Genomic DNA, 453,405 nt, shown 5'->3' with positions numbered 1-453,405 from the left:
CCCTCCACGGCGGGTTTGCCCAGATCGGCCGCCAGCGCGTCCAGCACCTCCTCTTCGTGGGTGGCGAGGAGGCGTTCCAGCCGTTCCAGCTGCTGCAGCCGCCAGGTTGCGGGCCGGGTGTCACCCCGCTCCACCGGTTCGCGCATCGAGGCCACGGGCACGGCCAGGGGTGATGGGACCGCGGTGCGGTTGGTCATGGCGGCGCTGGGGAGTGGCGGGAACGGCCCGGCGCGCGGGCGTGCTTCCACGCTGGCAAATCGCTGACGCCGATGCATTCATCGGCCTGCGGCGAGGCACAGCGGCGCAGGGCAGCCGCGCAGGGCAGTTGCATCTGGTCAGAACCCCTGGGGTTGCGGTCACAGCCCTGCAATCCGGGCTTGCTTCCGTAGGGGCGTGCTGGAGGGAGGCCTGGCAGAGCCGGCCTTTCTCCAGGTCCTCCTCACATGTTCACCATGACGACATTCATCACCAGCGCATCCATCACCGGCGCATCCATCGCTGCTCCTTCCACCACCGGCAATGCCTCCGCGCTCCGCCGTGCCCGGTCTCTCCGCTGGCTTGGCCTGGCGGCTGTGGCCACGGCACTGTTCAGCCCACTGGCGGCCACCGCGGCTCCCTGGGACTGGGGCTATGGCCGCCCCGCCCCGCTCCCTCCCGTTCCCCAGCCCAGCCAGCGGTGGGGTGAGACCGCCCAGGTGTATGGCCCTGATCCGGTGGTGGAGCAGGCCCAGCTGGATCAACGTTGCAATGTGGGCCGTCTGGTGGGCGGCCTGGTGGGCGGCGGCGTCGGCTATGCAGCCTCGCGCGACGACGGCCGTACCTGGGCCGTCCCCCTGGGTGCACTGCTGGGGTCCCAGATGGGCTGCCAGGTGGGTAGCGGTCGCGGTCCCACCCTCTGGTGAAGCCGCTCGACAACATCTGCGCGCGCCATCCCTTCGGTTAGGGATGGCTTTGTCTGCCTGGGGCCTCCCCGCACACCACGGCTAAGCTGATCGGAGAGATCGAACGGGTAGGCGTGATCAACGCGATCATCGACCGGCGATCAGCGCGTTCCGGGGATCGGCGTCCCCCCGCTTGAGCGTTTTGGAGGATCCCCAGAGACTGATCTCGACGCTGCGTTCCACCCTGGGGCGGATGGAAGCGGCCCTCGGTGTGGTGCAAGAGGGTCTGGTCTTCACTGACTCACAGGGCGTTGTCGAATGGACCAATGCTCCGTTCGAGCGCTTCGTCGACCGGCTCCGGCTTCAGTGCCTGGGCGTCCCGCTGATCCAGCTGTTGCCGGCCCGCTATCAACTCGGTGATGCTGAACCGTTGCCGTTGTTGCCGTTGTTGCCGTTCTGGACGTTGGACAGCAACGGAACAGTGACCTGGGAGATGACCACAGCGCCGCCACGCCGTGTCATCGAGGTGTCCTGGGCCACGGTGATCCTGCCGGGCCAGAGTTCCTTGATCTTCACCTTCCGGGATCAGAGCACCATTGTTCAAGCCCGGGAGCGCTTGATCGCAGCCAGGGATGATCTGGAGATGCAGGTGGAGCTGCGCACCCGTGAGCTCAAGGCGTCGAGGGATGAAGCGATGGCGGCCAATGAGGCGAAAACCCGATTTCTGGCCAGCATGAGCCATGAGATTCGGACGCCGATGAATGTGGTGATCGGCATGACGGAGCTGCTGATGCACACCGATCAGGATGAGCAGCAGCGCGAGCTGACCCAGTCGATCCAGCGGAGCGGTGAGCATCTGCTTGGCCTGATCAACAACATTCTCGACCTTTCCTGCATTGAAGCCGGGCGCTTGAAGCTGGCGTTAAGGCGATTCGATCTCCACCTGTTGATCAAGGATTGTGGTATCCGTTCAGGGGCCGTGACGCAGCCGCGCAGCATTCACCGCCCTTGATCGCTGATCACCAAGCGACCACAGACACCACGATCGATGACGGCCGGCTCAGGGATTCGGCAACAGCGATGGCATCTCACCGCCGCGATGATGGGCGATCAAGGCCTGCTCCAGGAACTGCCAGATATCACGGCCCTGTTGCCGCAGGCTGGTGGTGACCGTGAGCAACCTGCTGCGGCAGATTGCACCCTGGCGGGATTGGACGCCATGGCTGATCTTGCGCTGAATCACCGAATGGCGCAGGGCACGCTCGGCTGCGTTGTTGGTGGGCTCGATCCCTTCAATCTCCAGGAAGGTCCAGAGGCCATCGCTCACTTGCAGCAACTGATGGCAGGTACGCACCGTCTTGGCCCACGGCGTTCGCTCGCCGCGCTGGCAGCCCAGCTCCACAACCCGATGCAGCGTGCCCACAAACGCCTGGCGGATCGGCCGACAGCCCTGCTGCAACGTGGACCAGTCGATCGTTCCGTCTTTGTAGCGGTGCCACTGGGCAAACAGCTGCTGCTGCAGGCCCAGCAGCTCCGCTCCAATCTCACCGCTGGCGCCCTGACGGTCAGCGATGGCAGTGAGATCGCGGATCACGTGCGCCCAGCACAGCTGGCGCTGCTCCAGCGGGAGATGGTTGTAGGCGGAGAAGCGGTCGCTCACCACAATTCCGCCAAAGGCATTCCCGAGCAGGTCGATCGCGGCGGCAGCCGAGCGGCTCAGGCTCTGCAAGAACACTGTCACCCCCATGGCGGTCACCATGACCCACTCCCAGCCGCGCCGGCCATCGGGGTTGCCCCCATCGGCATTACCGGTAGGGGCACCGGTTTCATCGACATAGACCACCGACTGCTGACGGGCAAACGCAAGGGCCTCCTGCATGGGCTGCTCCAGTGCTGCACTCAAGCGCTGGCGGATAGTGGCCATCGCTCCCCGGCTGATCTGTACCCCCAGCAGCTGATCCAGCAGCGCCTGGGTCTTGCTGAAACTCAACGGGAAGGCACTACCCAGCAGACCCACCAGAGCACTGAGCCGGGGACCGTAATGGCTTACTTCCACCTCCGCCGGTAACGAGGCACAGGTGCTGGTGGAACAGCAGGGGCAGACCAGGCGGTGCAGCCGGTGCTCGATCACCAGAGGCGTGATCGGTGGAATCTCGATCACCTGGTGCCTCAAGGGCTCGGGATCCTGACCCTGTAGCAACGTGCCGCAGCGGCGGCAGGCCTGGGGGTGGTGCTCGACCACCTCATCCACCCGCTCGATCGGCAGCAGCTCCGGCCCAGATCCGGGATGGCCCGGCTGGCCGCCGCGCTTGCGGCCACTGCCCTTGCGTCGTTCGGGCGGCCTAAACCCCTGGCCATCACTGGAGGGAGGCTTGGAAGAATTGCGGGAGCTGCGGCCGATCCGCTCGCGCAGATGGGCCAGTTCGGTCGCCAGGGCGGTGAGCTGGACGCGGAGCTGCACCATCTCCTCCTGTTGAGCCAGGATGAACTCCCTGGCACCAGCTGGCCACGACAACCAGTCCACCTCGGAAATGCCAGCAGGAGGGGCGCCCATCTCAAGCAGTCTCTGCCTGAGATGCAAACGGGAATCAGGACGCCGTCAAGGGTTCAGCAGAGACGATGTTCGCCGCGTGCTGTCCCGACCCCTGAATGCTTACGGATTGTGAGACTTTATTTCGTCAGGCGGCTGATGCCAAGGCGTTGACGCTCGAGGTTTCGCTGGCTCCAGAGGCGCCGAGATGGCTGCTTGGGGATGAGGTCAAGTTGCGTCAGATCCTCTTCAATCTTCTCGGCAATGCTTGTAAATATACGGATGCCGGTGGCGTCAGTCTCGTTGTCGAGTCTTCGCCGCGTGGTGAGGATGGTGTTGACCTTGGCTTCAAGGTCACGGATACGGGCCTTGGCATCTCCGACGACTTTCAGGCCATCCTGTTTGAAGAGTTCACCCGTCAGTCCCTGAGGGATCAGGATGGCCGCAGCTCCGGCCTTGGTCTGGCCATCACCCGCCGCCTCTGCAGGCTCATGGGTGGTGATCTTGCCGTGGTCTCCAGGCTCGGTGAAGGGAGTTGCTTCACGGCCACGATTCCCTTCAGCCTCGCCTTGGCCCCGGCGCGGTCAGCGCTGTCCACAGTGAAGGAACCTGAATCAGCTGATCCGGTGGATCTGAAAGCAAACAAGCCGGCGACATCGAAACCGCAAGTCGAGCTGCTGTCAGAAACCCTGGCCGAGGTGCCCTCGGAAAAGCAATCCGAGGTGCTGTCAGAAACACAGGTGAAAGGCCTTCAAGGTGTCGGAATCCTGGTGGCGGAAGATGGTCGCGTCAATCAGCGGATGATTGAGTTGATGTTGGCCAAGTTGGGCCTCAAGGCTGACTTTGTTGCCGACGGTCAGGCCGCCGTGGAGCGGATCGAGGCCGGTGGGATTGATCTGGTGTTCATGGATATCCAGATGCCCCGATTGGATGGGGTTTCAGCCACGCGTGAGTTGCGCCGGCGCGGTTTCCAGGGGTTGTACGTGATCGCCCTGACGGCCTATGCGTTCGAGACGCAGCGCCAGGAATGCCAGGGTGCCGGCATGAATGACTTCCTCACCAAGCCGGTGCGCCTGGAGGATCTCGCTGCAGCGCTGCAGCGTTTCCGGCTCAGGCGGGGCCTCGGCGGCCTCAGCCGGACCCGAGCCTGACCTGGGTGGCGGTTTCGATCAGCGTGCTGCGTTCCAGGTCACAGGTGAGCAGCACCACCTGCAGACCCTGGGCGCTGGCCTCGGTCAGCATCCGCACCACCCCGGCCTGCCGCTCCCGGTCGGAATGGGCGAAGGCATCGTCGAACAGCAGCGGCAGGCTGCCGTCGTAGGCCCCGGCCAGCACTTCGGCCATCGCCACCCGCAGGGCGGCGGCGAACTGCTCCCGAGCGCCGGTGCTGAGCACCTCGAATGGAAAGGCGGCTTCACCGCCGCGGCGCCATTGCAGTTGCTGGAAGCCATGGCGGGCGTCGTAGGAGAGCGCCGTGCGGGGCGCATCCGGGAACACATGGGCCAGGTAGGTGGCGATGCGCTTCGTCAACGGAGCGGCGTACTGGCTTGCCATGGCGTTCTGTTCCTCCTCCAGCAGCTGGCGCAGCAGGTTGAGCGTGCCGGCCTCCTGTTCGAGGCGCTCCCGCTCCACCCGCCGCGATTCCAGTTCGGCCTGTTTCTGCTCCAGTTCAGCCTGCAGATCGATGCGTCCATCGCCATGCAGTCGGCTCTCGGCACGGATGCGGGCTTCATGGGCCTCACGCTCCTGCTGCTGCAGCGTGGCGATGGCCCGATCGAGGCTCCGGGCCTGCAGATCCAGGTGGTCCGGCTCGAGGGCGGCCCGCTCGGCTACCAGCGCGGCGAGCCTGGCTTCGCTCTGCTGCAGGCGCGTGACCAGCTCGGTGATCACCGTCTCCAGGTTGGCGGCGGAACGGCAACGCTGCAGCACGGCATTGATGCGGGTCCGGGCCTCCAGCAGCTGCGACTCCCCATCGCGGAGTGCCTGGCTGGTGGTCTCGATCGAGGCCTTGAGGGCCTCAAGCGCCGCTTCGCTGGCTTCCAGGCTGCGCTGCTGCTGTTGCTCCGCGGCGAGAGCCTGGGTTCGGACGGCACGGGCGTTCTGCAGGTCCAGCTCCAGGGAAGCGAGCCGGGCTGTCGAGTCCTGATCGGACGCCGTGTCGTCGATCGGATCGGCGGGCTGTGCTGCGAGCTGTGCCTCCAGGGCCGTGAGGCGTTGGCGAATGCTCGCCGGATCCTCGGCACCACGCTGAGCGGCCAGCCGTTCCCGTTCCGCCAGCAGGTCACTGCGCCGACGCTCGGCGGTGGCAGCTTCCTCCACACTGCTCACCTGCCAGAGCCTCAGGGCCTTACCGAGGGCCGCATCCGCGTCCTGCAGCTTCTGCTGCGCCGCAGCGGCGGTGGTGCCACCACCGGGCACCAGCCGCAACTCCACGTCGTTGCCCACCCTCAGCACGGTCGGTTCGGCCAGCAACCGGGTGGTGCCGGCAGTCAGGTCCTCGCCATCCACCCGGATGGACTGGCCGGCTCGGATCACCTCGAGGCCCGTTGCCATGGCCTCCGCCCTGGCGCGGCTGGTCTGGACAGTTTCCCCTAATCGGCGCAGGGCCTCCACCGCCTTGGCATCGATCGCGGGCAGGCGCTGCAGATCCTTCTCCAGGCCTGTCAGGTCTGCCTGCAGTTGCTCGACCCTGGAGAGCTGCTGCGCCAGTTCCTGTTTCTGAAGCTGCAGGCGGACACGGCTGAGCCGTTGCTCGATCTGTTCAGCGGCGGTCGTGCCGGTTGCGCTGGCCTGCCGCAGGGTATCGAGCTGGGTACGTGCCGCCTGCCGCTGTTGCTCAGCCGCCGGGAGTTTGCTGCACAGGGCTCCGTGCTCTGCGGCTTTTGGCGCCAGCGCGGCTTCCAGCGCGGCCACCCGTTGGCCCTGCTGCTGGAGTTCCTGCTGGTCGCGCCGCTGCTCGTCCAGCTGCTTGCGCAGCCCTTCCAGCAGAGGGCCCTCCTGGTCGATCAGGGTCTGGAGCTCACGGCTGCGCCCCAGGCGTTCCTCGAGGGCCTGGCGTTCCTTGCGGCGCTGCGGCAGTTCGATGGCCAGGCGGTCCTGAAGCTCAGTCGCCGCTGCATAGGCCTGCTGGGCCTGCGCCTGCTGCTGCAACGTGTCGCCGATGGCGGCCAGCTCAACCTCGGCCTGCTGCATCGCCTCGCGGGCCCGCTGCAACTCCGATCCCCGGCGCAGCTGGGGAGCACGCGTCGCGCTGCCTGGGGTGAAGACCGTGGCCCAGCGGGTCTGAATGTCGTCGAGCACCGCCAGATCCAGGGGCGATTGCACCCCCAGGTCGGCACCGGCCTGCAGACGCTCCACCAGCCGGTCGTGGTCATAGGCGCTGGAGCTGAGCGCCAGGGGGTTGTCGCTGGCGGACCCCTGCCAGACCCAGAGATGGCCCCACCGCTCTTTGAGCTGGTCTGCGGCAGCACGGTTGCGGGCCACGGCGGCGGTGCCGATCAGTTCAGCCAGCCGTTCCTCGGCGGCATCGCCCTGGAGGCTGCGGCCGCCGGAGTCCTGCAAGGCGATGCTGCCGCGGCTGCCCGCGAAGCGTTTGCGCAGCGTCCAGGTGTCGCCGCCGGCGGCGAAGGCCAGCACCACCTCGGGATCGGCCATGAAGGGATCGGTCTTCATGCCCTCGAGCACGGCGCCACCGGTCTTGACTGGCAGGAACAGGGCCCGGTGCAGGGCTTCGGCGAGGGTGCTCTTGCCCGACTGGTTCGGTCCAGCGATCACCGTGAAGCGGGGATCAAAGTTCACCGTCAGGTCACGGTGCAGGCGGTAGTCGCGGATGCGGGCCGAAAGCAGGCGCATGGGCTGGTGTGTCCTCGTGGATCGTCGGTCTTCAGTGGCTTTCGCAGGCGCGGTGCAGTTCGCGCAGGCCCATGCGGGCCAGTTCCGCGGAGTCTTCCGGGCTGCTCTCGATCAGCTGCTGCAGCCGCTGGGCCACGCGGGCCACCAACGGATCACCGGAGCGCCGGGTGAGCTGACGCAGTTCGGCCGCATCCGGGGCGACACGGGTGTGGTCGCGCCGCTTGAGGCGCAGCAGGCGGGCCTCGAGGCGCTGCAGCAGATCCTGCAGGCGGCCGGCAGCGGCCAGGCTGAGGCTGCCCTCAAGCTCCAGCAGCAGCAGGTCTTCGTTGCTGCGGGGGCCGATGGCATCCCTCAGCAGTTGCTCCAGGCGCTCCAGGTCGGCGTCGCTGTTGAACCGGTGGGCGATCTGATGCCAGCGGATGCCACCGGTGGGCACCGGAAAGGTTTCTGGCTGCCCACCTCGCGAGACGCTCACCATCAGCACCTGACCGGAGCGGTACGCGGCGCTGCGGGGGAAGCGGTCCATCTCGTGACAGCCGGCGTACCAGGCCCGCGGGCTCACCTGCTTGAGGCCATGCCAGTCGCCGAGGGCGACGTAGTCGATCTCCCCGGCCGGTAGGCGGGCCAGATCGATGCGGTTGGTGGGCACCGGCGGATTCTCGTCGTCGGTGTCGCTGCTGTCTTCCGCGCCAAATCCCTGGATCGATCCATGGGCCAGCACGATGCGGGGCTGGTCTGCCCAGGCGGTGAAGTCCATGTGGCGCAACCAGGCGGTGGGATCGACGGGTTCGGCCTTGCGCAGCAAGGGGCAGGGCAGCACCACCCCAGGGCCGAGGCCGAGGCTGGTCAGCGTCAACGGCTTGCGCTCCAGCAACACATGCAGGTTGGGGGCCAGGTGGTGACGCTCCTCCTGGAAATAGGTCTCCTGCCAGAGGCTGCCGGCGCCGCCGTGGTCGTGGTTGCCCGGAATCACCAGCACCGGCAGCTCCAGGGCTCCGATGGCGCTGCAGGCGGCCGACACGTTGGAGCGGGTGGGCTGATGGGAATCGAACAGATCACCCGCCACCGCGATGAAGGCGGCCCCGTGCTGCTGCGCTACCTGCCCCAGCCTCCCGATGGCGCTCAGACGCTCCTGGCGCAGGCGGGCCCGCTTGTCGGGATCGCTGACCCGGGCATAGGGCTTGCCGAGCTGCCAGTCGGCGGTGTGGAGGAACTGGATCACGGGCGTTGGAGGTGCAAGGGGCAGGTGAGGCCAGGGTGGAGGAGCTGGTCCAACGCTATGGCGATCCTGGCCAGGGCCGCTCCAAGCTCGGCATGGCCGGCTCGCATGGGCGTCGTCGTTGCCTCCTGGTCAATTGGCAGGCAGTTGTGGGCTGAGGATCGAATCAGCCATCAACTTCAGGCGGTCGTTAACCAAGAACCAAGCCAGGGCATAGCCCCAGACCACCAAGGCCCAATCCCACCCCAGCGGGGTCATCAGCCATCCATACACCGCGATCAGCGTTGCCACCAGTTGCGTGCCGCAAACGGCCAACAGCAGAACCCGTGCCGGTCGTATGGACCAGAAAGGCCCGCGCGTGCGTGTGAGGAAGATGGTCAGATGTCCAGCCACGGAGAGCTTCAGATACATCAGGGTCTGACTATGGGCACGGTCAAGATGAAAGACGCGCTCCGCGAGATAGAACAAGCCAAACGCTGAAACGACCCCAATGGCGCCCAAGGCTGCCGCGATCCCCATGACCGTGCGCATATGCCATCGTTCTGGATCGCTGCTGACATGAACGTTGTCGTAGGCAATCGACAAGATGGCGCCGTCATTCAGTAGGGCCAGCATCACGATCATGACTGCGGTCACGGGATAGAAGTTAAATGCCAGGATCGAGGCCGTCATGAAGAGCAGGACGCGCAGAGTTTCCGCGATGCGGTAGATCGCGTAGCTGTTCATCCTCTGGAAGATTTTGCGACTTGCCTTGATGGCCTTGATCATCACGGACAGTCCCGGCTTCATCAGCACGATCGAGGCCGCGCCACGCGCCGCGTCTGTTGCATCCGAAACGGCGAGCCGCAGTCGGCTTTTTTGAGCGCGGGTGCATCGTTGACGCCATCGCCTGTCATGCCGACGATGTGGCCGTGCTGCTGGAGGACATCGACAATCTGAAACTTATGCTCAGGGAACACCTGGGCGAATCCATCCGCTGTCTCGATCGACTCTGCCAACCGTTCCGACTGATCGGTCGTGCTGGTCCCGAAGCCACTGGCATCGAGAATCCTGGAGCCCATCCCCAGTTCCTCTGCCGTTTCCTGGGCGATCGGCAATTGATCACCGGTCACCATCTTGATCGTCACTCCCATCTGGCGTGCTGTCGCGATGGTCGCTTTGGCTTCGTCGCGAGGAGGATCAAACAGGGGTAAGGCTCCAAGACACTGCCACTGCTGCTGTGTATCCGTGCGGGCCACTCCCAGCGAACGGAATCCACGTGCGGCGAACTCGCTGATCGCGCGATCAACGGCGGCCGACACCTGGGCAGCATTGGCCGACAACGCCAGGATCACTTGCGGTGCACCCTTGGTGACCTTGAATTCGATTCCGTCCAATCCCCTGACGGTGGCTTCGGTTCGCTTGTGAACCGGGTCGAAGGGCTGGAAATGAACCAACTGGTAGCCATCCAGGCTCTGATGATCGCTCAGTCCGTCCAGCACTGCTTGATCGGATCCTTGTTGTCGGATCGTGAGGCCAGGGCTGCGGTAAAAATTACCAGATCCGGATCCCTGTCTCCGCTGGATGAATCCAAGCTGGGGGACCTGACGCTGAAAGGATCGCCAAGTGTCAGCTTGTTCTGAGTCAGTGTGCCCGTTTGATCCGAGCAAAGTACATCAACGCCAGCCAATTCTTCGATGGCCGCCAACCGTGTCACGATCGCCCCTTTTTTCGTCAGCAGGCGCGCTCCCACCGCCATGGTCACCGAGAGCACGGTGGGCATGGCCACGGGAATCGCAGCAACGGTCAACACCAGGGCGAACTGAAGGGTGGTAAGTAGTGGGTCGCCGCGCAGCAACGCGACTGTGATGATCACCGACACCAGAGCCAGCGCTAGGAGGATCAGGACATTGCCGATCTTCAGGACGGCTTGTTGAAAGTGACTGACGCTGGCCGCTGCCTGCACCAGTTCAGCTGTCTTGCCGAAGTATGTGTTCGATCCTGTGGCGTAGACCATGGCATCGATATCACTCCGGCGGATGATCAATCCCGAGAACACGGCGTCATCGCATTGGTGTGTGGCCGCTAACGATGCACCCGTCAGCGCCGACTGATCTACCTGCGGCAGATCACCATCCAGCAAGCGCGCATCCGCTGGCACGATGTCGCCGAGGCGTAGATGGATGACGTCGCCAGGTACCAGTTCCCGCGACTCCAAAGTGGTCCACTGGCCATCCCGTTTCACCTGCGCCTTCATGGCCAACTTGGCTTTGAGCGCCGCGATGGCATGACCAGCCTGGTGTTCTTCCCAGAAACCGATCACCGCATTGGCGAGAAGCAGCAGGATGATGGCGAAGTCTGGCCAATGCTGGGCCACTGAGGAGAGGAGCGCCGCTGCTTCAATCATCCATGGAATCGGACCCCAGAAATAGGTCAGAAGCTTCAGGATCTGATTCGTCTTCTTTTCGGTAAGTTCGTTACTGCCATACTGAGCCAAGCGACGCAGCGCTTCGGTCTGACTCAGCCCATTCGCTGAAGACTTCAGCTTCTCCTGTAGCTGCTGTCCAGCCAGGTCGTCCAACTCCCCAGTGTGCCCATGGCGCTGCTGTGCTGGACTCATCGTCGTTGGGTTTCTTGGTTGGATTTCCTCGTTGGGGTGGATCCGTCCTCGGTGGGATTGTTTTTTGGTTCTCCTTGCCTGGGTCTAAGGCCGGTTGTCTGCGAGATTGTTGGGCATCATCGTGAGCGCAGGCCGCCGCCGCTCATGCTGCTGCTGTTCATATTGCCGCAGACTGGATGATGGCTGTCGTGGCGGATTCAACGTCGTGGGCCAGCTCTATCAAACCTGGTTCGGTGGACAAGTTGCTGAGCATGTCTTCGGGCCGGATCATGCCGATCCGGGTCTGGCCTGCTTCGGTGAAGACGGAGATCCGGCAGGGCAGGGCCATGGTCAGCTTCATGTCCTTGCTCAGTACGTAGGCTGCCTGCTGGGGATTGCACACTTCAAATACCTGGCACTGCTCGGAGAAGTTGATACCTTTGCTGCGCAGGCTGTCACCGAGATCAAGTACTGCCAACACGCCGAATCCGTTCGCTGCCACAGCGGCCTGAAGATCGGCACTTGCCTGATCGAATGCTTTAGGGAGACTCTGGAAAACCCCGCCACCCTGCGCGACAATGGCCTTGTGATCGGTGACGTGGTCAGGCTTGATGGACGCCAAGCAGTTCGGTTTTGGTGATTACGAGCAGTCCACGGCCAAAAAGCGCACCCGGCGAGAGCGATTTCTGGCTGAGATGGAGGCGGTTGTTCCCTGGAAAGCACTGATCGATCTGATCGAACCCCACTACCCCAGGACCAGCAGCAAGGGCGGTCGGCCGCCCTATCCGTTGGAAACCATGCTGCGGATTCATCTGCTGCAGCAGTGGTATGACCTGAGCGATCCGGCGATGGAGGATGCGCTGCTTGAGGTGGCGACCATGCGCCGCTTTGCCGGTATCGCCCTGATCACCGACCGGATCCCGGATGAGACCACGATCCTGGCGTTCCGGCATCTACTGGAGGAGAAGGATCTGGGCGCGCAGATCTTTGAAGCCGTGAAGGCCCACCTCAAGGCCAATGGCATGGTTATGAAGCAGGGCACGATCATCGATGCGACCATCATCGCGGCACCAAGCTCCACAAAGAATGAGAAGCGGGAGAGGGATCCTGAGATGCACCAGACCTGCAAGGGCAAGCAATGGCACTTTGGGATGTAGCCGTAGGCCCGCGAAGCGGTAGGTCCACATCGGGGTGGACAGCGAGAGCGGCCTCATCCACTCGGTGGAAACGACCGCCGCCAATGTGCATGACCTCACTCCCGCCGCTGAACTCCTGCACGGTGAAGAGACAGTGGTCTACGCAGATGCCGGGTACCAGGGTATTGAGAAACGACCCGAGATGGAAGGCAGGGGTATCGGCTTCCGTACTGCCATGCGTCCAGGCAAGCGTCGCGCGTTACCGGATACACCCGAGGGGAGGGTGGATGACCTGATCGAGACGGCAAAGGCTCACTTCCGTGCCAAGGTGGAGCATCCGTTCCGCGTGATCAAGCGCCAGTTCGGCTTTCAAAAGACCCGGCTGCGTGGAATGCTCAAGAACCGCTGCAAGGTGAATGTGCTGGCCGGCCTCTCAAACCTATTCTTGATTACCCATAAGCCTCCGCAAGCCTGAGATCCCGCTCCGTGCAAGGCATGCAGCAGCAGACTGCATTGGCGATGCGCTCGGTCATCTCAGCCATGGCAAAGCGCCGATTGAAGCGGAAGCAGAAGCCGCCCAGGTAGCGCTTGGCGTACTTGTCAAAGTTGAAGGCATGGAAGGTGCCGTTGAAGCTGGTCTTTAGGTTGCCCAGCAGGGTGTTGATCCAGCGGAACTGCGGCAGGTCGTTGGGGTGCTTGCCGGTGGTGACATTCGCCTTGTGGTGGCAGTTGGCCGTGGTCACGGCGCGGAAGCAGGCCAGGCCATCGGAGAGTACATCGCTACCGGGAGTCAGATTATTCAAGGACCAGTTAGCGATCGCCTCTGAACTGAAGCTATTCACCGGCGCGATCTTTGCGTGGATCGGATGGCCGGACTCGTTCAACGAGACGGCTGCCACGATCGGAATCTTGTTTTCTGATCCGCGACCCACCTTGCCGCCAGTGCGTTCTCCGCCGAGGTAGGCATCATCTATCTGAATCTTTCCCCGCAGCAGATACTCCTCCTCCCGTTAGCTCATCGCCCGCAGGATCTTGTTGTGAAGCAGCCAGGCGGTGATGCTCGTATAGATCGTCAACCCCCCTGGCGCAGCTTTTCGCCAATGCCGTGACGGAGAGGCGGCCGGCTCTTCATCCGCCAACCAGCCCGCCCGCAATGGAGGAGCGGGCGGGCTGGTTGGCGGGAGCCTGGGCTGTTGCCCCCTGGGGGCTCATGCCTTCTTCAACCGCACGGCTGGACCACCCATGAGGATTCGAAACACCTCGCGGGCAATGAACCGCTTGAGGCAGCGGAGGATCTCCGCTTTCGAGAGCCCCTCCTCTGTTCGACGCTCGGCATAGGCCTGGGTCTGCTCGTCCCATCGCAGCCGCACCACCGCGATCCGGTGCAGTGCCGCATTGGCCTGACGGTTGCCGCCCCGATTCAGGCGATGTCGGTGGGTCTTACCAGAGCTTGCTGGTAGGGGATTAACGCCGCAGAGCGCTGCAAAACTGGCGTCGCTGCGCAGGCGCTCCGGGTTATCCCCAGTCGCGGTGAGCAGAGTGGCGGCGTTGTCGACTCCCACGCCAAAGGTCTGGCGCAGAGCGGGACAAACAGCCTGGGTGAGCTGATCAAGGTCGTCCCGCAACCCTGCGATTTCCACTTCCAGGGCCAGAACCCGGCGAGCCAGGGTTCGCAGTGCCCGTTTGGCGGCGGCCAGCGGAGCATCCAGCGGGCCTGGCCTCAGGGCCGAGCAGGCCCGGATCAGGGCGCTGCGGTGCAGAGGCTCCAGCCGCTCGCGCAGGGCCGCCGGAGCGGTCACCAGAATCGCTTTGATCTGGTTGATCGCCCGGGTGCGGCTGCCGGTGGCCGAATCCTTGGCGCACTTGAGCATCCGGATCATTTCCACCCTTTCGCCGCCTGCCTTGGGTGTCACCGTGGCCGTGCCGGCGATCCACGCTCGGGCAGCGGCCTCGGCATCGATGGCGTCATTCTTGCCGAGGCGGCGCCTGGTGGAGCGATCGGGGCGGTTCACCTCGACGACCTCGTAGCCAGCATCGACAAGCTCACGGCACAGCCCGGCTCCGAAAGAACCGGTGCCCTCGACGGCAAAGACCGGCGTGTAGCCGAATTGCTCAGTCCAGGTCATCAGCTCGTCATAGCCCCTTCGGGTTGTGGGAATCCGGAAGTCGCCGAGCCTGCCGCCGTTGGGAGCCAGGGCCACAGCCACATGGATGTCCTTGTGGGTGTCGACGCCGATCACAACATCAGGCGCCCGCTGATGAACGGACTGTGTCAGGGTTGCTGATGCCATCGATGCCAGATGGTGGTGGGGAGAAGCGATCAGCGGGGAGGTCGGACAGGACTGTGATGGGGCCTCTTGACCAGGCTCGTATCAGGTCACGACACTTCTCCGTTGATCGGCCCCATCAATGCAGATCGACAGATCACGCAGAAAGGCACTGAGCTGGCCAGGCCGGTCGTAGTTCGAGTCAGATCTGCTGATGATGGGGTTGCCAGGATCATCACAGTCGTAGTTGACGCCCAGGTGACGACTCAATTCCAGCGAGGAGATCCCGTTCTTGGCCTGGCCGATCAGATAAAAGGCCAGGAACCAGTTTGTCAGAGGGAGCTTGGTGGCCTGCAGGATCGTGCCGGCCGTGAGTGTTGTCTGATGGCCGCAGTTGCGGCATTGGTAGCGCTTGAGTCGTCGGCCGTAAACCAGGCCATGTTCATGCCCATTGCAGCGAGGGCACCGGAACCCATCCGGCCAGCGAGCCTTCTCCAGAGCAGCCTCACATTGCTCCTCTGTGCCGTAGAGCCGCTGGAACTCAGGCAGAGACAGGCCCTTCTGGAACTGGATGCCGTTGCGTGCCATGGCCAGAACAGTATCTGTGTACCACTCTAGTCGGGACAAATGGCCTGCACGGAGCGAGCTGGGTAATCAAGAACCTATTTATGGCGCACCATGAGTTGCTATGCAAGACATGACTGGGGGAGTGGTGTGCCCATTTGGGGCAGGCACCACCCCAAATGGGCAAGATTCAGCGTCCACAAAGGTGAATTCAGGCTGATCAACAACCGATCCACCCTCAAATTGTTCATCCTGAACAATGCGCGACTCCAGGCCCTTTTTAAGGGGGGCGTTGTCCAGAGGTTCCTTAGCCGTACCTGGACTAAGTTGATTCCATTGCGGACCCTGGCCATGCAGGTGAACCTCCACGACGCCAAGACCCACCTCTCCCGCTACGTGGCGCAGGCCCTTGAAGGGGAGGAGGTGGTGATTGCCAAGGCTGGCCGTCCACTGGTGCGGCTGGTGCCGGTGCACAACCCCTCCGAGGTCCGGCGAGGAGGGTTCCTGCAGGGTGCCGCCGTGGCCCGTGCCGACCTGAAGGCTGACTTCGCCAGCGAGATCGACCATCTGTTCGGCTGATCAGGCCATCGTGACCCGAACCGAGCCCCTGCCCCTGCTCCTGGACACCCAGCTGCTGCTCTGGTGGGCCATTGAACCTAAGCGCCTGCCAGCAGCCGTGGCCGGCCTTCTGGCTGATCCGGCCCAGCCATTGGTCCTCAGCGTGGTGAGCCTCTGGGAAGTGGCGATCAAGTCGTCACTCGGGCGAGCCGATTTCCAGGTGGAAGCTGCTGCCCTGCGCCTGGGTCTGCTTGGCCAGGGATTCCGCGAGCTGCCTGTGCGCGCCGAACACGCCCTGGCCGTCCAGCACCTTCCCTGGCTTCACCGTGATCCGTTCGACCGCCTCCTGGTGGTGCAGGCCCAGGTGGAAGGCCTGCGGTTGTTCAGTGCCGATCGCACCCTGGCGGCCTACGGACCACCTGTGGAAACCGTGGGTTGATCCGCAGCCCGCGCCCGATGTCCGCATGAGCCGCCAAGGCCGGCCCGGAATCCTCAGGGGTCCCGCGTCTGTGCCTGTGCTGCTCCTTCAACGCCTCCTTCTCCGCCTCTGGCCGCAGCGGGCCCGATCGGTCTCACCGGCCCTTCCGGCCTCCCCCGGTCACAGCCAGGCCGTGGCAGACCAGCAGGATCTGCTCAGCGAGCTGCAACTGCTCCAGCTGGGCCACAGCCTCCAGCAGCAGGCCCAGAAAACGGGTCGTTACGACGGTCCCGCCGCCGAGGCCCTGTTAGGCATCGCCGATGCCCTGGAGCTTCACCACGGCTGGGATCCGCTGCTGGTCGAGGCCTGCTGAAGCTCTTGCCCGCAGACGTCTGCGCCAGGCCGATTTCCAGCAAGTCGGCCTGGCGGGCCGTGGCCTTGCTCATCGCCACCTGGCAGTGCTCCAGGTGATACAGAACCGGGGAGTTCGGGCTGGGGAACTTGCGCCGCCAGTGCTGACCTGCTCGAAAGAGGCCGCTGTTGCGCCAGCGGGCCAGGGTTCGTTCGCTCACGCCCAGGTGTTCACGGGCCTCGCGGGCCGTGGCTCAGAGGCCGGGATGACAGGAATGCATCGGCTGATGGCAGTTGTGCCCGCAGGGGCTGGGGATGCACCCGAGGACCCAGGAGGCGCCGGCCGAGTGCACGGGAGGCTATCGGACCCGCCCCTGTCAGCCCCTGTCCGGCCATTCCCGCTGGTGCGCAGCCTGCGCACGGGCCTGGATTTTGCGCACATCATGCGCACGACGGTCCAAAACAGGGCATAAAAAGGGCTCCCGGGAAATCCGAGAGCCCTTGGTGTAACTGGATCGGGGCGACAGGATTCGAACCTGCGACCTAGTGCTCCCAAAGCGACAGACAGAGATCTGCTCCAGACTGCTCTGAAGTGCTCCCAAGTGCTCTAGAGCTTGTCATAGCAGTCTTTTCAGACTTTCATGGGGAGGGGAGAAATGCACTGAAGTGCTCCCTTCTGCTCCGTACTGTCCAACCGCTGTCCAACCGGTGACCAAACCCGCTCCTGCAGCCACCACCTGGGAACAGCGGGTGCGAGCGCATCTGAGGCAGCACCTCCCGGAGCGCTGCAACGTTGGTCCCGACAAGACCAGGCGTGCACGTCTTCAACAGCGCTTCAGTCAGCCGGATGGCTCCATCACCAGTGTCTCGGTGGCTCTGCCCTACGACTGGTCCGAGGCGCAAGAGCACGATCTGATCCAGCGGCTAAGAGTGATTGGCAAATACCTGGCCCAGGGGGAAGACCTCAAAACAGCAGCGAACCTGGCGAACAACGCCAGCAGCCATGCCGCCTACAACTGGCCCGCCATAGCAACCGCATTTCAGCGGCACAAGCAAGAGCACGGAGCTGGTATCACTGCGACCACTTGGGAAAGGAAGTACGCCCCCGTCGTCCAGGCCATGCTGAAACTGCTGCAAGGGCAGCGGGCACCATCAAACGGCGCGAACCTTCTTGAGCAAGCCGTGCGTCAGTGGGAGCTGGGAAGTCGCAGCCGTCAGATCGCGGCTCAGAACGGGGCCGCATTTCTGCGATACGCAGTTGAGCGACACGAGGTGAGCGCTCGTACGTGGTCGCCCCCGCAGAGTCTCACAACTGTGGTGGGACGACGCGCACCGACCCGAGAGCAATACGCCCTCGGGGATAGCCAGGTGATCCGGCTGGTGGAAGCGCTGGAGGCAAGCACCAGTGACGAAGCACGCCGGTGGGCCTTTGCGGTTCAGCTGTGTGCCGTCTACGGCCTCAGACCTACGGAGCTGTTTCACCTCCGGTTTCGGGGGGATGTGCTCTGGTGCCTCTATGCCAAGAAGAGTGGAGGCGGGACGACAAAACCGCGTCAACTACTGGCCGCACCGGTGATGGATGCTGATGGGACAAGGATGGAATGGCTCCTTGAAAAGAGGCTCCGGGCCGGAGAACCTCTCCCCGAGGTCGCAGAACCAAAGATGGCAGGGGATCGCATGGGGCGCTTCCTCAGACGACAAGGTATCTGGCAGCAGCTCTGCGGCGAGGCCGAGCATCTAGGGGAGGAGCTTGTGCCCTACTCCCTGCGGCACCGCTACTCGGCGACCTGCCACCGAAACAACTTGCCGCCGAAGTACATCGCCGAAGCCATGGGGCATTCGCTGGAGACTCACTTGCGACGATACGCCCGCTTCGTCAATCAAGGGGAAGCGGCGGCGGCATTTGCGGACGCTTTCGGGGAGAAGGGGGCCGGTAAATCGTCCGCAAGTGTTGAGAGTTGCGCTAAAGTGCTCTGAGGGGGAGGCTCCAAGCTTGCGACCTCTAAACCTGTTGACGTGAGTGGAAGCTCACTCAGCGGGTTTGCCGATTCATCACTGCCGCGATACGGAGCCAACACCGCGTTGTTGGCCGGCCTTCCAGCCGAGCGATTCTTAGCAGGCATCAAGCGGGATCACGTTTGTTCAGCTGCAGCCATCACGGCCGGCAGTGATCTCCCTTTGTGTGTATGACTACGACCACTGCCACTAAGTGGCTAACTTCCAACGAGCTCGCTAGGAACTTGAGAATCAGTCGCAATCGGCTGATAGAACTGCGCCGCAACGGTGTTCTCCTTCCTGGGAAGCACTTCCTTCTTCAAGGAAAAGTGAGAACCATCTGGGACGCTGATGCAACGGAGCAAGCGCTGCGTGAGTACAGCAGGTTTCGCAAACAGGTCCAAGTTGGCGAGACCTATGAGCGGGAAGAGGAGTAACGAAGTTGCCTAGCCGCTATGAGCAGCTGCTAGAAGGCTCCAGCAGCTGCTTTTCCACTGGCTTACTTGAGCAGCTAGACATCAGATTCAAACCTTATATCGCAGCAGGGTTTCAAAGCCGGACTACAAGCCAAGTGAGAAACCAACATTCCAGCCATCCTTGTCTAGCTGCTCCTTTGTGAATGACAAGTCTCCGCGTCGCGTTTTTACAGTTAATGCTTGTGGAGTCGCGTTAAGGCTAGTCTTAAAGTATAGGACGCAAACATCCCCCTCATTGCTTTGCATCCATTCCTTGGCGGCGCTCACATTGCTAAGTTTACCAGTTTGAGACTTTGCAAAGATTACCAGTCCTTGTTCGTCCATATTGCTCCATGATGATCCACCTATGATCTTACCATCTTGATCTTCGATGGTAACGGGTGACCCATTACTGACATCGCCATATCCCCCCGTTCCCTCGCAGTCATCCCAAGAACCATATATGTCTCCAGGGTCGAGGAGGGCCATGGTTCCGCTAAGGACACGCTTATTCATTGAACATGACTGAAGACCAACGAAACAGGCAAGCAGGATAAATGCCTTGGCAAGGGAACTTCTCATTAGCAATAAGTCAAGTATTTACATTCTAGCTCTAAGGCTAGGAATGTAAGCCCTCCAGGCTGTTGCGCTACAGGGGGGTGGGAGGGAGGACGTCGTCAAGGCCGGGGGTCACAGACAATCTCAACAGCTCACCCCCATGCATAGCCACTCCAGCCGGTATCCAGTACCACAGTGAACTTGTCAGCAGCACTCCATCCCTCAGAGGTCTTCTCGGATGCGGGCACAACCTCTCCCTGAAGACGCTAAGCCATCCACCAGTTGTAGATGGTCATCACGTAGATGCCCAGCTCCTCGGAAAACCGGGCCACGGCCTATACCGATGCCGACAAGGTTGGCGCGGCAGTTGTTGGTCCGAGCGATGTGTGATCTGAGGGAAGGGCGGCAGCGGCGGGGCTGAGGTAGCGGGACGCTGAGGGAGGGGCGGCGGCGGGACGCAGAGGGCAGGGTGAGTGGAACCTGACCTGGGCCTGGATCCGCGGCCGGATCCGCCGCAGCAGCAGAACCACAGGCCCAGACCCAGGTGTTTTACCCCCCTGTCCCTGCCTCGCCCTGCCCGCAACGTAAACGCGCCGCTCTCAGACTCTCTTCAATCGCCACTGCCGCTGGTGCAGCCGGAGCGTTGAGATCACATTTTCCCCGATAAATTGGTGCTGTCCACCTCATCCACTCAGCCCTACTTAGCGCGTTCAGCGCTTTGCTCTCTCCTCGTTTGTCCTCGATTCACATGTCCACTGCCGCCACACAACACACAGGCAAACCTCCCCAGCTTTACATGCAGTTAGGGGAGACCGAATGGCAGGCTCTAAACGAGCTTGCTGATGCACAAAGGGCCCCACGTTGGGCCACTGCAAAGCATCTCCTCGGTATTGGACTACGAGTGATGAACCCCTCGGGAACAGACCTCGGATTGATCGGCCTTCGGCCTTTTTGCATTCCAGGCGGCTGCCCAAAAGCGGATCCAGACCCAGCGGTCTGAGGAGATCAAGCCAACCCCCCTGGGCCTGGACCAGGGAAAGCATCAAGACAAAAAAGAGGGCCAGGGGTTAGCCGCCCCTGAGCCCTCAGTTCACTTACAAGCTTCCACCATGTTAGACCATGAAACCCCCTGCGGCAACACCGTTAACGGTGATCAGCCGGAGCCGCTGCAGCAGCCAACCAAACCCTGGATGACGGACGATGTGATCGAGCTCGTGTTCAGCCAGATCGCGCAGCAGGAGGCCGCAGACAAGGCCCATGCGGTCGCCGAGCACCTGAAGGAGCACCCCTGGAAGGACAAACAGCTCCTCAAGTGTGAGGGCCTCGCCCTGCTGCCCATCGGCGCCGACAAGATCCCTGTCAAGCCCGGGTTCGGCCATCACCTCAAGGAGTGGCAGCTTCATAGCGACACTCCGCAGGATATCCAGGCCCAGCGGTGCAAGAGCACTGTTGCGGTGGGCTTCCGACCTGGGCCTGACTCGGGCGACATCCTCTGCATCGATGTGGATGGCGCCGACTGCATGGAGCTGCTGGAGGAGCGCGGCTGCCGCTGGGAGGACGTTGGCTGGGCCATTGGCCGGGACAACACGTCAGATCGCCGAAAAGCGGCGTTTTGGGTGGAACCAGACATGAAGCATCAGCTCATGGATGTAGTCAAAGGCAAGCCGATCGGCCATAAGACATGGAAGATCACCGAAGGTGACAAAGAGCAGGGCGTCAGCGGACAACAGATCGAGCTGTTCTACGGCTCAGGCCAGTGCGTGATCCTGGGCAAGCACGGTAAGAGCGGCGGCAACTACACATGGCAAGGCGATCCAACGAAGGTCAATGAGGAGCCTGTCGCGCATAGATCAGCACCCAGTCTCTCCACAGCCGCCCATCAATCTGCCCAGATCTCAGTGACTGCAATGGATCTGGGCGATACACTCGGGCATGCAGAAGCGCAAGACCTTTCGCCCCTGGCAGCCGCAGCAGGCCACCCTGCTGCCGCCGTCACCGCGTGAGTGGCTCTCAGAAGACCACCAGGTGTATTTCCTGCTGGACCTGGTGGATGAGCTGGATCTCTCCGCGATCCTCGTACCCGCTCAGGCCAAGGACCCCCGCGGAGAGAAGGGATTCGATCCACGCATGATGACGATGCTGCTGCTTTACGCCTACTGCGTGGGCATCGTCTCCTCCAGGAAGATCGAGCGGGCCTGCTACGAGGATCTGGCATTCCGCGTGCTGACCGGCAACCAGCAGCCGGACCACAGCCGAATCAGCGAGTTCCGCCGGCGCAACCTTGATGCCCTCAAGGGCCTGTTTATTCAGATCCTGCGCCTGTGCCAGAAGGCGGGGATGGTGAGCCTGGGCCATGTGGCCCTCGATGGCACCAAGGTGCAGGCCAATGCCTCCAAGCACAAGGCGATGAGCCACGAGCGGATGCTCAGGGCGGAGAAGGAGCTCCAGAAGGAAATCAACGCCTTGATCCGCAAGGCCGAGATCCTGGATGCCCAGGAAGACCGGCGCTACGGCAAAGGAAACCTGGGCAGTGAACTTCCCGATGAGCTGCGCCACAAGCAGGGCCGCCTCGCAAAAATCCGTCAGGCCCGCAAGGAGATGGAGGCGGAAACCGCTGCAGCTGCAGCGCGGCAGCGGCAGGAGGAAGCCGAGAAGGCCAGAGCCAAAGCGACCGCAGCCGAGGAATCGGATGGATCGGCCCCTGAGCAGGCCGAGCTGAACAGGAAAGCGGAAGCCGCAGCGGCAAAGGCAGCAGCGGCGGGGGACAAAGCCATCGAGGCCGCCGAGAGCGCTGGCCTCGAGCCACCAGATCTGGAGCCACTCGCCTCTGACGCGATGCCCAGGCGTGGTCTGGCGAGAAAGGCTGACGGCACACCGACGGCCAAGACCCAACGGAATTTCACAGATTCCGACAGCCACCTCATGCAGTCCGGCGGCACCTACCTGCAGGGCTACAACTGCCAGCTGGCGGTCGACAGTGACCACCAGGTGATCGTGGCGGTGGGCGTCAGCAACCAGCCACCGGACGTGGAGCACCTGGAGCCCATGCTGGAGCGGATCGCCGCCAGCGCCGGTGAACTGCCGGACGTGATGACGATGGATGCGGGCTACTGGAGCGACGACAACGCAGGTCACTGTGAGGACCTTGGCATTGACGCCTACATCGCCACCGGCCGTCTGCCGCATGGGAAGCCGCCACCGCCACAGCGAGGACCGCTGCCCAGAGATGCCGACGCCAGAACCCGCATGGCCCGCAAGATCAGAAGCAAGAAGGGATCCAGGATCTACGCCCAGCGCAAAGCGATCGTGGAGCCGGTGAACGGCCAGATCAAGGAAGGCCGGGGCCTGCGGCGGTTTCTCTTGCGGGGCCTGGAGAAGGTCGATGGTGAATGGCATCTGATCGCTGCCACCCACAACCTGCTCAAGTTGTTCCGGTACAGGCGATCACAGCAGCAGCTCTGGGCAGCAGCGACGGGATGAGGGGTAGAGACCCTGGCAATGCCGCCAGGGCTGAGTCAACCTCGCCCCAATGAACCAGCTCAGCGGGAGAGGTAGACCTCAGAGCTCACCTCACCGGGATTCGTCGTGACCAGGGGCTCGCTGCTCTATTGGCAACAAACTCTGAGCCGAACGACGAATGGTGGGGGCTGATCCTTGAGCTGCTGGAGCAGACCCAGAAGGGGGCCAGCGGCCGTGACCGCACCCTCGCCGCCCGTAGTGGTAGTGCGCTGGAGCGGGAGTGGTCTGAGCAGCGATGGACCGCCGAAGAGGTAGCAGCTGCCGCAGGCTTGAGCCTTACAGCCGAGCAGCTTCTGAGCTTCGTGCCGAAGACGACCCGCGAGCTGATCGAGAAAGGCAGCCCCAGCGGTAGCCGCAATGAAGACGGCATCGCTGTCACCTTCAACCTGCGGGGCGCGGTGAACATCCTCTCCGAGCTGGGTCTGGATCTGCAGGTCCAGGTGGAGGAGCTGCTGGAACGCTTCGCTGACAACAGCGAGCGGATCGGCGGTGATTTCGATCGCGAGCGACTGCAGGGCCAGTACGACGGTCTGCATGACGATGTGATGCCGGGGCGGGATGTAGCAGCGTTCCGGAAGAGCCTCGGCTATGAGACCAAGGGGGTGCTGGGGGATAAGCCGAAGGGCCAGAAGAAGAAGAAGAAGAAGGCCCCCGGCAGTGGCGCAGCCGCCGGAGGCACCGACCCGAGAACAGAGCTGACCCCAGGCAGCCCCCCGCCGGAGCCCGCGGAAGGCGAGGGCGGACGGGCAGCACTGCTCTGGGACATAGGACAGGAGCAATGGGGTACGACTGCGGATGGAGATTTGGTGGAGCCGAATGGCTATAACAAGGTGACGTTCACCCGGCTGGTTGCAAACAAGCTCGGCGAGGAGCTTCGCTACAACGATCTGACGAACCTGGTTGAATACAAGGGGGGAATCCTCTCAGTGGATCAAGTAGATGGTCTAGATATAACATTGTCGAAACAGGATGTCTTCGTCTCCGAGTCGGTAGCCATTAAAGTCCTTCTCACCGAGGCAAAAGAGCATCGGTACGATCCGATCGCTGACTACCTCCTGGACCTGCAGACCCAGGAGGTTGAGGCCGCCGATATTGACCTGCTGGCATCGACCTACCTCGGGACGAGCGAGCCGCTCTACGACCGAATGCTCAAAGTCGCCGTGCTGGGCGCTGTGGCGAGGCGGCTGGACCCCGGCTGCCAGTTCGACACGGTTGTAGTGCTCAAGGGCGAGCAGGGCATTCGTAAGAGCACGTTCTGGAAGGCGCTGGCGTCAGCGCCGTGGTACACCTCCAGCGTTCCAGAAGGGGAGAAAGACCTAGTGCTGACGATCCACTCAAAGTGGATCTACGAGCTGGCAGAGCTGGAGAGCGTCACGGGCCGGCGGGACACTGGCAGGCTGAAAAACCTGATTACTACAGCTTCGGACACCCTGCGGGTGCCTTATGGGAAAGGGAATGAGACCAGAGAACGGCGAAGCATCTTCGTCTCAACCGTGAACGGGGATTCCTTCCTCAACGACAACACCGGAGAGCGTCGCTATCTGGTCATCGAATGCCCGCAGCTCTTCGATAAAGGCCAGCTGATCGATGTAGAAGCGGTCAAGCGGGATCGCGATGCCATCTGGAAGGGGGCGGTTCTCGCCTATCAAGCGGGAGCGCGGCCCTACCTGGCCCAGGAGGATCAGTGTGAGAGCAACCGGCGGAGCCAGGACTATCAGCAGGAGGACCCCTGGGGTCCGCTGCTTGATAAATGGATCCGAGGGGAGAACGCGCCGGGTCTCTTGCTGAGTGAGAGCCCCGCAGGCAAACCCGGCAAGGAGGGGTTCACCACCACCGATGCGCTGCTGGGCTCAGGGGTGCGGGATACGAAGACGCTGCACAAGCCCGACGAGATGGCGATGGCGGCGCTGCTGAGGGCGAGAGGGTACGAGAAGAAGCGGGTCCAGATAGGGCAGACAAGGAAAGTGCTCTGGCAGCAGGTCGAAGCCGTCTGAGGCGGCGAAGGCGAAGAGGAGGGGGGTCGCAGGGGCGGGCCATTTTTGTTGCGCGGCGAGGGCGCACCCTCCGCATCCGGCTGCGCCGCAGGCCCAGGTGGGGTGCCCGCCTCTCCGTGCCGCACCTCGTGCCACACCAACCCTCCAGAGGTGTGGCACGGGCAAAACCATTGCGGCGCAATCGGTCTCGGGGATTTTGATGCTTCTGGGCTGCCACACCTTAAACAGAGGTGTGGCAGCAAAAACCCTTGCAGTGCAGTCGGTCTCAGCCTCGTGCCACACCTGCCACACCTTTTTAAGGTAAAAATGAAATTGATAGAGGGAAAGAGGGGTAGCAGGGGGGGCAGAGGGGACGGAGAACGGGGAAGCAAAAAAGTGGTCAAAAAGGTGTGGCAGGTGTGGCCCCATCCGAGATCCACTGCAGCGCAACGGTTTTCAGTGCCACACCTCTGATTTTGAGGTGTGGCACGGGGGGGGCACCTGGGCCTGCGGCGCAGCCGGGGTGCGAGGGGTGCTGCCGCCGCGCCGAGACCGCCGCCCTTCCGGCAGCTTGCCGCCGCTCAGCGCTCACTCAGCGTCCCCGCCGCCAGCAACTCCCTGCACCGCAGCGGCTCTCGGGGACTGACCCGCCCCTGCCCCCAGGACCTATTAGAAGTCATCCTGATGGCTGTTTCTTCGCGGCTTCCTGTCACCCCAGCAGCCTCAGCAGACCCTTGATGTCGTGCGCGAGGGCAGCGATGGCCTCGGTGATCGACCAGATCCCATCGAGCCGCAGGGCATTGATCGCCAGGCTGCGGAGGGTGGCCAGGATCTGGACGCCGTTGTCCTCCCGGTAGCGGTGGCCGTCTTCCCGTAGCGCCACATCGCGCACCCAGTGCCAGCTGTTCTCAATCGACCACCGGTCTCTGACGTGCCGCAACAGGGCCTTGGCTCCGGTTCGCAGACTCGAGACGTAGTAACGGGTCTCATCCGTCGGCTTGCCATCACGGATGCCGTGGCTGCGCACGGCGATGATCGTGGCGCTGCCCGGCCACTGCTCCACCACCCACTCCGGTGCGGGCATCGCCCGCAGGGTCCAGGTGATGTCACGGCCCCGTTTCACTTCCCGTCTGCTGGTGCGCCACGGGATTCGCCGGCCATAGGTGAGCCGGTCTCTGATCAGCCGAAACCCCTTGCGGCGGCTGTGTTTGACGGCGATCAGGAAGTCGGCGCCGCGCTGGGCGAGATAGAGGAAAAAGGGCGGTTCGCCTGTAGCGCGTCGGCCTGCACCAGCACACCCTCAAGCTCCACCGCCTCCAGCAGCTGGCGCAGCGCCTGGATTTCGCCACCGGTATCGGTGGCGTAGGTGGTCTGGGCGATCGCCACGCCCAGCGTCTGGGAGTACAGGCTCACCTGGGCAATGAACTTCGCTGCGCCAGAGGTGTTTTCAGCGATGGAGCCCCGCAGCGTCTTGCCATCACAGACCAGGGTGTCGAGCCCCTCGGCCACGCCCGGCTGGGCCGCCATCCAGTCACGCAGGAGGGTTTCAAAGCCCGCCACATCCAGCTGGGCCAGCAGCAGCCGAAAGGTGGAGTCAGACGGCGACTTGCCGAAGTCAGTGCCCAACAGCTCGTTGAGCGTCTGCCGGTGGCGCTTTGCAAAACGCTCCATGCCCACCAGCGATCCCTGGCCGCTGAGGATCGCCAGGATGGCCACCAGCAGCATCCACCACTGGGGGAAGCGGATGCCGCGGCGCATCCGGCAGTCCGGCAGCACCAGGAGAAAGCTGATCAGATCGCCTGCTGCAGCAGGGTTGGCGGCGGGCTCAGAGGCCAAGGGTCAAGAGCGGGTCCCGCGCAGGTCACCGTAGGCGGGGCGCCACCGCCAGACCTATTGGGACAGACTTCTAATAGGCCCTGGGATCCCCACTGGCAACGCGGCATGAGCTTTGTGCGCATCGGGCTGGCGACGTTGCAGGCGTTCGTCGCTGAGGCCAAAGCGAGATTGATGGCCTGGATGCCCATCCCCAAGTGGGATCTGGGGCCCTGCATTCCCAGCCGTGGCGTTCAGAAGCGCCGGGAACAGCCATGGTTCACCCGCACCGAGTTGCCGCCACGGCTAAGACCTCAGCACGTGCAGCCACTACCTGTCGCATGAGCGTCTCAGCTGAGATGTGTCCGTCAGCCAGGGGCACCGCTGCCCTGAGCTCCGTGTTTGCCCAGGAGAGCGCTGGCGAGATCCTCAGCCGCTGGGATGATCTGGCCGCCTCGCTGGCGGAGCGCTTCCCCAAGGCCGATGAGCTCATGAATGGGGCCCGGGAGGACGTGCTGGCGTTCCGCCACTTCCCCCAGCACCACTGGCGCAACCCCAACCTGCTGGGGCGGGTGAAGGAGGAAATCAAACGCCGTACTCGTTTCGTTGGCATCTTTCCCAACGACGACGCCATCACCCGCCTGGTGGGGGCAGTGCTGCTGGAGCAAAACGAGCACTGGCAGCTGGAGGGCCGCCGCATGTTCTCCGCCGAGAGCATGGCCGCCATCCCGGAGCTGAAGAATCTGCCCGTCCTGCAGGACAGCCTGGGATAAGCGCCCACACCCAGGCCCCAGGAGATCGTGGTCGTGGCGCCCCCGGAGGGCGCAGCGGTCTCGATCACCGCCCGGGGGCCGGCACCGCAGACGTCACGACCAAGATTGCAGGTGTAGCCCACAACCGATCGGCAATCCAGACGAAAGACTTGACAAGTCAATCGTCTGGATTCATCGTGAAATAATGAGGTGCACATGCGCCTCGAGAATGACAGCCCGTCATTCACCCCTGTTCTCCCTCAGTCCAGGGCAATCGGGCCTCGGGATTTACACCACGCCAAGGGACGCGGCCTTCCCCGGCGCCGTGCCCGTGATGGAAGCCGCCCGGGACGACGTGCTGGCCTTCCTGCACTTCCCCCAGGAGCACTGGCGCAAGATCTGGAGCACCAACCCGCTCGAGCGCCTCAACAAGGAGATCAAACGCCGCACCAACGTGGTCGGCATCTTCCCCAATGACGCCGCGATCGTGCGGTTGGTTGGTGCTCAACTACTGGAGCAGCAAGAGGAATGGCAGCTGGAGCGCCGACGCTTCTTCTCGGAGGCCACCATGGCCAAGATTCCAGAGCCAGAAGAGCCGCTGGAGCTCACCGATGGTGATGCGGCAGACATGCCGGCTGCAGCCGTCAACTGAATCACATCAGCATCTTGCTTAATCCATACAGAGGGACTCCTGAAAAAGATTCTCGGCCCATCGGCGCCGGATTCGTCCGTTTGCTTCGCGTTAATCAGGCTGGCAAGCGCGGTGACATCAAGTCAGCCAGATCTCAAAAGCCTGGCTTGCAGATGCCCTCAGGCGCTCTGATCGCTGACCAGGCCATAAAAAAGCTGTAGATCCACCCAAAAAGAAGGACAAAAAAGAGGCGCAGCAGCCTCAAGACCTTTTCCGCGCACATCACGACAAAGGCCATCGAGATGGAGGATTCGGCACCAGCTGGTAGACGAGCCATGATCAGATCCAGGGAATACTTGCGCTTTCCAGAGCCAAAGACGCCTTCCACTTCATTGCGTCGAGCTTGATCAGATCGGAGCTGGTGCTTGTGTGCAGTGGTGACATCAGGATCCTTGGGCGGGCGACCCAATCGCTTGCCGGAGAGGCGAATACCGTTCCTCGTGCAGAAATGCCTATTCTTGGCCGTGATATAAATCCGGTCGGCGCAGATTCGCTCTGGGTAAGATCCTGTATCCAGCTTGTATTTTTCCGCCTGAGCGATAAGGTCTTCTCCTTCGTTGTAGGGGTTCCAGCTTATGCGGTGCAAGAACGGAAAGCCGTTTTGAACCGAAACACTGATTTTGGCTCCAAACTCCACCGCAGCACGTGCTTTGCCTCGCACCATTGGGCGGATATGGGTCTGCACAAGATTCACCAGGCGGTCTGGAATGCTGTTGGTCTGAGAGGCGAGCAGAAGGCCCTGTTGCCGCTCCAACTCGCTGCAGGCCAACAACTTCTGCCACCAATGCCTCTTAAGCTCGGAAAGCCTTGCCCCGCAGCCGATCAGAGCATCAATGGCCTTGAGATTCTGCCGCACATAGCCAAGCTGATGTTTAATGGCAGCCTTCACTTTGCGGCGACGTGGTCGTTTTTGCTTCGCCACTCTCAGGAAATGAGCACGAGCAAGGCCACGGTCGTAGCGAGGTCGATGTCTCCTGAATCCCGATGACTGACTGCACAGATCATCAATGACTCGCTCGGTCGTTGTGCGAGCCTCGTTGAGGAGCTTGAGGTCTCTGGGATAGGTGATGTCGGCTGGAGTGCAACTGGCATCAATCGTGAGAGTGCCCCAATTCTTTCCTTCTGGCCAGTCAGCAGGCTTGATCAACGCATCAAGTTCTAGCTGAGCGCCTCCTCCACTGGAATCACGATCATCATGGTCGTCATCGTCTGCTGCCTGAGCAAGTGCTTCCAGAAGGATCTCTTTGCCGCGCTGCACCACCAGCTCGTTGATACGGCGCAGATCCTCGTCAGAAAAACGCTTGCGAAAGTGCACCATCATCGAGGCATCAAACGGTGCCTTGGATGTGTAGCCCGCAAAGCCAAGAAAGAACTGAATATAGGCGTTCTCTCTGATCTGATGGACTGTCTCTTCGTCGGTGAGCCCTAACTTCTGTTTGATGTAGAGAGCACCAAAGGCCATTCTCACTGATTTGGCTGGAGCGCCAATTGTGGCGCTGAATTGAGGGGCATAGGTTTCTTCCAGCTCATCCCATGGGATCAGCCCCTCCAGTTGAACCCAGCGATTCTCGGGATCAAGTGTGCCGCCAAATGGCAGGTGGAACTCCTTGATTGAGATCTGACCGTTATTGTGCCTCCGGTACATATGGAGCGATCAGGAGTAAAGGCAATCACGGATTGCCTGATTCACGGCTACTTTAGCGGATTCTCATGCTTGAGACCAGCTGCGGCGCAATGGATCTGGATTTTTCAGGAGTCCCTACAGAACTCCACGATCGCTGAGTTGCACATTCAGCGATCAGGGTTCATAGTGGATGAACGGAGCTGATCAATCAGCCCCGGACAGTCATCTTCTGACTGCTCCTGTTCACCCTCCGGAAAGGGTCACAGGACCACCTGAGTTACACCACTCAAAGGGGCGCTACCCTTGCTGGAAAGGCCGTGCAGATGGCAATGTTCACGGCGGGCAGTCCAAAAAGGATGGTCGCTGAATCTGGTTTCCTGCTCGTAAATTTTTCGCCGACCGGTTAGGTGGTGAATCATCGATCGCTCAATTGCTTTGCGGTAGGCAATGCATCGATCGGTTGACCACTGGTGGTGCAAGTGATCAACACACTCGGCAACTTGCAGCCCACTCCAAATAGCATTGGTCGATCCGTGGGATGAGAGAGGATCAAGACTGATTGCTGCATCACCAGCGAGAAGGAATGCGAGCCCACTGGTCTGATTGGAGACTTGTGTGGTTTGTTGCTGGTACTGAACGCTGTAATGGCGAATGATTGGTGCAGAGAAATGGTGGAGGTTGAGATCTTTGATCCAGTGTTTTAAATGAGTTGTTTCGTTAAGTTTTTCTGCGATGTAGTGGGTCGTTTTTACGTCGTGATCTGTTGATTGATTCAGGTCTGTTGCAAAGAAGAGTGAGAGCCCGCCATGCATACGTGGTGCTGCATACCACCATCCTGTTGGCGCGGCCTCAAGAAAAGTCGAATGAATTCTTGAGTTTTCAGCATTGCTCAGTTGCCAGTATAGAACGTGAAAGTGATCAATTGACCTGCTTGAAGCCTTTGTATGGCGAAGTGCCGAGTTAGCGCCTGTTGCATCAATTATAAATCGACTTTTGAAGGTTTTTCCTTCTCTGGTCTTCCCAGTGAATTCCCCTCTGTGAGGTGGGTGCCTTTTATTGGACAGTTCCGGCCCCTGACATCGTTAACCCAGGACGGGTGGAACATGGTTCGGCCTCAGTGTAGACCGCGTGGGGAGTTTTGCCTCCAAGGGAACTGTGAGGTCTTACATGGCAATACCGCCACAGGAAGCGGGCCAGGCTGATTTCAGCGTCCCAGCCATCGCTGTATGCCCGTAGGTAGACCTCCTCGTACTTGACAGTCCTCCACAGCCGTTCAACAAGGATGTTGTCGTAGCACCGCTTTCTGCCGGACCAGCTGATCTGGATCCGCTCCCCTTTGAGTCTGGCCACAAAGTCAGCGGACGTGAACTGACAGCCTTGATCGGAGTGGAAGATCTCTGGCCTACGGCCGCCTCCCAAGGCCATCTCCAGGGCCTCCAGACAGAACTTCGTGTCAAGGCTGTTGGAGAGCCTCCAGCTGAGCACATGCCTGGAATGGAGATCCATGATCGCCACCAGATAGAGGAACCCTTTCTGCAGAGGGATGTAGGTGATGTCGGTCGCCCAGACCTGATCCACCGACGTGACCTGCGTGAGGTCCACCAGGCAGGGGAACCGCACGGACGGATCACCTGGAACCGTCGTCCGGGGCTTCTGGTAGATCGCCCGTAATCCCATGCGCCGCATGAGGTTTCGCACTCGATCTCGGCTGATCGGGATACCATCTTGGGCCAGATAGTCCACCATCCGGCGGCTGCCGCTGCAGGGATCCTCCAGGTAGAGAGCATCGATCCTGGCCATGATCCGCAGCGTCGATACACGGACCGGTGTCGGCCGGTAGTACAGCGTGGATCGAGGCAGCCCCAGCAGCGCACACTGCCTGCTGATGCTGAGCTCGGGGTGGTCGTGATCGACCAGCTTGCGCAGTTCACGGGCATCAGAGCAGTTGAGACTTTTTTTTGAGCCACTCCAGCTCCATCTGCAGCCGTCCGATCTGCTGGAACAGCTCCGCCTCCTTGGCCTGCCCCTCCTCCTTGTCCTTGGTCTTCTTGCCTCGGGTGAAGAGCTCGCTGGCACCGTCCAGGAGCTGCCGCTTCCACTGGCTCACCTGGATCGGGTGGATGGCGTGGTCGGCGGCGATCTCCTGGATCGTCTTGCGGCCACTGATCGCCTCCATGGCGACCCTGGCCTTGAACTCGGGGCTGTGGGTGCGGCGCTTGCTCATCGGTGGGAGCCCCTTTCAGGGGCGGTACCCCGCCTCAGAGGTTAACGATGGGGCCTGTCCAGAAAAGCCAGACCACCTCACTGTCTTGTGTGATTGTTCTGATTTTGCTCGATTGTCTGATGATCTTTTCCGTATTCGTGGCCAGCTGGAGCTGATAGATCAGTGTTTGCTTGTCAATCAGGACCAGATTCTTTTGATGGGCTCCGTTGAAGCTGACAGGCCGTTGTGTGAGGTGAGTGGACCCCCAGCAGGAGTAATGCGATGACACTGGAATGGCGCACTTCTTTAAAATTGGCTCGATTTCGACCAGTTTGTCGAGAGAGAGGAGGCCGGAAAGTTGTACGCTTTCAGGCCAGAGGCCGTCGAATTCTTTGATCGCAGGTGAAATCCACCTGACATGATGACCACATTGATTGAGACTCAAAACTGCGCTTATACCACTTAAGCCACTGCCTGCGACGACAATGCTTGGCTCAGTGCATGTCAAGATCTCAGGATTTCTCTTGATTTCGTCTGTCGTGAGGTGACATCATATCAATTGTTCCACGCCCAACTTCAACGAAAAAATCTTTTGTTAGCACTGGATTCAGCTGATTAGAGTGACTGTTGGCCGCTGGTGGCTTTCTGACCACAAATCCCAATCGCTGCCACAGCGTAATAATGTTTTCCAAGCCATCCCAATAGCTTTGGTTGGCGTGGTAGCCAACACCATCAATGCGTCTGGACCAGCGAACACGTTGATTGGCGAACATAACGCGTTCGTCTTGGCTCAGATTGGTGTTAATGGCTCTCAGGTAAAACTCTTCGGGTAAGACATCAATGGGTAAAAGAGCCGGCCACCAAGTTGCAGTTGGAAAATCTTCTTCAAAGTCAACTGATTGGCAGCTAAATGCATCGCATTGCCAGGGAATACCCATCCACCTGGTCAGGTCTCCCGGCATTTGTTTCCCGATGGGAGACGCCGACAAATTTGTAGTGAGCAGGATCTCGGGTGTGAGTTCAGGTCCGAGATCCTGAATGAGTGAGGACCGATTGCCAATTGCAATGCGGTAGGGTTCTTTTTTTGAGTCGAAATGCTTTTGATATAGTGTTGCGTGTCTTAAGTTATAAGTTAATTCAACGCCTGGGTGAAAGGCTTGCGTCCCCTGTGTTGGTGTAAATCCCTGGGGACCTCAACCCCGGCGTAGCCGGGGTTGAGCGCGCACCTCAGACGTTCCGCTCAGCGGCCAGCGTTGCAAGGGGTGGGCAGGCCCGTGACCCTGGTTTGAGCACTACCTCAACCAGACGAACCATGCCCACGTCCAATCGTGCCGCAATTGAGCTGGCGCCGCTACTGGATGGCAGCAGCGCCGGTGAGCTGATCCCCGAGCTGGTGCGCCACGGCCTGCAGCAGCTGATCGAGCTGGAGGTCGCTGCCGTGCTCGGCGCAGAGCGCCATGAGCGCAGCGAGGAGCGGCTCGGCTACCGCAACGGCTACCGGCCGCGCACCCTGGCCACCCAGGTGGGGGACATCGATCTCCGCATCCCCAAACTGCGCTCCGGCAGCCACCTGCCCTCGATCCTGGAGCCGCGCCGCCGTGTGGACCAGGCCCTCTACGGCGTGGTGATGGAGGCCTATGTCGGCGGCATCTCAACGCGCAAGGTCGACGCCCTGGTGGCCGCCCTGGGAGTCCAGAGCGGCATCTCCAAATCTCAGGTGAGCCGCATCTGCGCTGACATCGACATCCAGGTGCAGGCCTTCCTGAACCGCCCCCTTGAGGCCACCGGCTACGCCTACCTGTACCTCGATGCCACCTATCTCCACGGGCGTCTCGGCAAGGCGATGCAGGTCTGCTCCAGGGCTGTGGTGGTGGCCATGGGCGTCAATGCCGATGGTCGCCGCGAGCTGCTCGGCATCAAGGTGGGCGACAGCGAAACCGAGAGCTTCTGGAGCGAGTTCATTGGCTCGCTCAAGGAGCGCGGCCTCACTGGGGTCAAGCTCGTGATCAGCGACGCGCACGTGGGCCTCACCAAGGCGATCCGGCGGATGCTGCAGGGCAGCTGCTGGCAGCGCTGCAGGGTCCATTTCGCCAGAAACCTGCTCCAACGGGTGCCCAAGGCCCACCAAGGCATGGTCACCGCTGCCTTGCGCTCGGTGTTCGCCCAGGAGAAAACGGACGAAATCGAGGCCCGCTGGGACGATCTGGCCAGCTCACTGGTGGATCGCTTCCCCAAGGCTGCTGAGCTCATGCTGCACGCCCGGGAAGACGTGCTCGCCTTCCGTCACTTCCCGCCTCAACACTGGAAAAAGACTTGGAGCACCAACCTGCTCGAGCGCCTCAATGAGGAGATCAAACGCCGCACTCGGGTGGTTGGCATCTTCCCGAATGACGCCTCGATCACCCGCTTGGTGGGGGCTGTGCTGCTGGAGCAGGACGAGCACTGGCAGCTGGAGGGCCGGCGCATGTTCTCCGCCGAGAGCATGGCCGCCATCCCCTCACTGGCGGAGCTGCCCACGCAGCCTTCCTTGCAAGAAGCAGCGGCCTGAGCCTCAGGCCCCAGGAGATCGCGCCGTAGCGCCCCCACAGGGCGCAGCGGCGGCGATCACCGCCCGGGGGCCGGCACCGCAGACGTCACGACCAAGATTGCAGGTGTAGCCCACAACCGATCGGCAATCCAGACGAAAGACTTGACAAGTCAATCGTCTGGATTCATCGTGAAATAACGAGGTGCACATGCGCCTCGAGAATGACAGCCCGTCATTCACCCCTGTTCTCCCTCAGTCCAGGGCAATCGGGCCTCGGGATTTACACCACGCCAAGGGACGCGGCCGGTGAAAGCCTCCTCCTGAGCAGGACTCAAGAACTGCATCTGTGAGCGCTTGAGGCTGTTGATCAAGTGGAATGTCGTTAAAAGATGTGATTGGTTCGTCTTCTTCGTCGAGGTAGTCTTCGAGGAAATTTCCATCAGCCCACTGCTTCAGCTTCTGAGCCTGCAGGTTCGTGATGGGCAACATGAAAAGAGAGCTATCCTTATAGTTAACTCCATCTCCAAGCATCCAAGGCACCTGCTTTGAGTTGCCACCCGAACTTTGTTGAGTAATGTTTTGACTTGAGTTGACTGGTTTGCGGATTTTTAAAAAGATTGATTGACGTAAGTTTTTAAATTTGCTACTCCTGCTGGCTAGTTTTTGTAGGTAGGCAGAATCTGATAAAGGTCCAAGATCTGCCCATCCAGAGCGTAAAAGAGCAGCTTGTGCAACCCACTTCATTAAATCCAATCGTCTTAAAATGGGATAAATATCTTTTCTAAATGAAACGATCTGAGGCTCGCTTTCCCAGCCTTTCTGAACATTCAGATTTTCGATGACATCTTTCAACGTAACAAGAGGGGGGATTTCTGGAGCGAAATTAGGACCAGTGCAGGCAATCCAGGCTTGAGGTGGTCTGGCTTTTCTGGACAGGCCCCATCGTTAACCTCTGAGGCGGGGTACCGCCCCTGAAAGGGGCTCCCACCGATGAGCAAGCGCCGCACCCACAGCCCCGAGTTCAAGGCCAGGGTCGCCATGGAGGCGATCAGTGGCCGCAAGACGATCCAGGAGATCGCCGCCGACCACGCCATCCACCCGATCCAGGTGAGCCAGTGGAAGCGGCAGCTCCTGGACGGTGCCAGCGAGCTCTTCACCCGAGGCAAGAAGACCAAGGACAAGGAGGAGGGGCAGGCCAAGGAGGCGGAGCTGTTCCAGCAGATCGGACGGCTGCAGATGGAGCTGGAGTGGCTCAAAAAAAAGTCTCAACTGCTCTGATGCCCGTGAACTGCGCAAGCTGGTCGATCACGACCACCCCGAGCTCAGCATCAGCAGGCAGTGTGCGCTGCTGGGGCTGCCTCGATCCACGCTGTACTACCGGCCGACACCGGTCCGTGTATCGACGCTGCGGATCATGGCCAGGATCGATGCTCTCTACCTGGAGGATCCCTGCAGCGGCAGCCGCCGGATGGTGGACTATCTGGCCCAAGATGGTATCCCGATCAGCCGAGATCGAGTGCGAAACCTCATGCGGCGCATGGGATTACGGGCGATCTACCAGAAGCCCCGGACGACGGTTCCAGGTGATCCGTCCGTGCGGTTCCCCTGCCTGGTGGACCTCACGCAGGTCACGTCGGTGGATCAGGTCTGGGCGACCGACATCACCTACATCCCTCTGCAGAAAGGGTTCCTCTATCTGGTGGCGATCATGGATCTCCATTCCAGGCATGTGCTCAGCTGGAGGCTCTCCAACAGCCTTGACACGAAGTTCTGTCTGGAGGCCCTGGAGATGGCCTTGGGAGGCGGCCGTAGGCCAGAGATCTTCCACTCCGATCAAGGCTGTCAGTTCACGTCCGCTGACTTTGTGGCCAGACTCAAAGGGGAGCGGATCCAGATCAGCTGGTCCGGCAGAAAGCGGTGCTACGACAACATCCTTGTTGAACGGCTGTGGAGGACTGTCAAGTACGAGGAGGTCTACCTACGGGCATACAGCGATGGCTGGGACGCTGAAATCAGCCTGGCCCGCTTCCTGTGGCGGTATTGCCATGTAAGACCTCACAGTTCCCTTGGAGGCAAAACTCCCCACGCGGTCTACACTGAGGCCGAACCATGTTCCACCCGTCCTGGGTTAACGATGTCAGGGGCCGGAACTGTCCAATAAAAGGCACCCACCTCAGCTGAATCCGCTTTGATTGTGCGGCTGCTGTTTTTCAAGCGAACAGTTGCTTTCACAGGACCATCACACCAGTCATCAATCCAGTCAGCATTATCTGCAAAACTTGTGATTTTTTTGCCTGATGGGCTGACGGACTTGCCATCTCCTGGGTAGACAAGCAAGCGGCCTTTTTCGTCTGTCCTTAGATCTCCGAGCCGTACATTTGTTCTGCCTTGGAATTTGCCTTGGGCTTGATATTTTGAATTGTCGCCCTTTCGATTGGTGTTGGTCCCATTGATTGAGATTTCGCCACCATCGACGATTAGTTGTTCTTCTCTTTCTTTATTTCCTTTGATCTTTGGATTCCTTTTGCCGCCAGGTATTCCTGGGGCCAAGGTCCCATTGTCAAGAGGGTTGTAGAATTCGTACCAGCTTGCCTTCGTGTTGGCAAGGTGAACTGACCATTCTATTTCTGCATCTTCTGCTGTGATCTCTTTGATGACTTGGTCTTCTTTGTTAAAGGCGTAAATTCTGAAACGTTGTACTTGTTTTTTGATTAAAGAGTCTCCTTCTTTGTAGTTGTCATTGTCAAAAGGCGGGATGCCAGGTATTTCTGGGGATAGAAATGACTTCGTGCTACCGCCCACCCTGGCCAGTCCGATGGCTGGATAAATGCGTAAGCTGTGAATAGTTTTGTCGTCGACTCTCTTCTTAGGATTGGGCTCGCCAGAAATGGATGGCCTAGCTTGCAGCAATGTACCTGCGATGGTGATCGAACTTAAGGCAAAGAATTCCCGGCGATTCATTCGTAATCTGAAGGGGTGCGTAATTCGTTTGACTGGAAAATTGTGGTTTTATTTTAAAGAATTGCAGTGCATTCGACTTCTATGGCTGCATTCATTGGGATTGCAGGCACCACGATGGTCGAGCGTGTTGGTGGTGACGCTGGGAAGTAGCTTGTAAAGACCTCGTTCATATCAGGAAAGTAATCAATATCTGACAGGAGCACAGTGCACTTTGCGATGTCAGAGCGCTTACCGCCGGCACGTTTGACCATCGTGATGACGTGATTGAAGGCCGCCTTGGCTTCTGCGGTGATTCCGCCGGGAACCAATTTTTTGCCATTGGACTCAAGTCCTATTATGCCTCCTACAAAAATCAAATTTCCCGCTCGTGTTGCTCCAGAATAGGGAGCTTTAGGTGTTAATGGTGATTTGAATGTTTTGACTTCTCCTAAGGCGGGGATGGCCAGAATTCCACTCGCTACAATTGCTACGAATGCAAATCGTGTGGCAATCAACATTTAATAATAGATTCAAGGGCACCTCGAAAAATCAGCAAGCTGGTTGATTACGATGAAATAGCGATAGAATCAGGAAGTCAGACTGTATGCCAGCGGTGGGCCAAAGAGGTTTTTGGGACGAACAGCAAAGGGTCGCAAAGCTCCAGGAGAAGAAGCCGGTTCTCAAGCGGCTGTCTGATTCGATCCCATGGGATAAATTCCAGCCGATACTTGACCAAGGATACGCGCAGGATCGCAAGAGCAATGCAGGGCGTAAGCGGATTGATCCGCTGATCCTTTTCAAGATGCTTGTTCTCCAGCAGCTATTTAACCTCAGCGATGACGAGCTTGAGTTCCAGGTGAATGACAGGCGTTCCTTTGAGGAGTTTGTGGGACTGGGTGTGATGAACAACATTCCTGACGCAACCACAGTCGCCTTGTTCAGGGAGAGGCTGCGCAAAGCAGGAGTGATTGGGGAGCTCTTCGAGATGTTCGAGGCATACCTCCGCTCACAGGGACTCCAAGCCCGTGGTGGTCAGATTATTGATGCGACTCTCGTACCTGTTCCCAAACAGCGCAACACCCGTGACGAGAACAAGGAAATCAAAGCTGGTAGGCTGCCGGAAGGCTGGGAAGAAAACCCAGATCGCCTGCGGCAGAAGGATCTAGACGCTCGCTGGGTTAAAAAGAACGGCATCAACTACTTCGGTTACAAGAACAGCATCTGCATTGACGTCGACCATGGCTTTATCCGCCGATATGCTATTACACCTGCCAATATTCATGACAGTCAGATGCTTCCACGGCTGCTGGATCCGGAGAATGAACATGATTATGTCTGGGCAGACTCAGCTTATTCAGGTGAGTGCTTTGAAGATCTGCTGAGCTTGGGGCGCTTCGAAAGCTTGATCCACGATAAGGGCGCTCGCAATCACCCGCTCAGCGCCGCCGCCAAGGACCTTAATCGCGTCAAGTCAGCCATTAGAGCTTGTGTGGAGCATGTCTTCGGCTGCATGACAATGTCAATGGGTGGGAAGCTGACGCGAAAGATTGGGCTGGCAAGGAACGAGGCATGGTGGGGGCTCAAGAATCTGGCCTTCAACTTCCTTCGCTATCTTCAGCGCATCAGCCATGCACCAGTGGTGGCATGAATCCTCGAAGGAGTATCCGATAGCGCAGTAAAAAGCTCAGTCGCCGATACAAAATTCTGCTGCCTGCCGCCATTGGCGGCTTTTTGCATGCCTGCAGAACACTGGGAAACAGCTAATTTTTCGAGGTGCCCTCAAATATTTATGTGATTTTATTGCTGCAATTGGATCAACGCAGCAATTTTGTTGCAATTCTTATTTAATGCGCTGTCTTAGATTTGTGTTTGGGGGTGAATGGAGCTTTGGTGATTAAGAGTTTGCTGAAAATCCCCGTCAAGGCACATTCAGCCCAGGAACGCCTGACTTCGAGCCCAGTGTTCACGGGCGCTGCGCCAAAAGGACAGGCCCAAGGCATGACGGCCTCTGGGCTTTTTCAGCAGGCTCTTAAATGCGGCGCAAGAGCAAGATTTTAGAACGGGTCAATCCGGTGAACCATGGGGAATCTCCAGGTTCACCTCTACCGCACGTAGAACAGTGTGAGAGCCTGGCCACGATGAGCATGCAAGGAATGTGCTGCGGCTGAATGGATTCTGCCCCCAGTGTCAGCAAACGAACCAGTACGCGCGTACGCCCTCGCGCCCGAAACACCCACGGCCAAGCCAGAGCGCCCTTGCCACTCTGGTCATGAGGACATCGGGCCATGGCCGATGACATCTTTGGAGGCCTGACCCCGAAAGCAAACGTGGCCTGGGATTCGAATTGCGCTCCCTGCCCTGGCGACGGCTCGACTGACCAATGAGTTAGTCGGCCGATCCCGATTAGGAATTTGCTGATTTTAGTGCGCGAATCCTGCCTGATGCCCTCCCGATCACCTAGTGAGTCCTTAAGCCATGGGAGAACCAATTTCAGCAGGCAAGCGCCGAGCTCGTCTGAAAGTCATTAACCCTCGTTCCGCTGGAATTGATGTCGGCAGTAGATTCCACGTTGTTGCTGTTCCTGTCGAGCTTGATCCGAATCCCGTCCGCAAGTTTTCAAGCTTCACAAAGGATCTAATCGCACTCGCCGAATGGCTGCTGGCAGTTGGAATTAGCACCATTGCCATGGAGTCCACTGGAATCTACTGGGTTCCGCTTTACGAGATTCTCTCTGGCAAAGGCATTGACGTCTTTCTTGTTAATGCCAGGCACGCCAAGAATGTTCCGGGCCGCAAGACGGATATCAACGATGCACAATGGCTTCAGCAGCTCCACAGCTACGGCCTGGTGAGAGCAAGCTTTCGTCCAGACCAAAAAATCACAGAACTACGCTCATATCTGCGGCAGCGTGATCAACTTGTTCGATACCGCTCGTCTCATCAGCAACACATCCAGAAGGCGCTGATGCTTATGAATCTTCAGCTTCATCATGTTGTCAGAGATATCAGCGGACTAACCGGTAGGCGAATCATCGATGCCATACTTTCAGGTGAGAGGGACCCCGAAAGACTCGCTTCTCTCCGAGACAGACGCTGCAAGGAGAGCGCGGCAACAATTGCGGCTGCTCTTGAGGGGAACTACCAAGACGATCACTTGTTCTCTTTGAAGATCGCAGTTGAGCTCTTTGACACCTATTCAGAGAAGATCAGGGCCTGCGAGCTTGCGGCACAATCATTGATGACAGAGCTTGCCGGCTCGGACTATCAAGATCCAGGCAGTCAACCTGGGGATTGGAAGATATGCGGACATGGCTTTGCATTTAACCCAACCCACCTAATTCAAGCCTTGTCAGGCCACAATCTTCTAAGGCTTCCGGGATTAGGACCAACAACAGTTCTCACGCTCATTAGTGAGTGTGGGTTGGACATGAAGCGCTGGCCCAGTGCCCAGCATTTTGTGTCATGGCTGGGACTCAGTCCTCAGAACAGGATCTCAGGGGGAAAGGTACTTTCTTCACGAACACGACAGGGCACTACGCGAGCAGGTAGTGCCTTTTGGATGGCTGCCGTACCGCTGGGAAGAACGAATACTGCACTGGGTGCTTTTCAACGTCGTCTGGCAGCACGTGCCGGAAAGAGTAAAGCATTAATTGCTACTGCCCGAAAGCTTGCCATTCTTTACTACAAGACGCTCCGTGATGGTTTGGTATATCAGGATCCCGGTGCTGCCGCATATCAGGAGGAATCAAGGGATCGTCAGATTCGTGGTCTCCAGCGACGCGCCATTGCCCTTGGTTTTCAACTTGTTGCCTCTGCTTGAGGTGTGGTCAGTCAGCCGAGATCCCTGTTGGCCGTTGGTGTTTCTTAGGAAGAAGTCCGCTCGGTTTGACCCGTCCACCTGGGGGCCCAACCGACGACTATGCAACCGCCCTATGACGCCGCTCTGCGGCAAGCCGTCCGCCTGCGGATGAGCCCTCCGAACCTTGAGAGCGTGGCTGAGATCGCCCGCGACACCGGGATCACGGCGCAGACCATCTACAACTGGCGGAGCCAGTGGCAGAAGCAGGGCCAGCTGGTGCCTGCCACGAACCGGCCGCCGGAGCAGTGGAGCGCTGCCGACAAGCTGGCAGCCGTGATCCAGGCCGCAGGACTGAACGGAAGCGAGCTCGGGTCGTTCTGCAGGGAGCGGGGGCTGTACCCCAAGCAGGTTGCCCGTTGGCGCCAGGCCGCCGAGGATGCCAATGGCCCCAGCGCGCCGAGCATGGCTGATCAGCGGGAACTGCAACGCAAGAATCAGGAACTGGTCCGGCGGAATCGCCAGCTGGAGCGTGAATTGCAGAAGAAAGAAAAAGCACTGACAGAAGCGGCGACGTTGTTGATGCTCTCAAAAAAGTTCAACCAGATCTTTCAACCGGACGAGGATCCTTGATTCCGTCTGGCGATCGCGGTGCGATCGTCGCGCTTCTACAGGAAGGCATCAGTCGTGGCCTTTCGGCCAAGGCCATTGCTGATCTTTTCGGCCTGGCGACACGCACGCTGAGGCGATGGGGCTTGATGATTCGGACCCAGGGATTCAGCTGCGATCAACGCAAGGGAGCGTCCAGGCATGTCATGCATCGTTTCAGCGAGGAGGAGCGCCAACAGGTGTTGTCCACTGTCAACGATCCACGCTTTGCCGATCTCACGCCTGGTCAGATCGTGGCGATCCTTGCCGAGGAGGGAGTCTACGTGGGATCGGAGTCAACGATTTACCGCATCATGCGCCAGGAAGGCCTGTTAAATCATCGCGGCAGGAGCCGCCCACCGCGGGAGCCAAGAGAGCCACCCGTGCTGGAGGCAACGGGCATCCATCAAGTGCTGGCCTGGGATATCACCCTGTTGCCGGGGCCTGCGAAGGGTCAGTTCTACTACCTTTATATGGTGATGGATGTGTGGAGCCGGCGCATCCTTGGCGTTGAGGTGCACGATCGTGAATGCGGCGAACTGGCCAAGCACTTCTTTGATCGTGTCTGCCGTGATGAAGGGATCAGCTCGGGGTCGACCACGATCCTGCACGCCGATAACGGAGCACCCATGCGCTCCTACACCTTGGCCGCCAAGCTGGCCGAGCTCGGCATCTCCCTGTCATTCTCGCGGCCGCGGGTGAGCAATGACAACGCCTACGTTGAGTCATGGTTCCGAACCATGAAATATCACCAGAGCTATCCAGTGCGTCGTTTCCGGGATCTTCTCTCAGTGCGTGCCTGGGTCGATGGTTTTGTTGACTGGTACAACGCTGAGCATCGTCACAGCGGCATCAAGTATGTGACGCCCAATCAACGTCACTACGGAGAAGCTGACGCGATCTGCAGAGTCCGTCAGCAGACCTATGAGCAGGCGCGTGCGCAACATCCACGCCGCTGGGCCAGGCCACCTCGCGATTGGGCTCAGCCAACAGTCGTGCGGGTCAACCATCCCAGACCGCAGGACACTGTCGCTGCTTGAAGATCAGAAACCCAGGCCCCAGGGGGTTGTGGTTGGACCGCCCGCAAGAGGCGGGCCGGCCTCAGCCTCCGACCGGGGGCCGGCCGCTCAAGCCTGCGCTCCTGATCAACGCGCGATGACGATCAACATCCGATCTCGAAGCCCATGATCCTCCATCCGGAGTAGGCTTTCTGAGGTACTCAGATCAGTACCCTGAGCGGACATCTTTGCTGATAGGCGCCGCGCGTCGCAGTTCTGCAAAGGCTTTGGGGCACCTGCCAAGCCATTTCGAATGGCATTGGGTGCCCTCATCATCAAAGCTCGCATGGCGATCACAGACGAGGAGCTGGTTGAGCAACTCAAGGAAAATCCGTACCTGCAATTCTTCATTGGATTAGAAGCGTTCCAGTTCTCAGCACCGTTCGATCCATCGATGATGGTCTATTTCCGGAAGCGCCTGCCGGAGTCAGTGATCAACGACTGCAACGAACGGATCGTGCGCCATGGGCTGAATGTGATCCAGGCCGCAGATGCCGACGATGATCAAGGTGCAGACAAAGGTGGCGGTTCTTCCACGGGGCATGGCAGCAATGATCACACGTCTATGCCATCGGCCAACCAAGGCACACTCTTGATTGACGCCACATGCGCACCGGTTGACATCCGCTATCCGACTGATTTATCTCTGCTCAATGAAGCCAGAGAAGTTACAGAAAAACTGATTGATGCGATGCATCCGCCGATCAGAGAGGCGTTTGGCCAGAAGCCACGTACGCATCGAAAGAAAGCCCGTCAGCAGTTTTTGGCAGGGGCAAAGAAGAAGCGCCCTCGCATCAGCAAGATTCGAAGAGCGATCAAGCAGCAGCTCGGCCATCTTCAACGGAATCTTGGCAGTATTGATGCCCTGATCGTTTGCGGTGCCTGCCTTTTGGCCGCAGGAAGACACTGGTATCACAAACTCTTGGTGGTCAGCGAGCTGGTTCGCCAGCAGAAGATTCTCTACCACTCAGACAGCAGAAGCATCTCCAATCGGATCGTGAGCCTCTTCCAAGCTCACATCAGGCCCATAGTTCGTGGCAAAGCCAGATGTAATGTCGAATTCGGAGCCAAGATCTCTATTTCAGTTACGGGTGATGGATTCACTTACCTAGATCGCCTGAGCTACGACCCCTACAACGAAGGAGAAGATCTAAAGGCTCAAGCAAGAGCCTATCGCCGTCGTCATGGTCATTATCCAGAAGTGATCTGTGCCGATCAGATCTATCGGACTCGAGCGAACCGCGCTTTCTGTCAGCGTCATGGGATTCGCCTGAGTGGACCTCGCCTTGGTCGGCCCAAGAGCGATCCTGAGCTTGTGGCAGAAGAGAAGAGACAGTTTCTTGATGATCAACGGCAACGTAACGCGGTAGAAGGCAAAATCGGACAGGGGAAGCGGCGATTTGGATTGGGTTTGATTCGTGAGAAGCTCGCTACCACCCAAGGATCAGCCATTGCATTGGCTGTACTGGTGATGAACCTCGAGAAGCTGCTGGGGCTTCTTTTGGTCCTTTTTGCCTTCTTGTTTCAGCTACTGATCGGCACTGAATCCATCCGAAGAGGCGAGGAGCGGCTCCTGAGCAATCAACCGGCTGCAGCCTGAGCAACACTCAGTGTTAGGGCGGGGCCTCCCCACTTTGCTGACCTGGGGCTGGTTCTTACTTTCTCAGGAGGCCCTACATACAGAGAACTTTTGGCTTCTCAATGCTGCCTCAGAAATGGCATTGCCTCAAGACTTCTCATGGGCACCTCGAAAAATTCGGGATCTGCGGGATCCGGCAATTGAGACTCATTGCCACGTCAGGCCAGGCTTGAGGGCTCCGTCTTGGTGGAGGCAATTTTTCGAGGTGCCCTTATATATTAATCCATTAGGAATTCCTCCGCTACCAGGGAATCCTCCGCTACCAGGGAATCCTCCGCTACCAGGGAATTCGTCCATACGTTTGCACAAGGCGTTGGCATTCTGCTGCGGATTCCTGGGCAAGTTGGGGGTCGCGGCTAATGCGTGCCATGCCGGAATCTGGGTGTACCAGCCTCCTCACCAAGGGGATGAGCAGGCTATGCCGGGCCAGGCGGCAGGTGCCATTGGAGTTTTTGAGTACTTTGAACAGCCAGGGCCGCACCTGGGAGAGGTGATTGACTTTCATGGGGGCCAAGGCTTCGACTAGGTGAATGCGCGGAACTTTATGCGCGGCGGCACGACCGAGCCAGTCATTATCAAGGTGTAATCGATACCTTGGGTCAAACAGCCCTACATTCCGCAAGGTGGCGATGCTCATAAACCAGCCTGAGGGCGTTGCGAAATCGTTAACACGCTCAATCACCCCATTGGAATCAACCTCCAGCTGATTTGAGGAAATCAAGCTACTGGTAGTGCCGGAATCGAGCAATTTCTGATGGGCTGCAAGAGCGGTTTCCAGAAACCGAGGGTGCCAGGCATCATCGTCTTCCAGGAAGGCTACGAAGTGGGCATCTACTGCGACTAGTCCAGCGTTGAGTGCAGCTGCCTGGAGGGGCTGTTCGGATTCAACAACCTCAATGGCCAGACAAGAAGACTGGGGGATATTACTTGGATCATAATCGGGATCACAGCAAATTATCGCCCGCGCATGAATAGAGCCAAGGAGGGATTGGCGCTCAATCGAGGCTATTGATTCCTTCAAGAATGCGGCCTGATCGGGTTGGCTTCTTGAAGGAATAACAATATCCAGCCTGGGCCTTTGCGGTGGGACTACTAACTGCAAATTCTGTCGTTTATATTGCTTTTCCAATTTACTTGCGCACTGGGCCACTTGTCAAAAAGAATATCTCGCCGTCTTGCCTAGTGTCCCGTCCTAGAAATAACAGCTAAAATCAGGGGTGTCACCCGAGGTGCCCTGTGGCGCTTGGTCGTCCGATGCCTCCGCTGGTCCTCAGCGAGGACGAAGCTCAGGAGTTGCGGGCCCTTGCGAATTCCCGGTCGCTGCCGCATTCGATCGTGCAGCGAGCCCGGATCGTCCTGGCCTGCGGAGCAGGCGAAACCAATACGGCGATCGCCAGACGAATGGGACTGACGGGGATGACCGTTGGCAAATGGCGCAAGCGGTACCGGGACCTTGGACTGGAAGGGCTCCATGACGAGCTGCGGCCCGGCCGGCCCCGCACCTATGAAGACGACAAGGTGGCTGAGGTGATCAACCGGGCCCTGCAGACCAAACCCACCGACGGCAGTACCCAGTGGTCCGCGCGCTCACTCGCGGCTGCCACAGGTATCTCCAAAACCACCGTTCACCGCTGGCTGCAGACCTTCTCCGTCCAGCCGCACCGCCAGAAGACGTTCAAGTTGTCGACGGATCCTTTCTTTGTCGAGAAGGTCAGAGACATCGTCGGCCTCTATCTGAATCCACCTGACAAGGCGATGGTGCTCTGCGTTGACGAGAAGACGCAGATCCAGGCTCTGGACAGGACGCAGCCGCTGCTGCCCATGGGCCTCGGTTACGTCGAGGGCGTCACCCATGACTACATCCGCCACGGCACCACCACCCTGTTCGCCGCCTTGGACGTGGCCACCGGTGAGGTGATCAGCCAGTGCAAGCCCCGGCACCGGCATCAGGAGTTCCTGGGCTTCCTGCGGCAGATCGAGACGTCCGTCCCCGAGGACCTTGATGTCCACCTGATCGTGGACAACTACTGCACGCATAAGCACGCCAAGGTGAGGGCCTGGCTGGCACAACGGCCCCGCTTCCACGTGCACTACACACCCACCTACGCCTCCTGGCTGAACCAGGTGGAGCGCTGGTTCGGGATCATCACCCAGCGGGCGATCCGGCGCGGCAGCTTCTCCAGCGTCAAGGAGCTGATCGCCAAGATCGAGCAGTTCGTGGCGGCCTACAACAAGACCAAGGCCCCGTTCAACTGGACGGCGACAGCAGATTCAATCCTGGAGAAGCTCCAGCGACTTTGCTCGCAAATCTCCGGGACGGCACACTAGGTGACTGCTTTGGAACTGGTGCAGTTGATACCAAAGCAGTTGACGCGAGAGCCAGGATGAATGAGCCGGTGGCTGGGGGCCAGACTCCGCTTAGATCACGACTTCTGCTTGGATCTTCCTGAGCTTCGACAGAGATATAGGGCAGAACCCCTTCCGTTGCTGCTTGCCAGCATTTGCCCAAGCCAAGGCGCCCGAGCCATTGTAATCGACTTCTATGCTTCCATCTTTCTTCAATGGTGCGACCACAAGGCGACCTTCGCCGTGCCAGAGCGGGACGTATTGCCCCCTTACTGTCGTCTTCACTTGAACTGGTTGACCATCACTGGTGAAGACGTCAAACTTTTCGGTGTTTGGGGGGGCAATCGTCAACCCAAGTTAATCGCATACTAGCAGCTCACCTATCGTGCCAATAACTTGCCCTGCTGATTGGAAGTTCAGGCCAGGCGCAGCACTTTCAAGCTGATCACAAACTGAAAATAGCATGGGAATAAGTGATTTGATCCTGGGGGTATCAAAGCCTTCTTGCCTGATGCGATCGTCCTCGGATGCTCGGTCTTCGTTCATGCTCATCACGTCTCAACTTCTAGTAGAGAATTGTCAGGGTGTTCACCTCAGGCCTTTGTCGTCCCCTTCTCCCTCAGTCCCTCCCATAGCCCAAAGCTACCCAGCAGCAGCTCCAGCATTCGCCGCTGCAGATCAGGGTTATTGAGAGCCTGGGTGCTCATGATCTGATGAGCATCGAGCGCTTCGATGATCGCGTCTGTGTGTGCCTTCGCAAGATCCGGCGAACTGGCGAACTGCTCTTTGCTGTTGCTGACCGCCTGCTGCTGGAGGGTCTCTGATTCCATCAGCTTGCTCCGAATCACGGTGCCCACGTAAATGACCTTGTCGTCGTCGCTCAGGTCACCAGTGAAGAGATCATTGAGCTTGGCGATGATCTCGGAGAGCAGGGCCTTCTGCTTGTCCTGCACCGACCCGCCACCGGGTGCAATGCCGGGAATGGGCACGGCTTCCCCTTGCTGCGGGTCGAGCGTCTTCTGACCGAGGCTGCGTAGGTGGTGGTGGGTGAGCACCACCTTGGAGAGATCGACCGTGTTCACCTCCCGTTCGAACTCCAGCAGCGGCAGCAGCCGCTTGTAGAACATCGCCCGTTTCTCCAGGCCCGTGTTGGCGTAGTCGAAGATCTGGGAGAGGAAGGTGTAGAGGCGGACGTAGGTCCCCATGTCACTGCGGAACAGGGCCAGTGCGGCCAGCTCGTCCTTGGCGGCCTTGAGGCCATCGGCATCGTTGATCTCCTCAGCCTGCTTGAACGCCAAGCGCGCCTCCTTGTAGGCATTCATCAACCGCTGGGCCACAGGCTCGAGGGCGCCCTGCAGCTGGCTCTGCTTACTGGCTGGATCCAGCAGCACCTTGACGACCCGCTCGATCTCGAACTCGTCGTAGTGGCCCTGGGCGTCGAGCTTGGTCTTGAGGTCAAGGATCAGGTTCGGGTCTGTCGCAGAGGCCAGCTCGGCAGTGGAGTAGTAAGTCTTGAACGCCTCCAGGATGTCGTTGGGGTCATTGACGAAGTCGACCACGAAGGTGGTTTCCTTGCCGGGGTAGCAGCGGTTGAGGCGGGAGAGGGTCTGCACGGCCTGGAGCCCTGCCAGCCGCCGGTCGATGTACATGCCACAGAGCAGGGGCTGATCGAAGCCGGTCTGAAACTTGTTCGCCACCAGCAGGATCTGGTAATCCTCCCCCTTGAAGGCTTCGCGGATGTCGCTCTTGAGCCCGGGGTTGAGGGCCTGGCTGCGCTCTGTGAATCGATCAGGGCCGCTCTCGGGGTCTGTGACCTCCCCGCTGAAGGCCACCAGAGTGCCAATGGGGTAGCCCTTCTCGGTGATGTACTTGTCGATCGCCAGCTTCCAGCGCACCGCTTCTTTGCGGCTGCCGACCACCACCATGGCCTTCGCCTTGCCCTCCAGCAGCGGCCAGACGTACTCACGGAAGTGCTCAACGATCAGTTGAACCCTTTGGGCGATGTTGTGGGGGTGAAGCTTGACCCAGATCATCAGCTTCTTGAGGGCCGCGCTGCGTTCCACCTCCTCGTTGGAGATGGCCTGCCCCTGCTGGGCCAGCTGGAAAGCCAGCTTGTAGCTGGTGTAGTTCTGCAAGACGTCGAGGATGAAGCCCTCCTCGATCGCCTGCCGCATCGAATAAACGTGGAACGGCTCCGGCAGGTTGCCGTCCCCAGCAGGCTCGCTGGGGTTGGGGCGTCTGCCGAACAGCTCCAATGTTTTGGCCTTGGGCGTGGCGGTGAAGGCCACGTAGGTGATGCCGCTCTCCTTGGCCCGAGCGGCCATCTGAGCCGCCAGCACGTCATCGATCGAGACCTCACCGCCGTCCTCGAGATCGGCGACCTCTGCGGCGGAGAGCACCTGCTTGAGCTTGGTGGCCGCTTCTCCGGTCTGGGAGCTGTGGGCCTCATCGGCGATGACCGCAAAGCGCTTCCCACCTGTGGCGGCCAGATCTCGCACGGCCTGCAGGGCATAGGGGAAGGTCTGGATGGTGCAGACCACCACCTTTTTGTCGCCGCTGAGGGCTTCGGCGAGCTGGGTGCTTTTGCTCCCGTCCTCACTGGTGACGGAAGCGACGACCCCTTTCTTGCGCTCGAACGACTCCAGGGCCTCCTGCAGCTGGGTGTCGATCACATTGCGGTCGCTGACCACTAGCACCGAGTCGAAGACCTTCTGGTCGTTGGCGTCGTGCAGCTCGGAGAAGAAGTGGGCGGTCCAGGCGATCGAGTTGGTCTTGCCGGACCCGGCGGAGTGCTGCACCAGGTACTTCTGGCCGGGGCCTTCAGCCAGCACCGCCTCCTGGAGCATGCGGGTGACGACCAGCTGGTGATAGCGGGGGAACAAAACCCGAGAGATCTGCTTTTTCTTGTTGCGCTCCGCGATGCAGTAGCGACCGAGGATCTCCAGCCAGCTTTCCCGCTGCCAGACCTCCTCCCAGAGGTAGGCGGTGCGGTGGCCATCGGTGAGGGGGTTGCCGGCACCGCAGTTCTTGCCGCCGGGTTCTGACCCACGGTTGAAGGGGAGGAAGTTCGTGCCGAAGCCCGCCAGCCTGGTCGTCATGCGGACTTCGCGGTTGCTGACAGCGAAGTGCACCAAGGCGCCGCTGGGGAAGGTGAGCAGGGGTTCGGGCGTCTGGCCTGGCGGCTTTGGATTGCGGTCCTTCTTGTACTGGTAGACGGCGTCCTCGATGGACTGGGTGTTGTCTGTCTTGAGTTCGACCGTGGCGACAGGCAGGCCATTTAGAAACAGCACCAGGTCGATGCTGTTCTCGTTGTGCAGCGAGTAGCGGACTTGCCGCACCACCCGCAGCCGGTTGGCCTGGTAGCGGGCCAGGATCTCGGGGTTGAGGCCCAAAGCGGGCTTGAACTCCGCCAGCTTGAGGGCTTTGCTCAATCCCAGGAGCTCGACGCCATTGCGGAGCACATCGAGGGTGCCGATCAGATCCAGCTGGCTGCGCACCCGCTGCAGCAGGGTGCCTGCGGCCTTGGAGCCATGGTTCTTCTGCAGCGTCTCCCAGGCATCGGGCTGGGCCTGCTGCACCCAGGCGATCAGGTCTGGGGGATAGAGCGCGAGCTTGCGGTCGTAGTGAGCGGCATCGCCCTCGGTGTAGAGCCAGCCGTGGCTGCCGAGGTGGTCGCAGATCTCGACCTCGAAGGCGTTCTCGTGGTGGAGGCTCATTGGCCCAGCGTGAGTGTCTTGAGAACGGGCCTAAGTGCCTGTTCCAACTGTTGCATTGCCTCGACAAGCTTTCCTTGGATGGAATGCCACTCCTCCTCGGGCGACCGGTAGCCGCCAGGCAGATCAATCCTGACGCGACAAGCTCGACGGCTGTCAAGGCGCTGCCAGCTGACTGTAAAGCTGATGGCACCATCAATCTGAGCCTGAAAAGCTTGCAGCTGATCAAAAATACGTGTGTTTTCTTCCTCAGCATCCTTGCCTCTGTCGATGTACAACTCGGCCCCACACTCTGATTGGGTCACCACGTAATTCAGGTTTAGACCACGAACACCAGAAGAGACGCCAAGCCAGGAGTAGGAGCCTGGGGTGATGTGGGAGTGGAGCTTCGCGCCTGGATGCGCAACCAAGGCAGTCCACCACCGCTTACGTATGTCGTATCGCTCAGCCTGCTCCTGCTTGACTCGCCCAGACTCCTTGGCCTCTGCCGATGGGCCAACAATCAACGTAAGTAGAGGAGCAGCAGGCGAATCCCCAATCCGTACAGCCTCGACTTTTACCAAATAGAAATCTGCACTGGGAGACTCATTAAGCCAAGCCATGGCAGCAACATGCTCGGGCCGAGGTTCAGAAACAATCCAGATCCCCCCTCGTGCACTCCTTGCGGTTAGGTAGGTGATCAGTTTGCCGAGGTGGTCGTGATTGCTCTTTTCAAGCTGGTTCTCGATCACGTAGGTGGTGCCATCTTCGTCTTCGGCAACGAGATCAATGCTGAACGATCCTGCTGCCTGCTCTCGGTCTGCTGTGACGAGGTTCAGGTCAAGGGAGTCGTTGAGGATGTCGATATTTTCCTGCAGCCACTGGGTGAAGTCGTAAGCCTCATGCTTCCAGACCTCACGAAGGGGCACCCGCTTGAGTTTTCCGATTCCGCTGGTCATGCTGCTGCCTCCATAGGAACCATTCCTCGCACATCAATCTGGCCGGTGACGGCGGCGGAGATTAGGGCGGAGCGGCGTTCTTGGAGAAGGTCAACAGCTTGTAGCGCCTGGCCACCAAGCAGGTCAAGTTGTGCAGCTCGCAAATCTATGACCCGAATGATATCTACTTGTTCTTCCTTCGGAGGGACTGGGATTACCAGATTGGCAGCGGTAGCCACGTTAAAGTGTTGCTGGATTGCTCCTCCGGAACCTGAGGAAAACTGCACCTTGGCAGAATCAGAAGCCAAATACCAAGAGAGAAATTCACTGCTAGCAAGGACTGGCCTGCGAATTATGATTAAGTCAATACAGTTGCAGCCATCAAGACTTGGTCCGATGACTGCAGTTGTGCCTGGCTGCCCCGTACGAACCGCTACCAGGTCACCAGAGTATAACTTGGATTTCATATGAAGCTCATTAGCGTCTACTGAAATATAGACCAAGTTCTCTAGAATTATCTCTCCTTGCTTGACATTGAGAGAGCGTAGTGCAGGGACACCATCGTCAACATAATACTTAGATGGCTCGACGACGATACCTACGGTTACTTGTGGGCTGACGTGCTTTAGTTTCTTCACCTGCCAATGCTCCGGCACCTCCCCCAGCCACTCCACCCCTGAGTCCTTCATCGGCGCATCAGGATTCAGCCCCTTGGTGACGGCATGGGAGATGACGGCCTGGCGCTTCTCCTGAAGCAGCTCGATCAGCCGCTGCTGCTCGGCGATCAGGGCGTCGATCTTGGCGGTTTCGTGGTCGAGAAACGCTGAGATAGTGGCTTGCTCTGTTGGCGCTGGCAAAGGGCACTGAATATTGCCAATCAGTTCCAGGTTTAGACCATCGCGCAGGTCTCCTCCTGCCATATTTCGGATATTCTGATAGTTTGAATCCAACCACCAGTAGAGAAATCTTGAATCGATGCGGGATCCTGGGACCAAAGCTGCCATCGACTGGTTACATGTGGCCATGAATGCAAGTTGAGCAACCATCCCCTTGGTCTTTCCCTGCCCTGCAAGCGCAATAAGGATTGCTCCAGGTGGAATCCACTTCGCACTGCTGTTAGCGAATGCCTCCTCTGTAATCAGAGCAGACGGTTCTGTAATTCGGTGGTCATTGACGGCACCTGAGTTCAGCCATGGGATGGTGCCATTCTCCCAGTACTCCACCCGGGTCTTATCAGGTGTTCCGCCTGCGTATCGGTTGCAGAGCCATCTGACTCGACTGGTTCCCCAATCTTCCGGCACCTCCCCCAGCCACTCCACGCCACTCTCCTTGTATTTCGGATACCTCGGAAAGCTCACGCCGTCAGCCCTCCGATCATCTCCAGGATCCGATCTGTCACCTGCTTCAGCTCTGCGTCGATCACATCCAGCGGTCTCGGGGGAGTAAACACATAGAAGTGGCGGTTGAAGGGGATCTCGTAGCCCACCTTGGTCTTGTCATGGTCGATCCAGGCATCGGGCACATGCGGCAACACCTCCCGTTCGAAGTAGGTCTCCACGTCTTCGCTGAGAGGCACGTTCTCGGTGTCGCGCAGGCTGCTGTCCGCCTGGGGCTTGCCCTTGGCCTTACCCCGCTGGCCCAGCACCACCTGGCCCGCTTCATCGCGCAGGGGGCGCTCCACCGTGATCGTGCGGTAGCCAAAGGCTTCGTTCGGGAAGATCTTGCTGATCGGCTTGCCGTCCTTCTCGGCCTCCTCGAACGCGCCGAACAGCTGGGTGATCTCTTCGATGTGCTCGGGGCTCAGCTCCTTGCGCTTGCTTCCCAGGCTCTTGCGCATCTTCTGCCAGTAGCTGCTGGCATCAATCAGCTGCACCTTTCCCTTGCGTGCCTCCGGTTTGCGGTTGGTCAGGATCCAGATGTAGGTGCTGATGCCCGTGTTGTAGAACATGTCCGTGGGCAGGGCGATGATCGCCTCCACCAGGTCGTTCTCCAGCACATACCGGCGGATCTCGCTTTCCCCAGAGCCCGCCCCACCGGTGAACAGAGGTGAACCGTTGAGGACGATGCCGAAGCGGCTACCGCCCTCCAAAGCAGGCCGCATCTTGCTGATCAGGTGCATAAGGAACAGCAGCGAGCCATCACTCACCCTGGGCAGCCCCGGCCCAAAGCGACCGCTGAAGCCCATCAGCTTCGCTTCTCGCTCGATCTCCTTCTGGATCTTCTTCCACTCCACCCCGAACGGCGGATTGGAGAGCATGTAGTCGTACCTCGCTTCAGGCAGCTGGTCGTCTGAGAGCGTGTTGCCGAAGCAGATCTTGTTGATGTCCTGCCCTTTGATCAGCATGTCCGCCTTGCAGATGGCGTAGCTCTCGGGGTTCAGCTCTTGACCGGACAGCACCAGCCGCGCTGTGGGGTTGTGGCCCGTGAGGTGCTCCTCCGCCACGCTGAGCATCCCGCCGGTGCCAGCAGCTGGGTCATAGAGGCTGCGGACGATGCCGGGCTGGGTCAGTGCCTCATCGTCTTCGATGAAGATCAGGTTCACCATCAGCCGGATCACCTCCCTTGGGGTGAAGTGCTCCCCGGCGGTCTCGTTAGATTCTTCAGCATGCTTTCGGATCAGCTCTTCATAGACGAGCCCCATTTCCGCGTTGCTGACCTTGTCTGGGTGTAGGTCGATCCGGGCGAACTTCTCAGTCACCATGTACAGAAGCCCTGCCTTCTCAAGACGGTCCACCTGCAGGTGGAACTCAAAGCTCTCGAAGATGTCCCGCACCGCTGGGGTGAACTCCTGGATGTAGGCCCGCAGGTTCTCGCCGATGTTGTCCTGGTCACCCATAAGCCGCTTCATGGCCCATGGCGAGGTGTTATAGAAGTTCTGACCTGCCTTGCGCAGCAGGAAGGGTTCAGGGTCTAGGCCCTGGCCCTCCCGCAGGGTCTTCTCCTCAAGCACAGCCGCCTTGGTGGGCTCGAGCACGCAGTCCAGCCGGCGCAGCACCGTGAACGGCAGGATCACCTTGCCGTAGTCACTTCGCTTGTAGTCGCCCCGGAGTAAGTCTGCGACCGACCAGAGGAAGGTCGAGAGGTTCTGCTTGCCGGTGGGCTGGGGGCCGAGGGGGGCGGCGATTGTCACGCTTGAGCGCTTCTGGAGGGATCGGCTGAGATCGGATGCTCTCCCGGCTGGCGTCGGGTTGCCGGTGACGAGAGCCACTGAGCCTCCTCTGCCGCGTCCAGGGACGATCATCCCAGTCGCCACCAGAGCCGCTCGCACTGCGTCATAGGTGCCTTCCTCCCAACCAAGGAGCTCCTGGAGCCTGCCGTTGCCGGCTGAGCCGCCCAGGGCTTCCAGGGCACCCAAGAACTCCTCTTGCAGGGGATCGGGCTCGGGGGAGGCGCCCAGGGCGGGGGATGGACTGGCGTGCATGGCAGTGGGAGGTCAGAGACAGCATGCCGTGGGTGTGACTGCATGAGCAAGAACGGTCTGATGTCTTCTCAGGATCGTGTCTTTTGGTTTGTAGCGAACTTGAGGGGTGTCGATGTAATGCCTCCCGCGCCATCTGAAGGCCCAATGCTCAATAGGGACTCCTGAAAAAGATTCTCGGCCCATCGGCGCCGGATTCGTCCGTTTGCTTCGCGTTAATCAGGCTGGCAAGCGCGGTGACATCAAGTCGGCCAGATCTCAAAAGCATGGCTTGCAGATGCCCTCAGGCGCTCTGATCGCTGACCAGGCCATAAAAAAGCTGTAGATCCACCCAAAAAGAAGGACAAAAAAGAGGCGCAGCAGCCTCAAGACCTTTTCCGCGCACATCACGACAAAGGCCATCGAGATGGAGGATTCGGCACCAGCTGGTAGACGAGCCATGATCAGATCCAGGGAATACTTGCGCTTTCCAGAGCCAAAGACGCCTTCCACTTCATTGCGTCGAGCTTGATCAGATCGGAGCTGGTGCTTGTGTGCAGTGGTGACATCAGGATCCTTGGGCGGGCGACCCAATCGCTTGCCGGAGAGGCGAATACCGTTCCTCGTGCAGAAATGCCTATTCTTGGCCGTGATATAAATCCGGTCGGCGCAGATTCGCTCTGGGTAAGATCCTGTATCCAGCTTGTATTTTTCCGCCTGAGCGATAAGGTCTTCTCCTTCGTTGTAGGGGTTCCAGCTTATGCGGTGCAAGAACGGAAAGCCGTTTTGAACCGAAACACTGATTTTGGCTCCAAACTCCACCGCAGCACGTGCTTTGCCTCGCACCATTGGGCGGATATGGGTCTGCACAAGATTCACCAGGCGGTCTGGAATGCTGTTGGTCTGAGAGGCGAGCAGAAGGCCCTGTTGCCGCTCCAACTCGCTGCAGGCCAACAACTTCTGCCACCAATGCCTCTTAAGCTCGGAAAGCCTTGCCCCGCAGCCGATCAGAGCATCAATGGCCTTGAGATTCTGCCGCACATAGCCAAGCTGATGTTTAATGGCAGCCTTCACTTTGCGGCGACGTGGTCGTTTTTGCTTCGCCACTCTCAGGAAATGAGCACGAGCAAGGCCACGGTCGTAGCGAGGTCGATGTCTCCTGAATCCCGATGACTGACTGCACAGATCATCAATGACTCGCTCGGTCGTTGTGCGAGCCTCGTTGAGGAGCTTGAGGTCTCTGGGATAGGTGATGTCGGCTGGAGTGCAACTGGCATCAATCGTGAGAGTGCCCCAATTCTTTCCTTCTGGCCAGTCAGCAGGCTTGATCAACGCATCAAGTTCTAGCTGAGCGCCTCCTCCACTGGAATCACGATCATCATGGTCGTCATCGTCTGCTGCCTGAGCAAGTGCTTCCAGAAGGATCTCTTTGCCGCGCTGCACCACCAGCTCGTTGATACGGCGCAGATCCTCGTCAGAAAAACGCTTGCGAAAGTGCACCATCATCGAGGCATCAAACGGTGCCTTAGCTGTGTAGCCCGCAAAGCCGAGAAAGAACTGAATATAGGCGTTCTCTCTGATCTGATGGACTGTCTCTTCGTCGGTGAGCCCTAACTTCTGTTTGATGTAGAGAGCACCAAAGGCCATTCTCACTGATTTGGCTGGAGCGCCAATTGTGGCGCTGAATTGAGGGGCATAGGTTTCTTCCAGCTCATCCCATGGGATCAGCCCCTCCAGTTGAACCCAGCGATTCTCGGGATCAAGTGTGCCGCCAAATGGCAGGTGGAACTCCTTGATTGAGATCTGACCGTTATTGTGCCTCCGGTACATATGGAACGATCAGGAGTAAAGGCAATCACGGATTGCCTGATTCACGGCCACTTTAGCGGTTTCTCATGCTTGAGACCAGCTGCGGCGCAATGGATCTGGATTTTTCAGGAGTCCCTCAATAGAGAGTGGAATTGACATGCATCCGAGCGGCGATCAACTGATAAGCCATAGGCGTCTTTGCTGTCTACACCCTCATGCATTTTGATGCTAGCAACAACTATCGAGCATAGACTGTACATCTTCGCTAGCAATATCTGCCAAGATTTCCGCCAAAATGACGAGTAACCGCGACACGAATCAAGCAGCGGGCCACATCGCCTAGGTCCTTGTTCCACTGGCGCAGGGGATCTATGAGGTGTCTACGCCTATCAGTTGAATGGCAACATTCAGCTGACTTGATGACTTGGATTTTGTCGCCAGCTTCCCCCGACTCACGTAATGACCAGCAACGAATCCCCGATTGAAGGCAATGGTGATTCTTCCAGTGACAACACTTCCGTACCCCAAAAGCCCACTGGTACTGCTATGCAGCAGCTCAAAGCCGGGGTGCTCCCTCCTGACTGGTCGTGCATTCCCGTCGATGGAAAAGCGACCTACCTCAAAGGTTGGTCGAAGAGCCGACTTTCGCTCACTCAACTGATGCAGGAGTACGACAAGGACCACCGGTATCGCGGTCTCGGGGTGATCACAGGCGAAGCCAGCGGCGGCCTGATCGCCCTGGACATCGACGGGCTGACAGCGGCGGCTCGGCTCAAAGCCGCGATCGGCGAGGAGAACTACGAGAAGCGGGGCCGGGAGACCACGATGGCCTGGACATCAGGCAAGCGGGGCCGGCGGCAGATCCTCTGGAAGGTCCCAGCCGCGCTGGTGCCGCAACTGCGGGACTTCAAAACCTTGATCCTGCGGGAGACCGGGGAATGGGAGCTGGGGACCGGCGACAAGAACAGGACCAAGCGGGTTGACGATCAGCCGGCCTACGAGGAAGTGGTGCTGCGGTTCAATGGCTGCCAGTCGGTGTTGCCGGGAAGCCCTCACCCTGGCAACAACTACAGGCCCTACACCTGGCTGAGCTACAACGAGGGGCGGCCCGCCGACGCACCGCGCTGGCTGATCGACCTGCTGCTGCCGCACTGCAAGCCGGTCACCTGGCTGAACAGCGACGACCAGAAGCAGCTCAACGAGACGCACGGCGACACGGCTGTTCCCCCGCCGCAGATCCGGGGCTGGTTCTTCAAGGAGGAGGTCCAGGCCCTGCTGCGGCCGAAGCTGAAGGACCTGATCTTCAAGCACCCGGTCTTTGACGAGTACGGCTGGATCGATCGACCAGGGGCCAGTGAGCAGTGGATGTCGGGATGCCCCTGGCACAAATCGGAGTCAGGGACTGCGTTCCAGGTGTCACCGTCCTCGGGGGTGTGGTGCTGTCACGCCTGTGGGAACGGCGGCGACGTGCTGAAGTTCGTGCATGCGGCAAGGACCAACGACCCGTATGCGGAGAATCCGACAGGGCCGACGCTAGAGGGGTACGTCGCTGAAATTGCAGGAAAATTGGGGTTTACGTATCCAGATGATGTCCTGCCGACGCAACGTGTAGCCAATAAGGTGCCTACTCCAGAGGACTTGGACGAGCTGTATAAGAAGTGTAGGCAGATCGACAAGAAGAACACCAACAAAGAGAAAGCCCGCATGTTGATGTGGGCTGAAGCCCAGCTGAGCGCTTTCTACCTCTTCAAAAGCGGTACTGACATCTACGACAGCTACCGCAGGTACTACACCGGGGAGCTGACCCCCGCCGCAGAAGTCCAGACGATCGAGCAGCTTGCGGCCATCAAGGAGGCCGACTACCTCATCCCTGATTTCGTCAGGACCGGCAGCTCGATCATGCTCCACGCCCGTGGCGGTCTCGGGAAGACCAAAGTCGCGCTGGCCCTGGCCAGGACGATCGGGCAGGGTCAGTCGACACGGATCCGGGGCTCGGACTTCACCCCGACGAGCACGGGGAAGGTGCTGCTGCTCGGTGCTGACATGTCGTCGGCCCAGTACATCGACTACCTGAAGCAGCAGGGGATCGATGTCAAAGGCGTCGATCACCACTGGATGAAGGTGGCCTGGGACTGGGAGATTGACCAGCAGCTCGAGCTGATTGATCTGCTGAACGAGCACCAGCCGAAGCTGGTGATCATCGACTCGCTGTCGTCGGTGAGCAACAACGCCGCTCATGGGGAGAACGACCAGGAGTACGCGAGGACCGTCTACGACATGAGCCGGCACAACGGGCGGCTGTTTCCGCCGACGTGCTTCCTCTGGATCCACCACAACCGGAAGGACGGGACGACCTTCCGTGGCACTGACGTGCTGCGGAACGCAGTGGATGACACCTGGGAGTTGATGACGATCCCCGAGGAGGAGCAGGGCGACTTCCCTGCGGGAAGCAAGATCCTCCAGATCGGCAAGTCTCGCGGCATGCGGGATGGGGCCAGGTTCATCGTGCGGGAGTCCCTGGAGGAGTGCATCACGATCGAGGATCTGGCGCCGCTGGTTGAGCGCCGGCAAGGCACCGGGGACATGACCGGGCCGTCCATGGTGCGGAAGGTGCTCAAGGAAGACGGGCCGCTGACGGCGGATGAGGTGAAGGCCAAGGTCGATGGCCTGGTGCTGGGGATCGGGAACCCTGAGTACAAGCCGGTGAGCCTGAGCACGATCAAGCGCTGGTTGAAGCGGGAGGTGGCAGCCGCGACCACAGAGGTCTGCGGGATGAGGGAGACCGGAGGTCGAGGTCGGCCGGCGCCGCTCTACCGCTGGAAAGGGGTCGATCCGACCGGGGTCAACGCTCCGGTGACGGATGAGCTGATCGATCAGCTCTGGGGAGGAGGGAGGCCCCCCGAGGGCGGAAACGAGTCAGAGAGAGAAGATGACCGAAAATGCCCTTCGACCGATGGGGAGGGGTCCAAACCCCCTGCAGCGCAAGGGATCTCAGAAGCGGGTATTTTCGGTCACGGGGCTGAAAACGGAGCCTCTGAAACGGGGCGTGACCGAAAATCAGAAGGGCCTGGAAGTCTCACTTCGGAAACGATGGGACTATCCCCTGGGCTTCCGAAATCTTCCACCAGTTCTGGAGAATCTGGTATCGCAGTGATACCGAACGACCCCTCGGAATTTCGGTCACAGGAGGGAGTTTCGTATCATGACGATACAAAAATGGTCGATGATTTTCGGTCACAGGGGGTCGGAGCAGTCAGTTCTGGTGGACAAAACGGTATCGGGCTGATACCGAACGACCAAAAACTGGTGGAAGATTTCGGAAGTGACCGAAAATCAGAGGCCCCTGAGATCGCTGAAACTCCTTCCGGCGCAAGGGATTCGGGCTCGGGGGATTTTCGGTCAAATCAGCCCCCTCTCTCTTTACACGCGCACGCGAGGGCTGAGCAGCGGGAGGAGACGGAGGAGCTGGACCCAGAGATCCAGGAACTGTTGGACCTGGAGGCTCAAATAATGGCCTTCCACTCCGAGAACGTCAGAGCCTTCTCGGGCCTCGAACCGGAGGCATGTCGGCCAACACCGTTCCCACACAGGGAAGGGTTGGGAATGGTGGCTTGATGGATGGTGATGGTCACCCCGTGCAGCTAGAGCCCCTGTCTCACTGATCGGGGAAGGGGGGGGGCTCCTGGCCTCCCCTGCCTCCCTCCACCCCCTTTGCTTTGTCAACAACCCTTCACGAATCAAGTCTCGTGAAACTCAGTCCAGAAGCCGCAGCGCCGCCTCTTCGTCGGCCTCAGCCACGTCGATGTAGTTCTGAAGCTGACCAAGACTGGCGTGCCCCGTGAATCGCTGAACGGTTCTCAAGCTCGCGCCACGCTGCGCCATCGTCGTGGCCAGGCTTCGCCGGAAGCTGTGCAGCGACACCCCTGACGGGAAGTCCGGTCCAAGGGCCGCCACAGCCCGCCGCAGGGCCTTGTCGGCCGCTTGGCGGGTCATGGGTTGGTTCTCGCTCCCAGGACTGAGGAAGAGCAGCGACCCGTTGCGGGCTGGGCGCCGGTGGCGCTCCTCCCAGTGACGCCGGAACTGCTCCAACTCCTCCCCCAAGCGAGGTGCGATCAGAGGCTCGCGAGTGCGGCGGGTCTTGGTGGTGGCGGCTGCGAACACGATCCGGTCGCTATGGATCGCTCCCCAGTGCAGTCTCAGCGTCTCGGTCGTGCGACTGCCGGTGAATCGCATCACGCTCCACAGGGCTCGGTGCTCGGGGTTGGGCGCCACTTGCATGAGCTGATCCAGCTCCTCCGGCGAGAGCACTCGGGCCTGACCGGAGCCGCAGGTTTTCGGCATCGCCGCTCTCGGGAGTTGTCTTTTATCATGATAGGACAACCTCCCAATGTGCGCAGCCGATCTCGACACCCGGCTTCCAGCAGGCGCCAGCCGTCCCCTTCTTGATTCTCAGCTATGACCTCTATTGAGAATCCCGAGCTCTCAGTCTTCCCGGGTCGAATCTGTTGCCTTTATCTGCGGCAAAGTCACCCCTGCCAAGCACCTGCTCGTCAACACAAACAAGTCACAGCTGCTTCTGGTGCAGTCCCCCGAGGTCGCGAAGACACTTACGCCTTCGCTCCTGATCACTCCATCGACTGAAGTTCCTCAGATGTATCCAAATCGCCCGTTCTCGGGTTGCATCAAGCAGCCAACATCCAGGCGGGCGACCTCGGCGCGGCAGACCAGGAAGTGAACCACGCCGGTAAATCGGACATACCAGAGGATCGGTCCAAGGCTTGTAGCCACTCCTGTTGCAGTGGGCGTACCAGGAAGACAGGCGACCAATCATCGTTTGGCGTGGTACGCCTACAAGCTCGCAAAACGGTGTGATCGTGAGCCAGCGAGGTTGCTCGTATCCGCAAACGGCCGCCATCCCCTCGAGGTCGGAAATGGCTGCCGCCAGGACAGTGGGGTACACCGTTCCGTGACCGCATCTAGCCATTGATCTTCCTGGAATTTCCGATTTCTTCCACGGGCAGAGCGGCGGGGAGCCGGCCATGCCGAGCATCATTGGTTAATGATAACCATTCTCAATAAGGAGGATGGCTTTTGGTTGCCCCCCGAGGCCGTAAATCGCCACGCGCGCTCGCTCGCGCTTGCTGGTGTGGAGAGGGGAGGGGAGGCGGATCCGTGCGAGGGAGTGAGCCGCTGATCGTCCGCACGGTGCATGGTCCGTCGCCCCGCCCTCGGGGGCCAGGCGGGCGGGCCTGGCGGGTCTACTGCGGGCTTAGCCGGCCCAGGCTGGCCCCCATGCCCCAACCCCGTCCCGGGGAAGACCCGTGCAGGCCATCTGAAGGCCGTTCCAGGCGCTCCTGGGGCCGACCAGGGGCTCGAGCAGAGGGGTCAGAGCATTCCCCCCGAGAGCGGACCCTTCTCTCAGGGGTGGGGTGGGGCTGAGGAGTCTGTCAATCGGCCCTCGGACGACTTGCTCAGGCCGACCAGGCTTGGGCACTGGGACCCAGTAATGCAGATCCTGCCGAGGCCGCCAAGCCTCTCTGTCCAACCCCTGTCCAACCTGGAAAGGGGGCAATCGGTGGGATTTCAGTCGGGGCGACAGGATTCGAACCTGCGACCTAGTGCTCCCAAAGCACCCGCGCTACCAAGCTGCGCCACGCCCCGTCGGCCACCACCTTACGCGGTGGTGGCCCACCACGCCTGATGTGGCCTGAGATTAGGCACTGCATGGCTTTTGGCCATTGGGATGCCATTGGCTGACCACTTGTCGCAGCTTGTCGCCGTTTATCCCGATTAGGCTCCCCTCAGCTCTCACTCAGCTCTCACAGCTCTCAGCGCTCATGGCATCCCAGCAGGAAGCGGCCTCCGCTCTGTGGGTGCGGGGGTTGCGGGCCAACCTCCTCTCCTCCGTGGGTCGGGCCTGGAGCGTCAGCCCCATGAGGGACAAGGCGAAGCTGTTCGTCCGCTTCGCTGATGGAAGCCGCCGCTCCGTGGTGCTGCCGTATGCGTGGGTTCCGGCCCAGGCTCGGGAGATCCAAGCGGCCGTAGAGCGGATCGTGGAGCAGGTTGCAGCAGGGTCTTCGCTGGTCGAGGCCGCTGCTCCCTTTACCGGCACCCAGAAGGCGGCTCCCGCCCCCCCAGCAGGGACCCCAGACCTCATGGGGATTTGGTCTCGCTTCGGTGAAGACAAAGTCCGCAGCGGGCGAATCAAACCCACCACCTGGGCCAAGGACTACAAGCAGACCGAGAAGCGGTTGTCTCAGGTGGTCGAAGGGTCGACCAACGCCAAGGAGTTGCTCTGCACGCTTGGGGAGAAGTGGCCTGCAGGCGCCCGCCGCCGCCAGATCGCAATCCAGCACGTTGCGGCAATGCTCCGCTGGGCCTGTGACGAGGATCTCTTGCCGCCCGAGCGGTGGACACCACCTAGCAGCCTGAGCCGGTTCGTCGGAGAAGCCCTGTCGAGCAAGGAAGTGGCAGTGCCGATCTCGGATGAGCAGATTCTGTGTCTACTGGAGGCTCTTCCCATTGATGCGGCTGGCCAGCGATGGAGCTACGCACTGCGGCTGATCGCTGCCTACGGGCTACGGCCAGTGGAGCTGCTACATCTGCGGCCTCGGCCTGATGGGCAGTTGTGGTGTGACTACCAGAAGCGCAGCGGGGGAGGGGTCACCAAGCCCCGGCCGCTCAGGGCTCTCCATCCCGAGTGGGAGCAGGAGTGGTCCTTGCGCGACCGATTGGTGGCTGGTGAGGCGCTGCCGCCTTTTGGAGGAGGCGTGGCAGAAGCAGCCAGGCGCTACCTCATGCGACAGGAGTCTTGGCAGCTCCTTGCGCGCACAGGTTGCACTGTGTATGGATTCCGACACGGCTATGCACTAAGGGCGCATCAAAGCTATGGATTAAGCCCGAGGATCGCTGCTGCATTGATGGGGCACTCTGTCAATACACATCAATCGGTCTATGGCACTTGGAGTGATCAAGAGACTATCGATGCTGCAATCAATAGGGGTCTCAATTACCGACGGTTGACAGATTGAGGCAAGCCCGTGTAGATTCAAAACACGCCAGACGACCTTCCTGGCGGACGCATCAGCACCTCCTCGGCAGGGATCTGGTGTAAGGCAATCGCCTATTGGCTCTGCGTGAGGCAGAGTGCCGCAGCCGAAGCGGCGCAACACCGCTAACTCCAGAAGGCTGTCAATCTCTACATGCTGATCTCATGACTACCGCAGTACATGCGGGGCCTTGGGTAAGTGCAGAGAAGGCCGCTGTTGAAGTTGGCATCTCACGTGCTTCGCTCTACAGGCTTCGTCAGCTTGGATTGCTAAAGGCTGGTGTTCATTTCATTAAGACGACGCCAGGCAAAACTGGTCGAGTCTTGTGGGCGCCCGACCAGATCAGAGAAGCGCAGGCTCGTTGGACCCGAGTTGAAGGGGTGGGGAAGTGAGGTGGGTGCCTTTTATTGGACAGTTCCGGCCCCTGACATCGTTAACCCAGGACGGGTGGAACATGGTTCGGCCTCAGTGTAGACCGCGTGGGGAGTTTTGCCTCCAAGGGAACTGTGAGGTCTTACATGGCAATACCGCCACAGGAAGCGGGCCAGGCTGATTTCAGCGTCCCAGCCATCGCTGTATGCCCGTAGGTAGACCTCCTCGTACTTGACAGTCCTCCACAGCCGTTCAACAAGGATGTTGTCGTAGCACCGCTTTCTGCCGGACCAGCTGATCTGGATCCGCTCCCCTTTGAGTCTGGCCACAAAGTCAGCGGACGTGAACTGACAGCCTTGATCGGAGTGGAAGATCTCTGGCCTACGGCCGCCTCCCAAGGCCATCTCCAGGGCCTCCAGACAGAACTTCGTGTCAAGGCTGTTGGAGAGCCTCCAGCTGAGCACATGCCTGGAATGGAGATCCATGATCGCCACCAGATAGAGGAACCCTTTCTGCAGAGGGATGTAGGTGATGTCGGTCGCCCAGACCTGATCCACCGACGTGACCTGCGTGAGGTCCACCAGGCAGGGGAACCGCACGGACGGATCACCTGGAACCGTCGTCCGGGGCTTCTGGTAGATCGCCCGTAATCCCATGCGCCGCATGAGGTTTCGCACTCGATCTCGGCTGATCGGGATACCATCTTGGGCCAGATAGTCCACCATCCGGCGGCTGCCGCTGCAGGGATCCTCCAGGTAGAGAGCATCGATCCTGGCCATGATCCGCAGCGTCGATACACGGACCGGTGTCGGCCGGTAGTACAGCGTGGATCGAGGCAGCCCCAGCAGCGCACACTGCCTGCTGATGCTGAGCTCGGGGTGGTCGTGATCGACCAGCTTGCGCAGTTCACGGGCATCAGAGCAGTTGAGACTTTTTTTTGAGCCACTCCAGCTCCATCTGCAGCCGTCCGATCTGCTGGAACAGCTCCGCCTCCTTGGCCTGCCCCTCCTCCTTGTCCTTGGTCTTCTTGCCTCGGGTGAAGAGCTCGCTGGCACCGTCCAGGAGCTGCCGCTTCCACTGGCTCACCTGGATCGGGTGGATGGCGTGGTCGGCGGCGATCTCCTGGATCGTCTTGCGGCCACTGATCGCCTCCATGGCGACCCTGGCCTTGAACTCGGGGCTGTGGGTGCGGCGCTTGCTCATCGGTGGGAGCCCCTTTCAGGGGCGGTACCCCGCCTCAGAGGTTAACGATGGGGCCTGTCCAGAAAAGCCAGACCACCTCAAAGAGCAGAAAAGCTGCCTAACCACCGTTTCTGGTAAGCCCCGAATCGCTCAGTGTTCATCCGAATCGCAGCACTGGCCGACCGGGCGTGGACGGTCGGCCAGCTCCTGAGGGTTGCCAGGATCTGAACGCCGTTCTCCTCGCGGTAACCGTGCGCGTCTTCCCGCGGTGACTTGTAAGCATTCAGGGGTCGGGACAGCACGCGGCGAACATCGTCTCTGCTGAACCCTTGACGGCGTCCTGATTCCCGTTTGCATCTCAGGCAGAGACTGCTTGAGATGGGCGCCCCTCCTGCTGGCATTTCCGAGGTGGACTGGTTGTCGTGGCCAGCTGGTGCCAGGGAGTTCATTCTGGCTCAACAGGAGGAGATGGTGCAGCTCCGCGTCCAGCTCACCGCCCTGGCGACCGAACTGGCCCATCTGCGCGAGCGGATCGGCCGCAGCTCCCGCAATTCTTCCAAGCCTCCCTCCAGTGATGGCCAGGGGTTTAGGCCGCCCGAACGACGCAAGGGCAGTGGCCGCAAGCGCGGCGGCCAGCCGGGCCATCCCGGATCTGGGCCGGAGCTGCTGCCGATCGAGCGGGTGGATGAGGTGGTCGAGCACCACCCCCAGGCCTGCCGCCGCTGCGGCACGTTGCTACAGGGTCAGGATCCCGAGCCCTTGAGGCACCAGGTGATCGAGATTCCACCGATCACGCCTCTGGTGATCGAGCACCGGCTGCACCGCCTGGTCTGCCCCTGCTGTTCCACCAGCACCTGTGCCTCGTTACCGGCGGAGGTGGAAGTAAGCCATTACGGTCCCCGGCTCAGTGCTCTGGTGGGTCTGCTGGGTAGTGCCTTCCCGTTGAGTTTCAGCAAGACCCAGGCGCTGCTGGATCAGCTGCTGGGGGTACAGATCAGCCGGGGAGCGATGGCCACTATCCGCCAGCGCTTGAGTGCAGCACTGGAGCAGCCCATGCAGGAGGCCCTTGCGTTTGCCCGTCAGCAGTCGGTGGTCTATGTCGATGAAACCGGTGCCCCCACCGGTAATGCCGATGGGGGCAACCCCGATGGCCGGCGCGGCTGGGAGTGGGTCATGGTGACCGCCATGGGGGTGACAGTGTTCTTGCAGAGCCTGAGCCGCTCGGCTGCCGCCGCGATCGACCTGCTCGGGAATGCCTTTGGCGGAATTGTGGTGAGCGATCGCTTCTCCGCCTACAACCATCTCCCGCTGGAGCAGCGCCAGCTGTGCTGGGCGCACGTGATCCGCGATCTCACTGCCATCGCTGACCGTCAGGGCGCCAGCGGTGAGATTGGAGCGGAGCTGCTGGGCCTGCAGCAGCAGCTGTTTGCCCAGTGGCACCGCTACAAAGACGGAACGATCGACTGGTCCACGTTGCAGCAGGGCTGTCGGCCGATCCGCCAGGCGTTTGTGGGCACGCTGCAGCGGGTTGTGGAGCTGGGCTGCCAGCGCGGCGAGCGAACGCCGTGGGCCAAGACGGTGCGTACCTGCCATCAGTTGCTGCAAGTGAGCGATGGCCTCTGGACCTTCCTGGAGATTGAAGGGATCGAGCCCACCAACAACGCAGCCGAGCGTGCCCTGCGCCATTCGGTGATTCAGCGCAAGATCAGCCATGGCGTCCAATCCCGCCAGGGTGCAATCTGCCGCAGCAGGTTGCTCACGGTCACCACCAGCCTGCGGCAACAGGGCCGTGATATCTGGCAGTTCCTGGAGCAGGCCTTGATCGCCCATCATCGTGGCGGTGAGATGCCATCGCTGTTGCCGAATCCCTGAGCCGGCCGTCATCGATCGTGGTGTCTGTGGTCGCTTGGTGATCAGCGATCAAGGGCGGTGAATGCTGCGCGGCTGCGTCACGGCCCCTGAACGGATACAGAAATCCAGCCTTCACTCCCACCGGGGTGGCGGCCCAATCGGCTTCTGAAATCCCGGCCGGTGGGGTGGTCATCGCAAGGAGTCTCTTACTGAGATGCAACCAGGAATCAAGCCACCGTCAAGGGTTCAGCAAGCCCGATGTTCGTTGCGAGCTGTCCCGACTCCTGAACGGGTACGAGCGACAAGCCAGCAGCCGCAGCATGTGTAGTGGCTCATGAGCTAGCTCATGTAGGGACTCCTGAAAAAGATTCTCGGCCCATCGGCGCCGGATTCGTCCGTTTGCTTCGCGTTAATCAGGCTGGCAAGCGCGGTGACATCAAGTCGGCCAGATCTCAAAAGCATGGCTTGCAGATGCCCTCAGGCGCTCTGATCGCTGACCAGGCCATAAAAAAGCTGTAGATCCACCCAAAAAGAAGGACAAAAAAGAGGCGCAGCAGCCTCAAGACCTTTTCCGCGCACATCACGACAAAGGCCATCGAGATGGAGGATTCGGCACCAGCTGGTAGACGAGCCATGATCAGATCCAGGGAATACTTGCGCTTTCCAGAGCCAAAGACGCCTTCCACTTCATTGCGTCGAGCTTGATCAGATCGGAGCTGGTGCTTGTGTGCAGTGGTGACATCAGGATCCTTGGGCGGGCGACCCAATCGCTTGCCGGAGAGGCGAATACCGTTCCTCGTGCAGAAATGCCTATTCTTGGCCGTGATATAAATCCGGTCGGCGCAGATTCGCTCTGGGTAAGATCCTGTATCCAGCTTGTATTTTTCCGCCTGAGCGATAAGGTCTTCTCCTTCGTTGTAGGGGTTCCAGCTTATGCGGTGCAAGAACGGAAAGCCGTTTTGAACCGAAACACTGATTTTGGCTCCAAACTCCACCGCAGCACGTGCTTTGCCTCGCACCATTGGGCGGATATGGGTCTGCACAAGATTCACCAGGCGGTCTGGAATGCTGTTGGTCTGAGAGGCGAGCAGAAGGCCCTGTTGCCGCTCCAACTCGCTGCAGGCCAACAACTTCTGCCACCAATGCCTCTTAAGCTCGGAAAGCCTTGCCCCGCAGCCGATCAGAGCATCAATGGCCTTGAGATTCTGCCGCACATAGCCAAGCTGATGTTTAATGGCAGCCTTCACTTTGCGGCGACGTGGTCGTTTTTGCTTCGCCACTCTCAGGAAATGAGCACGAGCAAGGCCACGGTCGTAGCGAGGTCGATGTCTCCTGAATCCCGATGACTGACTGCACAGATCATCAATGACTCGCTCGGTCGTTGTGCGAGCCTCGTTGAGGAGCTTGAGGTCTCTGGGATAGGTGATGTCGGCTGGAGTGCAACTGGCATCAATCGTGAGAGTGCCCCAATTCTTTCCTTCTGGCCAGTCAGCAGGCTTGATCAACGCATCAAGTTCTAGCTGAGCGCCTCCTCCACTGGAATCACGATCATCATGGTCGTCATCGTCTGCTGCCTGAGCAAGTGCTTCCAGAAGGATCTCTTTGCCGCGCTGCACCACCAGCTCGTTGATACGGCGCAGATCCTCGTCAGAAAAACGCTTGCGAAAGTGCACCATCATCGAGGCATCAAACGGTGCCTTAGCTGTGTAGCCCGCAAAGCCGAGAAAGAACTGAATATAGGCGTTCTCTCTGATCTGATGGACTGTCTCTTCGTCGGTGAGCCCTAACTTCTGTTTGATGTAGAGAGCACCAAAGGCCATTCTCACTGATTTGGCTGGAGCGCCAATTGTGGCGCTGAATTGAGGGGCATAGGTTTCTTCCAGCTCATCCCATGGGATCAGCCCCTCCAGTTGAACCCAGCGATTCTCGGGATCAAGTGTGCCGCCAAATGGCAGGTGGAACTCCTTGATTGAGATCTGACCGTTATTGTGCCTCCGGTACATATGGAACGATCAGGAGTAAAGGCAATCACGGATTGCCTGATTCACGGCCACTTTAGCGGTTTCTCATGCTTGAGACCAGCTGCGGCGCAATGGATCTGGATTTTTCAGGAGTCCCCATGTAAACTTAGACCATCCCAAGAAGATCTCCACAAAGGGCTCAGAACTCGATGCTTTGGCGTCTGCGAAGATCACGAGTGCAGTGAAAAACGCTCATGCGGCTCAGCGAAGTGCTCAGACTTGGGCTGCGATCGCGATGGGATTGAATGCATTCAGCTCGGGTCTTAATATAGGAATGGGAAACTATTCACTTGCGAATCAGGCAGCGATGAACAATCAGTACCTTGCTCTGTCTCTCCAGACGGAATCCTCAATGGGAGCCAATGAGTATGCGAGATATATTTCTGCCAACTATTCAACCCTGCAAAGCAACGCACCTCGCTCTTTGGCCGCGATGGAGGGACTCAATGGTCTTGGGGCATCATATGTCAAGAGAACCAAGAAAGACATAGACCAATACTTAAACGAGTACCGCCTTGAGCTAATGGGCTTTTCCAGGGATCAGGAGCTTGAAGCTGACGCAGTAGCAGTTGATTACATCGCAAAAGCCGGGATAAATCCGGAGTCATGCCTGGATGTAATGAATGTCATTCACAGAAACACGAATGACAAAAGCACTTCAGCAACTTCTACGCATCCAGGCGAAGGAGAGAGACGCATGAAACTTGAAGCGGCGATCCGAGAACTGCCTCCGGCAATCCGAAACCGATACAGGATGCAGCAAGCAACGCTTCCATTGCTTCCCTATGTTTATGATCAATCAACGCAAGTCGTTAGGGTTTCACCACCTGGTACGCCAGGGTTGAAAGCAGGAAAAAACGAGAAGTCTTCCTCTGTTGAAGCCCTCCTGGGCAACTGAATCTACATCGACCTTTCTAGGAGTTTGTTGCCAATAGAGCAGCGGCCCCCCGGCCACGACGAACCGTGGCTGAGGTGAACTCCAGCGGCACTGTTCTTCTGCTGAGCAGCTTCATTCAGGCGGGTTTGAGTCAGCCCTGGCCGTGCTTGCCAAGGCCGTTGCCCCTCATCCCGTCGTTGCCGCCAGCGCCAGCTGCTGTGATCGCCTGAACCGGAACAACTTGAGCAGGTTGAGGTGGTCTGGCTTTTCTGGACAGGCCCCATCGTTAACCTCTGAGGCGGGGTACCGCCCCTGAAAGGGGCTCCCACCGATGAGCAAGCGCCGCACCCACAGCCCCGAGTTCAAGGCCAGGGTCGCCATGGAGGCGATCAGTGGCCGCAAGACGATCCAGGAGATCGCCGCCGACCACGCCATCCACCCGATCCAGGTGAGCCAGTGGAAGCGGCAGCTCCTGGACGGTGCCAGCGAGCTCTTCACCCGAGGCAAGAAGACCAAGGACAAGGAGGAGGGGCAGGCCAAGGAGGCGGAGCTGTTCCAGCAGATCGGACGGCTGCAGATGGAGCTGGAGTGGCTCAAAAAAAAGTCTCAACTGCTCTGATGCCCGTGAACTGCGCAAGCTGGTCGATCACGACCACCCCGAGCTCAGCATCAGCAGGCAGTGTGCGCTGCTGGGGCTGCCTCGATCCACGCTGTACTACCGGCCGACACCGGTCCGTGTATCGACGCTGCGGATCATGGCCAGGATCGATGCTCTCTACCTGGAGGATCCCTGCAGCGGCAGCCGCCGGATGGTGGACTATCTGGCCCAAGATGGTATCCCGATCAGCCGAGATCGAGTGCGAAACCTCATGCGGCGCATGGGATTACGGGCGATCTACCAGAAGCCCCGGACGACGGTTCCAGGTGATCCGTCCGTGCGGTTCCCCTGCCTGGTGGACCTCACGCAGGTCACGTCGGTGGATCAGGTCTGGGCGACCGACATCACCTACATCCCTCTGCAGAAAGGGTTCCTCTATCTGGTGGCGATCATGGATCTCCATTCCAGGCATGTGCTCAGCTGGAGGCTCTCCAACAGCCTTGACACGAAGTTCTGTCTGGAGGCCCTGGAGATGGCCTTGGGAGGCGGCCGTAGGCCAGAGATCTTCCACTCCGATCAAGGCTGTCAGTTCACGTCCGCTGACTTTGTGGCCAGACTCAAAGGGGAGCGGATCCAGATCAGCTGGTCCGGCAGAAAGCGGTGCTACGACAACATCCTTGTTGAACGGCTGTGGAGGACTGTCAAGTACGAGGAGGTCTACCTACGGGCATACAGCGATGGCTGGGACGCTGAAATCAGCCTGGCCCGCTTCCTGTGGCGGTATTGCCATGTAAGACCTCACAGTTCCCTTGGAGGCAAAACTCCCCACGCGGTCTACACTGAGGCCGAACCATGTTCCACCCGTCCTGGGTTAACGATGTCAGGGGCCGGAACTGTCCAATAAAAGGCACCCACCTCAGGTTGTGTGTGGCAGCGATCAGATGCCATTCACCATCGACCTTCTTCAGACCCCGCAGCAAAAAGCGCCGCAGGCCCCTGGCTTGCTTGATCTGGCCGTTCACCGGCTCCACGATCGCCTTGCGCTGGGCGTAGATCCTGGAGCCCTTCTTGCTTCTGATCTTTCGGACCATGCGGGCCTTGGCGTCGGCATCCTTGGGCATCGGCCCGCGTTTCGGCGGTAGCGGCTGACCGTGGGGGAGCCGGCCGGTGGCGATGTAGGCGTCAATGCCAGGGTCCTCACAGTGACCTGCGTTGTCTTCGCTCCAGTAGCGCGCATCCATCGTCATCACATCCGGCAATGCACCGGCGCTGGCGGCAAGGCGCTCCAACATCGGCTCCAGATGTCCCACGTCTGGGGGCTGGTTGCTTACGCCCACCGCCACGATCACCTGGTGGTCACTGTCGACCGCCAGCTGGCAGTTGTAGCCCTGCAGGTAGGTGCCGCCTGACTGCATGAGATGGCTGTCGGGATCTGTGAAATTCCGTTGGGTCCTGCTGGTGGGTGTGCCGTCGGCCTTCCGGGGCAGGCCGCGCCTGGGCATCGCGTCAGACGCCAGAGGCTCCTGATCCGGTGGTTCCACACCAGCGATCTCTGCGGCCTCGAGTGCCTTCTCCCTCGCCTCTTTGGCTTTGACCGCTGCTGTTTCTGCCTTCTTGTTCAGCTTGGCCTGCTCTGTCTCTGGTGTGTCGACCTCGTGCGCAGCCGCCGCTCTGGCCCTGGCTTCCTCGGATTCCTCCTGTCGCTGCCGCGCTGCACCAGCAGCGGTCTCTGCTTCCATCTCCTTGCGCGCCTGCCGAATCCTCGCCAGCCGGTCCTGACGACGACGCAACTCATCCGGCAACTCATTGCCGCGATTGCCCTTGCCGTATGCGTCGATCCTCTTGGGCATCGAGAATCTCAGCCTTGCACATCAAGGCGCTGATCACCTGCTCCAGCTGCTTCTCGGCCTTGAGCATCCGCTCGTGGCTCAACTGCTTCGCAGAAGCCGAGAGCTTTGCCTTGTGTTTGGAGGCATTGGCCTGAACCTTGGTGCATCGAGCGCCACATGGCCCAGGCTCACCATGCCGGCCATGTGGCAGAGCCGAAGGATCTGAATGAACAGACCCTTGAGGACATCGAGATTGCGACGGCTGAACTCGCTGATGCGGCTGTTGTCAGGCTGCTGGTTGCCCGTCAGCACCCGGAAAGTCAGTTCCTCGTAACAGGAGCGCTCGATCTTGCGAGACGAGGCAATACCGATGCAATAGGCGTACAGCAACAGCAGCGTCAGCATCCTGGGGTCATACCCCTTCTCACCGCGGGCATCCTTCTGCCGGGCGGGAGACATGATCAGCGCAAAGTCCAGTTCCTCCACCAGCTCCAGCAGGAAGAACACCAGGTGATCACTCGGCAGCCAGTCGATCGGCGACGGTGGCATCAAGCTGGTCTGTCCCGGGGTCCAGGGCCGGAAGGTCTTGGGCTTGCTCATGCCCCATATTATCGACCAGATCCATTGAAGCCACTGAGATCTGGGCAGATTCAGGGGCGTCTGTGGAGCATGCGGGCGGTGATCTATGCGCGACAGGCTCCTATAATGGACGTTTGGGCTCGGATCTGGTGAGTTGTTCCAAGTGCGAGTCGCTGGTAACAGCGCATTCATTGACGGCATCGCCAGCCTTGAACACGCGGTAGCCGTGCTAGAGAAATGCCTCTAATTCTCGTAATTAGTCATAGTGGTTGCGGCGCTGTGAAGGCTGCCATGGGGAAAGAACCTCTGACGCCGCTGATCGAGGATCTCGTGCAGCCGATCCGAGAATCACTTCGATCCGGTGACGATCTCACACAGGCTATTCAGGGCAACGCCCAATATGCAGCCAGGCAAGTCATGCAGCGAAGCAACTTGATCGCTGAAGCCAAGGACACCGGCAAAGTGCGCATCATTCCTGTCTATTCTGACTTAAATAGCGAGTAATCATCAAGCTTTTAAAGCGCACAAGCCAGAAAACCTGAGATCACTCCACTGAGCGGGCTCAACAACTGTGGCCAGCCGAAGATTTTAGGCTCCAACACCATTCACCTAGTATTCATCATGACCCGCATTAATCTGGACGACGTAATCTCCTATGGACTTGTCGCCAAGTGGTTTGATCAAGTGTTCATTGGTGAAAATCTTGGAAGTACCAGCAGAGAGCGAGTCCTAGAGTGGTATTATAGCACGTCATGGACAACCAAAGAAAGCCTAGAGTTCTTGGCAAATAGCTCAGTTACTTATGGCGAAAGCAACCCATTCGTTTCTCTGGGGCAAAACATAAGAAAAGCCAGCGGCATTCATTTCAATGGTCGCTCCCGGGCAAGGCCAAGGAATAGCTGGCCTTATAACGGCGATGAGCGCAATATACGCAGTATCATGCTAGACCAAAATCCAACGATAGACGTTGCAAGTCAATACGGGCAACGCAATGATAGAATCTTTCGAGAAGCCTTTAATGTCCCGTTCATACGAATGGAATATCCAGCTGGGCAGACTAGAAAAGGGAGACCATGGTATAACGAGCCAAGTCCAAGGGGAACGACAGGCCCGCAAATGGCCGTCTGGCTTCAAAGAAAATCAGAAATTGGTGAACGGAATCTCGTTGACCCAGGAATAGCGAATATGGAGAATATGCAGCAATCCGGGGATCTTATTGCCGATTCAAATATACGCATAGCGGGAAGCAGCGGATCTGCGACAGAGCTTACTTTTGACTGGGCAGCCTTGACAGGAACAGAGTTCACCCTTGGCTACAGGCTCGAGCAAAAGCTAACTACTTCAAACGAAATCGTAACCGAAACAGAAATGAAGCTTGGCACCGAAATAGGTCTGAAAACCAAATACACAGTTGGGCCAGAAACAAAAAGAGGGGAAATAGAGGCTTCCGCTAAATCTACATGGGAACAGGTGGATAAATACAGCTTCAAAGAGACTACGACTAGTGAAACGGCAACAATTGAGTCGACGGATATTAAGATAAGCCCTGCAAACTTTCTTGAAAATGGCATATTCACCGGCCCCGATGGAAAGCAGTTCCAGCTGGAGAATGGCAAGCGATATACGTTAACATTCGAATTCCTAAGGGGCAGCCTTGATGGCAATGTCAACAACACTGCGGTTTACAGCGGCGTCCCAGAAACCAATGCGCAGCTAAAAACTCAATATATCGCTTTCAGTGGCAAGGATGGCATCAATACATGGGATCTAAATAATAGTATTGGCGCCATCTACGCTGACACCGTCAGGCTTAAGGGGGATTTGGCCTACAATGTTGGACCAAATCAGATTGTGCGTCGCGACACTAATTCGATCGCTGCCAACAACATAGCTCTGGCCAATTTTAATGGAACGTCTGCAGCCGCAACATTTACGATTAGAGAAGCCATACAAAGGAAAAAGGGGGAACTAGTGATTGACGACGACAACCTCGCCTACATCGATGAAGAAGGAGTCGAGGATAGTTTGACCGTAGATGGATCTAATTCGTATATCGTCACTGAAGACGGTTCGGACAGCGTTATCTTGAATGACTCCGCGAGGGGTAGCTTGATTCGCCTTGGCAATGGCAACGACAGAATCAATGCCACAGGGGCCAGTTCTGTTTGGATGGGAAACGACAACGATCAAGCAATACTTGGCAACCAAGTTCGCGTAAATCTTGGGGAAGGCCTAGACACGGTGCGTATTCTCGGCAACAGAAATACACTTTATCTTGAAGACTTGGACAATGCTTCGGATCACATAGATCTATCTCGAGCGGGCAGACTTAACGTAATAAATAGATTTAGCTTTGGCGAAGATATGCTAATACTGGATGGGAGACAGCGGGTTGCATATAGCAATGAAGACCAAGTTGTGACAGTTCTCGGCAGAGAGGCAACGCCTATTGCTGAAATCCATCTTGAACTCGGCGGACACTACGCGCCAGGAACTGCAAATTCCATTGCACTCATGGGACTGATTAATTACAAGGCTCTCTCCGATGAGGCTATCGAAGGACTATTTGCGCGGCCATTTTCTTCGGCATCCGGCAATGCTATTGCGCGCGATCTTATAACCGGCGCTGAAATTGTCACGATTAATGAATTTGCAGAATTTGCACTGCAGCAGGCTGACCCAGGTGAATGGGCCCTGCGGCAAGTCTTTGATGGCATAAAGTCAATTTCGGAGAATGCAAGCGAAAAAGAGTTATCCGCCTTAAAGGATGAACTTTGGGGTCATGCCGCAAGTTACTTCACTCCTGACGCCTTCTCTGGGGGAGACAGCTTGGTCCTCGAATCCACTGATTTGCAATACGCATTGGACAATATTATGAATTTCATCTTGCCGATGGCAGGCGCCTTTGGTTGAGGAAGCTCTGGGAAACCCCGTCGATCCGCACCACAATGGACCTGTGATCGCAGGCCAGGACTGGATTGACGTGTGGCAAGCAGCTAGGCTTCTTGGGTTTCGAGCTGACCACGGCCAAGAAGCTGACCAATCGGGAGAAGTTTCTCTCTGAGATGGAGGCGGTAGTGCCGAGGTTGGCGCTGATCGCTTTGATCGGGCCCCACTACTCCAAAGCGAGCAAGAAGGTCGGTCGACCTCCCTATCCGCTGGCCACGATGCTCCCGATCCATCTGCTGTAGCAGTGGTATTCGCTCAGCGTTCCGGCCACGGAGGAGGCCCTGATGGCGTTGGCTGCTTGCGTCCCCTGTGTTGGTGTAAATCCCTGGGGACCTCAACCCCGGCGTAGCCGGGGTTGAGCGCGCACCTCAGACGTTCCGCTCAGCGGCCAGCGTTGCAAGGGGTGGGCAGGCCCGTTTCCCTGGTTCGAGAACCACCTCAACCAGACGAACCATGTCGAGTCACCCCGGGGAACTTCCCCCCGAGGTGCTCACAGAACCGTACGTGACACTCTCGCGTCATACGGCTCCCATCATCCACATGCCACTTCACTGACTCGACGCCAGTGCGCGAACAGATCACGATGTCCAGACCTGATCCTGGCAAGTACTCGCCAGCTTTGGAGCCGACGACCCCGCAGCCTTTTGTACTTCTGCCGTAACCAGGCTGCAATTCTGTCATCCAGGTAGCGATACAACTTCCTGATCAGTTCTGTCCTATAGAAACGACCGTAGTACTGAATCCAGCCACGAATCACTGGATTCAGCACTTTAGCGATCTCCTCAAGCGACAGATACACGAGCGATGGAAGCCCTATCGACCTAATCCTCTCCCGCATACGCTGGAGAGCCTGCGGACTCACTGCCGGCAAAAAGCCTGTGTAGATGACTCCGCGAGAATTGCGAGACACACGTGGCCGAAACGCGAAACCAAGAAACGTGAACGTGACATCAGCAAGCGGTGCCCGGCGGTTGCTATCCCTGCAGTAGACCACCTGGGTCTTCTGGGGATGAAGCTGGAGGCCACAGGACGCAAAGCGATCCTGCAATGCCTCCAGCAACCGCCGAGCTTCCTTCTCGCTGTGGCAATGACAGATCACATCATCTGCATAGCGCTCAAAGGCAATGGCCGGGTGGCTCCGGCGCATCCACACATCAAACGCATAGTGCAGGAACAGATTGGCCAGCAGTGGACTGATGACACCACCTTGCGGTGTGCCCCGGTCCCTGGGATGGAGCGTGCCATCCGGCAACAGAACCGGTGCCTGCAGCCATCGTTGCAGGTAGAGCACCACCCAGCGCTCGGAGGTATGGGCCTTGATCGCGCGCATCAACAGGTCGTGATCGATAGCATCGAAAAACCCCTTGATGTCGAGATCGAGAACCCAGTTGGACCTCCAGCAGCGCTGACGGCAGACCTCTACTGCCTGATGCGCTGACTTGCCCGGTCTGTAGCCGTAGGAATCCTGATCAAAGATCAGCTCCAGCTCTGGCTCCAGCACCTGCTTGACCACCATCTGTGCGATGCGATCAGCAACCGTCGGGATACCCAGCGGCCTGACGCCTCCACCGGATTTGGGAATCTCCACACGCCGAACTGGTGGCGGAAGATAACTTCCTGATGCCATCCGATTCCAGAGTTTGTAGAGATTATTCTCCAGATCCTTGTTGAAGTCGTCCAGGCTTTGGCCATCCACACCGGCGCCTATCAGCAAAGATGTCCGCTCAGGGTACTGATCTGAGTACCTCAGAAAGCCTACTCCGGATGGAGGATCATGGGCTTCGAGATCGGATGTTGATCGTCATCGCGCGTTGATCAGGAGCGCAGGCTTGAGCGGCCGGCCCCCGGTCGGAGGCTGAGGCCGGCCCGCCTCTTGCGGGCGGTCCAACCACAACCCCCTGGGGCCTGGGTTTCTGATCTTCAAGCAGCGACAGTGTCCTGCGGTCTGGGATGGTTGACCCGCACGACTGTTGGCTGAGCCCAATCGCGAGGTGGCCTGGCCCAGCGGCGTGGATGTTGCGCACGCGCCTGCTCATAGGTCTGCTGACGGACTCTGCAGATCGCGTCAGCTTCTCCGTAGTGACGTTGATTGGGCGTCACATACTTGATGCCGCTGTGACGATGCTCAGCGTTGTACCAGTCAACAAAACCATCGACCCAGGCACGCACTGAGAGAAGATCCCGGAAACGACGCACTGGATAGCTCTGGTGATATTTCATGGTTCGGAACCATGACTCAACGTAGGCGTTGTCATTGCTCACCCGCGGCCGCGAGAATGACAGGGAGATGCCGAGCTCGGCCAGCTTGGCGGCCAAGGTGTAGGAGCGCATGGGTGCTCCGTTATCGGCGTGCAGGATCGTGGTCGACCCCGAGCTGATCCCTTCATCACGGCAGACACGATCAAAGAAGTGCTTGGCCAGTTCGCCGCATTCACGATCGTGCACCTCAACGCCAAGGATGCGCCGGCTCCACACATCCATCACCATATAAAGGTAGTAGAATTGACCCTTCACAGGCCCCGGCAACAGGGTGATATCCCAGGCCAGCACTTGATGGATGCCCGTTGCCTCCAGCACGGGTGGCTCTCTTGGCTCCCGCGGTGGGCGGCTCCTGCCGCGATGATTTAACAGGCCTTCCTGGCGCATGATGCGGTAAATCGTTGACTCCGATCCCACGTAGACTCCCTCCTCGGCAAGGATCGCCACGATCTGACCAGGCGTGAGATCGGCAAAGCGTGGATCGTTGACAGTGGACAACACCTGTTGGCGCTCCTCCTCGCTGAAACGATGCATGACATGCCTGGACGCTCCCTTGCGTTGATCGCAGCTGAATCCCTGGGTCCGAATCATCAAGCCCCATCGCCTCAGCGTGCGTGTCGCCAGGCCGAAAAGATCAGCAATGGCCTTGGCCGAAAGGCCACGACTGATGCCTTCCTGTAGAAGCGCGACGATCGCACCGCGATCGCCAGACGGAATCAAGGATCCTCGTCCGGTTGAAAGATCTGGTTGAACTTTTTTGAGAGCATCAACAACGTCGCCGCTTCTGTCAGTGCTTTTTCTTTCTTCTGCAATTCACGCTCCAGCTGGCGATTCCGCCGGACCAGTTCCTGATTCTTGCGTTGCAGTTCCCGCTGATCAGCCATGCTCGGCGCGCTGGGGCCATTGGCATCCTCGGCGGCCTGGCGCCAACGGGCAACCTGCTTGGGGTACAGCCCCCGCTCCCTGCAGAACGACCCGAGCTCGCTTCCGTTCAGTCCTGCGGCCTGGATCACGGCTGCCAGCTTGTCGGCAGCGCTCCACTGCTCCGGCGGCCGGTTCGTGGCAGGCACCAGCTGGCCCTGCTTCTGCCACTGGCTCCGCCAGTTGTAGATGGTCTGCGCCGTGATCCCGGTGTCGCGGGCGATCTCAGCCACGCTCTCAAGGTTCGGAGGGCTCATCCGCAGGCGGACGGCTTCCCGCAGAGCGGCGTCATAGGGCGGTTGCATAGTCGTCGGTTGGGCCCCCAGGTGGACGGGTCAAACCGAGCGGACTTCTTCCTAAGAAACACCAACGGCCAACAGGGATCTCGGCTGACTGACCACACCTCAAGCAGAGGCAACAAGTTGAAAACCAAGGGCAATGGCGCGTCGCTGGAGACCACGAATCTGACGATCCCTTGATTCCTCCTGATATGCGGCAGCACCGGGATCCTGATATACCAAACCATCACGGAGCGTCTTGTAGTAAAGAATGGCAAGCTTTCGGGCAGTAGCAATTAATGCTTTACTCTTTCCGGCACGTGCTGCCAGACGACGTTGAAAAGCACCCAGTGCAGTATTCGTTCTTCCCAGCGGTACGGCAGCCATCCAAAAGGCACTACCTGCTCGCGTAGTGCCCTGTCGTGTTCGTGAAGAAAGTACCTTTCCCCCTGAGATCCTGTTCTGAGGACTGAGTCCCAGCCATGACACAAAATGCTGGGCACTGGGCCAGCGCTTCATGTCCAACCCACACTCACTAATGAGCGTGAGAACTGTTGTTGGTCCGTATCCGTTCAGGGGCCGTGACGCAGCCGCGCAGCATTCACCGCCCTTGATCGCTGATCACCAAGCGACCACAGACACCACGATCGATGACGGCCGGCTCAGGGATTCGGCAACAGCGATGGCATCTCACCGCCGCGATGATGGGCGATCAAGGCCTGCTCCAGGAACTGCCAGATATCACGGCCCTGTTGCCGCAGGCTGGTGGTGACCGTGAGCAACCTGCTGCGGCAGATTGCACCCTGGCGGGATTGGACGCCATGGCTGATCTTGCGCTGAATCACCGAATGGCGCAGGGCACGCTCGGCTGCGTTGTTGGTGGGCTCGATCCCTTCAATCTCCAGGAAGGTCCAGAGGCCATCGCTCACTTGCAGCAACTGATGGCAGGTACGCACCGTCTTGGCCCACGGCGTTCGCTCGCCGCGCTGGCAGCCCAGCTCCACAACCCGCTGCAGCGTGCCCACAAACGCCTGGCGGATCGGCCGACAGCCCTGCTGCAACGTGGACCAGTCGATCGTTCCGTCTTTGTAGCGGTGCCACTGGGCAAACAGCTGCTGCTGCAGGCCCAGCAGCTCCGCTCCAATCTCACCGCTGGCGCCCTGACGGTCAGCGATGGCAGTGAGATCGCGGATCACGTGCGCCCAGCACAGCTGGCGCTGCTCCAGCGGGAGATGGTTGTAGGCGGAGAAGCGATCGCTCACCACAATTCCGCCAAAGGCATTCCCGAGCAGGTCGATCGCGGCGGCAGCCGAGCGGCTCAGGCTCTGCAAGAACACTGTCACCCCCATGGCGGTCACCATGACCCACTCCCAGCCGCGCCGGCCATCGGGGTTGCCCCCATCGGCATTACCGGTGGGGGCACCGGTTTCATCGACATAGACCACCGACTGCTGACGGGCAAACGCAAGGGCCTCCTGCATGGGCTGCTCCAGTGCTGCACTCAAGCGCTGGCGGATAGTGGCCATCGCTCCCCGGCTGATCTGTACCCCCAGCAGCTGATCCAGCAGCGCCTGGGTCTTGCTGAAACTCAACGGGAAGGCACTACCCAGCAGACCCACCAGAGCACTGAGCCGGGGACCGTAATGGCTTACTTCCACCTCCGCCGGTAACGAGGCACAGGTGCTGGTGGAACAGCAGGGGCAGACCAGGCGGTGCAGCCGGTGCTCGATCACCAGAGGCGTGATCGGTGGAATCTCGATCACCTGGTGCCTCAAGGGCTCGGGATCCTGACCCTGTAGCAACGTGCCGCAGCGGCGGCAGGCCTGGGGGTGGTGCTCGACCACCTCATCCACCCGCTCGATCGGCAGCAGCTCCGGCCCAGATCCGGGATGGCCCGGCTGGCCGCCGCGCTTGCGGCCACTGCCCTTGCGTCGTTCGGGCGGCCTAAACCCCTGGCCATCACTGGAGGGAGGCTTGGAAGAATTGCGGGAGCTGCGGCCGATCCGCTCGCGCAGATGGGCCAGTTCGGTCGCCAGGGCGGTGAGCTGGACGCGGAGCTGCACCATCTCCTCCTGTTGAGCCAGAATGAACTCCCTGGCACCAGCTGGCCACGACAACCAGTCCACCTCGGAAATGCCAGCAGGAGGGGCGCCCATCTCAAGCAGTCTCTGCCTGAGATGCAAACGGGAATCAGGACGCCGTCAAGGGTTCAGCAGAGACGATGTTCGCCGCGTGCTGTCCCGACCCCTGAATGCTTACGTTGGTCCTAATCCCGGAAGCCTTAGAAGATTGTGGCCTGACAAGGCTTGAATTAGGTGGGTTGGGTTAAATGCAAAGCCATGTCCGCATATCTTCCAATCCCCAGGTTGACTGCCTGGATCTTGATAGTCCGAGCCGGCAAGCTCTGTCATCAATGATTGTGCCGCAAGCTCGCAGGCCCTGATCTTCTCTGAATAGGTGTCAAAGAGCTCAACTGCGATCTTCAAAGAGAACAAGTGATCGTCTTGGTAGTTCCCCTCAAGAGCAGCCGCAATTGTTGCCGCGCTCTCCTTGCAGCGTCTGTCTCGGAGAGAAGCGAGTCTTTCGGGGTCCCTCTCACCTGAAAGTATGGCATCGATGATTCGCCTACCGGTTAGTCCGCTGATATCTCTGACAACATGATGAAGCTGAAGATTCATAAGCATCAGCGCCTTCTGGATGTGTTGCTGATGAGACGAGCGGTATCGAACAAGTTGATCACGCTGCCGCAGATATGAGCGTAGTTCTGTGATTTTTTGGTCTGGACGAAAGCTTGCTCTCACCAGGCCGTAGCTGTGGAGCTGCTGAAGCCATTGTGCATCGTTGATATCCGTCTTGCGGCCCGGAACATTCTTGGCGTGCCTGGCATTAACAAGAAAGACGTCAATGCCTTTGCCAGAGAGAATCTCGTAAAGCGGAACCCAGTAGATTCCAGTGGACTCCATGGCAATGGTGCTAATTCCAACTGCCAGCAGCCATTCGGCGAGTGCGATTAGATCCTTTGTGAAGCTTGAAAACTTGCGGACGGGATTCGGATCAAGCTCGACAGGAACAGCAACAACGTGGAATCTACTGCCGACATCAATTCCAGCGGAACGAGGGTTAATGACTTTCAGACGAGCTCGGCGCTTGCCTGCTGAAATTGGTTCTCCCATGGCTTAAGGACTCACTAGGTGATCGGGAGGGCATCAGGCAGGATTCGCGCACTAAAATCAGCAAATTCCTAATCGGGATCGGCCGACTAACTCATTGGTCAGTCGAGCCGTCGCCAGGGCAGGGAGCGCAATTCGAATCCCAGGCCACGTTTGCTTTCGGGGTCAGGCCTCCAAAGATGTCATCGGCCATGGCCCGATGTCCTCATGACCAGAGTGGCAAGGGCGCTCTGGCTTGGCCGTGGGTGTTTCGGGCGCGAGGGCGTACGCGCGTACTGGTTCGTTTGCTGACACTGGGGGAGGAGGACGTTGCAAGAGGCTGTAAGCATGGCCCGATGGCACCGCGGGGAGGCATGAACAAGCCGGTCGCTGGCCGGTCCCGCGGGATGGCGGACACCGCAGCCGAGCCCACCGAGGTGCTGGCCGGCTCGATCGAGCGGGTCACCTTCCACAACCCCAGCAACGGCTTCTGCGTGCTGCGCATCAAGGCGCGCGGTCACCGCGAGCTGGTGACGGTGGTGGGCCATGCCGCCGAGATCAGTGCTGGCGAGTGGGTCACGGTGAGTGGCACCTGGGTGAATGACCGGGAGCACGGCCAGCAGTTCAAGGCTGCCTTCCTGCGCTCCTCACCGCCCACCACCGCCGAGGGGATCGAGAGGTACCTGGGCTCCGGGATGATCCGCGGCATCGGCCCGATCTACGCCAGCAAGCTCGTGGCGGTCTTCGGGGCGGAGGTGTTCGAGGTGATCGAACAGGCGCCGGAGCGGCTGCGGGAGGTGCCTGGCATCGGCAAGGTGCGCGCCGGCCGGATTGCTCAGGCCTGGGCGGATCAGAAGGTGGTGCGCGAAATCATGGTGTTCCTGCACAGCCATGGCGTGGGCACTGCCCGGGCGGTGCGGATCTTCAAGACGTATGGGAACGACGCCGTGCAGGTGATGGCGGAGAACCCCTACCGCCTGGCGCGCGACATCCGCGGCATCGGCTTCCGCACCGCTGACGCCATCGCCGCCCGCCTCGGCATCGAACCCACCGCCACGATCCGCCTGCGGGCGGGGATCAACTACGCCCTGCTGGAGGCCAGTGGCGAGGGCCACTGCGGCCTGCCCACCGCCGAGCTGCTCAAGCTGGCCGGCGAGCTGCTGGCGGTGGAGCGGCCCGCCGCTGAGCCGGGTGCCGATGCCGGGACCACCAGCCGCGTGCCCCTGGAGCCGGTCCAGATCCAATCAGCCCTGGATCTCGAGCTTGCAGAAGGTGCCGTGGTGGCCGACAGCCTGGCGGGCGAGCCGGCGATCTTTCTGAGCCACCTGCACAAAGCCGAGCGCCAGATTGCCCAAGCGCTGCTGGAGCTGGCGCAGGGGGCACCGCCCTGGGGGGCCATCGACGCGGCCAAGGCGATCGGTTGGGTGGAGCAGCGCCTGGGCCTGCAGCTGGCCGCCAGCCAGCGGGAAGCGGTGCAGCAGGCCCTGGCCAGCAAGGTGCTGGTGATCACCGGCGGGCCGGGAGTCGGCAAGACCACCCTGATCAACGCCATCCTGCAGATCCTGGCGGCCAAGAAGCTGCGCATCCAGCTCTGCGCTCCCACTGGCCGCGCCGCCAAGCGCATGGCTGAGGCCACGGGCCTGGAGGCGAAAACCATCCACCGGCTGCTGGAGTTCGACCCCGCCAGCTACGGCTTCCGGCGTGGCGCCGAGTTGCCGCTGGAGTGCGACCTGCTGGTGGTGGACGAGACCTCGATGGTGGATGTACCGCTGATGGCCTCGCTGCTGGCGGCGATCCCGCCGGAGGCAGCGCTGCTGCTGGTGGGCGATGTGGACCAGCTGCCGTCGGTGGGTCCAGGGCAGGTGCTGGCCGATGCGATCAACAGCGGTGCGCTGCCGGTGACGCGGCTCACCGAGGTGTTTCGCCAGGCGGCATCCAGCCGGATCATCACCACTGCCCACGCCATCAACGGCGGCACCATCCCCGATCTGCGGGCCCCGGCCGAGGGCGTAAGCAGCGACTTCTACTTCCTGCCGGCCGAGACGCCCGAGCAGGCGGTATCCCTGATCCTCAAGGTGGTGGGCGAGCGCATCCCGGCGCGCTTTGGCCTCGATCCGATCGCCCAGGTGCAGGTGCTCTGCCCGATGGCGCGCGGCGGCTGCGGCTCGCGCTCGCTGAACATCGAGCTGCAGAAGCTGCTCAACCCAGATCCGCCCGAGCACGTGGAGCGCTTTGGCTGGCGGTTCGCGCCGGGCGACAAGGTGATGCAGATCGCCAACGACTACGAGAAGGAGGTGTTCAACGGCGATGTGGGCACCATCGATGCGATCGACTCAGACAACAGCGAATTGTGCGTGCTGTTCCCAACCAGCGAGGCCGGCGCCGCCGGCAGCCGGGCCGTGATCTATGGCTGGGGAGAGCTCGACACCCTGGTGCCGGCCTACGCCTGCACGATCCACAAGAGCCAAGGCAGCGAGTACCCAGCGGTGGTGATTCCGCTGCTCACCCAGCACTACGCGATGCTGCAGCGGAACCTTGTGTACACGGGGCTCACCCGCGGCAAGCAGCTGGTGGTGCTGGTGGGCCAGAAGAAGGCCCTGGCCATGGCCGTGAAGAACCACCTGGGCCGCAGGCGCTATACCAAGTTGGCGGAGTGGCTCACTCCGGGGCAGCTTTCACCGGACATGGATTACAACCACGGCAGTTGACAACGCCTGCAGGCCTGGCAAAAAGAGGCTGTCGATCCACCCAACTCCCGCATCATGCTGACCGGTGCTGATCTGCTCGCCAAAGTCAAGGAGCTGGGCGATGCCTCCAAGTCTGATCTGGTACGGGGCTGCGGCTATGTGAGCACCAAGAAGGACGGCACGGAGCGACTGAACTTCACGGCCTTCTATGAGGCGCTGCTGGAGGCCAAGGGCATGAGCCTGGGCACCGGAGCTGGTGGCGGACGTGGTAAGGCAGGCCGCAGCCTGAGTTATGTGGCCAAGGTTCAGTTCAACGGCAATCTTCTGGTCGGCAAGGCCTACACCGCTCAGCTGGGCTTGGAACCCGGCGATGAGTTCGAGATCAAGCTGGGCCGCAAGCAGATCAAACTCATCCCCCTTGGCGCTGCAGAAGAGGATTGAGCGACGGTTTCCAGCACAGGGGGCTTGCGGTGTATGGCCCCTGAGGGCCGTTGAACGAGACAATTGACTCCGGCCGCTGCTTGTCCCTGGCCACGCACACCACCCCCCTGCAGATCCGCCCCTACGAGGTGGCCGACTGGCCGGCGGTGTGGGCGCTGCTGGAGCCGGTGTTCCGCGCCGGTGAAACCTTCCCTCACGACCCGGCCATCACCGAGGCGGAAGCTCAAGTGGCGTGGGTGGAGCAGAGCCAGGCGGTGATGGTGGCCGTGGATGCCGCGGGTGCGCTGGTGGGCACCTACTACCTGAGGCCCAACTCCCTCGTCCTCGGCGCCCACGTCGCCAATGCGGGCTACGTAGTGGCCGACCACTGCCGGCACCAGGGAATCGGCAGCAGGCTCTGCCAGCACTCCCTGCAGGCGGCGCGGCGACTGGGGTTTCGGCTGATGCAGTTCAACCTGGTGGTGAGCACCAACACGGCCGGCATCCGCTGCTGGCAGCGCAACGGCTTTCAGGTGGTGGGCACCCTGCCTGAGGTGGTCTGGCTTTTCTGGACAGGCCCCATCGTTAACCTCTGAGGCGGGGTACCGCCCCTGAAAGGGGCTCCCACCGATGAGCAAGCGCCGCACCCACAGCCCCGAGTTCAAGGCCAGGGTCGCCATGGAGGCGATCAGTGGCCGCAAGACGATCCAGGAGATCGCCGCCGACCACGCCATCCACCCGATCCAGGTGAGCCAGTGGAAGCGGCAGCTCCTGGACGGTGCCAGCGAGCTCTTCACCCGAGGCAAGAAGACCAAGGACAAGGAGGAGGGGCAGGCCAAGGAGGCGGAGCTGTTCCAGCAGATCGGACGGCTGCAGATGGAGCTGGAGTGGCTCAAAAAAAAGTCTCAACTGCTCTGATGCCCGTGAACTGCGCAAGCTGGTCGATCACGACCACCCCGAGCTCAGCATCAGCAGGCAGTGTGCGCTGCTGGGGCTGCCTCGATCCACGCTGTACTACCGGCCGACACCGGTCCGTGTATCGACGCTGCGGATCATGGCCAGGATCGATGCTCTCTACCTGGAGGATCCCTGCAGCGGCAGCCGCCGGATGGTGGACTATCTGGCCCAAGATGGTATCCCGATCAGCCGAGATCGAGTGCGAAACCTCATGCGGCGCATGGGATTACGGGCGATCTACCAGAAGCCCCGGACGACGGTTCCAGGTGATCCGTCCGTGCGGTTCCCCTGCCTGGTGGACCTCACGCAGGTCACGTCGGTGGATCAGGTCTGGGCGACCGACATCACCTACATCCCTCTGCAGAAAGGGTTCCTCTATCTGGTGGCGATCATGGATCTCCATTCCAGGCATGTGCTCAGCTGGAGGCTCTCCAACAGCCTTGACACGAAGTTCTGTCTGGAGGCCCTGGAGATGGCCTTGGGAGGCGGCCGTAGGCCAGAGATCTTCCACTCCGATCAAGGCTGTCAGTTCACGTCCGCTGACTTTGTGGCCAGACTCAAAGGGGAGCGGATCCAGATCAGCTGGTCCGGCAGAAAGCGGTGCTACGACAACATCCTTGTTGAACGGCTGTGGAGGACTGTCAAGTACGAGGAGGTCTACCTACGGGCATACAGCGATGGCTGGGACGCTGAAATCAGCCTGGCCCGCTTCCTGTGGCGGTATTGCCATGTAAGACCTCACAGTTCCCTTGGAGGCAAAACTCCCCACGCGGTCTACACTGAGGCCGAACCATGTTCCACCCGTCCTGGGTTAACGATGTCAGGGGCCGGAACTGTCCAATAAAAGGCACCCACCTCAGCCTGGGGCGTTTCGCCACCGGCAACGGGGCTATGTCGATGCCCTGGTGATGGTGCAGGCGCTGGTGGAGGGGCCTGGAGCATGAAGGTGGTGCCGTTGCGCCTGCAGCCCGGCGATGACCTGCGCCTGGCTCTGGAGGCCTGGATGGGAGCGCAGCAGGAACTGGCCGGCTGCGTGATCAGTGCCGTCGGCAGCCTGTCGCTGGCCCAGCTGCGCCTGGCCGGTGCGGCTGGAGCCACGGCGATCCACGGCGAGCTGGAGATCCTCAGCCTTTCGGGCACCCTCTCGCCGGATGGCGCCCACCTGCACATCGCCATCGCCGACAGCAAGGGCGTCGTGATCGGCGGGCACCTCTGCGCCGGCTCGCTGGTGCGCACCACCGCGGAGCTGGTGATCGGCCTGCTGCCGGAGTGGCAGTTCCGGCGGGAGCTGGATCCGGCTACCGGCTATGCCGAGCTGCGGATCAGTCCTCGGGATCTGAGCTGAATCGTCAGGGCTCGGCCAGAGCCGCGATGGCCCTCAGCGTTTCCAGCAGGTCCGGCAGTCGTTGCTGGCTGGCCTGATCCGGTGGGAGGAAGGCAGGCAGGGCCTCCAGAAAGGCGGTGGTGTTCAACAGCTCCAGGAACTGGGCCGCGAGATCCTGCCGCAGCTCGGGCGGGCTGAGTCTGCATTCCTCCAGCAGTGATGCCCGGCCGTCGACCACGGCCATCAGATCCTCCAGCTTGGTGGCCAGGAACACCGGTGCGGTGACGATCCGAATCGAGCGACCGCTTGGCAGCCCCTGCAGCTGGGCGGTGTCCAGGGCGAGGGGGTACCAGCGATTGGAGAAACCCAGGATCTCGCCATGGGTTGGCATCAGATCGAGCACGAGGTCTTCCATGCACCAGCGGCAGAGGGGTGCCCCTGGCCGGCTGTCCTCCTGGAAGCCCCGCTGCCGCAGTTGGCTCCCCAGCTGGTGGTAGTCGGACCTGGCGATCACGCGGCAGATCACATCCACATCCTGGGTGGGCCGGATCTCCGGCATCGCCGGATCCGTGATCAATACGCCAGCCACGGCCCCGCCGACAAACACCAGTTGCTCGAGCAGCGCCTCACCCAGCTGCGCAGCGGCCCGCTCCAGCAGGGAGACATTGGGGTCGTTGGGGTTCATGGCTGCAGCCGCTCCTCCAGCAGCGTCAGGGCCAGGGCCTGTTCACGGGCGCTGCCGCCGCGCACCGCATCGAACAGGGCCAGCAGTTCCCCCAGGGCCGGGTTGCGCCCCGCCGCCTCGGGAACACTGGGATAGAGCGGGTGGAAGGCGATGCCGCGGGCTGTTCCCTTCTTCCACGGCCACACCGGTGGAGGGTCGTTGCCCGGCCGGATCTGCGCGTTGAGGGGGGAGGCGGCATAGCCGGTGGGAACACCGCGGCTGAGCCCGCCCTGCGTGGCTGGAAAGCAGTAGCGGGCACCGTGCTGCACGAAGGCTTTCAAGGCAGCGCGAACCACCGCGGGCTTGCCGGCCTCATCCTTGATCGCCAGCCTGGCGGCGACAGCACGTTCCACCGCCGCATGGGTCTCCGAGGCCGTCAACCCCAGCTCTGCGCCGAGGGCCGCATAGGTGGGGGCAGGGCCTGCGTCCAAGGCCAGGCGCAGCAGCACCACCAGATCCTGCGGGCGCAGCACGAGCTGGGGATTGGAGGGTGAACGGGCCACGGTCGCAGGGGCCATTCGGCATTCGCGAATAGCGAATCTACGACGCCTATCGCGGGTTGTCGGCTCTCTCAGGGCTCTGGAGCAGCCGGCGGCAGCAACCGTTCGATCGATGCTGGCGGTACGCCCACCTGCTGGGCGATTAGCAGCACCAGCTGCTCCAGCCGAACGAGACGCTGCTCCAGGGCTTGGAGCTCGGCGCCGCCAGCCTTGCCCCCCGTGCCCTTCCCACCTGGGCTGGGTTTGGTTTTGGGAGGGGGAAGCAGGGACAGGGGCGGCGGGCCGTTGGGATCGGCCAGCAGCAGGCCCACCATCAGATCTTTCCTGGGGCGCTTGGGCACCTTGATGCCCCTCTGGGCACAGAGCTCCTGCAGGGCGTCGTTCTTCAGGGCAAGGAGTTGGGCCTCCGTGGCGGGTGTGCCGCCCTCGGGCTGGATCAGGGCGCGGGGTTCCTCGACTGCCGTGGCGCTGTCGCCCAGCTCTTCCGCCAGGCCGCGATAGAGCCGGGCATCGGCCTGGGCCAGCTGCTGCAGGGTGGAGCGGAGGGTATCGGCGATCTCACCCATGGTCGTCGGCTCCTTTGGCTTGATCCTGGATCTGCGGCTGGCTCTTTGGATCGGGCAGGTTCAGCTGTGGCTGCTGAGGGCCTGTGGGCTCGGCCGGGTGTGGGGGCTGAATGCCGTTGGCGCTCAGGTCGATGGGTCGCTGCGCACTGTCCCCCGGCGGTGTGGGTGTCCCGGCTGCGGGTCCGTGGCCGTTGCCATTGCCGCCGGGGGGTGGCGGTGGCGGCAGAAGCTCCTGCGACTTGTTGATCAGCTCCTGCTGCTTCTGCTTGAGATCGCCGAGGCGGTCCTTGGTGCGGCCCCAACGATTGATGAAATGAATCACTGCACGGACGAGATCACCGATATACCCGCCACCTTGAAAGCTATGGCGACCTTTCTTGTAGCGGCTAAAGCCATTCACCAGATCATCGCCTGCATCTTCAATGTCACCGGCGATGGCCGTCACGATCTCCAGGAGCTCATAGAGTTCCTTGCGCTGGGGCAGATCGCGACTGGCGAGGGCCGTGATCCGTTCCTTGAGCAGGGCGGTTTCATCCTTGGCCTTGTTGGCCAGACGCCGATGCTGGGCGCGGCTGCGCATCAGACTGGAGTAGCAATTGCGCAGTTCCAGGTAGGTGCTGTTGAGCTCCTCACGTTCAAGCGGTTCGGGATCGGGCGGGAAATCGGAGGTTGGGGGCAGGAAGACCATGCCGTGCTGCACATCGGCCTCCATCCTCGGAACACAGCTGCAGGTGACAGCGATGGTGAGGAGGCTGGATCTATGCGTGGGGTGAATAGTTCCGGCATCGCCCCTTATGACGACTGAGGCGAGAAGGGTGCTGAACGAGCGGCAAATCCGCAGCAATCTTCACAATGTCGCCGGAATCGTCCGAACAAAGCGGAATCAGTCCGCCTACGAGCGCCAGCTCGCTACCCGCTCTGGCTCAACCCGAGGCACACACCGCCCGGGGAGCCCTGCGGCCTCTGCTCTTTCGCAGGAGAACTGAGCCAAAAGCGGGTCAGGGGGCTGAGGCTTTGTTCACTGACGCCTGAGCCGTTCTCGCCATGCCCCAGATCGACCTGCTCCTCGCTGCTGAGCTGATTGTGGTGCTGCTTCTCGTCGCCACCATGGACGCAACCTCCCCACGGGCGGAGGCGGCGGAGCCGCCAGTGGAGGAGCCAGGGCTGCCCGTGCAGTGGACTGCCGAGAGCGACCTGCATGCCCAACGCATCCTGCGGCTGGAGAGCCGCCGGGCCGAAGGCTCTGCTCCCCTGCGCTGAGGGCAGGAGCGATGGCCCTCCTTAGGATCGGTTGGCTATCGGTAGCGGGTCAGGAGGGTTCCGGGATGCTCGGCGGTGCAGACCAAAAAGCCCTCTTTGATTACTGGCACGACCGGGTGCGGCTGACCAACCTCAAGCGCCTGGGGGCACGTGAGCACGTCACCACCCAGGAGCTGCGGCATGAGTGCACAAACTACGACGAACTCAGGCGGCTGAAGGCTGTGCAGGAGCTCGATGAACTGGAGCGCTGCCGCGTCATCGCGATCATCAAATACGAGTGCACCGCGAAGGTGCTGCAGCGCCGTACGGGCCTGCTGCGCGACTATGCCCGCCAGTGTGAAGAACAGGCCCTCTATCATCGTCAGAAACAACGTGGGCTGCTGGCAGTTATCAGCAAGCTCAAAGACATCCTCAAAGGGAAGGATGGCACCATTCTTCGTCTGGAGTCGCGGATTAAAGCGCTTCAGGCGGAGAACGAAGTCCTGCGAACGGAGCAACAGCAATCCAAAGCTGAACGCCAACGCGACAAGGAGCTCGATGCGCTTCAGCGTGCCTACGAGGCTGAGGTGGAGCGCCGAAAGCAACTGGCCAAAAACAACCAGAGTCTCGGTGGCCGCGTCGCCCACGCCAACCGCTACCGGCGTGAGCGCGATGAGCTGAGCGAGGCCCTCAGGATCGAACGGCAGACCAGCCAAGCCCTGCGGCGGGAGCTGGAGCAACTGCGCAGCGGTGAGCAGCTCGGGCTCGGCCTGGCTGAGTGAGCACCATGGCCCGCAAGTCGTCCCCACCAGCGAAAGGAGCAAAGCCAGCCCCCAAAGCCAAGGCAGCGGCCAAGGCAACCGCCAAAGCCCCGGCTAAGGCCAGGCCCCCGCGGCAGAAAGAACCCTCGCTGGCCGACCTCAAACGCCAGGTCATGGCCCTGGCAAAGGTCTCCAGCACCAAGGAGCTCAAGCGGGCCAACGTGGATCTGCGCCATCTCGATTTCCGCCTCAAGGCCAGCTGGCGCTCCGCCTTGGAGGTGCTCCAGCAGGCGGCGGCGGCCATGGCCGAGTGGGAGCGCAACCCACCGGAGGAATACAAGGAGCTGTTCGCCGAGATCGATCAAGCGGCTGCGGCCTACAGCGCCTCGATTGAGCAAGGGCTCAAGCTCAGCAGTCAGCTGCTCGATGCTGCCGACGACCTGGAGGCCCTCTCCGCTGAGCTGCAGCAGGAGGCCGAAGAGCTCAAGACAATCGAGCAGGCCTCCCGCAAGCAGCGCCGGGCGCGCTCCCTCAACTGATAGCAATGCCAGTCTTTGAGACCGCGGCTGAACAAAGCGGTAGTGGCGCAACGATTCAGCTGCTCCAACTGACGATTTTGACGCTTTGGCGTAAGATCGGCCCATGACTGCGATCAGCCCGGCTCTCCTCAGTGATGTGACCGCCGTCCTGCGGCAGGCTGGTCGAAGCGACCTGGTTGATCGGCTGGTCGCGAGTGCTACTGCTGCCCCGCTCACCAGTAAGCAGGCCGCCACCATGCTTGGGGTGTCGTCGGCCAACACCGTGAAGAACTGGCTGGAGGGGGGGTGGTTCCCTGGGGCCTATCAAACGGCTGGCGGACACTGGCGCTTCCCGCTGGAAGACGTGGAGGCCGTGAGGTCCCGGTTGGAAGACCTGCGCGATCGCAACAGCCGCAGTGATCTGACACCTGTTGATTGCGGCGACGCGTCGGCCGACTTGCCGCTGTCTTGAACCAGTTCAGCGCAGAAACTTTCGCATCGTCAGTATTGGATCTCCATCATCACGCTGAAATGGGCCGGCTGGATCCGTGACAAAGCCGACTTTCGTGTAAAAGCCGATTGCTCGCGCATTGGTCGAGCGCACCCATAGCTTCAGGGCAACACAGCTCGCTTTGGATCGCGCCTGTTCCTCCAGGTAGCCCATGATGGAACAGGCGTAGGACTGACCCGCTGAAAAGGGATTCGTCTGTCCTTGAAAGGCTTGGTCGACGCCAAACATCGAGATCACCAAAACCTTGGCTTTCGAGTCGCTCGCGTCATCAGGATGGGGCTGGTTGCGGAAGCTCACGGCCGCATATCCCACAACGGCTCCAGCCTCTGCAGCGCGGAAAACATAAGTCGTGAGCGAACCTCCCTTGCTTTGCTCTGTAAACCATTCGCGGGTCCGGAAGTATTGATCAACCCTTCCCTGGCCGCTGCAGAAGACATCTAAGAAAGGATCATCCGGTTCAGCCCGCTCAACGAAGATTCCCTGCGCCATGATCAACAGTCCCCATGTTGCTCAGTATAGGGAGGGAAATCTTTCCCCTCCCTTGTTTCGTTCTGGTTTGCCGAGCTGCGGCCAAGGAATCACTTTTTAAGTCATCTGTATCCCTTCAACCGTTGACCTCGTCAATCGTGGTCTCTTGCTCCCAGGCTTTGGCGATCGAGCGATCCAGTCGCCGCAGGAGCGCCACAAAGCTCTCCCCCTCGCGCCGCACCAGCATCACCGGACAGTCGTAGCTGGTGCTGGCGGAGGCCACGCAGTCGATCGGACCAACACGCCCCACCGTGATGTCACCACCTTCTTCCAGGATTGCTTCGATGTAGGGGTAGGCCATGGAACGCGTGGTGTCTGGGGCTTGCGGTTGCCTTTGTCGTGCGGCCGTTCAAGCGGGCTGATACACCGCCAGGGCAGTCTCCAGTGCCCGGTGTCAACTACGTAGGCGGCCGCCTACGTAGGGCCTCCTGAGAATGGGCAGACGGGTTGCACCGCAGTCGATCTGAGCGATTATCAACGGTAGAATGTGGGCAAGTCGGCTCAATTCCGCCGAAAAGCCGCCCAGAGTTTTCCACATGTATCGACGCGAGCCTCGTCATCAGCTCTCGTTTGAGGACTTCTTCCTGCCATTTGGCGGCAAACTCTCCCCCCAGTGTCAGCAAAGAAGTCCGCTCGGTTTGACCCGTCCACCTGGGGGCCCAACCGACGACTATGCAACCGCCCTATGACGCCGCTCTGCGGGAAGCCGTCCGCCTGCGGATGAGCCCTCCGAACCTTGAGAGCGTGGCTGAGATCGCCCGCGACACCGGGATCACGGCGCAGACCATCTACAACTGGCGGAGCCAGTGGCAGAAGCAGGGCCAGCTGGTGCCTGCCACGAACCGGCCGCCGGAGCAGTGGAGCGCTGCCGACAAGCTGGCAGCCGTGATCCAGGCCGCAGGACTGAACGGAAGCGAGCTCGGGTCGTTCTGCAGGGAGCGGGGGCTGTACCCCAAGCAGGTTGCCCGTTGGCGCCAGGCCGCCGAGGATGCCAATGGCCCCAGCGCGCCGAGCATGGCTGATCAGCGGGAACTGCAACGCAAGAATCAGGAACTGGTCCGGCGGAATCGCCAGCTGGAGCGTGAATTGCAGAAGAAAGAAAAAGCACTGACAGAAGCGGCGACGTTGTTGATGCTCTCAAAAAAGTTCAACCAGATCTTTCAACCGGACGAGGATCCTTGATTCCGTCTGGCGATCGCGGTGCGATCGTCGCGCTTCTACAGGAAGGCATCAGTCGTGGCCTTTCGGCCAAGGCCATTGCTGATCTTTTCGGCCTGGCGACACGCACGCTGAGGCGATGGGGCTTGATGATTCGGACCCAGGGATTCAGCTGCGATCAACGCAAGGGAGCGTCCAGGCATGTCATGCATCGTTTCAGCGAGGAGGAGCGCCAACAGGTGTTGTCCACTGTCAACGATCCACGCTTTGCCGATCTCACGCCTGGTCAGATCGTGGCGATCCTTGCCGAGGAGGGAGTCTACGTGGGATCGGAGTCAACGATTTACCGCATCATGCGCCAGGAAGGCCTGTTAAATCATCGCGGCAGGAGCCGCCCACCGCGGGAGCCAAGAGAGCCACCCGTGCTGGAGGCAACGGGCATCCATCAAGTGCTGGCCTGGGATATCACCCTGTTGCCGGGGCCTGTGAAGGGTCAATTCTACTACCTTTATATGGGGACTCCTGAAAAATCCAGATCCATTGCGCCGCAGCTGGTCTCAAGCATGAGAAACCGCTAAAGTGGCCGTGAATCAGGCAATCCGTGATTGCCTTTACTCCTGATCGTTCCATATGTACCGGAGGCACAATAACGGTCAGATCTCAATCAAGGAGTTCCACCTGCCATTTGGCGGCACACTTGATCCCGAGAATCGCTGGGTTCAACTGGAGGGGCTGATCCCATGGGATGAGCTGGAAGAAACCTATGCCCCTCAATTCAGCGCCACAATTGGCGCTCCAGCCAAATCAGTGAGAATGGCCTTTGGTGCTCTCTACATCAAACAGAAGTTAGGGCTCACCGACGAAGAGACAGTCCATCAGATCAGAGAGAACGCCTATATTCAGTTCTTTCTCGGCTTTGCGGGCTACACAGCTAAGGCACCGTTTGATGCCTCGATGATGGTGCACTTTCGCAAGCGTTTTTCTGACGAGGATCTGCGCCGTATCAACGAGCTGGTGGTGCAGCGCGGCAAAGAGATCCTTCTGGAAGCACTTGCTCAGGCAGCAGACGATGACGACCATGATGATCGTGATTCCAGTGGAGGAGGCGCTCAGCTAGAACTTGATGCGTTGATCAAGCCTGCTGACTGGCCAGAAGGAAAGAATTGGGGCACTCTCACGATTGATGCCAGTTGCACTCCAGCCGACATCACCTATCCCAGAGACCTCAAGCTCCTCAACGAGGCTCGCACAACGACCGAGCGAGTCATTGATGATCTGTGCAGTCAGTCATCGGGATTCAGGAGACATCGACCTCGCTACGACCGTGGCCTTGCTCGTGCTCATTTCCTGAGAGTGGCGAAGCAAAAACGACCACGTCGCCGCAAAGTGAAGGCTGCCATTAAACATCAGCTTGGCTATGTGCGGCAGAATCTCAAGGCCATTGATGCTCTGATCGGCTGCGGGGCAAGGCTTTCCGAGCTTAAGAGGCATTGGTGGCAGAAGTTGTTGGCCTGCAGCGAGTTGGAGCGGCAACAGGGCCTTCTGCTCGCCTCTCAGACCAACAGCATTCCAGACCGCCTGGTGAATCTTGTGCAGACCCATATCCGCCCAATGGTGCGAGGCAAAGCACGTGCTGCGGTGGAGTTTGGAGCCAAAATCAGTGTTTCGGTTCAAAACGGCTTTCCGTTCTTGCACCGCATAAGCTGGAACCCCTACAACGAAGGAGAAGACCTTATCGCTCAGGCGGAAAAATACAAGCTGGATACAGGATCTTACCCAGAGCGAATCTGCGCCGACCGGATTTATATCACGGCCAAGAATAGGCATTTCTGCACGAGGAACGGTATTCGCCTCTCCGGCAAGCGATTGGGTCGCCCGCCCAAGGATCCTGATGTCACCACTGCACACAAGCACCAGCTCCGATCTGATCAAGCTCGACGCAATGAAGTGGAAGGCGTCTTTGGCTCTGGAAAGCGCAAGTATTCCCTGGATCTGATCATGGCTCGTCTACCAGCTGGTGCCGAATCCTCCATCTCGATGGCCTTTGTCGTGATGTGCGCGGAAAAGGTCTTGAGGCTGCTGCGCCTCTTTTTTGTCCTTCTTTTTGGGTGGATCTACAGCTTTTTTATGGCCTGGTCAGCGATCAGAGCGCCTGAGGGCATCTGCAAGCCATGCTTTTGAGATCTGGCCGACTTGATGTCACCGCGCTTGCCAGCCTGATTAACGCGAAGCAAACGGACGAATCCGGCGCCGATGGGCCGAGAATCTTTTTCAGGAGTCCCTATATGGTGATGGATGTGTGGAGCCGGCGCATCCTTGGCGTTGAGGTGCACGATCGTGAATGCGGCGAACTGGCCAAGCACTTCTTTGATCGTGTCTGCCGTGACGAAGGGATCAGCTCGGGGTCGACCACGATCCTGCACGCCGATAACGGAGCACCCATGCGCTCCTACACCTTGGCCGCCAAGCTGGCCGAGCTCGGCATCTCCCTGTCATTCTCGCGGCCGCGGGTGAGCAATGACAACGCCTACGTTGAGTCATGGTTCCGAACCATGAAATATCACCAGAGCTATCCAGTGCGTCGTTTCCGGGATCTTCTCTCAGTGCGTGCCTGGGTCGATGGTTTTGTTGACTGGTACAACGCTGAGCATCGTCACAGCGGCATCAAGTATGTGACGCCCAATCAACGTCACTACGGAGAAGCTGACGCGATCTGCAGAGTCCGTCAGCAGACCTATGAGCAGGCGCGTGCGCAACATCCACGCCGCTGGGCCAGGCCACCTCGCGATTGGGCTCAGCCAACAGTCGTGCGGGTCAACCATCCCAGACCGCAGGACACTGTCGCTGCTTGAAGATCAGAAACCCAGGCCCCAGGGGGTTGTGGTTGGACCGCCCGCAAGAGGCGGGCCGGCCTCAGCCTCCGACCGGGGGCCGGCCGCTCAAGCCTGCGCTCCTGATCAACGCGCGATGACGATCAACATCCGATCTCGAAGCCCATGATCCTCCATCCGGAGTAGGCTTTCTGAGGTACTCAGATCAGTACCCTGAGCGGACATCTTTGCTGATAGGCGCCGCCCTGTTGTCTTCCCATGTCCCAATCACCATCTCTGTGGGCTTGTCTGGGTTTTCCCCGTTTCGACTGGCGATTGCCCGGTGGTCGGGTGCGGGTCGACAGCCCCTTCGAGCTGTTCCTGGAGCGGAGGGAACGGGGCGAGAGCTGGGGGCTGGCCCAGCCATTGGGATCCTCCGACGGACTCACACTGGAATGGGTCACCTATCCCTTGCCGCTTGATCCGTCCTGAACAGACCGGGACTTCCTCGCGCTCAGGCTGATCAGGGTGGCGGCGAGCACGCAGCCGGCCCCGATCACCACCGTGCCCGTGATCGGTTCGGCGAACCACAACACACCCCAGAGCGTGGCAAAGACCACCTGCACGTAGTTGATGGACGTGGCGCGTGCCGCCGGTAGTGCGGCCAGGCCCTCCGTGAGCCACACCTGACCCAGTTGGGTCAACAGCCCCACGCCGATCAGCCAGAACCATTCGGTGAGGGTGGGCCAGACGCCCTGCCCCCAGAGCAGTGGCAGGGCCACAGGCACCGAGATGAAGGGGAAATAGAACACGATCACCAATGGGTGCTCACGCACCGAAAGGCGCCGCACGCTCACATAGGAGAGGGCGGTGAGCAGGGCCCCTCCCAGGCCGATCAGCACCGCCAGCACGGGTAGGTTCCGCACCGTTTCTCCCATCCATTCGGGCTGCACCACCAGGGTCACCCCCAGCCAGCCGAGCAGCACGGCGAGGCCGATGCGCTTGCGGAGGGGTTCCCCGAGCAGCAACCAGGCGGTCAGCGCCGTGAGGGTCGGATAGGTGTATTGGATCAGGGTGGCGGCGGCCAGGGGCAGCCGTGCCAGGGCCTCGAAGAACAGCAGCAGGGCGCCGGTGCCCAGGGCCCCCCTGAGCATCAGCAGGGGGTGTTGGTGGCCCCAGGGCGAGATCTGGGCTTGCTGGAGCATGGCGAGGGTGATCGCCAGGCTGATCACGGAACGCACCAGCACGATCTCCGCCACCGGCAGCCGACCGCCGAGATGCTTCACGCACACGGTCATCAGGCTGAAGGCCAGGGCACAGGCCACCAGCAGTCCGCAGGCTCGCCATTCCGCATCCGACTGTCGACCACGCAGGGCCTTGAGCAGGCTCGCCATCCCCATCCAGCGCTGATCGCCTGTCAACCATGCCACCCGGCTCCGGGTCTCGCAGAATGCGGGGATGGCGATGCCCAGGCTCCACCCGCGCACGATTGACGCCGTCAAGGAACGGGCCGACATCGTCGACGTCGTCGGCGAGCACGTGGTGCTCAAGAAGAAGGGCAGGGAGTTCGTGGGGATCTGCCCTTTCCACGACGACAGCAAGCCGTCCATGACGGTGTCCCCGGCCAAGCAGTTCTATTACTGCTTCTCCTGCGGCGCCGGCGGCAATGCGATCAAGTTTCTGATGGAGCTGCAGCGCCGCAGCTTCAGTGACGTGGTGCTGGAGCTGGCGCGCAAGTATCAGCTGCCGGTTGAAACCGTCGAGGGCCCCCAGCAGGAGCGCCTGCGGCAGCAACTGTCCCGTCGTGAGACGTTGCAGCGGGCTCTCACCTTGGCAGCCGGCTGGTTCCGCAGCCAGTTGAAAAGCGCCGGCGGCGCTGAGGCCCTCGCCTATCTGAAGGAGAAACGGGGGCTGCGGGAGGCGACGCTGGAGCAGTTCGGTCTCGGCTATGCCCCGGATCAGTGGGATGGTCTGCTCAAGCATCTCCAGAAGGTGGAGGGACTCGCTCCTGAACTGCTCGAAGCGGCGGGGCTGGTGGTGCCGCGCAAGGGGGGGAATGGCTTTTACGACCGCTTTCGCCATCGGGTGATGGTGCCGATCCACGACCGCCAGGGCCGGGTGATCGGTTTCGGTGGGCGCAGCCTCGATGGCGGCGAACCGAAATATCTCAATTCACCGGAAACGGAGGTGTTTGAAAAAGGCAAGCACCTGTTTGGATTGGATCGGGCCGCCAAGGCGATTCGCAAAGCCGATCGCGCTGTGGTGGTGGAGGGATACTTCGACGTCATCGCCCCGGCGCCTATCAGCAAAGATGTCCGCTCAGGGTACTGATCTGAGTACCTCAGAAAGCCTACTCCGGATGGAGGATCATGGGCTTCGAGATCGGATGTGAGGTGGTCTGGCTTTTCTGGACAGGCCCCATCGTTAACCTCTGAGGCGGGGTACCGCCCCTGAAAGGGGCTCCCACCGATGAGCAAGCGCCGCACCCACAGCCCCGAGTTCAAGGCCAGGGTCGCCATGGAGGCGATCAGTGGCCGCAAGACGATCCAGGAGATCGCCGCCGACCACGCCATCCACCCGATCCAGGTGAGCCAGTGGAAGCGGCAGCTCCTGGACGGTGCCAGCGAGCTCTTCACCCGAGGCAAGAAGACCAAGGACAAGGAGGAGGGGCAGGCCAAGGAGGCGGAGCTGTTCCAGCAGATCGGACGGCTGCAGATGGAGCTGGAGTGGCTCAAAAAAAAGTCTCAACTGCTCTGATGCCCGTGAACTGCGCAAGCTGGTCGATCACGACCACCCCGAGCTCAGCATCAGCAGGCAGTGTGCGCTGCTGGGGCTGCCTCGATCCACGCTGTACTACCGGCCGACACCGGTCCGTGTATCGACGCTGCGGATCATGGCCAGGATCGATGCTCTCTACCTGGAGGATCCCTGCAGCGGCAGCCGCCGGATGGTGGACTATCTGGCCCAAGATGGTATCCCGATCAGCCGAGATCGAGTGCGAAACCTCATGCGGCGCATGGGATTACGGGCGATCTACCAGAAGCCCCGGACGACGGTTCCAGGTGATCCGTCCGTGCGGTTCCCCTGCCTGGTGGACCTCACGCAGGTCACGTCGGTGGATCAGGTCTGGGCGACCGACATCACCTACATCGGCGCCTATCAGCAAAGATGTCCGCTCAGGGTACTGATCTGAGTACCTCAGAAAGCCTACTCCGGATGGAGGATCATGGGCTTCGAGATCGGATGTTGATCGTCATCGCGCGTTGATCAGGAGCGCAGGCTTGAGCGGCCGGCCCCCGGTCGGAGGCTGAGGCCGGCCCGCCTCTTGCGGGCGGTCCAACCACAACCCCCTGGGGCCTGGGTTTCTGATCTTCAAGCAGCGACAGTGTCCTGCGGTCTGGGATGGTTGACCCGCACGACTGTTGGCTGAGCCCAATCGCGAGGTGGCCTGGCCCAGCGGCGTGGATGTTGCGCACGCGCCTGCTCATAGGTCTGCTGACGGACTCTGCAGATCGCGTCAGCTTCTCCGTAGTGACGTTGATTGGGCGTCACATACTTGATGCCGCTGTGACGATGCTCAGCGTTGTACCAGTCAACAAAACCATCGACCCAGGCACGCACTGAGAGAAGATCCCGGAAACGACGCACTGGATAGCTCTGGTGATATTTCATGGTTCGGAACCATGACTCAACGTAGGCGTTGTCATTGCTCACCCGCGGCCGCGAGAATGACAGGGAGATGCCGAGCTCGGCCAGCTTGGCGGCCAAGGTGTAGGAGCGCATGGGTGCTCCGTTATCGGCGTGCAGGATCGTGGTCGACCCCGAGCTGATCCCTTCATCACGGCAGACACGATCAAAGAAGTGCTTGGCCAGTTCGCCGCATTCACGATCGTGCACCTCAACGCCAAGGATGCGCCGGCTCCACACATCCATCACCATATAAAGGTAGTAGAATTGACCCTTCACAGGCCCCGGCAACAGGGTGATATCCCAGGCCAGCACTTGATGGATGCCCGTTGCCTCCAGCACGGGTGGCTCTCTTGGCTCCCGCGGTGGGCGGCTCCTGCCGCGATGATTTAACAGGCCTTCCTGGCGCATGATGCGGTAAATCGTTGACTCCGATCCCACGTAGACTCCCTCCTCGGCAAGGATCGCCACGATCTGACCAGGCGTGAGATCGGCAAAGCGTGGATCGTTGACAGTGGACAACACCTGTTGGCGCTCCTCCTCGCTGAAACGATGCATGACATGCCTGGACGCTCCCTTGCGTTGATCGCAGCTGAATCCCTGGGTCCGAATCATCAAGCCCCATCGCCTCAGCGTGCGTGTCGCCAGGCCGAAAAGATCAGCAATGGCCTTGGCCGAAAGGCCACGACTGATGCCTTCCTGTAGAAGCGCGACGATCGCACCGCGATCGCCAGACGGAATCAAGGATCCTCGTCCGGTTGAAAGATCTGGTTGAACTTTTTTGAGAGCATCAACAACGTCGCCGCTTCTGTCAGTGCTTTTTCTTTCTTCTGCAATTCACGCTCCAGCTGGCGATTCCGCCGGACCAGTTCCTGATTCTTGCGTTGCAGTTCCCGCTGATCAGCCATGCTCGGCGCGCTGGGGCCATTGGCATCCTCGGCGGCCTGGCGCCAACGGGCAACCTGCTTGGGGTACAGCCCCCGCTCCCTGCAGAACGACCCGAGCTCGCTTCCGTTCAGTCCTGCGGCCTGGATCACGGCTGCCAGCTTGTCGGCAGCGCTCCACTGCTCCGGCGGCCGGTTCGTGGCAGGCACCAGCTGGCCCTGCTTCTGCCACTGGCTCCGCCAGTTGTAGATGGTCTGCGCCGTGATCCCGGTGTCGCGGGCGATCTCAGCCACGCTCTCAAGGTTCGGAGGGCTCATCCGCAGGCGGACGGCTTGCCGCAGAGCGGCGTCATAGGGCGGTTGCATAGTCGTCGGTTGGGCCCCCAGGTGGACGGGTCAAACCGAGCGGACTTCTTCCTAAGAAACACCAACGGCCAACAGGGATCTCGGCTGACTGACCACACCTCAAGCAGAGGCAACAAGTTGAAAACCAAGGGCAATGGCGCGTCGCTGGAGACCACGAATCTGACGATCCCTTGATTCCTCCTGATATGCGGCAGCACCGGGATCCTGATATACCAAACCATCACGGAGCGTCTTGTAGTAAAGAATGGCAAGCTTTCGGGCAGTAGCAATTAATGCTTTACTCTTTCCGGCACGTGCTGCCAGACGACGTTGAAAAGCACCCAGTGCAGTATTCGTTCTTCCCAGCGGTACGGCAGCCATCCAAAAGGCACTACCTGCTCGCGTAGTGCCCTGTCGTGTTCGTGAAGAAAGTACCTTTCCCCCTGAGATCCTGTTCTGAGGACTGAGTCCCAGCCATGACACAAAATGCTGGGCACTGGGCCAGCGCTTCATGTCCAACCCACACTCACTAATGAGCGTGAGAACTGTTGTTGGTCCTAATCCCGGAAGCCTTAGAAGATTGTGGCCTGACAAGGCTTGAATTAGGTGGGTTGGGTTAAATGCAAAGCCATGTCCGCATATCTTCCAATCCCCAGGTTGACTGCCTGGATCTTGATAGTCCGAGCCGGCAAGCTCTGTCATCAATGATTGTGCCGCAAGCTCGCAGGCCCTGATCTTCTCTGAATAGGTGTCAAAGAGCTCAACTGCGATCTTCAAAGAGAACAAGTGATCGTCTTGGTAGTTCCCCTCAAGAGCAGCCGCAATTGTTGCCGCGCTCTCCTTGCAGCGTCTGTCTCGGAGAGAAGCGAGTCTTTCGGGGTCCCTCTCACCTGAAAGTATGGCATCGATGATTCGCCTACCGGTTAGTCCGCTGATATCTCTGACAACATGATGAAGCTGAAGATTCATAAGCATCAGCGCCTTCTGGATGTGTTGCTGATGAGACGAGCGGTATCGAACAAGTTGATCACGCTGCCGCAGATATGAGCGTAGTTCTGTGATTTTTTGGTCTGGACGAAAGCTTGCTCTCACCAGGCCGTAGCTGTGGAGCTGCTGAAGCCATTGTGCATCGTTGATATCCGTCTTGCGGCCCGGAACATTCTTGGCGTGCCTGGCATTAACAAGAAAGACGTCAATGCCTTTGCCAGAGAGAATCTCGTAAAGCGGAACCCAGTAGATTCCAGTGGACTCCATGGCAATGGTGCTAATTCCAACTGCCAGCAGCCATTCGGCGAGTGCGATTAGATCCTTTGTGAAGCTTGAAAACTTGCGGACGGGATTCGGATCAAGCTCGACAGGAACAGCAACAACGTGGAATCTACTGCCGACATCAATTCCAGCGGAACGAGGGTTAATGACTTTCAGACGAGCTCGGCGCTTGCCTGCTGAAATTGGTTCTCCCATGGCTTAAGGACTCACTAGGTGATCGGGAGGGCATCAGGCAGGATTCGCGCACTAAAATCAGCAAATTCCTAATCGGGATCGGCCGACTAACTCATTGGTCAGTCGAGCCGTCGCCAGGGCAGGGAGCGCAATTCGAATCCCAGGCCACGTTTGCTTTCGGGGTCAGGCCTCCAAAGATGTCATCGGCCATGGCCCGATGTCCTCATGACCAGAGTGGCAAGGGCGCTCTGGCTTGGCCGTGGGTGTTTCGGGCGCGAGGGCGTACGCGCGTACTGGTTCGTTTGCTGACACTGGGGGCCCTTCACGCTGCCGGCATCACCAATGCGGTGGCGTCTCTGGGCACGGCGCTCAGCGGTCAGCAGATCACCCAGCTCTGCCGTTGCACCGACAGCAGGCGCATCATCCTCAATTTCGATGCCGATCGGGCCGGTGTGCGTGCCGCCAACCGGGCGATCGGTGAGGTGGAGCAGCTGGCCCTTCAGGGGCAGCTCGAATTGCGGGTTCTCCACCTGCCCTCGGGCAAGGATCCGGATGAATTCCTCCAGGAGCATGGCGCCGGCGACTACCGCGCCCTCCTGGATCAGGCGCCGCTCTGGCTCGATTGGCAGATCGAGCAGGTGCTGGAGGGGTGTGATCTGGATCGGGCCGACCAGTTCCAGCAGGCGGTGTCAGGGATGGTGCAACTGCTGGGCAAATTGCCCCAGTCCGCACTGCGCACCCACTACCTGCAGCAGGTGGCCGAACGCCTCAGCGGTGGTCAGAGCCGGGTGGCCTTGCAGTTGGAAGACGACCTGCGTCAGCAGGTCAAGGGGCAGCGCTGGCATGGCCGGGCAGCCCGCTTTGAAGAGCCGGGCGAGTCGAGTCAGCGGGAGCGTTGCGAAGCCCAGCTGTTGATGCTGTATCTCCATTGCCCGTCCCATCGGCCGGAGATCCGGCGCGAGCTGCGTCAGCGGGAGCTGGAGGATTTCGGCCTTCAGCACCATCGCCTGCTCTGGGCGGCCATCAGTGAACTGGAGGAAACCAACCTGGGTGCGGGACGGCTGGAAGCGATCAGTCGGGGCGATGATCCCGGCGATGCGCTGGCCGATCTTGAATTGGCGCGACTGCTCACCGATCAGTTGTTGCTGGAGAACAGTGCTCTGGTCACCAGGCTGACTCCGCTTCTGGAACCAGGCGAGTTGCAGCGACTCAGCCTGGAGCATCCTCTGCAGCAGCTGCGAGGCACCGCTGCCATGCTCGAGCGCCAGAAAAGTCTCAAGCGCTGTCGCCATCTGCTTGAGGCCTGGAGTGGCCAACGGCTGGAAACGCTCGAACGCTGCATTGCCGCCTTGATTCAAGAGGAACAGCAGGACCCCCAGCCCTCGGTCGACATGGAGCAGCGCATTCAGTCGATGTTCGAAACGCTGAATGTGGATGCCTTGCGTTTTCAGCAGTTGTATTACAGCGAGCGTCAACATCTGTCTTTTCTCGATCAACAGCGCTGCGCCGGGTCTGCAGCGCCGACCGTCACCCAAACTGAGACGCTTCCACCGGCAGCTTGATGGGCATCTTTGAGCGGTTTCTCAGTGTGTGGGTGGCCTTGGCGATCCTGGCCGGCGTGGTCCTCGGTGCGGCTGTGCCCGCATGGCCGGAGGCGATCGCTTCCCTGGAGGTGGCTGGGATCAACCTGCCGATCGCTCTGCTGATCTGGGGGATGATCTATCCGATGATGCTGGCGGTGGATTTCGCCGCGATCGGTGGTCTCAGCCGTCAGCCCCGCGGTCTGCTCATCACGGTGGTGGTGAACTGGCTGATCAAACCCCTCACGATGACGGCGCTGGCCTGGCTGTTCATCCGCGGCTTGTTTTCCGCCTGGATCCCTGCCGAGCTCGGGGATCAGTACGTGGCCGGCATGATCCTGCTCGGCGTGGCTCCCTGCACGGCGATGGTGTTTGTGTGGAGCCGTCTCAGCGACGGAGATGCCAACTACACCCTGGTGCAGGTGGCGGTGAACGATCTGATCATGGTGTTCGCCTTCGCACCGATTGCCGCCCTGCTGCTGGGGGTGAGTGAGGTTCTGGTGCCCTGGAACACCTTGATTGCCGCTGTCGGCTTGTTTGTGGTGGTGCCGCTCACGGCCGGCTGGCTCACCAGGGTGTTTCTCAACTCGCCCGGTCGGATTGAGCGGCTGGAACAACGCCTGAAACCGCTCACTGTGGTGTGCCTCATCGGCACCGTGTTGCTGCTGTTCATGGTGCAGGCCGGATCAATCCTGGCGGATCCCCTGGCCATCGCCCTGATCGCCGTGCCCCTGATTCTGCAGACCTATCTGATCTTCTGGATCAGCGCCCAGTGGATGCGCCTCTGGAGGCAACCGCATGCGATTGCTGCGCCTGGAGCGATGATCGGAGCATCGAATTTTTTCGAGCTGGCGGTCGCCGTGGCCATCAGTCTGTTCGGTCTGCAGTCCGGCGCTGCGCTCGCCACCGTGGTGGGTGTGCTGGTGGAAGTTCCGGTCATGCTGTCGTTGGTGGCGATCGCCAACCGCAACCGTCGTCTGTTTCCCACGGGCCATGTCTGAATTTTTTGAAGCGATCTGGCACGGGGAGGGCATCGGCGATGGCGGCGACCTGCAGGAAGCCCTTCAGGCCTACGTGGCGGTGAAGCCCGTCGACAACGACTGGATCGAGGCCTGTGCCGCCGAAGGTGCAGCCCCTCGGATCGAACGCTTTGCCTCCTTCGACGCCTATCTCGACAACGAGGATGCCCTGGAGACGATCCCGGTCACACCGCAGATGATCGTGGTTGCGATCGAGCAGCTCCCGGTCTGATCTGATGACAACGTCGTCGTTTGATTTCGCCAGCTGCACCCCCGTCAACCACCTCTGGCCAGCACCGATCTGCTTCGGGAGCAGACCGGCCTCAACAGCCATGGCGAGCGCATGGTGTTGCTGTTCAGCCAGCGCGAGCAGGCTGTGCAGCTGCTCCAGCAGGCTTGGTAACAGTGATTCTGACGATCAAGCTGAGCTATCGGCCATCCATGAGGGTGGCTGCTTCTGGAGTAGAAATGTCACAGTCTCGGCACCTTTCGGATCAAGCGTTGACAATGCTATCTCGATTCGCTAAAAAATAAAGATTGATCCTTGATCCAAGGCATGAGCTTTTACTTCACTCCTAACCAGATTTCTGGATTCAAAGCAAATCCAAGTTCGATTACCCTGAATAATCCCTTAGGGTTGATTTTTACACGGGTTGATTCTGGGCAAAATTCATATGAAATTTTCTTATCACCAGCAAAAGATAATGGCAATAATTTGAATCCCAATGTCTTTGAGAGTCGTGGCGCAGACAGGAATTCCATTGCTCAAGCCAATTTTTCATTGGATAATTGGCTTGAAACTGAGAATCAATCGATATCAACTTCGCAAATTGCTACCAATGGAACTGTAAATTCTATTTTTAACCCTGGTGATTACACGCTGAAGATCAGGAAAGAAGGCACCTCCGAAATTATTGAAGCCAAAACATATGAATCAAGTGCCAATACTTTACTAGCTACTTTCGAAAACGGAGTTGAAATTCAGCTTTCATCTTTAAACACTGTCATTCAGCTTTCATCTGATGCCCTAAGTAAATCATGGGCAAGCGACCTGAAATATTCAAATGCCAATTATCTTACTGCTATTAATACGCTCAGCAGCAATGATCCATCAGGGTATCCACAAATTGAACTGAGTCAGCCAATAAAAGACACAAAGGGGCGTATCAAGGTTGCCTATCAATTCAATCAATATGATCCTCTGTTTGGCATTGGTGGCATCAATCCAATTATTGAAACTGACGAGAAAGGTCGTGTTATTCCCAAAGCAAGCGATGAGATTTTAAAGAGTGCAATCATACCTTCCTATGATGAAGTTTTCAAAAAAGACAGCACCAAAGCTGATAGTTTCCCTTGGTACGCTGCGGTAATCAATGATCCCACTTCAGCAGCTGAGAACCAACAATCAGCATCATACTTTTACTTAAATGGTAGCCTGAGGAAAGGTTTAGTCGATCAATCTGATCAGTATGACTTGAATTTAGTCAATGGAACCAATAACAACTTAGACCCTTATGGTCGTTTTCCAGATACTGTTGGAGTGGCTGGAGCAAAATTTGACGACTTCCAATTTGCTGTCACATTATGGGTGCCAGAAAGTTCAGTCTTTCGCCCTAAAGGAGGTGGCTTTGATCCTAATAATCCGTCTTATACAGACTTTCAAAAGCCTAGCAATACCCAATCCGGCGCTCTTGAAGGGTTTGCAAAGCAAAAAGACGGTAAATATACCTTTACAATCCCTGAAGGTAAAGATATCGAGTTCTACAATCCAGAAATAGGTGAAGGATTGCTCAAAACAGTTTATCCTGATGCAAAGGGCCAATCAACGCTGAGCTTCAGTGATTGGTATAAAAATTGGTGGGAAAATAATACTTTGCTAAACCAATTCCCGTGGACTGGTAATGGTTACACCTATGATTGGTATTATCCGACTGACAAAGATTGGTTTGCTGATACGCAGCTTGGGCCTGGAGTTGGTGAACTTGTGCAATCCTGGAGGCCAGAAAAACCCCAAGATATCAACGATTGGGTGTATGAAGTTGTGGATGTTCAGACTATCCCTGAGGCTATGGGTGCAGAATCAACAGCAGTTGGAGCGAATTGGCAATTAAATATCAAAAAATTGGGCGTTCTCGATGCCACTGTTCACATTTATGAAGCTGACTCTATAACTGGCATGATAACAGATAAAGAGAAGAATCAATTTTATCCCGATCAAGATATCTATTTAAGTAAAGCCATCGAAAATGCTAAGCACACATTCGATTCGTCCGAGCTTCCTGCCTATCGTGGTGAAAAAACTTACGCTTTAGGGGAACTCGAAACAAATACAAATTATGGCTTTGTTGTCGAAGTCAATGGAAATACCTTCGGAACTTATGGACCCACATCAAGTCAATTTGTTGGCCTGTCCTCGTTAAACTCCGACAGTTCACTTTCTATTGGCTTTGAGGATACTGTTAATGGAGACAATGACCTCAATGACTTGATTTTTATTGTTTCAAATTTGATAGCTTAAAAAATTAAAAAATGAAGTTATTACTTAAAACTTTAGTCAACAATTGAGTTGACAGCCAGAAGCGAACCTATGCTGAGGCTTGAATAACCCATCTTTGATGCCAGACCATCCTCGCCGTGACCGTTCTCCAGCCGACGATGGTCTTTATCTTGTCCCCTACTGGGTGCAAGGAGGACGAACTTGGTTCGTGATTCTGGCTGCTCTTCTCGGTGGAGGAGCGATTCTGTTGTCTTCAGCTGCCTGGTTCGGGCGTCGTGGATTCTCAAGCGGTTTTGGCTACGGTGCGGCGGCAACAGTCTGCTCGTTGGTCAGGGACGACAAGGTCCTGACCCCCGAGGCGGCTTCCACCCAACTGCAGGCATTGAAGCTCAGCTTCGCCAGAACCGGTGTGATCGATGTCAGCCTTTTTCAAAATGGAGTCAGCGAGGTGGCCGCCTCTCTCGATAATTGTGCGTTCCTCTCCCCTCGCTGACGTCATGTTCAGGCCCGACCACCGGCACATTGCCAGCTCGGATGTTGGCCTATGGCAGCCCATGAGTGGTTTCCACCCATGCCGCAGCTGATCGCAGCTGATCCCCTTGGGTCACTTCACACCATCGGACGCTTCTCTGGGAACGTGGCTTACAGTGATGATTTGATTCACTGAATGGTTGATGGATGGTAGCGCGTTCATTGAATCCACAAGGGAAAGTCTGCACAAGCTTGCCAGCCTTGTCGTTGACTCTCGTTTGATGATTGTGGCTGGTGACCTTTCACCGGGCTTCATGGTTGTTGCCTATGAACGAATCAATCCAGGACTCCGCCTTGTGTCTTTGTGCACATGCGCATCAGAAGCTCATGATTTGATTCTGGAGCATCAACCTAGCCATCTGATTATCTGCAGTGATCTCGAATCCGGAGATGGATCTCAACTTGCAGCAGAAATCAAACGTCAGCATGCTACGAAACGCGTCATGCTGATCCAGCGTTCTCCCCATATAGGAGGGAGCAGAGAAGCGTGGACGGCCGGTTGTGAAGTGATTGTTTTACGCCGGAAGACAGGAGGTGGACGACTATTTGATGCCTACCGTACCCTTTTTACCGACGGAGCCTTTTGTGATCCTGATCTCCAGCGACAATTGCTTCGTAGTGACTGTCATCCTCAAACCGAAAAAATAGAAAGCTTGACCACGCGGGAGGAGGAAGTTCTCGTCGAAATTGTCTACGGTCTCACGAACGGCCAGATCAGCGAACGATTGGGCATCAGTGAGGCGACGGCAAAACGGCATGTGTATAATCTGATGCAAAAGTTAAATGTCAGCAACAGGGCTCACCTTGCGACACGCGCCTTACGTACTGGCCTATGTAGTTGGGGACTGGCTGATAACGGCCCGCCGCGAATGTCACTATCATCAAAATAACGCAATCGCCTGAACTTGGGACTCGTAAATATTCAGATACAGGGCCTACAACTTTTGATGGATGTCTCAGTGCGACTCCAGTCGGACAATGAGGAGGCATGTACATCCTGTGTTCATCAATGAACGACCATTCGAGGATCTTGGCTGGTACCTCCGACTCTCAGCCACCAGTGCTATCGGCCTCAGAGAAGAGTTTCTGGAGTGGCAGAAGCGGCATTGGCTTCTCAGTGGATTCCTTGGGCCGATGGGATGATCAGGCGCGGCTGGAGTCAGCCCTGCAGGAAATCACTCGACTCGGATTCGACACGATTCGCACCTGGGACACCAATGCCTACACGGGTCGGATCCTTGAAGCTATCAGTGACCTGGGCCTCAACCTGAAAGTTCAAGCAGGCATTTATCTCCGCAAAGATAGCGATGCGGAGCAGAAGATTGTCTCTGCCTTGCAAACAATCAACTCCCACCCTGACCTGGTCATCGGAGTCAGCCTAGGGAATGAACAACTGGCCGACTGGAACAATACGGGCTTAACGGTTGCCGATGTGATTCAACACGTTAATTTTTTCAGAGAGTTCAGCGATATTCCGCTGACGTATAATTTTTCGGGAGAAACGCTTCGCGGTAACAGTAGCTTTTGGGCTCAGAATGGCGAAGAGTTGTTGAGAAAGCTTGACTATATTAACGTTCACTCCTATGCAGGCTTTTTTGATAATCGCTGGAACCCAGAGTGGACTCCAGGCAGGCAGCTTGAAGTGCTGAAGTTGGACGAGGCTTTGTTTCGCAAGACTCTCGATAACTTTGGCTTGCATAGCACCCCTCTCATTCTCGGTGAGACCGGGTGGCAAAGCGTTGGAGGTGCCCAAAGTGTTACCAATGCTGAGAATATGGAAACTTACTTTCAGAGCGCGAGGGACTATATTCAAGGAGATCTGGCACGCTTTGATGCCATGTTTTACTTTAACTTGAGTGATGAATCCTGGAAGGGTGGCGATAATCATTGGGGTTTGTTTGAAGAAGGAGGAAGTGACAGTCTTGGAGCGGCGAAGTTTGACATTGATCTCGACGTGGTACCTGAGAGCCAGTTACTGCTGGTTGCGGATTCCGGCTCAGCACGCCTGCTTGTGGATGACACCACAGGACTCGCCTTCATCCAGCAGAACGCTTCTGATCAGCCCCTTCTGATTCGCCGCAACGATTCTTACTGGCAGGGGGATATTCCACTCCAGCGCGGCGATGCCGCACTTGTTTCCGCTGCCGTTGATGCAGACGGACAGCTCCGCGTTCTCGATCGCGGGCCTTGGGGCGACTTCAGCTGGATTCTCGATCCCTCTGGTCTGTTCATCGGAGAAGACGCTCCAGGTGTGCTTTCAGTACCGGAAACAGAAGCGCTCTTTCAGATTGACCTCGACGCAGACGGGATCATCCCTGCTCCCCCCAGCCCCGAGTCAGATGCACAAGACGAACGCGATCTCCGTGTGGTTGCGGATTCCGGCTCAGCACGCCTGCTTGTGGATGACACCACAGGACTCGCTTTCATCCAGCAGAACGCTTCTGATCAGCCCCTTCTGATTCGCCGCAACGATTCTTACTGGCAGGGGGATATTCCACTCCAGCGCGACGATGCCGCACTTGTTTCCGCTGCCGTTGATGCAGACGGACAGCTCCGCGTTCTCGATCGCGGGCCTTGGGGCGACTTCAGCTGGATTCTCGATCCCTCTGGTCTGTTCATCGGAGAAGACGCTCCAGGTGTGCTTTCAGTACCGGAAACAGAAGCGCTCTTTCAGATTGACCTCGACGCAGACGGGATCATCCCTGCTCCCCCCAGCCCCGAGTCAGATGCACAAGACGAACGCGATCTCCGTGTGGTTGCGGATTCCGGCTCAGCACGCCTGCTTGTGGATGACACCACAGGACTCGCTTTCATCCAGCAGAACGCTTCTGATCAGCCCCTTCTGATTCGCCGCAACGATTCTTACTGGCAGGGGGATATTCCACTCCAGCGCGGCGATGCCGCACTTGTTTCCGCTGCCGTTGATGCAGACGGACAGCTCCGCGTTCTCGATCGCGGGCCTTGGGGCGACTTCAGCTGGATTCTCGATCCCTCTGGTCTGTTCATCGGAGAAGACGCTCCAGGTGTGCTTTCAGTACCGGAAACAGAAGCGCTCTTTCAGATTGACCTCGACGCAGACGGGATCATCCCTGCTCCCCGCAGCCCCGAGTCAGATGCACAAGACGAACTCAACAGCAACACAGTCAGCGCTTTTGAAGCGACCGGATTCAACCAGGGTGAATTTGTTTCAACAATCGCCTTCAGCCACCGGGCGACAGTTGATCCGATTGTTGCGCCTGGAAACACAAAGTTCATGCATGCCCATGACTTTTTCGCAAATCCAACAACCGGCGCGTCGTCCACGGTGGCATCCCTGATGGATGCTTCCGACACAGCGGCAATTCCGATCAATAACATCTCCACCTATTGGACACCTAGTCTGATTGATGAGGGCTCCGACGGCGTTGGCGGTGAACAGACCTATGTCACTCCTAAGGCAACATCCATCGCTTACTACAGCGTCCTGAAGCCGAACGAACCCAGTGAGCTCGTGAACATGCCTATCGGCCTGAAAATGATCGCTGGTTCGGCTCGCCCTCAGAATCGCCAGTCGAGGGCCCAGGTGTTCTGGAACTACATCGGCGAATTAGCTTCCTATGACCACATCCCCCTTGGCGATGAATGGCGAGATCTACCTTTGCAGGCAGTGATCATTTTTCCGGAATACTGGACTGGTCAATCCCTGGATAGCCCCGACCACAAAAGCCATGTCGCCTACGGAGATGGATCTGGGGTTGGCCCCAATGAACATCCTTTGCTGATTCCCCAGCTTCAACTCCAAATTCACTACGGCAGAATCAACAACAATCTTCACCTAGTTAGTTCCGACTACATGTCATTGCCAGAAGCAGGCGGTGACCTGGATCTGAGGTTGCAACGCGGCAATCCAGATGATCTCAGTTTCCGAAACGGTGAATCGGGATTTGCGCCGGGATGGAGCATGCATGCTGATCAGATCCATCTTCCGTGGGAAGAGGTTGCACCGAATGGTGAAACGGTGGATGGCTTCGCCAGACGCGAAACTGATGCACTCATGCTGCCATTGTTCGCTGGAACGGACGGCAACTCTGTGCGAATTATCCCAACAGGTATCCAACAACCCTATTCGGCGGAGCGTTCTCCTATGCCGATGCTTGGTAGCCCTGATAATGACGTTCTGACTGGCAGCAGCTCTGATGACCGACTGGAATCACTGGAAGGAGATGACATCCTGATTGGAGGTGGAGGTGCCGACCGCTTGGTTGGAGGTGATGGTGCCGATCGGTTTGTGATTGAGTCAATCAATGAATCTACTGTGCTCCGCCCCGATGTGCTCGTCGGTTTCGCCCCTGAAGATCGCCTGGATCTGAGAGGTCTGAATCTCCAGCGCGACGATCTCATTCTCCAATCCACTGGCCCAAGCTCCTGGCTCTTGACAGCATCAGACACTGATCTAGGCATCCTGATCCGTACCGATTCAATCACCTTCGAACAGATCATGATTGATTGAGGTCAACCCCAGAGGAGCTCCACCAGCTCTCAGGAGGGAAAAAAGCGGCTTCTCAGGTGGTTTTTCCGCAAACTCTTAAGTTCCTTACAGACTTGTAGCAAGTCCTGGGCATTCGCCAGATCAGAGAGAATGGGGGCACTCCGAACAAGCCCCTGGAGTGGCCAGGCCCCCGCAGCTCTCTGCTGCTCCAGTCACTCCTTACCTGCCACTCAGAGGCAGCGTTCAGAGGATCGGAACCAGGCTGCAGTGTCATGCAGACACCAAGATTAAATTGGCAAGCCGTTATTTTCGGGTTTGTCAGCACTGAATAGATTCGATCCTCAATGCCCTCATCGGCTTTTGCAACTTCAACACAGAGGACGATGTGCAGACCCGATCTGAATCAGATTCTTGCCAGGGATTGGCCTGCACTGCCCGTTGACCTCGAAAACCCGGGAGCCGCAGAACGAACTCGACGCCGTCGCCTGCTGGCGCAATGGTGCACCATCCAGTAGTATCACGATGTCGTTATGCCGTTGATCAATGGCTGCCGCTCTCGGGGCGTGTCGGGCGCCTGAGCAGCGGCTCACCGGCTTGATCCTGCTGCGCCAGATCGGCCTGCAGCGGCGGCACCCTTGCCACCCCCCAGCGATGACCACCTCCGCCCCCCACCTGCGCGAAGACCTGCTGACGCCGCGCTTCTACACCACCGAAATCGAGAAGGCAGCCCGCACCGATCTGGACAACCAGCGTCCGGCTTTCGAGGCGATGCTGGCCCAGATGGAGGCCGACTACAACCGCGATCACTTCGATCGACGCGTGCCACTGGGTCGGCTGCGGGACCTCAGCCTCGAGGAAAAGGGTGCCTACGAGAGCTATCTGGTGCGCTCGTGCGTGTCGGAGTTCTCGGGCTTCCTGCTGTTCAAGGAACTATCCCGGCGCCTGTTCCAGGCCGGCCGCAACGACCTGGGCCGCCTGTTCCAACTCATGGCCCGCGATGAGGCCCGCCATGCGGGCTTTCTCAATCGCGCCCTGGTGGCCGAGGGCATCCAGCTGGATCTGCCCAAGTTGAGCACCAACCGGCCGATCACCTGGTTCCCGCTCAGCTGGGTGCTCTATTCGGTGTTCCTGTCCGAGTATCCGTTCAGGGGCCGTTACGCAGCAGCGCAGCATTCCACCCTTGATCGTTGATCAACGAGCAACCACAGACACCACGATCGATGACGGCCGGCTCAGGGATTCGGCAACATTGATGGCATCTCACCGCCGCGATGATGGGCGATCAAGGCCTGCTCCAGGAACTGCCAGATATCACGGCCCTGTTGCCGCAGGCTGGTGGTGACCGTGAGCAACCTGCTGCGGCAGATTGCACCCTGGCGGGATTGGACGCCATGGCTGATCTTGCGCTGAATCACCGAATGGCGCAGGGCACGCTCGGCTGCGTTGTTGGTGGGCTCGATCCCTTCAATCTCCAGGAAGGTCCAGAGGCCATCGCTCACTTGCAGCAACTGATGGCAGGTACGCACCGTCTTGGCCCACGGCGTTCGCTCGCCGCGCTGGCAGCCCAGCTCCACAACCCGATGCAGCGTGCCCACAAACGCCTGGCGGATCGGCCGACAGCCCTGCTGCAACGTGGACCAGTCGATCGTTCCGTCTTTGTAGCGGTGCCACTGGGCAAACAGCTGCTGCTGCAGGCCCAGCAGCTCCGCTCCAATCTCACCGCTGGCGCCCTGACGGTCAGCGATGGCAGTGAGATCGCGGATCACGTGCGCCCAGCACAGCTGGCGCTGCTCCAGCGGGAGATGGTTGTAGGCGGAGAAGCGGTCGCTCACCACAATTCCGCCAAAGGCATTCCCGAGCAGGTCGATCGCGGCGGCAGCCGAGCGGCTCAGGCTCTGCAAGAACACTGTCACCCCCATGGCGGTCACCATGACCCACTCCCAGCCGCGCCGGCCATCGGGGTTGCCCCCATCGGCATTACCGGTGGGGGCACCGGTTTCATCGACATAGACCACCGACTGCTGACGGGCAAACGCAAGGGCCTCCTGCATGGGCTGCTCCAGTGCTGCACTCAAGCGCTGGCGGATAGTGGCCATCGCTCCCCGGCTGATCTGTACCCCCAGCAGCTGATCCAGCAGCGCCTGGGTCTTGCTGAAACTCAACGGGAAGGCACTACCCAGCAGACCCACCAGAGCACTGAGCCGGGGACCGTAATGGCTTACTTCCACCTCCGCCGGTAACGAGGCACAGGTGCTGGTGGAACAGCAGGGGCAGACCAGGCGGTGCAGCCGGTGCTCGATCACCAGAGGCGTGATCGGTGGAATCTCGATCACCTGGTGCCTCAAGGGCTCGGGATCCTGACCCTGTAGCAACGTGCCGCAGCGGCGGCAGGCCTGGGGGTGGTGCTCGACCACCTCATCCACCCGCTCGATCGGCAGCAGCTCCGGCCCAGATCCGGGATGGCCCGGCTGGCCGCCGCGCTTGCGGCCACTGCCCTTGCGTCGTTCGGGCGGCTTAAACCCCTGGCCATCACTGGAGGGAGGCTTGGAAGAATTGCGGGAGCTGCGGCCGATCCGCTCGCGCAGATGGGCCAGTTCGGTCGCCAGGGCGGTGAGCTGGATGCGGAGCTGCTCGATCTCCTGTTGCTGCCTCTGGCACTGACTGACCAGCTCAAGAAATCCAGCCTTCACTCCCACCGGGGTGGCGGCCCAATCGGCTTCTGAAATCCCGGCCGGTGGGGTGGTCATCGCAAGGAGTCTCTTACTGAGATGCAACCAGGAATCAAGCCACCGTCAAGGGTTCAGCAAGCCCGATGTTCGTTGCGAGCTGCCCCCAGTGTCAGCAAACGAACCAGTACGCGCGTACGCCCTCGCGCCCGAAACACCCACGGCCAAGCCAGAGCGCCCTTGCCACTCTGGTCATGAGGACATCGGGCCATGGCCGATGACATCTTTGGAGGCCTGACCCCGAAAGCAAACGTGGCCTGGGATTCGAATTGCGCTCCCTGCCCTGGCGACGGCTCGACTGACCAATGAGTTAGTCGGCCGATCCCGATTAGGAATTTGCTGATTTTAGTGCGCGAATCCTGCCTGATGCCCTCCCGATCACCTAGTGAGTCCTTAAGCCATGGGAGAACCAATTTCAGCAGGCAAGCGCCGAGCTCGTCTGAAAGTCATTAACCCTCGTTCCGCTGGAATTGATGTCGGCAGTAGATTCCACGTTGTTGCTGTTCCTGTCGAGCTTGATCCGAATCCCGTCCGCAAGTTTTCAAGCTTCACAAAGGATCTAATCGCACTCGCCGAATGGCTGCTGGCAGTTGGAATTAGCACCATTGCCATGGAGTCCACTGGAATCTACTGGGTTCCGCTTTACGAGATTCTCTCTGGCAAAGGCATTGACGTCTTTCTTGTTAATGCCAGGCACGCCAAGAATGTTCCGGGCCGCAAGACGGATATCAACGATGCACAATGGCTTCAGCAGCTCCACAGCTACGGCCTGGTGAGAGCAAGCTTTCGTCCAGACCAAAAAATCACAGAACTACGCTCATATCTGCGGCAGCGTGATCAACTTGTTCGATACCGCTCGTCTCATCAGCAACACATCCAGAAGGCGCTGATGCTTATGAATCTTCAGCTTCATCATGTTGTCAGAGATATCAGCGGACTAACCGGTAGGCGAATCATCGATGCCATACTTTCAGGTGAGAGGGACCCCGAAAGACTCGCTTCTCTCCGAGACAGACGCTGCAAGGAGAGCGCGGCAACAATTGCGGCTGCTCTTGAGGGGAACTACCAAGACGATCACTTGTTCTCTTTGAAGATCGCAGTTGAGCTCTTTGACACCTATTCAGAGAAGATCAGGGCCTGCGAGCTTGCGGCACAATCATTGATGACAGAGCTTGCCGGCTCGGACTATCAAGATCCAGGCAGTCAACCTGGGGATTGGAAGATATGCGGACATGGCTTTGCATTTAACCCAACCCACCTAATTCAAGCCTTGTCAGGCCACAATCTTCTAAGGCTTCCGGGATTAGGACCAACAACAGTTCTCACGCTCATTAGTGAGTGTGGGTTGGACATGAAGCGCTGGCCCAGTGCCCAGCATTTTGTGTCATGGCTGGGACTCAGTCCTCAGAACAGGATCTCAGGGGGAAAGGTACTTTCTTCACGAACACGACAGGGCACTACGCGAGCAGGTAGTGCCTTTTGGATGGCTGCCGTACCGCTGGGAAGAACGAATACTGCACTGGGTGCTTTTCAACGTCGTCTGGCAGCACGTGCCGGAAAGAGTAAAGCATTAATTGCTACTGCCCGAAAGCTTGCCATTCTTTACTACAAGACGCTCCGTGATGGTTTGGTATATCAGGATCCCGGTGCTGCCGCATATCAGGAGGAATCAAGGGATCGTCAGATTCGTGGTCTCCAGCGACGCGCCATTGCCCTTGGTTTTCAACTTGTTGCCTCTGCTTGAGGTGTGGTCAGTCAGCCGAGATCCCTGTTGGCCGTTGGTGTTTCTTAGGAAGAAGTCCGCTCGGTTTGACCCGTCCACCTGGGGGCCCAACCGACGACTATGCAACCGCCCTATGACGCCGCTCTGCGGGAAGCCGTCCGCCTGCGGATGAGCCCTCCGAACCTTGAGAGCGTGGCTGAGATCGCCCGCGACACCGGGATCACGGCGCAGACCATCTACAACTGGCGGAGCCAGTGGCAGAAGCAGGGCCAGCTGGTGCCTGCCACGAACCGGCCGCCGGAGCAGTGGAGCGCTGCCGACAAGCTGGCAGCCGTGATCCAGGCCGCAGGACTGAACGGAAGCGAGCTCGGGTCGTTCTGCAGGGAGCGGGGGCTGTACCCCAAGCAGGTTGCCCGTTGGCGCCAGGCCGCCGAGGATGCCAATGGCCCCAGCGCGCCGAGCATGGCTGATCAGCGGGAACTGCAACGCAAGAATCAGGAACTGGTCCGGCGGAATCGCCAGCTGGAGCGTGAATTGCAGAAGAAAGAAAAAGCACTGACAGAAGCGGCGACGTTGTTGATGCTCTCAAAAAAGTTCAACCAGATCTTTCAACCGGACGAGGATCCTTGATTCCGTCTGGCGATCGCGGTGCGATCGTCGCGCTTCTACAGGAAGGCATCAGTCGTGGCCTTTCGGCCAAGGCCATTGCTGATCTTTTCGGCCTGGCGACACGCACGCTGAGGCGATGGGGCTTGATGATTCGGACCCAGGGATTCAGCTGCGATCAACGCAAGGGAGCGTCCAGGCATGTCATGCATCGTTTCAGCGAGGAGGAGCGCCAACAGGTGTTGTCCACTGTCAACGATCCACGCTTTGCCGATCTCACGCCTGGTCAGATCGTGGCGATCCTTGCCGAGGAGGGAGTCTACGTGGGATCGGAGTCAACGATTTACCGCATCATGCGCCAGGAAGGCCTGTTAAATCATCGCGGCAGGAGCCGCCCACCGCGGGAGCCAAGAGAGCCACCCGTGCTGGAGGCAACGGGCATCCATCAAGTGCTGGCCTGGGATATCACCCTGTTGCCGGGGCCTGTGAAGGGTCAATTCTACTACCTTTATATGGTGATGGATGTGTGGAGCCGGCGCATCCTTGGCGTTGAGGTGCACGATCGTGAATGCGGCGAACTGGCCAAGCACTTCTTTGATCGTGTCTGCCGTGATGAAGGGATCAGCTCGGGGTCGACCACGATCCTGCACGCCGATAACGGAGCACCCATGCGCTCCTACACCTTGGCCGCCAAGCTGGCCGAGCTCGGCATCTCCCTGTCATTCTCGCGGCCGCGGGTGAGCAATGACAACGCCTACGTTGAGTCATGGTTCCGAACCATGAAATATCACCAGAGCTATCCAGTGCGTCGTTTCCGGGATCTTCTCTCAGTGCGTGCCTGGGTCGATGGTTTTGTTGACTGGTACAACGCTGAGCATCGTCACAGCGGCATCAAGTATGTGACGCCCAATCAACGTCACTACGGAGAAGCTGACGCGATCTGCAGAGTCCGTCAGCAGACCTATGAGCAGGCGCGTGCGCAACATCCACGCCGCTGGGCCAGGCCACCTCGCGATTGGGCTCAGCCAACAGTCGTGCGGGTCAACCATCCCAGACCGCAGGACACTGTCGCTGCTTGAAGATCAGAAACCCAGGCCCCAGGGGGTTGTGGTTGGACCGCCCGCAAGAGGCGGGCCGGCCTCAGCCTCCGACCGGGGGCCGGCCGCTCAAGCCTGCGCTCCTGATCAACGCGCGATGACGATCAACATCCGATCTCGAAGCCCATGATCCTCCATCCGGAGTAGGCTTTCTGAGGTACTCAGATCAGTACCCTGAGCGGACATCTTTGCTGATAGGCGCCGCTGTCCCGACTCCTGAACGGGTACAAATCAAGTTCGTTCTCGTACTTGCGAGCGGAGCGATCTGTCGAAATGCTGACCAGGTTCTTGAATATCTCGACCTGATCACGCTTGAAATGCCGCTCGGTCTCGTCGAGTACGACAATCCAGCCGCAATGGAGCTGATGTGGTTTCTCGGCCAGGCTTTTCAGAGGGACTTGGTTGAACGCCGTCCAAGGGTGCTGTCCTGAGCCGTTAGGGGCTTCGGGCGTCAGCATCTCAAGGAACCGGCTCTGAGGTGGTCTGGCTTTTCTGGACAGGCCCCATCGTTAACCTCTGAGGCGGGGTACCGCCCCTGAAAGGGGCTCCCACCGATGAGCAAGCGCCGCACCCACAGCCCCGAGTTCAAGGCCAGGGTCGCCATGGAGGCGATCAGTGGCCGCAAGACGATCCAGGAGATCGCCGCCGACCACGCCATCCACCCGATCCAGGTGAGCCAGTGGAAGCGGCAGCTCCTGGACGGTGCCAGCGAGCTCTTCACCCGAGGCAAGAAGACCAAGGACAAGGAGGAGGGGCAGGCCAAGGAGGCGGAGCTGTTCCAGCAGATCGGACGGCTGCAGATGGAGCTGGAGTGGCTCAAAAAAAAGTCTCAACTGCTCTGATGCCCGTGAACTGCGCAAGCTGGTCGATCACGACCACCCCGAGCTCAGCATCAGCAGGCAGTGTGCGCTGCTGGGGCTGCCTCGATCCACGCTGTACTACCGGCCGACACCGGTCCGTGTATCGACGCTGCGGATCATGGCCAGGATCGATGCTCTCTACCTGGAGGATCCCTGCAGCGGCAGCCGCCGGATGGTGGACTATCTGGCCCAAGATGGTATCCCGATCAGCCGAGATCGAGTGCGAAACCTCATGCGGCGCATGGGATTACGGGCGATCTACCAGAAGCCCCGGACGACGGTTCCAGGTGATCCGTCCGTGCGGTTCCCCTGCCTGGTGGACCTCACGCAGGTCACGTCGGTGGATCAGGTCTGGGCGACCGACATCACCTACATCCCTCTGCAGAAAGGGTTCCTCTATCTGGTGGCGATCATGGATCTCCATTCCAGGCATGTGCTCAGCTGGAGGCTCTCCAACAGCCTTGACACGAAGTTCTGTCTGGAGGCCCTGGAGATGGCCTTGGGAGGCGGCCGTAGGCCAGAGATCTTCCACTCCGATCAAGGCTGTCAGTTCACGTCCGCTGACTTTGTGGCCAGACTCAAAGGGGAGCGGATCCAGATCAGCTGGTCCGGCAGAAAGCGGTGCTACGACAACATCCTTGTTGAACGGCTGTGGAGGACTGTCAAGTACGAGGAGGTCTACCTACGGGCATACAGCGATGGCTGGGACGCTGAAATCAGCCTGGCCCGCTTCCTGTGGCGGTATTGCCATGTAAGACCTCACAGTTCCCTTGGAGGCAAAACTCCCCACGCGGTCTACACTGAGGCCGAACCATGTTCCACCCGTCCTGGGTTAACGATGTCAGGGGCCGGAACTGTCCAATAAAAGGCACCCACCTCACTCTTGCCGATAGCTTGCTCGCCGACGAGGATCGGCATCCATTGCATTGTGCAGCCTGGCTCGAAGATCCTGGCGACGGCGGCAACTAGGAACCGCTCCATCACAACATCAGCCAATGCTCTGCCATTGCTGAGTTGTGGATTTTGTGTCGGCTCCTCTGGCAGGCCGAGAATCTCGCTGGCTAGCTTGTCAAAGCATGGCCACGGCTCGATTGTTTTTGCACATTCGTTTAAGTACTCGACGACAGGGTGGTAGGCCCTGAGTCGTCCCTTAAAACGAGCTGCATCTGTGACGGCTGTCTTGGGTGGAAAACGGCGCAGGGATGGGTGCACCGCGATCCGGATGTAGACTGTGGTGATGTCTTCAATCTCGATCGTCTTCTCGTTTTCGATGTATTCATATCGCTGGGTCAGTAGATTTAGTCTCAGGCCTGGGTAGAATTGATCGATTAGAAAATTGATTTGCATGGCTTCGCTGGGCGCTCGGCCCAGCCCTTGTCCGCCTTGATGATGTCCTTGTTGGGGTAGTGGACGCTCATCGTCTGGATCTTCGTCTATGTCAAAGTCATCTCCTAAGAGTTTGCTGAAAAAGCCCCGAGGCCGTCATGGCTTGAGCCTGACCTTTGGGCGCAGCGCCCGTGAACACTGGGCTCGAAGTCAGGCGTTCCCGGGCTGAATGGCCTTTGACGGGGTTTTTCAGCAAACTCTTAAGCCTGCATGGCTCTTGGCTTGCTCTCGAGTCTACGTTTTTGTTGATCTTCAAGAACAAGGATGAGAGCTCATGAACGTTCTCTGGTTTCTGCTGGTGGGGGTCATTGCCGGTTGGCTCGCTGGTGTCCTGGTCAAAGGCGGTGGCTTCGGCCTGATCGGTGATCTGGTTGTCGGCATCATCGGGGCCCTGATCGGTGGCCTGCTCTTCAGCGGTCTGGGTGGTGTCTTCGGAGGGGGTGTGCTGGGGAGCATCGTGGTGGCCACGCTCGGCGCCGTGATCCTTCTGGTGGTGCTGCGGGTGATCAGGCGCGCCTGAAGGGCGAGGCTCCATATAAAACCCCTGGGGCTGATTAGACCCAGGGGTTGAGCATGCTGATGACTCAGTTGCAGTCGCTTCGCTTGGTGTAGGTGATCGACTGATAACGGCCGTCGGTGGTGCGAATCGTCACGCAGTTGTTCGTGGAGGGCTGCTCCCAGTAGGTGAAGGAACTGTCGGCCAGCTTGGTGCCACCGCGGTAGGTGTAGCCCTTCGATGTCAGGGTTCCTTCGGCCTGCCCCCCCCTGGCGCCCACCAGCGATTGCAGATCGGACACCGGAGCGCCCTCCCGGGCCGGCTCGGTCGTAGTGATGGGCTTGCCGGAGATCAGACCGCCGATCAGGGCGCCCACCGCGGCACCCAAGAGCGTGCTGGAATCAGCCTTCTGGCTGGAATCATCGAATCGGGCGTCGGGGTTCTCGACACGGTCGAGCCGAACGGAGAGCTTGCGGGGTTCCCCGTCGTTCCAGCTGAACACCTCATAGTCCGACTGGGCGATGTGACTGACGCTGCGAATTCCGTCGTAGGTCTGCACACTCAGCGCCTGCACATTAGGACCCGAGAAGCTGAACTCCGTGCCGTCATCGAGCTCCACGACATAGGCATCGGTGTTACCTGCCTTTTTGTGCTTGAAGGTGCAGTGTCCATTGAAGGCTGCGTAGCCACCGCTCATGAGCTTGCAACGGCCCTGGGCCCTGACCAGCACCTCGGCCATGGCCGCCGGGGCGAAGGGGGCGGACATGCCCGCCAGCAGAAGGCCAGCGCCGAGGGCTGCAGAGGTTTGACGAAAGCTGCGAACCATAGTTAATACGGAAAGAGAAATTCTGATTAGACCGCCTGATTGTGACAGGAAGCGTATGAGGCATAGCACACGCTTCAGGGATAGGCCATGCTGATTGTACCATTTGCTCACCGTCTTGCCCCTTGGTTCCCCTGATCAAACCGAACAGCGTCAGCGCGGCCAGCAGCGGACAGATCAGCTGCTGATCCACCCGTATGTTGGTCTTAGGCGTGCGTAGCTGCACCAGGGCCTCCCACCAGGCGGCATACACTCCCCAGGCCAGGGAGGCCACAACAGGGGGCGGGCTGACGGCCCGCTGACGGCACCGGAGAAGCGCAGCAGGGACCAGCCAGCAAGCAGGACCAGGGCCAAAATCAGAATGTGGCCGGGTTGTCCGACCAGGAATTCAGCGAGGAGGGCCACCGTTCACTACCGAGGGCTCCTACAGGAGCGTCAGAGTTTCCTTACCTAGAACAGAATACCGCCACAAGCGAGAAGGCACTGATGCAGCTGCCCATCCTTGACCAGGAACGAGCTGATGAACGTTGCCTGGGCGGCCAGGCTCTCATCCAGGCTGGGAGGTGGGCGGAGGGCCCCGGTGACAGCCCAGCGATCACTGCTCTTCTGGAGAGCTGCTTCCCCACCCCAGCGGAGGCCAGTCTGGTAATGGCACTGCGCCAAGCCGGGCGGCTCACGGTGTCCCTCGTCGCTACAGATCAGGAACAGTTCGTTGGCCATGTGGCCTTCTCGCCGGGCAGCACGACGGCGGGACCTACCGGCGTTGGTCTGGCTCCACTGGCCGTGGCATCAACCTACCGCTGCCAGGGTATTGGCGCCCAGCTGGGGCGAGCAGGGCTGGACGTTGCCAGCCAAATGAGGCACACCTGGGCTGTAATGTTGGGTGAGCCCGGCTACAATGAGGGTGAGAAGGCCGATCTCGGCGGCTTCCCGCTTGGTGCAGGCGCCGCTGACCTGCATCGAATCGTGCATCAGCTAGTCGTCGATGACGATGTTCGTGCGCATGGGCGGCCTCCCTGATGTGTAGAGAGTAGTTTTGTCATAAACATTTTGCTTGCTCGCGCTGGCGGCCAGCTTGCGCGCCAGCGCAAGGGCCCCTTCGGAGGGCATGAAGCGGGGCCTTTTGACGTGACGGCCGGGAGCGGCCGTAGTGATGGGTGATGCGCTTCTCCATCCCGATTCCATGGGCAGCTGCAAAGGCCAGGTCAGAGAACCCGGCCAGGGCAAGCAAATGCAGGGGCGATGACTTACTCCCCGTCCCCCAGGAAGATCAGCGAGTCCCGGTTCACCCACAGCACCCGGCCGCTCTGGCCTGGGTAGCCCACCCGGCACCAGGTGCCCTGGCTGTTTGAGGTGCACGCCAGCTTGTCGAGCGTTTCCCCCGACACCCCCATCCCCGCGATCGCGGCGCCGTAGTTGGGCTTGGCGTACAGGGTCACCGTGGGCTGACCATGGCCGCTGAGTTTCACCTTGCTGTGGGCCTGGTGATCCACGGCCGCTGCGGGCCGACTCTTGACGTTGGAGACGGCGATTCTGTTGCCGTCGCCGTTCTGCTCGCTGAGCGTGAAGCTGTGGTGGCCGCTCATCAGCCAGATGCGGCCCTGCTCATCACGCATGCGGCGGTTGTCGGTGGTGGGTGGACCGGCCGGCACGAAGCGATAGATGGCACTGCCGCTGAAGCTGATCTCAAATCCCCCGTTACCCCAGGGCTTCACCTGACAGGTCTGCTTGCTGTCGTTCATCCAGCAGTCCAGCGCCTGGGCGGCCGTGGCAGGACGCACCAGGGAGGCCCCGGCGATGACACTCGCGCTGACAGCAGCGATGGCGAGGAAGCGGCGGTGGAGCATGCGGGAGCAAAGGAAAGCCAATCGATTATCCAGGTGGGTGTAGCAATCCCCCACCACCAGCAGGCCATGACACACCCGGACATCCCTGCCCTGGAGGCCCTCAGCCGCGACTACAGCGAGACGCCCCGGCGGGTGCTGTTTGTGCTGGGTTCCGGGAAGAACCCAGCGGTGGAGGTGTTTGAGGCTGCAGCGCAGCAGCGCTCCACCAGCATCGATCCCCAGCACCTGGCGGAGATGGCCGCCGGCAGGCGCCGCTCGCTGACGCTCTGCACCCCGATGCAGATGGTGCCTGAGATCGTGCGCTCGCTTGCCCGCAGCAATGTGGCCGTGTACCAGGTGCAGCTGCTGGAGGAGTGAGCCCAGACTCACTCCATCGTGCGCACGGGGGTGGTGCACCAACGGCTGCGGCCGATGCCGGCAGCACTCTGGAAGCGATCGTCGCGGAAGTCCGCTCGGCCGCTTCTGGGCTCAATGCGGGCCACCCGCCAGAGCTCCTGCTCGCAGTTGATCGTGACGGTGATGCGGGTGCCGTCGGAGGCGTTGATGCGCACGAAGCGCACACCGTCGTAGAGGCCCAGGGGCTGGCCGCCCGCTGCCTGAAGCAGCACCGCCAGGTTGCTGCCGGCCGGGGCTGCCCATGCGGCAGCCGGGTGGCTGACAAGGCAGCCGGCGATGGCCGTGAGCAGCAGGGGGAGCCGGGAGAACAGGCTGGTCATGGGGAAGAGGCGCGGCGACTCGGAACAGCAGCATCCAGCATGACAATGTGTCTGGGGAAAATGCGTCTGGAGAAAAGCCTCACGATGCGCACCTGTCTCCACCTGCTGCTGGCCGTCTCCCTGGTGCCGCTGCCGGCACCAGCAGCGGAGGTCTGCACCCCATCAGAAAGCACCGTGGCCGAAACCCGCTGCGTGATGGAAGCCCTCCAAGCCAAGGATCGGGAGCTGGAGAAGGCCTTGGTGCGGGTGGCCAGCGAGGCCAGGCAAGTGCCCAGCGAAACCTTCCAGACGCTCTGGCGCGACAACCTCACCGGCTTCTACAAGACGAGTGCCGACCCAAACGAGCAGGCGCGTGCTTTCCGAGCCGAACGCCGCAAGGTGTGCGCCTACGCCAAGTCGGTGAGCTTTCAGGGGACGGGCTACGGCATCTTCACGACGCGCTGTGAGCTGGCGCTCACCCAGACCCTGCTGGAGCAGCTGCGGCCATGAAACGCACGCTCATCCGCCTATCGCTGTTGCTGCTCGCTGGTTCAATGGCCTGCTGGGTCGCCTATCGGCTGATCGGCGTACATGTAGATGCAGATGGCATCCTGCGGGAGGCCTTTCCTCTGATCCCTATCGGTTATGTTCTGGGCTTAGGTGGCGTTGGGGCTGGGATCGCTGGCCTGCTGTGGAGAGAGCCAGCAAGAGGCAGGTGATGCAGATGTCAGGCATTTAACGACCTCAATATGTAATCCCACATAAGCCCTTGGTGTCTTAATCTAAATCCAGATCTCCTCCATCACTCGGTACATATTGCCGCCGAGGAACTTGCCGCAATCCTGTTCCGAGTAGCCTTTCTCCAGCATTTTGTCCACCAGTGCGGCAACGATCTGATACGGCGCCGGTGTGGGTACGCCCTTGGCGCCCATCGCCGCGCTGTAACCGCCATCGGGAAACACGGCCGCACCCGCCGGGGTCTGAATCAGCGAAGCAGTGAGGTTGACATTGGGAATGAAGTCCGAACCAAAACCAACATGATCGATGCCTACGAGGTTTGCCATGTAGTCGATATGACGAAATAGAGCATCGGTAGTCACGATATCCGGATTGGTCTTGTCCATGAAGGCGCCGACCATATTGATCGAGCACACACCACCACTCTTCGCAATCGCCTTGATCACCGTATCAGAGAGACTGCGCTGGTAGTCTGCAATTGCCAATGCTCCCGAATGCGATGAGATCACGGGTTTGCTGCTGCGTTCAATCGCATCGAGTGATGTCCGCTCACCGGTGTGGCTGACATCAACAATCATGCCGTAGCGGTTGTAAGCATCGATCAACTGTTTGCCATACGCAGTCAGGCCACCGTTGGCGGTCTCAAAACAACCATCACCGACGGCATTCCGCTGGTTATAAGCGAGCAGGCAATATCCATAGCCCAGTTGCCGCCATAACCCGACCATATCCACATCGCCAGCAAACAATGCCGTGCCCTGATGGGTGAAGAACAGGCCGAGCTTGTTTTCTTTGATGGCGGTATCGATATCATTGGTCGTGCGCACAATTTTGTATTTGTCGGGTTTCTCGCTGATCTTGTTCAAATAGAACATCAGTGACTGCGCGACACCCTTGATCGAAGAATCCAGCGAATCTGCCGATGGGCAGCATGCCAGCACCTTGAAACCCGCTGCCTTGCAACGCTCCATTTCGTCGTGAAATTCCGGTGCCTGCGGGCTAGACCACTGACTCGGCCAGACGCCAGAAAACAGGGTATCCATCGTGATGGATGCCTTCACAATTTTCTTCGCCCTGTTTGTCGCAGAATATTTGTGCAATCGTTGGGGGATCTTCGAGTAATCGATGATATTAAGTTTAGGCGTGCTGACCGAGGAATTGGTTGGCGGGATGTCAGCGGCTGATGCGTTGTTGGAGCCGAGGATTAGAGTGGATGATGCCCCTCCCCCTATAAGAGCGAGCGTCTGCAGGAACTCACGCCTGGTGGAATCGCATGCCGGTGGCGAATAACCTATAACATCAAGTCCCGTGTCGATTATGGCCAGCTCCTTGGAACCATTACGTTCTTGATTGTTTCTTATTTTGTCTCTCATTTGAGATATACCTCATGTGTTTATTGGTGTCCAACGATTATGGATAGATCGTGCGCAGCCACGATCTTATCCGAAGTTGAACAAGCCTGCAGTTCTGGGGCCCAGGGGCTTACTGCAGAAACATCTGGCCGTTTTCCACACTGGCTTTATCTTCTGCCATGGGTAGAAACACCTGTCCTGCCTGAACCAGAGCTGTGATGACTGGTTCCTGCTCAGCTTAGGGGCGCAGTCCAGCCTCCAGGCCAGTTCTCTCCTTCTGAACCAGCCTGGATGGGGCAAGCAGGGCTATGGGCAGGCTTATCTTGCGCTCCTTCCTTGAGCGTTTAGCTGAGCAGTGGTCTCATGCCTCGCACACGAACAGCGAGGACTTCCATCACGCCGCCGCACTGGGGACACAGCACCGCTGGCTTGTGGCTCGGCTCAGTGCGATCGGGCAACACGACCCTCAGCAGGAGTTGCACCAACTGGATGAGGCGCTTGCCGTTGGCATGCAGCAGGCCAAAATCACGTACACGCCGAAACCGCCTTGGTAGTACATGCCGCAGCAGCAACCAGAGGAAGTCACCACCTGAGATGGTCTGGATGATTTCCTTTCCCGCATTGTCCTTGGTGCGGAATGTCACCATTCCATCCTCGTCAGAGAGAATGTTCTTCTCCGGCAGCACACCACGGTACAGGTAGCGGCCAAGATAAATCAGTGCCTTCTCGCCACGGCCTACTGATTTGCAGTGCACCACCCACTCTCGTGGGATCGTGCTTTTCACCTGCAGGCCCAACTGCCGCATCCCCTCAAACCATTTCGCACGGAATACCCTGGCAAGGCTGGCCTCAGGAAACAGATAGCCCTTGGCCTTGCTGCGCCATTCCCTTCTTTGCTCATGAATCGCACCTGCAGGCACAATCAGATGCACGTGGGGATGGTAGTCAAGCCGGCGGTTGTGCGTGTGCAGCACTGCGTGCGCTCCGATCTTTCCCCTGAGCTTTGGATCACGGCGAGCAAAGGAATCGATCGTTTGCCAGCACGTTCTCAGCAGCAGATCATAGGTTGCTCTTTGATGCTGCCAGAACACCGGCCTCAGCTCAGCCGGTACCGTGAAGGTGATCAGGAAATACTCCACCGGCAGCAGCTTGGCTCGTTGTCGTTCAATCCACTGCTGGCTTTCATGATGCTGGCAATGGGGGCAACTGCGATGGCCGCAGGAATGGGGGATCTTGACACTGTGCTCACAATTGGAACATTGCAGCACCATCAGGTCGCTGCCTTGACGGCGGCAGCGTCGCATCGCCTGCAGGGCCTGGCGATGACTTGGCAGTAGCTGAGGGCCATGAAGGCGCTCCAGGTCTCCCTGGTAGCGCTCCACCAAGTGAGAGAGAAGCATCATGACTCCTCCGCCCAGCGCAGCTGGAAGCCATTCAGCAGTGTTTCAATGCGATTCCCGGTGTGATCGCGCACCACCTGGGTGATGTGGGCGTAGCGGGCCGTGGTGTTGCTATGGCTGTGGCCGAGCAGGGACTGGATCAGGCGCAGGTCCATCCCCTGCTCCAGCAGGTGGGTGGCATAGGCATGGCGTAGTGAGTGCACCGTGAGCCGCTTCTCGATCCCACACTCCAGGCGGGCTGCTCTGAGAGCTGCCTGCACGCCGCTGGCATCCATCGGTGCACTGGTGATCCGCACGATGATCTGGCTGCCGGCCGGACTGGGAAAGAGCAGCCGCGGATGGCGGTGGGTCGTCCAGAAGCGACGCATGGCCTGCAGCGTCAGCACCGGTATCGGCACGTAGCGATCCTTGCCGCCCTTGCCATCGCGGATGTGCACGCGCCGCTGGCTGCCATCAATGTCCGCCACCTCCAGCGCCAGGCCCTCGCCGATTCGCAGGCCAAGGCTGTAGACCACCAGCAGAAATATCCGGTAGCGCAACTTGCGCACCGTGTTGATCAGCCGATGCACTTCCTCGCGGGTGGGAACATCAGGCAGACTGCGCACACGTGGCGGGCGGATGATCTTGATCCATTCCATCTCGCGATCAAGAACATAGCGGTGGAAGAACTGCAGACTGCAGAGATCAACCTTGATCGTGCTCCACGAATACTGCTCCAACAAGGCAGCGAAGTACCCTTTCAAGTCATCAGGGCTGAGATCATCGGGGCAACGGTCGAAGTGGCCAGCCACACGACGCAACGTTCGGCTGTAGCTGTCAATCGTCTTGCTGCGTAAGCCGTGCAGCCTCATCGCTTTTGCGTTAGCGTCAAAGAGGCGATCAAAGCGCTCCTGTTCGGTACTATTCATTGAGCTGGCTTCCCGTTGGGAAGATGAAGGGAATCAGCGCATCAGTAGATGCGCATCCCTCAGTGTCCTCCCGGAATCAGTCGCCAGCCGCAACCCAGCGGGGACTGCTCAGCTCTCGCCCTGAGCATCACCCTGTGTCATCCCCGCAAGGCGCAGAGCCTTGAATCGACAAAAGTTGACTATGATTATTCTTGTAATCTGCCGCGAAGCGGCTTAGTTCAACAGAATTTCGAAGGGTCCGGTATCGACCTCCTGTCCAGCCCTTGTAGCCGCATAAGAACCCACAGTCTCCCAAGGCGAGAGCTGAAATCCCTTGCAGGATAAGATCTTTTCCGACCTTGCACCATCTGTGACGGGAACTTAGCTGGATCCGCGAACAAAATGTTTGCTTCGCTACAAGCGGTTTGCTGGCCTCGTTGCCCTACAGGGTCACGCTTCAGTCGATGCGTGGCAAGCGAATGCTGATGCGTCAGACAACTGGCCTGCTTGCTGATCTCTGAGCACAGCATTGCTCATTGCATCGCCTTCTGGATTAGGAATGGGTCGATGGGGGGCGGCCACCCGATCGGATCGTTCCTTCCAAGTGCCATGGGCCAACCATGGAACCGATCCACCATGCAAGTGCGTCACTGCGGACATTGACTACCGCCTAGGTTCTGTCAGGCTCAGGGCCAACGGCACCGTCGATGCGGGATTCGCTTGTGGCGTGACCCTTGACCGCGTTCGATCGTCACCCGGGTGCGGGGGCAGCCGAAGGTTTTGGCCACCAAAGCGATCGGCTCTGCCACTGACGCGGTCGGCAACGGCTCTCCCATCGCTTCCGGGTGGCTCACTTCTGATGTCGGCGCTGGCTCAGTTATCGATGCAAGCTACCATAGGCAGGTCCCACTATGACGCTTGAAATGCATAAAATAGTCGGGCCCCTGCGCAGAGCGTCGATCTATGGCCTGGTCAGTTACGCGGGGCTTGTGTTGATTAACAACTCTGAGCTGGATCTGCCCAACATGTGGATCGCCTATCTGCCGATGTTCATCGGCGTCTATGTGTTGACCCAGTGGTTGGACAGGAAGTTTGGGGGCTGAGCCACCTTCCCTTCAGATCTTCTTCGCTTCTCTGCTGTCTGCCTGGCGACCAAGCCAGCCCTTGAGCTCCACATAGAACACCGGCACCACGAACAGCGACAGCACAGTGGCGACGCTCAGGCCACCGAAGACCACTGTGCCGAGGGAAATCTGGCTTCGGGCACCAGCTCCGGTGGAGAACACCAGCGGCAGGAACCCCAGCAGTGATGCGGTGGCGGTCATCAGGATCGGGCGCAGTCTTGATCGGGCCGATTCCCGGGCGGCTTCCAAGACACCAATCCCACCAGCCAGCCGTTGATTGGCCAGGTCCACGATCAGAATTCCGTTCTTGGCCGCCAGGCCGATCAGCATGACCAGCCCCACTTGCGCGTAGACGTTCAGCACTTCGCCCCGCAGACTCAGGAACAGAAGGGCCCCCAGCATGGCGGTCGGCACGGTCATCAGCACGATCAGCGGATCGCTGACGCTCTCGTATTGACCGGCCAGCACCAGATACACCACCAGGATTCCCAGGGCGAAGATCGCCAGACCCAGGGAACCGGCCTTGATCTCCTCTCGGGAAATGCCGGTCCAGTCGTAGCCGAGCCCATGGATCTGCAGATCGCGAAACAGGTTCTGCATGGTCATGATCGCCTCACCGGAACTGTGACCCGGTGCCGTGGTCCCCTCGATCTTGATCGAGCGGTAGAGGTTGAAGTGGGGGATCACGGAAGGACCGGTGGTGGGTTCCACCCGGAAGAACTCCGAGAGCACGATCGGTTTGCCGGCGCGGTTGTTCACATACAGCGATTTCAGCCGATCGGGGGTGGCGCGGAAGCCCTGGTCGGCCTGCACGTAGACACGCCGCACCTTGCCGGATTGGAACGTGTCGTTCACATAGCTGCCGCCCATGGTCACGCTCAAGGCCTGCATGGCCTCGCCGAAGTCCACATCCAGGGCCTCCATGCGATCGCGATCCACCTGAACCCGCAGCTTCGGTGACTCAGCCGAGAACTGGGTGAAGGCCACGCCAATCGCCTCCTGGGCATTGGCCTTGCCGATCAACTCGCCCGCGGCCCCGGCGAACCTGCCCAGATCCATGGTGCCGCCGCTCTTGTCCAGCAACTGGAACTCAAAGCCGCCCGAATTTCCATAGCCGATGATCGGTGGAGGCTCCACGACGATCATGCGGGCGTCCTCAATCACCGACAGTTTTCCATTCAGGCGACCCACGATCGCCGCGGCGCTCTGATCAGCCCGGCGGCGCTCCTCCCATGGCTTCAGCCCGAAGAAGAAGAAGCCTCGGTTGGGGGTGTTGCCCTCGAAACCAGCTCCACTGAACAACGCCGCCGTGGCGATATCCGGTTCGCTGCGCAGGATCTCGGCCACTCGTTGGTTGATGTGCTCGGTGTTCGGCAATGAGGTGCCTTCAGGCGCCTGGATGATGCCAAGGGCATAGCCCTGATCCTCCACGGGCACGAATCCGGTGGGGACCCTCGTGAAGGCCACAGCCGTGAGAACAATGCCCCCCAGCAGCAGGCCCATCACCAGACTCCGGTGACTGAGCACCCAGTCGAGGCCGCGGTGATAGCGATGCTCCATCGCGGCATAGAGCAGGTTGAAGCGGCTGAAGATCTCGGGCGTGAACCAGCTCACCAGCAGGCCCAGGGCGGTGCAGAGCACCACGCTGAACGGCTGGACCACCCCGCCGATCAGCATGCCGCTCAGGGCGCCGGCTATGGCCAAGGGCAGCATCAACGGCCTGCCGCTGAGCTTGCTCAGGCCCAGGCCCAGCAGGGATCCGATCACCAGGCCCCCCAGAATCGTGAGCACGCCGCCGCCGCTGAGCAACACTCCGAAGATGAAGCCCAGGGTGGCTCCGCCGATGGCATAGTTCACACGGCTCGGTGCTGCGTTGTCGCGGTCCAGCAGCAGGGCTGCGAGCATCGGCGAAAAGGTGAGGGCGTTGAAGGTGGAAATGGCGATCGCCGCCATGATCGTGACGCCGAACTGTTTGTAGATCGTTCCGGTCGCACCGGGAAAGAACAGCACCGGCACAAAGACGGCGATCAGCACCAGCGAGGTGGCGAGGATCGCGCCGAACAGCTCGTTCATGGCGGCCTGCGCGGCTGCGAGGGCATTCAGGCCCGAGCGCTTCTTGCTCACGGTGTCTTCGATCACCACAATGGCGTCATCCACCACCAGTCCGGTCGCCAGTACCAGTCCGAACAGGGTCAGCTGGTTGAGCGACACGCCCACCAACTTGGCCACGGCGAAGGTGCCGATCAGCGACACGGGAATGGCGATCGTGGGCACCAGCGTGGCCTTCCAGTCCTGCAGAAACAGGAACAGGATCAATACCACCAGCACAATCGCGTCCCGCAGGGCTGCCACCACCCCTTCGATCGAGGCGTTGATGAAATCGCTGTTGTCGTAGACCTTCTCCATCGTCACCCCCACCGGCAGGGTGCCTGCAAAGCCATCGAGCACCTTTTTGACGCCGGTGGACACCTCAAGTGCGTTGCTGCCACTCAGCTGATACACCGCCATCCCCACCGACGGAACACCCTGCAGATCCGTGCTGCTCACGTCATAGCTTTCGCCTCCCAGGGAGACCCGGCCCACGTCCTTGAGGCGTACCAGTCCGCCATTGGCGGTGCGTCGCACCACCATGGTTTCAAACTCCTCCACGGAGGTGAGCCGACCCTGCAATTCAACGCTGAAGGTGTAGGCCTGATCGGATGCCGCCGGTGCACCGCCGATCTGGCCGGCCGGCACCAGACGGTTCTTGCTCGTCAGGGCATCCACCACATCGGTGGCCGTCAGGCCATTGACGGCCAGACTGACCGGGTTGAGCCAGACGCGGATGGCGAGCTGGCGGTTGCCGAAGTAGGTCACATCGCCGACCCCCGGCACCCGCTTGATCTCATCGGTGAGGCCCTGGTCCAGCAGGCCGCTGATCGTCTCAACGCTATAGGGCTTCCTGGCATCGGAGCTGCCGAAGATATAAACGAGCAATATCGAGGTGGAAGCTTTGTTCACCGTGACGCCAGACTGGCGCACCTCCTCCGGCAGCTGGGGTTCTGCTAGCCCCACCCGGTTCTGCACGTTCACCTGGTTGATGTTCTTGTCGCTGTCGTTGGCGAAGACCACCGTGATGCTGCTGCTGCCATCGGAGGCACTGCTCGAGGTGATGTAGTCCATCCCCTCGACCCCGTTGATCTGCTGTTCCAGCACGGAGGTGACGCCCTGCTCGACACTGACCGCATCGGCACCGGTGTAGCTTGCCGACACGCTCACGGTGGGCGGTGCGATGTCCGGCAGGTTCTCGACGGGCAGCAGCGGGATTGAGATCAGTCCAGCGATCACGATCAGCAGGCTGAAGACCGCCGTGAGCACCGGTCGCCGGATGAACTGGTTCGAGAGCGACATGGGGCAGCTGGCGGTTCAGGGCCTGGGCTTGATCGGCAGGCCGTGGCGGAGGTTGATCAGGTTCGAGGTGATCACGGCCTCGCCGGGGCTCAGGCCGCTGAGTACCGGAAAGCGGTCGTTCTGCAGTGGCCCGAGAACCACAGGACGCTGCAGGGCGACGCGCGTGGTGGCCGGCAACTGGGCGAGAGCGGCCAGGTCGGCCCTGTCGGGATTGGCGCGCAGCTGGGCAAGGCTGCCGGGGATGAACACAAAGCTCTGGCCGGCGAGCTGCTGCACGGCCTTGAAAGGTACCGAGAGTTGCTGGCTCTGCTCCAGCACCAATTGGGTGCGGACCTTGACGCCGTTGCGTAATCGGCCTCCCCGATTGTCGAACTCGGCCTTGGCCAGCAGTGTTTGGCTGTCGCCGACGACCGGATCGATCGATTCCACCTGGCCACTGGCCAGGGGCCGGTCGGTGGCCGGATCGGTCAGCAGCACGCTCTGGCCGATCCGCACCCGCTCCGCGTAGACCGATGGCACCTCGATCCTGACCATCAACCGGTCGTTGCTCACGATTTTTGTGAAGGGGTCACCGCTCTCGATCACGTCACCCTGCTTCACCTGCAGGTCGGCGACGATGCCGCTGATCGGGGCGCGGATGTTGCGGTAGCGGCGATCGGCCTCCCTGGCGTTGAGGGCCTCCCTGGAGGCGATCGCCTCCTGGCGAAACTGGTCCCGCTGGATCTGGCTGGCGGCCCCTTGGCGGACGAGCGATTCGTAGCGCTCGTAGTTGAGCTGGTCCGTCGCGGCCTTGGCCCGCAGGTTGACCACATCGGCCTTCTGTTGCTCCTGATCCAGCACCAGCAGCAGGTCACCCTGTTGCACCTGGCTGCCCTGGCTCACCAGGATGTTCACGATCCTGCCGTCCTCCTGGGCGGAAAGCTGGACCAGATCCAGAGCCTCGAGGCTGCTCACCGTCTCAACGCTGGTTCTGAAGGTTGCCAGCTGGGCCGGTTCTGTCTGCACCGGCAGCGGGCCGCCCTGTTGCGCTCGTGGCGGTTCAGAACAGCTGGTGAGCGAGAGCGCCATCAGCCCCATCGCCAGCGGAACACGCAACCGGCGCGGTGCCGGAACGCGCAAGTGACATGCACGCAGCGGCATGGAGAGTGGGCATTGGCTTGCTCCACATCTTGGCGGAAGAGAAGCCCACCCTGTTGTGAGGGATTCGCGGGCCCATGATTCATGGTGGGCTCCAGCAACCGTTGGTGTTGAGCGGATTCGCTCCAGTGGCTCATCTGTGGTGCCACAGCCCGATGCCCCTCAAGTGACTTCCAACCGGGAGCAGCTGGGTCGTGCCTGTCTGCAGTCCCTGGGCATTCTGCCGGGACCCCATGGGAAACCCCACTGAAACCCCGGCCCCAGCTGCCAGCGTCTGCAGCTCCGCCCACAATCCAAGACTCTCAGATCGAACGATCACGGCAGAGCCGACAAACCCCCGGGGGCCAAGCTCCGGGCTTCTGTTGTATTCACCTTGCCCCAGCCTCTCCAGCAGGGGGCGTATCTCCGAGTAGATCCTGCATCACCTCCAACAGCCCATCGGCCAGCGGGCGGCGGCTGCCAAGACGGGCGCTCCAGATCGATCCCGACAGCAGCTCCTCTGCTGTCACCTGCGCCATGTCCTGGCCCTCCTGTAGGTGCAGCTGTTGCAACGGCACTGACAGCTCGGCATGAAAGACATGGGCTGTGCGCCGATGGATGCGGTGCTCCATGGCGTCATGCAAGACCTGGGGTTGCCAGCTGATCTCCTCCAGCAGCAGGGCGCCACGATGCCGGGGCTCTCGTCGCGCAGCTGCATCAGCCAGCGCTCCTGTTGCTGCAGCATCGCGAGGGCGCCTTCAATGCTCATGGCGATGGATCGTGTCGCCGCCGGCCAGCAGAGCCATGCCACCGTTGACGGCCATGAGCTCCTTCTCTGGATCAGCCAACGGAAGTTGCCCAGCGCCGAGAAGACGGTGATGCGGACCGTCAGTCGTCGCGTTCTTTCTTGACGATCTGTCCGGTGGTGGCGTCCACATAGATCTCGAAGCGGCCCGTTGAGCTCTCCACCAGGGCCTCCCAGATCACGCGGCCCTTCTCCCGGTCGAGGTCGATCTCGATCACCCGTCCCCCGGGGACGGCCTCAGTGGCTGTGTTGATGGCCTGCTGCATCGTGATGGCAGGTGCGGGGGCCTGGGCTACGACCCGTGCCGGATCCGGGGTGGTGTCCGCACGGGTCGGGGCCGGTAGCCCGAGGGCCGTCGCCAGAGCGATGGTGGCCACGGAGGAAACGCTTGCCAGAACCCTGATCGGGTGTTTGGTCAGAGGATCCGGGGAGCAAGAGGAGCCCATCGCCAGGAAACCGATCGGGGGATCGTAGGAAGTCTGATCGCTTGGGTGGCGAGGGAGAACGGGCCCGAGGATGGGGGGCCATGGACGAGAACCCCGGTGGATGGGATCTCCCTGCTGCTGCTGCTGCTGGCCCTGGGCCTGATGCTTCTGCTGGATCTGGTGGTGTTCGGGCTGCTGCTGCCCTCCCTGCTGATCCGCACCGTGCTGGCCCGGCGCCATCCGGAGGTGGTGTTCTGCGGAGCGGCGGATCGCAGGCGATTGGCCCTCACCATCGAGCGGGCCGCTCTGCCGGAACGGCTCACCTGGCGCTGGTGCCGCCCCGGACAGGGATGGTTTCACCGGCCGATGGTGGAGTGGCTGCGCGGCCACCGCTGGGTTTCATGCGCTGGTTCGTGCGGATCAACGCCCATCCCGGCGGAATCCTGGTGATGCACGACACGCCGGCCCTGAGTGGGCGAACCCTCCGAGCCCTGCGCCGGATCATTCCCGACCTGCAACGGCTCGGCTACACGTTCGTACCGCTGGCCGAGCTGCTCGATGCGGAGTAACCGCGGCGTCAGGAGGGCGCAGCCCAGAGCCTGAATCCTGCGCAGATGCTCATCGATGCGCGAGTGCCCGCCCGATTGCGTCCGCTCGAGATCTTTGATCCGTCTGGGAAGCAAGACCCCGATCCCATTCTCGATCAGCATGCCGGCGTAGGGAGACGCCAGTGTCCCTACGAGGCTGTGGCCCCTCACCAACTTGTCAAGGTTCATGATCTGGGCTCTCGCAGCTCTTTATCTCATCATCGAGGGTCGCAAGATCACACAACTGCGCCAGCTCACCACCTTCAGCACATTTGCGGTGCTGTTTGTGGTGGGCAACTTTCAGGTCAATGTGGCCCGCTTGCTGCTCAGTGTCAACACAGCCTCCCGCATCGGTGCCGCCGCCGCATACCGAGCTTCCATCCTGATGTTTCTGGCCTCAGTCTTTGCCGTTCTCGATGGCTGCCTGGATCTCGCCATCGCCCGGATGTCACCAGACACGCTGCCGATTCTCCCTCTTCTCATCGTGTTCGGCTGGCTGATCAACCTGGCCTCGGTTGGCATGGCTTTGTGGTCGATGGAGATTTTTCTGCGCGTGATCACACCAGCCCTCCTGCTCAAACGTGACGACTGGAACAACGAAGAAGCCCGGAAATGAATCCAGAACAGTATGGCTGTAGCGCTGTTGTCCAGGGGCGGGACTGGTCTTGTATTTGCCCGATCGTCAGGTGAGCCTGCCGGCTCGGCGGCTCTGCCGCACGTCTTTATCCGGCGAGCTTGGTGCGTTGCTGAAGCTCGAGGATGGCGTTCTGCAGTTGATGAAGTCGTTGCTCTGCTGGTCCAACCAGCTCGATCAATATTGGAGCCTGTTGGGTCGGCATGACATTGAAGCGCCCCTCGCGATAGATCTGCTTGAAGATGGCATCAACATCATCACGGTAGGCATGATCCACCGGTCGGATGCCATCTTCTTCCATCGCCACAGGCCAGGTGTCAGACTTCGGTACGAATGCAAGAATGTCGAGGTGGTCCAGAGACTCCCTTGCGGGAGGAATCATTGAGGCGACAAATTCATCGTCAATGTCGGTAGTTTGTTGGTTTGCGGTGTATTGTGAGTAGGCTAGGTAGTCGACGGGTGCGCGATCGAATATGACGTTATCCGCAGGGCTTGAGTAGCGGTGGATTCGGGAGATGTTGTAGTACATCTGAATTCCATTTTGCAGTCGTGTTGAGTTCTCGCGAAACAGTATCTCGTAGGGGCCGTGCAGTCCCAGTGCTCGGTACGGTTCTTCCTCCTTGTGAAAGGATGGATGGGTGGCGGCCCAGTCGCTGACCACGGTGGATTTCCCCAGTGAGTGGGAGCCTGAAATGGCGATGCGCATGGTAGAAACGATGCCGGGAGGATGTTGTCAGAAATTATTGTAAGCACGGATTCTAAAGTTGTAGTTCAAACGTTCAGCTTGCTTGGGTCAGCGTGCAGCTGATTAAAGTGCAACTGGTTAAAGTGAAGCTGGTCGAGGTGAAGCTGATCATGTGGCCTTCCGACTTGGGATGGGATTGTGTCCCTCAAGTCGTCGATCCAATCCGGCAGACCTTGTCTATCCTTCCCTGATCCAGGTTTGGTGCGTGTTCACGCAACCTGTTCAGGCCTCCTGCAGTACTGCGGAGAATGCAGTGGTGGGCTGAGGCGGGGCAGCGTGTGGAGCGAAGGCTCCCGGCAGGCTCGGCAGGGGAGGTGGCAAAGGCAGGGGTCTCGCCGGCAGTGCATTGCCTGGGCCTGCTGTTCCGGGAACTGGTGTGACTGGAGGTGGTGTTCCAGGTTGGTTCGGGAGGCTTGCCGGGGCTGCCGGCTGCGAAAGCGGCGACGAGCGGGCCCGTCGCTGTCGCGGAGCTGGGGTGGGGAAGAGCTGCCGCAGGCCCTCCAGCCGTGCCTCCCGCGGTTCGCCGCTTTGCTCCCAGAGGCTTTCGAGGTAAAAGAAGGCAACCCCCAGCTGCCGTTCCCTGGCGGCCAGCACCTGGGACTGGATCAAGTCCATCGGTGCGGGTCTGGTGCGCTGACCGCTCATGATGCCGATGCCGGTGGGGATCTTCTGCAGGGTTTCCTGTACCTCCACCCGGCTGAGATGGGGTAGAAAGCTTTCGACATCGGGGCGATAGATCTGGATCAGGATCTCGTCTGCGATGTCGCGTCTCACCCAGGTGAGCCAGTCCTGCAGCTGCAGCTTGTAGGCAAAGTCGTAGTAATTCGGCGACACAGAGAAGATTGCCCCTGGTCGGCGAGCCTCCACCGCCTTCCGCAGCTGGCCCATGAAAGCCGTGATCTTGTCCGCCCGCCATTTCAGCCAGGCAGGATCCTGTGGAGTGGGAGGTGCTGATGCCGTGGAGGGTGCCTTTGAGTTCGGCTTCCTGGTCTCCTTTTCGTACAGCGCCAGCGTGAAGGGGTCGTAGCCGAAGTCCCTCGGCAGGCTCATGTGGTCGTCGAACTGGATGCCGTCCGCGTCGTACTGGCCCATGATTTCCAGCACCAGATCGGTGATCAGCTCCTGCACCTCGGGGCGGAAGGGATTGAGCCAGGACACTTTTCCGGCGGCGCTGATCGAGGTGAGGCCGCCGTCCTGTGTGCGGGTCAGCCAGCCGGGATGCCGCCGGGCCAGGAGTGAATCGGGTGGTGTCATGAAGCCGAACTCGAACCAGGGCACCACCAGAAGGCCATGGGAGTGGGCGGTCTCGATCAACTCGGCGAGGATGTCCTGGCCCTGCAGCCCGCGGTAGGTGAAGGTCTGCAGGCCGCGATCCTCCGAGACGCGGCTGGGGTAATAGGCGAAGCCGGAGTTCCAGACCACCGGATAGAGGGTGTTGAAGTTCAGCTCCGCCAGCTGGGCCACCGTCTGTCGCATCCGCTCCCGGTCCCGCATCACTCCCATGTCGTTGGCGGTGATCCAGACCCCCCGGATCTCGGTGGGACCGCCTGCGGTGGACGGCTGGGCGGCAAGCCGGGCTGGGAAGTGCAGGAGCAGCACCAGTCCCAAGGTCGCCAGCAACAGCAGCACCCAGAGTTGGCGGCCCATGTCGGAGAGTGGGCTGAGGTCAACGAACCCTAAGGCTTTGCTCTGTTGCTGGACTCAGACGGCCGCCAGCTTCTGGGCGCAAGATCGAATCCGCCATCGGCTGGGCCCCGGAGTCCCCTCCATCGCCCTGCCACCACCGCGCACAGCCCCTTGAGCCGACCGTCCATGCCCCTGATGCCGGGTTGATGGTGTCCTTCTCCCTGCTCGTTGAAATTCTGCCCCTTGCGGTGGGGGCGGCAGTGAGCCCATTGGTGCTGATCCTGCAGGTGATGCTCCTGGGCCGAAGCACGCAAGGCCTGGGCCCCAGCTGGGGTTTCGCTGTTGGCGCCACCCTGGTGGTGGCTGGCTGGACCCTGGCCGGATTATTGCTGGGCCATGCCCTGCCGCCCCGCACGCCCGGGCCTGACCCCGTGGCTGCGGTGGTGCACCTCGTGCTGGCGCTGCTGTTGTTGACCCTGGGCCTCGCCATTCAGCAGGGACGCCTCGTCCATTCCTCTGAGGCTGCTGGGCAGCCGGCCCCCACCAGCTTCAGCCGAGGTCTGCTGATCGGAACCGGCAGCATGGCCACCAACCTCACCTCGCTGGTGTTGTTTCTGCCAGCACTGCAGGATCTGGCCCGCGCCCAGCCGCCACTCCCGACCGAAGTGTTGCTGGTGAGTCTGATGGCCCTGATCACCCTGCTGCCCGCCCTGGCTCCACCGGCTCTGGTGTGGCTCTGGGGCGCCCGTGGCCGCCGAGCCCTCGATCGAATGGCGCCCTGGATGGCGCAGCGTCAGCGCCAGATCCAGGCGGTTCTGTGTTTTGGCTTTGCAGGATTCCTGGGGTTGAAGGGCGTCAGCGGCCTCTGAGGTTCCTCAACGGCCGTAGCCGCTCCACAGCTTCAATCGCTCGATCGTCTGCACGCCCTCAAGCCGCTTGCCAGCCATCTCCCAGGTGGGGAAGGCACGGATCTTGGCGTTGATGCAGCGCTGACGGCCGGCATCGTCTTTGTCGCACTCCACATAGGGCAGGCGATTGCCGGCTTCCTTGCCGAAGAGGCTCTTCTGTTTGAAGCAGGCCGGACACCACCAGGCGCCGTAGAACAGAACGCCCTTGGCACGCAGGTGTTCGGTGAGGGCCTTCTGTTCGGCGGTCGAAGCGTAAAGGGCCTCGCCAAGGCTGGGGGTGGTGCTGGCCTTGCCGGAGGGAGCGCTGCCGGCACTGGCCATGCCCACCAGCACGGTGCTGAGGCCGACCAGCAGTCCGGAGCGCAGGGTGCCGCGAGAAAACATGGACGAAACCTGGGCTTGCACGAGCTTAGGAACGGTGGCCTCCCATGCACAGGACTCGCGTTCGGCCTTCCGCCCACCCAGAGGCCGCACAGCATGGGCTGTGGCTGAGACACTGGGGCCGGCCGTTGTTCCGACTTGCCTGCGCTGCGATGAATGCCAACGGCTACCGCGACTACTTCAAGGTTCTGGGCGTGGAGCGCGGTGCCGATGCCGACACCATCAAGAAGGCCTTTCGGCGGCTGGCACGGCAGTACCACCCGGATGTGAATCCCGGAGACAAGAGCGCAGAGGCTCGCTTCAAGGAGGTGAGTGAGGCCTATGAAGTGCTCTCCGATCCCGACAAGCGGCGGCGCTACGAGCAGTTCGGTCAGTACTGGAGCCAGGTGGGAGGGCCCGCAGGGGGCGGTGGGCCCGGCATGGATGTCGACTTCGGCCGTTACGGCAATTTCGACGACTTCATCAACGATCTGCTCGGTCGCTTTGGCGGTTCCGGCGGGGCGCCGGGAGGTTTCGGGTTCGGCTCCGGTTTCCCCGGAGGCTTCGGGGGTGGCTTTCCTGGCCCCGGTGCTGCCACGGCCCGGGGCGGCGCCGCCAATCTCGATGCTGAAGCCAGCCTCAATCTCACCTACAGCGAGGCCTTTCGCGGCTGCGAACGCACCCTCGCGGTGAACGAGGAGCGGGTCCAGGTGCGTATTCCTGCCGGTGTGAAGGCCGGTAGCCGGCTGCGCCTCAAGGGCAAGGGCAATCTCCAGCCCGGCACGGGGCGCCGCGGCGATCTCTACCTGCAGCTCCAGCTGCAGGAGCATCCCGTCTGGAAACTGGATGGGGATCAGTTGCGGGCCGAGCTGCCCCTCAGCCTCGATGAGTTGGCCCTCGGCGGTGAGGTGCGCGTGGCCACGCCCGATGGCGAGGCTGCCGTCCAGGTGCCACCCGGCATGACCCTGGGCCGCAGCCTCCGCCTCAAGGGCAAGGGCTGGCCGGTGAAGGGGGGGCGCGGTGACCTGCTGCTCACACCCGTACTCAAGCTTCCTGAGGCGCTCAGCCCCGAGGAGCGCAGCTTGCTGGAGCAGTTGCGGCAGGCCCGCAGTGCCGATCCCCGCAGCGGCTGGATCCAGTCGGCGAAGCTCTGAGGGTTCCACCACGGCAGTGGTGCAGATCCCTGATCCGTAGGATCCGGCCAGCCCGTTTCCGTCCATGGAGCTCTCCTACCGCCCCCGCCGGCTGCGCCGCACCCCTGCGCTGCGGGCCCTGGTGCGTGAGCACCATCTGGCAGCGGCTGATTTCATCTATCCCCTGTTCGTGCATGAGGGGGCGACCAACGAGCCGATCGGCGCCATGCCCGGCTGCCAGCGTTGGAGCCTGGAGGGTCTGGTGCAGGAGGTGGGCCGCGCCTGGGATCTGGGCATCCGCTGCGTGGTGCTCTTCCCCAAGGTGGCCGATGGCCTCAAGACCGAGGACGGCGCCGAGTGCTTCAACGAGCACGGCCTGATCCCTCGCGCCATCCGCCGGCTGAAGGAGGTGCACCCCGGCATGACGATCATGACGGACGTGGCCCTCGATCCCTATTCCTGCGACGGCCATGACGGCATCGTCAGCGCCGAGGGGGTGGTGCTCAACGACGAGACCGTCTCGATCCTCTGCCGCCAGGCCGTGGCCCAGGCCCGCGCCGGCGCCGACCTGATCGGCCCCAGCGACATGATGGACGGCCGCGTGGGTGCGATCCGCGAGGCCCTCGATGAGGAGGGCTTCGAGCATGTGGGGATCATCAGCTACACCGCCAAGTACGCCTCCGCCTACTACGGCCCCTTCCGCGAGGCGCTCGATTCGGCGCCCCGCGCCACCAACAGCAAGCCGATTCCCAAGGATAAAAGCACCTATCAGATGGACCCGGCCAATGGCCGTGAATCCCTCACCGAAGCCCTGCTTGATGAGCAGGAAGGCGCCGACATCCTCATGGTGAAGCCCGGCCTGGCCTATTTGGACATCATCCATCGGCTGCGGGGCGAAACCGAACTGCCGATCGCCGCTTACAACGTGAGCGGCGAATACGCCATGGTCAAGGCGGCGGCGGAGCGGGGCTGGATCGACGAGCGGGCCGTGGTGCTGGAAACCCTGCTCTGCTTCAAGCGGGCCGGTGCCGATCTGATCCTCACCTATCACGCCTGTGATGCGGCGGCCTGGCTGCGCTGACCCAGCACCCCACGGCACAGTCCACCCTGGCAAGGCCGAGAATGAAGCCAGCAACAGTTCCGGCAGGTTCCATGGCTCAGTCGGCGACCCACCGCCTCGGTCACGTGGCCCTGCGGGTGCAGGACATGGACCGTGCCACGGCGTTCTATGGCTCGCTTGGTTTTCGGCTCACCTGGGAGGCCGACGACTGGGCCTATCTCCAGAACCCCCGCAATGGCGACGGCATTGCCCTGCTGAGCCCCAGCTACAAGGCGGCCGGTCCCCACGTCGCCTTCCACTTCTGTGAGCGCTGCGAGGTGGAGGAGGCCCATGCCCGCCTGGCGGCGGCCGGTCATCCGGTGGGGCCGGTGCATGACCACCGCGACGGCACGGCGTCCTTCTACTTTCAGGATTCCGAGGGCAACTGGCTGGAGATGCTCTACGAGCCAGCCGCCGGCATCCCCTCCAACGTGCCGGGCCAGGCCCCGATTCCCGTGCCGCCGCTGGCGGCTGAGCGCAGTTGATCCAGTCCCCCAGTGCGCCCCAGTCGGCGGTGCAGCACGACACGCTGGAGCTGCTGGAGTGGCCGCGCCTGGCCGGCCATGTCGCCAGCTTCGCCAGCACGGCGGCCGGCCGCAGCCATTGCCTCGATCTGCCCCTGGCGCCGAGCTGCGCCGCCAGTCAGAGTCTGCTGGCAGAAACCACCGAGTTGCTCGGCCTCGATGGTCTTGTGGAGGGTGGGCTCAGTTTTCAGGGGGTTGGTGACATCGCCGCCACCGTGCTGCTCTGCGCCAAGGAGGGCACCGCCGATGGCGAATCCCTGCTGCTGGTGGCCTCCACCCTGGCGGCGGCCAGGCGCCTGCGGCGGCAGATCGAGGATCCGGAGCTGCGGCCCACCAGCTCGGCTCTGGTGGCGGGGCTGCGCACCCTGCCCGAGCTGGAGCAGCGCCTGCATTTCTGCCTGGAGGAGGGTGGCCGGGTGGCGGATCGGGCCAGTCCCCCCCTGACCGGTCTGCGACGCCAGCTGCAGGGAGTGCGTGGCGAGCGGCGCGAGCGACTTCAGGATCTGCTGCGGCGCCATGCCGCTCTCCTGCAGGACACGGTGATCAGCGAGCGCAACGGTCGGCCCGTGCTGGCCGTGAAGGCCGGTGCGGCCAGCCAGTTGCCCGGCCTGGTGCATGACAGCTCCGCCTCGGGTCAGACGGTGTTCCTGGAACCCCAGGCCGTGGTGGCCCTCGGCAACCGCATCCGCGAGCTGGAGGGTCAGGAACGGGACCTGGAGCGGGAGGTGTTGCGGCAGCTCAGCGCAGCGGTGGCCGAGGAAGCTGCGGCGTTGCAGCACCTCCAGGCGGTGCTCGTCCAGCTGGATGCCGCCCTGGCCCGCGCCCGATATGGCGCCTGGCTCGGGGCGGTGCGGCCCCAGCTGCTCGAGGATCCAGAAGCGGCCTTCGAGCTGCGTGAGCTGCGCCACCCCCTGCTGCTCTGGCAGGAGCGGCGCGAGGCTGGCGCGCCGGTGGTGCCGGTGAGCCTCACCGTGGGCAACGACCTGCGCGTCGTGGCGATCACCGGCCCCAACACCGGCGGCAAAACGGTGACGCTCAAAAGCGTGGGGCTGGCGGCCCTGATGGCGCGAGCCGGTCTGTTTCTGCCCTGCTCCGGCACTCCCCGGTTTCCCTGGTGCGCCCAGGTGCTGGCCGACATCGGCGATGAGCAGTCGCTGCAGCAGAGCCTCTCCACCTTCAGTGGCCACATCCGCCGTATCGCCCGCATCCTCGCGGCCCTCGGCCCCGAGGATGCGGGCGCTTCGCTGGTGTTGCTCGATGAGGTGGGGGCCGGCACCGATCCGCAGGAGGGGTCGGCCCTGGCGGCGGCGCTGCTCAAGCATCTGGCGGATCGGGCCCGGCTCACGATCGCCACCACCCACTTCGGTGAGCTCAAGGCCCTCAAATACGGCGATCCGCGCTTCGAGAACGCCTCGGTGGCCTTCGACGTGGAGACCCTCTCGCCCACCTACCGGCTGCAATGGGGCATCCCGGGGCGCAGCAATGCCCTGGCGATCGCCACCCGTCTGGGTCTGGAGCCTGCGGTGGTGCAGGCGGCGGCGGCCCAGCTCGAGCCGGCCGGTGAAGGCGAGGTGAACCGGGTGATCGAAGGTCTCGAGGATGAGCGCCAGCGTCAGCAGCTGGCGGCGGAAGAGGCGGCGGCCCTGCTGGCCCGCACCGAGCTGCTGCATGAGGAGCTGCTGCTGCGCTGGCAGCAGCAGAAGGAGCAGACCGCCGAGCTGCAGGAGCGGCGGCGGCTGGAGCTGGAGCACTCGATTCGCGACGGCCAGAAGGAGGTGCGCCGCATCATTCGCCGGCTGCGGCAGGGGGCGGCCCGCGATGGCGGTGGTTCTGCGGCCAGCCTGGGGGAAACGGCCCGCCAGGCGGGGCAGCGGCTCAAGACCCTGGAGCGGCAGCACCGGCCCCAGCCCGAGCGGCGTGACCATCGCGGCTGGCAGCCCATGGTGGGCGATCGGGTGCGGCTCCTGGCCCTGGGCAAGGCCGCCGAAGTGCTGGCCATCTCAGGCGATGGCCGCGAACTCAACGTGCGCTGCGGTGTGCTGCGGCTCACCGTCGATCTGACGGCGATCGAGGGGTTGCATGGCGAGAAACCCACCCTGCCGGAGCCTGCCGCTGCCGTGGTGCAGATCCGCAGCCGCCGCTCGCCCGCCAGCCGCGGGCCGGATGTGCGCACCGAGGGCAACACCGTGGACGTGCGGGGGATGCGCGTCCATGAAGCCGAGGCGGCGGTGGAGGAACACCTGCGCGGTGCCAATGGCCCGGTGTGGGTGATCCACGGCATCGGAACAGGCCGGCTCAAACGAGGGCTGCGCGAGTGGCTGGCCGGTGTGCCCTACGTGGAGCGGGTGGGCGACGCGGAGCAGGGTGACGGCGGCCAGGGCTGCACGGTGATCTGGCCCCGGTGATCGGGCTTGGGTGATCAGGCTGGAGCCATCAGATCCGTCCGACGTCTGGAAGCTTCGGCTCGTGGTCCATGGGGACCGGCAGGGGCATGGGCAGGGCCTCGCCGGAGGCATCGAAGAACCGCCAGCCGGTCGGCTCCACCTCCAGGTGGATGGTCTGGCCCGGAGCCAGGTGCTGTGAGGGATCGGCCCGCAACAGCACCAGATGGCTGGTCTCCTGCAACCGGCAACTGATCAGTTGCTCGTTGCCGAGCGCCTCGAGATGGGTCACCTCGGCCGGCAGGTTGCGGTTGGTGGCGGGGGCCAGCCGTAGATGTTCCGGCCTCAGTCCAGCGGTCAGGCTGCTGGCTGAGGCGCTCTCGGCATGGGCGGCCAGGGCCTGGGTGACCGGCCCCTCCACCAGAAAGCGGCGTGAGCCCAGTTGCACCTGATCCCCGCCCAGGGCGATCACCGGCAGCAGATTCATCGGCGGGCTGCCGATGAACTGGGCCACAAACAGATTGGAGGGCCACTGGTAGAGCTCCATCGGCGTGCCCAGCTGTTGCAGCCGGCCGGCGTTGAGCACGGCGATGCGGTGGCCCATGGTCATCGCCTCCACCTGATCGTGGGTCACATAGAGGGTGGTGGTGCCAAGGCGTCGCTGCAGCTCGACGATCTGGGCGCGGGTGCCGGTGCGCAGTTTGGCGTCGAGATTGCTGAGCGGTTCATCCATCAGGAACACCGCCGGCGAGCGTGCAATCGCCCGCCCCAGGGCCACCCGCTGCTTCTGGCCGCCCGATAGCTCCTTGGGACGACGCTGCAGCAGCGGCTCCAGCTCCAGGGTCTCGGCCACCTCGGCGATGCGCCGTTCGATCCGCTCCTCGCGCTCGGAGGGCACCCGCAGCAGGGGCGGCAGCTGGCGACTGGCCCGGTGCAGGGCGTCCTGCAGTTGCTGGGGCGCGCTGCGGGGGCGGCTGCGCCGCAGACCGAAGCCGATGTTGTCCGCCACGCTCAGGTGGGGATAGAGGGCGTAGCTCTGGAACACCATGGCCACGTCACGCTGGCCGGGCCGCAGCCGGCTCACCGGATTGCCGCCCACATAGATCTCGCCACCGCTGGGGGTCTCCAGGCCCGCCAGCAGCCGCAACAGGGTGCTTTTGCCGCAGCCGGAGGGGCCCACCAGCACCAGGAATTCACCGTCGGCGATGGCCAGGTCCAGCTGGCGCAGCACAGAGACGGGCTCACTTCCGCGCCGCGGCGGATAGGTCTTGCTGACCTGCTGGAATCGAACCTCGGCCAAACCAGCCCTGCGACCCGGCGATCCTAGGGTTGTCGATCGCGGAGGTCCCGGTTGCGGAGTTCCGGCAGCGTCGTTCGCCTTGCCCGTCCCCCTTGCAATTCATTGATCAGGCCCGCATTGCCGTTCAGGGCGGGCGCGGTGGCGACGGCATCGTGGCCTTCCGCCGTGAAAAGTATGTGCCGGCTGGTGGGCCATCCGGAGGCGACGGTGGCCGTGGCGGCCATGTGCTGCTGGTGGCGGACAGCAACCTCCAGACCCTGCTCGACTTCAAATACAAGCGGCTGTTCGCCGCCGATGACGGCCGCCGTGGTGGGCCCAACCGTTCCACCGGCGCCAGTGGATCGCCGTTGGTGATCAAGGTGCCCTGTGGCACCGAAGTGCGTCACCTGCGCACCGGCATCCTGCTGGGTGATCTCACCGAACCCGGCGACGAGTTGTTGGTGGCCGCCGGTGGCCGCGGTGGCCTCGGCAACGCGCACTACCTCAGCAACCGCAACCGGGCCCCCGAGAAGTTCACCGAAGGCAAGGAGGGGGAGCATTGGCCGCTGCAGCTCGAGCTCAAGCTGCTGGCGGAAGTGGGCATCATCGGCTTGCCCAATGCCGGCAAGAGCACTCTGATTTCGGTGCTGTCCGCAGCCCGGCCCAAAATCGCCGATTACCCCTTCACCACCCTGGTGCCCAATCTGGGTGTGGTGCGCCGCCCCACCGGTGATGGCACAGTCTTTGCTGACATCCCCGGCCTGATTGCCGGCGCAGCCCAGGGGGCGGGCCTGGGTCACGATTTTCTGCGCCACATCGAGCGCACCCGCCTGCTCCTCCATCTGGTCGATGTCGGTGCTCCTGATGTGGAGCGGGATCTGGCCGTGGTGGAGGAAGAGCTCAAGGCCTATGGCCACGGCCTGTCGGAACGGCCGCGGCTGGTGGTGCTCAACAAGCTGGAGCTGCTCGATCCCGAGGAGCTGGAGGCGCTGCGCCTGCGGATCGAAGCTCGCCTCGGCCAGCCCGTGCTGACGATCTCGGCGGCGATGGCCCAGGGACTGGAGCCCCTCAAGCAGGCCGTGTGGCAGGCACTGGGCGTGGGCTGAGCGGCCCCTGATCTGGGTTTGAGCTGCTGGACGTTGCTCGGCTCGAGGCTGCTCCATGGGCGCAGGCTCTGACGGCGGAGGCTCTATCAGGGGCGCTCCGAAGGCAAAGCCCCACAACGGCAGGCGCTGTGGGGCTTCAAAGCAATTCAAGCCCCCAGAACGAAGGATCCCCCAGTCAAGGATCAGGGGAATGCAGCAGGTGCTTGCGTGATGACTGAGCCTGGATGAGCCTCAGCCTGGACAAGCCTCAGTCGTCGTAGACACGGCATTCGGGGGCTTCAGGGTTCAGATCGCAATACACCTCCAGGGAGGTTGGATCCTTGCTCTCTTCGGGGTGGTGCTCCTTGTATTCCTGCAGATCGTGAAGTTCGCCCTCGAGGTGACGCAGCTTGGCGAGGTCGCCGGAGGCACGGGCCGCTTCGAGCTCAGTCTGATCCTTCTGGATGTGCTCGTCGATCGTGTTCATGCAAATGCCGGCCGTGGCGCACCGGAGATCATCGGTTCCACCTTACGGGCCACAACCGCATCGGTGGGTCTCTGTGCGCTGCTGCTGATCTGCCGCAACGTGGCTATCAGCAAGGGCGTAGCCAGTGGAGCGCACGCGCATGGCACGCATCAGGCAACGGTTGGGCCGCCATTTCATCGATGAAGCTGGTCGCCTGTTCTGGATCAATGGCCCGGAGCATCACTGCTATCTCTCCGAGCAGCGCCAATGGCGGCGGGGCCTCATTTTCGGCGAGATCCTGGAGTGGAAGCAGTGTGCTCCCAGTGGCCTGGTGAGTCAGCGATTCCCGTCGCCGCAGGCGGCCTGTGAGGCCTACGAGCACGGCCTGGTCGCCTGGGCGCACGACCTCTATCTGCGCCGTATGGGCGATCAGATGGCCCTCCACCGTGGAGCCGACGACTACAAACCCACGGCCATGAAGCTGGCTGAGGCTGCTGGTGCACCGGTTCGCGCCCAGCCCTGGCGTTTGCCGGAACCCCTCGGCCCGGTTTGCGGCTTGCCGCCCCGCGGCGCCGAAACCGGTTCGGCGGGTTCGATCGGTCTGGAGATGGCCCATCCCCGCCGTCGCCGCCGCTCAGGCTGTCAGCTCGCTCAGCTCTAGCCAGCGCTCCTCCGCCGCTCCGATCCGCTCGATCAGCTCGGCCAGCTCCTGGGTGAGGCTCTCCAGGGCGGTGTAATCCTCGCCGCCCCCGGCGAGGCGTTGCTCCAGGTCGCGGCGGCGCTCCTCGAAGAGGGGCAGATTCCTGTCCAGCTCTTCCAGCTCGCGGTTCTCCTTGAAGCTGCGGCGGCGGGCCCGCTTCGGTGCGGCTGCGCTGGTCCCTGGGGCCGCGGCGGCCTGGGTCGCTGGAGTGGCGGAAACGGGCTCCGGTGGGGATTGGTCTGCAGGCGCCTGGCCGCGTCCGCTCTGATCTCTGCGCTCGAGGTAGGCGCTGTAGTTCCCCTCGAAACGCCGCAGCTCGCCGTCTTCGAAGCTGAACAGCCGATCCACGGTGCGATCGAGGAAGTAGCGATCGTGCGACACCACCACCACACAGCCGCGGAAGTCTTCGAGGAAGTCCTCCAGCACGCTGAGGGTGTGCACGTCGAGGTCGTTGGTGGGTTCATCGAGCAGCAGCACGTTCGGCGCTTCGATCAGCAGCCGGCAGAGGTGCAGGCGCCGCCGCTCACCGCCGGAGAGCTTGCTGACCGGCTGATGCTGCTGGGCCGGTGGAAACAGGAACCGTTCCAGCAGCTGCGAGGCGCTGAGCTCCACCCCGTCCACGTCCACGCGGCTGGCGGCATCCTTCACCACATCGATCACCTTGCGCTCCAGGGCCGGTGTGCCGTCGGCGCTGGCCTGCAGCAGCACATCGCTGTGCTGATCGAAGTAGGCCAGCTTCACGGTGCTGCCCAGCTCCAGGCTGCCGCCGCTGGGCTGCCGCCGACCGGCGATCACCTCCAGCAGGCTGGATTTGCCGACACCGTTCGGACCGATGATCCCCACCCGGTCTTCGGGGCTGAAGTCGTAGCTGAACTGGCGCAGCAGGGTGCGGCCCTGCTCCCCTTCGACGCTGCTCACGCACAGATCCTCGGCCGTGATCGCCCGTTTGCCGAGGCGCCGGCTGTTGGTGGTGAGGCTCACCTGGCCGCGACCCTGGCGCGGCGGCGTCTCCCGCAGGGCCTCGATGCGCTGCAGGCGGGCCTTCTGCTTGGTGCTGCGGGCCTTGGGGCCCTGGCGCAGCCAGGCCAGCTCGCGCCGCAGGGTGCCCTTGAATTTCGCGGCCGTGGCGGCTTCGGAGGCCTCCTCCTCGGCCCGGTGCTTGAGATAGGTGGCGTAATTGCCCTCGTAGGGCCGGGCTTCACCCTGTTCCACGGCCACGATCCGCCGGGTCACCCGGTCGAGCACGTAGCGGTCGTGGGTGACGAGCACCAGCGCACCGGGAAAGCGGCCCAGATAGCTCTGCAGCCATTCCACCCCGTGGGCATCGAGGTGGTTGGTGGGTTCATCGAGCAGCAGCACGTCCGGTTCGGCCACCAGGGCGGCCGCCAGGGCCACCCGCCGGCGGAAGCCACCGGACAGATCACCGAGCCGCTGGTGGCCGTCGCCCAGCCCCAGCCGCTGCAGCACCTCGCGGCACTGCTGCTCCAGCTGCCAGCCGTTGCTGCGGTCCAGCTGGGCCTGGAGGTCGCTGAGCTCAGCCAGCCGCGCTCCGTCTTCGGGATTGGCCGCCACCGCATGGCTGAGCTGCTCGTAGCGCAGCAGCAGGTCGGCCTTCTCGCCGCAGTCTGCCCAGACCTGCTCGAGCACGGTGTTCTCGGGATCGAAGACGGGGTCCTGGTCCACCAGCACCACCCGGGTTCGGCTGGCGCAGCGCCGCTCGCCGCTGCCCAGGGGTTCGAGGCCGGCCAGCACCCGTAGCAGGGTGGATTTACCGGCGCCATTGGGGCCGATCAGCCCGAGCCGCTCCCGCTCCCCCACATGCAGGGTCAGGTTCTCGAACAGGGTGCGGATGCCGAAGTCCTTGCCGGCATCCACCAGGCTGATCAGGCTCATGGGTCAGGTGGGCTGCGGGGCGGGCCGGTGTTCAGCCTCGCAAGCCGTCGGCCGCCGGGGCCTGCCGTTGCCGCTCCATCTCCTCGAACACGCTCTTGTCGCCCACATCCGCAGCGGCCGGCATCGGGAATTTGCGCAGACACAACAGCAGCAGCAGGGCGCTTTCGGTTGCCAGCAGCGCCACCGTGGCGCCGGGATCGAGCAGGCCACTGAGACGGCCCAGCAGGGCCAGCGGCAGCAGCAGGGTCACACCGATGGCTTCGGGCCGCCGGAAGCAGAAGAACTCCTTGAAGCCCACCCCGGCCAGGGCCGCGAAGAAGGGGCCGATCGCCAGGATCCAGAGCGGCTGGCGTGCCAGCTCCGGCAGCATGGCGCTGGCACCGGCCTGGGCGGCCAGCGCGATTCCGCCCAGGCAGCCCAGCAGCCAGAACACCTGCAGGGCCCGGTGCAGGGGCCGCAGATAGATGTGAATCCAGCGCAGGGCCAGCCCCAGGCCCGCCGCCATCACCAGCAGCCAGGGCCAGACCAGATCCGGTCCCCACTGGCGCCACTGCAGCAGCAGGCCCAGCTGGCCGATGGCCACGGCCGTGAGGGCGAGCCGATAGCCCAGCACCTCACGGCGGTCGTCGGCCGTGATGGTGTAGGGGCCGTAGTAGCCCTCGTGGACGGCATCAGGACTCTGCATCGATCCTCTGGCAGGAAACGGCTGGGGTGCCGTTCACCAGTGTGGCCAGGGCCGGGCCTGCCGGGACAATGCCGGAGGGGTGCAGCGGAAACAGGCTGCCGAAGTAATCGGCCCGCCAGTGCTCCGGCCAGCAGGTGGCTGCCACACCGGCCAGGCCGTAGAAGCGCTGGCGCCAGCGCCACAGGGCCGGCAACTGCCACAGCGGCAGGCGGCTGCAGCCGAACAGGGGCGCGTAGACGAGCTCCAGGCGGATCAGGGTGGGAAACAGGATCACGTCCGCCAGGGAGGGCTCGCTGCCGCCGCAGAGCCAGGGGCCTGGGTTCCCGGCAGCTGGCGGCAGCTTGGCTTCGGCCGCGGCGAGGACCTCATCCGCGGCGCAGAGGGTGCTGAACAGGGCTGCCTCGGCCCGGTCGTAGGCCGCCTGGTTGCGGGCAAATCCGCAGCGGTACACGCCATCGTTGACGCTGTGCTGCAGCCGCTCTCGCCACTCCTGGATCAGGTTGGAGTGCGACGCCGGAGCCAGATCGCAGGCGCTGGAAGGTGCGGGCCATTGATTGAGCAGCTCGATCAGCACCGCGCTTTCGTTCACCAGGATCCGCCCCTCGGTGCGGCTGTAGAGGCAGGGCACCGTGGCGGGTCCGTGGGCCGGCGCTGCGCTGGCGCCAGGGGCACGGCGCTGGTAAAGCTCCGCCAGGGTGGAGCAGCCCTCGAAGGGTTCTGTAAAGCACCAGCGCCCTCCCCGTCGGTCGGGTTCCACCACCTGCAGCGTGATCGTGGCGTCCAGCTGGCGCAGGGTCCAGACCAGCCAGGCCCGGTGGGCCCAGGGGCAGCTGCGGCCCACGATCAGCACGTGGTGGCCAGCCTCGCCGGCCCGCGGCGGCAGGGGGGGCAGCTGGCCGTAGGCGGCGGCCGGACGCCGGTAGTTGCCCTCGGCATCAGCCGGCCCCAGACCGCCCATCAGCTGACGCCACTGCCATTCCCAGACCTGGCGAACCGCTTGCACCACGGGGGCGGGGGGGCGCATGGGATGGCAGCGAACAGTTCCAACTCTCGGCCAGCGCTGCGCCAGGCTGGGCAGCGAGCGATCGTGCAGGCAGCCCATGAGCGGTGGTGACAGGGCTCGGGTGTTGGTGGTGGCAGGAACCCACGGCAACGAGCGCAATGCCCCCTGGTTGCTGGACGCCTGGCGGCGACAGCCGGCCCTGCTCGATCGCAGTGGACTGGCCTTGGAGCTGGTGCTGGGCAACCCCGAAGCCCATGCGTCGAACTGCCGCTATCGCGATCGCGACCTCAACCGCTGCTTCGTGCCGGACCTGCTGGACGATCCCGCCGAGGATGCCTACGAGATGCAGCGGGCCCGTGAACTGATCCGCCGCCACGGCCCCGAGGGGACGCAGCCCTGCCTGGTGGCGCTCGATCTGCACAGCACAACGGCAGCCATGGGCAACAGCCTGGTGGTCTACGGCCGGCGCCCGCCGGATCTGGCCTTGGCGGCCGCCCTGCAGGGAACATTGGGTCTTCCGGTTTATTTGCATGAGGCCGATCCCCACCAGAGCGGTTTTCTGGTGGAGCGCTGGCCCTGCGGCCTGGTGGTGGAGGTGGGGCCGGTGCCGCAGGGGGTGGTGGTGCCGGCGATCTGCGTCCAGACCCAGCTGGCTGTGGAGGCGTCGCTGGCGGCCCTGGCGGCGGCGGGCCGCGGTCAGCTGCGTCTGCCGCGACAGCTGGTGGTGCATCGCCATCTCCTCATCCTCGATCTGCCCCGCCATGCCCATGGTGCTGTGGCGGCCTGCTTTGACCCGCGACGGATGCACCGCGATTGGCAGCCGATGTGGCCCGGTGATCCGCTTTTTCTGGGGGAAGAGGGGCAACCCCTTCCCTACGTGCCGCCACCGGGTCTGGAGTCTGAACCGGTCTGGCCGGTGTTCCTCAACGAGGCGGCCTATGGCGAGAAAGGGATTGCCCTGAGTCTGACCAGGCGTGAGAGTTGGCCGGTGGACAGCGCCTGGTCCGAGGCGCTCGGTGCCGTTGCCTCTCTCCTGGCACTCGAGCAGGAGTGATCTTGCTCTGGTCCCAGGCCTGCCGATCTCAGCTCTGAGGCGGTGCGGGATCAGACTCAACGGGCGCATCCCCGGGTTCCGTCTGAATGGGCGGCCGTGGCTCGCCGTTGTAGATCACGCTCACCACCTCGCGGCCATCCGGAGAGATCAGGATCTCGGTCTCCACCGTGGGCGGCAGATCAAGCTGTTCCCATCCGGGTTGTCCCCCCAGAAAGCGGAACAGGAATCCTTGAGCATCGGCCGAGATCAGGCAGTCATTGTCCTGCGAGGTGGAGCGGAACATGCAGGAGGCCGGCCGATAGACCCCGAGGCCGCCATTGAGCTTCACAGCCGCGTTGCGGGCCAGGTTGAGGGCGCGGATGCCGCTGTAAGGCGACGGCATTCCGTTGTCCAGTTGCGCTAAGCGGGTTTCGGCCGGAGCAGGGGCTTCAGCCAGCGGCGAGGTGGCCAGGGCCGCCGGGACAGCCAGGCTCAGGGGCGCAACTGCGGCCAGGGAACCCGCCAGGACAGCTTGCAGTGCCTGCGGGGACAGGGAGGCGCGCATGGGAGAAGGGAGAGAAGCGGAATGGCCCGCTAGCTCAGCGGCGCTGACTCAGCTTGTCAAGCTGGGGATGGCCGGCATCAACCGCAGACCAGGGTGCCCTGTTCCTTGGTGCAGGGCAGGTCACTGCTGCTGCCATCAGCCCAGTAGATGCGGAGGCGATCGTCGTCGCTGCCGCTGCGAAGGGTGAGCGACTTCACGGGTCCGGCGGGGGGCTTGCCGTCCCGATCGGCCGGATCGCGGGGCGTTGTGGCATTGAGCTTCTGCTCCAGCTGCTGCACTTTCAGCTCCAACTGATTGAGACGCTGCTGCTGGCCTGCATCCACCTTGATCGGTTGCGCCACCTTCGGCTGGCAGGCCGCCAGCAGCCACGCCGAGCTGAGCAGCACCAGGGCACCTCCGTTGCGGAGAAAGGGAAAGCGTTGCGGCGTGATGGTCATGCCCTGGTGATGGAGCGAGACCCGAACTCCTAGCAGTGCGCCACCGCGTTGACCACGCGCCGGAGCCTGGGGCCGTTGCTGGAGCCCAGGCGTGGAGCCCAGCGCAGCCCAGGGGCAGAGGGAGGGGAAGCCGCCCCAGCCAGAAACTTCATGAACCCCCCTTTACAGATCCGCAACATTCCTTTACGCTCATGCACAGGCGGATCGCCTCTGTGGAGGGTTTCCCCTCAACGGAAATCCGTCCATACCTCTTCCGGAGCCTCCAGGCCCTGGATTACCAACCCCTGTTCTCATGACCACCACTCTCCAGCAGCGCCAAGGCGCTTCTGCGTGGAATCAGTTTTGCGAGTGGGTCACCTCCACCAACAACCGCCTCTATGTGGGCTGGTTCGGTGTGCTGATGATCCCGACGCTGCTGAGCGCCACCATCTGTTTCATCGTTGCCTTCATCGCCGCTCCCCCCGTCGACATCGACGGCATCCGTGAGCCCGTTGCCGGCAGCCTGATCTACGGCAACAACATCATCTCCGGTGCTGTTGTTCCCTCCAGCAACGCCATCGGCCTGCACTTCTACCCCATCTGGGAAGCCGCCAGCCTCGACGAGTGGCTGTACAACGGCGGTCCTTACCAGCTGGTGGTGTTCCACTTCCTGATCGGCGTCTTCGCCTACATGGGCCGCGAGTGGGAACTGTCCTACCGCCTCGGCATGCGCCCCTGGATCTGCGTCGCCTACAGCGCCCCCGTGGCCGCTGCCAGCGCCGTGTTCCTGATCTACCCCTTCGGTCAGGGTTCCTTCTCTGACGGCATGCCCCTCGGCATCTCGGGCACCTTCAACTACATGCTGGTGTTCCAGGCTGAGCACAACATCCTGATGCACCCCTTCCACATGCTGGGTGTGGCCGGTGTGTTCGGCGGCAGCCTGTTCTCCGCCATGCACGGCTCCCTGGTGACTTCGTCGCTGGTGCGTGAAACCACCGAGAGCGAGAGCCAGAACTATGGCTACAAGTTCGGCCAGGAAGAAGAGACCTACAACATCGTGGCTGCCCACGGTTACTTCGGTCGCCTGATCTTCCAATACGCCTCCTTCAACAACAGCCGCAGCCTCCACTTCTTCCTGGCTGCCTGGCCTGTGGTGGGCATCTGGTTCACTGCCCTGGGCGTGAGCACGATGGCCTTCAACCTGAACGGTTTCAACTTCAACCAGTCGATCCTCGACGGCCAGGGCCGCGTGGTGAACACCTGGGCTGATGTGCTGAACCGCGCTGGTCTGGGCATGGAAGTGATGCACGAGCGCAACGCTCACAACTTTCCCCTCGATCTGGCCGCCGCTGAAGCCACCCCCGTGGCTCTGATGGCTCCTTCGATCGGCTGAGGCTAAGCCCTAATCCAACAGGCAATCAGCACGTCGATTTCGGAATACCGACTTCGAAAATTAATTGCTGGTCAAGCCCTTCTCCTCAGGAGAAGGGCTTTTTTTAATTCCTGTGAATCGATCCTCTGAATTCTGGATCACGAGCTCAACAGACCGAACGTACGGATCCGTGTCAATGGGGTTGCTTGCTCTGCCAACGGTTGAGCTGAGCCAGGGCTTCGTAAGCCCTCTGCTTTCGCAGCCAGACATCCAATGATCCGCCATGATCCGGATGCCAGGCCATGCTGCGACGACGCCACTGCTGTCGAATCTCGCTCCAGGAGGTGCTCGGATTCAGGTCGAGCTCGAGGCAACAGCGCGTTCGAAAGGTTGACAGCTGATCAAGGGTCAGGGCGATTCGCTTGCCATCCAGATCAAAGACTTCGCCAACCCTGATCCTTGCTCGTCTGGCTCTGGCTCGGTTGGCTTGCTGCGCTGTTGCGGCGGCACGGGCATAGGCTTCAGCATCACGACGGAGTCGCTCTGCTCGGATCTTGACCCTTGCCGCTTCGGTCCAGTGGTCCAGGATCCACCAGGTCATGATCCAGGCGCTATAGGACAGGATCAGTCCGATCAGAACTGCCGCCAGGCCCAGGAAGAGAAGCAAAACCAGCGACATGGACGACAAGATTTATGGAGTCGTCAATACTCTTTTGCCGTCAGGAAAAAAGAAAGTCTTCTCAGCCAAGAACGTTGCCGCCAGGTATGCTGGTGCGCGATAAAGTGGGTTCAGTGCTTAGAGTGAAGAGATATTCTTGATCGCCTTTTTGGCTAACTTCTCGAAGCGACGACGACATTTCTCTGAGCAGAAACGATTGCTGCTGTCGGAGCAGACATACTCTGTCCCGCAGTTGGCGCAGGATGCCGTTATCGATTGACTCGGATGGAATTTATCGCGTATATCTGCAAGCAAGGAAGAGAGAAGCCGAAGGTTAAAGAGCTCGTCATGGTCTGTGCAGACGCCTATCTCGCCGAGGATAGTTGCTTCGTATCGCCCCACAAGCTCCTCAAGAATTTTGGCTTCTGTAGGAGTCAGCTCAATGTGTCTGCAGGGATTGGATGACACTTCTGATCTTCTTGGGCAGATCCTGGAGCCGTAAATTAGCATGGCTGTCATCATGCTGCCCGGTGTATCCATGAGCGCGCTGGTCCAGCGGCAGCTCACTGTCAATCTCTGGGGGCATCTCAGTGGTGGCTTCGGGCTTGGGGAAGGGGCGCGCTGTACGATGCGCAGCCTCCAGGCAGCGGGTGTGCGGGTTCAAGTGCATGATTTGCCCTTGGCCACCCATGTGAATGATCAGCCAACTCGGCCAGCTGCTCAAATCCTCCCGGCAGCGGTGGATCTGATTCATACCAATCCCAATGTTCTCCGCCAAACGGACGGTCTGGCGGAGCGTCTGCAGCTCAAGGCTCCATTGCGCATTGGCTTCTGGGCATGGGAGCTCGAAGACTTTCCCAGTGGCTGGGAGTCTGGATTCATCGGTCTGGATCAGCTCTGGTGTCCTTCCAGCTTTTCGGCCACGAGTCTTGGGCTGCGCAGTCCGATCCCTGTGACGCCGTTGCCTCATCTGATTGATTGGGAGCGTGCCGATGCCATCCACAGGCAACGCCAGGTCTTGAAGCGCCAGAGATCGACTGCGGATTTTGTCTGTGTCTATCTGTTTGATTTATGGAGCACGGTTGGGCGTAAAAATCCCTATGGCGTGATTGACGCTTTTCAGCAGGCTTTCCCTTTCAGTCAGGCTGCTGGCCATAGGTTGCCTGATGCGCGGCTTGTGCTCAAAGTAGGCAGTGGCTCGCAGTTCCCTCAAGAGCTTGCATCATTACGGCAGCGAATATCACATGATTCCCGAATTCAATTGATTGATGCGCATCTAACCCGTGAACAGCTGGATCAAATTCTGATCAACAGTGATGTGATGATCCATCTCCACCGTGCCGAAGGCTTTGGTTTGGCAATGGCAGAAGCGATGGCGGCGGGCATTGCCGTTGTGGCAACGGGATATTCGGGAAACCTTGACTTCATGCCGCCCGGTAGTTCGGCCTTGGTTGATGCTGACCTTGTGCCTATTCTTTGCTCAGAGGGTGATTATCGTTGTGGCTCATTCTGGGGAGAGCCGAACATTGACCAAGCAGCTACTTATCTTCGTGCGCTATCGACAGACCCTGATGTCCGGTTCAGGCTGAGTCAATCGGGTCGTCAAGCCGTTCAGCGTCTGCTTGCTCCTGAGCGTTTGGGAAAAATTGTGAAACAACGTCTAGGTTGCTTGCTGGCACAGGCAGGGCGTGCCGAACTGATCAGGAACCTGCCACTGGAGAACCCGTTTCGGGTCTTGGAGGGACAAATTGATGAGCGATTTAGATTGCGTTAGCCAAACGAGAAGTTACTCTCAAATGAGGACCAGCTGGATACGTTGAAGCGAGATAGACTTGCAATCTGAGAGAATCTTGTGAGTCCTGAGTTACGGTTTAGATTGATCATTGAGGCACTGCTCGATTGCAATGGCGAATAATCAATCGCTAATTGACTAAAATCTGAACCATAGGAATCTGCGCCCATCAGCAATGTCTCCAAGGGGGCAATCGGCAGTAGCGTCGCATCGCCAATGCCGCTGGAGTCCGAAGCAGTTAGGATGGTTGAGCCAAACCTTATCCTGTCACTAAGGCCGTACGTACCATTAATGCCCATATTGAATTGAATGTCGGGGAGCTCGAAGATATTGACCGGGCTAGTGTCAAACCCACTGCCAACAATAAACGTGTCCTTGCCGGCTCCACCAAGTACCTCGGAGGAGGGAGTGTCATCTGCTTCCGTCCAGGGAGTCCAACGCAGATAGATCAGGTCTTCGCCTTCGCCTGCGTCAATGTATTGGCCGGGCTTTGAGGAGACCGCGAACTGGTCCGATTGATTGGTGCCGATGACGGCTTCGATATTGGTGAGTGCGCCAGGGGTTGCGTTGCCAATCCCACTTGCAATGCCGGCATCAAGGTCAACGACCACTGATTGACTGCGATTGCTGAAGTCAAGCAGGTCAAAACCATCGCCACCGTCAAGAGATCCATCCAGGCTTCCGGTTGACGACATGACAACGCTGTCATCACCGTTGCCGAGCTTGATCGACTCAATGTTGGTAAGCGTTACTCCAGCAACAACAGCGGCATTGTTACCATTAACCAGCAGCTCAACCCCAGAAGGCGTGTCGATCGTGGCCTGATCAAGCCCGGCTTGGCCATCGATCTCGGCAATGATCGGCAGACTGGAGAGTGTGATGTTGTCCGATTGATTGCCTCCCCGCAGCCTGACTGCACCTTGGCTGTCCAGAGTCAAGGAATTCTCGGCATTGGCAAGATCAATCAGGCTGGTTCCTGCCCCACTCCTGATGGTCGAATCCAGCATGGATCCGCCCGTGACCAACTGATTGAAACCATTGCCAAGGTCAATCAAGGAATCAACAACTGCACCATCGAGAATGGCGGTATCGTTTCCGTCGCCAAGCAGAATCTGGGAATCCAACAGGGCTATGGACTGGAGCTGGCCTCCAATCGCAAGCTTGGATTGATCGCCTTCGGAAACCGAACCATCCAGATGAACATGGGAGGAGACAAAGAGATTGTCGTTTCCTCCAGCGGTGTCAAGAAGACTATTGGAAAGCCCGATTGCACGTGCATTGAGATTGAAGACTCCTTGAGGAGCATCAGCCGAATTGAGGAAGCTGGATGGGGAGAGGAATCCCGAATGCTCCAGGAAAATCTCGGTGGAATCTGCATTCCCAATTGTGCTGATGATCTCTACAGTGTCGCCCCAGTCTCCAAGTCTGATTGTGCTGTCCGCCACGGCCTGCGTCAGCAGGTCAAAATTCAGGCTTGTTGTGTGAAGATCGGTCAGTCCAAAAAATTCGAAGCCAGTGGTGGCCTGGGCTCCAACAATCGTGGGCTGCAGGTTGCTGACCAGTTCGCTGGCCTGCATGGCGATGGTCTGGATTGATGCGGTGGCGCTGCTGCCGCCTGTGCCCTCCATGACCAGGTTGAAGAGATCGCTCGCCTGGATCAAGAAGACGTCAGTATCGGCGCCGCCGGTCAGATTGCTGTTCAGAGCAGCGATGTTGGAAGACAGAATCTCCAACTGAACAGGGGTAAACGTGCTCTTCGCAACTGGATTGACCTGTTGGCTGGATACAACCACAAGCTGATCAATATCTGATCCCCGCAGGTCGAGCGTAACGCCGTCAAGAGCGGCCTGATTGATCTGTGAGGTTGACGACGCCCCGTCAAACACAGAGGAGGCAACGGCGTCGGTCCCGGTATTGACCTGAACCAGTAAAACCTTGGGTGGAGGGAGGACTTCTGCGGGAGATTCGAGACCTACATTGATTGGGCGGGATGAATTGAAATCTGAGTTGCCGAATGAGCGATCATTGATCAGGGTCGTTGATGCACTCAGTTCATTGGGTTGAAAATAATTGGGATCCAATCCGCGCGACGTAGGCGCTTGGCCAAAAAGCGGATTGCTTGGCTGGTTAGGCTTGAGCGGATTGGTCGCCGTCGAATCGCTGGAGCGGTTGCGAGAAGAATTACCCAGCAGAAAGTCGTTGAGGGTGTCTAATCCACTGGCGCTGAGGGAGACAGCACCACCACTGCCACCGCCACCTGAGCTGCCACCGATCCGTCCGGACGTGGTTGCACCGAATTCACCAATGGCAGGCAGGCCATCTTCGGTTGAAGACTGAAGATTGGCTTGAGTCAGGGGAGACGGGAAAAAGTTTGCACCGGCAAAGCCTCCCTGAACGCTGATCCCACTCCCCAGATTCAGTGGGGATAAATTGAGCAAATCTGGATTCTGATTTGCAGAATCTCCTGCTGTTTTGAGTTGGTCTGCGGGGGCAACGACGGGCCCGCTAGCTTTCCCGATGGCAATGGGCTCAAATTCACCAGTTCGGAGCCACTCATCACTTGAACCGATATCAATCTGTGCCAGCGGAATCTGCGTGTCCTTGAGGGTGTAGACGAGAAACAGCCCCAGGGCGGACCCGGTTAAGATTCCTTCAAGAGATACTCTGCGGCCATCGCGCTTCAGGGAGAGAGCGTCCTGGAATTCGCTGATGCTGGAGTCCATCGAATTCTTGCGTGCTTCAGGATGGGTTGACCCGTCCGACCAAGTTAACCCCAAACTCCGAGGTCGACCACGATATTTCAGGATGTGTCGGCTTGGCTTCTGGCTCGGGGGGCCATGGGCTAGGAGCTTCCCCAGGGCTGGCCCTGGGGGCCGACCATGCGATCCCCGAGCCACCAGCCTGGAGGGCAGAACTCCCGGGGGCGGCCATCGGCACTGTTTCGCGCCGAGGCGGCAGGCCACCAGGGACTGGTGGCATGGAGGCGAGCTTTCCAGCGCCGCCGCACGCGTTCGAGGGCGGCGGCAGCCGTTGTGCTGCCCTGGGCGTCACGGCTCTGGCTCTCGCGGTGGAGGAGGACAGCCTCTGGAGTCACCACATGGCGGTAGCCAACCGCACCGAGGCGCAGACAGAAGTCCACATCGTTGAATTCCACGGGAAGCCGTTCGTCGAAGCCGCCGTGGCGGAGAAACAGCTCGCGTCGCACCATCAGGCAGGCTCCGGTCACCGCGCCCCAGTTCGTGAGAAAGCGGCTGCGGCCTCGATGGACGGGATGCTCCACCCCAAGACCGCGGTAGGCATGGTCGGCGCCGCCTGCCATCCCCACCACAATGCCCGCATGCTGGAGGCTGCCATCGGGATAGGTGAGCACCGCACCCACACAGCCGATGGCGGGGCGCAGGGCCTGGCCGGCCATGGCCTCGAGCCAGCCGGGTCGGATCGCTTCCACATCGTTGTTCATGAAGAGCACCAGGTCGGCCTGGCTGGGGCGGGCGGCGCGGTTATTGAGGCGACTCCAGTTGAACGGGCCTGGATCGGCCATCACCCGCAAGCCGGGGCCCAGTCGGGCTGTCCAGTCGGCAAGGAGGGTCTGGGTTGCCGGCTCTTGGGAGCCATTGTCGACAATGGTGACCCTGCAGTCGAGGTGGCTTGTGGTGTCCCAGAGGCGTTGCAGGCATGGCTGCAGCAGCTCCGCGCGGTCCCGGGTTGGGATGATCACCTCGCAGCTCACCCTGGGCGGCAGTGCCCACTGCAATCGAAACCCCGCAGCCCCCATGGGTTCCACCGTTGTGATGGCTTCCTGGCCTGCCTCCAGGTGATCCCGCAGAGCAGCGGCCCGATCCCAGCACTCCGCCGCTGGGATCGGGCCTGGTGGTCCATGGACCAGAACCTGAGCAACGTGGGCGATCACAGGCTTCTGGTGCAGTGCGTTCAGAATCCAGCGAAAGCGCTGCTGCGGATCGCTGGGCGGCAGGGGCAGCTGCCGATCCCGCAGCCAGGGGATGCTCCAGGCGCTGAAGGAATCCAGCCAGGGCGTGCCCCAGAAACTGTCGTCGCACCAGCCGGGTTTGAACCAGGGATCCAGGCGGGAACCATCGTCTGAAAGCCTGTCTTCATCGGTATAGATCAGGTGTGGCGTCGCCTTGCCGTCCTGCTCGGCCAGCCACTGCTCCACCGCCTGCAGGGCCCCTGGCCGCAGGCGGCACTGGTCTCCCAGCAGCAGCAGCCAGCCATCCCTCGGCCATTCCTTCAGGGGTTCCGGTTGCCACCACGGATCCAGCAGGGGGACTGCCGGATCCGGCAGGCGCGGTTCCCGATACTGAATCCAGTACTGATAGGCCGCAGGCCCCAGCCCCCGGGACAGGTCCTCGCCGCCGCAGTGGTACTGCAGCCAGGTCTGGCGGGCCAGATCCTCGATCCACGGTTGCTCAGTGGGCAGGGCATCGGCGGCCCGCTGCAGATGATCGGCCGCCTCTCGCCAGCGTTGCTTCCGCTGCAGGAGCTCGGCTGCGGCAAACCAGTTCCAGCCCAGGGCTGGATCACAGCGACAACTGCATCGCTGGTGGTGCAGCGCCTCCTCCGGCCTGCCCATCGCCAGCAGGGTCTTGCCCAGCAGGTGGTGGGCGGCGCCGTGATCGGGCTCCAGTTGCAGACAATGCTGCAGCAGGGTCTCGGCGTCGTTCAGATCCCCCCTCTCCAGGGCCAGCCTGGCGTTCTCCAGCAGGGAATCGAGCATCACGGGCATGGGTCACAGCCGTGGAGCAGCATCCTGATCCGCTGGTGCAGGGCCTGTTCCTGGGGGTGCGGCGGCTCCTGTAAGGACGGCCCGGCGGCGGCTTGATTGAGCAAGGCCAGGGCTGCATCGAGATTCAGTTGGGCCAGTGCTTCGCCATAGGCCAGGCGACGGATGGCGGACTCTGCACATCCCTGAGCACATAACCATGCGGCCAGGTCCGCCCGGCCGAGGGTCAAGGTGGTGGCGATGGCTCCCCTCTGCCAGGCCGTGGGCTCCTGCCAGGGGAGCGGCCGCGTCATCGAAGCGGCGAACGCCTCGAGCCTGAGGAACACGGATTCACCACCCTTGGCGGCGAGAACATGGAGCAGATTGCGCACGGTGAGGTCGCTGTCGCTTCCCCAGGCGAGGGCTTGTTCATAGGCCGCCGCCGCATCGGTCCATCGCTGCTGGGCGCGCAGTGCATCGCCAAGTTTGTGCGGGGTCCAGAACTGAGAGCCGCCAGCGTCGATGGCCCGTCGCAGCACCTGCTCTGCGGCGGCGGCGGCTCCCTGCATCAACAAGGCATAACCAAGCAGGTCGAGAAACTCAGGGGATTCGGGTGCCTGCAACAGAATCCGGCGCAGGGATCCTTCCGCACAGGCCCACTTGCCGTCGTTCAACGCCTGCTGTGCAAAAACCAGCCAGGCCTGGGTGCTCAACGGATGGTGTTGGGCGCATCCATGAACGACTTGAAGCGGTCGCTGATCAGGGAGATCGCCGGTCGGGTGCCCATCTGGATCAGGCCGGTGACGGCCATGCCAGGTCTGAGATTGTAGGTTTTACCGTCTTTGGTGAGGCTGTCTCCATCGAGTTTGGCCACGGCGATGAAGTGCTCCATCGGAACCTCCTGGGTGGCTTCTTTGGAGTCAGCGCCGATGCTGGCCAGTTTGCCCTCAAGGGCACCGTATTCGGTGAATGGAAAGGAATTCACCCGCACATCCACCGGCATTCCCACATCGAGGTGGCCGATGTCGAGGTTGGAAATCTTCAGTTCGGCTTCCAGGGATCCCTGCGGAACGATTTTCATCAGAGGCTTGTCTCCCCGTGGCACCTCACCGGGCTTGACGGAAATATCGAAGACTTTGCCAGACACAGGCGCCAGTAACTTGCCGAGGCGGAGTCGCTCTTCCGTATCGATCAGGCGGTTCGTGACATCGCTGAGCTGTTGCTGGGCGTTGTCGTACTCGGCATAGAGTTTCTTGAGGTTGGCGACAGGTACCTGCTCTTCCTGAACGGTGCTCTGGACCAGGCGCTGACGATCAGCTTCGATTTCCTTTTCTGTTCGTTTGATCGTGCTGAGCAGCTCGATCTGCCGTTCTTCCTGGCGATCCAGTTCAAGCTTGGCCATGGCCCCCTGGGCAATCAGCCCTCTCATGCGGTCGGCAATGCCTTCGTTGATCGCGTATTTCTGACGCAGGGCAGCGAGGTTGTCTTCCTGTTGACGAATCGTGATACGGGAGCGCTCCCGTTCTGCTGTGGCTCCTCGGCTGCGGAGATTCACCTCATAGGTGTTGATGTCCAGCTCCCGTTGGGCTTCGGCACTGATCTGAGGATCGACAGGAATGCCCAGCTGAACGGCCAGCAAGACTTTTTCCTTGGTCCAGATCTTCTTCTGGCTGATCAGTTGATTGCGTTGCTGCTTCAGCGACCCCTGATCGAAAATCAGCAGGGGATCACCCTCTTTCACCACATCGCCGCCTTTGACGAGCACCTGTTCGACCACCGTGCTGACCGGGGAGCTCACCGCCGTCACCCCGCCCACGGGCCGCAAGGTGCCCGTGGCGTTCACGGTGCGGTCGATCCGGCCGAACATGCCGTAGAGAACGCCCACGCCGGTCACACCGATCAGACTCCAGACAATCGCCCGGCTCCAGCCGCGCGTGCTGCGGGGCAGGGTGGTGCGTCGCTGGCGATGCCGGCGGACATAGGGAGCATCACGCGAAGGGGCGACAACGGCGCTGGAGTCAGGCTGGTTGGTGAGGAGGCTGTCTGCGGTGGACCGCAGCCCTGGAATCACCACCTCGCCATCGCTCTGGTTGGCAAAAACGGTTCCGCTGGGGGCGTGAGCCCCTACCGGTTGGACCTGACTGGCGGAGGATGCGCCGGATTTGGAGGAGGAGGCCATCGCCTGAGCAGGGAAGGAGTGGATGTCTGGGTGAGAGGTTCAGCAGTGGTGGACGTCAGGCCCTAGAAGCACCGAGGGCGTAGGTCCCTTGGGCTGGATCAACGGGACGATAGGACGAAGACGAGGAGGAAGAGGAGCTGCCCCGGGCCCCTTGTTGCATGAAGAGAGCATAGTAAGGACCACGATTGGCCATCAACTGCTCATGTTTGCCAACTTCAAGGATGGAACCGTTGCCCATGCAGACAATCATGTCGGCATTGACAATGGATGTGAGGCGGTGCGTGATGAACAGCACGGTACAGTGACGTAAAGACTGCATCAGGTTTTCGCAGACAACGCGTTCGGTCTGATAGTCGAGCGCTGAGGTTGCTTCGTCCATGATCAGCATCTTCGGCTTCTGCAGGATGGTGCGGGCAATCGCGATGCGCTGACGCTGACCTCCCGAGAGGCTGCTGCCCCGTTCTCCCACCTGGTTGGAATAGCCCGCTGGTAGCGCCATGATGAAGTCATGGGCCGCCGCCACGGTGGCAGCCTGGATGATTTCTTCGCTGGAGGCTTCGGGATTGGTCAGGGTGATGTTCTCTTCGAGGGTGCCATCAAAGAGAACCGTGTCCTGGGGAACGATGCCGAGCTGGCGACGGAGGGAATAGAGCTCAACTTTGTTGATGTCAACGCCATCGATCAGAACGGAGCCTTTCTCTGGTGAATACAGGCGTGCCAGAAGCTTGGTCAGGGTGCTCTTACCGGAACCGCTGGTGCCCACGATCGCCACGAAGGCACCTTTGGGGATGGAGAGATTGACGCCATTCAGCATCAGCGGAGCCGAATTCTGGTAACGGAACTCGACATTCTGGAAATCGACCCGTCCTTCGATTGATGGCATCACGATGCGGCTGGCGTTGTCTTCCGGGGCCTCCTGGGGCGTGTCGATGATGTCGCTCAGACGTTCGAGCGAGAGGGCGGTTTCCTGAACGCTCTGCCATACGGAGGTCATGCGCAGCAGCGGCTGGGTGACGTAGCCGGAGATGATGCGGAAGGCGATCAGTTCCCCCAGGGTGAGATCGCCTTTCAGCACCAGTGCCGCCCCTCCCCAGATCACCAGCAGGCTGGAGAGCTTGTTGAGAAAGGCGCTGAAGGTGCCGGCCGTTGTGCTGAGCAGGGTGTTGTCGAAGCCTTCCGCCACGAAATCGGTATACAGATCCTGCCACTTCCAGCGGCTGCGCAGCTCGATGTTCTGGGCTTTCACCGTCATCATGCTGCCCAGCACTTCCACCAGGTGGCTCTGGGTGCGGGCATTGGCCACGGCGCGGCTCTGCAGCTGGCTGCGCACCATCGGCGAGACCGCCAGGGTGAGCACGACCAGAACGGGAATCACAGACAGGGTGAGCAGGGTGAGCTGCCAGCTGTAGATGAGCATCACCACCACATAGAGAAGCGCGAAGATCGCATCGAGGATGGTCGTGAGCGCTGTGCCCGTCAGAAAGCCCCGCACCTTTTCCAGTTCACCGATCCGGTTGCTGATCTCCCCCACCGGTCGGCGGTCGAAATATTTGAGGGGCAGGCGCAGCAGGTGATCAATGATCCGGGTGCCAAGGGCCAGGTCGATGCGATTGGTGGTGTCGATGAAGAGGAAGGTGCGTAAACAGAGCAGCAACCCTTCGAAAATCGCGAAGACCACCAGCAGAGATCCCAGCAAGCCGAGGGCGGAGGAACTGTTATTGATGATCACCTTGTCGATGATCTGCTGAATCAGCAGCGGGTTGACCAGGCCGAACAGTTGCACAAAGAAGCTGGCCAGCAACACCTCAATCAGCACGGCGCGATGCTGGCGCAGGGCCGGCAGGAACCAGCGGAAGCCGAACTTGCGCTTGGGGGTGAATTCATTCACCGCCAGGGTGATCACTTCCCCCTCCGATCCCCACTGCTCCTTGAAGTCGTCGAGGCTGATCTCGACGTTGCCGCTGGCCGGGATGCCCAGCACGATCTGCTTGGCGCGGATGCGATAGATCACCGCCAGCCCATTGCCCCAGCGCACCATCAGGGGGCAGGTGAGGCGGGCCAGGGAATCCGCCTTGATTTCGAGCAGCTGGGTCTGCAGGCCGATCGATTCGGCAACGGCACCGGTCAGGGCGAGCGACGCTTCACCATGGCGTTTGACCTGATCGCTGAACACGCGCTGCATCAGTTCCTTGCGGAAGGGAAGGCCGAGGAAGTCGCTGAGCATGCGGAAGGCCGCAATCGGCGATTCGAGCGGGCCGACGCCGCGATACCAGGGGAAAGCCTCAGGTGGCTGACGCTCCACATCCAGGGGCTCCTCGGCCTCGAATTCCTCGAGAAAGTCAGCCTCTGGAATCGTGGACGCATCCTGAATGCGCAGGTGCTCCTGCCAGCGGCTCAGCGAGAGGGCGGCGCCATCCTGGGCGGAGGTTGCCGATCCCGAATCCGCGTTGGCCTCCGGTTTCGGTTCCAGGATGGCCTCGAGGGCGGCCTGATCGATGCCTACCGCGCGGACCACACGGGGGCGAGCTGCGGCCGCCGCCGCTTCGGTGGCTGTGCTCCCTGCGGAGGCACTGTCTCCAGAGGCACTGTCTCCAGAGGAACTGTCTCCAGAGGAACTGTCTGCAGAGGCAGGACCTGGAACTGGGGCCTCGACAGCGGCTGGATCGGCGGCAGGCGGGGGATCGGCGATCGGCAGCACCGTGGCCAGAGGCAATGCGCCGCCGGTCACCAGCCAGAGGCGATCCTGGGGCAATTGCTGCACCACGGGATCCTGCGGATCGAGGTAGCGCACATAGCAGGTGGGCGCCAGTTGCAGCGCAGCTGCAACCACCTCCTGTTCCAGGGCGCGTGGATAATCGCGCAGATAGGCATCCAGAACGGCGAACAGCTCAGCCGGGCTGAGGACCCGGTTGATCCGGTCTCCCAGGGGGGCATGGGCCTGCATCACCTGGCGCAGCAGGGCGTGGGGGAGGGCCAGCACCACTGTTTCGGTGGAGGCGATCAGCGTTTCCCAGCCACCGGGACGGCCACTGGTGAGACCACTGAGGCAGAGCACGCTGCCCACGCCCAGGCGTTCGAGGGTGGCCACCCGTTTCGGCAGCCGTGGTGACTGCACCACCGAGCGCACCTGTCCTTCCAACACCACATAGATGTGGTCGCTGACGCAATCAGGCCTCGAGAGCGGCTGGCCCAACTGGAAGCGCAGCACCCGGGCCGCCGAGGCGAGCTGCTGCAGCATCGGCTCCGGCAGGCCGGCGAACAGGATCAGCCGTGCCAGTAACTCCTGCATCGAGATGGTCTCGGACATGGCTCAGCCCTCGGAAGCGGTGGTGGTCAGCAGGCGTGGCAGCAGCTCGTCGAGCGTCTGATCGAGCTGGGCATTGAGGTCGCGTTCAAACAGTTCCTGCAGCAGCTGAAACCGGGTCGCCTCATCGAGGCGGGCTGGCTCGCGATGCTCCAGTTGGAGGATGAAGTACCAGCGGTTCAGCGGCAGGGGTGGATGCACATCCCCCACCGCCAGGGTCTGCAGCACCTGGCGGATGCTGGGATGGGGCTTGTCGACGGTCATCGGCCCCACCAGGCCATGGGTGTAGCGCTCTTCACCCAGGGAAAACTGCAGGGCCAGGGCAGCAAAGCTCTCTTCTCCGCCGATCAGGCGGAGATAGATCTCATCGGCCAGGCCGACCGAGGCGACGCGAATCGCCCCGTAGACAATTTTTTCAAGGGATTCACGCCGGGCCAGGAAGTGGCTTTCCACATCCTCGCCGTAGTTGAGTTCCAGCCATTTCTGTAGTTGCAGTTGTTGCCAGCGTTGTTGCAAGGTGGATTGCAGTTTGGCATCCACCCTGTCGAGCCACTGGCCCTCCAGGTTGAAATCGGGTGGAGGCTGGCCGATCCCATCCCAGAGGCGTTGCACCACTGCCGGAGCTTCTTCGGCGCTGAATCCCACGCTCTGCTGCACCCGTTCCAGCAGGTGCTGCTGGCTCCACTGACGCAGCAACCCCTGGTCATGCAGCAGCTGCGGCAAGGGTTTGGTGTGCATCTGCTGCATCCTTTCGCGGAGCAGCGGTTCGAGATCACTGCAGGCCAGTTGCATCGCGTGAGGCTCAGGATGGGTGTCAACAGTGCAGATCAATTTACCCCTTCTGGCCAAGGGTGACTGGAAGACGACGTTCTGCAAAAAAGCCAGAAAAAAGCCAGGCATGAAGCCTGGCTTGCAAGGATCAACGTGCTGGCTGAGATTGAATCAGCCAGCCATCGGTTCTCAGAGCGTCGCCCTCATGGGTTGGGGGTGACACCGGAGATCGCGATGCTGGTACCACCAGCGCTGGCAAAGACGGAACCATTACCGGCGAAGTTGATCACCGTATCACGGATGCCGAACGCGTCGGTGATGGCCGTAGCTTCCGCGGTGCCTTCGGCGTTGTAGGACTGCACGTTGTTGATCACCTGGCTGATGGCGGTCACGTTGCCGGAGCCGAGATTAATGGTTTGAGGAGATTGAGAATTGATGGCGATGCCCGACACATCCGAAATGGCCTTGGCTTCGCCCTGGTCGGCTTGAGCCGTGACCTGGGTGTTGGAGAAGACCTCACCATATAGGTTGCCGCTCTGCTGACCAGGGCTCAGCAAAGCACCAAATCCGAGTTCAATACCAGAGAGACTAAATTCACCTTCGGCAAGAGCGTCTCCGCCAGCTGCTTCAGCAGAAACCAGGAAGGGATCATCCTCAAGACCAAGAGTGCTGGTGCCGAAAATAGAACCGTTTTGGCCAACGACGGCGTAGTTTCCATCGTCGCCAAGATCAAGACCATCGGCGTTGATGTCGGCAAAGGCTGATGCATCGGAACCAGACCCATTGATCAGACCCGTACCTCCATTTTCGGCAATACTGGATCCAAAGATTAACGAGCTACCAACAATGTTGCCGTCTTGCTTGATCTTGATACCGCTAGCCTCACCGGTCGCAGCATTGGCGCCTGAAAGCTCAATACCGTCGGAGAGCAGATCGACGAAGGCCACCGCACCGTCAGTGGCACCGGGATCGATACCTTGTGTGGTAGCAAAGGCATCCGCTTTGATCTGGGATTTACCTTCAACTCTGGTATTGAGAATGGGACCACCAATAGTGTTTGGTAAGGAACCTTTCTCGATGATGATCGTAGAATCGTTGATACCAGCTGAACGGTAGGTGCCGCCGTTACCGAACTGGGCGCCGATTTCAGCGTATGCATCTGACGTTGCAACTCCAGGAACTCCGCTGGGATCCTGGTCAACAACGCCTTGCTCACTAACCGGGAGCACGAGGCCAGCCGTGGCACTCAGGGTGTTGATCGCTTGGCTGACGATTCTGCCATCACCACCGATCCCGATCGCCGATTCTTCAATACCTACGGTTCTGGTGTTGATGCCACTTTCGGCATCCGAAGCCTGTCCGTTTCCGGAGGTGCCGGCAAAGGTGATAAAGGAGGATTGCGCATCGACGGTAATCGGCCCTCGGACACGGTTGCCTGACGGGTCAAGGAAGACGTTGCTGTTGGCATCGCCAGCGACGGTCAATTCGGACCCTCTGATGCCATAGTTGACGGAGTCCTCACCGGATTGGGATTCGGCTATGTCGCTGATCGAGAATGCGTTGGATTGCGCATTCAACTGCGACACCACGGGCATGTCGGTGAGATCGCCACCGATCTGGATTTGAGTATCCAGAATGCCAACGACGACATCATCAATGGCGGAAGCTGCAAACGGATCAACGTTGCCGCTTGGGTCATTGCCGCTGAAGTTGCTGATAGCCGTAGCAGTTTGCGTGCTGTCGGCGAAAATCCTCAGGTTGCCGTCACCGCCAATGCCAATGCCGGGGGTGATGGAGGTGGGATTGCCGCTTCCGTCGACGGACTCAACAATGCCACCTTGCGACAAGCCGATGACATAGCTGTTGTCGGTCCGGGCATAGGCAATCCCGCCGCTCGGATCGAGCGTGTCTGACGCGGCAAACGCGTTGCTGGCGATCGATGCACCTGCAGCAATGCTGCCAGCTCCTTCGATCAGAACGGCAGAACCTGCACCGAAATTCTGGCTGCCAAACCCTCCAGGCCCAAAAGTGGAATTCAGTACATTGTTGTTGTCAACAATACCGAAGACTTCGTCAACCTGGGTAACGGCGAAGGCATTTCCCTGGCCCGTTGTGGCGATCGCTTCGGTATTGCCCTTCGATGTACCTTCAACGGTGCCGTCGCCCGCAATCAAAATCTGCAGGCCGGGAGCAGAGTTGCTGCTGGGGTCTACCAGTACGCCGGATTGGGTGATACCACCAAACTGATCGGCGCTGGAAAACGCATTGGCATTGCCAATTCCGGTTCGGGCCTCGGCGCCAAGGAAGATCGGATCTGTACCAGTGCCAGTCCCGGCCCGACCGATCACGGTGTTGGCGCCTCTCCCGAAGTTGAGGACCATCGGTCCAGTGGGATTGGAGCTCGAGTCAATGAAACCGCCACTGGAAATGGCAGAATATTGATCGTTGTAGAACAGATTCAGGCCTGCGATCGCTACCGCATTGCCCCTGCCGCCTGTGAAGTTGTCACTGGCATCGATTTCACCAACCTTGGCTGTTGCCGATGTGGCGCCCGTGAGGTTGGCATCCACCGTGTTGGTGGAGCCGGTGCCACCGCCAACAAAGATGGAGGTGTTAAAGATGCCGTAAGTGTTCCCAGCTACAGCTGTTGCAAGAGAACCGCCGTCGACGTCGCTGAACGCGCCAAGGGGATTGGAGGGAATAAAGGGATTGGGTGGAATTCCCCAATCGCCGAGGTTTTCGCCGGATGCATCAATTCCCTGGTTGGACAACGCCGAGGCGATGACGTCGTTATCCACCGAGACATTGATCTGGCCCTGGCGACCGATCAGGATGTCGCTGTCGCCATAGGCGCCATAGCCGCCGAGGGCTACCGGGCTAATCGGGCTTGCAGCCTGATTGAAACCGTTGGTGTTGATGATGCCGCCGCCGGCATTCGAGAACAACAGGGCATCATTTCCCTGGTCCAGGTTCTGAACGGCGCCAGCGTAGGCATTGCCCGAAGTGGAAGCATTGGTCGCTTTGGCCTCCGTGGAGCCAAGCTGGAAGACGCTGATCGAGCCGTTGGTGCCAATCCCGAAGCTGGAGTTCAGGATGCCGATCCCGCCCAGGTTGACTGACTGAGAAGCTACGGAAAAGCCAAGCTTGTTCTGCAGAGACGAGGCAATGGTTTGATTGGCATCTAAATCTATTAAATTTCCACTTGAGTCATAAACCAGTTGCCCAGTGAGGTATTGACCTGAGAACGTTCCGACCGATGTGGTTGGGGAATTATCGAGAGAGATAAATAGCGATTCATTACTGGCGTTGGCGCCGGGATTGAAAAAGGCCATGGATTTTGTGGAGGCGTTGTGGTCTTTGATGTTGCGCTGAACTGATGATGCCGTGTGGTTGGAGTTTATCCAGTCAAGGCATCATGTGATCTTGGATTTGGATACAATTAGGCGGGGGGGCTGCGTGATTGCATGAGGATTCTCCTGCGGCCTCGTCTCATCCAATAAAGCTGAGGTCGTCGCTGTTGAAGACGGTGCCGTTGTTGCCGCTGACGATCAGAGTTGTGGTGTCTTTGTATTTCACCTCAAGGGTTTTGGTTCCGATGCCACTGATCACGTACTCGTCCATGGTTCCGCGGAACGACAGTTTGTCTTCGGCGGTGTTGAAATCCCGGATCGTGTTGGTTTCGATCACGCCCTTGGGACGGATCAATGCGTCTGGGGTCATAAAGACGTTGTCTTTGCCGGCTCCGAGCTTGATGATGTCGTTGCCGGCTCCGGGTCGTACCAGGTCATCGCCAGCGTTGGCATTGATCAGGTCGTTGCCGGCATTGCCACGAATGAAGTCATTGCACTGGGACCCGGAGATGCTGTCGTTGCCGCTGCCGCCGGCCAGGTAGTAGGCAAATCCTCCTGCGGGGATCTGGCCGTTGTCGATCACGTTGCCCTGCTCGTCGCGCCGGCCACCGGCGGCTTCCAGGATGGTCTGGCCGGGGCCTTCAAAGTCGCCGCTGACGATCGCATCGAGGTTGACGCGGCAGTCGACGTCGTCTGGATTGCAGTAGGCGTTTTGGAAGTCGTAGACCTTGGGCCCGTCGTCGCAGACGAAGGAGGCCTCCACGATCGCGCCCTGGCCGCTCTCGGCCAAGCCGATCACGGTTGTGGTGCCGGAGACGTTGATGACGTTATTGCAACCGCCGCTGAGGATCTCCTCATCGCAGAAGAAGTAGGTCTGCCCGGTCGTGTCGATCACATAGGACATGGTTGGCTGACAGAGGGGACGCTGCTTGCTTCAAATGGTATCCCCGAATCGAGCACCTGACACAGTGTTTCAAAGACTTAATCTAAAGACCATTGTTCCGTCAGGGTCTACACAATCTCAGGATTTTCTGAATTGCCTTAGTCGCACCTTAAGACTGCAGGTTCGGCTTGTCGGGGAGGGCCAGGCTGTGGTGTAACGCTTCAGCCACGCGCCCTGGGTCCAGTCTCAGGGGCTCCAGGGCTGGTCCTTCGTAAAGTAAATTCTGATACAGCTTTGGTGTCAGCATTTCCTGTTCGCATCGGATCAGGTCCAGCTGCAGGTGTTCCGCCAGGCCGTTAATATATGGGGGACTATAGCGCCTGCTGCACAGCTCCAGCACCCGGCAGCCCTTCCTGGCGAAGAGCAGGTTGGCCAGCCCCGCGCCGTGGGGCATCACCACTAGGGCCGCCGATCTGATCCGCTCGGCCTGCCGCCTCAGGCTCATGCCGGCCGGATCCACAACCTCCACCTCCTGTTCGGGCATGAGCTCCTGGAATCGCGCCAGGGCCTCCGCTTCTCCCCACACGGGTCGACGCCAGCCGCCTGGCCCGCGCCACCACCACAGCACCCGCCCATCCTGCGACGCCACCGGCTGGAGCGTGCGCTGCCACCAGGCCACGCTTGCCGCAGCCGGCACTGCAAAGCGACCGGCGAAATCCGGCACCAGCAGCTCCTCGGCCTGGATGTGGCGGTGGAGGTGGGCATCGATCAGCTGCTCCGGCCGCAGGCCCAGCAGGTCCACCAGGCATTCCCGCACCACCGGTCCGCTGCCGCCGTTGTGCCACACCGTCAGGTCGTGCAGCGATCCCCTGTCTGCCAGTTGCTCCAGGGCCCGCCCCAGCCGGGGCACCGCATCCACCAGCCAGTGGTAGTGATTCTCGGCGGAGAGATCCGCCACCGCCAGCACCCTGCCCCGCAGCTGCAACGGTGGGTCCACCGGCCATGGCTCCAGGCTCTGCGGCGGTTCCGGGCAGGTTGGCCAGGGTTGGGGGTAGCGCCGGCACAACGCAGCCATCCGTTCACCGCTGCCGTTGGCGACCCCCAGCCCATGGGTGAGCTGCCAGGGATTGGCGGGGCTGCGGATCCAGCAGCGTCCGCCGCTGAGGCGATGCACGCCAAAGGCTGGATCGGCCTGCCTCTGGCTCGGTGGATACCAGCGCTGGCTGGTGGGTCCGAGTGGTTCCTGGCGCCAGTCCTGCAGCAGGCGTTCAGCACAGGCCGAACAGTGCGGCCCCAGGCAGCGATCCGGTGGCCCCTGTTCGCGCTCCCAGAACGCCGCTGCGGGCATGGCCGGTGGCGGTGGTTTCTGGGCGTTCGGCCCGGCTGGCGCCGCCAGCTCAGCCGCCGCCGCCAGCTGCTCCAGGGCCCGCGCACCGAGCGGATGGTCGTGTCGCTCCAGCCGGGCCAGGGCCCGCAGGGCCTGCGGCTGCGGTGCGATCGCCAGGCTTTCCTCCAGAATCCGCTGACTGGCGCGGCGGTCCTCCGGCCACACCACCGCCAGCCATTGCCGTAGCAGCCCAGCCAGGTCCTGCGCCAGTTCTGAGTCGCTCGATTCCGGCTCGCCGATCAGCCTGGCGCTCCAGCTCAGCACCTGGGCGCGGAGGTCCCGCAGGGGATCCTCCCCGCTCAGCTGGGTCCGCAGCCGAGGGGGCCACCAGGGGCTGCCGTCCGCCGGTTCGCCCAGCTCCTTCAGCAGATCGGCTCGCAGGCGCCTCACCAGCCGCTCCCCCGGTTCCGGTCGGAGCCACCGCAGCAGCAGCTTGCTCTCGAGGCGCCGCCACACCGGGTCGTGCAGCAGCAGCTCCGGTGTGAAGGTCACGCCCTCCCGCCGGCTGCTCCGCCCTGCGTTCTCCGCCAGGTGCAGCCACGTCCGTGCCGGAGACAGGGGGCTCATCCCCAGGCTGGTGCTCCAGAGTTCCTGGGCCAGGGGGCGATCTCCCCCTGTCCAGGCTTTCCATCCCGCCCAGGCGCGGGTGGTGTAGCGCTGCTCCCGCGCCAGAGCCTGGGCCGCCGGCGTGGTCGGCAGCCTGCGCAACTGGCGGTCCACCACCCACAGCAGGCTGTGGGCCTGGCTCTGCACGTGCCGGCTGGCGCTGCCGGCATGCACCCGATAGCCACAGCCGATCCGGCGCAGCCAGGTGCCCCGCTGACCCGCCAGGGCCAGGCGCAGCAGCAGATCCACATCCTCGGCATGGGCCAGGGCTGGATCGAACCCTCCCACGGCTTCGAGGGCCTGCCGTCTCAGCATCCACGCACTGGGCAACACCGCCTTGTGGCGGAAGGCCTCGGCCGGGCTGAAACCCGCCCCCTCCAGCCAGGGCCGCACCTCCACCAGCGGCCGGCCCGCGGCATCCAGCCGCACCCAGCCGCACAGGCAATGGCTCCACTGCTGCTCGGCCATCAGGAGGGCCCGCTGGTCGGCCAGCCGCCCCGGCAGCATCAGGTCGTCGGCATCGAGAAAGGCCACCAGGGGAGCCTGGCTGGCATGCCAACCCTGGTTTCGCGCCCGGGAGACCCCCACACCGTCCAAGCGCAGCAGCCTCAAGGGCCAGGGGTGGTGGCTCCAGAGCCGTTGCACCAGAGCGGCGGACGCGTCGCTCGAGCCATCATCCACCGCGATCAGTTCAGCCTCCACCCCGCTCTGGCTCTGCAGCGAAGCGAGAGTCTGGGGTAACCAGGCGCTGGCATTCCGGAAGGGAATCACCACGGAGACCTCTGGCCTTGTGCCCATGGCGATGGTGTCCGTTGTGGGCGATTATCGATCAATCTGGCGCCTGCCTCTGCGATGACCACCCCTGCACAGCAGCCCGGCCGCCTGCGAAGGGCCCTGGGGCGGTTGTGGCCACGCCCCCAGGCAGAAGCTCCGGCGCTCGCTCAGTCACCCCTGTTCGAGGGCGCGGCAGGCAACCGCTCCCCAGCCGTGCCGGTGAGCGTGCCCCTGCCGGCCCATGCACCAGAGCACCTGGTGGCGCAGGCTTCCCGCTACTTCGACTACGCCGAGGATCTGAGCCTGCGCGGTGCCCCTGAACTGGCGGCCCCCTTTTACAGGCAGGCCTATGTGCTGTTGCGTGCTTCTGCGCAGAGCGGGCCCTACAGCTCGGACGGCCCGGCCGTCGCGCCCAGGCCTGTGCAGACGATCGCTGCCCAGCCGCAGCCGGCCAACCCGGCCCAGCAGGCTCCTGCGGTGCCCTGGCGTCAACGCCTTGAGGCGCTGCGCCGGCAGCTCAACGCCCAGACGGCTGCCGCCGTGACGCGTGAATTGGATCAGCTCCAGGCCCAGGGCGTGAGTGATCCGGATCTTCACAAGCTCAAGGGTCTGGCGGCCCTGCTGCAACGCGATGACGGCAAGGCCGAGGAGGGGTTCCGCGCCGCTTTGGAGCTGGATTCCAGTCACTACAGCAGCCTGGTGAATCTGGCTGGGATCTTCGTACGCAGCGGCAGGGCGGAGCAGGCGGTTCCACTGCTGCGGAGGTCTTTCGGGCAGATTGCCGCCGATGATCCAGAGGCTGTGCCGGCCCTGAATAATCTTGCTCTGGCCCATCAACAGTTGGGCCAGGCGATGGAGGCGGCCCAGCTGGTGCATCGCATTCATCGGCTCAAGCCCGGTTATCTGCGGCCAGCCCGATTGACGGAGGCTGCCGGCACGTTGGAGCAGATGGGTCAGGACCGTGAGGCGATTGAGCTCCTCACCTGGCTGCAGCAGCAGCAGCAGGCGAGCCCTGCCCTGCTCAGAACCCTGGCGCAGCTGCATGAGCGGCGTGGTGAGTTTGAACAGGCTTCGCTGATCTATCGCCAGGCTCTTGCCGATCCAGGCGAAGTGCCAACGGTTGCCAAGACTCCGTTCAAGCCTGACGATCCGCAACAGGGCGATGCACGAAGGGGTGAATCGCTCAAGCCGGAACTTCGAAATCCTCGGCCAAGCGATCAATCTGGCGTTTGAATTGCTCCAACTGGAGCAGGGCATGGTCGCTTTCCGATAAGCCCTTCAACGCCGGAATCCCGTTGATTCGATCTCCCCAGATGGTCTTCGCGATTTCCAGGCGCTCTCCTTCATCCACACTGGTATGCGTCGCCTGGATCTGCTGGATCAGCTCAGACTCGTTGGCGGTGCAACAGTCTATGGCCCTGATCAACCCGTAACGGGCATGATCCCAGTGGTGAAGATGCCGATGGTTTTGTGCCAGCTCATACCATCCCCAGGCAAAGCTGGGGGCCAGATCACAGCATCGTTGATGGGCTTCGATGGCCTTGCTGTGCTGATCGAGCAGTGTATAACACTTTCCAAGTAAATGATAAGCATATGGAAAGCCAGGCTCGATCTGAATCGCCTGCCTGGCCAAGGCCTCGGCTTCTTTGGTTTCACCACAATGGAAGCAGGCCTGCGCCAACTTGTAATCAATAAACCCAATGATCCTGCTGGCTGGATTCGCATCAACCCGGAAGGAAAGAAAGGCCTGCTTCATCAGGGTCCAATCCGCTCTTGCCTCCAGTTCTTCTGCGACGTGATGCAACTGAGTTGATGTCAAGGGGCGTTGACGAATCAATTCGGCCAAGGCGATGATATTCATCGAGAACTCCGTTGGCTCTTGACTGCGTCTGAAGTCATAGAAAAAGCCTTTATCCTATAGAGTAAATCGACGGCACGATGACATTGTCTGCGGTATTCGGAGTTGATCTGCAGAAGCTGATCCCGTTCAATGCGAAACCGTTCGGATTCCAGCTCAAAGCTCCGGCAGCGCAACGCGGCCAGTTCTGCGCTGTCGATGGCACGGTCACAATCCAAGCGTATGTCTGCAAGTTGTTCAAGCAACCCGTGTGATTGTTGTTCTTTGCGGGCAATCACATCCTGCAATTGCTTGACTTCTTCTATTTTATTCTCCACTTCTTTTGCCTTTTGATCTAGAAGTGACTGGACCCTCTCGAGATCCGCAGTCCGAGTGGTCAGCTGTCCTAGTGTGGTGGCAAGTTGTGCCTGAAGATCTTGTAACTGACTTTCTTCGTGTTTGATACGAGCCTCAAGATCTCTGAAGCCAGCATAAAGTTCTTCTTGCTTGCTGATTTTTTCCACGGCTTGGGCCAGTTGTCCCTGTGCCCTGGCAAGACGCTCTTCCAGAATCTCCGAGCTTTCCCGTTTTCTCCAAGGATTCGAGGAGCGGATTCCCCAGAAATAGGTATCTCCGGGTGAGGCATTAACTTCAAAGCCATAATCAGAAAAGTATTGATTGAGCTGAATGGCGTCAAGTAGATGATGCGGAGTTAAATTCTTGTAGTAATGATTGGTGAAGGGTGAGGATGCTGAGTCTGAGTCAATCGTTCCATGCGCTGGCCTGCCAAAACCGGCAAAGGTTAACAACACAAGTCCACCAGATGATGTGATCCGAATGATCGTTGCAAAAATCTCTTGCCAGCCTGAAGCATGCTCCAAGCATTCGGTCGAGATGACGATTGTTGCCCACTCTGAGGGCAGTTCCAGCAATTCCCCCGGAACAACCAGATCCACCGCTTGACCAGCTCCGATATCAATACCTAGGTACGACTGGCAGCCCTGAAAGCAATCCCTTACTGTGCCGTTGATATCTTGTGATCCTATTTCTACAATCTTGGCATTTTCGATCAGCCCTTGAAATCGTTCACAGGCGCTCAGAATAAAGCGATGCTGTTTTTCATGCGCCATGGCTTGATTGTAGTTGACGAACTTGGCTTGTTGCGAGAGGCATTGAGGATCGGGTAAATGCGATTCTCGTTAGGTTCATGATGATTAGCCAAAGCCCTCCTCATCTCGATAGGAATGAACCACGTCAAAACCCCACTTGGCACAGAATAATGTCCTGTTCTTGGCAATAAGCTCAGATCGCTTGAGATCATCTTTCCCAAAAGACTTCGAGAGTTCATGATGGATGAATACATCATCGCAGATCACGAGGCGATAGCCAGCTTTGCGAGCTCGTACACAGTAGTCATCATCTTCATAGTAGCCAAGGCCAAAGTCTTCATCCAGCAATCCAATATCACGAACGACAGCACGCTTCAACATGACGCAGAAAAACGCTAATGCATCCACTTCTAGCGTCTTTCTGTGCCGAGCGGTTGTGAACTCCTGGCTACGCCACTGCATTTCTTTCATGGTGCCATAGGCAATCTTGATCTTCTGCTCGTTGCCAATGGCATTGGTCACGGGGCCACACAGGCCAATCGATTGGTCAGCGCGAAGGGCTCGCAAAAGCTTGAATAGCCAGTGTGGCGTTACTTGGGTGTCATTATTGAGAATCACGAGATAGTCTGATCGTGCCTGCCCCATGCCACGGTTGCAAGCATGTGCAAAGCCGGAATTTTCTTCGAGTGTGATGACGCTAATGTGAGAATTCTGCTCCTGCAACCTGTTCAAGTAGTGATGCGTTCCATCTTTAGATGCGTCATCGACGATAATCAGCTTGTAGTTCGGGTAGTGTGTATGAGCTTGCAGGCTCTCGATGCATAGCTGTGTGGAATGAATGTTGTTGTGACATGGAATAATGATGGATACTTCGGGGAAAATGCTGTTAAGTGCCTGGTCGTAAAGTTCTTTGCGGTTATTCCAGGTATTCTCTGCGGCAAAATGTCGCCTAGCCGCAACAACCTCATGGGAGCTGTCCTCCTTTGTTGCGTTGATGATTGCTGCCGAGAACTCATCCGCAGTTGCCGCCAGGCGTACCAAAGACTCATCCAGATTCAACGCCTCGATTTCCGGTAGCCTCGTGGAAACAACAGGCTTGCCAGCGGCTAGATATTCATAGATCTTGACAGGATTTGTGGCTTTAATCAAGTCTATCAGCTTGAAGGGAATTATACAAACGTCCGCCAGGAGTAACAGAGCTGTGAGTTTATTGTACGGAATCTCGCCAAGGAAATGGACGTTATCTGGAATTTCTACGGCATCGAGATCGCATCCTTCGGTTGAACCCGCCAGGAGAAATGTATGGTGATTAAGCTGGTTCGCTACATCGGCGACAAGTTTCAAGTCGAACCAGCCAGAAATCGCCCCGTAGTAGCAGACAATGGGAGACGTTGCAGACTGATAGCGTTCAAACAGACTATCAGGCATGGCGGCAGCGGAAAAATAAGCATACTCGCAGCCGTTCCTGATAAGATAGTGATTATTATGTGTGAACTGATTATGCAGAAACTCAGATGTGGTGACAAGCGCATCGCACTGGCTGGCCAGCAGCTTTTCTTCTTCGATCACTTCAAGAGATGTCTCAGGAAAGCCAGCGATATGATCCATGCAGTCGTAGATGATTGGCAGCTCCTGCAGCCCAGTGCGACAGATCTTGTGCCATGACGGATGCATGATGATTGCAATGGCACTTTCTAGCTTGTAGATCTCAATCAGACTCCTCAGTTGCGCCGAGATCCACAGTGCCATGGCATCACTGGGGTGGTTGTAGATGTTATTGAGATCTTGCTCGTTTCCGCTGCCGGAGAAGTGGGGTGGCTTTTTTAGTGTGACTTCAAGGATGTTTTTTCGAACTCTTTTCAGGGAGGGCAGCAATGCCTTGGAATCGCTACCGCTGCTGTGAGTGGCGATGAAGTTTGCATTCACATAATGGATCTGGTAGCCATCCTCTGCCAGTGATGCACTGATCTGTTGCGGTCTTTGGTATCGGTACCCCCAGTCAATAATGGAGAAGACAATCAGCTTGCCTGGCTCTTCGGCCTTTTGCCTTGGAGTTTCCCTTGGCTGATGCTTCTGATCGTCGGGGAGTTCATTGTCGATATCTAAGGGCAATCCCAGTGCTGCTGCGATGCGTTTGACCTTGATTTCCAGTGCAAGAGTGCGCTGTAAGGCCAAGTTGGCCTGATTGAGAGATGCCAGCACATCAAGGCTGCGGCTGGAAAGGTTGCCGCTGCTTGGTGCAGCGGTGCTGGTGGAAGCCTTGACCAGGGTGACGCCGCCAGCCACGGCTTCAATCTCAGCCAAAGACGATGGGAAACTGTTCAGTTCAATCCTGAATGCATAGTCGCTATCCTGCTGACCCAGGATACCGAGATCTTCTCTGGGCTGATTGGCGAGGCCTTCACCAAGCGTGGCCCCCGTTTGTTTGTCTACAATTGTAATTTTCAGCTTCCTGGACGGATCGGAATCATCCAGTGCCCATCCAAACGCCAAGCGACCGACGACCCCGTCGAGGTGGCCGCGTACGTCGTTCACATTTTCCCCCACCGCTGGGCCCGCTTCAGGAATCTGCTGGCCATCCTAGTGCTTGACCAACAGACCATTGTCTCCTGTTGATTGGCTGTGATTCTCTCCTTCTGTTCTGCCTGTATCGTCTGTGCTTCATTGTTGGTCGTTTCATCGCCATCAACCCTCTGGTTCTTGCATACTTGAACCGGAGTTCTCGTTGGCAGCCTGACTATCGTGTCCAGAAAGCGGCGACAGGGGCGCAAGAATCCTTTCCATGATTTCTCCAAGCCATCGAAGCCACTCGAAGAGATGGCCATGGTCAGTTCAGGCAAGCCGGATCCCAGTTTGAGCTCCTACCCGTTTGTCAGTCTCTGCACGGTGACTTACAATCGGGCTGCATTTCTGCCGCTGCTGGAGAAAAGAATTCTCGATCAAACCTATCCCCGTGAACGCATGGAGTGGGTTCTGATCGATGATTCCCCAGCTGGTGTTCCTGATTTCGTGCCCAGCGAGGCAAGCGGTCTTAAGGTTGTCTATCGCCGGCTTGATGAGAAGCTACCACTGGGACAGAAGCGGAATCTCAGTCATACCTTCTGTGAGGGCGAGATCATCGTCTATCTCGACGATGATGATTATTATCCCCCGACTCGTGTCGAACACGCTGTTCGCCGGCTTCTGGACACTGGTTGTTTGGTCGCCGGGTCAACACTGCTGCCGATTCTTTTCCTGCCCGAAAAAGAGTTGTGGCTGGCAGGGCCCTATGGGCAACATCATGCCACGGCTGGAACATTTGCATTCCGTAGGGAGCTGTTGAAGCAAACTGCTTATTCCAATGATGCTTCTCGAGCTGAGGAGCGATTCTTCCTGAAGAATTACTCATTTCCTCTGGCGCAGCTGGATCCTAAACAGACAATCCTCTGCATTGGGCATGATCGCAACACATTTGAGAAGCGCCTGCTGATTCAGAACAAGGGCAATCCCCGCTTTCGCCAGCTGAATCAAGCAGAGGGACCGACGGCTGAGTTGCTTGAGGAAGTCGCGAGCCAGTATGTGACTGTCATGCTGAGTTCTTCCGCTCCAGTGGGGCTCACGATGCAGTCTCCTGTTGAACGTGGGGATTCTGGTGCGATTGTCCAGGCGCTTCCGTCTATTCCGATATTAGGACATGAGAATGGCTTATGCTTTGACAGCAATCTTGTCCATTTCAAGATTGTCATCACTGCCCGCGTTCCTGCGGTGTCGATTGATGGCTGTATTCAGTCACTGCGTCAGCAGAAGCATCATAACTTCAGGGCCATCGTCATTGTTGATCCATCTACGGAGCTGACGCCTGAGCAGATCTCTATCGCGATCGATGGGGATGAGCGATTCAAGGTGTTCATGAGCCCTGTGTCGATGCATTCATCTCTTGAAGCCTTTCTGAAGGGAGTCGAGCTGCTTCAGCCTGGCTGCGATGATGTGATGATCGAGATCGATGGGGTTGACCGGCTACTCGGTGATGATGCTCTTCAGCTGATCAGTCATACGTATCAGCGTCATCAGTGCCTGTTGACTTATGGCAGCTATGTTCGGGCAAGTGACCATCAGGTTGTTGGCAGCGCCTGCCTGGCACGTACCACCTTGGCCCATTCATTTCGCCAGGTTGGTTGGTGTGCGGCCCCGTTGCGCAGTTTCAAGGCCGGCTTGCTGCCGTTCATCGTTCCCTCTGATCTGGGGGATGAGGCTGGGGCGATTGACAAGCAAGCCGATGCATCAGCTTTGTTCCTTCTCTTTCTCGAGTTAGCAGCCGGGCGCATGATCTGGATTCCAGATCCACTGCTCTGGCTCAACGATCTTGGTCCTCTGGAGGGGCGCTTGTCTTCAGAGATCACCGCATCGGTTTCGTTCAGCCGCCTGCGATCGATCCCGCCGTTTGCCCCTGCTCCCTTTCTGTCCTTGGCGACTCCGCCCAGGAGTGGCGTGGCGACTGGCCCTGACCATCAATCTCTCCTGGGCCAAGCCTGGCTTGGCGATGGCAGGGGTGTTCAGGTTTCCGTGATTGTGCCCACCAGGAACAGACCCGCTCACCTGACCACTGTGATTCGGCATTTTCAGGCCCAGACCTGGCCCAATAAGCAGATGCTGATTCTTGATGACAGTGCCACTGCCTGTGCGGAGGCGATCGCTCTGTCACAGGCTGATGCGCGGGTGACCTACTTACATCGACAGAGTCCCCAATCTCTTGGTGAGAAGCTGCGCCAGCTTTGCGACCTTGCATCGGGTGACATTATTGCGCGCTTCGATGACGATGACTATTACGCGCCTGATTACCTGGCTTTTATGGTCGGAGATCTGTTGCAGCATGGCTGTGACTTTGTCTCGTTAAGGAGCTGGTGCTGTTGGCATGCACGTAGTGGTGTGTATGGCTTTTGTAACTCGTCATTGTCTGGCCTGCGCTATTCTCATCTCACGGCAGATGGGATCACTGTCTTGGCGAGAAACTTGACTCGTGAAGAGCTGGACTCGAATGCCTACGGTCATGGTTTCAGTCATGTGTTCTCTCGATCTGCTTTGCTGAAGCTGAGTGGGCTCGATCACTCTCTCCCTGTCGATTCTTCCTTGCTTCGACGATTTGTTGATGTTGGGTGCAAGATCATGTTCTTGGATGATCTTGTCGGGCGTGTCGTGCATGGGGTTCACCCGCACAGCACGTCATCCTGCTTTGCTCAGCATCTCCTCACGCATGACGTGCTTGCTTCATCGACCACACTGCGCCCCTTGCCTCCCACTGCTTTTCCGCCTGCGGGGTCCATCTGAGTGGCCCCTTGGTTGATTCGGAGCTCGGTGGCCTCAGAGCCTGGTCTGGCCAAAGACCTTGCTCCACCTACACTTGAATGGAGTTCAGGAGCGGAGTGCAGGAACGATCCCCTTCCATCTCAGCACTGCAACAGGACCTCGCTCGGATTGATCGGGCCATTGACGAGCAGCAGCAGCGTTGGCTTCAGCGTCAGCGGGATGCCGAGGCCGTCTTTGCGATCGTGGAGGCGCGGCTGAATTCCCTGTCTGCGTCTTTGCCAACTGGACAGGCTCCTAAGCCTGTCCAATCCTCCTGGCCAGAGCAGGCCAGGCAGGAGCCTGCCCCCTTGGCCCTGCCGGAAGGCCTGGATGAGCCGGAGGCCGAGCTGGTGAATTGGCTGGAGCGGCAGGGCACGTCGTCCGCCCACGAGAATCTTCCTGCTGTGTTGGCCCAGTATCCTGCGTTGCGGGATGCTGTGCGCGTGCGTCTTCGCGCCAGGTTGGCCTCAGAAGTTGTGATTGATGCACAGGACTGGTCGCCCATGGCGGCTGAGCTGTGGCAGGGATTGCCGGGTCAGCCACCCCGGGATCCGAACAGCGGCTGGATCGAGGCAGTGCCTCTGGCCCTCCGCTCGATGTTGGAGGAGCGTTGGCTCCATTTGCGTCTGCAACGCTGGTGCGACCTCCATTACGGCGACAGAATCCTGGCCTACTTTCAGGAGAGCAGCGCTGCCCTTGAGAAGGTGGTGTTCAGCATGATTCGAGTGGAGAGCCACGGCACTGCCCTTGAGCTGTACCTGCGCCTGCTGGATGAGGGTGCCTCCTTTCATGACCTGGCTCGGCAGTTCGCAACGGGTGACGAGCGACTCAGCCTGGGAGTGATTGGTCCACGTCGCCTGGCTGGACTGCATCCGGATCTCCAGGCTGCCCTGAGTCGGCTGGCACTCGGTGAGCTGCACGAACCGTTGCGCATCGATGACTGGTTCGTGTTGCTTCGCTTGGAATCCCGCATTCCAGCCCAGTTTGATCAGGACACCCGCCAGCAGTTGCTTCAGGAGATGCTGGATCACGACCTTGACGCGGTGCTGACTGGCCGTCAGCCTCCCTTCGCAGCTCACTTGAAGGCTGTGCAGCCTCAGCGTCTGTTCCCTGAGTCGTGATGACCCGTTCCTCTTCCTCTGCGAGTTCTGACACGTCCGGTTTGCCAGAGGATGCCAGTCCCCTGGAGTTGAAGCAGTTTCTGGTGGGACTCAGGCAGCAGTTCAGGGAACAGGCACGTCAGGATGCTGAGGAACGCCGGCAGCTGGAGGACGGCCTGCAGGCTGCGCAGCGGCAGTTCCAGGAGCTGCAGGACCAGCAGAGCGTGTTGCTCAGTCGCCTCCAGGCGCAGACCCATCGCGTGGGGGAGCTGGAGCAGGCGCTTGCCTCCGCTGAACAGGCGCTTGCCTCGGCGGAGCAGGCGCGCGTTTCGGCTGAGCAGGCGCGTGAGGTTGCAGAGGTGGCTTCGCGGCCTCAGCGGCCTGCCGCTCCAGAACGTCCCCGCGAGCTGGTCACGCCTCCCCGGAGACGGCATCGCACGGGCTGGCCGGTGGATGCCGCATGGGCCAAGGTGTTCATGGGAGCCGTTCTGATCGGCTTCATTGTCGGTCTTGGTGGTCCGTGGATCCAGCGGCGCCTGCAGCAGCAGCAGGCTCTTTCAGGCAGTGCGCCCATCACCAACCAGGAGCAACTGTATCTGCAGGCGATGGAGCCCAGCTGGTTGGAAGTCCGCCGGCTTGATGGAACGATGCTCTTCGCCGGTGAGTTGGAGGGTGAGAAGCAATTCCCCCTTGGCGAGGGTTTGGAGGTCAGTGCGGGACGGCCAGACCTGGTGACAGTGCGTGTGGACAATCAGCCCCCGCGGGTTCTCGGCCGCATTGAAGAGGTCGACTGGCATCGCTTCCAACCCGGTTCCTTAGGAGCAGAGCAGCCTTAGGAGTAGAGCAGCCTTAGGGGGTCGTGCAGCCTGAGTCATCCTGCTGGTCTGTGTTTCAGTTCTTGCCATGCAGGCGTGGCCATGGTGTCAGCGATCACGGCCTCTGCAGGATTCCCCGCTCTGTTCGGGCAGCAGAAAGATGTCGTTGCACCAGATTCCCAGAACTCGCAATGACAGTAAAATGCTAATGCTGCCCAATGACACGATCAGCACACCGAGGCTGCGGCGATGGTTCAGCGTCCATTGCAGCCAGTGGAGAGGCCACAGACCGGGTTGAAGGATTGGCCTGGGCTCTGATTCTTGTGGCGTGATTGATGGTTTGCTGCCTGGCAGGCGCTGTGGTTCGGTCTTGCCATGCAGGTGGTCCGGCTGTCGTGTTGGCATCACCAGCGATCCCTGCACAGCAACGGCAATGCTCACGTCGTCCCCTGTGCCTCGGCTACTCAGCCTGTCGAGGCGCTGGGACAGATCCGATCTCATCGGAGCCCCTGCAGAGGGTCGTTGCAGGCTGGTCACCAGCTCGGTGGCCCAGCTGAGGTAGTCCGTGGTGGCGCCACAGGACTTTCTCACCCCGTCGGTACTGATCATGACGGCGAAGGGTTCCGAATCCGGTTCCAGCCCTGTCATCTGGGTACGGGCTGCCATCGCCTGTGCGGCATCGGCCTGGCAAAGGCTGGCCGTGGATTCTCTCTCCGGATTGGGGGATCTCTCCTCACTCAGCAGCCTGGCGACACCATCGCTGGACACGCGTACCAGATCCCAGTCGCCCAGTCCGGTCACCGCCCACCATTGCGGTGTCAGCACCAGGACAGCGAGGGTGCATCCATAGGGAAGCCTCGAGAATGCTTGAGAGTCCATCGCCTCAGGTTCCAGCGGCTGTGACGTGAGCGGCTGTGTTGTCCCTGCTGGAGCCGGCATGGTCCTCTGCTGTTGTCTCCAGTGCTGCTGAATTGCTGAGGTCCAGTGGCGCTGGATGCGCCTTGGCAGTTCACGGGCCAGCTGTTGCCTGCAGTGCTCCAGATCAGTTCGCACTCCTTCTTGAAGCCTCAGGTCGCCCAGCCATTCGCTCACGGTCAGGGTGGCCACGCGGCAGGCCTGCTTGCTGCCCACGTCACTGAGAAAGTGGCGTGGGTGGCCGTGGCCATCCGCCATGGCCACCACCGTCACGGGAGCTCCATCGCGGCTCCTGCTCAGGACCTGGGCCACGTTGTCCTGGCAATGATGGCCGCGCTGGCGATGGGAGGCACCTGTTCGGCTGATACAGGCCAAGACCTGCCAGCCAGCCAGGGATTCGGAAATCACATCTTGATGCGTCATCGTTGACTTCCTTGCTGGGATGCCGATTGTTGCGCTTTTGATGCAGTTGGCCGCAAGGCACGGATGATCAGTCTGGCTAGTCCCAGGAAAGCCATGATGCCGAGAAGCAGCTGAATCAGTCGACTGCCGTTTGGCATTAGAATACCGATCGCTATTCCTCCGGAAAGGCCAATCACAAGATAGCGAATACGAAGGATTTCAGGACGTTTGGCAAGGGGGGCTCTCGGTGCTGGACCCCTGGCTTGTGTTGGCCACTTCTTGCTGTGGTGGAGTTCATCTTTGTAGGACAAGGTCTCTGGTCTTGCTGTGACTCGCTGCCATTGGTGCTCTTGTCTGGCGGCTTGTTGCGCGTCATAGGCAGCCCTTTGTTCTGTATTCATCAGCTGGGTATAGGCATTGGCAACCTCTCTGAAACGCTTGACTGATTCGGGGCTGTTGCCGTTTCTGTCTGGATGTGAATTCAGAGCTGCTTGCCGATAGGCTCTCTTAATCTCGATGTCGTTGGCCTGTGTTGAAACCCCCAGGATTTCGTAGGGACAGTTCTGGCTTCTTTCGCAGTCGTTCACCAGAAGTTCGATGGTGTCGTCATCCTGGGGGCTGGCACAACGGACCTCAAAATGCAGCCTGCACTCAGGGCATTTCAGGGGGCGCGGCTCGGTGGCTACCACCACACGTAGTTGGCGGCCGCAGCCCGGGCAGGCCAGAAGCCGTGTTGATGCCCGATCCTCGTGATTCACGGCCTTCCGATGTGCTCCAGTGCCATGTCGCCATCGCACGCATGGGGCACTGCCGTGCCCATCAGAAGCCGATCGCACAGGGCGGCGCTCAAGTGGCTGACGGCGCATTCTTGCGGAACCGCGGCTCCACCATCATCTGCAGATCGGCAGTGGCGGGCTGGGGCCGACCGAAGAGATAGCCCTGAAAGTGACGACAGCCCAACTGCCGCAACAGATCCCATTGCTGCTCGGTTTCTACGCCTTCGGCGATCATTCGCAGCCCAAGGGTGTCACAGAGGGCGACGATCGTGCGCACGATTGCTGCATCCTGTGGGTCGAAGGAGAAACGTTCCACATAGCTGCGGTCGATTTTCACTTCCCTCACCGGTAAGTGGCGAAGATAGGTGATTGATGAGAAGCCGGTGCCGAAGTCGTCGAGGGAAAACTCCAGATTGTGCGACCGGAGTTGATGCATGCGCTTTGCCGCGAACTCAAGGTCGGTCAGCACAGTTGCCTCGGTGATCTCCAGGTTGAGCAGGCTTCCTGGGATGCCTGTCTGCCGCAGCAGGGCAATGAGATCGTCCGGGAAGTCTGGATGGAGAAACTCGGTCGGACTGATGTTGACGGCTACCCTGATATTGTTGCTGGGGACCAGTCCCCACCGGCTGATCTGATGGCAAACAGTTTCAAGGCTCCAGCGCCTCAAGGCGTGAATGACACCAGACTCCTCGGCGATCGGAATGAACTCTGAGGGCGAAATGAGGCTTGTGCCCTGATGATCCCAGCGCATCAGAGCTTCCATGCCGCATAGTCTCCCCAATGCATCAACCTGCGCCTGGTAGTTCACCCGTAGTTCGTCGTCAACAAACCCTTGGCGTAGCTTCGATTCAAGTCGACTACGGTTCACGATCCGTTGTTGCATGGCTGGTTCAAACATCTGAACCTGGTTTTGACCCAGTTTCTTGGCTTCAAATAGAGCCACTCCAGCCTGCTGCAACAGGGTCTCAACGCTGAGCTCAGGCTCCGTCATCAGGGCGATGCCGATGCTGACGCTGCTGTGCACCACCCCGATATCGATGTGGTGGCCTCGATTCAGGGACTTGAGGATCATCGCGGCGACCTTCTGGGCTTCGAGTCGTGCCTCTTCCGTCGTGGATGCGAGTCTTTCGAGTACCACGACAAATTCGTCTCCTCCCAGGCGGGCCACGGTGTTGTCATGAGGCACAAGAGCACGCAACTGGCGGCTCACAGCGCAGAGCAGCTGGTCCCCGGCAGCGTGGCCGTAGGTGTCATTGAGGGTCTTGAATCGATCCAGGTCGAGCTTCAGGACCCCGTGACATCGATTCAGGCGAGGATAGGCACTGGCGAGTTGCTGCAATCGGTCTACCAGCAGGCGCCGATTCGGTAGTTGGGTCAGCGTGTCGTAGAAGTCGAGCCGGTGCACGTGCGCCTCGTGACGCTTGCGTTCCGAGAGATCAAGGATGGATCCCGCGAAGTGGCCTGGTTTGCCTTCGCAATCACGCGTGATCTTCCCCCGGGCCAGCACGCTCAGATAGGAACCGTCTTCATGGCGCAGTCTCAACTCTGCCTCGATACTGTCGATCTCGCCCTCCAGGGCTCGTTTCAGCCGTTTCTCGAAGTCATTGCGATCGCCGGGATGGAGGCGGTGGATCCAGAATTCGGAGGTACCGGCAGCCTCCTGTCGGGGATAGCCAAGCATTTCCTGCCAGCGTGCCGATAAGAAGCAGGTGTCGTTGGTCACGTCCCAGTCCCACCAACCGTCATTGGTTCCTTGGAGGACCAGTTCCAGCCGCGTCTCCGAGGCATGCAGCGCCTCCACCTGCGCTTCGATCACCAGGCGGTCGCTTTCCTGATCAAGATGGGCACCGACTTTCTCGGCGATCAGATTCAGCACTTCAAGGGCATCGTCGCTGATGGGCTCGCAGTTGGCGCTGATCATCGCCGGATTCGCTGCCAGGACCACGGCATGGCAGTGACCGTCGCGGCTGAGGCATCGGCAGGCCATTGCCTCCCCCTGCTCGAGGCCCGGCAGGACCATGGAGGATGTCGTCATCCTTGACTGTGATCCCGCCAGCCGTCGTGCCTTGCGGGGACTGAGATGCCGAAGCTGGGCCTCGATCTGTGGGCCAAGTTCGCGCCACCTGTCCTGATCCGGGATGCAACCGCTGCAGGCGAATCTGATGCTCTCCGCCATCTTCTCTTGTGGCAGGATCCACACCGCGCCGATCCCTACATCCAGCACATCGGCCAAGGCCTCGGCCAGGATCGTGATGCTCGGCTGCTGGGGCCCCATGGACAGCAAGACGTCGGACAACCGGTTGAGCCGGGTGAGCTGTTCCACCTGCCTGTCGAGACGGGAACGTACCGATATCAGCTCCTGCTGTAGCCGTGAGTAGGCCGCAGCCAGATCCAGGGTCATGCGGGAGCGGGTTGATAGAGGGCCGCCAGGGCAGTGGTGTAGTTGTGATAGCTGTTGGCTTGCCCCAAACGGGCATATTCTCCAAATCCGTACATGCCGAACCAGGGAGGGACCTGCCCCTGTTGCAGGAAGGGCATCTGCAGGCGATGGATCAGCTCTTCCTTGATCACGCGCTGAAAGAGGCGGCGACCACGGGCCAGGCAATCGGCATGGAATACGGCCAGCAGGTGTCCGTCAGGTGCGGCAGTGGCCATGGCCGCCAGCATCCGGTCCACGTCGTTGAAGATGCGCTCCTCGTCCCGCACGGTGATCCACAGATCGGTGCCTGCGGCACAGTCAGTGGCGTAAAGAAGCCCCCCTTCCGGGGTGTGATGGGTCACCACGCGCAGAATATGGGGATTGCCGTAGTCCCGTGCCAGGTTTTCCGGCAGCAGTTCCGCCAGGGCGCCAATCGGAATCGTGTCAGCTTCGGTCGCGTCGGCAGGCAGGCCAAGGCGTTGCAGGTAGGCCTGCCAGGCTGGCTGACCGTCCAGTTCCAGGATGCGATTGCCCTCCGCCTTGGTGACCCGCAGAGGATTGCCGACTGCCACGAACCCGTGACTGGCCTGGGTGACCACGTGAAGATCGGGATCCCAGAACCCCACAGCGAGGGCCGCATGCTGAAACAGCTCACCATCGACGGCCTGCTGGCTGCTCACCCCCTGCATCTGATCCGAAGACGTGCCGCCGAAGATCACAACCTCCGGGCCGAGCACGGATTCAATTCCGGCGATCAGGCGGTCGTTGGCGATGTCAATGCCGGAGGCCAGCAGATACACCATCCGAACAGGGTGCGGTGCTGCCTGCTGAAGCTCTTGAGCCAGTTCGACTCCCTTGGAGAAGGATGTGGGGCCGAGCAGTCCATCCACGTGGGCGACTCCAAAGCCCTCTCCAGAGATCCCCATCACAGCGATGTCGTGCATCGATTCGCCCGGCCCATCGCGTCCAACAACCCCCGCACAGGATGCTGCCAGGATCCTCGCTTCAGGGCATTGCCGCGCCGCCACCCGACTGAGACTCTCAAGATTGTGCCCTACCACGCCCAGAATCAGGAGCACGGCACAATCCGGTCGATCGGTACCGTAGGCAAGTTCCAGTGCCTCGAGAACGGCCCGCTCGGGATTCACGGCACGAATGTTGCCGGAACGAAACTCGATCATGCGGCTGCCGGCTGGGGCAGAGAACAAGGATCTCAGACTAACGCGGGACCATTGGCAGCCCCACCTGCTGATCACTCCAGGAATCACACGTCCTTCGAGCCAGAGCCGCTGGTATCGACGAAGTGTCAGATTCAGTGATGACATGGGATCCCAACCCGACCCGGGAAGAAGGATCTCTAGAGAATTGCGAAAAGCCGGTGACTGGATTTGAACCTGCGACCTACTGATTACGAATCAGTTGCTCTACCGCTGAGCTACACCGGCAATACCCTCTGAAACTAGCATTCGCCCTAACGTTGTCCCGTTGTGGTGCGTCTCATGGGATCCAGGCAGGACGACTCCCCCTCGCGCGATCTCGATCCCGCCCTGCGCCAACGGTTGCTCACCGAGCTCAGCACTCCGTGGCGCGGGCTGCGACGGGCCTTGTGGTTTGCGCTGCTGGCTTCGGCCAGCCTCGGCCTGGCCACGATGGCTCTCAGGGGCGCCAGTGGTGAGGGGGTGGCCTCAGTCGATCTGTTGATCCAGATCGGGGCCTTCGCGATCTTTGCCACGCTTCTCTGGTTCGATCGCAACCAGGGGGGCTGAAGCGTCGCCCGGAGCGCTGACACCCTGTTCAGCTGTCTCAGGGAGAGACTCTTCTGGGACAGCCTTCTCAGGGACAGCCTGCTCAGAAACAGCTTTCTCGATGGCTTCACCACCAGGTGTTTCCATGGCCGCATCTTCTGTTGCAGCCCCCTCCTCTGGAGACCCTTCCTCTGAAGCTATTTCCGTGGCTGCTGCCGGTGCCGCTGCCACTGGAGCCGCCCCAGAGACGGGCCGGGAGATGGCCAGATCCGGGAGCAACAGCAGCGGCAGGCCGAGGCACAGGCGCCTGTCCTCAAGCTCCACCTGACTGAAGGGTGCTGCGGCCTCGATCGCCGCTGGGCTGCGGCTGAGCAGCCAGAGGCTCTGAAGCACCTGCTGCCATTGCCACAGCATCAATGCCAGCACCGGCATCGTCAGCAGCAGAGCCTGCAGCCGCTGATCAGCATCCAGCAACGCCAGTGGGCCAGCCACCAGGGCGGCGTGACCATCCAGCCACCAGAGCAGAGGCAGGGCCACAACGGCGCCAGCGATCAGGACCCCCCGCAGCAGCGGATGGTCCTGCAGGCGGCTGATCCGCCCCTGCAGATCCCGACGGGCCCGCAGTGGGGCTTGCGCGAGCAGGAGGGAAAAGGCGTCCGGAGGCCGGCGCCAGAGCAGCACCGCCGGCATCAGCACCCCGATGGCCCAGGTGAGCAGACGCTCCAAGGCCGGCCAAGGGCCTGGATCACTGCCCCCGAGCAGCAACAGCACCACGAGCGCTTCCAGGGGCAGGGCGGGAAGGCCGAGGAGCTGCAGCCACAGCAGCGGTTCGCTGCGGGGATTCACGATGATCAGGTGCTGAGGGTTCGGCGCTGGGTGACGAACTTGTAGGCCTCGACCCGGTCGCCTTCCTGCCAGGCGTTGAAGCGATCGCAGCCGATGCCGCATTCGAAGCCGGTGGCCACCTCCTTGACGTCGTCCTTGTTGCGGCGCAGGGAGTCGAGGTCGCCCTCGTACACCTTGTCCTTGCCGCGGTGGACGCGCACCTTGCAGTTGCGCTGCAGCTTGCCGTTGGTGACATAACAGCCGGCCACGGCGCTCTTGCCGATCGTGAACACGGCGCGCACCTCGGCTTCGCCGAGGGATTCCTCGACCAGCTCCGGCTCCAGCAGGCCTTCCATGGCCATCTGGATGTCTTCGAGGAGTTTGTAGATCACCTCGTAGTCGCGCACATCCACGCCGGTGGCATCGGCGGCGCGCTTGGCGCCGGAGGCCATCGAGGTGTTGAAGCCCACGATCACGGCGCCGGAGGCGGCAGCCAGGTCCACATCCGTTTCGGTGATCTCGCCCGGTGCCGAAAGCAGCACCCGCACCTGGACCTCGTCCTGGGGCAGTTGCTCGAGCGATCCGAGGATCGCCTCCACACTGCCCTGCACGTCGGCCTTGAGGATCAGGTTGAGCTCCTTGAGCTCGCCCTCGCTGACCTGCCCCGATATGGACGCCAGGGAGACCCGGCGGGAGGCCATCTGCTGGGCCAGGCGGGTGGCGCGGGCCTCATTCGCCCGATCGCCCACAACGCTGCGGGCGGTCTTCTCATCGGGATAGACCTCGAACTCGTCGCCGGCGGTGGGGACTTCACTGAAGCCCAGGGCCTCCACCGCACAGGAGGGACCCGCCTGCTTCACCCGCTTGCCGGTGTCGTCCACCATGGCGCGCACCTTGCCGAGCACAGGGCCGGCTGCCAGCACGTCGCCGGCCCGCAGGGTGCCGTTCTGGATCAGCAGGGTGGCCACCGGTCCCTTGGCCTTGTCGAGGTGGGCCTCGATCACGGTGCCGCGGGCCATCCGATCCGGGTTGGCCTGGAGGTCTTCCACCTCCGTCACCAACAGGATCATCTCCAGCAACTTGTCGATGTTCTCGCCCTTGATGGCGCTCACCGGCACCATCACGGTGTTGCCACCCCAGTCTTCCGCCACCAGATCCTGGCCGGACAGTTCCTGCTTGACCCGCTCGGGTGATGCGCCTTCCTTGTCGATCTTGTTGATCGCCACCACGATCGGCACCTCGGCCGCGCGGGCGTGGCTGATCGCCTCCAGGGTCTGGGGGCGGACCCCGTCATCGGCGGCCACCACCAGCACGGCCACGTCGGTCACCTTGGTTCCCCGGGCACGCATGGCGGTGAAGGCCTCGTGACCTGGGGTGTCGAGGAAGGTGATGCGGCGGTGCTCGCCGGCGTGAGGAATCTCCACCTGGTACGCACCGATGTGCTGGGTGATGCCACCGGCTTCGCCCGCTGCCACGCGGGTCTTGCGGATGGCATCGAGCAGGCTGGTCTTGCCGTGGTCGACGTGGCCCATCACCGTCACCACGGGAGGGCGGCGGATCAGGTGGGCCAGATCGCTGGCCTCGATCATCTCCACCGTCTTCTTGGCGGCGGCCTCGATGTCGTCTTCCAGCACCGGAACGCCGAATTCCTCGGCCACCGTTTCGATCGTGGAGAGATCCAGCGTCTGGGTGACGGTGGCGCTGATCCCCTTGAAGAAGAGGCTCTTGATGATCTCGGAGCTCTCGACACCGAGCCGGTCGGCCAGTTCCTGCACCGTGAGGTTGCCCTCCGGCACGATCAGCATCTCGGGGCGCTGGGCCTTGGCCTCGCGGGCAGCCCGGAGCTCCATGGCGCGGCGGCGCTGGCGCTGGCGGGTGGTCTCCTTCTTGCGCTTGCGCACGGCCACCGTGGGCTTGGGCGCGGCGGCGACGGCGCTGCGCGGCTTGGCCGGGCGGGCCAGGCTGGCCTGCAGAACCAGCGCTTCCTGTTCGCCGGCGTAGCCGCCGGTTTCGGCGGTGAGTGCATCATCGTTATCGCCGATGATGTGAACCTTCTGCCGCTGTTTCTGCGGCGAGCGGCTGCGCAGGGCCTCGAGTTTGGCGCTGTCGTCCCAGTCGGGGCGGCGGGGCCGGTTGGTGCCGGCCGGCATGCCGGGCCGGAAGGCCGGCCGGCGGGGGGCGTTCGGCGGAGTGGCGGTGGGACGGGCCGGATCAGTGCTGGAGCCGGCCGCCACCTCGCCACGCTCAGGACGGCGTGGTGGTGCTGCGATCGGACGGGCGTTGGGCTTCTGCAACTGCATCAGCTCGCCCGGTGCCATCGGCTTGCGCATGCCGGCCGGCATGCCGGGGCGAGTCACGCCGGTCGCACCGGGGCCAGCTGCATCCCGGCGGATGGGCTTGCCCACCAGCTCGAGGGGGGAGGTGCCGCTGCGATTGCCGGCACCGCGGGTACCGGCCTGGCCGGGCCGAACCGGAGCGGGGGCCGCAGGCCGCTGTGGTGCCCCGGGCCGTGGCCCCGTGGCTGTGGGACGGCTCACCGGTGGCGCCGCCGGACGGCCGCTGCCGGCGGGGGTTGGGGTGGACTGGCCGCTCTGCGGGCGACCCACCAGCTGAGGCTTTCCGGCTGGACGTGCCGGTTGGCCGCCGGGGCTGCGTTGGGGTTGGCCGGGGCGCTGCGGCATCGCAGGCCGCGGTGATGTGGGGCGGACGTTGGCGTCGGGACGCGCCGGTGCTGGCGCCTCGGGTTTCCGGGGTGGCGGAGCGGCAGCAGGCTTGACCGGTGCCGGGGGCTTGACGACGGCGGCAGGACGAACCGGTGCCGGGGGCTTGACGGGGCCAGCCGAGGGCTTACCCGGACCTGGACGGGATGCAGGTTTGGCAGGCATGGTGGCGGGTTTGGCCGCCACCGGAGCCGGCTTGGCAATCACTGGAGCAGGTTTGGCGGCCGGCTTTTCAGGAGCGGCCGGCTTGGTGGCAATGACGGTTGGAGGCGTTGCCGGCCGACTGGGTTTCACCGGCGCTGGGCGACTGGGCGCTGCCGTCTGCGAGGTTGCGGCCGGTTTCGACGGTGCCGACGGCCGCGAGGGCGCAGCGGGCGGCTGGCTCGGGCTGGGAGGAGCGGCGGCCACCGGGCGGGCGGGCGCGGCGGGCTTGCTGGGAGCCACGGCGGGGGGCTGGGGTTGGGTGTCGGCTGCGGCTTTCTTCACGGAAAGAATGGCCTTGGCGGGCGCTGCCGGGGCAGCTGGGGTCGCTCCGGAGCCGTTGCCCTTGATCAGGGTCCGGATGCGGATGGCCTCGTCGTCGCTGATCGAGCTGCTGTGGCTCTTCACGGCGATGGACAATTTTTCGGCGGCATCGAGCACGTCCTTGTTCTCCAGGCCCAGGTCCCGGGACAGCTCATAAATTCTGACTTTGCCGCTGCTGGTCATTCAGGTCTCCAAGGGTCGGGGCCGTCCGGCCGCCAGTCGGGACAACGGGTGCCACCGGGCCGCATCCATGCTGCGGCCACGGTTCATCTTGCCTCAGAGGTGGTCGCGTCGTCGTCGCGCAGACGCTGGTTGAGCGTGGCGATGATGGAATCTGCAACCTGGGTGCGCAGCGCCCGTTGCAGCCGCTTGCGCCGTTTCGCCTCGTCCAGGCAACTGCGGCTGGGGCAGAGGTAGGCCGAGCGGCCCATGCCCCTGTCCAGTCCGATTCCGCCCTGCGCCAGCCGGATCACCCGCCAGAGCTGTTCGCGGTTGAACAGCTCTCCACAGGCCACGCAGCGGCGCAGAACGGGTCGCGCCATCACCGGGTTCCATCCTCGTCGGCTGCGGCGGGTTCAGGGTCGGCCAGGGATTCCGTGTCGCTGGCAGTCGCCTCAGCCGGGACATCGGCTTCAGCCGGCTCTGGTTCAGCCAACTCAGCTTCGCTGCCGTCATCACCCTCCAGCATCTCCTCGTCCTCGGGCAGGGGATAGAGCTCGCGCAGGCGGGCGTCCTCCTCGGCGCGGGCGGCCTGCTCAGCGGCCAGGCGAGCTTCCGCTTCCGATTGAAGAGCTTCCTCTTCCTGACGCAGGGCGATCAGTTCGGCCACCTTCTCGTCTTCGCTGGCCTGGTCGTATTCGGCGGCGTTCTTGATATCGATCTTCCAGCCGGTCAGTCGGGCGGCCAGGCGCACATTCTGCCCTTCGCGGCCGATGGCCAGGCTGAGCTGGTCCGGGGGAACCAGGACATGGGCGTGGCGTCCATCAGGATCCACCAGCCGCACCATGTCCACCCGTGCCGGGCTGAGGGAGTTGGCGAGGTACTGACCCGGATCGGGAGACCAGCGGATCACGTCGATCTTTTCGCCGCGCAGTTCGTTGACCACCTGCTGGATGCGGGAGCCGCGGGCTCCGATGCAGGCTCCGACCGGATCCACCTCGCGTTCGACGCTGTCCACCGCCACCTTGGTGCGGGGACCGACCGATCGGGAAGGGGGGTTGGCCTCGCGGGCCACGGCCACGATCCGTACCGATCCCTCCTGGATCTCAGGGACTTCGTTCTCGAACAGATACACCACCAGACCGGCGTTGGAGCGGCTGACGAACAGCTGCGGGCCACGGCGGGGCACCTCGCTCACCTCCTTGAGAAACACCTTGAAGGTGGCGTTGGCGCGGTAGTTGTCGTTGGGCAGCTGGTCACGGCGGGGCAGTTCCGCCTCCACTTCGGGCCTGCCCAGGCCGCTGCTCACGGCCATGATCACGCTCTGGCGCTCGAAGCGGATCACCCGCGCGGTGAGCACAGGATCCTCCAGATCGGCGAACTCCTCCTGGATCATGCGGCGCTGCTGATCCCGCAGCTTCTGGGCCAGCACCTGCTTGGTGGTGGCGGCGGCCATGCGGCCGAAGTCGTCTTTCTCAGGAGTCACATCCAGGACCACCGTGTCCCCCACCTGGGCGTCCGGGGCCACCTGGCAGACCTCTTCGTAAGCGATCTGATGGTCGTCGCTCTCGACCTCCTCCACGATGATCTTGCTGGCCAGCACCCGGTAGCCCTCCTCATCGAGGTCGAGCGAGACGTCGAAATTGCTGAAGTAGTCCTCTTCGAACGGATCCTCGCTGATACCCAGGTAGAGGGTGCGGCGGTAGCGCTCATAGCCCTTCAGCAGGGCCTCCCTCAGAGCGGCCTCCACCACCTGGGGGGCAAGTTTCTTCTCTTCGCTGATGTCCTCGATCAGGTTGTTCAGACCGGGGAGCAGGACGAGGGCCATGGACGAATCGGTGGTGGATGGGGAAGGGGGAAGACGAACCGGAAGCGCGGGGGCTCAGGCGCTGCCGTCTGGAGTGATCAGGCGGACGCGAATCACAGCGTCGCGGGGGATGCGCACGGTGCGGCCCCGCTGATTGAGGCGTACATCCGTGGCGTCCCGTTCCAGCAACAACCCCTCCAGGCTGGTGCGAAGCCCTTTGGGGTCATGGAAACTGACCTCCACGGGAAAGCCTCGAAAGCTGCGGAAATCCCGATCGTCGTGGAGGTCTTCGCCGATGCCGGGACTGGTGATCTCCAGAACATAGGCCTCGGTCAGCAGCCCGGAGGCCTCGATCGCCTCGCCCAGCGGTCCGCTCAGGCCGGCGCACTCATCGAGGTTGATGTCGGCGCCATCGGATCGCTGCACCACCACCTGCAGGGTGAGGGGGATCCGATGGGTGTGGAGCTGCACCTCACGCACCTCCAGCGCCAGGGTGGAGGCCACTGGGGCGGCGAGCTGCAGCAGATCAGGAATCAGCGGATGGGGCAAGGCTCAGGTCTGCGGGCTTCGGCGTGCATGGCCGCCGGGCCTCGCAGTTCTGGAACTGCCCCGCCACTGCCCTCGCCTGACGGCGCTCGGCGGCAACGGGTCCTGCCCGGCGGGCAGTGCAGCCATTCACCCTAGGGGATTGCTGAGATCGATCTCCGGCGCTTCGGCGTAATAGTCGCTGGCGACAACCTCACCGCGCCGCGTCGCGTCCTGGTTGAGGCACTGGGAGCACTGTTCCGGAGTGCGCAGGTACTGGCAGACCCGGGCCCAGAGTTTGGCGCGGCTGCCGGGTGCTCCCTGGCTGAAATGCACCAGGTCGTTGCCGCCGACCATGCCCTGGATCTCCACCTGGCAGAGCGTGCAGCGCTGACGACTGCCGGGAGGAATGGGAGCCATGGCCGGCGAAAACACTCGCGGCAACTTAAGCCGATCGCGCCGTGATGGGGCGCGGCCGTGCCCATTTGCCACCGAGCCCTGCCGGGTCCGGCAGATTCGGCGGCAGAGTGGATTCCCATTAGCGCTGCGCTGCACGGCTGTGTCCGGGCGCCCCCTCTTGCCTTGCGTGTCCTGCAGCTGAGCGATCCCCATCTGCTGGCCGATCCGGCCGGTTGCTATCGCGCCCGCCAGCCACTGGCACAGTTGCGGCAGGCCCTGGAGCAGACCCTTGGCGCCGGTGGATCGGTCGGCGAGCTCGGCGGGGAGCGTCCTGATGTGCTGCTGATCAGCGGCGATCTCTGCCAGGACGAGAGCTGGGGCGGCTACATCAACCTGCGCGATCAGCTCGGGGCCGTCTGCCCGGGGCCTGGACGGCCCCAGCTGGCCCTGTTGCCGGGCAACCACGATCATCCCCAGCTGCTGCGCGCGGCCCTGGGGCGCCAGGCCTGGATCGCCCCGGCGGAGCTGCGGCTTGCCGGTGCTCGCCTGTTGCTCCTCGACAGCCATTGGCCCGGCCAGCTGGCGGGCCGGCTGGGCCCGCGGCAGCTCGCCTGGTTGCGGGACCGGCTGGCGGTCGGCACTGCCGCCGAACCCCTGCTGGTGGCGCTGCATCACCCACCGGTGCCGATCGGTGATCCCGGTATGGATGCGATCGCCCTGGTCGATGGTCCCGAGCTGCTTGATCTCCTGGCGGACGCCGCAGGTCTGCAGGCTGTGGTGTTCGGCCACATCCACCAGCACTGGCTCGGCCACCTGCCGGGTCGTGCGGCGGTGCCGCTGCTGGGCTGTCCGTCCAGCCTCTGCCCCTTCCCGGCGGTGCAGGCCTGCCCTCAGGGCCGGGCTCAGGACCCGGGTGGCCGGCTGCTCACCCTCTCCCCCACAGGCCTGCGGCAACGGTTGCTGCGCTGGGCGCCGGCGGTGGTGCCTAGCGTCGGCTGATGCTTCCTTCCCACCGTCTGTCCACGCTGGAACGCTCTGTGACGCCCGCTTCGAGTGCGGCGCGTCCCGGTTCGCCTCGATGGGGGCAGCGCCTTCTGGCGGTGCTCCTGCTGCTGGCGGCTCTGCTGCTGCCGCTTGCACCAGCCTGGTCGCTGGAGCCAGCCCCTCTGGCTTCCGAGACCCTGGCGGTTTCAGCTCCCCAGCCGACTCCCCACAGCTTCGTGGCGGAGGCAGCCCGCCGTGTGGCTCCGGCGGTGGTCCGGATCGATACCGAGCGCACCGTGGCGCGCCAGCCCTTTGATCCGGCCCTGCTCGATCCGTTTCTGCGGGAACTGTTCGGAGACCCTGCCGGCAGCATGCGCGAACGGGGCCAGGGCTCCGGCGTGGTGATCGAGGCCTCCCAGGGCCTCGTGCTCACCAATGCCCATGTGGTGGACCAGGTGGATGCGGTGGAGGTCACCCTGGCCAGCGGTCGCCAGCTGGACGCCACCGTGGTGGGTACCGACCCGGTCACGGATCTGGCCCTGGTGCGGATCGCCCGCGGTGCTGGGCTGCAGGCGGCTCCCCTGGGGGATTCCGAGGCCCTCGAGGTGGGCGACTGGGCCATTGCGCTGGGCAGTCCCTATGGCCTGGAGCGCACCGTGACGCTGGGGATCGTCAGCAGCCTGCACCGCGACATCAATAGCCTTGGTTTTGCTGACAAGCGCCTCGATCTGATCCAGACCGACGCGGCCATCAACCCGGGCAATTCCGGCGGCCCGCTGATCAACGCCGCCGGTGAGGTGATCGGCATCAACACGCTGGTGCGTTCCGGACCGGGCGCCGGCCTGGGCTTCGCCATCCCGATCAACCTGGCCAAGCGGGTGTCGGATCAGCTGGCCGGCGGTGGCCGGGTGGTGCACCCCTATCTGGGTCTGCAGCTGGTTCCGCTCACGGCCCGGAGGGCCCGCGAGAACAATCGCGATCCCGATGCCCTGGTGCAGTTGCCCGAACGGGATGGTGCCCTGGTGCAGCGGGTTCTGCCGGACAGTCCGGCGGAGGCGGCCGGCTTGCATCGCGGCGATCTGGTAGTGGCGGCCGGTGAGCAGGCGATCGCCAGCCCCTCGGTGCTGCTGCAGCTGGTCGAACATGCCGCCGTGGGCGAGCCGCTTCCCCTCAAGGTGCTGCGGGGGCAACGGGAGCTTCAGCTCTCGATCCGGCCGGCCGCCCTGCCGACGGCCGGCTGAGGCTCCCGCTTAAGAGTTTGCTGAAAAACCCGGCCATCTCTGCAAGAATGGGCCAGCTGTCCAGCCCAGATGCGAGGTCAACGGGAGCGCAGCGGCTCCCTGTTCTCCTACGTGTCGATTGAGGATCGGATCCCGGCCGGCCATCCGCTGCGGCGGATCCGCAAGCTGGCCGATCAGGCCCTCGATCGCCTCAATCCCACCTTCTGTGATCTGTACGCCGCAGAAGGCCGGCCATCAGTGCCGCCGGAGCAACTGCTGCTGGCCTCGTTGCTGCAGGCGTTCTACGGCATCCGCTCGGAGCGGTTGCTGCTCGAGCAGCTCCACTACAACCTGCTGTTCCGCTGGTTTGTGGGGCTGAGCCCAGATGATCCGATCTGGCATCCCACCACATTCACAAAAAACCGGGAGCGGCTGCTGAACGAGCAGGTGATGGGGAAGTTCCTGGAGAAGCTGATGGGTGCTCCGGAGGTCAAGCCGCTGCTCAGTGACGAGCACTTCTCCGTCGATGGCACCTTGCTGCAGGCCTGGGCCTCCCATGCCTCACTGGAGCGGATCGATGGGCAGGACGATCCGCCGCCACCGCCGTCAGGCCCTGGCGAGGGTTTTGGCGCTCCAAAGCCCGGCAAGAAGCGAGCGAAAGGGGATTTCCGAGGCATCAAGCTCAGCAACAAGACCCACCGCTCCGGCAGTGATCCCGACGCCTTGCTGGCCCGGAAATCCAACGCCCACCCGGCTCAACCGAGCTACCGGGGTCATGTGCTCATGGACAACCGCCATGCCCTGATCGTCGATTGCAAGGTCACGCAAGCCACGGGCACCGGGGAGCGGGATGCCGCCAAAGCCATGGCCGCGGATCGTCCCGGTGCCCACCAGAAAACCATCGGTGCCGACAAGCACTACGACACCAGGGGCTTTGTCGCCGAGATGCGCCGCATCGGCGTGACGCCGCACGTGGTGCAGAACACCGCCCGATCTGGTGGTTCCGCCATCGATGGCCGCACCACCCGCCACGTGGGCTACGCCAAGTCGATCCATGCCCGCCGCGGCATCGAGAAGGTGTTTGGCTGGATCAAACAGTGGGGAGGTCTGCGCCAGTTCAAGCTGCGCGGCACCGAGAAGGTGAGTGCGGTGTTCGGCCTGAATGTGATCGCCTACAACCTGATCCGCCTGGGCAACCTGCTCAAACCGGCGATGGCGGCGGCGTGAACAGGTGGTTGCCCAGAAGTGTGCCCAGACGGCAGTGATCAGGGAGCCCCAAAGGGGCAAAACACACCAAAAGGGGAGCTCTGAGCCGCTGAAACTCTGAAAACCAGACCGAAATGAGCTGCACCAGCTCTCAGGAGGGAAAAACGCTGCTTCTCAGGCGGTTTTTCCGCAAACTCTTAAGGCTGCCGGCAGGTCCATTGCTACGGTCACGGCCCTCCGATTGCACAGGGCATGGCCGATCTGCAGGACCGCATGAAGCAGGCCGTGGCTGAGGCTGCGGTCGAGCAGATCCAGGACGGCATGGTGCTGGGGCTGGGTTCCGGTTCCACCGCAGCCCTGATGATCCGAGCCCTTGGAGCCAAGCTCCAGCAGGGTGAGCTGAAGGACATCGTGGGGGTGACCACGTCGTTCCAGGGCGAGGTGCTGGCGGCGGAACTGGGGATTCCGCTCAGAAGCCTCAATGCGATCGAGCGCATCGATCTGGCGATCGACGGCGCCGACGAGGTGGATCCCTCCTTCCAGCTGATCAAGGGCGGCGGTGCCTGCCACGTGCAGGAGAAACTGGTGGCCCGCCGTGCCGATCGGTTCGTGGTGGTGGTGGATGCCACCAAGTTGGTGGAGACCCTCAACCTGGGTTTTCTGCTGCCGGTGGAGGTGCTGCCCGGTGCCTGGCGACAGGTCCAGGCTGAGCTGATCACGCTGGGGGCCACGGCGGAGTTGCGCATGGCCGTCCGCAAGGCCGGGCCGGTGGTGACCGATCAGGGCAATCTCGTGCTCGATGCGGCGTTTGCCGGCGGGATCACCGATCCGCTCGGCCTGGAGAGGGAGATCAACAACCTGCCTGGCGTGCTGGAGAACGGCCTGTTCGTGAACCTCACCGATCAGGTGCTGGTGGGAGAGATCGTCGATGGCGTGCCCGGTGTCCGGGATCTGGTGAAGCGCTGAAGCCTCGGGCCTGCGGCGGCGCCCAGGGGCTCAGCCCAGTCGCCGCCGCACCGATTCGGCATGGCTATGCAGCCCCTCGCTTTCGGCCAGGGTGATCACCGCCGCGCCCGTGGCCTCCAGCGCTGCCCGGTTGAAGTGAATCAGGCTGGTGTGGCGCAGGAAGGTCTCCACGCTCAGGGCACCGGCGAAGCGGGCGGTGCCGGAGGTGGGCAGGGTGTGGTTGGGACCGGCCAGGTAATCGCCAACGGCTTCGGGGCTCCAGGGGCCCAGGAAGATGGCGCCGGCATGGCGAATGCGCTCGGCGAGAGACTGGGGATCGTCCACCAGCAGCTCCAGGTGTTCCGGAGCGAAGCGATCACTCAGGGCCGCCGCCTCCTCCAGATCGGCGCAGAGCACGATCAGGCCCCACGCTTCCAGGGCGCTGCGGGTGATGGCGGCCCGCGGGTGGCCAGCCAGCTGGGCCTCCAGGGCCGCCGGCATGGCCGCGGCCAGTTCGGCGCTGGTGGTGAGCAGGATCGCGGCAGCCAGGGGGTCGTGTTCGGCCTGGGCCATCAGATCGGCGGCCACCTGATCAGCTCGGGCGGTGTGATCGGCGATCACCAGCACCTCGCTGGGGCCGGCCAGCGAATCGATCGACACCCGCCCGTAGACCGCCTTCTTGGCCAGGGTCACGTAGAGATTGCCCGGGCCGCTGATCACATCCACCCGGGGGATCGTTTCGGTGCCGTAGGCCAGGGCCGCCACGGCCTGGGCGCCGCCGATCCGATACACCTCCCTGACCCCGGCCAGATGGGCGGCGGCAAGCACCGTGGCGTTCGGTTCACCGCCGGGGCCCGGTGGGGTCACCATCACCAGGCGTTCGACGCCGGCAACCCGAGCCGGCACGGCGTTCATCAGCACGGTGCTGGGGTAGGAGGCCCGCCCGCCGGGCACGTACAGCCCTGCCCGCTCGACCGGTCGCCAGCGGCGCCCGAGCTGCTCGCCGTGGGGGCCGGTCACGGCCAGATCCTCTGGCTTCTGGCGCTCGTGGAAAGCGAGGATGCGCTGGTGCGCCAGGGTCAGCGCGTCCTGCAGCTGGCTCGGGCATTCCTGCCAGGCCTGCGCCAGGCGCTCCGGCGCAATCCGCAGCGGGTCGGGGCGGATGCCATCGAAGCGTTCGGTCAGCTCCAGCAGCGCCTGGTCGCCCTGGCGGCGCACCTGCTCGAGGATTTCTTCCACCCGCTGCTGTTCCTGCAGCAGGCGGCTGCCGCTGGTGCGTTCGGCGATCGCCTCCAGCCGCTCCCGCGCCGCCGTCGCATCGTGGAGCACCGTCAGTCGCAACGGACCTTGGGCGCGGTCGGGGGCGGCGGCAGGGGCGGAGGCAACCACGGGGCGGAGGCGCGGAAGACCGGCGCTGCAGAGGTTGTAAGCACGCTAGTGCTCGGCTCGTCGGTGGGGTGATGGGCCGAACGGTAGGATCCTCGTTTGCCGAATCCGCTCCAGTACGCCTGTGGCCAATAACAAGTCGTCGAAGAAGCGCATCGAGATCGCGGAGCGCAACCGCCAGCGGAACCGCACCTACAAGTCGGCTCTGCGGACCCTGATGAAGCGCTGCTTCACCGCCTGCAGCAGCTATGCGCAGGAGCCGGGCGATCAGGCCAAGGACGTGGTTCAGACCAGCATGAACGCCGCCTTCAGCAAGATCGACAAGGCCGTGAAGTGTGGTGTTCTGCACCGCAACACCGGTGCCCATCAGAAGTCGCGCATCAGCGCCGCTGTCAAGAAGGCGATCGAGCCTGCCGCTGCTGTCGGCTGATCCGGCCGTTTCCGGTCGATCACCTCAGTCCCTCTGCAAGGCCCCATGCCGGCGACCCTGGTCGATAGCCATTGCCACATCGTTTTTCGAAACTTCGACGACGACATCGATCTCGTGGCCCAGCGCTGGCGTGACGCCGGAGTTCGGCGCCTGGTCCATGCCTGCGTTGAGCCCTCGGAGATCCCGGCGATCCGTGCCTTGGCGGACCGTTTCCCCGAGCTCCGTTATTCCGTGGGTGTCCATCCTCTGGATACGGAGCACTGGCAGTCCGATACCGCCAGGGTGCTGCGTCAGGCCGCCATCGACGATCCTCGGGTTGTGGCCATCGGCGAACTGGGTCTGGATCTGTTCCGGGTCCGGAATCTCGACGAGCAGCTGGCGGTTCTTGTACCCCAGCTGGACCTGGCGGTGGAGCTCGATCTGCCGGTGATCATCCACTGCCGTGATGCGGCCGAGCCCATGCTCGATCTGTTGCGCGATCGCGCCTCCGATCAGCGTTGCCCCCGTGGGGTGATGCACTGCTGGGGCGGAACCCCTGAAGAGATGGCCGGTTTTCTGGAGCTCGGTCTGTTCATCAGCTTCAGCGGCACGGTCACCTTCCCCAAGGCCGAAGCCACCCATGCCTGCGCTCGGGCGGTGCCCGCCGATCGTTTTCTGGTCGAGACCGATTGTCCGTTCCTGGCCCCCGTGCCAAGGCGAGGCAAGCGGAACGAACCCGCCTTCGTGGCGGCCGTGGCCGCCAGGGTTGCCGAGCTCAGGGGCGAGAGCCTCGAGCAGGTGGCCCAGACCAGCAGTGCCAACGCAGCACGCTTGTTTGGACTTGGGCTTGACAGTGTATGATTTTTTATTGCCTTGGTAGCGGAAGCGCTCCTTTGCCGACGCCTGCAGCCGTGAAGCGAGTCCCGTAAAGAGAGCCGGCAGCGGCGGCCGTTCCTGGACCCAGGAGCGGCTGTTCGCATGTCGGAACTCTCCTGCACTGGCTCACCGGCCTCAGCTGCACCCCAACCCCTCAAGCCCAATCGGTGGCAATCCTCCAGCGGCGTCCACAGCCGTTGCCGTTCCACCGAGCCCATCTTCTACCCCACCGTTCCTGCAGGTCCACCGCATGAGCAGCGCGATCCAGGTCGCCAAGACCGCCACTTATCTCCCTGATCTGGTGGAGGTACAGCGGGCGAGCTTCAAATGGTTCCTGGAGAAGGGGCTGATCGAAGAGCTCGAGAGCTTCTCTCCGATCACCGATTACACCGGCAAGCTGGAGCTTCACTTCATCGGTAGCGAGTACCGACTCAAGCGTCCGCGCCACGACGTCGAGGAGGCCAAGCGCCGCGACGCCACCTTCGCGTCACAGATGTATGTGACCTGCCGCCTGGTCAATAAGGAGACCGGCGAGATCAAGGAGCAGGAGGTGTTCATCGGTGAACTGCCTCTGATGACCGAGCGTGGCACGTTCATCATCAATGGCGCTGAGCGCGTGATCGTCAACCAGATCGTGCGGTCGCCCGGGGTCTATTTCAAGGATGAGCAGGACAAGAACGGCCGCAAGACCTTCAACGCCAGCCTGATCCCCAACCGCGGTGCCTGGCTGAAGTTCGAGACCGACAAGAACGACCTGCTGCACGTGCGTGTCGACAAGACCCGCAAGATCAACGCCCACGTGCTGATGCGTGCCATCGGCCTGTCGGACAACGATGTGCTCGACAAGCTGCGGCACCCGGAGTATTACCAGAAGTCGATCGAGGCGGCCAACGACGAGGGCATCGCCTCGGAAGATCAGGCCCTGCTGGAGCTCTACAAGAAGCTGCGGCCCGGTGAGCCCCCCTCCGTCAGCGGCGGTCAGCAGCTGCTGCACAGCCGTTTCTTCGATCCGAAGCGCTACGACCTCGGCCGGGTCGGTCGCTACAAGATCAACAAGAAACTCCGCCTCACGATTCCTGATGCGACTCGCACCCTCACGCCCGAGGATGTGCTCAGCACGATCGATTACCTGATCAACCTGGAACTTGATGTCGGTGGCGCCAGCCTCGACGACATTGATCACCTCGGCAATCGCCGGGTGCGCTCGGTGGGTGAGCTTCTGCAGAACCAGGTGCGTGTGGGCCTCAACCGCCTGGAGCGGATCATCAAGGAACGCATGACGGTCGGTGAGACCGAATCGCTCACCCCGGCCCAGCTGGTGAACCCCAAGCCGCTGGTGGCGGCGATCAAGGAGTTCTTCGGCTCCAGTCAGCTGAGCCAGTTCATGGATCAGACCAATCCCCTGGCGGAGCTCACCCACAAGCGGCGCATCAGCGCCCTCGGTCCAGGGGGCCTCACCCGGGAGCGGGCCGGTTTCGCCGTACGCGACATTCACCCTTCTCACTACGGCCGCATCTGTCCGATCGAAACGCCGGAAGGCCCGAATGCCGGCCTGATCGGCTCGCTCGCCACCCACGCCCGGGTGAATGAGTACGGCTTCATCGAAACGCCTTTCTGGAAGGTGGAAGAGGGCATCGTGCTCAAGCAGGGCGATCCGATCTACCTCTCCGCCGACCTCGAGGATGAGTGCCGCGTTGCCCCTGGCGATGTTCCGACCGACTCCACCGGTCTGATCACCGCCGAACTGGTACCGGTGCGCTACCGCCAGGACTTTGAAAAGGTGCCTCCCGAGCAGGTGGACTATGTCCAGCTTTCGCCGGTGCAGGTGATTTCGGTCGCCACCTCGTTGATTCCCTTCCTCGAGCACGACGACGCCAACCGTGCCCTGATGGGTTCGAACATGCAACGGCAGGCCGTGCCGCTGCTGCGTCCGGAGCGCCCCTTGGTGGGCACCGGTCTGGAAACGCAGGTGGCTCGCGACTCCGGCATGGTGCCGATCACCAAGGTGAATGGCACGGTTTCGTTCGTGGATGCCACTGCGATCGTTATCCGCGATGAATTCGGTGTGGATCACACCCACTATCTGCAGAAATACCAGCGTTCCAACCAGGACACCTGCCTCAACCAGCGGCCGATTGTGAAGTTGGGCAATCCGGTGATTGCCGGTCAGGTGCTGGCCGATGGATCCGCCTGCGAAGGCGGTGAAATCGCCCTGGGTCAGAATGTGTTGATCGCTTACATGCCCTGGGAGGGATACAACTACGAGGATGCCATCCTGGTGAGTGATCGCCTCGTGCAGGAAGATCTCTACACCTCGGTGCACATCGAGAAGTACGAGATTGAAGCTCGCCAGACCAAGCTCGGTCCCGAGGAAATCACCCGCGAGATTCCCAATGTTGCCGAGGAGAGCCTCGGCAACCTCGATGAGATGGGCATCATCCGCATCGGTGCCTACGTCGAGAGTGGCGACATCCTGGTGGGCAAGGTGACACCCAAGGGCGAATCCGATCAGCCCCCCGAGGAAAAACTGCTGCGCGCCATCTTTGGCGAGAAAGCCCGTGATGTGCGCGACAACTCCCTGCGGGTGCCCAGCACCGAGCGCGGTCGCGTCGTCGATGTGCGCATCTACACCCGGGAGCAGGGTGATGAACTGCCGCCGGGCGCCAACATGGTGGTGCGGGTTTATGTGGCGCAGCGCCGCAAGATCCAGGTGGGCGACAAGATGGCCGGCCGCCACGGCAACAAGGGCATCATCAGCCGCATCCTGCCGCGGGAAGATATGCCCTACCTGCCCGATGGCACGCCGATCGACATCGTGCTCAACCCCCTGGGTGTGCCGAGCCGGATGAACGTTGGTCAGGTGTTCGAGTGCCTGATGGGCTGGGCGGCGTCCCACCTGGAGTCACGGGTGAAGGTGGTGCCCTTTGATGAGATGCACGGCCCCGAGATGTCGAAGCAGACCGTGCAGGCCTTCCTGGAAACGGCGAAGGCGCTTCCAGGCAAGGATTGGGTCTACGACCCTGAGAACCCCGGCAAGATCCAGCTGGTCGATGGCCGCACCGGCGAGCCGTTTGATCAGCCGGTCACGGTGGGCTTCGCCCATATTCTCAAGCTGGTCCACCTGGTCGACGACAAGATCCACGCCCGTTCGACCGGCCCTTACTCCCTGGTGACCCAGCAGCCCCTGGGCGGCAAGGCGCAGCAGGGTGGCCAGCGCCTTGGCGAGATGGAGGTCTGGGCCCTGGAGGCCTACGGCGCCGCCTACACCCTGCAGGAACTGCTCACTGTCAAGTCCGACGACATGCAGGGCCGCAACGAGGCCCTCAACGCCATCGTCAAGGGCAAGCCGATCCCCCGGCCTGGCACGCCCGAGTCGTTCAAGGTGCTGATGCGCGAACTCCAGTCCCTGGGGCTCGACATCGCCGTCTACACCGATGCCGGTGAGGAGGTGGATCTGATGCAGGACGTCAATCCACGCCGCAGCACCCCCAGCCGTCCCACCTACGAATCCCTCGGCGTCGCGGACTACGACGACGACTGATCGCTGATCCGTTCCGTTCCCTTCGACCTCCGCGCGCTCCAAGCCCATGTCCAACAGCAACCTCCGCACCGAGAATCACTTCGACTACGTCAAGATCACGCTCGCTTCCCCCGAGCGGATCATGCAGTGGGGGCAGCGCACGCTGCCCAACGGTCAGGTGGTGGGTGAGGTGACCAAGCCGGAAACGATCAACTACCGCACGCTCAAGCCGGAGATGGACGGCTTGTTCTGCGAGAAGATCTTCGGCCCGTCGAAGGACTGGGAGTGTCACTGCGGCAAGTACAAGCGCGTGCGGCACCGCGGCATCGTCTGCGAGCGTTGCGGTGTCGAGGTGACCGAGAGCCGCGTGCGGCGTCATCGCATGGGCTTCATCAAGCTGGCGGCCCCCGTCTCGCATGTGTGGTATTTGAAGGGAATCCCCAGCTACGTGGCGATTCTGCTCGACATGCCCCTGCGGGATGTGGAGCAGATCGTCTACTTCAACTGCTACGTGGTGCTCGACAAGGGCGATCACAAGGATCTCACCTACAAGCAGTTACTCACCGAGGATGAGTGGCTTGAAATCGAAGATCAGATTTACGCCGAGGATTCGGAGATCGAGAATGAGCCCCAGGTGGGGATCGGCGCCGAGGCCCTCAAGCAGCTGCTCGAAGACCTTGATCTGCCCGTGATCGCTGAGCAGCTGCGCGAGGATATCGCCGCCAGCAAGGGTCAGAAGCGGGCCAAACTGATCAAGCGTCTGCGCGTGATCGACAACTTCATCGCCACCGGTGCCAAGCCCGACTGGATGGTGCTGGATGTGATCCCAGTGATCCCGCCCGATCTGCGTCCGATGGTGCAGCTCGATGGGGGTCGCTTTGCTACCTCCGACCTGAACGATCTCTATCGTCGCGTCATCAACCGCAACAACCGGTTAGGCCGTCTGCAGGAGATCCTTGCTCCTGAGATCATCGTCCGCAATGAAAAGCGGATGCTGCAGGAAGCCGTTGATGTTCTGATCGATAACGGCCGCCGAGGCCGCACCGTGGTGGGGGCCAACAACCGTGCCCTGAAGTCGCTGAGCGACATCATCGAGGGCAAGCAGGGCCGTTTCCGTCAGAACCTGCTCGGCAAGCGGGTCGACTACTCCGGTCGTTCCGTGATCGTGGTGGGCCCCAAGCTCAAGATGCACCAGTGTGGTCTGCCCAAGGAGATGGCGATCGAGCTGTTTCAGCCGTTCGTGATCCATCGCCTGATCCGTCAGAACATCGTCAACAACATCAAGGCTGCCAAGAAGCTGATTGCGCGCGCCGATGATGAGGTGATGCAGGTGCTTCAGGAGGTGATCGAAGGCCATCCGATCCTGCTCAACCGGGCCCCGACCCTGCACCGCCTCGGCATTCAGGCGTTCGAGCCGAAGCTGGTCGATGGGCGTGCGATTCAGTTGCACCCGCTGGTCTGCCCCGCCTTCAACGCCGACTTTGATGGTGACCAGATGGCTGTGCACGTGCCCCTGGCGATTGAGGCCCAGACGGAAGCTCGCATGTTGATGCTGGCCAGCAACAACATCCTCTCGCCGGCCACGGGTGAGCCGATCATCACCCCCTCCCAGGACATGGTGCTCGGCGCCTACTACCTCACGGCCGTCAAGCCCGACTACGACAAGCCTGCGTTTGGCGATCGCCGCCGCAGCTTCGCCAGCCTCGACGATGTGATTGCCGCTTTTGAGGAGAAGCACCTCACCCTGCATGACTGGGTTTGGGTGCGGTTCTCCGGTGAGGTGGAGAGCGACGACGAGGAGAGCGCTCCCTTGCAGGAGGAGACCCTCAGCGACGGGACCCGCATCGAGCAGTGGAAGTATCGCCGCGATCGTTTCGATGAAGACGGCGCCTTGATCAGCCGCTATCTGCTCACCACGGTGGGTCGTGTTGTGATCAATCACACCATCATCGACGCGGTGGCTGCCGCCTGAGTTTCGGCAGAGCAGAACAGTCTTTCTTTCTCTTTTCGTTTTTCTCCAGCGCGCGCTGCCATGACCGCCACCTCGTCCAAATCCAGCAAATCCAAGGCCAAAGCCGCTGCGGTTGTTGAGCCCACCCTCACAGCCGAGGGCCGCAACGCGCCGCTGAGCAAGATGGCGCCGCCGTTCCGCAACCGCGTGATCGACAAGAAGGCCCTCCGCAACCTGGTGGCCTGGGCCTACAAGAACCATGGCACCGCCGCTACGGCGGCTATGGCCGACGAGCTCAAGGACCTTGGTTTCCACTACGCCACCCAGGCCGCCGTGTCGATCTCGGTCGACGACCTGCAGGTTCCGGACGACAAGCCGCAGCTGCTGCGAGAGGCAGAGCAGCAGATCACCGAAACAGAGGAGCGCTATCGCCTGGGTGAGATCACCGAGGTGGAGCGTCACACCAAGGTGATCGACACCTGGACCGAAACCAACGAGCGTCTCGTCAACTCCGTGAAGCGGAACTTCGATGAGAATCATCCGCTCAATTCGGTGTGGATGATGGCCAACTCCGGCGCCCGGGGCAACATGTCCCAGGTGCGTCAGTTGGTCGGCATGCGCGGCCTGATGGCCAACCCCCAGGGGGAGATCATCGACCTGCCGATCCGCACCAACTTCCGTGAGGGGCTCACGGTCACCGAATATGTGATCTCCTCCTACGGAGCCCGCAAGGGTCTGGTGGATACGGCCCTGCGTACCGCAGACTCCGGTTACCTCACCCGCCGTCTGGTGGATGTGGCCCAGGATGTGATCGTCCGGGAGGACGATTGCGGCACCACCCGCGGGATCGTGATTGAGGCCGATGAGAAGGGCCGCTTCGGTTCCAAGCTCACCGGTCGCCTCGCGGGTGAACCGGTGGTTGACGCCAATGGTGAGATTCTGGTGGACCGCGATGGAGAAATCGATCCTCCGACCTCCAAGCGGATTGAGGCCGCTGGGGTGCGCTCCGTGGTGGTGCGATCGCCGCTCACCTGTGAAGCGTCACGTTCTGTCTGCCGCAAGTGCTATGGCTGGGCCCTGGCGCACAACGAACTTGTCGACCTGGGTGAGGCCGTCGGCATCATCGCGGCCCAGTCGATCGGTGAGCCGGGCACCCAGCTCACGATGCGGACATTCCACACCGGTGGTGTGTCCACCGCTGAAACCGGTGTGGTGCGCTCTTTGGTCGAGGGTGTGGTTGAGTTCGGATCCAAGGCGCGCGTGCGTGGTTTCCGCACGCCCCACGGCGTCGAAGCGCAGATTGCCGAAACCGATTTCACCCTGACGGTGAAACCGACGGGCAAGGGCAAAGTCCAGAAGCTGGACATCAGCAGCGGTTCGCTGCTGTTCGTTGCCGATGGCGCCGTCACCCCCGCCGACACGATGCTGGCCCAGATCTCATCCGGTGCCACCACCAAAAAGAGCGTTGAAAAGGCCACCAAGGATGTGATCTGCGACCTGGCCGGCCAGGTGCGTTACGAGGATGTGATTCAGCCCAAGGAGGTCACTGACCGCCAGGGGAACATCACCCTCAAGGCCACCCGCCTGGGTCGGCTCTGGGTGTTCAGTGGTGATGTCTATAACCTTCCTCCCAATGCCCAGCCGGTGGTTCAGGGTGTCAAGCCGGTGGTGACAGGTGAGGTGCTGGCGGAGAGTCGTCTGGTCAGTGAGTACGGCGGCGCCGTGCGGCTGCGGGAGTCGGCTGGAGATTCCCGTGAAGTGCAGATTGTGACGGCCAGCCTCACCCTGCGCGACTGCAAGCTGGTTGGTGAGTCCAACCACTCGGGTGAAACCTGGTATCTCGATGGCAAGGACAACAGCCGCTATCTGCTCAAGACAGCTCCCGGCAGCAAGATCGGTGCCGGTGAGGTGATCGCCGAGCTGGCGGATGACCGATTCCGCACCCAGACCGGCGGCTTGGTGAAGTATGCCCCCGGCCTGTCGATCAAGAAGGCTCGCAGTGCCAAGAACGGCTATGAGGTGAGCAAGGGTGGCACGCTGCTGTGGATCCCGCAGGAGACCCATGAAATCAACAAAGACATCTCCTTGTTGATGATTGAAGACGGCCAGTGGATCGAAGCTGGAACGGAGGTGGTCAAGGACATCTTCAGCCAGACCGCCGGCATTGTGACGGTGACGCAGAAGAACGACATTCTGCGGGAGATCATTGTTCGCTCCGGCACCCTGCATCTGGTGTCCGACAGCAAAGTGCTCAGCCGTTTCGGCGAGGGCAAACTGGTCAATCCTGGCGAAGAGATTGCACCGTCCCTCAAGGCCGAGGCCATGGTGTTTGTCGAGACGGTCGATACGCCTGAGGGTGGCGCCCTGCTGCTTCGTCCGGTGGAGGAATACACCATCCCTGATGAGGCCCATCTGCCCGATCTTGGCTCGGTCAAGCAGAGTGGTGGTCCCTCCCTGGGGCTCAAGGCCACGCAACGTCTCACCTTCAAGGATGGTGAGTTGATCAAGAGCGTCGAGGGTGTGGAGTTGCTGCGCACCCAGCTGATTCTCGACACCTTCGACACGACACCCCAGATGACGGTGGACGTGGAGGTTGTGCCCGACAAACGGGCCAAGACGATCGAACGGCTGCAGCTGGTGATTCTCGAATCCCTGCTGGTCCGCCGCGATACCCTGTCAGATGCCAGCCATGGCTCCACCCACACTGAGCTGCAGGTGCAGGACGGCGATTCTGTCAAGAGCGGGGATGTGGTGGCAACCACCCAGATCCTCTGCAAGTACGACGGCGTGGTCCAGCTGCCTGAACTGCAGGCTGACGAGCCGGTGCGTCGCTTGATTGTGGAGCGCGAAGGCGACACCCATTCCATCCCCCTCGGGTCCGCTGCTCCCCTGGTGGCCATTGGACAGCGGGTTGTGGATGGCGATGTTCTGGCTGAGGGCCTCGTTGCTCCCTGCTGCGGCCAGGTGGAGGAGATCGAGGGCGGCGTTGTGACGATCCGTCTGGGGCGTCCCTACATGGTCTCGCCCGATTCGGTGCTGCACGTGCGTGACGGTGAGCTGGTGCAGCGTGGGGACGGCCTTGCCCTGCTGGTGTTCGAACGTCAGAAGACCGGCGACATCGTGCAGGGTCTGCCGCGGATCGAAGAATTGCTCGAGGCGCGCCGCCCGCGGGATTCCGCCGTGCTCTGCCGCAAGAACGGCACGGTTCAGATCAAGCAGGGTGACGACGATGATTCGATCACGGTGTCGGTGATCGAGGCCGATGACGCCATCACCGAGTACCCGATCCTGCTGGGCCGCAACGTGATGGTCAGCGACGGCCAGCAGGTGACGGCCGGTGAGCTGCTCACCGATGGTCCGATCAACCCCCACGAGCTGCTGGAGTGCTTCTTCGAAGATCGCCGCAGCCGCAAACCCACCATGGAGGCGGCTCAGGAGGCGATCTCACAACTGCAATACCGCATGGTGCAGGAAGTGCAGAACGTCTACAAGAGCCAGGGCGTCTCGATCGATGACAAGCACATCGAGGTGATCGTGCGGCAGATGACCAGCAAGGTGCGGATCGAGGACGCGGGCGATACCACTCTGCTGCCCGGCGAACTGATCGAGTTGCGTCAGGTGGAGCAGGTCAATTCGGCCATGGCGATCACCGGTGGTGCTCCTTCCGAGTTCACACCGGTGCTGCTGGGGATCACCAAGGCCTCGCTCAACACCGACAGCTTCATCTCGGCGGCCTCCTTCCAGGAAACCACCCGGGTGCTGACCGAGGCGGCGATCGAGGGCAAGAGCGACTGGCTGCGGGGACTCAAGGAGAACGTGATTATCGGTCGCCTGATCCCTGCGGGCACCGGCTTCGGCGGCTTCGAAGAGGAGCTGCGCGCTGAGGCGGGCCCCCATCCCGACATCCTCGAGGAGGAGAACGCCAGCTACCGCCGCATGCAGAACCTCCGCCCCGATTACACGGTGGAACTCCCCTCACCGGCCAGTTCCACCGCGGTGCTCGACGATCCCTCCGATGCGGATCTCGAAGCCACCCGCAGCCGTCATGGCATCGAGGGCAGCAGTTATGCCGCCTTCACGCGCCCCGGGGCAGACGATGGCCTGCAGGAGGAGTTGATCCCTGACCCCGATGCCGTCGAGGGTCTGCAGGAGGAGGGGTTGCTGAGCGACGATTGAGGTCTGGATCCGGCGTCGATCTTCCGCACCCCCTGCGGTCGGCGCCGGACTGCCGTTCTGACGTTCTGCTGCTTTCGCCATGACCGCCACCGCCACTCCGGTTCCCCAGCGTCGATTGCCGCGCTTCGGCTTTCACACCCATAACGAGAGGCTGCATGGCCGCCTCGCCATGCTCGGTTTCATGGCATTGCTGGGTGTGGAATGGTTTCTGGGGCATGGGCTGCTGGTGACCCCCTGATGGTGAGCTCGGCGGCTGTGCCTCTGCTGGGGATGGGGCTGGCGGAGCTGGAGTCGTGGGCGCAATCCCAGGGCCAGCCAGCCTTTCGTGGCCGGCAGCTGCACGACTGGATCTATGCCAAAGGAGCCCGGCGTCTCTCGGATGTCTCGGCGCTGCCGAAGGCCTGGCGCGACAGCCTGGCCGCCGTGCCACCAGAGGGTTCCTCTGACTGGATCGGTCGCTCCAGCGAGCTGCACCGCAGCGTCGCCCGCGACGGCACCACCAAATTGCTGCTGGGCACCGCCGACGGCCTCAGCCTGGAAGCCGTTGGAATTCCGGCGGAGGGGCGCCTCACGGTGTGTGTCAGCAGCCAGGTGGGCTGCCCGATGGCCTGCCGCTTCTGCGCCACGGGAAAGGGCGGCCTGCAACGCTCCCTGGCCGTGCACGAGATCGTGGATCAGGTGCTGAGTGTGCGCCAGGCGATGGATCTGCGCCCCAGCCATGTGGTGTTCATGGGCATGGGCGAACCGCTGCTCAACACGGACGCTGTGCTGGCGGCCATCGATTGTCTCTGCCGCGATCTGGGCATGGCCCAGCGTCAGATCACCGTGAGCACGGTGGGTGTGCCGCGCACGCTGCCGACTCTGGCCGAACGGGCTCTGGAGCGCCTGGGCCGGGCCCAGTTCACCTTGGCCGTGAGCCTGCATGCACCGGATCAGCGGCTGCGGGAGGAGTTGATCCCCACCGCCCATGCCTACCCGATCGAGACGTTGCTGGAGGATTGCCGCCGCTACGTGGCGATCACCGGCCGGCGGGTGAGTTTCGAATACATCCTGCTCGGTGGTCTCAACGATCACCCCCGTCAGGCGGCGGCCCTGGCCCAGCGGCTGCGGGGGTTCCAGAGCCACGTGAATCTGATTCCCTACAACCCGATTGCGGAGGAGGAATTTCAGCGCCCCAGCTCTGAGCGGGTGGAGGCCTTCCGGCGCGCGTTGCAGGAGCGGCATGTGGCCGTGAGTGTGCGGGCCAGCCGAGGCCTGGATCAGGATGCGGCCTGCGGGCAGCTGCGCCGACGCCTCACGCCGGCCTGAAGGCCAACAGCCTGTCCAGACCGGTCAGGTGGGATCCTTGGCCGGATCGAAGGCACCGCGGGCTTCCGCTTCGTTCCAGGGTGCCAGGCGCGCCAGCAGCAGAAAGGCCGGCACGGCCGCCGCCACCGTGAACAGGAAGAATCCGGGCCAGCCCACCCGCTCCGCCACCACGCCCGCCGGTGCCGAGAGGATCGAGCGGCTCATGGCATAGACGCCTGAAAGCAAGGCGTACTGGGTGGCGGAAAAGCGCGGATTGCAGAGGCTCATCAGCAGAGCCACGAACACGGCGCCCACCATGCCGCCGCTGACGTTCTCCAGGCTCACCGCCGCGATCAGTCCGGCGAAGCCGCCGCCGAAGCGCGCCAGGGCCCAGTAGCTGAGGTTGCCCAGGGCTCCGGCCAGGGCGAACAGCCACAGGGAGCGGTTCATGCCCAGCCAGGCGAACAGGGCCCCGCCCAGCACCGTGCCCACGATGGTGGCGCCGATCGCCCAGCCGCCTTGCACCAGGCCGATCTCCGCCTCGCTGAAGCCCCGCAGCTGCAGAAAGGGAATCGCCATGGCGCTCAGCAGGCCATCGGGCCAGCGGTAGAGCAGCACCAGCAGCAGCAGTTGCCAGGTGCGGCTTGGTCCGGCCCGGCGCACGAACTCCCGCGCCGGGCCCAGCACGGCCTGGCGCAGGCTGGTCACGGCATGATCCACCGGTCTGAGCTTCGGTGCCGTGAGCGTGAACGGAATCACCGCCCCCACCAGTGCGGCGGCGGCCAGGAACGCGGCGGGCCAGCCGTAGCGGCCTGCCAGCAGAAACCCTCCGGCGCCGATGGCCAGCATGGCGGCCCGGTAGCCCAAAGCCGCTGCGGCAGCGCCCGGCCCGCGCTCGTGTTCCGGCAGCAGGTCAGTGCGGTAGGCATCCACGGCAATGTCCTGGGTGGCGCTGCAGATCGCCAGTACCAGCGCTGCGATGCCGATGGCCGTGAGGCTGGCCGGGTCGGTGCTGGGCCGCAGCAGCGCCATGGCGGCGATCACCGCCACAAGCATCACCTGCATCAGCAGCAGCCAGCCCCGCCGCCGGTCGGGCCAGGGGATCGGCCAGCGGTCGAGCAGGGGCGCCCAGAACAGCTTCAGCGTGTACGGCAGTTCCGCCAGCGGAATCAGGCCGATCAGCGCCAGGGGGACGCCGCTGGCGGTGAGCCAGCCCTGCAGCAGCTTGCTGCCCACCATCAACGGGGCGCCGCTGGCCACACCCTCGGCGCTCACGGCCACGAGGCGGCGGACGGTGCCGTCTGTCTCTCGGTGCTGCGCGGGGCCAGGGGTCGCTGCCGGCTCAGACGCCATCCGTTCAGACGCCATCAGTGCGGGGCGAGTGGGCGAACCCTAGGGGCAGCCTTCGGGTGTGCCGCCACCAAGGCCCGTCACCCTGGGCCGTCACAATGGGATGCAAAGTCTGGATTCCGTGCAATTTTTTCGCTCTACCCTGCTGCCGGCGGCGATCGTGCTGCTCTTCGGCCTGGCCCTGGTCGCGGTGAGTGCGCGCATCTGGTTGCCCGGGGACATGGCGGCCCCGGCTCCGCTCCTCTGATCTCCTCGCCGACGGGACCGCCGCCATGAGCGAAGACCATCAGCCCTCCGATCCGCGTGATCCTCAGGCCGAGCCTGGCGCCACGCCCCCCCAGTGGCTCAGTCCGCCCGAGCTGGCCCTTGATCCGGATGTGCTGGCCCGCGAGCTCGCGGAGGAACTGCTCGGTGACCCGCTCGATGAGCTCGACAGCCTCGGGCCGGAATCGTTCGATGTGGCGGCCGAATGCGATGCCGGTCTGGAGCTGCTGCAGGGCAGCCACGACCAGCGCATGCAGGGTCTGCGGATCTTCTGTGAGCATCGCGATCCGCGCTCCAACCCCCTGCTGCTGCCTCTGCTGGGTGCCAGCTGCCCGATCGTGCGCATGAGTGCGGTCTATGCCCTCGGGCGCAATCCCCATCCTCTGGCCGTGGAGCCCCTGCTGGGTCTGCTCTCCGGCGACGACAACGGCTATGTCCGCAAGGCGGTGGCCTGGAGTCTGGGCAATTACCCCGAGGCGCCGATTCTCAATCCCCTGATCCGAGCCCTGCAGGTGGACGTGGCGGCGGTGCGGCTCTGGGCGGCCAGTTCCCTGGCGGACGCGGGCAGCACAGGGCCAGCCAAGGCCGATCCCGCGGCGGCCCAGCTACTGCAGAGCCTGCGGATCGACAGTGAACCCGCCGTGCGCAGCAACAGCGCCTGGGCCCTGGGTCGCCTCTATCCGGAACTGGTGGAACCCCGCCAGCAGGACGTGGTGCAGACCCTGCTGCACACCATGCTCGAAGACGGTGAATCGAGCGTGCGGGACGAGGCGCGGATCGCCCTCGAGCAGTTGGAGCAGCCGGATGTGCTGGAACGGCTGCAGACCCTGGTGGAGGAGGGCCTGCTCAGCTGAGCGGAATCACCGCTAACATCCAGCAACCCTTTTGGATCTGGGATGGCACAACGGACCATCCGTTTCCGCATCCGGCCCGATGGTCGGGTCGAGGAGACGGTGGAAGGAATCCAGGGTGAAGGCTGCCAGCAACTCACCGAGCGGATCGAGGCGCGCCTCGGTTCGGTGCAGCAGCGCCGCCCCACGGCTGAGGCCTTTCAGTCCGGGGTCTCCCAGGGGGCCATCGCCAGCCAGTCCCAGTCCCTCGAACAGCTCGGCTCCACCTCCGCCTGATCTGCGTTCAGCTCAACCATGTCTCACTTCAGCACTGTCAAAACCGAGCTGCGCGACCGCCAGGCGCTGGTGGCTGCCCTCACCGATCTGGGCCATGCCCCGGCCGAGGGCGAGCGGCCGGTCCGTGGCTATCGCGGCCAGACCGTGACGGCCGATCTGGCCGTGTCCCAGAGCAGTGGTGCTGATATCGGCTTCCGCTGGAATGCTGAGGCCGGCAGCTATGAACTGGTGACGGATCTGGATCTCTGGAAGCAGCCGATTCCGGTGGAGCGCTTCCTCGCTCAGTTGCAGCAGCGCTATGCCCTGCGCAGCATCCTGGCCGCCACCGCTGAAGAGGGGTTCCAGGTGAGTGAGCAGACCAGTCAGGTCGATGGTTCCATCGAGCTGGTCGTGACCCGTTGGGACGGGTGAGCGACCCGGCTCTCGCCTTCCGCACCGCTTCCACAGAGGTCGACGCCCCCAGTGGCCTTGAGCCGGTGTTGGGTGGTGCTCTGCGCCAGCAGGCGGTGTGGGTCGATGAAGCGGTCTGCATCGGCTGCCGCTACTGCACCCACGTGGCCACCAACACCTTCGTGGTGGAACCCAACTGGGGCCGTTCCCGTGCCATTCGCCAGGACGGCGACAGCACCGAACGGATTCAGGAGGCGATCGAGACCTGTCCGGTGGATTGCATTCACTGGGTGGCCTACGAACGGTTGCCGGCCCTGGAAGCCGAGCTTGAGCAGCAGGACATTCAGCCCCTGGGGCTTCCCTCCTCCTCCCGGCTGAAGCGGACCCTGCCGCGCCGCCTTTCCTCGCTTGGCTGACATCAACCGTCTGGGCTCCTCGCCTGACCTGCCGTCTCTTTGAGCGTCTTCTCCCCGATCCCCAGCCGCCGTTTCGGCCGCACCGAGCTGGCGATGCCGGTGCTGTCGCTGGGGGGGATGCGCTTCCAGCAGAGCTGGAGCGATCTACCGGCCGATGCGATCACCGCGGCCAGCCAGGCCAATCTGCGCGCCACCCTGGAGACGGCGGCGGCAGCGGGCCTGCACCACATCGAAACCGCACGCCATTACGGCACCTCCGAACGTCAATTGGGCGATCTGCTCGGTTCGGTCAGCGATCCGCATCGGCTTCTGCAGACCAAGGTGCCCCCCGCTGAGGATCCGGCCGCCTTTGAAGCCGAGCTGGAGCGCAGCTTCCGGCGACTCGGGCTGGACGATCCCCACAGCCCCGGCCGCATCGATCTGCTGGCGGTGCATGGCATCAACCTGCCCGAGCATCTCGATCAGACCCTGCGGCCCGGCGGCTGCCTGGAGGTGGTGCGCCGCTGGCAGCAGCAGGGCCGGATCGGGTCGGTGGGCTTCTCCACCCATGCGCCCTTGCCGCTGATCCTGGCGGCGATCGAGAGCGATCAGTTTGATTACGTCAACCTGCACTGGTACTTCATCCGCCAGGACAATCGCCCCGCCATCGATCGGGCCCGTGCCCACGACATGGGGGTGTTCGTGATCAGTCCCACCGACAAGGGCGGCCATCTGCACAGTCCGTCGCCGCGTCTGCTGGAGCTCTGCGAACCACTGCATCCGATCGTGTTCAACGATCTCTTCTGCCTCGCTGACCCCGGCGTGCACACGATCAGTGTGGGGGCGGCAGGGCCGGCCGATCTGGATCTCCATCTGGAGGCGGTGCAGCTGTTGCCCCGGGCCGGCGAGCTGCTGCCACCCATTCTGGAGCGCCTGCAGGCGGCACGACGCGAGCGCCTGGGTGCGGCCTGGCTGGCCACCGCGTTCCAGGGCCTGCCGGACTGGACCCATACCCCCGGCCAGATCAATCTGCCGGTGCTGCTGTGGCTGTACGAGCTGCTTGAAGCCTGGGATCTGGAGAGCTTCGCCCGGGCTCGCTATGGGCTGCTGGGCAACGGCAGCCACTGGTTTCCTGGGGAGAACGCCGATCAGCTCGATCACGCCGTCAGCGAACAGGAGCTTCAGGCGGTGTTGGGCAAGAGCCCCTGGGCCGCGCGGATTCCCGAGCTGCTGCGCCAGTTGCGTCATCGGGTCGGGGGGCAGCCAACCAAGCGTCTGGCGGTTCCCTGATCCCGTCAGCGGGCGATGGCCGTACCCAGGGGCTGCTTGCTGGGCAGTCCCACCGCCCGCGGATAGGTGCGGGGGCAGGGGCCGGTGGGGGTCAAGATCAGGGCGTGGCGGATGCCGCGGCCGGCCGGCAGGTCACGGGCTTGGCTCAGGGCGCAACGGGCCCGCAGCGGCACCAGGGCCCGATCCAGGGCGGCCTGATCGTCGTTGCTCCATTGGCCGCGGTAGAGCAGGGCCTGGCCGCTGGGGCGCAGCAGCGGCACCAGGTATTCGGCCACCACCGGCGCGCTGGCGACGGCCCGGGCCATCGCCCAGTCGAAACGACCGCGGCAGGCGGCCGCCTGACCCGTCTTCTCGATGCGCTCGCAGCGCAGGTTCACCCGCTCGCCCAGGCCCAGGGTCGTCGCCATGGCCCGGACCGCTTCCACCTTGCGGCCCACCGAATCCACCAGGGTGAGACGGGCCCGGGGCAGGGCGATCGCCACCGCCAGCCCCGGGAAGCCGCCGCCGGTGCCCACGTCGATCAGCTCCAGGGGTGAAGCGTCAGTGGCAGCGACCGCCTCGGCCTCAAGCAGCGGCAGGAAGGGCCAGAGGCTGTCGAACACCTGGGCGATCCAGAAGTCTTCGCCCTCCACCAGGCGGGTGAGGTTGAGCCGGCCGTTCCAGAGGCGCAGCTGCTCCTGGAGCGCTGAGAACTGCTGCTGCTGCTGCTGCGTGGGCTGCCAACCCAGGGCCTGCCACAGCGCCGGACCGGCAGCGGTATCGGCAGGTGCACTGGCCGTGGCATCCTCCGGGGCGGCATCCTCCGGGGTGGGGGCATCGGGCCGGCTCGGCATCGGCGGAGGATCCAGGACTGTTCTCCCTAGGATCCCCCACATCCTGGCGGCAGCCCCGTGGCGGCCGCGGCCAAGCCCTGGGGCCATGCCCAGCCCGACGACCCCTTCCAGCCTCCTGCCCACACCGACCCATTACGCCTTGCTGCAGCTGGATCCGGGCGCCAGCGCCCAGGACCTGCGGCAATCCTTTCGCAATCTCAGCAAGCGTTTCCACCCCGACACCACCACCCTGCCCGCGGCTGAGGCCGCGGCCGCGTTTCAGCGGCTGCAGGAGGCCTATGCCGTGCTCAGTGATCCGCAGCGCCGGCAGGCCTACGACGCCCAGCTGCGCCGTGCCGCAGCCCTGGCGGCGGTGGCGCCCGTCAGCCGACCGGCGGCCCCGTCGCGCGCCACGCCCCGGCCGGCGCCGGTGCGTCGTCCTCTCTCCGGGGGTGAGTGGTTCGCACTGCTGTTGCTGGGGTGTGCCCTGGTGCTGAGTCTGGTGCTGGGCCTGGGGCTGGCCTGGGCCCGGGGGGTGGAGATGATCCAGCGCCCCAGCTGGTGGGTGGAGGCGGCCCAACTCCCACCGGTCAAAGCAGCCACCGCGCAGCCTGGCGAGCGACCTGCGTCGCAGACTGAGGGCACCGCCGCAGCCCTTCACGACGATGGCGAGCCCGATTCCTCCCGAGATCCCTCTCTACAAGCACCCCTTGCCCCGACTGGAGGAGTGGCTGCGCCAGCTGGGCGGGAGCCAGTCGCGGACGGATCCATCCCAGTGGGATCTGCACCAGCCCCGCTGGAGCGCCCAGATCGTGCTGGAAATTGACGAACTCAAGGTGACCTGGCACCAGGAGGGTCAGCAGAGCGTGCGGCACTTCCCCTACGGACTGCCCCGCGCCGATGTGGAGGCGGCGATCCTGGCTGGGCCCTGAAGGGCACCCGCAGGCTCAGCCCTCGTCGAGCGCCGTGGCGATGGCGGCGTAGCAGGCGTCCAGTTCCGCCGCCTCCATGCACAGGGGCGGCATCAGATACACCACGGAACCCAGGGGCCGCAGAAACACCCCGTGCTCCCGCACTCGCCGTGCCAGCTCCTTGCCGGCCGGATTGAAATAACTGGCCGGTTCGGCCCCCAGATCGAAGGCAGCGATGCCGCCCATAAGTCGCGGCCGCTTCACCTGCTGATGGGCCGCCAGCCGTTCAAGATGGGGGCGGTGGCGTTCTTCGATTCCCCGGTAGCGATCGGGGTTCTCCTCCAGCAGATCGAGGCTGGCCAGGGCGGCGACGCAGCCGAGCGGATTGCCGGTGAAGCTGTGGCCATGGAAGAAAGTGAGCTCCGGCTGATTCCCCACGAATCCCTCGAACAGCCCTTCGCGGGCCATGGTCACCCCCATCGGCAGGAAGCCACCGGTGAGGCCCTTGGAGAGGGCCATCAGGTCGGGCTGGATGCCTGCCCGCTGGCTGGCGAACAGGGCCCCGCAGCGGCCGAAGCCGGTGAGCACCTCATCGGCGATCAACAGGGCGCCGGCCTGCCGCACCCGCTGTTCCACGGCTTGCAGGAAGGCCGGCCGCACCATCGCCATGCCGCTGGCCCCCTGCACCAGCGGCTCGAGAATCACGGCGGCGGTCGGGGTTTCCAGCAGGCTGTCGAGCTGCTGCAGGGCCTCCTGCTCGCGGGCCTCCACCGTGGCGTCAGCCCACCAGGTGGCGGGCCAGGGGGCGCGGGCTACGTGGAACAGCAACGGCTCGAACGCTGCTGAGAAGGCGGAGCGTTCCCCCACCGCCATGGCCCCGAAGGTGTCGCCGTGGTAGGCCCCGCTGAAGGCGATCAGCTGGGAGCGCTGCTCACCGCGGTTGTGCCACCACTGCCAGGCGATCTTGAGGGCCACCTCCACGGCGGTGGAGCCGTTGTCTGAGAAGAAGAGGCGGTCCAGCCCCGTGACGGCGCTGAGCCGTTCGGCCAGCCGTTCGGCCGGGGGGTGGCGGAAATTGGCGAAGATCACCTGCTCGAGGGTGACGGCCTGGGTGGCGATCGCCGCGGCGATGCGCGGTTCGGCGTGACCGTGCAGGGTCACCCACCAGCTGCTGATCGCGTCGATCAGGCGACGACCATCCTCCAGTTCCAGCCAGACGCCTTTGCCGGCAACCACCCGCAGCGGTGGCTCGGCCGTGGCCACCTGAGTGGTGGGATGCCAGAGATTGGGATGCCAGGAAGAGCCAGGAGAGGCCACCGGATCCAGACACTCAGGGAGTTGGGTTCCGTTCATCCGGATCGGCATGGTGCGGCTGTGCTGCCAGGAATTCAAAGCACAACCGAATGGTGGTCCTCCTCATTCCCTGATGTCATGGCTGACTGGGATCCTCGACCGCTGGATGCGGATGTCTGCCTGGAAGAGGGAGGGACCCGTGGGATCAGCGGCAGACTTCCGAACTTTTTTCTCTGCTGGTGCTCAGGGGTCCGCAACTGAACCAGCGGACAGTCCGCACTTCAATGTCGGTGAAGAGCACCAGGATGGCTCCGCAAAGAACGGCGACGGCACCGCTGATCAAGAGGTGTTTCTTGCCCATTGGGCCAGCTTACGGGGCAGCTCGGAACGCTGCCACTGTCGTTGCAGGCCGCTGGCCTCCAGGGGGTCGAGCGGCGGCAGCTCCGCCAGTATCGGCACACCCCCCAGTTCTTCGAGGGTGCGGGGGTTGTCGGGATGGAGGGGGCCGTTCAGCACCAGCCCCAGCACCGGGATCCGCCTGGCCCGCAGGGCTTCGAGCGAGAGCAGAGTGTGGTTGAGGGTGCCCAGGCCGCTGCGGGCCACCAGCAGCACCGGCAGCCCCCAGCGTTGAACCTGCTCGATCTGCAGCCAGTCGCGGCGCAGCGGCACCAGCAGACCACCGGCGGTTTCCACGACCAGGGCTCCCGCGCCGGCGGGCAACCTGAGCCGCTCGGGGTCGATCGTGAGGCCCTGTCGCTCGGCGGCCCAATGGGGTGAGACCGGTGCCTGCAGCCGGTAGGCCTCGGGCAGAAGCCGTTCCGGGGGCAGATGCAGCAGATCCTGCACCCGGCCCCGATCCCCCTCGCCGTCCAGGCCGCTCTGCACCGGTTTCCAGTAGCGGGCCCCCAGGCCCTGCACCACCAGGGCACTCACCACCGTCTTGCCCACGTCGGTGTCGGTGCCGCAGATCACCAGGCCACTGCGGTTCTCTTCGGCGTCGTAGCTCGCTGTTTCGCTGGCCGTGCCTGGGTCGGTGCTGGATGGGTCGTGGCGGTGGATGGCGGGCATCGTGTTGACGAAGACAGCGTCACTGCGTGCAGAACCGCAGCAGCACGCGTGATTCTGCTCAGCGCCCCCCGTCAGCTGCCCTCGTCAGCTGCCCCCGGCAGTGGGGCGAGAGCCGAGCAGCAGCAACACCTCCCAAGAAAGACCGGGCTGCTTCCAGTGGCGCAGCAGCCGTCGCAGCTGCACCGGGGACAGTGGCGCGCTGCGGCTGGCTCCAGCGCCAAGGGTGCGCATCCGTCCCAGGGCCTCGCGCCCGTCGACGCACGGCCGCTGAAAGTGGAGCACCTGGGAGTGCCGCAGCACCAGTCCGCCACGCTTGGTCGCGGCGAACAGCTCCGCTGCGTTCGGCAGGATCAGGGCCGTGCAGGGCACGGCGGCGGCGGCGGCGGCGGCGCGCCATTGGGGAAAGCTGCCGCTGGTGGGCACCGCCAGGGCCAGCCAGCCGTCTGGCACGAGGCTGTGGCACCAGCTTTCCAGCTGCTCCGCCGGGTGCTCCAGCCACTGCAGCGCGAAGCTGGAGACCAGCAGGGCCGCCGGCTCTACCTCCGCTGGCAGCCCGCGCTCGAGATCCCAGCCCCGCTGCTCCTGGCCGTTGGCCAGTGGGTTGCGGGCCAGCAGTTCGGGGCAGAGATCGATCTGCTGCAGCCGGGGCGAGCCGTAAGACGAGGGCCATTGCTCCAGCAGGGCCCGGCTGAGCAGCCCGGTGCCGGCGCCGAGGTCTGCTCTGGGGCCTGGCGGCAGCGGCAGCTCGCGGCAGTGGTGTGCCAGCCGCCAAGCCACCGCGCGCTGCAGATGGGCCGCCTGGTCGTAGTCGCTGGCTCCACCGGCGAATCGCTGCCGCACCTGCGAGCCGAATCGCGTCGCCGCTGTCGTGCCGAAGGCCGCGGCATCCGTCATTCGGCAGACCCAGCCGGTACCGGCTCCGAGGCCGATGCACCGCTCCCCCCTGCCTGGCCCCACGGGCACAGCCTGGCCTCCAGCCAGCTGAACACCAACGGCACCACGTTGGTCTGCAGCAGGCTGTGGCCGGCGCCGGGCAGTACCTCCACCGCGGCTGTGGGAAGGGCGTCGCACAGCAGGGTCCGGGCGGCGGGCACCACGATCCGATCGGCCTCCGCCTCCACGATCAGCACCTGGGCCGCAGCGGGAAATCCGGTCGGCAGGCCGTCGCAGTGTTCCAGTCGTTCCAGGTCATCGAGCAGGCGCCGGCAGCCCGCGGGGGTGATCGGGTCGCTTTCCGGTCCGGGGGGCAGCAGGGCTGCATCAGCAGGATCGGCCGCTTGCTGCAGAAAGGCCGCGAGCATGCTCTGAACGGCACGCTCGCTGCTCTCCTTGCCACTGGTCAGGTGGGCCTGCAGCGGCGCCGCCATACCGGCCAGCCCCCGCTGCAGCCGCCGGCGATCGCGGCCCTCCGGCACGAAGCACCCGAAACTGGCCAGCAGCACCACCAGATCGGCGGCTGCCAGCACGGTCGCCGGCACCAGGTGGGGGCCGAGGGAGTGGCCGATCAGCACCCGGGGCCCGGCCGCGGCCGCGCCGCTTGTGATCCAGGTGGGTTGCAGTGGCGGTAGGGAGCCGTAGCCCCGTTCGCCGCTCTGCCATTGCCAGCCCCGCTGCTCCGCCAGCTGCCGCCAGGGTTCCCAGGCCCGGCTGTCGCCGCCCCAGCCGTGCATGGCGATCACCTGGAGGGTCATGGCGCAGGTGGTGAACCGAGGGCCGCCAGCAGGCGACGCAGGCTGCCCGACGGCAGATCCTCGCGCAGCACCAGGCGCAGCCGGGCCTGGCCTTCCGGCACCGTGGGCGGGCGGATCGCCACGCTCAGCAGGCCGGCGGCTTCAAGGCGGGCCTGGAGGTCGAGCGCTCCCTGGTCGTCTCCCACCAGCAGCGCCAGGATCGGGCCGTGGCCGGCGGGCCTGGGCCAGCCTGCAGCCGCAAGGCCATCGCGCCAACGCCGGGCCCGCTCCAGCAGCGCCGGGCCGGCCTCCTGGCCAGAGGCTTCCCGGTTCTTCAGGAGTTCCAGCGCGGCGAGCGCCCCCGCCGCCAGGGGCGGTGCCAGGGCTGTGGTGTAACGGAATCCGCCACTGCGCTGCAGCAGCCAGTCGCCCACTAGCTCATCGCTGGCGAGGAAGGCACCGCCCCCACCGAAGGCCTTGCCGAAGGTGCCGCTCACCAGGGTCACAGCGGGTAGTCCCCAGGCCAGGCCGCGCCCCCCCTGTCCCAGCACCCCCAGGGCATGGGCCTCATCCAGCAGCAGCAGGGCCCCGTGGCGCCCGCACAGCCGTGCCAGGGCCTCCACTGGCGGGCTGGTGCCCTCCATGCTGAACAGGCTTTCGCTCAGCACCAGCAGACGCCGCCCCGGATCGGCCTGGCGCGCCGCCAACAGACGCCTGTCAAGGTCGCGGAGATCGTTGTGGCGGAAGCGCTGCAGCCGGGCACCGCTGGCCTGCACGCCCACCAGCAGGGAGTGGTGAATCAGCCGATCGGCCAGCACCAGGCTGTGGCGATCCGCCAGGGCTGTCACCGCGGCGAGATTGGCCTGGAAGCCGCTTGGAAAGAGCAGCACCCGTTCCCGGCCGAGCCAGTGGGCCAGGGCCCGCTCCAGGGCTTCGTGAATGGGCCGGCTGCCGCAGACCAGCCGTGAGGAGCCGGCACCGAGGCCTTCCTCGTTCAGGCAGGCCGTTGCGGCCCGGGCCAGGGCCGGATGGCGCGCCAGGCCCAGGTAATCGTTGCTGGCCAGATCGAGCAGGGGGGTGCCGTTCGCGTGCGCGTCTTGCAAGGAGGCGGCGCTGCCGCCGGGCCGGAAGGTGCGGATCCGGCGGTGGCGTTCGGTCGGCAGGGCGGCCAGGCTGGCGATCAGCTGCTCACGCCAGTGGGGGGCTGTGCTGATCGGCTCGTGCACCGGCACTGGCTGCCGCATCCACCCACCCTAAGCAGCGCCAGGCTGTCGCCCGTTGTCCCCTGTTCTGATGCGGGGTCTTGCACTGGTGCTTCCAGTTCCGCTGAGCAGGATGGGCGGCAAGATTGATCTGCCGTCGATGGCCCCACCGCCTCAAGCAGCCCCGCGGCAACCTGCTGTGCCGCTCGCCGCCCTGCCGCCGCACCTGAGGCTGCTGGAACGGTTCACCCTGCTCTTTCCCGTCTGGACCCTGGCGGCGGCGCTGCTGTCGCTGCCGTTTCCGCAGCTGTTCACCTGGCTGAAGGGGCCGGCGATCGTCTGGGCCCTGGCGGTGATCATGCTGGGCATGGGGCTGGGGCTGCAGCTCGCGGATTTCCGGCGGGTGCTGGCCCGGCCGGCAGCGGCGGGCCTGGGGGTGCTCTCCCAGTACCTGGTGATGCCGTCTCTGGCGGCGCTGGTGGCCTGGGGGCTGCGGCTGGAGCCTGCCCTGGCGGTGGGCCTGATCCTGGTGGGCTGCTGTCCGGGCGGCACCGCCAGCAATGTGGTGACGCTGATCGGGCGCGGGGATGTGGCGCTCTCAGTGGTGATGACGACCCTCAGCACCCTGCTGGCGGTTGGACTCACCCCGCTGTTGACCAGCCTGCTGGCAGGCCGCTACGTGCCGGTGGATGGCTGGAAGCTGCTGCTGGATGTGCTGCAGGTGGTGCTGCTGCCGGTGGCCCTCGGGGTGGCCTTGAAACGCTGGACGCCCCGGGCGGCACGGCGGGTGGAGCCGCTCATGCCGCCGGTGGCGGTGGTGGCGATCGTGCTGATCGTCGCCAGCGTGGTGGGGAGCCAGCGCGACAACCTGCTGGCCCAGGGGCCGCTGCTGCTGCTGGCGGCGCTGCTGCTCCATGGCGGCGGATTCCTGCTGGGATACTGGATTCCTGCCCTGGCGGGCTATGGCAGCTGGGGCGCGGGCCTGGCGGTGCGCCGCACCGTGAGCATCGAGGTGGGGATGCAGAACTCGGGCCTGGCGGTGGTGCTGGCCCGCTCGGCCTTCACCAGCCCACTCACGGCCCTGCCCGGTGCGATCTCGGCTGTGGTGCACGCGGTGCTGGGCAGCCTGCTGGCCGCCTGGTGGCGTTCCCGCAGCGGATCCGGGCCAGCCCGCCCCTAGGATCCGCCCATGCCAAGCCCCGGCCAACGCGCTGATTCGCCCCAGGCTGGTCCCTCCCAGGATGGTCTTTCTCAGGCTGGTCACTCTCCGACAGTGCCCGCGCTGGACCAACTGTTTCCCTTTTCGCTCGATCCCTTCCAGCTCGAGGCGATTGATGCGCTGAATCAGGGGCATTCGGTGGTGGTGAGTGCCCCTACCGGTTCTGGCAAGACCCTGGTGGGTGAGTACGCCATCCACCGCGCCCTGGCCCATGGACAGAAGGTCTTTTACACCACGCCGCTCAAGGCCCTCTCCAATCAGAAACTGCGTGATTTCCGCCATCAGTTCGGGGCGGAGAAGGTGGGTCTGCTCACCGGCGATCTGAGCCTCAACCGCGAGGCCCAGATCGTCGTGATGACCACCGAGATTTTCCGCAACATGCTCTACGCGGAGATCGACCATCCCGACGACGACCCCCTGGCGGATGTCGAGGCGGTGGTGCTGGATGAGTGCCACTACATGAATGATTCCCAGCGCGGCACCGTCTGGGAGGAATCGATCATCCACTGCCCGCCGCCGATCCAGCTGGTGGCGCTCTCCGCCACGGTGGCCAATGCCGGCCAGCTCACCGACTGGATCGAGCGGGTGCACGGCCCCACCCGCCTGGTGCACAGCGACTTCCGGCCGGTGCCGCTGGCCTTCAGCTTCTGCAGCGCCAAGGGTCTCCACCCCTTGCTCAACGACGAAGGCACGGGACTGCACCCCAACTGCAAGGTCTGGCGGCCTCCCAAGACCACCCGCCGCAAGGGTCCCAAGCCGCCGCGGCCACCCCAGCCCGAGGCGCCGCCTCTGGCGTTCGTGGTGGCCCAGATGGCTGAGCGGGACATGCTGCCGGCGATCTACTTCATCTTCAGCCGGCGCGGCTGCGACAAGGGCGTGCGCGACATGGGCAGGCTCTGCCTGGTCACCCCTGAGGAACAGGCGCGGATTGCGGTGCGCCTTGAGGCTTACGTGGCCGCTACGCCGGAGGCGGTGCGGGAGGGGCACGACGAACCGCTGCTGCGGGGCATCGCCTCCCACCACGCCGGTGTGCTGCCGGCCTGGAAGGAGCTGATCGAGGATCTGTTCCAGCAGGGCCTGATCAAGGTGGTGTTTGCCACCGAAACCCTGGCGGCGGGCATCAACATGCCGGCCCGCACCACGGTGATCTCCTCGCTGTCCAAGCGCACCGAGCGGGGCCACCGCCCGCTGATGGGCAGCGAGTTCCTGCAGATGGCAGGCCGGGCTGGCCGGCGCGGCCTCGATGTGCAGGGCTATGTGGTGACGGTGCAGAGCCGCTTCGAGGGGGTGCGGGAAGCGGGGGCTCTGGCCACCAGCCCGGCCGATCCGCTGGTGAGCCAGTTCACGCCCAGCTACGGCATGGTGCTCAACCTGCTGCAGCGCTACGACCTGGCCAAGGCGCGGGAGCTGGTGGAACGCAGTTTCGGGCGGTATCTCGCCACCCTCGACCTGGCGGACGACGAGGCCCGCATTGCCGAACTGGGGGCCCAGCTCGCCTCCCTGGAGGCCGGCAGCGGCGATGTGCCCTGGGACGACTTCGAAGATTATGAGAAGCAGCGCGGCCGCCTGCGCGAGGAGCGCCGCCTGCTGCGGATCCTGCAGCACCAGGCCGAGGAGACCCTGGTGCACGAACTCACCCTGGCGCTGCAGTTCTCCAGCGAAGGCACCCTGGTGAGCCTGCGGGCGCCCCAGTTGCGGGGCCGGGTGACACCGGCGGTGATCGTGCGGAAGGTGCCCGGACCCGGCCAGTTCCCCCTGCTGCTCTGCCTCACCGATGAGAACCAGTGGCTGCTGCTCCCCTGCAATGCCGTGGTGAGCCTGCATGCCGAGCTCAGCTGCCTGCAGGTGAGCCAGCTGGATCCACCAGAGCTGCAGCATCAGGGTGAATTGCGCCATGGCGACCAGGCCAGCGGTGGTCTGGCCCTGGCGGTGGCTTCGATGGCCCGTCGCCACGACATGAGCACCCCCCAGTTCGACCTGGCCGGTGAGGTGCAGGAGCAGGCGCGGCTGGTGCAGCAGCTCGAGCAGGAGCTGGAGCTGCATCCGGCCCATCGCTGGGGCGACCGCAAGCGGCTCAAGCAGCACCATCGCCGCATGGAGGAGCTCGCGGTGGAGATCGAGGAGCGCCAGACGCTGCTGCATCACCGCTCCAACCGCCACTGGGATACGTTCCTGGCCCTGATCGACATCCTGCGCTTCTTCGGGGGGCTGGATGGAGCGGAGGGGCTGGAGCCCACGGAAGTGGGCCGCACCGTGGCGGCCCTGCGGGGCGACAACGAGCTCTGGTTGGGGCTCGCTCTGATGAGTGGCCATCTCGATGGGCTCGACCCCGCCGAGCTGGCCGCGGTGCTCGAGGCGATCTCCACGGAGGTGAATCGCCCCGATCTCTGGTGCGCCTTCCCTCCGCCACCGGCGGTGGAGGAAGCCCTGCACGACCTGCGCGGCCTGCGGCGGGAGCTGCAGCGCCAGCAGGAGCGCGGCAAGGTGGTGGTGCCGGTCTGGTGGGAGCCCGAACTCACGGGATTGGTGGAGGCCTGGGCCCGAGGGGCCAGCTGGACCGATGTGATCGCCAGCACCTCCCTCGATGAAGGCGACGTGGTGCGCATCCTGCGCCGCACGGTGGATCTGCTCGCCCAGATTCCCTATTGCGAGGCGATCAGCGAGCAGCTGCGCCGCAACTCCCGCCGTGCCCTGCAGGCGATCAACCGCTTCCCCGTCTGCGAAATCGAGGATCTGGTGGAACAGGCTGCCGCCCCGGCGGGATCTGGATCTGGGTCGGCGGTAGCAAGTGAGGCTGTGGTTGTGGCTCCTGGGGACAGCCCTACCCTCTAGTGTGCCGTCCCGGAGATCTGCGAGCAAAGTCGCTGGAGCTTCTCCAGGATTGAATCCGCTGTGGCCGTCCAGTTGAACGGCGCCTTGGTCTTGTTGTAGGCCGCCACGAATTGCTCGATCTTGGAGATCAACTCCTTGACGCTGGAGAAGCTGCCGCGTCGGATCGCCCGCTGGGTGATGATCCCAAACCAACGCTCCACCTGGTTGATCCAGGAGGCGTAGGTCGGTGTGTAGTGCACGTGGAAGCGGGGCCGCTGCGCCAGCCAGGCCCTCACCTTGGCGTGCTTGTGGGTGCAGTAGTTGTCGACGATCAAGTGGACATCAAGCTCCTCGGGGACCGACTTCTCGATCTGGCGCAGGAACCCCAGGAACTCCTGATGCCTATGGCGGGGCTTGCATTGGGTGATCACCTCGCCTGTTGCCACATCCAGAGCAGCGAACAGCGTGGTGGTGCCGTGGCGGATGTAGTCGTGGGTGACGCCCTCCACGTAACCCAGGCCCATGGGCAACAGCGGCTGGGTGCGGTCCAGTGCCTGGATCTGCGTCTTCTCGTCGACGCAGAGCACCATCGCCTTATCCGGAGGGTTCAGGTACAGGCCGACGATGTCGCGGACCTTCTCCACAAAGAACGGGTCGGTGGAGAGCTTGAACGACTTCTGCCGGTGGGGCTGGACCGAGAAAGTCTGCAGCCAGCGGTGAACGGTGGTTTTGGAGATGCCGGTGGCAGCCGCGAGGGAGCGCGCAGACCACTGGGTGCTGCCATCGGTGGGCTTGGTCTGCAGTGCCCGGTTGATCACCTCCGCCACCGTGTCGTCCTCGTAGGTGCGAGGCCTACCCGGCCGCAGCTCGTCATGCAGGCCCTCCAGGCCCAGCTCCCGGTACCGCTTGCGCCACTTGCCAACGGTCATCCCCGTCAGCCCCATCCGTTTGGCGATGGCGGTGTTGGTCTCGCCGGCACCGCAGGCCAGCACGATCTGAGCGCGCTGCACGATCGAATGCGGCAACGACCGGGAATTTGCAAGGGCCCGCAACTGCTGAACCTCGTCCTCGCTGAGGACCAGCGGAGGCATCGGACGACCAAGCGCCACAAGGCACCTCGGGTGACACTCTCGATTCTAGCTGTTATTTCCGGGACGGCACACTAGGAGACTGCTGAAAAACCCCGTCAAGGGCCATTCAACCCGGGAACGCCTGACTTCGAGCCCAGTGTTCACGGGCGCTGCGCCCAAAGGTCAGGCTCAAGGCATGACGGCCTCGGGGCTTTTTCAGCAAACTCCTAGTGTGCCGTCCCGGAGATTTGCGAACAAAGTCGCTGGAGCTTCTCCAGGATTGAGTCCGCCGTCGCGGTCCAGTTGAACGGGGCTCTGGTCTTGTTGTAGGCCGCCACGAACTGCTCGATCTTGGCGATCAGTTCTTTGACGCTCGAGAAGCTGCCCCGGCGGATCGCTCGCTGGGTGATGATCCCAAACCAACGCTCCACCTGGTTGAGCCAGGAGGCATACGTGGGCGTGTAGTGCACGTGGAAGCGGGGCCGCTGCGCCAGCCAGGACCTGACCTTGGCGTGCTTGTGGGTGCAGTAGTTGTCCACGATCAGGTGGATGTCCAGGTCATCGGGAACCGACGTCTCGATCTGCCGGAGAAATCCCAGGAACTCCTGGTGCCGGTGGCGGGGTTTGCACTGGGTGATCACCTCTCCGGTGGCCACGTCCAGGGCGGCGAACAGGGTGGTGGTGCCGTGGCGGATGTAGTCATGGGTCACCCCCTCCACGTAGCCCAGACCCATGGGCAGCAGCGGCTGGGTGCGGTCCAGGGCCTGGATCTGGGTCTTCTCGTCGACGCAGAGCACCATCGCCTTGTCGGGCGGATTCAGGTACAGGCCGACGATGTCCCGGACTTTCTCGACAAAGAACGGATCGGTCGAGAGCTTGAAGTGCTTCTGCCGGTGGGGCTGGACCGAGAAGGTCTGCAGCCAGCGGTGAACCGTGGTCTTGGAGATCCCAGTCGCTGCAGCCAAAGTCCGTGCGCTCCAGTGGGTGCTGCCATCGGGAGGCCTGGTCTGCAGAGCCCGGTTGATCACCTCGGCCACCTTGTCGTCCTCGTAGGTGCGGGGACGGCCGGGACGCAGTTCGTCATGCAGGCCCTCGATGCCCAGATCGATATAGCGCTGCCGCCATTTGCCCACGGTTGAGCCGCGGACCCCAAAGCGCTTCGCGACAGCGGTGTTGGTGTCACCAGCAGCGCAGGCCAGCACGATCTGGGCCCGATGAACGATCGAATGCGGCAAGGTTCTTGATCCAGCCAGGCTCTGGAGCTGGCTGGCCTCATCAGCCGAAAGCTCCAGAGGAGCCATGGGCCGACCGGTCGGCATGAAACGACCCCGCGAGGAGACACCCCCATATTTTACCGTGTATTTGCGGGACGGAACACTGGGGATCCTCTGGACAACCGCCTGCCGAGAAACTGCCGTCAAGACTGGGACACGACTCTCAATCCTTGGTTCAAGCATATTCCTAGGCTATCCAGACCCTGCCTAGACGACACCCTTCAGATGAATCCCAGCTCACTGGCTCAGAATCCATCCTGGTGGATCAGGAGGCCAGGGATCGACCACACGCCTGTGGGAAAGTATCGCCAGCACTCGTGAATTCTTGTCAGGTTCGTTCAAGTCCTCTGGTCGCCGCGGCATCATCCTGGCCGGTGGCAGTGGCACACGCCTGCATCCGATCACCCAGGCGGTGAGCAAGCAGCTATTGCCGGTTTACGACAAGCCGATGATTTATTACCCGCTCACCACCTTGATGCTGGCGGGCATCCAGGACATTTTGATCATCTCCACCCCGCATGATCTGCCTCGCTTCCAGGATCTGCTCGGCGATGGTTGCCGCTGGGGTGTGCGCTTCTCCTACTCCGAGCAGCCCAGCCCCGATGGCCTGGCCCAGGCCTTCCTGATCGGGGAGACCTTTCTGGACGGGCATCCGGCGGCCCTGGTTCTGGGCGACAACCTGTTCTATGGGCACGATCTCTCGATTTCCCTGCAGACTGCAGCGTCTCGAGGTGATGGTGCCTCGGTGTTCGCCTATCGGGTGGCGGATCCGGAGCGCTACGGCGTTGTGGGGTTCGATGCCCAGCGCCGTGTCACCTCCCTGGAGGAAAAGCCGGCGGTGCCAGCCTCCAACTACGCCGTGACCGGTCTGTATTTCTATGACGCCCAGGTGGTGGAGCTGGCCCATCAGGTGAGGCCGTCGGCGCGTGGTGAGCTGGAGATCACCGACCTGAACCGGTTGTATCTGGAGCGGGGGCAGTTGCAGGTGGAACTGCTGGGCCGCGGCATGGCCTGGCTGGACACCGGTACCTGTGATTCCCTGCATGAGGCGGGCAGCTACATCCGCACCCTGGAAAAACGCCAGGGCCTCAAGATCGGCTGCCCCGAAGAAGTGGCCTGGCGGCAGGGCTGGATCAGTGATGACCAGATGGCACAGCTGGCGGCACCGCTCCACAAAAGCGGCTATGGCGCCTATCTCGAAGGCCTCCTGGCGGAGCGCTGCGCATGAGCACTCCTGTTCCTGCCAGCTCTTCTCGAACGACCTCGTTCTCTTCGGCCCCGGTGCTGCTCATCGGTCGCAGCGGCCAGGTGGCAAGCGCCCTGCAGGCCCTGGCACCGGTGTTGCTGCCCGATCGCTCCCTGGTGGCGGGAGGGCGGCCTGCGATCGATCTGGCGGCTCCTTCGGACGAACTGGCCCTGCAGCTGGAAGCGATGCTCGATCAGCTGGCGCCTGCCCTGGTGATCAATGCCGCCGCCTACACGGCGGTGGATCGGGCCGAAAGTGAGCCCGAGCTCGCCCACGCGGTGAATGCCGTTGGTGTGGGTGTGCTGGCCCAGGCCTGTGCGGCGCGTGATCTACCCCTGATGCACCTCTCCACCGATTATGTGTTCAACGGCTGTGGTGAGTCGCCCTGGCGGGAAGATGATCCGACCGGCCCCCTGGGGGTGTATGGCGCAACCAAGCTGGCCGGGGAGGAGGCGCTACGGGCGGCCGGTGGTCCCCACCTGCTGCTGCGGGTGAGCTGGGTGTTCGGCATCCAGGGCTCCAGTTTCGTTCGCACGATGCTGCGGCTGGGTAGGGATCGTCCGGCCCTGTCTGTGGTGGATGACCAGATCGGTGGCCCCACCAGTGCCGAAGCGATCGCCCGCACCCTGCTGCACCTGGCCGAGCCAGCCATCGCCACAGGGCTGCCCTGGGGCACTTATCACTACGCCGGCCAACACGCCGTGAGCTGGCACGATTTTGCTGCGGCGATCTTCGCGGAGGCGGTGGACCTCGGCCTGCTGGAGCGCGCCCCCGCCCTCAGTGCCATCCCGTCGAGTGCCTATCCAACCCCAGCGGCCCGACCGGCGAACTCACGGCTGGATGGCTCCCGCTTCGAGGCGACCTTTGGTCTTCCCCTGCCGAACTGGCACGAGGATCTGCGGTATTGCCTGAAGGCCTGGCGATGAGGGGGCTTGCGATGACCTGGCTGCGATGAGGCTCCCTGCCGCACCAGGTCCGCTGGATGGCACTGCCACCACCCTTTGTCTCGACCGCAAAGCTTCTGTGTTGTTGTCTTCCCCATGACCCGCCATCTGCTGATCACCGGCGGTGCCGGCTTCATTGCCGGCAACCTGGTGCATCACTGGGCCGCCACCCATCCGCAGGATCGCCTGGTGGTGCTCGATGCCCTCACCTACGCCGGCAACCGCGCCACGATTGCGCCATTGATCGATGCGGGCCGGGTTCACTTCGTGCATGGCGACATCGGCGATGCGGCGCTGGTGGCCCAGGTGCTCCAGGCGCAGGCCATCAGCTATGTGGCCCATCTGGCGGCAGAATCCCACGTCGACCGCTCGATCAGCGGCCCCGGTGCCTTCCTGCGCACCAACGTGGGCGGCACCTTCACCTTGCTGGAGGCCTTCCGGGCCCATTGGCTGGCCAACGGCTCACCCGAGCACTGGCGCTTCCTGCATGTGAGCACCGATGAGGTGTTCGGCAGCCTTGAGCCGCAGGATCCTCCCTTCAGCGAATCCACCGCTTATTCGCCCCGCTCGCCTTATGCCGCCAGTAAGGCCGCCAGCGATCACCTGGCCCGGGCCTGGCAGCACACCTACGGGCTGCCGGTGCTGGTCAGCAACTGCTCCAACAATTACGGGCCTTATCACTTTCCTGAGAAGTTGATCCCGCTCACGCTCATCAACATCCTGCTCGGCCGGCCGATTCCGGTCTATGGCGATGGCTCCAACGTGCGCGACTGGCTGTACGTGCACGACCACTGCCGGGCCCTGGAGCGGGTGCTGCTGGCCGGCGAGCCTGGCAGTACATACTGCATCGGCGGCAACAACGAGGTGGCCAACCTCGATCTGGTGTCTCTCCTCTGCGACCTGATGGAGGAGCTGGCGCCGGATCTGCCGGTGCGGCCCTGCCGCGAGCTGATTCGCTTCGTGGCGGATCGCCCCGGCCATGACCGTCGCTACGCCATTGATGCTTCCCACATTCGCCGCACGCTGGGTTGGGAGCCCCAGGTGACGGTGCAGGAAGGCCTGCGGCGCACGGTGCAGTGGTACCTGGCCAACCGTGGCTGGTGGGAGCCGCTGCTCTCGCCGGAGTACAGCGGCTACCTGGAAGCGCAGTACGGAGCCTCCCTGGGAGTCTGAGCCCTGAGGCTTCGGGATTCCCCAGCCCTGGGGTTCCCTGATGTTGTCTCCCTCTGGATTCGTTGTTGTCCTGGACCGTTCTTGTCTGGACGCATTGCAGTTCTGTTCTTTCCTGTCTCGGTTCTCTTCTCTACCCCGGCTGCGTTTCACCGTCATGCAGATCATTCCCCAGTCCATCCCCGAGGTGCTGTTGCTGCAGCCGCAGGTCTTCGGGGATGCCCGCGGCTTTTTTGTGGAAACGGCACGCCAGACCGTGCTGGATCAGGCCGGAATTCCGCCGCTGGTGCAGCACAACCAGAGCCGCAGCCGCCAGGGGGTGCTGCGCGGTCTCCACTACCAGCTGGTGCAGACCCAGGGCAAGCTGGTGCGCTGCTCCCGCGGGGCGGTGTTCGATGTGGCGGTGGATGTGCGCCGCGGCTCTCCCTTTTTCGGCCAGTGGGTGGGTGCGGTGCTCGACGACGTGACCCACCAGCAGCTCTGGGTGCCGCCGGGCTTCGCCCATGGCTTCCTGGTGCTCAGTGAGCTGGCTGATTTCTGCTATCTCTGCTCGGATTATTACCATCCGGCATCGGAACAGGGGATCGCCTGGAACGATCCCACCGTTGGCATTGTCTGGCCCGACCTGCCGCCAGGGGTGGAGATGCAGCTCTCGGTCAAGGACCTGGCCAATCCCACCCTGGCGGGCCAGGATCCGGCGCTGCTGCCGGCTTCAGGCCAGAAGGCCTGAGGAGCTGCGTGCTCAATCGCTGCAGCCCTCAGATCCCCAGCCGCTCCCAGATCACCCCCAGGTTGGCCAGGTGCAGGTCGGTGGCGAAGCAGGCGGCCAGCTGCTCCGCGTTGAGGCGGCTTGTCACGTCAGCATCGGCCTCGAGGTTGGCGCGGAAATTGCCGCCTTCGGTGTTCCAGGCGGTGTGAGCGTTGCGCTGCACGATCCGGTAGGCCTCTTCGCGGCTCAGCCCTGAGGCCACCAGGGCCAGCAGCACCCGCTGGCTGAACACCACGCCGCCGTAGACGTTCATGTTGCGGGCCATGTTCTGCGGGTAGACCCCCAGACCCTTCACGACGTCGGTCATTTCCCGCAGCATGAAGTGCAGGGTGACCGAGCAATCGGGCAGCATCATGCGCTCCACCGAGCTGTGGCTGATGTCGCGCTCATGCCAGAGGGCGCAGTTCTCCAGGGCGGCCACCACGTAGCTGCGCAGCACGCGGGCCAGGCCGGAGATGCGCTCGCTGCGGATCGGGTTGCGCTTGTGGGGCATGGCGGAACTGCCCTTCTGGCCCTTGGCGAAGTTCTCCTCCACCTCCAGCACATCCGTGCGCTGCAGGTTGCGGATCTCGGTGGAGAAGCGCTCCAGGGCCGCTCCAACCAGGGCTAGGGTCTGGACGTATTCGGCGTGGCGGTCGCGGCCGATCACCTGGGTGCTGGCCGTGTCGGGCACCAGGCCGAGGATCTCGCAGGTGATCGCTTCCACCTGGGGATCTGTGTTGGCGTAGGTCCCCATGGCGCCGCTGATCTGGCCCACGCTCACCACTTGCTCGAGACGTTCGAGCCGCTCCTGGTTGCGTACCACCTCCGCCAGCCAGCCCGCCACCTTGAAGCCGAAACTGATCGGCTCGCCATGAATGGCGTGGGAGCGGCCGATCATCACGGTGTCTTTGTGCTCCTGGGCCAGAGCCCGAAGGGCGCAGGCCAGAGCATCCAGCTCCTGACGCAGCAGCTGAGCAGAGGCCTTGAGCTGCAGGGCCAGGCCGGTGTCGAGCACATCGGAGCTGGTCATCCCCACATGGATGTAGCGGCCGGCATCCCCCACGTGCTCGTTCACGTTGGTGAGAAAGGCGATCACATCGTGACGCACCTCCGCCTCGATTTCGAGGATGCGGGGCACCTCAAAGCGAGCTCTGGCTTTGATGGTGGCGAGGGCTTCGGCAGGAACGCGACCGAGGCGATGATTGGCTTCAGTAGCGGCGATCTCCACATCCAGCCAGCTCTGGAATTTCGCCTCTTCACTCCAGATCTGGCCCATGGCGGGCAGGGTGTAACGCTCGATCAAGGGCCAGCGCGTGGCGACGACCGGCCCAATCTATGGCGAAGCGGGCGACAGCCAGCCGATGATGCCCTTCATTGGCTGGCTGTCAGCAAGAATCACGAGGGTTTTGCGGCAGCGATGACATGGAACATCCAGAGGTTTCAAAGGGGGAAGGTGTGGTGAAAAGCCCCGCGGATGCCGTTCACGATGTCGTGGAACAGGGACGTTCTCACCAGAGTGATGCTTTGCTTCAGGGATGGAGTTGCCTGACTTGCCAAGGTTGACCCGATCTTCGAGGACGATGGTATTCGGTTCTTTACTGCTGCCAGTGCGGCTTACGGTTCCTGGAGCGTTGGAGAATCTGGTTGTGCCTCTGTCGCCGCTTTGGTCAATGCTCGTCTTTCCAGGCGGCAGATTCATCACCACGGCATGCAAAAAATTCTCTCTGAGGATCATGTGGAATGGCAGACGGGCAAATGTGAAGATAATGGCCGCTATGCCTGCGCTTTTGATGAAATGTCGAAACGGGTCAGCGGAGGGTAATCACGACAATGCTCCTGGAATGGTTGTGAAATAGAATTTTCATCCAGGAGTTGAGTGTCGGTGAAATCTTGAAGATTGCTACAGGCCTGATTCATTGCCATCCATGGAGCTGGCTGTGTCTTCCTGGCCATGCATGGGTGAAAGATTGATCGGAGAAGTTGGCTCGCATGGGCAGGCGAATTCACAGAGGCTGCAAGGTCGTCTTCACCTTTCTTTCGTGTTAATCATGCTAATCTGTCGATGGTATGGGCGTAAGGAGTGGAAGGAGGCGTTAAGATCTCTTGGAAAGGACTGGATGCAACGCGCGGTTGTTCATGCCGTAGTTGACCTGGGAAGGAATTCCTGAATTCTTGAATTCAGGGTGCGCTATTGAAATGGGACGGATTGTCGGTGCCGGTCTTTGAGTGTGACAAGCAGTTGAGGTCGTATGCTTGAAGAGGGCGTATTCCTCCAACGAAGCTGCCTGGCGTTATCGAAATTGGTCGCGATCCATGGCAGGTAAGCAGAGGCTGGATCAGGAGCTTGTGCAACGGGGCCTTGCTGCTACACGCCAGCAGGCGCAGCAGCTTATTCGTGCCGGACGGGTTCGCAGCGGTGGCCAGATCCTGGACAAGCCTGGTCTGCCGGTTGCACTGGATCGCGCTCTGGAAGTGGAGCAGCCTCCACGCTATGTGTCCCGTGGCGGCGAGAAGCTCGCGGCTGCCCTGGAAAACTTCCCGATCCGTGTGGCTGGGCGTGTCTGTCTTGATGGGGGCATCTCCACCGGTGGATTTACCGATTGCCTTCTCCAGCACGGAGCCGCACGGGTGTACGGCGTGGACGTTGGCTATGGCCAGACGGCTTGGAGGCTGCGCACAGATCCAAGGGTGGTGCTCAAGGAGCGCACCAATCTGCGCCACCTCCATCCCGAGCAGCTGTATGCACCAGAGGATCCCTGGCCGGATCTGGCGGTGGCGGATGTCTCCTTCATCTCGCTTTCGCTGGTGTTGCCGGCATTGGGTCGTCTCCTGAGCCCCACGTCTGAACTTGTGGTGCTCGTCAAACCGCAATTTGAGGTTGGCCGTGAACGGGTTGGCAAGGGTGGGGTGGTGCGTGATGCCTTAGCCCATGCCGACGCCATTGATCGGGTGATCACCGCGGCTGCTCGGGAGGGCCTGCGTCCTCTTGGCTTGGTGGCTTCGCCGATCACGGGACCGGCTGGTAATCATGAATATTTGTTATGGCTGTGCGGAGCCCCTGTGGCCAATGGCGGGAGCTCTGATCCCGCAGCTCTGCTGGCGGGCACCGAGCAGGAGCGTCGAACGGCCTTGGAGCAGGTGGTGTCAGCCACTCTCTCCACAACCTGAAGGAGGGGTCCGAAACCTCAAGGAGCGTTGCCTTGGCCGGTGCGGATGAAGGTCTCCTGGCGGACCGAAGCCATTTGGCGCGTCCGCTGAATCCGCCACGATGGGATGCGGTCGGATCCCCGCAGAGGCTGGAACTCTCGCGAGGAAAGAAAACAAAAAAGCCCTTCAGATGGCTGAAGGGCTGACTTGAGCTTGTTGCCCAGCGGCCGTGCTGGTCCCAGGGGATCAGATGGCGCCGCTGTCCCGCTCGCCGGTGCGGATGCGGATCACAGAATCGATCGTGCTCACGAAGATCTTGCCGTCGCCGATCTCGCCGGTACGAGCCGCATCCTGGATCGCCGTCACCACGGTGTCCACCTGGCCGTCATCCACCACGATTTCAAGTTTGAGCTTCTGCAGAAACTCCACTGTGAACTCAGAGCCGCGGTAACGCTCCACCTGACCCTTCTGCCGGCCGAAACCCCTGACTTCACTCACGGTCATGCCGACGATGCCGGCATTGACCAGGGCGATCTTGACGTCCTCAAGCTTGAAGGGACGAATGATGGCCTCGACTTTTTTCATGGAAGCTGCTTGGGGCTGTTTGAAGTCTCTCAGGAAAGGCCCCGGAGAGGAGGAAACCTGTCCATCAGACCCGAGCTTTGGTGGGTTCGTCGTAGCAACGGCTACGGGCGTGACCTGGGGCGTGGCCTCGCGTGGGTCGCGACCGGGCGGGTCGCATCGGTATCATCCGAAACCCCTGACAGGCCCAGTGAAGGAGTCTGTCTTTCTCCGCCTGAGCCCCGTGACCGCCGCCTCGTCCAATGCGATCGCCAGTGGCTCTGCTGCCGGCAGTGCCGCAACCCCCTCCCCGGAAAACCAGACACGTACCCCTCGCTACGGCGAGCGGGCGATTGCCGAGGCTGAGCTGATCTGCTTTGAAAACCCTCGCCCGGGGCGGGCCTATGAGGTCTCGATCGAGCTGCCGGAGTTCACCTGCACTTGCCCCTTTTCCGGTTATCCCGATTTCGCCGTGCTGCGGTTGCTCTACCAGCCCGGCCCCCGGGTGTTGGAACTCAAGGCCCTGAAGCTCTACGTGAACGCTTACCGCGATCGCGCCATTTCCCACGAGGAGGTGGCCAACCGCATCCTCGACGACCTTGTGGCTGCGGCCGAGCCGGTCTGGATGGAGCTCCTGGCCGATTTCAACCCCCGAGGCAATGTCCACACCGTGGTGCGGGTGTCCCATGGCACCCGTCAGGCCTGCTGAGCGCCGGTGGACCTCTCCAGGTCCAGCTGGGCCAGCAGGGACGGCAGCTCCTGAGAGAAGGCCGTGAGGTTTCGGTTGCAAAGTCCGGCCACGTGCAGACGGCCTGGACGGTCGCTGCTGAGCCCGTTTGAGCTTTCGATGCTGTCTGCCGATTCTGAGGATTCCGCGATGGCCCAAAGCTGCCGGGTGGCGATCAGGCTGGCAGCGCCGCCGGCCAGGGCAATGGCGAAGCCCGTGTAGACGAGCGGCACACCAGGGTCTCGTTTCAGAAGGATGCCGCTGGCCGGCAACACGCTGACCACGCGGACCGGCAGTCCCTTCACTTCCTGAGCGGGGCCACCGGGCACCAGCTGGGCCAGGCTCTGGCCGTCGGGCCCGAACACCTGCACCGGTCCGTCCTCGCTGCTGAGGCTGAGCAGCACCGGCTCTGATCCATCCGGACGGGTGGGCAGCACCAGGCCCCAGATCTGTTCACCCAGTTGCGGGAAGCTCTGCAGTGGCAGTTGCAGCAGAGGGCTGCGGCCTAGCTGCACGGTGATGGCGGCCAGGGCCCAGTCGGCCTGATACAGGGTGATGCCGCGGTAGCGCAGGGGATGGTTGACGCTGATCTCGGCCTTCTTGACACTGGGCTCGCCGGTGGTTGGATCGGCGGGGTTGAGCAGGCGTAGTTGAGAGCGGAACTGCTCCGGGCGGCCGGCTGGATCGCGCTCGATCGCGAAGCGATCCAGGGCGAGGGTGAGCTGTCTGCGGCCTCGGCTGTCGAGCAGTTCCAGTTCCCTTCCCGGTGCGAGGAACTGTTCCTGCCGGTGCCCCCCCAGGGAGCCCCAGGCGGCGCCCACCATCAGCACCACCATGCCCGCATGCACCAGAAGGGGGCCGATCCGTCCCAGGATCCCCTTGCGGGCCGCCAGGCGGTCTGGATGACGTTGCAGTTGCCAGCCTTGCTGGGCAAGTAGATCGGCCAGGCGATCAAGGCCTTGCTGCGGCTGTGCCAGGCTCACGGTTTCCGCCAGGCTGAGCTTGCTCAGCTGCCGGGGCGAGCGGTAATCGATCCAGCGCAGGGCCGCCTGCAGGGCCGGCCATTGGCGCCGCCAGCTGCACAACAGAAGGGCCAGGCCCAGCCAGGCCAGCAAGGCGAGGAACCAGCTGCTGGAATACACGTGATCAAGCTGCAGGCGCAGGACGCCGTCGCCGTCCAGCAGCCCCAGCCAGGGCTGGTTGTCGTAGATCCGGTGATACAGCTCGGCGCTTTCCTGTTGTGGGATGGCGGTGCCGATGCCGCTGGCGATGGCGATCACCACCAGCAGGGCGATCGCCAGCCGCAGATCGGCCAGTGCAGCGATCAGGCGTTGCAGGGTTCGGGTCGGACCCGAGGAGGTGGCGGAGCTGCTGGTCATCAGAGGTGGTTCAGCAGGGTGAGACCGCCGATGGTGATCAGCAGCACGCCGCTGATCGTCGGAATCCACTGACCGATGCGCCGCAGCCGCAGCAGGCCCGGCAGGCTGGCCGCGGCGGTGCCCGCCAGGAGCAGCGGCAGCACCTGTCCGGCTCCGAAGCAGGTAAGCATGAGCATGCCGGCCAGGGGACGGCCGCTCTGGGCCATCCAGGTGAGCAGCACCGCCAGCACGGGCGTGGTGCAGGGGGTGGCAGCCAGGCCAAAGGCGAGGCCGGCAGCCAGGGGGGCCAGCGGAGCCGGCACACGGCGGCGCCAGCGATCCGGATCAGGCCCGGCCGGCATCGGCAGCTTCACCAGTCCAAGAAGATTCAGGCCCATCATCAGGGCCACCACCGCCACCAACAGGGGCAGCTGACTGGGCAACTGGCCGTAGAGACGGCCCAGCAGACCGCTGGCCAGGCCCAGCAACACGAGGGCCGCCACGATGCCGCTGGCAAAGCTGACGCTGCGCAGAACCGGCAGAGCTGGCCGGGCCAGCGGGTTGGCCGATGGCGCACCGAACCCTGCCAGGTAGGCGAGGGTGACCGGCAGCAACGACAGCGAGCAGGGCCCCAGGCTGGTCAGCAGGCCCGCTCCGAAGACAAGGGCAAGGGTAAAGGGCCCGGGCTGCTCGAGGGAGTGGCTGAGCAGATCTTCACTGGCACGAGCCCAGTCGGCCAGAGTCAGCCCGAGGCTGGTCATACGGGTGGAAAGGGCGGGGCTGCCCCGCCTCGGCTACGGATCTTGATCTCAGCCTATCGGGGCAGGTTGACGCTCCCGCCGCCTGCGACGCGGGGCTTCAAGGCCGCTGCTTTCCAGGGAACAGCGGATCAGCAGGCCCGCCACCAGCAGGCTGGAGAGCAGCGAGTTGCCGCCGTAGCTGATCATCGGCAGCGGCAGACCGGTGGTGGGCATGGCGCCGCTGGCCACGGCGATGTTGAGAATCGACTGGCCCACCAGCAGGGTGGTGCAACCGATCGCCACCAGCCGTTGCTGGTTGCTGCGGCAACTCAGGGCAACGCGGAGCCCCACGAAACCGAACAGCAGCAGAAACAGCAGCAAGACCACTGATCCCACATAGCCGAATTCCTCGGCGAATACCGCGAAGATGAAATCAGTGGATTGAATCGGCAGGTACTGCAGCTTCTGGGTGGAGAGACCGTAGCCCTCGCCCAGCACCCCGCCTGAGCCGATCGCCATCAGGCTTTGCACCAGCTGATACCCATCGCCCTGGGCATCTTTCCAGGGATCCAGGAAGGAGGTGACGCGAAGCCGTTGGTACTCGTTCACCAGGATGCTGGCGGTGCCCACCAGGCCTCCTGCAGCTGCGGAACCGACCAGCAGCTGCAGCGAAAGGCCACCTGCCAGGGCGATCAACCAGAGCAGCAGGCCCAGCAGAGCAGCGGTGCTGAGGTTGGGCTGCTTGAGGATCAGGAGGATCAGGACTCCGAAGACTCCGATCCAGAGCAGCTTCTGATCGGCCCCGATGCGGCGCCAGTGCGAGAAAAGGGCGGCGCCCTGGAGCACCACGAAGGGTTTGACCAGTTCCGAGGGCTGAATCTGGAGAGGCCCGATCACCAGCCAGCGGCTGGCCCCGTTCACCGTGCTGCCCACGACCAGCGTGGCCGCGATCAGCAGACCACCGATCAGCAGGGCCGGAGCGGCCAGTCGCAGCCAGCGGCGCAGGTTGGTGCAGATGCCGAGGTACAGAAGCCCCCAGCTGGCCACCATCCAGATCACCTGGCGTTTGACATAGAAGGCGCCGTCTCCCATTTCCCGTTCTGCAACCCACCAGCTGGCCGAGGTGAGCACCAACACTCCCACCAGACTCCAGAGGGCCACCAAACCAAGCACCAGACGCGCTTCCGCTGGCCACTGGGACCATGGCAGGGGGAGCAACCCGCGTGGGCCGATCCGAGTGGCGGCAGCACTTGGAAGGGAGCTGCCGCCACTGCCACCCTCGCCGCTGCTGCGGCGGGATGCTCTGGAACGGGAACCGGTCAACGTTTCAGCGATGCAGGATCCCCATTCAGCCGGGCCACCCCCCGGTTTGTCGAGAGCATGACTACAGATCTGTCCATCAAAGCCGTTCCTGGACCATGAAAAAAGCCCGGCATTGGCCGGGCTGAGGCTGAGTGAAAGGGATGGTGCCGGTCCTGGTGTTCAGTTACCGACGTTCTGCTGACGACGACCGGTGGCCAGTTCGACCTTCAGAATCTTGCCCCCCTGCTTCATGATTCGCTGCTGTTCAGCGAACCAGCTCTCGAAGGGCACCCACTTGGTGAAGTAGGTGTTCTGCAGTTCCCTTTGACTGCGTGCCTTTTCGGGGCAGGGGATGCAGGCTGTGATCTTGAACAGACGCATGGGGGATCCTCGCGAGGGTGTTCCGCAGCAGGGATCAGTTACCCAGGCCGGAGCTGATGTAGTCGAAGTACACGCCCATTTCACGGCCGGCGTCGGGACCCACCAGTGCAGCAGTGGATTCCTTCATGGCCTGAATGGCTTGGACGGTGGCTCCGATGGGCACACCCAGGGAGTTGTAGGTCTCCTTCAGTCCATTGAGAACGCGCTCATCCAGAATGGAGGTGTCACCGGCCAGCATGGCGTAGGTGGCGTAGCGCAGGTAGTAATCCATGTCGCGGATGCAGGCTGCATACCGACGGCAGGTGTACATGTTGCCACCCGGACGGGTGATGTCCGAATAGAGCAGCGATTTGGCGACGGCTTCCTTGATGATGCCGGAGGCGTTGGCGCTGATGGTGGCGGCGGCACGGACGCGCAGCTCACCGCTGGCGTAGTACTGCTCCAGGCGGCCCATGGAGGAGCCGTCAAGGTAAAGCCCCTGGACGTCAGCTTGGTTGATGACGTTGGTGATCGCGTCTTGCATGAATCCTGAGTGTGAAGCGGTGGATGAAGGACGGATGCAGCCTCAGGAGAGGGCGCCGACGACATAGTCGAAGTAGGTGCCAGCTTCTTCGGCATCGGAGCCCGTCAGCATGCTGGCGGCGACGGCCTTCATCTCGCGCACGGATTCCGCCATGGCATCGAGGGGGACGCCCAGGGACCGATACATTTCACGGGCGCCGATGATGCCGATTTCTTCAATCGGTGTGACATCACCCGCGATGATTCCGTAGGTCACCAGGCGCAGGTAGTAATCCATGTCGCGCAGGCAGGAGGCGGTCATCTCCTCGCCATAGGCGCTTCCGCCAGGGGAGATGCAGTCGGGGCGCTTTTGGAAAAGCTGGCCGCCGGCCTGCTTGACAATGCGCTCACGGCTCTCGCTGAGGACCTGGGCTACGCGTAGACGACGCTGACCGCCGCCTACAAAAGCCTTGATCTGGTCGAGTTCGCCAGGGCTGAGGTAGCGGGCTTCGGCGTCCGCGTTGATGATCGAGTTGGAGACGATGCTCATGCAGTTCTGCCTCGAAACAAGCGGTCGCCTGAGAGGAGACCGGTATCCGGTGGGTGGGTTGGGAGTCCACACGGCAGAAATTCAGGGCAGACCGGGTTTAGGGGCCTTGCTGGTCTGAGATTCGCAGCCATGTGGGTGCGGCCAGATTGCCTGACCGCCCGCTCATTCTGCGGCAAGCCTCCCAGTGTTTCCGGGTCCCGGTAACAGTTCTTCACGGCGGCTCGATTTCGCAGATCCCTTGGCCCGTAAGGGCTTTCGGCGGAGTTGTTGATATGCGTGTGTGCATGGATGTGTTTCTTCTCGACAGCAATCTGGCTTGAATTCGTCATCGCATGCTCTTCCCTTTTTCAAGGGCACAGAAAAGCCCACCCCCTGCAAGGGGGTGGGCCAACTGGTCTTTGGCTCCTGGTCTGCTCGTCTGGTCGGTCTGCCCCAGTTCTCTCCTGTGCAAAAGGCGCTTCAGATGAAACGAGAAAAAGGGCAGGGGCCGAGAGCCGATCTCAGTAGTGAGGAGGATCGCTCAGATCGCCCCTTTCGGCGCTGGAGTCAGGCCGGCATTGCCGGCATAGAGGGCTGCCGTGCGGTTCACGGTCTCCAGCGGGATGCCGTCACTGGTATCCAATCCTCGGATGTAGGGCACCGTGTCGCGACCGAACGCCTGGGCGTAATGGTCGCTGGAGAGCAGAGCCTCCACCGCGCTGAGCAGACCACTGCGCACTCGGGTAGCCAGGAAACGACTGGATTCCTCGGGCTGGGCGGCGCGGCCCAGCAGAGCCAGGTGCGCGGCCGCGGCAGCTCGGAGCGGGGCCATGCGGTTGAGCCGATCCAGGAACAGGCTGCTGGAGGCGATCTGGCCGACAAAATCGGCGACGCTCAGCTGGCCATCCCGCAACTGGGATTCCGCATCCCCAAGCCGTTCGGCAGAGAAGGGAACACGATTGAGCAATTGCCGGTAGCTGGCCTCAATCACCTGCTGCAGCTTGTCTTCGCTGCGCAGGCTGGTCAGCACCACAGGCATGCCGAGGCTTTGGCGACGGCCGTACCCCTGGGGACGGCCAGGGCGCAGGGCCTGTCGCATCGCCGCACCGGGCTGGCGTGCGGGCGAAGCCACCAGCGTGGTGGACACCGTGGCAGACCAGCTCGGACCTCCAACGCTTGGTGCCCCCAGGGGTTTGACGGGGCCGGGGACGACGCCGCTGCGCCAGGGCATCGGGACACCACCGCCGGGCTGCCAACGTGGCTGGCTCCAGCGACGGGTGGGTTCCGGATCCTTGCGGATGCTTTCAGGGCCTTCGACCACACGGCTGCTGGCCATGCTTTCACCGCCGGCCACAGTGGCGCTCCAGCCACCGACGATCACCTGGCGGCGACCGGGCAGGTTGCGGGGCACCAGATCGCCCACGGTCTGCAGGCGCTGGGGCTGTGCCACGTCAGGGCGCCTGGCCAGGGTGAGATCAGCCACCGCGGCGGCATTGAAGGCTCGCCTGAGGGCCGGAACACGGCGAGCATTGACATCGGCCGCTGTGATGAAGCGTTCGTAGGGAACGGTGTCTTCACCAAAGCTCTGGCTGTATTCAGGGGAATTGATCATGGCGTCGACAACGCCGTAGAAACCCTTGCGTGCGGCCGTGTCGAAGTAGGCGTTGATCTCCCAGCGGCCGAAGGTGGGCCGGCCGAGGATGCGGCGATGCATCACCTCAATGGCCTTGGTGATGTAGAGCCCGCTCCAGTAACGGCGCCGGAACGCATCCGAGCGGGCCACCTGGCGAATGAACTCGCGCAGGCTGATGTCACCGTTTTCGAGCTTGATCTCCTCCACCTTGGTGGACTCACCGGCATAGCCCGTGGTCCCGAGGATCTGGACGTAGACCGCCCGGATCACGGCCTGGGTGCTGGCTTCAGTGCCGCGGATGCTGGGCTGTCCACCGCGCAGGGGCACGGAATTGCCTCCGGTGGCGATCTGCTGCAGCCGCACCACCTTGGGCCCGACCCGACGAGGTTTGGCCTTGCGGAACTGAGGGCTGTCCATCTGACCAGGCTGGCTCATGCCATTGCCGATCAGGATGCGGCGCGCGTCATAACCATACGGAGCCGGACGCGTGGCCACGTTGGCCGTGCCGGACGGGAAGATGGCGCCGTAGTTGAGACCGAGCGGATCGTTACCACCGCCGTAGGCGTGTTGATCGCCGAAGGGCTGGCGGTAAGACGAGTAGAGGGTGATGTACTGCGGGGCTCCTTCAAACGGAGCGCTGAAGCGGAACAGCTTCCGGTTCGACCCCCAACCGGCGCTCTCCTGGGCTTCCTCGCCGAGATCGCGCAGGTAAGGCACGGTCTCTTCGCCGAAGACGCGGGCGTACTCCTGGGTATTGATCAGCGAATCGACTAGGCCGTTCAGACCTTGGGCACTGACGATGTCGAAGTAGCGGGTGAATTCCTCCTTGGAACTCAGGCCCCGGCCGAGGAAGTGGCGGAATGCCAGTTCAACCGCACGGCTGTTGGAGAAGCGGCCATAAAACTGCTGGCGATATTCCTTGCTCCGGCCCAGGGCACGGATGAATTCGCGCATCGAGATCTGGCCTTGCCGCACCTGGGTTGCTTCCACAGGGCAGACCACCTGGCTGTAACCCTTGACGATGTCGCGCTCAAACACCTGGCGGTAGGCGGCGCGAATCACCTCGGCTTTCTGGGCACCACTCATGCCGGGCTTCATGTTGAAGCGCTGCGCACCTTCGGCGGAGAGCGCATAGATGGCGGGCAGTTGCAGTCCCTGGTTCTCGGGGCTGCCGAGCCGTTGACGCGCCGAGGGCGTCGGCACCTCAAGCTCCTTGAGCAGCACGTTGAAGTAATCGATCACCAGCTGGCGGGCCTCCGGCTCGCCCTTGAACAGGCCGGCGGCGGCGGCTCGCATCTCCTGCAGGGCCACATTCGTGGCCGCCAGCGAACAGGCTTTCTCCAGGATGTCCCGCAGGCCGCGGGTGTTCACCGCCAGGATGCTGGGATCTCCGGCCACCACGGCATAGCCGACGTAACGCAGGAACCAGGCCATGTCACGGACCGACTTCTTCATCCGCTCGGTGCCGTAGACAGCCACCGAGATCGGGTTGAAACCAGTCGGCAGGATCACGCGCACGTCGGCGTCGCCGCCGGCGCCGTCGAGCAGCCGACGGATCAGGTTGCCTCGGCTGGCGGCGGCTCCGGCACCGGTGAAGGTCTGCACGGAACGCTGAAATGCGGCCTGGTCGGCGGCGAGAGGGGTCTCGTCGCCTCCGCTGCTGAGGGGCGCATCCAGATAGGAGAGGGGCGTGCCGCCCGCAAAGATGCGGTTTGCGGCCTTGGCCACGATCGTCTGAGCATTGGCGGCGATGCGCCGGGCCACAGCCACGCGGGTCTGACCGCTCTGGAAGAAGGTGATCAGGCTGTCGAGTTCCCCGCCGTCGGGGAATCGGTCCTGCTGCTCCGCCTGACGGACGCTGGAGAGCGGCAGGGTGTCGTAGAGCTGGGGTGTGACCCTGGTGCTGCCGCTGCTGGCGGTCACGGTCATGAACGAGAGCGAGCCGGGCTGGGACAACTTACGGCTGGCCTTGCGGGCGTTCGGGAGCCCATGAACAAATGTTTGCAGCCCCGTGGTTCGACCCCATGGAGGGGCGGATGTCCAGAGGCGCTCACGGCCCCCCTCCGGCCCGTGACGAACCCGATGCGATCCCTTCCGTCTGGGCTGGACGCCATGAAAAGCTCGGCCCCACCCCCCGGCTCTCCGCATGACCTCCGCAGGCTCGCCATCGGTTCCTCCGGCTGCCACCGATGCCGCTCCCGGTGCCAGCACCGATGCCGCCACCCCGGTGGTGAGTGCCTTCTATGACCGGTTTCCCTACCCGGGCGATCCGCTCCAGGACGGCCCGCCGCCTGGATACAACTGGCGTTGGTGTGTCAACGCGGCCTATGCGGCCTGTACCGGGGCCCTGCCCGCTGCGGCTGCGGGCGGGCGACCGCTGCGGCTGCTGGACGCCGGATGCGGCACGGGTGTCAGCACCGATTACCTGGCCCATCTCAACCCCGGCTCCGAGATCCTGGCGGTGGACATCTCCAGCGGTGCCCTGGCCGTGGCCCGCGAGCGGCTGCGTCGCTCCGGCGGCGGCGAGCGTTCCCAGGTGCGGATCGAGAACCGCAGCCTGCTGGACCTGGCCGACGAAGGCAGCTTCGACTACATCAATTCCGTGGGGGTGCTGCACCATCTGCGCCAGCCGGCGGCCGGCCTGGCGGCCCTGGCCTCACGGCTCAAGCCCGGGGGGCTCCTGCACCTGTTTCTCTATGCCGATGGCGGACGCTGGGAGATCCACCGCACCCAGCGCGCCCTCGGCCTGCTGGGTGCGGGCAGCGGCGCCGACGGACTGAGGCTCGGCCGGCAGCTGTTCGCCGACCTGCCTGCCTCCAATCGCCTGCGCCGCCATCACGAGCAGCGCTGGGCCATGGACACGGCCGCCGATGCCAACTTCGCCGACATGTACCTGCACCCGCAGGAGACCAGTTACGACCTGGATCGTCTCTTCGCCTTCGTGGCCTCGGCGGATCTGACTTTCGCCGGCTTCTCCAATCCGGCCGTCTGGGATCCGGCCAGGCTGCTGCAGGGCGAGTTGCTCGAGCGAGCCCGTGCCCTGAGTGAACGGCAGCAATGGCAACTGGTGCAGGAGCTGGATCCCGACATCAGCCACTTTGAGTTCTTTCTCTCCAAGGGGCCGATCCTCCGACCGGACTGGTCCGATGACACGGTTCTGCTGCAAGCCCGCGGCGTGCGCAACCCGTGCATCTGGGGCTGGCCTGGTACCAGCCTGCTGGATTCGGACATGGCACCGCTTGACCTCTCGGAGGAGGGTGTTCTGCTGCTCCAGGCCCTTGAGGCGGCCGGTCCGGAGCAGCCCCTGGAGCGGTTGCTGCCGGACTGGTCCCGCGCCCAACTGCTGAGCACGGCCAGGCTGTTGCTGGAGCAGCGCCTGCTGCTGCTGCGGCCTGGCGAGTGAGGCCCTCGTGATAGATTCCGCGCGCCATAACAGAGTTTCGGCGGGCTTGCAGGACTCACTGGATTCTCACCCTGAGACGGTGTCTCTTCACGACTCCGTCCCTCAGGACACGGATCCGGGACATCCCGCAGCCGGTGTCGAGGCCTCTGTTCTCACGTCCGATGCCCCGGAGGCCAAGGCTTCCAACGGGATGGACGATTACGCGCGGCTTCGGCAGCGCCTGATCCTGGCCACGCTGCTCGTTTCGGCAGTGGCTGTTGTGATCACCTCTCTCCGCTTTGATCTGGCCACTGCCGGCAGTCTGCTGGTAGGCGCCATGGCCGGCTTGCTTTACCTGCGGCTTCTTGCTCGCAGTGTTGAGCGAGTCGGGAACGGATCGAAGTCTGTGGGCAAGTTTCAGCTTCTGGTGCCTGTGGTGCTTGTGCTCGCTGCGGCGCGCCTGCCCGAGTTGCAGTTGCTGCCTGCCCTGATCGGCTTTCTGCTCTACAAGCCGGCCATTCTTCTGAATGCTGTCTTCGACAGCTGAAGATCATGACCGAACTAGCTCAAGCCTGACGGCTCCGCCGTCGTTTTCCGAAACGCCGCCTGCGCGGCACCGAAACCCACCAGCCAGATGGTCGCCTTACCACTTGTTCTCCCTTTCGCCGAACTGGAGGTTGGTCAACACCTCTATTGGCAGCTGGGGAATTTCAAGATCCACGGTCAGGTTTTCCTGAGCTCCTGGGTCGTGATCGGCGCGCTGCTGGCCCTCGTGGTTGCCGGAACCCGCAAGCTCAGCCGCGATCCCCAGGGAACCCAGAATCTGCTGGAGTTTCTGTGGGACTACATCCGCGATCTCACCCGCGAGCAGATCGGTGAAAAGGCTTACCGCGATTGGCTTCCCTTCATCGGCACCCTCTTTCTGTTCATCTTCGTGAGCAACTGGGGTGGTGCGTTGGTCCCCTGGAAGCTGATCCATCTGCCCAGTGGTGAGCTCGGCGCCCCAACGGCGGACATCAACACCACGATCGCCCTGGCTCTGCTGGTCTCACTGGCCTACTTCTATGCAGGCCTTAGCCGCAAGGGTTTCCGGTACTTCGAGTACTACGTGGAGCCGACTCCGATCATGCTCCCGTTCAAGATCGTCGAGGACTTCACTAAGCCCCTCAGCCTGTCGTTCCGTTTGTTCGGCAACATCCTGGCTGATGAACTGGTGGTTGCGGTGCTTGCTTTTCTTGTGCCGCTGGTCGTTCCTCTGCCGGCCATGTTCCTGGGCTTGTTCACCAGTGCGATTCAGGCCTTGATCTTCGCCACCCTCGCCGCTTATTACATCGGCGAGGCTGTTCACGAAGAGCATCACTAAAGCTCCCTCGGCCTGGATTGAGCGCACGGCAACGTGCCGCTCCTTTCAGCCGATCTGCTAAATCTCCTGCTCGCAGGTCCGGTTGCAGTCCGGGCCCGTCTCCAAGGAGGAGACGTCCGCTGGCGACAGGTTCAACCAGCGCTACCCCAGCGCTCCACATCCCCCCTTCCACCATGGATTCCATCACCTCCGCTGCGTCCGTCGTGGCCGCTGGTCTCGCCGTCGGCCTTGGCGCCATCGGCCCCGGTATCGGTCAGGGCACCGCTGCCGGCGGCGCTGTCGAAGGCATCGCTCGTCAGCCTGAAGCTGAAGGCAAGATCCGCGGCACCCTGCTGCTTTCCCTGGCCTTCATGGAAGCTCTCACCATCTACGGCCTCGTGGTGGCCCTGGTGCTGCTGTTCGCCAACCCCTTCGCCGGCTGATCGGAACTGGATGTGATCCGAGGTCCCTGGAACCGATGGTTTCCTGGGCCTCGTCCGCATCGTTGTCCGTTCGCTCCGCGTTCTCCCTCCGGTTTTTCTCCGGACGTCCGCTCGCCACTCCCGCCCCATGACCAGCTGGCTTCTGCTTGCCGAAGCAGGTGCACCCGAAGGAGGTCTGTTCGACCTCGACGCCACTCTGCCGCTGATGGCAGTGCAGATTGTCGTCCTCACCTTCATTCTCAATGCCCTGTTTTTCCGCCCGGTCGGTCGGGTCGTGGAAGAGCGAGAGGATTACATCAGTACCAGTCGTGCCGAGGCCAAGCAGAAGCTGGCCCAGGTGGAGCGTCTGGAGACTGAATTGAAGGAGCAGCTCAAGGAGGCCCGTCTCCACACCCAGAAGCTGATCCTCGACGCTGAACAGGAATCCGATCGCCTCTATCGTGACGCCCTGGCCACTGCGACGGCCGAAGCCAACGCATCGCGCGAACAGGCGCGTCGTGAGATTGATTCCCAGCGGGAATCGGCCATGACACAGCTTCAGGGAGATGCCGACCAACTCGGTGATCTGATCGTCGAACGTCTGCTGGCTGCCACCAAATGAATCTTCCCCTTCCCCTGGTGATGGCTTCGGAGGGAGGCTTCGGCCTCAACTTCAACATCTTCGAATCCAACATCATCAACCTGGCGATCGTGATCGCCTGCCTCTGGAAGTTCCTCCCCAGCTTCCTCGGTGGCATCCTTGAGCGCCGTCGGGCCCTCATCCTTTCTGATCTCAAGGACGCAGAGGAGCGCCTGGCCAAGGCCACGGCCTCGCTTGCCACGGCCCAGCAGGATCTTGGTCAGGCCCAGAAGAAGGCCGATCAGATCCGCGCTGAAGGCAAGGAGCGTGCCCAGTCGATCCGCCTCGAGATCGAGAAGCGCACCATCGAGGACATGGCGCGGATCAAGCAGAGCTCCAGCAATGATCTCGAGTCCGAAGCGGCCAGGGTCACCACCCTGCTGCGACGCCAGGCCGCCCAGCTGGCCATTGACAAGGCCCTCTCAAGCCTTCCTGGCAAGCTCGATGACCAGGCCCAGGCCCGTTTCATCGAGCAGGCCATCCAATCGATGGGTAACGCCTGATGCCGCTGCTCAACTCCATCACCACGCCCTACGCAGAAGCCTTCCTGCAGGTGGCGGAAGCCCACAACGAACTGGAACAGGTTGTGGACCAGGCCCGTCAGATCCTGGCGCTCTGGAATGAATCCGATGATCTGCGCCAGGCGTTGACCTCGCCGGTCATCGAGATCGAAGCCAAGAAGGGTGCCCTCCAGGCTCTGTTCGCGGAGCAGGTGACGCCCACCTTTCTGAATCTTCTCAAGCTGTTGGCTGATCGCCAGCGCATCGAAGTTCTGGATGCAGTGCTGGAGCGTCTGCTCGACCTCTACCGCCAGCAGAACGGGATCGCCCTGGCGACGGTCACCTCGGCCACCACGTTGGCTGCCGAGCAGCTGGCCCAGATCACCAGCAGGATCAAAACCGTGGCGGCCACCGAGCAGGTTGAGGTCGTCCAGAAGGTCGATCCCGCTCTGATCGGCGGCTTCACCGTCAGTGTCGGTTCGCAGGTGATCGACGCCAGCCTGTCCGGACAGGTTCGTCGCCTCGGTCTGGCCCTGGCCAAGGTGAGCTAGCTCCCCCCGTTTCTCCTTCCGCCTTTTTCCCCTCGTGTCCCCTGCCGGGGATTTCCACCCATGGTTTCCATCCGCCCCGACGAGATCAGCGCGATCCTCAAGCAGCAGATCGAGGACTACGACAAATCCGTCTCGGTCAGCAACGTCGGAACCGTTCTGCAGGTTGGTGACGGGATTTCCCGCGTCTACGGCCTCCAACAGGTGATGGCCGGCGAGTTGGTGGAATTTGAGGACGGCACCGAAGGCATTGCCCTCAACTTGGAGGACGACAATGTCGGCGTTGTGCTGATGGGCGAGGGGCTCGGCATCCGCGAAGGCAGCACGGTGAAGGCCACCGGCAAGATCGCCGCAGTACCCGTCGGCGAGGCGATGCTGGGTCGGGTGGTGAACTCCCTGGGTCAGCCCATCGACGGCAAGGGTGAGATCGCCACCACCGAGACCCGTCTGATCGAATCGATGGCGCCTGGGATCATCCAGCGCAAGTCGGTGCATGAGCCCATGCAGACCGGCATCACAGCCATCGATGCCATGATCCCGATCGGTCGTGGCCAGCGTGAGCTGATCATCGGCGACCGTCAGACCGGCAAGACGGCGATCGGCATTGACACGATCATCAACCAGAAGGGTCAGGACGTCGTCTGCGTCTATGTCGCGATCGGCCAGAAGGCCGCCTCCGTCGCCAACGTGGTTGAGGTGTTGCGCGAGAAGGGCGCCCTGGATTACACCATCGTGGTAGCGGCCAGCGCCTCTGAAGCAGCCGCTCTTCAGTACCTGGCTCCCTACACCGGCGCGGCTCTGGCCGAGTCGTTCATGTACAAGGGCAAGGCCACCCTGGTGATCTATGACGACCTCACCAAGCAGGCCCAGGCCTACCGCCAGATGTCGCTGTTGCTGCGTCGTCCCCCCGGTCGTGAGGCCTACCCCGGTGATGTCTTCTACTGCCACAGCCGTCTGCTGGAGCGCGCCGCCAAGCTGAGTGATGCCATGGGCAAGGGCAGCATGACCGCCCTGCCGATCATCGAAACCCAGGCCGGCGATGTGTCTGCCTACATCCCAACCAACGTGATCTCGATCACGGATGGTCAGGTGTTCCTCAGCTCCGACCTGTTCAACTCCGGTCTGCGGCCCGCCATCAACGTGGGCATCTCCGTGAGCCGGGTGGGTGGTGCCGCCCAGACCAAGGCCATCAAGAAGATCGCCGGTACCCTGAAGCTGGAGCTGGCTCAGTTCGACGAACTGGCTGCCTTCTCCCAGTTCGCCTCGGATCTCGACGCCGCCACCCAGAAGCAACTGGCTCGCGGTAAGCGGCTGCGCGAGATCCTCAAGCAACCCCAGTTCAGCCCCCTGATCCTGGCCGAACAGGTGGCGGTGGTCTACGCCGGCGTCAAGGGTCTGATCGACGAGGTTCCGGTGGAATCGGTGGTGCAGTTCTGCCGTGAACTGCGCGAGTATCTCAAGACCAACAAGCCCGAGTACATCTCCAAGATCCAGACCGAGAAGCAGCTCAGCGACGAAGCTGAAGCCATGCTCAAGGATGCGATCAACGAAGTCAAATCGTCCATGCTCGCCACCGTCTGAGGAGGGCGTACTGATGGCTAATCTCAAGGAAATCCGCGACCGCATCAGTTCGGTCAAGAACACGCGCAAGATCACCGAGGCCATGCGTCTCGTGGCGGCCGCCAAAGTGCGGCGCGCTCAGGAGCAGGTGTTGCGAAGCCGTCCGTTTGCCGATCGCCTGGCACGGGTGCTGGAGAATCTTCAGTCGCGCATGCGCTTCGAGGATGCCGATTCGCCCCTGCTCGAATCCCGCGATCTGCGTACGATCACGCTGTTGTCTGTGACGGGCGATCGTGGTCTCTGCGGTGGCTACAACGCCAACATCATCAAGCGCACCGAGCAACGCTTCGCTGAGCTCAAGCAGCAGGGTTACAGCGTGGATCTGGTGTTGATCGGCCGTAAGGCGATCACCTATTTCCAGAATCGCAGTTACCCGATCCGGGCCACCTTCACCGGTCTCGAGCAGGTTCCCAACGCCAGCGAAGCCGGTGGTATCGCAACTGAAGTACTGGCTGAGTTTCTCTCTGCCAGTACCGACAGGGTCGAGATCATCTTCACCAAGTTCATCAACCTGGTCAGTTCCAAGCCCGTGGTGCAGACCCTGTTGCCACTGGATCCCCAGGGAATCGCCACCCCCGAGGACGAGATCTTCCGTCTCACCACCCGCGAGGGTCGCCTGACCGTGGCTGTGGATGCCGGCGGTGTTGCCAACGATCAGCCCGAGATCCCCTCGGACATCGTCTTCGACCAGAGCCCGGAGCAGCTGCTCAATGCCCTGCTGCCTCTGTATCTGGAGAATCAGTTGCTCCGCTCCCTGCAGGAGGCGGCGGCGTCTGAGCTGGCCAGCCGGATGACGGCCATGAACAACGCCAGCGACAACGCCAAGGCCCTCGCCAAGAGCCTGACGCTGGACTACAACAAAGCCCGCCAGGCGGCGATCACCCAGGAGATCCTCGAGGTGGTCGGTGGCTCCGTGGCGATGGCCTGATCTGTTGACGGCCAGATCAGTTGCCTTCTGAGCGGAGATCTTCTCTCGGCTCTTTGGCACCTGCAGGCCAGCATTCGTTGTCCCGCAACTGCTGTTCAGATGGCCGTTTCCGAATCCCGGGAACGGCTTTTTGAGTGATGTTTTTGTGCCCGGAGGCTTTCTGTGCCCGTCTGTTTGCAGCCCGAACGTGGGGCTTGGCAGGATCCAGGCGTGTGCGACAGGTCTCGTTGATGAGGGAGCACGGTGGTGTGGCTTCAGGATCTGGCCCTCATGCTGGATCCCCACAACATGGGGCGACCCCACTGGGAGGCCTGGAGATCCAAGCCCTCTTCCCCACGGCGCTCGGTCAGGTGCAGCGAGCGGTCGATCCGCTCGACACGGCTCTGCAGATTCAGGCGATCTGTGAGCTGCGCGGTGAGTCTGCCTCCAACCCCGATCCCGGCTGCGCCTGGACCGGAGACCTCAATGGGGTGTGGCAGTTGCACCGCCACCCGGTCTTTGCGCCGCTGGTGGCGGAGATCGCAGCCCATGCCCAGACCTACCTCGGCGCCCTGGGCTTCTGCGATTCCGCGGTGGCGCTGCATCTGCAGCGCTGTTGGCCGGTGGTGAGCGAGACCGGGCAGGTGGTGGGCCGCCATCACCATCCCAATGCACACCTCAGTGCTGTGTATTACCTCAATGGCGATGGCAGTGGCCGGCATGGCTGTCTGCGTCTCTTCCCGGTCCGCCAGGTGAACGAGTTGGTGCCCGGCCTGGCGGTGGGCCATGGCGGCCCGATCGGCGTCGCCTCTCCCTTCAATGCGGCCTGGCTGGATGTGGCGCCGCGAGCCGGTCTGCTGCTGCTGTTCCCCTCCTGCCTGGATCACGCCGTGCTGGAGAACCACGAGCCCGACGATCACCGCTTTTCGATCAGTCTTGATTTTGTGCTCACCGCACCGCCCGCCGCGCCTGGCTCCAGGCCGCCGGAGTACCTGGCGCCCCATCCCAGCCAGTGGCAGGCCATCGGGGAAGATGGGCTGCGCGCCTGACCGTCCGATCCCGCTCGTGTCCGATTCCTCCAGCTTCAGCGTCACCGCCGAGATCGACGGCACGCGACACAGTTTTCCGTGCCGATCCGACCAGACCGTGCTGGCCGCGGCTGAAGCAGCGGGCGTGCCCTTGCCCAGTTCCTGCTGTTCGGGGGTGTGCACCACCTGTGCAGCCCTGCTCCGCAGCGGCCGTGTGCACCAGCCCGATGCCATGGGGGTGAAGATGGAACTGCAGGAGCAGGGCTATGCCCTGTTGTGTGTGTCATTCCCCCGCAGTGACCTCGATCTGCTCGCCGGCCAGGAAGATGCGCTCTACGAGCTTCAGTTCGGTCAGTTTCAGAAGTGAGTGCTGCGCCCATGCGCCTCGAGCCACTGGAGTTGTGGCTGAAGCCCGCGCCCGGTGCTCTGCTGCCACAGATCCGGGCCGCCCTGGCCAACCAACCCGGCGGCGCCGAGCCCCTGCGCTGGGCGATCACGGCGGTGGATCCTGATCGGGGGCTGAGGGTCGAAGGGGTTTGGCTGTTGAGCACCAAACCGGCGTGTTGAGCGGCTGTGCGGCGCCGCCGCTGCCCACCCTTCTGGTGATCCCCACCGGCGTGGGCTGTGCCGTGGGCGGCTACGCGGGCGATGGCCTGCCGGCGGCCCGGCTGCTCGCCGCCGCCAGTGGCTGCCTGATCACCCATCCCAACGTGATGAACGCGGCGGCGCTCTACTGGAGCGATCCACGGTTGCACTACGTGGAGGGCTGGAGCCTGAATCGATTCGCTGCCGGTGAGCTGGCCCTGGCGCCGGTTCCGGCGCGGCGGGTAGGTCTGCTGCTGGATGCCGGCATCGAGGAGCCCCTGTGTCAGCGCCATCTGCAGGCGGCCGATGCCTGCCGCGCCAGCCTTGGCCTGGCGATCGGCCCGGTGCGCACCACCGAGGCACCGCTGCAGGTGAGCCTGTCGCTTGGCCCCAGTGGTGCCAGCTGGGGCAGCCTGGCGCACCCGGATCTGCTGCTGCGGGCGGGAGAGCAGCTGGTGGCGGCCGGGGCCACGGCGATCGCCGTGGTGGCCCGTTTCCCCGATGAGCCCGAGAGTGAAGCCCTGGCGGCCTACCGCCAGGGGGCGGGGGTCGATGGGCTGGCCGGTGCCGAGGCCGTGATCAGCCATCTGCTCAGTCGTCATCTGGGTTGCCCCTGCGCCCACGCTCCGGCCCTGGCGCCGCTGCCCCTCGATCCCAGCCTTGATCCGCGGGCCGCGGCGGAGGAGCTGGGCCACACCTTCCTGCCCTGCGTTCTGGTGGGCCTGAGCCGGGCCCCCGATCTGGTGAGCGAACCGGCTGCCTCCAGGGCGGCCGGCCTGATCCGCGCCGCGGACATCGGTGCGGTGGTGGCGCCGGCGATGGCCCTGGGGGGGGAAGCTGTTCTGGCCTGCGCGGAGCGGGGGGTCCCGGTGATCGCCGTGCGGGGCAATCCCTGTGTGCTGGCGGTCGACGGGGCGGCGCTGGGCCTTGAGGTGCTGGAGGTGACGACCTACGCCGAAGCGGCTGGTCTGGTGCTGGCTCTGCGGGAGGGGATCGACCCTGCCAGCCTGCGCCGGCCCCTGGGGCGCCTCGCTTGAACGGAGCTCAGCGCAGACAGGCCATCGGGTGGCGCGGCGATACCCCCAGGGCCTTGGCCACTCCCGGATGGCAGACGGCCCCATTGACGGTGTTCAGACCCGAGAGCAGCTCGGGCCGGTCGGTGACCGCCTCGGCCAGCCCGCGGCCAGCCATCACCAGGATGTAGGGCAGGGTGACACTCACCAGGGCTTCGGTGGAGGTGAAAGGCACCGCGCCGGGCATGTTGCCCACGGCGTAGTGCTGCACGCCATGGATCGTCACCACCGGTTCGGTGTGGGTGGTCTCGCGGCTGGTGGCAATGCAGCCCCCCTGATCGATCGCCACGTCCACGATCACCGAGCCGGCCTTCATGCGCTGGACCAGGTCTTCCTCCACCAGGGTGGGGGCCCGGCCGCCGGGGGTGAGCACGGCGCCGATCAGCAGGTCCGCCCCCGGCACCAACCGCTCAATCAGGCCGCGGCTGCTTACCAGGCTCACCAGGCGGCCCTTGCGGTCGGCCTCCAGCCGGCGCAGGCGCTGGGGCGAGTGATCCAGCAGGAACACCTCCGCATCCATCGCCGCCGCCAGCCGTGCCGCATGCCAGCCCACCGTTCCTGCCCCCAGCACCACCACCCGCGCCGGCCGCACGCCGGTACAGCCGCCGATCAGCACGCCGCGGCCACCGTGGGGCTTTTCCAGCAGATGGGCGCCCACCTGGGCGGCGATGCGCCCGGCGATCTCGCTCATGGGCGCCAGCAGCGGCAGGCTGCCGTCTTCGAGCTGCACGGTTTCGTAGGCCACCGCGGTGGTACCGGCCTCCAGCAGGGCCTCGCCCACCTCGGGATAGGCGGCCAGATGGAGGTAGGTGAACAGCACCAGGTCGCTGCGCAGATAGCGAAACTCCTCCGGTTGCGGTTCTTTCACCTTCACCACCAGATGGGCGCCCCAGGCGTCCTCGCAGCTCACCAGAAGGGCCCCGGCCGCGGCGTAGTCATCGTCGGCGATGCCGGCGCCGAGCCCGGCGCCCTCCTGCACCCGCACCTCCATGCCCTGGCCCACCAGCTCGCGCACCCCATCAGGACTGAGCGCCACCCGCTGCTCGTCCTGCTTGATTTCCGTAGGCACGCCGATGCTGGCCATCGGGGCCGTCAGGCCGGGTGCTGTCATGGACCACTGCAGGGCTTGCACCAGATTGGCGGGGCCGGGGCGGAACTGCCACGCATTCGTGACGGGATCAGCGTGCGGCGATCGGCATCCGCCAACCGCTGCCGAAGGCCCGAGCGCTCACTTTCAGCAGTGGTGCAGCCTGGCGCCGCTTGAATTCGGCCAGACGCAGCAGCCGATGCACCCGTTCGGCCAGGGCGGCATCGGTGCCGGCAGCGATCAGCTGCTCGGGGGTGCGCAGCTCCTCGATGTAGGCCTTCAGCAGCGGATCGAGCACGGCGTAGTCCGGCAGGGAGTCGCTGTCGCGCTGGTCGGGCCGCAGCTCGGCGCTGGGGGGCTTGTCGCGGATGGCCCTGCCCACCAGTTCGCCGCACTCGGGCAGGCCCAGATCACGGCGGCAGGGGCCTGCGGCGGGGCTGTCCAGCCAGGCGCACAGGGCAAACACGGTGCTTTTGTAGAGATCGCCGATCACGGCCAGGCCGCCGTTCATGTCGCCGTAGAGGGTGCAATAGCCCACCGCCAGTTCGGATTTGTTGCCGGTGGAGAGCAGCAGCCGGCCCTCCTGGTTGGCCAGGGCCATCAGCAGCGTGCCGCGGATGCGGGATTGCAGGTTCTCCGCCGTGATCCCGCGGGGGGCTTCTCCCAGCGCTGGGGTCAGCACCGTGTCGAAGCTGTCCATCAGCGCAGCGATCGGCAGGGTGCTGCTGGGCAGGTGCAGCCGTTCGATCAGGGCTGTGGCGTCGCTGAGGGACCCGGCGGAGCTCCAGGGGGAGGGCATCCGCAGCACCCGCACCTGCTCGGGGCCGAGGGCCGCGGCGGCGATCACTGCCACCAGGGCCGAATCGATGCCGCCGCTCAGGCCCAGCAGCGCCCGCTGGAAGCCGCACTTGCCGGCATAGTCGCGCACCCCCAGCACCAGCACGCGGAAGATCTGCTCCAGCCGCTCGGGCAACGGCGCGATGGCGCTGGCCTGGTCGCGAGCGGCGTCCCAGAAACCGAGGGCTTCACGGGCGCAGGGCAGGCGAGCCACCAGCGTCCCTTCGCCATCCACCACGAAGCTGACGCCGTCGAACACCAGTTCGTCGTTGCCGCCCACCTGGTTCACGTACACCACCGGGCAGCCCAGGCGCCTGGCGGCGCGCGAGGCCAGGGTTTGCCGCAGGGCCACCTTCTCCTGGCCGAAGGGGGAGGCCGAGAGGTTGAGCAACAGATCGAGCCGATGCGGCAGCAGTGCCGCGATCGGATCCGCGCCGGCGAGGCGGTGGCCCTGCAGCTGCTCGTCCACCCAGAGGTCTTCGCAGATCGTCAGCCCAAGGCGCCACGGGCGGCCGCTGCGCACCAGCTCCAGCACGGCGGCGCTGGTGCCGCTGCGGAAATAGCGCTGCTCGTCAAAGACGTCGTAGGTGGGCAGCAGCCGTTTGCGGGCCACGAAGCGCCACTGGCCCGGCTCCACAAGGGCCAGGCTGTTGTAGAGGCCCGGCACCCCGGCATCCTCCACCGGTTCCACCACCCCCACCAGCACCGCCAGCTCCGCGGGCAGTGAGGCGGCGAGTCGGTCGAGCTCTTCGCCCTGGCGCTGCACGAGGCTGGCGCGCAGCAGCAGGTCGCGGGGCGGATAGCCCCAGAGCGAGAGTTCCGGCGTCAGCACCAGTTCGGCGCCAGCGCTCTCCGCCTCCCGGCAGGCCGTCAGGATGCGGGCGCCGTTGCCTCGCAGGTCGCCCACCAGGGGATCGATCTGGGCCAGAGCAAGACGCATCGGCAGCGGGAACGGCGTGAGGGGAAGGGAAGGAGGCGGAAGTGGTCGCAGTCGACTCAAGCTGCTGCATCTGCAGCCCAATCAGGCTGGTGCATCTGCAGCCCGATCAGGCTGCATCAGCCGATTCGGCCTGCCGCAGGACCACCCCCTTGGAAGCCGTACAGATTGTGCTGCAGCAGCAGGGGGTGCAGCTCCGGCGGAACCTGGGCCGGATCGGGGCAGCGGCGCACCGCTGAGCTGGCCGTGGCGGGAATCTCCAGAGGCAGCAGCTCCAGCTCCGCCCCCAGCTCTCGCAGCGCCTGCTGCTGCTCCGCCGTGAGCGGCCAACCCCGGCGCGGGGCGATCGCCAGGCGGCAGCGGCGCAGGATCGCATCGGCGGCTTTCCAGCTGGGGATCTGGGGAGCCAGATCGCTCCCCACCACAAACACCAGTTCGTGCTGGGGCCACTGCCGGGCGGCGCGCTCCAGGGTTTCGATCGTCCAGGGGCTGCTGAGCTCCTGCCGGTGGTGCAGCCGCGGATCGCCGATCGCTGCCACCAGGGCCTCCAGCAGGGCTGCCCGCATGGGCAGCGGGGCCGCATGGTGCTTGAGGGGATTGTCACTGGCCCAGGTCGCCACCTCTGGGTAGAGGGTCAGCAGCCCCTCGAGCAGGGCGCGGTGGCCGAGGGTGGGTGGATCGGCGCTGGTGCCGAACAGGGCAACGGCGGGCATCGGTGGCCGGCTCAGGGCAGCAGGCTGGCAGGCCGCGGTGGCAGGGCGACGGGAGCCTGCTGCCAGCTGGCCAACCAGCGGCGCACTTCCGGATCCTGGCCGCAGAGGCGCTGCAGCAGGGCGCCTGGCCGGCCGGCGCCGCTGGCGCCGCGCAGCAGCTCGGCGGCCGCGAGGCGGCCGGTGCGACGGGTGGTGTGCACGGCCAGGGCCGCCTGGGCCAGGGCCACCGGCGCCGCCGGCGCGAGGCTGAGACCACCGCTGAAGGGCGCCGCCAGCAGCAGGACCTGGCGCATGCCACCCAGCAGCAGCTGCAGGCCCAGCTGAACGCCGCCCAGCAGGGCATTGTGGCCGGAGAGGCGTGAGAGCAGCTGGCGGGCGCCGCTGCTGGTCATCGGCAGGCCGTAGAGCTGACAGAGCTGCAGCACCAGGGCGGTATCGCAGGCCAGGCCTCCCGCCAGATCGAGCAGCAGCAGCGGATTGGCCGCGACGCCGGTGGCTTTGAGGGCGGCGAAACGGCCGATCAGGGTCTGGGCGTGGCGGCGGCCCTGGCGCAGGCGGTGGGCGTGGAGGCTCTGGCTGAAGCGATCAGCGGCCCGCAGGGCGTTGAGGCCCAGCAACAGGGGCCCGTGATCGCTCAGCAGTTGCCGCAGGGTGTGGCGCAGCGGTTCCACCTGGGCGGCTTCGCGGACGCTGCGCACACGGCCATCGTCGAGCAGCTGGGGCCGCCGCGGCGCCGCCGCCACCGCGATCGGCTCCAGGGTGCGGGCGGCGGCGGGGAGCCGGCGGCGGATGCTGGCCAGCAGCGCCTGGCGTTCCGGCTCGGGCCAGCAGTCGCAGCGGTTGAGCACCAGCAGCAGCGGTTTGCCACTGGCCAGCAAGGGTTCAAGCGCCTCCAGCTCGACGCTGGTGAGATCACCATCCAGCACCAGCAGCACCAGATCAGCGCCGAGGGCCAGACGGGCCGCCAGCCGGGAACGCGCTTCGGCGGCGATCTCGTCGATCCCCGGCGTGTCGACCAGCTCAACGGCGCTCAGCCCCGCGATCGGCTGCTGCCAGGGCCGGCTCGCCTGGCGACGGGTGCAGCCATGGGCCACATCCGTGGCAAAGGCCTCCTCGCCAAGCAGGGCATTGAGCAGGCTCGATTTCCCGACCCCCACCCGGCCGAACACGGCCAGGCGCGGCTGCTTCTGCTCCAGACGCTGCAGTTGCCGGTCCAGCCCTGCCAGCTCCGGTCCAAGCAGGGTGGTTTCGCGGGGGCTGAGCTGCAGCTCTGCCCGCCAGCGGCGCAGCAGCAGCAGGCAGCGCTCAGCGGTGGGCGGGGGCGTCAGCCTCGGGCGATGGGCTGGTGGTGCGGAGCCCCGGCGGGACCCGTGGCTCAGCGAGGGGGAGGTCATGACGGCTGTTCCTGCTCCACGTTGAGGGCGAGGTTGTCCCCACCGGTCTGGGGGCGGCGCCACCAGCCGGCCAGCACCGCCAGCACCGCATCGGCGCCGATCACCCCCACGAAGCCACCGAATTCATCCACCACCACGCGGATGCCGCTGCTGTTCCGCCGGAAGCCGGTGAGCAGCCGATCGGCGCGAATCATCTCCGGCACGTATTCCACCGGCTCGCACAGCTCGGCGGCGGTCATCGCGCCTTCCTGCTGCAACAGGGCACTGAGCAGCCGTTCGCGGTTTGCCACCCCCAGCACCTCATCGACCTCCTCGCCCAGCACCACCCACCAGGAGGCCGGGTTGGACAGCAGGTTGGACCGCAGACTCTCGAGGCTGGCCTGGCCCTGCAGGGTGGGGGCCGCCACCCGCGGCACCATCAGATCCCTGGCGGTGAGGTCATTGAGCTGGAACACCTTGGCGATCATGGCGGCCTCGTCGGCCTCGATCTGCCCTTTCTGGGAGCCGAGCCTGGCCAGCAGTCGGATTTCCTCTTCGTCGGTGTTGAGCTCATTCTCATCGCTGATGCCAGGCAGCAGGCGTTCCAGCACCAGCACCAGGGGCAGCATCAGCTTCAGGAGCAGCGTCAGGCTCTGCGCGCTGGCCAGGGAGACCGGCAGCGCCAGCCGGCTGCCGAGGGCCTTGGGCAGGATCTCGCCCAGCAGGATGACCAGCAGGGTGAGCCCCACCGAGAACAGCGGCAGGGCGACGGGATCGATGTTGTGGCGGCTGAACACCCAGCTGGCGAAGCCGCCCACCATCAGGCTGCCGAAGATGTTGAAGGTGTTGTTGACGATCACCAGCACCGACAGGGTGCGGCCCAGGCGGTTGCGCAGCTGCTCAAGGCGGCGGGCGCTGCCGGATGGCCGAGGACGATGGGCCAGCTCATGCACCCGGATCGGGCTCACGGTGAGCAGGGCGGCCTCGACACCGGAGCACACCGCCGAGCCCAGCAGCATCACCACCACCAACACGCCGAGGACGAGGTAATCGTTCATCCGGCGACGGGCGCGTGGGGGGGGACGGAGGTGGTGGAGAGGTGAGCGATCGCAGGGGCGGCGTCAACAACCGGGAAGCGTGCTGGCCGTTCCGGGCCCAAGGCACGCAACTTGCGCGGTCTCTGTATTAAACCGGCTGTTCCAACTTCTGGCTGTCGAGCCGTTCCGCCGCCCATGGCCAGCCCGCCTCCGATTGACGCCGCGGCCTATGCGGAGCGGCGCGGACGCTTCCTGCACCGCCTCGGTGGCGTGGCGGCGGTGATCCCGGCCTCCTCCCTGGCGACGCACCACGCCGATGTGGAGCATGCCTTCCGCCAGAACAGTGATTTCTGGTATCTCACCGGCTTCGATGAGCCCGGGGCGGTGGCCCTGTTCCTGCCCCATTGCCCCGAGCATCCCTTCGTGCTCTTCGTGGAGCCGAAGGATCCCACCGCTGAAGTCTGGAACGGCTTCCGCTGGGGTTGTGAGGGGGCGGTGGAGCGCTTCGGTGCTGACCGGGCCCATCCGATCGCCGAGCTGCCCCAGCGGCTGGCCGACTACCTCAAGGGTGCCGAGGGCATCGCTTTCCGGGTGGGGCGGCATCCCACGGTGGAGCCGCTGGTGCTGCAGGCCTGGGCCCATCAGCTGGATCGGGCCCCCCGCACCGGCAGCGCCGCCCTGGGGCTGGTCGCCCCCTGTCCGATGCTGCATGAGTTGCGCCTGCGCAAGAGCCCCGAGGAACTGGAGCGGCTGCGGGAAGCGGCGCGGATCTCCGCCGAAGCCCACGAACTGGCTCGCCGGGTGACGCGGCCGGGCCTGCTGGAGCGGCAGGTTCAGGCGGTGATCGAGCAGCACTTCCTCGAACGGGGCGCGCGCGGAGCGGCCTACGGCTCGATCGTCGCCGGCGGCGACAACGCCTGCGTGTTGCATTACACCGCCAATGCCGCCGAGCTGCGGGATGGCGACCTGCTGCTGATCGATGCCGGCTGCAGCCTGGGCGACTACTACAACGGCGACATCACCCGCACCTTTCCGGTGGGCGGCCGCTTCAGCGCCGAGCAACGGGCCCTCTACGAGCTGGTGCTGGCGGCCCAGGAGGCGGCCGTGGCGGTGGTGCGGCCGGAGGCCACCGCCGAACAGGTCCACGACACGGCGGTGCGGGTGCTGGTGGAGGGCCTGCTGGAGCTGGGCCTGCTGCGGGGCTCGGCCGACAGCGTGATCGAGCAGGGCGCCTACCGCCATCTCTACATGCACCGCACCGGCCACTGGCTCGGCCTGGATGTGCACGATGTGGGCGCCTACCGGCTCGGCGAGCATCCAGTGGCGCTCGAGCCCGGCATGGTGCTCACCGTGGAGCCGGGGTTGTACGTGAGCGATCGGTTGCCGGTGCCGGATGGCCAGCCGGCGATCGAGGAGCGTTGGAAGGGGATCGGCATCCGCATCGAGGATGACGTGGCGGTGACGGAGCAGGGCCACGAGGTCCTCACGGCTGCTGCTCTCAAGGCGCCGGCGGCGATGGAGCGCTGAGCCAGCGCAACAGGGCTTCGGGTTCGAGGGCCCTGGTGCAGGGCAGCACCACATCGGCTCCGGCTTCGATCAGCCGGGCTTCGTAGGCAGCTCGGAGGTCGATGGCTTCCGGGACCTGCAGGTGGGGTGGGGCGACGGCCAGGCTGAGGAAGCGGACAGCAGGGCAGTGCTGCCGAGCCCGCTGCACGGTGAGAACATCCGCCACGGTGTCGCCCAGGTAGGCGATCGGCGGACTCGCCTGATCCAGCGCTGCGCCCGTGAGCTGGCTGGCAAGCAGCAGCAGGCCCGTGGGGTCGGGCTTGTCGGGAGCCTGGCCCATGGCGATCAGAGGGGGCTCGCGCAGCCCCAGCCGTGTCTCCAGCACGTAGCGGCAGGACGGGGGCTCCGCACCGCTCACGAAGCCCCAGGCCACGTTGGCCCTGGTCAGCGCAGCAAAGAAATCAGATTCCACCAGCAGCGGTTCGCTGCCGATGAACCCCTGCCACAGACTGGAATCCCCCTCGGGGTCGCCACCGAAGTAGAAGCCGCCAAACACGTCCACCAGGGCTTCGAAGGCTGGGAGCGGGGTATGACCTGAGCGGCGCAGCAGCTCCAGCGAGGCTTCCCAGTCGTTGTTCCAGCAGCCTTCACTTTTGAGGGTGTCGATGGCACCGGGCTCAGGGCGCTGGCCGCTGAACTGGTGCACCGTTTCCACGATGGCGCGCCGATAACTGCCGCCGACATCCCGGATCACACCGTCGATGTCGAAGAGCAGAACGGCACGGGGGGACATCAGGCGGTGCCGATCAGGCGATCGCATCCTGCTCGAACTGGGCGGCGGCGGCTTCGGTGGCTTCACTGGCGAACAGCCCTGCGGCGATGGCTGGGCCCATGGTGAAGGTGGTCATCCCTGCCTCCGCCAGGCGGGTCAGATCGCTGGCCTGGCGGAGGCTGGCCACCAGGAGCCTCACGCCAGAGCCCACGCCATCGAGGCAGCGCTGCATGGTGATCAGCTCGGCGTGACCATCGCGTCCCAGGTCACTGATGCGGCCGAGGTAGGGGGCGATGTAACGGGCTCCCAGGGCGGCGGCGATCAACACCTGGGCCGGCTCGTAACAGGCGGTGAACGTGACGGGGATGGCCTGGCTGATCAGCTGTTTCGCTGCCGCAGCACCGGTGGCGGTCACCGGTACTTTCACGACGATCTGGTCTGGTGCAATGGCATGCAGGGCAGTGCCACGGCGCACCAGGTCGGCGGTGCTGCTGCCCCAGGCCTGCAGATGCAGTTCCTGGGGCAGCAGCTCCAGGGCGCGGCGGCTGAGCTGGCGCAGATGGTCCAGATCGCAGGGCTGGCCGGCCTTTTTCAGCAGGCTGGGATTGGTGGTGATCCCAAAGAACAGCCCGCTGGGCAGCCACGCCTCCCAGTCGCTGGGGTCGGCGGAATCGAGGAACAGGCGCAGCGTCATGGGCGGGATCGAGCCGGTCGCGCCTTGGGGACTGGTAGGTTAATTGTTTGACCTTGTTCCTTGAGCGCCGAAACCATGACGGCCACTGAGACCGCCAGCGCCGAGAGCGCCAGCGCCGGTGCTGAAAGCTCCAGTGCCGCTGCCGTGACGGAGGCCCCCGCAGAAGTGGCCGCCGCTGCGGATGCCCCTGCCGCCGACACCGCCACCCAGGGCCGTCCGGTGATGCGCGGTGGCAGCGCCGCCCTGGCCACGGCCACCATCGATGAAGATGGCGTTCCTTCCGGCTACACACCCAAGGCCGATGAGGGTCGCTTCCTGCTCAAGATCCTCTGGCTGTCGGACAACGTCGCCCTGGCGGTGGATCAGATCGTGGGTGGTGGCCCCAGCCCACTCACCGCCTATTTCTTCTGGCCCCGGGAAGATGCCTGGGAAACCCTGAAATCCGAGCTGGAAGCCAAGAGCTGGATCACGGATAACGAGCGGGTGGAGATCCTCAACAAGGCCACCGAAGTGATCAACTACTGGCAGGAGGAGGGCAAGGGCAAGAGCCTCGAGGAGGCCAAGCTCAAGTTCCCCGATGTCACCTTCTGCGGGACCGCCTGATCCTTCCGCTGGAGTTTCCTTGGGCATTGACGATGTCCCGCATCCCGTGATGGAACCCTGCCAGGGTTCCATCACGGGATTTTTTCGGGACCTTGCTTCACCGGGCTGGCATCAGCTTTGGATACAGGGTTCTGAATTCAGAGGTCTTGATTCAGAGCTTTGGAATCACCGGCGCGCCTGCAGCACCCGAACGAAGGCACTGTTCGTGATCAGGGCCGGCGAGGTGGCGGTGTCCACCGTGAAGCTGCGTGTCTCGCTCTGGCTGGTGCCATCCGGGTAGACGAAGGTCACCACCCCATCGAGGGTGAGGCTGCTGCCATTGCTGCCGGTGGTCTGCAGATCCGACACGGTCACCTGTTGGAACTGCTCGAAGAAGGCGGCGTCGAACTGGTCGGCTGCCGCGCCGGCAAACCACTGACGGGCCTGCTCGAAATCTTTGCGGCTGAGGCTCTCGTAGAGGCTGCGGATGCTCTCCATGGCCTGCTCCGCCGTGGCGGCCTCAGGAGTGGGTTCAGGTTCGGGCAGCTCTGGCACCTGGGGGGGCTCAGGCTGGCTTACAGGTGCGGGGGTAGGGGGTGCCACCGGTTGGCGCACCACCGGCGCGCTCGGTTGCAGGGCGCTCTGCTGCGCCGACTGGTGCATCCACAGCACCACGGCCACCAGTGCCACGCTGAGGCTGCCGGTGAGAAAGGCCAGGAAGGCCACGAGGCCCCGGCTGCCGCCTGATGCCCTCGGTGCCTCCACCGCATAGACATCCTCGGCGGCTGGTGCCGCAGGCGGCATCTGTGGCACCACGGGCGGTTGAACGGCTGATACCTCTACGGGCACCGCTGCTACCGCCACTGGCACAGCAGCGGTTTGCCGGGGCACGCCTGGATGGGGTGCCGCCTCTGAGCCTGAAGGGGTCATCGGCCCTGGCAGGGCCAGCAGGCCCAGTACCACCCCCTCCATGCGGGCACAGATCGTGACGGCGAACACCTCGCGCAGTTCCGCCATCAGCCGGGCCGCCAGGCGCGGATCCGCCAGGGGCCTGGCCTGGCTCGCACCGCTGTGGAAGGCGGCGGACAACACCAGATGGCGCAGTGCCGGCAGCAGGGCGGTCTGCTCACTGCCGCAGAGGTCACCCACCAGCCCCTGCAGACGACGGCCCTCGATCGGCAGGTTCTGGGAACGAAGCTGCAGCACCCGCTCCCGCAGGGCGGCCCCGAGCTGGTAGTCGTTCATGGCAGGCGGATCAGCGGGATGGGGATGGGCTGGGCATGGTCTGCTGCCATTGCTCCTGCAAGGCGGACTGCAACGCTGCACAGGCGCCCAGAGCCTGAAGGGCTGATCCGCGCACCATCGTGCGCTGCGCCGGATCGAAGCTGGCCGCGATCAGGGCGCCGAGGGGATCGCTGGTGCTGGATGCGTTGAGCAGATCTGGAGCGATTGTGCCCCGCCCCAGCCCCTCGAACTGGGCGCGGCGGTTGCGCAGGGTGCCTCGGATCGATGCCGGTGAACCCTGGCAGAGTGTCTGGACCAACTGACGGACTGGCTCAGGTGGCAGGGACTCAGGGGAAGAAGGCTCCATTTTCAGGGGCGTGGCAGGCCTCGGTGGGGACCGCTGCCCCAGCAGCCCCAAGGAGCTCAACAGAGCCAGCGCTCCTGCCAGACCCAGACTGAGACCCAGCAGGAGGCGTGGAGTGGATGGTCGCCCCTTGCCGGCGACGGCAGAGGAACCAACATCAGGAGCATCGGCGGTTTCGTTGGCTGGCTGAGAAGCTTCTGGCTGAACCGTTGTTGGTTTCGCCGTTGCGGTTGCCGCGGGTGTTGGCTCAGCGGTTGCTTGCTCCGCCCTCCGTTGCACAGGCTTTGTTCGCTCAGGATTGACCGGTTCAGCCGCGAGCGACCCCTCAGGCTCGAACCAGGTCATGGCCACGCTCACATCGTCGCCGCTGCCCTCGCGGCTGATGCGATCCAGCAGGCTGGGAAGCTCAGTGGACTCCTGGCTTGCCTCTGGAGCGTCTGCCGGTGCGGCCGCTTGATCCAACGCATGGGCCGGAGTCGTCGATCCGGCTTGGACTGCGCTCACCAGGAACGCAGCAAGTGCCAGGAAGTCAGGATCCGTGGCGCAGGACTTGCGCAGTCCATCGGTGCTGAGCAGCAGGGCGAAGCGCGCCTGGGGGCTGTCGAGCCGGTGCAGCCCGGAGCGCGACGCAAACAGCGAGGCGGCGTCGGGCAGGCAGAGGCTGCCGGTGGCTTCCCCCGGTGAGGCTGGGTCGTCCGCTTCCTCGTCCAGCAGCACGGCGACGCCCTGGGCATCCACCCGCACCAGGTCCCAGTCGCCCAGTCCGGTGTGGCCCCACCAGTGCGGTGTCAGCACCACCAGCCCCAGGGTGGTGCCATAGGCCAGCCAGTCTTGCGCCGCTGCGCTTTCCAGTGCGGGGACGCCCTCCTGTCCCGCTGGGTTGTCTGGCTCCGGCCGCCTGGCCCGGTCGGCCTCCACCGCTTCTCGCCAGGTGGAGAGAATGGCCAGCGGCAACGCCTGTTGCAGCCACCGTCGCCACTGCTCCATCGGCTGGCCAGCGGCACTGTCGGCCAGACGGCTGGTCTCCAGCGTGGCGGCCACGGCCGTCAGGGCGGCTGTGCAGGCGAGGCGGCTGCCGATGTCGCTGCGGTGGTACCGGGCGCCACCATGGCCATCGGCCACGGCCATCACCTTCACGGGCAGGCCATCGAGGCTACGCAGTTCGATGGCCGCGCTCCCGTCCTGACAGACCTGGCCGCGGCGTTGGTGGGCTGCTCCGGGGCGGCTGCAGATCCTGGCCGGCTGCCAGGGGGTCACCACACCAGGGGACCGACATCGTCGGTGGGATCGAGCACGGTCGGAGGCAGATCCGGCAGGGGGATGGGGCCCGGGGCTGCGGCCTCTGCCGACGGCACCATGCGGCTGGCGGGCATGGAGGCGGCGTTCACCACGGCCGTGGAAGCCCACTGGATGTACTGGGCCAGGGAGGTGGCGTTGCCGGCCTGCAGCGGGCGTCGCGCTGATCGGCCGCTGCCGCCGGGATCCTGGCCGATGAACTGCTGCAGCACCTCCAGATCGGCGTCGTGGCCGAGGGCAATCGCCAGCCGCACCGCCTTCTGGGCCCAGGGCTGGCGGATCAACGTGCGCAGGCCGCGATCGAAATCATCGGTCGGTTGGCCGTCGGAAATCAGCACCAGCACCGGCGGCAGAGCCCGTTCCTCCATCGGTGGCGTCTGCAGGGCGGCCGCCACCAGTTCCAGGGCCTCGCCCATGGCGGTCACGCCGCCGGCCTCAAGGTCGATCCAGCTGAGCTGCTCCACTGGCGTGGGCTCGGCGATGTGCCAGCGGGCCTGGTCGGCGAAGCGCACCGCCCGCACCAACAGCCGGGCTTCCGGGTTCTGCCGGGCTACCTCGGCCATGCCCGGCAGCGACTGGCGGATCGCCTGGTTGAGCGCCTGCATCTTGCCCTGGGCTGCCATCGAACCGGAGCAGTCGCACAGGTAGAGGAAGTGGAGCGGTCGGTTGGCGAGGCGAACGTTGGGGAAGGGCATGGGGCACTACGGGCCAGGGGTCAGCGCAGCACCGTGATCGCCCCGGCCGGCGTGGTGAGCCGTCGCACGGGCGCGAGATTACAGGTTTTTTGGGGTTGCAACGGCACCACGGCGCCGTCGATCAGCTCCACGCTCCAGAGTTCCGGCGAGAGGTTGCGCAGCCCCACGATTGAGGGATCGACGGGGTGGGCCTCCACCCGTGCCAGGGGGGTGAGCAGGCTCTCGGGTACGAGGGCATCGAAGTGATGGGGATGCAGCTCGTTGTCCGGTGCGGCGATCACCTCGCCATGGGCCAGCTGCAGCCGCAGGACCGGCTGCAGCGGCGAGCCGCAGCTCCAGCAGGTTCTGGCACTCTGATCGTCGGGGAAGACCTCCTGGCCGCAGGCCCGGCACAGTTGCCGCTGGTCCAGGGTGATCGACAGGGCCCGGCGCCACTGGCCCGTCAGGGCCCGCTGGCTGGGCTGGCGCAGGCCGCGGCAGAAGGTCTGCTCGAACAGGTCCTTGAGCCGCTCCGGGTAGATCGGCCAGGTGATCAGGGCGGCGGTGTGCTCGATCGGATCGGGTCGGTTGGACGGATCGGCCGGATCAAAGATGAACAGGGGGTCTTCGCCGTAGAGGCGGCGGCGGGCGGGTTCATCGAGGCAGCGAATCGCCAGCTCCCGTTGTCCCCGCAGGGGATCGTGGCGGGTGAGCAGCCTGAAGATCAGCACCGCCAGCGAGAACAGATCGCTGTCGGCGCCGGGGCAGGCCTGGCCCAGCAGCACCTCGGGAGCCATGAACCCGGGCGTACCCAGCACGCTGCCAGGGTCACGCCCGTCCACATCGACGTTGTCGTTGTCGCAGATCAGGATGCGGCCGCTGCCGGGTTGGAGGAACAGGTTGCCCAGGGAGATGTCCTTGTAACAGAGGCCGCGCAGGTGCAGGGCATGGAAGGCGTCAGCCAGGAAGAAGCAGGCCCGCAGCACAGAGCGCAGGCTGATCTCGATGCGGCCCGCGACGTGCTCATGGGCGCCCACGTAGTCCGCCGGTCTCAGGTCCATCAGATACCCGAAACCGGCGTCGCGGCAGCGAATCTGCCCACGGCTGGCGGCGGTCGGGTGCAGCAGGGCGATCGGCCAGAGGAAATCCTGATTGGGGGCCGTGGCGCGAATGCTGTCGCTGAGGCGGCGGGCCAACTGGGGATCACGGGCCAGGCAGGCCGGCAGATACCACTTCAGAGCCAGAGTTTCGCCGTCCACCTCCACCGCGAACACCTGGCCCTGGGTGCCGCCCCCCAGGGCGCGCCGGATTCGCATCGGGCTGCTGAGTTCCTCCATCTGCAGGCTCTCGCCCAACGGCAGGATCCAGGTCATGGCTCCACCGGCTGGCCCAGGGCCCGGCGGATGCCATTGCGGTGCGACAGGGCGGTGATCCGGTTGGAGAAGCTGCGCCGGTAGGCCAGCCCGTCGCGCAGCACCACCACCAGAACGTGCTGCTTGCGCGAGCCCAGCAGCACCGCGCCGGCCAGGGCTGCCACCTGCAGGGGCCAGAACACCAGGGGAAAGGGCAGCAGCAGCAGGCCGCCAAGACAGGCAAGCACCCACCAGCTGAAGATGTGGTGGTGGAGGGCCTGGCTGCGCAGCTCGGCCGAGCGGATCCGATCGAGGCTGATCCGTTCCCCACCGATGTCGATCTCGGCAGGGGCGGATCCCGCAGCTTGCGCTGCCACGGCGGGCTGCGGCGCCGGCCTTGCTGCACGGGCCTTTCCGGAAGTGGATTTCGAAGCAGTGGTCTTCGAAGCAGTGGTCGTCGCAGCAGTGGCCTGCGAACCCGTGGCGCTCGAAGCGCTGCTCTGCTGAGCAGTGGCGGACTCCCACTGAAACAAGAACACCGGTCCGTTGCGGCCCAGCTGGATCCGATCGCCGTCCTGCAGGGGGTGGGGGGCTGTGATCCGCTGGCGGCCCACGTAGGTGCCGTTGGCGCTGCCCAGATCCGCGATCACCCAGCCCGTGTTGTCGCTGGAGCTGCGGATCTCCGCATGCCGACGCGACAGCCCAGCCGCGTTCGGCAGGCAGAGCTGATTGGCCGGGTCACGGCCGATGCTCAGGGGCCGGCCGGAATCGAGTGGCACGCTGCTGCCCGGATCGTTCTGCTGCACCAGCCGAGCGTGGGGTGGTGCGGGGGCTGGGTTGGTCATGGGCCGCGGCGGCGCTGCCACCAGAGCTGCCAGTCTTCGCGCAGGTCTGCCCACCAGCCCCCGTCCCCCTCGCGGTAGGGCACGACGCGGCCCGGGAACAACAGGGCCTTGCTGGCCAGCGCCAGGGCCAGGAGCACCAGGGTCAGCAGCACCCAGCCGGGGATCGCCCCGAGCCAGGTCGCCGCAAAGCTGGCGCGCAGGGCATAGAGCCCGATCGTGAGGGCCAGCCACAGCCGGAAGGGCTCCCAGGGATCCCGCTGGCGCTCCACCCGTTTCCCGCCATCGCTGTCCGTAGCCTATGGGGCCGTCGCCGTGGACTGCCCTGCCCGTGCCGTCGTCCGACCCCGGCGCCCAAGTCGTTGGCCGCACCGCCGCAGCACACAGCCGCCGCCGTCGCTGGCGGGCCCTCTGGATTGCCTGCAGCCGCGGCCCATTGGCCCAGCGCCCCGGGGCCCTCGGCTCCGCCTGGCGACACCTGGTGGCCCGACAGGCCCGCGCCGAACTGTGGCAAGGCGATCGGTTGGTGCTGGCCCGTTCCCTCAAGCCAGGCCAGCGGCTGCGCATCGGTCGCGATCCGGCCTGCGAGCTGCCGGTCGCCGATCCCAGCCTCAGCCGGGTACACGCCATCCTCGAGCAGAAGCGGCTGGGCGATCGCGACTTCTGCCTCGAAGATTTCAACTCCGCCAACGGCCTGTTCCACCGCGACCGCCGCATCCGTGCCATCCGCCTGCGCCACGGTGATGTGGTGCAGCTGGGATCGCCGCTGAAGGGGGAAGCGCCGCGGCTGCTGTATCGCCATCCCCGCAGTGCCCTCGAGCAGGTGGTCCACCTGGCTGGCCTGGCGGCCTTGCTGGGCTCGGGGCTGCTGGTGGGCGGGCTGCTGGCGGCGGCCTCGGTGGGGGGCGGCTCCCGGATCCGCGCCATTGCCGGACCGGTGAAGATCTTTGCGGCCAGCGGTGAGCAGGTCGATGCCCGTGAGGGCTCGGCCACGGCCCTGCCCTCCCTGCAGGACTATCCCCTGCATCTGCGCCAGGCCCTTGTGGCCTCGGAGGAATCGCGGTTCGGCTGGAACAGTGGCCTCGACCTGTTCGGCACCCTGCGCTCCGTCCTGCTCGGCAGCGGTGGTGGCAGCGGCCTCACCCAGCAGGTGGCGCGTCTCTACTACCCCTCCGTGGGCACGGAGGTGAGCCTGGCCCGCAAGCTGCGGGAATTATGGGTGGCGCTGCAGCTGGAGGTGGGCTACAGCAAGAACCGGATCCTGAAGATGTATCTGGACCGGGCCCATCTCGGCCTGGGCACCGATGGGTTCGAGCAGGCTTCTCAGCTGTATTTCCGTCAGTCGGCCCGCGATCTGGATGTGGGCCAGGCCGCGTTTCTGGTGGGTCTGCTGCCTAGCCCCAATGGCTACAGCCCCTGCAACCGCGACGACCCCACCGCCGGTCGGGAGCGGCGCAACCTCGTGCTGAAACTGATGCACGAGCAGGGCTTTCTCTCCGATCAGGGGCTGATCGATGCCGAGCGCCGTCCACTCAACATTGATCCCTCCGCCTGCCGCGCGTCCACCTTCACCAGCTATCCATTCTTCAGCGATTACGTGCTAGGTGAGCTGGAGGGCACCCGCTTCGGTCTCAACCTCTCCGAACAGGAGAGTGGCGGAAACTACAGCGTGGTGAGCACGATTGATCCCAGGCTGCAGGCCCTGGCGCAGCAACAGTTGCAGCGCTTCCTGGAGGGTCCGGCGGCCCGGGCAGGCCTCACCCAGGGAGCACTGATTTCCCTGAATTTCGAGAGTGGTGACATCCTCGCCTACGTGGGCGGCGGCGATTACAGCCGCTCCAGCTTTGATCGGGTTCAGGCGTTGCGCCAGCCCGGCTCGGCCTTCAAGCTGTTCACCTTTCTGGCGGCCCTGGCCCGTGGGGTCAGCCCGGACGACCGCATCTCCTGCGCGCCGCTGTCCTATGTGGCCGGCTGCCGCCACGGGGCAGGCTCAGCCGATGGCACCACCAGCGTGGCCGATGGCTTCGCCGCTTCCGAGAATGTGGTGGCCCTGCGCCTGGCCCAGCGGGCCGGCCTGCGCCAGGTGGTGGACCAGGCCCGCCGGCTGGGGATCAGCACCCCCCTCGACCTCGACTTCAACACCATCCTGGGCGGACGTGAAACCCTGCTCTATGAGCTGGCCCGGGCCTATGCGGTGGTGGCGAATGGTGGCCAATCGGTGCCGATGCACGGCGTCAGCCGCATCTATGACCTGGGCATCTGCCAGTCGATCTACAGCCTTGCCACCTGCCCGGAGCGGGGGGTGACGGTGCCGGTGGGGGAGACATCCCGTCAGTTGATCCCGCCGGAGCATGCGCAACAGATGGATGCCCTGCTGGCCGCGGTGGTGCAGCGCGGCACCGGCAAGGCGGCCGCTCTGGTGGCCGATGCCCGCGGCAAGACCGGCACCACCAACAACGGCGTTGATGTGCTGTTTGTCGGCTATTCACCGTCGCTGAAAATTCTCACCGCCATCTGGATGGGCAACGACGACAACAAACCCGCCGAAGCCGCCAGTGGGGCCCTGGTGGCGGAGTTGTGGGGGCGCTACATGGCTGCTGCTGCTGACGTCAGCCGGCTGGGCGGGTCTGCTGCAGCACCTGCAGCCACTGGCCAAGCCGGCTGATCAGCGCCCAGGCGAGGCCGAGCTGCAGTCCCCACCACCACTGGCTGCTGAGCAGGCGGTCGATCGGACGGCTGCTGTCCTGGGGGCTGCGCCGGGGCAGCAGCCAGCTGAGTTGCAGGGTTCCGTACACCACCAGCAGCACCCAGGCGGGAATCGCCAGGGGGCCGAAGGGATAGCTCAGCGATCGCCAGTGCAACAGGCTGGCGCCACTGCCCAGGCCGATCAGAGCGCTGACGGCCCCCGAAGCTCCATCCCAGCGCCCTTCGCTGGTGCGGCGTTGCGCCAGCAGCAGGGCCAGGGCTGCGGTGGCCAGGCTGGTGAGGCAGTAGCGCAGCACCACCTCCGGCAGGGGCAAAGGGGATGGCCCCAGCAGGATCAGCAGCAGCACCAGGTTGAGCAGCGCCTCCCCATTGGCATGGTGAATCCAGGGGGCGCAGATCCAGCGCCACGCCTGGTGGGGATCGGTGGCATCGGCCTGTTCCAGGGGCCACTGACGCCGGACCACCTTGAGGGGACCGAGGGCCAGGGCCTGAAGCAGTGCCAGCAGCACCACCAGCACCACTCCGCCGCTCCAGCCCCAGGGTTCAAACACCCAGCGCTGTAACTCCCCGGCCGACCAGCGCCACACCAGGGCGGCGGTGGCCGCCAGGGCGACTCCAGGACCCAGGAGATGAAGCTGGTGAGCGAGACCTGCCGCTCCTGCTGCAATCTCCACAGCAGCAGGAGCGGGGCCGGAAGCATTGACAAGGCACGGTCCATCACTGGACGGTCCAGTGATCAAGGCCCGATCGGGGATGGACTCAGCGAGCGCTGACAGGCTGATGGATTGACCGGTGGCAGCCTGAAGGAGCGCCAGCAGCTCAACGAGAACCTTGGGGGCGTAGGTCGATTCGAGCTGATGGACCAGGCTCTGCAGGGCCGAGTGCCGGGTGCCCCCATCCCGTTGGCGAAGCACCTGGCGGAGCAGCGGCTGGGAGGCCAGATCGCGGATCGGCCCTTTGAGCCATTCCTCCGCGCCCAGTCCATCGATCAGGCGGTTGGCCAGAGCTGTGGGGTGCTCGAGGTCGAGCAGTCCAGCCTCATTCCATGCCCTCAGCTGCTGGCCCAGCTCTTCACCCTTCCCCATGCCCTCGAACCCTGCGGGGCGAGCTTAGGAGGGTGATGGGGAGGGCCAAACCAGCCTTGGGTTTTCAGCTGGCTTTGCTGGCCTGCAGCCGCGCCCTGGCCCGGGCCAGGCTCTGTTGAGCCTTCAGCTTTTCGGGGCTGGGCTGCTGGCCTTCGAACACCGCGGCAGCCTGCTGAGCGGCCTCGAAGGCCGTTTCGGCGGCGGCGGTGTTGATGCTGCTGCCGAGTTCGGCGGCGTTGACCAGCACCGTGACTTCATCGGCTTCCACCTCGGCGAAGCCACCCATCAGGGCGATGGTGCTCCAGCCATTGGCGTCACGCAGGCGCATCACGCCGGTATCCAGGGCCGCCAGCATGGTGACATGCCCGGGAAGGATACCCACCTGACCGGTGGTGCTGGGCAGGATCACCTCGTCGGCGCTGCCGTCGAAAACGCTCTGGTCTGGTGCCAGAACGCGGAGAGTGAGACTCATGGATCGGGGACCTCAGGGAAACGAGCGGTGGATGGACGCGCTCAGCCCTTGGCTTCGGCGGAGATCTTGGCGGCCTTGGCTTTGACCTCGTCGATGTTGCCCACCAGATAGAAGGCGGCTTCGGGGAGATCGTCGAGTTCGCCAGCCAGGATCATGTTGAAGCCCTTGATGGTTTCTTCGAGCTTCACGTATTTGCCGGGCATGCCGGTGAACACTTCCGCCACGAAGAAGGGCTGGGAGAGGAACTTCTCGATCTTGCGGGCCCGGTCCACCGTGCGGCGATCGTCTTCCGAAAGTTCATCGAGACCCAGGATCGCGATGATGTCCTGCAGTTCCTTGTAGCGCTGCAGGGTGCTCTGCACGGCGCGGGCGGTGCGGTAGTGCTCGTCTCCCACCACGGCAGGCTGGAGCATGGTGCTGGTGGAATCGAGCGGATCCACGGCGGGGTAGATGCCCTTCGAGGCCAGGCCGCGGCTCAGCACGGTGGTGGCATCCAGGTGGGCAAAGGTGGTGGCAGGGGCGGGATCGGTGAGGTCATCCGCCGGCACGTAGACAGCCTGGATCGAGGTGATCGATCCTTCCAGCGTGGAGGTGATGCGCTCCTGCAGCTCACCCACGTCGGTGCCGAGGGTGGGCTGGTAACCCACAGCCGAAGGCATCCGGCCCAGCAGGGCGCTCACCTCGGAGCCGGCCTGCACGAAGCGGAAGATGTTGTCGACGAACAGCAGCACGTCCTGCTTGTTCACATCGCGGAAGTGCTCGGCCATGGTGAGAGCCGACAGGCCCACCCGCATACGGGCGCCCGGGGGCTCGTTCATCTGGCCGTAGCAGAGGGCCACCTTCGACTTGGAGAGGTCGTCGGCGTTGATCACGCCCGACTCCTTGAATTCCTCGTAGAGGTCGTTGCCTTCGCGGGTGCGCTCACCCACGCCGCCGAACACGGACACACCACCGTGCTCCTTGGCGATGTTGTTGATCAGCTCCTGGATCAGCACGGTCTTGCCCACGCCGGCGCCGCCGAACAGGCCCACCTTGCCGCCTTGGCGATAGGGCGCCAGGAGGTCAATCACCTTGATGCCGGTTTCGAACACCTTGGGCTTGGTCTCCAGCTCGGTGAGCTTGGGAGCTTCCCGGTGGATCGGCGCGGTCATGGTGGTGCTGACCGGGCCCTGCTCGTCGACGGGCTCACCCAGCACGTTGAAGATGCGGCCCAGGGTGGCTTCGCCCACGGGCACGGAGATCGGGGCACCGGTGTCGAGCGCTTCCATGCCGCGCACCAGGCCATCGGTGCTGCTCATGGCCACGGCACGCACGCGGTGGTCACCCAGCAGCTGCTGCACTTCGGCGGTGAGGGCGACCTGCTGACCAGCGGAGTTGGTTGCCTCAATGCGCAGAGCATTGAAGATCCTGGGCAGCTTGCCGGCCGGGAACTCCACATCAAGCACGGGACCGATCACCTGCCGGACAATGCCTTTGGTGCCGGAGGCGGCGGGAGCAGCAGCAGCCATAAGTAAGGAAAAATCGCGGTTTCGCGCAGCGGGGCATCAGCCCGTCTTGAGCGGCGCAACCTTACCACCGCAGCTCACCCGACCCTGGGAGTTCGGTCAACCGCACAGGCCTGGGGCTGGCTTGTTGCCCACTGGCTCGCATACGTTGGCAGTCAACGGGGCCGAGTGCCAACTCTCCCGTTGTTCAGTGGCGTCTCAGGCGCCATGCCGTTGCTATCGCATCAATTCATGGCTGCTGTTTCCCTCAGCGTCTCCACGGTCAAACCGCTCGGAGATCGCATCTTCATCAAGGTCTCCGAGTCGGAGGAAAAGACTGCCGGAGGCATCCTGCTTCCCGATACCGCCAAGGAAAAGCCCCAGGTGGGTGAGGTGGTCCAGGTCGGCCCCGGCAAGCGCAACGATGACGGCACCCGCCAGACTCCCGAGGTGAGCGTGGGTGACCAGGTCCTCTACAGCAAGTACGCCGGCACCGATATCAAGCTGGGCAGCGACGAGTTCGTGCTGCTCTCCGAGAAGGACATTCTGGCCATCGTCAACTGAACGGTACCAGTTCCCGCATTTTCCACACCCGCAAGGACAACGCCTTCCATGGCCAAGCGCATCATCTATAACGAGAACGCCCGCAGGGCCCTCGAAAAAGGCATCGATATCCTGGCTGAGGCCGTCGCCGTCACCCTGGGTCCCAAGGGCCGCAATGTGGTGCTCGAGAAGAAATTCGGCGCTCCTCAGATCATCAACGATGGCGTCACCATCGCCAAGGAGATCGAGCTCGAAGACCACATCGAGAACACCGGTGTCGCCCTGATCCGTCAGGCCGCCTCCAAGACCAACGACGCTGCCGGTGACGGCACCACCACCGCCACCGTCCTGGCCCACGCCATGGTCAAGGCGGGTCTGCGCAATGTGGCCGCCGGCGCCAACGCCATCACCCTGAAGAAGGGCATCGACAAGGCTTCTGACTTCCTCGTCAAGAAGATCGAGGAGCACGCCAAGCCGATCTCCGATTCCAACGCCATCGCCCAGGTGGGCACCATCTCCGCCGGCAACGACGAAGAGGTGGGCCAGATGATCGCTGACGCGATGGACAAGGTCGGCAAGGAAGGCGTGATCTCCCTCGAAGAAGGGAAATCGATGACCACCGAGCTGGAGGTCACCGAGGGCATGCGCTTCGACAAGGGCTACATCTCGCCCTACTTCGCCACCGACACCGAGCGGATGGAAGCGGTGCTCGAGGAGCCCTACATCCTGCTCACCGACAAGAAGATCGGCCTGGTGCAGGACCTGGTGCCCGTGCTCGAGCAGATCGCCCGCACCGGCAAGCCCCTGCTGATCATCGCCGAGGACATCGAGAAGGAAGCCCTCGCCACTCTGGTGGTGAACCGTCTCCGTGGCGTGCTGAACGTGGCCGCTGTGAAGGCTCCTGGCTTCGGTGATCGCCGTAAGGCCATGCTCGAGGACATCGCCGTCCTCACCAACGGTCAGCTGATCACCGAGGACGCCGGCCTCAAGCTGGAGAACACCAAGCTGGAGATGCTGGGCACCGCCCGCCGCATCACCATCAACAAGGACACCACCACCATCGTGGCCGAAGGCAACGAGGTGGCCGTGAAGGCCCGCTGCGAGCAGATCCGCAAGCAGATGGACGAAACCGACTCCTCCTACGACAAGGAGAAGCTGCAGGAGCGTCTGGCCAAGCTGAGCGGCGGTGTGGCCGTGGTCAAGGTGGGTGCCGCCACCGAGACCGAGATGAAGGACAAGAAGCTGCGCCTCGAAGACGCCATCAACGCCACCAAGGCGGCTGTTGAGGAAGGCATCGTTCCTGGTGGTGGCACCACCCTGGCCCACCTGGCCCCGGCCCTCGAGGAGTGGGCGGCCGCCAACCTCTCCGGCGAGGAGCTGATCGGGGCCACGATCGTGGCTTCCGCCCTCACCGCGCCTCTCAAGCGCATCGCTGAAAACGCCGGCGTCAATGGCGCTGTCGTGGCTGAGCATGTCAAGGGCATGCCCTTCAACGAGGGCTACAACGCAGCCAGTGGCGAATATGTCGACATGCTGGCTGCCGGCATCGTCGATCCCGCCAAGGTGACCCGCTCCGGTCTGCAGAATGCCGCTTCGATCGCCGGCATGGTGCTCACCACCGAGTGCATCGTGGCTGATCTGCCCGAGAAGAAGGAAGCAGCTCCCGCTGGTGGCGGTGGCATGGGCGGCGACTTCGATTATTGATCGCCTTCTGGTTTCCGGCCCGCCTGGTTGGCTGGCCGGTTTCTGCCCCCGCTTCGGCGGGGGCTTTTTTGTGGCAGGTCGCTGTCTGCTCTGTGGAGTGGCTGCTCTATTCAGAGGCTGTGTTCTCAGCGGGTGAGCAGATAGCGCAGCGCACTGAGACCAAGAATCAGGCCGATGCCGCTGTTCCAGATCAGCGACTGCCGTCGTCTGAGCCAGCCCAGCGGACGGGGCAGATTGCCGGGGTGGGATTCCAGCAGGAGCGTGGCGGTGACCAGCAGCACCACCGGCAACACCAGTGCGATCAGCAGTTCGATGGCCATCGCTCACGCTTCAGCATGGGACCCCTCTCACGCTTCAGGGTTGCTCCCCTACTGCCGCATCGCTTCGGTGGTGGTGTCGGAACTGCCCTGATGACCACGGGGGTGCTTCTCACAGGCCATGGCGGAGCCGGCTCCCACCAGGGTGGCCAGCAGCGCAGCTGTGAACAGGCGGATCATGGGCCCAGGACGGTCAACCCGATCACGCTAGATCGATTCAGCGGTTCAGGCTGGCTGAAAGACCAAGGCGACGCCGTTATTGCAATACCGCTTGCCCGTGGGCCGGGGGCCATCATCAAACACATGACCCTGATGCCCACCGCAGCGCCTGCAGTGGTACTCGGTGCGGGGGATGATCAGCTTGAAATCGATCTTGGTGGCGATTCCGTTCGGCAGCGGTTCCCAGAAGCTGGGCCAACCTGTGCCACTGTCGTACTTGGTGGAGGAGCTGAACAGGGGTAGCCGGCAGCCGGCACAGAGGAACGTGCCCTTGCGCTTTTCATTGTTGAGTGGACTGCTGAAGGGGCGCTCGGTTCCTTCCCGCCGCAACACCTCGTAGGCCGCGGGACTGAGCCGCTTTTTCCATGCGGCTTCGCTCAGTTGCCAGGCAGGATCACCGGCTTTCGAGGCCGCCAAGGCTGGACGCGCCCCCACAAGGGCGGTGAGGCTGACGCCGAAGGAGGCCAGCAGCCCGCGGCGGCTCATCAGCCCAGCCATCCGGCGCTCAGGAGGACGGCCAGGCCGAGAAAAAGGGCGAGAAGAGTCCAGGTGATGCGGTTCAGCGTGGCTTCGGCGCTGCGGGCGCTGGTGAACATGGACCCGCCGCTGGAGGCCAGTCCGCCCATGCCATCGCCCTTGGGGCTGTGCAACAACACGCTGATGATCAGCAGCACACCACTGCCGATCCAGATCCAGGAAATCGTTGAAGTGATCATCAACCCAGATTAGGACCTGCTCAGACGCCGATCGCCTGGGGAATGCGCTGGGACTTGGCAGCAGTCTCAACGGGCATGATCAGGGATGTGCCCGTCATGCTGGCGGGTTTGGACAGCTCAAGAATGTCCAGCAGGGTGGGGGCGATGTCTGCCAGCCCACCGCCTTCACGCAGGTGGATATCAGTACCGTGGCCAGGCAGTTTGCGCTCTTCCCCTTCCACGAGGATCACGGGCACGGGATTGGTGGTGTGGGCTGTCCAGGGACGACCATCCGGACCTTCCATCAGTTCAGCGTTGCCGTGATCAGCGGTGACCAGCAGGGTCCCACCCATGCGGTTGGTGGCTTCCATCAGGCGCCCCACGCAGGTGTCGACCATGGAGATGGCCTCGGTGGTGGCTTCCATTCGGCCTGTATGCCCGACCATGTCGGGGTTGGCGTAGTTGATCACGACAAAGGAATAGATGCCCTTGTTGATTGCCGCGATGCAGCTGTCAGTCAGTTGCTCTGCTGACATGGTGGGTGCCTGGTCGTAGGTGGGGACCCGTGGCGAAGGCACAAGGTGACGGTCTTCTCCCGGGAAGGCCTTCTCGATGCCACCATTCATGAAGTAGGTGACATGGGGATATTTTTCCGTTTCTGCGGTGCGGAACTGCCGTAGGCCAGCCTCTGAAATCACTTGACCCAGAAGGCCTTCGAGTGATTCAGGCGGAAAGGCCACGGCCACAGGAAGACCCTGTTCGTATTGGGTGAAGGTGACCACATCCAGCGGTTCAATTCGCTGGCGCGGGAAGTTGTCGAATTCGGGCAGCACCAGGGCGCGGATCAGCTGGCGGGCGCGGTCGGGGCGGAAGTTGAAACAGACCAGACCGTCGCCGGCCTTGACCAGTCCTGAACTGATGCGGGTGGGTTCGATGAACTCGTCGGTGATGTCTTCGGCGTAGCAAGCCTCCACCACCTCTTCAGGCGTCAGTCCGCAAGAAGACTCTGTTTCGGTGAGCAGCCGGTAGGCCTTTTCGGTGCGCTCCCAGCGGTTGTCGCGATCCATGGCCCAGTAACGGCCGCAGATGGTGGCGATCCGGCCGACACCGGCTTCGGCGATCTGAGCCTCAATGCGCTGCAGGAAGGTGATGGCGCTGGTCGGGGCCGTGTCGCGACCGTCGGTGATCACGTGCAGGCAGACGTCCTGGAGTCCGCGTTGCGACGCCCAGCGCAGCAGGCCGGCAATGTGGTCGACATGGCTATGGACTCCGCCGTCTGAACAGAGGCCGATCAGATGGAGGGTGCCGCCGCTGGCCAGGAGGCGGTCGCCCAGGGCATTGAGGGAGGCATTGGTGGCAATCGATCCGTCTCGCACGGCCTGGCCGATCCGCACCAGTTCCTGGCGGATGATCCGACCGCAACCAATGGTGAGGTGGCCCACCTCGGAATTCCCCATCTGCCCGTCGGGCAGACCGACGGCGCCGCCGCTGGCTTCAATCAACGTGTGGGGATAGGCATCCCAAAGGGCATCCATCACCGGGGTGGAGGCGGCTCGGATCGCGTTGTGATCGGTCTCGTGCCGATAGCCCCATCCATCCAGAATGGCTAAGACAACGGGAGCGATAGAACCTCGACCAGGCAGGGTGGCGATGGCGTCGTGTCCTCCGGAACGCTGAGAAGCGGGAGGTGAGGAGTTCTGAGGGGAATCAACTGTTTTCACCCGAACATCCGCAATCGTCGACACATCTCTGACCAACCCCAGCCTACTCCGCTTCTGCGAGCACGCATCAACAGGCGATCGGCTTCGTCAGGCTTTGGCGACACCCCCTGTCTTAGCGTGAACCATCAGACGTCTGAGCATGGAACCCCTGCCTGCAGAGGCCATCGCCGCGACCCAGGCTGATCAGGCCGGCGGCCGCCGGGAACTGCTCTCCTCCCAGGACCTGGGCCGCACGATCGATCGTCTCGCCTCCCAGGTGCTGGAGCGCACCGATGACAGCCGGGCCCTGCTTCTGCTCGGCATTCCCACCCGTGGCGTGGCCCTGGCCCGTGTCCTGGCGGAACGGCTTGAGCAGCGCTGCGGCCATCCGATCGATCAGGGCAGCCTCGATCCCACGTTTCACCGCGATGATCTCGATCGGGTCGGCACGCGACTGGTGGAAGCCACCCAGCTGCCCGCCGGTGGCCTGGAGGATCGAGATGTGGTGCTGGTGGACGATGTGATCTTCACCGGCCGCACCGTGCGCGCGGCCCTGGAAGCCCTGCAGGCCTGGGGCCGACCGCGGCGGGTGAGCCTGCTGGTCATGGTGGATCGGGGCCACCGGGAACTGCCGATTCAACCGGATTTCTGCGGCCGGCTGGTGCCGACCCGTCGATTGGAAAGCATCCAGCTCTGCCTCCGTGCGATCGATGGTCACGAGGGGGTTTACCTGCTGGCGCCTGACGCCTGACGCCTGAAGCCAGAGACCTCAGGCCGGCGAGAGTTCGTCGCTGCGGAAGTGGGCGCGGAACTTGCCGAAGGCCACGATCACCGGCAGGGTCGGGCTGATCGGCCGGCCTTTCCAGTCGTTCAGCACGCTGACCACTTCCCCCTGCTGTCCCTTCAGATCGAAGGCTTGCCCCCGGTGCTGGGGATGGTGGAACACCACCACGCTGCTGCTGACGCTGACCGGATCGCCTGGCTGCATGGGCTCTGGGCCTTACGGCCCATCGGGAGAACAACTTCGGCCGCCCATCCTGTCATGCAGCCCTGGTGGGATGCCCTGCAGATGCGGCAGTGATTCAGCGCTGACAGGCGGATTCCGGACCCGCTTCGACAATCTGGCCCCCCAGTTCCTGGCAGGCCTGCTCGAAGGCATTCCACTCATCCACCCCGGCGGCGATCCGCTTCTGCACCAGGGCATCGAGCTTGTCGGTGGGCACCGTGTGGGGGAGATCTCCGTGGCTGTCGTGCTCCTTGTCGGCACCAGCCAGGTTTTTCACACCCGCGTCGACCTCCTCGCGAACGGCCTTGCTTTCCTGCTTCCACCAGGGATGGTCGATGCGGTTGAGGGCATCGAGGGCCTCCCACCAGCGCTGCCGTTCGGCCAGCTGGCGTGCCCGTTCCAGCTGCAGACGGTTGCGGTTCCATTGCTCGCGCAGGCTGTCCCCCAGGGCGGTGCCGTTCTCGCGACGTTCTTCGCCCATGGCGGCCAGCACCGTCAGGGCTCCTTCCAGATCGCCATCCCGGAACAGGGTGAGGGCGCGGCGGCGGAGCTCCTCCTGCCAGGTCTGCAGCTCCTTGCGATCGGCGGGGCCGCCAGCGGCGGAGTTGACGAGCTGCAGCTGCAGGGCCAGGGCCTCGGACCAGTTCTCCTGCTCCCAGAGCTGGCGAGCCTTGAGCCGACGGCACTGGCCCTGCTCCAGGGGGGCCCGGCCGGCCATCCACTGCAGGGCTGAGAGCTGCTCGCTGTACCGCAGGCAGGCATCGAGGTCGCCGCGCTGAGAGGCATCTGCCAGCCGTTTTGGCAGCTCGCCTTCCCACCAACGGGCCACCCCCACGGCGGTGGCCACCAGCCCGAGGGTGATCGCCAGCCAGACACGCGGCAGCCGGTGGCGGCGGATGGCCAAGTACAGACCAAGAACTGGAACCTTTCTATGGACCTGAGGGCCGCCTCAACGCCTGGAGGGGGCAGCCCCGATGTCGTCCACCTGGGTTGGGCCTCCCTCAGCGCACGATTCCGAGGCTGCGCGGCTCCACTGGCGCCTGGCTGCGAAGATCCGTTCCTTCGAGCTGCAGTTGACCCGCTGCATCGATCCACAGGCGCAGCCGCAGACGGTCTTCGCCCCGCTGGCCGGGGGGATCGAGCGACAGGGGGCTGGGTTGCTGGGGCCAGGGGCGAACGGTCGCGGCCCCGGCCTGCCGGGGCCGCAGCACAGGCAGGCCGTCTCGGAAGACCACCTCGGAACGTTGCTGCGGCTGGGGTTCCCCCAGCACCAGCTCCAGGCAGGACTGCCCGTCACGGCTGCAGGCCAGCACCAGCTCCAGGGGCTCGCTGGTGGGCCAGGCCTGGCCCGTCACGAACAGTGGATGCCAGTGATGTCGATTGCTGCGCCGGTCCCAGCAGCGCAGGCTCACACCCTGGGCGAGAACATCGCGGATCTGCACCCCCGGCGTGAGGGCGAGGGCCCCCAGCACCACCGCTTCCACGGGGCGTTCATCGCGCAGGGGAATGGTGCCGCAATGCTCTTGCAGCCAGCGGCGAATTCGGGGTATGCGGCTGCTGCCGCCCACCGGCAGCACGGCGGCAATGCCGTTCCCAAGGCCCCCCTGGAGGCTGTCGCCGCCGCCGCCCTCCCGCCGGGCCGCCGCCAGCACCTGCTCGAGCAGGTCGTCCAGTTGCAGCAGCAGGCCCCGCTCCTCGAGCAGCTGATCAAGCTGTTGTCGGCTCAGGCGCAGGGGCTGGAGGGGGGCCTGCGGAGGACACCAGATCTCGAGGGCCTCCTCGGCTTCGCTGAGCCGGCATTTGAGGCGCTCGGCCACTGCCAGCAGGCTGCTGTCGCTGGCGCCGCCGGGATGGAGCAGATCGGCGATCCAGCGATCGATGTCCCGGCCCCCCAGGGCCAGTCCCGCCTTGCCGATCACCCGGGCGCAGCGCAGGGCCTGACGCCCATCCTCGAGGCTGCGGCCCGCAAAGCGCAGCAGCTGGGCGATCGGTGCGGCTCGCCCTTCCCCCCCCTCCAGCGCCACCAGCGAGAGATCGATCGTGCCGCCGCCGAGGTCCACCACCAGCACGCGGCTGCCGGGGCTCAGGCCACAGCCGATCGCCGCAGCCGTGGGCTCGTCCACCAGGGCCACCTCCTCCACCGCCAGGTTGGTGCTGATCTCCTGCAGCCAGCGCCGGTAGCCGCGGTAGCTCTCGATCGGGGCGGTGAGCACCAGCCGGCGTGGCTCGATCCCGGCCGGCAGGGCTGCCCAGAGGGCCTGCAGCAGGCGCTCACCCGCCTGCTCCGGGCTGAGCAGCATTGCTGCGTTCTCCTGGGATGGCACAGTGTCGCCGGAGCCGATCAGGCGCTTGAAGTCGCGGCAGAGGCTGGGGCTGGAATCGGCGGCCAGGCCCGCCTCAAGCACCTGGCGGCCGATCAGGGGACGGGGACTGTCGGCGGCCGCGAGCCAGAGCAGGCTCGGCACCACGACAGGATCACCGCAGGCGTAGGGAGCGAGTTCGAGAAGCGTTGGCGGGCCGTGATCGGGCTGCCAGGCCACCACGGTGGTGCTGCTGCCCAGGTCGATCGCAAGGGTGCCGGTCATGCAGCCAGGATGGCGCGGCGAGACGCTCGCTTAGATTCGGCTGATCAGGAGTGGAATTGACATGCAGCTCGGTGTGGAACTCAACGCCAAGGAACTGGCCCAGAGGGGGGAAAGTTTGATCCGCCACTCCAGTAACCGCTACCTCACCACCGTCCGAATCGCCTTCCGGGCCAAGCAGCGTCGCTTCGACGATTTTGACGGCCTCCTCGATGAGTCGATGGTGAAGCCCGTGCAACGCGCCATCATTGAGCTGAGCGACGAACAGGACCAGCCCGATCTGTTGCCTGGCTGATTGCGGCCATGCGGGTCGAGGATGCGCAGGGGTGGCGGCTGGTCCTGGATCCAGCCCGCCACCCCTTTGTGCTTCTGGTGGGTTCCACCGATTGGGCTGCCGAGCTGAGGGCTCCAGAGGCCCTGGCCCTGCTGCAGGGCATCGCCACCCTCACGGCCCAGCACGGCGCCCTCACCGATCAGTTGCTGGATGAGGAGGCGATTGAGCTGGAGTGGGAGCGCGGCCCGCTGTGGATGTCCCTGGAGGGAGACCGGACCGCGTGGAGTCTGCGCTTCGTGCTGAGCCCTGACGATGGCCAGCGTGGTCTGGAAGGAGCCTGGTCCGCTGCCGCCGCCGCCGCTTTCGCCGCTGCCCTGGTTCCGCTGGAGGCCCCCCTGCAGGGGCTGATCTGAAGGGCGCGGCTGCCGTCATCGCCTCCCCCCGCAGCGCGGCTCAGTCTTTAAGACCGGTGGCGGTTTCCCTGCTGATCAGCACTGCTGATGCGTCCGGTTCAGCCGGTTGATTCCGCAGACTGACCACCCCTTTCCCGGGGTTTTCCACAAGCCTGGATCCCGAAGCGATGCTGGCCGCCCCGCCCTGGGGAAAACCCGCCCGCCTCCGTTTGTCCCTTGACGCTTTGGCCGGCGGGGCTCGGTCCAGCGGTGCTTCCGCGCAACGGATGCGACATCCCTTGCCCCGCAAGCTGTCTCAGGTTGGGATTCCTGCCTGGCCATCCCGCTGCAGCCATTTGACGGGGACCCTGGGATGTGGGGAACTGGTGTCCGTGTCAGGGGGAGCAATCGCATGCGGTATGCCGTGGAGTCAGGAGCAGGGGTGGGGCTGCAGATGGAGCAGGAGGCCAGTGGCACGGTGAGCCTGCGGGCCGAGGTGCCCGAGGCTCTGCTCTCGGCCATGCGTGGCTTCATTGAGTGCCATCCCAACTGGGACCAGTACCGGCTGTTTCAGGCCGCCCTGGCCGGTTTTCTGGTGCAGAACGGCGTGCAGAGCCGGGAAGTGACCCGCTGCTACCTGGCCAACCTGTTTCCGGGGCAGAACAGCTTCAGCAAGCCCCTGCTGGCGAACGAGCCGGTGCGCCGCGCAGCTCCGATTCGACGCCTCTGAATTCGCTGCCTCTGATCACTGACTGCCTGCAGCGTCGTTGCTCACTGCAAGCAGTTAGCGCCGGTCAGGCTCCAGCCCTCAGCCTTCCAGCAGCGCCAGCAGGCGAGTGGCTGAGGCCTCCGGCACCGGCAGGATCGAGAGCCGGTTGCCTCGCTTCACCACCCCCAGCTCTTCCGCGCTGAACTCGTCGCGCAACGCCTCCAGGCTCAGCAGGCGGGGATAGGTGCAGAGGTACCCGAGCCGGACGCAGTCCCAGCGAGGAGCCTCGCGCCTGCTGTTCGGATCGAAGTATTTGGAGGCTGGATCAAACTGACTCGGATCGGTGAGGCCGGTTTCGATCACCTCCATCAGGCCCACGATGCCCGGCGGTCTGGCATTGGAGTGATAGAAGAAGGCTCGATCGCCCACCTCCATGCTGCGCATGAAGTTGCGGGCCTGGTAGTTGCGGATCCCGTCCCAGAGGGTGCTCCCCTCCCGTGCCAGATGGTCGATCCCGTAAACGTCGGGTTCGCTCTTCATCAACCAGTGGGCCATGGCGGGCGGCTGCCGCGATTCAGGGCGCGGACGGAGATGGCGAAGGGATCATGGCGTGCAGACCGCTGATGGCGTGCGGGGGCCTGACGGTGGTGTCAGAGCGCTTCGACGCAGCGGCGGAAGTGATCACCGCGGGCTTCGAAATCGCTGTACTGGTCGAAGCTGGCGCAGGCCGGTGAGAGCAGAACCGCCCGGCAACCTCCGCGCCGGGCCAGCTCTGCCGCCAGGGGTACGGCCTGCTCCAGGCCCTCCTGTTCATGCAGTTCACCGCCGTAACCGGCCGCCTCCAGGAGTTGCCGGAACTCCGGCCGCGCCGCGCCGTAGAGCACCACCGCGAAGGCCTGACGCCGCAGTTCGGCGATCCAGCCGCCGGCTTCGCCGATTTTGGACTGGCCGCCGGCAAGCACCACCAGCGGCCCTTCCAGGGCCCGCAGGCCGACTTCGGCGGCGTCATAGTTGGTGGCCTTGCTGTCGTTGTAGTAGGTCACACCGCCCTGCTCCCGCACCCGCTCCAGCCGGTGAGGAACCCCGGGGAACGTACGGAAGGCGGCCTCCATCACGGAGCCGCTCAGCCCGACCTCCAGGCCCACGGCGGTGGCCAGCACCAGATTCTGGCGGTTATGGGCACCGGGCATGGCCAGGCTGTCGGCCGCCAGCAGGGGCCCGCTGGCATTGCAGACCATTCCGCCTTCAATCCAGAGGCTGGCCGCGAGGTCGGCGGGCAGCTCGTGGCGGGGGCCCGCCGTGACCCAGTGGCCCCGATCCCAGCTCGGAGCATGAGCCCGCAGATCCGGGTCGTCGGCGTTGAGGATGGGAAGCTGGCTGCGCTCCAGCAGGCTGCGCTTGATGGCGCGGTAGTTGTCCAGCGTGCCGTGGCGCTCGAGGTGATCGGGCGTCAGGGTGGTCCAGAGGCCGATGCGGGGGGCCAGCTGCGGTGCCGCTTCGATCTGGTAGCTGCTCAGTTCCACCACCAGCCAGTCCGGCGGTGTCGAGGCGCCGCCGGCGCAGCGCTCCAGGGCCACTTCCGCTGCGGAGAACCCCACGTTGCCGCACTGGGGGGCATCCAGGCCCGCCTGGGTGAGCAGATGGTGCACCAGCTGGGTGACGGTGGTCTTGCCGTTGGTGCCCGTGATGCCGATCCAGGGCACTGCGGCCGTGGCCATCCAGGCCGGAACCATCTCGCCCTGAATGCTCACCCCGTCCTGGCGCAGTTGTTCAAGGACGGGATGGTCCCATCGGATGCCCGGGCTCACGATCACCTTGCCCAGAGGTGCCTGAATGTCGTCGAAGGTGGCGCTGGTGAGCGGGCACCCCAGCCGCACGGCGATGCCTTCGGCCCTTAACAGCCTGGCGTGCTTCTCAAGGTCAGGGCTCTGGCCGCTGTCCAGAACCAGTACGGGCTCGCCGAGGCGATGCAGCAGCATGGCTGCGCCCCTGCCGGATCGACCCAGACCGACCACCACGGTGAGGGGACAAGCCGCGGCAGTCATTGGAAGGGTAAAGGAAAGAAATGGGCGATACTGGAATCGAACCAGTGACTCCTACCGTGTCAAGGTAGTGCTCTACCTCTGAGCTAATCGCCCCTTGGTGTTGGAAGATGCAGCAGCCCGGAAGGTGAGGTCCCGGGGGAGCGGTTTGTCTCCAGCGGCAGTAACTTAGCAGCCGGCAGTACTGGGCCCTGACGCGCAACACCCTTGATGCGCATCGCCTGTGCAGCTGTCTTCACGCAGAGCTGCTCTTCACCTGGAACGATCGCCGTGGCGAGCCACCAATGGGCTCAGCGGCGCAGCAGCCCGATCCGGATCCGACCCCTCTGGGTGGGGCTGGCCGCCTGGATCTCCAGCTCACCGCGGCTGTGCCACTGCACCCGATCCCCTCGCGCCAGCTCCTTGCTGGGGCTGCTCACCGGTTGCCAGTTGAGCCGCACCAGTCCCTGGCGGATCGCGTCGGCCATGCGGTTGCGGGAGACCCCGAACCCGGCCGAACCCACGGCATCAAGCCGCATCGACGCCTCCACCACGCTGATCTGGCGCGGCTGGCGTCGGGTCGGCAATTGCAGGGTGTTGAGGGGCCGGGCCTCGAAACGCACCGCCACCGTGCGCACCAGCCCCTGCTGCTCATGCAGCCTTTCGGCTGCGGCCGCAGTGACCACCGCTTGCCCCCCCCGGTCGCCGCGCAACCAGAGATCGCCGCGCTCCTGGTCCTCCAGGCCGGCGGCCTGCAGGCCGGCCTGGAGGTCGTCGATCGAGGCGGGATCGAACAGAAAGTTGCCGCTGATCTCCAGGCCGGCCAGGCCCGCCGGCAGATTGTTGATCGGCTGCACCGCCTCGCGGCGCTGCAGCAGCAACCGCCGCCGCTCTGCCCCCGCGAAGCCGCCCCAGCTCTGGAGATCCAGGTCGGCCAGTTCGCCGAGGCGCTGCTCGGCCTCTTCCCGGACCGGTGCGGCCACGATGGCGCTCCAGACCGGCTCCCAGGTGCGCAGGGCCTGCTCGGCGGCATCGATCAGGGGGTTCAGCGCCTCGGGATAACGGCTGCCCTCGAGCAGGGCCTTGCGGGGCAACACCATGGCGGTTCGATGGATCAGTTGTGAGAACGCGCTGTCGAGGGGTTCAGGAGTTGTCCTCCAGCTGAATCACGGCCATCGGCTTGGCCTGTTGCACCACGCTCCAGGGGAGTTCCTGGGCTCCGCGGGTTTCGGCCAGCAGCAGCCAGTGGCCCTCGCCCACCCGGTTGCGCAGGGTGCGGATCCGGTCGTCGTCGTCGGAGGCCACGCTGGCAGCGGCGGCGAAGCTGCCCATCCAGCCCGAAATCAGACCCAGCAGGCCGCCGATCAGGTGATTGCCCCAGCTACCGGCGAAGGCGAAGGTGTCGAGATCCGCCACGAAGGTGAAGGTGAAGCCCGCGAAGAAGCCGAACGGCAGCAGCCAGCGGACCATCGACCGCTGACGCCGCCGCCGGGTGGTTGCCGGATCCAGCCGTTCCACCCCCGCCAGATCCGCTTCCCCATCACCGATCGCCAGCAGCAGCACCGGAGGCGCTGACAGGGCCGCCAGCCGATCCCGCAGCTGATGCAGCCGCTTGCGGTCGTTGAGCACCACCACACATGTCGCCATGCCGTCTCTCCCCGCCACTGGCGGCGACGCGTTACCGGTCTGATTCTCCCTGCTCACTACACTGCACCGCCGGCCACGGCATCGCGCTTCTCGCCACCGCGGGCCTCCCTTTCGCACGCCGGGTGATGACAAAGGTTCTGGTTTCCGATCCCATCGATCAGGCGGGGATCGACATCCTCTCCCAGGTGGCTCAGGTGGATGTGCGCACGGGCCTGTCGCCGGAGGAGCTGCAGCAGGTCATCGGCGACTACGACGCCCTGATGATCCGTTCGGGCACCACGGTCACCGCGGAGGTGATCGCGGCAGCCGACAAGCTGCGGATCATCGGTCGGGCCGGCGTGGGCGTCGACAACGTCGATGTGCCGGCCGCCACCAAGCGCGGCGTGCTGGTGGTGAACTCACCGGAGGGGAACACGATCGCGGCGGCCGAACAGGCCCTGGCCCTGCTGCTGTCGCTCTCGCGTCATGTGCCCCATGCCCACGCCAGCACCATGGCCGGCGGCTGGGACCGCAAGAAGTACGTGGGCAACGAGCTCTACAAGAAGACGCTCGGCGTGGTGGGACTCGGCAAGATCGGTTCCCATGTGGCCCGGGTGGCGCGGGCGATGGGCATGGAGGTGGTGGCCTACGACCCATTTGTGTCGGCCGAACGGGCCCAGCAGATGCAGGTGAAGCTGCTGCCTCTGCCCCAGCTGTTTGCGGAGGCCGACTACATCACCCTCCACCTGCCCCGCACGCCGGATACCGAAAACCTGGTGAATGCGGAGCTGCTGCGCACGATGAAACCCACGGCCCGACTGGTCAACTGCGCCCGCGGCGGCATCGTCGATGAGGCCGCCCTGGCGGAGGCGGTGGAGCAGGGGGTGATCGCCGGCGCCGCTCTGGATGTGTACGCCAAGGAGCCCCTCGTGGCCGATTCCCCGTTGCGGGGGGTGAAGGAACGGCTGATCCTCACGCCCCACCTGGGGGCGTCCACCGAGGAGGCGCAGGAAAACGTGGCCATCGACGTGGCCGAGCAGATCCGTGATGTGTTGCTGGGCCTGCCGGCCCGCAGCGCCGTCAACATCCCGGGCCTCAATGCTGAGGTGATGGAGCAGCTCAAGCCCCACCTGCAGCTGGCCGAAACCCTGGGTCAGCTGATCAGCCAGCTGGCCGGCGGCCAGATCAGCGAGCTGGAAGTGCGGCTGCAGGGCGACTTTGCGGCCCATCCGGCCCAGCCCCTGGTGGTGGCGGCGCTCAAGGGGGTGCTGTCCACCGCCCTGGGCGACAGCATCAACTACGTCAATGCCAGCCTCGAGGCCAAGGCCCGTGGCATCCACGTGCTGGAGGTGAAGGACGATGGCAGCCGCGACTTCGCCGGGGGGTCCCTGCAGCTGGTGTCGCGCAGTTCCAGTGGCAATCACTGTGTGACCGGTGCCGTGTTCGCCGATGGCGAACTGCGGGTGGTCACCATCGACGAATTCCCGGTGAACGTGGCTCCCAGCCACCACATGCTGTTCACCCGCCACCGGGACATGCCGGGCATCATTGGCCAGCTGGGATCGCTGCTGGGCGAGCACAACGTCAACATCGCCTCGATGCAGGTGGGCCGCCGCATCGTGCGTGGCGATGCCGTGATGGTGCTCAGCCTCGACGATCCGATCCCTCCCAGCCTGCTGGCGACGATTCACACGATCAACGGCGTCCAGGAGGCCTATCCGGTCACCCTCTGAGGGCCTGGGGGCGCCGCTGAAGGAGGCTGGCGGGTGCAAGGCGGTTCCGTGACCCGATGACTCTCACCTGGTGGCGCCTGGAGATGGATGCTCCAGCCGAACTGGAGGAATCGCTCCTCTGGAAGCTCCAGACCCTCGGGGTGGGACGGGTGGCGATCCAGTCCCATCCCGACACGCCTGAGCAGCATCGGCTTGTGGCCTGGTTGCCGGAGATCGACTGGCCGGCGCCGCAGCGCGCTGAGCTGGAGCGGGCCCTGGCCGCCCTGGGTGAACCGTTTGATCTGGCCCTTCCTCCGCTCGATTGGCACCGCCAGGATGAGGAGGACTGGGGCCTGAGCTGGAAGCAGCACTGGCAGGCCGATCCGATCGGGGAGCGGCTGCTGATCCTGCCGGCCTGGCTGGAGGTGCCGCCGGAGTTTGGGCAGCGTCTGGTGATCAGGATTGATCCGGGCAGTGCCTTCGGCACCGGCAGTCACCCCACCACCCGCCTCTGCCTTGAGGCGATGGAACGCCTGGCGATGCAGGATCCAGGGGCCGGATCTCTGGCGGGCTGGCGGGTCGCCGACCTTGGCTGCGGCAGCGGCATCCTCGGTTTCGGTGCCCTGCGGCTCGGAGCTGCCGCTCTAGCTGCCAGCGACACCGATCCGCTGGCGGTGCGGGCCACAGCGGAGAACGCGGCGCTCAACGGCCTCCCCCTGGCTCCAGGCGGCGTGGTGCGGGTGGCGGAGGGCTCCGTGGAAGCCCTTGAGGCGTTGCTGGAGGGTGTGCCGGCCAATCTGCTGCTCTGCAACATCCTGGCGCCGGTGATCGAGGCGCTCTGTCCTGCGTTCGATCGCCTGCTGGCGGCCGATGGGGTGGGCCTGCTCAGCGGCCTGCTGGTGGAGCAGGTGCCGGCTCTGGAGGACGCTCTGGCCGGGGCCGGCTGGCAGGCCGAGCTCACGGCCAGCCAGAGCCAGTGGGGGCTGCTCACCATCCGCCGGCGACCGGATGTTGCATAAGGCACGCTGATCTGTGACCTGCCTTTGATTGGCCTTCCCACGCCGCCCAATCCAAATCACCGGGAATCAGCGGCGGCGGATGTATGAATGGGCTGTCCTACAGGCCGGGTCGTTCCGTTGCGGATGACCATGTCTCCTGTCAGCTCCAACCCCATTCATGGCTTCCTACAAGGTCACCCTCATCAACGAGAGCGAGGGCCTCAACAAGACCATCGAGGTTCCTGACGACCAGTACATCCTCGATGCAGCCGAAGAGCAGGGTGTTGATCTCCCCTACTCCTGCCGCGCCGGCGCCTGCTCCACCTGCGCAGGCAAGCTGACCTCCGGCACCGTGGACCAGTCTGATCAGAGCTTCCTCGACGACGACCAGATCGAAGCTGGCTTCGTGCTGACCTGTGTGGCTTACCCCACCAGCGACTGCACCATCAAGACCCACTCCGAAGAAGAGCTCTACTGAGCTTTCTCTGCGGGGCCTCCGTCAGGTTCCTGCTCCATGTCGGACAAGCAGCCCTCCAACGGCACTGCTGCCGCCAAAGGGCTGTTCACATCTAGCTAGTGGCTCGAGATCAGTTGTGATCTGTCTGGTTTCCAGGCCTCTTGCTTCTGAGTTCTCGGGTTCCCGTTCTGTTCTCTCCTGCCACCTTTCGGGGTGGCTTTTTGATGTCCCAGCAGGTTCATGTCCTTCTGGATCCCGGCACTGAGCACGGCAGTCCAGGCGGACAGTACAGCTTCCGGGTCCTCGGCCCCTGCTGCCGTCTGTTCGATCGCGAAGAGCTGCCATGGCCCTGCTGCCGCCTGGCCTGGCGCAGCAAGGAGCCCAGTTGGCGGCGGATCGGCCGCCGTTTCGTGGCCGATCTGGCGGCGAGGCGCTGCCCGTCCTATGTGGTGGAATTGCTGCAGCCGGGATCCCGTCCCACCCGCACCGTGATCACGCTGTTTCCCCAGCGGCTGGCCCCTGCCCTCCAGGAGTGGTGGTACAGCAAACTTTCAACCTCCTGGGATGCGGCCAACCATCAACCGCCAGTCCCACCGCCAACGCCTCCTCCACTGCAACAGCAACAGCAACAACCAGCGGGGGCATAGTTGCTCCTCCTGGGGAATGGTTCGGGCGATGGCATGGTTCAAAAAAATTGCCCCGATCGCAGTTGCGGTCGGGGCAGATGATGATGTTGCTCTGAAGTCCGGAGACTCTTCTCGCAATCTTCAGAAGTAGATCTTGCCGCCGCCCCACTGAATGCCCTGAACTTTCGGGGCCACCAGGATGTAACCGGCGATCAGGCGAAGGTCTTCATCATCCAGGTCACGCATCTTCACGAAAACGTCACTGCTGCGCAGGCTGGGGTGCACGTCGGAAATGCTGTATTCGCCGTCATAGGAGGTGGGATCCTTCATGTAGTCGACCAATGCATCGACCGAGTCGCGGGGAGGTGTGGCCAAGGCCAGCGTTTCGGGATCCAGGCCCACATTCTGGTTGGTCTTGGTGATGCCGCCGGCATGGCAGGTGCCGCAGGAATCGTTGAACAGTTTGCGGCCGGTCTTGATGTCCCGTTCGCTGAAGGTCACGGTGCTGCCATCTGCCGATACCGGTACGGTGAGCGTGTCGGCATCCCACTGGGCGGCAAGCGCGGGGCCACCGAAGCAGACCAGCAGCGCCAGGGGCAGGACCAGCGCGGTCCGGACAAGGGCGCGTAGGGCTGAGGAGAGGAGAGGGGCCATGGAGAAAGCCGGCGAAATGGCGGGTGTCACCGCACCTGAGACCTTGTATCACGGGGGAAGGGTTCCCCGGCAGGGAATCAAGAACTGTTGCAGGTTTTACCCCTGCAGCGGTGCTGTTGAACGGCTGCTTTTGTGGGTTTTGGCCTGCTTCGCGGCCCCTGTCTGCTGGGGTTGGTCGTTGCTGTCTGCGGCAGGTTCGGGTGCTGCGACGTCGAGGGTGAGGAAGTCTCTGGCGATCACCGTCTCCGGGAAGATCGCCCGTGCTTCGGCCAGCAGGTCATCGGGCGTCATCGGGTTGCCGGGCATGTAGCGCGGGCTCAGGTGGGTGAGCGCCAGACGCTTCACGCCGGCTGCCAGGGCCGTCTGGGCCGCCATGGTGCTGGTGGAATGCTGCCTGGCGAAGGCGAGATCGGCCTCCCCGTGCGAAAAGGTCGACTCATGAATCAGAAGGTCGGCGCCCCTGGCCAGCTCCACGGCCGCTTCGCTGAACACGGTGTCGGTGCAATAGACCACGCTGCAGCCCGGCCGCTCCGGTCCACACAGGCTGGCGCCGTCGATGTGTTCACCGTTCTCGAGCCGGATGCTCCGGCCGGCCTTCAGTTCGGCATAGATCGGACCCGGTGGGATGCCGAGGGCCCGGGCCTTCTCCACGTCGAAGCGCCCCGGCCGCGGCTTCTGATCGACGCGATAGGCGTAGGCCGGTACCCGGTGGGTCAGGGGCGTGCAGCGCACGCAGAGGTCGTCGTCGTCCAGCAGCACAGCGCCGCTCTGGGCCGCTTCGCGCACCCGGTGGGTGCGGAGCGGGTAGCCGATCCGGGTGGAGGAGGTGCGCAGCACCCCTTCGAGGTAGTCGCGCAGGGGATCGGGACCGTAGAGGTCCACCCCGCTGCAGCTGCCGGCCAGACCCAGGCTGGCCAGCAGGCCCGGCAATCCGAAGACGTGATCGCCGTGCATGTGGGTGATGAAGATCCGGCTCAGCTGCGACACCCGCAGCTCACTGCGCAGGAACTGATGCTGCGTCGCTTCGCCGCAGTCGAACAGCCACAGCTCGCTGCGCTGCGGCAGCCGCAGGGCCACGGCCGACACATTGCGCGCGCGCGTGGGCACACCGGAACTGGTTCCCAGAAATGTGACCTGCACGGCACCCAGCCTTTGATCTGGATGCTGCCACGTCGCCGCTGGGTCGGCCGGTTCCACAGCCGCCGCCTGGCCCCTTCCCTGCGGACTCCGCACAATGGGCCCGTCTTCCTAGCGCTGCCCACGCCGATGTGGTCGAAACCGCCCCTGAGGATCCTGGCGCCGCTGTCCCTGTTGACCGCCGCCTGTCCTGTGGTTGCTCTCCCCCTGGTGGCACTGGTGCCCCCGGTGGCTGTTCAGGCCCGAACGGCTGAGCCGCAGCTGCGGATCCTGTTGAAGGAGGGATCCAGTCTTGAGATCGCTGCCTCTGTCGCTCCTTTGCGTATCGCCGATGTCCGTGGCCGCGAGCTGCTGCAACTGAAGCCCGGCACTGGCCTGCGTCTCAGCGCCACCGCCACGGCGCTGCGGACGGAATCCCTCACAGCGCGCTCTCCCCAGCCCCCCCGCACGCTGCCTCTGTCTGAGCTCTGGATTGAGCCGCTCCCCACGGCCGGCGGGGCAGGCGGTCCGTCCGGATCGGACGTTGATGGCGCATTCCTGCTGCAGAGCAAGCCCTACCGGGGTCGTCTGCGCCTGCTCAGTCGCGGCTCGCGGCTGCAGGCGATCAATGTGATCGGCATCGAGAGTTATCTGCCCAGCGTGGTGGGGAGTGAGATGCCGGCCAGCTGGCCGTTGGAGGCCCTGCGTGCCCAGGCGGTGGCGGCTCGCACCTATGCCTTGCAGCAACGCCGCCCCAAGGACCCCTTCGACCTCAAGGCCACCGTCGCCAGTCAGGTGTACAAGGGCGTGGAGGCGGAAACCTCGTCCACCCGCGAGGCTGTGGCCAGCACCCGGTCTCAGGTTCTGCTGCATGGCAATAACCTGATCACCGCCGTGTTCCACAGCAGCAGCGGCGGAGCCACCGAGAACAGCGGTGATCTCTGGCGCCAGCAGCTCCCCTACCTGGTGAGCGTGCCGGACTTCGACGACAGCAGCCCGGTGAGCCACTGGCAGCTCCGTCTCGAACAGGAGCAGTTGCGCAAGGCCTTTCCCGAGACCCGTGGCGTCAACCGCATTGAAGTGGTCTCCACCACCAGCTCCGGCCGGGTCCGCCAGGCGCGGATCACGGGGCCGAGTGGCAGCTTGCTCGTGAGCGGTGCCGATCTGCGCAGCCGGCTCGGATTGCGCAGCACCATGGTGCGGTTTGAGCTGCTGCAGCCGGAGATTGCGGCCCTGCCGGTGGCCCCACCACCCTCTCCGGTGGCCTTCTCCTCCCCACAGGGGTCCGATGGAAACGGTTCTCCGGTGGACTCAGCCAGTGGCAATCCAGCTGGTCCGCGCATGATTCCGGTGATGCCGGCCCTGCCGTTGCAGGTTCCCCAGCCCGCCATCCTGGCGATCGGACGTGGCTTCGGCCACGGTGTGGGGATGAGTCAGTGGGGGGCCTTGGGCATGGCCCGCCAGGGCAGCAGTTATGACCAGATCCTGAGGCATTACTACCGGGGTGCTGAGCTTCGGCCCTTCCCCCAGTGAGCGGGTGACGACGTTCCAGCTTGTGGCCCAGCGCGATGCCGCAGCGGTGGCTGATTGGGTGAGCAAGGCCGTTCTGGACGATCGTCTTCAGTCGCAAGTCGGCGGGTCAAGGCCCCTCGGTCTGGCCACCGGTCGCACGATGGAGCCGATCTATGCCCGCCTGGTCGAGCGCGTGGCTGGCCAGCCACCAGTCGATCAGGCGCGGCTTCGCAGGGGCTGGCTCAGCTTCAACCTCGATGAGTATGTGGGCCTGGCCGCGGCCGATCCCCGTTCCTTCATGGCGGAGATGGCCCGCCATCTGGTCGGCCCTCTCGGTCTGGAGGTCGGTGCGGTGCGGCTTCCTGATGGCACGGCGCCCGATCCCCAGGCGGAAGCCCAGCGCTATGCCGCCGCGGTTGCAGCTGCCGGGGGGATCGGTCTGCAGCTTCTGGGGCTGGGCCTCAATGGCCATGTGGGCTTCAACGAACCTCCCTGCAGCCCGGAGTCCCGCTGCCGATGTCTGCACCTGAGCGCGGCGACACGCCTGCAGAATGCCGCCGCGTTCGGTGGCGATGCGACCGCGGTGCCGACCCGGGCGATCACCCTCGGGCTGGTGCAGATCCTGGCCGCCCGTCGCCTCGTGCTGGTGGTCACCGGCGCGGCCAAAGCCGCCGTGCTCCGTCGGCTGCTCCAGGAGCCCGCCTCGGCCCAGCTGCCGGCCAGTTGGTTGCGTCGTCATCCCGATTGCACCCTGGTGGTCGACCAGGCGGCCCTCGATGGTTGAACTCAGGCTGCGATGGCCTCCAGGAGGTCGGCGTCGGCCTCAAGGTTCGCGGTGACACTGCGCACGTCGTCGAGCTCCTCAAGCGCGTCGAGCATGCGCAGACAGGCGCGCAGCTGTTCCGGGTCGTCGAGGTGGCAGCTGGTCTGGGGAATCCAGCGGTGTTCCCAGCTGAGCACCGGCAGGCCGAGCTGCCCCAGACCGTCCTGCAGGGCCTCGAGATCCGCAAAGTCTCCGAACACCTCGGCAGCACCAGCCTCGATCTCGTAGCCGCTCACTGCCGGTCCGCCGCTCTCTTCCAGCATCAGCAACCGATCGAGCAGGCTCTCCTCATCCAGGCTGGCGGGGCTGCTGGCCGCTTGGCCCGCCCCCGCGGTGGCCGCTCGCTTCGACTCCCGGCTGCTGCTGCTGCTCACGGTCGACTCGAGGCGCACGACAGCCCGCTGCTCGAACAGGTAGCCCACACAGCCTGTCTCCCCCAGGTTGCCACCATGTTTGCCGAAGGCCAGCCGCACGTCGGCGGCGGTGCGGTTGCGGTTGTCGGTGAAGGCCTCGATAAGAACGGCAACGCCGCCGGGGCCGTAGCCCTCGTAGCGCACCGTTTCGAACTGGTCGCCCTCGCCACTCAGCTGACCGGAGCCCTTGAGGATGGCCCGATCGATGTTGTTGTTAGGCACTCCCGCCGCCTTGGCCTTCTCGATGGCGGTGCGCAGCTGGAAATTTCCGGCCGGATCGGCGCCGCCCCTGGCCGCCACCATGATCTCGCGGCCCAGGCGGGTGAACACCGCCCCGCGCTTGGCATCCACCACAGCCTTGCTGCGCTTGATCTGGGCCCATTTGCTGTGGCCGGCCATCGATCAGAAGGGGAAACGGAAGGGGGAAACGGCCAAGACTGGGCGGGGCTCAACCAGCGGCATCGAACACCAGCTTCGGTTGCAGCAGACCCTGCCCATCGGCCCTGGCCATGCCGGCCAGATTGCCATCCGGGCTGAGCACCGCCACGGCCCGCCCGCCTGGATGGTCTTCGGCGGCGGCAAAGGCCCGGCCGCAGCGCCAGCCTGGCCAGGCTGCCGGATCGAGCCGCTGCTGCGGCAGGTGCGTCAGGGCCGCCAGCGGATCGAGCAGTTTGGGCAATGCCTCTGCTTCCAGCTGCTCCAGGTTCACCGCCTGCCGGAGGTCGAACCCAAGAGCAGCGGTGCGGCGTAACTGGGCCAGGCAGCCCCCACAGCCCAGGGCCTCGCCCAGATCGCGGGCCAGGGCGCGGATGTAGGTACCGGCGCCACAGGTCACCGCCAGCTCCAGACGGCTGCTGCCGGGGTCCCAGCCGAGCAGGTCCAGCTGCTCGATCCGCACCGGTCGGGCCGCCAGATCAAGCGTCTCGCCGCCTCGCACCCGCGCATAGGCCCGCTGTCCCTCCACGTGCACCGCCGAGACCTGGGGAGGCCGCTGCTGAATCGCTCCCCGGAAGGGCGCCAGGGCCGCCTCCAGATCGGCTGTTTCGAGGGGCGGAACCGACGCTTGGCTGATCACCGCGCCGTCCAGGTCATCGCTGCTGGTGCGCAGGCCCAGCTGCACAATGCCGCGGTAGGTCTTGTCGCCCTCCAGATAGGGGAGCAGCCGGGTGGCCGCCCCCAGGGCGAGCGGCAGCACCCCTGTCACGGCCGGATCCAGGGTGCCGCCATGGCCCACCCGCCGCAGGCCGTAGGCGCGCCGCACCCTGGCGACGCAGCCGTGGGAGGTGAGCCCGGCGGGCTTGTCAAGCACCAGGAAGCCGCAGGGGTCGCTGGGCGGGGCAGCTGGCATGGGCGGACGACGGGAGTATGGGTGCCGCCAGGGACTGTGACAGTCCCGTTGTCAGCGCCGGCGCGGCGGCTGGTCCTCCCTTCAACCTGGGACGGTTGTCGCCTCGCCCTCCGTGACCCTGCAGCAGCGCCGCGATCTCGTGTTTCTGGTGCTGGCGGGCCTCTTCCTGGGCACCATGGGGATGCTCAACATCCTGGGGCTGACCCGCTTCCTCACCCTGGGATCGATCGGCTCCTGGCCGATCGTGGTGGCGGTGGGGGCCCTGCCCTACCCGGTCACCTTCCTCTGCACCGATCTGATCAGCGAGATCTGGGGGGAGCAGAAGGCCAGCCAGCTGGTCTGGGTGGGGTTGCTGCTGAACGGCTGGATCGTGCTGATCCTCTGGCTGGGGGGCGTGCTGCCGGGGCTCGATGGCTGGGGTGGTGCCGCCGGCGTGCCCGGTGCCGGCAGCGGTCTTGGGGTCGGGGCTGGCAGCACGGAGCTGCCTGTGTTCTATGAGATGCGCCGGCTCGCCTTCGGGGCGGTGGGGGCCTCGATGGTGGCCTACCTGGCCGCCCAGTTCACCGACGTGCGCCTGTTCCATTTCTGGAAGCGCTTCAGCGGTGGCCGTGCCCTGTGGCTGCGCAACAACGGCTCCACCCTGGTGAGCCAGCTGGTGGACACTACGGCGGTGGTGCTGATCAGCCACTACGCCAACCATGTGCTCCCGGTGCAGGAGGCGGAGCCAGTGCTGCCGCAGCTGGCCAGTTTCATCGCCAGCGGTTACCTGTTCAAAGTGGTGGCTGCCCTGGCCGACACCCTGCCCTTCTACGGGCTGGTGGCCGTGCTGCGCCGTTGGCTGGAGGTGCCCGGTCCCGGGGCTGAGTTGGGGCAGGAGCAGTTTCCGGCCTGAGCCCTGCGGCTTCCCTCACCCCTAAGTTGGCGGCCGCTGTCCGTTCCCCTGCCGATGCCTGCCGCCGATCCGGTCGCTGATCCTGCCCTCCGAAGCGCGACGGAACCGCTCCTGTCGGGTCTGGGGCTGGAGGTGTTCCTGGCCAGCGGTTTCGATCTGCGCAGCCAGCTGGCTGCCTTCCTGGCGATCCAGCCTGAGGAGCTGGAGGCGCGGATGCCGCGCAGCACCGATGCGCTGGCGGCACTGCATCCGGGTGGGTTCAGCCCGGAGCGGGCCAGTGCCTTCTACGAAGACACGGTGGGAGATGGGCATCTCCTGGAGCTGGCCGCCTGGCACCTGGGCAGCGCCGATTACATCGCCGACACCCTGCGCCTGCAGCAGCGTTTTGCCCGCGGCCAGGTGCTGGATTTCGGCGGCGGCATCGGCACGCACGCTCTGGCGGCGGCGGCCCTGCCGGCGGTGGATCGGGTGTGTGTCGTGGACCTCAATCCCCGCAACCGGGCTTTCGTGCAGTGGCGGGCCGAGCGCATGGGGCTGGCGGATCGCCTGCTCTGCTGCCGCGATCTGGAGGATTCACGTCTGCCGCCACAGTTCGACACCATCGTCTGTCTGGACGTGCTGGAGCACCTGCCTGACCCGGCGGGCCAGCTGGACTGCTTTGCCGCCAGGATGAGTCCTGAGGCGATTGCCCTGCTGAACTGGTATTTCTTCCGCGGCTTTGACGGCGAATATCCCTTCCATTTCGATGACCCCGCCCTGGTGGAGGCCTTCTTCCGGCGTCTGCAGGGCCGCTTCCTCGAGGTGTTCCACCCCTACCTGATCACGACCCGCGCCTATCGATTGCTGCCGGCAGCATGAGGTGCTGGTGCGGCTCGTCCGGCGCCACCCACAAAAAAAGCCGGCGACATCGCGCCGGCCATGAGAAAGCCCGGCCATGGACGCCGGTCTTGGTCTGGGTTGACCAGGCCTTCAGGCGACAGCCACGTTGATGCGTTTGCGGTTGCGCAGTCCACGCTTGATGCTGTCGAAGCTCACCACTCCATCCACCAGGGAGAAGAGGGTGTCGTCGGAGCCGCGACCGACATTGACGCCAGGCAGGACCGAGGTGCCCCGCTGGCGGATCAGGATCGAACCGGCACTCACGGCTTCACCGCCGTAGGCCTTGACTCCAAGGCGCTTGGAATTGGAATCGCGGCCGTTCCGTGTGGAACCTGTGCCTTTCTTGTGGGCCATGGGGGGTCAGGGAATAAGGAGGGATAGATGGTGGAACGCGGATCGCCACTTCACGGAGCCTCGCGATCGGCGTGCGGCATTCAGGAGATCGGCTTACCGGCCAGGTTGATGGACTGGACCATCACACGGGTAAGCTCCTGCCGGTGACCGTTCTTGCGGCGGGTCTTTTTCTTGGGACGCATCTTGTACACGATCAGTTTCGGACCGCGGCGATGCTCCATCACCTTCAGTTCGACAGTGGCACCGGTCACATAGGGCTGACCCAGGGTGGTGGCGTTGCCGTCATGAACCAGAAGCACAGTCTCGAGGGTCACGCTGCTGTCCACTTCGGCCGCCAGGCGGTCCAGGTCCACGTAGCGGTTGGGTTGCAGCCAGAATTGCTGACCACTGGCTTCGACGATCGCGTAGGGAGCCGCCGCCGCAGCAGGGTTGTCGGTCTTGGTCATGGGCTCAGGGACGTGGCCAGGCTGGCGTTAAGCCATTGGGAGCCTGAGCGCACGGGATTTGGATAAGAAAGAGTGATCCTCACAGTTCGGCCCACCCGCCGTCAAGATATGGCCGTGCAACCATGCGGTTGCCCGCACCTGACCCTCACGGTGGTCCACCGGAGGCTGCCTGTTCCGCGCCCGATGCCCAAGCCGGCCCTCACGGTTGCTTCCCTGGTTCGCGACGAGCAGCTCGCCCAGGCCTCTGCCCAGATGCTGCGGGATGGTCGTTACGAGCTTGTGCCGATCCCACCGGAGGCGGATGTGATCGCCAAACTCGATCGCCACCTTGAAGACTTCGATGTGGTCCTGGTGGACCAGACGGAGACCACTTCTGAGCTGCTCCAAAGCTTGGCCAAGCAGGGATTGTTGCTGCCGGCCGTGGTGATCGGACGGGGTGGAGGCCAGTGTCAATACCATGAAGCGGAGGTGCACCTCCAGCCCGATCAGCTTGAGCAGCTCAAGTACAGCATTGATGCAGCTGTGTCGCGCTTTCTCAGGCAAGGCCTGCTTCACGGCTCCAGTCAGTCCGTTGACAGTGAGGCTCCGACTCCTGAGGCATGGAAACTGGCTAATCGTCTCAAGGATCGGCTTGGCTATCTTGGCGTTTTCTACAAGCGGGATGCAGCCCGCTTCCTGCGCAATCTGCCCAAGCAGGAAGCTCAGAAGTTGTTGCAATCATTGCAGCGCACCTATCGCGACCTTCTGCTCAGTTATTTCCGGGACCCAGCCGCCGCCAATCAGGCTCTGGAGAACTTCGTGAATACAGCCTTCTTCAGTGATCTTTCCATCACCAAAGTTGTTGAAATTCATACAAGTCTCATTGATGGGCTCTGGAAGAAGGTACGGTTGGAGGGCCGTGATGATGATTTCCTGCAGGACTACCGCATTGCCCTTTTAGATGTGATGGCGCATCTATGCGAAATGTACCGCCGCTCCCTTCCTCCCGACACCGCCCTCGCTCAGGGGTCCAAACCTCTTGTCGAGTCCAGTGAGATCCACGCCAGTCAGTCCTTGACGATCGAGAGTTCTGAATGACGCTTCCCCGCAAGACCTACATCCTGAAGCTCTATGTGGCCGGGAACACCCCCAGCTCCATACGGGCCTTGAGGACGCTCCGCAACATTCTTGAAACGGAGTTCAAGGGCGTCTATGCCCTCAAAGTCATTGACGTACTCAAGAGTCCTCAATTGGCCGAGGAGGATAAAATTCTGGCCACTCCCACCCTTTCGAAGATTCTGCCACCGCCGGTGCGCCGCATCATCGGGGATCTGTCCGATCGAGAGCGAGTGCTGATCGGCCTTGATCTGCTCTATGAGGAGCTCTCCGAAGAAGGGCTTTCGGATCTCGACCCCAGACTCTTTGGGGAGTGGCAGGTTGAGAACGACAGCTCGGGACAGGGCATGATTGTTGAGGGTGAGTCCCTTTGAGCCTTCCTGAGGAGCAGGCTCTGCGTTGATCGTTTCTGGACGGATCGGCGTCAACCCTGTCAACCCCACATCTCTTTACGTCCCAAGGGCCCACAAGCTCCTTCGCGGCCTAGCCTCTCCACAAGGTCTTCCCGTCAATGCAGGATTTGAATCGACCCAGTCACAGTCAGATGCAGGTTCAGAAGCTCCCGACTGCGATTGAGGGACTGGATGACATCTGCCATGGGGGTCTGCCGATCGGTCGTTCCACGCTGATCAGTGGCACCTCTGGAACGGGGAAGACTGTGCTGTCGCTGAGTTTTCTCTACAACGGCATCCATCAGTTCAACGAGCCTGGCATCTTCGTGACCTTCGAAGAATCGCCACTCGATATCCTGCGAAATGCCTCGAGTTTTGGCTGGAATATGCAGGAATTAGTTGAACAAGATAAGCTTTTTATATTGGACGCTTCTCCTGACCCAGATGGTCAAGATGTAGCTGGCTCTTTTGATCTTTCTGGATTGATCGAGCGAATTAACTATGCGATTCGCAAGTATAAGGCGCGGCGAGTGGCGATCGATTCGATCACGTCGGTTTTTCAGCAGTACGATGCCTTGTCCGTGGTGCGTCGTGAGATTTTTCGCCTGATTGCTCGCCTGAAAGAAATTGGCGTCACGACTGTGATGACATCCGAGCGGATCGATGAATATGGTCCGATCGCTCGCTATGGCGTCGAAGAGTTCGTTTCGGATAATGTCATCATTCTCCGAAATGTGCTCGAAGGGGAGCGCCGCCGCCGCACCTTGGAGGTGCTCAAATTACGCGGCACCACCCATATGAAGGGTGAATTTCCATTCACGATGGGTAGAAATGGCATGAGTATCTTCCCCTTGGGTGCGATGCGATTGACCCAGCGTTCCTCCAATGTGCGTGTTAGTTCCGGCGTGCCTCGGCTGGACGAGATGTGCGGTGGTGGATTCTTCAAGGATTCGATCATTCTCGCTACCGGTGCTACCGGCACGGGCAAGACTCTTCTGGTGAGCAAGTTCGTTGAAGATGGCTGCCGCAGCAAGGAGCGCGCCATCTTGTTTGCCTATGAGGAGTCAAGGGCTCAGCTGCTGCGCAACGCGACCAGCTGGGGAATTGACTTTGAGCAGATGGAGCAGGACGGACTGCTCAAGATCATCTGTGCCTATCCCGAGTCCACCGGTCTGGAGGATCATCTCCAGATCATCAAGACAGAAATCAGTCAGTTCAAGCCTTCACGCATGGCGATTGATTCGCTTTCAGCCTTGGCCAGGGGAGTGAGTCATAACGCGTTTCGTCAGTTTGTGATCGGCATCACCGGTTTTGCCAAGCAAGAGGAGATCACCGGCTTCTTCACGAATACCTCAGAGGAATTCATGGGTAGCCACTCGATCACCGACTCGCATATCTCCACAATCACGGATACGATTCTGCTTCTGCAGTATGTCGAGATTCGTGGCGAAATGGCCCGCGCTCTCAACGTGTTCAAGATGCGTGGCTCGTGGCACGACAAGGGCATCCGTGAGTTTGTGATCACGGGCCAGGGCCCTGAGATCAAGGATTCCTTCTCGAACTTTGAGCGGATCATTTCCGGTGTGCCGCATCGCATCACCAACGATGAACGCAGTGAGCTGGCCCGTATCGTGCGCGGTGTGACTACTGACGATCTCTGAAGACCGTCATGATCGCAGTTGCCAGACTGCACAGGCCAGATCAATGTGAATGGGCTGTCTTAGCTGTTCGACGTGAGAACAGCCTGGCCGGCGAGACTGTCATTCAGGAGCGAGCGGCGTTCACCGGCCACCCTGAGTTCGTCGTCGTCAGAGTGCTCTAGAGGCAGATCAAACCAGAAAGTGGTGCCGGTCCCCATCTCGCTCGCCATGTGAATACGGCTGCCGTGCTTGTCGATGATGCCGCGGACGATCGAGAGCCCCAGGCCGGTGCCGGCTTCGGTGTGGACCGCGTTTTCCACCCGAAAGAACCGGTCGAAGATTCGGTCCTGATCCGCTTCTGAGATTCCGCAGCCCGTATCAGCGATCTCGATCCGCAACCGCGGCAATGGGGAGGTGAGCGTGCAACGGGGATGCTCCTCTTCGCCAGGTTCGCCGGGTTCGATCTGGCAGAGATCGGGCCAGGGGTAGGCTCGGATCATCAGGCCGCCTCCCTTGGGCGTGAACTTGAGGGCATTGCCCACCAGATTGTCGAGCACCTGCAGCAGCAGGTCCCAGTTCCCCAGCACCCTTGGCAGGGTTGGATCGCTCTCGAAGGCCAGATTAACCCCCTTATCTTCGGCGTTCAGGCGGTAGGTGCGCAGGGTCTGCTCGATCGCCGGCGGCAGTTCCAGCGGCTCCAGGGTCCAGACCCGCTCGGATTCGAGCCGGGAGAGATCAAGCACATCGTTCACCAATCGGGTCAGCCGATCGGTCTCGTCGTTGGCGATGCCCAGGAATTCGCGCTTCTCGGCTTCACTCAACTGATCGCCGAGATCGTGGAGGGTTTCCACGTAGCTCTTGATGTTGAACAGGGGCGTGCGCAGTTCGTGCGAGACGTTGCTGATGAAGCGGCTCTGGGCCGCGTTGAGTTCCACCTCGCGGGTGAGATCCTGAATCGTTACGGCGATGCCCTTGAGGCTCTCACCGCTGGCATCCCGCACCGATTGCAACACGATCCGCAGGGTGCGCGGTGGCTCGCCGAAGCTGCAGCGAACATCGGTGCTGTCGCGCTGGTTGCCGATCAGGCTTTCGAGCGGGGCGTGCAGTTCAACCGCCAACCGCTCCGGCAGCTCCCGCTCCAGGTCGTTGCCCTCCAGGCTGCGCCCTTCCCAGCGGAACAGACGCCGGGCCGTGGGGTTGGCCAGCACGATCCGGCCTTCGGCATCGAGAAGCACCGCCCCATCGGCCATGGTGGCGATCAGCGACTGCTGCTTCACCTGGGCCGCGGTGAGCTCTTCGATGTTGGCGGCTTTGTAGGCCTCCAGCTGGGACGCCATGGTGTTGAAGCCATTCAGCAATTCACCCAGTTCGCCACCCACCGGCAGCGCAATACGGGCCTCAAAGGTGCCACTGGCAATCAGACGCACGCCTCGGAGCAGTTCCTTCACCGGCTGGGTGATCGTGAGGGCGTTGAACACGGCACCGAGGATCACCAGCACCCAGATCGAGATGAACACCGCCACGGTCACCTCCCGGGTCAGGGCGGCGCTGGCCAGCAGGGTTTCGTTGGGGTTGATGCCCAGAGCCAGCACTCCTAGATACCGGCCGTCGTTCACCATCGGCACGAACACGTCGGTGACCCGACCGTCGGGGGTGAGGTGCTGGCGGACCAGGGGATTGTCCGGACGGCGCTGGATATCGGCGGGCAGCTCCAGGCGGCGGGTCAGCAGTTGGTCGCCGTTGCCGCTGCCGTTGCCGATCGGAATGCCGAGGTAGATCACTCCTTCGGGATCGGCGAAGAGGATGTAGCGCAGGCTGCGGCTGGAGCGCCAGAAGCGTTCCGACACCTGCGCCAGTTCCCGGTCGTTGCCCTCGGCCACCAGAGGTGTCACATTGGCCGAGAGCAGCAGGCCCAGGTCACGGGCATAGCGGGTGTCGCTCATGCGGGCATCACGCTGGATGCCGTTGAGGGCGAGGAAGGTGATGCCTGTCATCAGCAGGCTCACCACCAGGGTGGCCACCGCCAGCAGCTTGGTCTGCAGACTGAACTCGGCCCACCAGCGGGCCAGGCGTTGCTGCCAGGAGTGAGGACTGGTGTTCGGCAAGGAGCTGGGCATCGATTCCGCCATCAGCGCTGCCGGACCTGATGACCGATGTCGCGGCGGAAGGTCATGCCCTCAAAGTGCACCTGGGCGAGTCCGTCATAGGCCAGCTCGAAGGCGGTGTCGAAGTCGTCGGCCTGGGCCACCATGGCCAGCACCCGGCCGCCACTGGTGCGGCAGAGGCCGTCCGCATCGCGGCGGCTGCCGGCATGGAACAGCTGCCGGTGCGGATCCGCGGCGGGCCGACCCTCAATCGGATCGCCCTGGCGCACCGTGCCCGGATAGCCCCCGGCGGCAGCAATCACGCAGGCACTGCAGTGCGGCGCGATCGTGAGGCTGGGGGCTGCCTCCAGGCAGCCTTCGGCGCAGGCCAGAAGCACCGCCGCCAGTTCCGGACCCAGCAGGGGCATCAGGGTTTCGCACTCCGGGTCGCCGAAGCGGCAGTTGTATTCGATCACGCTCGGCCCCTCCGCTGTCAGCATCAGCCCGGCGTAGATGACGCCCCGGTAGTTGATGCCACGCTGGCGCAGGGCCGCCAGGGTGGGCTCCAGCACCTGGTGGCGAACCGCCTCCAGAGCGGCGGCATCGAGCAGGGGGGCCGGCGCATAGGCGCCCATGCCGCCGGTGTTGGGCCCGGTGTCCCCGTCACCGATGCGTTTGTGGTCCTGGGCAGGGGGGAGCAACACCATCCTCTCGCCGTCACAGAGGGCAAAGACCGAAACCTCCGGGCCGCTCATCCGCTCCTCCAGCACCAGGCAGGTGCCCGCCTCGCCGAAGCGTCCGGCAAAGGCCTCCTCGATCGCGGCGCGGGTCTCGGCCACGCTTTCGGCCACCGTCACCCCCTTCCCCGCGGCCAGGCCATCGGCCTTGACCACCAGGGGACGGTTCTGCTGCTCCAGAACCAACAGGGCCTCAGCGGCACTGGTGGCGCTCCAGTGGCCAGCGGTGGGGATGCCGGCCTCCTGCATCAGGGTCTTGGCCCAGCGCTTGCTGGCCTCCAGCAGGGCGCCATCGGCGCCGGGGCCGAACACCGCCAGCCCGGCGCCGCGCAGCCGATCCGCCAGCCCCGCAGCCAGGGGAGCCTCAGGCCCCACGACCACCAGCTCGACCGCGTGCTTCGCGCAGGCTTGCAGCAGGCCTTCATGGTCGGTCTCGGCCACCGCCAGTTGACGGCAGCCCTCCAGCTCGGCGGTGCCGCCGTTGCCGGGGCTCACCCATACGGCCTCCACCCCGGCACAGCGGGCCAGGGCCCAGCCGAGGGCGTTCTCGCGGCCGCCGCCGCCCACCACCAGGATCCGCCGGGGCGTCCTGCCTGCCGCGGTGGGTGCAGTGGGGGAGGGCGGCGCGGCCGGGTCGAGCATGGCGAGGGGAGCGGGTTGGGGGCAGTGCCCTTAGGTTGTGAGCCAGTCTTGGCCGCGACGGCCGTCTCCATCAACATGCCGGCTGGCCGGTCGCCATTGTCCAGCCTGATCGGGCTCTGCCTGGCCGGCGCCTGCCTGGGGATCAGCAGGGCTGCTGCGGCAGACGCCATCCCCCCGGCCAGTGCTGCTTCCCGGGGCTTGGCTCCAGCGGTCATTCCAGTCAATCCGTCTGCGGTCAGTCCTGCCAGCCCGCCCGCTGCCAGCGCGCCGGCCGCCAGCCCTGCCGCTGCTGCCACCCCGGGGGTGCCTCCCCAGCCCTACCCGCCCGAGGTCTTTGCCTTGCTGCTGGAGAAGGGCAGCCTCGAGCAGATCGAGCAGGCCTGTCTCACCCTGCTGGATCTGGGGGACGATGCGCGGGTGCGCCAGCTTCACACCCGCTTGATGACCCTCCATCCGGCGCCTCAGCCCCTGGCGGTGGTGCTGGCCAACGCCCATGTGCTGATCAGCTGCCGGGCCCCCCAGCAGGCTTTGGCGGTGCTGGATCGCTTCGGACCCGCTGCCGGTGGCGAACGGCAGCAGTGGCTCCTGCTGCAGTGGCGCGCCGCCAACGCTGGCCTGGATCACCGCCGCGCCGCCGAGGCCCTCTGGCGGCTGGCGGCCGGTGATGCGGCTCGCCTCGAGGCCGTGCTGCTGCCGGTGAAACAGGCCGCGGACGGCACCACCACCACCCGCGTGGCTCTGGATCAGCTGGCCGAGCACTACATCGCCCAGGGACGTCGCCGCCAGGCCGCCGAGGTGCTGCTGGCCTCGCGGGTGCCTGGCGTTGCCACCGCGTCGCGGCTGCAACAGGCCGCTGCCCTGCTCGAGACCCTTCCCCTGGCGGAGCGGGACAGTTTGTACGAGCGGGCCCTGGAGCAGGCGGCGGCGGCGGGGGCCTGGGGGCTGGTGACCCAGCTGCTCGATGATCAGGCCAGGCTTCAGGCAGAGCCGGGTGGCGATCCCAGCCGTGCGATTGAACGGCGGCTGCGCCTCAGTGGCCGCATCGACGACGCCTATGGCGAATGGCTCCTGCGCCGCCAGGATCCCGCCGCCAGCGACCGCAGCCGCCAGCTGGAGCGCCAGCTGCGTTCCCCTCGCGATCCGGGAGGGCACCAGCCGACGACCACCTCTCCAGCCGCAGCAGTCCAGCCGAATCCTGTCCCGGCGACCGGGCAGGATCCGGCTGAGCCCGCTGTTCCCCAGCCATGACTGCCTACTCCCTCGGGGCCCTGTTGCACGAAGGCAAGGCCAAACGGGTGTTTGCCACCGACCAGGCCGATCTGGTCGCGGTCGAGTTCAAGGACGACGCCACGGCGTTCAACGCCCAGAAAAAAGCCTCCCTGCAGGGCAAGGGCTCGCTCAACTGCCGCATCTCGGCCCTGATCTTCGAGCGGCTGGACGCGGCCGGGATTCCGACCCACTACCGCGGCGTGGGTGAAGACCGCTGGATGCTGGTGCGGCCGGTTGATGTGATCCCGCTGGAAGTGGTGCTCCGCAACCTGGCCGCCGGTTCGCTGTGCCGGCAGATGCCGATCGCGGCTGGCACGCCGTTGCAACCGGCCCTGCTGGATCTCTATTACAAGGACGATGCCCTGGGTGATCCCTTGCTCACCGAAGCCCGGCTGGAACGGCTGGAGTTGGTGACTCCCGAGCAGCGCCGGGCGATCGAAGCTCTGGCCCGTCGCATCAACGACGTCCTGTTGACCTTGTTCCTCGAGGCAGATCTGCAGTTGGTGGATTTCAAGATCGAGCTGGGCCTGGCGGCCGATGGAACCCTGCTGCTGGCCGACGAGATCAGTCCGGATACCTGCCGCCTCTGGGACCTCCGCGCCGGTGGTGAGGACCCCAGTGATGAGCGGATCCTCGACAAGGATCGCTTCCGCCGCGACCTCGGTGGCGTGATCGAGGCCTACGGGGAGGTCCTCAAACGGGTCCAAGGGGTCTGTCCTTCACCGCGCTTCTACCGGTAAGGTCAGCCCAATTTGCGGCCTGGCCGCTCCGTACCCGACACCATGGCAGGCCTGCCTGGCATTACCGCCACCCTCCCCCTGATGGCGCTCGCCCTGGCGGTTCCTGCCGGTGTGCTCGCAGGGGAGCGTCCTCCCGCTGAGGTGAAGGAGGCCGGTCGCATCGCTCAGGTGGCGCCTGCCCAGGAGGAACAGGTGCCTGCCGCCACGACCTCTGAGGAGGACCGGCCGCAGTCCTCCGATACCCCTGAAGGGTCCACAACACCCACTGAACGTTCGGCCGAGACCCCAGAGGATGGCTCCGAAACCCCAGAGGGTGGAGGGGGCTTCCCGATTCCCGCCGACGCCCTTCCCGCCGATGCGGTTCCCATGCCCGCCGACGGAGCTGCTCCTGGGTTTCCGCAGGGCACCACCGCGGCTCCTGCCGATCCCAGTGAGCCACGCGTGTTGATCAGCGAGGTGGTGATTGAGGGCCTTGAAAACCATCCCGAGCGCGAACGGCTCGAACTTGCCGCCTATGCGGCCATGGCCACCACCCCAGGCAGCCGAGTCACCCGCAGCGAGCTCCAGACCGATCTGTCCGCCATCTATGCCAGTGGCTGGTTCTCGGATGTGCGGATCCAGCCCGTGGATGGCCCGCTGGGGGTGAGGGTGGTGGTGCTGGTCACCGCCAACCCGGTGCTGGAGAAAGTAACCATCGAACCCAGCACGGCCAAGTTGCCGGCGGAGGTGGTTCAGGACACCTTCGCGGCTGATTACGGCAAGACCCTCAACCTCAACACCCTGCAGGGCCGCATGCAGGACCTGCAGAAGTGGTATGCCGATCAGGGTTACTCCCTGGCCCGCATCACCGGCCCCGGTCGGGTGAGTCCCGAGGGGGTGGTGGAGCTGATGGTGCGCGAGGGAAGTGTCGGTGGGGTGGAGGTGCAGTTCCTCAACAAGGAGGGCTCCGCCACCAACGACAAGGGTGAACCGATCCGCGGCAAGACCAAGCCCTGGGTGGTCACCCGGGAGATCTCCCTCAAGCAGGGGGATGTCTTCAACCGCCGCAATCTTGAAGATGACATCAAGCGCATCTATGCCACTGGCCTGTTCAGTGATGTCAAGGTGACCCTCAAGCCGGTGCCGGCTGAGCCGGGGGAGGTGGTGATCGTGCTTGGCATTGTCGAGCAGTCGACAGGTTCCCTCTCGGGCGGCCTGGGCTACAGCCAGAGCCAGGGGGTGTTCGGCCAGATCCAGGTGCAGGACTCCAACCTGTTCGGCCGTGCCTGGGATCTGGCCTTCAACTTCACCTATGGCCAGTTCGGTGGACTTGCTGACATCTCGTTCACCGATCCCTGGATCAAGGGTGACAAATACCGAACGGCTTTCCGCGGGCGGCTGTTCATCAGCCGGGATGTGCCGCAGGTGTTCCAGAGTCAGAACAACGGCAATATCTTTAGCGTGCGTGATTTCTATGAGGCTCCCGGCACGAAGGTGGCCTACAATATCGATTCGAGGAAGAACCCTCAGGGGAAGACGTTCGATTCAGTTAACGACGCTGAAAATGCCGATCCGAGAACCAGCTGGTTCGACTACTCCGGCAACACCGTCCTGATCCAGCGGATCGGTGGAAATCTCCAGGTGATTCGTCCGCTTAATGGAGGCAACCCCTTCAAGCGAGCTCCCTGGAGTGTCGTGCTTGGTCTCAATATCCAGCAGGTCTCGCCGATCAACTTCTCAGGCGATTCGCGTGTGTTTGGTGTGGCCCAGCAATCGTTGCAGAACAACAATAGCAAGGCTCCAACCGACGATATTATCTGCCTCTCTTACAATTGTGCCAACCAGAATCAGTTGGTTGGGGTCCGCGTGGCTGCCACGATGAATAACCTCAATGATCCCCGTAATCCCACTTCGGGGAATTTTCTCAGCCTGGCCAGTGAACAGTTTTTCTCGGTGGGTCCCGATTCCCCCACCTTCAATCGGGTGCGGGCCAGCTACACCCACTTCATCCCCGTCAACTGGCTGAAGTTGTATAAGGGCTGCCGCCCCAAGGCCGGTGAAACCGCCGATTGCAAGCAGGCTCTCGCCTTCCAGTTCAGTGCCGGCACTAACATTGGTCAGCTACCTCCCTACGAAGCTTTCTGTGTTGGTGGCTCCAACTCGGTGCGGGGCTACTACGACTGTGATCTGGGCGTGGGCCGCAGCTTCGGTGAGGCCACGATCGAATACCGCTTCCCGATCTTCAGCATTATCAGTGGCGAGCTGTTTGTCGATGGCGGCACCACCTTCGGCAGTCAGGCCAATGTGCCGGGCAACCCCGGCGGCCTGCTCAGTAAACCCGGCAGCGGCTTCTCGGTCGGTACGGGCCTGATCGTCACCACGCCGGTGGGGCCGCTCCGTCTGGAGGTGGCCAGCCAGGATTTCACCGGCGATTGGCGCTTCAACCTGGGTGTGGGCTGGAAGTTCTGATGGGGATCTGGCCTTCCGATTACGACCATGGCTGGACCCTGGCCAGCAGCATCGAGCGCTCCGGTGTTGGTCTTCACAGTGGTGCTGAGGGCCGTGTGCGACTGCGGCCTTCGGAGCAGCCCGGTTACCGGGTTGGCTGGCTTCAGCATCCGGCGCGACCCAGCCTGGCGCTGCATCCTTCCCAGGTGTGTGAGACGCAGCTGTGCACGGCCCTGCGCCTGAACAGCGAGCGACTCGCCACCGTGGAACACCTCCTGGCAGCCCTGGCTGGAACAGGAATCACTCAGGCTGAAATCCTGGTGGATGGTGAGGAGATCCCCGTGCTGGATGGTTCCGCCATGCCTTGGGTGGAGGCGATCGCCGAGGCGGGGCTTGCCCCAGTCGCGGTCCCGACCTGGGCTCCCGCGCCCCGTGAGCCGATCACCCTGCAGCAGGGCAGTGGGTTTGCGGTGGCCCTGCCGGCCGAACGCCTGCATGTGGGTGCCGCCATCGAGTTCCCCCAGGCGGCCATCGGTCGCCAGGTGTTCTCCGTGGCGCTCACACCAGAGGTGTTCGTGCGCGAGGTCGCTCCAGCGCGCACCTTCGGCTTCCGTGATCAGGTGGACCAGCTGCGCGCCGCCGGCCTGATCCGTGGTGGTGATCTCGACAACGCCCTGGTCTGCGATGGCGACACGTGGCTCAACCCGCCGCTGCGCTTCGTCGACGAGCCTGTGCGCCATAAGCTCCTGGATCTGCTGGGGGATCTGGCCCTGGCGGGACTCCCCCGCGCCCAGGTGTTTGCTTACCGCGGCTCCCACGGTCTGCACACGGCCCTCGCTGCCGCCCTCGCCAGGGCGGTTTCCGTTGCCGCCTGATCCATCCTCACGCCCGCTGCTCCTTCCCTCCTTGTCCGCTCTCGCCTCCACGTCCGTTGTGCTCGGCAGCGAGCAGATCCAGGGTCTGCTGCCGCACCGCTATCCCTTTGCCCTGGTGGATCGCGTCATCGAGCACGAACCCGGCCGACGAGCCGTGGCGATCAAGAACGTCACGATCAATGAGCCCCAGTTTCAAGGCCACTTCCCCGGGCGCCCGCTGATGCCCGGGGTGCTGATCGTGGAGGCCATGGCCCAGGTGGGTGGCCTGATCGTCACCCAGATGCCGGATCTGCCCAAGGGGCTGTTTGTGTTCGCGGGCATTGATGGTGTGCGCTTCCGCAGGCCTGTGGTTCCCGGCGATCAGCTGCGCATCACCTGCGAACTGCTGGCCCTGAAGCGCAAGCGTTTCGGCAAGGTGCGCGCTGAGGCCACGGTCGATGGTGAACTTGTCTGTTCCGGTGAACTGATGTTCTCCTTGGTGGACTGATCGGCATGACCAGCTCAGCCATGGCGACATTGGTCCATCCCACGGCCGTGGTGGATCCCCGGGCCCAGTTGGGGGAAGGGGTCGAGATCGGTCCTTATGCCGTGATCGGTCCGGACGTGCAGCTCGGCGAGGGTTGCCGCGTCGGTCCCCACGTGGTGATCGACGGACGGGTGCGGCTGGGAGCTCGCAACCGCATCTTCCCCGGTGCCTGCATCGGCCTCGAGCCCCAGGACCTCAAGTACTCCGGCGACCCCACCGAGGTGGTCATGGGTGACGACAACACCATCCGGGAGTGCGTCACCATCAACCGCGCCACGGCGGGCCAGGAATGCACCCGTCTCGGCAGCGGCAACCTGCTGATGGCGTACAGCCACATCGGCCATAACTGCGTGCTTGGGGACCGGATCGTGATCGCCAATGGTGTGGCCGTGGCCGGTCATGTGGAGATCGGCGATCGGGCCGTGATCGGCGGCGTGCTCGGCATCCACCAGTTCGTGCACATCGGCAAGCTCGCCATGGTGGGTGGCATGAGCCGCATCGACAGGGATGTGCCGCCCTTCATGATGGTGGAGGGACATCCCGGTCGGGTGCGCGGTCTCAATCGTGTCGGCCTGCGGCGCAGTGGCCTGGCTGATCACGACGACGGTGCTCAGCTGCGGCAGCTCCAGGAGATCTGGACCCTGATCTACCGCAGCGATCGGGTGCTGGCGGAGGCCCTCAAGGCTGCGCGGCAGCTCTCCCTGCTGGGGGCGCCAAGGGAACTCTGCGACTTCCTGGAGGCCTCGATCGGCCCGGGCCGCCGCGGCCCCCTGCCGGCGCAGCGCTGATGACGCGTCTGTTGATCAGCACCGGGGAGGTGTCTGGCGATCTGCAGGGGTCGCTGTTGATCCAGGCCCTGCATCAGGAGGCTGCTGAACGAGGGCTTGATCTCGAGATCGTGGCCCTCGGTGGTGACCGCATGCGCCGCGCCGGTGCCAAGCTGTTGGCGGATACTGCCTCTCTCGGCGCGATCGGGCTGTGGGAGGCGGTGCCGCTGATCTGGCCCACCCTGCGTCTGCAGCATCGCCTGCGGCAGTGGCTTCGTCTCCATCCCCTCGATGGTGTGGTGCTGATCGATTACATGGGTGCCAACGTGAATCTGGGCCTGCGGCTCAAGCGCGACAGGCCCCAGGTGCCGATCACCTATTACATCGCTCCCCAAGAGTGGGCGTTTCGACTGGGGGACGGGGGGACGACCCGGTTGATCGGCTTCAGCGATCGGATTCTGGCGATCTTCCCTGAGGAGGCCCGCTTCTATGCCGAGCACGGTGCCCGGGTCACCTGGGTGGGCCATCCCCTGCTGGACACCCTTGGCAGCCAGCCTGGCCGTGCGGAGGCCCGTCGTCTGCTGGGATTGGCGGAGACGGTGCCGGTGCTGCTTCTGTTGCCCGCCTCCCGCCGCCAGGAGCTGCGCTACCTGCTACCGGAGATGGCGGCGGCGGCAGCGGAGCTGCAGCGGCGCCATCCTGATCTGCAGGTGTTGGTGTCAACTGGGTTGCCTGGCTTCGAGCCATTGCTGGAGGAGGCCTGCAGGATTGAGGGGCTGCGGGCCCGCGTCATTCCCGCCTGCGAGGCCGATGCGCTCAAGCCTGCCCTTTGTGCCGCGGCCGATCTGGCCCTCACCAAATCCGGCACGGCCAACCTGGAGCTGGCCCTGCGGGGGGTGCCGCAGGTGGTGGTCTACCGGGTCAGCCGCGTCACCGCCGCGGTGGCCAAGCACCTGCTGCGTTTCAACGTTCCCCACATCTCGCCGGTGAATCTGGTGCTCCAGGAGCGTCTGGTGCCGGAGCTGCTGCAGGAGGACTTCAGCTGTGACGCGTTGATCCGCGAGGCGGAGATCCTGCTGGATCCTGACAGCGAGGCCCGCCAGCGTCTCCTGGAAGGCTATGGGCGGCTGCGTCGCACCCTCGGGGAGCCGGGCGTGACCCGCCGGGCTGCCGTGGCCATCCTCGATCAGATCCCCCAGGGAAGCCCGCCGCTCCCCGTGTCGGCCTGAACGCATCCGAGCGGCCCTTCAGGCATCCCGCAACCCGGCTGAGCGTGCGCGATCCTGAGGCGAACTTTGCCTGTTGTGGCGCCGTGCGTCTGATTGCCGTTCTGCTGTCGTTGGTGTTGGGGGGCTGCAGCCTCACGATCGCTCCACCAATGGCCCAGGCGGCCACCCAGGAGGCCGTGTTCGCGGGAGGCTGCTTCTGGTGCCTGGAGCACGATCTCGAAACTCAGCCAGGTGTGCTGGAGGCGGTGAGCGGCTACAGCGGTGGCTCCCTGGCCCAGCCCACCTACAAAAGGGTGTCCGCCGGCGGCACGGGACATCAGGAAAGCGTTCTGGTGCGCTTCGATGATCGGCGCATCAGTTACGCCACCCTGCTGCGCGCCTTCTGGCGCAATGTGGACCCCTTCGACCGGGGCGGCCAGTTCTGCGATCGCGGTGATTCCTACCGGCCGGTGATCTTCACCAAAGGGGCGGAGCAGGCCAACCTTGCCCAGGCCAGCCTCAAGGCGGCGGCCGCAGAGCTGGGCCGGCCGGTCTCGGCCCTGAAGGTGGAGATCAAGCCGCTGCAGCGCTTCTGGCCGGCGGAGGGCTACCACCAGAACTATGCCGATCGCAATGCGGTCAAATACAACTACTACCGCTGGTCCTGCGGCCGCGACCGCCGCCTGGATGCCGTGTGGGGCAAGCGAGCCCGTGGCTCTTCGGCCTGGAGCTCCCGCTGAAGCGCAGACGCTGGCGGGCAGGTGTTTCCACCCTTCCCATCCAGGCCTGCTGCGGTTAGGGTTTGGCCATATTCGTCCGAAGCAGCCCATGTATCTGCTGACCATTCGAGACGGTCTGCAGACCCGGCATATCGGGCCCTACGAGAGCCCGAAGCAGGCGGCCGACGATCTTGATCGTCTGCTGGCCACTTGCGGCGAGCGGGCTCGCTGGCAGATCCATGCGCTCGAATCTCCCGAGTTGCTGCGGCAGCAGCTCCGTAACCCCCGTCCCGGACGGGCCGCCATGGCGGCCTGACTGGTTCAACGGTCCAGGTCGACTTCAACGTTCCGGCGGCCTGGTCCACAGGCCGCCCCTGCGGCTTCAGTTCCGCTGCTCAGGCCGGGGCTGGCGCGGGTAGCCCCGCAGCAGTCCGCTTTCGATCATCAGGCCCACGCCGGCATTGATCAGGATCAGGCCGAAGGTGCCATACCAGAACCAGGGGCCTGGATCGGCAATGGTGTCCACAGTCTTGGCCGAGGCCGCCAGGGTCTGGATGCCCTTGCGGATCACCGCTTCGCCGAACAGGCACAGGCCCGCCGGGAGCATCAGCACCCCCAGTTGCGCTTTGGCGTACCAGCGGATCTTCTGAGCGGCCATGGGGCTGGGAATCCGGCTTCAAGGGCTACAACCTAGTATGCCGTCCCGGAAATAACAGCTAGAATCGAGAGTGTCACCCGAGGTGCCTTGTGGCGCTTGGTCGTCCGATGCCTCCGCTGGTCCTCAGCGAGGACGAGGTTCAGCAGTTGCGGGCCCTTGCAAATTCCCGGTCGTTGCCGCATTCGATCGTGCAGCGCGCTCAGATCGTGCTGGCCTGCGGTGCCGGCGAGACCAACACCGCCATCGCCAAACGGATGGGGCTGACGGGGATGACCGTTGGCAAGTGGCGCAAGCGGTACCGGGAGCTGGGCCTGGAGGGCCTGCATGACGAGCTGCGGCCGGGTAGGCCTCGCACCTACGAGGACGACACGGTGGCGGAGGTGATCAACCGGGCACTGCAGACCAAGCCCACCGATGGCAGCACCCAGTGGTCTGCGCGCTCCCTCGCGGCTGCCACCGGCATCTCCAAAACCACCGTTCACCGCTGGCTGCAGACTTTCTCGGTCCAGCCCCACCGGCAGAAGTCGTTCAAGCTCTCCACCGACCCGTTCTTTGTGGAGAAGGTCCGCGACATCGTCGGCCTGTACCTGAACCCTCCGGATAAGGCGATGGTGCTCTGCGTCGACGAGAAGACGCAGATCCAGGCACTGGACCGCACCCAGCCGCTGTTGCCCATGGGCCTGGGTTACGTGGAGGGCGTCACCCACGACTACATCCGCCACGGCACCACCACGCTGTTCGCTGCTCTGGATGTGGCAACAGGCGAGGTGATCACCCAATGCAAGCCCCGCCATAGGCATCAGGAGTTCCTGGGGTTCCTGCGCCAGATCGAGAAGTCGGTCCCCGAGGAGCTTGATGTCCACTTGATCGTCGACAACTACTGCACCCACAAGCACGCCAAGGTGAGGGCCTGGCTGGCGCAGCGGCCCCGCTTCCACGTGCACTACACACCGACCTACGCCTCCTGGATCAACCAGGTGGAGCGTTGGTTTGGGATCATCACCCAGCGGGCGATCCGACGCGGCAGCTTCTCCAGCGTCAAGGAGTTGATCTCCAAGATCGAGCAATTCGTGGCGGCCTACAACAAGACCAAGGCGCCGTTCAACTGGACGGCCACAGCGGATTCAATCCTGGAGAAGCTCCAGCGACTTTGCTCGCAGATCTCCGGGACGGCACACTAGGCGGTGGCCCCCGCCTGCACCCATTGCACCAGAGTGCGCACCCCGAAGCCGGTGGCCCCGGCCGGATCCATGCCCCGCCCCTTGTCGCTCCAGACCGTGCCGGCGATATCGAGGTGGGCCCAGGGCAGATCCTTGGTCACGAAGTCCTGCAGGAACAGGGCGGCAGTGATCGAGCCGCCGGGGCGCGGACCGGTGTTCTTCATGTCGGCCACGGGGCTCTTGAGGCCGCTGCGATAGGAAGCCCGCAGGGGCATGCGCCAGAAGGACTCGCCGCCCACCTGGCCGGCCTGCAGCAGGGCTGCGGCGAGCGCATCGCTGGTCGACCAGAGACCGGCGATCTCCTCCCCCAGGGCGATCACGCACGCCCCGGTCAGGGTGGCCAGATCCACCACGGCATCCGGTTCCAGCTTGCAGGCGTAGATCAGGGCGTCCGCCAGGGTGAGCCGCCCTTCGGCATCGGTGTTGTTGATCTCGATCGTCTTGCCGTTGGAGGCGGTGACGATGTCGCCGGGGTGGACGGCACCACCGCTGATCATGTTTTCGCAGGCGGCCACGATCACATGCACCTCCACCCCCGCGGGCCGCAGCTCGGCAAGGGCACGCGCTGCCCCCAGCACGGCGGCGCTGCCGCCCATGTCGTACTTCATCATCTCAATCTGGGATCCGCCCGTCTTGAGGTTGTAGCCGCCTGAGTCGAAGGTGAGCCCCTTGCCCACCAGGGCCACGCGCCGCTGGATGTCGCCTTCGGGGCGGATGGTGAGGTGGATGAACTTGGGCGGCAGATCCGAGCCCTGGGCCACGCCCAGGTAGGCCCCCATGCCCAGGGCCTGGCAGTCGCTCCGCTCCAGCACCTTCAGCTCGGCGCCATAGGCCTCGGCGATGGCCAAGGCCGCGTCGGCGAGAGCCTGGGGGGTGACCACGTTGGGGGGCGCGGCCACCAGTTCACGGGCCAGCTCCACGCCGGCGCAGACTGCCCCCACGCGGCTGAGGGCGGTATCGGCCGCGTCATCCAGGCCGATCAGGGTCACCGTGTCCGGGCGGGGCTTGGGTTCGGCCTCGCTGCGGAAGCGTTGGTCGGCGTAGAGGCTGAGCCGCACGGCCTCGGCCATTGCCGCTGCGGCGATGGCGGGGGTTGTCTCGGCCGGCAGGCTGGTCAGGGGGAAGGCCAGGCCGAGGTGGCGACCACCGGAAGCGGCCGCGGTGCGGGCGGCCTTGGCGACGGCGCTGCGCAAGCCATCGAGATTGAATCCCTCCGCCTCGCCCAGCCCCACCACGACCACGGCTGCCGGCTCGACGCCCACCCGTTCGAAGGCGAGCACCTCCGCTGGCTTGGCCTTGAAGGCCCGTTGTTCCAGCCGCTGTCGCAGGCCAGCGCCAAGCAGGGCTTCCAGCGGTCCGAGCAACGGCTGCCCGTCATCTCCCGCGAGCAACCCCAGCACCAGGGTGTCGCCGCTCCAGTCGCCGAGGGGGGTGGCGGAGGTTGCGGGGAGGCAACGAAACTGCATGCGGATCAGACGGGCGTGGCCGCGATCGTAGCCAGCTCAACTGGGCGCTCTCAGTCCTGCAGGGCGGTGAATGGGGTGCTCCAGCGCTCGCGCGTCTCCTTGTTAAACGGTGGCAGCCACTGTTGGATCAGGGCCTGCTCCACGGCGCGTCGGGCTGCGGTCGTGGCGGGCACGTCGCACCAGAAGCGGATGCTCAGCTGGGGTTGCAGGCCGGCGGCGCGCAGGGCCTCGCCGTAGGTGCTGAGATAGCTCTTGCAGTCGTGATCCCCCTTCCAGCGCCGGTCGGCGCGGCTGGTTTCGCCCACGTAGAGCAGCAGGGGGCAGGGGGCTTCGGCGGGCCGGTCCATCACCAGATACACGGCGGCACCCTGGTGGGAGCTGCTGGGCCAGCGCCAGAACGACAGGCTCTGGGGCGTGAGGCTGAGCGGATCCAGCTGGCCAGCCAGCCGCTGAGGCTGACTCGCTGGGCCGAACAGGAGGCCCTGCTGGGCGGTGGGATCCAGGCCCGCGGCGGTGGCGCTGAACAGGGGCTGCTGGTGGGCCGCCAGGGCCCCTTGCCAGGCGAGGATCTGGCGGCGTAACAGCGGCAGGGTGTCCGGTCTTGCCGGATTGGTCGCGGCCGAGAGGCCTGTGATGGAGGCCGGCGTGCCGGCGAACAATTCCCCCTGGCGTGGCTGGCCGCGGCTGCTCATCGCGGCTTGCGGTGCTGGCTGAGGGGCTTGAACAGACTGGGCCCGGCGGGACCGGGGCTGAACCGGACCCGGCCGATCCAGCCCTCCAGCAGGGCGGGGGGAAACTGCAACCGCAGCTGCAGATCGGCCAGGTCCTGAAACGGCAGCCGGGAGCGTTCGCGCAGCAGGCGCCCGCAGCGCTCCTCGCTCAGCCCCAGATCGCGCTGAAGCTCAGCGGCGCTGGCCTGGTTGATCTCAAGCGGGCGTGTGGCCGGTACGGCAGGGGCGTCGCTGTACCAGCGAAAGTCCAGCAGGGGGACCCAGGTCGCCATGGTGGCCGCCTCCAGCTCCAGCAGGTTGGCCAGGTCATCAGGGCCGCTGAGCTGAACCCCGCTGGCCTGGAGGCGCAGCAGCAGATCCACATGGTTCGGGCTGCAGCCCGGCAGCCGCAGCCAGTCGGCGGCCGTGGCCCGGTTCACGTCCAGCCGCCAGCCGAGGGCGGCGGCCCGTCGCACCTCGTCTGCCCCCTGCAGACGCAAAGCGGGGTTCTGGGCCAACCGCAAGGCCAGTAGTTCCCGCTCCACGGCTTCCTGTTGCTCTGCCTCCTGAACGCCGAGGTCTTGCTTGTCGTCACCGGGGGTGAGGCGGTGGTCTGGTGAGACCTTCTGCTCGGGGGTGCGCCAGGCCGCCACGGCTCGGATGCGATCCGCTGTGATGTCCAGCGCCCGGCCCAGGGGCCTGATGCCGCCGCCGGAATTAGGTTCACGCTCGGGTACGGCAGGAAGTTGGCCCGTCGCCTCCAGCAGACGGCGGGCCAGGGGATCGAGCCAGTGGCCCTTGGCCATGCGGATCCGGGCGCGGTACGGCTCAGAAGTTAGCGGTGGCCCCCCTGCCCGAGCCAGGTCATTGAATCTGATCTCGCCTGACGGACTTCAGGTGTCTGGCCAGGGCACCAGCCCCCGGCAGAGGCCAATCACAGCGGCATGGGTGCGATCGCGCGCCTGCAGTTTGTGGCGAAGGTTCTGGATATGGCTTTTCACGGTGTCCGGCGACAGAAACAGCTGGGCGCCGATCTCCGGGTTGGAGTGGCCCTGCGTCACCAGGGTGAGCACCTGGGTCTCGCGCTGGGTGATGGGCCGCAGAGGGGTGTGGTCGGCATGGACCTGCCTGAACAGATCGGCCAGGCCGGAATCGATGTAGACCCCGCCGCCGCGCACCGCACCGATCGCCGCACGCAGCGTGCCGAACCCGATGCGTGATTCGAGACAGATGCCGTTGCATCCAGCCTTTATCGCCGCCTTGAGGCGCTGGCTGCGTTGGGGTTGGGTGGCGATCAGCAGGGTCCGCAGTTTCGCCTGGAGCTGCTTGGCCTGCACCACGAGGTCGATGCCACAGCCGTGTTCCAGATGGTCGGTGGCGATCAGCACGTGGGGCTTGTTTTTGATCAGCAAATCAAGAACTTCCTGGGCGGTGGTGGCCGCTCCGGTGATCCGCAGCTGTGAGGGGTAGTGGCAGAAGAACGTGAGCAGGGCCGGGCTCCCCATGGCGACCACGGCTCTGCGGCCACGGATCACCTCCAGGCTGCTGAGGTCAGGGTTCTGCAGGCGCGGCAGGTGCGGGGTGAAATCCACGGGTGGCGGAGCTCCTGAACGGCGACCGGCACAGAACGGTTGGGTGGGCTGGTCGATGGCGGCATGCTGAATCGCGCTTGAGCCGCTGTCAGGCCTCGGTGGCGTTTCGCTGAACCTGTGTGTGCGTGGATCCGCACCTCCGAGGGGGAACGGGGGGACCCCAGAATCGTCGCCAATGCGTCAACGGGCTCGGCCATGGCCTTCTTCGACTCCGAGATCGTTCAGGACGAGGCCCGCCGTCTGTTCAGTGATTACCAGCAGCTGATGCAGCTGGGCAGTGACTACGGCAAGTTCGACCGGGCTGGTAAGAAGCTCTACATCGATCGCATGGAAGAGCTGATGGACCGCTATCGCGTGTTCATGAAACGCTTCGAGCTCTCGGAGGATTTCCAGGCCAAGCTCACCGTGGAGCAATTGCGCACCCAGCTCGGCCAATTCGGCCTCACCCCCGAAGTGATGTTTGAGCAGATGCACCAGACCCTCGAACGCATGAAACGCGAACTCGATCAGACGGCCTGAATTCGCAGCCCGTCTGATCCCGCAGTCCGCCTGAGCGCGGCCCGCGCCTGCCTACGATCCGCCGCGGTCTGGCAACGGGGAGCAGGATGGCTGAGGCAGGGTTTGAAGCCATGCAAGGGGTTGGCGCCATGCCAGTGGGGGAGACCATGGCGCTTCCCGGCTGGCTTCAGCGTGGGCTGGTGGATCTCTTCCCGGCCGGCAGCGCCGCCGCCGATCCCGATCAGCTGCTCGGATCTCGCCTGGCTGAGGCTGAGGCCGCTGGCCGTCCCCTGCGGGTGAAGCTGGGGATCGATCCCACCGGCAGCGACATCCACCTGGGGCACAGCATCCTGTTCCGCAAGCTGAGGGCCTTTCAGGATGCGGGCCATACGGCCGTGTTGATCATCGGCGACTTCACCGCCCGCATTGGTGACCCCACCGGTAAGAGCAGCACGCGGGTGCAGCTTGACGCCGAGGCGGTGGAGGCCAACGCCCGCACCTATCTCGAACAGCTGGGTCAGGGGCAGCCGAGGGAACGGGCCCTGCTGGATTTCGAGACGCCGGGTCGGCTGGAGGTGCGCCGCAACAGCGAATGGCTGGCGGGACTGGATCTGCCCCAGGTGATCGAGTTGCTGGGCATCAGCACGGTTGGGCAGATGCTGGCCAAGGAGGATTTTGCCAACCGCTACGGCTCCGGCACACCGATCTCCCTGCATGAATTTCTCTACCCCTTGCTGCAGGGCTACGACTCGGTGGCGGTACAGGCCGATCTCGAGCTGGGCGGCACCGACCAGAAGTTCAATGTGGCCATGGGCCGCGATCTGCAGCGCCACTTTGGCCAGCGGCCCCAGTTCGGGCTGCTGTTGCCGATCCTGCCGGGCCTCGATGGGGTGCAGAAGATGAGCAAGAGCCTGGGCAACACGGTGGGCCTGCGGGACGATCCGTTGACGATGTATTCGAAGTTGGAGAAGGTGCCCGATGCCGTGGTGGACGCCTACCTCACTCTTCTGACCGATTCCGATCTGGCTGCCCTGCCGGCTAACCCGCGCGAACGCCAGAGGGCGATGGCCCTGGAGATCACCCGGGCCCGCCACGGCGCCGAGGCGGCGGCCCAGGCCCAGGCGGATGCCGCGCGCCTGGTGGCCGGGGCCGCCGGCAGTGGCGCAGCCGATGCCGAAGTGCCGGAGGCGTCGCTGGCGGCGGTGAACTTCCCGGCCAGGGCCTTCTATCTGCTTGCTGCGGTGGGACTCTGCGCCAGCAGCAGCGAGGCGCGCCGCGCCATTCAGGGCGGTGGGGTGCGGCTCGACGGCCAGAAGCTGGCCGATCCCAACCAGGAGTTCGCTGATACAGCCGTGCTGGATGGCAAGGTGCTGCAGCTGGGCAAGAAGACCTTCCGCCGTCTGGTGGCCGGATGACCTCTCCTGTTCCCTCGCCGGCCGATCAGGTTGCTGCCGATCAGCTGATCGTGGCCCTCGACGGCATGGATGGCACCCAGGCCCTCAGCTTCGCGGAGAGGATTCCGGAGCTGCGCTGGGTGAAGGTGGGGCTGGAGCTGTTCACTGCCGCCGGCCCTGCGGTGATCGCCGAGCTGCGTGATCGGGGGCTTCGGGTGTTTCTCGATCTCAAGTTCCACGACATCCCCGCCACCATGGCAGGCGCCTGCCGCAGCGCTGCTCGCCTCGGCGCCGAGCTGATCACCGTGCATGCCTGCGCCGGCGGCGATGCCCTGGCCGCCGCCCAGGCCGGCGCCACCCTGGCTGCCGAGCAGGCGGGTCTGCCCCAACCCACCCTGCTGGCGGTCACGGTACTGACCAGCTGGGATGCCGCTCGCTTCGCTGCTGAGCTGGCGATCGAGGAGCCCCTGACCACCTACGTGCCCCGCCTCGCTGAACTGGCCGTCGCGGCCGGTCTCGGCGGCTGTGTCTGCTCTCCGCTGGAAGTGGAGGCTTTGCGGCGGCGCTACCCGGTACCTTTCGCTCTGGTCACCCCGGGGATCCGGCCGGCGGGAGCCGCGGCGGGGGACCAGCAGCGGGTCTGGAGTCCGGCAGAAGCGATTGCGGCCGGTTCCAGCCAGCTGGTGATCGGCCGACCGATCACGGCCGCCGAGGATCCTACTGCTGCCTTTGATCAGTGCTGCCGCCAACTCGCGGCTGCCGCTGGCCAGGGTTCGGCCGCTGTTATGCCTGATCTGCACTAGCGTTCTCTCATCCTCTTGTTGCCTCTACCGATCTGATTGTGATCATCGACTTCGAGCCGTCACAGTTGGATCGACGGGAGACTTCAGTGCTTCCTTTTCATGGGAGCAACGAGCCTGCTGATTGCTCCGATGCCCCGATCGAACTGGCTCCCGATGTGTGGTGGGTCGGGCGTCGCCTGCCGGACGACCGCTTCCAGTGCCATGCCTATTACCTGCGCAATGGCAACAATGGGGTTCTGATTGACCCGGGCTCGCCGCTCACGATCGAGACCACCCTGGCCAAGGTGGCCCGGATCGACGACCTGAGTGCGATTCGTTATCTGGTCTGTCACCACTGCGATCCTGATATCGCGGCGGCCCTGCCGATGTTGTCCGAGCGCCTCAGCCGGCCGGATATTCAGGTGGTCACCGAATGGCGGGCGATGGCGCTTCTGCGCCATTACGGCCACCGTTTTGATTATTATCTTGTGGAGGAACAGAATTGGCGTCTGCCTCTGGAAGGGGATCGAGCTCTTGAGTTTCAGCTCACGCCCTATCTGCACTTCCCTGGAGCGATGGTGTCGTATGACACGGCCTCCAGGATTCTGTTCTCCTCCGATCTGTTCGGCGGCTTTGTCCCCGATGCCGCCAATCTGATCTGCCGGGACCTTGATGTTCTGATCGCCAGTGCCAAGCCCTTTCATCAGCACTACATGCCCAGCACGGAGCTGCTGTCGGCTGGGTTGACCCGGGTCCAGCAGCGCTGGCCCCAGATCGCCATGATCGCCCCCCAGCACGGCCATGTCGTGCCTGGCCCGCTGGTGGAGGAGGCCTTCAGCCGGCTCAAGGCTCTGGAGTGCGGCATCTTCGCCCTGGCGGATGCCGATATCGATCTGAAGCGCTTATTGCGCATTGCCGAGGCCCGTAGCCGCCTGTTTCAGGTGCTCCTGTCCCAGGCCGCCCCTACCCAGATGCTGGTCACCCTCAAGCTGGTGCTGCAGCGTATCCGCGGAGTCCGCGATTGCGTGCTCTCGATTGACCTGCCTGATCAGGGGTGGACCAGCTGGAGTGGCACACCACCGGAACCGCGGCTGGAAGGGCCGCCGCCGAGCTGGGAGCAGGTGGAGCTCAGCACCCAACCTCCGACGAAGCTGTCGCTGCTGATCGACGACCAGATCCCTGTGGATGAGGATGTTCTGAGGATGCTGAAGGACATCACTCCATCTCTTCAGTCGTGGATTGATGGTGTGGTGGAGGAGCATCAGGATCATCTGCGCACTTGATTAGGTAGCAAGCGCCGCAGCCAGCCCGGACGGGCCTAGAGTGGTACCTACGTACCAGGGGCGACGCCATGGCCGTGAACCGAATCCAATTCCAGCCTGGAATGTCCGTGCCCCAGTTCATGGATCTCTACGGCACCGAGGAGAAATGCGAGGCTGCTCTAGAGGCAGCTCGCTGGCCGGAGGGATTCCGCTGTCCTCGATGCGGACAGAAGGAGCATGGCCTTGTCTATGGACGCCGCCACAAGCGGTATCAGTGTCGACAGTGCCGCCATCAGACAACGCTCACTGCTGGAACAGTCATGGAGGCCACGAAGTTGCCTCTCACGATCTGGTTCCTCGCCTTTTACCTAATTGGCCAGGCAAAGAGCAGTACGTCCTCCCTGGCTCTGATGCGGCAACTCGGGGTGAATTACCGCACGGCGTGGTTGATGCACAATAAAATCATCCAAGCGATGAGCGAGCAAGAGGAAGCATGCGTCCTACATGGAAAAGTGCAGCTGGATGATGCTTACTTTGGTGGTGAATGCAATGGTGGCAAGGCAGGTCGAGGATCGGAAAACAAGGTCCCAATCGTGGCAGCTGTCTCACTGGACGAGGACGGCCACCCCATTCATGTGAAGGTCTCGAAGGTCAAAGCCTTCTCCTTCGTGGCAATCGCAGACTGGGCCCAGAGCTCCTTGGCTCAAGGATGCGAGGTGATCTCCGATGGGCTGGCCTGCTTCCGTGCCGTGGCAGAGGTGGGCTGTATTCATCACCCCACGACAGTGAAGGGGCGGCATCCGAAGGATCTGCCTGAGTTCCGGTGGATCAACACCGTGATTAGTAACTTGAAAACCAGTTTCAGCGGAACGTTTCATGCCCTGCGCTTTGACAAGTACGCTGATCGCTACCTGGGCGCTTTCAGCTTCCGCTTCAATCACCGCTTCAAGCTGGAAGAGATGACCGATCAAGTGCTCCAGGCGGTCTGTCTCTGCACCGCACGACCCGAGCACCTCCTGAGGAGCGCGGAGCTTGCTACCTAATCAAGTCTGCGCATGCTTGAGCTCAAGCAACAGGCCACAACCGATTCGCTCACGGGCCTGACCAATCGACGGGCCCTTGAAGATGACCAGCCCAGCGGTGCCTACGCCCTCCTGTCGTTCGACATCGATTTCTTCAAGCGGATCAACGACAGCTTCGGCCATGCGGCCGGTGATCAGGTGCTGAAGAAGGTGGCTGCTGTCATGACCAAGGCCGTGCGAGAGGGAGATGCTGTGTATCGCCTCGGTGGAGAGGAGTTTCTGGTGGTGCTCCCCCAGATTGATCCGGCCATGGCTCTGGGGATCGGTGAACGGATCCGCAGCCAGGTCAAGGTTCTGGATCTCCAGGGGTTGGCCCCGGACGGGGGTGTGACCATCAGCGCTGGGTTGTTCGTGGCCGATCCAGATCAACCTCTCCCGTTCGATGCAGCCCTCGCCATGGCCGATGGGGCGCTCTATCTGTCCAAGGAGCAGGGGCGTGATCGCCTCACGGTGGCCTGAGGGATGGTCCCTGGGCTGATCTGGCAGTTTCAGTAATAGCGGCGGGGGTTTTGGCCGATTGCCAGCTGCACCTCCACCAGGAACAGCAGCAGGGCCACGATCAGCGCCAGCATCGCCAACACGAAGGCGGGCACCACGATCGCCGCCAGGTCGAGGGCGGCCACGGTGCTGATGAACAGCACGGCCACCACTCCCGCCACCAGCAAGGCGCTGATGCTGCTGCAGAGAATGGCGCGGTTGATCAGGAAGGTGCGGCGGTGCTGCACCTTCAGGGCCTTGGTCAGGGTGTCCGCCTGCTGGCCGCCGCCCCGTTCCAGGGTCTCCTGCATCACCCGGGTCCTGTCGATGATCCGAGCCAGCCGGCCGGTGAAGGTGTTGAGCAGGCCACTGATGCCGGTGAGCAGAAACACCGGCGCCACCGACAGCTGGATGGCCCTGGAGAGCGCGACCACGGCCGACCCCTGCTCAGGCTCGCTCAGGACCCCCAGGAGGATGGTCGTGGACAGGGTGCCCTGCATCGGAGGAATTCACCGCAGACTGCGACCCTACCGACTTTGATCCGATGACTTCGATCGCCTGCCGTTACGAGGGCGGCCTGCGCTGCCAGGCCCTGCATGAACCCAGCACCATGGAGTTGGCCACCGATGCCCCCACCGACAACCAGGGGAGGGGGGAGTGCTTCTCCCCCACCGATCTGGTGGCCACCGCGCTCGCCACCTGCATCCTCACAATCATGGGGATCACAGCCGAGCGGCATGGCTGGCCTCTCGAGGGCGCCACCGCCCGGGTGGAGAAGAGCATGACCACCACGGGAGCGCGGAGGATCGAGAAGCTGGAGGTGTGGATCAACCTGCCGACGGAGCTGGAGGATTCCGCCCGGGCGGTGCTGCGCCGCGCGGCGGAGGCCTGCCCGGTGAAGAAGAGCCTGGAGGGTGCCGTGGCGATGGAGATGCACTGGGCCTGACCCTGCGCGACTGGCCGCGCTGAGAACGAAGCGATCAGCCCGTGGCCGTTCACATGATTTCCGGACCACCGGAAACGGGCGAAATATGCAGCAGGTCGGCGTGAATGCCCAGCCGTTCCTCCGCGATCATCATCGCCGTTCCCAGGGAGGTGGCTTCGAGCATCGTCACATTGCCCTCCTGATCCATGACGCGGTACAAGCGGGGCCCCTGGCGTCTCACTTCGGGCCAGGGCTCACCGCACAGCCTTCGCCCAGGCCGGTCAAGGTCTCGGAAGGGGGGAGTCATGGTCGGATTGGTTGATGACGATGAGCAGGGCAGGGCCGCCAGTCGCGTGGCACTGAAACAAAATCCTGGTCTTGATGCTGGGTCCCGTCTGCGTTGTGGGTGGTTGACGCAGGGTGTCTGGCGGCGAATTTTCCCCATTTTGGGGTGGAAGCTGATGGGGTGTCAGCGGTTCAGGGGAGTTCTTCATCGCAGGGGGCCGAGCCAGCTTCCCGATTGGCACGACGACGTGATTGATGGGATTGGGTTATCGGCTCTCGGTCTTATCTGGATTCAGATTTTTCTCTGGTCCCTGATCTGGTGATCCGTGGTGTCCGAGATATTGGCTGTCGATGCTGTTGCGATGTTGCGATTCTCGTGGGTTGAGGTGTTGGTGAAGAAAAAGTGGAAGCTCCTGAATTGTCGTCAAAGAAGGTGAAATCCTCGTGTACTTTCTCTGGCGTTCAATGCTGCATCTCGCCGTTCATCGTTGTCACAGTGATGTGTGCCGCCGACTGGAGCGGTGGTCTTCTCTGTCAAGGAGGGCGGCATGCTGCTGGCCAACCACTCCGATCTGCGCGGCGATCTGGAGGTGGGCTCCGTCTTCGTGACCATGACCACGTCCCTGTTGCTGTTGCCACCCCTGGCCTGGTTGGTCAGCGGCAACCGCTTGCGAGAGCCCCTCTCTTCGCTGAACGATTGGCTGGTGCACCGGGCCGAATGGCTGGTCGGGGTGTTCGCGCTGCTGCTGGGCCTCTATCTGGGTTGGCAGGGCATCGAAGGGCTGCACCGGATGGTGGAGCTGGTGGGCTGAGTCCCTCCCCATCCTCTCAAGGATCAGCTGGGTCCGCCGGCTCCAGTTGAAGGGTGCTGTGGGCAATGCCGAGCTGGGCGAGTCGTTCCTTGGCCTGATGCAGCAGTTTCAGGTCGTCGATCTCCCCGGTTCGACGCACCACATGGGCGGTCAGGGCGTTCTGGGAGGTGCTCATGCTCCAGATGTGCAGGTGGTGCACATCCACCACGCCGGGCAGGCTGTGTAACGCCTGATTCACCGCCGCCGGCTCAATCCCAGCAGGCACCGCATCAAGGGCGACTCTCATCGACGCGCCCAGCAGGGACCAGCCCGTCCAGGCCACCGCCAGGCCGACCCCAATGCCGGTGGCGGCATCGAGCCAGTTCCAGCCGGTCAGTCCGACCACGATGGCGCTCACGAGCACGGCTGCCGACACGGCGGCATCGCCAAGCAGATGAATCACTGCCGCCCGGCGGTTGAGGTCGTGGCTGCCGTCGTCGCCGAACAGCCGGGCGGAGAAGAGGTTGACGGCGATGCCCAGCGCCGCCGCCCAGGCCACGGGAGTGCTGAGCACCTCGACCGGGGTATTCAGCCGTTTGATCCCCTCCACCAGCACCACGGTGGCGGCCATCAGGATCAGCCCCGCATTGGCCAGGGAGGCCAGCTGGGTGGAGCGGCCATAGCCGTAGGTGAACTGGTCGTTCGGAGCTCGCGTGCTCAGCCGCTCGGCGCCCCAGCCCAGCAGCAGGCCGGCCACATCGCCAAGGTTGTGCACGGCATCACCGATCAACGCCAGCGACCCGAAGCCGACGCCGATCGCGAGCTGCAGGGCCGAGAGGCCGCAGTTGAGGATCACGCTCCAGCGAAAGGCCCTGCCGGATCCGGCGCGGTGCTGGTGCTGGCGGGGGTGGGGCTGGCGCTGGATCTCCACGGCCGGGTGGCTGGGGCTCTCGTGCTGGGAGGACATGGGGGGTCAGGAGAGTTGGCGGTTGAGCAGCCCTGCCAGCAGCAGGGCGACCGCCGTGGTGATCATCACGGTGAGGATCTCGGCTGGCTGCATCGGCGCCAGGCTGAGTCCTTGCTGTAATCCGGGAATGGCCAGCAGCAGCAGCCACAGCCCCAGGCCGATGCCGGCGCCTGCGGCCGTGATGCGGCTATGGGGATCTCCGTTCAGCCACACCAGGCCTCCACCGGCGAGCAGCAGCAGCGAGAACACCAGGCTGCGGTGGGTGGCGGCGTCGGCCTCAGGCCAGAAGACCAGCACCAGGGCGGCCACCATCACCACGGCGCCCTGGCTGAGCGAATGGCGCCAGGTGTCGGGGCCGAACAGGGGCGCCTGCGGCGGGCGGGGGGACTGTCGCATCAGGCCAGGGGTGGCGGGCAGGGCCTCGAACACCACCGTGCAGGCCGGATCGATCACCAGATGCAGCAGGGCGATGTGTACCGGCAGCAGGATCAGGGCCTGACTAGGCAGCAGCAGGGGCACCAGGCCGAGCGCCGCGATCGGCAGGTGAATGGCGAGGGTGTATCCCAGCGCCCGGTGCAGGTTGGCATCGACCCGCCGGCCCAGTTCGAGGGCCGCCACCAGATCGCTGAAGGTGTCATTGAGCAGCACCAGATCGGCGGATTCCCGGGCCACGGCGGTGCCGCGCTTGCCCATGGCCACGCCGATGTCGGCGGCCTTGAGGGCCGGGGCGTCATTGACGCCATCGCCGGTCATCGCCACCACCTCACCAGCGGCCTGCAGGGCGCGCACCAGCTGCAGTTTCTGCTGGGGCATCACCCGGGCGAACACGGACACCTCTCCAATCGAGGCGGCGAGGTCCTGGGGCGTCAGGGCGTCCAGCTCCGGGCCGGAGAGCACCCGACCGGGCGGCAAGCCCGCCTGATCGGCAATCGAGCGGGCCGTCACCGGGCTGTCTCCGGTGATCATCACCACGCGAACGCCCGCACCCCGCGCCGTGGCGATGGCCGCCGGCACATCCGGGCGCAGCGGATCGGCCAGGGCCAGAAAGCCCAACGGCTCGAACAGGTAGCCGTGCACGTGTTCGGGCAGGGCGCCGCCGCTCGCGAACGGCTGACCTTCGTGCACCGGCACGCCATCCAGCCCGCGCGCCACCGCCAGCACCCGCAGCCCCCTGGCGGCGAGCCCATCGGCGGCGGCCAGCAGGGCCATGGTCTGCCTGGAATCGAGGTGACACAGATCCGCGATCGCCTCGGGCGCCCCCTTGGCGGCCAGTTGCAAACCGCCCTCGTTGTTGTGCCAGAGGCGGGAGAACACCAGCAGATCGCTCTGCAGGGGGTAGTCGCGCTCCAGGGGCCAGTCGGGATGCAGGTGTTCGGTGCCGCTGAGCTGATCGGCGGCGAGGCGCTGGATCGCCAGCTCCATCGCATCCACCGGGTCACCGCGGCTGGCCAGCACCGCCAGTTCCACCAGGGCGTGAAAGGGCTCCTCCAGGGGGTCTCCCGCCTGCCAGCCCTCCAGCTCCGGCCAGGTGAGCAGCTGCTGCACCCCCATGCGGTTCTCGGTGAGGGTGCCGGTCTTGTCGACGGCGAGCACGGTGGCGCTGCCGAGGCTCTCCACCGCCGCCGGCCATCGGGCCAGCACGCCGATCCGGGCCAGGCGCAGGGCGCCGAGGGCCAGGAACAGGGCCAGCACCACGGGAATCTCGTTGGGCAGCACCGCCAGGGCCAGGGCCAGGGCGGCCAGCAGGGCCTCGGGCCAGTTGCCGCTGACCGCCCCCTGAATCACCGCCAGGGCCGCGCAGAGCCCCAGGGCCAGCACGGTGAGGCGGCCGGTGAGGCGACGGGTCTGGCGCTGCAGCCGGGTGGCCGGCGGCTGCACCGTGGCCAGGCTGCTGCCAAGTCGGCCCAGTTCGGTGGCGTCGGCCACCGCCACCACCTCGGCCCAGCCCCGGCCGCTGGCCACCAGGGACCCGGCCAGGATCCGCTCCCCGGCGGCGGAGCGGGCGACCGGCAGCGATTCTCCGGTGAGCAGCGACTCATCCAGCCACAACCCCACCGCCTCGCTCAGGGCGGCATCGGCCGCCACCCGATCACCTTCCTCCAGCCGGAGCCGATCGCCCACTCGCACCTGATCGGCGGGCAGCTCCAGATCCTCCCCATCGCGCCGCACATGGGCCTGGGGTGCCGAGAGCCGGGCCAGTTCGGCCAGGGCGTGGTTGCTGCGCTGCTGCTGCACGGCATCGAGCAGGCTGATGCCCACCACGAAGACCAGCAGGATGCCGCCATCGACCCATTCGCCGATCAGGCCATAGATCAGGGCGCAGGCCAGCAGCAGCAGGTTGGTGGGCTCAAGCCAGCTCATTCGGGCCCCGCTGATGCCCCCTCCATAGCGCTACTCGCCAGTCCTGCCCTGGCCGGGCTGGGCGATCCAATCGGGGGCGATCAGATCAGCGGCCTGCCGGGCCTCGTTGAGCACCTGGAACAGCAGCCGCGGCAACTCCCTGAGCAGCGCGATCCAGGAGGCCAGGTAGGCGGCGTGGTTTCAGACATCGCTGCCGATCTCAAGCCGATCACCCAGCAGCACCGCCCCGAGCTCGGCCACCAGCTCTTCGCGGGCATAGGCCCGGCAGTTGGAGGCGCTGCCTCCCATCCGGCCGGAGAGACCCCGCTGGAGCCGGGAGCCATGACGGCTGGAGTGGACCGCCTTGCGGGCCCAGGTGGCGTAGAGCGCATTGGCGGAGTGGAAGGCGGTGCGATCCCTCCATCAGCTCGCTCAGGGAGGCAACCAGCTTCTGCTCCGGAGGATCCTTGGGGGGATGGGGATACGACAGCCATGGACCAGCAGCGCAGAACCGGAGTCGCCAGTGCGGCCAGCGATCGGGGCCGGCTGGGAACTCCATGAGATCCATTGCCACCGGTGTCTGGTCGTCGGCGCTGGCCTGGCTGCCTGGAATCGGCTGCAGCCGACATTCCACGCGTTTTTCGCACGTGTGGCTGTTGTTCAGGTGTTGGTGGTCTCTGCTAGGAACGCACCGCTGAGCATTGGATGAGGGGTGCGCCGCCGCCAGCGCCCAGCCGTCCATCGGCACCGGCACCACGGCGGCCTCGCTGTTCACCGGCGAGCTGCTGTTCGCCCGGAGGCTCGATGGGCTGGAAACGCTGGAGGAACGCAAAGAGGGAAGCCAGGCAGGGTTTGGTCTATGCCAACAACTGGGCCAGGAGTTGGGTTCCTGCTCCGATGGTCACAGCTCTGCCAATCACCTGCAGCCCGCTCCAATGCAGTGTCGGCAGTACCAACAGGGCGAGAGCCACGACCGGCGCGGCTCCGGAACCCCAACGTCCGTCGGGCCCGATCGCCAGCCTGGCCCTCTTCTTCGCAGGACCGGTGTTGCGGGTCGCTGGAGCCTTCAGTCCTGCGGCCGCACTGGTGCCGGCCGGGTTCAGAGCCAGTGATGCGGATAGGGCCCGCTGGACGGACGCAGTCGGTGGAATACCACCGCGATCAACACCAGGACCAGGGAGCCGCTGAGGATCGGGCTGAGTACGAAAGAGGGTCGGGCCTTCAGCAGCACGCCCAGCAGGGCCACAGCACCCGCAGGTGGGTGCAGGCATCGCAGCTGCTGCCCCAGCGCGATGGTCACCCCTACGGCCAGCCCCATCCCCCCCACCGAAGGGCCTGGCCAGGCCACGCACACCACGCTGATCAAGGCCCCGATCGTATTGCCGAGAACGATGTTGCGGGGTTGGGCCAGGGGGCTGCTGGGATGCCCGAACAACAGAACGGTGGAAGCCCCGAAGGGAGCCACAACCAGGGGGTAGTGACTCCAGCTGCTGATCAGGCCCAGTGCGCAGATGGCCAGGAGACCGCCGATCCAGGCCGCCACAATCTCTCCCCGGGCAAAGCGAGGCTGGAACGCACGACCACGCTCCCGATCGGTTCGCAGACGTCGAAACACCATCGACAGCACTGTATCGAGACGAACAGTTCAACTCTGGCTCAGCAGACGGGATCGCCTCCCGATCAACTCTTCCCACTGGTGCATCAACAGCCCAGCCCACCCGACAAGCAGCCAGGCCAGGACAGCGGTGCGGCAGCGAGACCAGCGCCCGAAGTGGCCTCTCCTGCAGGGCCAAGGTGGACGAAGACGACCTCCGACAGCAGAGCGCCTCCGGTTTCCATCGGCCCCAGCAGTGGATTGGGCGGGCTGTCCAGTTGAGGCGGCAGGATGGCTTGGTTGTGCCTCGCAGGTGGCGAACGCACGCCCGATGGTGTGCCGGGTTGCCAGCGACCGATCGCTACGCTGACTCGTTCGCGGGAAACTGATCAAGGCTTGCTCAATGTTGTCGCCACCCCTCCCAGCGCCAACATCACCTCGATCTCGTAGCCCAGTTCCCGAATGCCCTGACGGATCGAGCGGTAGCCGCCGCGCCGCAGCAGGTTCATGACCCCGGTCCTCAGGAAGGCGACCGCGCTGCTGCTCAATTGGGTTTCGCCTTGGGGGAGCACCGAGATCTCGAACCTCTCCATCCGCGTCGTGAGCCACGGAGAAGCCCCCAGCGTCAAGAGATCGAGGCACTCCTGGCCCTGTTGATGCGGCAGTAAGCCCGAATCGAGATTGTCAATCAGTCTTTGGGAGCATGGCCAAGGTGACATCTTGTAGCCAATCAAGTAAAGACTTAGTGGATCCGTATATAATCCCCAGACGCCAAGGCTACATTTTGAAATGGTCGATTCGGCAAAGAGTCTGGTAAGCATTCAGGGGTCGGGACAGCACGCGGCGAACATCGTCTCTGCTGAACCCTTGACGGCGTCCTGATTCCCGTTTGCATCTCAGGCAGAGACTGCTTGAGATGGGCGCCCCTCCTGCTGGCATTTCCGAGGTGGACTGGTTGTCGTGGCCAGCTGGTGCCAGGGAGTTCATCCTGGCTCAACAGGAGGAGATGGTGCAGCTCCGCGTCCAGCTCACCGCCCTGGCGACCGAACTGGCCCATCTGCGCGAGCGGATCGGCCGCAGCTCCCGCAATTCTTCCAAGCCTCCCTCCAGTGATGGCCAGGGGTTTAAGCCGCCCGAACGACGCAAGGGCAGTGGCCGCAAGCGCGGCGGCCAGCCGGGCCATCCCGGATCTGGGCCGGAGCTGCTGCCGATCGAGCGGGTGGATGAGGTGGTCGAGCACCACCCCCAGGCCTGCCGCCGCTGCGGCACGTTGCTACAGGGTCAGGATCCCGAGCCCTTGAGGCACCAGGTGATCGAGATTCCACCGATCACGCCTCTGGTGATCGAGCACCGGCTGCACCGCCTGGTCTGCCCCTGCTGTACCACCAGCACCTGTGCCTCGTTACCGGCGGAGGTGGAAGTAAGCCATTACGGTCCCCGGCTCAGTGCTCTGGTGGGTCTGCTGGGTAGTGCCTTCCCGTTGAGTTTCAGCAAGACCCAGGCGCTGCTGGATCAGCTGCTGGGGGTACAGATCAGCCGGGGAGCGATGGCCACTATCCGCCAGCGCTTGAGTGCAGCACTGGAGCAGCCCATGCAGGAGGCCCTTGCGTTTGCCCGTCAGCAGTCGGTGGTCTATGTCGATGAAACCGGTGCCCCCACCGGTAATGCCGATGGGGGCAACCCCGATGGCCGGCGCGGCTGGGAGTGGGTCATGGTGACCGCCATGGGGGTGACAGTGTTCTTGCAGAGCCTGAGCCGCTCGGCTGCCGCCGCGATCGACCTGCTCGGGAATGCCTTTGGCGGAATTGTGGTGAGCGACCGCTTCTCCGCCTACAACCATCTCCCGCTGGAGCAGCGCCAGCTGTGCTGGGCGCACGTGATCCGCGATCTCACTGCCATCGCTGACCGTCAGGGCGCCAGCGGTGAGATTGGAGCGGAGCTGCTGGGCCTGCAGCAGCAGCTGTTTGCCCAGTGGCACCGCTACAAAGACGGAACGATCGACTGGTCCACGTTGCAGCAGGGCTGTCGGCCGATCCGCCAGGCGTTTGTGGGCACGCTGCATCGGGTTGTGGAGCTGGGCTGCCAGCGCGGCGAGCGAACGCCGTGGGCCAAGACGGTGCGTACCTGCCATCAGTTGCTGCAAGTGAGCGATGGCCTCTGGACCTTCCTGGAGATTGAAGGGATCGAGCCCACCAACAACGCAGCCGAGCGTGCCCTGCGCCATTCGGTGATTCAGCGCAAGATCAGCCATGGCGTCCAATCCCGCCAGGGTGCAATCTGCCGCAGCAGGTTGCTCACGGTCACCACCAGCCTGCGGCAACAGGGCCGTGATATCTGGCAGTTCCTGGAGCAGGCCTTGATCGCCCATCATCGCGGCGGTGAGATGCCATCGCTGTTGCCGAATCCCTGAGCCGGCCGTCATCGATCGTGGTGTCTGTGGTCGCTTGGTGATCAGCGATCAAGGGCGGTGAATGCTGCGCGGCTGCGTCACGGCCCCTGAACGGATACAGAGTCTGAACTGTTGCCGCCGTCTAGGACAATCTAGTATCTTGCTAAAACTCTATTTTAGGATTGCGGTAGGGCTCCGCTAATCGTTAGCCGAATCTCTGGGATGGGCGCCCAGCTGGGCGAGAGGAATGGATGCGCTCTAGCCTGGGTTCTGGCTCAAGTGGCATCAGCTGCGAGGTCACCATGAGTTTCACGTTGGAATGCGAACAAGAAGCAGGTGGACGTTGGATGGCCGAGGTGCGGCAGCTGCCTGGAGTCCTTGCTTGCGGAAATTCGTCTGCTGATGCATATGGAATCAAGTTGGGGTCGTTTGCTGGTTGATCAGGCTCAAGCGCTTCACGTGGTGGGCCTCGGTATCTGTCCTTTCGGCGCCGGGCTGAAGCTGGAGGCCAGCCTCGACGATCTCTCCGCCGCGGCGGTGGTGACGTCACCCCCATCAATCGGCGTATTTATTGATTCCTGCTGACCATGGCATCCAGCGGAGCCGAATGCTGCTGTCAGCCTCTCCAGGTCAAAGCCCGTCTGATCTGGCCAGGCCAGTCGCGTGGCATGTCGTTGGCACGGATTCGAAGGCTCGCCATCGATCGGACCAGCGGCACTCCGCCGCGTTGCAGCACGGCCAGAATGTGGACCAGCACAGCTCCTGCCATGACCAGCCAGGCCAGAAGATGCACCGAATAGACAACATGATCGAGTTGACCATCCTTCAGCCAGTCTTCGTCCATTAATTTGCCACTCCCCACAGCCAGCGCCAGGGCGAGCAGGGTGATGGCATTGGCGGGCTTCTGCAGCTGCCGGCGCCCCATGCTGACGGCGTAAAGGGCGAACAGGATGGCCAGGGGCCAGAGCAGTACGCCGATCGAGCCGTGGATGTCGATCCAGTCTCCACCGAGCCTCAGTGGCAGGCGCCCCCAGCGGCCGTCGTCATTGGAATACAGGAGCAGCCCGCTCAGCCAGGCCAGAGACACCAGCGCAGCCGTTGGGCCGTGCAGCAGCCGCAGAAGTGATGGTTGGTAGGGACGGGCCATCGCTGCTGAAGACGTTGTGGGCCCTTTTTTAGCGCGAATCATCGAAAACTCAGCCAGAGGCCGCTGGTTCGCTGATCGAGCGCCATCCTTCGTGCAATTGTCGATCTACTGGTCGGTGGAGCCTGTGGCGGGGCAGATGGGAGCTTGAGCGGATCCTAGGATTTCGCCAGTACATCCCTGGCTTGGCTCAAGTGACCTATTGCATTGGTTATTGGCTTGAGAAGGGGCTAGTCTTTGCCTCTGACTCCCGTACAAATGCAGGCGTAGACTACATCTCAACCTATAGCAAGATGCATGTGTTTCAGCCGGCGTCGGATCGATTGTTTGTTCTGCTGACTGCCGGAAATCTTGCTACCACGCAGGCCGTTTTGAATTGGATACACAGAGACCTTGATCGGGCGAGTGGCGATGACCATGAGGGTGGAAAAAACTTACAGTCTTGCGAGTACCTCTTCGAGGCGGCTGCCTATGTTGGTCAGGTGAGTCTCGCTGTACAACGGCAGGATGGGCCTGCATTGAAAGAGGTTGGTGCTGACGTTGGGGCCTCGTTCATCCTTGGAGGTCAGGTCGGTGGGGAATCCCACGGCCTTTACATGATCTATCCGCAGGGCAATGCGGTGATGGCCACCCGTGAGACCCCTTATCTTCAGATCGGTGAGACGAAATATGGCAAGCCGCCGCTCGACAATGTGGGCCACGCCAACCTTTCCCTTGAAGATGCTGCCCGGCTCTGTCTGATTTCGGAGGTTCTCACCCAGCGCTCCAATCTCACAGTAGGTCCCCCGTTCGAGCTGGCCATCGTTCCTCGCAATACGCTGGCAATCTCCCACCAGGTCAAGTTTGAGGCGGATGCACCCGAACTTTCCGCCATGATCGAGACTTGGAGCAACGCTCAGAGAGAGGCGCTCTATCGGCTCCCCCATTTCGCCTGGGAGCAATCGACGCCGGCTTGATCCGGCCGAGCCCACTCCCTTTCGCTCTGGCTCTCATCCCCACCCAACCCCGCCTGCCCACCATGAGGTCCGTGTCCGAATGGGTCTCCACCGGCCATCTGCCCACCCCAGAGGTGGTTCAGGATCTGGTCGTAGAGGCCCATCGGAGATTCTCTCCCGTGCTGGATGGCCGGGTTGCCGATTACATTCACGCCCTGGCAGCGGCGACTCCCGAACATTTCGGCCTCTGCGTATCCAGCAGTGGAGGCGCGTTGTTCGAAGCGGGCGAGGCTCGGCTGGCCTTCAGTATTCAGAGCATCTCGAAGCCATTCCTGTTTGCTTTGATCTGCCAGGCGATTGGTGAGGCTGCTGCCCGCGAGAAGCTTGGGGTGAACAGTACCGGCCTGCCATTCAATTCTGTCCTGGCTGTGGAGCGCAGTGGTGAAGGTCTCTCCAATCCGATGGTGAATGCTGGGGCGATCGCTGCCACTAGTCTGGCTCCTGGCGCCACCATGGAGGACAAGTGGGCCTTCATTCAGGACGGCTTCTCCCGTTTTGCAGGTCGACGCCTCGAGATCGATCAGGTCGTCTGCGAATCGGAGCTGGCCTCGAATCGGCGCAATGCCGGCATCGCCACCCTGCTCAGTGATCACGACCGCATCTGGTGGGATCCCGAAGAAGCCACTGACCTCTACACCCGCCAGTGTTCCCTCAGCGTGACGGCCTCAGACCTGGCGGTGATGGCGGCGACCCTGGCCAACGGTGGTCGCCAGCCCGTCACGGGCGAGCAGGTGATCGATGCGGTCCACTGCCAGCATGTGCTGGCGGTGATGGTCACCGCCGGGCTCTACGAAACCTCCGGCGACTGGCTCTATGCCACCGGGCTCCCCGGCAAGAGCGGGGTGGCGGGCGGCATGATCACCGTGGCACCCGGAAAAGGTGGGCTGGCCACGTATTCAGCGCCTCTGGATGAGGCGGGTAACAGCGTGCGCGGTCAACTCACCGCCAGGTTCCTCTCGGAAGCGCTGGGACTGAACCTCTTTGCTTCCAGGCCGGAAGGATAAGGGGGCGCTGTAGTGGATTTGTCCATGCCCAACGCGGAGTGGGCTGTCATGCTGCGTTCTGGAAGTGCCCTTCTGACAATGATTTCGATTCGTCTGATCCAGCCGCTTCTGTTGGCTGCCCTGGCGACTGCTGGATTAGGCGTCGCCAGTGCCAAGGCCAGCTGCAGCTTTCTGATGCCACTGGGTGGCAGTGGTGATCCCGTCGTCTCCAAGCGGATCGGTCCGGATCGCCTGCTGGGCAACACCAACTGGAACACCGACTTCATCGTGGATCGGCCGTTTCGTTCTTACCAGTTCTTCTTCACATCGGCGTCCTCGGAGCGGGCCACCTTCCCGATTTCCGCGTTCATGCGCTTCACCGATGGCACCAGCCTGCAGGTGGTGAACGAAACACCGACCTTCGAACCAGGGGCGGGCCGCAAGTTCGGTCCATTCAAGGCCGTTCCTGGTAAGCGGACCAATCTGATGAACTTCCGGGTCGGCTCCAGCAGCAGGCCAGCGGCGATTGGTTTCAGCTATCGCATCTCCGTTAAGGGGTGCGAATGATGCTCCCTCAGGTCTGATCGTTCCCTTGTCCTGCATATGAACCTCCATGCAGTTTGAGAGCTTCGCCACGTTCAATATCGCCATCGTGGTGTTGGCGCTTGGTCGATGGCTGAATCGAAAGATTTCCTTTCTTCGTGAGTTCAATATTCCCGAGCCGGTCACCAGTGGTTTGCTGGTCTGCATCTTGCTGGCGCTGATCCATTCCATTAACGGGATGGAGATCAGCTTCAATCTGATGACACGTGATTTTCTGCTGCTCTACTTCTTTGCGGCGATTGGCCTCAATGCCGATATCAAGACCCTGCTTGCCGGTGGTTGGCCTCTGTTGATCCTGATCGCCTCCACGGTGGTTTTCATGGTTCTTCAGAATCTCACCGGGGTCGGCATGGCAGTGCTGCTGGGATTGGATCCACTCGTGGGGTTGCTGGGCGGGTCCGTGTCCCTGCTCGGTGGCCATGGCACGGCCATCGCCTGGGCGCCGCGCTTCGCCGAAGCCCATGGCATCAGCAATGCCCTGGAAATCGCCATTGCCTGCGCCACCTTCGGCTTGGTGCTGGCCTCCCTGATGGGAGGACCGATCGCCCGCATTCTGATTCTGGGTCAACAGCTGATGCCTGCTCAGGCCATGGATCCAGAGACCAGTCGCAGATCCGGGAGTGAGCAGGAGGAGGTGACCTATTTCACGCTGCTGCGAACCCTCTTCTGGCTCAATGTCAGCCTGGGTCTTGGTGAACTGCTGCACGAAGCCCTCAAGGCCGCCGGCAGCAACCTGCCCCTGTTCGTCTGCACCCTGTTCGCGGCGATCTTCCTCACCAACACCGTGCCGCGGCTGCTGCCGATCCGTTGTCTGGCGCCGCCCCGTTCCCTGGCCATTGTCTCGGATATTTCCCTGGGCATCTTTCTGACGATGTCGCTGATGAGCCTGCAGCTCTGGACGATCGCCTCCCTGGCTGGCCCGATCCTGGCCATTCTGGCCGCGCAGTTTGTGCTCACCTTCCTGTTCGCCTTGTTCGTGGTGTTCAAGGTGATGGGGGGTGACTACGAAGCCGCTGTGATCTGCGCCGGCTTCGGCGGGAGCTCCCTGGGTGCGACCCCCACAGCAATGGCCAACATGTCGGCGGTGGCTCAGCGGTACGGACCGGCCCACAGGGCCTTCATTGTGGTGCCGCTGGTGTCTGGCTTCTTCGTGGACATCAGCAACGCCGTGGTGATTCAGCGCTTTCTGAAGGGCACCTCGAAAAATCAGCAAGCTGGTTGATTACGATGAAATAGCGATAGAATCAGGAAGTCAGACTGTATGCCAGCGGTGGGCCAAAGAGGTTTTTGGGACGAACAGCAAAGGGTCGCAAAGCTCCAGGAGAAGAAGCCGGTTCTCAAGCGGCTGTCTGATTCGATCCCATGGGATAAATTCCAGCCGATACTTGACCAAGGATACGCGCAGGATCGCAAGAGCAATGCAGGGCGTAAGCGGATTGATCCGCTGATCCTTTTCAAGATGCTTGTTCTCCAGCAGCTATTTAACCTCAGCGATGACGAGCTTGAGTTCCAGGTGAATGACAGGCGTTCCTTTGAGGAGTTTGTGGGACTGGGTGTGATGAACAACATTCCTGACGCAACCACAGTCGCCTTGTTCAGGGAGAGGCTGCGCAAAGCAGGAGTGATTGGGGAGCTCTTCGAGATGTTCGAGGCATACCTCCGCTCACAGGGACTCCAAGCCCGTGGTGGTCAGATTATTGATGCGACTCTCGTACCTGTTCCCAAACAGCGCAACACCCGTGACGAGAACAAGGAAATCAAAGCTGGTAGGCTGCCGGAAGGCTGGGAAGAAAACCCAGATCGCCTGCGGCAGAAGGATCTAGACGCTCGCTGGGTTAAAAAGAACGGCATCAACTACTTCGGTTACAAGAACAGCATCTGCATTGACGTCGACCATGGCTTTATCCGCCGATATGCTATTACACCTGCCAATATTCATGACAGTCAGATGCTTCCACGGCTGCTGGATCCGGAGAATGAACATGATTATGTCTGGGCAGACTCAGCTTATTCAGGTGAGTGCTTTGAAGATCTGCTGAGCTTGGGGCGCTTCGAAAGCTTGATCCACGATAAGGGCGCTCGCAATCACCCGCTCAGCGCCGCCGCCAAGGACCTTAATCGCGTCAAGTCAGCCATTAGAGCTTGTGTGGAGCATGTCTTCGGCTGCATGACAATGTCAATGGGTGGGAAGCTGACGCGAAAGATTGGGCTGGCAAGGAACGAGGCATGGTGGGGGCTCAAGAATCTGGCCTTCAACTTCCTTCGCTATCTTCAGCGCATCAGCCATGCACCAGTGGTGGCATGAATCCTCGAAGGAGTATCCGATAGCGCAGTAAAAAGCTCAGTCGCCGATACAAAATTCTGCTGCCTGCCGCCATTGGCGGCTTTTTGCATGCCTGCAGAACACTGGGAAACAGCTAATTTTTCGAGGTGCCCTGAATTGGTTCGGTTGATCACACACGCAGTCAGAAGCGCAGCGTCGTTCGGATCACTCCGGCCCAGACGCCAAGGCTGGCGTTGCCCGATGGCGCTGGCGACAGAAGGGCCTCGGAGAGATCCGACGTCGTGGTCATGGCGCCGCGAGGGCGGCTCAGCCAGAAGACCGCTGGCGTCAGGGTGAGACGGTCACTGACCTCGATCCTGTAGGAGAGCTCGTAGGCGAGGCCGCCGTCGTTGATGGAGCTCAGCCCGGGGGCCTGGATGGCCGTCACATGGGCTGGGGACCCCACGGCGAATCCCAGGCTGTTGCCCTGGCCCAGCACATCGCTCCAGACCAGACCGGCATACCAGGACCTTGTACGGATGCTGGATCCATCGGCTACGGGAGTGCGACCGAAACGGAAGCTGTCGTGGCCCCAGCCCACACTGATCGAAGGCAGCCAGCCGGAGGAGCGGGGTTGCCAGTAGCCCGCCACGGACCAGGAGCCGAGGCTTCCCTGGCTGGACTCTTCGGCCAGCTGGCTGGCCAGAGGTGTCCCCCTCAGCCTCACCTGGGCGCCGCTGAGGGTGTAGGCCCCGGTGATGTTCCATTGGGGTCGGGTCAGGGCCAGTTGGATGGTGCTGGTCTGGCCGGAGTTCGCCGAGAACAGGCCGCCGCCCTGGGCAGAGCTGCCGGCTCGGCCGGCGACGTACGCAAAGCCGAGGCTGAGACCCTGCAGTGAGCCCTTGGGCTGCCACCAGGCACCGAAGCCTCCGCCGAGCCGCTTGCTGTAGGCACCCGGTGCTCCGGCGTACTGGAACAGGTCGAGAATGGGGGACTGGTTGTAAACGCTCGGCCACACGGGCAGCATGTCGAGTTGCATGATCCGCGCACCGAAGCTGAAGCGGATCTCGGGAGTGAGGGGGATCTGCAGGTAGGCCCTGTTGATGCTGATCTGTTGCACCGCGCAGTTTCCTTCTTCCGCGGTGCAGCCAGGCTCCTGGAAGGCGAAATCCAGCCGCGACAGTGGTGTGGGAGCGTTGGAGACAAAGCCGGATCGGGCGAAGTTGCCAGCGCGGAAGCGGATCCGCAGCAGATCCTGGCCGGTGACGCTGGTGTCGATCGTCAGCCTCGTCTCGTGGTTGAAGCTGAGACCATTGAGCAGGGGAGCTCCCGCTGCCGTGTTGCTGGAGGTCTCGATTGCGCTGCCGGTGTAGTGCAGTGCCCCCAGGGCGCCATTGATCTGCAGTTGCACCGTTGTGGTGGGCGCGAAATGGAGGGCTTCCAGTTTCGCGACCTCCTTCATCGTCTCGATGTCTTCGGTGGCTGGCTGGGGCGCCTCAATCGGGATGTCCTGGGCGAGCAAGGGGGCTGTTGCACTCACCATCCAGGCCACCGCGCAGCACCGAAACCAGGGCTGGATGGACCTCATGCTGTTGGCAACCCCGTCTGCATGCCATGTCGGTTCGTTCTCCAGCCTTTGACAGGGTTGTGACCGGCATCGTGTCGATCACCGCACAGGTCGACATCGGGTACGGGTTTCACTCTCCAGCGCGCTGATGTGCCCCAGCCTGCGGATCAGAGGGGCAGGGGAAACCGCCCTTCACCTGACCACACAGCCTGGAAAAGGTTGAAAACGTCATTCTGGCTTTACGGTGTTGTCATGAAGAGGAGCCCCTGACAGTCATTGATCAGGGCATCGTCGAAGCGCAACATAGTTCTTGCTATTTCCATGGGCCTGGACGCCATGGTTGTTTTCCAGCACGCGTTCCTTCTTCAGGACACTTACAGACTTCACTCGCAGGACTCATCGTCATGTCAGCTTCAACCAAAACCGCAGCACAGGTCCACGTCAAAAACTATGCCGAATCAGAAGGCGGGATGTGGGATTCTCAGGAGCCCCAGCTCCTCGATCCGCGGGTCATTGAACCACGCATGTATCTCGCCAGCGCAGCCAGTCACAGTGGCTGGGGTTTCCACAGCCGTGCCGAACTCCTGAATGGTCGCCTGGCCATGCTTGGTTTCGTGATCGGCCTGGCCATTGAGGCCCTCTCCGGCCAGGGAATCCTGCAGCAGCTTGGCTTGGGTGCCTTGCTGCAGCACGGATGATCAGCTGCGGCCCCATCGGCCCGCCAGACTGCAGAACCAGGCCGGCGCCATGCTGGCCTCCAGCAGTCGTCCGTCTCCATGGCCCCCTCGGGTTCGACCCTTGAACGCCTGCGCAGCCATCTGCACCAGACCCGGCTGCTGGGCTCGATCAGCAGCGCCCTCTACTACGACCAGAACACGGTGATGCCAACGGCTGGGGCCGCCTGGCGAGGGGAACAGCTGGCCCTGCTGGCCGGCCAGCTGCACGAGCGCCAGAGCAGCGATGAGCTGGCCGATCTGGTGGCGGCGGCAGAGGCCGAGCTCGATCCTGAAGCTCCGCCGCAGCGGCGCCGCAATCTGCAGTTGCTGCGGCTGGAGCAGGAGCGTCAGCGCTGCCTCGACCCAGAACTGGTGGCCGCCCTGGCCATGGCCCAGTCACGCGGCAATGCGGTCTGGCAGGACGCCCGGGCGCGCAACGACTTCGGCGCCTTCGCGCCGGCCCTGACCACGTTGATCCGGCTGCGGCGCGAGCAGGCCAGCCAGCTGGCCGACGCCGAACCGGTGGTCCGCAGCCCTTGGGAGATCCTGGCCCAGCCCTTTGAGCCGGATATCAGCGTGGCGAGGCTGGAGGCGTTGTTTGCCCCCCTGAAGGCCGAGCTTCCGGCTTTGCTGGACCAGGTCACCTCTGCTGCAAACACAGCGGCTTCCACCACAGCAGCTGCCAGTGCAGCAGTGCCCACTGCCGACCTGCCCGAGGGCCTGCAGGAGAGTCTCTGCGCGGCGCTGCTCGACGACTGGGGCTATGACCCCAGCCGCTGCCAGCGCTCCGGTTCCGCCCACCCTTTTTCCTGCACGGTTGGCCCCCAGGACTTCCGCATCACCACCCGGGTGGTGCCTGGCCAGCCGCTTTCAGCCTTTCTGGCCACTGCCCACGAGTGGGGCCACTCCCTCTATGAGCAGGGCCTGCCTCAGTCCGACGACCATTTCTTTCCCTGGCCCCTGGGAGAAGCCACCTCCATGGGTGTGCATGAATCCCAGTCATTGTTCTGGGAGTGCCGGGTGGCCCGCAGCCGCGCCTTTGCCAACCGCTGGCATCCTCGCTTCCGCGACGGTCTGGGGGCTGATCCCTGGGGAGGCGCCGCCGGCTTCTGGCGCTCCCTCAACCCACTGCGGCCGGGACTGATCCGGGTCGAGGCCGATGAACTCAGCTACGCCCTGCACATCGTGATGCGCTTTGAGCTGGAACTGGCCTTGCTGGAGCAGGGGATGCCGGTCGAGGACCTGCCGGAGCAGTGGAACCGCCGCATGCGCGACCTGCTCGGAATCCAGCCACCCAACGACGCCCAGGGGTGCCTTCAGGACATTCACTGGGCCGAAGGACTCTTCGGGTATTTCCCCTCCTACGCCCTGGGCCATCTGATCAGTGCCCAGCTGGCCGAAGCCATGGAGCGGCGGACTGGTCCGATCGAGGAATGCGTGGCGGAGGGTCAGGAGGAGAGGCTGCGCGGCTGGCTGGCGGAGCAGGTCTGGCCGCTGGGTCGCTCGGTGAACGGCGAGGAGCTGGTGGAGATGGTCACCGGCCAGCCCTTGCGTGCGGATCCGTTCCTGACCTATCTCAGGCAGAAGGTGCTCCGTCTGCTGGCTCCGGACTGAGTGCCTGATGGGATGGCGAAGCGGTCTGGGGCGATCCGTAGGATGCCCGCCAGCCGTTTTGAAGTGCTTCATGGCGAACATTGATCAAGCCCCCAGCCGCACGATGATGAATCTGCTGCATGTGCTGCCGGCCTTCGCCGATGAAGCGGAACTGCGGCTGAACACGATTGTGGAGCTGAACAGCAACACCATTAACAAATACGAGCTGATCACCGAAACCGGGCAACTCAAGCTTGATCGTGTTGGCTATTCCTCCCTTGCCTATCCTTTTGCCTATGGCTGCATCCCCCGCACCTGGGATGAGGATGGCGACCCGCTTGATATCGAAATCGTGAGCGTGACCGAACCTCTGGTGCCCGGCAGCCTGGTGGAAGCCCGCATTATCGGCATCATGAAATTTGATGATGGCGGTGAAGTGGATGACAAGGTGATTGCCGTGTTGGCTGATGACAAGCGCATGGACCACATCACCTGCTACACCCAGCTCGGTGATCACTGGCTCAAGGAAACCCAGTACTACTGGGAGCACTACAAAGATCTCAAGAAGCCTGGCACCTGCCGTGTCAATGGCTTCTTCGACAGTGCTGAAGCCGTGAAGATCATCAAAGAGTGCGAAGCGCGTTATCTCGAGGTCATCGAGCCCCAGCTGGTCGGCTGATCCTCATCGGAGCCTCCCGACCAGAGGCCGGCAGGGCTGGGGGCCAAGGAGCCTTCGGTTCCAAGCGCCACTCAGTGGGGCTCCCTAGTCTTCTTTGCAATGACGTTGTCTCTTCCAATCACCTTGACAGCCATGGTGCGCTTTCTTCACTCCCGGTCTGTCGCGGCACTGATAGCCCTGCCTGTACTGGCGAGTGCTGGGTCCCTGGGTCTGGGCGCCACCGCCGTGGTGGCGGAAGAGGCCACGTCGTCTTTGCCTTCAGCTGGCGAGTCACCTGCCACCGGACCCGCTGTCAACCAGCCCCAGACAAGCCTTTCGACTCCCGCAACAACGGCTCCCGCAGCAACGACTCCCGCGACGGTGGTTTCCCCTGACACGCCGCCTCCAGGGGCCGCTCCGGCTGGACCTGGGGCTGCTGACGCTGCCACAGCGCCGATCACCCGTGAGATCCTCCTGGAGCTTGGGCGGCGCACCATCAGCCTGCGGGAGAACGGCAAGGTGATCAGCAGCTGGCCAGTCGCCATTGGTGATCCCAGGACCCCCACCCCCACGGGCCGCTTCAAGGTTGAGAACAAGGTGGTCAATCCTCAGTACCAGAGCACGAAGAGCGGCAAGATCAACCCTGTCGTGGGTGCCAATGGTCCGCTGGGTGATCGCTGGCTCGGCTTCAAGAGCAGTGGCGTAAACCAGTACGGCATCCATGGCACTCCCAGCGCCTGGTCCTGGACCGTGAGTTCCCGCTCGGCGGTCACCAATGGCTGCGTGCGCATGTTGTCCGACCATGTCCGCAAGCTGTTTGACCTGGTCGAGGTGGGGACGCCTGTGGTGGTGACCCGCTGATCGGGCAGGAACCAAAGACATTCTGCAGATCCACCCGCGAAGGCCTAGGTAGGACGGGATCAGCCCGTAGTGTCATGAGCATCTTCGTGATCGGATCAACGCAATCGTTGCTGTTGGCGCGATTGCACGCTTTCGATCTCCGCCGGCTCCATGGCCCGTTCTGTTCCCCTTCGCGCTGGATTTCCGTTGCATCCCTCGGATCACCCCCACAGCTTTGATCCGCTCAACAGCACAGCTCTGAAGTGGTGCAGCAATGGCGAGCTCTCCGAGCTCGATCTGCATCGCATTCTCAGCCGTCTGTCCCAGGTGGATCCGGTGGCGGGTCCGTTGGATCCCCAGGCCTGCGATCTGGCCAGCTGATCTGACGGGCCAGGGCCAGGGCCATGCCATCCCGGCTGGCCAGTCCCCGCAGTCGGCTCAGCGGCAGACCTCGGGCCGGTAGCCCATGGGGCAAAGCCCCCTCCCGGGATTGCGGCAGGTCGAAGACCGGCAGCTGGCGCAGTCCTTGGGAGAGCAACTGTTCCTCCAGTTGAGCCAGGCTGGCGCAAAGTGGTAACCAGACCAGTTCGCCGCGGCGGCAATCCAGCAGCCGCGGCTCACTGTCCATGGCGCAATCGTCGGCGGGACGGTTCGTTTGCTTATCCAGGCGGTGCGATGGGCCCTCTTGGGCGATCTGCTGGGTCGTCCAATGCTGTTTGGCGCTGAGGACCCGTTGCAGGTCCGGCAGGGTGACCAGCCCCATGGCCCACTCTCCCTCGCTGACGATCAAGGCGTGGCCATGGCAGGCCACCAGTTGATTCAGGGCCTGAAGAACCGGTGTATCTGCCTCCAGCACCAGAGGAGCTTCCGGTTCAAACGCCTCCGCCACCGATAAAGCCGTGAGTCGGCCACGCCGCTCCTCCTCCATCGGATCCGGTCCCAGCAGGCCGGGATCGTGCAGCCCCTGCCAGCGTTCCACCAGGGCCGCACTCAGACCGGCGGCTGCCATCAGCGGCAGCACGATGCGGATGTCGCGGGTGAGCTCGAACAGCAGCAGCAGGGCCGTGAGGGGAGCCCGGGCGCTGCCGGCCAGCACCGCCGCCATGCCCACCATGGCGTAGGCCGGCGGTTCGGCCACCGGCAGATGCAGACCGCTGTCTCCAAGAATCTGGCCGTAGCAATTGCCCAGCACCGCCCCGAGAAACAGTGATGGTGCGAAGCCGCCGCCCACGAATCCGGTGGCACTGCTCACGGCCGTGGCGAGCACCTTGACCACGAGCAGCACCGCCAGGGTGAGCAGGGGGATGCCGCCATCGCGGCCCAGCAAGGCTTCAATCGTGTCGTAGCCCACCCCCAGCACCTGGGGAAACAGCAGGGCCATGCCACCGACGGCAGCACCGCCGAGGGCGGTGGGCAGTCCAATCGGCAGGCGCCCCAGCCACTGCTGCAGCCTCTGGCTGCGCCCTGCGGCCAGCAGGCTGATCAGCAGCCAGGACATCAGGCTGGAGGCCACTCCCAGGCCGAGATACAGCGGCAATTCCAGGGGTGAGCGCACCTCGTAGGCCGGCAGCCTCAGGATCGGGGTATCGCCGAGGCAGAGCTGGGTGACCAGGCAGGAGGCCACTGCTGCCACCAGCACGGCCCGCACGCTGGGACGACCGGGAATCGCACTGAAACTGCCCTCCAGCGCGAAAAACACGCCGGCGATCGGTGCCTTGAAGCCGGCGGCCAGTCCGGCGGCCACCCCGGCCGCCACCAGTGTCTTCTGACTCTGGGGTGTCAGCCTGCCGCGTTCGCCCACCCAGAGGCCGATGTTGCCACCGCCCTCAACGCTGGGCCCTTCGGGGCCGAGGGAGGCGCCGCTGCCGAGGCTGAGCGAGGCTGCCACCAGCCGCAGCAGCGGCAGTTTCGGGGTGGCCGGCTGGCTGCCTTCCGCCATCGCCTGCAGGCTGGGCAGGCCAGGGCCGAGATCCCCGCCGATCCGGCGCAGCACCCCCACGGCCAGGCCCCCCACTGTCGGGACCACCACCACCGGCCAGAGATCCAGCCAGCCCGGCGCCGTTGGCAGGGGTGGCGGCGCCGGCAGCGGTGGAGCCGGTGGTGGCGGCAGGAATCCCAGGCCCCCCAGGCCGATCTCCAGCAGGGCCTTCAGCGGCGTGCTCCCTTCCGGCGACAGGGAAGGCAATTCCGGGGCCGGTGGCGCGGTGGAGGTTCCCAGGCTCAGCAGACCTTCCACGAAGGGGCCGAACAGGAAATTGTTGATGAAGCCCAGCAATTCATGGAACCCCACCACCGCCAGGCCGGTGGCGGTGCCCACCAAGGCGGCCCAGGCCAGCAGATTCCACTGGAAGGGCAGGGCCGTGGCCTCGGCGGACGACTGCTGCATGGCCGAGGCCGCGACCGCCTCGCCGCTTCAGGCCTCGGGCCGAACGCTGGCGAAGATCTCCTGCAGGATCTCGCCGGCGCCCTGCTGCTTGAGCGTGTGGGCCAGGGCGATGCCGATCGCTTCCGGATCCTCCTGGGGGCCACGGGCCTCGTCGCGGATCAGGCGTAGGCCATCCAGGCTGGCCACCATGCCGGTGAGCACCAGGTCGCCGCTGCCGTCCGGCCCCTCGAAGCGGGTGTTGACTCCGATCGGCACCTGGCAGCCGCCCTCCAGTTCCCGCAGGAAGGCCCTCTCCGCCAGGCAGCGGCGGGCAGTGGGGGTGTGCTCCAGCACCTTGATCTGCTGCAGCACGGCCTCGTCACCCTCGCGGCACTCGATGCCCAGGGCGCCCTGGCCCACGGCATGCAGAGAGATCGACGGGTCGATCAGTTCGTGGATGCGGTCGCCAAGGCCGAGGCGACCCAGGCCGGCTGCCGCCAGAATCAGGCAGTCGAACTCGCCGGAGTCGAGTTTCTCGAGGCGGGTGATCACATTGCCGCGCACATCCTTGAAGACGAGGTGCGGATAGTGGTGCCGCAACTGGGCCAGACGGCGCAGCGAGCTGGTGCCCACCACAGCTCCCTCCGGCAGGGTGGCCAGGGTCTTGTCCCTGTGCGTCTCGTGCACCACCAGGGCATCGGCCGGATCCTCCCGTTCGGTGATGCAGCCCAGCATCAGCCCCTCGGGCAGGTTGGTGGGCAGATCCTTGAGGCTGTGAACGGCGATGTCGGCCTGGTCCACCAGCATCTGGGCTTCCAGTTCCTTGGTGAACAGCCCCTTGTCGCCGATCTTGGCCAGGGCCACATCCAGGATCTTGTCTCCCTGGGTGGCCATCGCTTCGATCGAGATCTCCAGGCCGCCATGGGCCTTGGCCAGCTCATCGCGCACCCAGTGGGTCTGCACCATGGCGAGCTGGCTGCGGCGGGAGGCAATGCGCAGGGTGGAGCCGGCCATCGAAAACCTTCGGTTGGCAGTCGAGCTGCCGATCAACAGCCGCCCAGCCTAAGGACCGGCCCGCTCTCGTCAGCCAGCAGCGCGATGCTCCGTGATCTGCCGATGCATCAATCCAGCTGCTGACGCATGAATCCAGCAGCTGATCAGTCATCCCGGCGGGCGTTCAGCCGAAGAACCGGCGGGCGTTCAGCCGAAGAAATCAAGGGGTAGTGGTCCCCAGGTGTCCTCTGCCTCCGGATCGGCGGGGCTGTGGCCGCTGATCAGCAGTCCTTCGCCCAGGCCGTTCTCCTGACGCAGGCTGAAGGTGCCGGTGTTCTGGTTGCCCTTGAGAAAGACCGGCCCAGCCTCGGCCGCCGCTGCGCCGGTGCCGCCCTGCGGGTCATGGCCATTCAGGGGGGCGAGGGGGCTCCAGTCCAGGGCGGCTTCGCAGTGGCGCAGGGTGGCTGTCGCAGCAGCGGCCCACGGGGCCATCACCCCCACGGTGAACCAGTCGCAGGCGGCCAGCCGCTCCTGCAGCTCCTGACGCAGCACCTGCCGTTCAGCCTCCGTGAGGCTGGGGGCGGTGCGCAGTCCGCGCAGGTCGACCAGGGCAGCGACAGCCATCAGGAGGAGGAATCGGCAGGGTTGCGCCAGATTGACAGGCAGACCGTCAGCCAGGCGAGGCCCACGGCTCCGCCGGCGATCAGGTCGCTGGGCCAATGGGCCCGCACCACCAGGGTGCTCAGCCACACCAGCGCCACCCACAATCCCGCCCCGAGCGTCAGCGGCCAGCGCAGCCGTGGATGGTGCGCCGCCAGAATCGTCACCATGGCGAAATAGAACACCACCCCGCCGGCGGCATGGCCACTGGGAAAGCTGCGTCCGTCCACCACCAGCAATTTCTCAGGCGGTCTGGAGCGATCGAAGAACGGTTTCAGCATCCGGTCCACGATCAGCAGGATGCCGGCGGTGGCCACCACCAGCATGGCCAGATCCCGCCACCATCGCTTGAACGACACATAGAACAGGGCGGCAAGCACCAGCACGAAGGTGAAGCCCACGCCACTGACCCGATACACCTGAACCAGAACTGCCCGCAGGGGGCCGCGGATGCTTTCGCTGATCCAGTCGAGCACCGCTGCATCGAACCGCGGCGGCTCTTTCGGATCCAGATTCGCCGCCAGTGCGCTGACCAGTCCAATGCAGATCAGAACCGTCAGAACGTCGCTCCAGCGGAGCTGGGGCCGTGGAAGGGACAGGCGCGCCATCAGGAGGCCTTCCGGTTGCGGGATCGCTTGCGCGGACGCAGCTCGTCCAGGGAGACCCGCCAGAGCTCCTGAACCCCGCGCTGACCCAGCCGTTCAACCCGATCGGCCGGCAGAGCGAAGCCATCGAGTTTGTGCCGGTCGCCCAGCAGAAGGGCGCTGACGCTGGCGGGCTGAATGGCGAGCAGGGAGGGATCCTGTCTCCAGAGATCCTTGACGTCGCTGGCATCCCCGAGGAACACGGCCGACCGTCCGCCATAGAAGAGAGTGCTGTAGCGCATGGTGCCCACCACCCACAGGGGTTCATCCGGGCGGCTCTGGCTGCCCGCCAGCTGTTGCAGCTCACGCAGGGGAAGCTGGCGTTCCCGATCCAGCAGGGGACCAAGGGGTGCCACCACTCCGAATAGGACAGCCAGGAAGCCCGCCAGATTGGGAAGCCAGATCCAGTCGTTGCGGCGGCCCAGCATCAAGGCCAGGCCCACCAGGGCGGCCAGGCCGAGAAGCACCGCCAGCAGCTGGGGTAATCCTGAGGCGCTCAAGGCGGCGGCGAACTGGGGAAAGGCCCGATCGCGGCTGACCCAGCTGGGTGCCAGGGCGGCCGCGGCGGAACCTCCAGCCAGCAAAGCGATGTTCAACCAGCTGGCGAAGGCCCAGGTCGGGGGAGCCTGCCGGTCCCGTCGATCGGTGCTCAGGGGATGCCACAGCAAGGCCACCAGCAGGCTGGCGGCTGGAATGGCCGGCAGGATGTACCCCGGCAGTTTGGTGGCGGCGGCCGAAAAGAACGCCACGATCAAAACCAGCCACAGCAGCAGGATCGCCGGCAGGGCCGGGGCGTCGGCTTGGCGTGCCCGGGCCAGCGGCCAGGGGGCGGCCCGGGCGATCGCCTGGGGCAGGAACGGCGACCAGGGGAGCAGCAGCAGCAGCAGCCAGGGGAGGTAGAACCAGGGCGGTCCAGGGTGGTCATAGAGCACGCTGGTGAAGCGTTCCAGGTTGCTGAAACCGAGGAAGCCCCCGAGGAACGCCTGGCCATGGACCGCCGTGGCGGCGGCATACCACGGCAGGGCGATGCCGCAGAACAGCAGGGTCATCGCGGCCAGGGGGAAGGGCCGCAGCCAACGGGACCAATGGCCCCGCACCAGCAGGTCTGCGCCGATCACGATGGCAGGCAGCAACAGGCCGACCGGGCCCTTGGCCAGCACGGCGATGCCGACAAAGCAGGCCATGCCCACCCGGCCCATTGCGATCAGGCGCCGGTTGGACGGATCCCGCTCCGCCACCAGATAGCTGAACAGCGCCAGGGTGATGGCGCTGGACAGAAACATGTCGGTGGTGGATGTGCGGCCCCAGCCGATCCAGGCGGGTGTGGTGGCCAGAACTCCGGCCGCCACACCCGCCCGCGCCACAGCCTTCAGCCGCGATTCCCCAGCGGGCGCCCAGAGCAGCAGCAGGCCGAATGTGGCCAGCACCACGGCACTGGCGGCCACTGCCACCGGCAGCCGCGCCGCCGCTTCGGAGACACCGAACAGACGGAAGCTCAGGGCCACCATCCAGTAGCCCCAGACCGGATAGTCGAAGAACGTGCTGTCGTTCCACCAGGGTGTGACCCAGTCGTTGCGCAGCAGCATCTGATGGCCCACTTCCACAAAGAGGGCCTCGGTCTTGTCCATCAGCCCGAGGGAGCCGAGGCCGTTGAAGAAAGCCAGCCAGCAGAGCCCGATCAGCCCCACGATTGCCAGCAACGCCAGCCGGATCGGCTGGTCTTCCAGCACGCTCAGCCTGCTCTTCAATCCAGCACTCTGAACATCAGCCAGGTTCTGCAATCCAGCCACGCTGCCGATTGTGATCGACAGGTTAAGGCTCCGCCTCCGGGCCGGCAGGTTGAAGAGCGGGCCGCTTCAGGGGGTGTTCCAGACGAAGCGGGAGGAGGCGGCATAGTTCCAGACAAACACCACCACGATGCCGGCCAGCTGGGCCCAGAAAGTGTCGGGCGAGACGAAGCTGTAGAAGGCCGAGGCGAGGCCCACATTGGCCAGCACCGGCAGGGACGCCACCAGCAGGAATTTGAGCAGGCCCCGCAGCAATCCCAGGCCCCGCAACCGCTGAAAGCGGAAGGTGAGGGCGTTGTTGATCAGATAGTTCGAGCTGGCGGCGGCCACCACGGCCACAGGCAGGGCCTGTTTGAAGCTCAGGCGGTCGCCGGCCATCAGCAGGGCGGTCATCAGCAGCTGCACCGCCACACCGCTGATCCCCACCAGACCGAAGCTGATCGCCCGTCGGGGCAGCAGCCGAAAGCTGAGGCTGTGCAGGATCGAGATCAGGAAGTCCCAGAACACCGCCAGATCGAGCTTTGAGCTGCCGTAGCTGCGCGGCTGAAACGTGAGTGGGATCTCGGCGGCCCTGAGGCGGCCGCCGCTGACGGCCAGCAGTTCGTAGAGGAACTTGAAACCGTTCACGTCCACGGCGCGGATCAGGGGCAGCACCCTGTCGAGCCGCAGCGCGAAGAAGCCGCTCATGAAATCGCTCAGCGGCCCATAGGCTCGGGCCAGGCTGAAGCGGGCCACGCTGTTGGCCCAGGTGGAGCCGGTCTCCCGGCGGCCGCTGAGACCGCGGATCTCGGCCCCGGGGTGGAAGCGGCTGCCGATCACCAGATCGAGCTCGCCGGCCTGCAGCGTCTCGAGAGCACGCAGCACCGAACCCGGTTCGTGCTGGCCGTCGCTGTCCATCACCACCGCCAGATCTCCGGTGGCATCCAGCAGCCCTTCCTTGATGGCGCTGGCCAGGCCGGCCCGGCCGACCCGGCGGATCAGTCGGATCGCCGGTTCGCCATGGGCCAGCTGCCTCACCAGTTCGGCGGTGCCGTCGGCGGAGTCGTCGTCCACCACCAGGATCTCGAGATCGAACTGGCGGCGCAGCGGCAGCAACTGAGCCAGCAAAGGCTCGATGTTGCCCCGCTCGTTGTAAGTGGGCAGCACGATCGAGACGCGGACTGGGGCCGGCGCCGCCATCGCAGGGGCCGGCTCGGACGAGGGGAGTGCGCTCAAGGGGTGAACGGGCGCTCCAGGCTCACCAGGCTCAGGATCACTTGATGTATTCCTTGAGCACGCCGTTGCGGTTGGGATGGCGGAGCTTGCGCAGGGCCTTGGCCTCAATCTGGCGGATGCGCTCGCGGGTCACATCAAAGATCTGGCCGATCTCCTCAAGGGTCTTCATGCGGCCGTCGTCGAGGCCGTACCGCAGGCGCAGCACATCGCGCTCGCGTGGGCTGAGGGTGGCCAGCACGCCTTCGAGGTCTTCGCGCAAGAGATTCTTGGCCACGTCCTGCTCGGGATTCTCGATGTCGGCTTCGATGAAGTCGCCGAGGCGGGAATCCTCCTCCTTGCCGATCGGGGTCTCCAGGGAGATGGGCAGCTGGGCACTCTTGGCGATGAAGCGCAGCTTCTCGATGGTCATCTCCATCGATTCCGCGATCTCCTCTTCGGTGGGCTTGCGGCCGAATTCCTGGGAGAGGGTCTTGGTGGTTTTTTTGATGCGGGAGATGGTCTCGTACAGGTGCACCGGCAGGCGGATGGTGCGGCTCTGATCGGCAATGGCGCGGGTGATGGCCTGGCGAATCCACCAGGTGGCGTAGGTGGAGAACTTGTAACCTTTCTCGTGGTCGAATTTCTCAGCGGCCCGGATCAGGCCGAGGGAACCTTCCTGGATCAGGTCCTGGAAGCTCAGGCCCCGGTTCATGTACTTCTTGGCGATCGACACCACCAGGCGCAGGTTGGACTGCACCATCTTTTCCTTGGCACGACGGCCGAGCATCAGTCGACGCCGGAACTTGATCACCGGCATGTCCAGCAGGACAGCCCATTCCTTGGTATCGGGGTAGTGGCCTTTGTCGGCTTCGAACTGGCTGGCCAGTTCTTCAAGCTGAAGCAGGTCGGCGATCTTGCGGGCCAGCTCAATCTCCTCATCAGGGCGCAACAGGCGGATGCGGCCGATCTCCTGCAGATAGACGCGGATCGAATCCTCGGTGTAGACGCCCTTCGGCCCCACCTTGATGCTGGCGAGGGCCTTGGCGTCCTTGGCTGATTTCTTCTCGGCGTCCGCTTCGGTGCTGCTGCTGGTCAGGAGCTCATCGGCCGCCAGGTCCAGGTTGGCGGGGGCTCCGGCCACCTCTGCGGTTTTGGCCTTGCTGCTGCGGGACACTCCCTTGGTGGCAGCGGTCTTGGCAGCAGGGGTCTTGGCAGAAGCGCTCTTGGCGCTTGCCTTGGTGGCGCTGCTCTTGGCGGCTTTTGCGGTCGTGTCCTTGGCGCTGCTCTTGCGGCTGCTGCTCTTGGTGGTGCTGGCCTTCTTCTCCTCGCTGCCCGTTTCGGCGCTCTTGGAGGTGCGACTGGCCCGCGGCTTGGCCTTGCTGGCTTTGGCGGCATCCAGGTCGGCCTCGGCGGCGGGAGGTGTCTTGACGATGACCGACTCCCCGGACGCGCTGGCCACCATCAGGATCTCCGGCGCGGCGGACTTGGCTTTGGCGGTGGGCTGGGCGGCGACTGGGCTCATCGGATGCGGCAAGACGATGGTGTGGGTGGAGCGAGGCTGGGGGATCGGGACGTTCATTCCGGTGGAACGCACCGGTGGAACATCAGGACAATCAGGGATGTCAGGAGTCGTCCGATCGAGAGCGCCCTGACGACAGGACGAGGCAATCGGCAGGTGGAGGCCCCGGGTCAGGAGCCCTGCGGAACGGTTCGGTTCAGAATCAAACGCGGTCGAGTCAGGTCGTTCAGCGCTCTGAAAGCCAGATGAGCCCAGGGCCGGTTCCCTTGGGTCTTCCCCGGTCTGCCCAGAAGAGAGCAAGCGGGAAGGATGCGGCAGCAGAACTGCCGGCCGGACCGTCACTGCGGCTCCACAGGCATAACGGTGCCTGGAAGCATGGTGTGACCGAACCGCTGGAGCGGACCGGTCGCAGGACGTGCGGGGAACCTGATCGAAGGCTGAGAACCTGACCGATGGGGGAGAGGATGGAGAACGGAGCCGAGACAGTGCTGTCAGGGGTGGTCGCAGACCTGGAGGACCTGATCTCAAGGATGGTCCTGCACTTCGGGTCTTCCCTCTGGACGGAACTCTGTCGGGTTCCGACAGCAGCTTTGAAACTGCTCAACGCCATTATCTTAAGAAGACAGGGAGACAGCCGCAACTTCCCTGTCCGTTTTTGACGCCCCTGATCTGGTGCACGGCTTCGTGCAGGTGTGGCTCGAGGCCGGTCGGGAGGGGCAGGTGTTCACCTATGCCAATCCCGATCGGCTCGTTCTGGGGCCAGGGGATCTGGTGGCGGTACGCCTGCAGGGTCGGCGTCATGGCGGTCTGGTGGTGGAGACCCTCGTCGAGGTTCCCCCCGAGCTTCTGGGCCGCACCCTGGAGCCGGTGCTGGAGCTGCTGCAGCCTGCCGCCGTAGACCCACGCTGGCGTGCCTGGATCGCCCAGGTGGCCGATCAGTGCCACACCAGTCTGTTCCGAACCCTCAAGAGCGCTTTGCCGGCCGGCTGGCTGGGCCAGCGCCGCAAGACTTCGCTCAGCCGTGCCTCGGTGGGGGCCGCCGCCCGGGCCCTGGCACGCAGCTGGGTCGCGTTGCCGGCCGAGCATCCGGCTGCTCCTGTTTCCACCACCGAACGGCAGGGCCGTTTGCTGCAGGCCTTGGCCGAGGGGGGAGGCCAGTTGCCACTGACGGCCCTCCAGGCGGTGGAGGGCTGTTCGCCGGCGGTTCTGCGCACCCTGGAGCGGCGGGGATTGCTGCGCCGTTGCCCACCGCCTGCCTCGTCTTCGTCCGATGACCCCGGCGGGCATCGGCTGACGCCGGCCCAGCAGGAGGCCGTCGCGGCGATCGAAGCGGCGGCCCCTGCCCAGGCCCTGCTGCTCTGGGGTGTGACGGGGGCCGGCAAGACCGAGGTCTATCTGCAGGCGGCGGCCGCCTGCCTGGCCAGGGGGGAGAGCGTGCTGCTGCTGGCCCCGGAGATCGGCCTGATCCCCCAGTTGCTGGACCGTTGCCGCCAGCGGTTCGGCGCGCAGGTGCTCGAATATCACAGCGGCATGGGCGACGCCGAGCGGGTGCGGGTTTGGCGGAGCTGTCTGGAGGCGGCTGCCGAGCCCGTGGCCCTGGTGGCGGTGGGAACCCGCTCGGCGGTGTTTCTGCCGCTGCCCCGTCTCGGTTTGATCGTGCTGGATGAGGAGCACGACGACTCCTACAAGCAGGAGAGTCCGATGCCCTGCTATCACGCCCGCGATGTGGCCCGGCTGCGGCTGTCTGGCTCTGGTGCGCGGCTGGTGCTCGGCAGTGCCACGCCGTCGCTGGAAACCTGGCTGCGCTGCCAGGGCGAGGCCGCCGACACCCGGCTGTTGCGCCTGCCCGAGCGGATCGGGGCCCGGCCGCTGCCGCCCGTGCGGGTGGTGGACATGCGGATGGAGCTGGTCGAGGGGCATCGACGCCTGCTCAGCCGGGCCCTGATGGGGCGTCTGCAGACCTTGCAGGAACGCGGTGAACAGGCCGTGGTGCTGGTGCCGCGGCGTGGCTACCGCTCCTTTCTCAGTTGCCGCAGTTGCGGTGAGGTGGTGCTCTGCCCCCACTGCGACGTGGCCCTCACCGTGCACCGCAGTGCCCGTGCCGATGGCGCCGGCCATGAGTGGCTCCGCTGCCACTGGTGCGATCACCGCAGCCCGATCAGCCATCGCTGCGGCCATTGCGGTTCCACTGCCTTCAAGCCCTTCGGTGCCGGCACCCAGCGGGTGATGGAGCAGCTGGCCGCTGAGCTCGAGGGCCTGCGGGTGCTGCGTTTCGATCGGGACACCACCCGCGGCCGCGACGGTCACCGCCGCCTGCTCGAGCGCTTCGCCGCCGGTGACGCCGACGTGCTGGTGGGCACCCAGATGCTGGCCAAGGGGATGGATCTTCCGCGGGTCACCCTGGCGGCGGTGTTGGCCGCCGATGGGCTGCTGCATCGCCCCGATCTGCGTTCCAGCGAGCTGAGCCTGCAGTTGCTGCTGCAGCTGGCCGGCCGGGCCGGCCGTGGTGAGCGACCCGGCGAGGTGCTGGTGCAGACCTACTGCCCGGAGCATCCGGTGATCCGGCACCTGGTGGATGGGCGCTACGAGCAGTTTCTGGTCGAGGAGCTGGCCCTGCGCCGCCAGGCGGGCCTGGTGCCGTTCAGCCGCGCCTGCCTGCTGCGCCTGGCCGGGCCGAGCGCCACGGCCACGGCCACGGCAGCCTCCGCCCTGGCCGAGCATCTGCGCCCCACACTCCTGACGGCGGGCTGGATGCTGGTGGGGCCTGCGCCTGCTCCAGTCGCCCGGGTGGCGGGGCGCAGCCGCTGGCAACTGCTCCTGCATGGACCGGCGGGCACACCCTTGCCCCTGCCCTCCGAGGCGGAGCTCCGCCAGACCCTGCCGGCCGGGGTGAGCCTGGCGATCGATCCCGACCCCCTCAGCCTCTGAGCGCGGCTGGTTCCGGAGATCGATCAGGCCGGCAGCTCCGGCCAGCCGAAGCCCGCCCGTCGTCGCAGCCACTGCAGCAGGGAGACCAGCAGCAGCAGCAGCAGGATCGAGGCGCCGCCCAGCCCCAATGGGCTCCAGCGCCAGCAGCGCAACTCCAGCCTGTTGAGGGCCCCGGCCTGCAGGGGCCAGAGCTGCCCTCCAGGTTGCCGCGATGACCGGGTGGCCAGCGGGGTGGACAGGCGCACGGCCGAAGGCCGCACCGGAGCGAGGTTCAGGCCCAGATCCAGGCCTGGAACGGTGGCGAGGTTGCGCAGATCCAGCTCCAGTTGCAGCTCCTGCCGCACCCCCAGGCCCCAGTTGCGCTCCCGCAGGACCAGCTGGGGTGGAGGCAGAGGGACGCCACCCAGCTGAGAGGCGAGCTCCAGGTTGCGGGCCAGCTGGGCCAGGGCGGCGGAGGCCGGTTGGACGGATCCGATCAGCTGCTCCTCGCCGCCGCTGCGGTCGTGGCGAAAACCCTCGGCTTCCAGGGCCAGCGCGAACTGGCGCTGCCAGGGGGTGATGCGGCCGCTGTCACTGCGCAGATGGTGCTCCAGGCGGAGTCGACCCGGTCCTTCGAAGTGGAGGTCGCTGCGCACCTGCATGCAGCCGCCCAGGCCGAGGGCCAGCAGCACCAGGGCAATCACCAGGGCCGCGAAGCCGATCGGGGCGCGGGTGGCCCCCACCGGCGGTGGCGGTGGGGGCGGTGGGCCGCTGTTGGCCCGCCGCCGCAGCGCGGCAGCCCGGCTGCCCTCCAGAGAGGGCGCATCTCCAAGCTCGGGAAGGGTGAGGGACCAATCGCGGGGGCGGCTGAGCGCTGGGGCCTCCAGGACCAGCAGCAGATCCCGCGCCTGGGTCCGCAGCAGGGGGTCGTTGCAGCGCAGCAGCTCACGGCAGCAGGCCTGGGCCCGTTCGCTCTGCCCCTGACCCATCAGAGCCGTGGTCATCAGCAGCCGCACCTCTCCGCCCAGGGCGGTGCGCGGTGAATGCAGGGTCGCGAGCGGCTCCAGCAGGCGCAGTACCTGGCCATAGTCGCCCCGTTCAAGGCCGCGGCGGGCCGCCGCCAGAGGGTCGTCCGCCAGTCCCGCTCCGCTCAAGCCCTCCATGGCGGTGTCGTCAGTCTTTCTGCAGGGTGCGGGAGCTGCCCACCACCATGGTGCCGATGCCGGAGTTGGTGAACACCTCCAGCAGCAGGGCGTGGGGGACACGGCCATCGACGATGTGGGCGGCGGCGACCCCCTGGGCCAGGGCACGGATGCAGCACTCGGTCTTGGGGGTCATGCCCCCCTCGACGATTCCCTCGGCGATCAGGGCCCGCGCCTCGGAGAGGGTGAGCTGGCGCAGCAGCGAGGCCGGGTCGTGCCGGTCCCGCAGAATGCCCGGCGTGTCGGTGAGCAGAATCAGTTTTTCAGCCTGGAGTGAGGCGGCCAGCTCCCCGGCCACGGTGTCGGCATTGATGTTGTGGGCCCGGCCAGCGGAATCGGGGGCCACGCTGGAGATCACCGGTACATAGCCGTTGTCGAGCAGCGGCCGCAGCACGGCGGGATCGACAGCAGCCACATCACCCACCAGGCCGTGATCACCGTCGCCGTAGGGACGGGCCCGCACCAGGGATCCATCGCTGCCGGAGAGGCCCACCGCCCGCACCCCCACCTGGTTGAGGCCATTCACGATCTGCTTGTTGACCCGTCCAACGAGCACCATCTCCACCACGTCCATGGTGGCGGCGTCGGTAACCCTGAGGCCATCGCGGAACTGGGGCTCGATCGCCAGGCGCCCGAGCCACTGGTTGATCTCCGGGCCGCCGCCGTGCACCACCACCGGCTGAACGCCGACGGAGGCCAGCAGGGCCAGATCGCGGAACACGGCATCGCGCAGCTCCTCCTGCACCATGGCGGCGCCGCCGTACTTGACCACGATGCGCCGTCCGGCGAAGCGCTGGATGTAAGGCAGCGCCTCACTGAGAACCGACACCCGCAGGGTGTCCTGATGGCTGATCGAGGGTTCGGTGCTCAACGGTCTGGAGGAAAGGGTGGGGAGAGAGTGGGGGGACGCGGTCCGTCGACGCGGCTTCGGTTGGCGTTGGGCGTTGGACCTCGGGCCTCAAGTCATGTACCCCTTGGTCGTGGCGTGGCCAGCGGCCCGGTCAGGACTGGACGTCAGACGTCGGGGGTGGTTTCTGGGCCAGCAGCGGCCGGCAGGAGGCTGAGCTGGATCTGATCGCCGCCCAGCCGGCTCAGCTCCGCCTGCAGGCCCGGCCCGAAGAAGCGGCCCAGCCGGTCCTGGCGTGCTTCCCACTGGTCATAGGGCACGGCACCGGTGCTGAAGCGCAGCCGCAGGCCGTAGCCGCCGTTCTGCTCGAGCTCGGCGATGCTGAGCAGCTGGGGAGGGGCATCGTCGTCCCAGAGCTTGAGGGCTTCGAGGGAACTTTCCAGGTGTGCTTTCTGGCCGTAGCGCCAGCGGGTCACGTCGCCCAGCAACTTGCGCAGCGGCTCGTTGGCCTCCTGCTGGCGCAGTGCCTTGTACTGACTGGCTGGGGTCAGGCGCTGGGCAGGGGGCAGCTCCGACGACTTCAGGGCCAGCCCACCCAGTAGGACGGGCACCCCGTAAAACACCCCGGCCAGGCTGAGGTTGGGGCTGTCCGTGGCGTAGGCGATCGAGCCGATCACCGTGAGGGCGGCGCCGGCGATCGTCACCAGGCTGCCGGGGGATGTGAGCGCTTGCATGTCGCCATCCTCCTGCAGGGGGTAGCAGGATGGCGATGGACTCCATCCCGCTCTGCCGTGACCGCTCCGAACGCCGCTGCCGCCAGCGCCGCTGATGTCAGCGCCGACGCCGCTGCGGGAACCGCAGCGGCGGTTGGCGATCCAGGTATTGCCGATCCGAGTACCCCTGGGATGAGCACCGCCGACCTGATCAGCCAGCTGCAGGCCGACCGGCTCTGGCTTCTGCGCCAGATCGATGCCGGCCTCTGGCCCCAGTGGCGGCTGGATCTGGCCGCTCTGGAGCGGGAACTCGGCCAGCTGCTTGATCAGGCCGGCGAGCGATTCCCCAAGAGCTGATCGTTGGGCGGACGATTGCTGGGCTGGCCTGATTCAGAAGGGGATGTCGTCGTCGTCCGGCAGGTCTGGCACCAGGGGAGAGGTGTTCCAGGTGGGTGGCGGTGGAGTGGCGGCGGCGGCCGCGGTGCGGGCCTCCGGCCCACCAGCCGTGCGGCGTTGGGGCGCCGCCGCCGCTGGCCGTTGGCCGCCAGCCATCCCAGGGCCCGCTGCTGGGGCCATGCCAGCGCCGCCCAGTGCCGGTCCGCCAGAGCTGCTGCCGTCCGGTCCGATCGGGTGCAGCCGCGAAAGGGTGAATTCCGCCCGCTTCTCCTTGACCCCATCGGGTCGGCTCACGGTGTTGATCCGCAGTCGACCTTCCAGCACCAGCCGCTGGCCCACCTGGACCCGGTTCTGCAGATCCTGGGCGAGGTTGCCCCAGCCCACCACCTTCAGCTGCCCCGGCGGATCATCGGGCCGCAGGCCATCGAGCCGCACCGCCATCTCGGCGATCGGGGTCTGGTTGTCCTGGGTGTAGCGGATCTGGGGAGCCTCCAGCACCTCCACTTCAAGCAAACAGTGATTCACGCCCCGCCGGCCGGTTGATCGCCCCATCCTGATGCACCGCTCAAGCCCTGTCGCTGCCCCTGTGGCTAAGGATCGTCTCTGGTTGGTGGCTGGCACGGGCGAAGGGCCGCCGCTGGCGGCCGCTCTGCTGCAACGCGGCTGGCGGGTGCAGGTGAATGTGGTCACGGCCGCGGCCGTGCGCGCCTATGCCCCCCATCCCGCCCTGGAGATTGGGGTGGGCGCCCTCGGGCCGCAGGGTGTGGCGCAGGTGTTGCAGGAGGCCCAGCGGAAGGGGCGCCCCTTCCGCTGGGTCGTGGATGCCAGCCATCCCTTTGCGGTGCGGATCTCAGACGAGCTGCAAAGGGCCTGCGCTGCCCTGGAGCAGCCCCTGCTGCGCCTGCTGCGGGCCGACCCTGCGCGGGAGCCTGCACTGGAGCCGGCGTCGGCCAGTGGTGCACCATGGCCGACCACGCCAAAGCCGTCCTCTCCAGAGCCTTTGCTGCTGGAGGGGGTGTCTGCCCTCGAGGGGTGCGGTCCCTGGCAGGGCCGACGGCTGCTGCTGGCGATCGGCTCGCGGCAGTTACCCGAGGCGCTGGCCTCCAGTGAAGGAGCGCGCCACTTCGCCCGGGTGCTGCCGGCTCCCAGTGCCCTGGCCTTGGCCCTGGCGGCTGGCTTGCCCCCCGAGAGGATCGCCTGTCTGCGGCCCGCCGTCGGTGCCGCGGTGGAACGGGCCCTGTGTCGCCGCTGGGCGATCAGTCACGTGCTCTGCCGCCAGTCCGGCGGGCGCACCGAAACCCTCTGGCGAACGCTGGCGGCGGATCTCGGACTGCACTTGCTGTTGCTGCGCGCTCCACAGGAACCACATGCGCGCCAGGGCCTCGCCTGGGCGACTTTGCTGGAGCGGATCGGCTGGCCCGCTTGAGCCGCTCCAGCATGGGCAGCATCTGAAGCCCCCCATGCCCGCCATGGAGTCCAGCAAAACCGGTTGCCCCCAGGCAGCCGCCATGCAACAGGCGGATCCTCCGCCGGCCGCCATGCCGCAGGCTGGCCATCTGCCGGCCGAGGGTCCCCAGCCTGAACCCAGCGCGGATGGCTCCGCCGGCCCCGCTTCCCTGGTGCTGGCCCTCACCACGGAGGCCGATGTCGAGAGGGCCCAGGCCCTGGCTCGTGTCTTGGTGGAACGGCGGCTGGTTGCCTGTGTCGCCCTGACGCCGCTCCGTTCGATCTACCGCTGGCAGGGGGCGATCGAAACCGCTGAGGAGGTGCAGCTGCTGCTCAAGACCCATGCCTCCCGCCTGGTCGACCTGGAGAGCGCCGTGCGGGCCCTGCACAGCTACGACACGCCCGAGTGGATCCACTGGCCCGTGGCGGCCAGTGCCGCCTACGGGCGCTGGCTGGCCGAGAGCTGCGGGCTTGGCGAAGCTCCACTCAACCCAGGTGGGACGCCACCAGGTCCTTGAGTGAGCCCTGGGGGCGCGGACCCAGCTGGGTCACCACCGCACCGGCACAGAGCGATCCGAGCCGTCCGCAGCGCTCCAGGCTCTCGCCGCGGGTGTAGCCGTACAGGAAGCCGGCGGCGTAGAGGTCCCCGGCTCCGGTTGTATCGATCAGGTTGCCCAGCACCACCGGTTCCACCTGGATCGTGGTGTCGCCGCTGAGGATCAGGGAGCCCTGTTCACTGCGGGTCAGGGCCGCCACCTTGCAGCGGCCCCGCACCTGATCGGCGGCCTCCTCGAAGCTGTTGGCCCGGTAGAGGGCCGTGATCTCCATCTCGTTGGCGAACAGCAGATCGACGTGACCATCAACCAGCTCGAGAAAGCTGTCGCGGTGCCGTTCTACGCAGAAGGCATCGGAGAGGCTCAGGGCCACCTCGCCGCCAGTGGCGCGGATGGCTTCGGCCGCGGCCAGAAAGGCGCGCTTGGCCTCTTCGCTGTCCCAGAGGTAGCCCTCCAGGTAAAGCAGCCTGGCCTGGCTCACCAGGGTGAGGTCGAGGTCGGTGGGATCAAGCCCAACGGATGCCCCCAGATAGGTGCACATGGTGCGCTGGGCATCGGGGGTGACCAGGATCAGGCAGCGGGCCGTGGAGGGGCCGCTGCGGGCTGCGGGGGTGTCGAAATGAGCGCCCACCGAGCGGATGTCGTGGCTGAAGATCGCTCCGAGCTGGTCATCCCGCACCCGGCCGATGAAGCCGGCTCGGCCGCCCAGCTGGGCGATGCCGGCCAGGGTGTTGGCGGCGGAGCCGCCGGAGGTCTCCAGGCCAGGCCCGACACTGGCGTAGAGCTGCTCGGCCTGCTGCTCATCGATCAGGGCCATGGTGCCCTTGGTGAGGCCATGGTCGCCGAGAAAGCGGTCGTCGGCCTGCACCAGCACGTCCACGATGGCGTTGCCGATGCCCACCACGTCGAAGGATTTGGTCGTCATGGCGATACCTCAGACGTTCAGGAGGGCGCGCTTGGGACCGTGGATCGGATCCTCGACCACGATCGTCTGATCCCGGCTGGCGCCGAGCGACACGATGGCGATCGGTACCTCCATCAGTTCGGCGAGAAAGCGGAGGTACGCCATCGCGGTGCCGGGCAGATCGTCGAGGCTGCGGCAGTCGGCGGTTGAGGTCTGCCAGCCGGGCAGGGTCTCGTAGATCGGTTTGCAGCGGGCGAAGGCTTCGGAGCTGCTGGGGAAATGGACGATGCGCTCGCCGTCGAGTTCGTAGGCGACGCACACCTGGATCTCGTCGAGCTCATCGAGCACGTCCAGCTTGGTGATCGCCAGGCAGTCGAGCCCGTTCACCTGTACGGCGTAGCGACCGATCACGCCGTCGAACCAGCCGCAGCGGCGGCGGCGGCCGGTGGTGGTGCCGTACTCGCCGCCACGATCGCAGAGGTGGTCGTTGAGGCTGCCCTCCAGTTCGGTGGGGAAGGGGCCTTCGCCGACGCGGGTGGTGTAGGCCTTGGCCACGCCGATCACCCGGTCGATCAGGGTGGGACCCACGCCGGCTCCGATGCAGGCCCCACCGCTCACCGGGTTGGAGGAGGTGACGTAGGGGTAGGTGCCATGGTCCAGGTCGAGCAGGGTTCCCTGGGCGCCCTCGAACAGGATGTTCTTGCGGGCCCGGGCCGCTTCATGGATGGTGCGGGTGCACTCCACCACGTGGGGGGCGAGGCGCTGGCCGTAGCCCACGTATTCGGCCACCACCGCCTCGAAATCGAGCGGTTCGAGGCCGTAGAGCTTCTGGAGGATCTCGTTCTTCTCGGCCAGGGGGCCGGCGAGCCGGTCGCGCAGCCGGGTCTCATCGAGAAGATCGATCACCCGGATGCCGTTGCGTTCGGCCTTGTCCGCATAGGTGGGGCCGATGCCGCGGCCGGTGGTGCCGATGCGGCGATCGCCGCGCCGCTGTTCCATCGCCTGATCCAGCAGGCGGTGGTAAGGCATGGTCACATGGGCGGTGGACGCCAGCTGCAGGCCGCTCACATCGATGCCCAGGCCGAGCAGCATGTCGAGCTCGACCAGCATCACCTTGGGATCCACCACCGTGCCTGAGCCGATCAGGCAGGTGGTGTCGGCATAGAGAATTCCGGAGGGAATCAGGTGCAGCTTCAGCACCCGACCATCCACCACGATCGTGTGGCCGGCGTTGACGCCTCCCTGGTAGCGCACCACCACATCGGCGGAGCGGCTCAGCAGATCCGTGATCTTTCCCTTCCCCTCGTCACCCCACTGCGCACCGATGACGACAACGTTGGCCAAGGAAGAACACAGCGGCCCGAAGCCGCTTCAAAGCACAATCCGAAAGCCTCTCAGATCAGGTGGCTTTTCGTCAAAATCCCTGGGTCGACCGCCCTGGTGAGCCGGTTTCCATCCCTCCCTTTCGCCAACAGATTTTTTCGGGCCTGACTTCGCAGGCCGCCGCCATGAATCCTGCGACCCGCAGACAGAAAAAGCTGCCCAGACTGGAACGGCGTGTGCTCGTCGTTGGATTGACGCCGTCCTGGGGGGCAGCTCGACGGGCTGAGCGAGGACAGGGGGATCAGGTGCCTCGCACAACGTTGCGTTCGGCCTTCTGCAGCTCTTTCTCCAGCCGCTCCCTCAGGGCATCGGGCAGGGGCCGATTGGCGTAATTGGTGTAGTGGCCGGCCAGGGAGTTGAGCGCCGTCTGCATGGTGGTGAACGAGCTCAGGCCATTGACACTGCTCTGGGGCCGGTAGCGGGCCATGTAGCTGTTGATCAGGGCCCGGGCCTCGGTCTCGGCGGCGGCGTGTCCAGGATCGTCCTGCGGGATCGCGATCGTGGTCAGGAGGCTCTGCGCCACGGCCATGGTGTCGTCCACATAGTTGCCGCTCAGGCCCGAGGAGGCTCCACTGCAGGCCGTGAGCCCGAGCGCCAGGCACAGACCCAGAGCCACCAGCACAGCACGCAACCGGTGCTGGACGCGTTGCCAGAAGGCAGCCATGGGGAATGGGCAAAGGGTTGGGGAATCCTAGGGATTGGGCATCGCCAGGCCAGCGCTCAGCCCTGGGCCGGGTTGCGCAGACCCTGGCGGCCCGCCTGGATCCGGGGCAGCAGTTCGGCCAGGAGTTCGTCGGCGCTGAGATCTCGCTTGTTGCCGCCGGCGCGTTCCACCAGCTCCACCTGGCCGTCAGCGGCGCCGCGGCCCACCACTACGCGCCAGGGGATGCCGATCAGGTCCGCATCCTTGAACTTGACGCCGGCGCGCTCGTTGCGGTCATCCAGCAGCACCTCCAGGCCCGCCTCCTGCAGCTCGCCATACAGCCGCTCAGCCAGGGTCACCTGCTGGCTGTCCTGGCTGCTTGCCACCACCACGATCACCTCGAAGGGCGCGATCGAGACGGGCCAGCAGATGCCGTTGCGGTCGTGGTTCTGTTCCACCGCGGCCTGGGCCAGCCTCGAGACCCCGATGCCGTAGCACCCCATCCACAGGGCCTCGTCGGCTCCGCTCTCGGCGGTGAAACGGGCGTCGAGGGCCTCGGAATACTTGCGGCCCAGCTGGAAGATGTGGCCCACTTCGATGCCTCGGGCCGCCTCCAGTTCCTGGCTCGGGTCGTGCTGGCAGCGGTCGCCAGGCTGGGCGGCGCGCAGATCCAGGGACTCCGGACAGGGGTTGGATGGCCCCCAGCGAGCACCGACGCGGTGGGTGTCGAGGCGGTTGGCCCCGCAGACGAAGCGTTGCAGAGAGGCGGCGGTTCCGTCGGCGAGCCGCAGGAAGCGCGGGGTCCAGTCCCGGGCTCCAGACAGAACCGCATCGCTCAGATCCGGGCCGAGGGAGCCGAAGGGAAGGGGCGCCAGTCCCTGGCGCTCCAGCTGATCGGCCGTGAGCGGGGCCAGCTCGAGCAGGCTGCCCCGTTCCGCCCCCAGGCGGGCCTGAACGGCATTGGCCAGCTTGACCTCGTTGAGTTGCTGGTCTCCTCGCAGGCTCACCACCAGGGGCTGGTCAGCGCCATCGGCGAAGCGAGCCAGCAGCAGCAGCACCTTGACGATCTGGCTCGGATCGAAGCCATGCCCGCTGCACAGCTGTTCGATCGTCGTCTGCCCCGGCGTGCTCAGCTCCTGGCAGGGCTGGTCCGTGAGCGCCACCGCTTCGGGTGCCAGGGAGACGGCCCGCTCCTGATTGGCGGCGTAGCGGCCGTCGGGGCTGGTGAGGATCAGGTCTTCGCCGGCCTCGGCGGTCACCATGAATTCCTGGCTGGCCGAGCCGCCGATGGCGCCGCTGTCGGCTTCCACCGCCACGGTCCGCAGCCCGCATCGGCTGAAGATGCGGCGGTAGGCCTGATCCATCGCTGCGTAGGTGTCCCTGAGGCAGGCTTCGCTGGCGTGGAAGGAATAGGCATCCTTCATGATGAATTCGCGCCCCCGCATCAGGCCGAAGCGGGGGCGGATCTCATCGCGGAACTTGGTCTGGATCTGGTAGAGGTTCACCGGCAGCTGCCGGTAGGAGCGCAGCAGCTCTGCCGCCAGCGCGGTGATCACCTCTTCATGGGTGGGGCCGAGGCCCAGCTCGCGGCCCTGGCGATCCTCCAGGTGGAACATGATTCCCTCGCCGGCGGTATAGCCGGCCCAGCGACCACTTCTCTCCCAGAGATCAGCAGGCTGGAGCTGGGGCAGCAGTGTCTCGAGGGCCCCGGTGGCGTCCAGCTCCTCACGCACGATCGTCGCAACCTTGCGCAGCACCCGCCAGAGCAGGGGGAGATAGGCGTAGATGCCCGAGGCGATGCGGCGGATGTATCCGGCCCGCAACAGCAGCTTGTGCGAGGCAATCTCAGCTTCTGCCGGATCGTCCCGGAGCGTCACCAGCATCAGGCGGGAGACGCGCATCGTTGTGGGGCAGTGGATTTGGGAAATTACCACTGCCCAGGGCCTGACTGATGGTCGAAGAATCCTGCAAGGGTGAGCGGGACGGTTGCTGAAGGGGCCTGATCCCACGGCGGAGCCCCTGGCACACCTGGAAAGCTCTGCTAGCGTCTGGCGCGTTTCCCACCTGTCTAACTGTCGTCTCATGCCACCCTTCCCAGGAACAAACGGTGGAGCGGGAGGGCTGGCTTCGAGCGCTGCGGCGCCTGTTTCGGCGGTGGCCAGCGGTTTCACCGGTCTGGCACCGGGCCTGCGCAGTGCCCCTGCTGCGACTCCCCCTTCTCCGCCCCGAGGGGTGGGTTATGGGGCAGTGGCTCCATCTGGATATGTTCCGGCCGCGTCCGGGCCTGATCGCCCCGCCAGCGAACAGGAGCCGCCTGCCGCAGGGGCCGCTGCAGCGATTACCCCGGAGGGACTGATCGGCATTGATGAGGTCCAGAAGGCGCTCAACCGTTCAAGGGCTTCGGTCTATCGCTACACCAACACCGATCCGCGCAACCTCAATCCCCCCTTCAATCCACGCAAGCTCAATCCCGAGTACCGAAGCGACCAGAAGGATCCGCTGCTGTTCCATCCCCATGAGGTGGCTCGCTTCGCCCGGGATGTCCTGAGGATCAAGGAGGTGACCGTGGAGGTGCTCAACTCGCCGTCGACCGCGACCCAGCAGCTGCTCACATCGATTCTCGATGAGCTGCGCGCGATCCGCAGCCGTCTCGATGCGTTCGAGGAGGGCTCAGCCCCCCTGCCTGCGCCTGCCCACCGCGACAGCTTTGATCAGGCGCGACCGGCAGCCTGAGGAATCGCCAGCGAGCTGCCTGAGGAATCGCCAGCGATCCGTCATCGTCGACATCTGCCGTAGTGACATCCGCAGAGCCAGAAGCTGCACTGGCTCAATCGGCGGACTGAAATGAGGCGCTTGAGTTGTTGCCAAACTGGATGCATCGCTTGCCTGCAGGGAGACGTAAGATTCCTGTTCCTTCTTTCATCCCCGTCTTCAGGACCCCTCAGGCCGTTCGTCCCTTCCTGTGTTTCAGCTGCTGCGGCTCCTCATTCCCTCCTTAGGGCAGTGCCATGAGTTCCGCAGCTGAGCCGTCGCCACAGGTAGGGCCCTTCAGGTCAGTTGCCCCTCCGGCCGCGGCTGACTTGCTCGTGGGTTCCGCTTTTTCATGGACCATCCTCCTCCTGCCACCGCCTCACTGATCGGGGCCTTGCTCCAGACCACTCCTGAAGATCAGAAGCAAGACGGTCTCGATACCGGTCAGGAATCCCTTGAGGAGCCCCCCAGTCCGGGGCTGATCCAGCTCTCGCTCTCTCCCATTCTGGGCTTCACCATCGCCCTTGCCACCGTTCTCGTGCCCCTCGGTAGCGTGATGGCTCAACGGCCCACCTGGCTGCCTTCCGCCGCGGCTCCAGGGCCTGCCGTGACAATCCCCCTGCGCGAGACGGGCCATGGATCTCAGCAAACTGGCGGCCTGTCCGGCACCGGGACTGGTCAATCTGATCGTTGAGATCCCGGCCGGCAGTCGCAACAAATATGAGTACAACGCGGAGGCCGGCATCATGGCCCTCGACCGGGTGCTGCACTCTTCGGTGCGCTACCCCTTCGACTATGGCTTCGTCCCCAACACCCTTGCGGAGGATGGCGCTCCGCTCGATGCCATGGTGATCATGGAAGAGCCAACCTTTGCCGGTTGTTTGATCACTGCGCGCCCGATCGGCATCCTCGACATGATCGACTGTGGTGCCAACGACGGCAAGTTGCTCTGCGTGCCGGCCGCCGATGCGCGTCAGGTTGGCGTGCGCAGTATCCGCCAGATCTCACCGAATCAGCTGGAGGATGTGGCTGAATTCTTCCGCACTTACAAAAGTATCGAGGGCCGCAAAACCACCATCACCGGCTGGCTGGATGTGGTGGAAGTACCCGCTCTGCTGCAGCGTTGTATGGAAGCTGCCCAGCTTGCCAACACCCCCATCTCGGTTCCATCCCTGGATCCCTGAGAGCGGGTGGGGGCTGCATCACGACTTCCTCAACGTGCTCGCTGCAGCATGAAGCCTTCGTAGTTGAGAGCCTGAAAGATCCGGGCAGGATCACTGAATCCCGCCGCGTTCACCAGGGCGCCGAGCCGGGCCAGGCCGATCGGGTGGGTCTGCTCCGTGAGAGGCGCCAGCTCCTCGGCGGCTGCATCAAGGCCGCTGGCCTCCTGGAAGCCGATCCAGGCAGCCTCGACCTGCTTCCGCAAGGGGGAACGCTCCGGCTGCATCCGATCCACCAGCACAAGCTGACCGCCCGGCTGCAGGCTGCGGCAGAGGGCGCTGAGGAAGGCCAGCTTGCTGCCGTCATCAGGGAGCGACTGCAACACCAGCACCGAAAGGGCGCCGGCAAAGCGTCCCTGCGACGCCTCGTCCTCGGCAAGTGCTTCAACCGTGCTCTGGCGCCAGTCGATCCTGCCGCCGCCTAAGAGCCGGCCCCGGGCGATGGCCAGCATCTCGGCGGAGGGATCGGTGGCGGTGAGGCTCCAATCGGGTCGCTGAGCCTGGGCTTCGAGCAGTTCGGAACCCGTACCGCAGCCGGCCACAAGGATGGCAGCTCCCTCACGGCTGGCCAAGGGCGAGGCTGCCAGCAGGGCCACGGCCAGGCGGGCCAGGCTGGCGTAACCCGGGATCAGCCGCTGGACCACCCGCTCGTAACCGTCATTATCGGCCGGGTGGCTGGTGTCGCTCTGGCGTTCCTCGACCACGGCTGGTGCGGATTGGAGGGTGAGCCGCGATGCTACGGGCGCTTTGCCTCCTCAACACTCCGTTTCAGGCCGGCCGTAACTGCAGGGGATGCTGCGGTGGGTGCCCTAAGTTGGGCGGCGCCCATTCCCCCCGGATCGACCGTGCCCACCATCCGTTTTGAACGCGAAGGCCAGCAGGTCGGTTGCATCGAAGGAGCCAATCTTCGTAAGGCAGCCTTGGATGCGGGCATCAACCCTTACAAGGGCCTCAACAACGTCAACAATTGCGGCGGCCTTGGCCAGTGCGGCACCTGCGTGGTCGAGGTGCTCGAGGGCCAGCGCAATCTCTCCCCCCGCAGTGATGTCGAGGAGGTGTACCTGGCTGATCGTCCGGCGAACTACCGCCTCAGCTGCCGCACGGCCGTCAACGGGGACGTGACCGTCCGTACCCGCCCTGATGCAGGCGTGGGCAAGGGCTCCAACAGCCTGGTGGGTGCACTCAAGGCTCTGGTCGGCAAGAAGTGAGCGGCTGGCGTCTCTACGCCTATGCCCAGTGCTCCACCTGCCGCAAGGCCCAGCAGTGGCTGGCCAGCCAGGGCCTCAAGCCTGAGCTGCTTGAAATCACCCTCACCCCTCCCACACGCCTGGAACTGGCGGCGGCGCTGGAGCAGCTCGGTCGCCGTCGCCTGTTCAACACCAGTGGGCAGAGCTATCGGGCTCTCGGTGCAGCGGCTGTCAAGGCCATGGATGATGAGGCTGCCCTTGATGCCCTGGAAGCGGATGGCAAGCTGATCAAGCGGCCCTTCCTGGTGCGCGGCGACGGGCGGATCCTGACCGGCTTCTCGCTTGAAGAGTGGCAGACCTTCTGTCTGGATGCCTGAGGCTCAGGCTCCCTGTGGTTCAGGCTCTGTCGTGGCCATGGGCAGGCAGCCATCCAGTCGTCACCGTCCTCCGCGCTTCGGCTTCTGCCCCTGTCTGCCTGTGTCGCCTGGATCAGTCTCAACGCCTCCTGCTCCTTGAATGGTTCCGTCATGGCCAGCCAGTGAGGATGGCAGGGTGATTTCTTCGAGCTCCTCGATGAGGGCCTCGATGCTGGCTCGGTTGATCTGGCCGAGGTAGGTCCGCTTCAGCTGCTCCAGCAGCGAGCAGAGCAGCGCCTGGGATCGCAGCAGTGCCTCCCCATTTTCGAGGGCGGAGGCCAGTTCTTCCCAGAAGCGGTCGATGAAGCGCTGCAGCAGCTCCAGCTGTAGATCATCCCGGCGCTGCAGACGCTCGCCGGTGCCTCGGGAGACGTCCAGCAGACTTTCCACCATGCCGTTGGCCAGCTGCCGGCTCAGCCCCTGCTCCATCTGCATCAGCAGCTGAATCCGCCGCAGCGGCCCCGGCACGATCGTGTTCTGCAGGCTCTGCTGCAGGGCATGCCCCAGAACTCCCTGGATCTCTGGCTCCAACCGGGGCGCCACCTGGTTGAGCAGCAGCGGTGCCCAGATGCGCACCAGCTCCACCAGTTCCTGTTCGTCGGGGCTGATCACGCTCTGGTGGCTGCGCAGGGCCCGAAGCCGCTCAGGCCACCGCCGCGAGCGCACAAGCTGCTGGATCCCGTCGACCAGCTGCAGGGACAGCACCTCAAACAGTTCCACCGCCAGCATCGCCACCACCCCGCGGCTGATCACTGCCCGCAGCGGCTCGATGTTGATCAGGCCGCTGGACTGCAGGCGTTCCACCACAGGCACCAGGCGCAGCCAGCGCCAGAAGGGCAGCAGCAAGGGCAGATCAATCCAGCGTCGCAGCAGCGCATCCCTCCAGCTCAGCCCGGGCAGTCGCCGCCGGATCCGCAGGCAGCGCAGGAGGATGTCCAGGGCGAAGACGCTCTGAAACAGCACCAGGTCGTAGAACCAGAAGTGGTCGGTGGGGCGGCCGTTTTCGTCGATCGACCGCCAATAGTTGGTGGCGACCAGGGGCAGGAGCTGCTCCCGCCAGAAGACCCGCTCCGTGGCCCAGGGGTGGCTGCTCAGCCAGGCCGGATCGAGCAGTTCGGCCGAGGCCTGTTTGGCCGAGGTCTCGTCGGCCCGCTGCCGCAGCAGATTCTTGATCTTCTCGAGTGTGCCGGAGGCGTTGGCGGCCAGGAAGGGATTGCTGTCGATCATCTGCTGCGTCAGCTTCACCTGCTTCGCCAGCAGCCGCCGCTGCTCAGCGCTGAAGCTGTCTGCTGGTGAGCTTCCCTTTGGGGATGCGCCGGTCTGCAGGGAGTGATCCAGGCGCTCGAACTGATCGAGGTAGGCCTGGGTTTCGCGGTGGGGTTCGATGCCCTTGATCGGATCCACCAGGGGGGTGAGATCCGGCAGAAAGGGCACCGGCACCCGCAGGGGCAGGGATTGCAGTGGATACAGATTGCGCTGCAGCCAGAAATTGCGCAGGGGGATGTAGGTGAGATCAAAGGCCACCCACAGAAGATTCACCGTTGCCCACAGGGCCACAAAGCGATCCCACGCCAGGGCGAGGGTGCTGCGGGGGCGTGGGACCTGAGCTTGCCAGCGGGGTCGTGCCATGAAGGGGCAGCGGGCCGATCTCTGCCTAATCTGCCTTCCTCGGGCCAAGCCGCCGCCGTCGATGAGTGCATTGAGCGATCCCCTACCCCATCCGCCCAACGACGATGACGTTCCTGGGGCGCGGCCCGATCCACCCGCTGTTCAGGATGAAACGCCCCATCCGCATGCGGCCGAGAACCCCTGGGCCTTCTGGCGCAGTGTGCTGATCACCCTGGCGGTGGCCCTGGGTATCCGCCAGTTTCTGATGGAGGCCCGGTACATCCCTTCCGGGTCGATGTTGCCGGGCCTGCAGATCCAGGATCGCCTGCTGGTGGAGAAGCTCTCCTACCGCAGCCGCGAACCACGTCGCGGCGAGATCGTGGTGTTCCATTCCCCCTATCACTTTGATCCGGTCCTGACCGGCGAGAGCTCCCCCAATCCACTCCGTTGCCTCCTGGTCAACCTGCCCTTCATCGGCACCCTGCCGGGCCTGCAGGTGCCGGCCTGCGATGCCTACATCAAGCGGGTGGTGGCTGTGCCGGGTGATCGGGTTGCGGTGGATCCCCGCGGTCAGGTGTTCATCGATGGCAAGAGGCTGAACGAGCCCTACGTGCACAACTACTGCCCCGTGGACAGCCAGGGCATCGGCCCCTGCCGCACCCTCAACACCGTGGTGCCGCCTGGCCACGTTCTGGTGCTGGGCGACAACCGCGCCAACAGCTGGGATGGTCGCTTCTGGCCCGGCGGCAACTTCCTGCCCCAGAAGGAGATCATCGGCCGGGCGTTCTGGCGCTTCTTCCCCTTTGATCAGATGGGCAGCCTCAGCCCATCAGGCACCAGTCCGCAGGATCCATGAGTCCGCTGGCCCGCACCCGTCCCAATAGGGGCTGTCCCCAATGCAACTGGTTGGCGGCCAGCGACCGGCAACTCCCACCGTCCCAGTTCCAGGACGCTGCAGGATCGAACAGAATCCAGCGGTCACTGGGGACGATCAGGCTCTCGGGTCGTTCCCCCAGCAGGGCAGCCGGACCCCAGCAGAGCACCTGCCAGAGCTCCGCCACGGTCCAGCCCCTGCCCACGACCAGTTCTTGCCAGAGCAGGGACAGGGCCAGCCCATGGCCGGCCACGCCGGCGCGTCGCTGATCCACCGGCAGCAGCCGTTCCTCGGCATCAAGCGGCTGGTGTTGCACTGCCACCGCCGTGATCAATCCCTCCGCCAGGGCTGCGATCAGGGCCTCCCGATCGGCCGGATTGCCCAGGGAGGGGACCATCCGCCAGCCTTCATCACTTGGATCGAGACGGCCGCTGTCGGCCAGCAGGTGCCACCAGCTCACCGTCGCCGGCGGTGGCTGGCGATGGCGGCGCAGCTGCTCCACCGCTTCGCTGGTGGAGAGGTTCATCAGCACCAGTTGGGCTGAGGGATGGGCCTCGCCAAGGGCCAGTAAGGTCTGAAGGGGAAGGGTTTCGCTCACCACCGGATCCAGGGGCCAGCCGGCCCGCAGGCCCTCCACCCGTTCCCGAACGAACCCCTGACGCGTCAGCTGGGCCTCCCGCGGAGCCAGCAGCACCGGCCGTTCGGCCATCTCCGCCAGCCGAAAGCTGCTCTCCAGCAGCGCTAGGGGAGGCAGGTGGTCATCGCCGGCCAGGCCAAGGGCTCCGGTGGCCAGTTGATCGGCGTGGGGGGCCAGATCCTGATCGGCACCCTTGAGACTGAGGCTGCCCCAGAGGCGCAGGCGCAGGGGCTCTGGCCAGTGCAGCTTCAGGCGCTCGGGCCGGTCGCGCCAGTCGTGGGCACGCGGCAGCAGGGCCACGGTGCCATAGCCCCCGGTCACGGCTGCCGCAGCCAGGCTGCTCAGGGTTTCGGCGCGGCCGTCCCATGGATCTTCGAGAACGCTGTGGGGATCCACCAGGGGAGGCGCCAGCCAGCAGCCGCCAGCGTCGACACGCACAACGGGTGCCAGAGGCAGGAGACGGCGGGCCTCATCGCCCTCAGCCACCAGGCGACGGTCCTCGAGCAGCACGTCGGTGGTGCTGGGCTGCTGCTGCGGGCCTGGCAGCAGCGTCACTCCTTCCAGCAGATGGCGCACCATCGGCCGGATCAGAGGGCTCCCGCCGCGGTGCGGTCCAGGACCCCGCCGAGGTGGGCGGTCAGGTTGAGGCAGCTCACCACCGCTCCTGCCGCCACGCCGTGGGGATAGTCGATCACGGTCACACCACCGTTGCCCTGCTTGATCGCCCAGATGTCAGCCGGCCGGAGGCCCAGCAGGCCACAGAGGATTGTCTTGTTGACGGCGTCGTGGGCCACAACCAGGGCCGTTTCCTCGTGATCGAGGCTGGCGGCGATCACGTCCCAGGTGTGCAGGGAGCGATCCGACACGTGCTGGATCGTTTCCCCCTCCGGCATCAGCACCGTCTCCGGTGCCCGTTTCCAGTCAGCCAGCAGCTGCGGCCAGCGCTCAGCGATCTCGGCTTCGAGACAGCCCTCCCAGAGGCCATGGCCGATCTCCACCAGCCCGTCGGTGCTGGTGAGCGGCACACCGGGATGGTCTTCGAGAATCACCTCGGCGGTGCGACGCGGCCGCGACATCGAGCTGGTGTAGGCCCGCTGCAGGCTCTGATCCGCCAGGAAGGACCTGGCGGCCTGGGCCTGGGCCAGGCCATTGGCGTTCAAGGGAATATCGATCTGGCCCTGAAAACGCCCCTGGCGGTTCCAGTCGGTTTCGCCGTGGCGCACCAGCAGCAGCCTCGGTCCATCGCCCTTGACCGGCAGGCCGCGGTCGAGATGGACCGTGCCGTTCAGCGACTCGATCTGGACCTCCGGATCGCTGGCCGAGCCGCTCAGGTTCAGCACCGACACCGAGGCGTTATCGAGGCGCAGTCGGCGGAACTCACGGGCGGGCAGGCCCAGCAGGGTGAGCAGCAGGCAGCGCAGAATGCCGTTATGGGCCACCACCAGCACCGTGCTCGTGCTGGCGCTGGTCACGGCCTCGGCGTGATCCCGAAGCAACCCGTTCAGCCAGTCCCGGGCCTGGACCATCAGCTCCTCGAGGGGGCGGTAACAGCTGCCGTCGGGGCGGCTGAATTCCAGGGTCTCGGGCGCCTCCCGCCAGCGGCGTTCCTCCTCAGGAAAGGTCTGCCTCAGCTCGCTGCGCAGCAGGCCGGTCCAGGGGGTCAGATCAATTTCCAGCAGCCCGTCGTTCGCTGTGGCCTGCAGGGACGTGCCCTGCGCCTGCAGCAGCTCTCGGGCCGTGTCACGGGCCCGGCTGAGGGGGGAGCAGTAGGCGGCGGCGAGGGGCAGATCCCGAAGGGCCTCACCGGTGCGGCGGGCCTGCTCGTGGCCCTCGGCGGTGAGGCTGGAGAGATCGTCGCGTCCCTGAATGCGGTGCTCGGTGTTGAAGGTGCTCAGCCCGTGACGGACCAGAACCAACCGGAGGGACACGGAGCTGTGGCGCGGGTGCGGCCATCGTATGGGAGGGGTCGGGAGCCAGGTCGCGGGGGGTGTGCGGCCCCTGCAGACCAGAATCCCAGGGCCACCGGCGCACTGCATGGCTCCGTCCTCCGCAACCTGGAAGCCCGCCCTGGCGTTCCTCAGCCTGGCTCTGAGTGCCCTGGTCTGGTTCAACGGCCTGCTCGACAGCCTGCAGCGGCCGTCGGTGGCCACCGCCCTCGATCTGCGCCAGCTGGAGCTGGCTGCTCTGGCGGCGCCGGCGGTTCCCGCTCCGTTGCAGCCCCTGCTGGTGGGGGCCGATCCGCTGGAAGCGTTGCGGAGGGAGTTGCAACGCCTCGATGGCGACACGGCTGGACTGACCGCTCCGCCGCTGCGGCTGCAGTGGGCCCTGCTTGAGCGTGGCCGCGGCGACGACGCCCAGGCCCGGGCGTTGCTGCAGGATTTACGCGCAACCGCCGAGCTTCCCCCCTCCCGGCGCCCCCTGCTCGATGCCCTGCTGGGGTCTCCCTCCCCCTCCCGGTCCGGTGAGGAACCGGCGGCCAGCCCTTCGGCTCTGGCGGTCGCTGATCCCGCCCTGCTGGCCGCCCTGACGCCCGACGACCTGATCGCCACTCTGCTGGAGCCGTGGTCACCCTCGCCGCTGTTGCGGCGCCTGGGCTGCGAGCAGCTCAGCGCTGATGCCGAGGATCGGCCGCTGCGATGCCTGGAGGCGGGCCCTGCCCGTGGAGCCCTCTGGCGGCTGGTCGGCATCAACCTGCTGCCCGCTCTGCTGTTGCTGCTCGGACTGGCCCTGCTGGTGCGGCAGCTGTGGCTGGCCTGGCGTGGTCGCCAGGCGCCCCTTCCCCCCTTGCAGGGCCCCACCCTCTCCGGTGTGGATGTGACCCTGCTGATCGCCGGTGGTTTCGTGCTGCTGGGTGAAGTGCTCACCCCGCTGCTGCTAGGCCCGCTGCTCAGCTCCGCAGTGGCCGCACTCGGGGTGGACCTGGCTTTGGGCCAGGGGCTGCAGGTGCTCGGGCTCTATCTGGGGCTGATGGCCGCCCCCCTGACCCTGCTCGCTGTCCTGTTGGCTGGGTTGGGACCTGTACCGGAGGGTGGCTGGTTGCAGTGGCGCTGGCGGCCGCTCAGCCTCAGCCTCCGCTGGGCCGCCTCCCACCTGGTGATGGTGTTGCCGGTGGTGGCCCTGACCGGCTGGATCCTGCAGTGGATCTGGAGTGATCCAAGCGGCAGCAATCCTCTGCTGGAGCTGGTGCTCACCAGCGGCAACTCTGCGGCGCTGCTCTGTTTTGCCGCGACGGCCATGGTGCTGGCACCTCTGTTCGAGGAGACCCTGTTCCGAGGCGTGCTGCTGCCGGTCCTGGCGCGGCGTCTCGGTGGTACGGGAGGCGTGCTCGGCAGTGCGGCCCTCTTCGCCTTGGCCCACCTCAGCCTGGGCGAGCTGGCGCCCTTGTTTGTGCTGGGTCTGGGGCTGGGCTGGCTGCGGTTGCGCAGCGGCCGGCTCGGGGCCTGCGTCCTGATGCATGGCCTCTGGAATGCCCTCACCTTCTCCAACCTGCTGTTGCTTGGGGGCTGAGCCTGGAGCGGGCTGTGCTGTGCCGATTTGCGGATGGCGCCGCCACAGCTTGCGAGTGCCCCTGTTCAATGGTTCACTTGCGCAGATTCCATCCAGGCTTTGCTCGCCTCCCCCTCCTCCCCCAAACCCCTCCGGCGAGCCCCGATCCGGCGATCTCTGGAGCTGATCCAGGGATCAATGTCTCCGACCCGGATCGCACGCCGCTCGCCTTGGCTGGCGGGCCTTCACCGTGCGAGTGACGGAGCCTTGCTCGGTCTGGGTGTGGCCATGCTCGGCCTGAGTGCCCTCACTCTCTACTGGCAGGCCCACTGGGCCCGTAGCTATCAGGAACTGGAGACCTCTCAGGTGCTGGAGCATCGCCTCCAGGAAGCCACTGCTGTGCTGGAACAGCATCACCTCGGTGTGGCCAGGACTCCAGGCCTTGTCGAACCCACCAGCAGTGAGAAACTGGTCTATCTGCCAGCTCCCCAGGCAGAGGCTGGACGACGGGGCCTGCCACTCTTGGCCAGTATCCAGATCGATCGCATCCCGTCTGGTTACTGAACGTTCCGGCTCACCGGTCTCTGCAGCGTCGATCCCTCCCATGGCGGCATCCTCGACCGATCTCCGCCCCCGTCGCCGCCCCCCGGGTCGGGTGGTTGATCTGCATCCGATCTCCCCAGGCCGGTTGCTGTCCGTCTATCTGATCCTGGCTGTTGGCCTCACTGGTCTGGCGGCACGACTGGCCTGGCTGCAGGTGGTCGATTCGCCCCGGCTGCAGGCCAAGGCCCGGGCTATCCAGACCCATTCCCAGGTGCCGATCGGCAAGCGCCGCACCATCGTGGATCGCACCGGACGTCTGGTGGCCCTGGATGAGGAGCGCTACACCCTCTGGGCCCATCCCCGGTACTTCAACCTTCCGGGTGACGATCCCCAGAAGCTGAGGCCCCCAGCCGACGTGATCGAGCGCCTGGCTCCAGTGCTGGCCGTGCCTCCGGCCAGCCTGGAAGACCGTATCGGCGGCCGCCGCAGCGGAGTCAAGCTGGCCACCGATCTCGACCCTGACACGGCCGAGCGGGTCCGGGAACTGGGCATCAGCGGCCTGGATCTCGAGGCCTATCCCCAGCGGCTCTATCCCCAGGGTTCCTTGTTCGCCAATGTGGTGGGCTTCCTCAACCTGGAGCGGGTGCCGCAGGCCGGCCTGGAGCAGAGCCGCGACCGGGATCTCAAGCGCCATGAGGCGGTGCTGCGCATGCGACGCGGCGCCGATGGCACCCCCCTGCCGGAGGGTCTGCAGGCTGGCGTGCTCTACGGCGACGATCTGCGCCTTCAGCTGACCCTTGATGCCCGCCTGCAACAGGTGGCCCAGCAGGCCCTCAGCAAGCAGGTCAAGCAGTGGAAGGCGAAGCGGGGGGTGGCCCTGGTGATGGATGTGCGCAACGGAGAGCTGCTGGCCCTTGCGTCCACGCCGACGTATGACCCCAACAAATTCTGGAAGTTCAACCCCGGTCTGTTCCGCGAGTGGTCGGTGCAGGATCTCTATGAACCGGGTTCCACGTTCAAGCCGATCAACCTGGCCCTGGCCCTGCAGGAGAAGGCGATCGATCCCAACGGACGGGTCAACGACAGCGGCTCCCTCACGATTGGCGGCTGGCCGATCTTCAATCACGACAAGCGGGCCAACGGGGTGATCGATTTCCCCACCGTGTTGCAGGTGTCGAGCAACGTGGGGATGGTCAATGCCATGGCGCGGGTGAAGCGTGATCGCTTCTGGCACTGGCTGCATACGCTCGGCATCGATGCGGTGCCAGACACCGACCTGCCTGGTGCGGTGGCCGGCCAGCTCAAGGATCGCCAGCAGTTCGTCTCCCATCCGATCGAACCGGCTGTGGCGTCCTTCGGTCAGGGGTTCTCGCTGACGCCCCTGAAGCTGCTGCAGATGCACGCCATGCTGGCCAATGGTGGCCGGCTGGTGAGTCCCCACATCACCCGGGGACTTCGTTCCGGTGATGCCTTGGCCAGCCCGGCGTCGCGCTCCGGCGTCCAACTCCTGGATCCGGCTGTGACCAAGGTCGTGCTGGGCTGGATGGAATCGGTGGTGGAGAAGGGCAGCGGCAAGGGCGCCAAGCTCGCCGCCTATCGCATCGGTGGCAAGACGGGCACGGCCCAGAAGGCCCGCAATGGCGTCTACATCCCGGGCGCCCGGATCTGCAGTTTTGTCGCGGTGCTGCCCATCGAGGATCCCCGCTTTGCCGTCCTGGTGGTGGTGGATGAACCCCAGGGCGCTAACGCCTATGGCTCCACCGTGGCCCTGCCGGTGTCGCGCCAGATCATGGAGGCCCTGCTGGTGCTGGAGAAGATCCCCCCCAGCAAGCCGGCCGCCGCCGCCGCGGCCACTGCCAGGCCCGCCGCCTGAGGTCCGTGGGATCGGGCTGATCAGGCCTGTGGCCATTCCCACAAGTGGCTCAGGCGGCTGCTAGGGGTCTGGCTAGCCTTCAGGGAGCGGACGATATCCGATGGCCAATCTCCTGGATCAACTCGCCGCCATGACGGTGGTGGTCGCCGACACCGGCGACATCGATGCGATTCGACAGTTCACACCGCGGGATGCCACCACCAACCCGTCGTTGATCCTGGCGGCGGCCCAGATTCCCACCTACCAGAACCTGATCGACCGCTCGCTGCAGGAATCGCGGGCAGTGATCGGCGCGGAGGCTCCGGCCGAGGAGGTGGTGAACGAAGCCCTCGACGAGATCTGCGTCACCTTCGGCAAGGAGATTCTGCAGATCGTGCCTGGTCGTGTCTCCACCGAGGTGGATGCCCGCCTCAGCTACGACACCGAGGCCACGGTGGCCAAGGCCCACAAACTGATCGGTCTCTACGAGCAGGCGGGGATTGGTCGCGAACGGGTGCTGATCAAGATCGCCTCCACCTGGGAGGGCATCCAGGCTGCTGAGCGGCTGGAGAAGGACGGCATCCACTGCAATCTCACGCTGCTGTTCGGCTTTGCCCAGGCTGTGGCAGCGGCTGAAGCCGGCGTCACGTTGATCTCTCCCTTCGTGGGGCGCATCCTGGATTGGTACAAGAAATCAACCGGTCGCGATCACTACCCCGGTGCCGAGGATCCCGGCGTGGTGTCGGTGACACGGATCTTCAATTACTTCAAGACCTACGGCTACCGCACCGAGGTGATGGGAGCCAGCTTCCGCAACCTGGACGAGATTCTTGAGCTGGCGGGGTGTGATCTGCTGACGATCTCACCGGCCCTGCTGGATCAGTTGCGCAGCACCGAGGCAGAGCTGCCCCGCAAGCTCAACGGCAGCGATCCGGCGCCGAGTGAGCCGCGCATCAGCCTGGATGAGGCGGGGTTCCGCGCCATGCTGGCGGAGGACCCCATGGCCTCCGAGAAGCTCGATGAGGGCATCCGCGGTTTCTCCAAGGCGATCGAAACTCTGGAGGCCCAGCTGGCCCACCGACTGGCGGTGCTGGAGGGCGGAGCTGCCTTCACCCATGCGGTGCAGGAGATTTTCCTGCTCAACGATCTTGATGGCGATGGCTGCATCACCCGTGAGGAGTGGCTCGGCAGCGATGCGGTGTTTGATGCCCTCGACACCGACAGCGATGGCCGGCTCGCCCCTGAGGATGTGCGCGGCGGTCTGGGAGCCGCGCTGGCCCTGAGTCGTTGAGGGAGTGAGTCACTCCTGCCGCGTCTCCAGTCGCCGGCCTTGAGGCACCGTTAACCCGATCGGGCCCGGCATCGGCGACACTGTGGAGTCACTTCTCCCTGCTTTCTGTGAACGCCCTGGATACGATGCGCGCCCTGGCCAGCACCGGCGAGGTGGTCTCCGTTCCCCAGGGTGAGCTGATCTTCCGCTCCGGCGAATCCGGCGACTGCATGTTCGGCGTTCTGGAGGGCACGGTCCAGCTCAGCTGGAATGGGGACACCGGCCACGAGCAGATCGAGGCCGGTGATGTGTTCGGGGCCGGCGCGCTCGTCACCCACGAACACCGCCGCTATGGCAATGCCCGTGCCCTCAGTCCCTGCAGGCTGCTGGTGATGAACCGGGAGAAGTTCCTGTTTGCGGTGCAGGAATCTCCCATGTTCGCCATTGAGCTGCTCGGCTCGATCGATCAGCGGCTGCGGCACCTCAAAGACTGCATCAAGCCCTGATCACGCCAGCTGGCCCGGCCATGGAGCCTGGCGCTGTCGAGGCTGTACGCCAGAGGCTCTCAAGTTCCTTCGGATGTGCTGCGCCGGGTCAGCTCTGTTTCAGCCCTGTTGCAGCAGCAACCTGCGGATCACCCGTTGGGCGATGTCGCCGTAGCCCATCGATCCTGAAAGGATCTGGGCGATGCGCTGCGGCGCGGTAGGGCGTTTGATCCCCAGCTGATAGCCCACCCGCGGGAAGCGGTAAAACACCTGGGCGATCCGCCGGCCCCAGGCCATCGACTCGCCCCAGTCGGCTCGCATCTGGCTGGTGTAGGCCCCGAGAGCCTTGGTGTCTCCCGCCAACCAGCGCTCCAGGCAGGCGGCGCCGCTGCTGCCGCTCATCAGGGCCGGTCGCAGCCCTTCCGCCAGGAATGGATCGCAGAGTGAGGCGGCATCTCCCACGGCGATCACTCCATCGCCATGCAGGCGGTGGTGGCCGTCCCAGACGCGCAGGGGAGCGCCACGGCGCTCACCGGCCGTGGCCGCATAGCCGAGGCTGGGCAGCATCCGCTCCAGCACGGCCGCATGGTCGGCCGGGTCCCGGCCGATGAAGGTACCCACCCCCAGGCTCATGCCCCCCTGGCGGGGGAAGGCCCAGCAGAAGCCGTGGTGCACCAGGCCGAACTCGAAATGGGCGGTGTCATCGTCATGGGCGCTGGCTTCGCCTGCCGGGGTTTGGGTGGTTCGATCCACCTCGGCGGCCAGGGTGGTGGCAAAGCGGGGCCGGGCCGGGCCCAGCCCCAGCGGTGCGCTGAAGGCGGAGGTGGAGCCATCGGCAATCACCAGGGCGTTTGCCCGTACCAGGCGGCCGTCGTCACTGCGCACCTGCCAGAGGGAGTCATGGCGGCTCACGTCGCTCGCGCTCCAGCGGCTCTCCAGGCTGCAGCCCGCCGCCACCGCCTGCTCGACCAGATATTGATCAAGCCGCTGGCGGCGCACGATCCAGAACGGCGCCTCTCCGGGGAGCTCGGCCGTGACAGGATCCTCCAGATTCCAGGTGAAGCGCACCCGGCGGATCACCCGGTCCACCGCCGGGCTGAGATCGAAGGGGAACCAGCGCTGCACCGATGCGGCCATGCCGCCGCCACAGGCCTTGGGCCGCGGCCAGCTCTGGCGCTCCAACAGCAGCACCCGGCGGCCGGCGTGGCTGAGATGGAAGGCAGCAGCGGCGCCGGCGGCGCCAGCCCCCAGCACGATCACCTCGACATCACGCGTCAAAGGATCAGCCCTCAGACCTTGAGGATCTCAGCTTCCTTGGTGGTCAGATGCTTCTCCAGTTCGCTGATGAAGCGGTCGGTGAGCTTCTGCACCTTCTCCTGCTCGTCTCGGCTCTGATCCTCAGAGAACTCTCCCTCCTTCTCCAGTTTCTTGATCCGGTCAATGCCATCGCGGCGGATGTTGCGCAAGGCCACCTTGCCCTCCTCGGCGTATTTTGAGGCGAGCTTGCAGAATTCCTTGCGCCGATCCTCGGTCAGGGGTGGGATGTTGATGCGGATCGATTTGCCGTCGTTGTTGGGGGTTAGCCCCAGATCGCTCATGGCGATCGCCTTTTCGATCAGGCTGATCGAGCCGCTGTCGAAGGGCTGGATCTGGATCGTCTGTGAATCGGGGGTGGTGATCGTGGCGAGCGATTTCAGCGGAGTTTCAGCGCCGTAGTACTCCACACTGATCTTGTCGAGCAGGGAGGGGTTGGCCCGACCGGTGCGGATGGTGTTGAAGGTGCGCTGGGTGGCTTCCACCGACTTGCGCATGCTGGCTTCGAGATCCATGACGGGATGACGCAGAAGGGATGCAGTCGAAACGGCGCGAAGGTCACGCCACGGTGCTCAGCGCACGGTGATGCTCAGCACAACAGTGGTCAACGCGAGGGAACGATACGGGTTCCGATCGACTGGCCTGAAACGGCCCGCCCGATGTTGCCCGCACCAAACAGGTCAAACACCACGATCGGGATGGCATTGTCCTTGCACAGCGCGATCGCGGTGCTGTCCATCACTTCCAGTTCGCCGCTGAGCACGTCCAGGAAGGTGAGCGTGTCGTAGCGCACCGCGTCAGGGTGCTTGGCCGGATCCATGTCGTAGACGCCGTCCACCTTGGTGGCTTTGAACACCACATCGGCATTGATTTCCGCCGCCCGCAGGGCGGCGGTGGTGTCGGTGGTGAAGAAGGGATTGCCGCAGCCGGCCCCGAAGATCACCACCCGGCCCTTTTCGAGGTGTCGGATGGCACGGCGACGGATGTAGGGCTCCGCCACCTCCTGCATCGAAATGGCGCTCTGCACCCGGGTCGGGATGCCGGCCTGCTCGAGGCCATCCTGCAGGGTGATGGCATTCATCACGGTGGCGAGCATACCCACGTAGTCGGCGGTGGCCCGGTCCATGCCGGCGGCGGAACCTTTAAGGCCCCGGAAGATGTTGCCGCCGCCCACCACGATGGCCAGCTCCGTGCCGCTGGCCACCACCTCGGCCACATCCCTGGCGATCGACTGAACGATGGCGGGATCGATGCCATAACCCTGGTCGCCCATCAGCGCCTCGCCGCTGAGCTTCAGGAGGACGCGCTTGTAGGCCATCGACATCCACAATCGCCCGCACCGTAGCAACCATGCCAACCCCGATCCAAGGAAGGCTTGAGGGTGGTGCTGGTTCCATGCGGCCCCAGAGGTCCTCGGCTCCTTCCTTCGCCCCGTGCCCGATGGCCAGCGATCCCCAGGCACCGCGCTCCAGCGCCGTGCTGGCCCGGCTCACTCTCTCAGCCCTGGAGCGGGGCAACGACCAGCCGGGTTTCTGGAGTGAACCGGAGGTTCATCGTGCTGTGCTGGTCAGCGGTCTGTCAGTGCTGCTGCATGCTCTGACGCCGCTGCAGCGGGACCTGGGCTGACCTCGGTCACCCGACGGAAACAGGCTCAGAATTCGATGCCCGCCTGGGCCTTCACCCCCTGCTCGCGGAAGGGGTGGCGGACCAGCTTCATCTCCGTGACCAGATCGGCCCGTTCCAGCAAGGCTGGTGGCGCCCCCCGGCCCGTCAGGGCCACGTGGGTGAGGGGCGGGCGCTGGGCCAGGCCCTCGATCACCTGCTCGATCGAGAGGTAACCCAGCTTGAGAGCCACGTTCACCTCATCCAGCACCACCAGCTTGCGCCCCCCGTCCGCCAGGTAGGAGAGGGAGCGCTGCCACGCCTGTTGCACCAGTTGACGGTCGCGTTCCCGGTCCTGGGTCTCCCAGGTGAAGCCCTCTCCCAGGGCGTGCCAGGCCAGGGCCTCGCCGAACAGTTGCAGGGCCTTGGCCTCGCCAGGCTGCCAGCCGCCCTTGATGAACTGCACCACCGCCACCTGCTCGCCGTGGCCGAGGGTGCGCAGCACCAGCCCCAGCGCTGCGGTGGTCTTGCCCTTGCCGTCGCCGGTGAACACCAGCACCAGGCCCTTTTCGAGGTTGCGCTCTCCGACGCGCTGCCGCTGCACTTCCTGGCGGCGGGCCATGCGGCGGCGGTAGGACTCCTGGTCGGCTTCGGGGGCCAGGTCGCCGCCTGGACCCAGCTCGGCGGCCACCTGATCGAGGCTGTTCGCATCGGGCGTCGTCGAGGAGGCTGCCGGATCGCTCATGTGCTGGTCGTGGGACCGCAGGACTGGGCCCACTGTGGCGGAAGGCGGCGGCGGTCTGAATCAGGTGGTCTGGATCAGGAGCGCTGAATCAGGCGGCCTGCTGGCCGTAGCGGCTGCGGGCCAGGGCCGCATCCACCGCCTGCTGCTGATCGCGCCGGGTGATCCAGTGGTGATAGGTGCGGGTGTGGATCGCCACCGAGTGGCCCATCATCCGCGCCGCCACCGTGTCCGGCAGTCCGATGTGGATCGTGCGCACCGCCCAGGCATGGCGCAGGTCGTAAGGGGTGAGCGGCAGGTCATAGCGGCGGAACTGCTCGGCCACTCGCCGACCCACCTGCTGCAGAGTGGTGCGGCGCAGATCGGTGCACACCTGCGGCAGGGCCTCCGGCTCGAGCACGAGCCGTTCCAGCCCGAAGCGCTCCACCCAGTCGGGCTGGAAGGGCCACACCTGGTGCTCGCCGGTCTTGCTGGTGGGCAGGACCCGCAGCACCCGATCACCGCCGGGGGCCAGGGCCGAGAGATCGCAGAAGAACACTTCGTGGTTGCGCAGCCCGTAGGTGGCCATCAGTCCGTAGGCCAGGCGCCAGCCGGGATTGGGAATCCGCTCGACCCACTGCTGCACCTGCGCGTCACTTGGGAGATGGCGGAACTGGGCGGTGTGGAGTCCGTAGCCGGCGGCGCGCTCAGTCCAGTCCGCCGGCAGGTCCAGGTCCAGGTGGCGCGCCAGGGCGGCCAGGGCGGTGCCGCACTGCTGGCGGCTGCGGCTGGTGGGGGCGTAGCTGTCCAGCACCTGCTCGAGCAGGGCCGCATCCAGAACGCACCGGCGGCCTGATGAAGCTCCGTCGCTGCTGCACTGGACCGCCAGACGCCGAAGGTAGGGCTGGTAGGCGCTGCTCCAGGTGGTGCGACTGCCGGCGGGATTGCGCCGCCGCTTCGGATCGCTGAAGAAGGCCGTTTCGAAGTCATCGATCAGGGCTTCCATCCCCCCGATCGTCGCTGTGGTGGTCGGTGCGGTGATCCGGCTGGCGATGGTGCGGCTGTTGGCGCTGCTGAGCTGGGACTGGCTTTGTCGGCGGAGCCGTGCGCTCTCCTGCCGCGCCGTGGCGCGGCGCCTGGATGTCGTGGTCGTACCGGTGGCAGCGGCGGTTGCCTGGCTACTGCCGATCGACCGCACGCTGGGCTTGGCTCCGGTTTTGACGGATCTCAATGGGGCTGCCTGGCTGGGGCGATCCCTACCGGCGCTGCTCCAGTCATCCCAGCGGAAACGCTGGTGTTGCAGCTCCTGCACCACCTGCCGCAACTGCTGCTCGGCCTCCTCCAGTCCCGCCTCGCTCAAGGGCAGACCGAGGCTGATCCGCTGCACCCGCATGCCGTCGCCGTTGCGGCAGGGCAGCGGCCCCCGCAGGCCGAGCCGCTGGCCGCGGGCCTCCAGCCGCAGGGCGATGCCGCTGCTGGCCATCAGGGCGTTCCGGCGGAGGATGCGCTCCTGAAGGGCGGGATCCACGGTTGATCCTGCGGTGGCGGGCGCTGAACTTACCGATCCGACTGCCGCGACACCAGGGGCAAAGGGACAGCGTTACGCTCGACCTCGTCTTTCGCCGCTTTTCGCCGGGCATGACTCAGGTCGACAGCAGCCCGGTCGAGACCAGCACGGGCGCAGGCACCAGACAGGAGGGCGGCTGTGCCGAGGGGCGCGGCAAGGTGGGCGTGGTTCTGCTCAACCTGGGCGGACCGGAGCGGATCCAGGATGTGGGGCCGTTCCTCTACAACCTTTTTGCCGATCCGGAGATCATCCGCCTGCCGACGCCGGCGCTGCAGAAGCCCCTGGCCTGGCTGATCAGCACCCTGCGCAGTGGCAAATCCCGGGAGGCCTACCGCTCGATCGGCGGTGGTTCCCCCCTGCGCCGCATCACCGAACAGCAGGCCCGCGAGCTGCAGAGCGTGCTGCGCCAGCGGGGCCTGGAGGCCACCACCTACGTGGCGATGCGCTACTGGCATCCCTTCACCGAATCCGCCGTGTCGGATATGAAGGCCGATGGCATCCACGAAGTCGTGGTGTTGCCCCTCTATCCACACTTCTCGATCAGCACCAGTGGCTCCAGCTTTCGCGAGCTGCAGCGTCTGCGCCAGAGCGATCCGGATTTCGCCCACCTGCCGATCCGCTGCATCCGCAGCTATTACGACCACCCCGGCTACGTGAATGCCATGGCCGGCCTGATTGAACGGCAGGTGGCGGCCTGCCCCGATCCCGCCAGCGCCCATGTGTTCTTCAGTGCCCATGGTGTTCCGAAGAGCTATGTCGAGGAGGCCGGTGATCCCTACCAGCAGGAAATCGAGGCCTGCGCGGCCCTGATCATGGATCGCCTGGCGGAGCGGCTGGGCCACCGCAATCCCTTCACCTTGGCCTACCAGAGCCGGGTCGGCCCGGTGGAATGGCTGAAGCCCTACACCGATGAAGCCCTGCATGAGCTGGGGGAGCAGGGGGTCAAAGACCTGGTGGTGGTGCCGATCAGCTTCGTGAGCGAGCACATCGAAACCCTTGAGGAAATCGATATCGAATATCGCGAGATCGCCACCGAATCGGGCATCACCAACTTCCGCAGGGTTCCGGCCCTGGATATCGATCCCACCTTCATCTCGGGTCTGGCGGATCTGGTGCAGCAGTCGATGGCAGGCCCCGAGGTGAACCTCGATCAGGCGGCGGCCCTGTCCACCACAGTGAAGCTCTATCCGCAGGACAAGTGGGCCTGGGGGTGGAACAACAGCTCGGAGGTATGGAACGGCCGGCTGGCCATGGTGGGATTTTCCGCGTTCCTGCTGGAGTTGCTCAGTGGTCGGGGTCCCCTCCATGCCATTGGTCTCCTCTAAGCAGTTGTTCCGCTTCCGCGCCGCAGCCGGTTCCTGGCGGTGGCCCGTCATGGCTCGCCGTGGGCTCAGCGGTGCTCTGCTGGCAGGCCTGTGGATCAACGCGGCGGTGGATCGTCCGGCGGGGGCCAGCAACCGCACCCGCTGGCAGCAGGGAGCCTTCCCTGTGGCCAGTTTTTCGGGCTACACCAGCCATTTCGGCCTGCGGGTGCGCTCCGGCGGCTGGAGCGAGCCCCACTACGGCCTCGACATCGCCGCACCGATGGGTTCAGGGATCCACAGCTGGTGGGGCGGCGTAGTAACTGATGTGATCCACGATGGCGCCTGCGGTGTGGGCCTGGTGATCCGCTCCGGTGCCTATGAACACATCTATTGCCACCTGGCCGGATCCGGATCCGGCGGCATCTACCGCAGCGGCCCTGTGCAGCTGCGGTCAGGCCAGGCGGTCCGAACCGGCCAGCTGATCGGCCATGTGGGCATGAGTGGCCGCACCACAGGTCCCCATCTGCACTGGGGCATCCGCCATCAGGGTCGCTGGCTCGATCCTGCCCTGATCCTCAGGGCCATGGCCGAGAGCCGGCGCCGCAGCCAGGCGGCCCAAGCGGCGCGCTGATCCCCAACTCCAGTCCCGACGCTTAAGGTTGAGCCAGTCCATCAGAATGGCCAGAAGCCTGGCCTGCTGCAGCCGTGACGCTCACGCCCCTTACTCCGGCGGCCCAGGCCGCGGTCACCCCGTCCTCCGCTGGGCAGCCTGCTCAGGAGCTAGCGCCGGTAGCCGCATCGACGCCGCTGCGGGTCACAGGGGCCTATGCCCTGATGGATGCCCTCAGGCGCCATGGTGTCGACCATATCTTCGGCTATCCGGGCGGCGCGATCCTGCCCATCTATGACGAGCTGCACAAGGCGGAAGCCCGCGGCTGGCTGAAACACATCCTGGTGCGGCACGAGCAGGGCGGCACCCACGCCGCCGATGCCTACGCCCGCGCCACCGGCAGAGTCGGGGTCTGTTTCGGCACCTCCGGCCCCGGCGCCACCAACCTGGTGACCGGCATCGCCACGGCCCAGATGGATTCGGTGCCGATGGTGGTGATCACCGGCCAGGTTCCCCGCGCCGCGATCGGTACAGACGCCTTCCAGGAAACCGACATCTTCGGCATCACGCTGCCGATCGTGAAGCACTCCTGGGTGGTGCGCGACCCCGCCGACATCGGCCGGATCGTCGCCGAGGCCTTCCTGATCGCCGCCACCGGTCGCCCCGGGCCCGTGTTGATCGATGTGCCCAAGGATGTGGGCGTTGAGGAGTTCGACTATGTGCCGGTGGAGCCCGGTTCGGTGAAGCCGGCCGGCTACCAGCTGCCACCGGCGCCCAGGCCTGAGGCGATCCGCGCCGCCCTCGATCTGATCCGCCAGGCCCGCCGGCCCCTGCTCTACGTGGGTGGTGGCGCGATCAGCAGCGGCGCCCATGCGGCGGTCCATCAGCTGGCCGAGCGCTTCCGGCTGCCTGTCACCACCACCTTGATGGGCAAGGGTGCCTTCGATGAGACCCATCCCCTGGCGGTGGGCATGCTCGGCATGCACGGCACCGCCTACGCCAACTTTGCGGTGACCGAGTGCGATCTGCTGATCGCCGTCGGGGCCCGCTTCGACGACCGCGTCACCGGCCGACTCGACAGCTTCGCCCCCCGGGCCCAGGTGATTCACATCGATATCGATGCCGCCGAGGTGGGCAAGAACCGAGTACCCGAGGTGCCGGTGGTGGCGGATGTGAAGCAGGCCCTGCAGGCCCTGCTGGCGGCGTCCAGCGGCGACGATTCGGCCGGTCGCACCCAGGCCTGGCTGGAGAGAATCGACACCTGGAAGCACCACTACCCCCTGGTGGTGCCGGCCCCCGAGGGCGAGATCGCTCCTCAGGAGGTGATGGTGGCCCTGCGGGACCTGGCGCCCGAGGCCTACGTCACCACCGATGTGGGCCAGCATCAGATGTGGGCGGCCCAGTTCCTCCACAACGGCCCGCGCCACTGGATCAGCTCCGCTGGCCTGGGCACCATGGGCTTCGGCATGCCCGCTGCCATGGGCGTTCAGACCGCCTTCCCGCAGGCGCAGGTGATCTGTGTGGCTGGCGACGCCAGCATCCTGATGAACATCCAGGAGCTCGGCACGATCAGCCAGTACGACCTGCCGGTGAAGGTGGTGGTGATCAACAATGGCTGGCAGGGCATGGTGCGCCAGTGGCAGGAGAGCTTCTATGACGAGCGTTACTCTTCCTCCGAGATGACCGGCGGCATGCCGGACTTCGTCACCCTGGCCGAGTCCTTCGGTGTTCGCGGCGTGCTGATCAAGGAGCGAGAACAGCTTCACCTGAAGTTGCGCGAAGCCCTGGCCCATCCAGGCCCCGCTTTTATCGATGTTCGGGTGCGGCGAAATGAGAACTGCTACCCGATGGTTCCCCCCGGCGCCAGCAATGCCCAGATGGTGGGTCTGCCCAGCCATCCCGAACTGGCCATCGATACCACCCGTCACTGCAACGCCTGCGGATCCAGCACCTCCAGCGCCCACCTCTACTGCCCCAGCTGCGGAGCCAAGCTCTGAACATCGTGCTGCTGCTGCCTACGGCCTGCCCTGCTCACAGAGCGCAGGCTTCAGGCTCCGGCTCCGCTCGCCGCCAGGATCTTCTCCTGGGGATAGTGACTCGCCTGGTCGGCCTCGGCCTGCTGATGGCGAGCCTCCTCACCGTCGGGGTGCCCATTGCAGGGGCCGCCGATGTGCTGCAGGTCCGCAACGGCACATTGCTTCAGGTGGGTGACGGCAATCGCAACTATGAGGTCGAGATGGCCTGTATCCATGTGCAGCCAGAGGAGCAGGAGGCCGCTCAGGCCTGGTTGCGGCAGCAACTGCCCCGCAGAACAGCTGTGAATCTCCGCCCCCTTGGACAGGAGCAAGGTCGCTTGCAGGCAAGGGTGCGCCGCATCGACTCCTCCGACTATCTTGAAACCGGTCTGATGGCTGCTGGTCTGGCTGAGCCGGCCTCTTCCGCCCCTGCGGGCTGTCCGGTCTGAAACTTGCGCGTGGGACCATACCTTCAGATCTAGACATCCATGAGCCTGAACCGCACCGCCAAGGGCATCGTGCTTGTTCCCACCCTGCTGCTGGGCGGAGCCTTTCTGGCGACAGGAATCTGGCTGGATGGGCCTGCGGCGGCCAACCGCGGCTTAGCCCTCAGCCTGGGCGGGGTGTTGATCGGAGCCGGGCTGCTGGCCCAGCTCTTGCCGGAGCAGTCTCCAGAAACGGAGAAGACTCAGGAAACCCCCAACCGCCCCAATGCCTGAAGGGTCTCCAGAATCCTCTACCTGAGGGAGGAGACCGTGGGCGTCACTTGCTGCCTGGCGCTGCGGCGTTGCGCTTCTGCTCTTCAACCAACCTGAAGTATTCGCGGGTCGGAAAGAAGACGTAGGAGTCGTCCTTGGCCTTGATGATCTCGCGCATGACAGCGGTCATGTCAGCGGCCTGTACTTGGAGCTTCGCCCGGTCGGGCACCTCCGCCAGGGCCTTCTGCAGATCTGCATAACTGAGGAAGAACACCCCACGGGGTCCCTGCGGTGTTTTCACCGTGAGGAATGGCTTGGTGAAGAACACCGGGATGCTGAGCCCCTCGTTGATTTCCTTCTCGGCCAAGCCCTGCTGCTTGAGAATCTGAACGGCCTGGTTCCGATCGGCGTCGGCAGGGATCACCGGTGCGATCAGGGTGCGACCATCCTTCACTTCCTTGCTCAGGGCAGTGACCTTTTCATTGGCCACATTCATGGGCAGGGGAACCACCCGCGCCTTGATCGAGGGATTGGCCTTGGTGAAATCCGCCAGAGCCTGCTCGGCTTTGGCCCGCTCCAGATACATCGGCAGGATCAGGGTCTTGTCCCGCGGGATCGGCAGAGGTGCCCCCTTCTCGTTGGTGAGGATGAATACCGGCACCACCGCCAGCTTCTTCACCGCTTCGGATTCGGGGATGGCCTGGGCCGGGATCGGGGCCGTCAGAGCCAGGCCACCCGTTGCTGCGATCAGCGCGGTCTGAAGGCCCAGGGCCAGACCGGCAAAGCGGCGTCGCACCAATGGGCGCAGCCTGGGGCGATCGATGGTCATGACGGCCGGCCAGTGCAAAGAATCACCCTAAGCACGGCGGCCCGGGCAACCCCCATGCCACTGGACGGTAACGGTCATGACCACCGGCGTGGATCCATGGTCAGAGTTGCGTCAGCAGCCCGTGGCCGCGGATGAAGCGTTCCGACAGTCTGGTGGTGCCCTTCGATCAGGTGGGCATCGATGCGATTGCTCAGGTGGGAGGCAAGAACGCATCCCTTGGTGAAATGATCCGCCAGCTGGGCCCCCGCGGGGTGAAGGTGCCGGGCGGCTTCGCGATCACCGCCGCGGCCTACCGCCACGTTCTGGCTTCCAACGGACTCACCGCTCCTCTGGCCGCGCTGCTGGGGGGGCTTGACGCCAACGACCTGCAGGCGCTGCAGGCCGCCGGTCAGGCGGCGCGGCAGCTGCTGCTGGCGGCCACCCTGCCGGCGGATCTTTGCGAGGCGATCACGGCGGCCTATCGGGCCCTGCCTGGTGTGGAGGGGCCTGTGGCCGTGGCCGTGCGCTCCAGTGCCACCGCCGAAGACCTGCCGGACGCCAGCTTCGCCGGTCAGCAGGAGACCTATCTCCACATCGAGGGGGAGGCGGCCCTGCTGGAGGCCTGCCGCCACTGCTACGCGTCCCTGTTCACCGATCGGGCGATCTCCTACCGCCAGCTCAATGGCTTCGATCACCTGGAGGTGGCCCTCTCGATCGGCGTGCAGCGGATGGTGCGCTCCGATCTGGCCTGCTCGGGGGTGATGTTCAGCATCGACACCGAGACCGGCTTCAAGGACGCGGTGCTGCTCACCGCCGCCTATGGCCTCGGCGAGAACGTGGTGCAGGGGGCCGTCAATCCAGACGAGTACCTGATCTTCAAGCCCACCCTGGAGCAGGGTTTCGCGCCGATCCTGAGCAAGCGGCTCGGCAGCAAGGCGATCCGGATGGTCTATGGCGATGGCGATGTTCCGGTGCGAAATGTGGATGTGCCCGAAGCCGAGCGGGATCGCTTTGCTCTCACCGATGCCGAGGTGCTGACCCTGAGCCGCTGGGCGGTGGTGATCGAGCGCCACTACAGCGAGCAGCGCGGTACTCCCACGCCGATGGACATCGAATGGGCCAAGGACGGCCTCAGCGGCGAGCTGTTCATCCTGCAGGCCCGGCCTGAAACCGTGCAGTCCCACCGTCAGGAGGCGGTGCTGCGCAGCTGGCATCTGGCGCCCCATGGGTCTGAGCAGATCTGCCGCGGTCGGGCGATCGGCTCCTCCGTGAGCAGCGGCCGGGCCCGGGTCATCCGTGATCCCTCCGAGATCGATCGTTTCGAGCAGGGGGATCTGCTGGTGACCGAGCGCACCGACCCCGACTGGGAACCGATCCTGAAGCGGGCCAGCGGCGTGGTGACCGACCAGGGGGGCCGCACCTGCCACGCGGCGATCATCGCCCGGGAGATGGGGATCACGGCGATCGTGGGAACCGGGGATGGCACAACCCGCATCGCCGATGGGGAGGCGATCACGATCAGCTGCTGTGAGGGGGATGTGGGACACGTCTACCGCGGCACCCTGCCCTTCCACGTGGAGGAGCAGGCCCTTGGGCATCTGCCGGCCACCGGCACCGCGATCCTGATGAACGTGGGCAACCCCGAGGAGGCCTTCAATCTGGCGGCGATTCCCTGCGACGGCGTTGGCCTGGCCCGGCTTGAATTCATCATCGCCAATCACATCAAGGTCCATCCCCTCGCCCTGCTGCAGCCGGATCAGGTGAGTGATCCGGTCGAGCAGGAGGCGATTGGCCGGCTGACGCGCGGCTACGCCCATCCGGCCGACTACTACGTCGATCTGCTGGCCCAGGGCATGGGGCGGATCGCGGCCGCCTTCTTCCCGAGGCCGGTGATCCTGCGCTTCTCCGATTTCAAGAGCAATGAATACGCGCGTCTGCTGGGGGGCGCGGCCTTCGAGCCCGTGGAGGAGAACCCGATGCTGGGCTGGCGCGGCGCCTCCCGCTACTGCAGCCCCGTGTTCCGTGAGGCCTTTGCCCTGGAGTGCACGGCCCTCAAGGCGGTGCGCGAGGGGATGGGCCTCACCAACGTGATTCCGATGATCCCCTTCTGCCGCACACCGGAGGAGGGGGATCGGGTGCTGGCGGAAATGGCCCGGTCGGGCCTGGTGCGCGGCGAGGCGGGCCTGCAGGTGTATGTGATGTGCGAACTGCCCAGCAATGTGATCGCCGCCGAGGCCTTCGCCGAGCGGTTTGATGGCTTCTCGATCGGCTCCAACGACCTCACCCAGCTCACCCTGGGCCTGGATCGCGATTCCGCCCTGGTGGCCGATCTGTTCGACGAGCGCCATCCCGCCGTGATGGCGATGATCCGCCTGGCGATCCAGACCGCCCGGCGCTGCGGCCGCAAGATCGGCATCTGCGGTCAGGCCCCGAGCGATTACCCCGAATTCGCCCGGTTCCTGGTGGCCGAGGGCATTGATTCGATCAGCCTCAATCCCGATGCCGTGATCGCCACCCGCATCCGGGTGGCGGAGATGGAACGCCAGTTGGAGGAGGCTGCTGCAGGGGCACCGCCTGCAGGTGCTCCGACTGCAGCTGGACCGCCTGCAGTGGCACTGTCCTGATCCAGGCATGCCATCAGCTCCTTCCGATTGCTCATGGTGACCAACCCGCCGCTGGGTGCCCGCCAGATCCGCCTGTCTCCCCCCTGGCGATCCACTGCGGGCCTGCAGGCCATTGGAGGGCTGCTGGCGGCCGGGGCCCTGCTGCTGGCGGTGTTCGTTCCAGCGATGGCGCGGGCCGAGCGGATCGAGCTGCAGCTGGTGCAGCTCAACGACGTCTACGAGATCACGCCGATTCCCGGTGGCGGCGGCGACCTGGCCCAGGTGGCAGGGTTGGTGCGGCAGTTGCGGGCCCGCAATCCCCGCACCCTGGTGCTGATGGCGGGCGATTTCCTCAGTCCCTCGGCCGTGGGCACTGCGGTGGTGGAGGGTCGCCGCCTTGATGGTCGCCAGATGGTGGCGGTGTTGAACGCGATCGGGCTGGATCAGGCCACCTTCGGCAACCACGAATTCGACCTGGCTGAGGGGCCTTTTCGTGACCGACTGCGGGAGGCTCGTTTCGGCTGGATCTCGAGCAATGTCAACGACACGGCTGGTCGCCCCTTCCCTTCAGTGGTGCGTCAACGGCTGATCGAGCTGCGTGGGTCCGGTGGCGCATCCCTGCGCCTCGGGTTGCTGGGGGTGACCCTGCCCAGCAACCCGGCGGTCTACGTGCGCTACAGCGATGCCGTCGCCAGCGCCATCGCCCAGGCCCAGCGCCTGCGGCAGCACGGGGCCGACGTTGTCGTGGCTCTCACCCACCAGGCCCTGGCCCAGGATCAGCAGCTGGCCAGCTCGGCGGCGCTGATCGATCTGATCCTCGGCGGCCATGAGCACGAGAATCTGCTGCAGCTGCGCTTCCGCAATCCTGCTGTTCAGGGTTCGGCCCCTGAGCTGACCGCCGCTGGTGGGACCGCCACCGCTGCCCGGGCACCTTCGCCTCCGGGATGCCGGCCAGCCGGAGTGCCGATCGCCAAGGCGGATGCCAATGCCCGCACGGTGTGGCTCCACACCCTGGCCTACGACACGGTCAGCCGCTGTCTGGAGATCCAGTCCAGTCTGCTGCCGGTTGATGGGCGGTGGCCAAGCGATCCGGTCGTGGCGCGGCAGGCCGATCACTGGCTTCAGAAGACTGAGGCGGCCTTCCGCCGCCAGGGGCTGGAGCCCGAACGGGTGATCGGCATCAGCGGCGTGTTGCTCGATGGCCGCGACGCCCCGGTGCGTTCCGGCTCCACCACCCTCACCCGCCTGATCACGGCTGCCATGCGCGCCGCCGATCCCGCCAGTGCGGCGGCGATTCTCAATGCCGGCGCGATCCGCCTCGATGACGTGCTGCCCCCTGGCCCGATCCGGGAGATGGAGGTGATCCGGGCACTGCCCTTCGGCGGTGGTCTGAGCAGCGTCGACCTCGAGGGGGCGCTGCTGCAGCGGGTGCTGGAGGTGGGGATGGCCAACCGTGGCAGCGGCGGCTATCTGCAGGTGGATGGCGCCGCGTTGGGGACCGATGGCCGCTGGCGGCTCGATGGCGAGCCGCTCGAGCCAGGCCGGCGTTACAGGGTTGTGCTGCCCGATTTCCTGCTCACCGGCCAGGAGGTGAATCTGGGCTTTCTGCGCCAGGGGGCCGCCGGGGTGGACGTGATTGCTCCGGCCGGAGATCTGCGCCAGGCCGTGATTCGCTGGCTGCGGCAGCACCCTCCGGGCGCTGACCAGCCTGGGGCTGGCTGATGCGGATGTCCAGGGGCGGTGCGTCCACCAGCTGCACGGTGGTGGAGGCGAGCTGCACGCGGCTGCCCGGCCGGTTCACCGCATCCAGCAGCTGGGTGTAGAGGTGGTCCTTGGTGGAACGGCGGCGTTTCACGTCGACCAGATAGCGGAGCGTGAATTCCATCCAGTTGTCGGTCAGCACCAGGGTCACCTGGGGTTCGAGGGTGGCGTTCTCCAGCAGGTATTTGTGCACCATCACGCTCCAGGCGACCCGGGCTGAGGTGGTGATAGCGTCGCCGGCCACTTCGGCACCCACCTGCTCGAGCAGGTGGCGGGCTTCGTTGTGATCGCTGCCGTATTTCACGGGCAGGCGGATCTCATCCCAGAGGAAGGGAAAGTCGCCGGAATAGTTGAACACGGGTGCCTTGAATACGAAGCTGTTGGCGATCCGCACGATCCGGCCGGTGTAGAGGTCGGAGGCCACCCATTCCCCCAGTTCCATCAAAGTGGTGCGCAGGATCCCGATGTCGATCACATCGCCTTTGATGCCGCCCAGCTGCACCCGATCCCCCGGTTTGTAGAAGCCACCGAAGGAGATGGCGATCCAGCCGGCCACGCTGCCGATCACTTCCTGCAGCGCGAAGGCAATGCCGGCGCTGGCCACACCGATCGCCACCGTGAGCCCCCCAGTCGGTCCTTGAAGACCAGGGACAGAAAGACGATGCCCACGGCGTAGCCGCTCAGGCTCACAAGCTTGCGGCCGTAGTAGCGGCTGTCCCGGTCGTCGAGCCGGCGGATCAGGGAGCCCTGGGTGAGCCGCACCAACAGGATCAATGCGCCGACGCCCAGCAGCGCCGTGGCCAGCTTGGCCACCAGGGGGTCGCTCCACCAGCCGGAGGTTGGCACGGCTTGAACCCTCAGACCGGCGTTGTGGTTGCGCAGCCCGACAGCACATACCGTTCGCCGGGCACGGGATCAATGAGCCGGCAACGCTCTGGGCCGGTCTCGCCCATGGAGCCGCTCGAGCTCCCTCCGCTCGCGGTCGTGGCGCTCACCGTCGCGGCGCCTACGACGGCGGCGGCCTGCTCGGTGGAGCCTTTCTGCCAGAGGATCTGGCTGAGCCAGCCCTGGAAGCGCACGTCGCCGCCGGCGGTGCTGGCCAGCACCACGCCGGTTGCAGCCGCTCCAGCAGCTGGGGCAGCACCTGGGCGCCCTTCACGAAGGCTCCGGCCAGGGGGAGGCCCAGATCCACCACCGGTGTGATCGCCACATCCACCGGGCCCCGGGGCGCCGTGGCGGGATCCGTGGCCAGAAAGCCGTGGGGCTCCAGGTAGATGGACCCGGCGGGATGCACCAGGCGGTAGCCGTTCTCCACCTGGGGCACCGGTGCCCCGGCCGTGGCCTGGATCTGCAGGGGGCCATGGCTGTGCTCCTGACCCGGGCTGACGGCCGTCACCCGCGTGAAACCCAGGGCCCGGGCCCTGGCGGCGGCACTGCTGGAGCCCACCACCGGCAGCTGGCGATCCAGCAGCGACAGGGAGGCCGGATGGCAGTGGTCGGGGAGGCCCTGGGTGAGCAGGAGCAGATCCAGACCCTCCGGCACGGGCCAGGGGTGGGGCAGTTCGCCGCGGAAGAACCAGTCGCCGGGGGGAAAGCGCAGGGGGCCGGTGAGCCAGGGATCGACCAGCACCCGCAGCCCCTCGAACTCCAGCAGCCAGCCGTTGGCGCCGAAATAGGTGGCATGCAGGGTCATCGGGTTGGGGCGCGGCGAAGGGCCGGACCCTAGACCCGTTGCAGCCGCAGAGGAGGCTGGGGATGGGGCGCCGCGATCCAGAGTCTCCAGACCAACAGGGCATGAGCGCCGCCCCGGAGGGCTGAAAGCACCGCCAGGGCAACGCAGAGGGGGCAGTGGGTGAGACCCATGGCGGAATCCGTAGCCGTTGGGCTCGATCAGCCCTTCCACCCTTGCATTGATTGAGGTGTGCTGCTGCTGCTGCTGCTGCATTGCAACAGCGACCCTGCGCTGGCCTACAAGAGGGCAGGCCCGTGAATCTCCAGCCGTGCTGCGCCTGAGTGAGCTGAAGCTGCCGCTGGATCACAGTGAGGCCGATCTGCAGCTCGCGATCTGCCGGCGCCTGCGGATTCCGCCCGGGCAGCTGCTGCAGCACCGACTGGTGAAGCGCAGTGTCGATGCCCGGCGCCGCGCCGCGATTGCGCTGGTCTACAGCCTGGATCTGGTCCTGGACCTGGATGCGCGGGCCGAACAACGGCTGCTGCAGCGGTTTTGTGGCGATCCCCATCTGCGCCCCACCCCTGACACCACCTATCGCTTCCCGCTGGAGCCGCTGCGGGCGGAGCGATCAGACTCCGGCGCGGCGGCTCCTGAGGCATCGGCACTGGGCCGGCGCCCGCTGGTGGTGGGAGCCGGTCCCTGCGGCTACTTCGCGGCTCTGCTGCTGGCCCAGATGGGTCTGCGGCCGCTGCTGCTCGAGCGCGGTCGGCCGGTGAAGCAGCGCACGGCCGACACCTTCGGCTTCTGGCGGGGGCAGCGTCCCTTCGATCCGGAGTCGAATGCCCAGTTCGGCGAAGGCGGAGCCGGCACCTTTTCCGACGGCAAGCTCTACAGCCAGGTGAGTGAACCGCAGGCCTATGTGCGCAAGGTGCTCGAGGAGCTGGTGGCCGCCGGCGCCAACCCCGAGATCCTCACCCTGCACCACCCCCACATCGGCACCTTCAAGCTGGCCACGGTGGTGCGCGGCCTGCGGGCCCGGATCGAAGCGCTGGGCGGTGAGGTGCGCTTCGAGGCGCGGGTGGAGGAGCTGCTGCTGGAGGGGGCCGATCGGCGGGTGCGGGGGGTGCGGCTGGCCGGTGGCGAGACGATCGCCGCCGATCAGGTGGTGCTGGCTCTGGGCCACAGCGCCCGCGACACCTTCGCCGCCCTGCATCGGCAGGGGGTGGTGATGGCCCCCAAGCCCTTCGCGATCGGCCTGCGGATCGAACATCCCCAGCCCCTGATCGATCGGGCTCGCTGGGGGGAGGCTGCCGGCCATCCTCGGCTGGGGCCGGCGGAGTACAAGCTGGTGCATCACTGCGCCGGGCCCACCACCACGGGCCGCAGCGTCTACAGCTTCTGCATGTGTCCGGGGGGGCTGGTGGTGGGGGCCACCTCCGAACCGGGGTGCGTGGTGACCAATGGCATGAGCCAGCATTCCCGCAATGAGCGCAATGCCAACAGCGGCCTGGTGGTGACCGTGGAGCCGGCGGATCTGGCTCCCTATGGCACAAGCCCCGACGATCCCCTGGCCGGGGTGGCCTTCCAGCGTCACTGGGAGGAGCGGGCCTTCAGGGCCGGTGGCGGCGACTACCGGGCGCCGGCCCAGTGGGTCGGGGATTTCCTGGCGGGACAGACCAGCCAGGCGGCGCCGCAGCAGACGGGGCCTGGCGATCCCAGCGCCTCCCCGCCGTCGGTGGCGGCGTCCTATCTGCCCGGCGTGCGGCTCGGATCGCTCGAGTCCTGTCTGCCGCCGGTGGTGCTGGATGCCTTGCGGGAGGCGCTGCCCGCCTTTGAGCGGCGCCTGCCCGGCTACACGATGGCCGGCGCCCTGCTCACGGGCGTCGAGACCCGCACGTCCTCGCCGCTGCGCATTCCCCGTGATCCGCTCAGCCGCGAGAGCCTCAACACGCCGGGGCTCTATCCGGCCGGGGAAGGGGCGGGCTATGCGGGCGGCATCCTCTCGGCCGCGATCGACGGCATTCAGGTGGCCGAGGCGGTGGCCCTCTCCCGGTTGTCGGGTCCGCCGGACAGCGACTGATCCTCAGCCCTGCGCCACGATGCCGCTCCACTGCACCGCCTTCACCTGATCGCGGCGCCAGGAATGGAGCAGATCCACTTCGCTGGCGGTGCAGAGCGGGCAGACCGCGATTCGCTCCCTGGCGATCCCGGCCCGCTCGAGTTGCTGCACCGTGGCAGCGCGGATGTCGAGTCGATGGCGCCCTGGCTCGGGATCCTCCAGCAGGGCGCCGGAGTGCCGCAGGCTCTCGATCAGGCTGGCGTCCGCCAACCCTGGTGAAGGCTCTAGGCTGCGGGCCACCGCCGTGACCACGGCATGGTCCACCTGATACCGGGGCCCACTGATGGCCGGTCCGAGGGCCGCCCGCAGGTCCTGGCGGCGGCTGCCGTTGCGCTCCAGGGCCTCGATCGCCGCTGGCACGATCCGGCCCGCCACCCCGCGCCAGCCGGCATGGCAGGCCGCGGTCCGGCCGCTGCCTGGATCGGCCAGCAACACCGGTGTGCAATCGGCGCCGCAGACCCAGAGGCTCTGGCCACCCGCATCGCTGCAGAGGCCATCGGCATCCGGCCAGGGATCCGTCCTCGCCGCGGAGGCGGCGACCACCTCCGCCCCATGCACCTGGCGGGTCCGATGGATGCTGACACCGGCGCTCAGATAGCCGGCCAGAACCTCGGGGCCGCGGCCCTGCCACTGCCGGGTGAAGAAGCCGTGCTCAAAGCCGTCGAGCAGATCGGCCTGCAGGTAGTAGCCGCCGTAACAGCCCACCCAGGTCCAGCCGGCCAGGTCGTTGAAGCCCGCATCGGGGCGCTGAAACGGGGGCGGAACGTGTTCGGCCATGGCGAAGCGACGCCTCAGGCGTCCGGCAGATCCCGCAGCAGCCAGAAGCCCTGAAAGCGCGGTTCGGTCTCGCTGCTCTGAACGGCCAGGAACTGCAGCCCCCCCGCTTGTGCACGGGCGGCGGCGAAAGCGGCGGCAGACGCCCTGGCTTCCTCGGCTGGCAGCCGGGCCAGCAACCAGCGATCCTCGAGGCCCGCCTCCAGCACCAGCTGATCGCCGCTGATCTCCAGTCTGACCGGCTCCAGCCCGGCGAACCAGGCGGCCAGGGCCAGGGAGCGGTGGCGGCTGAACAGACGCACACCGGGAATCGGGGTTTCGTCAGCCAGGTTGTCGGGGCGGCGGATCAGCCCGGCGAAGTCGATGTCCCAGCCCGCAGCCTCAGCGATGGCTGCTGCCGGCAGGCTGGCCCAGCTCCAGCTGTCGCCGCGGGCCGCTTCCGGCAGGGGAATGGCCACCGGCTGGATCGGTACCGGCGGGGGTGCCAGGGGGCCAGCCATGTAGCCCTCCTCGGCGGGATACACGATGGCCTGACGCTCCTGCAGCCACTCCACCAGGGCGTAACAGCGGCGGCTCGGCACCAGTTCCACCCCCAGGCCCTCAGCAGCCCGCTGCACCATCGTGCGCATCGAGGCTCGCCAGCAGCGCAGCCGACGGGGTGGATCCAGACCTTGGTCGGTGGCCTCGGCCAGAGCCTCTTCGATGGCCTGTTTCAGCCAGATCGAGTTCACGCTGTTGGACGGACAGGTGCGATGCCAGCGGAAGGGCAGACCGGTGTCGGTCGCTTCAGGCGTGGCACAGATCAGCAGCTCCCAGCGTTTCTTGCCGTCGGCTTCGAGGATCGGGCGGGAATAAAAGTCGAGCTCCCAGTCCGGGGCGGATCGGGCGGTCTCGATCGGTGCCGCGGGCTGGGCAGAGGCGGTCGATCCGCTCATCCGGCGTTCTGCTCCTGCTGGCGCAGCACGGATCGCGCCCGATTGGCGCGGTCGGTGGCCTCGGCCATCACTTTGTCCTTTTCAATCAACAGCTCACCGGGCTGGCCCTCCAGCAGGGCGGTGTTCAGGGCGATCCGTCCGCGGCCCGGATCCAGGTCTGTGATCAGGGCCTTCACCCGGTCGCCCTGATCGAACACCTCGCGCAGGTCGCGCATCTGGCCACCGGTGATGGAGGAGTGGTGCAGCAGGCCGCTGACGCCACCGAGGTCGACAAACAGGCCATAGGGCTTCACCGCCACGACCTGACCCTCCACCAGCTGGCCGATCTCCAGGGCGGCGAACCTCGCGGCGGAAGCGGCCTTCTTCTCGGAAAGCACCAGCTTGCGGGTCTCGGGGTTGACCTCCAGGAACGCGGCGCCGATGGTCTTGCCCACCAGGGCCTCGTGGTTCTCGCCTTCGTTGAGCTGGGACCGGGGAATGAAGCCCCGCAGGCCCTCCAGGTCGCAGGTGACGCCACCACGGTTGAAGCCGTTCACCTTCACCTGCACCACCTGGCCATCCTTCTCCAGCTGGCGCACCTTGTCCCAGCTCTGGCGCAGGGCGAGGGCGCGGGCACTCACGGTCACCATGCCGTCGGCATTCTGCTCGCGGGTGACCAGCACTTCGACCTCAGCCCCCTTGGGGAAGCGTTCCTTGAGGTTGGTGATCACCCCGAGGCCGCATTCGTTCTTCGGCATGAAGCCCGGCGCCTTGCCGCCAATGTCCACATACACCCCATCGCTCTCCAGAGCGATGACCACGCCACGCACCACTTCACCGGTCGTCCCGACCGGCTCGTTCTCGTCGAGGGCCGCGAGGAAGGCCTCCTCGTCGAAGTCGAAGTCGTCAACCGTGCGGCTGGGCTGAGTGGGCCGATCACCACTGGCATCGGAACCGGGTCGTCCCTGGCCGATGGAGCGGGCAGACCCGGACCCGCCGCTCGGGCGGCGGCGCTGGCTGGAGTCGGGCCCCAGCAGATCGGCCATGGTGAGCCCCTCGAGCTCTCCCATGCCGAACAGGTCATCGTCGCTGCGGGCGGGCCGCTGCTGCGTTGGGGCCGCCTGAGGCTGGGCCGTGGTGGCGTCGTTCCGGACCGGCGGCGCCAGTGGAGCAGCAGCGTCCTGCGCAACAGCGTCCGGGGCGGCTTGCTCCTCCTTCTTGAGCATCAACACCTGGGGCAGCTTGCGCACTGGTGCGCCTGCCTGGGGCCTGGACGCTCCCGGCGGAACGGGGCGCTGGGAGGGCGTGCGCGGCGAGGGGCTGCCGGTTCCGGCCATGTCCACAGTGCTTGCGAGAGCAACACACTGTAGGCACCCTGCCTCTATCCCATGGAGCGACGCCTGGAGCGACTGAGCTGGCCGGCCCTGCAGGCAGCGGCATCCCGACCCGGCAGCACCGTGGTCTGGCCCTTCGGTGCGATCGAGCAGCACGGCCCCCATTTGCCTCTGGGCACCGATGCCCTCTTTGCCGAGAAGGTGCTGGAGGCGGTGCTGGAGGGTTGGGCCCGTCAAGGCCCTGACGAGCCCGCCTGGCCCCTGTGGCGGTTACCGGTGCAGGCGATCGGCTTCTCGCCGGAGCATCAGGGCTTTGCCGGCACCCTCAGCCTCGATGCGGAAACCCTGATCGCCATGGTCCAGGCCGTGGGCCGCGATCTGGCGGCGGCGGGCTTTCGCCGGCTGGTGCTGTTCAACGGCCATGGCGGTCAGATCGCCCTGCTGCAGGTGGCGGCCCGGCAGCTGCGGGCCGCCCATCCGGCCCTGGCGGTGTTGCCCTGCTTCCTCTGGAGCGGGCCGGAAGGCATCGCTGACCTGATCCCGGAACCGGAACGGTCCCAGGGGCTGCATGCCGCCCTGGCCGAAACCAGCCTGATGCTGCATCTGGCCCCCTCCCTGGTGGGGCCGCTGCCGCCTGCTGATGGTCTGCCGTCCCAGGCGCCTCCCACGGGCTGGAGCCTGGAAGGGGCCGCCCCTTCCGCCTGGCTCAGCCGTGATCTGAGCCGGTCCGGCGTGATCGGCGATCCGGGTGAGGCCAGCGGCGAGCTGGGCCAGGAGCTGTTCGAGCGATTGGTGGCCGGTTGGCGGAGCCGCTTCGAGGCGCTGCTGGCCAGTGACTGGCCCCCCGGAAGCCCAGGGGGTGACTACAGTCCAGGCCAGCATCCCTAAGTCGAAAGCGAGGTCGCCATGTCCCCACTCCCCAGTGCCGTTGAGTCTGCTGCGCCCGACCTGGCGCCCACAACGGTGGCCGAGGGGGGGCTGCCCGATTTCCAGAGTTCCAGTTACAAAGATGCCTACAGCCGCATCAACGCGATTGTGATCGAGGGTGAGCAGGAAGCCCACGACAACTACATTTCGCTCGGCAGCCTGTTGCCCGATCAGGCCGAGGAGTTGTCCCGCCTGGCCCGGATGGAGCTGAAGCACATGAAGGGCTTCACGGCCTGTGCCAATAATCTCGGTGTGACGGCTGACATGCCCTTTGCCAAGGAGTTCTTTGCGCCGCTGCATGGCAACTTCCAGGCGGCACTGGCCGAAGGCAAGGTGGTCACCTGTCTGCTGATTCAGGCCATCCTGATCGAAGCCTTTGCGATCTCGGCCTATCACATCTATATCCCGGTGGCCGATCCGTTCGCGCGCAAAATCACCGAAGGTGTGGTCAAAGACGAGTACACCCACCTCAACTACGGTCAGGAGTGGCTCAAGGCCAATCTTGAAGCTTCCCGTCAGGAGCTGGAGCAGGCCAACCGCGAGAATCTGCCCCTGGTGCGCAAGATGCTCGAACAGGTGGCTGGGGATGCTGCCGTTCTGCAGATGGAAAAGGAAGATCTGATGGCCGATTTCCTCAGCTCGTACCAGGAGGCCCTGATGGATATCGGCTTCACCGGCCGTGAGATCGCCAAGCTTGCTGCCGCTGCTCTGGTGGGCTGAGGCCTGGCCAAGGCGCAGGGCCTGAGAATGCCCATGGCAAGATGTGGCGCGCGTCCAGGGGGCGCGCCTTTGTCCTAGTAGCGACGGAAGACCTGATGTTCGGCCTGATCGGTCACTCCACCAGTTTTGAGGAGGCCAGAATCAAGGCCAGGTCCCTGGGCTACGACGAGTACGCCGATGGCGACCTCGACATGTGGTGCGCCGCTCCTCCTCAGCTGGTGGAGGAGGTGACGGTCACCAGTGCCACCGGCAAGACCATCCGAGGCGCCTACATCGATTCGGTGTTCGTTCCGGAAATGCTGCGGCGCTTCAAAACGGCGAAGCGGAAGGTGCTCAAGGCCATGGAACTGGCCCAGAAAAGTGGGATTGACATCACGGCCCTGGGAGGCTTCACATCAATCATTTTCGAAGATCTCAATCTTCTGCGCGAAGAGCGGGTCAGTGCGGTGCAGCTGGATTGGCAGCGCTTCACCACCGGCAACACCCATACGGCCTGGGTGATCTGCCGGCAGGTGGAGATCAACGCTCCCCGGCTGGGCATGGATCTGGCCACGGCCAAGGTGGCGGTGGTCGGTGCCAGTGGCGACATCGGCAGTGCGGTCTGCCGCTGGTTGCAGCGACGCGGCGTGGGTGACTTGCTGCTGGTGGCACGACGGCCCCAGCCATTGGTGGACCTCCAGGAGAGCCTCGGCAGCGGCCGGATTCTGCCGTTGGATCAGGCCCTGAGCGAAGCCGACGTGGTGGTGTGGGTGGCGAGCCTGCCCCAGAGCCTGCAGATCGATACGGCAACGCTGCGCAAGCCCTGCCTGATGATCGATGGCGGCTACCCCAAGAACCTCGACAGTCGCGCGGCGGCTGAGGGGGTGCATGTGCTCAAGGGGGGCATCGTCGAGTTCTGGCAGGACATCGGTTGGCAGATGATGGAAGTGGCGGAGATGGCCAGACCTCAGCGTCAGATGTTCGCCTGTTTCGCTGAGGCGATGCTGCTCGATTTCGAAGACATCCATACGAACTTCAGCTGGGGTCGCAACAACATCACCCTTGAGGCCATGGACCTGATTGGCGCTGCTTCCCTCCGCCATGGCTTTTCAGCCCTCGCCTTGGACTCGGATCAGGCCCCCGAATCCGCTGACCCCACCGCCGCCCCCGCCCTGGCTTCGGCCTGAATTCCTTCTCCTCCTTTCCGATCGCCATGGCCCGCCGCGCCCTGCTGGACTTCGAAAAACCCCTGGTGGAGCTCGAGGAACAGATCGACCAGATTCGCCAGTTGGCGCGGGATTCCGAGGTGGATGTGAGCCAGCAGCTCCTGCAGCTGGAAACCCTGGCCACCCGTCGCCGCGAGGAGATCTTTCTGGCGCTCACTCCGGCCCAGAAGATTCAGGTGGCGCGCCATCCCCAGCGGCCCAGCAGCCTCGATTACATCCAGCTGATCACCGACGAGTGGATTGAGCTCCATGGCGATCGGCGTGGCTCCGACGACAAGGCTCTTGTGGGCGGAGTGGGCCGCATCGGCGATCGGGCCGTGCTGCTGATCGGCCATCAGAAGGGGCGTGACACCAAGGAGAACGTGGCTCGCAACTTCGGCATGGCCTCGCCGGGTGGCTATCGCAAGGCGATGCGGCTGATGGAGCACGCCGATCGCTTCCGGCTGCCGATCCTCTGTTTCATCGACACGCCCGGGGCCTATGCCGGCGTGCTGGCCGAGGAGCAGGGGCAGGGCGAGGCGATTGCGGTCAACCTGCGTGAGATGTTCCGCCTGCGGGTGCCGATCGTGGCCACCGTGATTGGTGAGGGCGGCTCCGGTGGAGCCCTGGGCATCGGGGTGGCGGATCGGCTGCTGATGTTCGAGCACAGCGTCTACACGGTGGCCAGTCCCGAGGCCTGTGCCTCGATTCTCTGGCGCGATGCCGCCAAGGCACCGGCAGCGGCCGAGGCCCTCAAGATCACGGGGCCCGATCTGCTGCGGCTTGACATCATCGATCGGGTGCTGCATGAGCCCTCGGGTGGGAATCACTGGGCACCGCTGCAGGCTGCCGCCACGCTCAAGGGCGCCCTGCTGGAGTCGCTCGAGGAGCTGTCCAGCCTGTCTGAGCACGACCTGCTGGAGCAGCGCTACGCCAAGTACCGGGCCATGGGCCGGTATGAGGCGGCTTCCCCTACCCCAGAGGCCGTCGCTCCTGTTTAGGGTCTGAAGGAACGCGCGAGCACCTTGGTTGCTGCTCTGATCACGGGTGCCTCCAGAGGGATCGGCGCAGCGGCCGCCCGCAAGCTGGCGGCCAACGGCTATGACCTGCTCCTGCTGGCGCGCTCCCTGTCGGACCTTGAGACCCTGGCCGATCAACTCCGTCCCCTGGGTCGAACCGTTGAGGTGGCCGCCATCGACCTGGCGGATGCCGCTGCCATCCCCGTCGGGCTGGATCAGCTCTGCAGCCGGGGCCTTCTGCCACAGCTGGTGATCAACAATGCCGGCGTCGCCTACACCGGCGCCCTGGCCTCGATGCCTCTGTCGCAGTGGCAGTGGCTGTTTCAGCTCAACGTCACCAGCGTTTTTCAGGTGTGTCAGGCCGTTCTGCCGCACCTGCGTGCCGCCGGCCGTGGTCACATCATCAATGTGAGCAGCCATGCCGCCCAACAGGCCTTCCCGGACTGGGGCGCCTACTGCGCCAGCAAGGCGGCACTGGTTTCGTTCAGCCGTTGTCTGGCTGTCGAGGAACGCACCCACGGGATTCGAGTGAGCACGCTCACTCTGGGTGCAGTCAATTCAAGCCTTTGGGATAGCGAAACCGTCCACAGTGACTTTGACCGGCGTGCCATGCTTGATCCCGAGCAAGCGGCCGATGCACTGCTGTTTCTGGCTCAACAACCCGCCACCCAGGTGGTTGAAGACCTCACGCTCATGCCGGCCGCCGGCGCTCTCTAACCCTCTTTCATGACCTCCACCCTCCCCTCCCGCTTTTCAACCGGTGCCATGGCGACGCCTGAGGCTGCTCCCCTGCCGGCGAGCCACCGTATCCGTGAGCGGCTGCGGGAAGCTGGTGTCTCCTTCCTCGCCAACGACAACATCTCCGCCTATCTCGGCGAGGGTGAACTTGACCAGCTCGAGATTGAGGTGGCAGGCAAGGTGCGCGATCTGCTGCGCAGTCTGGTGATTGACATCGAAAATGATCACAACACCGAAGAGACGGCCGAGCGGGTCGCCCGTATGTATCTTCACGAAGTCTTCAAAGGGCGCTATCACGAGCAGCCCAAGATTGCCAGTTTCCCCAATGTGAAGAAGCTGGATGAAATTTATACGGTTGGCCCCATTTCCGTGCGTTCAGCCTGTTCGCACCATCTCGTGCCGATTCTCGGCAACTGCTGGATTGGAATCAAGCCGGGTGACCGCGTGATCGGGCTTTCCAAATTCTCTCGTGTCGCCGACTGGGTCTTCTCCCGTCCCCATATCCAGGAAGAGGCCGTGATGATTCTGGCCGATGAGATTGAGCGGCTCTGTGAGCCCCAGGGATTGGCGATTCTGGTGAAGGCTCAGCACTATTGCATGAAATGGCGCGGCGTCAAGGAACCCCAGACCAGCATGGTCAATTCCGTGGTGCGTGGCGATTTCCGCCTCGATCCCAGTCTCAAGCAGGAGTTCTTCGAACTCGTGAAACAGCAGGAAGCCGTTCTGTCCACCTGAAATGGGCTTGGGTTGTCAACGGGACGGATGTGGAACAGGGTCTCGGCTGAGCAGGATCCACGTCCCCCAGCAGACCAAGACCACCGTCTCAACGGAACGGATCACTGAGCCTTAATCATGGATCTGCTGGCTAGTTCAGGGGGTGATTGAGGGTCTGGCCACGCCGATCGGTCCCACGGGTGCTGAGGCCAGGCGCCTGGTTCCGTTCGGTGTCTCGCTCACCAACACCACCATCACCTCATAGGCCAGATCGTTGGTGGTGGGCTGGTAGCTGGGGCCTGAAGCCTCAGCAATCAGCTCCCAGTGGTTGCGGCCTGGCGCCAGTCGGTACCAGTGGTACTGGCTGGCGGCGAGGGCCGCTTGGCCATCGGCCACGATCGTGGCCTGCAGCAGCGAGCCCACCCGAGCCTCTCCCTGGAGCTCCAGCCGTCGCAGCCCATCGATCTGCTGCTCCACCGCCCCCTCCAGCTGCTGGTCAGCCCCGATCTCGCCCCGCAGGATCCGGATCTGCTGTTGCGGTGTTCCCGTTACTCCCGGCACGCACTGCAGGGCGCCCTCAATCAGCTGGCAGCCGACCAGATCCTGGGCTTTCAGCGCCGCCGGGCCGCCCAGGGGCAGGGCGGTGGCCAGGATCAGGCCAGCAAGCTGACGCATGCGGGCACGCTGCCACAGGCCCATGGCCCTGGCAGGGCGAGCCTGAGACGCGGAAGAGAGGGGGATCGGCACGGGCGGCGGCAACCGGCGGGAGTCCTGATCCTGCCGCCGCGGCGGCGATTCGTCAGCCGATCGGTGCGGCAGTCCTGGCGCTGGCTGGCCTGGTCCCCTCGCCCTTCACCAGCCGCACCAGGGCCGCCACCCGGGCGAGATCCTTGTCTCCGGGGCTGAGTTCCACGCGGCTGGAGGCGTCGAGGCCATCGGGGCTGAGCGTCTCCAGCACCGCGCCGACGCTCTCCGGCCCGATGCCCCCGGCCAACCACCAGGGCAGGGAGGGGCGGAACTCCTGAAGCCACTGCAGCGGGATGGCGCGGCCCGTGCCGCCCAGCTGTCCTTCCACCCAGGCATCGAGCAGCAGGGCGTCCACCACCTCGGTGTAGGCCTGCGCTTTCACCAGGTCGTCTGCCGACCCGATCCGCAGGGCTTTCCAGAGCTGAACCCCCGCGCCCAGCCGCTGCCGCAGGTCGCGGCAGCGAGCCACCGATTCACTGCCGTGCAGTTGCACCACGCGGTGACCGCCCTCACCCAGTTCCGCCAGACGGTCGTCGCCCGGATCGGCCACCACCAGCACGCCGCGGCAGAGCGGGTTGGCGGTCTGCATGGCAGCGAACAGCGCCGGACGTCGCTCGGCCGCCAGAAACCGGGGTGAACGCTCCACGGCGATCACGCCGATCGCATCGACGCCCAGGGCCGCCACGGCCGAGGCCTGGTCCGGCTGCCGCAGGCCGCAGATCTTGAGCTGGGGGCGGGCCATCCGGGGCGGGCGGTGCAGGAGCCTTTCTAGGATTGGAACCAATCTTCCTTGGGTCCGGCCTGAGGCTCTTGAACGCGGCGGCTGTGGGTGAAGGCTTGAGCAACGGCTGGCAAATCCTGCGGATCCGGGGCATTCCGCTGCGGATCCACCCCAGCTGGTTTGTGATTCTGATGGTGGCCACGGTGGCGTTCCAGCAGCACTACGCCATGGCCTCCGGGGAGACGGGGGGAAGCTTTGCCACCTGGTCCGTGGGCCTGCTCACGGCCGTGCTGCTGTTCGTCTCGGTGCTGCTGCACGAGCTGGGACATGCCCTGGTGGCCCTCAATCAGGGGGTGCGGGTGAACGCGATCACCCTGTTCCTGCTTGGCGGAGTGGCAAGCGTGGAGCGGGAGTGTTCCACAGCCCGCGGTGCCCTGCTGGTGGCGGCGGCGGGCCCGGCCGTCAGCCTGGTCCTGGGCGTCACCTTGCTCTCCCTTCAGCACGGAGCAGCCCATCTCGCCCCCCTGCTCGGCGAGATGGTCCAGGAGCTCGGGATCCTCAACCTGGTGCTGGCTTTGTTCAACCTGCTGCCCGGTCTGCCCCTGGATGGTGGCCTGATCCTCAAGGCCCTGGTCTGGCAGGTCACGGGCAGCCAGCGCCGCGGTGTGGAGGTGGCGATGGCCTCCGGCCGTTTCCTCTCTTTCCTCGCCGTGGGTCTGGGCACCGTGCTGTTGCTGCGTGGCGGTGGCATCTCGGGTGCCTGGCTGATCCTGCTCGGCTGGTTTGGTCTGGGAGCTGCCCGCAACCAGCGCCAGATGCTGGCTCTGCAGCAGGCGCTCAAGGATCTGCGGGTGAGGGATGCGGCCCAGCGCCGCTTCCGGGTGCTGGAGTCGTCCGACAGCCTGCGCCAGCTCAGCCAGCTACGCCTCAGCCAGGACAAGGGTCCGAGCGACTGGGTGCTGGTGTGCGATCGGGGCCGTTGGTGCGGTGTGATCGATGACGACCCCCTGCAGACCCTGCCGGTTCAGCGCTGGGACACCGAGCGCATCGCCGATCACCTCAAACCGCTGGCTTCGTTGCCCTCGATCGGTGAGGGTGATGCGTTGTGGCAGGCGGCCCTGCGCCTGGAGGATGGTCCAGAGTCCCGTCTGCTGGTGCTGAGTCCCGCCGGGCTGCCCAGCGGCACCCTCGAGCGCCCCGAACTGAGTGAGGCTGTGCTGGGGCGGTTGGGTGTGAAGCTGCCGGCACCCATGCTCGAGCTGGCGCGGCGCCAGGGCACCTATCCCCTCGGTCTGGCCCTCGGTCAGGTGGCGCGCTCAATGGTGGCTTCCGGGGAAGTGAGCGTCAGCCCTTCCCTGTAGCGCTGCAGCCGCCCCTCCACAGCGTTCCATTCGGTGTCGCTGAGCGGCTGGGGTTGCAGCACGACCGGAGCGCCCGGCAGGGCCGACCGGGCCGCGGTCAGCAGTTGTTGCCGGAGCGGATGGTGGGGATCCTCCACTCCCAGGTTGCTGCTGAGTCGTCCTGCCGGCGGCGGCGGCGGAGGTTCCCCGAAGATCTGCCGCCACAGCTCCGGCTCCGGCGTCACCAGGATGGCGCCGTGTTGCAGCAGCTGGCCGCGGCGCCAGAGCTGGGCGCTGCCGATCCGCTTGAATCCAGCGGCGTCCACCAGATCCGCCGCGGTGGCGCTGGCAAAGCAGTTCGGTGCATGGGCCCCCTGGGAGCCGCTTGACTCGTTGCCGAACTGGAGCGGCAGCCCCAGGGCGGCGAAGGCGTGCTGCAGCCAGCGGCAGGCCAGGCGGTAGGCCTCCAGGCGCTGGCCAGGGGGATCGGGCCAGATCAGGGCGTAGGTGAGATCGCCGCAGCCGTGCAGCACCGCCCGGCCGCCAGTGGGCCTGCGGACCAGGTCGATCAGGCCGTCCGCCGCCAGGGCCAGCCAGTGGGGCGGCAGACGCCGCTGGTGGTAGCCCAGCGACAGGGTGGGGCGGCTCCACCGGTAGAGACGCAGGGCCGGTTGGCCCTGATCGAGTATCCACTCATCGATCGCCATCTGCCAGGTTCCGGTGAGCGCCGAATCCGGCAGCAGGCGCCAGACCTGTGCTGTGCTGCCGTCCCGTACAGGATGCTGGGGCCCGTTCATCGCCTCAGGTGCCGCGCCGATGTCTTGGACCCTGCTGGCGCTGGTGCCCCTGGGCCTGCTGGCCGGGCTGCTCTCCGGCCTTCTGGGCATCGGTGGTGGGCTGATCTTTTCTCCGATTCTGCTGCTGATCGGCCTTGAGCCCCATCAGGCTCTGGCCACCAGCAGCCTGGCGATCGTTCCCACCACCCTGGCTGGCACATGGACCCATCTGCGCAGCGGTCAGCTGCCCCGCAGCGGTGGCGTCGCCATTGCCGCCGGCGCTGCCATCAGTGCGGCCCTGTTCAGCCGTCTGGGTCAGGGCCTGGAGGGCTGGATGCTGCTCGGCCTTCAGGCGCTGATGTATCTGCTGCTGGCGATCACGATCGAGCCGAAGGAGGCATCAGCAACCCATGACTCTCGACCTCTGCCTCTGGCCGGCCTGACCTCGGTGGGTGGCGTCGCCGGTCTGGCCGGTGGCCTGCTGGGTGTGGGGGGCGGCCTGATCATGGTGCCGCTGATGGTGAAAGCTCTGCAGGTGCCGATCCGTCTGGCGATCCGGTTCAGCACCCTGGGAGTGCTGGTGTCGTCCAGTGCGGCCTCGGTGGCGTTCCTGCAGGACGGCCGCGGCCAGCTTGTTCTTGCCGTGCTGCTGGGGGGAACGGCAGCCCTGGCGGCCCAGTGGTCGGCAGGCCAGTTGAACCGTTTCAGCGAGAGCTCTCTGGCCTGGATGCTGCGTGGCCTGGCCCTGCTGCTGGCGATCGACAGCAGCCGCCGCGCCGTGATGCTGCTGCTGGCCGGCTGAATCGGGCCCAACGGCCTCAGTTCTCACCCATCGGGGGGGAGGGGAGGGACTGCCAGAAGCCTGGATCCAGCTCGAAGCCGAGCACGGCGGCCATCTGGCTCAGGCTCTGACGGCAGTGCAGGCCGGCGGCACCGGCCCAGTCGTCCAGCAGAAAGAGGCGATGGGTGATCCACAGATCGAGGCTTTCCGGCGCGAAGCGGAGCCCCTCGTTGCGGCTGAAGCCATGGGGCAGCAGCATCGCCACGTGGCGGATCAGGTCGCCGTCCCTGCGGTCCAGCAGCAGCGTCAGCCAGGGGCAGAGGGCATCGGCGCGAAGGCTCCAGAGACGTAACTCAGGGATTTCCGAGAGTTCCCGGGGGTCATCGTCGGCGCGGGGCCAGTCGTAGGAGAGGCGGAGCTTGCCTGTGCCGGCCAGCAGCTCGGCCGGGCTGAGCCGGCGCCACGGTTCCAGGGGGCTGAGGTCGAGGCGGCGGAGGCTTTCGGCCGGAATCCGCACGAGCCAGTCTTCGGAGGCGGGTGGGGTGGCCATCAAGAGCTGTGACAGCGCGGCGAAGAAGGCTGGACCGTAGCGAGCCGGCGGCAAAGAATGGTGCCGATTCCGTTCATGCTCCCCCAACCATGGTTTCAACCCTGAACCAGGCCGAAATCCTGATCGCTTTGGTGGTGGCCGCCCACGCCGGCGTCCTGGCCGTCCGTCTTTGCTTCAGCCTGTACAAGGCCTGATTCGGCGCTGAATCTGGGTGGGGGATTGGCATCCTTTCCTCCGCCTGCTACAAGCAAGTCAGTTCGACAGCGGCCCTGAGGGCCCGATGCCCGTGCCTGCCCCCCGTCGTTCCCGTTCTTCCCCGCAGCAGCGGCGTGCAGAGTCCCGTGGCACAGTCCGGGCTGGCTCAGGCGATCGCCGGTCCAGCCCCGTTGGACGAGCGCTCACGCAAGCCCGTCCGTTGCGGGCCGTCGATCCTGATCCGAGTGGGCTTGCCAGCCCGGTCATTGCAAGCGTCACCGCATTACCGGCCCCCAGCCTGAGTGAGGAGCAGAAGGAGTCGCTCTGCAGTGTCATCGGTCTGGTGGTGAAAATCGGTCTGGTGTCGGTGGTCGGAGTCAGCTTGGTGCGTCTGGCAGCGGCCTATCAGGACCGCATGGAACGGCAGGGTGAACTGGCCGCTGTTCTTGATATCGAGAAAGCCAAACTTCACCGGGCTCGCGAACGTTTCGATCAGCTCTTCAGCGTCGACGGAGAGCAGCGCCTCATCCGGGAGCAGGATCAGTGGATTGCTCCCAATCGCCTGCGGATCGTCTGGCAGTCCCCCGCCGCGTTTCCTTCTGTTGAGCAGCCTTCCGGCACCAAGCCTGCCGTCAGCCCGGTTCCTTAGGTTGTCAGGCGCCTGCTCGCCCGCATGATGGCCCTACCCGCCGCCGCCCCCGGAACGGTCCTGATCACCGGTACGACCTCGGGGGTCGGTCTCAACGCCGTCAAGGCCCTCGTTGATCGAGGCTGGATCGTGGTGACAGCCAATCGCGACCCCGTTCGGGCCGCTGCCGCCAGCGACTCCCTCGGCATTCCCGCCGACCGGCTCCACCATCTGCGCATTGATCTGGGCGATCTCGAGAGTGTGCGGGTCGGCGTTGAGGCGCTGGTGGCATCTCTGGAGCAACCGCTGGATGCCCTGGTGATCAATGCGGCTGTTTACAAGCCGCGTCTGAAAGAGCCCGAACGCTCACCTCAGGGTTATGAGCTCTCGATGGCCACCAACCATCTTGGTCATTTTCTGTTGATTCAGTTGCTGCTTGAGGATCTGCAGCGCTCCACCCATCCCTCCCGCCGGGTGGTGGTGCTGGGCACCGTCACCGCCAACTCCAAGGAGTTGGGTGGCAAGATCCCGATCCCCGCCCCTGCCGATCTGGGCGACCTCTCCGGCTTCGAACTCGGCTTCAAGGCTCCGATCAGTATGGCCAGCGGCAAGCCCTTCAAGCCGGGCAAGGCCTATAAAGACAGCAAGCTCTGCAACATGATCACCACCCAGGAGCTGCACCGCCGCCTCAATGCCTCCACGGGAATCGTGTTCAGCTCTCTCTACCCGGGCTGCGTCGCTGACACACCCCTGTTCCGCAATACACCGAAGCTGTTTCAGAAGATCTTCCCCTGGTTCCAGAAGAACATCACCGGTGGCTACGTGAGTCAGCAGTTGGCCGGTGACCGGGTGGCACAGGTGGTGGCGGAACCCGAATTCGCCGTTTCGGGAGTGCACTGGAGCTGGGGCAATCGCCAGAAGCGTGGTGGCAAGCAGTTCAGCCAGGAACTCTCCTACAAGGCCAGCAATCCAGTCACTGCCCAGAAGATGTGGGAGTATTCGATGGACCTGGTGGGTCTGGGCTGAGGCCTGATTAGCGGCCTGCTCAATCCTGCGCAGGCCTAGCACGATTCCTCCTTTCAACGGAAGGAATCAAGATCTGTCCGGATTGAAGATCCAATCAGCACAAATCAATGGCTAGAATCAATGCCTTGCTAGAGTAAAGTCTCGGCCGGAATCAGTGTCTGTTCAATATTGATGGCCATCCACTGTTGACATCCGGATGACATCAACCACCGCCATCTGCTGAAGATGGCGGTGGTTGACCGCAATGGACGACGAACGTCAGTCGAAGCCGAGCAGATCGAAGATCTCGCGATCCTTGAGCGACTCAGCCTCCAAAGGCTCGACATTGTCGAGCATCCGTTGGGCGAGGTTGAGATATTCCTGCTGAACGGCTTCCACCTCGGGGGTGGCTTCCATCTCAAAAATGGTGCACTTTTTCAAGCGGGAGCGACGGATCGCGTCGAGATCAGGAAAGTGAGCCATGGTGCGCATGCCGACGCGATCATTGAAGCGATCGATCTGGTCGGTGTCCTTGCTGCGGTTGGCTACCACGCCGCCCAGTCGAACCTTGTAGTTCTTCGCCTTGGCCTGAATGGCGGCAATGATCCGATTCATCGCAAAGATGGAATCAAAATCGTTGGCGGTCACGATCAGGCAGTAGTGGGCGTGCTGCAGCGGGGCCGCAAAGCCACCGCAGACCACGTCGCCCAGCACATCGAAGATCACTACATCGGTGTCTTCAAGCAGGTGATGCTCCTTGAGCAGTTTCACGGTCTGCCCGGTCACATAACCACCACAGCCGGTGCCGGCGGGTGGACCACCCGACTCGACGCACATGACGCCGTTATAACCTTCAAAAACAAAGTCGTTCGGCTGGAGTTCCTCAGTATGGAAATCCACCGTTTCGAGAATATCGATCACCGTGGGCACCATCTGCTTGGTGAGCGTGAAGGTGCTGTCGTGCTTGGGATCGCAGCCGATCTGCAGCACGCGTTTGCCCAGCTTCGAAAAGGCGGCCGACAGATTGGAGGACGTGGTGGATTTGCCGATGCCTCCCTTGCCGTAGACGGCAATCACCAGGGCTCCTTCTTCAATGCGCATGCCTGGGTCCTGATGGACCTGCACGCTGCCTTCGCCATCGGCATGCTGGCGGCTGTGGCTGCCGGCGTTCTGGGTTGCGGGTTTCGCAAGGGTGCTGGTCATGCGGATGTCGATCCTGAAATCTCCGGCGGCGATGGGCCCACTCCTGCCGCCGACGGAAGGAAGGACTGCAACGGCCACCACAGCCATCCAAGGTCAGCGCGATCACCTTGTCAGCGGGATCGCGTAAACCGCAACATGCTTGGTTGTCGTATCCTCATTCGGCCGCAGATCCGTGAGAGATCGGGTAGGAAAATCTCGCGGATCTGCTGAGTACTTCTACTCATCTCGGGCTGTGCTCTGGGTAGGCGTGCGTGGCTTCTTTAACGGGCACCTCGAAACATTCGAGACCGGCGGAACCCTGCAAGGAGCGCTCATTGCATCGTCTGGGCCCGGCTTGGACTCTCATCCTTGGAAGGGGCGACTTTCAAGGTGCCTTGTTGTCGTCGGTTGCACGGAGACCTATGGACCACTCCGGGGCTGGAGGCTGCCTGTGCGCGTCGCTGCGGAGGCCGTGACTCCGGCGGGGAGTGGCTGGAGTCATCGGCTGAAATGAGCCTTGGCTTCGTAGAGGGTTTCGGCATCGATCCGATGCAGTCCCTGGGCCCGGGCAAAGGATTCAGCGTTGCGTCTGGCCTTGCCCCGCACGAAGAAGGGGATCTTGGCCAGTTCCGCCTCCCCATCCGGGCTCCAGTGCAGGCCGTTCTCCGCCAAAGCAGCTGCTGGAGCGGCTGTTGCCCCGGCTGCTGCTGATGCCACGGCTGTAGCTGTTGTGGTCTCTGTCGAGGCTGCGGCCCCTGTTGTTGGCTGTTTGGTCCCGCTGGCTTCGATTCCGGCTCCATCCGGTGCTCCACCGAGGTGGCTGCGGTGTCCTTCGGTGAACTCGAAATCGTGGCGGAACATCGTGATCAGGTGCTCCTCCAGCCCCATCATCAGCGGGTGCACCCAGGTGTCGAAGATCACGTTGGCTCCTTCCCAGCCCATCTGCGGTGAGGTGCGGGCCGGCACGTCCTGAACGTGCAGCGGCGTGCTGATCACGGCGCAGGGAATGCCCAGGCGCTTGGCACTGTGCCGCTCCATCTGGGTGCCCAGCACCAGCTCCGGTGCCGCCTCGGCCATGGCCTTCTCCACCACCAGGTAGTCGTCGGTGATCAGCGCGTCCAGGTCGAGCTCCTTGGCTGCGGCCCGCACGTCGCGGGCCTGCTCGCGGCTGTAACTGCCCAGCCCCACCACCTGAAATCCCAGTTCCCGGCTGGCGATGCGGGCGGCGGCGATGGCGTGGGTGGCATCGCCGAAAATGAACACCCGCTTGCCTGTGAGGTAGGTGGAATCCACCGAGCGCGAATACCAGGGCAGTCGGGATCGCTGCTCCGCCTCAGCGTTGGTGGCGGCAGCGATCACCTCGGAGTCCATCTCCAGCAGGTTGGTGACCTCCCGCAGGAAGTCGCCGGTGGCGCCAATGCCGATCGGCATGCTGCGCACCACCGGCATGCCGAAGCTCCGCTCCAGCCAGTTGCAGACCGGGCCGGCCACCTCGGGATAGAGGCAGACGTTGGCATCGGCGCTGGGGATGCGCAGCAGATCCGCCGGTCTTGCACCCAGAGGGGCGACCACGGTCACGTCGATGCCGAGCTCGCCCAGCAGGCGGCTGACCTCAAGGATGTCGTCGCGGCAGCGGAAGCCCAGCAGGGTGGGGCCCAGCAGGTTCACCCGCGGCCGGCGGCCTTCCTGGCGCCAGCGGGCCGGTGAGGGCTTGGCGGCCCCGGGCGGCGGCAGCTGTGGTTTGAGCAGGGCTCGCACCAATTGGTAGAAGGTCTCCGCTGCTCCCCAGTTCTCTTTCTTGGAGTAAGCCGGCAGCTCCAGGCTCACCACCGGAATGCCGCCCAGATCCATGCCGCCGGCCAGGGCCCCAGGCTGATCCTGAATCAGTTCGGCGGTGCAGCTTTCTCCCACCAGCAGGGCCTCCGGCCGGAACCGCTCCACGGCGTCGTTGATCGAGCGCTTCACCAGTTCGGCTGTGTCACCGCCCAGATCGCGGGCCTGGAAGGTGGTGTAGGTCACGGGAGGGCGCCGGTCGCGCCGCTCGATCATGGTGAACAGCAGATCGGCGTAGGTGTCTCCCTGGGGGGCATGCAGCACGTAGTGCACCCCTTCCATCGAGGTGGCGATGCGCATCGCGCCCACATGGGGAGGGCCTTCGTAGGTCCAGAGAGTGAGTTCCACAGGAAGGGGTTGGAGAGGGAAGAAGCGATCGGAAGACGGGTCGGGGCTGGGGTGGACCAGCGCTCAGAGCCCACAGCTCAGGTGAACCGGAGAGTTCAGCTGAACTGGAGCAGGTTGCGGCGCCGCAGCGGCCGTGAGAACAGCTCGGCCAGATCGCCGGCCTGGTCGCAGCCGTGGATCGGGCTGAACACCAGTTCGATCGACCACTTGGTGGCGATCCCTTCGGCTTCCAGCGGGTTCGCCAGCCCCAGGCCGCAGACCACCAGATCAGGCCGGGCGGCCCGGACCCGCTCCAGCTGGCGTTCCACGTCCTGGCCCTCGGTGATGGCCGTGCCGGCGGGAAGCAGGGCCAGCTCTTCGGCCAGCAGCTGGCGATCCAGGTAGGGGGTACCCACTTCCACCAGCTCCATGCCGCACTCCTGATGCAGGAAACGGGCCAGGGAGAGTTCCAGCTGGGAGTCGGGCATCAGCACCAGCCGTTTGCCGGCCAGCACCTCCCGGTGGGGGGCCACCGCCCGCCGGCCCCGCTCCACCAGCGGTGCAAGGACCGCCTCGATCGCCGCCGGGGCCAGGCCACAGGCGGTGGCAGCGGCCCGCATCCAGAGCCGGCTTCCCTCCACGCCGAAGGGATAGGGGGCCGGGATCAGTTCGGCGCCGCGGGCCTGCAGGGCCCGGGCGGTGGCACTGAGGAACGGCTGCGCCAGCAGCACCTTCGTGCCGCGGCCCACCGGCGGCAGTTCGGTGGATCGCCGCGGCGGCAGGCTGCGCACCCGCTCGATCCCCATGCGTCCGAACAGGTCGATCAACCGATCTTCCACCGGATCGGCGAGGGTGCCCACGATCAGCAGCTGCGGCTCGTCGCTGGCCGGCATCAGCGGCTGCATCGCCAGCAGGGCCTGATCCTCCCCCTGGGTGAAGGTGGTTTCGATCCCACTGCCGCTGTAGTTCAGCACCCGCACCCGTCCGGCCAGCTGGCCGTTGAGCCGCTCGGCAGCCTTGCCCAGGTCGAGCTTGATCACCTCGCTGGGGCACGACCCCACCAGGAAGAGGGTGCGGATCTCGGGCCGTCTCTCCAGCAGGTCGCGCACCAGCCGGTCGAGCTCCTCATTGGCATCGGCGAGGCCGGCCAGGTCCCGTTCCCCGAGGATGGCCGTGCCGAACCGGGGTTCGGCGAAGATCATCACCCCGGCGGCGCTCTGGACCAGGTGGGCGCAGGTGCGGGACCCCACCACCAGGAAGAAGGCATCGGGCATGCGGCGGTGCAGCCACACGATCGAGGTGAGACCGCAGAACACCTCCCGTTGTCCGCTCTCCCGCAAGACGGGGGGAAGGTGGGAGGAGCTCTCCTGGCCACCGGCGGTGACGGCTGGAGCCCATGGTGCGACAGCGCCCATCGAAACGGGCCTCCTGGCGATGCGATCCCTTAGGCCTAGCTACTCACGGGGACTCTGCAGGCAGGGAGTCAGAACTCTTCGGGAACACGTCACTCTTCGGCAACACGTCGCTCTGGCGTGGCCCCTCCGGCTGGCAGTTCAGCGCGAGCCGAGGGCCCCCGGTCAGGTAGTGATCAGCGTTTGTGATCGTTGCGACAAGATCTGTGCATCGCTGCGGGCCCTCCCCGAGCCGGCAGCAGCAGGAACCCAGCAGGGGCGAAGGATAGAGTCGCGTCGCGATCCAACCGTCTCCCTGTCGCCAGGATTTGCCCTGCTGCGCGGCAACCCAACCCTGAGGTGTCCGCCCCTTGATGGAGCGCGCTCGTTCCCTATCCACGCTTCGAGCTCCTCTGCGCTCCGAGCTCCGCAGCGACCAACTGCGTGGGGACAGCCGGCGCGAGGCTCCGCGGATCACCGGCACCGAGGTCCACGGCGACAGCTCCGGCGCCAGTTGTGTGATCACCACCGACAGCGAAGGCCGCCGGCTGGCCAACCAGACGAGCCACGTGCAGTCGATCGAGCTGCGCACCTACGTCTTCCTCGATTCGCTGCAGCCCCAGCTGGCCGCCTACATGGGCACGGTCTCCCAGGGATTCCTGCCGATTCCCGGTGATGCCTGTCTCTGGCTGGAGGTGTCTCCGGGGATGGCAGTGCATCGTGTCACCGACATCGCCCTCAAGGCCAGCACCGTGCGCCTCGGCCAGATGGTGGTGGAGCGGGCCTTCGGTTCGCTGGGGCTCTACCACCGGGATCAGAGCAACGTGCTCCATTCCGGTGATGTGGTGCTGGAGGCGATCGGCAGCCGGGTCGAGCAACGCAGCCCCTGCGAGGTGACCTGGACGGAGATCATTCGCGCGATCACGCCGGATCATGCCGTGCTGATCAACCGCCAGAACCGGCGAGGTTCGATGATCCAGGCCGGCATGAGCATCTTCATCCTGGAGACCGAGCCGGCCGGCTACGTGTTGATTGCCGCCAATGAGGCCGAAAAGGCTTCCAACATCACGGTGGTCGATGTGAAGGCCGTGGGGGCCTTTGGTCGTCTCACCCTCGCCGGCCGTGAAGGCGATGTGGAGGAGGCGGCTTCGGCCGCCATGCGGGCGGTGGCCCACATCAACGATCGATAGAGCTCAGCTCAGGCCGCGGCCAGGCCGAGCAGCTGGAGCAGCCGTGGGGCCATCTGCCGGGCGGCCTTGCCGCGGCTGCCCAGCTTCTCCTTGAGATGGTGGGGCAGCTGGGCATAGCTCAGGCCGGCCTCCCGCACCCAGAAAATCGGGTCATAGCCGCCGCCATGGCCCTGCGGCGTGATCAGAATTTCGCCACGGCAGATCCCCTCGGCCTCGACGGCGACCTGGCCGGTGGGATCAGCCAGCACCATGGCGCTGTTGAAGCTGGCGCTGCGATAGGGGGTGCCCCCCAGTTCCTGGAGCAGGCGGTGGATCCGTTCGTGATCCGTGGGGGCATAGCGAGCCGAGTAGAGGCCCGGTGCCCCGCCGAGGGCATCCACCTCCAGTCCGGAATCGTCCGCCAGGGCCCAGCAGCCGGTCAGCGTCGCCACCGTCTGGGCCTTCAGCCGGGCGTTCTCAAGGTAGGTGCGACCTGTCTCCTCGATCTCCAGCCCTTCTGGTTGCTGACGGACCTCCAGACCAACGGCATGGAGCATGGCCGTGATCTCGGCCACCTTGTGGGCATTGCCACTGGCAATGACCAGCACCGACGGGCTTGCAGCCAGCACGGATCGATCAGGGGTCTGAGCTCCGGCCAACGGATCGCAACAACGGATCTGCCCGATCGATCGGGCGGCCGCCATTGTGGGCCACTGACGGAACCAGAGGCTCCCGTACCTGGGAATTTGGGTGTTGGGGTCTGTCGGATGGACCTCCTGCAGGGTGGCTAGGCCCGAAGGCCATGGCGTGCCGGGTTGAACATTCCACCCCCTGAAAATCTCCAGGGGTGCACGCTTGCTGCAGACGTTAAGGAGCTCCCAGGCGTTCGGCCAGGGGTGGGGGGCTGGCTTGAGGAGTTGCTGACCGAAATCGGGAAAAAGCCAGGTGGGTGGCGCTGCCTACGCTGCAGGGCCCCTCGATGCCCGCGGCGGCCATGGAATCAGGACTGGTTCTCCAGAACCTTGTGTCACCGCCGGTTCTGTTTTTCTTCCTCGGCATGCTGGCGGTGCTGGTGGGCTCGGATCTGGAGATCCCGGCGCCGCTGCCGAAGCTGTTTTCGTTGTATCTGTTGCTGGCGATCGGCTTCAAGGGCGGTTTGGAGCTGCAGCACAGTGGTCTTGGCGGCCAGGTGACGCTCACGATCACGGCGGCGGTGCTGATGTCGATGCTGGTGCCGTTGACCAGCTTTCTGATCCTGCGCAGTCGTCTGGATTCTTATAACGCCGCTGCGGTGGCCGCGGCCTACGGATCGATCAGTGCCGTCACCTTCATTACAGCAGAAAGTTTCCTCACAGTGCTGCAAGTGCAGTTTGATGGCTTCATGGTGGCGGCCCTTGCTCTGATGGAGTCGCCCGCCATCATTGTGGGGCTGTTGCTGGTGAAACTGGCGGTGCCGGCTGAGCCCAACAGCGGCCGCTCGATTGGCTGGCCTTCTTTGCTGCGAGAGGCATTTCTGAACGGTTCGGTCTTTCTGCTGATGGGAAGTCTGGTGATCGGATTTCTGGTGGCAGCCTTTAGCCCCGCTGGGCTGGAGAAGATGGATCCCTTCATCAATAAACTCTTTTATGGCGCCCTCAGTTTCTTCCTGCTGGACATGGGAATTGTCTCGGCCCAGCGCCTCCACGATCTGCGCCGGGCCGGTCCCTTCCTGATCGGTTTTGCTGTTGGCGCTCCCCTGGTGCACGCCGCCGTTGGACTGGTGGTGGCCAGGGCGCTGTCGCTGCCGCAGGGGGATGCACTGCTGTTCATGGTGCTCTGTGCCAGCGCCTCCTACATCGCCGTTCCTGCGGCGATGCGGATGACGGTGCCGCAGGCCAATCCCAGCCTCTACATCTCCACCGCGCTGGGGGTCACCTTCCCCTTCAACATCGTGGTTGGACTGCCTCTCTATATGGCGATGGTGCAGCGCTGGATCCCGGCCGGCTAGGGATTGGGAGGGCGGTGTCCCCGGTTTTCCCAGGCTGTCGCTGCCTGGCGTCGCCGTTCTGCGTCACTGTCTCGCGCCACCGTTCGTTTTGCCTCTCAGGCCTGTCCGATGAAACGTCTCGATCTGTTGTTGGGAGAGCGGGAGCTGGGCCCGATCTGCGCGGCTCTGCGCACCGCCGGAGCTCCCGGCTACTCGGTGATGCGCCATGTCACCGGGGTGGGAAAGGGGGGTGAGGTGCAGGAATCGATGGAGATGAGCGGCTACGGCGCCAACGCCCATGTGATCGTGTTCTGCGAGGCGGAGGTGCTGGAGCAGATCCGTGCAGCACTGCGGCCCCTGCTCAACTACTACGGCGGCGTTGGCTTCGTCTCCGACGCCCAGCCCCTCTGAGACCACAGCCCCTCGGAACCCGGGTCCGTTGGGTTTCAGATCCACGCCAGGACGGCCTGGACTGGGATCTCAGCGAACCTGCATAGGGAGGTTTGCGCCAGCATGGGTGCTGGATCAAGCAATGCCTAACGATTTGTGAGGCACTGATCAGTCTGCCTTATCTTTCAATGCGGAAACGGTGATGGCGCAAGCCCTGTCAACGGCTTGACGGAGGGAATGGCTGCAGACCATGGTTACGGACGAACATTCCACCCCCTCCTTCAGGAGCAGGTAATGGCAAACGAAACCATGGGCATCGCCCTCGGCATGATCGAGACCCGTGGCCTGGTGCCGGCGATCGAAGCAGCCGATGCCATGACCAAGGCCGCTGAAGTGCGTCTGATCGGTCGTGAGTTCGTGGGCGGCGGTTACGTGACCGTGTTGGTCCGTGGTGAAACCGGCGCTGTGAACGCGGCCGTTCGTGCTGGCGCCGATGCCTGCGAGCGCGTGGGTGATGGCCTGGTGGCCGCCCACATCATTGCCCGCCCCCACCGCGAGGTTGAGCCCGCCCTGGGCAACGGCAATTTCGTCGGTTCCAAGGACTGATCGGCTTGGCGCCTCAGGCGCTGACCCGCTGATTGTTCCCTTTCCCGACTTACCCGGACATCCCCCATGAGCAAGAAGTACGACGCAGGGGTTAAGGAGTACCGCGACACGTATTGGACTCCTGATTACGTTCCCCTCGACACCGACCTGCTGGCCTGCTTCAAATGCACCGGCCAGGAAGGTGTGCCCAAGGAAGAGGTGGCTGCCGCTGTGGCCGCTGAATCCTCCACCGGCACCTGGTCCACCGTCTGGTCCGAGCTCCTCACCGATCTCGACTTCTACAAAGGCCGTTGCTACCGCATCGAAGACGTTCCTGGCGACAAGGAAGCCTTCTATGCCTTCATCGCCTATCCCCTCGATCTGTTCGAGGAAGGTTCGATCACCAACGTGCTGACCTCCCTGGTCGGCAACGTCTTCGGTTTCAAGGCCCTGCGCCACCTGCGTCTGGAAGACATCCGCTTCCCGATGGCCTTCATCAAGACCTGCCAGGGTCCGCCGAACGGCATCGTGGTCGAGCGCGATCGCATGAACAAGTACGGTCGTCCCCTGCTGGGTTGCACGATCAAGCCGAAGCTCGGCCTGAGTGGCAAGAACTACGGCCGGGTGGTGTATGAGTGCCTCCGCGGTGGCCTCGACTTCACCAAGGACGACGAGAACATCAACTCCCAGCCTTTCCAGCGCTGGCAGAACCGCTTCGAGTTCGTTGCCGAAGCCGTCAAGCTGTCTGAGCAGGAGACCGGCGAGAAGAAGGGGCACTACCTCAACTGCACCGCCGCCACTCCCGAGGAGATGTATGAGCGGGCCGAGTTCGCCAAGGAACTGGGTCAGCCCATCATCATGCACGACTACATCACCGGTGGCTTCACGGCCAATACCGGTCTGGCGAAGTGGTGCCGCAAGAACGGCATGCTGCTGCACATCCACCGCGCCATGCACGCGGTGATTGACCGCCATCCCAAGCACGGTATCCACTTCCGGGTGCTGGCCAAGTGCCTGCGTCTCTCCGGTGGTGACCAGCTGCACACCGGCACCGTGGTGGGCAAGCTGGAGGGTGATCGTCAGTCGACGCTGGGCTACATCGACCAGCTGCGTGAATCCTTCGTTCCCGAAGATCGCAGCCGCGGCAACTTCTTCGATCAGGATTGGGGCTCGATGGGCGGCGTCTTCGCCGTGGCCTCCGGCGGCATCCACGTCTGGCACATGCCTGCACTGGTGGCCATTTTCGGCGACGATTCGGTGCTGCAGTTCGGTGGTGGTACCCACGGTCACCCCTGGGGTTCTGCAGCTGGTGCTGCCGCCAACCGTGTGGCCCTTGAGGCCTGCGTCAAGGCACGCAATGCCGGCCGCGAGATTGAGCGGGAAGGTCGCGACATCCTTACGGAAGCAGCGAAGCACAGCCCTGAGCTGGCGATTGCCCTCGAGACCTGGAAGGAAATCAAGTTCGAGTTCGACACCGTCGACAAGCTCGACGTCAACTGATCGCCGGCGATTCGCCGTTGCATCACGACGCGGCGCTATGCCGTCCCGACATCCAGCCCCGATCGATTCGGACGATCCTGATGGAATCTGCCTGATGGAAGCCGTCTGATTCGTCGGGGACCCCCTCTGCACCCCAAGGATCCCCATGCCTTTCAAGAGCACCGTGGGTGACTATCAAACAGTCGCCACCCTGGAGACATTCGGCTTCCTGCCGCCGATGACCCAGGACGAGATCTACGACCAGATCGCCTACATCATTGCCCAGGGATGGAGCCCCCTGGTTGAGCACGTTCACCCCAGCCGCTCCATGGCGACCTACTGGTCGTTCTGGAAACTGCCGTTCTTCGGTGAAAAGGATCTCGGCGTGATCGTCAGCGAGCTTGAGGCTTGCCATCGGGCCTATCCCGATCATCACGTCCGCCTGGTGGGCTACGACGCTTACACCCAGAGCCAGGGCGCCTGCTTCGTGGTCTTCGAAGGCCGCTGAGCTTCAGCCCTTCCCTTCAGTGATCCCGGCCTCAGGGCCGGGATCCTTCTTTCGATCCAGTCATTCCATTCATCGGGCGGAGATGGCCAGCACTTCCAGTCGTGACGCAGCTCTGGAGCGCCGCAAGGCCCTCACCAGCGCAGGCAAGAAAGCCGCTGGCCGTTACGGCTCCAGCGCCAGCCGCGTGCGCACGGCTGCGGATGCCCGTCCCACCCGCACCTCGGTGCCGGAGCCTGTCATGGCGCCTGCCGCCCCGGTTCAGGCGACCAGGCCCGGTCGTCCGGCGCGATCGGCAGCCATGTCGCTGTCGGCCCCGGCTCCTTCCAGAACTGTGGCGGCGCCGACGCGCAGCACCCCCCGGCCGATCAGCAACCCCAGCCGGGAGTTGGTTCTCTCCCGTCGGGAGGCTCTCAGCAAGCGGGGTAAGCGGGCCGATACCAGCCGCGACCGCACCCGTACCGATCTGCAGAAGGTCGCTCCAGCGGGCGCCGGATCCTCAGCAGCCCCGGCCGGTGAGCACAAGTGCAAGTGTCAGGAGCGCCAGGCTGAAGCCTCGGCCCCGACCAGCAGTGCGCCGGCTCGCCGATCGGCTTCTCTGGGGAGTTCCAGCCTCGGCAGCAGTCTGTCCTCGCGCAGCAGCAGTGCGGCTGATCGCCGCCCTGCCGTGAAGCGCGCCTCGCAGCACAACCCCAGCCGGTCTCTGGTGCTGGCCCGTCGTGAGGCCCTGAGCAAGCGCGGCAAGGCCGCCAACACGCCCAGCAATTCCACGGCTGCTGCTGTGGCGCGCCAGGGCAACCCCGACCTCACCACCCGAGAACTGGCTCAGAAGGTGCGTGAGCTCAAGAGCAAGGTGGGCTCCAGTGGCGCCACGCGGGGAAGCGGCAGCACCCGTCCCACGGGCCCCAACCTCCATGGCGCCAAGCAGGCGGCTGCCGCCGATGCCCACTGGAAGGTGGGCGTCAGTGAAACCCTCCGCGGACAGACGGTGACCGGCACCCAGGCCAACCGCTCGCCCAAGACCACCGGCAATGAGGCCAGCACCTGCCGCACGATCACCGGTACTGAATACATGGGTGCCGAGGTGTTTCAGTCCTTCTGTCAGGACCGGCCTTCCCCCGTTCAGCCTGCCAAGGTCCGGGTCACTGCCACCAGCCATGGCAACCGCGTCACCGGCAATGAGGTGGGCCGTTCGGAGAAGGTCACCGGCGATGAGCCCGGCACCTGCAAGACGATCACCGGCACGGAGTACATCTCCGCCAATCAGGCCCTGGCCTACTGCGGCGATCTCGAGCCCAGCCCGCGCAAGGTGGGTCACAGCCAGACCCTCGGTGGCCGTCCGGTCTCCGGTGTGATGGTGGGGCGCAGCGAGCGGGTCACCGGCGATGAGCCCGGCTCCGGACGCCAGCTCACCGGTACCCAGTACCTCGGATCTGAGCCCCTGGTGCCCGGCCGTGCCCCCGATAAGGTCAATGTCCTTCAGACGCTGCGTGGCACGGGGATCACCGGAACCCACGTCGGTCGTAGCGAGCGGGTCACCGGCGATGAGCCCGGCAGTTGCCGCCGCGTCACCGGTGATGAATACATCGGCCGTCAGCAATACGAAGGGTTTTGCGGATCCCAGCCCGAGCCGGAAGCGGCCAAGGTTGGATTCTCAATCACCAACAAGGCCCAGGTGGTGAGCGGGACGCGCACCGGCCGCTCCAGCCGGGTCACCGGTGATGAACCCGGCACCTGCAAGGCCGTCACGGGAACCCCCTATGCCGGACTGGAACAGGCGGGTGACTGGTGCTCCAGCAAGCAGGTCAAGGAGATCCGCCAGCGCACGCCTGCCCGCCTCGGTACTCCGGGCCCCAGCATGACCGGCCTGCAGCCCGGCATCGGTGGTGTCATGACCGGCGCTGAACGGGGTGCCTGCGAGCCCGTCACCGGCACCCCTTACCTCGGGGCCGATCAGATGGCTGCCGCCTGCAGCGCCGCCGAAACCCACGACGCTGATTTCCCTCAGCCGCTCGATTCCCAGCCCTGGGAGCAGTTCAGCATCCAGTCTCCGGCCCGCGCGGCCCAGAGTGAGCGTCAGAAATCCGCGGCTGTGACCGGCACCAGTTACGAACAGGGCAACCGCATCACCGGTCCGTTTGACATGGCCTCCGGCAAGGTGACCGGCACTGAGCAGTTCCGCTTTGACCGCCATGGCAGCGGTTCCTCTGCCTTCGATCGGATCTCGGCCCGAGGTCGGGCGCCGATCAGCGTCGATGAGGATGTGCGCCCTGCGTCCGCTCCTGAGCGACCCGTGTCGCGTGTCACCGGCGAAGGCATCTCCGCTGGCCTGAAGATCACCGGCGACGACTGGGATCGTGGCGAGAGGGTCACGGGTACGGAGGGAGCGTCTGCCCGTCAACGCAACCCCAGCCGTCCTGGCCCGATGACGGCCATGCCCACCTACGAGGCCAAGCGCAACGAAGCCGTTCCGGCTCCGGTGAGCCGGGTGACCGGATCGAGTGGAAACACCGATCGTGGCTCTCTGGTGACCGTGTCCGGCGGGGCCCGCGGCTGATCTGATGCCACGCCGTCCGGTTTCTTCAGTGGCGCGTACTCCCCAGGGCGCCCCGGCCCAGCGCCGCCGCCCTGCGGCCCCCAGCCCCGATGAGCTGCGCCGCTCCGTCCAGAGGTTGCGTGGGCGCCTGCTAGAGCCTGAGATCACCACCGCCACCAGCGTCTCCGAGGACGGTGTTGATCCAGCCGCCAACCCCTGGGACACAGGCCGTCGTGCCCGGGTCCGTCGGACTCCTGAGCTGACTCAGAGGAATGAATCCCCTGGTCTCGGTGCTGCCGCTGCCGGCCTTGACGCCTGGCGGTCGCGCCGATCCTCGGCTTCCGCCTCCGTGAGGCTCCATCCCCTGACCGACAGCCGGGCCAACGCGGCCTTGCAGACCTACGACGCCCAGGTCAAGGGCGCCTTTGATCGGCTCGTGCCTGTGCTCAAGCGGCTTTCCGCCTTGCAGCATGAGGACGACTTCATCCCACGGGCACAGGAGCTGGCCCGGGCCGAGCTTGGTTTCGAGCTGCCCCAGCCGATCCTGGAGACAGCCTGGGTGACGCAGCTGGACATGCGCACCCTGTTCGCCTGGTGCGTGTTCGAGACCTACGAGCAGACCAGCGCCAGTTTCTTCGAGCGGGATCCGCTCCAGGGCAGACCAGGCTCAGCCACGGTGGAATCCTTCGATGCTTTTCTGCTCGACTGCGGCTTTCACCTGCTCGACATCACGCCCTGCGCCGATGGTCGTCTGGCCCATGCCATCGCCTATGCCCTGCGGTTGCCCTTCGGCTCGGTGCGGCGTCGTCCCCACGCGGGTGCTCTCTTTGATGTCGAGAACACGGTGAGTCGCTGGGTGAAGACCGAGCACCGCCGCTATCGGGAGGGCCTGCCCAATCCGGCCCATGCCGATACCCGCTATCTCAAAGTGGTGCTCTACCACTTCAGCTCCCTCGATCCCAGCCATGAGGGTTGTGCGGCCCACGGCAGCGACGATGCTTTGGCGGCCGGTTGTGGTCTCAGTCGCCTCAAGGATTTCCAGCAGGCCGTGGAGAACAGCTTCTGTTGCGGCGCCTCGGTGGACCTGCTGCTGTTGGGGATCGATACCGACACCGATGCCCTGAGGGTTCACGTTCCGGGCCTGGATGGCAGCACCAATCTCGAGCGTTGGCTCGATGCCCGCGAGGTGTATGAGGCCACCGCGGGGCTCAGTGCCGAGCAGGCTCGCGACCGGATCCTGGCGCTGGTTCAGCAGGCTGCTGCCAGCACGCCGGATCCCGGCATGGTGCGTCTGATCAGCAGACTGCTGGAGCACAACCTCTCCCAGATTGATTACGTCCGCCAGTTCCATGGTGGTCACTACAGCGATGCTGGCCATGCCGAGCGGTTCATTGGAGTCGGCATCGGGTTCAAGGAGGTGCACCTGCGCAACCTCACCTACTTCGCCTACATGGATACCGTTGAAGAGGGCGCCCCCGACCTCGACGTGGGGGTGAAGATCTTCAAAGGTCTCAATGTGTCCCGTGGTCTGCCGGTGCCGGTGGTGGTGCGATTCGACTACAACGGCCAGGTCCCCGGTGCCCGTGACCGGGCTGAGCGCCATTGCCGGCGGGTCCAGCAGGCGATTGAGTCGCGCTACGGCGAGCTCTGTCGTGAAGGGCTCCTGCACGTGTTGCTGACGATTCGCGATCAGGATCGCCACGCACCAGCGGAGACGATCGGATCCACGATCAGCTTTGCCAGCGGAGGAGGACACTGACATGTTGATCTGCAAGGTGTTGAAGCCGCTGGTTTCGACCAACCGCATTCCCGACTTCGAGCACAAGCATCTTCAGGTGGTGCTGGATGGCAGTACCCAGAAGGTTGCTGTGGATGCCGTTGGCTGCATTCCCGGCGATTGGGTGATCTGTGTGGGCAGCTCGGCGGCCCGCGAGGCGGCAGGCAGCAAGTCTTACCCGAGTGATCTCACGATCGTGGGCATCATCGATCACTGGGATCCCGATGCCGCCAAGGCGATGGCGTCAGGGGGGAGTAAGTAATGGAGATCATGCAGGTGATGGGTTCACTGGTCTGCACCCAACGGGTCGAAGGCTTCGCCCACCAGAACCTTCGTGTGCTTCGGACTCCGAAGGGCAAGCTCAGTGTCGCTGTGGATCCCGTCGGGGCCGCCACTGGCAACTGGGTCTTCACCGCCAGTGGCTCCGCTGCCCGCCATGCCACAGGTGACGCCAGCCTGTTCACCGATCTCACCATCGGTGGAATCATCGACTTCTGGGAGCCGGACGGCTGACGCTCAACCGGGCCTACGCGCCAGCCCGCCCTTAACGCCCGTTACGTTCGCCAGCTCCCGCCACCCCCTCCCTGACCATGGCCACCCCGACGCCCAGCCCCGCCGCCGGATCCACCCCGGCCCCGTCTGCGGAGACAGCCCCTGCCGTCACTCCCGCTGCAGAGGCCCCTGCCCCCGCTCCTGCGGAGGCCGTGGTCAGCGCGACGGCGCCCATGGCCTCCACTGAGTCCAAGGGCTCCACCTCACCCAAGGCCCTGCCCACCCCTTCGACCACTGATAGCCCTGCCGCCAGTTCACTGACTGCTGCCCCCACCACTCCGGCGAAGCGCAGCAGCGCTCGCTCCACTGCCGCTGCCCGCGTCCCTTCTTCCCGTACCGCCATGGCTCGCACCTCCACCACCCGGGCCGTCAGCCGCTCGGCTGCGACCCGCCCCGCCGCCAGCCGTGCCTCCACTGGCCGGGCTTCTGGTTCCGGTCGTGCCGCTGCCTCCGCTGCCACGGGCGGCGGCTCCTCCAGCCTCACCCCTCCCAACCGTTCCGCTTCTCCTTCCTTTCCGATGGCTTCCTCCGTACAGGGCATCGCCCTTGGCATGATCGAGACGCGTGGCCTGGTTCCCGCGATCGAAGCCGCCGACGCCATGACCAAGGCCGCGGAAGTCACCCTGATCTCACGGGAATTCGTCGGTGGTGGCTACGTCACCGTGATGGTGCGTGGCGAAACCGGGGCTGTGAACGCCGCGGTCCGGGCCGGTGCCGATGCCTGTGAGCGTGTCGGTGACGGCCTGGTGGCGGCCCACATCATTGCCCGTCCCCATGGCGAGGTCGAGCCCGCCCTGGTTTGCACCGGCGTCACCCGTCGCCTCTGATTCTTATGGACGAAGCCGCCCATCCCCGCGTCCTCGGATATCTCGGGCGCGCCCTGAGCCTTGAGCTCTCCGCCGTGCAGCAGTACATGACCCAGGCCTCCCTTGTGGAGCTCTGGGGAGATGCAGAGGCTGCGGAGCGTTTTCGCCGCGAGACCGTGGAGGAAATGCAGCATGCCGAGCGCATCGTGCAGCAGATGCTGCGTCTGCGGGTGGCCCCTGCGGCCTCCCAGCTGCGCGCTGTCACCCATGCGCCGGATCTGGTCGGTCTGCTGCGGCTGAACAGCGTGCTGGAGCACGATCTGATCAACCACTACGCCGAGGCCGTTCGCTTTTGCGTGCTGATCGGTGATGAAGAAAATGCCGAATTCTTCCGGGCGCTCTGGAAGGAGGAACAGCATCACGGCGAAGAGCTGAATGGCTGGCTGCGGCAGCTGGCGGTGGTTTCACAGCCCCCTGCCATCCCCGCCGCGATCCGTTACGACTATTCCCGTCATCGCGCCAGCTTCTAAATCCGGCGCTGGACGTCCAGCCTCGATGCCGTCCATCTGCTGCCTTGGTCGCCGAACTTCCCCTGTACAACCTGCCCCTGTCCATGCAGCTGGCCTGGTTGATCCCGCTGTATGGCTTCAGCGGGGTGCTGCTCTCCCTGCCCTGGTCCAGCGGCTGGATCAAGCGCAATGGACCACGACCTGCGGCCTATCTCAATCTTCTGGTCACCTTGTTGGCCTTTCTGCACGGCAGCCTGGTGCTGCGTCAGGTCTGGCTGATTGGCCCCCATCACCTTGAGATCCCCTGGTTCCACGCCGCCGACCTGAATCTCTCGATCGGTTTTGATCTCTCGCTCACCAATCTGGCCGCTCTTGAGCTGGTCACTGGCCTCAGCCTGCTGGGCCAGGTTTTTGCCCTGGGCTATCTCGACAAGGAGTGGTCCCTGGCCCGCTTCTATGCGCTGGTGGGATTCTTCGAAGGCGCGATGTCCGGGGTGGTGCTGAGCAGCAGCCTGTTCATGAGCTATTTCCTGCTGGAGATGCTCACCCTGTCCACCTATCTGCTGGTGGGGTTCTGGTACGCCCAGCCCCTGGTGGTCACGGCGGCCCGGGATGCGTTTCTGACCAAGCGGGTCGGCGACGTTCTGTTGCTGATGGGTGTGGTTGCCCTGTCGGCCTGGTCGGGTCAGACCGAGTTCACCGAGCTCTATGCCTGGGCCGCCAGTGCTCCGCTCACACCCCTGGCCGGAACCCTGCTGGGCCTGGGCCTGATTGCCGGGCCCATGGGCAAGTGTGCCCAGTTCCCGATGCATCTCTGGCTGGATGAGGCGATGGAGGGGCCCAACCCGGCCTCGATTCTGCGTAATTCCGTGGTGGTGACCTGCGGTGCCATCGTGCTGCTGAAGCTGATGCCGCTGTTGCTGATCTCTCCGGTGGCCACCGATGTGCTCCTGGCTGTGGGCGCCATCAGTGCGGTGGGCGGTGCCCTGGTGGCGATCGCCCAGGTGGATCTGAAGCGGGCCTTTTCCTATTCCACCACCTCCTACCTGGGGCTGGTGTTCGTGGCCATCGCCCTGCAGCAGCCGGGTATCGCCCTGCTGTTGCTGTTCGCCCACGGTCTGGCCAAGGCCCTGCTGTTCATGAGCGTGGGCAGCATCATCGCCACCACCAACTGTCAGGACCTGACTGAACTCGGTGGCCTGGGCCGACGCATGCCCGCCACCACCGGCGCCTTCCTGATGGCGGCGGCCGGGGTCACCGGCCTGTTACCCCTGGGCTGCTTCTGGTGCTTCGGCTTGCTGGTGCAGGCCTTCAGTGCCGAGCACCGATTCTTCGCTCTGGTGGTGCTGCTCACCAACCTGCTCACCCTGTTCAACCTCACCCGTGTGTACCGCCAGGTCTTCCTCGGGGACGCTCAGCCCAAGACACGGCGGGCACCGGAGGTGATCTGGCTGATGGCTCTGCCGATGGTGAGCCTCACGGTGCTGGTGGGGTTGATGCCCTGGATCATGGCCCGCATCGATCCGGTCCCCGGCATCGCCTCCTTCTCCCCTGGGGTGGCGGTCCTGGTGATGGGCTCCGGTCTGATCGGGGTTGTCTCCGCGGCCGTGGTGCCCCTGAACAAGGCCTGGTCGCGCTCCCTGTTCAAGCCGCTGCGCACCCTGCAGGATCTCCTGGCCTTCGACTTCTATACCGACCGCATCTATCGCGCCACGATTGTGACCTTCGTGGCGGGCCTCTCGCGGCTCACGAACGGTTTCGATGCCGCCGTGGTGAATGTGCTGGTCGATCGTGTCGGCAGCCTCACGATGGCTGCGGCCGGCAGTCTGCGGCTGGCCGTGAGCGGCCGCATGCAGACCTACGTGCTCACGGCCCTGGTGTCGATCGTGCTCCTGCTGGCCTCCCTGAACTGGTTCATCGCCTGAGAATCGATCGATGCTGAGTGCCCTTCTCGCCATTCCCTTTCTCGGTGCCCTGGGCCTGATGCTCTGGCCGGGTGAGCTCTCTCTCGAGAAGGTTCGCCGCGCCGCCCTGGCCCTGCTCGTGTTGCAGCTGGCCTGGAGCCTGCGTCTGCTGCTGCAGTTCGATCCCTCCTTCGGTGGGATGCAGCTGCAGGAATCGATCCCCTGGATCGAAAGTCTGGGGCTGGAGTACCGCCTTGGCGTGGATGGTCTCTCCCTGCCGCTGGTGCTGGTCAATGCCGGCCTCACCCTGGTTTCGGCCTATGCCTCCACCACGGTGACCCAGCGGCCGCGTTTGTATTTCGCCCTGCTGCTGGTGATCAGCGGCGCCGTGAACGGAGCCTTCCTCTCGCTGAATCTGCTGCTCTTTTTCCTGTTCTACGAACTGGAGCTGATTCCGCTGTGGTTGCTGATCTCGGTCTGGGGTGGAGCCCGGCGCGCCTATGCGGCCACCAAGTTCCTGATCTTCACGGCGGTGTCCGGCGGATTGATCCTCGCCGCTTTTCTGGGCCTGGCGCTGGTCACCGGCGAGGTGGACTTCAGCCTCACCCCCGTGCTCGGCGGCCAGCTGGCTATGGGAACCCAGCTCCTGCTGCTGGGTGCTCTGTTGGTGGGTTTCGGCATCAAGATCCCGCTGGTTCCCTTTCACACCTGGCTGCCGGATGCCCACACCGAGGCGTCGACGCCGGTGTCGGTGCTGCTGGCCGGGGTGCTGCTCAAGCTCGGCACCTATGGGCTGCTGCGCTTCTGCCTGGGACTGTTCCCGGAGGCGTGGGCTGTGGCGGCCCCCTGGCTGGCCATCTGGGCGGCGATCTCGGTGTTGTATGGCTCCCTGGCGGCGATCGCCCAGCGGGACATGAAACGGATGGTGGCCTACAGCTCCGTGGGGCACATGGGCTATGTGCTGCTCGCGGCCGCGGCGGCCACGCCCGTGAGTCTGCTGGGGGCTGAATTCCAGATGGTGAGCCACGGTCTCATCTCCGCCCTGTTGTTTCTGCTGGTGGGCGAGGTGTACACCACGACCGGCACCCGCGACCTGGATGTGTTGCGGGGCCTGCTCAACCCAGAGCGGGGTCTGCCTTTGACCGGTTCGCTGATGATTGTGGGGGTGATGGCCAGCGCGGGTCTGCCCGGCATGGCCGGCTTCATCTCTGAGTTTCTGGTGTTTCGCGGCAGCCTGGCGACCTTCCCCGTGGCCACAGTGGCCTCGATGGTGGGATCAGGTCTGACGGCCGTCTATTTCCTGTTGCTGGTCAACCGTGCCTTCTTTGGCCGGCTGGCCGTCACCCCTCCTGAACCCGGAGGGCCTCTCGACATCCGCTTGCCGGCCGTGCCCCTGCTCCGTCACCTGCCCGCCATGGTGCTCACGGTTCTTGTGGTGGCGATCGGACTGGCACCATCGGGGTTGGGCTTTCTCTCGGAGCAGGCCACCACGGCCATGAGTCAGTTACCAGCCTTGGTGACGGCCATCAGTGGGAGGCCCGCCTGATGAACAGCTCTGCCATGGCGTCCCTGAATCCCGGACGCTCGCGGACGCGCCAGGCTCCGATCCCTACCGCGGCAGAACTGGAACGGCGCCTGCTGGCCGGCGAGACCCTGCTGGCCGAGAGCCCCACCCATCTGCTGGAAGTGGTGGGGGTTCTGGAGAGCTATGGAGAAGTGCTTGATGCCTACAGCATCAACCTGGTGTACCAGGCGGAGAAGCAGTTTCTCAATCCCCTGCCGATCTTCAAGTTCCTTGATGGTGATCCCAGCCTCGCCAGGATCTGGCGGCATCTCAACCACGACCGCATCAACTTCGAGTATGCCGAGTACTGCCAGAAGGCGATGTTCTGGCATGGCACCGGTGGCCTCGATGCCTATCTCGACACCGACGCCTTCCGCCAGGGCTGCGCCGCCATCATCCGCTGCAAGACCCGGCGGGACCCGCTGCTGGGTCTGCTCCATCCTCTGTTTCCGGACTTTCTGATCGAGCTGATCCGCTCGGCGGCCACCACCCATGCCCTGGGTCAGTTCTGGCGGGTGATGAGTGACCTGTTCCTTGATCTGGCTAGGGCCGAGCGCGATGGACGGGTGGGTTCCATTGCCCAGCTGGTGGACTTCTTGATGGATGGGCTGGTGGCAGCGGCAGCTCAGCCGATCACCTACGCGGTGGAGGTGGCGGGCCAGCGGTTCTGGGTGCTGCCGCCCGAGGCCGCGCTCACCTTCCTGGTCGATGTGGCGGTGCCCTACGTCGAGGCGGTGTTCCTGCGGGGCATGCCCTTTCTGGGCACGGTGTCGTTCAACGCCCAGGCCCAGCAGATCTCGCCGGATCAGAGCCGCTTTGCCTACGGCGCCCTCTACGCCGATCCCCTTCCCACCATGGGGGCGGGCATCCCGCCCAGCCTGCTGATGCAGGACATGTATCGCCACCTGCCCGAACCGCTGCATCATTGGTACCGGCAGCAGGGCCGCGGCGAGGGAGATGTGCGGGTGAAGATCTGCGCCAGTTTTCAGAAGGCGATGTTCTGCGTCACCAATGCCGCGATCAAGGGCACCTTTCCCCATCCGCTGCACAGCACCGATGAGCAGCAGCTGCAGGCCAATCGTGCCTACGCCGCGGCCTGGGTGGAGCGACTCAGCCATGCCCGCACCGACTGCCTGAGCGACCAGTCGGCAGCGGAGGATGGCAGCCGCAGTTGATCTAGGGTCAGACCATGGAACAGGCCTGGACGAAACGGAATCGCCCTGAACGGCTCGAACGTCGTATCGAGTTCGACGACTACGAGGCGACCCGGGTGTTTCTGGAGCGGTTGAACGAGCTCTCCGAAAGCAGCAATCGCTTCCCGGATATCAGCTTCGGACGCACCTATGTGAACCTCACGTTGCGCAGTGAGGAGGACGACACCCCGATCGGCGCTGCCGACGAATCCTTTGCCGCGGCTGTCGATGCCCTCCTCGATTGATCCCTCTTCCGCGCCCGATTCATCCTCTGCGCCCGATGAACCCTCCGCTGAGGCTGATCAGCCAGATCTGAGCCACGATCTCACCCGCGTCGATCTGAAGGCGGCCTACGAGGGGGTGGGTGTGCAGGAGGTGCTGGAGCAACTTGATCACGACCTGGTGGGGCTGAGGCCGGTGAAGGCCCGGATCCGTGAGATCGCGGCGCTGCTGGTGGTGGAGCGGGCCCGCACCCAGGTGGGCCTGGCGACGGCGGCTCCCAGCCTGCACATGTCGTTCACCGGCCAACCGGGAACCGGCAAGACCACGGTGGCGGAGCGGATGTCCCAGATCCTGCATCGGCTCGGCTATGTGCGCAAGGGACACGTGGTCACCGCCACCCGTGACGATCTGGTGGGGCAGTACATCGGCCATACGGCGCCGAAGACGCGCGAGATGCTGAAGAAGGCGATGGGTGGGGTGCTGTTCATCGATGAGGCGTACTACCTGTACCGTCCCGAGAACGAGCGCGACTACGGCGCCGAAGCGATCGAGATCCTGCTGCAGGTGATGGAAGCCAATCGCGACGATCTGGTGGTGATCTTCGCTGGCTACAAGGATCGCATGGACGTGTTCTACCAGTCCAATCCCGGGCTCTCCTCGCGGGTCGCCAATCATATTGATTTCCCCGACTACAGCGGCCCTGAACTGCTGGCGATCGCCAAGCTCATACTCGCGGCGGAGAACTACCGCTTCAGCGACGAGGCCACGGCGGCCTTCGCCGAGTACATCCAGCGACGCATGCAGCTGCCGTTCTTCGCCAACGCCCGCTCGATCCGCAATGCCATCGATCGGGCCCGCATGCGCCAGGCCAATCGCCTGTTCACCCGCATGGGCAGCTGCGTGACCAAGCGAGATCTGATGACGATCGAAGCCGACGACATCACCGCCAGCCGGGTGTTCTGCGGTGAACTGGAAGGTCTCGATCCCTCCAGGCCGCTGACCAGCTGAGCCCAGCCTGCGCTTGCGCGAAATCTACTTGCGTTTGCGCGAATCAATCTGCAGCAGGTCTCGCACCTGTTGCACCTGGCGGGCCAGGGCAGGATCGGTGTGAAGCTTCTTTTCCACCTGCTCCACCGCATACATCACTGTGGAGTGGTCCTTGCCGCCGAAGGCTTCGCCGATGCGCGGCAGGCTCAGATTGGTGCCCTGCCGCATCAGATACATCCCCACCTGGCGGGCCTGGCTCACGGCCCGTTTGCGGCTGGGGCTGAGCATTTCTTCGGTGCGAACGCCGAAGACCTCGGCCACCTTGTCGAGCACTTGCTGTGGGGTCACCTCCACATCGTTGCCGCCGGGGTCGAGCATCGGCGCCACCGATTCCACCGTCATCGGCAGACCGGTGATCGAGGCAAAGGCCACAGCCCGGGTGAGGGCCCCCTCGAGTTCGCGGATGTTGGAGGTGAAGCGGCCGGCGATGTACTGGATCAGATCGCGCGGCAGCGCCATCTGTTCCTGCTCGGCTTTCTTGTGCAGGATCGCCATGCGCGTTTCCAGGTCGGGGGCCTGGATGTCGGCGATCAGCCCCATCGAGAAGCGGGAGATCAGGCGCTCCTGCAGCTTGGGAATCTGACTGGGGGGACGGTCGGAGGCGATCACGATCTGCCGCCCCGCCTCGTGCAGGGCGTTGAAAGTGTGGAAGAACTCCTCCTGGGTGTATTCCTTGCCTTCGATGAACTGGATGTCGTCCACCAGGATCAGGTCGGCGGCGCGGTAGCGGTCGCGAAAGGCCTGCATGCCGTCCTTGCGGATCGCCTGGATCAGGTCATTGGTGAAGGTCTCGGTCGAGACGTAGAACACCCGCGCGTCCGGGTCGATCTCGAGGCGGTAGTGGCCGATCGCCTGCATCAGGTGGGTCTTGCCCAGGCCCACGCCGCCGCAGAGGAAGAGGGGGTTGAATTCCCGGCCCGGTGCCTCCGCCACCGCCAGGGCGGCCGCGTGGGCCATGCGGCTGTTGGGGCCCACCACGAAGCGGTTGAACGCATAGCGTGGATTGAGGCCAGGGGCGAGTTTGCGGGGGGTCTCGCCGGTGGCGGGGGAGCGCACCGGGGCCGCAGGCCGGCCATTGCCGGTCTCCCGCGTGCCGCTGGCCGGCCCGGTCAGGCCGTTGCCGCCGATGGCCTCCGCCGGGGCGTCGCCCTCGCTTGCCGTGGCCACCTCCACCCGCAGCTCGCGACCGGCGATCTCGGAAGCCACGGCCTCGATGGTGCCGAGGTAGTTCTTGCGTAACCAGCCGCTGGCAAAGCTGTTGGGGGCCTCCAGCAGCAGCTGGTCGCCGCGCATGCCGCTGCAGCGGGCCGGCCGGATCCAGGTCTCGAAGGTGGGCTTGCTGAGGTTGGCCTGGAGCGCCTCCTGAACCTGGTGCCACAGCTCCTGACCCTGCTGCAC

Annotated in this window: 421 protein-coding genes, 3 tRNA genes and 15 pseudogenes (1 of these 439 only partly in view); 226 read left to right on the top strand and 213 right to left on the bottom strand. The window is 63.7% G+C overall.

Annotated features, from left to right (window positions below; translation table 11 throughout):
• Positions 1-197 carry the 5' portion of an aldehyde dehydrogenase family protein gene (locus tag H8F24_RS02100; RefSeq protein WP_231598039.1) on the bottom strand. It extends 1,204 nt beyond the left edge of the window, so 197 of the gene's 1,401 nt are visible here — the first part of the coding sequence; its start codon is at positions 195-197; its stop codon lies beyond the left edge, outside the window.
• 255 nt (positions 198-452) lie between these two features.
• On the opposite strand from H8F24_RS02100, the gene H8F24_RS02095 reads away from it, so the two are divergent.
• On the top strand, positions 453-902 hold the full coding sequence (locus H8F24_RS02095) for a glycine zipper 2TM domain-containing protein (protein WP_197158846.1): 450 nt from the start codon (positions 453-455) through the stop codon (positions 900-902).
• A 387-nt stretch (positions 903-1,289) separates the two neighbouring features.
• On the opposite strand, the gene H8F24_RS19035 is transcribed toward H8F24_RS02095, so the two are convergent.
• Positions 1,290-1,457, bottom strand: coding sequence for a hypothetical protein (locus H8F24_RS19035; protein WP_231598038.1), 168 nt, complete (start codon positions 1,455-1,457; stop codon positions 1,290-1,292).
• A gap of 67 nt (positions 1,458-1,524) precedes the next feature.
• Between H8F24_RS19035 and H8F24_RS19030 the strand changes: the two genes are divergently transcribed.
• Entirely contained in the window at positions 1,525-1,893 is a 369-nt protein-coding gene (locus H8F24_RS19030) for a histidine kinase dimerization/phospho-acceptor domain-containing protein (RefSeq protein WP_231598037.1), read from the top strand.
• A gap of 48 nt (positions 1,894-1,941) precedes the next feature.
• On the opposite strand, the gene H8F24_RS02085 is transcribed toward H8F24_RS19030, so the two are convergent.
• Positions 1,942-3,435, bottom strand: a complete 1,494-nt coding sequence (locus tag H8F24_RS02085) for an IS66 family transposase (protein WP_197170743.1) — start codon at positions 3,433-3,435, stop codon at positions 1,942-1,944.
• 146 nt (positions 3,436-3,581) lie between these two features.
• Between H8F24_RS02085 and H8F24_RS02080 the strand changes: the two genes are divergently transcribed.
• Positions 3,582-4,562 (top strand): response regulator, encoded by a 981-nt coding sequence (locus H8F24_RS02080; RefSeq protein WP_197170742.1) that lies wholly within the window; start codon positions 3,582-3,584, stop codon positions 4,560-4,562.
• On the opposite strand, the gene H8F24_RS02075 is transcribed toward H8F24_RS02080, so the two are convergent.
• From H8F24_RS02075 to H8F24_RS02060, 6 genes are all read right to left on the bottom strand, one after another.
• A complete protein-coding gene (locus tag H8F24_RS02075) occupies positions 4,543-7,263 on the bottom strand; it encodes an AAA family ATPase (protein ID WP_197170740.1) in 2,721 nt (906 codons plus the stop codon). The two genes, H8F24_RS02080 and H8F24_RS02075, sit on opposite strands and share 20 nt — an antisense overlap.
• Positions 7,264-7,294: 31 nt before the next feature.
• The gene (locus tag H8F24_RS02070) at positions 7,295-8,485 is read right to left on the bottom strand and encodes a DNA repair exonuclease (RefSeq protein ID WP_197170738.1); all 1,191 of its coding nucleotides are present in this window, start codon (positions 8,483-8,485) and stop codon (positions 7,295-7,297) included.
• Between the two features lie 129 nt (positions 8,486-8,614).
• The gene (locus H8F24_RS19025; protein WP_231598036.1) at positions 8,615-9,271 is read right to left on the bottom strand and encodes a hypothetical protein; all 657 of its coding nucleotides are present in this window, start codon (positions 9,269-9,271) and stop codon (positions 8,615-8,617) included.
• On the bottom strand, positions 9,271-9,963 hold the full coding sequence (locus H8F24_RS19020; protein WP_231598035.1) for an HAD family hydrolase: 693 nt from the start codon (positions 9,961-9,963) through the stop codon (positions 9,271-9,273). The genes H8F24_RS19025 and H8F24_RS19020 overlap by 1 nt, the downstream gene beginning before the upstream one ends.
• Positions 9,948-11,042, bottom strand: a complete 1,095-nt coding sequence (locus tag H8F24_RS19015) for an HAD-IC family P-type ATPase (RefSeq protein ID WP_231598034.1) — start codon at positions 11,040-11,042, stop codon at positions 9,948-9,950. The genes H8F24_RS19020 and H8F24_RS19015 overlap by 16 nt, the downstream gene beginning before the upstream one ends.
• A 196-nt stretch (positions 11,043-11,238) precedes the next feature.
• Positions 11,239-11,682, bottom strand: a complete 444-nt coding sequence (locus tag H8F24_RS02060; RefSeq protein WP_231598033.1) for a DUF302 domain-containing protein — start codon at positions 11,680-11,682, stop codon at positions 11,239-11,241.
• Between H8F24_RS02060 and H8F24_RS02055 the strand changes: the two are divergent.
• A pseudogene (locus H8F24_RS02055) lies at positions 11,672-12,671 on the top strand (IS5 family transposase). The gene H8F24_RS02060 and the pseudogene H8F24_RS02055 sit on opposite strands and share 11 nt — an antisense overlap.
• On the opposite strand, the pseudogene H8F24_RS02050 reads toward H8F24_RS02055, so the two are convergent.
• From H8F24_RS02050 to H8F24_RS02040, 3 genes and pseudogenes are all read right to left on the bottom strand, one after another.
• Positions 12,646-13,251 (bottom strand): annotated as a pseudogene (locus H8F24_RS02050) (IS1595 family transposase); the annotation flags it as partial. The pseudogenes H8F24_RS02055 and H8F24_RS02050 overlap by 26 nt on opposite strands.
• A gap of 153 nt (positions 13,252-13,404) precedes the next feature.
• The gene (locus tag H8F24_RS02045) at positions 13,405-14,436 is read right to left on the bottom strand and encodes an IS110 family transposase (RefSeq protein WP_370594783.1); all 1,032 of its coding nucleotides are present in this window, start codon (positions 14,434-14,436) and stop codon (positions 13,405-13,407) included.
• Between the two features lie 270 nt (positions 14,437-14,706).
• Positions 14,707-15,051: pseudogene (locus tag H8F24_RS02040) on the bottom strand (transposase); the annotation flags it as partial.
• Positions 15,052-15,354: 303 nt separating this feature from the next.
• Here H8F24_RS02040 and H8F24_RS02035 point away from each other — a divergent pair.
• From H8F24_RS02035 to H8F24_RS02020, 4 genes are all read left to right on the top strand, one after another.
• Positions 15,355-15,606 (top strand): type II toxin-antitoxin system Phd/YefM family antitoxin, encoded by a 252-nt coding sequence (locus H8F24_RS02035; protein WP_231598032.1) that lies wholly within the window; start codon positions 15,355-15,357, stop codon positions 15,604-15,606.
• 10 nt (positions 15,607-15,616) lie between these two features.
• The gene (locus H8F24_RS02030) at positions 15,617-16,024 is read left to right on the top strand and encodes a type II toxin-antitoxin system VapC family toxin (protein WP_370594782.1); all 408 of its coding nucleotides are present in this window, start codon (positions 15,617-15,619) and stop codon (positions 16,022-16,024) included.
• Between the two features lie 70 nt (positions 16,025-16,094).
• Positions 16,095-16,376: a hypothetical protein gene (locus H8F24_RS02025; RefSeq protein ID WP_197170735.1), complete on the top strand. Its 282-nt coding sequence runs from the start codon at positions 16,095-16,097 to the stop codon at positions 16,374-16,376.
• Positions 16,377-17,062: 686 nt separating this feature from the next.
• Positions 17,063-18,331 carry a tyrosine-type recombinase/integrase gene (locus H8F24_RS02020; protein ID WP_231598031.1) on the top strand — a complete coding sequence of 423 codons (1,269 nt, stop codon included), beginning with the start codon at positions 17,063-17,065 and terminating at the stop codon, positions 18,329-18,331.
• A 578-nt stretch (positions 18,332-18,909) separates the two neighbouring features.
• Here H8F24_RS02020 and H8F24_RS02015 read toward each other — a convergent pair.
• Complete coding sequence (locus H8F24_RS02015; RefSeq protein ID WP_197170731.1) at positions 18,910-19,293, bottom strand: hypothetical protein; 384 nt, start codon at positions 19,291-19,293, stop codon at positions 18,910-18,912.
• A 1,178-nt stretch (positions 19,294-20,471) separates the two neighbouring features.
• On the opposite strand from H8F24_RS02015, the gene H8F24_RS02010 reads away from it, so the two are divergent.
• The 3 genes from H8F24_RS02010 to H8F24_RS02000 all read left to right on the top strand — a co-directional run bounded on the left by H8F24_RS02010 (position 20,472) and on the right by H8F24_RS02000 (position 24,875).
• Complete coding sequence (locus H8F24_RS02010) at positions 20,472-21,365, top strand: bifunctional DNA primase/polymerase (protein ID WP_197170729.1); 894 nt, start codon at positions 20,472-20,474, stop codon at positions 21,363-21,365.
• Positions 21,295-22,842 (top strand): IS1182 family transposase, encoded by a 1,548-nt coding sequence (locus tag H8F24_RS02005; protein WP_197169597.1) that lies wholly within the window; start codon positions 21,295-21,297, stop codon positions 22,840-22,842. Before H8F24_RS02010 ends, H8F24_RS02005 begins: the two co-directional genes overlap by 71 nt.
• Before the next feature lie 128 nt (positions 22,843-22,970).
• Positions 22,971-24,875 carry a VapE domain-containing protein gene (locus tag H8F24_RS02000; RefSeq protein WP_197170728.1) on the top strand — a complete coding sequence of 635 codons (1,905 nt, stop codon included), beginning with the start codon at positions 22,971-22,973 and terminating at the stop codon, positions 24,873-24,875.
• 688 nt (positions 24,876-25,563) lie between these two features.
• Here H8F24_RS02000 and H8F24_RS19845 read toward each other — a convergent pair.
• Together H8F24_RS19845 and H8F24_RS19840 are read right to left on the bottom strand one after the other, a co-directional pair.
• On the bottom strand, positions 25,564-26,073 hold the full coding sequence (locus H8F24_RS19845; RefSeq protein WP_255518229.1) for an ISAs1 family transposase: 510 nt from the start codon (positions 26,071-26,073) through the stop codon (positions 25,564-25,566).
• Complete coding sequence (locus H8F24_RS19840) at positions 26,073-26,690, bottom strand: ISAs1 family transposase (protein ID WP_197158602.1); 618 nt, start codon at positions 26,688-26,690, stop codon at positions 26,073-26,075. Before H8F24_RS19840 ends, H8F24_RS19845 begins: the two co-directional genes overlap by 1 nt.
• 57 nt (positions 26,691-26,747) lie before the next feature.
• Between H8F24_RS19840 and H8F24_RS01985 the strand changes: the two genes are divergently transcribed.
• The 3 genes and pseudogenes from H8F24_RS01985 to H8F24_RS01975 all read left to right on the top strand — a co-directional run.
• Complete coding sequence (locus tag H8F24_RS01985; RefSeq protein ID WP_197170726.1) at positions 26,748-27,011, top strand: hypothetical protein; 264 nt, start codon at positions 26,748-26,750, stop codon at positions 27,009-27,011.
• Positions 27,012-27,025: 14 nt separating this feature from the next.
• The gene (locus H8F24_RS01980) at positions 27,026-27,439 is read left to right on the top strand and encodes a transposase (RefSeq protein WP_231598030.1); all 414 of its coding nucleotides are present in this window, start codon (positions 27,026-27,028) and stop codon (positions 27,437-27,439) included.
• Between the two features lie 319 nt (positions 27,440-27,758).
• Positions 27,759-28,070 (top strand): annotated as a pseudogene (locus H8F24_RS01975) (transposase); the annotation flags it as partial.
• A 133-nt stretch (positions 28,071-28,203) separates the two neighbouring features.
• Here H8F24_RS01975 and H8F24_RS01970 read toward each other — a convergent pair.
• The 7 genes and pseudogenes from H8F24_RS01970 to H8F24_RS20055 form a co-directional block, all read right to left on the bottom strand.
• Positions 28,204-29,754 carry an IS5 family transposase gene (locus H8F24_RS01970; RefSeq protein WP_197170724.1) on the bottom strand — a complete coding sequence of 517 codons (1,551 nt, stop codon included), beginning with the start codon at positions 29,752-29,754 and terminating at the stop codon, positions 28,204-28,206.
• Positions 29,755-29,993: 239 nt separating this feature from the next.
• Positions 29,994-30,545, bottom strand: a complete 552-nt coding sequence (locus tag H8F24_RS01965) for an NAD(P)/FAD-dependent oxidoreductase (RefSeq protein WP_197170723.1) — start codon at positions 30,543-30,545, stop codon at positions 29,994-29,996.
• Between the two features lie 241 nt (positions 30,546-30,786).
• Positions 30,787-31,620, bottom strand: coding sequence for an IS3 family transposase (locus tag H8F24_RS01960; protein ID WP_231598221.1), 834 nt, complete (start codon positions 31,618-31,620; stop codon positions 30,787-30,789).
• A gap of 49 nt (positions 31,621-31,669) precedes the next feature.
• Positions 31,670-31,957 carry a transposase gene (locus tag H8F24_RS19005; protein ID WP_231597691.1) on the bottom strand — a complete coding sequence of 96 codons (288 nt, stop codon included), beginning with the start codon at positions 31,955-31,957 and terminating at the stop codon, positions 31,670-31,672.
• Between the two features lie 34 nt (positions 31,958-31,991).
• Positions 31,992-32,444, bottom strand: a complete 453-nt coding sequence (locus tag H8F24_RS01955) for a hypothetical protein (protein ID WP_197170721.1) — start codon at positions 32,442-32,444, stop codon at positions 31,992-31,994.
• A gap of 4 nt (positions 32,445-32,448) precedes the next feature.
• Positions 32,449-32,874: a hypothetical protein gene (locus H8F24_RS01950; RefSeq protein WP_231598029.1), complete on the bottom strand. Its 426-nt coding sequence runs from the start codon at positions 32,872-32,874 to the stop codon at positions 32,449-32,451.
• 15 nt (positions 32,875-32,889) lie between these two features.
• Positions 32,890-33,036, bottom strand: a pseudogene (locus tag H8F24_RS20055) (hypothetical protein); the annotation flags it as partial.
• Between the two features lie 212 nt (positions 33,037-33,248).
• On the opposite strand from H8F24_RS20055, the gene H8F24_RS01945 reads away from it, so the two are divergent.
• On the top strand, positions 33,249-34,484 hold the full coding sequence (locus tag H8F24_RS01945; protein ID WP_197154771.1) for an IS256 family transposase: 1,236 nt from the start codon (positions 33,249-33,251) through the stop codon (positions 34,482-34,484).
• Between the two features lie 231 nt (positions 34,485-34,715).
• On the opposite strand, the gene H8F24_RS01940 is transcribed toward H8F24_RS01945, so the two are convergent.
• Entirely contained in the window at positions 34,716-35,315 is a 600-nt protein-coding gene (locus H8F24_RS01940; RefSeq protein WP_197170719.1) for a LodA/GoxA family CTQ-dependent oxidase, read from the bottom strand.
• 138 nt (positions 35,316-35,453) lie between these two features.
• On the opposite strand from H8F24_RS01940, the gene H8F24_RS19000 reads away from it, so the two are divergent.
• Together H8F24_RS19000 and H8F24_RS01935 are read left to right on the top strand one after the other, a co-directional pair.
• Positions 35,454-35,741, top strand: coding sequence for a transposase (locus tag H8F24_RS19000; RefSeq protein WP_231597691.1), 288 nt, complete (start codon positions 35,454-35,456; stop codon positions 35,739-35,741).
• Between the two features lie 10 nt (positions 35,742-35,751).
• Entirely contained in the window at positions 35,752-36,624 is an 873-nt protein-coding gene (locus tag H8F24_RS01935) for an IS3 family transposase (RefSeq protein ID WP_231598222.1), read from the top strand.
• Here H8F24_RS01935 and H8F24_RS01930 read toward each other — a convergent pair.
• Together H8F24_RS01930 and H8F24_RS01925 are read right to left on the bottom strand one after the other, a co-directional pair.
• Positions 36,555-37,424 (bottom strand): LodA/GoxA family CTQ-dependent oxidase, encoded by an 870-nt coding sequence (locus H8F24_RS01930; RefSeq protein WP_197170717.1) that lies wholly within the window; start codon positions 37,422-37,424, stop codon positions 36,555-36,557. The genes H8F24_RS01935 and H8F24_RS01930 overlap by 70 nt on opposite strands.
• A 53-nt stretch (positions 37,425-37,477) precedes the next feature.
• On the bottom strand, positions 37,478-37,921 hold the full coding sequence (locus H8F24_RS01925; protein ID WP_197170710.1) for a RidA family protein: 444 nt from the start codon (positions 37,919-37,921) through the stop codon (positions 37,478-37,480).
• Positions 37,922-38,007: 86 nt separating this feature from the next.
• Here H8F24_RS01925 and H8F24_RS01920 point away from each other — a divergent pair, with 86 nt between their 5' ends.
• The 5 genes and pseudogenes from H8F24_RS01920 to H8F24_RS01900 form a co-directional block, all read left to right on the top strand.
• A complete protein-coding gene (locus H8F24_RS01920; RefSeq protein ID WP_231597813.1) occupies positions 38,008-39,051 on the top strand; it encodes an IS5 family transposase in 1,044 nt (347 codons plus the stop codon).
• Between the two features lie 827 nt (positions 39,052-39,878).
• Positions 39,879-41,222 carry an IS110 family transposase gene (locus tag H8F24_RS01915; protein ID WP_231597702.1) on the top strand — a complete coding sequence of 448 codons (1,344 nt, stop codon included), beginning with the start codon at positions 39,879-39,881 and terminating at the stop codon, positions 41,220-41,222.
• Between the two features lie 99 nt (positions 41,223-41,321).
• Positions 41,322-41,831: a transposase gene (locus H8F24_RS01910; RefSeq protein WP_197169601.1), complete on the top strand. Its 510-nt coding sequence runs from the start codon at positions 41,322-41,324 to the stop codon at positions 41,829-41,831.
• Complete coding sequence (locus H8F24_RS01905) at positions 41,828-42,886, top strand: IS3 family transposase (RefSeq protein WP_197169602.1); 1,059 nt, start codon at positions 41,828-41,830, stop codon at positions 42,884-42,886. Before H8F24_RS01910 ends, H8F24_RS01905 begins: the two co-directional genes overlap by 4 nt.
• A 223-nt stretch (positions 42,887-43,109) precedes the next feature.
• Positions 43,110-44,421: pseudogene (locus H8F24_RS01900) on the top strand (IS5 family transposase); the annotation flags it as partial.
• A gap of 399 nt (positions 44,422-44,820) precedes the next feature.
• On the opposite strand, the gene H8F24_RS01895 reads toward H8F24_RS01900, so the two are convergent.
• Positions 44,821-45,672 carry a glycosyltransferase family 2 protein gene (locus H8F24_RS01895; RefSeq protein ID WP_197170708.1) on the bottom strand — a complete coding sequence of 284 codons (852 nt, stop codon included), beginning with the start codon at positions 45,670-45,672 and terminating at the stop codon, positions 44,821-44,823.
• Positions 45,673-45,797: 125 nt separating this feature from the next.
• On the opposite strand from H8F24_RS01895, the gene H8F24_RS01890 reads away from it, so the two are divergent.
• Positions 45,798-46,871, top strand: coding sequence for an IS630 family transposase (locus H8F24_RS01890; protein ID WP_370594781.1), 1,074 nt, complete (start codon positions 45,798-45,800; stop codon positions 46,869-46,871).
• Positions 46,872-47,482: 611 nt separating this feature from the next.
• On the opposite strand, the gene H8F24_RS01885 is transcribed toward H8F24_RS01890, so the two are convergent.
• From H8F24_RS01885 to H8F24_RS01865, 5 genes are all read right to left on the bottom strand, one after another.
• Entirely contained in the window at positions 47,483-50,605 is a 3,123-nt protein-coding gene (locus H8F24_RS01885; protein ID WP_197170705.1) for a type I restriction endonuclease subunit R, read from the bottom strand.
• A complete protein-coding gene (locus H8F24_RS01880) occupies positions 50,602-51,540 on the bottom strand; it encodes a DUF4268 domain-containing protein (protein ID WP_197170703.1) in 939 nt (312 codons plus the stop codon). The genes H8F24_RS01885 and H8F24_RS01880 overlap by 4 nt, the downstream gene beginning before the upstream one ends.
• The gene (locus tag H8F24_RS01875; RefSeq protein WP_197170701.1) at positions 51,537-52,877 is read right to left on the bottom strand and encodes a restriction endonuclease subunit S; all 1,341 of its coding nucleotides are present in this window, start codon (positions 52,875-52,877) and stop codon (positions 51,537-51,539) included. The genes H8F24_RS01880 and H8F24_RS01875 overlap by 4 nt, the downstream gene beginning before the upstream one ends.
• Positions 52,874-54,649, bottom strand: coding sequence for a class I SAM-dependent DNA methyltransferase (locus H8F24_RS01870; protein WP_231598028.1), 1,776 nt, complete (start codon positions 54,647-54,649; stop codon positions 52,874-52,876). Before H8F24_RS01870 ends, H8F24_RS01875 begins: the two co-directional genes overlap by 4 nt.
• 546 nt (positions 54,650-55,195) lie before the next feature.
• On the bottom strand, positions 55,196-56,746 hold the full coding sequence (locus tag H8F24_RS01865) for an IS5 family transposase (protein WP_197155761.1): 1,551 nt from the start codon (positions 56,744-56,746) through the stop codon (positions 55,196-55,198).
• A 438-nt stretch (positions 56,747-57,184) separates the two neighbouring features.
• Here H8F24_RS01865 and H8F24_RS01860 point away from each other — a divergent pair, with 438 nt between their 5' ends.
• The gene (locus H8F24_RS01860; protein WP_197170699.1) at positions 57,185-60,340 is read left to right on the top strand and encodes an AAA family ATPase; all 3,156 of its coding nucleotides are present in this window, start codon (positions 57,185-57,187) and stop codon (positions 60,338-60,340) included.
• A 138-nt stretch (positions 60,341-60,478) separates the two neighbouring features.
• On the opposite strand, the gene H8F24_RS01855 is transcribed toward H8F24_RS01860, so the two are convergent.
• Complete coding sequence (locus H8F24_RS01855) at positions 60,479-61,066, bottom strand: tyrosine-type recombinase/integrase (RefSeq protein ID WP_197170697.1); 588 nt, start codon at positions 61,064-61,066, stop codon at positions 60,479-60,481.
• 1,246 nt (positions 61,067-62,312) lie between these two features.
• Positions 62,313-62,386 (bottom strand) — tRNA-Pro (locus tag H8F24_RS01850).
• Between the two features lie 272 nt (positions 62,387-62,658).
• Here H8F24_RS01850 and H8F24_RS01845 point away from each other — a divergent pair.
• Positions 62,659-63,756 (top strand): hypothetical protein, encoded by a 1,098-nt coding sequence (locus H8F24_RS01845; RefSeq protein WP_197170695.1) that lies wholly within the window; start codon positions 62,659-62,661, stop codon positions 63,754-63,756.
• Between the two features lie 422 nt (positions 63,757-64,178).
• Here the strand turns inward: H8F24_RS01845 and H8F24_RS01840 are convergent, their stop codons facing one another.
• Entirely contained in the window at positions 64,179-65,012 is an 834-nt protein-coding gene (locus tag H8F24_RS01840) for an IS3 family transposase (protein ID WP_231598221.1), read from the bottom strand.
• Positions 65,013-65,061: 49 nt separating this feature from the next.
• Positions 65,062-65,349 (bottom strand): transposase, encoded by a 288-nt coding sequence (locus H8F24_RS18995; protein ID WP_231597691.1) that lies wholly within the window; start codon positions 65,347-65,349, stop codon positions 65,062-65,064.
• A 357-nt stretch (positions 65,350-65,706) separates the two neighbouring features.
• On the opposite strand from H8F24_RS18995, the gene H8F24_RS01835 reads away from it, so the two are divergent.
• Complete coding sequence (locus tag H8F24_RS01835; protein ID WP_197154297.1) at positions 65,707-67,200, top strand: IS66 family transposase; 1,494 nt, start codon at positions 65,707-65,709, stop codon at positions 67,198-67,200.
• A gap of 431 nt (positions 67,201-67,631) precedes the next feature.
• On the opposite strand, the gene H8F24_RS01830 is transcribed toward H8F24_RS01835, so the two are convergent.
• Positions 67,632-69,182 carry an IS5 family transposase gene (locus H8F24_RS01830; RefSeq protein ID WP_197155761.1) on the bottom strand — a complete coding sequence of 517 codons (1,551 nt, stop codon included), beginning with the start codon at positions 69,180-69,182 and terminating at the stop codon, positions 67,632-67,634.
• A gap of 259 nt (positions 69,183-69,441) precedes the next feature.
• Between H8F24_RS01830 and H8F24_RS01825 the strand changes: the two genes are divergently transcribed.
• From H8F24_RS01825 to H8F24_RS18985, 3 genes and pseudogenes are all read left to right on the top strand, one after another.
• On the top strand, positions 69,442-70,098 hold the full coding sequence (locus tag H8F24_RS01825) for a M48 family metalloprotease (RefSeq protein ID WP_197170693.1): 657 nt from the start codon (positions 69,442-69,444) through the stop codon (positions 70,096-70,098).
• A 310-nt stretch (positions 70,099-70,408) separates the two neighbouring features.
• A complete protein-coding gene (locus H8F24_RS18990) occupies positions 70,409-70,696 on the top strand; it encodes a transposase (RefSeq protein WP_231597691.1) in 288 nt (95 codons plus the stop codon).
• A gap of 10 nt (positions 70,697-70,706) precedes the next feature.
• Positions 70,707-71,450: pseudogene (locus H8F24_RS18985) on the top strand (IS3 family transposase); the annotation flags it as partial.
• Here the strand turns inward: H8F24_RS18985 and H8F24_RS18980 are convergent.
• Together H8F24_RS18980 and H8F24_RS01815 are read right to left on the bottom strand one after the other, a co-directional pair.
• Positions 71,431-72,090, bottom strand: coding sequence for a transposase (locus tag H8F24_RS18980; RefSeq protein ID WP_231598354.1), 660 nt, complete (start codon positions 72,088-72,090; stop codon positions 71,431-71,433). The pseudogene H8F24_RS18985 and the gene H8F24_RS18980 overlap by 20 nt on opposite strands.
• Positions 72,091-72,603: 513 nt before the next feature.
• A complete protein-coding gene (locus H8F24_RS01815; RefSeq protein ID WP_197170689.1) occupies positions 72,604-73,104 on the bottom strand; it encodes a transposase in 501 nt (166 codons plus the stop codon).
• 270 nt (positions 73,105-73,374) lie between these two features.
• Here H8F24_RS01815 and H8F24_RS01810 point away from each other — a divergent pair, with 270 nt between their 5' ends.
• The 3 genes from H8F24_RS01810 to H8F24_RS01800 all read left to right on the top strand — a co-directional run bounded on the left by H8F24_RS01810 (position 73,375) and on the right by H8F24_RS01800 (position 76,274).
• Entirely contained in the window at positions 73,375-73,587 is a 213-nt protein-coding gene (locus H8F24_RS01810) for a hypothetical protein (RefSeq protein WP_231598027.1), read from the top strand.
• 117 nt (positions 73,588-73,704) lie between these two features.
• Entirely contained in the window at positions 73,705-75,996 is a 2,292-nt protein-coding gene (locus tag H8F24_RS01805) for a hypothetical protein (RefSeq protein ID WP_197170687.1), read from the top strand.
• A gap of 92 nt (positions 75,997-76,088) precedes the next feature.
• Positions 76,089-76,274: a hypothetical protein gene (locus H8F24_RS01800; protein ID WP_370594780.1), complete on the top strand. Its 186-nt coding sequence runs from the start codon at positions 76,089-76,091 to the stop codon at positions 76,272-76,274.
• 290 nt (positions 76,275-76,564) lie between these two features.
• Here the strand turns inward: H8F24_RS01800 and ltrA are convergent, their stop codons facing one another.
• The 6 genes from ltrA to H8F24_RS01775 all read right to left on the bottom strand — a co-directional run bounded on the left by ltrA (position 76,565) and on the right by H8F24_RS01775 (position 82,663).
• A complete protein-coding gene (ltrA, locus tag H8F24_RS01795; RefSeq protein ID WP_197170686.1) occupies positions 76,565-77,746 on the bottom strand; it encodes a group II intron reverse transcriptase/maturase in 1,182 nt (393 codons plus the stop codon).
• Between the two features lie 206 nt (positions 77,747-77,952).
• Positions 77,953-79,011 carry an IS3 family transposase gene (locus H8F24_RS01790; RefSeq protein WP_231597781.1) on the bottom strand — a complete coding sequence of 353 codons (1,059 nt, stop codon included), beginning with the start codon at positions 79,009-79,011 and terminating at the stop codon, positions 77,953-77,955.
• Entirely contained in the window at positions 79,008-79,517 is a 510-nt protein-coding gene (locus H8F24_RS18975; protein ID WP_197157219.1) for a transposase, read from the bottom strand. Before H8F24_RS18975 ends, H8F24_RS01790 begins: the two co-directional genes overlap by 4 nt.
• Positions 79,518-79,616: 99 nt before the next feature.
• Positions 79,617-80,009 carry a transposase gene (locus H8F24_RS01785; protein WP_231598026.1) on the bottom strand — a complete coding sequence of 131 codons (393 nt, stop codon included), beginning with the start codon at positions 80,007-80,009 and terminating at the stop codon, positions 79,617-79,619.
• A gap of 143 nt (positions 80,010-80,152) precedes the next feature.
• Positions 80,153-81,646, bottom strand: a complete 1,494-nt coding sequence (locus tag H8F24_RS01780) for an IS66 family transposase (RefSeq protein WP_197154297.1) — start codon at positions 81,644-81,646, stop codon at positions 80,153-80,155.
• A gap of 99 nt (positions 81,647-81,745) precedes the next feature.
• Positions 81,746-82,663, bottom strand: a complete 918-nt coding sequence (locus tag H8F24_RS01775) for an IS110 family transposase (RefSeq protein WP_231598025.1) — start codon at positions 82,661-82,663, stop codon at positions 81,746-81,748.
• A 350-nt stretch (positions 82,664-83,013) separates the two neighbouring features.
• Between H8F24_RS01775 and H8F24_RS01770 the strand changes: the two genes are divergently transcribed.
• The 6 genes from H8F24_RS01770 (at position 83,014) to H8F24_RS01750 (ending at position 88,048) form a co-directional block, all read left to right on the top strand.
• A complete protein-coding gene (locus H8F24_RS01770; RefSeq protein WP_231598024.1) occupies positions 83,014-85,347 on the top strand; it encodes an ATP-dependent RecD-like DNA helicase in 2,334 nt (777 codons plus the stop codon).
• A 54-nt stretch (positions 85,348-85,401) separates the two neighbouring features.
• Positions 85,402-85,767: an AbrB family transcriptional regulator gene (locus H8F24_RS01765; protein ID WP_197170685.1), complete on the top strand. Its 366-nt coding sequence runs from the start codon at positions 85,402-85,404 to the stop codon at positions 85,765-85,767.
• Between the two features lie 50 nt (positions 85,768-85,817).
• The gene (locus tag H8F24_RS01760) at positions 85,818-86,342 is read left to right on the top strand and encodes a GNAT family N-acetyltransferase (RefSeq protein ID WP_231598023.1); all 525 of its coding nucleotides are present in this window, start codon (positions 85,818-85,820) and stop codon (positions 86,340-86,342) included.
• A gap of 34 nt (positions 86,343-86,376) precedes the next feature.
• Entirely contained in the window at positions 86,377-86,664 is a 288-nt protein-coding gene (locus tag H8F24_RS18970; RefSeq protein WP_231597691.1) for a transposase, read from the top strand.
• Positions 86,665-86,674: 10 nt separating this feature from the next.
• The gene (locus tag H8F24_RS01755; RefSeq protein ID WP_231598222.1) at positions 86,675-87,547 is read left to right on the top strand and encodes an IS3 family transposase; all 873 of its coding nucleotides are present in this window, start codon (positions 86,675-86,677) and stop codon (positions 87,545-87,547) included.
• Between the two features lie 96 nt (positions 87,548-87,643).
• Positions 87,644-88,048 (top strand): PPC domain-containing DNA-binding protein, encoded by a 405-nt coding sequence (locus H8F24_RS01750; protein ID WP_197170684.1) that lies wholly within the window; start codon positions 87,644-87,646, stop codon positions 88,046-88,048.
• 4 nt (positions 88,049-88,052) lie between these two features.
• Here H8F24_RS01750 and H8F24_RS01745 read toward each other — a convergent pair whose 3' ends face one another.
• The 4 genes from H8F24_RS01745 to H8F24_RS01730 form a co-directional block, all read right to left on the bottom strand.
• Positions 88,053-88,712, bottom strand: coding sequence for a hypothetical protein (locus tag H8F24_RS01745; protein ID WP_197170683.1), 660 nt, complete (start codon positions 88,710-88,712; stop codon positions 88,053-88,055).
• The gene (locus H8F24_RS01740) at positions 88,709-89,254 is read right to left on the bottom strand and encodes a hypothetical protein (RefSeq protein ID WP_197170682.1); all 546 of its coding nucleotides are present in this window, start codon (positions 89,252-89,254) and stop codon (positions 88,709-88,711) included. Before H8F24_RS01740 ends, H8F24_RS01745 begins: the two co-directional genes overlap by 4 nt.
• 68 nt (positions 89,255-89,322) lie before the next feature.
• Positions 89,323-89,817: a hypothetical protein gene (locus H8F24_RS01735; RefSeq protein ID WP_197170681.1), complete on the bottom strand. Its 495-nt coding sequence runs from the start codon at positions 89,815-89,817 to the stop codon at positions 89,323-89,325.
• A complete protein-coding gene (locus tag H8F24_RS01730; protein WP_197170680.1) occupies positions 89,810-90,661 on the bottom strand; it encodes a hypothetical protein in 852 nt (283 codons plus the stop codon). Before H8F24_RS01730 ends, H8F24_RS01735 begins: the two co-directional genes overlap by 8 nt.
• Before the next feature lie 200 nt (positions 90,662-90,861).
• On the opposite strand from H8F24_RS01730, the gene H8F24_RS01725 reads away from it, so the two are divergent.
• From H8F24_RS01725 to H8F24_RS01710, 4 genes are all read left to right on the top strand, one after another.
• Positions 90,862-91,077 (top strand): hypothetical protein, encoded by a 216-nt coding sequence (locus tag H8F24_RS01725; RefSeq protein WP_197170679.1) that lies wholly within the window; start codon positions 90,862-90,864, stop codon positions 91,075-91,077.
• A 65-nt stretch (positions 91,078-91,142) separates the two neighbouring features.
• Positions 91,143-91,838, top strand: a complete 696-nt coding sequence (locus H8F24_RS01720; protein ID WP_197170678.1) for a hypothetical protein — start codon at positions 91,143-91,145, stop codon at positions 91,836-91,838.
• A 5-nt stretch (positions 91,839-91,843) separates the two neighbouring features.
• Positions 91,844-92,356 (top strand): hypothetical protein, encoded by a 513-nt coding sequence (locus H8F24_RS01715; RefSeq protein WP_197170677.1) that lies wholly within the window; start codon positions 91,844-91,846, stop codon positions 92,354-92,356.
• Positions 92,357-92,459: 103 nt separating this feature from the next.
• Positions 92,460-92,807 carry a helix-turn-helix domain-containing protein gene (locus H8F24_RS01710; RefSeq protein ID WP_197170676.1) on the top strand — a complete coding sequence of 116 codons (348 nt, stop codon included), beginning with the start codon at positions 92,460-92,462 and terminating at the stop codon, positions 92,805-92,807.
• 6 nt (positions 92,808-92,813) lie between these two features.
• Here H8F24_RS01710 and H8F24_RS01705 read toward each other — a convergent pair whose 3' ends face one another.
• On the bottom strand, positions 92,814-93,335 hold the full coding sequence (locus H8F24_RS01705; RefSeq protein WP_197170675.1) for an N-acetyltransferase: 522 nt from the start codon (positions 93,333-93,335) through the stop codon (positions 92,814-92,816).
• A gap of 115 nt (positions 93,336-93,450) precedes the next feature.
• Positions 93,451-93,675 (bottom strand): hypothetical protein, encoded by a 225-nt coding sequence (locus H8F24_RS01700; protein WP_197170674.1) that lies wholly within the window; start codon positions 93,673-93,675, stop codon positions 93,451-93,453.
• A gap of 371 nt (positions 93,676-94,046) precedes the next feature.
• On the opposite strand from H8F24_RS01700, the gene H8F24_RS01695 reads away from it, so the two are divergent.
• From H8F24_RS01695 to H8F24_RS01675, 5 genes are all read left to right on the top strand, one after another.
• Positions 94,047-94,556 carry a transposase gene (locus tag H8F24_RS01695; protein WP_197157219.1) on the top strand — a complete coding sequence of 170 codons (510 nt, stop codon included), beginning with the start codon at positions 94,047-94,049 and terminating at the stop codon, positions 94,554-94,556.
• Entirely contained in the window at positions 94,553-95,110 is a 558-nt protein-coding gene (locus H8F24_RS01690) for a helix-turn-helix domain-containing protein (RefSeq protein ID WP_197170673.1), read from the top strand. The genes H8F24_RS01695 and H8F24_RS01690 overlap by 4 nt, the downstream gene beginning before the upstream one ends.
• A 52-nt stretch (positions 95,111-95,162) precedes the next feature.
• A complete protein-coding gene (locus H8F24_RS01685) occupies positions 95,163-96,713 on the top strand; it encodes an IS5 family transposase (protein ID WP_197155761.1) in 1,551 nt (516 codons plus the stop codon).
• On the top strand, positions 96,704-97,384 hold the full coding sequence (locus tag H8F24_RS01680) for an integrase core domain-containing protein (RefSeq protein WP_231598022.1): 681 nt from the start codon (positions 96,704-96,706) through the stop codon (positions 97,382-97,384). The genes H8F24_RS01685 and H8F24_RS01680 overlap by 10 nt, the downstream gene beginning before the upstream one ends.
• 237 nt (positions 97,385-97,621) lie before the next feature.
• A complete protein-coding gene (locus H8F24_RS01675; RefSeq protein ID WP_197159365.1) occupies positions 97,622-97,834 on the top strand; it encodes a hypothetical protein in 213 nt (70 codons plus the stop codon).
• Here H8F24_RS01675 and H8F24_RS01670 read toward each other — a convergent pair.
• On the bottom strand, positions 97,807-98,736 hold the full coding sequence (locus H8F24_RS01670) for a DMT family transporter (protein ID WP_197170671.1): 930 nt from the start codon (positions 98,734-98,736) through the stop codon (positions 97,807-97,809). The genes H8F24_RS01675 and H8F24_RS01670 overlap by 28 nt on opposite strands.
• A gap of 64 nt (positions 98,737-98,800) precedes the next feature.
• Between H8F24_RS01670 and dnaG the strand changes: the two are divergent.
• The 3 genes and pseudogenes from dnaG to H8F24_RS18960 all read left to right on the top strand — a co-directional run.
• Positions 98,801-99,634 (top strand): annotated as a pseudogene (gene dnaG, locus H8F24_RS01665) (DNA primase); the annotation flags it as partial.
• A gap of 177 nt (positions 99,635-99,811) precedes the next feature.
• Positions 99,812-100,099 (top strand): transposase, encoded by a 288-nt coding sequence (locus tag H8F24_RS18965; RefSeq protein WP_231597691.1) that lies wholly within the window; start codon positions 99,812-99,814, stop codon positions 100,097-100,099.
• A 136-nt stretch (positions 100,100-100,235) separates the two neighbouring features.
• Entirely contained in the window at positions 100,236-100,535 is a 300-nt protein-coding gene (locus tag H8F24_RS18960; RefSeq protein ID WP_231598021.1) for an IS3 family transposase, read from the top strand.
• Between the two features lie 179 nt (positions 100,536-100,714).
• Here the strand turns inward: H8F24_RS18960 and H8F24_RS01655 are convergent, their stop codons facing one another.
• The 3 genes from H8F24_RS01655 to H8F24_RS01650 all read right to left on the bottom strand — a co-directional run bounded on the left by H8F24_RS01655 (position 100,715) and on the right by H8F24_RS01650 (position 103,722).
• Complete coding sequence (locus H8F24_RS01655; RefSeq protein ID WP_231597781.1) at positions 100,715-101,773, bottom strand: IS3 family transposase; 1,059 nt, start codon at positions 101,771-101,773, stop codon at positions 100,715-100,717.
• Positions 101,770-102,279 (bottom strand): transposase, encoded by a 510-nt coding sequence (locus H8F24_RS18955; RefSeq protein WP_197169601.1) that lies wholly within the window; start codon positions 102,277-102,279, stop codon positions 101,770-101,772. Before H8F24_RS18955 ends, H8F24_RS01655 begins: the two co-directional genes overlap by 4 nt.
• A 99-nt stretch (positions 102,280-102,378) precedes the next feature.
• Positions 102,379-103,722, bottom strand: coding sequence for an IS110 family transposase (locus H8F24_RS01650; protein WP_231597702.1), 1,344 nt, complete (start codon positions 103,720-103,722; stop codon positions 102,379-102,381).
• Positions 103,723-104,018: 296 nt separating this feature from the next.
• Between H8F24_RS01650 and H8F24_RS01645 the strand changes: the two are divergent.
• The 8 genes and pseudogenes from H8F24_RS01645 to H8F24_RS01610 all read left to right on the top strand — a co-directional run.
• Positions 104,019-105,263, top strand: a pseudogene (locus H8F24_RS01645) (toprim domain-containing protein); the annotation flags it as partial.
• A complete protein-coding gene (gene arsB / locus H8F24_RS01640) occupies positions 105,263-106,282 on the top strand; it encodes an ACR3 family arsenite efflux transporter (RefSeq protein ID WP_197170670.1) in 1,020 nt (339 codons plus the stop codon). The pseudogene H8F24_RS01645 and the gene arsB, both read left to right, overlap by 1 nt.
• Complete coding sequence (locus H8F24_RS01635) at positions 106,275-106,532, top strand: hypothetical protein (protein ID WP_197154068.1); 258 nt, start codon at positions 106,275-106,277, stop codon at positions 106,530-106,532. Before arsB ends, H8F24_RS01635 begins: the two co-directional genes overlap by 8 nt.
• Positions 106,533-106,856: 324 nt before the next feature.
• The gene (locus H8F24_RS01630) at positions 106,857-108,818 is read left to right on the top strand and encodes a hypothetical protein (protein ID WP_197170669.1); all 1,962 of its coding nucleotides are present in this window, start codon (positions 106,857-106,859) and stop codon (positions 108,816-108,818) included.
• A 97-nt stretch (positions 108,819-108,915) separates the two neighbouring features.
• Positions 108,916-109,290 (top strand): hypothetical protein, encoded by a 375-nt coding sequence (locus tag H8F24_RS01625; protein ID WP_197171906.1) that lies wholly within the window; start codon positions 108,916-108,918, stop codon positions 109,288-109,290.
• A 181-nt stretch (positions 109,291-109,471) separates the two neighbouring features.
• Complete coding sequence (locus tag H8F24_RS01620; RefSeq protein ID WP_197170668.1) at positions 109,472-110,218, top strand: response regulator transcription factor; 747 nt, start codon at positions 109,472-109,474, stop codon at positions 110,216-110,218.
• 236 nt (positions 110,219-110,454) lie between these two features.
• Positions 110,455-113,817, top strand: coding sequence for a DUF1996 domain-containing protein (locus tag H8F24_RS01615; RefSeq protein WP_231598020.1), 3,363 nt, complete (start codon positions 110,455-110,457; stop codon positions 113,815-113,817).
• Positions 113,818-114,447: 630 nt separating this feature from the next.
• Positions 114,448-114,933 (top strand): annotated as a pseudogene (locus H8F24_RS01610) (ferritin family protein); the annotation flags it as partial.
• A gap of 95 nt (positions 114,934-115,028) precedes the next feature.
• On the opposite strand, the gene H8F24_RS01605 reads toward H8F24_RS01610, so the two are convergent.
• The gene (locus H8F24_RS01605; protein ID WP_197170666.1) at positions 115,029-116,543 is read right to left on the bottom strand and encodes an IS66 family transposase; all 1,515 of its coding nucleotides are present in this window, start codon (positions 116,541-116,543) and stop codon (positions 115,029-115,031) included.
• Positions 116,544-116,922: 379 nt separating this feature from the next.
• On the opposite strand from H8F24_RS01605, the gene H8F24_RS01600 reads away from it, so the two are divergent.
• The 3 genes from H8F24_RS01600 (at position 116,923) to H8F24_RS01595 (ending at position 119,930) form a co-directional block, all read left to right on the top strand.
• Positions 116,923-118,266, top strand: coding sequence for an IS110 family transposase (locus H8F24_RS01600; protein ID WP_231597702.1), 1,344 nt, complete (start codon positions 116,923-116,925; stop codon positions 118,264-118,266).
• A gap of 99 nt (positions 118,267-118,365) precedes the next feature.
• Positions 118,366-118,875, top strand: a complete 510-nt coding sequence (locus tag H8F24_RS18950; protein WP_197157219.1) for a transposase — start codon at positions 118,366-118,368, stop codon at positions 118,873-118,875.
• Positions 118,872-119,930 (top strand): IS3 family transposase, encoded by a 1,059-nt coding sequence (locus H8F24_RS01595; RefSeq protein WP_231597781.1) that lies wholly within the window; start codon positions 118,872-118,874, stop codon positions 119,928-119,930. Before H8F24_RS18950 ends, H8F24_RS01595 begins: the two co-directional genes overlap by 4 nt.
• 179 nt (positions 119,931-120,109) lie before the next feature.
• Here the strand turns inward: H8F24_RS01595 and H8F24_RS01590 are convergent, their stop codons facing one another.
• Positions 120,110-120,406, bottom strand: coding sequence for a hypothetical protein (locus H8F24_RS01590; RefSeq protein WP_197170665.1), 297 nt, complete (start codon positions 120,404-120,406; stop codon positions 120,110-120,112).
• Between the two features lie 96 nt (positions 120,407-120,502).
• Here H8F24_RS01590 and H8F24_RS18945 point away from each other — a divergent pair, with 96 nt between their 5' ends.
• Both H8F24_RS18945 and H8F24_RS01585 read left to right on the top strand, forming a co-directional pair.
• Positions 120,503-120,790 carry a transposase gene (locus H8F24_RS18945; protein WP_231597691.1) on the top strand — a complete coding sequence of 96 codons (288 nt, stop codon included), beginning with the start codon at positions 120,503-120,505 and terminating at the stop codon, positions 120,788-120,790.
• 10 nt (positions 120,791-120,800) lie between these two features.
• On the top strand, positions 120,801-121,673 hold the full coding sequence (locus H8F24_RS01585) for an IS3 family transposase (protein ID WP_231598222.1): 873 nt from the start codon (positions 120,801-120,803) through the stop codon (positions 121,671-121,673).
• Here the strand turns inward: H8F24_RS01585 and H8F24_RS01580 are convergent.
• Positions 121,604-122,155, bottom strand: a complete 552-nt coding sequence (locus tag H8F24_RS01580; RefSeq protein WP_197170664.1) for a VapE domain-containing protein — start codon at positions 122,153-122,155, stop codon at positions 121,604-121,606. The genes H8F24_RS01585 and H8F24_RS01580 overlap by 70 nt on opposite strands.
• A 313-nt stretch (positions 122,156-122,468) precedes the next feature.
• Here H8F24_RS01580 and H8F24_RS01575 point away from each other — a divergent pair, with 313 nt between their 5' ends.
• Positions 122,469-122,714 carry a GlsB/YeaQ/YmgE family stress response membrane protein gene (locus H8F24_RS01575; RefSeq protein ID WP_197158768.1) on the top strand — a complete coding sequence of 82 codons (246 nt, stop codon included), beginning with the start codon at positions 122,469-122,471 and terminating at the stop codon, positions 122,712-122,714.
• A 64-nt stretch (positions 122,715-122,778) separates the two neighbouring features.
• Here the strand turns inward: H8F24_RS01575 and H8F24_RS01570 are convergent, their stop codons facing one another.
• Positions 122,779-123,456 (bottom strand): hypothetical protein, encoded by a 678-nt coding sequence (locus H8F24_RS01570; protein ID WP_231598019.1) that lies wholly within the window; start codon positions 123,454-123,456, stop codon positions 122,779-122,781.
• Positions 123,457-123,999: 543 nt separating this feature from the next.
• Here H8F24_RS01570 and H8F24_RS20050 point away from each other — a divergent pair.
• Positions 124,000-124,533 carry a GNAT family N-acetyltransferase gene (locus tag H8F24_RS20050; protein WP_197170663.1) on the top strand — a complete coding sequence of 178 codons (534 nt, stop codon included), beginning with the start codon at positions 124,000-124,002 and terminating at the stop codon, positions 124,531-124,533.
• A gap of 227 nt (positions 124,534-124,760) precedes the next feature.
• Here the strand turns inward: H8F24_RS20050 and H8F24_RS01560 are convergent, their stop codons facing one another.
• Entirely contained in the window at positions 124,761-125,360 is a 600-nt protein-coding gene (locus tag H8F24_RS01560) for a hypothetical protein (RefSeq protein ID WP_197170662.1), read from the bottom strand.
• A gap of 66 nt (positions 125,361-125,426) precedes the next feature.
• On the opposite strand from H8F24_RS01560, the gene H8F24_RS01555 reads away from it, so the two are divergent.
• Positions 125,427-125,717, top strand: coding sequence for a hypothetical protein (locus tag H8F24_RS01555; protein WP_197170661.1), 291 nt, complete (start codon positions 125,427-125,429; stop codon positions 125,715-125,717).
• A gap of 8 nt (positions 125,718-125,725) precedes the next feature.
• Here the strand turns inward: H8F24_RS01555 and H8F24_RS01550 are convergent, their stop codons facing one another.
• The gene (locus tag H8F24_RS01550) at positions 125,726-126,076 is read right to left on the bottom strand and encodes a hypothetical protein (protein ID WP_197170660.1); all 351 of its coding nucleotides are present in this window, start codon (positions 126,074-126,076) and stop codon (positions 125,726-125,728) included.
• Positions 126,077-126,160: 84 nt separating this feature from the next.
• Here H8F24_RS01550 and H8F24_RS01545 point away from each other — a divergent pair, with 84 nt between their 5' ends.
• Together H8F24_RS01545 and H8F24_RS01540 are read left to right on the top strand one after the other, a co-directional pair.
• A complete protein-coding gene (locus H8F24_RS01545) occupies positions 126,161-126,565 on the top strand; it encodes a lysozyme inhibitor LprI family protein (RefSeq protein ID WP_197170659.1) in 405 nt (134 codons plus the stop codon).
• The gene (locus tag H8F24_RS01540; protein ID WP_197170658.1) at positions 126,562-126,774 is read left to right on the top strand and encodes a DUF3955 domain-containing protein; all 213 of its coding nucleotides are present in this window, start codon (positions 126,562-126,564) and stop codon (positions 126,772-126,774) included. Before H8F24_RS01545 ends, H8F24_RS01540 begins: the two co-directional genes overlap by 4 nt.
• Before the next feature lie 63 nt (positions 126,775-126,837).
• Here the strand turns inward: H8F24_RS01540 and H8F24_RS01535 are convergent, their stop codons facing one another.
• The 3 genes from H8F24_RS01535 to H8F24_RS01525 all read right to left on the bottom strand — a co-directional run bounded on the left by H8F24_RS01535 (position 126,838) and on the right by H8F24_RS01525 (position 130,396).
• The gene (locus H8F24_RS01535) at positions 126,838-128,166 is read right to left on the bottom strand and encodes a dipeptidase (protein WP_197170657.1); all 1,329 of its coding nucleotides are present in this window, start codon (positions 128,164-128,166) and stop codon (positions 126,838-126,840) included.
• A 323-nt stretch (positions 128,167-128,489) separates the two neighbouring features.
• Positions 128,490-129,545 (bottom strand): transposase, encoded by a 1,056-nt coding sequence (locus tag H8F24_RS01530; RefSeq protein ID WP_231598018.1) that lies wholly within the window; start codon positions 129,543-129,545, stop codon positions 128,490-128,492.
• On the bottom strand, positions 129,545-130,396 hold the full coding sequence (locus H8F24_RS01525) for a site-specific integrase (RefSeq protein WP_231598017.1): 852 nt from the start codon (positions 130,394-130,396) through the stop codon (positions 129,545-129,547). Before H8F24_RS01525 ends, H8F24_RS01530 begins: the two co-directional genes overlap by 1 nt.
• 959 nt (positions 130,397-131,355) lie before the next feature.
• Here H8F24_RS01525 and H8F24_RS01520 point away from each other — a divergent pair.
• Positions 131,356-131,535, top strand: coding sequence for a hypothetical protein (locus H8F24_RS01520; RefSeq protein WP_197171904.1), 180 nt, complete (start codon positions 131,356-131,358; stop codon positions 131,533-131,535).
• Between the two features lie 12 nt (positions 131,536-131,547).
• Here the strand turns inward: H8F24_RS01520 and H8F24_RS01515 are convergent, their stop codons facing one another.
• The 4 genes from H8F24_RS01515 to H8F24_RS01500 form a co-directional block, all read right to left on the bottom strand.
• Positions 131,548-134,946 carry an efflux RND transporter permease subunit gene (locus tag H8F24_RS01515; protein WP_197170654.1) on the bottom strand — a complete coding sequence of 1,133 codons (3,399 nt, stop codon included), beginning with the start codon at positions 134,944-134,946 and terminating at the stop codon, positions 131,548-131,550.
• Between the two features lie 15 nt (positions 134,947-134,961).
• Entirely contained in the window at positions 134,962-136,086 is a 1,125-nt protein-coding gene (locus H8F24_RS01510; protein WP_231598016.1) for an efflux RND transporter periplasmic adaptor subunit, read from the bottom strand.
• Between the two features lie 365 nt (positions 136,087-136,451).
• On the bottom strand, positions 136,452-136,694 hold the full coding sequence (locus H8F24_RS18940; protein ID WP_231598015.1) for a hypothetical protein: 243 nt from the start codon (positions 136,692-136,694) through the stop codon (positions 136,452-136,454).
• 256 nt (positions 136,695-136,950) lie between these two features.
• Positions 136,951-137,244 (bottom strand): PepSY domain-containing protein, encoded by a 294-nt coding sequence (locus H8F24_RS01500; RefSeq protein ID WP_197170653.1) that lies wholly within the window; start codon positions 137,242-137,244, stop codon positions 136,951-136,953.
• Between the two features lie 165 nt (positions 137,245-137,409).
• Between H8F24_RS01500 and H8F24_RS01495 the strand changes: the two genes are divergently transcribed.
• Together H8F24_RS01495 and H8F24_RS01490 are read left to right on the top strand one after the other, a co-directional pair.
• A complete protein-coding gene (locus tag H8F24_RS01495) occupies positions 137,410-137,742 on the top strand; it encodes a hypothetical protein (RefSeq protein ID WP_231598014.1) in 333 nt (110 codons plus the stop codon).
• Positions 137,743-138,066: 324 nt separating this feature from the next.
• Positions 138,067-138,495 carry a hypothetical protein gene (locus H8F24_RS01490; RefSeq protein WP_197170652.1) on the top strand — a complete coding sequence of 143 codons (429 nt, stop codon included), beginning with the start codon at positions 138,067-138,069 and terminating at the stop codon, positions 138,493-138,495.
• Positions 138,496-138,601: 106 nt separating this feature from the next.
• Here the strand turns inward: H8F24_RS01490 and H8F24_RS01485 are convergent, their stop codons facing one another.
• Together H8F24_RS01485 and H8F24_RS01480 are read right to left on the bottom strand one after the other, a co-directional pair.
• The gene (locus tag H8F24_RS01485) at positions 138,602-139,219 is read right to left on the bottom strand and encodes an AAA family ATPase (RefSeq protein ID WP_197170651.1); all 618 of its coding nucleotides are present in this window, start codon (positions 139,217-139,219) and stop codon (positions 138,602-138,604) included.
• 261 nt (positions 139,220-139,480) lie between these two features.
• The gene (locus H8F24_RS01480) at positions 139,481-140,905 is read right to left on the bottom strand and encodes a glycoside hydrolase family 10 protein (protein WP_197170650.1); all 1,425 of its coding nucleotides are present in this window, start codon (positions 140,903-140,905) and stop codon (positions 139,481-139,483) included.
• A 185-nt stretch (positions 140,906-141,090) separates the two neighbouring features.
• Here H8F24_RS01480 and H8F24_RS01475 point away from each other — a divergent pair, with 185 nt between their 5' ends.
• Positions 141,091-141,753 (top strand): GAP family protein, encoded by a 663-nt coding sequence (locus H8F24_RS01475; RefSeq protein ID WP_197156974.1) that lies wholly within the window; start codon positions 141,091-141,093, stop codon positions 141,751-141,753.
• A gap of 6 nt (positions 141,754-141,759) precedes the next feature.
• On the opposite strand, the gene H8F24_RS01470 is transcribed toward H8F24_RS01475, so the two are convergent.
• Complete coding sequence (locus tag H8F24_RS01470; RefSeq protein WP_197170649.1) at positions 141,760-142,176, bottom strand: hypothetical protein; 417 nt, start codon at positions 142,174-142,176, stop codon at positions 141,760-141,762.
• Between the two features lie 149 nt (positions 142,177-142,325).
• On the opposite strand from H8F24_RS01470, the gene H8F24_RS01465 reads away from it, so the two are divergent.
• The 4 genes from H8F24_RS01465 to H8F24_RS01450 all read left to right on the top strand — a co-directional run bounded on the left by H8F24_RS01465 (position 142,326) and on the right by H8F24_RS01450 (position 147,313).
• Positions 142,326-143,306 (top strand): DnaJ C-terminal domain-containing protein, encoded by a 981-nt coding sequence (locus H8F24_RS01465; RefSeq protein WP_197158896.1) that lies wholly within the window; start codon positions 142,326-142,328, stop codon positions 143,304-143,306.
• 64 nt (positions 143,307-143,370) lie between these two features.
• Positions 143,371-144,366 carry a porphobilinogen synthase gene (gene hemB / locus H8F24_RS01460; RefSeq protein ID WP_197170648.1) on the top strand — a complete coding sequence of 332 codons (996 nt, stop codon included), beginning with the start codon at positions 143,371-143,373 and terminating at the stop codon, positions 144,364-144,366.
• A gap of 71 nt (positions 144,367-144,437) precedes the next feature.
• Positions 144,438-144,869: a VOC family protein gene (locus tag H8F24_RS01455; protein ID WP_197156971.1), complete on the top strand. Its 432-nt coding sequence runs from the start codon at positions 144,438-144,440 to the stop codon at positions 144,867-144,869.
• On the top strand, positions 144,869-147,313 hold the full coding sequence (locus H8F24_RS01450; RefSeq protein ID WP_197158895.1) for an endonuclease MutS2: 2,445 nt from the start codon (positions 144,869-144,871) through the stop codon (positions 147,311-147,313). Before H8F24_RS01455 ends, H8F24_RS01450 begins: the two co-directional genes overlap by 1 nt.
• Positions 147,314-147,341: 28 nt before the next feature.
• On the opposite strand, the gene H8F24_RS01445 is transcribed toward H8F24_RS01450, so the two are convergent.
• The gene (locus H8F24_RS01445; RefSeq protein WP_197156970.1) at positions 147,342-148,589 is read right to left on the bottom strand and encodes an ABC transporter ATP-binding protein; all 1,248 of its coding nucleotides are present in this window, start codon (positions 148,587-148,589) and stop codon (positions 147,342-147,344) included.
• Positions 148,590-148,681: 92 nt separating this feature from the next.
• Here H8F24_RS01445 and cgtA point away from each other — a divergent pair, with 92 nt between their 5' ends.
• Entirely contained in the window at positions 148,682-149,674 is a 993-nt protein-coding gene (gene cgtA, locus H8F24_RS01440; RefSeq protein ID WP_197156969.1) for an Obg family GTPase CgtA, read from the top strand.
• Between the two features lie 247 nt (positions 149,675-149,921).
• On the opposite strand, the gene H8F24_RS01435 is transcribed toward cgtA, so the two are convergent.
• Entirely contained in the window at positions 149,922-150,140 is a 219-nt protein-coding gene (locus H8F24_RS01435; protein WP_197170647.1) for a Calvin cycle protein CP12, read from the bottom strand.
• A gap of 139 nt (positions 150,141-150,279) precedes the next feature.
• On the opposite strand from H8F24_RS01435, the gene H8F24_RS01430 reads away from it, so the two are divergent.
• Positions 150,280-150,780 carry a hypothetical protein gene (locus H8F24_RS01430; protein WP_197170646.1) on the top strand — a complete coding sequence of 167 codons (501 nt, stop codon included), beginning with the start codon at positions 150,280-150,282 and terminating at the stop codon, positions 150,778-150,780.
• Here the strand turns inward: H8F24_RS01430 and H8F24_RS01425 are convergent.
• The 3 genes from H8F24_RS01425 to H8F24_RS01415 are packed head-to-tail and all read right to left on the bottom strand — an operon-like array spanning position 150,754 to position 154,421.
• Complete coding sequence (locus H8F24_RS01425) at positions 150,754-152,712, bottom strand: ABC-F family ATP-binding cassette domain-containing protein (RefSeq protein ID WP_197170645.1); 1,959 nt, start codon at positions 152,710-152,712, stop codon at positions 150,754-150,756. The genes H8F24_RS01430 and H8F24_RS01425 overlap by 27 nt on opposite strands.
• Before the next feature lie 31 nt (positions 152,713-152,743).
• Positions 152,744-153,397 carry a DUF2301 domain-containing membrane protein gene (locus H8F24_RS01420; protein ID WP_197156964.1) on the bottom strand — a complete coding sequence of 218 codons (654 nt, stop codon included), beginning with the start codon at positions 153,395-153,397 and terminating at the stop codon, positions 152,744-152,746.
• Positions 153,384-154,421: a glutathione S-transferase C-terminal domain-containing protein gene (locus tag H8F24_RS01415; RefSeq protein WP_197170644.1), complete on the bottom strand. Its 1,038-nt coding sequence runs from the start codon at positions 154,419-154,421 to the stop codon at positions 153,384-153,386. The genes H8F24_RS01420 and H8F24_RS01415 overlap by 14 nt, the downstream gene beginning before the upstream one ends.
• 76 nt (positions 154,422-154,497) lie before the next feature.
• On the opposite strand from H8F24_RS01415, the gene H8F24_RS01410 reads away from it, so the two are divergent.
• Positions 154,498-155,454, top strand: coding sequence for an aspartoacylase (locus tag H8F24_RS01410; protein WP_197170643.1), 957 nt, complete (start codon positions 154,498-154,500; stop codon positions 155,452-155,454).
• A gap of 28 nt (positions 155,455-155,482) precedes the next feature.
• On the opposite strand, the gene H8F24_RS01405 is transcribed toward H8F24_RS01410, so the two are convergent.
• Together H8F24_RS01405 and H8F24_RS01400 are read right to left on the bottom strand one after the other, a co-directional pair.
• Entirely contained in the window at positions 155,483-155,998 is a 516-nt protein-coding gene (locus H8F24_RS01405) for a hypothetical protein (RefSeq protein WP_322758373.1), read from the bottom strand.
• A gap of 77 nt (positions 155,999-156,075) precedes the next feature.
• Positions 156,076-156,435, bottom strand: coding sequence for a hypothetical protein (locus H8F24_RS01400; RefSeq protein ID WP_197156959.1), 360 nt, complete (start codon positions 156,433-156,435; stop codon positions 156,076-156,078).
• Between the two features lie 292 nt (positions 156,436-156,727).
• Between H8F24_RS01400 and psbA the strand changes: the two genes are divergently transcribed.
• Together psbA and H8F24_RS01390 are read left to right on the top strand one after the other, a co-directional pair.
• Entirely contained in the window at positions 156,728-157,807 is a 1,080-nt protein-coding gene (psbA, locus tag H8F24_RS01395) for a photosystem II q(b) protein (RefSeq protein ID WP_197156957.1), read from the top strand.
• Positions 157,808-158,982: 1,175 nt separating this feature from the next.
• Entirely contained in the window at positions 158,983-160,218 is a 1,236-nt protein-coding gene (locus tag H8F24_RS01390) for a glycosyltransferase family 4 protein (protein WP_197158893.1), read from the top strand.
• Here H8F24_RS01390 and H8F24_RS01385 read toward each other — a convergent pair.
• The 9 genes and pseudogenes from H8F24_RS01385 to H8F24_RS01345 form a co-directional block, all read right to left on the bottom strand.
• Complete coding sequence (locus H8F24_RS01385) at positions 160,215-162,959, bottom strand: hypothetical protein (protein ID WP_197170642.1); 2,745 nt, start codon at positions 162,957-162,959, stop codon at positions 160,215-160,217. The two genes, H8F24_RS01390 and H8F24_RS01385, sit on opposite strands and share 4 nt — an antisense overlap.
• A gap of 119 nt (positions 162,960-163,078) precedes the next feature.
• Positions 163,079-164,980, bottom strand: coding sequence for a glycosyltransferase family 2 protein (locus H8F24_RS01380; protein ID WP_197170641.1), 1,902 nt, complete (start codon positions 164,978-164,980; stop codon positions 163,079-163,081).
• Entirely contained in the window at positions 164,971-165,669 is a 699-nt protein-coding gene (locus tag H8F24_RS01375) for a M48 family metallopeptidase (RefSeq protein ID WP_197156951.1), read from the bottom strand. Before H8F24_RS01375 ends, H8F24_RS01380 begins: the two co-directional genes overlap by 10 nt.
• Positions 165,666-167,135, bottom strand: a complete 1,470-nt coding sequence (locus H8F24_RS01370; RefSeq protein ID WP_197156949.1) for an HlyD family efflux transporter periplasmic adaptor subunit — start codon at positions 167,133-167,135, stop codon at positions 165,666-165,668. The genes H8F24_RS01375 and H8F24_RS01370 overlap by 4 nt, the downstream gene beginning before the upstream one ends.
• Positions 167,136-167,190: 55 nt before the next feature.
• The gene (locus H8F24_RS01365; protein WP_197170640.1) at positions 167,191-170,442 is read right to left on the bottom strand and encodes an ABC transporter transmembrane domain-containing protein; all 3,252 of its coding nucleotides are present in this window, start codon (positions 170,440-170,442) and stop codon (positions 167,191-167,193) included.
• A 3-nt stretch (positions 170,443-170,445) separates the two neighbouring features.
• Positions 170,446-171,231: a peptidylprolyl isomerase gene (locus H8F24_RS01360; RefSeq protein ID WP_197156945.1), complete on the bottom strand. Its 786-nt coding sequence runs from the start codon at positions 171,229-171,231 to the stop codon at positions 170,446-170,448.
• Positions 171,232-171,413: 182 nt separating this feature from the next.
• Complete coding sequence (locus tag H8F24_RS01355; protein WP_197170639.1) at positions 171,414-174,542, bottom strand: hypothetical protein; 3,129 nt, start codon at positions 174,540-174,542, stop codon at positions 171,414-171,416.
• A gap of 157 nt (positions 174,543-174,699) precedes the next feature.
• Entirely contained in the window at positions 174,700-175,464 is a 765-nt protein-coding gene (locus tag H8F24_RS01350) for a hypothetical protein (protein WP_197170638.1), read from the bottom strand.
• Between the two features lie 433 nt (positions 175,465-175,897).
• Positions 175,898-178,234: pseudogene (locus tag H8F24_RS01345) on the bottom strand (glycosyltransferase); the annotation flags it as partial.
• 54 nt (positions 178,235-178,288) lie between these two features.
• Between H8F24_RS01345 and H8F24_RS01340 the strand changes: the two are divergent.
• On the top strand, positions 178,289-179,443 hold the full coding sequence (locus tag H8F24_RS01340; protein WP_197170636.1) for a tetratricopeptide repeat protein: 1,155 nt from the start codon (positions 178,289-178,291) through the stop codon (positions 179,441-179,443).
• On the opposite strand, the gene H8F24_RS01335 is transcribed toward H8F24_RS01340, so the two are convergent.
• The 3 genes from H8F24_RS01335 to H8F24_RS01325 form a co-directional block, all read right to left on the bottom strand.
• Complete coding sequence (locus tag H8F24_RS01335; protein ID WP_197156936.1) at positions 179,394-180,071, bottom strand: tetratricopeptide repeat protein; 678 nt, start codon at positions 180,069-180,071, stop codon at positions 179,394-179,396. The two genes, H8F24_RS01340 and H8F24_RS01335, sit on opposite strands and share 50 nt — an antisense overlap.
• Positions 180,068-181,177, bottom strand: a complete 1,110-nt coding sequence (locus tag H8F24_RS01330; RefSeq protein ID WP_197170635.1) for a hypothetical protein — start codon at positions 181,175-181,177, stop codon at positions 180,068-180,070. The genes H8F24_RS01335 and H8F24_RS01330 overlap by 4 nt, the downstream gene beginning before the upstream one ends.
• Positions 181,178-181,261: 84 nt before the next feature.
• A complete protein-coding gene (locus tag H8F24_RS01325) occupies positions 181,262-183,691 on the bottom strand; it encodes a glycosyltransferase (protein ID WP_231598012.1) in 2,430 nt (809 codons plus the stop codon).
• 207 nt (positions 183,692-183,898) lie between these two features.
• On the opposite strand from H8F24_RS01325, the gene H8F24_RS01320 reads away from it, so the two are divergent.
• The 3 genes from H8F24_RS01320 to H8F24_RS01310 all read left to right on the top strand — a co-directional run bounded on the left by H8F24_RS01320 (position 183,899) and on the right by H8F24_RS01310 (position 188,414).
• Positions 183,899-186,460, top strand: coding sequence for a glycosyltransferase (locus H8F24_RS01320; protein ID WP_197170633.1), 2,562 nt, complete (start codon positions 183,899-183,901; stop codon positions 186,458-186,460).
• A gap of 95 nt (positions 186,461-186,555) precedes the next feature.
• Positions 186,556-187,599 carry a peptidylprolyl isomerase gene (locus H8F24_RS01315; protein WP_197170632.1) on the top strand — a complete coding sequence of 348 codons (1,044 nt, stop codon included), beginning with the start codon at positions 186,556-186,558 and terminating at the stop codon, positions 187,597-187,599.
• Positions 187,599-188,414, top strand: coding sequence for a DUF4115 domain-containing protein (locus tag H8F24_RS01310; RefSeq protein ID WP_197170631.1), 816 nt, complete (start codon positions 187,599-187,601; stop codon positions 188,412-188,414). Before H8F24_RS01315 ends, H8F24_RS01310 begins: the two co-directional genes overlap by 1 nt.
• An 87-nt stretch (positions 188,415-188,501) precedes the next feature.
• On the opposite strand, the gene H8F24_RS01305 is transcribed toward H8F24_RS01310, so the two are convergent.
• The 5 genes from H8F24_RS01305 to H8F24_RS01285 all read right to left on the bottom strand — a co-directional run bounded on the left by H8F24_RS01305 (position 188,502) and on the right by H8F24_RS01285 (position 194,350).
• A complete protein-coding gene (locus tag H8F24_RS01305; protein WP_197170630.1) occupies positions 188,502-189,731 on the bottom strand; it encodes a protein phosphatase 2C domain-containing protein in 1,230 nt (409 codons plus the stop codon).
• Positions 189,728-190,468 (bottom strand): J domain-containing protein, encoded by a 741-nt coding sequence (locus H8F24_RS01300; RefSeq protein WP_197170629.1) that lies wholly within the window; start codon positions 190,466-190,468, stop codon positions 189,728-189,730. Before H8F24_RS01300 ends, H8F24_RS01305 begins: the two co-directional genes overlap by 4 nt.
• 88 nt (positions 190,469-190,556) lie before the next feature.
• Positions 190,557-192,887, bottom strand: coding sequence for a bifunctional diguanylate cyclase/phosphodiesterase (locus H8F24_RS01295; protein WP_197170628.1), 2,331 nt, complete (start codon positions 192,885-192,887; stop codon positions 190,557-190,559).
• A complete protein-coding gene (locus tag H8F24_RS01290; RefSeq protein ID WP_197170627.1) occupies positions 192,884-194,113 on the bottom strand; it encodes an FIST signal transduction protein in 1,230 nt (409 codons plus the stop codon). The genes H8F24_RS01295 and H8F24_RS01290 overlap by 4 nt, the downstream gene beginning before the upstream one ends.
• Positions 194,114-194,278: 165 nt before the next feature.
• Positions 194,279-194,350 (bottom strand) — tRNA-Thr (locus tag H8F24_RS01285).
• A gap of 54 nt (positions 194,351-194,404) precedes the next feature.
• Between H8F24_RS01285 and H8F24_RS01280 the strand changes: the two genes are divergently transcribed.
• Positions 194,405-194,671 (top strand): DUF3493 domain-containing protein, encoded by a 267-nt coding sequence (locus H8F24_RS01280; RefSeq protein WP_197171902.1) that lies wholly within the window; start codon positions 194,405-194,407, stop codon positions 194,669-194,671.
• Here H8F24_RS01280 and H8F24_RS01275 read toward each other — a convergent pair.
• From H8F24_RS01275 to H8F24_RS01250, 6 genes are all read right to left on the bottom strand, one after another.
• Positions 194,591-195,496 (bottom strand): low-complexity tail membrane protein, encoded by a 906-nt coding sequence (locus tag H8F24_RS01275; RefSeq protein WP_197170626.1) that lies wholly within the window; start codon positions 195,494-195,496, stop codon positions 194,591-194,593. The genes H8F24_RS01280 and H8F24_RS01275 overlap by 81 nt on opposite strands.
• A 5-nt stretch (positions 195,497-195,501) precedes the next feature.
• The gene (gene infB, locus H8F24_RS01270) at positions 195,502-198,903 is read right to left on the bottom strand and encodes a translation initiation factor IF-2 (RefSeq protein ID WP_197170625.1); all 3,402 of its coding nucleotides are present in this window, start codon (positions 198,901-198,903) and stop codon (positions 195,502-195,504) included.
• 83 nt (positions 198,904-198,986) lie between these two features.
• Positions 198,987-199,262 (bottom strand): YlxR family protein, encoded by a 276-nt coding sequence (locus H8F24_RS01265; protein WP_370594662.1) that lies wholly within the window; start codon positions 199,260-199,262, stop codon positions 198,987-198,989.
• Positions 199,262-200,707 (bottom strand): transcription termination factor NusA, encoded by a 1,446-nt coding sequence (gene nusA, locus H8F24_RS01260; protein ID WP_197156909.1) that lies wholly within the window; start codon positions 200,705-200,707, stop codon positions 199,262-199,264. Before nusA ends, H8F24_RS01265 begins: the two co-directional genes overlap by 1 nt.
• 54 nt (positions 200,708-200,761) lie before the next feature.
• A complete protein-coding gene (locus H8F24_RS01255; protein WP_197170624.1) occupies positions 200,762-201,235 on the bottom strand; it encodes a ribosome assembly cofactor RimP in 474 nt (157 codons plus the stop codon).
• 126 nt (positions 201,236-201,361) lie between these two features.
• Positions 201,362-201,631, bottom strand: coding sequence for a hypothetical protein (locus H8F24_RS01250; protein ID WP_197156905.1), 270 nt, complete (start codon positions 201,629-201,631; stop codon positions 201,362-201,364).
• Positions 201,632-201,793: 162 nt separating this feature from the next.
• Here H8F24_RS01250 and H8F24_RS01245 point away from each other — a divergent pair, with 162 nt between their 5' ends.
• The 4 genes from H8F24_RS01245 to rpiA all read left to right on the top strand — a co-directional run bounded on the left by H8F24_RS01245 (position 201,794) and on the right by rpiA (position 205,986).
• Positions 201,794-202,609, top strand: coding sequence for a metallophosphoesterase (locus H8F24_RS01245; protein ID WP_197170623.1), 816 nt, complete (start codon positions 201,794-201,796; stop codon positions 202,607-202,609).
• Entirely contained in the window at positions 202,609-203,835 is a 1,227-nt protein-coding gene (locus H8F24_RS01240; RefSeq protein ID WP_197170622.1) for a trypsin-like peptidase domain-containing protein, read from the top strand. The genes H8F24_RS01245 and H8F24_RS01240 overlap by 1 nt, the downstream gene beginning before the upstream one ends.
• A 69-nt stretch (positions 203,836-203,904) precedes the next feature.
• The gene (locus tag H8F24_RS01235) at positions 203,905-205,041 is read left to right on the top strand and encodes an IS5 family transposase (RefSeq protein WP_197169629.1); all 1,137 of its coding nucleotides are present in this window, start codon (positions 203,905-203,907) and stop codon (positions 205,039-205,041) included.
• A gap of 231 nt (positions 205,042-205,272) precedes the next feature.
• On the top strand, positions 205,273-205,986 hold the full coding sequence (rpiA, locus tag H8F24_RS01230) for a ribose-5-phosphate isomerase RpiA (protein WP_197156902.1): 714 nt from the start codon (positions 205,273-205,275) through the stop codon (positions 205,984-205,986).
• 30 nt (positions 205,987-206,016) lie between these two features.
• Here the strand turns inward: rpiA and hisD are convergent, their stop codons facing one another.
• Entirely contained in the window at positions 206,017-207,354 is a 1,338-nt protein-coding gene (hisD, locus tag H8F24_RS01225; RefSeq protein ID WP_197170621.1) for a histidinol dehydrogenase, read from the bottom strand.
• Positions 207,355-207,475: 121 nt separating this feature from the next.
• Between hisD and rpsT the strand changes: the two genes are divergently transcribed.
• The 7 genes from rpsT to rlmN all read left to right on the top strand — a co-directional run bounded on the left by rpsT (position 207,476) and on the right by rlmN (position 219,591).
• Complete coding sequence (rpsT, locus tag H8F24_RS01220; protein ID WP_197156899.1) at positions 207,476-207,781, top strand: 30S ribosomal protein S20; 306 nt, start codon at positions 207,476-207,478, stop codon at positions 207,779-207,781.
• Positions 207,782-207,826: 45 nt separating this feature from the next.
• The gene (locus H8F24_RS01215; protein ID WP_197156897.1) at positions 207,827-208,621 is read left to right on the top strand and encodes a TatD family hydrolase; all 795 of its coding nucleotides are present in this window, start codon (positions 207,827-207,829) and stop codon (positions 208,619-208,621) included.
• Positions 208,622-208,886: 265 nt separating this feature from the next.
• Positions 208,887-212,177, top strand: coding sequence for a DNA-directed RNA polymerase subunit beta (rpoB, locus tag H8F24_RS01210; RefSeq protein ID WP_197170620.1), 3,291 nt, complete (start codon positions 208,887-208,889; stop codon positions 212,175-212,177).
• A gap of 46 nt (positions 212,178-212,223) precedes the next feature.
• Positions 212,224-214,128: a DNA-directed RNA polymerase subunit gamma gene (locus H8F24_RS01205; protein ID WP_197170619.1), complete on the top strand. Its 1,905-nt coding sequence runs from the start codon at positions 212,224-212,226 to the stop codon at positions 214,126-214,128.
• Positions 214,129-214,188: 60 nt separating this feature from the next.
• Positions 214,189-218,283 (top strand): DNA-directed RNA polymerase subunit beta', encoded by a 4,095-nt coding sequence (locus tag H8F24_RS01200; RefSeq protein WP_197170618.1) that lies wholly within the window; start codon positions 214,189-214,191, stop codon positions 218,281-218,283.
• Between the two features lie 79 nt (positions 218,284-218,362).
• Positions 218,363-218,521 carry a chlorophyll a/b-binding protein gene (locus H8F24_RS01195; RefSeq protein ID WP_197156890.1) on the top strand — a complete coding sequence of 53 codons (159 nt, stop codon included), beginning with the start codon at positions 218,363-218,365 and terminating at the stop codon, positions 218,519-218,521.
• The gene (gene rlmN, locus H8F24_RS01190) at positions 218,521-219,591 is read left to right on the top strand and encodes a 23S rRNA (adenine(2503)-C(2))-methyltransferase RlmN (protein WP_197170617.1); all 1,071 of its coding nucleotides are present in this window, start codon (positions 218,521-218,523) and stop codon (positions 219,589-219,591) included. Before H8F24_RS01195 ends, rlmN begins: the two co-directional genes overlap by 1 nt.
• A 24-nt stretch (positions 219,592-219,615) precedes the next feature.
• Here the strand turns inward: rlmN and H8F24_RS01185 are convergent, their stop codons facing one another.
• A complete protein-coding gene (locus H8F24_RS01185; RefSeq protein WP_231598011.1) occupies positions 219,616-220,938 on the bottom strand; it encodes an MFS transporter in 1,323 nt (440 codons plus the stop codon).
• A 103-nt stretch (positions 220,939-221,041) separates the two neighbouring features.
• Here H8F24_RS01185 and H8F24_RS19835 point away from each other — a divergent pair, with 103 nt between their 5' ends.
• The 6 genes from H8F24_RS19835 (at position 221,042) to H8F24_RS01160 (ending at position 224,386) form a co-directional block, all read left to right on the top strand.
• Positions 221,042-221,167 (top strand): hypothetical protein, encoded by a 126-nt coding sequence (locus H8F24_RS19835; RefSeq protein WP_255518220.1) that lies wholly within the window; start codon positions 221,042-221,044, stop codon positions 221,165-221,167.
• 25 nt (positions 221,168-221,192) lie between these two features.
• On the top strand, positions 221,193-222,038 hold the full coding sequence (locus H8F24_RS01180; protein WP_197170615.1) for a HEAT repeat domain-containing protein: 846 nt from the start codon (positions 221,193-221,195) through the stop codon (positions 222,036-222,038).
• Between the two features lie 42 nt (positions 222,039-222,080).
• Entirely contained in the window at positions 222,081-222,311 is a 231-nt protein-coding gene (locus H8F24_RS01175; RefSeq protein ID WP_197156882.1) for a DUF2997 domain-containing protein, read from the top strand.
• Between the two features lie 18 nt (positions 222,312-222,329).
• Positions 222,330-222,722, top strand: coding sequence for a DUF1257 domain-containing protein (locus H8F24_RS01170; protein WP_197156880.1), 393 nt, complete (start codon positions 222,330-222,332; stop codon positions 222,720-222,722).
• The gene (locus H8F24_RS01165; RefSeq protein WP_231598010.1) at positions 222,719-223,117 is read left to right on the top strand and encodes a ferredoxin; all 399 of its coding nucleotides are present in this window, start codon (positions 222,719-222,721) and stop codon (positions 223,115-223,117) included. Before H8F24_RS01170 ends, H8F24_RS01165 begins: the two co-directional genes overlap by 4 nt.
• Before the next feature lie 93 nt (positions 223,118-223,210).
• Positions 223,211-224,386 (top strand): aldo/keto reductase, encoded by a 1,176-nt coding sequence (locus tag H8F24_RS01160; RefSeq protein ID WP_197171901.1) that lies wholly within the window; start codon positions 223,211-223,213, stop codon positions 224,384-224,386.
• Between the two features lie 5 nt (positions 224,387-224,391).
• On the opposite strand, the gene H8F24_RS01155 is transcribed toward H8F24_RS01160, so the two are convergent.
• Positions 224,392-225,219 (bottom strand): 16S rRNA (guanine(527)-N(7))-methyltransferase RsmG, encoded by an 828-nt coding sequence (locus H8F24_RS01155; RefSeq protein ID WP_197170614.1) that lies wholly within the window; start codon positions 225,217-225,219, stop codon positions 224,392-224,394.
• A gap of 85 nt (positions 225,220-225,304) precedes the next feature.
• Between H8F24_RS01155 and H8F24_RS20000 the strand changes: the two genes are divergently transcribed.
• Together H8F24_RS20000 and H8F24_RS01145 are read left to right on the top strand one after the other, a co-directional pair.
• Entirely contained in the window at positions 225,305-226,024 is a 720-nt protein-coding gene (locus H8F24_RS20000; RefSeq protein WP_304623203.1) for a J domain-containing protein, read from the top strand.
• A complete protein-coding gene (locus H8F24_RS01145; protein WP_304623213.1) occupies positions 225,930-226,130 on the top strand; it encodes a DUF3143 domain-containing protein in 201 nt (66 codons plus the stop codon). Before H8F24_RS20000 ends, H8F24_RS01145 begins: the two co-directional genes overlap by 95 nt.
• Positions 226,131-226,145: 15 nt before the next feature.
• Here the strand turns inward: H8F24_RS01145 and bioA are convergent, their stop codons facing one another.
• The 5 genes from bioA to H8F24_RS01120 form a co-directional block, all read right to left on the bottom strand.
• A complete protein-coding gene (gene bioA / locus H8F24_RS01140; protein ID WP_197171899.1) occupies positions 226,146-227,462 on the bottom strand; it encodes an adenosylmethionine--8-amino-7-oxononanoate transaminase in 1,317 nt (438 codons plus the stop codon).
• A 279-nt stretch (positions 227,463-227,741) separates the two neighbouring features.
• Entirely contained in the window at positions 227,742-228,470 is a 729-nt protein-coding gene (gene bioD / locus H8F24_RS01135) for a dethiobiotin synthase (RefSeq protein ID WP_197170612.1), read from the bottom strand.
• An 84-nt stretch (positions 228,471-228,554) separates the two neighbouring features.
• On the bottom strand, positions 228,555-229,364 hold the full coding sequence (locus tag H8F24_RS01130; RefSeq protein WP_197170611.1) for a methyltransferase domain-containing protein: 810 nt from the start codon (positions 229,362-229,364) through the stop codon (positions 228,555-228,557).
• The gene (locus H8F24_RS01125; protein ID WP_197170610.1) at positions 229,361-230,161 is read right to left on the bottom strand and encodes an alpha/beta fold hydrolase; all 801 of its coding nucleotides are present in this window, start codon (positions 230,159-230,161) and stop codon (positions 229,361-229,363) included. Before H8F24_RS01125 ends, H8F24_RS01130 begins: the two co-directional genes overlap by 4 nt.
• Entirely contained in the window at positions 230,158-231,384 is a 1,227-nt protein-coding gene (locus H8F24_RS01120; protein WP_197156866.1) for an aminotransferase class I/II-fold pyridoxal phosphate-dependent enzyme, read from the bottom strand. The genes H8F24_RS01125 and H8F24_RS01120 overlap by 4 nt, the downstream gene beginning before the upstream one ends.
• Positions 231,385-231,433: 49 nt before the next feature.
• Here H8F24_RS01120 and H8F24_RS01115 point away from each other — a divergent pair, with 49 nt between their 5' ends.
• Both H8F24_RS01115 and H8F24_RS01110 read left to right on the top strand, forming a co-directional pair.
• On the top strand, positions 231,434-232,522 hold the full coding sequence (locus tag H8F24_RS01115) for a bile acid:sodium symporter family protein (protein ID WP_231598009.1): 1,089 nt from the start codon (positions 231,434-231,436) through the stop codon (positions 232,520-232,522).
• Positions 232,523-232,531: 9 nt separating this feature from the next.
• Complete coding sequence (locus H8F24_RS01110) at positions 232,532-235,393, top strand: RNA helicase (RefSeq protein ID WP_197156864.1); 2,862 nt, start codon at positions 232,532-232,534, stop codon at positions 235,391-235,393.
• Here the strand turns inward: H8F24_RS01110 and H8F24_RS01105 are convergent.
• Positions 235,390-236,481 (bottom strand): IS630 family transposase, encoded by a 1,092-nt coding sequence (locus H8F24_RS01105; RefSeq protein ID WP_197169690.1) that lies wholly within the window; start codon positions 236,479-236,481, stop codon positions 235,390-235,392. The genes H8F24_RS01110 and H8F24_RS01105 overlap by 4 nt on opposite strands.
• 188 nt (positions 236,482-236,669) lie before the next feature.
• The gene (locus tag H8F24_RS01100; protein ID WP_197170609.1) at positions 236,670-237,761 is read right to left on the bottom strand and encodes an IS630 family transposase; all 1,092 of its coding nucleotides are present in this window, start codon (positions 237,759-237,761) and stop codon (positions 236,670-236,672) included.
• A 280-nt stretch (positions 237,762-238,041) separates the two neighbouring features.
• On the opposite strand from H8F24_RS01100, the gene rfbA reads away from it, so the two are divergent.
• From rfbA to rfbC, 4 genes are all read left to right on the top strand, one after another.
• The gene (gene rfbA, locus H8F24_RS01095; protein WP_197170608.1) at positions 238,042-238,944 is read left to right on the top strand and encodes a glucose-1-phosphate thymidylyltransferase RfbA; all 903 of its coding nucleotides are present in this window, start codon (positions 238,042-238,044) and stop codon (positions 238,942-238,944) included.
• A 53-nt stretch (positions 238,945-238,997) separates the two neighbouring features.
• Positions 238,998-239,888: a dTDP-4-dehydrorhamnose reductase gene (rfbD, locus tag H8F24_RS01090; RefSeq protein WP_231598007.1), complete on the top strand. Its 891-nt coding sequence runs from the start codon at positions 238,998-239,000 to the stop codon at positions 239,886-239,888.
• A 114-nt stretch (positions 239,889-240,002) separates the two neighbouring features.
• Positions 240,003-241,079, top strand: coding sequence for a dTDP-glucose 4,6-dehydratase (gene rfbB, locus H8F24_RS01085; RefSeq protein ID WP_197170606.1), 1,077 nt, complete (start codon positions 240,003-240,005; stop codon positions 241,077-241,079).
• A gap of 154 nt (positions 241,080-241,233) precedes the next feature.
• Positions 241,234-241,806, top strand: coding sequence for a dTDP-4-dehydrorhamnose 3,5-epimerase (rfbC, locus tag H8F24_RS01080; protein WP_197156857.1), 573 nt, complete (start codon positions 241,234-241,236; stop codon positions 241,804-241,806).
• A 28-nt stretch (positions 241,807-241,834) separates the two neighbouring features.
• Here rfbC and purB read toward each other — a convergent pair whose 3' ends face one another.
• Entirely contained in the window at positions 241,835-243,130 is a 1,296-nt protein-coding gene (gene purB, locus H8F24_RS01075; RefSeq protein WP_197156856.1) for an adenylosuccinate lyase, read from the bottom strand.
• A gap of 30 nt (positions 243,131-243,160) precedes the next feature.
• On the bottom strand, positions 243,161-243,562 hold the full coding sequence (locus H8F24_RS01070; protein ID WP_197170605.1) for a hypothetical protein: 402 nt from the start codon (positions 243,560-243,562) through the stop codon (positions 243,161-243,163).
• Positions 243,563-244,140: 578 nt separating this feature from the next.
• Here H8F24_RS01070 and H8F24_RS01065 point away from each other — a divergent pair.
• Entirely contained in the window at positions 244,141-244,995 is an 855-nt protein-coding gene (locus H8F24_RS01065) for a TlyA family RNA methyltransferase (RefSeq protein ID WP_197170604.1), read from the top strand.
• Positions 244,996-245,220: 225 nt separating this feature from the next.
• Here H8F24_RS01065 and H8F24_RS01060 read toward each other — a convergent pair whose 3' ends face one another.
• Positions 245,221-245,559 (bottom strand): P-II family nitrogen regulator, encoded by a 339-nt coding sequence (locus H8F24_RS01060; protein ID WP_197156852.1) that lies wholly within the window; start codon positions 245,557-245,559, stop codon positions 245,221-245,223.
• Positions 245,560-245,803: 244 nt separating this feature from the next.
• On the opposite strand from H8F24_RS01060, the gene queF reads away from it, so the two are divergent.
• Entirely contained in the window at positions 245,804-246,244 is a 441-nt protein-coding gene (gene queF / locus H8F24_RS01055) for a preQ(1) synthase (RefSeq protein WP_197158888.1), read from the top strand.
• Here queF and H8F24_RS01050 read toward each other — a convergent pair.
• The 7 genes from H8F24_RS01050 to H8F24_RS01020 all read right to left on the bottom strand — a co-directional run bounded on the left by H8F24_RS01050 (position 246,232) and on the right by H8F24_RS01020 (position 254,635).
• Positions 246,232-247,641, bottom strand: a complete 1,410-nt coding sequence (locus H8F24_RS01050; RefSeq protein WP_197170603.1) for a cytochrome c biogenesis protein ResB — start codon at positions 247,639-247,641, stop codon at positions 246,232-246,234. The genes queF and H8F24_RS01050 overlap by 13 nt on opposite strands.
• Positions 247,641-248,381, bottom strand: a complete 741-nt coding sequence (locus H8F24_RS01045) for a cytochrome c biogenesis protein CcdA (protein ID WP_197170602.1) — start codon at positions 248,379-248,381, stop codon at positions 247,641-247,643. The genes H8F24_RS01050 and H8F24_RS01045 overlap by 1 nt, the downstream gene beginning before the upstream one ends.
• Before the next feature lie 48 nt (positions 248,382-248,429).
• Positions 248,430-249,593 (bottom strand): FtsW/RodA/SpoVE family cell cycle protein, encoded by a 1,164-nt coding sequence (locus tag H8F24_RS01040; RefSeq protein ID WP_231598350.1) that lies wholly within the window; start codon positions 249,591-249,593, stop codon positions 248,430-248,432.
• A gap of 249 nt (positions 249,594-249,842) precedes the next feature.
• On the bottom strand, positions 249,843-250,043 hold the full coding sequence (locus tag H8F24_RS01035; RefSeq protein ID WP_197156848.1) for a phycobilisome linker polypeptide: 201 nt from the start codon (positions 250,041-250,043) through the stop codon (positions 249,843-249,845).
• Positions 250,044-250,077: 34 nt separating this feature from the next.
• Positions 250,078-250,566 (bottom strand): allophycocyanin subunit beta, encoded by a 489-nt coding sequence (gene apcB, locus H8F24_RS01030; protein WP_197156846.1) that lies wholly within the window; start codon positions 250,564-250,566, stop codon positions 250,078-250,080.
• Between the two features lie 42 nt (positions 250,567-250,608).
• The gene (locus H8F24_RS01025; protein ID WP_197156845.1) at positions 250,609-251,094 is read right to left on the bottom strand and encodes an allophycocyanin; all 486 of its coding nucleotides are present in this window, start codon (positions 251,092-251,094) and stop codon (positions 250,609-250,611) included.
• 520 nt (positions 251,095-251,614) lie between these two features.
• A complete protein-coding gene (locus tag H8F24_RS01020) occupies positions 251,615-254,635 on the bottom strand; it encodes a phycobilisome rod-core linker polypeptide (RefSeq protein WP_197170600.1) in 3,021 nt (1,006 codons plus the stop codon).
• A 217-nt stretch (positions 254,636-254,852) separates the two neighbouring features.
• Here H8F24_RS01020 and H8F24_RS01015 point away from each other — a divergent pair, with 217 nt between their 5' ends.
• From H8F24_RS01015 to H8F24_RS00955, 13 genes are all read left to right on the top strand, one after another.
• The gene (locus H8F24_RS01015) at positions 254,853-256,109 is read left to right on the top strand and encodes a class I SAM-dependent methyltransferase (RefSeq protein ID WP_197170599.1); all 1,257 of its coding nucleotides are present in this window, start codon (positions 254,853-254,855) and stop codon (positions 256,107-256,109) included.
• Between the two features lie 79 nt (positions 256,110-256,188).
• The gene (locus H8F24_RS01010; RefSeq protein ID WP_231598006.1) at positions 256,189-256,635 is read left to right on the top strand and encodes an ATP synthase; all 447 of its coding nucleotides are present in this window, start codon (positions 256,189-256,191) and stop codon (positions 256,633-256,635) included.
• Positions 256,636-256,722: 87 nt separating this feature from the next.
• Entirely contained in the window at positions 256,723-257,451 is a 729-nt protein-coding gene (gene atpB / locus H8F24_RS01005) for a F0F1 ATP synthase subunit A (protein ID WP_197156839.1), read from the top strand.
• Between the two features lie 173 nt (positions 257,452-257,624).
• Positions 257,625-257,873 (top strand): ATP synthase F0 subunit C, encoded by a 249-nt coding sequence (gene atpE / locus H8F24_RS01000; RefSeq protein WP_010315318.1) that lies wholly within the window; start codon positions 257,625-257,627, stop codon positions 257,871-257,873.
• A 127-nt stretch (positions 257,874-258,000) separates the two neighbouring features.
• A complete protein-coding gene (locus H8F24_RS00995) occupies positions 258,001-258,474 on the top strand; it encodes a F0F1 ATP synthase subunit B' (protein ID WP_197170598.1) in 474 nt (157 codons plus the stop codon).
• Positions 258,471-258,995, top strand: a complete 525-nt coding sequence (locus tag H8F24_RS00990; protein WP_197170597.1) for a F0F1 ATP synthase subunit B — start codon at positions 258,471-258,473, stop codon at positions 258,993-258,995. Before H8F24_RS00995 ends, H8F24_RS00990 begins: the two co-directional genes overlap by 4 nt.
• On the top strand, positions 258,995-259,543 hold the full coding sequence (atpH, locus tag H8F24_RS00985; RefSeq protein WP_197170596.1) for an ATP synthase F1 subunit delta: 549 nt from the start codon (positions 258,995-258,997) through the stop codon (positions 259,541-259,543). The genes H8F24_RS00990 and atpH overlap by 1 nt, the downstream gene beginning before the upstream one ends.
• Positions 259,544-259,603: 60 nt before the next feature.
• Positions 259,604-261,121, top strand: coding sequence for a F0F1 ATP synthase subunit alpha (gene atpA, locus H8F24_RS00980; protein WP_197156831.1), 1,518 nt, complete (start codon positions 259,604-259,606; stop codon positions 261,119-261,121).
• Between the two features lie 13 nt (positions 261,122-261,134).
• On the top strand, positions 261,135-262,088 hold the full coding sequence (locus tag H8F24_RS00975) for a F0F1 ATP synthase subunit gamma (RefSeq protein ID WP_197156829.1): 954 nt from the start codon (positions 261,135-261,137) through the stop codon (positions 262,086-262,088).
• Between the two features lie 350 nt (positions 262,089-262,438).
• Positions 262,439-263,116 (top strand): putative 2OG-Fe(II) oxygenase, encoded by a 678-nt coding sequence (locus tag H8F24_RS00970; RefSeq protein WP_370594779.1) that lies wholly within the window; start codon positions 262,439-262,441, stop codon positions 263,114-263,116.
• Between the two features lie 16 nt (positions 263,117-263,132).
• Positions 263,133-263,462 (top strand): 2Fe-2S iron-sulfur cluster binding domain-containing protein, encoded by a 330-nt coding sequence (locus H8F24_RS00965; RefSeq protein ID WP_231598005.1) that lies wholly within the window; start codon positions 263,133-263,135, stop codon positions 263,460-263,462.
• Between the two features lie 11 nt (positions 263,463-263,473).
• Entirely contained in the window at positions 263,474-263,662 is a 189-nt protein-coding gene (locus tag H8F24_RS00960) for a hypothetical protein (RefSeq protein WP_197170594.1), read from the top strand.
• Positions 263,659-264,717: a DUF3326 domain-containing protein gene (locus H8F24_RS00955; RefSeq protein WP_197170593.1), complete on the top strand. Its 1,059-nt coding sequence runs from the start codon at positions 263,659-263,661 to the stop codon at positions 264,715-264,717. The genes H8F24_RS00960 and H8F24_RS00955 overlap by 4 nt, the downstream gene beginning before the upstream one ends.
• 7 nt (positions 264,718-264,724) lie before the next feature.
• On the opposite strand, the gene ald is transcribed toward H8F24_RS00955, so the two are convergent.
• The 5 genes from ald to H8F24_RS00930 form a co-directional block, all read right to left on the bottom strand.
• A complete protein-coding gene (gene ald / locus H8F24_RS00950; RefSeq protein WP_197156822.1) occupies positions 264,725-265,864 on the bottom strand; it encodes an alanine dehydrogenase in 1,140 nt (379 codons plus the stop codon).
• Positions 265,865-265,931: 67 nt separating this feature from the next.
• Positions 265,932-267,617 carry an NAD+ synthase gene (locus H8F24_RS00945; RefSeq protein ID WP_197170592.1) on the bottom strand — a complete coding sequence of 562 codons (1,686 nt, stop codon included), beginning with the start codon at positions 267,615-267,617 and terminating at the stop codon, positions 265,932-265,934.
• Positions 267,618-267,733: 116 nt separating this feature from the next.
• Positions 267,734-268,327, bottom strand: coding sequence for a nicotinate-nucleotide adenylyltransferase (locus H8F24_RS00940; protein ID WP_197156819.1), 594 nt, complete (start codon positions 268,325-268,327; stop codon positions 267,734-267,736).
• Positions 268,328-268,338: 11 nt separating this feature from the next.
• Entirely contained in the window at positions 268,339-269,721 is a 1,383-nt protein-coding gene (locus tag H8F24_RS00935; protein ID WP_197156817.1) for a DUF697 domain-containing protein, read from the bottom strand.
• On the bottom strand, positions 269,718-270,758 hold the full coding sequence (locus H8F24_RS00930) for a CNNM domain-containing protein (RefSeq protein WP_197170591.1): 1,041 nt from the start codon (positions 270,756-270,758) through the stop codon (positions 269,718-269,720). The genes H8F24_RS00935 and H8F24_RS00930 overlap by 4 nt, the downstream gene beginning before the upstream one ends.
• A 174-nt stretch (positions 270,759-270,932) precedes the next feature.
• Between H8F24_RS00930 and H8F24_RS00925 the strand changes: the two genes are divergently transcribed.
• Complete coding sequence (locus tag H8F24_RS00925; protein WP_197170590.1) at positions 270,933-272,264, top strand: aminopeptidase P N-terminal domain-containing protein; 1,332 nt, start codon at positions 270,933-270,935, stop codon at positions 272,262-272,264.
• Here H8F24_RS00925 and H8F24_RS00920 read toward each other — a convergent pair.
• A complete protein-coding gene (locus H8F24_RS00920) occupies positions 272,236-273,036 on the bottom strand; it encodes a TIGR01548 family HAD-type hydrolase (protein WP_197156811.1) in 801 nt (266 codons plus the stop codon). The two genes, H8F24_RS00925 and H8F24_RS00920, sit on opposite strands and share 29 nt — an antisense overlap.
• A gap of 13 nt (positions 273,037-273,049) precedes the next feature.
• Positions 273,050-273,709, bottom strand: coding sequence for a transaldolase family protein (locus H8F24_RS00915; protein ID WP_197170589.1), 660 nt, complete (start codon positions 273,707-273,709; stop codon positions 273,050-273,052).
• A 60-nt stretch (positions 273,710-273,769) separates the two neighbouring features.
• Here H8F24_RS00915 and H8F24_RS00910 point away from each other — a divergent pair, with 60 nt between their 5' ends.
• On the top strand, positions 273,770-274,312 hold the full coding sequence (locus tag H8F24_RS00910) for a 30S ribosomal protein PSRP-3 (protein WP_370594661.1): 543 nt from the start codon (positions 273,770-273,772) through the stop codon (positions 274,310-274,312).
• 165 nt (positions 274,313-274,477) lie between these two features.
• On the opposite strand, the gene H8F24_RS00905 is transcribed toward H8F24_RS00910, so the two are convergent.
• Genes H8F24_RS00905 through H8F24_RS00880 form a run of 6 tightly spaced genes read right to left on the bottom strand, consistent with a single transcriptional unit; the run spans position 274,478 to position 280,315 of the window.
• Positions 274,478-275,536 (bottom strand): hypothetical protein, encoded by a 1,059-nt coding sequence (locus H8F24_RS00905; RefSeq protein ID WP_197170588.1) that lies wholly within the window; start codon positions 275,534-275,536, stop codon positions 274,478-274,480.
• Positions 275,537-275,546: 10 nt separating this feature from the next.
• Positions 275,547-277,136: a protein phosphatase 2C domain-containing protein gene (locus tag H8F24_RS00900; protein ID WP_197170587.1), complete on the bottom strand. Its 1,590-nt coding sequence runs from the start codon at positions 277,134-277,136 to the stop codon at positions 275,547-275,549.
• A complete protein-coding gene (locus H8F24_RS00895) occupies positions 277,133-277,870 on the bottom strand; it encodes a VWA domain-containing protein (RefSeq protein ID WP_197170586.1) in 738 nt (245 codons plus the stop codon). Before H8F24_RS00895 ends, H8F24_RS00900 begins: the two co-directional genes overlap by 4 nt.
• A 20-nt stretch (positions 277,871-277,890) precedes the next feature.
• Positions 277,891-279,222 carry a protein kinase gene (locus H8F24_RS00890; protein ID WP_197170585.1) on the bottom strand — a complete coding sequence of 444 codons (1,332 nt, stop codon included), beginning with the start codon at positions 279,220-279,222 and terminating at the stop codon, positions 277,891-277,893.
• On the bottom strand, positions 279,219-280,046 hold the full coding sequence (locus tag H8F24_RS00885) for an FHA domain-containing protein (RefSeq protein ID WP_197170584.1): 828 nt from the start codon (positions 280,044-280,046) through the stop codon (positions 279,219-279,221). The genes H8F24_RS00890 and H8F24_RS00885 overlap by 4 nt, the downstream gene beginning before the upstream one ends.
• Entirely contained in the window at positions 280,043-280,315 is a 273-nt protein-coding gene (locus H8F24_RS00880; protein WP_197156796.1) for a hypothetical protein, read from the bottom strand. Before H8F24_RS00880 ends, H8F24_RS00885 begins: the two co-directional genes overlap by 4 nt.
• A gap of 59 nt (positions 280,316-280,374) precedes the next feature.
• Between H8F24_RS00880 and H8F24_RS00875 the strand changes: the two genes are divergently transcribed.
• The gene (locus H8F24_RS00875) at positions 280,375-282,708 is read left to right on the top strand and encodes a transglycosylase domain-containing protein (protein ID WP_231598004.1); all 2,334 of its coding nucleotides are present in this window, start codon (positions 280,375-280,377) and stop codon (positions 282,706-282,708) included.
• Here the strand turns inward: H8F24_RS00875 and H8F24_RS00870 are convergent.
• The 3 genes from H8F24_RS00870 to atpD all read right to left on the bottom strand — a co-directional run bounded on the left by H8F24_RS00870 (position 282,653) and on the right by atpD (position 285,814).
• The gene (locus H8F24_RS00870; protein ID WP_197156794.1) at positions 282,653-283,834 is read right to left on the bottom strand and encodes a rhomboid family intramembrane serine protease; all 1,182 of its coding nucleotides are present in this window, start codon (positions 283,832-283,834) and stop codon (positions 282,653-282,655) included. The genes H8F24_RS00875 and H8F24_RS00870 overlap by 56 nt on opposite strands.
• Positions 283,835-283,898: 64 nt before the next feature.
• Positions 283,899-284,306: an ATP synthase F1 subunit epsilon gene (gene atpC, locus H8F24_RS00865; RefSeq protein WP_197156793.1), complete on the bottom strand. Its 408-nt coding sequence runs from the start codon at positions 284,304-284,306 to the stop codon at positions 283,899-283,901.
• A 41-nt stretch (positions 284,307-284,347) separates the two neighbouring features.
• Positions 284,348-285,814 (bottom strand): F0F1 ATP synthase subunit beta, encoded by a 1,467-nt coding sequence (gene atpD, locus H8F24_RS00860; RefSeq protein ID WP_197156792.1) that lies wholly within the window; start codon positions 285,812-285,814, stop codon positions 284,348-284,350.
• Positions 285,815-286,042: 228 nt separating this feature from the next.
• On the opposite strand from atpD, the gene groES reads away from it, so the two are divergent.
• On the top strand, positions 286,043-286,354 hold the full coding sequence (groES, locus tag H8F24_RS00855) for a co-chaperone GroES (RefSeq protein ID WP_197156791.1): 312 nt from the start codon (positions 286,043-286,045) through the stop codon (positions 286,352-286,354).
• 48 nt (positions 286,355-286,402) lie between these two features.
• Entirely contained in the window at positions 286,403-288,037 is a 1,635-nt protein-coding gene (gene groL / locus H8F24_RS00850; RefSeq protein ID WP_197156790.1) for a chaperonin GroEL, read from the top strand.
• A gap of 125 nt (positions 288,038-288,162) precedes the next feature.
• Here groL and H8F24_RS00845 read toward each other — a convergent pair whose 3' ends face one another.
• The 5 genes from H8F24_RS00845 to gpmI are packed head-to-tail and all read right to left on the bottom strand — an operon-like array spanning position 288,163 to position 290,893.
• Entirely contained in the window at positions 288,163-288,357 is a 195-nt protein-coding gene (locus H8F24_RS00845; protein ID WP_197156789.1) for a hypothetical protein, read from the bottom strand.
• Positions 288,358-288,405: 48 nt separating this feature from the next.
• On the bottom strand, positions 288,406-288,534 hold the full coding sequence (locus H8F24_RS19830) for a hypothetical protein (protein ID WP_255518219.1): 129 nt from the start codon (positions 288,532-288,534) through the stop codon (positions 288,406-288,408).
• A 45-nt stretch (positions 288,535-288,579) separates the two neighbouring features.
• A complete protein-coding gene (msrB, locus tag H8F24_RS00840) occupies positions 288,580-289,059 on the bottom strand; it encodes a peptide-methionine (R)-S-oxide reductase MsrB (protein WP_197156788.1) in 480 nt (159 codons plus the stop codon).
• Positions 289,059-289,289, bottom strand: a complete 231-nt coding sequence (secG, locus tag H8F24_RS00835) for a preprotein translocase subunit SecG (RefSeq protein WP_197156786.1) — start codon at positions 289,287-289,289, stop codon at positions 289,059-289,061. The genes msrB and secG overlap by 1 nt, the downstream gene beginning before the upstream one ends.
• A gap of 20 nt (positions 289,290-289,309) precedes the next feature.
• The gene (gene gpmI, locus H8F24_RS00830; protein ID WP_197171895.1) at positions 289,310-290,893 is read right to left on the bottom strand and encodes a 2,3-bisphosphoglycerate-independent phosphoglycerate mutase; all 1,584 of its coding nucleotides are present in this window, start codon (positions 290,891-290,893) and stop codon (positions 289,310-289,312) included.
• Between the two features lie 235 nt (positions 290,894-291,128).
• Between gpmI and pyrR the strand changes: the two genes are divergently transcribed.
• On the top strand, positions 291,129-291,719 hold the full coding sequence (gene pyrR, locus H8F24_RS00825; protein WP_197156784.1) for a bifunctional pyr operon transcriptional regulator/uracil phosphoribosyltransferase PyrR: 591 nt from the start codon (positions 291,129-291,131) through the stop codon (positions 291,717-291,719).
• An 18-nt stretch (positions 291,720-291,737) separates the two neighbouring features.
• Here the strand turns inward: pyrR and H8F24_RS00820 are convergent, their stop codons facing one another.
• From H8F24_RS00820 to H8F24_RS00810, 3 genes are all read right to left on the bottom strand, one after another.
• A complete protein-coding gene (locus H8F24_RS00820; RefSeq protein ID WP_197156782.1) occupies positions 291,738-291,956 on the bottom strand; it encodes a ferredoxin-thioredoxin reductase variable chain in 219 nt (72 codons plus the stop codon).
• Positions 291,957-292,050: 94 nt separating this feature from the next.
• Positions 292,051-292,878 carry a hypothetical protein gene (locus H8F24_RS00815; RefSeq protein WP_197170583.1) on the bottom strand — a complete coding sequence of 276 codons (828 nt, stop codon included), beginning with the start codon at positions 292,876-292,878 and terminating at the stop codon, positions 292,051-292,053.
• A gap of 97 nt (positions 292,879-292,975) precedes the next feature.
• Positions 292,976-294,559, bottom strand: a complete 1,584-nt coding sequence (locus H8F24_RS00810) for an Hsp70 family protein (RefSeq protein WP_197170582.1) — start codon at positions 294,557-294,559, stop codon at positions 292,976-292,978.
• A 61-nt stretch (positions 294,560-294,620) separates the two neighbouring features.
• On the opposite strand from H8F24_RS00810, the gene H8F24_RS00805 reads away from it, so the two are divergent.
• From H8F24_RS00805 to H8F24_RS00795, 3 genes are all read left to right on the top strand, one after another.
• Positions 294,621-294,851 (top strand): DNA-directed RNA polymerase subunit omega, encoded by a 231-nt coding sequence (locus H8F24_RS00805; protein WP_197156776.1) that lies wholly within the window; start codon positions 294,621-294,623, stop codon positions 294,849-294,851.
• An 8-nt stretch (positions 294,852-294,859) separates the two neighbouring features.
• Positions 294,860-295,243, top strand: a complete 384-nt coding sequence (locus H8F24_RS00800) for a DUF1818 family protein (RefSeq protein ID WP_197170581.1) — start codon at positions 294,860-294,862, stop codon at positions 295,241-295,243.
• Between the two features lie 391 nt (positions 295,244-295,634).
• Positions 295,635-295,952, top strand: coding sequence for a DUF2811 domain-containing protein (locus H8F24_RS00795; protein WP_370594660.1), 318 nt, complete (start codon positions 295,635-295,637; stop codon positions 295,950-295,952).
• A gap of 78 nt (positions 295,953-296,030) precedes the next feature.
• Here H8F24_RS00795 and H8F24_RS00790 read toward each other — a convergent pair whose 3' ends face one another.
• The 5 genes from H8F24_RS00790 to H8F24_RS00770 form a co-directional block, all read right to left on the bottom strand.
• A complete protein-coding gene (locus tag H8F24_RS00790) occupies positions 296,031-296,486 on the bottom strand; it encodes an EVE domain-containing protein (RefSeq protein WP_197156772.1) in 456 nt (151 codons plus the stop codon).
• A gap of 95 nt (positions 296,487-296,581) precedes the next feature.
• Positions 296,582-297,976: a UDP-N-acetylmuramoyl-L-alanine--D-glutamate ligase gene (gene murD, locus H8F24_RS00785; protein WP_197170580.1), complete on the bottom strand. Its 1,395-nt coding sequence runs from the start codon at positions 297,974-297,976 to the stop codon at positions 296,582-296,584.
• Positions 297,977-297,997: 21 nt separating this feature from the next.
• Positions 297,998-298,069: transfer RNA gene (locus H8F24_RS00780), tRNA-Val, on the bottom strand.
• 194 nt (positions 298,070-298,263) lie between these two features.
• Positions 298,264-299,052: a photosystem II S4 domain protein gene (locus H8F24_RS00775; RefSeq protein ID WP_370594778.1), complete on the bottom strand. Its 789-nt coding sequence runs from the start codon at positions 299,050-299,052 to the stop codon at positions 298,264-298,266.
• A 43-nt stretch (positions 299,053-299,095) separates the two neighbouring features.
• Positions 299,096-299,599, bottom strand: a complete 504-nt coding sequence (locus tag H8F24_RS00770; protein ID WP_197170579.1) for a hypothetical protein — start codon at positions 299,597-299,599, stop codon at positions 299,096-299,098.
• Positions 299,600-299,724: 125 nt separating this feature from the next.
• Between H8F24_RS00770 and serA the strand changes: the two genes are divergently transcribed.
• From serA to H8F24_RS00750, 4 genes are all read left to right on the top strand, one after another.
• Positions 299,725-301,311: a phosphoglycerate dehydrogenase gene (gene serA / locus H8F24_RS00765; protein ID WP_197156769.1), complete on the top strand. Its 1,587-nt coding sequence runs from the start codon at positions 299,725-299,727 to the stop codon at positions 301,309-301,311.
• Between the two features lie 56 nt (positions 301,312-301,367).
• Positions 301,368-302,309: a 50S ribosomal protein L11 methyltransferase gene (prmA, locus tag H8F24_RS00760; RefSeq protein ID WP_197170578.1), complete on the top strand. Its 942-nt coding sequence runs from the start codon at positions 301,368-301,370 to the stop codon at positions 302,307-302,309.
• A 157-nt stretch (positions 302,310-302,466) separates the two neighbouring features.
• Positions 302,467-302,766, top strand: coding sequence for a ferredoxin (locus tag H8F24_RS00755; protein WP_197156767.1), 300 nt, complete (start codon positions 302,467-302,469; stop codon positions 302,764-302,766).
• Positions 302,767-302,969: 203 nt separating this feature from the next.
• Positions 302,970-303,392 (top strand): hypothetical protein, encoded by a 423-nt coding sequence (locus H8F24_RS00750; protein ID WP_197156766.1) that lies wholly within the window; start codon positions 302,970-302,972, stop codon positions 303,390-303,392.
• A 120-nt stretch (positions 303,393-303,512) separates the two neighbouring features.
• Here H8F24_RS00750 and psbV read toward each other — a convergent pair whose 3' ends face one another.
• Positions 303,513-304,025 (bottom strand): photosystem II cytochrome c-550, encoded by a 513-nt coding sequence (gene psbV, locus H8F24_RS00745; protein WP_197158883.1) that lies wholly within the window; start codon positions 304,023-304,025, stop codon positions 303,513-303,515.
• Between the two features lie 207 nt (positions 304,026-304,232).
• A pseudogene (rnz, locus tag H8F24_RS00740) lies at positions 304,233-305,165 on the bottom strand (ribonuclease Z); the annotation flags it as partial.
• 171 nt (positions 305,166-305,336) lie between these two features.
• Here rnz and H8F24_RS00735 point away from each other — a divergent pair.
• Positions 305,337-306,674, top strand: a complete 1,338-nt coding sequence (locus tag H8F24_RS00735; RefSeq protein ID WP_231598003.1) for a SpoIID/LytB domain-containing protein — start codon at positions 305,337-305,339, stop codon at positions 306,672-306,674.
• Positions 306,649-307,437, top strand: a complete 789-nt coding sequence (locus H8F24_RS00730) for a glucosamine-6-phosphate deaminase (protein WP_370594840.1) — start codon at positions 306,649-306,651, stop codon at positions 307,435-307,437. Before H8F24_RS00735 ends, H8F24_RS00730 begins: the two co-directional genes overlap by 26 nt.
• A gap of 2 nt (positions 307,438-307,439) precedes the next feature.
• Here the strand turns inward: H8F24_RS00730 and H8F24_RS00725 are convergent, their stop codons facing one another.
• Complete coding sequence (locus H8F24_RS00725; RefSeq protein ID WP_197170575.1) at positions 307,440-308,288, bottom strand: YebC/PmpR family DNA-binding transcriptional regulator; 849 nt, start codon at positions 308,286-308,288, stop codon at positions 307,440-307,442.
• A gap of 49 nt (positions 308,289-308,337) precedes the next feature.
• Positions 308,338-309,237 (bottom strand): tRNA pseudouridine(55) synthase TruB, encoded by a 900-nt coding sequence (truB, locus tag H8F24_RS00720; protein WP_197170574.1) that lies wholly within the window; start codon positions 309,235-309,237, stop codon positions 308,338-308,340.
• 112 nt (positions 309,238-309,349) lie between these two features.
• On the opposite strand from truB, the gene H8F24_RS00715 reads away from it, so the two are divergent.
• Positions 309,350-310,129 (top strand): queuosine precursor transporter, encoded by a 780-nt coding sequence (locus H8F24_RS00715; RefSeq protein ID WP_197170573.1) that lies wholly within the window; start codon positions 309,350-309,352, stop codon positions 310,127-310,129.
• A 54-nt stretch (positions 310,130-310,183) separates the two neighbouring features.
• Positions 310,184-310,987 (top strand): bifunctional 2-polyprenyl-6-hydroxyphenol methylase/3-demethylubiquinol 3-O-methyltransferase UbiG, encoded by an 804-nt coding sequence (locus tag H8F24_RS00710; protein WP_197156759.1) that lies wholly within the window; start codon positions 310,184-310,186, stop codon positions 310,985-310,987.
• Positions 310,988-311,098: 111 nt separating this feature from the next.
• Here H8F24_RS00710 and rpmA read toward each other — a convergent pair whose 3' ends face one another.
• Both rpmA and rplU read right to left on the bottom strand, forming a co-directional pair.
• Positions 311,099-311,362: a 50S ribosomal protein L27 gene (gene rpmA, locus H8F24_RS00705; RefSeq protein ID WP_197156758.1), complete on the bottom strand. Its 264-nt coding sequence runs from the start codon at positions 311,360-311,362 to the stop codon at positions 311,099-311,101.
• Positions 311,363-311,442: 80 nt separating this feature from the next.
• Positions 311,443-311,808 carry a 50S ribosomal protein L21 gene (gene rplU, locus H8F24_RS00700; RefSeq protein ID WP_197170572.1) on the bottom strand — a complete coding sequence of 122 codons (366 nt, stop codon included), beginning with the start codon at positions 311,806-311,808 and terminating at the stop codon, positions 311,443-311,445.
• A 183-nt stretch (positions 311,809-311,991) separates the two neighbouring features.
• On the opposite strand from rplU, the gene H8F24_RS00695 reads away from it, so the two are divergent.
• The 3 genes from H8F24_RS00695 (at position 311,992) to kaiC (ending at position 314,956) form a co-directional block, all read left to right on the top strand.
• Entirely contained in the window at positions 311,992-312,885 is an 894-nt protein-coding gene (locus H8F24_RS00695) for a circadian clock protein KaiA (RefSeq protein WP_197170571.1), read from the top strand.
• The gene (kaiB, locus tag H8F24_RS00690) at positions 312,882-313,277 is read left to right on the top strand and encodes a circadian clock protein KaiB (protein ID WP_231598002.1); all 396 of its coding nucleotides are present in this window, start codon (positions 312,882-312,884) and stop codon (positions 313,275-313,277) included. Before H8F24_RS00695 ends, kaiB begins: the two co-directional genes overlap by 4 nt.
• 170 nt (positions 313,278-313,447) lie before the next feature.
• Entirely contained in the window at positions 313,448-314,956 is a 1,509-nt protein-coding gene (kaiC, locus tag H8F24_RS00685) for a circadian clock protein KaiC (protein WP_231598001.1), read from the top strand.
• A 59-nt stretch (positions 314,957-315,015) separates the two neighbouring features.
• Here kaiC and nblS read toward each other — a convergent pair whose 3' ends face one another.
• Together nblS and purD are read right to left on the bottom strand one after the other, a co-directional pair.
• Positions 315,016-317,052, bottom strand: a complete 2,037-nt coding sequence (nblS, locus tag H8F24_RS00680; protein WP_231598000.1) for a two-component system sensor histidine kinase NblS — start codon at positions 317,050-317,052, stop codon at positions 315,016-315,018.
• A gap of 11 nt (positions 317,053-317,063) precedes the next feature.
• A complete protein-coding gene (gene purD, locus H8F24_RS00675; RefSeq protein ID WP_197170570.1) occupies positions 317,064-318,398 on the bottom strand; it encodes a phosphoribosylamine--glycine ligase in 1,335 nt (444 codons plus the stop codon).
• 96 nt (positions 318,399-318,494) lie between these two features.
• On the opposite strand from purD, the gene H8F24_RS00670 reads away from it, so the two are divergent.
• From H8F24_RS00670 to H8F24_RS00630, 9 genes are all read left to right on the top strand, one after another.
• Positions 318,495-319,646: a hypothetical protein gene (locus H8F24_RS00670; protein WP_197170569.1), complete on the top strand. Its 1,152-nt coding sequence runs from the start codon at positions 318,495-318,497 to the stop codon at positions 319,644-319,646.
• Entirely contained in the window at positions 319,643-320,407 is a 765-nt protein-coding gene (gene purC, locus H8F24_RS00665) for a phosphoribosylaminoimidazolesuccinocarboxamide synthase (RefSeq protein ID WP_197156745.1), read from the top strand. The genes H8F24_RS00670 and purC overlap by 4 nt, the downstream gene beginning before the upstream one ends.
• A gap of 81 nt (positions 320,408-320,488) precedes the next feature.
• Positions 320,489-322,855 (top strand): BamA/TamA family outer membrane protein, encoded by a 2,367-nt coding sequence (locus H8F24_RS00660; RefSeq protein ID WP_197170568.1) that lies wholly within the window; start codon positions 320,489-320,491, stop codon positions 322,853-322,855.
• Complete coding sequence (gene lpxC / locus H8F24_RS00655; protein WP_197170567.1) at positions 322,855-323,709, top strand: UDP-3-O-acyl-N-acetylglucosamine deacetylase; 855 nt, start codon at positions 322,855-322,857, stop codon at positions 323,707-323,709. Before H8F24_RS00660 ends, lpxC begins: the two co-directional genes overlap by 1 nt.
• Positions 323,699-324,196 carry a 3-hydroxyacyl-ACP dehydratase FabZ gene (fabZ, locus tag H8F24_RS00650; RefSeq protein ID WP_370594657.1) on the top strand — a complete coding sequence of 166 codons (498 nt, stop codon included), beginning with the start codon at positions 323,699-323,701 and terminating at the stop codon, positions 324,194-324,196. Before lpxC ends, fabZ begins: the two co-directional genes overlap by 11 nt.
• Before the next feature lie 5 nt (positions 324,197-324,201).
• On the top strand, positions 324,202-325,023 hold the full coding sequence (gene lpxA, locus H8F24_RS00645) for an acyl-ACP--UDP-N-acetylglucosamine O-acyltransferase (RefSeq protein ID WP_231597999.1): 822 nt from the start codon (positions 324,202-324,204) through the stop codon (positions 325,021-325,023).
• A complete protein-coding gene (gene lpxB / locus H8F24_RS00640) occupies positions 325,023-326,231 on the top strand; it encodes a lipid-A-disaccharide synthase (protein WP_197170566.1) in 1,209 nt (402 codons plus the stop codon). The genes lpxA and lpxB overlap by 1 nt, the downstream gene beginning before the upstream one ends.
• A 149-nt stretch (positions 326,232-326,380) precedes the next feature.
• Positions 326,381-326,950 (top strand): peptide-methionine (S)-S-oxide reductase MsrA, encoded by a 570-nt coding sequence (gene msrA / locus H8F24_RS00635; RefSeq protein WP_197158880.1) that lies wholly within the window; start codon positions 326,381-326,383, stop codon positions 326,948-326,950.
• 88 nt (positions 326,951-327,038) lie between these two features.
• On the top strand, positions 327,039-327,245 hold the full coding sequence (locus H8F24_RS00630) for a hypothetical protein (RefSeq protein ID WP_197156737.1): 207 nt from the start codon (positions 327,039-327,041) through the stop codon (positions 327,243-327,245).
• A gap of 66 nt (positions 327,246-327,311) precedes the next feature.
• Here H8F24_RS00630 and H8F24_RS00625 read toward each other — a convergent pair whose 3' ends face one another.
• Positions 327,312-327,587 carry a hypothetical protein gene (locus H8F24_RS00625; protein ID WP_197156735.1) on the bottom strand — a complete coding sequence of 92 codons (276 nt, stop codon included), beginning with the start codon at positions 327,585-327,587 and terminating at the stop codon, positions 327,312-327,314.
• Between the two features lie 89 nt (positions 327,588-327,676).
• Between H8F24_RS00625 and H8F24_RS00620 the strand changes: the two genes are divergently transcribed.
• The gene (locus H8F24_RS00620; protein WP_197169690.1) at positions 327,677-328,768 is read left to right on the top strand and encodes an IS630 family transposase; all 1,092 of its coding nucleotides are present in this window, start codon (positions 327,677-327,679) and stop codon (positions 328,766-328,768) included.
• Here the strand turns inward: H8F24_RS00620 and H8F24_RS00615 are convergent.
• From H8F24_RS00615 to H8F24_RS00600, 4 genes are all read right to left on the bottom strand, one after another.
• The gene (locus tag H8F24_RS00615; protein WP_197170565.1) at positions 328,765-330,273 is read right to left on the bottom strand and encodes a leucyl aminopeptidase; all 1,509 of its coding nucleotides are present in this window, start codon (positions 330,271-330,273) and stop codon (positions 328,765-328,767) included. The genes H8F24_RS00620 and H8F24_RS00615 overlap by 4 nt on opposite strands.
• A 50-nt stretch (positions 330,274-330,323) precedes the next feature.
• On the bottom strand, positions 330,324-330,965 hold the full coding sequence (locus tag H8F24_RS00610; RefSeq protein ID WP_231597998.1) for a GIY-YIG nuclease family protein: 642 nt from the start codon (positions 330,963-330,965) through the stop codon (positions 330,324-330,326).
• The gene (locus tag H8F24_RS00605) at positions 330,962-331,789 is read right to left on the bottom strand and encodes a hypothetical protein (protein WP_197156731.1); all 828 of its coding nucleotides are present in this window, start codon (positions 331,787-331,789) and stop codon (positions 330,962-330,964) included. The genes H8F24_RS00610 and H8F24_RS00605 overlap by 4 nt, the downstream gene beginning before the upstream one ends.
• A gap of 87 nt (positions 331,790-331,876) precedes the next feature.
• Positions 331,877-332,575, bottom strand: coding sequence for a response regulator transcription factor (locus H8F24_RS00600; protein ID WP_197156729.1), 699 nt, complete (start codon positions 332,573-332,575; stop codon positions 331,877-331,879).
• Between the two features lie 195 nt (positions 332,576-332,770).
• Between H8F24_RS00600 and H8F24_RS00595 the strand changes: the two genes are divergently transcribed.
• From H8F24_RS00595 to H8F24_RS00570, 6 genes are all read left to right on the top strand, one after another.
• Positions 332,771-333,094, top strand: coding sequence for a DUF1825 family protein (locus tag H8F24_RS00595; RefSeq protein ID WP_197156727.1), 324 nt, complete (start codon positions 332,771-332,773; stop codon positions 333,092-333,094).
• Between the two features lie 110 nt (positions 333,095-333,204).
• Positions 333,205-334,488, top strand: coding sequence for a tyrosine--tRNA ligase (gene tyrS, locus H8F24_RS00590; RefSeq protein ID WP_370594777.1), 1,284 nt, complete (start codon positions 333,205-333,207; stop codon positions 334,486-334,488).
• Positions 334,485-335,270 carry an orotidine-5'-phosphate decarboxylase gene (gene pyrF / locus H8F24_RS00585; protein ID WP_197170564.1) on the top strand — a complete coding sequence of 262 codons (786 nt, stop codon included), beginning with the start codon at positions 334,485-334,487 and terminating at the stop codon, positions 335,268-335,270. The genes tyrS and pyrF overlap by 4 nt, the downstream gene beginning before the upstream one ends.
• A gap of 86 nt (positions 335,271-335,356) precedes the next feature.
• A complete protein-coding gene (locus H8F24_RS00580) occupies positions 335,357-336,532 on the top strand; it encodes an MBL fold metallo-hydrolase (protein ID WP_197170563.1) in 1,176 nt (391 codons plus the stop codon).
• A gap of 68 nt (positions 336,533-336,600) precedes the next feature.
• The gene (locus H8F24_RS00575) at positions 336,601-337,554 is read left to right on the top strand and encodes an IS1595 family transposase (RefSeq protein WP_197170562.1); all 954 of its coding nucleotides are present in this window, start codon (positions 336,601-336,603) and stop codon (positions 337,552-337,554) included.
• Positions 337,555-337,566: 12 nt separating this feature from the next.
• Positions 337,567-338,052: a GGDEF domain-containing protein gene (locus tag H8F24_RS00570; RefSeq protein ID WP_197170561.1), complete on the top strand. Its 486-nt coding sequence runs from the start codon at positions 337,567-337,569 to the stop codon at positions 338,050-338,052.
• Positions 338,053-338,081: 29 nt separating this feature from the next.
• On the opposite strand, the gene H8F24_RS00565 is transcribed toward H8F24_RS00570, so the two are convergent.
• Positions 338,082-338,570, bottom strand: coding sequence for a DUF2721 domain-containing protein (locus H8F24_RS00565; protein WP_197170560.1), 489 nt, complete (start codon positions 338,568-338,570; stop codon positions 338,082-338,084).
• Between the two features lie 44 nt (positions 338,571-338,614).
• Between H8F24_RS00565 and H8F24_RS00560 the strand changes: the two genes are divergently transcribed.
• On the top strand, positions 338,615-339,016 hold the full coding sequence (locus H8F24_RS00560) for an OsmC family protein (RefSeq protein WP_197156719.1): 402 nt from the start codon (positions 338,615-338,617) through the stop codon (positions 339,014-339,016).
• Between the two features lie 49 nt (positions 339,017-339,065).
• Here the strand turns inward: H8F24_RS00560 and H8F24_RS00555 are convergent, their stop codons facing one another.
• Positions 339,066-339,215, bottom strand: a complete 150-nt coding sequence (locus tag H8F24_RS00555) for a hypothetical protein (protein ID WP_197156717.1) — start codon at positions 339,213-339,215, stop codon at positions 339,066-339,068.
• A gap of 586 nt (positions 339,216-339,801) precedes the next feature.
• On the opposite strand from H8F24_RS00555, the gene H8F24_RS00550 reads away from it, so the two are divergent.
• Positions 339,802-340,092 (top strand): GAP family protein, encoded by a 291-nt coding sequence (locus H8F24_RS00550; protein WP_197156715.1) that lies wholly within the window; start codon positions 339,802-339,804, stop codon positions 340,090-340,092.
• A gap of 16 nt (positions 340,093-340,108) precedes the next feature.
• On the opposite strand, the gene H8F24_RS00545 is transcribed toward H8F24_RS00550, so the two are convergent.
• From H8F24_RS00545 to H8F24_RS18925, 5 genes and pseudogenes are all read right to left on the bottom strand, one after another.
• Positions 340,109-341,038: a cation diffusion facilitator family transporter gene (locus H8F24_RS00545; RefSeq protein ID WP_197170559.1), complete on the bottom strand. Its 930-nt coding sequence runs from the start codon at positions 341,036-341,038 to the stop codon at positions 340,109-340,111.
• 6 nt (positions 341,039-341,044) lie between these two features.
• Positions 341,045-343,399, bottom strand: a complete 2,355-nt coding sequence (locus H8F24_RS00540; protein ID WP_197170558.1) for an HAD-IC family P-type ATPase — start codon at positions 343,397-343,399, stop codon at positions 341,045-341,047.
• Between the two features lie 180 nt (positions 343,400-343,579).
• Positions 343,580-343,732: pseudogene (locus H8F24_RS18930) on the bottom strand (zincin-like metallopeptidase domain-containing protein); the annotation flags it as partial.
• A gap of 745 nt (positions 343,733-344,477) precedes the next feature.
• Entirely contained in the window at positions 344,478-344,996 is a 519-nt protein-coding gene (locus tag H8F24_RS00530) for an HPP family protein (RefSeq protein ID WP_197170557.1), read from the bottom strand.
• A 365-nt stretch (positions 344,997-345,361) separates the two neighbouring features.
• A complete protein-coding gene (locus H8F24_RS18925) occupies positions 345,362-345,706 on the bottom strand; it encodes a hypothetical protein (protein WP_231597997.1) in 345 nt (114 codons plus the stop codon).
• Between the two features lie 182 nt (positions 345,707-345,888).
• On the opposite strand from H8F24_RS18925, the gene H8F24_RS00520 reads away from it, so the two are divergent.
• Complete coding sequence (locus tag H8F24_RS00520) at positions 345,889-347,382, top strand: IS66 family transposase (protein WP_197170555.1); 1,494 nt, start codon at positions 345,889-345,891, stop codon at positions 347,380-347,382.
• A 357-nt stretch (positions 347,383-347,739) separates the two neighbouring features.
• Positions 347,740-347,946: a hypothetical protein gene (locus H8F24_RS00515; RefSeq protein ID WP_197170554.1), complete on the top strand. Its 207-nt coding sequence runs from the start codon at positions 347,740-347,742 to the stop codon at positions 347,944-347,946.
• 31 nt (positions 347,947-347,977) lie between these two features.
• Here H8F24_RS00515 and H8F24_RS00510 read toward each other — a convergent pair whose 3' ends face one another.
• Positions 347,978-348,508, bottom strand: coding sequence for a cytochrome b/b6 domain-containing protein (locus H8F24_RS00510; RefSeq protein WP_197170553.1), 531 nt, complete (start codon positions 348,506-348,508; stop codon positions 347,978-347,980).
• Positions 348,509-348,699: 191 nt separating this feature from the next.
• Here H8F24_RS00510 and H8F24_RS00505 point away from each other — a divergent pair, with 191 nt between their 5' ends.
• The 5 genes from H8F24_RS00505 (at position 348,700) to H8F24_RS00485 (ending at position 353,391) form a co-directional block, all read left to right on the top strand.
• Positions 348,700-349,461, top strand: a complete 762-nt coding sequence (locus tag H8F24_RS00505; protein ID WP_197171888.1) for a 20S proteasome subunit A/B — start codon at positions 348,700-348,702, stop codon at positions 349,459-349,461.
• Positions 349,462-349,523: 62 nt separating this feature from the next.
• The gene (gene glsA / locus H8F24_RS00500) at positions 349,524-350,504 is read left to right on the top strand and encodes a glutaminase A (RefSeq protein WP_197170552.1); all 981 of its coding nucleotides are present in this window, start codon (positions 349,524-349,526) and stop codon (positions 350,502-350,504) included.
• 174 nt (positions 350,505-350,678) lie between these two features.
• Positions 350,679-351,050, top strand: coding sequence for a hypothetical protein (locus tag H8F24_RS00495; protein ID WP_231597996.1), 372 nt, complete (start codon positions 350,679-350,681; stop codon positions 351,048-351,050).
• A gap of 46 nt (positions 351,051-351,096) precedes the next feature.
• Complete coding sequence (gltS, locus tag H8F24_RS00490; RefSeq protein WP_197170550.1) at positions 351,097-352,308, top strand: sodium/glutamate symporter; 1,212 nt, start codon at positions 351,097-351,099, stop codon at positions 352,306-352,308.
• A gap of 39 nt (positions 352,309-352,347) precedes the next feature.
• Complete coding sequence (locus H8F24_RS00485; protein ID WP_231597813.1) at positions 352,348-353,391, top strand: IS5 family transposase; 1,044 nt, start codon at positions 352,348-352,350, stop codon at positions 353,389-353,391.
• Between the two features lie 160 nt (positions 353,392-353,551).
• Here H8F24_RS00485 and H8F24_RS00480 read toward each other — a convergent pair whose 3' ends face one another.
• Positions 353,552-354,892, bottom strand: coding sequence for a carbohydrate porin (locus tag H8F24_RS00480; protein ID WP_231598345.1), 1,341 nt, complete (start codon positions 354,890-354,892; stop codon positions 353,552-353,554).
• A 494-nt stretch (positions 354,893-355,386) separates the two neighbouring features.
• Here H8F24_RS00480 and H8F24_RS00475 point away from each other — a divergent pair, with 494 nt between their 5' ends.
• The 4 genes from H8F24_RS00475 (at position 355,387) to H8F24_RS00460 (ending at position 358,744) form a co-directional block, all read left to right on the top strand.
• On the top strand, positions 355,387-355,614 hold the full coding sequence (locus H8F24_RS00475) for a high light inducible protein (protein WP_231597995.1): 228 nt from the start codon (positions 355,387-355,389) through the stop codon (positions 355,612-355,614).
• A 78-nt stretch (positions 355,615-355,692) separates the two neighbouring features.
• Entirely contained in the window at positions 355,693-357,246 is a 1,554-nt protein-coding gene (locus tag H8F24_RS00470; RefSeq protein WP_197170548.1) for a carboxypeptidase M32, read from the top strand.
• 70 nt (positions 357,247-357,316) lie between these two features.
• Entirely contained in the window at positions 357,317-357,904 is a 588-nt protein-coding gene (locus tag H8F24_RS00465) for an inorganic diphosphatase (RefSeq protein WP_197158875.1), read from the top strand.
• Between the two features lie 360 nt (positions 357,905-358,264).
• Positions 358,265-358,744 (top strand): L,D-transpeptidase, encoded by a 480-nt coding sequence (locus H8F24_RS00460; protein ID WP_322758462.1) that lies wholly within the window; start codon positions 358,265-358,267, stop codon positions 358,742-358,744.
• A gap of 289 nt (positions 358,745-359,033) precedes the next feature.
• On the opposite strand, the gene H8F24_RS00455 is transcribed toward H8F24_RS00460, so the two are convergent.
• The 7 genes from H8F24_RS00455 to rpoD form a co-directional block, all read right to left on the bottom strand.
• Positions 359,034-361,109, bottom strand: coding sequence for a chloride channel protein (locus H8F24_RS00455; protein ID WP_197170546.1), 2,076 nt, complete (start codon positions 361,107-361,109; stop codon positions 359,034-359,036).
• Between the two features lie 27 nt (positions 361,110-361,136).
• The gene (gene hemC, locus H8F24_RS00450) at positions 361,137-362,102 is read right to left on the bottom strand and encodes a hydroxymethylbilane synthase (RefSeq protein WP_197156705.1); all 966 of its coding nucleotides are present in this window, start codon (positions 362,100-362,102) and stop codon (positions 361,137-361,139) included.
• Positions 362,103-362,288: 186 nt separating this feature from the next.
• Complete coding sequence (locus H8F24_RS00445) at positions 362,289-362,705, bottom strand: DUF1824 family protein (RefSeq protein ID WP_197170545.1); 417 nt, start codon at positions 362,703-362,705, stop codon at positions 362,289-362,291.
• Entirely contained in the window at positions 362,705-363,349 is a 645-nt protein-coding gene (locus tag H8F24_RS00440) for a phosphatase PAP2 family protein (RefSeq protein WP_197170544.1), read from the bottom strand. Before H8F24_RS00440 ends, H8F24_RS00445 begins: the two co-directional genes overlap by 1 nt.
• Positions 363,349-365,133, bottom strand: coding sequence for a glycosyltransferase family 39 protein (locus H8F24_RS00435; RefSeq protein WP_231597994.1), 1,785 nt, complete (start codon positions 365,131-365,133; stop codon positions 363,349-363,351). The genes H8F24_RS00440 and H8F24_RS00435 overlap by 1 nt, the downstream gene beginning before the upstream one ends.
• Before the next feature lie 108 nt (positions 365,134-365,241).
• Positions 365,242-366,351 (bottom strand): glycosyltransferase family 2 protein, encoded by a 1,110-nt coding sequence (locus H8F24_RS00430; RefSeq protein ID WP_197171884.1) that lies wholly within the window; start codon positions 366,349-366,351, stop codon positions 365,242-365,244.
• 73 nt (positions 366,352-366,424) lie between these two features.
• Complete coding sequence (gene rpoD, locus H8F24_RS00425) at positions 366,425-367,888, bottom strand: RNA polymerase sigma factor RpoD (RefSeq protein ID WP_197170543.1); 1,464 nt, start codon at positions 367,886-367,888, stop codon at positions 366,425-366,427.
• 669 nt (positions 367,889-368,557) lie between these two features.
• On the opposite strand from rpoD, the gene priA reads away from it, so the two are divergent.
• Complete coding sequence (priA, locus tag H8F24_RS00420; RefSeq protein ID WP_231597993.1) at positions 368,558-370,813, top strand: primosomal protein N'; 2,256 nt, start codon at positions 368,558-368,560, stop codon at positions 370,811-370,813.
• Positions 370,814-370,836: 23 nt separating this feature from the next.
• On the opposite strand, the gene H8F24_RS00415 is transcribed toward priA, so the two are convergent.
• The 3 genes from H8F24_RS00415 to H8F24_RS00405 form a co-directional block, all read right to left on the bottom strand.
• Positions 370,837-371,955 (bottom strand): DUF3153 domain-containing protein, encoded by a 1,119-nt coding sequence (locus H8F24_RS00415; protein ID WP_197170542.1) that lies wholly within the window; start codon positions 371,953-371,955, stop codon positions 370,837-370,839.
• A 10-nt stretch (positions 371,956-371,965) separates the two neighbouring features.
• Entirely contained in the window at positions 371,966-372,865 is a 900-nt protein-coding gene (gene argB / locus H8F24_RS00410) for an acetylglutamate kinase (protein WP_197170541.1), read from the bottom strand.
• A 143-nt stretch (positions 372,866-373,008) separates the two neighbouring features.
• On the bottom strand, positions 373,009-373,575 hold the full coding sequence (locus H8F24_RS00405) for a DUF2854 domain-containing protein (RefSeq protein WP_197170540.1): 567 nt from the start codon (positions 373,573-373,575) through the stop codon (positions 373,009-373,011).
• Positions 373,576-373,632: 57 nt separating this feature from the next.
• Between H8F24_RS00405 and H8F24_RS00400 the strand changes: the two genes are divergently transcribed.
• The gene (locus H8F24_RS00400; protein ID WP_197172579.1) at positions 373,633-373,911 is read left to right on the top strand and encodes a hypothetical protein; all 279 of its coding nucleotides are present in this window, start codon (positions 373,633-373,635) and stop codon (positions 373,909-373,911) included.
• A 33-nt stretch (positions 373,912-373,944) separates the two neighbouring features.
• On the opposite strand, the gene H8F24_RS00395 is transcribed toward H8F24_RS00400, so the two are convergent.
• Complete coding sequence (locus H8F24_RS00395) at positions 373,945-374,475, bottom strand: single-stranded DNA-binding protein (protein WP_197156691.1); 531 nt, start codon at positions 374,473-374,475, stop codon at positions 373,945-373,947.
• An 85-nt stretch (positions 374,476-374,560) separates the two neighbouring features.
• Here H8F24_RS00395 and H8F24_RS00390 point away from each other — a divergent pair, with 85 nt between their 5' ends.
• Positions 374,561-375,376 carry a precorrin-6A/cobalt-precorrin-6A reductase gene (locus H8F24_RS00390; protein ID WP_231597992.1) on the top strand — a complete coding sequence of 272 codons (816 nt, stop codon included), beginning with the start codon at positions 374,561-374,563 and terminating at the stop codon, positions 375,374-375,376.
• 34 nt (positions 375,377-375,410) lie between these two features.
• Positions 375,411-375,914 carry a divalent-cation tolerance protein CutA gene (gene cutA / locus H8F24_RS00385; RefSeq protein ID WP_370594654.1) on the top strand — a complete coding sequence of 168 codons (504 nt, stop codon included), beginning with the start codon at positions 375,411-375,413 and terminating at the stop codon, positions 375,912-375,914.
• Here cutA and H8F24_RS00380 read toward each other — a convergent pair.
• The 4 genes from H8F24_RS00380 to H8F24_RS00365 form a co-directional block, all read right to left on the bottom strand.
• Complete coding sequence (locus H8F24_RS00380) at positions 375,883-376,875, bottom strand: adenosine kinase (RefSeq protein WP_197156687.1); 993 nt, start codon at positions 376,873-376,875, stop codon at positions 375,883-375,885. The two genes, cutA and H8F24_RS00380, sit on opposite strands and share 32 nt — an antisense overlap.
• A gap of 9 nt (positions 376,876-376,884) precedes the next feature.
• Entirely contained in the window at positions 376,885-378,198 is a 1,314-nt protein-coding gene (locus tag H8F24_RS00375) for an adenylosuccinate synthase (protein WP_197156685.1), read from the bottom strand.
• 280 nt (positions 378,199-378,478) lie between these two features.
• Positions 378,479-378,901 carry a photosystem II protein Psb27 gene (gene psb27, locus H8F24_RS00370; RefSeq protein WP_197170538.1) on the bottom strand — a complete coding sequence of 141 codons (423 nt, stop codon included), beginning with the start codon at positions 378,899-378,901 and terminating at the stop codon, positions 378,479-378,481.
• Between the two features lie 56 nt (positions 378,902-378,957).
• A complete protein-coding gene (locus H8F24_RS00365) occupies positions 378,958-380,781 on the bottom strand; it encodes a proline--tRNA ligase (protein WP_197156681.1) in 1,824 nt (607 codons plus the stop codon).
• 436 nt (positions 380,782-381,217) lie between these two features.
• Between H8F24_RS00365 and H8F24_RS00360 the strand changes: the two genes are divergently transcribed.
• Positions 381,218-381,613, top strand: coding sequence for a hypothetical protein (locus H8F24_RS00360; protein WP_197158870.1), 396 nt, complete (start codon positions 381,218-381,220; stop codon positions 381,611-381,613).
• A gap of 653 nt (positions 381,614-382,266) precedes the next feature.
• On the top strand, positions 382,267-382,815 hold the full coding sequence (locus H8F24_RS00355; protein ID WP_197156679.1) for an inorganic diphosphatase: 549 nt from the start codon (positions 382,267-382,269) through the stop codon (positions 382,813-382,815).
• 29 nt (positions 382,816-382,844) lie between these two features.
• Here the strand turns inward: H8F24_RS00355 and H8F24_RS00350 are convergent, their stop codons facing one another.
• Positions 382,845-383,555 (bottom strand): class I SAM-dependent methyltransferase, encoded by a 711-nt coding sequence (locus H8F24_RS00350; RefSeq protein ID WP_197170537.1) that lies wholly within the window; start codon positions 383,553-383,555, stop codon positions 382,845-382,847.
• 141 nt (positions 383,556-383,696) lie between these two features.
• Here H8F24_RS00350 and H8F24_RS00345 point away from each other — a divergent pair, with 141 nt between their 5' ends.
• Positions 383,697-384,059 (top strand): 2Fe-2S iron-sulfur cluster-binding protein, encoded by a 363-nt coding sequence (locus H8F24_RS00345; RefSeq protein ID WP_197156676.1) that lies wholly within the window; start codon positions 383,697-383,699, stop codon positions 384,057-384,059.
• The gene (locus H8F24_RS00340) at positions 384,056-384,415 is read left to right on the top strand and encodes a Spx/MgsR family RNA polymerase-binding regulatory protein (protein ID WP_197170536.1); all 360 of its coding nucleotides are present in this window, start codon (positions 384,056-384,058) and stop codon (positions 384,413-384,415) included. Before H8F24_RS00345 ends, H8F24_RS00340 begins: the two co-directional genes overlap by 4 nt.
• Before the next feature lie 60 nt (positions 384,416-384,475).
• Here H8F24_RS00340 and H8F24_RS00335 read toward each other — a convergent pair whose 3' ends face one another.
• The gene (locus H8F24_RS00335; RefSeq protein WP_231597991.1) at positions 384,476-386,083 is read right to left on the bottom strand and encodes a hypothetical protein; all 1,608 of its coding nucleotides are present in this window, start codon (positions 386,081-386,083) and stop codon (positions 384,476-384,478) included.
• A gap of 70 nt (positions 386,084-386,153) precedes the next feature.
• Between H8F24_RS00335 and lepB the strand changes: the two genes are divergently transcribed.
• On the top strand, positions 386,154-386,918 hold the full coding sequence (gene lepB / locus H8F24_RS00330; protein ID WP_370594776.1) for a signal peptidase I: 765 nt from the start codon (positions 386,154-386,156) through the stop codon (positions 386,916-386,918).
• Here the strand turns inward: lepB and H8F24_RS00325 are convergent.
• Positions 386,884-388,152: a dihydroorotase gene (locus H8F24_RS00325; protein WP_197170534.1), complete on the bottom strand. Its 1,269-nt coding sequence runs from the start codon at positions 388,150-388,152 to the stop codon at positions 386,884-386,886. The two genes, lepB and H8F24_RS00325, sit on opposite strands and share 35 nt — an antisense overlap.
• A gap of 8 nt (positions 388,153-388,160) precedes the next feature.
• Complete coding sequence (locus tag H8F24_RS00320) at positions 388,161-389,501, bottom strand: histidine phosphatase family protein (protein WP_197170533.1); 1,341 nt, start codon at positions 389,499-389,501, stop codon at positions 388,161-388,163.
• 106 nt (positions 389,502-389,607) lie between these two features.
• Here H8F24_RS00320 and H8F24_RS00315 point away from each other — a divergent pair, with 106 nt between their 5' ends.
• From H8F24_RS00315 to H8F24_RS00295, 5 genes are all read left to right on the top strand, one after another.
• Positions 389,608-391,080, top strand: a complete 1,473-nt coding sequence (locus tag H8F24_RS00315; protein ID WP_197170532.1) for a CPBP family intramembrane glutamic endopeptidase — start codon at positions 389,608-389,610, stop codon at positions 391,078-391,080.
• 177 nt (positions 391,081-391,257) lie between these two features.
• Positions 391,258-391,623: a hypothetical protein gene (locus H8F24_RS00310; protein WP_231597990.1), complete on the top strand. Its 366-nt coding sequence runs from the start codon at positions 391,258-391,260 to the stop codon at positions 391,621-391,623.
• Positions 391,624-391,663: 40 nt separating this feature from the next.
• Positions 391,664-393,475: a penicillin-binding protein 2 gene (locus tag H8F24_RS00305; RefSeq protein ID WP_197170531.1), complete on the top strand. Its 1,812-nt coding sequence runs from the start codon at positions 391,664-391,666 to the stop codon at positions 393,473-393,475.
• A gap of 100 nt (positions 393,476-393,575) precedes the next feature.
• On the top strand, positions 393,576-394,745 hold the full coding sequence (locus H8F24_RS00300) for a transaldolase (RefSeq protein ID WP_197156661.1): 1,170 nt from the start codon (positions 393,576-393,578) through the stop codon (positions 394,743-394,745).
• A 107-nt stretch (positions 394,746-394,852) separates the two neighbouring features.
• On the top strand, positions 394,853-395,230 hold the full coding sequence (locus tag H8F24_RS00295) for a Crp/Fnr family transcriptional regulator (protein WP_197156659.1): 378 nt from the start codon (positions 394,853-394,855) through the stop codon (positions 395,228-395,230).
• 99 nt (positions 395,231-395,329) lie between these two features.
• Here H8F24_RS00295 and H8F24_RS00290 read toward each other — a convergent pair whose 3' ends face one another.
• From H8F24_RS00290 to pyrH, 3 genes are all read right to left on the bottom strand, one after another.
• Positions 395,330-396,487 carry a geranylgeranyl reductase family protein gene (locus H8F24_RS00290; protein WP_197170530.1) on the bottom strand — a complete coding sequence of 386 codons (1,158 nt, stop codon included), beginning with the start codon at positions 396,485-396,487 and terminating at the stop codon, positions 395,330-395,332.
• Positions 396,488-396,498: 11 nt separating this feature from the next.
• The gene (gene frr / locus H8F24_RS00285) at positions 396,499-397,038 is read right to left on the bottom strand and encodes a ribosome recycling factor (protein WP_197156655.1); all 540 of its coding nucleotides are present in this window, start codon (positions 397,036-397,038) and stop codon (positions 396,499-396,501) included.
• Positions 397,039-397,127: 89 nt separating this feature from the next.
• Positions 397,128-397,841, bottom strand: a complete 714-nt coding sequence (pyrH, locus tag H8F24_RS00280) for a UMP kinase (protein WP_197156653.1) — start codon at positions 397,839-397,841, stop codon at positions 397,128-397,130.
• Between the two features lie 122 nt (positions 397,842-397,963).
• Here pyrH and H8F24_RS00275 point away from each other — a divergent pair, with 122 nt between their 5' ends.
• Entirely contained in the window at positions 397,964-398,149 is a 186-nt protein-coding gene (locus H8F24_RS00275; RefSeq protein WP_197156651.1) for a hypothetical protein, read from the top strand.
• 25 nt (positions 398,150-398,174) lie between these two features.
• Here H8F24_RS00275 and cobO read toward each other — a convergent pair whose 3' ends face one another.
• Both cobO and H8F24_RS18920 read right to left on the bottom strand, forming a co-directional pair.
• Complete coding sequence (gene cobO, locus H8F24_RS00270) at positions 398,175-398,870, bottom strand: cob(I)yrinic acid a,c-diamide adenosyltransferase (RefSeq protein ID WP_197170529.1); 696 nt, start codon at positions 398,868-398,870, stop codon at positions 398,175-398,177.
• A gap of 88 nt (positions 398,871-398,958) precedes the next feature.
• Positions 398,959-400,374, bottom strand: coding sequence for a site-specific integrase (locus tag H8F24_RS18920; protein WP_231597989.1), 1,416 nt, complete (start codon positions 400,372-400,374; stop codon positions 398,959-398,961).
• 110 nt (positions 400,375-400,484) lie between these two features.
• On the opposite strand from H8F24_RS18920, the gene hemH reads away from it, so the two are divergent.
• The 5 genes from hemH (at position 400,485) to H8F24_RS00240 (ending at position 405,061) form a co-directional block, all read left to right on the top strand.
• Entirely contained in the window at positions 400,485-401,738 is a 1,254-nt protein-coding gene (gene hemH / locus H8F24_RS00260) for a ferrochelatase (protein WP_197156647.1), read from the top strand.
• A gap of 49 nt (positions 401,739-401,787) precedes the next feature.
• Positions 401,788-402,348, top strand: coding sequence for a M23 family metallopeptidase (locus H8F24_RS00255; protein WP_197170528.1), 561 nt, complete (start codon positions 401,788-401,790; stop codon positions 402,346-402,348).
• Positions 402,349-402,551: 203 nt separating this feature from the next.
• Positions 402,552-404,324, top strand: coding sequence for a biosynthetic-type acetolactate synthase large subunit (gene ilvB, locus H8F24_RS00250; protein ID WP_231598342.1), 1,773 nt, complete (start codon positions 402,552-402,554; stop codon positions 404,322-404,324).
• 95 nt (positions 404,325-404,419) lie between these two features.
• Positions 404,420-404,791 carry a nuclease gene (locus H8F24_RS00245; protein WP_231597988.1) on the top strand — a complete coding sequence of 124 codons (372 nt, stop codon included), beginning with the start codon at positions 404,420-404,422 and terminating at the stop codon, positions 404,789-404,791.
• A gap of 39 nt (positions 404,792-404,830) precedes the next feature.
• Positions 404,831-405,061 carry a GIVxVP protein gene (locus H8F24_RS00240; protein WP_197156641.1) on the top strand — a complete coding sequence of 77 codons (231 nt, stop codon included), beginning with the start codon at positions 404,831-404,833 and terminating at the stop codon, positions 405,059-405,061.
• A 43-nt stretch (positions 405,062-405,104) separates the two neighbouring features.
• Here H8F24_RS00240 and H8F24_RS00235 read toward each other — a convergent pair whose 3' ends face one another.
• Positions 405,105-405,869 carry a Tic22 family protein gene (locus tag H8F24_RS00235; RefSeq protein ID WP_197170526.1) on the bottom strand — a complete coding sequence of 255 codons (765 nt, stop codon included), beginning with the start codon at positions 405,867-405,869 and terminating at the stop codon, positions 405,105-405,107.
• A gap of 131 nt (positions 405,870-406,000) precedes the next feature.
• On the opposite strand from H8F24_RS00235, the gene ppsA reads away from it, so the two are divergent.
• Positions 406,001-408,472, top strand: a complete 2,472-nt coding sequence (gene ppsA / locus H8F24_RS00230; protein WP_197170525.1) for a phosphoenolpyruvate synthase — start codon at positions 406,001-406,003, stop codon at positions 408,470-408,472.
• Between the two features lie 33 nt (positions 408,473-408,505).
• A complete protein-coding gene (locus H8F24_RS00225) occupies positions 408,506-410,173 on the top strand; it encodes a bifunctional UDP-sugar hydrolase/5'-nucleotidase (RefSeq protein WP_197170524.1) in 1,668 nt (555 codons plus the stop codon).
• A gap of 442 nt (positions 410,174-410,615) precedes the next feature.
• On the opposite strand, the pseudogene H8F24_RS20045 reads toward H8F24_RS00225, so the two are convergent.
• From H8F24_RS20045 to H8F24_RS00210, 4 genes and pseudogenes are all read right to left on the bottom strand, one after another.
• A pseudogene (locus H8F24_RS20045) lies at positions 410,616-410,768 on the bottom strand (mechanosensitive ion channel domain-containing protein); the annotation flags it as partial.
• Between the two features lie 8 nt (positions 410,769-410,776).
• Positions 410,777-411,058 carry a hypothetical protein gene (locus H8F24_RS00220; RefSeq protein ID WP_197172577.1) on the bottom strand — a complete coding sequence of 94 codons (282 nt, stop codon included), beginning with the start codon at positions 411,056-411,058 and terminating at the stop codon, positions 410,777-410,779.
• Between the two features lie 11 nt (positions 411,059-411,069).
• Positions 411,070-411,905 (bottom strand): annotated as a pseudogene (locus H8F24_RS00215) (MBL fold metallo-hydrolase).
• A gap of 29 nt (positions 411,906-411,934) precedes the next feature.
• Positions 411,935-412,075, bottom strand: coding sequence for a hypothetical protein (locus tag H8F24_RS00210; RefSeq protein WP_197156636.1), 141 nt, complete (start codon positions 412,073-412,075; stop codon positions 411,935-411,937).
• Between the two features lie 137 nt (positions 412,076-412,212).
• On the opposite strand from H8F24_RS00210, the gene H8F24_RS00205 reads away from it, so the two are divergent.
• Entirely contained in the window at positions 412,213-413,964 is a 1,752-nt protein-coding gene (locus H8F24_RS00205) for an NAD(P)/FAD-dependent oxidoreductase (protein WP_197170523.1), read from the top strand.
• Positions 413,965-413,967: 3 nt separating this feature from the next.
• Here H8F24_RS00205 and pgeF read toward each other — a convergent pair whose 3' ends face one another.
• The 3 genes from pgeF to H8F24_RS00190 are packed head-to-tail and all read right to left on the bottom strand — an operon-like array spanning position 413,968 to position 417,028.
• Positions 413,968-414,780, bottom strand: a complete 813-nt coding sequence (gene pgeF / locus H8F24_RS00200) for a peptidoglycan editing factor PgeF (protein WP_197170522.1) — start codon at positions 414,778-414,780, stop codon at positions 413,968-413,970.
• Positions 414,781-414,794: 14 nt separating this feature from the next.
• Positions 414,795-415,712 carry a Tab2/Atab2 family RNA-binding protein gene (locus tag H8F24_RS00195; RefSeq protein WP_197170521.1) on the bottom strand — a complete coding sequence of 306 codons (918 nt, stop codon included), beginning with the start codon at positions 415,710-415,712 and terminating at the stop codon, positions 414,795-414,797.
• Positions 415,709-417,028, bottom strand: a complete 1,320-nt coding sequence (locus tag H8F24_RS00190; protein ID WP_197156631.1) for a S1 RNA-binding domain-containing protein — start codon at positions 417,026-417,028, stop codon at positions 415,709-415,711. Before H8F24_RS00190 ends, H8F24_RS00195 begins: the two co-directional genes overlap by 4 nt.
• 51 nt (positions 417,029-417,079) lie before the next feature.
• Between H8F24_RS00190 and H8F24_RS00185 the strand changes: the two genes are divergently transcribed.
• The 6 genes from H8F24_RS00185 to folE all read left to right on the top strand — a co-directional run bounded on the left by H8F24_RS00185 (position 417,080) and on the right by folE (position 422,348).
• Positions 417,080-417,913, top strand: coding sequence for a creatininase family protein (locus H8F24_RS00185; protein WP_197170520.1), 834 nt, complete (start codon positions 417,080-417,082; stop codon positions 417,911-417,913).
• Positions 417,914-417,931: 18 nt separating this feature from the next.
• Positions 417,932-418,672: an aldehyde oxygenase (deformylating) gene (locus tag H8F24_RS00180; RefSeq protein ID WP_231597987.1), complete on the top strand. Its 741-nt coding sequence runs from the start codon at positions 417,932-417,934 to the stop codon at positions 418,670-418,672.
• Between the two features lie 95 nt (positions 418,673-418,767).
• Positions 418,768-419,838 (top strand): long-chain acyl-[acyl-carrier-protein] reductase, encoded by a 1,071-nt coding sequence (locus H8F24_RS00175; protein ID WP_197171879.1) that lies wholly within the window; start codon positions 418,768-418,770, stop codon positions 419,836-419,838.
• A gap of 26 nt (positions 419,839-419,864) precedes the next feature.
• Entirely contained in the window at positions 419,865-420,857 is a 993-nt protein-coding gene (locus H8F24_RS00170; protein ID WP_197170519.1) for an acetyl-CoA carboxylase carboxyltransferase subunit alpha, read from the top strand.
• A 24-nt stretch (positions 420,858-420,881) separates the two neighbouring features.
• Positions 420,882-421,592 (top strand): SDR family oxidoreductase, encoded by a 711-nt coding sequence (locus H8F24_RS00165; protein WP_197170518.1) that lies wholly within the window; start codon positions 420,882-420,884, stop codon positions 421,590-421,592.
• A 9-nt stretch (positions 421,593-421,601) separates the two neighbouring features.
• Complete coding sequence (gene folE / locus H8F24_RS00160; RefSeq protein ID WP_197170517.1) at positions 421,602-422,348, top strand: GTP cyclohydrolase I; 747 nt, start codon at positions 421,602-421,604, stop codon at positions 422,346-422,348.
• A 135-nt stretch (positions 422,349-422,483) separates the two neighbouring features.
• Here folE and H8F24_RS00155 read toward each other — a convergent pair whose 3' ends face one another.
• Both H8F24_RS00155 and H8F24_RS00150 read right to left on the bottom strand, forming a co-directional pair.
• Positions 422,484-423,074: a hypothetical protein gene (locus H8F24_RS00155; RefSeq protein ID WP_231597986.1), complete on the bottom strand. Its 591-nt coding sequence runs from the start codon at positions 423,072-423,074 to the stop codon at positions 422,484-422,486.
• 52 nt (positions 423,075-423,126) lie between these two features.
• Complete coding sequence (locus H8F24_RS00150) at positions 423,127-423,816, bottom strand: phosphoribosylanthranilate isomerase (RefSeq protein ID WP_197170516.1); 690 nt, start codon at positions 423,814-423,816, stop codon at positions 423,127-423,129.
• A 95-nt stretch (positions 423,817-423,911) separates the two neighbouring features.
• On the opposite strand from H8F24_RS00150, the gene H8F24_RS00145 reads away from it, so the two are divergent.
• Positions 423,912-425,156: a site-2 protease family protein gene (locus tag H8F24_RS00145; RefSeq protein WP_197170515.1), complete on the top strand. Its 1,245-nt coding sequence runs from the start codon at positions 423,912-423,914 to the stop codon at positions 425,154-425,156.
• Here H8F24_RS00145 and H8F24_RS00140 read toward each other — a convergent pair.
• Positions 425,099-425,932, bottom strand: a complete 834-nt coding sequence (locus tag H8F24_RS00140; RefSeq protein ID WP_197170514.1) for a lipoate--protein ligase family protein — start codon at positions 425,930-425,932, stop codon at positions 425,099-425,101. The two genes, H8F24_RS00145 and H8F24_RS00140, sit on opposite strands and share 58 nt — an antisense overlap.
• Before the next feature lie 19 nt (positions 425,933-425,951).
• Here H8F24_RS00140 and H8F24_RS00135 point away from each other — a divergent pair, with 19 nt between their 5' ends.
• Complete coding sequence (locus H8F24_RS00135; protein WP_197170513.1) at positions 425,952-426,713, top strand: sulfite exporter TauE/SafE family protein; 762 nt, start codon at positions 425,952-425,954, stop codon at positions 426,711-426,713.
• A gap of 16 nt (positions 426,714-426,729) precedes the next feature.
• Here the strand turns inward: H8F24_RS00135 and H8F24_RS00130 are convergent, their stop codons facing one another.
• Positions 426,730-427,242, bottom strand: coding sequence for a CRR6 family NdhI maturation factor (locus H8F24_RS00130; protein ID WP_197156614.1), 513 nt, complete (start codon positions 427,240-427,242; stop codon positions 426,730-426,732).
• An 89-nt stretch (positions 427,243-427,331) separates the two neighbouring features.
• On the opposite strand from H8F24_RS00130, the gene psaM reads away from it, so the two are divergent.
• The 3 genes from psaM (at position 427,332) to H8F24_RS00115 (ending at position 429,091) form a co-directional block, all read left to right on the top strand.
• Positions 427,332-427,436 carry a photosystem I reaction center subunit XII gene (gene psaM / locus H8F24_RS00125; protein WP_197156612.1) on the top strand — a complete coding sequence of 35 codons (105 nt, stop codon included), beginning with the start codon at positions 427,332-427,334 and terminating at the stop codon, positions 427,434-427,436.
• Positions 427,437-427,657: 221 nt separating this feature from the next.
• Positions 427,658-428,086, top strand: coding sequence for a hypothetical protein (locus H8F24_RS00120; protein WP_231597985.1), 429 nt, complete (start codon positions 427,658-427,660; stop codon positions 428,084-428,086).
• 24 nt (positions 428,087-428,110) lie between these two features.
• Complete coding sequence (locus tag H8F24_RS00115) at positions 428,111-429,091, top strand: protochlorophyllide reductase (protein ID WP_197156610.1); 981 nt, start codon at positions 428,111-428,113, stop codon at positions 429,089-429,091.
• 258 nt (positions 429,092-429,349) lie between these two features.
• Here the strand turns inward: H8F24_RS00115 and bchL are convergent, their stop codons facing one another.
• From bchL to H8F24_RS00100, 3 genes are all read right to left on the bottom strand, one after another.
• Positions 429,350-430,273, bottom strand: coding sequence for a ferredoxin:protochlorophyllide reductase (ATP-dependent) iron-sulfur ATP-binding protein (gene bchL / locus H8F24_RS00110; RefSeq protein ID WP_231598341.1), 924 nt, complete (start codon positions 430,271-430,273; stop codon positions 429,350-429,352).
• Between the two features lie 477 nt (positions 430,274-430,750).
• Positions 430,751-432,385: a ferredoxin:protochlorophyllide reductase (ATP-dependent) subunit B gene (locus H8F24_RS00105; RefSeq protein ID WP_370594839.1), complete on the bottom strand. Its 1,635-nt coding sequence runs from the start codon at positions 432,383-432,385 to the stop codon at positions 430,751-430,753.
• A gap of 143 nt (positions 432,386-432,528) precedes the next feature.
• Positions 432,529-433,827, bottom strand: coding sequence for a ferredoxin:protochlorophyllide reductase (ATP-dependent) subunit N (locus tag H8F24_RS00100; protein WP_197170511.1), 1,299 nt, complete (start codon positions 433,825-433,827; stop codon positions 432,529-432,531).
• A gap of 350 nt (positions 433,828-434,177) precedes the next feature.
• Between H8F24_RS00100 and H8F24_RS00095 the strand changes: the two genes are divergently transcribed.
• Complete coding sequence (locus H8F24_RS00095; RefSeq protein ID WP_231597984.1) at positions 434,178-434,993, top strand: BMC domain-containing protein; 816 nt, start codon at positions 434,178-434,180, stop codon at positions 434,991-434,993.
• A gap of 8 nt (positions 434,994-435,001) precedes the next feature.
• Here H8F24_RS00095 and H8F24_RS00090 read toward each other — a convergent pair whose 3' ends face one another.
• On the bottom strand, positions 435,002-435,529 hold the full coding sequence (locus H8F24_RS00090) for a non-canonical purine NTP pyrophosphatase (RefSeq protein ID WP_370594720.1): 528 nt from the start codon (positions 435,527-435,529) through the stop codon (positions 435,002-435,004).
• Positions 435,530-435,966: 437 nt separating this feature from the next.
• On the opposite strand from H8F24_RS00090, the gene H8F24_RS00085 reads away from it, so the two are divergent.
• The 9 genes from H8F24_RS00085 to H8F24_RS00045 all read left to right on the top strand — a co-directional run bounded on the left by H8F24_RS00085 (position 435,967) and on the right by H8F24_RS00045 (position 444,723).
• Entirely contained in the window at positions 435,967-436,959 is a 993-nt protein-coding gene (locus H8F24_RS00085) for a sodium-dependent bicarbonate transport family permease (RefSeq protein ID WP_197158861.1), read from the top strand.
• Positions 436,960-437,067: 108 nt separating this feature from the next.
• Entirely contained in the window at positions 437,068-437,349 is a 282-nt protein-coding gene (locus H8F24_RS00080) for a transcriptional regulator (protein ID WP_197156602.1), read from the top strand.
• Between the two features lie 273 nt (positions 437,350-437,622).
• Complete coding sequence (locus H8F24_RS00075) at positions 437,623-437,934, top strand: BMC domain-containing protein (protein WP_197156600.1); 312 nt, start codon at positions 437,623-437,625, stop codon at positions 437,932-437,934.
• A gap of 66 nt (positions 437,935-438,000) precedes the next feature.
• Positions 438,001-439,413: a form I ribulose bisphosphate carboxylase large subunit gene (locus tag H8F24_RS00070; RefSeq protein ID WP_197156598.1), complete on the top strand. Its 1,413-nt coding sequence runs from the start codon at positions 438,001-438,003 to the stop codon at positions 439,411-439,413.
• A 145-nt stretch (positions 439,414-439,558) separates the two neighbouring features.
• Complete coding sequence (locus H8F24_RS00065) at positions 439,559-439,900, top strand: ribulose bisphosphate carboxylase small subunit (RefSeq protein WP_197156596.1); 342 nt, start codon at positions 439,559-439,561, stop codon at positions 439,898-439,900.
• Positions 439,901-439,982: 82 nt separating this feature from the next.
• Positions 439,983-442,454: a CsoS2 family carboxysome shell protein gene (locus H8F24_RS00060; protein WP_197170509.1), complete on the top strand. Its 2,472-nt coding sequence runs from the start codon at positions 439,983-439,985 to the stop codon at positions 442,452-442,454.
• A gap of 4 nt (positions 442,455-442,458) precedes the next feature.
• A complete protein-coding gene (locus H8F24_RS00055) occupies positions 442,459-444,192 on the top strand; it encodes a carboxysome shell carbonic anhydrase (RefSeq protein ID WP_231597982.1) in 1,734 nt (577 codons plus the stop codon).
• A gap of 1 nt (position 444,193) precedes the next feature.
• On the top strand, positions 444,194-444,472 hold the full coding sequence (locus H8F24_RS00050) for a carboxysome peptide A (protein ID WP_197156592.1): 279 nt from the start codon (positions 444,194-444,196) through the stop codon (positions 444,470-444,472).
• Positions 444,472-444,723, top strand: a complete 252-nt coding sequence (locus tag H8F24_RS00045) for a carboxysome peptide B (RefSeq protein ID WP_197156590.1) — start codon at positions 444,472-444,474, stop codon at positions 444,721-444,723. The genes H8F24_RS00050 and H8F24_RS00045 overlap by 1 nt, the downstream gene beginning before the upstream one ends.
• 31 nt (positions 444,724-444,754) lie before the next feature.
• Here the strand turns inward: H8F24_RS00045 and H8F24_RS20040 are convergent, their stop codons facing one another.
• Positions 444,755-445,255: a hypothetical protein gene (locus H8F24_RS20040; RefSeq protein ID WP_231597981.1), complete on the bottom strand. Its 501-nt coding sequence runs from the start codon at positions 445,253-445,255 to the stop codon at positions 444,755-444,757.
• Positions 445,256-445,280: 25 nt separating this feature from the next.
• On the opposite strand from H8F24_RS20040, the gene H8F24_RS20035 reads away from it, so the two are divergent.
• The 7 genes from H8F24_RS20035 (at position 445,281) to cbbX (ending at position 451,968) form a co-directional block, all read left to right on the top strand.
• Positions 445,281-445,589 (top strand): BMC domain-containing protein, encoded by a 309-nt coding sequence (locus H8F24_RS20035; protein ID WP_231597980.1) that lies wholly within the window; start codon positions 445,281-445,283, stop codon positions 445,587-445,589.
• Between the two features lie 5 nt (positions 445,590-445,594).
• Positions 445,595-446,098: a ferritin-like domain-containing protein gene (locus H8F24_RS00035; RefSeq protein ID WP_197156588.1), complete on the top strand. Its 504-nt coding sequence runs from the start codon at positions 445,595-445,597 to the stop codon at positions 446,096-446,098.
• 83 nt (positions 446,099-446,181) lie between these two features.
• Entirely contained in the window at positions 446,182-448,002 is a 1,821-nt protein-coding gene (locus H8F24_RS00030; RefSeq protein ID WP_197158858.1) for an NAD(P)H-quinone oxidoreductase subunit F, read from the top strand.
• Positions 448,003-448,012: 10 nt separating this feature from the next.
• A complete protein-coding gene (locus H8F24_RS00025; protein ID WP_197156587.1) occupies positions 448,013-449,527 on the top strand; it encodes an NADH-quinone oxidoreductase subunit M in 1,515 nt (504 codons plus the stop codon).
• A gap of 14 nt (positions 449,528-449,541) precedes the next feature.
• Positions 449,542-450,720 (top strand): CO2 hydration protein, encoded by a 1,179-nt coding sequence (locus tag H8F24_RS00020; RefSeq protein WP_197170508.1) that lies wholly within the window; start codon positions 449,542-449,544, stop codon positions 450,718-450,720.
• A 14-nt stretch (positions 450,721-450,734) separates the two neighbouring features.
• Positions 450,735-450,983 carry a 4a-hydroxytetrahydrobiopterin dehydratase gene (locus tag H8F24_RS00015; RefSeq protein WP_197170507.1) on the top strand — a complete coding sequence of 83 codons (249 nt, stop codon included), beginning with the start codon at positions 450,735-450,737 and terminating at the stop codon, positions 450,981-450,983.
• Complete coding sequence (gene cbbX / locus H8F24_RS00010; protein WP_197170506.1) at positions 450,967-451,968, top strand: CbbX protein; 1,002 nt, start codon at positions 450,967-450,969, stop codon at positions 451,966-451,968. Before H8F24_RS00015 ends, cbbX begins: the two co-directional genes overlap by 17 nt.
• Before the next feature lie 24 nt (positions 451,969-451,992).
• Here the strand turns inward: cbbX and dnaA are convergent, their stop codons facing one another.
• Entirely contained in the window at positions 451,993-453,405 is a 1,413-nt protein-coding gene (dnaA, locus tag H8F24_RS00005; protein ID WP_197170505.1) for a chromosomal replication initiator protein DnaA, read from the bottom strand.

Source organism: Synechococcus sp. CBW1002 (assembly GCF_015840915.1).
GTDB lineage: Bacteria > Cyanobacteriota > Cyanobacteriia > PCC-6307 > Cyanobiaceae > CBW1002.
The sequence above is the reverse complement of the archived record's forward strand: the minus strand, read 5'-3'. Positions and strand labels throughout refer to the sequence as shown.

What these genes read in the sequence shown, in the direction of transcription:
- H8F24_RS00140 (WP_197170514.1), bottom strand. Translation starts at nt 425,932, where the DNA reads ATGAACGGGCCCCAGCATCCTGTACGGGACGGCAGCACAGCACAGGTC.
- H8F24_RS01430 (WP_197170646.1), top strand. Translation starts at nt 150,280, where the DNA reads ATGGCACGCATCAGGCAACGGTTGGGCCGCCATTTCATCGATGAAGCT.
- H8F24_RS01705 (WP_197170675.1), bottom strand. Translation starts at nt 93,335, where the DNA reads ATGGCGCAGGGAATCTTCGTTGAGCGGGCTGAACCGGATGATCCTTTC.
- kaiB (WP_231598002.1), top strand. Translation starts at nt 312,882, where the DNA reads ATGACGCTTCCCCGCAAGACCTACATCCTGAAGCTCTATGTGGCCGGG.
- H8F24_RS01685 (WP_197155761.1), top strand. Translation starts at nt 95,163, where the DNA reads ATGTACCGGAGGCACAATAACGGTCAGATCTCAATCAAGGAGTTCCAC.
- H8F24_RS00275 (WP_197156651.1), top strand. Translation starts at nt 397,964, where the DNA reads ATGGCCAGCGATCCCCAGGCACCGCGCTCCAGCGCCGTGCTGGCCCGG.
- psbV (WP_197158883.1), bottom strand. Translation starts at nt 304,025, where the DNA reads ATGGCCCCTCTCCTCTCCTCAGCCCTACGCGCCCTTGTCCGGACCGCG.
- H8F24_RS00790 (WP_197156772.1), bottom strand. Translation starts at nt 296,486, where the DNA reads ATGGCCCACTGGTTGATGAAGAGCGAACCCGACGTTTACGGGATCGAC.
- H8F24_RS01570 (WP_231598019.1), bottom strand. Translation starts at nt 123,456, where the DNA reads ATGTCCGCCCCCTTCGCCCCGGCGGCCATGGCCGAGGTGCTGGTCAGG.
- H8F24_RS01035 (WP_197156848.1), bottom strand. Translation starts at nt 250,043, where the DNA reads ATGCGTCTGTTCAAGATCACAGCCTGCATCCCCTGCCCCGAAAAGGCA.
- H8F24_RS00335 (WP_231597991.1), bottom strand. Translation starts at nt 386,083, where the DNA reads ATGGCACGACCCCGCTGGCAAGCTCAGGTCCCACGCCCCCGCAGCACC.
- H8F24_RS00020 (WP_197170508.1), top strand. Translation starts at nt 449,542, where the DNA reads ATGGCGTCCCTGAATCCCGGACGCTCGCGGACGCGCCAGGCTCCGATC.
- H8F24_RS01750 (WP_197170684.1), top strand. Translation starts at nt 87,644, where the DNA reads ATGAAGGTGGTGCCGTTGCGCCTGCAGCCCGGCGATGACCTGCGCCTG.
- H8F24_RS01980 (WP_231598030.1), top strand. Translation starts at nt 27,026, where the DNA reads ATGTGTCCGTCAGCCAGGGGCACCGCTGCCCTGAGCTCCGTGTTTGCC.
- H8F24_RS01930 (WP_197170717.1), bottom strand. Translation starts at nt 37,424, where the DNA reads ATGAATCGCCGGGAATTCTTTGCCTTAAGTTCGATCACCATCGCAGGT.
- H8F24_RS20035 (WP_231597980.1), top strand. Translation starts at nt 445,281, where the DNA reads ATGGCTTCCTCCGTACAGGGCATCGCCCTTGGCATGATCGAGACGCGT.
- H8F24_RS01155 (WP_197170614.1), bottom strand. Translation starts at nt 225,219, where the DNA reads ATGCCGAGCCGGCCCGATGCCCCCACCCCGGAGGATGCCGCCCCGGAG.
- H8F24_RS01125 (WP_197170610.1), bottom strand. Translation starts at nt 230,161, where the DNA reads ATGACCCTCCAGGTGATCGCCATGCACGGCTGGGGCGGCGACAGCCGG.
- H8F24_RS01370 (WP_197156949.1), bottom strand. Translation starts at nt 167,135, where the DNA reads ATGGCCTCCTCCTCCAAATCCGGCGCATCCTCCGCCAGTCAGGTCCAA.
- H8F24_RS01420 (WP_197156964.1), bottom strand. Translation starts at nt 153,397, where the DNA reads ATGCAGAGTCCTGATGCCGTCCACGAGGGCTACTACGGCCCCTACACC.
- H8F24_RS01865 (WP_197155761.1), bottom strand. Translation starts at nt 56,746, where the DNA reads ATGTACCGGAGGCACAATAACGGTCAGATCTCAATCAAGGAGTTCCAC.
- H8F24_RS00190 (WP_197156631.1), bottom strand. Translation starts at nt 417,028, where the DNA reads ATGGCCGGAACCGGCAGCCCCTCGCCGCGCACGCCCTCCCAGCGCCCC.
- H8F24_RS01970 (WP_197170724.1), bottom strand. Translation starts at nt 29,754, where the DNA reads ATGTACCGGAGGCACAATAACGGTCAGATCTCAATCAAGGAGTTCCAC.
- H8F24_RS01415 (WP_197170644.1), bottom strand. Translation starts at nt 154,421, where the DNA reads ATGCGCCCCCCCGCCCCCGTGGTGCAAGCGGTTCGCCAGGTCTGGGAA.
- H8F24_RS00925 (WP_197170590.1), top strand. Translation starts at nt 270,933, where the DNA reads ATGGCCAGCCCGCCTCCGATTGACGCCGCGGCCTATGCGGAGCGGCGC.
- H8F24_RS02085 (WP_197170743.1), bottom strand. Translation starts at nt 3,435, where the DNA reads ATGGGCGCCCCTCCTGCTGGCATTTCCGAGGTGGACTGGTTGTCGTGG.
- H8F24_RS01540 (WP_197170658.1), top strand. Translation starts at nt 126,562, where the DNA reads ATGAAACGCACGCTCATCCGCCTATCGCTGTTGCTGCTCGCTGGTTCA.
- psbA (WP_197156957.1), top strand. Translation starts at nt 156,728, where the DNA reads ATGACCACCACTCTCCAGCAGCGCCAAGGCGCTTCTGCGTGGAATCAG.
- H8F24_RS01455 (WP_197156971.1), top strand. Translation starts at nt 144,438, where the DNA reads ATGGCTCAGTCGGCGACCCACCGCCTCGGTCACGTGGCCCTGCGGGTG.
- H8F24_RS01060 (WP_197156852.1), bottom strand. Translation starts at nt 245,559, where the DNA reads ATGAAAAAAGTCGAGGCCATCATTCGTCCCTTCAAGCTTGAGGACGTC.
- H8F24_RS01185 (WP_231598011.1), bottom strand. Translation starts at nt 220,938, where the DNA reads ATGGCGTCTGAACGGATGGCGTCTGAGCCGGCAGCGACCCCTGGCCCC.
- cbbX (WP_197170506.1), top strand. Translation starts at nt 450,967, where the DNA reads ATGCCCTCCTCGATTGATCCCTCTTCCGCGCCCGATTCATCCTCTGCG.
- H8F24_RS00255 (WP_197170528.1), top strand. Translation starts at nt 401,788, where the DNA reads ATGGCTCGCCGTGGGCTCAGCGGTGCTCTGCTGGCAGGCCTGTGGATC.
- H8F24_RS01675 (WP_197159365.1), top strand. Translation starts at nt 97,622, where the DNA reads ATGTCCCAATCACCATCTCTGTGGGCTTGTCTGGGTTTTCCCCGTTTC.
- H8F24_RS01535 (WP_197170657.1), bottom strand. Translation starts at nt 128,166, where the DNA reads ATGAGAGACAAAATAAGAAACAATCAAGAACGTAATGGTTCCAAGGAG.
- glsA (WP_197170552.1), top strand. Translation starts at nt 349,524, where the DNA reads ATGAGGTCCGTGTCCGAATGGGTCTCCACCGGCCATCTGCCCACCCCA.
- H8F24_RS00545 (WP_197170559.1), bottom strand. Translation starts at nt 341,038, where the DNA reads ATGTCCTCCCAGCACGAGAGCCCCAGCCACCCGGCCGTGGAGATCCAG.
- H8F24_RS01580 (WP_197170664.1), bottom strand. Translation starts at nt 122,155, where the DNA reads ATGCAAATCAATTTTCTAATCGATCAATTCTACCCAGGCCTGAGACTA.
- H8F24_RS00935 (WP_197156817.1), bottom strand. Translation starts at nt 269,721, where the DNA reads ATGACCTCCCCCTCGCTGAGCCACGGGTCCCGCCGGGGCTCCGCACCA.
- H8F24_RS01965 (WP_197170723.1), bottom strand. Translation starts at nt 30,545, where the DNA reads ATGCATGGCGGGCTCTCACTCTTCTTTGCAACAGACCTGAATCAATCA.
- tyrS (WP_370594777.1), top strand. Translation starts at nt 333,205, where the DNA reads ATGCAAGGGGTTGGCGCCATGCCAGTGGGGGAGACCATGGCGCTTCCC.
- H8F24_RS00810 (WP_197170582.1), bottom strand. Translation starts at nt 294,559, where the DNA reads ATGACCGGCACCCTTGCGATCGACCTGGGCAGCAGCACCACCGTGGTG.
- H8F24_RS01520 (WP_197171904.1), top strand. Translation starts at nt 131,356, where the DNA reads ATGCATAAAATAGTCGGGCCCCTGCGCAGAGCGTCGATCTATGGCCTG.
- H8F24_RS00095 (WP_231597984.1), top strand. Translation starts at nt 434,178, where the DNA reads ATGGAGCGCGCTCGTTCCCTATCCACGCTTCGAGCTCCTCTGCGCTCC.
- hemH (WP_197156647.1), top strand. Translation starts at nt 400,485, where the DNA reads ATGACTCAGGTCGACAGCAGCCCGGTCGAGACCAGCACGGGCGCAGGC.
- H8F24_RS01630 (WP_197170669.1), top strand. Translation starts at nt 106,857, where the DNA reads ATGAGCTTTTACTTCACTCCTAACCAGATTTCTGGATTCAAAGCAAAT.
- H8F24_RS01885 (WP_197170705.1), bottom strand. Translation starts at nt 50,605, where the DNA reads ATGAGCCTCCACCACGAGAACGCCTTCGAGGTCGAGATCTGCGACCAC.
- H8F24_RS00870 (WP_197156794.1), bottom strand. Translation starts at nt 283,834, where the DNA reads ATGGGGAAGGGTGAAGAGCTGGGCCAGCAGCTGAGGGCATGGAATGAG.
- H8F24_RS00710 (WP_197156759.1), top strand. Translation starts at nt 310,184, where the DNA reads ATGCCTGCCGCCGATCCGGTCGCTGATCCTGCCCTCCGAAGCGCGACG.
- H8F24_RS20000 (WP_304623203.1), top strand. Translation starts at nt 225,305, where the DNA reads ATGCCCAGCCCGACGACCCCTTCCAGCCTCCTGCCCACACCGACCCAT.
- H8F24_RS18960 (WP_231598021.1), top strand. Translation starts at nt 100,236, where the DNA reads ATGGCCAGGATCGATGCTCTCTACCTGGAGGATCCCTGCAGCGGCAGC.
- H8F24_RS00940 (WP_197156819.1), bottom strand. Translation starts at nt 268,327, where the DNA reads ATGCCCGCCGTTGCCCTGTTCGGCACCAGCGCCGATCCACCCACCCTC.
- H8F24_RS01295 (WP_197170628.1), bottom strand. Translation starts at nt 192,887, where the DNA reads ATGACCCTGGATCTGGCTGCGGCCTACTCACGGCTACAGCAGGAGCTG.
- H8F24_RS01720 (WP_197170678.1), top strand. Translation starts at nt 91,143, where the DNA reads ATGCTCGGCGGTGCAGACCAAAAAGCCCTCTTTGATTACTGGCACGAC.
- H8F24_RS01405 (WP_322758373.1), bottom strand. Translation starts at nt 155,998, where the DNA reads ATGCGCGCCTCCCTGTCCCCGCAGGCACTGCAAGCTGTCCTGGCGGGT.
- bioA (WP_197171899.1), bottom strand. Translation starts at nt 227,462, where the DNA reads ATGAACGGAACCCAACTCCCTGAGTGTCTGGATCCGGTGGCCTCTCCT.
- H8F24_RS00565 (WP_197170560.1), bottom strand. Translation starts at nt 338,570, where the DNA reads ATGCAGGGCACCCTGTCCACGACCATCCTCCTGGGGGTCCTGAGCGAG.
- rpiA (WP_197156902.1), top strand. Translation starts at nt 205,273, where the DNA reads ATGGCCGATCTGCAGGACCGCATGAAGCAGGCCGTGGCTGAGGCTGCG.
- groL (WP_197156790.1), top strand. Translation starts at nt 286,403, where the DNA reads ATGGCCAAGCGCATCATCTATAACGAGAACGCCCGCAGGGCCCTCGAA.
- H8F24_RS01735 (WP_197170681.1), bottom strand. Translation starts at nt 89,817, where the DNA reads ATGGGTGAGATCGCCGATACCCTCCGCTCCACCCTGCAGCAGCTGGCC.
- H8F24_RS18975 (WP_197157219.1), bottom strand. Translation starts at nt 79,517, where the DNA reads ATGCAACCGCCCTATGACGCCGCTCTGCGGGAAGCCGTCCGCCTGCGG.
- H8F24_RS01510 (WP_231598016.1), bottom strand. Translation starts at nt 136,086, where the DNA reads ATGCCGCTGCGTGCATGTCACTTGCGCGTTCCGGCACCGCGCCGGTTG.
- H8F24_RS01785 (WP_231598026.1), bottom strand. Translation starts at nt 80,009, where the DNA reads ATGAAGCGCTGGCCCAGTGCCCAGCATTTTGTGTCATGGCTGGGACTC.
- lpxB (WP_197170566.1), top strand. Translation starts at nt 325,023, where the DNA reads ATGACGCGTCTGTTGATCAGCACCGGGGAGGTGTCTGGCGATCTGCAG.
- H8F24_RS00195 (WP_197170521.1), bottom strand. Translation starts at nt 415,712, where the DNA reads ATGAGCGGATCGACCGCCTCTGCCCAGCCCGCGGCACCGATCGAGACC.
- H8F24_RS19005 (WP_231597691.1), bottom strand. Translation starts at nt 31,957, where the DNA reads ATGAGCAAGCGCCGCACCCACAGCCCCGAGTTCAAGGCCAGGGTCGCC.
- H8F24_RS00770 (WP_197170579.1), bottom strand. Translation starts at nt 299,599, where the DNA reads ATGGCGACATGTGTGGTGGTGCTCAACGACCGCAAGCGGCTGCATCAG.
- H8F24_RS00800 (WP_197170581.1), top strand. Translation starts at nt 294,860, where the DNA reads ATGCGGGTCGAGGATGCGCAGGGGTGGCGGCTGGTCCTGGATCCAGCC.
- psb27 (WP_197170538.1), bottom strand. Translation starts at nt 378,901, where the DNA reads ATGGCTGCCTTCTGGCAACGCGTCCAGCACCGGTTGCGTGCTGTGCTG.
- H8F24_RS01490 (WP_197170652.1), top strand. Translation starts at nt 138,067, where the DNA reads ATGATCTGGGCTCTCGCAGCTCTTTATCTCATCATCGAGGGTCGCAAG.
- kaiC (WP_231598001.1), top strand. Translation starts at nt 313,448, where the DNA reads ATGCAGGTTCAGAAGCTCCCGACTGCGATTGAGGGACTGGATGACATC.
- H8F24_RS02015 (WP_197170731.1), bottom strand. Translation starts at nt 19,293, where the DNA reads ATGGCCCTCCTCGACCCTGGAGACATATATGGTTCTTGGGATGACTGC.
- H8F24_RS01385 (WP_197170642.1), bottom strand. Translation starts at nt 162,959, where the DNA reads ATGGACTCCAGCATCAGCGAATTCCAGGACGCTCTCTCCCTGAAGCGC.
- rlmN (WP_197170617.1), top strand. Translation starts at nt 218,521, where the DNA reads ATGGTGAGCTCGGCGGCTGTGCCTCTGCTGGGGATGGGGCTGGCGGAG.
- pyrF (WP_197170564.1), top strand. Translation starts at nt 334,485, where the DNA reads ATGACCTCTCCTGTTCCCTCGCCGGCCGATCAGGTTGCTGCCGATCAG.
- H8F24_RS01175 (WP_197156882.1), top strand. Translation starts at nt 222,081, where the DNA reads ATGGCACAACGGACCATCCGTTTCCGCATCCGGCCCGATGGTCGGGTC.
- H8F24_RS01545 (WP_197170659.1), top strand. Translation starts at nt 126,161, where the DNA reads ATGCGCACCTGTCTCCACCTGCTGCTGGCCGTCTCCCTGGTGCCGCTG.
- H8F24_RS01435 (WP_197170647.1), bottom strand. Translation starts at nt 150,140, where the DNA reads ATGAACACGATCGACGAGCACATCCAGAAGGATCAGACTGAGCTCGAA.
- atpH (WP_197170596.1), top strand. Translation starts at nt 258,995, where the DNA reads ATGCCGCTGCTCAACTCCATCACCACGCCCTACGCAGAAGCCTTCCTG.
- H8F24_RS00175 (WP_197171879.1), top strand. Translation starts at nt 418,768, where the DNA reads ATGTTCGGCCTGATCGGTCACTCCACCAGTTTTGAGGAGGCCAGAATC.
- H8F24_RS01765 (WP_197170685.1), top strand. Translation starts at nt 85,402, where the DNA reads ATGCTGACCGGTGCTGATCTGCTCGCCAAAGTCAAGGAGCTGGGCGAT.
- H8F24_RS00085 (WP_197158861.1), top strand. Translation starts at nt 435,967, where the DNA reads ATGGAATCAGGACTGGTTCTCCAGAACCTTGTGTCACCGCCGGTTCTG.
- H8F24_RS00560 (WP_197156719.1), top strand. Translation starts at nt 338,615, where the DNA reads ATGACTTCGATCGCCTGCCGTTACGAGGGCGGCCTGCGCTGCCAGGCC.
- cutA (WP_370594654.1), top strand. Translation starts at nt 375,411, where the DNA reads ATGCCCGCCATGGAGTCCAGCAAAACCGGTTGCCCCCAGGCAGCCGCC.
- H8F24_RS00805 (WP_197156776.1), top strand. Translation starts at nt 294,621, where the DNA reads ATGCAGCTCGGTGTGGAACTCAACGCCAAGGAACTGGCCCAGAGGGGG.
- H8F24_RS01525 (WP_231598017.1), bottom strand. Translation starts at nt 130,396, where the DNA reads ATGAGGCTGCACGGCTTACGCAGCAAGACGATTGACAGCTACAGCCGA.
- H8F24_RS01400 (WP_197156959.1), bottom strand. Translation starts at nt 156,435, where the DNA reads ATGACCATCACGCCGCAACGCTTTCCCTTTCTCCGCAACGGAGGTGCC.
- H8F24_RS01470 (WP_197170649.1), bottom strand. Translation starts at nt 142,176, where the DNA reads ATGTTTTCTCGCGGCACCCTGCGCTCCGGACTGCTGGTCGGCCTCAGC.
- H8F24_RS01070 (WP_197170605.1), bottom strand. Translation starts at nt 243,562, where the DNA reads ATGATCCTCAGAGAGAATTTTTTGCATGCCGTGGTGATGAATCTGCCG.
- atpB (WP_197156839.1), top strand. Translation starts at nt 256,723, where the DNA reads ATGGTCGCCTTACCACTTGTTCTCCCTTTCGCCGAACTGGAGGTTGGT.
- H8F24_RS01715 (WP_197170677.1), top strand. Translation starts at nt 91,844, where the DNA reads ATGGCCCGCAAGTCGTCCCCACCAGCGAAAGGAGCAAAGCCAGCCCCC.
- H8F24_RS01745 (WP_197170683.1), bottom strand. Translation starts at nt 88,712, where the DNA reads ATGAACCCCAACGACCCCAATGTCTCCCTGCTGGAGCGGGCCGCTGCG.
- H8F24_RS18990 (WP_231597691.1), top strand. Translation starts at nt 70,409, where the DNA reads ATGAGCAAGCGCCGCACCCACAGCCCCGAGTTCAAGGCCAGGGTCGCC.
- H8F24_RS01180 (WP_197170615.1), top strand. Translation starts at nt 221,193, where the DNA reads ATGAGCGAAGACCATCAGCCCTCCGATCCGCGTGATCCTCAGGCCGAG.
- H8F24_RS00015 (WP_197170507.1), top strand. Translation starts at nt 450,735, where the DNA reads ATGGAACAGGCCTGGACGAAACGGAATCGCCCTGAACGGCTCGAACGT.
- H8F24_RS01815 (WP_197170689.1), bottom strand. Translation starts at nt 73,104, where the DNA reads ATGAGCAAGCCCAAGACCTTCCGGCCCTGGACCCCGGGACAGACCAGC.
- rfbB (WP_197170606.1), top strand. Translation starts at nt 240,003, where the DNA reads ATGACCCGCCATCTGCTGATCACCGGCGGTGCCGGCTTCATTGCCGGC.
- H8F24_RS01485 (WP_197170651.1), bottom strand. Translation starts at nt 139,219, where the DNA reads ATGCGCATCGCCATTTCAGGCTCCCACTCACTGGGGAAATCCACCGTG.
- H8F24_RS01240 (WP_197170622.1), top strand. Translation starts at nt 202,609, where the DNA reads ATGCTTCCTTCCCACCGTCTGTCCACGCTGGAACGCTCTGTGACGCCC.
- H8F24_RS01390 (WP_197158893.1), top strand. Translation starts at nt 158,983, where the DNA reads ATGAGCGCGCTGGTCCAGCGGCAGCTCACTGTCAATCTCTGGGGGCAT.
- H8F24_RS00405 (WP_197170540.1), bottom strand. Translation starts at nt 373,575, where the DNA reads ATGCAAGCGCTCACATCCCCCGGCAGCCTGGTGACGATCGCCGGCGCC.
- apcB (WP_197156846.1), bottom strand. Translation starts at nt 250,566, where the DNA reads ATGCAAGACGCGATCACCAACGTCATCAACCAAGCTGACGTCCAGGGG.
- H8F24_RS00660 (WP_197170568.1), top strand. Translation starts at nt 320,489, where the DNA reads ATGGCGCTCGCCCTGGCGGTTCCTGCCGGTGTGCTCGCAGGGGAGCGT.
- H8F24_RS01355 (WP_197170639.1), bottom strand. Translation starts at nt 174,542, where the DNA reads ATGGCCTTTTTCAATCCCGGCGCCAACGCCAGTAATGAATCGCTATTT.
- rplU (WP_197170572.1), bottom strand. Translation starts at nt 311,808, where the DNA reads ATGACCAAGACCGACAACCCTGCTGCGGCGGCGGCTCCCTACGCGATC.
- H8F24_RS00225 (WP_197170524.1), top strand. Translation starts at nt 408,506, where the DNA reads ATGGTGACCAACCCGCCGCTGGGTGCCCGCCAGATCCGCCTGTCTCCC.
- msrA (WP_197158880.1), top strand. Translation starts at nt 326,381, where the DNA reads ATGGCCCAGGCGGCCACCCAGGAGGCCGTGTTCGCGGGAGGCTGCTTC.
- H8F24_RS01710 (WP_197170676.1), top strand. Translation starts at nt 92,460, where the DNA reads ATGACTGCGATCAGCCCGGCTCTCCTCAGTGATGTGACCGCCGTCCTG.
- H8F24_RS01110 (WP_197156864.1), top strand. Translation starts at nt 232,532, where the DNA reads ATGCCAAGCCCCGGCCAACGCGCTGATTCGCCCCAGGCTGGTCCCTCC.
- H8F24_RS01590 (WP_197170665.1), bottom strand. Translation starts at nt 120,406, where the DNA reads ATGCTGACGCCCGAAGCCCCTAACGGCTCAGGACAGCACCCTTGGACG.
- H8F24_RS02075 (WP_197170740.1), bottom strand. Translation starts at nt 7,263, where the DNA reads ATGCGCCTGCTTTCGGCCCGCATCCGCGACTACCGCCTGCACCGTGAC.
- H8F24_RS18955 (WP_197169601.1), bottom strand. Translation starts at nt 102,279, where the DNA reads ATGCAACCGCCCTATGACGCCGCTCTGCGGCAAGCCGTCCGCCTGCGG.
- H8F24_RS01880 (WP_197170703.1), bottom strand. Translation starts at nt 51,540, where the DNA reads ATGACCAGCGGAATCGGAAAACTCAAGCGGGTGCCCCTTCGTGAGGTC.
- H8F24_RS02010 (WP_197170729.1), top strand. Translation starts at nt 20,472, where the DNA reads ATGTTAGACCATGAAACCCCCTGCGGCAACACCGTTAACGGTGATCAG.
- H8F24_RS00775 (WP_370594778.1), bottom strand. Translation starts at nt 299,052, where the DNA reads ATGGTGTTGCCCCGCAAGGCCCTGCTCGAGGGCAGCCGTTATCCCGAG.
- atpD (WP_197156792.1), bottom strand. Translation starts at nt 285,814, where the DNA reads ATGGCTGCTGCTGCTCCCGCCGCCTCCGGCACCAAAGGCATTGTCCGG.
- H8F24_RS00795 (WP_370594660.1), top strand. Translation starts at nt 295,635, where the DNA reads ATGCGGTATGCCGTGGAGTCAGGAGCAGGGGTGGGGCTGCAGATGGAG.
- H8F24_RS01130 (WP_197170611.1), bottom strand. Translation starts at nt 229,364, where the DNA reads ATGACGGATGCCGCGGCCTTCGGCACGACAGCGGCGACGCGATTCGGC.
- H8F24_RS01625 (WP_197171906.1), top strand. Translation starts at nt 108,916, where the DNA reads ATGCCAGACCATCCTCGCCGTGACCGTTCTCCAGCCGACGATGGTCTT.
- H8F24_RS01910 (WP_197169601.1), top strand. Translation starts at nt 41,322, where the DNA reads ATGCAACCGCCCTATGACGCCGCTCTGCGGCAAGCCGTCCGCCTGCGG.
- H8F24_RS18995 (WP_231597691.1), bottom strand. Translation starts at nt 65,349, where the DNA reads ATGAGCAAGCGCCGCACCCACAGCCCCGAGTTCAAGGCCAGGGTCGCC.
- hemB (WP_197170648.1), top strand. Translation starts at nt 143,371, where the DNA reads ATGGAGCTCTCCTACCGCCCCCGCCGGCTGCGCCGCACCCCTGCGCTG.
- H8F24_RS02095 (WP_197158846.1), top strand. Translation starts at nt 453, where the DNA reads ATGACGACATTCATCACCAGCGCATCCATCACCGGCGCATCCATCGCT.
- H8F24_RS01555 (WP_197170661.1), top strand. Translation starts at nt 125,427, where the DNA reads ATGACACACCCGGACATCCCTGCCCTGGAGGCCCTCAGCCGCGACTAC.
- H8F24_RS01670 (WP_197170671.1), bottom strand. Translation starts at nt 98,736, where the DNA reads ATGGCGAGCCTGCTCAAGGCCCTGCGTGGTCGACAGTCGGATGCGGAA.
- H8F24_RS00755 (WP_197156767.1), top strand. Translation starts at nt 302,467, where the DNA reads ATGGCTTCCTACAAGGTCACCCTCATCAACGAGAGCGAGGGCCTCAAC.
- H8F24_RS01600 (WP_231597702.1), top strand. Translation starts at nt 116,923, where the DNA reads ATGGGAGAACCAATTTCAGCAGGCAAGCGCCGAGCTCGTCTGAAAGTC.
- H8F24_RS01215 (WP_197156897.1), top strand. Translation starts at nt 207,827, where the DNA reads ATGCCGGCGACCCTGGTCGATAGCCATTGCCACATCGTTTTTCGAAAC.
- H8F24_RS01050 (WP_197170603.1), bottom strand. Translation starts at nt 247,641, where the DNA reads ATGACCAGCAGCTCCGCCACCTCCTCGGGTCCGACCCGAACCCTGCAA.
- H8F24_RS01925 (WP_197170710.1), bottom strand. Translation starts at nt 37,921, where the DNA reads ATGTTGATTGCCACACGATTTGCATTCGTAGCAATTGTAGCGAGTGGA.
- H8F24_RS00115 (WP_197156610.1), top strand. Translation starts at nt 428,111, where the DNA reads ATGATGGCCCTACCCGCCGCCGCCCCCGGAACGGTCCTGATCACCGGT.
- H8F24_RS00380 (WP_197156687.1), bottom strand. Translation starts at nt 376,875, where the DNA reads ATGACGACCAAATCCTTCGACGTGGTGGGCATCGGCAACGCCATCGTG.
- H8F24_RS01025 (WP_197156845.1), bottom strand. Translation starts at nt 251,094, where the DNA reads ATGAGCATCGTCTCCAACTCGATCATCAACGCGGACGCCGAAGCCCGC.
- H8F24_RS00030 (WP_197158858.1), top strand. Translation starts at nt 446,182, where the DNA reads ATGCAGCTGGCCTGGTTGATCCCGCTGTATGGCTTCAGCGGGGTGCTG.
- H8F24_RS01170 (WP_197156880.1), top strand. Translation starts at nt 222,330, where the DNA reads ATGTCTCACTTCAGCACTGTCAAAACCGAGCTGCGCGACCGCCAGGCG.
- truB (WP_197170574.1), bottom strand. Translation starts at nt 309,237, where the DNA reads ATGCCAGCTGCCCCGCCCAGCGACCCCTGCGGCTTCCTGGTGCTTGAC.
- H8F24_RS01680 (WP_231598022.1), top strand. Translation starts at nt 96,704, where the DNA reads ATGCTTTTGAGATCTGGCCGACTTGATGTCACCGCGCTTGCCAGCCTG.
- H8F24_RS00310 (WP_231597990.1), top strand. Translation starts at nt 391,258, where the DNA reads ATGTCTCCGACCCGGATCGCACGCCGCTCGCCTTGGCTGGCGGGCCTT.
- H8F24_RS01810 (WP_231598027.1), top strand. Translation starts at nt 73,375, where the DNA reads ATGGGGAAAGAACCTCTGACGCCGCTGATCGAGGATCTCGTGCAGCCG.
- H8F24_RS01200 (WP_197170618.1), top strand. Translation starts at nt 214,189, where the DNA reads ATGACCGCCACCTCGTCCAAATCCAGCAAATCCAAGGCCAAAGCCGCT.
- H8F24_RS01475 (WP_197156974.1), top strand. Translation starts at nt 141,091, where the DNA reads ATGGTGTCCTTCTCCCTGCTCGTTGAAATTCTGCCCCTTGCGGTGGGG.
- H8F24_RS00440 (WP_197170544.1), bottom strand. Translation starts at nt 363,349, where the DNA reads ATGGCGCGCCTGTCCCTTCCACGGCCCCAGCTCCGCTGGAGCGACGTT.
- H8F24_RS01560 (WP_197170662.1), bottom strand. Translation starts at nt 125,360, where the DNA reads ATGCTCCACCGCCGCTTCCTCGCCATCGCTGCTGTCAGCGCGAGTGTC.
- H8F24_RS01860 (WP_197170699.1), top strand. Translation starts at nt 57,185, where the DNA reads ATGACCAGCAACGAATCCCCGATTGAAGGCAATGGTGATTCTTCCAGT.
- H8F24_RS00625 (WP_197156735.1), bottom strand. Translation starts at nt 327,587, where the DNA reads ATGGCCGCTCAGAAGATCCGCTGGTACGCCAAAGCGCAACTGGGGGTG.
- H8F24_RS01605 (WP_197170666.1), bottom strand. Translation starts at nt 116,543, where the DNA reads ATGACCACCCCACCGGCCGGGATTTCAGAAGCCGATTGGGCCGCCACC.
- psaM (WP_197156612.1), top strand. Translation starts at nt 427,332, where the DNA reads ATGGTTTCAACCCTGAACCAGGCCGAAATCCTGATCGCTTTGGTGGTG.
- H8F24_RS00130 (WP_197156614.1), bottom strand. Translation starts at nt 427,242, where the DNA reads ATGGCCACCCCACCCGCCTCCGAAGACTGGCTCGTGCGGATTCCGGCC.
- H8F24_RS00050 (WP_197156592.1), top strand. Translation starts at nt 444,194, where the DNA reads ATGTTGATCTGCAAGGTGTTGAAGCCGCTGGTTTCGACCAACCGCATT.
- H8F24_RS00045 (WP_197156590.1), top strand. Translation starts at nt 444,472, where the DNA reads ATGGAGATCATGCAGGTGATGGGTTCACTGGTCTGCACCCAACGGGTC.
- H8F24_RS19000 (WP_231597691.1), top strand. Translation starts at nt 35,454, where the DNA reads ATGAGCAAGCGCCGCACCCACAGCCCCGAGTTCAAGGCCAGGGTCGCC.
- atpC (WP_197156793.1), bottom strand. Translation starts at nt 284,306, where the DNA reads ATGAGTCTCACTCTCCGCGTTCTGGCACCAGACCAGAGCGTTTTCGAC.
- H8F24_RS00080 (WP_197156602.1), top strand. Translation starts at nt 437,068, where the DNA reads ATGAAACGTCTCGATCTGTTGTTGGGAGAGCGGGAGCTGGGCCCGATC.
- pyrR (WP_197156784.1), top strand. Translation starts at nt 291,129, where the DNA reads ATGGAACCCCTGCCTGCAGAGGCCATCGCCGCGACCCAGGCTGATCAG.
- rfbC (WP_197156857.1), top strand. Translation starts at nt 241,234, where the DNA reads ATGCAGATCATTCCCCAGTCCATCCCCGAGGTGCTGTTGCTGCAGCCG.
- H8F24_RS01120 (WP_197156866.1), bottom strand. Translation starts at nt 231,384, where the DNA reads ATGCGGCAGCCAGTGCCGGTGCACGAGCCGATCAGCACAGCCCCCCAC.
- H8F24_RS00240 (WP_197156641.1), top strand. Translation starts at nt 404,831, where the DNA reads ATGAGCCTGAACCGCACCGCCAAGGGCATCGTGCTTGTTCCCACCCTG.
- H8F24_RS00540 (WP_197170558.1), bottom strand. Translation starts at nt 343,399, where the DNA reads ATGAGCTGGCTTGAGCCCACCAACCTGCTGCTGCTGGCCTGCGCCCTG.
- H8F24_RS00415 (WP_197170542.1), bottom strand. Translation starts at nt 371,955, where the DNA reads ATGGAGGGCTTGAGCGGAGCGGGACTGGCGGACGACCCTCTGGCGGCG.
- H8F24_RS00575 (WP_197170562.1), top strand. Translation starts at nt 336,601, where the DNA reads ATGGCCGTGAACCGAATCCAATTCCAGCCTGGAATGTCCGTGCCCCAG.
- H8F24_RS00930 (WP_197170591.1), bottom strand. Translation starts at nt 270,758, where the DNA reads ATGAACGATTACCTCGTCCTCGGCGTGTTGGTGGTGGTGATGCTGCTG.
- H8F24_RS01515 (WP_197170654.1), bottom strand. Translation starts at nt 134,946, where the DNA reads ATGTCGCTCTCGAACCAGTTCATCCGGCGACCGGTGCTCACGGCGGTC.
- H8F24_RS01335 (WP_197156936.1), bottom strand. Translation starts at nt 180,071, where the DNA reads ATGAATATCATCGCCTTGGCCGAATTGATTCGTCAACGCCCCTTGACA.
- H8F24_RS00820 (WP_197156782.1), bottom strand. Translation starts at nt 291,956, where the DNA reads ATGCAGCCAGGCGATCCGGTCAGCGTCAGCAGCAGCGTGGTGGTGTTC.
- H8F24_RS01235 (WP_197169629.1), top strand. Translation starts at nt 203,905, where the DNA reads ATGCGAGGTCAACGGGAGCGCAGCGGCTCCCTGTTCTCCTACGTGTCG.
- pyrH (WP_197156653.1), bottom strand. Translation starts at nt 397,841, where the DNA reads ATGGCCTACAAGCGCGTCCTCCTGAAGCTCAGCGGCGAGGCGCTGATG.
- H8F24_RS02005 (WP_197169597.1), top strand. Translation starts at nt 21,295, where the DNA reads ATGCAGAAGCGCAAGACCTTTCGCCCCTGGCAGCCGCAGCAGGCCACC.
- H8F24_RS00485 (WP_231597813.1), top strand. Translation starts at nt 352,348, where the DNA reads ATGCCAGCGGTGGGCCAAAGAGGTTTTTGGGACGAACAGCAAAGGGTC.
- H8F24_RS01100 (WP_197170609.1), bottom strand. Translation starts at nt 237,761, where the DNA reads ATGCCGACCGGTCGGCCCATGGCTCCTCTGGAGCTTTCGGCTGATGAG.
- H8F24_RS01305 (WP_197170630.1), bottom strand. Translation starts at nt 189,731, where the DNA reads ATGACGCATCAAGATGTGATTTCCGAATCCCTGGCTGGCTGGCAGGTC.
- H8F24_RS00035 (WP_197156588.1), top strand. Translation starts at nt 445,595, where the DNA reads ATGGACGAAGCCGCCCATCCCCGCGTCCTCGGATATCTCGGGCGCGCC.
- H8F24_RS01045 (WP_197170602.1), bottom strand. Translation starts at nt 248,381, where the DNA reads ATGACCAGCCTCGGGCTGACTCTGGCCGACTGGGCTCGTGCCAGTGAA.
- H8F24_RS19030 (WP_231598037.1), top strand. Translation starts at nt 1,525, where the DNA reads ATGCAGGTGGAGCTGCGCACCCGTGAGCTCAAGGCGTCGAGGGATGAA.
- H8F24_RS00945 (WP_197170592.1), bottom strand. Translation starts at nt 267,617, where the DNA reads ATGCGTCTTGCTCTGGCCCAGATCGATCCCCTGGTGGGCGACCTGCGA.
- H8F24_RS01700 (WP_197170674.1), bottom strand. Translation starts at nt 93,675, where the DNA reads ATGGCCTACCCCTACATCGAAGCAATCCTGGAAGAAGGTGGTGACATC.
- H8F24_RS00025 (WP_197156587.1), top strand. Translation starts at nt 448,013, where the DNA reads ATGCTGAGTGCCCTTCTCGCCATTCCCTTTCTCGGTGCCCTGGGCCTG.
- murD (WP_197170580.1), bottom strand. Translation starts at nt 297,976, where the DNA reads ATGACTGCCGCGGCTTGTCCCCTCACCGTGGTGGTCGGTCTGGGTCGA.
- H8F24_RS01530 (WP_231598018.1), bottom strand. Translation starts at nt 129,545, where the DNA reads ATGCTTCTCTCTCACTTGGTGGAGCGCTACCAGGGAGACCTGGAGCGC.
- H8F24_RS00570 (WP_197170561.1), top strand. Translation starts at nt 337,567, where the DNA reads ATGCTTGAGCTCAAGCAACAGGCCACAACCGATTCGCTCACGGGCCTG.
- H8F24_RS00610 (WP_231597998.1), bottom strand. Translation starts at nt 330,965, where the DNA reads ATGAGCAGCCGCGGCCAGCCACGCCAGGGGGAATTGTTCGCCGGCACG.
- H8F24_RS01835 (WP_197154297.1), top strand. Translation starts at nt 65,707, where the DNA reads ATGGGCGCCCCTCCTGCTGGCATTTCCGAGGTGGACTGGTTGTCGTGG.
- H8F24_RS18940 (WP_231598015.1), bottom strand. Translation starts at nt 136,694, where the DNA reads ATGGAGCACCGCATCCATCGGCGCACAGCCCATGTCTTTCATGCCGAG.
- H8F24_RS00075 (WP_197156600.1), top strand. Translation starts at nt 437,623, where the DNA reads ATGGCAAACGAAACCATGGGCATCGCCCTCGGCATGATCGAGACCCGT.
- H8F24_RS01205 (WP_197170619.1), top strand. Translation starts at nt 212,224, where the DNA reads ATGTCCAACAGCAACCTCCGCACCGAGAATCACTTCGACTACGTCAAG.
- H8F24_RS00725 (WP_197170575.1), bottom strand. Translation starts at nt 308,288, where the DNA reads ATGGCCGGCCACAGCAAATGGGCCCAGATCAAGCGCAGCAAGGCTGTG.
- purD (WP_197170570.1), bottom strand. Translation starts at nt 318,398, where the DNA reads ATGCTCGACCCGGCCGCGCCGCCCTCCCCCACTGCACCCACCGCGGCA.
- H8F24_RS01310 (WP_197170631.1), top strand. Translation starts at nt 187,599, where the DNA reads ATGACCCGTTCCTCTTCCTCTGCGAGTTCTGACACGTCCGGTTTGCCA.
- H8F24_RS18970 (WP_231597691.1), top strand. Translation starts at nt 86,377, where the DNA reads ATGAGCAAGCGCCGCACCCACAGCCCCGAGTTCAAGGCCAGGGTCGCC.
- H8F24_RS18965 (WP_231597691.1), top strand. Translation starts at nt 99,812, where the DNA reads ATGAGCAAGCGCCGCACCCACAGCCCCGAGTTCAAGGCCAGGGTCGCC.
- H8F24_RS01845 (WP_197170695.1), top strand. Translation starts at nt 62,659, where the DNA reads ATGAGGGACAAGGCGAAGCTGTTCGTCCGCTTCGCTGATGGAAGCCGC.
- H8F24_RS00070 (WP_197156598.1), top strand. Translation starts at nt 438,001, where the DNA reads ATGAGCAAGAAGTACGACGCAGGGGTTAAGGAGTACCGCGACACGTAT.
- H8F24_RS18950 (WP_197157219.1), top strand. Translation starts at nt 118,366, where the DNA reads ATGCAACCGCCCTATGACGCCGCTCTGCGGGAAGCCGTCCGCCTGCGG.
- lpxC (WP_197170567.1), top strand. Translation starts at nt 322,855, where the DNA reads ATGGGGATCTGGCCTTCCGATTACGACCATGGCTGGACCCTGGCCAGC.
- bioD (WP_197170612.1), bottom strand. Translation starts at nt 228,470, where the DNA reads ATGCCCGCCATCCACCGCCACGACCCATCCAGCACCGACCCAGGCACG.
- H8F24_RS00890 (WP_197170585.1), bottom strand. Translation starts at nt 279,222, where the DNA reads ATGACCTGGATCCTGCCGTTGGGCGAGAGCCTGCAGATGGAGGAACTC.
- H8F24_RS19830 (WP_255518219.1), bottom strand. Translation starts at nt 288,534, where the DNA reads ATGATCCGCCTGTTCACAGCTGCGCTGCTGGCCACCCTGGTGGGAGCC.
- H8F24_RS01015 (WP_197170599.1), top strand. Translation starts at nt 254,853, where the DNA reads ATGACCTCCGCAGGCTCGCCATCGGTTCCTCCGGCTGCCACCGATGCC.
- H8F24_RS00170 (WP_197170519.1), top strand. Translation starts at nt 419,865, where the DNA reads ATGGCCCGCCGCGCCCTGCTGGACTTCGAAAAACCCCTGGTGGAGCTC.
- serA (WP_197156769.1), top strand. Translation starts at nt 299,725, where the DNA reads ATGACAAAGGTTCTGGTTTCCGATCCCATCGATCAGGCGGGGATCGAC.
- H8F24_RS01280 (WP_197171902.1), top strand. Translation starts at nt 194,405, where the DNA reads ATGGGATCCAGGCAGGACGACTCCCCCTCGCGCGATCTCGATCCCGCC.
- H8F24_RS00750 (WP_197156766.1), top strand. Translation starts at nt 302,970, where the DNA reads ATGTCCCAGCAGGTTCATGTCCTTCTGGATCCCGGCACTGAGCACGGC.
- H8F24_RS01160 (WP_197171901.1), top strand. Translation starts at nt 223,211, where the DNA reads ATGCCGGTGCTGTCGCTGGGGGGGATGCGCTTCCAGCAGAGCTGGAGC.
- H8F24_RS00470 (WP_197170548.1), top strand. Translation starts at nt 355,693, where the DNA reads ATGGCCCCCTCGGGTTCGACCCTTGAACGCCTGCGCAGCCATCTGCAC.
- H8F24_RS01115 (WP_231598009.1), top strand. Translation starts at nt 231,434, where the DNA reads ATGCGGGGTCTTGCACTGGTGCTTCCAGTTCCGCTGAGCAGGATGGGC.
- H8F24_RS01425 (WP_197170645.1), bottom strand. Translation starts at nt 152,712, where the DNA reads ATGAGCCTGATCAGCCTGGTGGATGCCGGCAAGGACTTCGGCATCCGC.
- H8F24_RS01695 (WP_197157219.1), top strand. Translation starts at nt 94,047, where the DNA reads ATGCAACCGCCCTATGACGCCGCTCTGCGGGAAGCCGTCCGCCTGCGG.
- frr (WP_197156655.1), bottom strand. Translation starts at nt 397,038, where the DNA reads ATGGATCTCGAAGCCAGCATGCGCAAGTCGGTGGAAGCCACCCAGCGC.
- ppsA (WP_197170525.1), top strand. Translation starts at nt 406,001, where the DNA reads ATGAAGCGTTCCGACAGTCTGGTGGTGCCCTTCGATCAGGTGGGCATC.
- ilvB (WP_231598342.1), top strand. Translation starts at nt 402,552, where the DNA reads ATGGATGCCCTCAGGCGCCATGGTGTCGACCATATCTTCGGCTATCCG.
- bchL (WP_231598341.1), bottom strand. Translation starts at nt 430,273, where the DNA reads ATGACCAGCACCCTTGCGAAACCCGCAACCCAGAACGCCGGCAGCCAC.
- H8F24_RS00920 (WP_197156811.1), bottom strand. Translation starts at nt 273,036, where the DNA reads ATGTCCCCCCGTGCCGTTCTGCTCTTCGACATCGACGGTGTGATCCGG.
- H8F24_RS00960 (WP_197170594.1), top strand. Translation starts at nt 263,474, where the DNA reads ATGCGCCTCGAGCCACTGGAGTTGTGGCTGAAGCCCGCGCCCGGTGCT.
- H8F24_RS01340 (WP_197170636.1), top strand. Translation starts at nt 178,289, where the DNA reads ATGACCACCCCTGCACAGCAGCCCGGCCGCCTGCGAAGGGCCCTGGGG.
- H8F24_RS00455 (WP_197170546.1), bottom strand. Translation starts at nt 361,109, where the DNA reads ATGCAGCAGTCGTCCGCCGAGGCCACGGCCCTGCCCTTCCAGTGGAAT.
- gltS (WP_197170550.1), top strand. Translation starts at nt 351,097, where the DNA reads ATGCAGTTTGAGAGCTTCGCCACGTTCAATATCGCCATCGTGGTGTTG.
- H8F24_RS00995 (WP_197170598.1), top strand. Translation starts at nt 258,001, where the DNA reads ATGACCAGCTGGCTTCTGCTTGCCGAAGCAGGTGCACCCGAAGGAGGT.
- pgeF (WP_197170522.1), bottom strand. Translation starts at nt 414,780, where the DNA reads ATGGCCGAACACGTTCCGCCCCCGTTTCAGCGCCCCGATGCGGGCTTC.
- nusA (WP_197156909.1), bottom strand. Translation starts at nt 200,707, where the DNA reads ATGGCCCTCGTCCTGCTCCCCGGTCTGAACAACCTGATCGAGGACATC.
- H8F24_RS00135 (WP_197170513.1), top strand. Translation starts at nt 425,952, where the DNA reads ATGTCTTGGACCCTGCTGGCGCTGGTGCCCCTGGGCCTGCTGGCCGGG.
- H8F24_RS00210 (WP_197156636.1), bottom strand. Translation starts at nt 412,075, where the DNA reads ATGGGTCTCACCCACTGCCCCCTCTGCGTTGCCCTGGCGGTGCTTTCA.
- H8F24_RS00150 (WP_197170516.1), bottom strand. Translation starts at nt 423,816, where the DNA reads ATGGCCCGCCCCCAGCTCAAGATCTGCGGCCTGCGGCAGCCGGACCAG.
- H8F24_RS00605 (WP_197156731.1), bottom strand. Translation starts at nt 331,789, where the DNA reads ATGGCCAAGGGCCACTGGCTCGATCCCCTGGCCCGCCGTCTGCTGGAG.
- H8F24_RS01465 (WP_197158896.1), top strand. Translation starts at nt 142,326, where the DNA reads ATGAATGCCAACGGCTACCGCGACTACTTCAAGGTTCTGGGCGTGGAG.
- msrB (WP_197156788.1), bottom strand. Translation starts at nt 289,059, where the DNA reads ATGAGCCGCCGCGGGCTGCTGGCCTCCTTCGGCGTCAGCCTCACCGCC.
- folE (WP_197170517.1), top strand. Translation starts at nt 421,602, where the DNA reads ATGACCTCCACCCTCCCCTCCCGCTTTTCAACCGGTGCCATGGCGACG.
- H8F24_RS00975 (WP_197156829.1), top strand. Translation starts at nt 261,135, where the DNA reads ATGGCTAATCTCAAGGAAATCCGCGACCGCATCAGTTCGGTCAAGAAC.
- H8F24_RS00465 (WP_197158875.1), top strand. Translation starts at nt 357,317, where the DNA reads ATGGCGAACATTGATCAAGCCCCCAGCCGCACGATGATGAATCTGCTG.
- H8F24_RS01920 (WP_231597813.1), top strand. Translation starts at nt 38,008, where the DNA reads ATGCCAGCGGTGGGCCAAAGAGGTTTTTGGGACGAACAGCAAAGGGTC.
- H8F24_RS00105 (WP_370594839.1), bottom strand. Translation starts at nt 432,385, where the DNA reads ATGCGCATCGCCACCTCGATGGAAGGGGTGCACTACGTGCTGCATGCC.
- H8F24_RS00060 (WP_197170509.1), top strand. Translation starts at nt 439,983, where the DNA reads ATGGCCAGCACTTCCAGTCGTGACGCAGCTCTGGAGCGCCGCAAGGCC.
- hemC (WP_197156705.1), bottom strand. Translation starts at nt 362,102, where the DNA reads ATGGCCGGCTCCACCCTGCGCATTGCCTCCCGCCGCAGCCAGCTCGCC.
- H8F24_RS00305 (WP_197170531.1), top strand. Translation starts at nt 391,664, where the DNA reads ATGGCGGCATCCTCGACCGATCTCCGCCCCCGTCGCCGCCCCCCGGGT.
- H8F24_RS00595 (WP_197156727.1), top strand. Translation starts at nt 332,771, where the DNA reads ATGGCCTTCTTCGACTCCGAGATCGTTCAGGACGAGGCCCGCCGTCTG.
- secG (WP_197156786.1), bottom strand. Translation starts at nt 289,289, where the DNA reads ATGATCACTTCAACGATTTCCTGGATCTGGATCGGCAGTGGTGTGCTG.
- H8F24_RS00915 (WP_197170589.1), bottom strand. Translation starts at nt 273,709, where the DNA reads ATGACGCTGCGCCTGTTCCTCGATTCCGCCGACCCCAGCGACTGGGAG.
- H8F24_RS00065 (WP_197156596.1), top strand. Translation starts at nt 439,559, where the DNA reads ATGCCTTTCAAGAGCACCGTGGGTGACTATCAAACAGTCGCCACCCTG.
- H8F24_RS00355 (WP_197156679.1), top strand. Translation starts at nt 382,267, where the DNA reads ATGGATCTCAGCAAACTGGCGGCCTGTCCGGCACCGGGACTGGTCAAT.
- rpoD (WP_197170543.1), bottom strand. Translation starts at nt 367,888, where the DNA reads ATGAGCCCAGTCGCCGCCCAGCCCACCGCCAAAGCCAAGTCCGCCGCG.
- H8F24_RS00100 (WP_197170511.1), bottom strand. Translation starts at nt 433,827, where the DNA reads ATGGGCGCTGTCGCACCATGGGCTCCAGCCGTCACCGCCGGTGGCCAG.
- H8F24_RS01250 (WP_197156905.1), bottom strand. Translation starts at nt 201,631, where the DNA reads ATGGCTCCCATTCCTCCCGGCAGTCGTCAGCGCTGCACGCTCTGCCAG.
- H8F24_RS00895 (WP_197170586.1), bottom strand. Translation starts at nt 277,870, where the DNA reads ATGCCCTTCCCCAACGTTCGCCTCGCCAACCGACCGCTCCACTTCCTC.
- H8F24_RS00180 (WP_231597987.1), top strand. Translation starts at nt 417,932, where the DNA reads ATGTCCCCACTCCCCAGTGCCGTTGAGTCTGCTGCGCCCGACCTGGCG.
- H8F24_RS00090 (WP_370594720.1), bottom strand. Translation starts at nt 435,529, where the DNA reads ATGCTCCATGCCGTTGGTCTGGAGGTCCGTCAGCAACCAGAAGGGCTG.
- H8F24_RS00235 (WP_197170526.1), bottom strand. Translation starts at nt 405,869, where the DNA reads ATGACCATCGATCGCCCCAGGCTGCGCCCATTGGTGCGACGCCGCTTT.
- H8F24_RS01780 (WP_197154297.1), bottom strand. Translation starts at nt 81,646, where the DNA reads ATGGGCGCCCCTCCTGCTGGCATTTCCGAGGTGGACTGGTTGTCGTGG.
- H8F24_RS01650 (WP_231597702.1), bottom strand. Translation starts at nt 103,722, where the DNA reads ATGGGAGAACCAATTTCAGCAGGCAAGCGCCGAGCTCGTCTGAAAGTC.
- H8F24_RS00885 (WP_197170584.1), bottom strand. Translation starts at nt 280,046, where the DNA reads ATGACCAACCCAGCCCCCGCACCACCCCACGCTCGGCTGGTGCAGCAG.
- rpmA (WP_197156758.1), bottom strand. Translation starts at nt 311,362, where the DNA reads ATGGCCCACAAGAAAGGCACAGGTTCCACACGGAACGGCCGCGATTCC.
- H8F24_RS00495 (WP_231597996.1), top strand. Translation starts at nt 350,679, where the DNA reads ATGCCACTGGGTGGCAGTGGTGATCCCGTCGTCTCCAAGCGGATCGGT.
- H8F24_RS00315 (WP_197170532.1), top strand. Translation starts at nt 389,608, where the DNA reads ATGGCTCCGTCCTCCGCAACCTGGAAGCCCGCCCTGGCGTTCCTCAGC.
- H8F24_RS01945 (WP_197154771.1), top strand. Translation starts at nt 33,249, where the DNA reads ATGCCCACGTCCAATCGTGCCGCAATTGAGCTGGCGCCGCTACTGGAT.
- H8F24_RS01020 (WP_197170600.1), bottom strand. Translation starts at nt 254,635, where the DNA reads ATGACCGTGACCGCCAGCAGCGGCAGCACCAGGGTCACACCCCAGCTC.
- H8F24_RS01410 (WP_197170643.1), top strand. Translation starts at nt 154,498, where the DNA reads ATGAGCGGTGGTGACAGGGCTCGGGTGTTGGTGGTGGCAGGAACCCAC.
- H8F24_RS18980 (WP_231598354.1), bottom strand. Translation starts at nt 72,090, where the DNA reads ATGCAGTCAGGCGGCACCTACCTGCAGGGCTACAACTGCCAGCTGGCG.
- arsB (WP_197170670.1), top strand. Translation starts at nt 105,263, where the DNA reads ATGGGCATCTTTGAGCGGTTTCTCAGTGTGTGGGTGGCCTTGGCGATC.
- H8F24_RS01550 (WP_197170660.1), bottom strand. Translation starts at nt 126,076, where the DNA reads ATGACCAGCCTGTTCTCCCGGCTCCCCCTGCTGCTCACGGCCATCGCC.
- H8F24_RS01380 (WP_197170641.1), bottom strand. Translation starts at nt 164,980, where the DNA reads ATGCCCGTGATGCTCGATTCCCTGCTGGAGAACGCCAGGCTGGCCCTG.
- rpoB (WP_197170620.1), top strand. Translation starts at nt 208,887, where the DNA reads ATGAGCAGCGCGATCCAGGTCGCCAAGACCGCCACTTATCTCCCTGAT.
- H8F24_RS00990 (WP_197170597.1), top strand. Translation starts at nt 258,471, where the DNA reads ATGAATCTTCCCCTTCCCCTGGTGATGGCTTCGGAGGGAGGCTTCGGC.
- H8F24_RS00185 (WP_197170520.1), top strand. Translation starts at nt 417,080, where the DNA reads ATGGAGCGACGCCTGGAGCGACTGAGCTGGCCGGCCCTGCAGGCAGCG.
- H8F24_RS00630 (WP_197156737.1), top strand. Translation starts at nt 327,039, where the DNA reads ATGTATCTGCTGACCATTCGAGACGGTCTGCAGACCCGGCATATCGGG.
- H8F24_RS01635 (WP_197154068.1), top strand. Translation starts at nt 106,275, where the DNA reads ATGTCTGAATTTTTTGAAGCGATCTGGCACGGGGAGGGCATCGGCGAT.
- ald (WP_197156822.1), bottom strand. Translation starts at nt 265,864, where the DNA reads ATGACAGCACCCGGCCTGACGGCCCCGATGGCCAGCATCGGCGTGCCT.
- H8F24_RS01620 (WP_197170668.1), top strand. Translation starts at nt 109,472, where the DNA reads ATGGATGGTAGCGCGTTCATTGAATCCACAAGGGAAAGTCTGCACAAG.
- H8F24_RS01775 (WP_231598025.1), bottom strand. Translation starts at nt 82,663, where the DNA reads ATGGGAGAACCAATTTCAGCAGGCAAGCGCCGAGCTCGTCTGAAAGTC.
- H8F24_RS01265 (WP_370594662.1), bottom strand. Translation starts at nt 199,262, where the DNA reads ATGGCGCGACCCGTTCTGCGCCGCTGCGTGGCCTGTGGAGAGCTGTTC.
- H8F24_RS01330 (WP_197170635.1), bottom strand. Translation starts at nt 181,177, where the DNA reads ATGGCGCATGAAAAACAGCATCGCTTTATTCTGAGCGCCTGTGAACGA.
- groES (WP_197156791.1), top strand. Translation starts at nt 286,043, where the DNA reads ATGGCTGCTGTTTCCCTCAGCGTCTCCACGGTCAAACCGCTCGGAGAT.
- purC (WP_197156745.1), top strand. Translation starts at nt 319,643, where the DNA reads ATGACTGCCTACTCCCTCGGGGCCCTGTTGCACGAAGGCAAGGCCAAA.
- H8F24_RS00475 (WP_231597995.1), top strand. Translation starts at nt 355,387, where the DNA reads ATGTGGGATTCTCAGGAGCCCCAGCTCCTCGATCCGCGGGTCATTGAA.
- lpxA (WP_231597999.1), top strand. Translation starts at nt 324,202, where the DNA reads ATGACCAGCTCAGCCATGGCGACATTGGTCCATCCCACGGCCGTGGTG.
- H8F24_RS01065 (WP_197170604.1), top strand. Translation starts at nt 244,141, where the DNA reads ATGGCAGGTAAGCAGAGGCTGGATCAGGAGCTTGTGCAACGGGGCCTT.
- H8F24_RS01480 (WP_197170650.1), bottom strand. Translation starts at nt 140,905, where the DNA reads ATGGGCCGCCAACTCTGGGTGCTGCTGTTGCTGGCGACCTTGGGACTG.
- H8F24_RS01575 (WP_197158768.1), top strand. Translation starts at nt 122,469, where the DNA reads ATGAACGTTCTCTGGTTTCTGCTGGTGGGGGTCATTGCCGGTTGGCTC.
- H8F24_RS00510 (WP_197170553.1), bottom strand. Translation starts at nt 348,508, where the DNA reads ATGGCCCGTCCCTACCAACCATCACTTCTGCGGCTGCTGCACGGCCCA.
- H8F24_RS00695 (WP_197170571.1), top strand. Translation starts at nt 311,992, where the DNA reads ATGCCCAAGCCGGCCCTCACGGTTGCTTCCCTGGTTCGCGACGAGCAG.
- H8F24_RS01890 (WP_370594781.1), top strand. Translation starts at nt 45,798, where the DNA reads ATGCCTCCGCTGGTCCTCAGCGAGGACGAAGCTCAGGAGTTGCGGGCC.
- H8F24_RS00325 (WP_197170534.1), bottom strand. Translation starts at nt 388,152, where the DNA reads ATGGTGCGCCATCTGCTGGAAGGAGTGACGCTGCTGCCAGGCCCGCAG.
- H8F24_RS00365 (WP_197156681.1), bottom strand. Translation starts at nt 380,781, where the DNA reads ATGCGCGTCTCCCGCCTGATGCTGGTGACGCTCCGGGACGATCCGGCA.
- H8F24_RS01365 (WP_197170640.1), bottom strand. Translation starts at nt 170,442, where the DNA reads ATGTCCGAGACCATCTCGATGCAGGAGTTACTGGCACGGCTGATCCTG.
- H8F24_RS19025 (WP_231598036.1), bottom strand. Translation starts at nt 9,271, where the DNA reads ATGAAGCCGGGACTGTCCGTGATGATCAAGGCCATCAAGGCAAGTCGC.
- H8F24_RS00520 (WP_197170555.1), top strand. Translation starts at nt 345,889, where the DNA reads ATGGGCGCCCCTCCTGCTGGCATTTCCGAGGTGGACTGGTTGTCGTGG.
- H8F24_RS00530 (WP_197170557.1), bottom strand. Translation starts at nt 344,996, where the DNA reads ATGGTGTTTCGACGTCTGCGAACCGATCGGGAGCGTGGTCGTGCGTTC.
- H8F24_RS01360 (WP_197156945.1), bottom strand. Translation starts at nt 171,231, where the DNA reads ATGCAACTGGCCTGCAGTGATCTCGAACCGCTGCTCCGCGAAAGGATG.
- H8F24_RS18945 (WP_231597691.1), top strand. Translation starts at nt 120,503, where the DNA reads ATGAGCAAGCGCCGCACCCACAGCCCCGAGTTCAAGGCCAGGGTCGCC.
- H8F24_RS01725 (WP_197170679.1), top strand. Translation starts at nt 90,862, where the DNA reads ATGCCCCAGATCGACCTGCTCCTCGCTGCTGAGCTGATTGTGGTGCTG.
- prmA (WP_197170578.1), top strand. Translation starts at nt 301,368, where the DNA reads ATGACTCTCACCTGGTGGCGCCTGGAGATGGATGCTCCAGCCGAACTG.
- H8F24_RS01830 (WP_197155761.1), bottom strand. Translation starts at nt 69,182, where the DNA reads ATGTACCGGAGGCACAATAACGGTCAGATCTCAATCAAGGAGTTCCAC.
- H8F24_RS01915 (WP_231597702.1), top strand. Translation starts at nt 39,879, where the DNA reads ATGGGAGAACCAATTTCAGCAGGCAAGCGCCGAGCTCGTCTGAAAGTC.
- H8F24_RS20050 (WP_197170663.1), top strand. Translation starts at nt 124,000, where the DNA reads ATGCAGCTGCCCATCCTTGACCAGGAACGAGCTGATGAACGTTGCCTG.
- H8F24_RS01950 (WP_231598029.1), bottom strand. Translation starts at nt 32,874, where the DNA reads ATGGGTATTCCCTGGCAATGCGATGCATTTAGCTGCCAATCAGTTGAC.
- H8F24_RS01195 (WP_197156890.1), top strand. Translation starts at nt 218,363, where the DNA reads ATGACCGCCACCGCCACTCCGGTTCCCCAGCGTCGATTGCCGCGCTTC.
- H8F24_RS00055 (WP_231597982.1), top strand. Translation starts at nt 442,459, where the DNA reads ATGCCACGCCGTCCGGTTTCTTCAGTGGCGCGTACTCCCCAGGGCGCC.
- H8F24_RS00445 (WP_197170545.1), bottom strand. Translation starts at nt 362,705, where the DNA reads ATGGCTGTCGCTGCCCTGGTCGACCTGCGCGGACTGCGCACCGCCCCC.
- H8F24_RS01855 (WP_197170697.1), bottom strand. Translation starts at nt 61,066, where the DNA reads ATGCCGAAAACCTGCGGCTCCGGTCAGGCCCGAGTGCTCTCGCCGGAG.
- H8F24_RS00905 (WP_197170588.1), bottom strand. Translation starts at nt 275,536, where the DNA reads ATGAACGACTACCAGCTCGGGGCCGCCCTGCGGGAGCGGGTGCTGCAG.
- H8F24_RS00845 (WP_197156789.1), bottom strand. Translation starts at nt 288,357, where the DNA reads ATGGCCATCGAACTGCTGATCGCACTGGTGTTGCCGGTGGTGCTGCTG.
- H8F24_RS00615 (WP_197170565.1), bottom strand. Translation starts at nt 330,273, where the DNA reads ATGCAGTTTCGTTGCCTCCCCGCAACCTCCGCCACCCCCCTCGGCGAC.
- H8F24_RS01805 (WP_197170687.1), top strand. Translation starts at nt 73,705, where the DNA reads ATGACCCGCATTAATCTGGACGACGTAATCTCCTATGGACTTGTCGCC.
- H8F24_RS01350 (WP_197170638.1), bottom strand. Translation starts at nt 175,464, where the DNA reads ATGTCCTATGTGATCGACACGACCGGGCAGACCTACTTCTTCTGCGAT.
- atpA (WP_197156831.1), top strand. Translation starts at nt 259,604, where the DNA reads ATGGTTTCCATCCGCCCCGACGAGATCAGCGCGATCCTCAAGCAGCAG.
- infB (WP_197170625.1), bottom strand. Translation starts at nt 198,903, where the DNA reads ATGACCAGCAGCGGCAAAGTCAGAATTTATGAGCTGTCCCGGGACCTG.
- cobO (WP_197170529.1), bottom strand. Translation starts at nt 398,870, where the DNA reads ATGAGCGATCCGGCAGCCTCCTCGACGACGCCCGATGCGAACAGCCTC.
- nblS (WP_231598000.1), bottom strand. Translation starts at nt 317,052, where the DNA reads ATGCCCAGCTCCTTGCCGAACACCAGTCCTCACTCCTGGCAGCAACGC.
- H8F24_RS01770 (WP_231598024.1), top strand. Translation starts at nt 83,014, where the DNA reads ATGAACAAGCCGGTCGCTGGCCGGTCCCGCGGGATGGCGGACACCGCA.
- H8F24_RS00300 (WP_197156661.1), top strand. Translation starts at nt 393,576, where the DNA reads ATGGCCAATCTCCTGGATCAACTCGCCGCCATGACGGTGGTGGTCGCC.
- atpE (WP_010315318.1), top strand. Translation starts at nt 257,625, where the DNA reads ATGGATTCCATCACCTCCGCTGCGTCCGTCGTGGCCGCTGGTCTCGCC.
- H8F24_RS00430 (WP_197171884.1), bottom strand. Translation starts at nt 366,351, where the DNA reads ATGGCGGCGCCGGCCCCAGTCCGCGTCTCGATCGTGCTGCCCACTTAC.
- H8F24_RS00480 (WP_231598345.1), bottom strand. Translation starts at nt 354,892, where the DNA reads ATGGTGAGTGCAACAGCCCCCTTGCTCGCCCAGGACATCCCGATTGAG.